Below are 396,233 nucleotides of genomic sequence, written 5' to 3'. Positions count from 1 at the left end.
GCCTTCGAAGGGCAGCGGGCCGCCCAAGCGCACCGGCCCCCGGAGGGCCCCGGGCCTCCGTAGCGGTCCGGGTCCCCCGAAAGGCGGCGGCGGGCTTCCGAAGGGCGGCGGGCCTTCGAAGGGCAGGGGGTCGCCCAAGCGCATCGGCCCCCGGAGGGCCCCGGGCCTCCGTAGCGGTGTGGGCACCGAAGTGCGGCAGGTCTCCGTAGCGGTCCGGGCCCCGAAGCGCGGCGAACCCCCGGAGCGCGGTCTGCCTCCGTAGCGGTCCGGGTCGCGCACCGCGGTGGGCGGGCCGTTACTTCAGGGCGCTCGCGATCAGGCGGGCCGCCCGCTTCACCCTCGGCCGGGCCACCCTGCGCACGGCCGGCCGGATCAGCTTCGCCGTCAGTCCCGTCGGCTCCCAGCGCACCTGCAGACGGCCCGGGCCGTGGCCCTCCGGTTCGACCGTCAGCACATGGGCCGGCACGCGGGTCGTCAGTGTGGGGAAGCGGAGCGGGGCGAGGAGGAGGCCGGTGTTGGCCAGGCCCTGGTGGTGGAGGCGAAGCAGGGGGTGGCGCACACCCGCGAAGCCCTGCAGGGGGAGCGAGGCGGCCGCGAGATCGAGGTGGACGTGGCCCTCGAAGACGCCGGGCCGGACCGGGGACAGCCGGAAGGGGACGCTGAGGCGGCGGCCGCCCGGGGCGATGAGCAGGGTCGCGCGCTGCGGTCCGACCGGCAGGCGCAGCGCCGGGTCGTAGGTGCGGATCGCCAGGTCGATCGAGGCGCCCGGGCCCCTGGTGATCTCCGTGATCTCGTGGCGGAACTGGGCGCCGGTGAACGGCCGCGTCTCCAGCTCCAGGTCACCGACGTCCAGTTCGCGGCGTGCCCACTCCGTCGCGGGCACTTCCTCGCCCCAGTAGGTGCGGCCCTCGGCGTCCGTCGTGACGTGCCGGGGGGCGACACCGTGGCCCAGGCCCCGGGACGCCAGCCGGGCGTCGGCCGGCCGTCGGTCCCGGATGAGCTGGAGGACGACCCGCTCGGCGCGCGGAAGGCGGGCGTAGGCGCCCGGCGCGAGCGTGTCGAGGTAGGGCGTGACGAGGTCGGTGAAGGACGCGAGCCAGGCGTCGTCCCGGTAGGGCAGGTCACCGGCGTACATGCGGAAGTCGTGCTTGAGGAACTTGTGGTCCTTGGCCTCCCGCAGCGACTCGTGCCCGCTCTCGGCCAGGAACGCGTCGATGAGGCGCTGGACGTGGATGCGGTCGCGGACGTTGGCGAGCTTGTGCCGCTGGTTGGATATGGAGGCCGCCTCCGACGCCGCGAAGGGGGCCACGTACCAGCGGTAGACCGGCTCCGGGACGACGGTGAAGCTCTTGGCCAGGCAGTACGCCTGCGCCGAGAACAACTGGTCCTCGTAGTGGATGCCCTCGGGGAAGCGCAGGCCGTGCCGGTCGAGGAAGGACCGGGCGTACATCTTGCTGGTCGCCAGGTGCTCGAAGAAGAGGCGCGGGTCGGACTCGATGCCGTCCAGGGTGCGCCGCTCGGCGACCAGGTGGGGCATCCAGGTCGAGCGGCGGCCGTTGTCGACGCGGATCCGCTCCACCGCGCCCATGGCGAAGTCGATCTCGCGTTCCCGGTGTGCCGCGAGCAGCAGGGCGACGGCGCCGGGGGGCAGTTCGTCGTCGCTGTCGAGGAACATCACGTAGGGGGCGCGCGCGATGTCCAGGGCGCGGTTGCGGGGGGCGCTGCAGCCTCCGCTGTTGCGCTCCAGGCGCAGGTAGCGGACTCGGGGGTCGCGGGCCTGGAGCCGCCGTGCCACGAAGGGGGTGCCGTCGGTCGAGTGGTCGTCGCTGATGACGATCTCGAGGTTCGCGTGGGTCTGCCGGCGCACCGAGTCGACGGCGCGGGTGAGGCGTTCGGCGTCGTTGTGGACGATGACCGTCACGGTGACGTCGGGGGTGCTCATGCGGTCGCCTCCTGCGGGCTGGGGGCCGGGGTGCGTTCCTCGACGGGCAGGACCGGGGGCAGTTCCCGTTCGTCCTGGCCGAGGAAGACCCGGCGCACGACGCGTTCGGCGGCGCGTCCGTCGTCGTACTCGCAGAACCGGCGCCGGAAGACGGCCCGGGTCTTCGCCGCGTTCTCGTCGTGCCAGGCGTCGCCGGCCAGGATGTCCGTCAGCTCCCGCTGGGTGCGCGCCACCGGGCCGGGGGCCTCGGCCATCAGGTCGAAGTAGACGCCGCGGGTGGTGCGGTAGGTCTCCCAGTCGTCGGCGTACACCACGATCGGCCGGTCGAGGTTGGCGTAGTCGAACATGATCGACGAGTAGTCCGTGACCAGGGCGTCCGCCGCCAGGCACAGGTCCTCCACCGGGTCGTAGGAGGAGACGTCGATGATGCGGCCCGTGCGGCGCAGGTTGGTCAGGGGGGAGGCGGCGCCGCCGTAGAAGTAGTGGCCGCGCACGAGCAGGACCGTGTCCTCGCCGAGGCGGTCCGCGAGGGCCGCGAGGTCCAGCCGGGGCGTCCAGCCGGCCTCGTAGTCGCGGTGGGTGGGGGCGTACAGGACGGCCCGGCGGCCCGGGGCGATGCCGAGGAGGTCGCGGACCGCGCGGATCTCGGCGGCGCCCGCGGTGTAGTAGACGTCGTTGCGCGGATAGCCGTGGTCCAGCGAGACGTAGCGCGCGGGGTACGCCCGCTCCCACATGCGGGTGGTGTGGCTGTTGGCGGAGACGCTGTAGTCCCACTTGTCGATGCGTTCCAGCAGCGCCTTGAAGTCCAGGCCCTGCGCGGCGGCCGGGAACGCCATCTGGTCCAGGCCCATGCGTTTCAGCGGGGTGCCGTGGTGGGTCTGGACGTGGACGGCGTCGGGGCGCTTGACCACGGCGTTGGGGAAGTTGACGTTGTTGACCAGGTACTTGGCGCTCGCCAGCACCTCCCAGTAGCGGCGGGTGCCGGGCACGACGTGATCGGTGCCGGGTGGGAGGAGGGCCGCGTTCTCGGCGGTCACCACCCACACCGGGTGGATCTGCGGGGCGAGTTCGGCGAGCTTGGCGGCGATGGCGGCGGGGCTGCACGCCACGCCGCGGTTCCAGTAGGCCGCGAACACCGCCAGGTCGGGGTCCACCGGGCGGCCGAGCGCCCTGCGGTACTGGTGGTCGCGGAGCAGGGCGCCGGCCTGGCGCCTGCGGGTGCGCACGGCCGACCTGGCCGTGCGCCGGGTGCGGTTGACGGTCCGGAAGGCCCGGTACCTGGTGTACGCGCCGTCCTCCAGCAGGGAGCGGCGCACGCCCTCCAGACCGCCCGGCCGGCGGTGGTTCTCGGGGCGGTGGCGCACGGCGGCCAGGGACGCCCGGTGGAAGAACTCCCGCGCGACCTCCTCCTCCATGCCGCCGCGGGCGAAGGTGCGCAGGCAGTCGCGGACCATGACGTCGTACAGGACGGTGTGCGCGGCGCGGCGGCCCCGGGTGAGGTCGAGGAGGGCCTCGTAGCGCGCGACGAGGCCGTAGCGCTGCTCGGGCGTGGGCGGGGGCAGGCTCGCGGGACGCAGCCTGCGGTCCTCGTAGGCGACGTACGGCAGGCACGCGACGCGGCCGGCCAGCAGCAGGGCGGCCAGGGCGGCGTACGGCTCGTCGTCGGTGGCGAACTGCTGCTCGTGCTCCCGGTGGAACGCCGCGCGCAGGACCCGGGTGCCGAGCAGCGGGGTCAGCCGCAGCAGGGGCGCGCAGTCGTCCAGGGCCACGTCGGCCCGGCCCGCCCGGGCGAGCAGGGGGCCGTCCGGGGAGGGCAGGCCGGAGGTGTGCCAGGTGCTGCGCAGATGGTCCAGGAGCAGGACGTCGACCTCGTCGGGGAGTTCGGCGACCCGCTCGGCGACGGTGCGCGGGGTGCCGGCGGGCAGGCCGTCCTTGGCGTGGACGAAGTGCAGCCAGCGCCCGGAGGCGCGGGCCGCGCCGGCCGCCCGGGCCGCCGCGTCGCCCGTGCCGTCCGGAAGCGGCACGACCTGGACGTCCGGGGCGTGCCGCTCGGCCGTCTCCCGGGCCCAGTCGCCCACCGCGGCCACGATCAGTTCGGCGTCGGGCAGGGGGTGGGCGGCCAGGGAGTCGAGCAGCTCCGTCAGGTGGCCCTGCACGTTCGGCCCGTGCACGACGATGCTGAGCTCGGCCATCACCGGACCCCCTTCTCACCAGACACGCCGTACTCGGTCATGGTGCCATCAATACGACAAAACGACCGGACGGGCTGCGCCTCACGAGGGAACGGCGGCCTTCGGTCCGGGTTTGGACCTGGCGGGCTTCTCCCCGGTGAACGCCTCGTACTCCTTGAGCACGTCCTGCGTCGGCCCGTCCATGCGCAGCTCGCCGCGCTCCAGCCACAGCACGCGGTCGCAGGTGTCGCGGATGGACTTGTTGTTGTGGCTGACCAGGAACACCGTGCCCGCGTGCTTGCGCAGCTCGCGGATGCGTTGCTCGGAGCGCTTCTGGAAGGACCGGTCGCCGGTGGCCAGGGCCTCGTCGATCAGCAGCACGTCGTGGTCCTTGGCGGCGGCGATGGAGAACCGCAGCCGCGCGGCCATGCCGGAGGAGTACGTCCGCATCGGCAGGGTGATGAAGTCGCCCTTGTCGTTGATCCCGGAGAAGTCGACGATCTCCTGGTAGCGCTCCCTGATCTGCTCGCGGGACATGCCCATGGCCAGCCCGCCGAGGTGCACGTTGCGCTCGCCGGTGAGGTCGTTCATCAGGGCCGCGTTGACGCCGAGCAGGGAGGGCTGGCCGTCGGTGTAGATGCGGCCGTTCTCCACGGGCAGCAGTCCGGCGACCGCCTTCAGCAGCGTGGACTTGCCCGAGCCGTTGGTGCCGATCAGGCCGATGGCCTCGCCCCGGTAGGCGACGAAGGACACGTTCCGCACGGCGTGCACGCGGCGTACGCCCGAGGCCCTCTCGGTCTGCCCGCGGCGCACGATGCGGTTGAGGGCGGCGGTCGCGGAGCCGCGTCCCGCGCCGGTGCCGTTGACGCGGTAGACGATGTCGACGCCGTCGGCGACGACGGTGGGGATCTTCTCGCTCGGGTGCTCAGCCACGGCCGTACGTCTCCTCAGCTTTCCAGAAGTAGATGAAGCCGCCGACGCCGGCGACCAGCGCCCAGCCCGCGGCGATCGCCCACACGTGGGCGGGGAGCTGAGTCGCGTGGAAGCTGTCGATCAGCGCGAAGCGCATCAGGTCGATGTAGACGGCGGCCGGGTTGGCGGCCAGGGCGACCGTCACCACGTGGGGCAGGCTGTCCTTCCGCGCCAGCTGGTCGATGCTCCACATGACACCCGAGACGTACATCCAGGTGCGCAGCACGAACGGCATCAGCTGGGCGATGTCGGGAGTCTTGGCCCCCATCCGGGCCATGACCATGGAGACGCCCGCGTTGAACGTGAACTGCAGGAACAGCGCGGGCACCGCCAGCAGCCAGGACACCCCGACCGGCACGCCGAAGCAGAGCAGGATGACGACCAGGGCGGCCATGGAGAACAGCAGCTGCTGCAGCTGCTGGAGGCAGAACGACAGCGGCAGCGCGGCGCGCGGGAAGTGCAGGGCGCGCACCAGGCCGAGGTTGCCGGAGATGGCACGGGTGCCCGCCATGATCGAGCTCTGCGTGAACGTCCACACGAACACGCCCGTGACCAGGAACGGGACGTAGTCCGGCACCCCGTGCTTGGTGCCGAGCAGGACGCCGAAGATGAAGTAGTAGACCGCCGCGTTGAGCAGCGGGGTCATCACCTGCCAGACCTGGCCGAGCTTCGCCTGGCTGTACTGGGCGGTGAGCTTGGCGGTGGCGAACGCGGTGATGAAGTGCCGGCGGGCCCACAGCTGCCGGACGTAGGCGGGCAGGGAGGGGCGGGCGCCGCTGACCGCGAGGCCGTGCCGGGCGGCGAGCGCGGCGAGGTCGTCGTCGGCCGGGAACGGCGCCGGGGGCGGTGTGTGGAGGACCTGACTCACATCCGCTGCTTTCGTTCGGGGGGCGGGACCTGCGGGGTCGCGGAGAGCGGTGCGGCGGGCTCCGGGGTGAAGGCGCTCGCGCGGAGGGCTTCTTACCTGGCTCTTCACGACGTCTACGTCGGGACGGGACCGTTTCGTCGTGACGGGAGCGTACGTCCGGTGGACGTCGGGACGCAACCGTTTCGTCGTGACGGCCTATGCTGTCCGCATGACGACGAAGCGCGACGAGCCACAGCAGCCCCCGCGCCGCCGGGCCCCCGCCGGGGCCGCCGTCCTGCGCGAGGACGTGACGGAGGCGATCCGCTCCGCGGTCTTCGAGGAACTCGCGGCCGTCGGCTACGCGCGCATGTCGATCGAGGGGATCGCCCGCCGGGCGGGCGTCGGGAAGACGGCGGTGTACCGCCGCTGGCGCTCCAAGCTGCACCTGGTGCTCGACATCGTCTCGGCGCTCGCCGTGCAGGGCCTGCCCGCCCCGGACACCGGTTCCCTGGAGGGGGACCTGCGGCTGCTGTACGAGGTGACGTCCCGGGCGCTGCGCCACCCGGTCGCCTCGCAGGTCATCCCCGACCTCCAGGCCGAGGCCGCCCGCAACCCGGACATCGCCGAGGCCCTGCAGAAGGCCCTGCGCGAGGGCCAGGACGGGGTCGCCACCGGCATCGTCACGGCCGCGCAGCGGCGGGGCGAACTGAGCGCGCGCCTCGACCACGACCTGGCCCTCGACCTGATCTCGGGCCCCCTGTACTGGCGGTCGGTGGTGATCCGCGCCCCGAAGCCGCCGAAGGGCTACCTGGAGACGCTGACCCGGGCGACGGCGGCGGCCCTGCGCGCCCTGTGATCCCGGCCCCGCCTCTTCCGGGGCGCCGTCGGCCGCGGACGGCCGCGGTCAGGCCGACCGGCCGGGGCCGGCCGCCGTGCCCCCGGGACGCCCGCGCACGGCCGCGGTCAGCGCCGTGCGGCCTCCGGGTGCAGCCGTACCCAGCCCTGCCATGCCGAGGTGATCATGTCCTGGACGTCGTGCCGGGCCTTCCAGCCCAGCTCGGCGGCCGCCCGTTCGGCGGAGGCGACGACGCGGGCGGGGTCGCCCGGGCGGCGCGGCGCGACCTCGGGCGGCAGGTCGTGGCCGGTCACGGCGTTGATGCGGTCGATCATCTCGCGGACGGACACCCCCTCGCCCCGGCCGATGTTGAGCGTGAGGGCGCGGCCGGGGGAGGAGATCAGGGTGCGGGCCGCGGCGACATGGGCCTCGGCCAGGTCGACGACGTGGATGTAGTCCCGCACGCAGGTGCCGTCGGGCGTGGGGTAGTCGTCGCCGAAGACATGCGGCGGCGCGCTGTGCGTGAGCCTCTCGAACACCATGGGCACGAGGTTGAAGACGCCCACGTCGGCGAGATCGGGAGCCGCCGCGCCCGCCACGTTGAAGTACCGCAGGCACGCGGTCGACAGCCCGGCCGCCCGGCCCGTGGCGCGCACCAGCCACTCACCGGCCAGCTTCGTCTCGCCGTACGGGGACAGCGGCACGCACGGCGTCTCCTCCGTGACCAGGTCCACGTCCGGCATGCCGTACACGGCGGCCGACGAGGAGAACACGAACGCCCCGACCCCGGCCCCGGTCACGGCGTCCAGCAGGACGCGCAGGCCCTCGACGTTCTCCCGGTAGTAGCGCAGCGGCTGTTCGACGGACTCACCCACCTGCTTCTTCGCCGCGAGGTGGACCACGCCCGTGATCCCGTGGTCCGCCAGGGCGCGGGCGACGCGCTCGCCGTCCAGCGTGGAGCCGACCACCAGCGGCACCCCGTCCGGCACGCGCTCGGCGATGCCCGTGGACAGGTCGTCGTAGACCACCGCCCCTTCCCCCGCCGCGGTCATCGCCCGTACGACGTGTGCGCCGATGTAGCCGGCGCCGCCGGTGATCAACCAGGTCATGTGCGGCCGTTCCCCTCGTCAGTTGGCCCCGTGGTGGTGCTGCGCCCGTCCGTCGTCGTGGTGCTCTCAGTCAAGCAGCCGGCGCAGCCTGCCGCGTACGACCGAGAGCGCTCCGCGTGCGCCGGGCGCCACCCGCAGCGCCAGCGCGCCGGAGTGGGTGGCGTAGGGCTGTACGAGTACCACGCCGTGCCGGGCGCTGGGGACGGCGCGGCGGCGCAGGAGCCCCGCGCCCGTGAGGGCGTGCGCCGTGACGTCCCGGGTGGCGCCGCCCTGGAAGCGGATCCGCAGCCGCAGGTCCCAGGTCCCCGCACCGGACGCGGCGAGGGCCGCCAGGTCGACCGCGGCCTCCGCCGTCCACGCGCCGTCCCGGTCCGGGCCCGAAGCCTCGGAGCACGGCACGAGGTCCACCCTGCCGCTCCGGACGAGCAGGTCCGCGTCGTCCCGGTGCAGCCACTCCACCTCCACGCTCCGCGGGCCCGCCTCGGCCACCCGCCCGTACAGCTCGTGCAGGCGCAGCCGCAGCCGGGTACCGCGGGCTCGGGGCCGCAGCGCCGCGTCGACGGCCAGGGGCAGCGCGCCCACCGGCCGGGTCAGCAGCGGTCCGAGGGAGACCTGCGGCAGGTCGGCCGACCACACGGGCGTGCCGTCGGCGGCCCGGGCGTACGGCGGGCGCAGCCGGGCCGGCCGGGCCGCCAGCTCCCGCAGCCGGGGCAGGTCGCGCGGCTCGGGGCCGGCCAGCACGACCCGCCCGGCCAGCCGGCCGGGGGCTGCCGGGTTGCGGGCCCAGTCGTCGGCGTCGTACCCGGCCAGGTGCGCCCGGGTGAGGTCCCACCAGGCCCGCTGGTACGAGGCGTCCCGCAACCCCAGTTCCCGCAGGTACATCCGCAGGTCGTGGTCGAGGAACTTGGCGCGTGCCGCCCTCGCCAGTTCCTTCTGCCCGGCGCCCAGCAGGATCTCGTACGCCTGCCGGCACGCCTCCGTGCGGGCCCGCCAGTTGACGATCCCCGCCCGGTCCAGGGAGATCGACAGCCGCTCGGCGGACCGGCGCACGTGCCAGACGTAGACCCGGTCCGGGATCAGGGCGACGCGCGGGGCCGCGGCCAGCACGCGCGCGGTGAACACCACGTCCTCGTACGGGAAGCGGCCCTCGGGGAAGCGGATGCCGTGCTCGCGCAGGAAGGCGGTGCGGTACAGCTTGTTGACGCAGAGCGTGTCGTGGACCAGGCGCGGGCGCCGGGCGGGGTGCGGCACGGTGGAGTGCAGCGCGTACAGGCGCGGCTGCCAGGGCACCTCGCGGCCCGAGGGCAGTTCCCGGCGGACGCACAGTCCGCTCACCACCTCGGCGTGCGCACCGGTGGCCGCCTCCAGCAGCGCGTCGGCCGCGCCGGGCGGCAGGACGTCGTCGCTGTCCAGGAACATCACGTAGGGCGAGGTCACCGCGTCGAGCCCGGTGTTGCGCGGGGTGCCGCAGCCGCCGCTGTTGACCCGGCGGCGGATCACCCGCAGCCGGGGTTCCGACGAGGCGAGCCGTTCCAGCAGGCCGGCGCTGCCGTCCGTCGAGCAGTCGTCGACGGCCACCACCTCGCGCACGGCCCGGCCCTGGGCGAGCGCCGAACGCACCGCCTCGGTCACATGGGCGGCGTCGTCGTAGCCGATGACCACGACGGCGACCTCGGCGAGCGGCTCGGCGGCATTCCCGCCGGCATCCCTGTGGGCATTCATCACGACGGATCGTAAGCCGGGCGAATGACATGAAAGTGGTAACACACCACCTATGCCCGGCAAAGAGGGGGCAACGCCACAGAATCGGCGCGTGAAGAGCGGACAGTCGACGGGGAGCGGCCGGTTCGGCGGGGGTGCGGCGGCCGTGGCGCCGCCCATGGCGGTGATGCTCGCGGCGGGCCTGTGGGGCCTGGACCGCGGCGGCATGTGGGGCGACGAGAGCGTCACCTTCCAGGTCGCGCAGCGCACGGTCCCGCAGATCTGGCGGCTGCTGCACGACGTGGACGCGGTGCACGGCCTGTACTACCTGTTCATGCACGCCGTCCTGACCGTCCACCCGGACGAGGTCGTCCTGCGCCTGCCGTCGGTGTGCGCGGCGACCGTCACCGCGGGACTGGTCGCGGCCCTCGGTGTCCGGCTGTCCGGGCCCCGCCTCGGCCTCCCGGCCGGGCTGCTGTACGCCATCACGCCGATGACCGGCCACTACGCCCAGGAGGGCCGGTCCTACGCGCTGGTCGCGGCCGGTGCGGCGGGGGCGACCCTGCTGCTCGTGCGGGCCGTGGACGGCGTGGGCGCCCGGGGCTGGTGGCCGTACGGGGCGGTCCTCGCGGTGACGTGCGTGCTGCACGAGCTGGCGGTTGCGCTGCTGTGCGCGCACGCGGTGACGCTGGCCCGGCTGCGGGTGCCCCGCGCCGTGTGGCGCGGCTGGGGCCGGGCGGCCGGGGCGGTGGCGGTGCTGCTGCTGCCGTTGGTGTGGGTCTCGCAGCGGCAGTCCGGTCAGGTGGCGTGGCTGGTCGCGCCGGGCTGGGACCGGGTCGAGCGGCTCGCCCGGAACGTCGCCCCGGGCCCGGAGGGGGTCGTGTTCTGGGCGTCGGTGCTGCTGATGGTCCTGGGGCTGCGCGAGCGGCGGACCGCGGCGGTCGCGCTGCCGCTGCTGCTCGTGCCGCCCGGCATCCTGATGACCGTCTCGCAGGTGCGGCCGCTCTACCACGACCGGTACGTGCTCTACGCGCTGGCGGGGGCGTCGCTGCTGGTGGCGGCCGGGGCCGGGCGGGTGGCCGGGGCGCTGGGGCGGGTGCGCTTCGACGGGCGGCGGGTGCGGGTCCGCGGCCGGCAGGTGCGGGCGGCGGTCGGGGTCTGCGGCGCGCTGGCGCTCACGGCGGGCTTCCTCGCCCAGCTTCCCGTCCACCGCCAGGACCGCACGGCCGCACACCGCCCGGACAACCTCGCCGTGGTCTCCGCACTCGCCCTCCGGCAGGTGCGCCCGGGCGACCCGGTGCTGTTCGTGCCGTCGGTGGGCAGGCTCGCGGCGCTGGCCTACCCGAAGGGGTTCCGGCGGGTGCGCGACATCGCGCTGGCGGAGTCGGCGCCCCGGTCGGGGACGCTGTGGGGCCGGGAGGCCACGCCCGGCCGGCTGCGGCAGCGGCTGGCGTCGGTGGACCGCGTCTGGGTGGTGGCCGGGCGGGCGGCCCCGGACCCGCGGCGGCCGCCGTCCGACCCGGTGGAACGCACCAAGCTGGCCGTGCTGGCCGATGAGTTCACCGTCCGCGAGGAGCACACCGAGGGCGATGTGGTGCTGCGCCTGCACGTGCGGCGCCGGCCCGCCGAGGTGCCCGGCGTGCCGCCCGGAGCCGCTACGACCGCCCGTCTGCCGGCGAACCGGCCGGCGGCCGGGTGAGGGCGGCCGCGTCGAGCGCGGTGGTGAGCTCGTCCAGGGACGCGCGCAGGGAGCGGATCCCGTCGGCGTCGAAACCGGTCGACGCGGCGATGCGGCGCGGCACCTCGAGGGCCCGCGCACGCAGCGCGACACCCTCCGCGGTCAGCCGCACCACCACCGACCGCTCGTCGCGCGCGCTGCGCTCCCGGACCACCGAACCGGCCGCCTCCAGCCGCTTGAGCAGGGGCGACAGCGTGCCGGAGTCCAGGCGCAGGTGCTCCCCGAGCGTCTTCACGGGCAGCTCGCCGTGCTCCCAGAGCACCAGCATCACCAGGTACTGCGGGTAGGTGAGCCCGAGGTCCTTGAGGAGCACGCGGTAGACGCCGTTGAAGGCGCGCGAGGCCGCGTGCAGGGAGAAGCAGATCTGCTGGTCCAGGCGGAGCCAGTCGTCGTCCGGCGTGTTCATGCTTCCCAGGATAGCTCCCGTCCGCCATTCAATTGCGCACAACTAAATTGTGTGCTCTAATTCCTGGTGTCGGGCGGCCCGGAAGCGGGTCGCCGAACGACGACCGAGAGGGAAGGTTTCTCCATGGACGCGCTCTACACCGCTGCCGCCACCGCCACCCACGGCCGCGACGGCCGGGCCGTCAGCTCCGACGGCGTGCTCGACCTCGCCCTGGGCGTGCCCCAGTCGATGGGCGGCAACGGCCAGGGCACCAACCCCGAGCAGCTCTTCGCCGCCGGATACGCCGCCTGCTTCGGCAGCGCCCTCGGCCTGGTCGGCCGCCAGGCCAAGGCCGACGTCAGCGACGCCGCCGTGACCGCCGAGGTCTCCATCGGCAAGCAGGGCGAGGGCTTCGGCCTCGCCGTCACCCTCCGCGTCGAGCTCCCCGACAGCGTGGACGAGGTGACCGGCCGCAAGCTGGTCGAGCAGGCCCATCAGGTCTGCCCCTACTCCAACGCCACCCGCGGCAACATCGACGTCGAGCTCGTCATCGAGTAGTCACCGGCGCCTCATCCCCCGACCCGCGCCAGAACCTCCCCCGTCCGTCCGCTCCACGCCACCACCACCGCCTCCTCGGGCACCGGGTGCCAGCGCGTCAGCAGCAGCCAGCGCACGTGGTAGCGGCGGACCACGGCGGACCGCTCGGCGCGGGTCGAGCCGTGTGCCAGGTAGGCCCGCACGTCGGCCGCCCGGCGCTGCCGCTCCCGCTCGTCCAGGGCCGGGTCGGGCCAGATCGGCGCGGCGAGGTTCGGCCCGTACCCGGCGATGGCGTGACTGGCGAAGTACCCGTCGGTGATCACCACCTCGCCGGGGGCGATGTACCGCGCCGCCCAGTCGTACGACGGCCAGCGCGTCGGCTGGGTGAACCCCACCGGGTCGACCGAGCGCGGCACGACCGCCCCGGCGTGCACGGTCAGGAACCCCACGCACGCCCCGGCCACCGCCGCCCCGCCCAGCGCCCTGCGGGCCCGCCGCCACGGCCGGGGCGCCGCCAGCTCCACGGCCAGGGCGAACTGCGGCGGTACCAGCACGGCCCACAGCACCCGGGCGTAGGTGTAGTGCCCGCTGACCCAGCCGTAGGCCAGCAGCAGGCACTCCAGCCCGAACAACAGCACCAGCGGATCACGCGGCGACCTGCACGCCCGGACCCACAGCGCGGGCAGCCCCAGCAGCGCCAGCCAGGAGTTGGCGAACAGCCTCTCGTACAGCTGCCGGTGCATCCCGTCCATGCCGGTGTCGCCCACCAGCGTCAGCACGTCGTAGTACGGCCAGGCCAGGGCCACCACCGCGCAGGCCAGGGCGGTGAGCGCCCAGCGGGCCACGACCGGCCGGCGCCAGCGCCGCTGCCGGGACGCCACGACCGCCACCGCACCCGTCAGGGCGGAGGCCGCCGTGACCGGGTGGGTGAGCAGGATCAGCGCGTACAGGACGCCGACCCCGGCGTACCCCCACCAGCCGCCCAGTCCGCTCGGGCCGACGAACCGCACCGCCCGGGCGTCGTCGCCGGCGCGCGCGGCGGTCCAGGCCCACGCCCAGAACGTCAGGCCGATGGCGAGCGCGGACGGATAGCCCAGGTTCGTCGTCATCGACATCAGCCCCAGGTAGCCGCTCCACAGGATCCGGGCGGTGCCCCACAGCAGCGTCATGAACAGCAGCGCCAGCACCGGCGCCCAGGCCCGCGCGGTCAGGGTCCTGACGAACCGGCCGAGCCCCGTCAGCAGGACCACCAAGTGCACCGGACCGGCCAGCTTCACGACCTCCCAGCCGGTCAGCCCCGTCAGCCGCGCCACCACCCCCTGCACGACCGCGTACGGCCCGTAGTAGGGGCTGCCCTCGCCCGGCAGGTCCGCCATCGTGTGGGCCGGGTGCAGCAGATCGGCCTTGAGGCGCTCGACGACCGCCGCGTGCTGCCCGGCGTCGCAGCACAGCGGCACCCGCCAGTACGCCAGCGTCATCACCAGCCAGAACAGCGCGCCGAAGAACTGGTAGGGGGTCGGCCGCCGCATCCGGCCGCCGCGCAGCGCGCTCGCGCCGCGCACGGTCCGCCGGACCAGGACCGGGGCGCTCACAGGACGGCCGGAAGGGGCAGGGGGGTCACGGGCATGCGCCGATCGTTCCCGCCCCTACGCCCGCCCTGACCCCGGATCACTTCATCGGGTGAGGCCGCTTGGCCCACCTGCCCGCCGTCACTCGCACAGCTCCCGTTCGGCGGTCGCCGGCCAGCGGGCGAAGCGGAACCGCGTCCGCTCGAACGCCCCGGTGAGGTTGTCCCAGAACCGCCGCGCGGTCAGCGGTGCCCGCACCGACTCCCGCAGCTCGGCCAGCTCGCCGCAGCCCAGCGCGGCCCGGGCCGCCTCGACCGTCTCCCGTGAGGCCCCGGCCCGCAGCAGGTCCCGCCGCGGCGGCTCGGCGAGGGCCCACTCCGCGAAGACCCAGTGGTTGCGCAGGAACTTCTCGTGCCCGGGCCAGCTCCACCGCTCCAGCGCCAGGTGCGCGCCGACCGGACTGGCCAGCCCCCAGGCGTCGTTGACGTACGCGTCGAGCGGCGCCGCCGCACCCGTGACGCCGAGGTGACGGCCCACCATCACCACGTGGTACGGCGCGTCCGGGCGCATCGGCGTGGCGTGCAGCCGCCGTCCGGCGTCGAAGTACAGCAGGGTCGGCCGGGGCGAGCGCACGGCCTCGGCCAGCATGCGCCGCCCCTCCGGCAGGGCGGGCCAGTTGCGCACCCAGGTGCTCGTGCGCACCGGGTTGTGGTCGCCCAGGCCCTCCACGTCGGAGCTGCGCACGTTGAACGACCCGGGGGTGCTGCGCACGTCGAACGGCTCCCGCAGCGGGCTGACCGCCGCACACAGCCACACCACCAGCAGCGCGCTCGCCGCACCGGTGACCCGGTTCGCCGGGACGACCAGCACGGGCAGGAGCAGCAGCAGGAGCGCGGGCAGGATCATCCGGGCGTGCATGTAGTCGCCGCCGACCCGCACGACGTACCCGGCGAGCAGCGCACCCGCCGCGAGCGGCGCCAGGAGCACCACCAGCGAGGACCGGCCCGGCACGCGGTCCCGGCGCAGCCGGCGCGCGCGGCGCACCAGCAGCACCGCCAGCGCGCCGAGCACCGGCACCACCGGCCACAGCCAGTACGGCCCGAGCGTCTCCTGCACGTACCCGGCACCCCGGCCCCAGTCGCTGGCGCTCGCCTCCTTGGCGATGGCGGGCAGCGGCACCAGGATCCCGTAGTACCCGGCCCGGAACACCTCGTAGGCCAGCGGCAGCGCCCCCGCCGAGGCCAGCAGCGCCGCCGTGCCCCGGCGCGGCGGCCGCAGGACCCACCACTGCGCCGCCAGGAAGCACACCGTGACCACCGCCAGATCCGGCCGGACCAGCGGTCCCAGCCCGAAGACGAACGCGGCCGGGCAGCTCTCCCGGGGCTCCTGCCCCCGCCGCGTGCGCGTCAGCAGCCACCACGCCAGACCGGTCCAGAAGGCCCCGAGTCCGCTCTCCAGCCCCGAGGTCATGTACGACCAGAACGGCGGCACCGCCAGCAGCACGCACACACCCGCGGGCAGCAGCAGCCCGGCCCCGCTGTACAGCCGGCAGGTGGCGAGCAGGGCGAGCGCGAACCCGGCCGTGCTCAGCAGCAGTCCCAGTCCCACCGCGAGGAACGCCGGGTCCGCTCCGGTGACCCAGGTGGCGAGGGCGAGCAGCCACTGCCACAGGGTGCCGGTCGAACTCTCCGCGCGCTCGCCGACGTTGAACACCGGCCCGTTGCCCGCCAGGATCTGCCGGACCGGGCGCAGGTAGATCAGCCCGTCGTCGCAGATCCAGCGGCGCCGGTAGCCCAGCACGAACAGGGCGGCCGTCGGCACGGCGACCAGGGCCGCGTTCCACCGGCGCACCGGCCCCGGCCGCCCGGGCGCGGCCGCGGGGCGGGCCGAGGACGCGCGCTGGCCGGGCAGGGAGGGGAGCGCCTCGGGAGTGGTCGGTGTCGTCATCCCTCGATCAGCGCCTCGGACCGCACGGACACGGCGGGGGTCCTGCGGGCCGCGGGCAGCAGTGCCCCGCCCCGCTCGCCCAGCATCAGCAGGCGGACGACCCGCTCGGCGGCCCGCCCGTCCTCGAACTCGCAGTACCGGGAGCGGAAGTCCGCCCGCAGCCGGGCCGCCTCCGCGTCCTGCCAGGCGCCGGAGGCGAACAGCCGCGCCAGCTCCGGGTAGGAGCGGGTCACGTGCCCCGGGGCGTCGGCGGTGACGTCGAAGTAGGCGCCCCGGCTGGCCGTGAACGCGCCCCAGTCGTCGGCGTGCACCACGACCGGCCGGTCCAGCAGCACGTAGTCGAACATCAGGGCCGAGTAGTCGGTCACCAGCACGTCGGAGGCGAGCATCACGTCCTCCACGTGCGGCTCGTCCGTCGCGTCGACCACCACGCCCCGCCGGTGCAGGTCGGACAGGCCCAGCCCGCGCGCGATCCCCCCGGCCAGGGAGGGGTGCAGCCGGACGACCAGGGTGTGGCCGGGCCCGAGGTCCCCGGCGAACCGGGCCGGATCGAACCGGTCGACGTGGCCGCCCTTGCGGTAGTCACGGCGGGTCGGCGCGTACAGCACCACCGTGTTCTCCGCCGGGATGCCGAGCCGCTCGCGCACCGCCGCGCCCCGCTCCGGTCCGGCGCCCACCAGCACGTCGTTGCGCGGGCTGCCCGTGCGCAGCGACGTGAAGTGGCACGGGTAGGCCCGTTCCCAGGCCCGCTCCGCGTGCCGCCCGGCGACCAGGCTGTAGTCCCAGCGGTCGGCCCGCCGCAGCATCTGCGGCACGTCGAAACCGTGCCGGGCGCCCGGCTTGGCCAGCAGGTCCGCGCCCATGTACTTCAGCGGGGTGCCCTGGTGGGTGTGGATGTGGACGCTGCCGGGCCGCTTGGCCAGGGTGCCGGGCCAGTTGACGTTGTTGACCCAGTACGTGGCCCGGGCCACGACCTCGTGGTAGCGGCGCGAGCCCGGGGTCACGTGGTCGACACCGGGCGGCAGCGCGTCCACCGCGTCCTCCCGCACCACCCACACGCCCCGGATGTGCGGGGCGAGTTCGCGGGCCTTGGAGTAGATCGCGGCCGGGTCGCCGCTCATCCCGCGGTGGTGGGTGGCCGCGTAGACGGCCAGGTGCGGATCGAGCGGCCGCCGGGACTGCGCCGCGTACCAGGTGCGCAGCGCGCTCCGGGAGGCCTTCTGCGCCACCTTGCGCCGCCTCGCCCCGGCGGCCGCCCGCAGGTCGCGCAGGCCCCGCACCGCGGCGTACGACGGGTAGGGGGCCGACGCCAGCAGCCGCATCTCCAGCCCGCGCCAGCCGTCCGGCCGGGGGAAGCCGCCCTCGGGCAGGTGACGGCGGTGGAAGGCGCGGATCTCGCGGTAGAACGCGGCCCGGTCGGCGGGCCGTACCCGGTCCTCCCGGGCCAGGACGAACAGCATGTGGTCCAGGGCCCGCTCCAGCAGCAGCGGACGCGCCCAGCCCAGGTCGGGCCGCTCCTGGAGGAACGCGAACAGGCCCGCGTACTGCGCGAAGATCTCGAAGTGCCGGCGCCCCGGCGTCCTGGTGATGGCGCCCTGCCGGCGCTGGCGGTACTCCACGCCGATCCGGTCCAGGCAGGCGATCCGCTCCGCCAGCACCATCGACCGGTAGGTCACCGGCGCGTCCTCGTACAGTCCGGGCGCGTACCGCAGGCCGTGGCCCTGGAAGAAGTCCCGCCGGTAGGCCTTGTTCCAGGCGACCAGGAACAGGTTCAGGTACGCGGGTTCGTCCCGGACGCGGAAGGTGCCCAGGCCCGCGGCGGCCAGCAGGTCCGCCGCCTCGCTGCGCCCGCCCCGGCCCCACCAGTGGGTGCGCACGTGGTCGAAGACCAGGATGTCCGGGTCGTCCGCCGCCGCCAGCCGCGCGGCGACGGCGGCCAGCAGCCCCGGCGTGTAGCGGTCGTCGCTGTCGAGGAACAGCACGTAGTCGCCCGCCGCCTCGTCCAGGCCGGCGTTGCGGGCGCGGCCGAGGCCGACGTTCTCCGGCAGGTGCAGCACCCGCACCCGCCGGTCGCGGGCGGCGTACTCGTCGAGGATCGCGCCGCTGCCGTCGGGGGAGCGGTCGTCCACGGCGATCACCTCGAAGTCGCCGTGGCACTGGCCGAGCACCGAGTCGAGGCACTCGCGCAGGAACCCCTGCACGTTGTAGACGGGGACGATGATGCTGAAGCGGGGCACGACTTCGGTCAGCTCCTTACGAGGGTGGCGGCCGCGGGGGCCGGGACCCGCTGCGCGAGCGGGGTCACGGGCGGGATCGACTCGGGCGGCTCGCCCAGCAGCACCCGGCGCACGACACGCTCCGCCGCGCGCCCGTCGTCGAACTGGCAGAACCGCTCCCGGAACGCGGCCCGCAGCGCCGCGGAGCGCCCGTCAGCCCAGGTGCCGTCGCGGAACACCGCCGCCAGCTCCGCGGGCGTGCGGGCGACGCGGCCGGGCGGGGACTCCATCAGGTCGAAGTAGACGCCCCGGGTCTCGCGGTAGACGTCCCAGTCGTCGGCGTACACCACGATCGGCCGGTCGAGGTTGGCGTAGTCGAACATGATCGACGAGTAGTCGGTGATCAGCGCGTCGGCCGCCAGGCACACGTCCTCCGAGGAGCGGTGCCCGGTCACGTCGATGATCCGGCCGCCTCCGCGGCGCCCGGGCCCCCGGTCGTAGAAGTAGTGGGCGCGCAGCAGGACCACGTAATCGTCGCCGATCGCCTCGCAGAACTCGGCCAGGTCCAGGCCCGACGCGAAACCGGTGGCGTAGTCGCGGTGCGTGGGCGCGTACAGCAGGGCCTTCTTGCCGTCCGGGACACCGAGTTCCCTCCGCACCCGGGCCACGTCCTCGGCGGACGCCGTGCAGTACACGTCGTTGCGCGGATAGCCGTACTCGAGGGTCTCGTGCGCGCCGGGGAAGGCCGACTCCCACATCTGCGTGGAGTGCCGGTTGGAGGTGAGGTTGTAGTCCCAGCGGTCCACCCGGGCCAGCAGTTTGCCGATGCTGCCGGTCGCGGCGGCCACCACCGGGTACGTCGACTGGTCGGCGCCCATCTTCTTCAGCGGCGTGCCGTGCTGGGTCTGCAGGTGCACGCTGCCGGGGCGCTTGACCACGGCGTCGGCGAAGTTGGCGTTGTTCACCAGGTACTTGGCGCGGGCCAGCACATGCCAGTACTCACGGCTGCCGATCACCGCGTACTCGACGTCCTCCGGCATGCTGCCCACCGCGTCCGGCTCCACCAGGAACACCGCGCGCAGGTGCGGGGCGAGTTCGCGGGCCTTGGCGTGGATCGCGGCCGGGTTGCAGGCGTAACCGCGGCCCCAGTACGCGCAGTACACGACCAGGTTCTCGTCGATCGGCAGCCGCAGGTCCGCCGCGTAGCGCAGCCGGGTGCGCAGGCCGCGCGGGCGCGGGAGCAGCGCGGCGGCCCGTGCGGCCCGCCGGTTGGCGGCGCGCAGGGCGCGGAACGCGGCGTACGAGCCGGACGCCAGCAGCCGGTGCTGCACGCCGAGGCTGCCGCCGGGCGCCCGGTACCCGGCCGGGCGGTGCCGCCGGTACAGCAGGCTCGCCCGCCGGAAGAAGGCCCGCCGCCCGGCCGGCAGCCGCCCGGGATGCGCGGCGGTCTTCAGCACGGCGGCGAAGAGCTGCTCGAACAGCGGCCCCAGCCGCTCGGCCGGCACGCCCAGCTCCGCGGCCCGCGTGAGCACCAGCTCGCACTGGTCGAGCAGCTCGGTGTGGTGCTCCCCGGGCAGGTTCAGGCGGTTGCCCTGCCGGCGCAGGTGGTGCCGGACCACGACCGTGCGCAGGACCGCCACCCGCCGCGCCCGCAGCGCGGCCGGGCCGCCGAACCCGACGTCGGTGAAGTGGCCGCCGGGGAAGGCGAGGCCCTCCTCGGTGAGGAAGGCCCGGCGGTACGCCGCGCTCCACGCCGGGAGCGTCACCCCGGTCAGCCGCGGGGCCCGATCGGGGGAGAAGGCCCCGGCCGGTGCCCCGGCCAGGACGGCCGCGGCCGGATTGGCCGGCTCGCCCTCCCACCACGGGACGCGCTCGTGCTCGAAGTGCAGGACGTCGACCTCGCCCACCGCGTCCAGCCGGTCGGCCAGGGCCGCCAGCGCCCCCGGGGCCAGCACGTCGTCGCCGTCGAGGAACAGCACGTGGCCGCCGGCCGCCGCCCGCAGCCCGGTGTTGCGCGCCCCGGCCAGCCCGTCCGACGGAGGGGAGTGCACCACCGTCACCCGGCGGTCCCGCCCGGCGTACCCGGTGACGACGTCCGCCGCCGGAGCGTCGGGTGCGTCGCACACCGTGATCACCTCGAAGTCGCCGAAGGACTGGGTGAGGACCGAGTCGAGCGCCAGGGACAGCCGGCCGGCGACCCCATGGGACGGGACGACGATGCTGAAGCGGGGCATTCTGCTCTTTCTGTCGAGGTCTGCAGGGGGGAACAGGGGGCCGGGGGTGGGACGGGGGCCTGCTGCGGCCCGCTCAGCGGGCTGCGCGGTGCCCCGGGCGCCCCGGCGGACGCCAGGAGGGCGGCCGGCGGGGCGTCGGCCGTGACGGGTCCGAGGGCCCGCGGATTCCCCGGGCCGCCACGGTCACCGCACCTCGGTGACGACACCGGGGCCCGCCGGCCGGGGCACCGTGGCGAGCGGCTCCCGGGCCAGCGAGGCCGCCGACGGCACCGGGCACCGCTCCTCCAGCGGCACCACCGGCGGCAGCTCGCTCTCCCCGAGGACGACCCGGCGCACCACCCGCTCGGCGGCCCGGCCGTCGTCCCAGGTGCAGAACCGCCTGCGGAACGCCGAGCGCAGCTGGGCGGAGCGGGAGCCGCGCCAGTGGCCGGTGGCGAAGATGTCGATCAGCTCGTCCTCGCCGCGGGCGATCGCGCCCGGCGGGAAGGCGCGCAGGTCGAAGTAGGTGCCGCGGGCCGCCTCGTGGGCCTCCCAGTCGTCGGCGTGGATCACGATCGGCCGGTCCAGGTTGGCGTAGTCGAACATCAGCGACGAGTAGTCCGTGACCAGGGCGTCCGAGGCCAGGCAGAGCGCTTCGACGCTCGGGTGCCCGGAGACGTCGACGACCCGGCCGGCGCTCTGGGTGAGCGGGGCGCCGTAGGCGTGGTGGGCGCGGGCCAGGACGACGAAGCGCGGGCCGAGGCGGCGCACGATCCGCTGCAGGTCGAGGGGGTGGCGCTGGGAGCGGCGGTAGTCGCGGTGGGTCGGCGCGTAGAGGATCGCCACCGTGCCCTCGGGGATGCCGAGGGAGGAGCGCAGCCGGGCCACGTCCGCCGCGGTGGCGGTCCGGAACACGTCGTTGCGGGGGCAGCCGTACTCCAGCACCGTGTAGCGGCCGGGGTGGACGCGCTCGTGGGTCAGGGTCGTGTGGCGGTTGGCCGACAGCACGTAGTCCCACGCGTCGACGCCTTTGAGCAGCCGCCCGAAGTCCCGGCCGCGGGCCGCAGCGGGGCGCTCCTGGAGGTCCAGGCCGATGTGCCCGAGCGGGGTGCCCTGCCCGGTCTGGATCAGGACCTGGCCCCGGCGTTTGGCGAGGCGGTGGTCGAACTCGGTGTTGCTGACCAGGTACCGGGAGCGGGCGAGTGCCGTCCAGTAGGCGGCCGTGCCGGGCACCAGCCGGCGGGGGCCCGGCGGGATCGCGTGGTGGTGCTCGGGGCGGGCGGCCCACGCGGTGCGGACGTGCGGGGCGAGGTCCCGGAACGCGCTCTCCAGCGCCCCCGGACTGCAGCTGTGGCCGCGCCCGTCGTACGCGGTGAACACGGCCCGGTCGGCGCACAGGGGCAGGCAGCGCTGCACGCGGTAGTGGGCCCGCAGCCCGGCCGCCCGCAGCCCGCGCAGCAGCCTTCCCCCGGTCCGGGCGGCGGCGCGGTGCACGGCCGAGGCCAGCTGCAGGGCCCGGTAGGTGCGGTGCAGGCCGAAGCGGATCAGGGTGTGGTGGATGCGGCACCGCAGGGGGACGGGGGCGCCGGGGGTGCGGTAGCGGCGGTAGTGGGCGCGGGCCCGCCGCAGGAACAGTGCGCGGGAGCCGCGGGGCAGCCGGTCCCGCCGCGCGTACACGATCCCGAGGTGGTGGACCATGCGGCGGAACAGCACCGGCCGCCACCGGGCCAGGTCGGGACGCCCGTCGAGGAACGCGAAGACCCGGTCGTACTGGTCGAAGACGTCGAAGTGCCGGTCGCTGGTGGTGCGCAGGATGCTGCCCTGCCGCCGCTGCCGGTAGTGCACGCAGACCCGGTCGAGGGTCGCGATGGAGTCCGCCGTCATCAGCACCGGGTACGTCCACGGCGTGTCCTCGTACCAGCCGGTCGGGAACGCGAACCCCTTGGCCTCGACGAACTCCCGCCGGTAGGCCTTGTTCCAGGCGACCATCAGCAGCCGCAGCAGACCGGGGCGGTCCTCCAGGCGGAACGGGGCCGGGCCCTGCTCGGCCAGTTGCAGGGCCGCCTGGTTGCGGACCGCCTCCCCGGTCCAGTAGGTGCGCGCGTAGTCGAAGACCAGGACGTCGGGCTCGCCCGTCTCCTTCAGGCGGTCGGCGATCGAGCGCAGCGCGTCCGGGGTGAGGGTGTCGTCGCTGTCCAGGAAGAGCAGGTAGTCGCCGCGGGCCTGGGCGACTCCGGCGTTCCTGGCGGGACCCAGGCCGACGTTCTCGGGCAGGTGGACGGGACGGACGCGCGGGTCGCGCGCGGCGAACTCGTCGATGATCGCCCCGCACGCGTCCGGCGAGGCGTCGTCGACGACGATCAGTTCCAGATCGGGACAGGACTGGGAGAGCACCGATTCGAGGCACTCGTGCAGGTACGCCTGGACCTGGTACGCGGGGACAATGACACTGAACCTGGGCAAGAGGCATCCATCGGTCGGCGCGGGCGTTCGGCCCGGGAACGGCCGGTGGGGCCGGTTGGTTACGGCGGCTACGTCATCCGGGGGAACGCGGCGGGGGCGGGCCGCTGTGGGCCCGCCCCCGCAACTGCCGGACACAATCCGCTATTTGACCGCTCCGGCCATGACGCCGGACACGAACTGCCGCTGGAACGCGAAGAACACGGCCAGCGGGACCACCATCGAGATGAACGCGCCGGGCGCCAGCACGTCGATGTTGTTGCCGAACTGCCGTACCTGCGTCTGGAGTGCGACCGTGATCGGCTGGCTCCCGGAGTCCGAGAAGATCAGCGCGACCAGCATGTCGTTCCACACCCACAGGAACTGGAAGATGCCCAGCGAGGCGATCGCCGGGCCGCCCAGCGGCATGACCACCCGGAAGAACAGGCGCAGTTCGCCCGCCCCGTCCAGGCGCGCGGCCTCCAGCAGCTCCCGCGGGATCTCCGCGAAGAAGTTGCGCAGCAGGAACACCGCGAAGGGCAGCCCGAAACCGACGTGGAACAGCACCACGCCGATCACCGAACCGAAGATGCCGATGTTGCCGAAGAGTTCGGCGATCGGGATGAGCGCGACCTGCACGGGCACCACCAACAGCCCGACCACGCCCAGGAACCACCAGTCCCGGCCCGGGAACTCCATCCAGGCGAAGGCGTAACCGGCCAGTGAGCCGATGATCACCACCAGCAGGGTCGCCGGGACGGTGATCCACACCGTGTTCAGCAGGCTGCCGGTGATGTCGTCGTTCTCCAGCAGCGTGGAATAGCTGTCGAAGGTGATCTGGGAGGGCTCGGTGAACACCTTCCACCAGCCGCTCGCCGCGATGTCCTCCGGCGAGCGGAGACTGGCCAGCAGCAGGCCGATCGTCGGCACCAGCCAGAACAGGCCGACCAGGATGAGGAACACCCGCACCAGCCCGCCGCCGACCCCCTCGACCAGCCGGGACGCCAGCGAGTGCTTCGCCTTCACCGAGCCGGAGGGCCTGGCCGCCTTGTCCGGCAGATCGCCCGCGTCCGCGGTCATCGCCGCACCTCCCGCCTCAGCCGCCGTACGTTGAACCACATCACCGGGATCACGAGCAGCAGCAGGAACACCGAGATGGCGCTGGCGATGCCCGGCTGGTCCTCGGAGAAGCCCTTGCGGTACAGCTCCAGCGCGAGCACGTTCGCGTCGTCCTGCGCGGAGCCCGGGGCGATGATGAAGACCAGGTCGAAGATCTTCAGCACGTTGATCATCAGGGTGACGGTGACCACCGCGAGGACCGGTGCCAGCAGCGGCACCGTGACCCGTCTGAACACCTGCCACTCACTCGCGCCGTCGACCCGGGCCGCCTCCAGCAGTTCCCGCGGCACTCCCGCGAGCCCGGCCGCGATCAGCACCATGGCGAAGCCCGCCCACATCCAGATGTAGGAGCCGATGATGGCGGGGGTGACCAGGGACGGGCCGAGCCAGTCCAGGCCGTTGTACGGCTCCTTGAAGTTGCTGTCCGGAAGCCGCAGCAGTGCCCCGTCCGCGGAGGCGGGCAGGGTGAAGGTGCCGTCGCCGGCGGCGGTCGCGGACGCCACCACGTGGCCGTCCTTCACGGCCTCGATCCTCATCCCGGCGTAGCCCAGCTCGGCCGCGTCGACCCCGTTCAGCCTGCCGACGCCCTGGCCGCGCGTGAAGTCCTGCCAGGTCGTGCCGGTCACCTTGCCCGGCTCGGGCTTCGGCGCCGCGGCCGGTTCAGCGTCGTCCGGCATCAGGTCGGGAGCCACGCCCACCAGGGGCAGCGAGACGGCCTCACCGGCGCGCACCGGCGACTTGGTGACGAACGCGCCGCCCCCGGCCGGCTCCAGCGGCGACTGGCGGCCCGGGTGGGCCTTGGGGAACGCCGACGACTGGGCGAAGGTGTCGTGCACCCCCACCCACACCGCGTTCGCCACGCCCTTGTCCGGGTCCTGGTCGTACACCAGGCGGAAGATGATGCCCGCCGCCAGCATCGAGATCGCCATCGGCATGAAGACGACCAGCTTGAACGCCGTCCCCCAGCGCACCCGTTCGGTCAGCACCGCGAAGATCAGGCCGAGGGCCGTCGCCACGGTGGGCGCGAACACCACCCAGATGACGTTGTTCTTCAGCGCGGTGCGGATGCCCTCGTCGGTGAACAGGGCCCGGTAGTTGTCGATGCCGGCGAAGCCGTCGCCGGACTGGTCGTAGAAGCTGCGGACCACCGAGTACCCGATCGGGTACACCACGAGCGCGCCGAGCAGGACGAGCGCGGGCAGCAGGAACAGCGCCGCGACCATCCTGCGGGTGCCGGTCACACTCTTGCGCGACTTGGGAGCGGCAGGGGGCGTGACGCCCCCTGCCGCCGTGGCCGACGTCATGACGTCAGTTCCCGTACGCCGCGGCCGCTTCGGCCTCCAGCTTCTGCTGCGTGCCCGCCACGTCCTTCGGGTTCTTCAGGAAGTCCTGCAGGATCTTCCACTCACCCTTGCCGGGCGTGCCGCCGAAGGCCTGCGGGGCCTGGTCGGACATGTCGAAGCGGAAGTCGTCACCGGCGTCGATGAGCGCCTTGGCGATCTTCTGCTGCACCGAGTTCGGATAGGCGGAGTTCGGCACGTTCTTGTTCGGCGAGAGGTAGCCGCCGAGCTTCGCCTGGATGGTCGCCGCGTCCGGCGAGGCCAGCCAGGTGGCCAGCGCCTGCGCCCCCTTCGAGTCCTCCAGGATCACGGCCGCGTCACCGCCCGAGACCACCGGCCCGTTGTCACCGACCGCCGGGAACGGGAACACCTTCGCGTCCGTGCCGACCTTCATGTTCTCGGGGATGTTGACCTGCGCGAAGTCACCCGCCGCGACCATGGCCGCCTTGGGCTGGTCCCCGCCGGTGAACACCTGCGTGACGGAGGCCGGGAAGTCGGTCTGCAGCGCCCCGTTCGCCCCGCCCGCGATGTAGTCCGACTTGCCCCAGACCTGCGCGAGGGTGGTCAGCGCGTCCTTCACGGACGGGTCGGTCCACTTGATCTCGTGCTTGGCCAGCTGGTCGTACTTCTCCGGACCGGCCTGGGAGAGGTAGACGTTCTCGAACCAGTCGGTGAGCGTCCAGCCCTCGGAGCCGCCGACCGAGAACGGCGTGACGCCGGAGTCGAACACCGTCCGGGCGGTGTCCAGCAGCTCCGGCCAGGTCTTGGGCTCGTTCGCCCCGGCGTTCTCGAAGACCTGGTTGTTGTACCAGATCAGCGACTTGTTGGCGGCCTTGTAGTAGACCCCGTACGCCTTCCCGTCGACCTTGCCGATGTCCTGCCAGCCCTGCGAGTAGTTCTCACCGAGCTCCTTGAGGGCCTCGGCGCCGAGCGGCTTGGCCCAGCCGCGGTCGACGGCCTGCTTGATGGCGCCGGGCTGCGGCAGCATCGCGATGTCCGGCGGCTGCCCGCCGGCCACCTTGGAGCCGATGAAGTTGATGATCGGGTCCTGGGCCGGCACGAACGTCACCTTGGCGCCCGTCCGCTTCTCGAACTCCGCCAGCACCTTCTTGAAGTTGGCCTGTTCGGCGCCGGACCACACGGCGGCGACCTCCAGGCTCGTCCCGTTCAGCTTCGGCAGGGTGACCTGGCTGGCGGTCTCCTCGGAGGTGCCGGTGTCTGCGTCGCTGTCGTTGCCGTCGCCCCCGCAGGCGGTGAGCGAGAGCGCGAGCGCTCCCGCGGCGACGGCGGCCGCGGCCCTGGTGGCCGTACGGCTGTGGGGGGTCGTCCCGTCCCGCTCGGGCGACCGGCGTGTCCGGATGGTCCTGCTCGTCATGCGCATGACTGCCCCGTTCTTCGTTCCTCGTCGAACGTCGAGCGCGCTCCCGTGCGATCTGGTCTACGCCCGGGTGTGCGGGGGCGGCAAGATGGCGTCCGCTGTCAACCGGGCGATCGTGACTCCCTCGTGACCAGGGGCGCGGCCGGCGCCGTCCGCCGGGGCCGGGGGCCGTGCCCTGTCACAGGAGCGACGGCACCCGGACCGCCGCGACCTCCCGCGCCGCCCTTTCCAGCGCGCTGGCCAACAGTGCCAGGTCGGTCGGGCCGTTTCCGAGCTCCCGCACCGGACGCCGGGCCGGGGGGTCACCCATGCGGTGCCATTCCAGCGGCACCACCGTGGGACGCAGCGTGGCCGTCCGCGGGATGCGGCCGGTGACCCGGCCGCCCTGGAACGGGGTGCTGCGCCCGTCCGCCGAGGTCAGACTGGCGCGGCCGGGTGCGGGTTCGTCCGGGCCCGGGGCGACGTCGTCGAGCGTGACGCGCAGGGTGGCCCGGCGCGCCGGTTCGCTCTCCGCGGTGCGCGGGCAGGGGCCGGTGGCCGCCACCAGGTGCACGCCGAGCCGCTCGCCCTCCCGGGCCACGGCCTCCAGGGCCCGCATCACCGAGCCGGCCGCGGGCCGTCCGGTCGAGCCGAGGGCGGGGGAGACCAGGGCGTCCAGGTCGTCGACCACCACCACGAGCCGGGGCAGCGGGGGCGCCGCCGCCTCGGTCTGCCGGCGGGCGGCCCCGGGCCGCAGCCGGATCGTCGAACTGGACGGCGAGTCCAGGTCCGCGGCCCCGTCCGCCGGGGCCTCGGCACCTCCCCGGCCGGGCGCGGCGCGCTGGGCGACCATCCGGCCCGACACCTCCTGCCCGGCGTGCCACTCGGCGAAGCACGACCGCCCCAGCAACTCGCTGCGCCGCTTCAGCTCCGCGCTCAGCGACTGCGCGAACTCCCGCATCAGCACCGGGTCGTGGGCCGCGAGGTAGGTGGTGACGTGCGGCACGTCCGTGCACACCCGCAAGCCCTCGCCCGGGCCGCCGCCCGCGCCCGGGCCGCCCCGGCCGTCGACCAGCACGATGCCCAGCCGGTCCGGCCGCTCGGCCGCCGCCAGGGACGCGACGACCGCCCGCAGCAGCTCTGTACGGCCGCTGCCCGGCGGGCCCTCGATCAGCAGATGCGGCCCCTGTGCCGCCAGGTCCGCGCACACCGGGCCGCGCGGTCCGGCGCCCAGCACCGCGCGCACCCGGCCGCCCAGCGCCTCGGTGTCGTCGGCCGCGTCCGCCCAGCGCGCCATGAGCGAGGCCGGAGTGGCCCGGGCCAGGCCCAGCTCGTCCAGCAGCCGGGCCGACCGGGGCAGCGGTGCGGAGACCCGCGGCTGCCGGCCGCCGCCCGCCTCGTCGGTGCGCAGCGGCGCGAGCGCCCGCGCCAACCGCTCCGCCCAGGCGGGGGAGACGGCGTCGAGCGTGGCGATCGTGCCGTGCCCGACCGGCCCGGCCGGCGAGCCGTCGCCTCCGGCCCGGGCCACCCGCACGAGCCGCAGGGCCGTCGCCACGTCGCCGCTGAGCAGCGCGACGGCGCCGCACTGCCGGAACGTCGGCGCCACGGAGCAGGCGGCCTCGTAGGTCTCCGTCACGGGGGAGGCCGGGGAGGCGGCGGCGGTCTCGGCCAGGCACAGGACGTGGATCCCCGCCCGGGGCCCCTCCAGCGCCAGCCGCGCCACGGCCTTGCGCAGGCCGGCCCCGCCGGGGTCGCCGTCGACGACGACCACCGTGTACGGGCCGGGGAAGGCGGGCGCCGGACCGCCGGCGGCCTCGTCGTCCCGGGCCCACGAGGGGCGGCGGGGCGCGGGCACGGACGGACGGCCGCCGGGTGGGTGGGCGCCCTCCGGAGCGCCCACCGCCTCGGCCGACAGATCCTCCAGGCGGCGCGTCAGTTCGTCGGTGCGGGCCGCGGCCTGTTCCCGGTCGTGGGCGAGGAGCAGCCGGCAGTCCTGCCCGTGCCCCGGACGGACGTGCGGCAGCCAGCCCAGCCAGGACCACTCGGCCGCGCGCTCCTCCAGGGGCCGCGAGCGGTCGGCGGCGATCAGGACGATCTCCAGCGTGTCGGGGGAGTGCAGCGCGGCGAGCTGCGCCAGCACCGACCGGGCGAGCCCGGACAGGCGGGCCCGCGGCCCGGCCAGTCCCAGCGCGCCGACCTCGCGCAGCCCGGCCGTCACCGGCACCGCGGGCAGCAGGCCCGAGCCGTCCGGCGCGGGCCGGTCGGCCGTCCCCAGCCGCACGGCCAGCGCCTCGGGGTGACCCGGACCGCGCTCCCAGAGCCGGGGCCCCGGGCCCAGGGCCGTCAGCAGCAGGGCAGCCGGGTCCGGCCAGGTCTCCCGCACCGGCGCCGCGAAGGCCGGGCGCCGCGGCGCGGCCACCTCGAACGGCTCGTCCTCGTCCACCTCGTAGGGATCGGGGGCCTGCTCCCCGCGGCCCCCGGCCAGCCGCCGCGCCCACGCCCCGAGCCCGCCCCGCCGGCGCGTCCCGGAGGGCACGTCCGTGCCCCGCAGCGGAGTGCCCTTCCGCCCACGGCCGGCACGCTCGTCGGAGGCCGCCGGGCCGTCGGTGCCGACGCCGGCCCGGTGGGCGTCACGGCCACCGGCACCCTCGTCCCGGTGGCCGGCAGCCCCGCCTCCGGCGTGGGCCGCCGGCCGGTGGCCGTCCCGGGCACGGGCGTCCGGGTCGCGGTCGTCGGGAGCACCGGCTCCGGGACGGACCGCCGGCCGGCGGTCGTCCCGCACGCCGGTGCTCTCGTCGCGCTGGTCCGGGGCGTCGGCCGCCGGGCCGTCCGTGGCGCGGGGCCGGGGCACGCCCGAAGTGGTGCCTTCGGCGCGGTGGGGCCGATTCCGCCCCGGCGCCGTGGCCGTCACGCCGCCGTCGGCAGCCTCGCCGAACGCCCCGATGCCGAAACGCCCCGCGTGCGTGTCCCCGTCGCCGGCCGGTGCCCGGGACTCACTCCGACGGCGGGACGGCCCGGGGCTTTCTTCCGGCGGTCGCACCTCCAGGCCCGACGGCCGTACCTCGAAGGACGCGCGCGGGGTCCTGCCCGGCCCCCGCCCGTCCCCGGGGTCCCGCGTCGCCGCCGCGCCGTCGTGCTCGACCCGCGGGGCGGCCCCCTGCCCGGGCACCACCGCGGGCGCCCCGGAGCCGCCCGGCGCGCCCCAGAACCCCGGACCGTAGCCCTGGTACGTCGGACCCGAGGGGCCCGCCGGGGCCGCGACGGACTCACTCCCGCCGGAGGGGCCCGGCACGCGCACGTGCCCTTCGCCGTCCGGGGTCGTCGCCACCTGTCCCCCGGGACCGCCCGCCGGGGCCAGCCGCAGCGCGGACTCGCCGATCCGCAGCAGCGCCCCCGGCGCGAAGCCGACGGCACGGCCGCCCACCCGGACGCCGTCGAGCGTCGTGCCGTTCGTGGAGTCCAGGTCGGCGACCGAGACGCGGCCGTCCGCGCCGACCGTGACCGCGCAGTGCAGCCGGGAGACGTCCGGGTCGTCGAGCGGCACGTCCGCGTCGGCGGAGCGGCCGATGCGGATCTCGCCGCCGTGCAGCAGGTGGACACCGCCGGCGTCGGGGCCCGCGACCACCTGGAGCTGGGCCGGGGCGTCCGCCAGCTCGGGGTGCGGCTCGGGCTCCCCGGGAGCGCCCACGGACAGCACGGCACCGTCGGTCAGCGGGGGCTCGCCGAGCGTGCAGCGCTGGGCGTCCAGCCGCTGCTCCCCGGCGTAGAGCACGGGGGTGCCCGAGCCGTCACCGCCGGAGACCGCCTGGGCGAGGGCCGAGGCCACCGCCGCGAGCGCCGTGCCGGCCGGTGCCGTGACCAGGACGTCGCTGCGTGGGGCGCGGTCCCGCCCCGGAGCCGATGCGCCCAGCGGATCTACGACGGTCAGCCGGATCTGCATCGCCGTCAGCGGTCCCTTCTGCCCGGGCGCGGAGTCCCCCGCCCCGCCCCGGCACGTCGGCCAGTACTGCACGCATCCTCGCACCTGCCACTGACACCGCGCCCGCCTCTCGGGAAAAGGTGATCTTGAATGGTCGGCTCTGCCCGCATAAGTGCCGGACAACGGCTCCGGGGCCGACCGCTTGAGATCGGTCACGCCCGTTCCCGGCAACCACGGAACGGAGGTGTGCGTCTTCCCTTCGAACGGGTGTGGGAACGGTTACGCGGGACCCGCAGAAAGACGACCGCCCGGTCCTGGGCGCCCGGCACTACAGTGGGGCGGACAGGCCAGCAGGCAAGGCAAGCACCAGGGAGCGCATGACGTGCGGCCGGTAGGCAGCAAGTACCTGCTCGAGGAGCCGCTCGGACGCGGCGCCACGGGCACCGTCTGGCGAGCCCGCCAGCGCGAGACCGCGGGCGCCGAGGCGGCCGTGCCGGGGCAGCCCGGTGAGACCGTCGCCATCAAGGTCCTCAAGGAGGAGCTGGCCGGCGACCCGGACATCGTGATGCGGTTCCTGCGCGAGCGGTCCGTCCTGCTCCGCCTCACCCACCCGAACATCGTCCGGGTCCGCGACCTGGTCGTCGAGGGCGAGCTGCTGGCCCTGGTCATGGACCTCGTCGACGGCCCCGACCTGCACCGCTACCTGCGTGAGAACGGGCCCTTCACCCCGGTCGCGGCCGCCCTGCTCACCGCCCAGATCGCCGACGCGCTCGCCGCCAGCCACGCCGACGGCGTGGTCCACCGCGACCTCAAGCCGGCCAACGTGCTGCTGAAGCAGTACGACGGGCGGATGCACCCGCTGCTGACCGACTTCGGCATCGCCCGCCTCGCCGACTCCCCGGGCCTGACCCGCACCCAGGAGTTCGTCGGCACGCCCGCGTACGTCGCCCCCGAGTCCGCCGAGGGCCGCCCGCAGACCTCCGCCGTCGACATCTACGGCGCCGGCATCCTGCTGTACGAGCTGGTCACCGGCCGTCCGCCGTTCGCCGGCAGCTCCGCCCTCGAGGTGCTGCACCAGCACCTGAGCGCCGAGCCGCGCCGCCCCTCCACCGTCCCCGACCCGCTGTGGACGGTCATCGAGCGGTGCCTGCGCAAGAACCCCGACGAGCGGCCCAGCGCCCTCAACCTCGCCCGTGGCCTGCGGGTCGTCGCCGAGGGCATCGGGGTGCACGCGAACTCGGCGCAGATCGCCGCCGCCGAGGGCGTCGGCGCGCTGCTGCTGCCCGACCCGGCCCCCGCGCCCGTGCCGGACACGCCCGGCGCCGCCGACCCGACCCAGGTCCTCCCGCAGAACGCCGGCGCCTACGACCCGAACGCCGCGACCAGTGTCCTGCCGCACACCGGCGGACCGGCCGGCGCCGCCGACCCCACCGCCGTGCTGCCCCACCGGGGTGCGGCCGACCCGACCGCCGTCATGCCGCCGGTCCCGCCGGGTGCGCCCGGCCACCCCGGGCAGCAGAACCAGCAGGGCGGCCCCGAGGACCCGCACCCCTGGCAGAACCAGCTGCGCGCGGCCCGCGACCGCAACGAGCAGACGCAGATCCAGTACCTCGACCCCGACGAGGATCCCCTGCGCCGCCGCCCGCAGCGCCAGGTCGCCCGGCCCCAGCAGCCCCCGCGCCGCCAGGCGCCCCCGCCGGGCCCCGGCTACGGCTACCCCCAGCAACAGCAGCCGCAGCCCCAGCAGTACGCCCCGCAGCCGCAGCGGCCCCAGCCGCCGCAGCGCTACGCCCCGCCCGCGCCCCCGGCCCAGCCGCAGCAGCCGCAGCAGCCGCAGCGGCCCCGGCGCGAGCCCCGGCAGCGCAGCGCCAACCCGATGCGCATCCCCGGGCTCGGCTGCCTGAAGGGCTGTCTGTTCACCCTGGTCATCCTGTTCGTCGCCGGCTGGCTGGTGTGGGAACTCAGCCCGCTCCAGGAGTGGATCGGCACCACCAAGGGCTACTGGGACCAGCTCACCGACTGGTTCTCCACGGTGACCGGCTGGCTGGAGAAGCTCGGCTCGAGCGGTTCCGGCACGAACTGACCGGAACCGGCCCGCCGGGTTGGAGATTTGTCGACACCCGGCGGGTGATTTCGGCCTCCCCGGTGAAGGTTGGCTCCACGGACGCGTAGTTTTAACGACAACACGCGTCGGTAGGAGCAGCCTTGGCACGGAAGATCGGCAGCCGGTACACCGCCCACCAGATCCTCGGGCGGGGCAGCGCCGGCACGGTGTGGCTGGGAGAGGGCCCCGAGGGTCCCGTCGCCATCAAGCTGCTGCGCGAGGACCTCGCGTCCGACCAGGAACTCGTCGGGCGCTTCGTCCAGGAGCGCACGGCCCTGCTCGGCCTGGAGCACCCGCACGTGGTGTCCGTGCGCGACCTGGTCGTCGACGGCAACGACCTGGCCCTCGTCATGGACCTGGTCCGCGGCACGGACCTGCGCACCCGCCTGGACCGCGACCGCCGCCTCGCGCCCGAGGCGGCCGTCGCCATCGCCGCCGACGTCGCCGACGGCCTGGCCGCCGCGCACGCCGCGGGCGTGGTGCACCGGGACGTGAAGCCGGAGAACGTCCTGCTGGACATGCAGGGCCCGCTCGGTCCCGGCGGCTCGCACCGCGCGCTGCTGACCGACTTCGGGGTGGCCAAGCTCATCGACACCCCGCGCCGCACCAAGGCCACGAAGATCATCGGTACCCCCGACTACCTCGCCCCGGAGATCGTCGAGGGCCTGCCCCCGCGTGCCGCCGTCGACATCTACGCCCTCGCCACGGTCCTCTACGAGCTGCTCGCGGGGTTCACCCCGTTCGGTGGCGGACACCCCGGTGCGGTCCTGCGCCGGCACGTCACGGAGACGGTCGTGCCGCTGCCCGGCATCCCGGACGAGCTGTGGCAGCTGCTCGTGCAGTGCCTCGCCAAGGCCCCGGCCTCCCGGCTGCGCGCCTCCGAGCTGGGCGTCCGGTTGCGGGAGCTGCTGCCGATGCTGGCCGGCATGCCGCCGCTGGAGGTGGACGAACCGGAGGCGGACTCCGGCGAGGACACCGGCCGCCCGGAGCAGCCCGCCCCGGCGGCACCGGCCGGGGAGCGGGTCCGCCGCCGCGGGGCCGTCCCCCTGGTGCCGGGCGCGAAACCGGCCGACTCCAACCGCGACACCCACACCTCGATGCGCGTCCCGGCCCCCGACGAGCTGGCCGGCGGCGCCCACGGCACCGCCCGGGCGCCCCGCGCCCCCGGCGCCCCCCGCCCCGGCTCGGCCCGCAACCGCGCCGCGGCCCGGCGCCGCCGGGTGGCCCTCGGGGCGGGCGCGGTCGCCCTCGTGGCGGCGCTCGGTGTCGGCGCCTGGCTGACCACGGCGGGTGACGACACCGACACCCCGCCCCAGGACACGAAGAACTCGGCGCCGCAGTCGCCGTGAGCCGCCCGTGACGGCCGCCCGGCGATGGCCGCCGGGCGGAGCCGTTACGCTGGAGGGCGTGGCAGTCGTCGATGTATCCGAAGAGCTCAAGTCCCTCTCCTCGACCATGGAGTCGATCGAGGCCGTTCTGGACCTCGAGAAGCTGAGGGCAGACATCGCCGTGCTCGAGGAGCAGGCGGCCGCGCCGTCCCTGTGGGACAACCCCGATGAGGCGCAGAAGATCACCAGCAAGCTGTCCCACCTCCAGGCGGAGGTGCGCAAGGCCGAGGCCCTGCGCGGTCGCATCGACGACCTGAGCGTCCTCTTCGAGATGGCCGAGGAGGAGGACGACCCGGACACCCGCGCCGAGGCCGAGTCCGAGCTGGCCGCCGTGAAGAAGGCGCTGGACGAGATGGAGGTCCGCACCCTCCTGTCCGGCGAGTACGACTCCCGCGAGGCGCTGGTCAACATCCGCGCCGAGGCCGGTGGCGTCGACGCCGCCGACTTCGCCGAGAAGCTGCAGCGGATGTACCTGCGCTGGGCGGAGCAGAAGGGCTACAAGACGGAGCTCATCGAGACGTCGTACGCGGAGGAGGCCGGCATCAAGTCGACCACCTTCTCCGTGCAGGCGCCCTACGCCTACGGCACCCTCTCCGTCGAGCAGGGCACGCACCGGCTGGTGCGCATCTCGCCCTTCGACAACCAGGGCCGGCGCCAGACCTCCTTCGCCGGCGTCGAGGTGCTCCCCGTCGTCGAGCAGTCCGACCACGTCGACATCGACGAGTCCGAACTGCGCATCGACGTCTACCGCTCCTCGGGCCCCGGCGGCCAGGGCGTGAACACCACGGACTCCGCGGTGCGCATCACCCACCTCCCGACCGGCATCGTGGTCTCCTGCCAGAACGAGCGCTCGCAGATCCAGAACAAGGCCACGGCGATGAACGTCCTCCAGGCCAAGCTGCTGGAGCGCCGCCGCCAGGAGGAGCAGGCCAAGATGGACGCCCTGAAGGGCGACGGCGGCAACTCGTGGGGCAACCAGATGCGTTCGTACGTGCTGCACCCGTACCAGATGGTCAAGGACCTGCGCACCGACTTCGAGGTCGGCAACCCGGAGGCCGTGTTCAACGGTGAGATCGACGGGTTCCTGGAGGCCGGAATTCGCTGGCGCAAGCAGCAGGAGAAGTAAGTTTGTCGACAAGGCAACTGCCGCCCACCGGGCGGCAGTTGCCTTTTCCGTATGTGCCTGTCCGGGTTCTGCGTCACATCCACACATCCGAACTCCCGGCATAGCTCCCGTAGTCGGACATGGCGCCAGCAAACGGCCTTGACGTGTTCTTGAAAAGTGGGAAGGGTGAAGCGCGGCATGCGTGTCTGCGGGGCGCATGTGAACCGGGGGGCCCTCTCACCGCGGCCGTCCCCGTCGAGCACAGCCCCGAGCGCTGCCTAATGACGATGAGCTACTGGGGGTAGCAACCACATGACGAAGAAGACGCGGATCCGTGTCGCGCGCATAGCGGCCGGTGCCGTCATCGCGGCCGGTGCCTCGCTGACCGCGGCGGGTGCCGCATCCGCTCTCGACCTGGGCGTGAACGTCGGTGTCGGTGTGAACGTCGGCAACGACCCGACCGAGCCCGCCCCGACCGACCCGGCCCCGACGGGCATCCCGACCGACCTGCCGACGGACCCGGCCCCGACCGACCCGGGCCCCACGGACCCCGAGCCCACGGTGGACCCCGAGCCCACGGACGTGCCCACCGAGCCGACCGAGGACCCGACCGACGTCCCGTCCGACCCGGGCAACGGCAACGGCGGCGGTAACGGTGGCGGCAACGGCGGCGGCAACGGCGGCGGTGGCGACAACGGCAACGGGAACGGCGGCGGTAACGGCGGCGGCAACGCGGCCGACCCCGACGGCGGCACCTCCCCGCAGCAGGAGGGCTCCTCCGCGCTCACCGACACCGGCTCGGACAACACCCCCGCGCCGCAGGCCCGGGGCAACGGCGAGGAGCTCGCCGAGACCGGCGCCGCGCAGACCACCTTCCTGGTGATCGGCGCCGCCACGATGATCGCCGGCGGTGTCGGCTTCCGTCTGCTGCCGCGTCTCGCCGGCGGCCGCGGCGGCGCCGCCGCCTGACGACGGCGCCCGCGGGGCACCGTCGGCACAGCGCAGCACCGAGGGCCCGGAGCGTCACGCTCCGGGCCCTCGGCCGTGTCCGGGTGTGCTGCCGTCGCGGGCGGGCCGCTACGACGTCACGCGGTCTGGTGCGCCAGGAGTGCCACGGCCGCGATCAGCACCGTCAGCAGGGCGATCAGCGCCATGGGGTTCAGATTCCCGAGGAAGTTCTCCTGCTGCAGGCGCTCGCGGTTCGCGCGGCACACGGGGCAGCGGCCCTCGCTCACGGGGGCCGCGCAGTTCGCGCACACCAGCCGGTCGTACGTCATGCGCTCGCCCTCCTTGCGCCGGTTCCACGTGTCCAACGTGTGGGGGGACGGGAATGTTCCCCCCTCCACTGTGCCAGGTTCCCGGGCGTGCCGCGCGGTCGCCGCCGAACGTGTGGGCGGTCGCACGGCTCCGCGGGCCCGGCTCGCCGCGCCCGCGCGCGCTGCCCCCCGCGCCCCCGACGGACGTACAAAACGGCACATCGGCTGCGCAACCGCGACCGGTGACTGCGGCCCCCTGCCCGGTTCGCGTAAGGTCACGCTCATCTACCCCCGGCGACCCGTGGTGCATCCGTGATCCGATTCGACAATGTCTCCAAGGTCTACCCCAAGCAGACCCGCCCCGCCCTCAGGGATGTCTCCCTGGAGGTCGAGAAGGGCGAGTTCGTCTTCCTCGTGGGGTCCTCCGGCTCCGGAAAGTCCACCTTCCTGCGGCTGATCCTCCGCGAGGAGCGGTGCAGCCACGGACAGGTGCACGTCCTGGGCAAGGACCTCGCCCGCCTGTCCAACTGGAAGGTGCCGCAGATGCGGCGCCAGCTCGGAACCGTGTTCCAGGACTTCCGCCTGCTGCCGAACAAGACGGTCGGCGAGAACGTCGCCTTCGCGCAGGAGGTCATCGGCAAGTCCCGCGGCGAGATCCGCAAGTCGGTGCCGCAGGTGCTCGACCTCGTCGGCCTCGGCGGCAAGGAGGACCGGATGCCCGGCGAGCTGTCCGGTGGTGAGCAGCAGCGCGTCGCGATCGCGCGGGCGTTCGTCAACCGGCCGAAGCTGCTCATCGCCGACGAGCCCACCGGCAACCTCGACCCGCAGACCTCCGTCGGCATCATGAAGCTGCTCGACCGCATCAACCGCACGGGCACGACCGTGGTGATGGCCACCCACGACCAGAACATCGTGGACCAGATGCGCAAGCGCGTCATCGAACTGGAGCAGGGCCGGCTCGTGCGCGACCAGGCCCGCGGTGTCTACGGCTACCAGCACTGAGACCGCACCCGAGATCCACGGAAAGGCATAACCAGCCGCCATGCGCGCCCAGTTCGTCCTGTCGGAGATCGGCGTCGGTCTCCGCCGCAACCTGACGATGACCTTCGCCGTCGTCGTCTCCGTCGCCCTGTCGCTCGCCCTGTTCGGCGGGTCGCTCCTGATGAGCGACCAGGTCAACACGATGAAGGGCTACTGGTACGACAAGGTCAACGTCTCGATCTTCCTCTGCAACAAGAGCGACGCCGAGTCGGACCCCAAGTGCGCCAAGGGCGCGGTGACCGACGACCAGAAGAAGCAGATCAAGGCCGACCTGGACGAGATGAACGTCGTCGAGACGGTCACCTACGAGACGCAGGACCAGGCGTACAAGCACTACAAGGAGCAGTTCGGCGACTCCCCGCTGGCCGCCTCCCTCACACCGGACCAGATGCAGGAGTCCTACCGCATCAAGCTGAAGGATCCGGAGAAGTACCAGGTCATCGCCACCGCCTTCAACGGCCGCGACGGCGTGCAGTCCGTCCAGGACCAGAAGGGCCTGCTGGACAACCTCTTCAAGCTGCTGAACGGCATGAACTGGGCCGCCCGCGCGGTGATGGCGCTGATGCTGGTCGTCGCGCTGATGCTGATCGTCAACACCGTGCGCGTCTCGGCCTTCAGCCGCCGCAGGGAGACCGGCATCATGCGCCTGGTCGGCGCCTCCGGCTTCTACATCCAGGCGCCGTTCATCATGGAGGCCGCCGTCGCCGGACTCATCGGCGGCACCCTCGCGTGCGCCTTCCTGCTGATCGCCCGGTACTTCCTCATCGACCACGGACTGGCCCTGGCCGACCAGCTGACGCTGATCAACTTCATCGGGTGGGACGCCGTCCTGACGAAGCTGCCGCTCATCCTCGCCACCAGCCTGCTGATGCCGGCGTTGGCCGCGTTCTTCGCGTTGCGCAAGTACTTGAAGGTGTGACGCACGCCAAGAGGGGCCGTACGGTCAACCGGCCGTACGGCCCTTCCCCTTGTCCTAGACTCACCGGCATGTCAGGTCGTGACCCGTTCTGTCAGCCCCGTCGCATCCGCCGCGGGGCCGCCCTGACCTTGGTGTTCACGAGCGTGCTCGTCGCTGGTGCGGCCACCGGGGCGTTGCCCCAGGGCGAGGGGAAGTCCGCGCCGGACGAGGCCCGTTCGGCCGCCGCCCCGCTCGCGCGCCACGCGGACGTCGCCAGGGCGGCCGAGGAGGCCATGGCGGACGGCAAGTCCCCCGTGGAGGCCGCGAGACGGGCCGTCAGCCGCAGCGGCGACCGCTGGGCCGCCGTCTACTCCCGTGGTGAGTACGAGGAGTTCGAGGACGCCCTCGACGGCCGGTACACCGGGGTCGGCCTGTGGGCGGGCAGCGAGCGCGACGGCCGCGTCGAGGTGACGAAGGTGCGCGCCGGCTCGCCCGCGGCCGGTGCCGGGATCCGCCCCGGGGACCTGCTGCGCAGCGTCGACGGCGAGAAGACCGACGGCCGTCCCGTCACGGAGGTCGTCTCCTTACTGCGCGGGGACGCCACCGACGCCCCCGCCGGCACCACCGTCCGCCTCGGCCTGGAACGCGACGGCCGCACCTGGACCGAGACCCTGCGCCGGACCCGGCTGTCCACCGACTCGGTCACCGTCCGGGAACTGCCGGGCGCCCTCACCCTCATCGACGTGGACACCTTCACCAAGAACTCCGGCGGTCAGGTGCGCGACGCCGTCCGGCGGGCCCCGCGCGGCGCCGGGATCGTCCTCGACCTGCGCGGCAACTCCGGGGGCCTCGTCACCGAGGCCGTCACCGCCGCCTCCGCCTTCCTCGACGCCGGCCTGGTGGCCACCTACGACGTGGAGGGTGAGCAACGCGCCCTGCACGCCGAGCCCGGCGGCGACACGACCCGGCCCCTGGTCGCGCTCGTCGACGGCGGCACCATGAGCGCCGCCGAGCTGCTCACCGGCGCCCTGCAGGACCGCGGACGGGCCCTGGTGGTCGGCTCGCGCACCTTCGGCAAGGGCTCGGTCCAGATGCCCGCCCGGCTGCCCGACGGCTCCGTGGCGGAGCTCACCGTCGGCCACTACCGCACCCCCTCCGGGCGCGCGGTGGACGGGCGGGGCATCACCCCCGACCTGGAGACCGACGAGGGCGCCCTGCAGCGCGCCGAGTCCGTGCTGCGGGGTCTGGCGAACCACCCGTAATCCGCTTTCCCCCGAGCCCCCGCGTAGTGCGAAAATGGTCGGCACTATGGCTAAGGAAAAAGGGCGCAAGCTGATCGCGCAGAACAAGAAGGCGCGGCACGACTACCTCGTCATCGACACGTACGAGGCCGGCCTGGTCCTCACCGGCACCGAGGTGAAGTCGCTGCGCCAGGGAAGGGCGTCACTGGTCGACGGCTTCGTCCAGCTGACCGACGGCGAGGCGTGGCTGCACAACGTGCACGTGCCGGAGTACAGCCAGGGCACCTGGACCAACCACAGCGCGCGGCGCAAGCGCAAGCTGCTGCTGCACCGCTCCGAGATCGACAAGCTGGAGTCGAAGTCGGGGGACACGGGCCACACCATCGTGCCCCTCGCGCTGTACTTCAAGGACGGCCGGGCCAAGGTCGAGATCGCGCTGGCGAAGGGCAAGAAGGAGTACGACAAGCGCCAGGCGCTCCGGGAGAAGCAGGACAGGCGGGAGACCGAGCGGGCGATCTCGGCGGTACGGCGCAGGCAGCGCGGGGCGTAGGGAATAGCTGGCACCGACCGGCGTTGGTCACGTACGATGGTGCGTGCACCCCACGGCGGGTGCGGGCCCCTCTCCGGAGGGGATTGTCAACACAACATGGGGATGATCGGTTTCGACAGCGGATGTCGAAGCAGGGGAAGCGTGTCGAGGAAGCGGCAATGATCTCGTAAACCATATGTCGCAAAAAATAATCGCCAACACCAAGCGCGATTCCCAGTCCTTCGCCCTCGCTGCCTGATAAGCAGTGAGTGAAGGACCCTTAATGGGTGTCAGCCCGGGGACGTTCCCGACCCGGATCCTGGCATAAGCTAGGGAACTAAACCATCGAGCCCGGTCACGGGGTTCGATGGGAAACCAAACAGTGACTGGGCCCGTCGGCGACTTGTTCGCGTGATCGCCGGGGCCGAGAAAATCACAGCGAACTGCACACGGAGAAGCCCTGGTTCTGCACCGTTGGACGCGGGTTCGATTCCCGCCATCTCCACTCATCCCATGTGGGCGAAGGCCCCGCCACTCCTCGGTGGCGGGGCCTTCGTCATGTGTCACGTCGTCCGCCGCCCTGGTCGGGTCCGGATGAGGGGGGCGGGCGGGCGGTGGGGGGACCTGGTCGTGGGGAGGGAGAGGAGCAGGGCCGTGGCGGCGGCTGCCAGGGGGATCGCGTAGCCCGCCGCCGGCGTCAGGTGCTCCACCGTCCAGCCGCCGATCGCGCTGCCGCCGGCGATGCCGCCCAGCAGGCCGGTCACCGCGAGGGTCATGCCCTCGTTGAGCCGGCCCTCCGGCGTGCGCTGCTGCACCAGCGTCATGGTGGTGACCATGGCCGGGGCCGTCGCCATCCCGGCGACCAGCAGCGCCGCGGCCAGCAGCGGCAGCGAACCCGCGACGGACGCGGCGAGCAGGGGGAGGGTCAGCAGGCCCGTCATGGCCGCCAGGCACCAGGGCAGACGCGAGGAGGCCGGCCCGGTGAGCCGCGCGGTCCCGTACAGCAGGCCCGCCGCGCAGGAGCCCGCCGCCTGCAGCCCCAGCACCACACCCGCCGCCGTCCGGTGCCCCTGCGCGTCGGCGAACGCGAGCGTGACGACCTCCGTCGCGCCGAACACCGCCCCCATCGCCAGGCACACCACCAGCAGCGGGGGAATGCCGGGGGCGCTCAGGGGCGCTCGCGCCGGCACCCGCGCGGCCACCGGCGGCTCCGTCGCCCGCCGGGTGGTGAACAGGACCATGCCCGTCAGCAGCAGCACCACCCCGGTCAGCGTGCCCGCCTCCGGGAAGAACGTCGTGCACAGGAACGCCGCGAGCACCGGGCCCAGCATGAAGCACAGTTCGTCCGCGGCCTGCTCGAAGGAGTTGGCGGTGTGCAGGGCCTTCGCGTCGCCGGCCAGCAGATGCGCCCAGCGCGCCCGGGCCATTCCGCCGGTGTTCGGGGTCGTGGCGGTGGCGGCGTAGGAGGCGAACAGCGTCCAGTCCGGGGCGTCCAGGCGGACGCACAGCAGCAGGGCGACGAAGCCGAGCGCGGCGAACACCGTCGCGGGCAGGGCGATCCGGGCCTGTCCGTGCCGGTCCACCAGGCGCGCCGTCCACGGGGCGACCACCGCCGTCGCCGCCAGCCCCGTCGCCGTGACGGCACCGGCGAGCGCGTACGAGTCGCGGGCACCGGCGATCATCACGACCGCGCTGACGCTGAACATGCCCATCGGCAGCCGGGCCAGCAGGTTCCCGGCGGTGAAGGCACGGGTGCCCGGCAGGCTGAACAGGCGGCGGTACGGGGTGATGCGGGACATGCGGCCACCGTCACCCGCCGGTGATCGGCACGTCCAACACCTGTTCCGTGCGGACTCACGCACCTGTGTTGTGAAACGGCCCGGAAGGCCGTGGCGAAAAAGATTCGCTCCTTGTTCTTCATACAGAGATATGGAGGGCCCTAATGCTTCTCATGGCGCATGAATAAGATGCTCATTCACGCCCATCCTTCACCCTTTTGCCGCGCATCCGCCGGTGTGAGGCGACGGTTAGTCGGTACATGACCGAGGCGACCAGGAAAGACGGCTGGGCGGTAACGCTCGGGCCGTACACCTACATTCCCGCTCCAGCGCACTCGTCCGCCACCGTCAACGGCACGCTCACCAGAGGCGGTTGCCCGGTCGCACTGCGGGTGACCGAACCGGTGCTGCGCGATTTCATCCGTACCATGAGCACCCTGGAGAAGGATCTCGCCCGCCGCTGGATCAGTGCCACGGAATGGCCCGCCCTGGTTCTCGCGAATTAGCGGGGGTCGCGTCATGTACGAGCATGGAATCGAAGGCACCGGCCGGCACCGCGCACCGGCCCGGGATTTCATCACACCCCTGACGCCCCCGGACCCGACCTGGGATCCGGCCGAGGAACTGGCGTTCATCCTCGAGGAGGCCCTCGGGCAGCAGACGAGGATCCCCACCCCGCGTGACGAACCGCCGCGTCCGGCCGCCCACCCGGCGCCGGACACCCACATGCAGCGGCTCCAGGACATCACCGAGGAACTGCCCCCCGTGCGGGAGGTCCCCCGGCGTCACCGCAAGGTCCGCGTCCGCAGGAGTCGGGGCGTCTTCCGCACCACCAGCCTCGCCGTCGCCTCGCTCGCGGCCGTCATCGCCGCCGCCGTGGGCCTGCTGAGCGGCATGGTCGCCTACGACCCCCTCCGCCTGGTCGCCGTCTCACCCGAGACGAGGGGCCTGCGCCAGTGGTGGCCCCTGCTGGTGTACGGGCCCTGGCTGGTGGCCTCCCTGTCCGTGCTGCGGGCCGCCCTGCACCAGCGCCGTGCCGCGCACTCCTGGTGCGTGGTGCTGGTCTTCTCGTGCGTCGCCGTGCTGCTCTGCGTCGTCCAGGCACCCAGGACCGTCCTCGGCACCGCCGCGGCCGCCCTGCCCGGCATCGCCGCCCTGGCCTGCTTCCAGCAGGTCGTCCGCCAGATCACCCTGACCCGTCCGCCGCTGCGGTCGGCACCCCGGCACCGGGGCGGCACCTCCGCGCCGGCCGGTGCGAAGACGGCCGCGGGCCAGGGCGGCGGCCCTCGCGGGACCGGCTGACCGCCCGGCCGCCGGCCGCTGTAGGTTCGCGGCATGCCGGCCCACCTCGACCCCCGTCTCCTGCGCGCCTTCGCCACCGTCGCCGAGGAACTGCACTTCACCCGTGCCGCCGTCCGGCTGCACGTGGCCCAGCAGGCACTCAGCCGCGACGTCCGGCGACTGGAGCGGGAGCTGGGGGCCGAGCTGTTCGTGCGGACCACCCGGCAGGTGGCGCTCACGCCCGACGGCGAGCGGCTGCTGCCCCACGCCCGGCGGGTGCTCCAGGCGCAGGACGAACTGCTCGCCGCCTTCGGCCAGGCCCGCCCCCTGCTGGTCGACCTCAACTCCCCGGGTCCGACCACCGCCCGCCGGGTGCTGCACCTGGCCCGTGAACTCGCCCCGGCTCAGGAGCTGATGGCCCGCTACGAGAGCGGCCTGACCGGTGCCGCCGGTGAACTGCTCGCGGGACGGCTGGACGCGTCGTTCGGCCGGTTCGCCGGACTGGACCCGGCGCTGCGGGCCGGTCTCGTCCACCAGCCCGTGCGCTACGAGCCGATGGCGATCGTGCTGCCCGAGGCCCACCGGCTGGCCGCGCTGGAGGAAGTGCCGCTCGCGGCGCTGGCCGGCGAGACCGTCTACGCCGGCGCGGGCAACCCCCGGACGCCGGAGTGGACCGGCCTCGCCCGGCTCCTGTTCGAGGGACACGGCATCGAACTGGCGCCGCCCGCGCCGCTCGCCGTCGGCGAGGAGGAGTTCCAGCGGATCATGGCCCGGACACGCACCCCGGTCCTGACCGTCGTCGACTTCCCCGCGCTGCCGTCGACCGTGTCACGGCCCCTGGTCGACCCCGTGCCGCTGTCCCCGCTGTCCTTGGTCTGGCGCAAGGGGCTGACCCATCCCGCCCTGGACGCGCTGCGCCGGGCGGCGGCCCGCCTCGCGGCGGACGAGGACTGGCTGCGACGGCCCGCCGGGGGATGGATTCCGGCCGACGACGATGTCCTCATGCTGTCTCACCGCTGACACAGTTCGTCACGACGCCCACACACAATCGTTGTGTGCGCTACATTCGACGCCTGAGCACGCTGTGGTAAGAGGGGGCGCTCGGACGGGTGGGGGCCCGGTCCGACGGCGGGTGCTCAGGTCGAAAGCGCACCTGAACCATCCCGTGGGGGGAAGTGCGTGCGCGTGACGAAATGGCGAGAAGACGCCCAACCGGAGTGGCCCGAGGCCGCGTCGGCGACGAGCGAGATCGCGGCCGACGGAAGAGTCCGGGAGCGGAGAGCGGCACAGGCCCTCGCCGACGACGACGTCCGTGCGAGCGGCCCGCTCCCGGCCGGGGCGGAGATCCTGCCGGGCATCCCCCGGCAGAGCGAGGGCGAGGCCGACGCGCTCGTCCCGGGCCGCGGTTCCCGCACGGCCGTCCGCGACCCCTGGCGGGAACCCGAGGAGAGCGGCCCCGCCGGAGAAGACCCCGCTCCCGCCGGAGAGGTCCCCGTCCCCGCCGGTGCCCACGACCCGCACGAGGTCACCGTCCAGCTCGACGCCGTGCAGCTGGGCGACGGGCGCCTCCGGCAGGCCGAGGACGGCCCGGCCGCGGGCGCCGACGGATCGGGCGACCGGCCCGTCTTCGTCGACGAGTCAGGCCGCCGCAGCCGCCGCCTGCGCCGGATCGGCGTGGTCGTCGCCCTGGCCTGCGGCGTGTACGCCGTGGTCATCGTCGCCACGCTGCTGTCCGGGAACTCCAACGCGCCCTGGCTGCCCGTACCCGGCAAGAGCGAGGAGCAGCCCGCCGAGAAGGTCGACAGCTCGCCCCCGCCCGCGGAGGCGGCACCGACGAAACAGCCCGGCGCCTCCGTGCCGGACGCCGTCCCGGTCACCGGCGGGGCCACGGCCCCCGCGTCCGGCCCCAGCACCGCAGCGCCCGCCACCACGGCCCGGCCAGGACGTTCCGGCGCCCCGGCCAAGCCCTCGCCGACCGCGACCCGGGCCACTCCCCGGCCGGGGACCGGCCCGGCCGACCCGACGCCGACCGAACCGGCGGACCCGCCGAGCACGCCGGCCACCGACCCGACGCCGACGGGCGAGGCCACGCCGTCCCCGACCGCGACGACGGGCACCGGTGGGGACGGCGGCGACACGGGCACCGTGGCGGACGGCCCGGCCACGGCCGAGCCGGTGACCGAGACGCCCGCCGCCGCCTGACCTCGCCGGTGCCGGCCGCAGCCGTGCCGGCCGCACCGCGGGCCCGGGCCGATCCCGGGGCCACCGGATCGCCGGACCGGGGCCGAAGCTCCCGCTCGATCAGCGGGAGACCGACCCGAGACTTTCGCCCGCAGCCGTGCCGGCCGCAACGCGGGCCCGGGCCGATCCCGGGGCCACCGGATCGCCGGACCGGGGCCGAAGCTCCCGCTCGATCAGCGGGAGACCGGCCCGAGACTTTCGCCCGATCAGCGGGAGACCGGCCCGAGACTTTCGTTCGATCAGCGGGAGACCGGCCCGCGGCTTTCGTTCGATCAGCGGGAGACCGGAGCGGCCGGATCGCGCTGCGCGGGCCGCATCACCCGCGCCGACCGGACGGCCGCACGGCGCGACACCCAGCGCTCGCCGCCCCGAGATCCCGCGCCGCAGTCGGCGAGGGCCGACCCGCCCGCCCTCCCGGTGGCCGTGGCCCGTTCGTCAGCCCGCCTCGGCGGCCGAGGACCTGCCGTTCGCCCCTTCCGGCGGTCGGCGGCCGGACGTCACCCGTCGCTCACCGGCGGCCGGGAACCGCGGCTCCGCCCCCACCCCGGGCGGCCCGCCGGGACGGCGACTGCCCGCCCGTACCTCCGCACCGGCGTCTCCGCCGGCCTCACCGTCCGCCGCGACCCGTCCCCGTACCACTCCCTTCCGCACCACCCGGAGTACCACCACCCATGGTTTCCCGTACCCGCCCGTCCGGGCCCGCTTCCCGCACTCGCGGGGGGCCCGGGCGCCGGCGTCTGCCCATGCGCCTGCTGCTGCCCCTGCTCCTCCTCGTCGCCCTCATGGCGATGCTCATGCTGCGCGGATACGTGCGCAGCGAGATCCTCGCCGACCACCGGGTCGGACCGCCCGCCGCCAGCGACCGGGTGCCGAAGGACATCCTCGAGGGCGGGCCGGTCATCGACACCCGCGGCGACAAGCCCACCAGTCACGAACTCCCCGACCGCGAGCTGGTGCTGACCTTCGACGACGGGCCGGACCCCGTCTGGACGCCCAAGGTCCTGGACGTACTGAGGAAGCACGACGCCCACGCCGTCTTCTTCATCACCGGCACCATGGCCTCCCGCCACCCGGACCTGGTCCAGCGCATGGTCGACGAGGGCCACGAGATCGGACTGCACACCTTCAACCACCCCGACCTGGCGCTGCAGGACAAGAGCCGCGTCGACTGGGAGCTGTCGCAGAACCAGCTCGCGCTCGCCGGAGCCGCCGGCATCCGCACCTCGCTGTTCCGGCCGCCCTACTCCTCGTTCGCCCGCAACATGGACAACAACTCCTGGCCGGTCACCGAGTACATCGGCAGCAAGGGCTATCTCACCGTCGTCAACAACAGCGACAGCGAGGACTGGCGCCGGCCCGGGGTCGAGAAGATCATCAGCAACGCCACCCCGAAGGACGGCAAGGGCGCCATCGTGCTGATGCACGACTCCGGCGGTGACCGCTCCCAGACCGTGGCCGCCCTCGACCGGTACATCTCCGGGCTGCAGGACCGCGGCTACCGCTTCCACACCCTCACCGCCGCGCTGGACGCGCCCAGCGCGCACACCCCCGTCAGCGGGCTGGACGCGCTGAAGGGCGAGGCGTGGGTCTTCCTGGTGCAGGCCTCCGAGCACACGACCGAGGTCCTCGTCGCCGGCCTGGCGGTCGTCGGCGTCCTCGTCCTCGCCCGCCTCGGGCTGATGCTGATCCTGTCGATCGCGCACGCCCGCCGGGTACGGCGGCGCGGCTTCCGCTGGGGCGAGCCCGTCACCGAACCGGTGTCCGTGCTCGTGCCCGCCTACAACGAGGCCAAGTGCATCGAGCAGACCGTCCGCTCCCTGGTGGCCAGTGACCACCCCATCGAGATCCTGGTCGTCGACGACGGCTCCAACGACGGCACCGCCCGCATCGTCGAGAACCTGAACCTGCCCGGCGTGCGCGTGGTCCGGCAGCTCAACGCGGGCAAGCCCGCCGCCCTGAACCGGGGCATCGCCAACGCCACGCACGACCTGATCGTGATGATGGACGGCGACACCGTCTTCGAGCCGACCACCGTCCGCGAACTCGTGCAGCCCTTCGGCGACCCGCGCGTCGGCGCCGTCGCCGGCAACGCCAAGGTCGGCAACCGGGACTCGCTCATCGGCGCCTGGCAGCACATCGAGTACGTCATGGGCTTCAACCTCGACCGGCGCATGTACGACGTGCTGCGCTGCATGCCCACCATCCCCGGCGCGGTCGGCGCGTTCCGGCGCAGCGCACTGGAGCGCGTCGGCGGCATGAGCGACGACACGCTCGCCGAGGACACCGACATCACCATGGCGCTGCACCGCGACGGCTGGCACGTGGTCTACGCGGAGAACGCCGTCGCCTGGACCGAGGCACCCGAGTCGGTCCAGCAGCTGTGGTCGCAGCGCTACCGCTGGTCGTACGGCACCATGCAGGCGATCTGGAAGCACCGCGGGGCCCTGTTCGACCGCGGTCACTCGGGCCGCTTCGGCCGGGTCGGCCTGCCGCTGGTGTCGCTGTTCATGGTCGTGGCGCCCCTGCTGGCCCCGCTGATCGACGTGTTCCTGCTGTACGGGCTGGTGTTCGGCCCGACCGAGAAGACCATCGGCGCCTGGCTCGGCGTCCTCGCCGTGCAGGGAGTGTGCGCGGCCTACGCGTTCCACCTCGACAAGGAACGCATGACCCACCTCGTCTCGCTGCCGCTCCAGCAGCTCCTCTACCGCCAGCTCATGTACGTCGTCCTGCTCCAGTCCTGGATCACCGCCCTCACCGGCGGCCGGCTGCGCTGGCAGAAGCTGCGCCGCACCGGAGCCGTCGGCCTGCCCGCACCCGGCACCGCACCCGGCACCCCGCAGCAGACGAGGGAGAAGAGGCCGGTGGCATGAGCACGCGCACCACCCCCGCCCCCGGGGCCGCGCCCGCCCCCGAGGCCCCGCCCGCCGCGCCGGCCGCCGCCCGCCCGCCCGTGCGCGACCGGTACTTCGACCTGCTGCGCGCCCTCGCGCTGTTCCGGGTCGTGCTGTACCACCTGACCGGCTGGGCCTGGCTGCCGCTGGTGTTCCCGTCCATGGGCGTGATGTTCGCGCTCGCCGGCAACCTCATGGCCCGTTCGCTCAAGCGCCCGGCCGCCGGGGTGATCCGCGGCCGGATGCGCCGGCTGCTGCCCCCGCTGTGGCTGCTGGGCGTCGTCGGCGTCACCGGCATGGTCCTGCAGGGCTGGGGGCCGGGCGACGAGGGGCACCCCGGCTGGTGGTGGCTCCACCTGGCCTTCTGGATCGTCCCGTTCAGCGACCCGCCCCACGCCGAGGGCCTGCCCGGGGTGCACGGCCTCATCGGTGAGAACTGGGCCGCCGAGCTGGCCGGTCCGCTGTGGTACATCCGCGCCTACCTCTGGTACGTGCTGCTGTCCCCGCTGCTGCTGAAGGCCCTGCGCGCCCTGCCGGCCGTCACGATCCTCATGCCGCTCGCCCTCGCGGTGGCCTTCGAGCAGAGCTGGCTCACGCTGCCCGGCGAGCGGGTCCCCTCCGCGCTCACCGACTTCTCCACCTTCGGCGCCTGCTGGATCCTCGGCATGGCCCACCAGGAGGGCGTCCTGGAGCGGCTGCCGCGCTACGTCGTTCCCTCGGTGGCGCCCGTCATCGCCCTGACGGGGCTGTGGTACGCGCTGCACCACGACTTCGGCCCCGGGAACGACCTGGACGGCATGCCCCTGGCGCAGGCCCTGTGGTCGTTCGGCACGGTGCTGGTGCTGCTGCACGTCAGCCCGTCCTGGTCGCAGTGGCCGCGCAGGCTGCGCGCCTTCGCCGGCACGATCACCCTGCTCAACTCGCGGGCCGTCACGATCTACCTCTGGCACAACACCTGCATCCTCGTCGCCGCGACCCTCTGGGACCGGCTGTGGGGCTTTCCGGTGCTGGAGGAGAACGTGCCGGGCCTGCTGGAGAGCGTCTGGCCGGTGCTGGTCCTGGTGTGGGTGCTGATCGGCTGCTGCGTCCTCGCCTTCGGCTGGGTGGAGGACCTGGCCGCCAGGCAGCGCCCCCGGCTGTGGCCCGCGGGTGACGCGCGGGGCGGGACCCGGGGCCGCGGGCGGGGGCGCCGCAGGCGGCCGGCGGCGGCCGGCTGACCCGGCCCCGGGCCGGGCGGCCGTGAGGGAACCGGCACCTCTCATCCCGCCCGCGCCCGGGGTGAGAGCAACGTTCCCTGCCGGTCACCGGGTGCCACAGACAGGAAACGCGTCCTCCCTACCTTCGGGACCAGTCACTCGAGCACGAGCGAGCCCCGGAGCACAGTGGAGGCGTCATGACAGGCCCTGGCACGGCACCCGCACCCCCGAGCAGGGGCGGACGCTGGATCCGGCACTGGGACCCGGAGAACGAGACGTTCTGGAAGGAGACGGGGGAGAGGGTCGCGCGCCGCAATCTCCTGTTCTCCGTGCTCTCCGAGCACATCGGCTTCTCGGTCTGGACCCTGTGGTCCGTGCTGGTGCTGTTCATGGGCCCGGAGTACGGACTGACCCCGGCCGACAAGTTCCTGCTGACCTCGATGGTCACCCTCGTCGGCGCCGTCGTCCGCGTCCCCTACACCTTCGCCGTCGCGGTCTTCGGCGGCCGGAACTGGACGATCGTCTCCGCGGCCCTGCTGCTGATCCCGACCGTCGCCGCCTTCGCGGTGATGGAACCGGGTACGTCCTTCTCCACGTTCCTGCTCGTCGGTCTCCTCGCCGGTGTCGGCGGCGGCAACTTCGCCTCCTCCATGACCAACATCAACGCCTTCTTCCCGCTGCGGAAGAAGGGCTGGGCGCTCGGCCTGAACGCGGGCGGCGGCAACATCGGCGTGCCGGTGGCGCAGCTCGTCGCGCTCGGCATCATCGGCGCCGGCGGCGGCCCGCGCGTGCTGCTCGGCATCTACATCCCGCTGATCGTCCTGGCCGCCGTGCTGGCCGCGCTGTTCATGGACAACCTGGAGCACGTCAGGAACGACACCGGTGCCGCCAAGGACGCCGCCCGGGACGGCCACACCTGGATCATGGCCGTCCTCTACATCGGCACGTTCGGCTCCTTCATCGGCTACAGCTTCGCCTTCGGCCAGGTCCTGACGAACCAGTTCGGCCGCACCCCGCTGCAGGCCGCCTACGTCACCTTCCTCGGTCCGCTGCTCGGCTCCCTGATCCGCCCCGTGGGCGGGCGGCTCGCCGACCGGTTCGGCGGGGCGCGGATCAGCCTGTACAACTACGTGGCCATGGCCGCCGCGACGGCGGTCCTCGTCGGGGCCTCCATCGCGAAGTCGCTCGCGCTGTTCACCGGGGCGTTCGTGGTGCTGTTCGTGCTCAGCGGGCTCGGCAACGGCTCGACGTTCAAGATGATCCCGGGCATCTTCCAGAACAAGGCGCTGGCCAAGGGGCTGACCGGCGAGGAGGCGGCGGCGTACGGGCGGCGGCTGTCCGGCGCGTCGATGGGGCTGATCGGCGCGGTGGGCGCGCTCGGCGGCGTCGGCATCAACCTCGCCTTCCGCCAGTCCTTCCTCTCCTACGGCTCCGGCACGGGCGCGTTCGTCGCCTTCCTGGCCTTCTACGCCGTCTGCTTCGTGATCACCTGGGCCGTATACCTTCGCCGTACGGCTCCCCGCGTGCCCGTCACCGCGTCGGCCGCGGAGGCGAAGCCCCAGCTCAGCTACGCCGACGTGTGACGTAACACCGACGACATCCCGCCGAACCGGGCCTGTCACGAGCCGTTGACAGGCTCGACCGGCATGCAGGTACGCCGTACCGACGCAGTACGACGACTCGAGTGCGGGACGAGAGCCATGTACCAGGAAGAACAGCGACCGGACCACGGCCCCCTGGCGGGCTTCACCGTGGGCGTCACGGCCGCGCGCCGGGCCGACGAGCTCGGGGCGCTGCTGCGGCGCCGCGGTGCCGCCGTCCTGCACGCCCCGGCCCTGCGGATCGTGCCCCTCGCCGACGACGGCGAACTGCTGGCCGCGACCGAGGACATCGTCCGGCGGGCACCGGACGTCGCGGTCGCCACCACCGCGATCGGCTTCCGGGGCTGGGTGGCGGCGGCGGACGGCTGGGGCTTGGGCGAGGACCTGCTCTCCCGGCTGGGCGGTGTGCGGATCCTGGCGCGCGGTCCGAAGGTCAAGGGCGCGGTGCGGGCGGCCGGGCTGACCGAGGAGTGGTCGCCGTCGTCGGAGTCCATGGCCGAGGTGCTGGAGCGGCTGCTGGAGGAGGGCGTCGACGGCCTGCGCATCGCCGTCCAGCTGCACGGCGAGCCGCTGCCCGGGTTCGTGGAGTCGCTGCGCGAGGGCGGGGCCGAGGTCGTCGGCGTGCCGGTCTACCGCTGGATGCCCCCGGAGGACATCGCCCCGGTCGACCGCCTCCTGGACGCGGCCGTCGCCCGGGCGCTGGACGCCGTGACGTTCACCAGCGCCCCGGCCGCGGCCTCCCTCCTGTCGCGCGCGGAGGAACGCGGACTGCTCGCCGAGCTCCTGGCGGCCCTGGGCCACGACGTCCTGCCCGCCTGCGTCGGACCGGTCACGGCCCTGCCGCTGCAGGCACGCGGCATCGACACGGTCCAGCCCGAGCGGTTCCGGCTCGGCCCGCTGGTGCAGCTCCTGTGCCGGGAACTCCCCGGCCGGGCGCGCTCGCTGCCGGTCGCCGGGCACCGGGTGGAGATCCGCGGCCACGCCGTCCTGGTCGACGGCGACCTCAGGCCCGTCCCGCCGGCCGGCATGTCGCTGCTGCGCGCCCTCGCCCGCCGGCCCGGCTGGGTCGTGGCCCGCTCCGACCTGCTGCGGGCGCTGCCCGGTTCCGGCCGTGACGAGCACGCGGTGGAGACGGCCATGGCCCGTCTGCGCACGGCCCTGGGCACGCCGAAGCTGATCCAGACGGTGGTCAAGCGCGGCTACCGCCTGGCCCTGGACCCGGCGGCGGAGACGAAGTACGCGGACGGGTGAGGGGGGCTCCGCCGCCCCCGGTGCGGGGCGTGCCGGGCCGTACGCCGCCCGCGCCGCAGGTCTTTCCGGCGGGCTCCGGGGCAGGCACTGTAAGAGGGACCGGTTTCCCGGCCCTCTCACTGGCGTCTCACCGACCCTAGGCGGTGACAGGCACATGGCACTGGGCACGGCCACGGCCCCCTACGAGCTGCGCTTCGACGCCGGGCGGATCTGCCTCGATCTGCTCTCCACCACGCACCCGGAGGAACGGCTGCACTCCGTGGACGTGCTGCGCGCCTGGATCACCGGTTCCGGACTCGTCCCGGCCGGCACGCCGCTGGGCCACGCCGACGCCGGCTGGCCCCCGGCCTTCCGCGAACTGCGCGACCAGATCGACCGGTTGGTCCGCGGCCGTCCCGGCGCGGGCGTCAGCACGTACGACTTCGCGCTCGCCCGCGTCAACGACCTGGCCTGCACCGCGCCCCCGGCCCCGCGCGCGGAACGCGACCCGGAGGACGGGCTCGTACGGCGGCTGGACGCGCCGCCCGCCTGCGCCGCCCTGCTCGCGGTGGTCGCCCGGGACGCCGTGGACCTGCTGACCGACCCGGTCGCCCGCGCGGCGCTGCGGCAGTGCGAGGGGGACAACTGCCCCCTCGTGTACCTGGACACCTCGCGGGGACGCAGGAGGCGGTGGTGCTCCAGCGAGGTCTGCGGCAACCGCGAGCGCGTCGCCCGGCACCGCCGCCGCGCGGCACTGGCCCGTCCCTGAAACGGAATTGAGTGGTCCGTGCACTCGATTTCCTTGTCCTGATTGCCACTTTCGCGCATGCGCGCCCGAAGTGATTAGGGACACATACCGTTTACCTACGCTCCCGTAGGGACAAGCGGGCCCGATCTCGTCCGTGTGGCGGAATTGTAAAGAACGGGGGGTGGGAATGTGCACCCATGTCCCCCTCCGTCACGTCACCCGGAAGAAAACTGCCTCCTCGCTTTGAACACCCAACGCCTCTTGTGCGTACGGCTTGTCGAGCGACCGACTGGGGGAACCCCCGGACATCGGAGGTGGGCGTGCGCAAGGATTCCGTCGTGGCCAATGAACGAGCACCGAGGGCCCGACATCGCATGTCCCAGCCCTCGGAACCCGACGAGGAGCTGATGCGTGCGCTCTACCGCGAACACGCCGGACCCCTGCTGGCCTACGTCCTGCGCCTGGTCGCCGGAGACCGGCAGCGCGCCGAGGACGTGGTGCAGGAGACGCTCATCCGTGCCTGGAAGAACGCCGGTCAGCTCAATCGGGCGACCGGTTCGGTACGCCCCTGGCTGGTGACGGTCGCCCGGCGCATCGTCATCGACGGCCACCGCAGCCGGCAGGCCCGGCCGCAGGAGGTCGACCCGTCGCCGCTGGAGGTCATCCCCGCGGAGGACGAGATCGACAAGGCGCTGTGGCTGATGACTCTGTCGGACGCACTCGACGACCTGACCCCCGCCCACCGGGAGGTGCTCGTCGAGACGTACTTCAAGGGGCGTACCGTCAATGAGGCGGCCGAGACCCTGGGCATACCCAGCGGCACGGTCCGCTCCAGGGTGTTCTACGCCCTGCGTTCGATGAAGCTGGCACTGGAGGAGCGGGGGGTGACGGCGTGATGAGTGTTTACGGGGGTAACCAAGGGTTCGGTGCGGGAGGCATGGGTATGTCTGGCCCCATGCAGGAATCTCCGGTGCCGAACGAGCACGAGACCGTGGGCGCGTACGCCCTCGGCATCCTCGACGACGCCGAAGCAACCGCTTTCGAGGCCCACCTCGCCACCTGCGAGTGGTGCGCCCAGCAGCTCGACGAGCTGGCCGGCATGGAGCCGATGCTCGCCGCCCTCGCCGACCTGCCCGGCTCCGGGAGCACCCCCGCCATCGGCGACTCGCTGTCCGCGAAGCCCCGGCCCCGCCTGGTGGAGAAACTGGTCGACGAGGTCGCCGACCGTCGCGCCCGAAAGCGCCGCCGCAGCTTCTACATGGTGGCCGCGGCCGGTGCGCTGATCGTCGGCGGTCCCTTCGTCGCGGTGGCGACCAGCGGTGGTGACGACGGTGGCGGCGCGCAGAACCGCCCGCTCGCGGCAAGCCCCGCCAAGGCGGCCTTCGACGGGATCTCCGACAAGATCACGGCCACCGACCCGACCACCAAGGTGACCGCGACGGTCGCCCTCCAGAAGAAGGACTGGGGCACCGGGACGGTCACGGAGCTGAAGAACGTCAAGGGCCCCCTCAAGTGCGCCCTGGTCGCCGTCGGCAAGAACGGCGAGCGGGAGACGCTGGCCTCCTGGTCCGTCCCGGAGTGGGGCTACGGCCTGCCCGACGCCGAGACGGAGAAGGCCAAGCAGCCGCTGTACGTCCAGGGCGGTGCCGCCTTCCAGCCGAACGACATCGACCACTTCGAGGTCGTGACCTTCGACGGCAAGCGGCTCGTCGAGGTCGACGCGTAGCATTGCCGGGTCCCCCTGGCGTACGGTGGACGGCTGCCCAGCACGTCAGAAGGGGACCCGGTGGCCGCTCAGGCTCAGCAGGAATCCGCGCTCGACTCCCTCAGAGACAGGGAGATCGGCGTCGAACAGCAACACCTGGACCGGGTGTACCGGCGCCTCGAGGAGAAGATCCACGAGGCGGAGTTCCTGATGCACGACGCCGCCCGGCGCGGCCAGGTCGGCACACCCGGCGCCCTGGCCGAGCGGGACGCGCAGGTCTTCCGCGCGGGCATCCACCTCAACCGGCTCAACAACGAGTTCGAGGACTTCCTCTTCGGCCGGATCGACCTGCTGCGCGGTAAGGACGGGAAGAAGGGCCCGGACGGCGCGTACACCGCGGTCGAGCCGGCGGAGGGCGCGGTGCGGCCGGACAACACCGCCGACATCGCCGAGACCCTCCACATCGGGCGCATCGGCGTCCTCGACGCCGACTACGCCCCGCTGGTCATCGACTGGCGTGCCCCGGCCGCCGCCCCCTTCTACCGCTCCACCCCGGTCGACCCCGGGCGGGTCGTGCGCCGCCGGGTCATCCGCTCCAAGGGCCGCAGGGTGCTCGGCGTCGAGGACGACCTGATGCGTCCCGAGCTGACGGCGTACCTGGACGGCGGGGAACTGCCCGTCATCGGCGACGGCGCCCTGATGGCCGCGCTCGGCCAGGCCCGCAGCCACACCATGCGCGACATCGTCGCCTCCATCCAGGCCGAGCAGGACCTGGTCATCCGCGCCCCCGCCGCCTCCGTGACCTACGTCGAGGGCGGTCCGGGCACCGGCAAGACCGCCGTCGCCCTGCACCGCGCGGCCTACCTCCTCTACCAGGACCGGCGCCGGTACGCGGGCGGCATCCTCATCGTCTCGCCCACCCCGCTGCTCGTCGCCTACACGGAGGGCGTGCTGCCCTCCCTCGGCGAGGAGGGCCAGGTCGCCATCCGGGCCATCGGCTGCCTGGTCGACGGCGCCGAGGCCACGCTGTACGACTCCCCGTCCGTGGCCCGGGCCAAGGGCTCCTCGCGCATGCTCAAGGTGCTGCGCAAGGCCGCCCGCGGCGCCCTGGAGCGGAGCGACAGCCCCGACCGGCTGCGCGTGGTCGCCTTCGGCCGCCGCCTGGAGCTGGAGGCCGGGGAGCTCGCCGGCATCCGCCGGGCCGCCCTCGGCGGCACCGCCCCCGTCAACCTGCTGCGCCCCCGCGCCCGCAAGCTGCTGCTGGACGCCCTGTGGGAGCGCTCCGGCGCCGCCGGGCGGCACACCGACCCGGAGCTGGCCGCCGAGCTGCGCTCCTCCTTCGACGAGGACATCACCTCGGAGGACGCCTTCATCGCCTTCCTGGACGCCTGGTGGCCGGAGCTGACCCCGGGGGCCGTCCTGAACGCCATGGCCGACGAGCGGCGCCTCGGCCGCTGGGCCCGGCGCGTGCTCAACCCCGGCGAGGTCCGCAAGGTCGCCCGCTCCCTGAGGCGCGAGGGCCGGTCCGTGCACGACATCGCCCTGCTCGACGAGCTCCAGGCGATCCTCGGCGCCCCCGCCCGCCCCCGCAAGCGGCGCGAACTCGACCCGCTGGACCAGCTCACCGGCCTGGAGGAACTGATGCCGGTGCGCGAGGAGTCGCAGCGCGAACGCGCCGAGCGCCTCGCCCAGGAGCGCACCGAGTACGCCCACGTCATCGTCGACGAGGCGCAGGACCTCACGCCGATGCAGTGGCGCATGGTGGGCCGCCGCGGCCGGCACGCCACCTGGACGGTCGTCGGCGACCCGGCCCAGTCCTCCTGGTCCGACCCGGACGAGGCCGCCGAGGCGCGTGACGAGGCCCTCGGCACGCGTCCGCGCCGCCGCTTCGAGCTCACCGTCAACTACCGCAACCCGGCCGAGATCGCCGAGCTGGCCGCGAAGGTCCTCGCCCTCGCCATGCCCGGCTCCGCCTCTCCGAAGGCGGTCCGCTCCACCGGCGTCGAACCGCGCTTCACGGTCGCCGGCCACGACCTCGGCGACACGGTCCGCGCCGAGGCCGCGCGGCTGCTGGAGCGGGTCGACGGCACGGTCGGCGTGGTCGTCGCGATGAACCGCCGCGAGGAGGCCCGCCGCTGGCTGGCCGGACTCGGCGACCGGGTGGTGGCCCTCGGCAGCCTGGAGGCCAAGGGCCTGGAGTACGACGCGACGGTCGTGGTCTCCCCGGCGGAGATCGCCGACGAGTCCCCGGCCGGCCTGCGGGTGCTGTACGTCGCGCTGACCCGCGCCACCCAGCAGCTCACGGTCGTCTCGGCCGAACGGGACGAGCCCGACGCGGCCGGAATCCCGGACCTGCTCAGGGACTGACGGGGGTTACCCACCTATCGGCGAAATGAACTACCGATACGGGAATGGCCTTACGGGATCTGTTTGTTAGCCTGGAGGTGGCACCGGCTCGATCCAAGCCCCCGGGCCCAACCTTCGTCGCTACGAGCGACCACTTGCCGCGAGGCGAGCATGGCGGGTCGGTGCCACCCAAGCGTGAAAGAGACCCACGTCGCGTGACGTGGGTCTCTTCGTGCGCGCCCGTTCCGCGAACAAAACGTTCGCAATAGGGCCCGGCTACCCGCTACTCGGCGGTAGGTGCGACGATCGGACGGCACAAAACAGCGTCAGGTGAAAGCAGAGGAAGTCGGCCATGGCAACGGCGCCCAGCGTCTCCTACTCGATGACGGTCCGGCTGGAGGTGCCCGCGAGCGGAACGGCCGTCTCGCAGCTCACCACCGCCGTGGAGTCCTCCGGAGGCTCGGTGACCGGCCTCGACGTCACCGCCTCCGGCCACGAGAAGCTCCGCATCGACGTCACCATCGCGGCGACCTCCACCTCCCACGCGGACGAGATCGTGGAGAAGCTGCGCGGCATCGAGGGCGTCACGCTCGGCAAGGTCTCGGACCGGACCTTCCTCATGCACCTCGGCGGCAAGATCGAGATGGCGTCCAAGCACCCCATCCGCAACCGCGACGACCTGTCCATGGTCTACACGCCCGGCGTGGCCCGCGTCTGCATGGCGATCGCCGAGAACCCCGAGGACGCCCGCCGCCTCACCATCAAGCGCAACTCCGTTGCGGTCGTGACGGACGGATCGGCGGTGCTGGGCCTGGGCAACATCGGCCCGAAGGCCGCGCTGCCCGTCATGGAGGGCAAGGCGGCCCTCTTCAAGCGCTTCGCCGGCATCGACGCCTGGCCGATCTGCCTCGACACCCAGGACACCGACGCCATCGTCGAGATCGTCAAGGCCATCGCCCCGGGCTTCGCGGGCATCAACCTCGAGGACATCTCCGCGCCGCGCTGCTTCGAGATCGAGGCCCGGCTGCGCGAGGCCCTCGACATCCCGGTCTTCCACGACGACCAGCACGGCACCGCGATCGTCGTCCTCGCCGCGCTGACCAACGCGCTGCGTGTCGCGGGCAAGGCGATCGAGAACATCCGCGTGGTCATGTCCGGCGCCGGGGCCGCCGGCACGGCCATCCTGAAGCTGCTGCTCGCCGCGGGCGTGAAGAACGCCGTCGTGGCCGACATCCACGGCGTCGTGCACGCCGGCCGCGAGGACCTGGTGGACGCCGCCCCGGACTCGGCGCTGCGCTGGATCGCCGACAACACCAACCCCGAGGGCCTCACCGGCACCCTGAAGGAGGCGGTGCGCGGCGCGGACGTCTTCATCGGCGTCTCGGCCCCGAACGTCCTCGACGGCACCGACGTGGCCGCCATGGCCGAGGGCGCCATCGTGTTCGCGCTCGCGAACCCGGACCCCGAGGTCGACCCGGCGATCGCCCGCCAGACCGCCGCCGTCGTCGCCACGGGCCGTTCCGACTTCCCGAACCAGATCAACAACGTGCTGGTCTTCCCGGGCGTCTTCCGCGGTCTGCTGGACGCGCAGTCGCGCACCGTCAACACGGAGATGATGCTCGCCGCCGCGAAGGCCCTGGCCGACGTGGTGACCGAGGACGAGCTGAACCCGAACTACATCATCCCCAGCGTCTTCAACGACAAGGTCGCCGGCGCGGTCGCCGGGGCCGTGCGCGAGGCCGCCAGGGCCGTCGGCGCGGCGGCGGGCAGCACGTCCGGCGTCTGACGGGGCACCGCAGGGGGCGCCGCCGCGGTCCGGGGGCGGGGCGCCCCCGGACTGTGAGTAACCCCACGGCCGCCCGGAGCGCGGCGCGTCGCACGACCCCCGTCAGCGGCGGAGTTATCGTGGCGCCAGGCTCAGGCCCTCTTTTCGTGTGACTCCCAAGGGTGTTCCCACGACTCCTGCGGGTGCCGGATTGGCTTTCCCGCCGCAGGTAGAGGCAGGATGCGTCTCTGGGCGCGAGGGTCTGACGACGGACCCGGGTCCGGGGACTCATGGAGGACCCTGGCAGCATCGGCTTCGATCTGACGCCTCAACGGCAAGATGAACACGGGAGTAACAACATGAACCGCAGTGAGCTGGTGGCCGCGCTGGCCGACCGCGCCGAGGTGACCCGCAAGGACGCCGACGCCGTGCTGGCCGCGTTCGCCGACGTCGTCGGCGACATCGTCTCCAAGGGCGACGAGAAGGTCACCATCCCCGGCTTCCTGACCTTCGAGCGCACCCACCGTGCCGCTCGTACCGCCCGCAACCCGCAGACCGGCGAGCCCATCCAGATCCCCGCCGGCTACAGCGTGAAGGTCTCCGCGGGCTCGAAGCTCAAGGAAGCGGCCAAGGGCAAGTAAGCGTTCCGTCGCGAGCGCCGTGGGCGACTGCGGACCGGCCAAGGCCGGTCGCGCAGTTCCCCGCGCCCCTCGGGGCGCGGGACCACCGAGAGCCGCATGACAACGCCGAGGGGCGGCCACCTGGACTCCAGGTGGCCGCCCCTCGGCGTTGCGTCGGCCTCAGCCGAGTGCCTTGCCCGGCAGTTCGACCTTCGCGCCGAGCTCGACGAGCTTCTCCATGAAGTTCTCGTAGCCGCGGTTGATCAGGCCGATGCCGTGGACCCGGGACGTGCCCTGGGCGGCGAGAGCGGCGATGAGGTACGAGAAGCCGCCGCGCAGGTCGGGGATGACCAGGTCGGCGCCCTGCAGCCTGGTGGGGCCGGAGACCACCGCGGAGTGCAGGAAGTTGCGCTGGCCGAAGCGGCAGTCGGAGCCGCCCAGGCACTCGCGGTAGAGCTGGATGTGCGCGCCCATCTGGTTCAGCGCGGAGGTGAAGCCGAGGCGGGACTCGTAGACCGTCTCGTGGATGATGGACAGGCCCGTCGCCTGGGTCAGGGCGACCACCAGCGGCTGCTGCCAGTCGGTCTGGAAGCCCGGGTGGACGTCCGTCTCCAGCGCGATGGACTTCAGCTGCCCGCCGGGGTGCCAGAAGCGGATGCCCTCGTCGTCGATCTCGAAGGCACCGCCCACCTTCCGGTAGGTGTTCAGGAACGTCATCATCGAGCGCTGCTGCGCGCCGCGGACGTAGATGTTGCCCTCGGTCGCCAGCGCCGCCGACGCCCAGGAGGCGGCCTCCAGGCGGTCCGGCAGGGCGCGGTGGTTGTAGCCGCCGAGCTGGTCCACACCGGTGATGCGGATCGTCCGGTCGGTGTCCATCGCGATGATGGCGCCCATCTTCTGCAGGACGCAGATGAGGTCCTCGATCTCCGGCTCGACGGCCGCGTTCGAGAGCTCGGTGACGCCCTCGGCGAGGACGGCCGTCAGCAGCACCTGCTCGGTCGCGCCGACGGACGGGTAGGGCAGCTTGATCTTGGTGCCGCGCAGTCGCCGCGGCGCCTCCAGGTACTGGCCGTCCGCCCGCTTCTCGATCTTCGCGCCGAACTGCCGCAGCACCTCGAAGTGGAAGTCGATGGGCCGGCCGCCGATGTCGCAGCCGCCGAGGCCGGGGATGAACGCGTGGCCGAGGCGGTGCAGCAGGGGACCGCAGAACAGGATCGGGATACGGCTGGAACCGGCGTGGGCATCGATGTCGGCGACGTTGGCGCTCTCCACGCGCGTCGGATCCATCACCAGTTCGCCGGGCTCCTCACCCGGACGGACCGTCACACCGTGCAGCTGCAGCAGACCCCGCACCACCCGCACGTCGCGGATGTCCGGGACATTGCGCAGCCGGCTCGGAGCGCTGCCCAGCAGCGCTGCGACCATGGCCTTCGGTACGAGATTCTTCGCACCGCGGACACGGATCTCGCCCTCCAGCGGGGTTCCGCCGTGGACAAGCAGGACATCGTCGTTGACGGTCATGAATCTCGCGTTCCATGGAGTCGGGCAGGGGCCAGGAGGGAAAGGGTAATCGCCTTCGACCCTCCTTCTGTAAGCCCGAGGAGGGCCCAGCCGCGTCATAGGTCTGTCACAACACGCGCCGTTCCGTGCCGATCACGAGTAGTCACGATCACGTTCGTGCGCGCGGGGCGCGCCGGTACGCCCTGAGCTGCGCTGCCTCCCGGTGCCCCATTGGCTCCCCACGGAGAGGCAAGATGCGGGATCATGTCTGGCATGACCGAGGTGTCCTCGCTCACAGGGCGGTTGCTCGTGGCCACCCCCGCCCTGGCGGACCCGAACTTCGACCGTGCGGTGGTGCTGCTCCTCGACCACGACGAGGAGGGCTCCCTCGGTGTCGTCCTCAACCGCCCCACCCCGGTGGACGTGGGCGACATCCTGGACGGCTGGGGGGACCTCGCCGTCGAGCCCGGGGTCGTCTTCCAGGGCGGCCCGGTGTCCCTGGACTCGGCCCTCGGGGTCGCGGTCGTCCCGGGCGGCGCCTCCGGCGAGGCCGCCCCGCTCGGCTGGCGCCGGGTGCACGGCGCGATCGGGCTGGTCGACCTGGAGGCACCGCCCGAGCTGCTGGCCTCGGCGCTCGGCTCCCTGCGGATCTTCGCCGGGTACGCGGGCTGGGGGCCGGGCCAGCTGGAGGACGAGCTGGTCGAGGGGGCCTGGTACGTGGTCGAGTCGGAGCCCGGCGACGTCTCCAGCCCGTCCCCCGAGCGGCTGTGGCGCGAGGTGCTGCGGCGCCAGCGCAGCGACCTGGCGATGGTCGCCACGTACCCCGACGACCCTTCGCTCAACTGATGCGTGTGACCTTCAGTACCCTTGGCTCCATGAGCACTCTCGAGCCCGAGCGCGGGACTGGTACGGGGACCCTCGTAGAGCCGACGCCGCAGACGTCCTCCGGTGACGGTGACCACGAGCGCTTCGCCCACTACGTCCAGAAGGACAAGATCATGGCGAGCGCGCTCGACGGCACCCCCGTCGTGGCGCTGTGCGGCAAGGTCTGGGTGCCGGGCCGCGATCCGAAGAAGTACCCCGTGTGTCCCATGTGCAAGGAGATCTACGAGTCCATGGGCTCCGGCGGCGACGACAAGGGCAAGGGCGACAAGTAGCCCCGGTCTTCCGGGTGCAGTAGCCCCGGTCTTCCCGGTGCAAGGCCCCCAGGGTGCGTTTTGCGCGCCCTGGGGGCCTTTGTGCTGCCCGGGCGTTGCACGGGGTGCGTTCGCCGGTCACAGAGTGGTTGAGACCTCTTGTGGGTGCGTTCATGAAGTACCTAGCCTCCCAGGTGTTGTGCACAGCGAAACCGTCATTGCGCATGTTGCAACACTCTCGCGGAGGAGCACTCCATGAAGCTGTCCGTCCGTATCGCCGGTCTCACCGCGCTCGCGGCCCTCGCGGCCGGTGCCTGCGCGCCCCAGACCTCAGACAACGCCTCCTCCGGCAAGGACGAGAAGAGCGGCACCCTGCGCGTGTGGCTCTTCCAGGAGGTCGGCAACGCCCCGAAGGAGAAGGTCGTCGACGCGGTCGTCGCCGACTTCGAGAAGAAGCACGAGGGCACGCGGGTCGACGTCGAGTACATCCCCGTCGAGACCCGCGCCCAGCGCGTCAAGGCCGCCTTCAACGACCCGTCCTCCGCGCCGGACGTGATGGAGTTCGGCAACACCGACACGGCCGGCTACGTGAAGGACGGCGGACTCCTCGACGTCACCGGGGAGTTCGGCAAGTGGGCCGAGACCAAGGACACCGACCCCACTGCGAAGCGGTCGGTCACGGTGGACGGCAAGGTCTACGGCGCACCCCTGTACGTCGGCGTCCGCGCCCTGTACTACCGCACGGACGTCTTCGACGAACTCGGCCTGGAGCCACCGAGGTCGATGGCCGAACTGGCCTCCGCCGCACGCGAGATCCGCGCCGCGAAGCCCGGGATGTACGGCCTGGCCGTCGGCGGCGCCTACACCTACGGCGCGATGCCCTTCGTCTGGGCCCACGGCGGTGAACTCGCCGACGGCGAGGGCGGTTCGTACGCCTCCGGGATCGACAGCCCCGCGGCACGCAAGGGCATCAAGGCGTACACCTCCCTGTTCGGCGACGACAACTGCCCGGCGGCCAAGTGCGCGGGCATGGGCGGCAACGACACGGTCACGGCGTTCGCCGCGGGCAAGGCGGGCATGGCGATCGGCGGCGACTTCAGCCACGCCGCCGTCGAGGCGGGCAAGGTCAAGGGCAAGTACGCGGTCGTCCCGCTGCCCGGGGTGAAGCCGGGCTCGATCGCCCCGGCCTTCGCGGGCGGCAACAACATCGGCGTCCTGAAGAGCACCTCCCACCGCACGCTCGCCGTCGACCTGATGAAGCGGCTCGCCGGCAAGCAGACCCAGAGCGAACTCTTCGACGCGATGGGCTTCCTGCCCACCTTCACGGACGTCCGCCGGCGGGCTGCCGCCGAGGAGCCGTTCGTGAAGCCGTTCGTGCGGACCCTGTCGGCCGGCACCGAGTTCGTGCCCGCGTCGCCCGCGTGGGCGCAGATCGACTCCTCCCTCGTCCTGCCGGCGATGTTCCAGGAGATCGTCAGCGGCAGGAAGGACGTCGCCAAGGCATCGGCCGACGCCGCGAAGAAGATGAACGCCGCGTTCGGCTCCGCGGGGTGACCCGGATGAACGACCGCACGGAAACGGCAAGAACGAAGCCCACCGGTGCGGCGGGCGGGCCGGCGGCAGCCGCGCGTGGTCGGGCCGGTGAGGCGGGCGGCCCGGTCCTGGGGCCTTCCGCTGGTGCCGTCGGGGCCGGGCCGGCGCCCGTCGGTGTGCCCGCCGCACGCAGGGGCGGTGGCACGCCCGGGCGAACCGGTGCCGCGCGCCGCAGCGGGGCGGGCGGCACCGGGCGGGTCTCCGGCGGCTGGACCCCGTGGCTGTACCTCGCGCCCGCGCTCGTCGTGCTGGGCGGGCTGCTGGTCTACCCGATCTACCAGCTCGGCCTGATCTCCCTCTTCGAGTACACCCAGGCCCAGGTCAGCGGCGGCGAGCCGGCCACCTTCCAGGGCTTCGGCAACTACGCCGAGCTGTTCGGCGACCCGCAGTTCTGGCAGGTGCTGCTCGCCACGGTGCTGTTCGCGGCGGCCTGCGTCGTCTCCACCCTCGCCGTCGGCTGCGCCCTGGCCGTGCTCCTCACCCGCGTACGGGCCGTGCCCCGGCTCGCGCTGATGCTCGCCGCGATGGGCGCCTGGGCCACCCCGGCCGTGACCGGCTCCACCGTCTGGCTCTTCCTCTTCGACCCGGACTTCGGCCCGGTGAACCGGGTGCTGGGCCTCGGCGACCACTCCTGGACCTACGGCCGCCTGAGCGCCTTCTTCCTGGTGCTGCTCGAAGTGGTCTGGTGCTCCTTCCCGTTCGTGATGGTGACCGTCTACGCGGGGATCCGCGCCGTCCCCGGAGAAGTGCTGGAGGCCGCCTCCCTGGACGGGGCCTCGCAGTGGCGGATCTGGCGGTCCGTGCTCGCCCCGATGCTCCGGCCGATCCTGGTCGTCGTCACCATCCAGTCGGTCATCTGGGACTTCAAGGTCTTCACCCAGATCTACGTCATGACGGGCGGGGGCGGCATCGCCGGCCAGAACCTCGTCCTCAACGTCTACGCGTACCAGCAGGCGTTCGCGTCCTCGCAGTACGGCCTCGGCTCCGCGATCGGCGTCGTGATGCTGCTGATCCTGCTCGCCGTCACGCTGGCGTACCTGCGGCTGCTGCGCCGGCAGGGGGAGGAACTGTGAACCGTGCACGCGCCCTGGTGCGCCGGCCCGGGCGGCTCGCGGCCGAGGCCTCGGCCCTGCTGATCGCCGTCGCCGTCGCGTTCCCGCTGTACTGGATGGTGCTCAGCGCCTTCAAACCGGCCGGGGAGATCGAGTCGAGCGAGCCCCGGCCGTGGACCCTCGCGCCCTCCCTGTACTCCTTCCGCAGGGTCTTCGGGCAGCAGGAATTCGGCCGCTACTTCCTCAACAGCCTCCTCGTCGCGGGGTGCGTGGTGCTGGCCTCCGCGCTGATCGCCTTCCTCGCCGCGACCGCCGTGACGCGCTTCCGGTTCCGGATGCGCACCACTTTGCTGATCATGTTCCTGGTGGCGCAGATGGTGCCCGTGGAAGCCCTCACGATCCCCTTGTTCTTCCTCATGCGGGACGCCGGCCAGCTGAACACCCTGGGGTCGCTGATCCTGCCCCACATCGCCTTCTCGCTGCCCTTCGCGATCTGGATGCTGCGCGGGTTCGTGAAGGCCGTTCCGGAGGCGCTCGAGGAGGCCGCGTACATCGACGGGGCGAGCCGGGCGCGCTTCCTGTGGCAGATCCTCTTCCCGCTCGTCCTGCCCGGCCTCGTCGCCACCAGCGTGTTCTCGTTCATCTCCGCCTGGAACGACTTCCTGTTCGCCAAGTCGTTCATCATCAGCGACACGTCGCAGTCGACCCTGCCGATGGCCCTGCTGGTGTTCCACAAGCCCGACGATCCGGACTGGGGCGGTGTCATGGCCGCCTCCACCGTGATGACGATCCCCGTGCTGGTCTTCTTCGTACTCGTACAGCGGCGCCTGGTCTCCGGACTGGGCGGCGCGGTGAAGGACTGACATGAGCGACCTGATCCCGGCCCCCCGCAGCACCACCCCGGGTGGCGGCGAGGTGCGGCTGACGCCGGACTCCCGCCTGCACGCCGACGCGCCCGCGGAGGGCGTCGCACGCCTGCTGGGCGCCGCCCTCCGCCAGGCCACCGGCCTGCCGCTGCGCGAGGGGGACGGCACCGGCGCCGGCGAGGGCGACATCCGGCTGGGGCTGCGGGCCGGACTCGGCCCCGAGGAGTACCGCCTCGTCAGCGGCCCCGACGGCGTCCTCGTCGAGGGCGGCGGCGCGGCCGGCGTCCTCTGGGGTGCCCAGACGCTGCGTCAGCTCCTCGGCCCGGACGCCTACCGCCGGGCCCCCGTCCGCCGCGACCGCGTGTGGGCCGTGCCGCACGTGACGATCGAGGACGCCCCGCGCTTCCGCTGGCGCGGGCTGATGCTCGACGTCGCCCGGCACTTCATGCCCAAGGACGGCGTCCTGCGCTACCTCGACCTGATGGCGGCGCACAAACTCAACGTCTTCCACTTCCACCTGACGGACGACCAGGGCTGGCGTGTCGAGATCCGGCGCCATCCACGGCTGACCGGGACCGGCTCGTGGCGGGCGCGCACCAAAACCGGCCACCGGGCCTCGCCGCTGTGGGAGGACAAGCCGCACGGCGGCTACTACACCCAGGACGACATCCGCGAGATCGTCGCCTACGCCGCCGAGCGGCACATCACCGTCGTCCCCGAGATCGACGTGCCCGGACACTCGCAGGCAGCCATCGCCGCCTACCCGGAACTCGGCAACACCGACGTCGTCGACACCACCGCCCTGTCCGTCTGGGACACCTGGGGCGTCAACCCGAACGTACTCGCCCCCACCGACACCACCCTGCGCTTCTACGAGGGCGTCCTGGAGGAGGTGCTGGAGCTGTTCCCCTCGGAGTTCGTCCACATCGGCGGCGACGAGTGCCCCAAGGACCAGTGGCGGCGCTCGGCCACCGCGCAGGCGCGCATCAGGGAACTGGGACTCGCGGACGAGGACGCCCTCCAGTCCTGGTTCATCGGGCGCTTCGACGCGTGGCTCACCGCGCGCGGGCGGCGGCTGATCGGCTGGGACGAGATCCTGGAGGGAGGCCTGGCGAAGGGCGCGGCCGTGTCCTCCTGGCGGGGTTACGCCGGGGGCATCGCCGCCGCCCGGGCGGGCCACGACGTCGTCATGTGCCCCGAGCAGCAGGTGTACCTGGACCACCGTCAGGCCCCGGGCCCCGAGGAGCCGGTACCGATCGGGTGGGTGCGCACCCTGGAGGACGTCTACCGGTTCGAGCCGGTGCCCCCGGAGCTGACGCCCGAGGAGGCCCGGCACGTGCTGGGCACCCAGGCCAACCTGTGGACGGAGGTGATGGAGGACCAGGGACGCGTCGACTACCAGGCGTTCCCCCGGCTCGCGGCCTTCGCGGAGGTCGCCTGGAGCGCCCTGCCGGCCCCGGAGGAACGGGACTTCGCCGCCTTCGAGCGCCGGATGACCGCCCACTACCGGCGGCTGGACGCCCTGGGTGTCGCCTACCGGCCGCCCTCCGGTCCGCTGCCCTGGCAGCAGCGCCCGGGAGTGCTGGGCCGCCCGGCCGACGGACCGCCGCCCGGCCGGTAACAGCCCGTCACGTCGACCGAACAGGTCGAACAGACCCCGGAAAAAGCGCACAAGGGTCACCGAAAGTGCCAATCGGCACGCACTGGCGAACCCGTGCGAAATCGGACCATGCCGCCGGTGAGGTGGGCGAATGCCTCCTACTGGACCCGTGTCTTCGGCGCTCGCCAAGATGTGCCAGAGTTGCCACGTCCGCCCTGTCAGCACGTACCGTACGGCAGCACAGGTGGGACCAGGTGGGGCAGCGGGAAGGGGCAGCCGGTTTGACCACGCACGCACCGCAGGCGGCGCAGGCCGTCACGCTGCCCACGACGCTGGACGAGGCCGTGGCGGCGCTCACCGCCGTGCCCGCCGCCGTGCCCGTGGCCGGCGGCACCGACCTGATGGCCGCCGTCAACTCCGGGCAGCTCAGGCCCGCCGCGCTCGTGGGCCTCGGCCGGATCAGCGAGATCCGCGGCTGGCAGTACCAGGACGGCCACGCGCTGCTCGGCGCGGGCCTCACGCACGCGCGCATGGGCCGCCCCGACTTCGCGGCGCTCATCCCCGCGCTCGCCGCCGCCGCGCGCGCCGCCGGGCCGCCGCACATCCGCAACGCGGGCACCCTCGGCGGCAACATCGCCTCGGCCGCCCCCACGGGCGACGCCCTGCCGGTGCTGGCCGCCCTGGAGGCGACCCTGATCATCGCGGGCCCGGGCGGAGCCCGCCGGGAGATCCCCGTCTCCCACCTGCTCGCCGGGATGGACATGCTGCGCGCCGGTGAACTCATCGGCTACGTGCGCGTGCCGCTGCTGCACGCCCCCCAGGTCTTCCTCAAGGCCACCGGCCGCACCGGCCCGGGCCGCGCGGTCGCGTCCGTGGCCGTCGTCCTGGACCCCGCGCGCCGGGGCGTGCGCTGCGCGGTGGGCGCCATAGCGCCGATGCCGCTGCGGCCCCTGCAGGCCGAGCAGTGGGTCGGCGGGCTCATCGACTGGGACAACGACCGCGCGCTCGTCCCGGAGGCCCTGAACGCCTTCGGGGAGTACGTCGCCGCGGCCTGCATCCCCGACGCCGCCCCGGGCGAGGACGGTTTGGTACCGCAGCTCCCGCCCGCCGTACTGCACCTGCGGCGCACCGTCGCCGCGCTGGCCCGACGAGCACTGGGGAGGGCGCTGTCGTGACCGACGACCAGCACGGAGAGGGCACGCCCCGCAGCGGCAGCCGCTGGGACCCGCTGCCCCAGGGCGAGTACGACGACGGCGCCACCGCCTTCGTGGAACTTCCCGAGGGTGGCGTCGACGCCCTGCTGGCCGCCGACAGCCCGCTCGCCGCGCCGGGCCACGGCTACGTGCCGCCGCAGATAACGGTCACCCCCGCGACGACGGCCGGCACCGACCCGGCCGCCACCGGCAGCTGGCCGGTGCCGGGCGCGCCCGTCGACGGGGCGCAGTGGCACGAACCCCACCCGGGGCACGGGCCGCAGCACGGCCACGACGTGCCGGAGCCGCCCTACGGCCCCGACCCGTCCTACGGCTCACAGGCGCCGTACGGCTCGGGGACGCCCTACGGCGCCGCGGCCCCCTACGGCACCGGAGCGGGGCAGCACGACGCAGGACCGCACGGTGGCGACGACCGGTTCACCTACGAGCCGGGAAGCAGCGGGCAGTGGACCTACGAGGAGCCCGGGGCGGACCGGCCGGCGCCCGGCCACGACGTGACCGGACAGTGGTCGATCCCCGTCGCCGGGGGAGACCTGCCCGACGAGTCGGGCGAGTTCACGACGTCCTCGCTGGTCGAGCAGTGGGGCGGCACCCCGCCCGCGACCCTGCCGGGCGGCGCGCCCGCCCCCTGGGCGACCCAGGCCGCCGGAGAGCCGTGGGGCCGGCAGGCCCCGGCCGGGCAGGAACACCCGGGCCCGGACCACGGCCCGGCGGAGCACGGCACCGCCCAGGGCTACGCCCCGGAGCAGCGGCAGGACGGGCCCTCGCCGGAGGGGACCGGACCGCACGGGGACCACGCCTCGGAGGGGCACTCGATCCCCGGGGGTGACCACGCGGGTGCCTCGGCGGACCACCCGGACCTGCCCGGCGAGCACGCGGATCCCCCGGGGAGCCCGTCCCCGCCCGGTGATCACGCCGGGTCCTCGGACGGGCACCCGGCCCCGCACGCCGACCACACCGGCTCCTTCGCGGAGCACTCCGTCTCGCACGGGCAGCACCCGGCCGCCCCGGCCGACCAGGCGACCCCGCACGAGGACCACGCGCCGCCGCGCGGTCGCCACGCGGGCACGCGCGGAGGTCACGCGGGGCCGCACCAGGACCCCGCGACGCCGCACGAGACGCACGCGGCCCCGGACCGGGACCCCGCCGCACCCCAGGACGCGCCCGCGGCCTCCCACGGCGGTCACACGGCTGCACCGGCCCTCCACGAGAGCGACCCCGACGCCTCCCACGGGACCCGCATCCCCGGGGACGAGCCCCGCACCGACCCGCACGGCCGCTTCGCGTACGCGCCGGAGCACACGCCGCAGACCCCCGGCGCCGGGCACACCGACGGCACCGGCCACGCACCGGACGAGCCCGCGGCCGCGGAAGCCCCGGTCCCCGGACACGGGCAGCAGTCGTCCGACCCCGACGGCCACGGCACCGACGCGGCGACCCGCGGGCTGCCCGGACGCCACGGGCACGGGCCGGACGGCGTCCCCTCCGAGGCCGGCCCCGAGGCCACGACGCCCGGGCCGGAACAGCCCGGCCACGCCCCCGAGCCCTCCGACGGACCCGGACACGCCCCGGACGCCGGGGACCCGGCCGGAACCGAGCCCGGGGCCGCCCGGCCGCACCCCGGGACCGAGGCCCCCCAGGACTCCGAGGAGCCACAGGCCGCCCAGGAGGCCGCGGAGCCCGCTCCCGGCACCGGCGAACCCGCCGCCCACGCCGAGGACGCCTCTCAGGCCCGGGAGGGCGCCGACGGCACCGCGGAACCGGCCGCCGGTCCCTCTCCCGAGGCGGACGGCGAACCGGAGTCCGCCGAGCGCGGGATCCCGGACGGCCCGGCGCCCGACGGTGCCCCGGCCCCCGCGGGTGCGCGCGAGCCCGGTGCGCCGGGCGAGTCCGCCACCACGGTCCCGCAGGAGGAACACCCCCTCGCCTCCTACGTCCTGCGCGTCAACGGCGCCGACCGCCCCGTCACGGAGGCCTGGATCGGCGAGTCCCTGCTGTACGTGCTGCGCGAGCGGCTCGGGCTCGCGGGCGCCAAGGACGGCTGCTCGCAGGGCGAGTGCGGGGCGTGCAACGTCCAGGTCGACGGACGCCTCGTCGCCTCGTGCCTGGTCCCCGCCGTGACCGCCGCCGGCAGCGAGGTCCGCACCGTGGAGGGGCTGGCCGAGGACGGGCAGCCGTCGGACGTGCAGCGCGCGCTCGCCCGCTGCGGCGCCGTGCAGTGCGGCTTCTGCATCCCCGGCATGGCGATGACCGTGCACGACCTGCTGGCGGGCAACCCGGCCCCGACCGAGCTGGAGACCCGCCAGGCGCTGTGCGGCAACCTGTGCCGCTGCTCCGGCTACCGGGGCGTGGTGGAGGCCGTCAAGGAGGTCGTCGCCGAGCGCGAGGCGCTGGCCGCGCCCACCGACGCGGACGGCGACGAGGCCCGCATCCCGCACCAGGCGGGCCCCGGCGCCGGCGGCGTGCACGCCTCGGCCTTCGGAGCGCCCCCGGAACCGCCCGCGGCCGGACCGCACTCCCCGGAACCGCATGACCAGCCCTACGGCCAGGACGGAGGCCCCGCGTGAGCAACGAAGCAGCCACCGCGCAGGCCGCGGAGGCGCCCCCCGCCCCCGAGCCCCTGCCGCACGGCCTGGGCGCCTCCCTCCCGGCCGCCGACGCCCGCGCCAAGACGGAGGGCACCTTCCCGTACGCCGCCGACCTGTGGGCCGAGGGCCTGCTGTGGGCGGCCGTGCTGCGCTCCCCGCACCCGCACGCGCGCATCGTGTCCATCGACACCACCCACGCGCGCGAGATGCCCGGCGTGCGCGCCGTCGTCACCCACGAGGACGTCCCCGGCAGGCCGTTGCACGGCCGCGGCACGGCCGACCGCCCGGTGTTCGCCTCCGAGGTGGTGCGCCACCACGGCGAGCCCATCGCCGCCGTCGCCGCCGACCACCCCGACACCGCGCGCATGGCGGCCGCCGCCGTCATCGTCGAGTACGAGGTGCTCGACCCGGTCACCGACCCGGAGCAGGCCTTCGAGGCCGAGCCGCTGCACCCCGACGGCAACCTGATCCGGCACATCCCGCTGCACCACGGTGACCCCGAGGCGGCCGGCGAGGTCGTCGTGGAGGGCCTGTACCGCATCGGCCGCCAGGACCCCGCGCCCATCGGCGCCGAGGCGGGCCTGGCCGTACCGCGCCCGGACGGCGGCGTGGAGCTGTACCTGGCCTCCACCGACCCGCACGCCGACCGTGACGCGGCCGCCGCCGCGTTCGGTCTGGAACCCGAGCGCGTCAAGGTCGTCGTCACGGGTGTCCCCGGCGCCACCGCCGACCGCGAGGACCGCAGCTTCCAGCTGCCGCTCGGCCTGCTGGCGCTGCGCACCGGCTGCCCGGTGAAGCTCACCGCCACCCGCGAGGAGTCCTTCCTCGGGCACACCCACCGCCACCCCACGCTCCTGCGCTACCGCCACCACGCCGACGGCGAGGGGCGGCTCGTCAAGGTCGAGGCGCAGATCCTGCTCGACGCCGGCGCCTACGCCGACACCTCCGCCGACGCCCTGGCCGCCGCGGTCGCCTTCGCCTGCGGCCCGTACGTCGTGCCGAACGCCTTCATCGAGGGCTGGGCCGTCCGCACCAACAACCCCCCGTCGGGCCACGTGCGCGGCGAGGGCGCCATGCAGGTCTGCGCCGCCCACGAGGCGCAGATGGACAAGATCGCCAAGAAGCTCGGCCTCGACCCGGCCGAGGTGCGGCTGCGCAACGCCCTGGCCACCGGCGACGTCCTGCCGACCGGCCAGACCGTGACCTGCCCGGCCCCGGTCGCCGAACTCCTCCACGCGGTGCGGGACTTCCCGCTGCCACCGCTGCCCAAGGACACGCCCGAGGACGAGTGGCTGCTGCCCGGCGGGCCCGAGGGCGCGGGCGAACCGGGTGCCGTGCGCCGGGGCGTGGGCTACGGCGTGGGCATGGTGCACATGCTCGGCGCGGAGGGCGCGGACGAGGTCTCCACGGCGACCGTGAAGGTCCACGACGGCGTGGCGACGGTGCTGTGCGCGGCCGTCGAGACCGGCCAGGGCTTCACCACCCTGGCCCGGCAGATCGTCCAGGAGACCCTGGGCGTCGACGAGGTGCACGTGGCGCCCGTCGACACCGACCAGCCCCCGGCGGGCGCGGGCTGCCGCGGCCGGCACACCTGGGTGTCGGGCGGCGCGGTCGAGCGCGCGGCCAAGATGGTCCGCACCCAGCTCCTCCAGCCGCTCGCCCACAAGTTCGGCATGTCCACGGAGCTGCTGCAGATCACCGACGGCAAGATCACCTCGTACGACGGTGTGCTGTCGACGACGGTCACCGAGGCGCTGGACGGCAAGGAGCTGTGGGCCACCGCCCAGTGCCGCCCGCACCCGACCGAACCGCTGAACGAGGCCGGACAGGGCGACGCGTTCGTCGGCATGGCCTTCTGCGCGATCCGCGCGGTGGTCGACGTCGACATCGAGATCGGCTCCGTACGGGTCGTGGAACTGGCCGTCGCCCAGGACGTGGGCCGCATCCTCAACCCCGCGCAGCTGGCCGCCCGGATCGAGGCGGGCGTCACCCAGGGCGTGGGCATCGCGCTCACCGAGAACCTGCGTACGCCCCGCGGCCTGGTCCGCCACCCCGACCTGACCGGGTACGCCCTGCCGACGGCGCTCGACGCGCCGGACATCCGCATCGTCCGGCTGGTCGAGGAGCGGGACGTGGTGGCGCCGTTCGGCGCGAAGGCGGTCAGCGCGGTGCCGGTGGTGGCCTCCCCGGCCGCCGTCGCCTCCGCCGTGCGCGCCGCCACGGGCCGGCCGGTGAACCGCCTGCCGATCCGCCCCCAGGCCGCGGTGGTCACGGACCGCTCCTGACGCCGCTCACCGGCGCGGTCGTCCTGGTCACGTCCTGCTCACCGGTGGGGCCCTTGCGCTGCACGGGCGGGACCTCCGAACGGACCGCGGCCCGGCGGTCACGACCGGACGCGGCCCGGCGATCGGGGGCGGAAGGGAACGCGGGCGGGTGTTCCGGGCGTCTGGAGAGGTGACGGGGTGCGCGGGCCGGACGTCCGGCTCGCGGGCGCGTCGCTGTTCCGGGGCGTTGTCAGTGGTGACGCGTAGTGTTCCGGTCAGTGGGGGACGGCTGCCGGGCCTGGCCGGGCGGTTCGCCGTGCCCCCTTCGGGGGACGGTGGGCGAGCGCATGCGGGGGACTTCATGAGGACGACGGACGCCGGCTCCGTGACGATCACTCTCACCGGGCCCGAGCTGGACCCGTGGGTGGCGTACGTGCCCACGGGGCACTGGCTCACCGGTTACGGACTGCCGTTCGCCGACCGCGTGCCGCGCGTCGGGGAGCCGGGCCGCGACGGCCTGCGCACGGTCGCCGACCCGGCGGGCGTCCCCGGCGACCTCCTGCCGCCGGGGCTGCGCGAGCAGCCGGAGACAGCGGGACTGCTCGCCACCGGGGGCACGGGGACGGAATCCGTGCTTCCGGCCGGGGCGACGGGCGGTGTCCCCGCCACGCACTTCCGCCAGGACGCTCCGGTCCTGATGGACCGCCGGCCCCTGGCCCCGTCCCTGCGGACGCTGGTCCGCTGTGCGGAGATCACGGACGAGCTGGCGGGCCTGCGGCGCCAGTTCGCCTCCTACGCCGGCCGCTGCGCCCCGGAGGCGGTGGCCGAGGCGTCCCGGCACCTGCTCTCCGTCCTCCGCGACGGGGAAGACGGCGAACCGGGTCCCTTCGCGGTGATGGCGCCGCTGCTCCGCCCCCTGTCGCTGATCGCGGGCCGGGACGGCGGCTCCGGCCTGTCCCTGGACCTCCCGCACCGCCTGCTGGACCAGGAGTTCGGCCCGCGCGGGACGGTCCGCTTCGAGGACGTCGACTTCCCCGCGGCCCTCACCCACGAGCCGACCCGCCGCTTCCTGCGCGAGGTCGGCCTGCCGGAGGATGCACACGTCTTCTCGCTCGACACCGACATCCCGCTGGCGACACCGGCCGAATACCACGCCGACTGCGAGGCCCCGGCCTGCCCGCCCACCGGGGCCGGCCGCCTGCTACGGCTCGGCCGGCTGGTGGAGGACCACAGCCTGCTCGTCGACGGCGAGACGGGCGCGGTCCTCGACTGGGACGAGACCGAGTCGGCACTGCGCCCGCTGACCACGGACGTCTCCACGCTCGCCTTCACCCTGTGGCTGCTGCGCCGGGAGCGGACACCGGAGGCCCGCGCGGCCCACGCGCTGACGCCCGACGCCCACGACCAGGTGGCCATGACGATGCTCCAGGTCCTCGCCGCGGTCGACCCGGCAGGTGTCACGGAGGGCCGCACGGACGGGCACCGCCGGACCCGGGCGTCGGGGCGGGCCGGGCGCGGTGAGGCAGCCGTGACAGCCGCCCGCTGAGGCCCCGGCAGCCCCCGGACGCCGGCTGACCGGGCCGGCGTCCGGCGACGAAAGAGGCCGTGGCGGGATTCGAACCCACGTAACTCGCTTTGCAGGCGAGCCCCTGAACCACTCGGGCACACGGCCGTGTTCGCACTCGGTGCAGTGAACGTAGGGCGCGGGGGACCGGGGGTTCAAGGGAAGCCGGCGGGGTGCAACGGGACTGCCACACGGCGTTCACGAACGGCCGGGACGTACGACCAAGGTCCCGGGGCGGGGGCGTCTCGCGACAGGGGTCAAACGGGGGCACGGGCCTTACGCTGGCGGGCATGAGTGTCCCGAAGCCGCGTGACGCGGACGTCGTAGGTGCCGATGACCTGCTCCCCGTCCCCGGGGCGGAGGAGACCGTGCTGGGGCGGACCCACCGCGCCCTGAGCTTCGGCATCGTCTCCGTCGTCCTGCTCATCGCCTTCGAGGCCACGGCCGTCGGCACGGCGATGCCCGTCGCCGCGCGGGAGCTGGACGGGGTGCCGCTGTACGCGTTCGCCTTCTCCGGGTACTTCACGACCAGCCTGTTCGGGATGGTGCTCTCGGGCCAGTGGTCCGACCGGCGCGGTCCCCTCGGGCCGCTCACCACCGGTATCGCCGCGTTCGGGGCCGGCCTGCTGCTGTCGGGCACCGCCGGGGCGATGTGGGTGTTCATCCTGGGCCGCGCCGTGCAGGGACTCGGCGGCGGACTGGTGATCGTGGCCCTGTACGTCGTCGTCGGACGGGCCTACCCGGAGCGGCTGCGGCCCGCCATCATGGCCGCGTTCGCCGCGAGCTGGGTGCTGCCCTCGATCGTCGGCCCCCTCGCCGCCGGCACGGTGACCGAGCGACTGGGCTGGCGGTGGGTGTTCGTCGGGACACCCGTGCTCGTCGTCCTTCCGCTCGCGCTCGCCCTGCCGCAGATACGGCGGCGTGCGTCCGGCCCCGTGGAGGACTCGGTCCCGGCGGATCCGTCCGGCCCCACGGGGTCGTCCTCCGCCTCCTTCGACCGGCGCCGCATCCGCCTCGCCCTCGCCATCTCCCTCGGGGCCGGCCTGCTCCAGTACGCCGCGCAGGACCTGCGGCCCCTGTCGCTGCTGCCCGCGGCCGCCGGTGTGGCGCTGCTCGTGCCCGCCGTGCTCGGGTTGCTGCCGCGCGGCACCTACCGGGCCGCCCGCGGGCTGCCCTCCGTCGTGCTGCTGCGCGGTGTCGCGGCTGGGTCGTTCATCGCCGCCGAGTCGTTCGTGCCGTTGATGCTGGTCACCCAGCGCGGACTCAGCCCGACGCTGGCCGGCTTCTCGCTGGCCGCGGGCGGCGGGACGTGGGCGCTGGGGTCGTGGGTGCAGTCGCGGCCGCGGGTGGAGCCGTACCGGGAGCGCCTGGTCACGGTCGGGATGCTGCTCGTGGCGGCGGCCGTCGCCACCGCGCCGAGCGTGCTCGTCGACTCCGTGCCCGTGTGGACCGTGGCCGTGGCCTGGGCCTTCGGCTGCTTCGGCATGGGCCTGGTCATCTCGTCCACGAGCGTGCTCCTGCTGAAGCTCTCCGCCCCGGAGGAGGCCGGCAGCAACTCCGCCGCCCTGCAGATCTCCGACGGCCTGTCCAACGTCGTCCTGCTCTCCGCAGGCGGCGCCGCCTTCGCCGCCCTGGGCGGAGGCACCGCGTCCCACACGGCCGGCCGGGCCGCCGGCTCCCACCCGGCCGCCTTCGCCGCGGTGTTCCTCCCGATGGCCGTGGTCGCCCTGGTCGGTGCGTGGGTCTCGACGCGGCTGCGTGAGGCGGGCCCGAAGTCCGGCTGAGCGGCCACCGGTGGAAAAGCCGTGGTCACGGCCCTGATCAGGGCCGTAGGGGCATGCCCGAACTCCGCCTGCCCCTCGACCCCGGCGTCCGCCGGGACCTCGACGACCTCGCCGACGCGCAGGGCCGCACGCCCGAAGAGGTCGCGCTCGACGCCGTGCGCGCCCATCTGCGGCAGGAGGGGACGCGGGTGCGCGGCGTCGCCGGGGAGCCGGCACGCGAGCACGCCGACCTGCTGCGAAGGCTCGGCGAATGACACGGCAGACCCGTTTCCCGACCGTCGCCGAGGTCACGGCATCGCCGCGATCGCCTTCGGCGGGCGTCCGCCCGAGGCCCGGGCCCCCGGGCTGCCGGCCTCCGCCGTGCACCGGCCCCGCGCCCGGATGTTCGGCACGCCCGCCTACCGGGATCTGTACGAGCAGGCCGCCGCCCTCCTCCATGCGCTCGCCACCAACCACCCGCTCGTCGACGGGAACAAGCGCACGGCCTGGCTGGCCACCGCCGTCTTCCTCGCCCTCAACGGCGTCGACCCGGCCGGGGTGGACCAGGACGTGACGTACACACTGGTCGTCGACGTGGCGTCGGGGGCGGAGACGGACGTCGCACGGATCGCGCAGCGGCTGCGGGAGCTGTGACGCCGGCTGCGGAGCCGCCGGGCCGACCCGATCGGTCGCGCGGGACCGCGCAGGCCGCGACGCGGACTGCGCCGGCCCTGGTGCGGTCCGGGTCGCCCCTGGTGCGAGCTGTGCCGGCCGTGATGCGGGCTGCGCGTCGGCCCTGACGAGAGAACCGCGGGCCGGTGGCCCGGGCCGGGGCCCCCGGCAGGGAGCGCGGCGCCCGGGCGTTGTGACGTGGGTCCCACCCGTCCGCGGCGCGGCCCGGTCCGGGCGTGGCGCGGCTCGGGGCGCCGGTAGGGTGGCCCGGTTGTCATACGTAGCCGAGCCGTCAGGCTCCTCGCACGAGCCGCCCGACCCCCAACGGAGACCGTGACTACCACCGCCGGCACCAGCACTGCCTCGCACCACCTGTCCCCGGCGTTCCCCGGCCGCGCCCCCTGGGGTACCGCCGGGAAGCTGCGCGCCTGGCAGCAGGGCGCGATGGAGAAGTACATCCAGGAGCAGCCGCGGGACTTCCTGGCGGTCGCCACCCCCGGCGCCGGCAAGACGACCTTCGCGCTGACGCTGGCGTCCTGGCTGCTGCACCACCACGTCGTGCAGCAGGTCACCGTGGTGGCCCCGACCGAGCACCTGAAGAAGCAGTGGGCCGAGGCCGCGGCCCGCATAGGCATCAAGCTCGACCCCGAGTACAGCGCCGGTCCGCTCGGCCGGGAGTACCACGGCGTCGCCGTCACCTACGCCGGTGTCGGCGTGCGGCCCATGCTGCACCGCAACCGCGTGGAGCAGCGCAAGACCCTCGTCATCCTCGACGAGATCCACCACGCCGGTGACAGCAAGTCCTGGGGCGAGGCCTGTCTGGAGGCGTTCGAGCCCGCCACGCGGCGGCTGGCCCTGACCGGTACGCCCTTCCGGTCGGACACCAACCCCATCCCCTTCGTCACGTACGAGGAGGGCAACGACGGCATCCGGCGCTCCGCCGCCGACTACACCTACGGCTACGGCAACGCTCTCGCCGACAACGTCGTCCGGCCGGTCATCTTCCTCTCCTACAGCGGCAACATGCGCTGGCGCACCAAGGCCGGTGACGAGGTCGCCGCCCGGCTCGGCGAGCCCATGACGAAGGACGCCGTCAGCCAGGCCTGGCGGACCGCGCTCGACCCGCGCGGCGAGTGGATGCCGGCCGTGCTGCGCGCCGCCGACCAGCGGCTGACCGAGGTCAGGAAGGCCATCCCGGACGCGGGCGCGCTCGTCATCGCCTCCGACCAGGACTCGGCCCGCGCGTACGCCAAGCTGATCCGGGACATCACCGGCAGCAGGGCGACCCTCGTGCTGTCCGACGACTCCGGCGCCTCCGAGCGGATCGACGAGTTCAGCAACAACACCGACCGGTGGATGGTCGCGGTGCGGATGGTGTCCGAGGGCGTCGACGTGCCCCGGCTCGCGGTGGGCGTCTACGCCACCACCATCTCCACGCCGCTGTTCTTCGCGCAGGCCGTGGGGCGCTTCGTGCGGTCCCGGCGGCGCGGCGAGACGGCCTCGGTGTTCCTGCCGACCGTGCCCGACCTGCTCTCCTTCGCCAACGAGATGGAGCGCGAGCGCGACCACGTCCTCGACAAGCCGAAGAAGGCGGGCGAGGAGGACCCGTACGCCGAGTCCGAGAAGGAGATGGACGAGGCCAACCGGGAGCAGGACGAGGACACCGGTGAGCAGGACATGCTGCCCTTCGAGGCACTGGAGTCCGACGCCGTCTTCGACCGGGTCATGTACAACGGCGCCGAGTTCGGCATGCAGGCCCATCCCGGCAGCGAGGAGGAGCAGGACTATCTCGGCATCCCGGGACTGCTCGAACCCGACCAGGTCCAGCTGCTGCTGCAGAAGCGGCAGGCCCGGCAGATCGCGCACAGCCGCAAGAAGCCGGACGAGGAGGCCGACCTGCTCGAACTGCCCGCCGAACGGCGGCCGGTGGTCTCCCACAAGGAGATGATGGAGCTGCGGCGGCAGCTCAACACCATGGTCGGCGCGTACGTCCACCAGAGCGGCAAGCCGCACGGCGTGATCCACACCGAGCTGCGGCGGGTGTGCGGGGGGCCGCCGGCGGCGGAGGCGACGGCGGGGCAGCTACGGCAGCGCATCGCCAAGGTGCAGGAGTGGGCCACGCGCATGAAGTGACGGGCCGGACGGACCCCACACAACCTGGGGGGCGCGCATACCGCCGCAAACGCAAGCAGTACGCCCCGGGGGATGACCGGATTCTGGACGGAGCCTTCCGCTGAGCGAACCGGCTTCGCTACTGTCCCGCTACGCACACGCCCCGTGGCAGCGCCGCCGCGGAGCGCAGCCGTGAAGCGACGCGGCCCGGACAGGCCGGGCCGCCGGCCGATCGGCGGCCTCTGAAGCGCGTCGCCGACGGGACCCGGTGACGCATCCGCCGACCGGAGAGCCGCCGACCTCACCACTAAGGAGTGGGCGTCGTGACCGCGGAGACCTCTCAGACGCTCGACCGGGGACTGCGCGTCCTCAAGCTGCTCGCCGACACGGACCACGGACTGACCGTGACCGAGCTGTCCCTGCGGCTGGGCGTGAACCGGACCGTTGTGTACCGGTTGCTCGCGACCCTGGAACAGCACGCGCTGATACGCCGTGACCTGGGCGGACGGGCCCGGGTGGGACTCGGCGTGCTGCGTCTGGGACGGCAGGTCCACCCCCTGGTGCGGGAGGCCGCGATGCCGGCGCTGCGGTCGCTGGCCGAGGACATCGGCGCGACGGCGCACCTGACGCTGGTCGACGGGGCGGACGCGCTCGCCGTGGCCGTGGTCGAGCCGACCTGGACGGACTACCACGTCGCCTACCGGGCCGGGTTCCGCCACCCCCTGGACCGGGGCGCCGCGGGCAAGGCGATCCTCTCGGCCCGTCGCCACCCGCCGGCCGGCCCGGGGTACACGCTGACCCACGGGGAGCTGGAGGCCGGTGCCTGCGGTGCGGCGGCACCGCTGCTGGGCGTGACGGGGGTCGAGGGCAGCGTGGGCGTGGTGATGCTGGCGGACGTGGTGCCGGAACGGGTCGGCCCGAGGGTGATGGACGCGGCCCGGGAGGTCGCCGAAGCCTTGCGCTGACACCCGCCGGACCCCCTCATGCCGGTCATGGGACACACCGGCCGACGCACGCGGGACGGGTGCCGCCCCCCCACACGGGACGACGGGGTGCCGCCCACCCCGAGACCTCCGCACAGAGGCGGGAAGGCCCTGCCCGGCCCCGGGCGCCCCGGCCCCGGGCGCCCCGGCCCCGGGCGGTTCGGGCCCCGCGCGTTAGATTGGCCCCGTGCTCTCTCGCCTCACGCGCCCCCGGGCCCTCGCCGTCTGCGCCCTGCCCGTCGTCGGCCTGCTCGCCACGGCGGTGTTCGCGCCGCTGCCCTTCTCGGTGGCGCAGCCGGGGATGACGGCGAACGTGCTCGGCGAGAACAAGGGCTCCGAGGTCATCACCATTTCGGGAGCGCCCGTCCGGGAGACCCGGGGACAGCTGCGGATGACCACCATCGAGGCCACTTCCCCGGACACCCGCGTCTCGCTTCCCGACGTCGTCGACGGCTGGTTCCGCACCGACCAGGCGGTCATGCCGCGCGACTCGGTCTATCCGAGCGGCGGCGACGTGCGGGAGATCGAGCGGCACAACGAGGAGCAGATGAAGCAGTCCCAGGACGCGGCGACCGAGGCCGCGCTGGACTACCTGGGCCTCGACGGCGAGGACGTGCGGGTCGACCTGGAACTCGCGGACGTGGGCGGGCCGAGCGCGGGGCTGCTGTTCTCCCTCGGCATCGTCGACAAGCTCGACGGCGACGGCACGGGCGGGGACCTCACCGGCGGCCGGATCATCGCCGGCACGGGCACGATCGACGCGGCCGGCAAGGTCGGGGCGGTGGGGGGCGTCGCCCTCAAGACGCAGGCCGCGAAGCGGGACGGGGCGACGGTGTTCCTGGTGCCGAAGGCGGAGTGCCGGGACGCGCGGGCCGAGCTTCCCGAGGGGCTGCGGCTGATTCCCGTGACCACCCTGAAGGGCACGGTGGCTTCCCTGGTGGCCCTGGAGACCGGCAAGGGGTCCGTGCCCAGCTGCTAGGTGCCACCGCTCAGCCGCGTGAACAACCCTGCGGGTCAATACACCTGGTGGGCGGGAACCGCCCGGGGGCGGGTCGCCAGCTTCAGCCCGACCTCCACCAGGGCCCAGCCGACCCGCGTGCGGAGGTCGTCACCGCCGGCGGTGGTGCGGGGGGTGCCGGCTTCGGCGCGGAGTTCGGCGGCGCGGGCGTGGTGCAGGGCGAGGTGGATGTCCGGGTGCATCGGATGGTCGCCTCTCATGGCGTCGTCTGACTGGGAAAGAGGTGCGTGTGGACGCGCACGGTCTCCGCGCCCGGCGCGTTCTGCGGCACCGTGCGGTAGCTCCGCACCAGGTCGTGCATCTTCCCGACCAGCTCGCGGGCCAGTTCCGGGGTGAGCCGCAGGGTGAAGTCGCTCAGGTCGGTGGCGCCGTCCCACTCCTCGGCCCAGTCGTGCGCGGTGCCGAGCCAGGTCGCGACCTCCCGGGTGTGCACGTTCGCGAGCTCGTAGCGGAACAGCGCGACGGCTCCGCGCACGGCCGGGTCGGGGTCGCTGATCAGGGTCGCGTCGAGCTGGACGCCCTGGTCCACGGCCTTCCACCAGCGCTCCCGCCCCTTGCCGCGCCCCGGGTCGTCCGCGACGAAGCCGTGCGCGGCGAGCTGGCGCAGGTGGTAGCTGGTGGCACCGCTCGACTCGCCCAGCTTCTCGGCGAGTTGGGAGGCGGTCGCGGGTCCACCGCGCCGTAGCGCGACCAGCAGCTGCATCCGCAGGGGATGAGCCAGGCCGCGCAGGGACCGGGCGTCGAGAAGGCGGGCGGAGTGTTCGTCGGGCATACACGCAAAGGTAGCGTTGCAAAGACTGCTTTGCAACGGCTTCTTTGTAAGTCCTGGCCGGACGTCAGCCCTCCTTGACGAACCCCTCCTGCACCAGCCAGTCCAGGGCCACCTGGTGGGGATCCTCGCCGTCGACGTCGACCTTCGCGTTCAGCTCCTGCGCCACCGCGTTGTTCAGCCTCGCCGTCACCGGGTTCAGCACCTCGGCGATCGCCGGCCACTGCGCGAGGGTCTTGGCGTTGACCATCGGCGCGGCGTTGTAGTTGGGGAAGAACTTCCTGTCGTCGTCCATCACCACCAGGTCCATCGACTTGATGCGCCCGTCCGTGGTGAACACCTCGCCATAGGTGCAACTCCCCTTGGCCGTCTGGGTGTAGATGATCCCGGTGTCCATCTGTGTGATGTCGCGCGCCGGTACGGCCATCCCGTACCGCTTCTGCATGCCGGGCAGGCCGTCGGCCCGGTTGGCGAACTCCACCTCCACGCACAGCTTCACCGCGCCCGGGTCGGTCTTCGCCAGCCTCGCCACCTCGGACATCGTCTTCGTGCCGTACTTCTCGGCGTTCCTCCGGTTCATGGCGAGCGCGTAGGTGTTGTCGAGCTTCGACGGGGGCAGCCAGACCAGGCCGTTCCCGGCGTCCTCCTTCTTCACCGCCTCCCACTGCTCACCCGGGTCGGTGATCGGCCGGTTGTGGCCGAGGTAGGTGATCCAGGCGGTGCCCGTGTACTCGTAACCGGCGTCCGCGTCGCCCTTGCGGACCGCCTCGCGGCTGCCGATGGAGCCCTGGATGCCGGTGCGGTCGATGACGTCCGCGCCCGCCGCCTCGAACGCGATGCCCATGATCGAGCCGAGGATCAGCTGCTCGGTGAACGACTTCGACGTCACCGTCAGCTGCGCGCCCTTCAGCGGCTCGCCCTTGCCGATCGAGCCCGGCTCCACGTCGTCGGTCAGCGGCGAGCCGCTGGTCAGACCGCATCCGGCCGCCGCCGTCAGCAGGCCCGCCACCAGCAGGCACCGAGCCACCGCCGTCACCGGGCCCACAGCCGGCGGGCGTCCGCGCCGGGTCACGGCTGCAACCCCTTCGGCCGCAGCAGCAGTTCCGCCAGGGAGGCCAGCCAGTCCACCAGCAGCGCCAGCACCACCGTGAGGACCGAGCCCAGGACCAGCACCGGCATCCGCTGGTTGGTGATGCCGGTGGTGATCAGCACGCCCAGGCCGCCGCCCCCGCCGAATACCGCCAGGGTCGCCGTGCCGACGTTGAGGACGAGGGCCGTCCGCACACCCGCCAGGATCAGCGGAACGGCCAGGGGCAGTTCGACCCGGGTCAGCACGCCCGCCGGGGACATGCCGATGCCGCGGGCCGCTTCCAGCAGGGTCGGGTCGTTCGCCTTCAGACCGGCGATGGTGTTCGACAGCACGGGCAGGATGGCGTAGATGATCATGCCGGTCAGGGCGGCCCGGCGGCCGATGCCCAGCCAGATGACCAGCAGGGCCAGCAGGCCGATCGCCGGGGTGGCCTGGCCCATGTTGGCGAACGCCATTGCCACCGGCGTGGCCCTTCTCACCGGGCCGCGGGTGAGCACGATGCCCAGCGGGATGGCGATGATCAGCACGAAGAACGTGGAGATCGCGGTGAGCTGGATGTGCTGCCACAGCGCCTTGGTGACCTGGCCGCCGGACAGCGCGTTGCGGGTGAGCGCGTCCAGGTCGGCCTGCTGGAACCACAGCCAGGTGGCCAGCAGCACGGCGATCAGGGCCACGGGCAGGAACGTCAGCTTCTGCCAGGTGACCGGGGAGGGGCGCGGAGGCGGCGGCGCCTCGCCGGCCGCCCCGGTGGTCTCCTCGGCCTGCGCCTCCGTCGCCGTCACCGCGCCGCTCCCGGGCCGCCCGCGCCGCCGGCGCCCTCCTGCTCGGCGTGGGTCTGGGCGGCCCGCGACGACTGCAGTTCGTGCTGGTGCTCCATCGCCTCCAGGCGGTCGGCCTCCAGCATCTCGTGCACGGAGTTCATCAGCGTCTCCATGTCGACGACGCCCGTGTACTCCCCGCGCCGGCCGGTGACCGCCACCCGCCCGGCGTTGTCCGTGAGCACCGCCTCCAGCGCGTCCCGCAGGGTCGCGTCCCGGGTGACCGTGTCGTGCACCAGGGTCCCGGCCCGGGCCAGGGAGCCCTTGGCCCGCATCAGGTCGCCGCGCCGCAGCCATTTGTAGGGCCGGCCCCGCCGGTCCAGCAGCAGGATCTCGTTGGTGCCGCTGCCGCGCAGCCGGTTGAAGATCTGCTGCAGCGGATCGTCCAGCGTGACCGTCGGGTAGTCGGTGATCTCCACGTCCCGCACACGGGTGAGGTTCAGCCGCTTCAGCGCCGCCCCGGCGCCCACGAAGCCGGAGACGAAGTCGTCGGCCGGGTTGGTCAGGATCGCCTCGGGGGTGTCGAACTGGGCGATGTGCGAGCGCTCGCGCAGCACGGCGATACGGTCGCCGATCTTGATGGCCTCGTCGAAGTCGTGGGTGACGAAGACGATCGTCTTGTGCAGCTCGTGCTGGAGCCGGATCAGCTCGTCCTGGAGGTGGTCGCGGGTGATCGGGTCGACCGCCCCGAACGGCTCGTCCATGAGCAGCACCGGGGGATCGGCCGCCAGCGCCCGGGCCACGCCCACGCGCTGCTGCTGCCCGCCGGACAGCTGGCGCGGGTAACGGCCGCGGAACTCGCCCGGGTCCAGGCCGACCAGGTCGAGCAGCTCCTCGGTCCGCTCCCTGATCCGGGACTTCGGCCAGCCGATCATCCGCGGGACCAGGCCGATGTTCTGTGCGACCGTCATGTGCGGGAAGAGCCCGGCGGACTGGATCGCGTACCCGACCTTGCGGCGCAGCTTCACCGGGTCCATGTCGGTGACGTCCTCGCCGCCCATGCGGATCCGGCCGCCGGTCGGCTCGATCAGCCGGTTGATCATCTTGAGCGTGGTCGACTTGCCGCAGCCGGAGGGGCCGACGAACACCACGACCTCGCCCGCCTTGATCTCCATGCTCACGTTGTCCACGGCGGGCTGCGAGCTGCCCGGGAAGCGCTTGGTCAGCCCCTCCAGCTCGATCGAGGCACCGTGGTCGCCGGTCTCAGACACGGATCCCCCTCGGAATGGTCAGCCGCCCGACCAGCACGTACGCCGCGTCGAACAGCAGGGCGAGAACGATGATGCCGAGCGTGCCGGCGAGGACCTGGTTGAGCGCGTTGGCGCTGCCCAGCGAGGCCAGCCCGCGGAAGATGACGTTGCCCAGGCCCGGCCCCGAGGCGTACGCGGCGATGGCGGCGATGCCCATCAGCATCTGCGTGGAGACCCGGATGCCGGTCAGGATCGGCGGCCAGGCCAGCGGCAGCTCGATCCGCAGCAGCCGGGCCGGACGGGACATGCCGATGCCCGTGGCCGCGTCCACCAGGGACGGGTCGACCCCGCGCAGTCCCACGATCGCGTTGCGGACCACGGGCAGCAGCCCGTACAGCGTCAGCGCCACCACCGTCGGCGGCACGCCCAGCCCCACGACGGGGATGAGCAGACCGATCAGGGCGAGCGCCGGCACGGTCAGGATGGTGGCGGTGGTGGTCGTCGCGAGGTTCCCGGCCCACTCGCTGCGGTAGGTGGCGACGGCGATCAGCACCCCGAGCACGGTCGCGACGACCATGCACTGGAAGACGGCGCTCGCGTGCTGGTAGGCGTCCGTGAGCAGCTGCTGGTGCCGGTTGACCAGGTACTCCCAGAAGTTCACACGCGCTCACCCCTACACGTCAGGTCTCCTCCGCGGCCTGCTCCACGAGCGGGATGATCCGCAGCGGAACGGGGTTCTCCATGACGATCGCCGTGGAGGCCCGGACGATGCCATCAAAACCGACGACCCGGTCGATCACACGCTGGAGATCGGCGTTGGAGCGGGCCACGAGCCGGCACAGCATGTCCCCGCTGCCGGTCGTGGTGTGCAGCTCCAGCACCTCCGGCACACCGGCCAAGTGGGCGCGCACGTCGGCGCCTTGCCCCTGGCGGATCTGCAGCGTGGCGAAGGCCGTGACCGGGTAGCCGAGCGCCGCCGGATCCACCTCCGGGCCGAATCCGCGGATGACTCCGTTCGACTGAAGCCGGTCCAGCCGCGCCTGCGCGGTGCCCCGGGCCACACCCAGCCGCCGGGACATCTCCAGCACCCCGATCCGCGGCTCGCGCGCCAGCAGCAGCAGGATGCGGCCGTCCAGATGATCGATCGCCACAGCAGCCTCCCGGCATGGTCATCCTGTACAGAAAGACCGTCGGTACGCCCGTATCGCTGAACAGATTGCCCAGCCGAAACGCAAACTATTGCGCACCTTGCCGACTGGGGAGACCCTGCGGCTATGACGCAGACCACACACCACACTCCCGACACCGCCCGGCAGGCCGACCCCTTCCCGGTCAAGGGAATGGACGCGGTCGTCTTCGCCGTGGGCAACGCCAAGCAGGCGGCGCACTACTACTCCACCGCCTTCGGCATGAAGCTCGTCGCCTACTCCGGACCGGAGAACGGCAGCCGCGAGACCGCGAGTTACGTCCTGGAGAACGGCTCCGCCCGGTTCGTCCTCACCTCGGTCGTCAAGCCCACCACCGACTGGGGCCGCTTCCTGGCCGAGCACGTGGCCGAGCACGGCGACGGCGTGATCGACCTCGCCATCGAGGTCCCGGACGCCCGCGCCGCGTACGCCTACGCCCTGGAACACGGCGCCCGCTCGGTGGCCGAGCCGTACGAGCAGAAGGACGAGAACGGCACGGTCGTGCTGGCCGCGATCGCCACCTACGGCGAGACCCGCCACACCCTCGTCGAGCGCTCCGGCTACGACGGCCCCTACCTGCCCGGCTACGTCGCGGCCAAGCCGATCGTCGAGCCGCCCGCGCAGCGCACCTTCCAGGCGATCGACCACTGCGTCGGCAACGTCGAGCTCGGCCGCATGAACGAGTGGGTCGAGTTCTACAACAAGGTCATGGGCTTCACGAACATGAAGGAGTTCGTGGGGGACGACATCGCCACCGAGTACAGCGCGCTGATGTCCAAGGTCGTCGCGGACGGGACCCTGAAGGTCAAGTTCCCGATCAACGAGCCGGCCATCGCCAAGAAGAAGTCCCAGATCGACGAGTACCTGGAGTTCTACGGCGGCGCCGGTGTGCAGCACATCGCGCTCAACACCAACGACATCGTGCAGACGGTCCGCACGATGCGCGCCGCGGGCGTGGAGTTCCTCAACACGCCCGACTCCTACTACGACACGCTGGGGGAGTGGGTCGGCGAGACGCGCGTGCCGATCGACACCCTGCGCGAGCTCAAGATCCTCGCCGACCGCGACGAGGACGGCTACCTGCTGCAGATCTTCACCAAGCCGGTCCAGGACCGCCCGACGGTCTTCTTCGAGATCATCGAACGCCACGGCTCCATGGGCTTCGGCAAGGGCAACTTCAAGGCCCTGTTCGAGGCGATCGAGCGCGAGCAGGCCCGCCGCGGCAACCTCTAGCCCCCGGCGGCTCACGGGCCGTGCGGGTGTCACGGGGCACCCGCACGACCCGACGGTCCCGATGCCGTTCCGACTCGGCCCGGCTCCTCAGCCGGCCAGCTCCGGTGGCCGCACGTCCGGGGGGTCGCCCAGGGCCTGTGCCGCCGCTCGGGCCAGGGGGGCGTGCAGCGGGGAGAAGTACGGGTTGACGCGGAGCGCCTCCGCCAGGTGCCGGCGGGCGGCGCCGTACCGCTCCAGCTCCCGCTCGATCATCCCGCGGTGGTACATGAACACCGCGCTGCGCACCCCGCCCCCGCGCTCGGCGTCCGTCGCCCGCACCGCGTACCGCAGGCCCTCCTCGGACCGTCCGGCCCGGTGCAGCGCCCAGCCGAGCGCGTCGGCGACCTCGGTGCCCGGCTGCCGCGCGAACTCCGCCCGCAACCGCCGTACCGCGGCCCCGGGGTCGCCGTGGTCGGCCTCGTACCGCCCGAGGACCAGTTCCTCGTCGGCCCCGGCCGCCGCGGCGGCCCGCACCCGCTCGCGCAGCAGGCCGTACTGCTCCCGGGCCGCCTCGTCCATCCCCAGCGACTCGTACAACTCGCCCAGCTCCAGCGCGTGACTCGGCAGCGGCTGCCGGGCCAGCGCCGCCCGGTAGGCGTTCAGTGCCTGCGTCGTGCGGCCCAGCGCGGCCAGGGCCCGGCCCTGACCGGCCTGCGCCGACCGCAGATCCGCGTCCAGGCGCAGCGCCTCCCGGAAGTGCCGCAGCGCCACCTTCGGGTCCCCGCGCTCCCAGGCCAGCTGCCCGGCCCGCTCCACGTAGGCCGCCCGCTCGGCCGGCTCCCGCGCGCCCGCCGCCGCGTCCGCCAGCGAGGCCGCCGCGTCCTCGCGCCAGCCGCGGTCCCGGTAGACCCACGCGGCCCGTGCCAGCACCGCGGGCCCGGAGCGCAGCCCGGTCAGCCGGTCCAGCATCCGCTTCGCCGCCGCGTGCTCGCCCAGCCCGGTGCAGGCGTCGATGAGCAGCGGGTACGTGGTCCACCGCCGGGGTTCGAGCGTGCGCGCCCGCTCGGCCCAGCGCCGTGCGGCGGGGAAGTCGCGGCGGGCGTTGGCCAGCGCGGCCAGCCCGGTCAGCGCCATCACGTTGCGCTGCGGCCGCACCGACAGGGACCTGCGCAACGCCCGCTCGGCCCGCGGGTAGAGCTCCGGGTCGCCCAGGCGCCGCCCCCGCTCCACGTACGCCGTGCCGAGCACCGCCCAGGCCGCCGCGTCCCGCGGACGCGCCCGCACGTGCTCCTCCCGCTCCTCGATCAGCTCCGCCAGGCCCGCCGGATCGGCCGGCACCCCGGCACCGACCGCCGCCATCGCCCGCGCCCCGGGCGACGGCCCGGCCCGCTCGGCGGGCCGCTCCCACGGCAGTGCCCACAGCACCCCGCCGAGCACGGCGCACCCCGCCGCGGAGCCGATCAGCACCCGCCGCGCCCGGACCCGGCGCCCGAGGCCGCTCTCCCGCGGCCGGAAGCCCTCCTCCTGGTTCTCCATGGCGCTCACTGTGCGTCACCGCGGCGGGCGCGCCCGGGCAGGTGAAGGGTGCCGCCGACGGGGTTCACACCGATGGCCCCGGGTGCGAACCTGTGATCATGAGCCGTATCGAAGCGCCTCGCGACGACCGGACCGGCAACCTCGTCGACCTGCTGCTCGGCGGCCTGCCCGCCGAGGCGGTCCTCACCGACCCCGACGTCACGGCCTCCTACGCCCACGACATGGCGAGCTTCTGCCCGGCGGGCACCCCGGCCGTGGTCGTCCTGCCGCGCACGGCCGAAGAGGTCCAGCACGTGATGCGCACCGCCACCGCCCTGCGCGTCCCCGTCGTTCCGCAGGGCGCCCGCACCGGTCTGTCCGGCGCCGCCAACGCCTCCGAGGGCTGCATCGTGCTGTCCCTGACGAAGATGGACCGGATCCTGGAGATCAGCCCGGTCGACCGCATCGCCGTCGTCGAACCCGGAGTCGTCAACGCGGCCCTGTCCCGGGCCGTCGGCGAACACGGTCTGTACTACCCGCCGGACCCCTCCAGCTGGGAGATGTGCACCATCGGCGGCAACATCGGCACCGCCTCCGGCGGCCTGTGCTGCGTGAAGTACGGGGTCACCGCCGAGTACGTCCTCGGCCTCGACGTCGTCCTCGCCGACGGCCGCCTGATGTCCACCGGCCGCCGCACGGCCAAGGGCGTCGCCGGCTACGACCTGACCCGTCTGTTCGTCGGCTCCGAGGGTTCCCTCGGCATCGTCGTCCGGGCCGTCCTCGGGTTGCGGCCCAAGCCGCCCGCCCAGCTGGTGCTGGCCGCCGAGTTCGCCTCCGGCGCCGCCGCCTGCGACGCCGTGTGCCGGATCATGGAGGGCGGCCACGTGCCGTCACTCCTCGAACTCATGGACCGCACGACGGTCAAGGCCGTCAACGACCTGGCGCACATGGGCCTGCCCGAGGCCACCGAGGCGCTGCTCCTGGCCGCCTTCGACACCACCGACCCGGCCGCCGACCTGGCCGCCGTCGCCGCGCTGTGCGAGGCGGCCGGGGCCACCCAGGTCGTTCCCGCCGACGACGCCGCCGAGTCCGAACTGCTGCTCCAGGCACGCCGGTTGTCCCTCACCGCGCTGGAGGCGGTCAAGGGCGTGACGATGATCGACGACGTGTGCGTGCCGCGCTCCCGGCTCGCCGAGATGCTCGCCGGGGTCGACCGGATCTCCGCGCAGTACGGCCTCACCATCGGTGTCGTCGCCCACGCGGGCGACGGCAACACCCACCCGACGGTCTGCTTCGACCCCGCCGACCCCGAGGAGTCCCGGCGGGCCCGCGAGTCCTTCGACGAGATCATGGCCCTCGGCCTGGAACTCGGCGGCACCATCACCGGCGAGCACGGCGTCGGCGTCCTGAAGAAGGGGTGGCTCGCCCGCGAGATCGGCCCCGTCGGCATGGAGATGCAGCGGGCCGTCAAGCAGGCCTTCGACCCGCTGAACATCCTGAACCCCGGCAAGCTGTTCTGACCCCTCCGAGAAGCGTCGGACCCCCCTGACCGGGGGCGGGCCGGACGGCCTCGCCGGCCTCACTGCGCGAGCAGTTCGGTCAGTTCGTCGTCGAGGCCGAGCCGTTCGGACTCCGTCCCCGGCGGGACCACGCGCAGGGTGCGCTCCAGCCAGGCCGACACCTGCGCCGCCGGGGCCTCCAGCAGGGCGTCCCCGTCGGGCGAACTGAGCGCCATCAACACGACGTCGCGTCCCTGGGCCTTCGTGGGCCACACCCGCACGTCCCCCTGGCCGCAGGGCCGGAACACGCCCTCCACCAGCAGGTCCCGGGCGAACGTCCAGTGCACGGGCTGCTCCCGGTCGACGTGGAAGGTGACGTGGACGGCGTAGGGGTCGCCGGTGAGGTAGCCGAGCCGGGCCGGAACGGCGATCCGGTGTTCCGGCGACAGGACGAGGTTCAGTTCGAGTTCGCGCTCCACCACGCTGTGCATGACGTGTTCCCTTCCGCTGACGGCCGGCCGCGAGGGCCGTTCACCCTGTGCAGAGCGGGAAGGGGCCGCGGCATTACGCGGGTTGCGGAAGTTTTTTCGCAGGGGATCCGCCGGGGTGACGCATTGCCTAGCACATCGGTGCTCGAAAGGGGCGGGTCCGGTGGGAGCGGCCCTGGGCATCGCGCCGGTCTGATAGATGTGGAGGCCCCCATTTGACCCCCGAGCAGATACGGGACGACGGACATGAGCGCCCCAACCCCGGCCCCCGGTGACGACAGGCCCCGCGAAGGGTATTACCCGGACCCGTCCATTCCTGGGTACGTCCGGTACTGGAACGGAGCGTCCTGGGTGCCGGGCACCAGCCGGCCGGCGCCGAAGGACGGCGAGCCGCTCGCGCCGCCGCCCGGTGCCGGGGCGGCTCCCGTCGCGTCGGTCGAGGAGACCGGCCCGCACTTCTTCGACGAGGACCCGGTCGACCGGCCGTCCCCCGCCGACGCGCAGCACGGCAGCCGTCCCGAGCCGGCCTCGGCCTGGGGCGCGGACCGCGCCCGCCAGTCCGGCTTCGGAGGCGAGCAGGACCGCAGGGTGTCATGGGGGGCACCGCAGGGCGCGCAGGGCACGGGGCAGGGTGGGGCTCCGCACGGGGCCGGGGGCGCGCAGGGCGCGGAGCAGCAGGGTCCGGCCGTGCGACCGGAGGGCGATCCGAGGACGGCGCCGGCCGACAGCGGTTCCGCGGGCGGTACCTCCGCCCCGGCCGACGGCACGGTGTCCGCCCAGGGCCGCAACGCCGGCGGTGACGGCACGTTCGTCTTCCGCCGCCCGGCGGGCAAGCCGGGCGCACCGACCGCCGCCGACGCGCCCGACGAGGGCACGATGACGTTCCGCGCGGTCCCGCCCCGAGGAGCGGCTTCCGCCGCCCAGGCCCCGAACGCCTCGCCGGGCACGACGTCCGGTGCGCCGTCCTCCCCGACGGCACCGCCGGAAGCCCCGTCAGGCCCTGCCTTCGGCGCGCAGGGCGGTCCCGCGGGGCCGGGCGGCGGCGAGGGCGGCGCTGCTCCCGCGGGGCCGGGCGGCCTGTCGGGACCCCCCTTCGGCGGGCAGGGTGGCGCTCCCGGTTCCGGCGGTGAGCCCGGTGCGGCCGGTGGCGCCTCCGCAGGGCCGGCCGGCGCCCCGTCAGGTCCCGCCTTCCGCGACCGCGGCGGTGCCGCGGGGGCCGGCGGCCGGGCAGGCGCAGGGGGCGCCGGTTCGCCGGGACAGGCCGGCACCTCGCCCGCGGCGGCTTTCGGCGCGCAGGGCGGTGCCGCCGCCCCCGCAGGGACGGGTGGCCGGCCCGGTCCCGCCTTCGGCGCGCAGGGCGGTGTTCCGGCGCCCGGCGCCAACGCCGGGGCGGTCGGCGGCGCTGTCCCCGCGGGGCCCGGCGGGGCCGGAGACGGGCCCGGTTTCGCCGCCGGGAAGGCCGCTGCCGCCCGGGCCGCCGCCGCGCAGGCCGGGATGCACGCCCCCGCCGCTCCCACAGCCGTGTCCGGCCCGCAGGCGGGCCCCACCGTGCCGCCGCAGTCCCCTGGACCCGGCACCCCGTCCGGCGGCGCCGCCCCGCTCAGCCCGGGCCCCGGCGGCGGCCAGTCGTCCTGGGCGCAGCAGGTGCACCGGCTCGCCGGTGGCGTGGACGAGCAGCCCGTCGCCCCCTGGAAACCCCCGGTCGAGGACGTCTTCCAGGCGGCCGCCCGGCGCCAGGCCTCGGCCCGTCCCGCGGGACTCGGCAAGCGGCTGGCCGCCCGGCTGCTGGACACCCTCGTCCTCACCGGTGTCACCGCGGTCGCCGCCGTCCCGCTCGGCACGAAGGCCGTCGACCACGTCACCGAGAAGATCGACGCCGCCAGGCTCTCCGGCGAGACCGTCACGGTCTGGCTGCTCGACGGCACCACCTCGGTGTACCTCGGCATCATCCTGGCCGTCCTGCTGCTCGTCGGCGTCGTCTCCGAGGTGCTGCCCACGGCCAGGTGGGGCCGCACACTGGGCAAGAAGCTGATGGGCCTGGAGGTGCGGGACATCGAGGGCCACGAGGCACCGGAGTTCGGCGCGGCCCTGCGGCGCTGGCTGGTCTACAGCGTGCCCGGGCTCCTGGTGGTCGGCGTCGTCGGGATCGCCTGGTGCCTGTTCGACCGGCCCTGGCGCCAGTGCTGGCACGACAAGGCCGCCCACACCTTCGTGGCGGGCTGAGGCGACGGTGCCCGGCGGTGCCCGGCGGCAGACCCGCTCCCGCCGGGGCGGGTGATCACGTACTCCGGACGGCCGTCTGCCGGATGCGGAGCGCGGGTGTTCGCGGTCGACTCGGGCCATGAGCAGTGAACCGCCTCCCGGCTCCGGTCAGCAGCCCCCGGAAGACGACCCGTTCAGGAAGCGCCCCCCGGGCGAGCAGCCCGGTGGGGGGACGGGCTCGCCCTACGGCAGCGACCCCCCGCCGTCCTACCCGGGCGGCCCGGGAAGCCCTGGAGGCGGCACCGGTGGCCCGTACGACGCAGGAGGCGGCCCCTACGGCGGCCCTCCGGGCGGCGGCGGTCCCTACGGCGGCCCTCCTCCGGGCGGCGGCCCCTACGGCGGTGACCCCTACGGCGGCCGTCCCGCCGACCCCCTCGCCGGCATGCCCCCGCTCGCCGACAGCGGCAAGCGCACGCTCGCCCGCATCATCGACATGATCCTGGTCGGTGTCGTCGTCTGGCTGCTCACCTGGGGCGCCGGCGTCAGCGAGTACGACGTGGACAGCGACCGCATCGAAGTCGGCAAGTCCTTCTGGCAGTCGGTGGTCGCCGCCGTCCTGTACATCGCCTACGACACCCTCATGACGGCCCGGACCGGCCAGACCCTCGGCAAGAAGCTGCTGCACCTGCGCGTGGCCGACCTGAACAACGGCGCCACGCCCTCCGTGCAGAGCGCGCTGGCGCGCGCGGCGGTGCTGTGGATCCCGTTCGCCTTCTGCTGCGCCTGCGTGTGGACCGCGATCTCCGGCGGCTGGAGCTTCTTCGACCGGCCCTACAAGCAGGGCCTGCACGACAAGGCGGCCAAGACGGTCGTGGTCAGCACCAAGTGAGGTCGCGGAAGGCCGGTCAGGCCGCCCGCTCGCGCACCGGCTCCTGGGCCCGCGCGGCCCTCGACGCCCGTACGGGCTCCCGCGGCGCGGGCTGCTCCACGGCGGCCGCGCGCCGCCGGGGCAGCGGCACGGTCATGGCGACCAGCAGCCCCAGGGCCAGGGCCGCGACGGCGATGACGGCGATCCACACACCCGAACTCGTCTGCGACAGCAGCAGCATGGCGAGGGTCGAGAAGATCACGGTGCACGCACCGTAGGCGAGCTGTGCGGCAGTCGGACGGGGCATGGCCATCATGTCCTCGTAAGTGGGGGTCCACGGGGGTGTCGTCCTGGCATTCCGCCGGCTTCCGGGCGTCTGCCGACCGACATTCTCTCCCGCAGCGTGCCCGAGGGGAACGCGCGGTAAGCGTGACCTCTTCAACATGGGCGGTGCACGGGGGGCGCACGGAGTCATGACGTCCACGGAGCGGACGGGGGCACGCGCCCGCGGGCCCGGCCCGGGAGGCGGGCGACAACCGTTCGGTTGTCCGTAAAACGAACGTCGACTCCGCATAGTGCACTTGACTTGTCCAAGTCAAGGTCTGTCTTTTCCGGTGAACCTCTAGTCAAATGTCGTCACTTGACTACACGCGTTGATCACGCGCGCTTGCGGACCGCACGTACCCCCTTCCCTTCCGCACGCGCGAACGCGGGGGAGGAAATCAAGTGACCAGTAGACCCTGGACGTTCAGAGCGGCCGCCATCTCAGTGGCGCTCGCGGCGGCCACCGCCACCGTCACCGCCTCGACGTACGCGGTGGCCGACGACGCCTCCGCGCCCCGGTCCACCACCGTGGACCGGCACGACCCGGCGGACCGCCACCACGACGAGCACGACCTCGAAGGCCCTCTGAGCAAGACCCAGGAGGCGCAGCGGCAGGAAGCCCTCGAACAGGTCATATCCGGCGAGGCCAAGGTCAAGAACCGCGAGGGTTCCAAGGTCGTCCAGCTCAAGAGCAAGAAGGGCGACAGCAAGTACGTCGAGCTCGGCCGCGAGAAGACCGACAAGATCTTCACGATCCTGGTCGAGTTCGGCGACAAGATCGACAGCCGCTACGGCGGCACCCCGGGACCGCTGCACAACACGATCCCCAAGCCCGACCGCAAGAAGGACAACTCCACGGCGTGGCGCGCCGACTACGACCGGGAGTACTTCCAGGACCTGTACTTCGGGTCCGGCAAGGGCGTCGACTCGGTCAAGACGTACTACGAGAAGCAGTCCTCGGGCCGCTACTCGGTCGAGGGTGAGGTCTCCGACTGGGTCAAGGTGCCCTACAACGAGGCCCGTTACGGCAACAACGCCTGCGGCGACACCAACTGCTCCAGCGTGTGGAACGTCGTCAGCGACGGTCTGAACGCCTGGGTCGCCCAGCAGAAGGCGGCCGGCCGCACCGACGCCCAGATCAAGGCGGACGTCGCGCGGTTCGACGAGTGGGACCGCTACGACTTCGACGGCGACGGCGACTTCAACGAGCCCGACGGCTACATCGACCACTTCCAGATCGTGCACGCGGGCGAGGACGAGTCCGCGGGCGGCGGCGCCCAGGGCACCGACGCGATCTGGGCGCACCGCTGGTACGCCTTCGGCACCGACGCCGGCGCCACCGGCCCGGAGAACAACAAGCTCGGCGGCGCGAAGATCGGCGACACCGGCATCTGGGTCGGCGACTACACCGTCCAGCCGGAGAACGGCGGACTCGGCGTCTACGCCCACGAGTACGGCCACGACCTCGGTCTGCCGGACCACTACGACACCGCGGGCGGCGAGAACTCCACCGGCTTCTGGACGCTGATGTCGTCCGGCTCCTGGCTGGGCACCGGCAAGAACGAGATCGGCGACCTGCCCGGCGACATGACCGCCTGGGACAAGCTGCAGCTCGGCTGGCTCAACTACGACCGGGCCAAGGCGGGTGTCAACTCCTGGCACAAGCTGGGCGTGGCGGAGTACAACACCAAGCACAAGCAGGCCCTGGTCGTCGACCTGCCCAAGAAGGCGGTCACCACCGAGATCGTCCCGCCCGCCGAGGGCAGGACGCAGTGGTGGAGCGGCAGCGGCGACAACCTCAAGAACAGCCTGACGCGTTCGGTCGACCTCACCGGCAAGTCCACGGCGCAGCTGACCCTCGACGGCTGGTACGACATCGAGGCCAACTACGACTACCTCTACACCGAGGTCTCGACCGACGGCGGCGCCAACTGGACCGCCCTCGACGGCACGGTGGACGGCCAGCCGATCCCGCGCGACGGCAGCGACAAACCGGCCCTGACCGGCACGGTCGACGGCTACAAGAAGCTCGCGTTCTCGCTGGACGCCTACGCCGGCAAGAAGATCGACCTGCGCTTCCGCTACCAGACCGACGGCGGCGTGGCCCAGAAGGGCTTCGCGGCCGACTCGATCACGGTGACCGCCGACGGCACGCCGGTCTTCTCCGACAACGCCGAGAGCGCGGACGCCGCGTGGAAGGCCACCGGCTTCTCCCGGATCGGCGCGTCCTTCACCAAGGACTACGCGCAGTACTACATCGCCGAGAACCGGCAGTACGTGTCGTACGACAAGACGCTGAAGACCGGTCCGTACAACTTCGGCTTCACGGCGCGTCCGGACTGGGTGGAGCACTACGCGTACCAGAACGGCCTGCTGATCTGGAAGTGGGACACCTCCCAGGCGGACAACAACACCAGCCAGCACAAGGGCACCGGCCTGGTCCTGCCGGTCGACTCGCACCCGGACGCGCTGAAGTGGGCCGACGGCACGCTGATGCGCAACCGCATCCAGTCCTACGACTCGCCGTTCAGCCTCTACCGCACCGACGGCATGACGCTGCACAAGGCGGACGTGGCGAAGTACATCCCGGGCTCTAAGGGCGTCTCGGTCTTCAACGACCGCACGAACGACTACTACGACGAGTCGAACCCGACCGCGGGCGTCAAGATCACTGACACCAACACGAAGATCAAGATCCTCAAGGAGGCCAAGAACGGCTCGACCATCGAGCTGGAGGTCGGCCCCGCGGGTAGGTAATCCGCATCCTTGCAGGTCAGAACATGATCGGCGGTGACCCACTGGCGGGTCACCGCCGATCCGTGTTTAGGTGCGTCCTGTGGCTCTCTTATTGACACCGACCGACACGGGGGGATGACCGCATGGCCGCAGGAGGCTTCTGCAAGCTGCCGAACGGCACGGTGGTGGTGGCGCTGAACCTGCCCAGCCCCGCCGCCGACGGCCCCGGCGCCGTCCGCGTCCTCGTCCACTCCGTGAACCGCGCGCGGGCCCTGACCAGGCTCCGCAACCTCGGTCTGCGGTCGGTCTACCTGCGCGGCAACGCCGCCCCGCCCACGCCGGACGAGATCACCGCGGTCCTGCACCACCCCGACGGCCTCATATGGCGCACGGCCCCCGACAACGGTGTCGCGACCGGCCCGGACCTGGTCCAGGAGCTGTGGCGCCCGATCCGGTCCCTGCTGCGGCGCCCGACGGCCCAGACCTGAGCCGCGTCCGCGGCTACTGCACCACCGGCTTGCCCGACAGCTCCACGCCCGCCTCGCGCAGTTCCTCCAGGGCGCGGTCCGTGGTCTCCTGCGCCACCCCGGCCGTCAGGTCCAGCAGCACCTGGGTGCGGAAGCCCTCGCGGGCGGCGTCCAGGGCCGTGGCCCGTACGCAGTGGTCCGTGGCGATGCCGACCACGTCGACCTCGGTGATCTCGCGCGAGCGGAGCCAGTCGGCCAGCGAGGTGCCGTTCTCGTCGGTGCCCTCGAAGCCGCTGTAGGCCGCCGAGTAGGCCCCCTTGTCGAACACGGCGTCGACCGAACCCGAGGCGACCGCCGGGGCGAAGTTCGGGTGGAAGCCCACGCCCTCCGTGCCGGCCACGCAGTGCGCGGGCCAGGAGTGGGCGTAGTCGGGGCTGGCGGAGAAGTGCCCGCCCGGGGCGATGTGGTGGTCCCGGGTGGCCACGACGTGCCGGTAGCCGGTGCCGGCCGCCTGCCCGACCAGCTCGGTGATGGCGGCGGCCACGTCGGCACCGCCGGACACCGCGAGGCTGCCCCCCTCGCAGAAGTCGTTCTGCACGTCTACGACGATCAAGGCGCGGCGCATGGTCGGCATCCTTCGGCTATGAGGTCGGCGGGCCCGGCCGGTGGACGACCGAGCCTAGAGGCGGGGACGGGAGGACGGGAGGGGGACGGGTCGGCGCGTCACGGCACACCGCTATTGGCTACCCGAGGCGCCGTGCACGTACTCCGTGGGAAGGACGGGCTCCCCGCGCGAGAGCTGCGTGGCCGACATCGGCAGACCGGCGCGCGCCGTCATGTGCCGCTCCCGCGCCGCGTCCAGCGGCTCGCGCGCCACGACCTCGCCGCCCTTGACCAGCTCCACCAGCAGCTGCCGGTCCACCAGCGCGCCCGGCACCGGCCCGGTGCCGACCACCTCGGCCTCCGCGACCCCGTGGGCGTCCAGCCGGCGCGCGGCCCACTTGCGCCCGCCCACCGACGCCTTGCCGCCGCTGGACTTCTTCGCCACCGGCACCAGCGGGGCCTTCGGGTCGTCGGACCCGGCCCGGGCCACCAGCTTGTAGACCATCGAGGACGTCGGATGACCGGAGCCGGTCACCAGCTGCGTGCCCACGCCGTAGGCGTCCACCGGCGCCGCCGCCAGCGAGGCGATGGCGTACTCGTCCAGGTCCGAGGTGACGACGATCTTCGTGCCGGTCGCGCCCAGCTCGTCGAGCTGGCGGCGCACCCGGTGCGCCACGAGGAGCAGGTCGCCGGAGTCGATGCGCACCGCGCCGAGACCGGTGCCGGCGACCTCCACGGCCGTACGGACCGCCTCGGCGACGTCGTAGGTGTCCACCAGCAGCGTCGTGCCCCGGCCCAGGGTGTCCACCTGGGCGCGGAAGGCGTCCCGCTCGCTGTCGTGCAGCAGGGTGAAGGCGTGCGCGGAGGTGCCGACGGTGGGGATGCCGTAGCGGAAACCCGCGGCCAGGTCGGAGGTGGTGGCGAAGCCGCCGACGTAGGCGGCCCGGGAGGCGGCCACCGCGGCCAGCTCGTGGGTGCGCCGGGCGCCCATCTCGATCAGGGGCCTGTCGCCCGCGGCGGCCGACATCCGCGAGGCCGCCGCGGCGATCGCCGAGTCGTGGTTGAGGATCGACAGGATCACCGTCTCCAGCAGCACGCACTCGGCGAAGGTGCCCTCCACCCGCATGATCGGCGAGCCCGGGAAGTACACCTCGCCCTCCGGGTAGCCCCAGATGTCCCCGCTGAAGCGGTAGCCGGCCAGCCAGTCCAGGGTCCGCTCGTCGACGATCTCCCGCTCGCGCAGGAAGGCGAGGACGGCCGGCTCGAAGCGGAAGTTCTCCACCGCGTCCAGCACCCGTCCGGTGCCCGCCACGACGCCGTAGCGGCGGCCGTCCGGCAGCCGCCGGGTGAAGACCTCGAACACGCTGCGCCGCTCGGCCGTGCCCGCCGCGAGGGCGGCGCGCAGCATCGTCAGCTCGTACTGGTCCGTGAAGAGCGCCGTCGACGGAACATCCACCGGCAGCCCAAGGTCCGCTGTGTTCATGGGAAGGAGCGTACCCCCATTTCGTCAATCTGACGATTGCGGGGTCCGGGGACCCGATCGCCTTGCGGCCAGGCCCGTTTGTGCGATGACCCCCCTCGGGTGGCAGCATGGGCGGTGTGACGTCACCCGCGCCCCTGGAGATCGAACGCACCGAGTCGGCGGAGGAGGTCTTCGCCGTACCCGAGCCGGACCTCCCGTGGGTCACGATCGTCCACAACGACCCGGTCAACCTCATGAGCTACGTGACGTACGTGTTCCAGACGTACTTCGGCTACTCCAAGGACAAGGCCACCAAGCTCATGCTCGACGTCCACCACAAGGGCCGGGCGGTCGTCTCCAGCGGCACCCGCGAGGAGATGGAACGCGACGTGCAGGCCATGCACGGCTACGGCCTGTGGGCCACCCTCCAGCAGGACCGCAAGTAGGCGGCACCCCGCCCAGCAGCGAAAAGGCGTTCATGCCCGGAACCTTCGAACCGCTCCCCGGCGGCGGCGCGGCCGTCGCCCTCGACGACGTCGAGATCTCCATCATCCGGTCCCTGGCCGTCCAGCTCCTGGAGCTGATCGGCCCCGGCCCGGCCGAGGACGCCTCCGGCGACCCGCTGGCCGGGCTGTTCGCCGAGGGCCCGAGCGAGCCGCCCTCCGACCCGGTGCTCAGGCGCCTGTTCCCGGACGCCTACGGCGACCCCGAGCAGCCCGCCTCGCCGCGCGACGCCGAGGAGCAGCGCGCCCACTCCGCCGAGTTCCGCCGCTACACCGAGAACGACCTGCGCGCCGGCAAGCGGGACAACGCCCTCGCCGTGGTGCGCTCGCTGGACGCGCTGTCCTCCGCCTCGGCCGGCGAGGGCGGGACGGTGCTGAAGCTGTCCCGGCAGGAGTCGCAGCAGTGGCTGGGCGCCCTGAACGACCTGCGGCTGGCGATCGGCTCCCGCCTGGAGATCACCGACGAGGAGGACAGCGACCTCCTCTTCCGCCTCCCCGACGAGGACCCGCGCAAGCCCATGGTGATGGCCTATCTGTGGCTGGGCGGACTGCAGGAAACGCTGGTCGGGACGCTGATGCCCTGATTCGTGCGGATTCGGTGACGGCCGGGTGACGCCCCGGTGTTCGCTCAGAGGACACTCAAATCCGGATAACGATCCCGTCACCGCAGCCGCCCTCTATGGCCCTATCGGGTGCTCTTTGTCCGGTTCTCCCTGTGCAGTGCGCCACATCGCCCCCCTGTGATCAGTGTTGCGGGCGTGATAAATCTTCACGACCGCCCGGCGAGCACCACCCGAATGTTCGGCCGGGTGCGCCACCGAGCCGGCGACCGCCGGCCAGGCACGAGCGGGCTCGCGGGCTCGCTCAACTCCATCATTCCGGGGGGATCGAGACCCGATCCGAGGCCGACGAGAGGCCCGGGTCGGCATGGAGAAAGGCGCACCACACATGACCTCTGCGCAGGTCGACACGGAAAACGTGCCCGAAGAGGGGTACGAGCGGGGACTCGGCAGTCGCCAGGTCCAGATGATCGCGATCGGCGGCGCCATCGGCGTCGGCCTGTTCATGGGTGCCGGAGCGAACATCGCCAAGGCGGGACCCAGCATCATCCTCATGTACGCCCTCGCGGGCGTCGTGATCTTCTTCATCATGCGGGCCCTGGGCGAACTGCTCCTCTACCGGCCCGTCTCCGGCTCCTTCGCCGAGTACGCGCGCGAGTTCCTCGGCCCGTTCTTCGGGTTCGTCACGGGCTGGACGTACTGGCTCATGTGGGTGGTCACCGGCATGGCCGAGCTCACGGCCGCCGCCATCTACATCCACTTCTGGTTCCCGGAGATCCCGCAGTGGGTCAGCGCCCTGGTGTTCCTGGTGGTGCTCTTCGGCGTCAACCTGATCTCGGTGAAGATCTTCGGCGAGGTCGAGTTCTGGTTCTCGATGATCAAGGTCACGGCCATCATCGGCATGATCGTCATCGGCCTCGGCGTGCTCACCCTCGGCTTCTCCGACGCCGGTGACACCGCCGCCGTCTCCAACCTCTGGTCGCACGACGGTTTCTTCCCCAACGGCATCGGCTCCAGCCTGATGACCCTCCAGGGCGTCATGTTCGCCTACCTCGCCGTCGAACTCGTCGGCGTCACCGCGGGCGAGTCCGAGAACCCCGAGAAGACCCTGCCCAAGGCCATCAACACCCTGCCCTGGCGCATCATCGTCTTCTACGTCGGCGCCCTGCTGGTCATCCTGTCCGTCGTGAAGTGGACCGAGTTCTCCGCGGGCGAGAGCCCCTTCGTGCACGCCTTCGGCAAGATCGGCATCCCGCTCGCCGCGGGCATCGTCAACTTCGTCGTGCTCACCGCCGCCCTGTCGTCCTGCAACTCCGGCATGTACTCCACCGGCCGCATGCTGCGCGACCTGGCCGCCAACAGCGAGGCCCCGCAGGCCTTCGGCAAGCTCAACGCCCGCAAGACGCCCGCCGTCGGCATCACCGTCTCCGTGGCCCTCATGGGCATCGGCGTCGTGCTGAACTACGTCGTCCCGGAGAAGGCGTTCCTCTACGTCACCTCCGTCGCCACCGCGGCGGGCATCTGGACCTGGATGATGATCCTGATCAGCCACATCCGCTACCGCGCCGCGGTCGACGCGGGCCGGCTGCGCGCCTCGTCCTTCCCGGCCCCCGGCGGAGCCCTGTTCAGCTGGGTCGCGCTGCTCTTCCTCATCGGCGTGACCTGCATGATCGCCTACGACAAGGACGCCCGGGTCTGCCTGTACGTCGCGGCCGGCTGGGCCGTCGCCCTCGGCATCGGCTGGGCCGTCCTCAAGAGCCGCAACCCGCAGATCACCGAGCGCCGCGACCCGGAGTTCGAGCAGGTCGGCTGACCAACCCGGCAGGACGCCCGCCGCAGGGAGTACTCGTGGCACTCCCTGCGGCCGCCGCTCAGGGTGTCCGGCATGTGGGCCGTTCCGTACCAACCCTCGGTACGGAACGGCCCCTCTGCTTATCCTTGCCCGCATGCTGACCATCACCCAGGCCCTCGTCGACCAGATCGTCGCCCACGCGCGCAAGGACCACCCCGACGAGGCGTGCGGCGTCGTCGCCGGACCGGCCGGCTCCGACCGCCCGGAGCGCTTCATCCCCATGCTGAACGCCGCCATGTCGCCCACGTTCTACGAGTTCGACTCCGGCGATCTGCTCAGGCTCTACCGCGACATGGACGACCGCGACGAGGAGCCGGTGGTGATCTACCACTCCCACACCGCCACCGAGGCCTACCCCTCGCGCACCGACATCTCCTACGCCAACGAGCCCGGCGCCCACTACGTCCTGGTCTCCACCGCCGACACCGACGGGGCCGGCGAGTTCCAGTTCCGCTCCTTCCGCATCGTCGAGGGCGAGGTCACCGAGGAGGAGGTCCGTGTGGTCGAGGCGTACTGAACTCGGCCTCCGCGCACGCATCTCGACAGGTGGATGAACAACGTCCGAAGTGTGGGATCACACTCCGGGGGCCGGTCCGGGAATCGATACGATGAGCCCATGGTTTTCCACGACGTGAGCGAAAAGACGCCGGGCGATCTGCTCGTGGCGCGGCTGCACGTCGACCTGTGCAGGCTCGCCAGCGCCATCTGTTGACGCACCCTGCCGCCGTACGGCCGTGAGCCGCGGCGAACCGCTCCGCCCGCGTACGACCACGCACCCCCCGCGCCGCCGCGCGCCACCACCCGACGACACCTTCCGACAGGAGCCCCAGGCCATGGCCATCGAGGTCCGCATCCCGACCATCCTCCGCACCTACACCGACGGCCAGAAGGCGGTGGAGGGCACCGGGGACACCCTCGCCGAGCTGTTCAACGACCTCGAGACCCGGCATGCGGGCATCCAGGCCCGCATCGTGGACGGCGACCAGCTGCGCCGCTTCGTCAACGTCTACCTCAACGACGAGGACGTCCGCTTCCTCGACGGCATCAACACCAAGCTGTCGGACGGCGACAACGTCACGATCCTGCCGGCCGTGGCCGGCGGTATGGCCTGATCGACCATGCGCTACGACTCCCCCCTGGCCGCGGTCGGCAACACCCCCCTGGTGCGCCTGCCGCGGCTGTCGCCGTCCGCCGACGTCCGCATCTGGGCGAAGCTGGAGGACCGCAACCCGACCGGGTCGGTCAAGGACCGCCCCGCCCTGCACATGATCGAGCAGGCGGAGAAGGACGGCCGCCTGACCCCGGGCTGCACCATCCTCGAACCGACGTCGGGCAACACCGGCATCTCCCTGGCCATGGCGGCGAAGCTCAAGGGCTACCGCATCGTGTGCGTGATGCCGGAGAACACCTCGCAGGAACGCCGGGACCTGCTGGGCATGTGGGGGGCGGAGATCATCTCCTCCCCGGCCGCTGGCGGCTCCAACACCGCCGTGCGCGTCGCCAAGGAGCTGTCGGCCGAGCACCCCGACTGGGTGATGCTCTACCAGTACGGCAACCCGGACAACGCCGGCGCCCACTACGCCACGACCGGCCCGGAGATCCTCACCGACCTGCCGTCCGTCACCCACTTCGTCGCCGGACTGGGCACCACCGGCACCCTCATGGGCGTCGGCCGCTACCTGCGCGAGCACAAGCCGGACGTCCAGATCATCGCCGCCGAACCCCGCTACGACGACCTGGTCTACGGCCTGCGCAACCTCGACGAGGGCTTCGTCCCCGAGCTGTACGACGAGTCCGTCCTCACCAGCCGCTTCTCCGTCGGTTCCGCCGACGCGGTCACCCGCACCCGGGAGCTGCTCCAGCAGGAGGGCATCTTCGCCGGGGTCTCCACCGGCGCCGCGCTGCACGCCGCGATCGGCGTCGGAAGGAAGGCCGTCAAGGCCGGCGGCCCCGCCGACATCGTCTTCGTCGTCGCCGACGGCGGCTGGAAGTACCTCTCGACGGGCGTCTACACCGCGGCCACCACCGAAGAGGCCATCGACACCCTCCAGGGCCAGCTCTGGGCGTAGCCCGGCAGTGACAAGGGCCGGAGCCATCAGCGGCTCCGGCCCTTCGCCCGCTCACTTAGCCAGGTGGCGCACCCGGTCCCACAGCGCCGGGTCCACCACTCCGACCCGGCGGCGGAAACGGCGCACCGGCACCTCGCGCAGCTCGCCCGTCTCCAGGAAACTCGCCCGGCCCCGGGCGTCGCCGACCGAGCCGGGCGGCAGCGGTATCACCCCGGCGCGCTCGTCCCCGGAGCGCGTGGTGATCTTCGCGACCGTGGCCCGCTCGCCGCGCACCGTCAGCACCAGGCAGGGCCGGTCCTTGCTGCGCGGCTCGTCCTCGTAGGGCACCTCGGCCCACCAGATCTCCGCCGGCCGGGGCCGGTACGCCGGCGCCCTGCCCGGTCCCGTCGTGCGGTCCCGCCGCTTCGGCGGACGCCGGCTGCGCCCCCAGCCGTCGACGAGCGTGGCGACGAGCGCGAGCAGGAGGACCGCGGCGAGCGCCAGCCACCAGGACGTGTCCATACTGAGACGTTACCGGCGCCATCCCTGTCGCGCGCCCCCCTCACCAGGATCACTCCGGCCCTGCCAGCCGAACCGGTGACAGCACAGGTGAGTTCGCCCACAACAGGCCTTGGCGGAGGAGCTGCCGGAGGTTTCGCGCCTTACGCTCGACGGACCGCACGACCCCCGACGCCCCTCACCGAATCGTCCCGCCAGCGGAGGTTTCTGCTTCATGAAGCTCACCGTCGTCGGCTGCTCGGGGTCGTTCCCGTCCGCGGAATCGGCCTGCTCGAGCTACCTCGTCGAGGCCGACGGCTTCCGGCTGCTTCTCGACATGGGCAACGGTGCCCTGGGCGAGCTGCAGCGCCACTGCGGTCTCTACGACCTCGACGCGATCTTCCTCAGCCACCTGCACGCCGACCACTGCATCGACATGTGCGCGTACTTCGTCGCGCGCTACTACCGCCACGACGGCGGCCGCTGCGATCCGCTGCCCGTCTTCGGCCCCGAAGGCACGGAGCACCGGCTGACCACCGCCTACGCGGACACCCCCTCCGCCTCCTCGATGAGCGAGGTCTTCGACTTCCACACGGTCAAGCCGTCCACGTTCGAGATCGGCCCCTTCACGGTCCACACCGAGCGGGTGGCCCACCCCGTGGAGGCGTACGGCATCCGCGTCGAGCACGAGGGCCGGGTCCTGACGTACTCCGGCGACACCGGCGTGAGTCCCGCTCTGGACGAACTGGCCCGGGACAGCGACCTGTTCCTGTGCGAGGCGGCGTTCACGCACGGCAAGGAGAACATCCCCGACCTGCATCTCAACGGCCGCGAGGCGGGTGAGACGGCGGCCCGGGCCGCCGCCCGCCGCCTGGTTCTCACCCACGTCCCGCCGTGGACGGACCCCCAGGTCAACCTCGCCGACGCCCGCGAGGTGTACGACGGCCCGGTGAGCCTCGCCGCGCCCGGGCAGACGTACGAGATCTGAGGGCTGGACGCACGGGAAAGGCCCCGGAACCCGAGCGGGTTCCGGGGCCTTTCGCCGTCAGCGGGTCTACTTCGCCTCCGCCTTCTGCAGCTCGGCGAGTTCCTCGTCGGACTCCCGGCCGGGCGTCGGCAGGTTGAACTTGGTGATCGCGAAGCGGAAGACCACGTAGTAGACCGCCGCGAAGCACAGGCCGACCAGGGCCAGCCCCCACGGGTTGGTCGCGATGCCCAGGTTGAGGAAGAAGTCCACCGCGCCGGCCGAGAAGCCGAAGCCGTCCTTCATCCCGAGCGCCCAGGTCAGCGCCATTGAGACACCGGTGAGCACCGCGTGGATCGCGTACAGCACCGGGGCGATGAACATGAAGGTGAACTCGATCGGCTCGGTGACGCCCGTGACGAACGAGGTCAGGGCGAGGGAGAACATCATGCCGCCGACGACCTTGCGGCGCTCGGGCCGCGCGCAGTGCACGATGGCGAGGCAGGCGGCCGGGAGGGCGAACATCATGATCGGGAAGAAGCCGGTCATGAACTGCCCGGCGGTCGGGTCGCCGGCGAGGAAGCGGGCGATGTCGCCGCTCTTGCCCTCGTAGGTGCCGGCCTGGAACCAGGGGAAGGAGTTCAGCAGGTGGTGCATGCCGATCGGGATCAGCGCACGGTTGGCGACACCGAAGATGCCCGCGCCGACGGCGCCGGAACCGACCAGCCACTCACCGAAGTTGTGCAGGCCCGTGCCGAGGACCGGCCAGATGTAACCGAAGACGATGCCGATGATCAGGCCCGCGAAGGCGGACAGGATCGGCACCAGGCGGCGGCCGCCGAAGAAGCCGGCCCAGTCGGGCAGCTTGGTGCGGTAGAAGCGCTGGTAGAGCAGGGCGACGACGAGGCCCATCACCACACCGCCGAGGACCTTGGCGTCGACCGCCTGCTCGACCATGACGATCTTGCCGTCGACGATGGCTTCCTTCTTGGGCAGGCTGCCGTCGGTGAACGTGGCCAGCACGTTCTTGAAGACCAGGTAACCGACCACGGCCGCCAGGGCGGTGGAGCCGTCCGACTTCTTGGCGAAGCCGATCGCGATGCCCACGGCGAACAGCAGCGCCATGTTGTCGAGGATCGCGTTGCCGCCGGCCGCCATGAAACCGGCGATCTTCGTGATGAAGGCCGGGAACGACTCGCGCCCGAGCATGTCGGTGTTGCCGAGCCGGACCAGCAGGGCGGCGGCGGGCAGCACGGCGACCGGCAGCATGAGGCTGCGGCCGATGCGCTGCATGACGGCCATCACGGCCGAGCCCTTGCTCGGGCTCGCGGGCGCGGCTGTGTCTGTGGACATGAACTTCCTCCAGGGGGCACGGCGCCGCCCAGGAAGCATGCGAAGGGGGACGGCGGCGTCTCAAAGAAAGGGGAACGCGGTCTCCACCGCGCGACCTCCACCAGTGAGTGGTGTAGACCAGTTGTAGCACGGTAGGCCGAACGAGTGGAACCCGCCAATTCCGTCCGCCGCGGGGATCACGCCTTGGCGCTGTCCTCCACGTCCTCCTCGGGCTCCCGCCCCGGAGTCTTCAGGTCGAACTTCGTGATCGCGAACCGGAAGATCGCGTAATAGACGAGTGCGAAGCCCAGCCCGATCGGGATGATCAGCCACGGCCGCGTGGCCAGATTCCAGTTGATGACGTAGTCGATCAGCCCCGCCGAGAAGCTGAACCCGTCGTGCACGCCCAGCCCCCACGTCACCGCCATCGACACACCCGTCAGCAGCGCGTGCACCGCGTACAGCGCCGGCGCGATGAACAGGAACGAGTACTCGATCGGCTCCGTGATGCCCGTGACGAACGACGTCAGCGCCACCGACAGCATCAGACCCCCGACCTCCTTGCGCCGGGAAGGCCGCGCGCAGTGCGTGATCGCCAGAGCCGCCGCCGGCAGCGCGAACATCATGATCGGGAAGAAGCCCGAGGTGAACTGGCCCGCGTCCGGGTCGCCCGCCAGGAACATGTTGATGTCACCGTGCACCACCGTCCCGTCCGGCCTCGTGAACGAACCGAACTGGAACCAGATGGGCACGTTCAGGAACTGGTGCAGACCCACCACCAGCAACGCCCGGTTCGCCACCCCGAACACGCCCGCGCCCCAGGCCCCCAGACCGCTCATCCAGTCGCTGAAGCTCTCCAGCGCGTCACCGATCGGCGGCCACACCCACAGGCACAGCGCCGCGAACGCGATCGCGACGAACGCCATGATGATCGGCACCAGCCGCCGCCCGTTGAAGAACCCCAGCCAGTCCACCAGCCGCGTCCGGTGGAAACGCGCCCAGAAGAACGCCGTCAGCAAGCCCATGACGATCCCGCCGAACACCCCCGGATTCTGGAACGCGAACGCCGTCACCTCCCGGTCCCCGTCGGTCACCTGGCACCCGACGTTCGGCACCGCGACCGACCCTTCCGGACAGTCCTCCGGGAACTGCCGCAGCACCATGAAGTACACGAGGAACCCGGCCACCGCCGCCAGCGCCGTCGAACCGTCCGACTTCTTCGCCATCCCGATCGCGACACCCACACAGAACAGCAGCGGCAGCCCCAGTGTGCTGTCCAGCAGCGCCCCGCCCGCCCCCACCATCACCTTCGAGGCGTTCGTCCAGCCCAGCCCGTCGTCCCCGAACACGTCCGGCTGCCCCAGCCGGTTGAGGATGCCCGCCGCCGGCAGCACCGCGATCGGCAGCTGCAGACTCCGGCCCATCTTCTGCAACCCCTGGAACAACCGGTTCCAGCGAGCACGCCCGGGGCTGACGGCCGCCTGCGGCGCGGCCGGGCTGTCGGCACTCATTCCGCTCCCCTTCGCCGAGAGACTTTTGTCGTCAGACACACTCGTGGTGTAGACCAGTCGAACGGACGGTCGCGCAGACGTGACGCCATCCTTCGGCACGTACGACACGACCGCTCGCGAAGATGGGCCAACTGTGGGTTACTGCGACAAAGCGGTTCGGATCAGGGAGAACGAAGATGGCCAGCAAGGCTGAGAAGATCGTTGCCGGGCTCGGCGGCATCGACAACATCGAGGAAGTCGAAGGCTGCATCACGCGCCTGCGCACCGAGGTCGTGGACCCCGCCAAGGTCGACGAGACCGCCCTGAAGGCCGCCGGCGCCCACGGCGTCGTCAAGATGGGCAGCGCCATCCAGGTCGTCATCGGCACCGACGCCGACCCCATCGCGGCGGAGATCGAAGACATGATGTGACGCACGGGCACCGCCCCCCTGCGGCGGCCCGACGTCCGCGACGAAGAGGCCCCTCCCACCGCGGGAGGGGCCTCTTCCGCTCCTGCCGATAGGCTCGGCCGCATGTCTCGAATCGACGGCCGCACCCCCCAGCAGCTCCGCCCCATCACCATCGAGCGCGGCTGGAGCAAGCACGCCGAAGGCTCCGTCCTCGTCTCCTTCGGCGACACCAAGGTCTTCTGCACCGCCTCCGTCACCGAAGGCGTCCCGCGCTGGCGCAAGGGCAGCGGCGAAGGCTGGGTCACCGCCGAATACTCCATGCTGCCCCGCGCCACCAACACCCGCGGCGACCGCGAATCCGTCCGGGGCAAGATCGGCGGCCGCACCCACGAGATCAGCCGCCTCATCGGCCGCTCCCTGCGCGCCGTCATCGACTACAAGGCCCTCGGCGAGAACACCATCGTCCTCGACTGCGACGTCCTCCAGGCCGACGGCGGCACCCGCACCGCCGCCATCACCGGCGCCTACGTCGCCCTCGCCGACGCGATCGCCTGGGCCCAGCGCAAGAAGCTCGTCAAGGCCGGCCGCCAGCCCCTCACCGGCACCGTCTCCGCCGTCTCCGTCGGCATCGTCGGCGGCGTCCCCCTCCTCGACCTCTGCTACGAGGAGGACGTCAAGGCCGACACCGACATGAACGTCGTCTGCACCGGCGACGGCCGCTTCGTCGAGGTCCAGGGAACCGCCGAAGCCGAACCCTTCGCCCGCGAGGAACTCAACGCCCTCCTCGACCTCGCCGTCGCCGGCTGCACCGAACTCGCCGCGCACCAGCGCACCGCGCTCGACACGCTCCTCGAAAAGTAAAGGACGCGCCAAGAACGGTGCTCGGCCCGGGCAACCGCGCCGAGCACACTCGCGTCTGAAGGAATACGGGCGCACGGCTCATCCCTGTGTGCCCGGCCAGCCACCGGGCCCCGAGCGGCCCGTCGAACGAGAGGGACCGTTCCATGGCCGCGAGCCGCCGACGCCGCACCGCAGCCGTCGCCGCCACCCTGGCGGCCGTCGCGCTGACCGCCGGACTCACCACCGGCTGCGCCGCCGTCGACAAGGCACTGGACTGCGTCCAGACCGCCGACGCGATCGCCGACAGCGTCACGGAACTCCAGCAGGCCGTCGACAGCGCCGCCAACGACCCGACGCAGCTCGACGAGTCCCTCGACTCCATCGACAAGAACCTCGGCGAGATCGGCGACAGGACCGACAACGCCGACGTCGGCAAGGCCGTGGACGACCTGGACAAGGCCCTCGACAACGTCCGCACCTCGATCGAGAACGGCGACGAGACACCCGACATCAGCCCCGTGACGGACGCGGCCGGCGAACTCACCAAGGTCTGCACGCCGTAACGCTGCGCGGGCCGGACCGGGCTGCCCGTGCGCCGGGTGTCCGCCGGTGGCGCGTGCGGGTGCCTGGGGCGCCGATCGCGCGGTAGCCCCCGCCCCCGCCGGGGCACGATCCCGCCCCGGCGATACTGGGGCCATGAGTCGCCTGATCCTCGCCACCCGCAACGCCGGAAAGATCACCGAACTTCGCGCGATCCTCGCCGAAGCAGGACTGCCCCACGAACTCGTCGGCGCCGACGCCTACCCCGACGTCCCCGACGTCAAGGAAACCGGCGTCACCTTCGCCGAGAACGCCCTGCTCAAGGCCCACGCCCTGGCCCGGGCCACCGGCCTGCCGGCCGTCGCCGACGACTCGGGCCTGTGCGTCGACGTCCTCAACGGCGCCCCCGGCATCTTCTCCGCCCGCTGGTCCGGCCGTCACGGCGACGACAAGGCCAACCTCGACCTGCTCCTCGCGCAGCTGTCGGACATCGCCGACGAGCACCGCCGGGCGCACTTCGCCTGCGCGGCCGCCCTGGCCCTGCCCGACGGCACGGAGCGGGTGGTCGAGGGCCAGCTGCGCGGCGTGCTCCGCCACGAACCGGCGGGCTCGGGCGGCTTCGGCTACGACCCGATCCTCCAGCCGGACGGCGAGACCCGCACCTGCGCGGAACTGACCCCCCAGGAGAAGAACGCGATCAGCCACCGGGGGAAGGCGTTCCGGGCACTGGCACCGGTGGTGCGGGAGCTGGTGGGCTGACGACGAGGCCCGCCCGGTCTGCACCGGGCGGGCCATCGATCCGAAGCTGTGCGGCCGGAGGGACTCGAACCCTCAAGGGATTTCTCCCACAGCATCCTAAGTGCTGCGCGTAGGCCAATTCCGCCACGGCCGCATCCAGGTCATGGTACCGGTCACCCGGAGCGGGACTGGGGGGAATACCTGCCGCCACCCCTGCACCAGGTGCTCGCCACCGCACGGCAGTTGGGGCAGAGCAGGCGCAGGTTGTCGATGCGGTTGTCCTGCCAGCGGCCGTCGACGTGGTCCACCCCCAGGGGAAGCGGACGACCCGCCAGACCGGTCCGGTGCCGCACAGCGCGCAGCGCTCCTCCACTCCGCAGGCCGCCATCGCCCTTCCCGGGCGGTCACCCGGCACACGCAGGGCGCGCTCGGGCGGCTGCTCGACGAGCGAGGCTTCGGGCGTGCGCGGACGCCACGGCTTTCCAGTCCACCCCCAGCTTTCCCAGCGCCTCCGGCAGCGTCCGTGCTCCCCGGGCCGCCTCCTCCAGCCGCTCCCGGGGGTACGCGGTCGTCCCCGTCTTACGACCCTCCCCGCTGGACCACCCGTTCGTGGCTCGTACGGAGCGGCGAACCGACTGTCGGACGGTCACGCGGGAAACGCGGAGCGGCTCGGACCGGGGTGTCGCCGGTGCGAGCCGCTCTCGGGAGGGGCGGGGGTGTCAGAGGCCCAGGTCCTTGATGATCTTGGCGACGTGGCCCGTCGCCTTGACGTTGTACAGGGCCCGCTCGACCTTGCCCTCCTCGTCCACGATCACCGTGGAGCGGATGACGCCGACGACCGTCTTGCCGTACAGCTTCTTCTCGCCGAACGCGCCGTAGGACTCCAGGACCTTCTTGTCCGGGTCGGCGAGGAGCGTGATCTTCAGGGACTCCTTGTCGCGGAACTTCGCCAGCTTCTCCGGCTTGTCGGGGGAGATGCCGATGACGTCGTAGCCCGCGCCGGCCAGCAGCTCCAGGTTGTCCGTGAAGTCGCACGCCTGCTTCGTGCAGCCGGGCGTGAGGGCGGCCGGGTAGAAGTAGACGATGACCTTGCGGCCCTCGAGGTCCGACAGGGACACCTCGGTGCCGTCGGCGTCGGGAAGGGTGAAGGCAGGGGCCACGTCCCCCGGCTGGAGTCGCTCGCTCATCGGACCAGGGTAACCGGGGGTCCTGACGATGCGCCGGGCCGTGGAGCTGACAGACTGTCCGGCACAGGCTTCATACCGACTTCGGAGGCGACACGGTGGCGGACACGGCGGACACCAGGACCCCGGCGCAGATCGAGGCGGACATCAGGCGCCGCCGCGCGACCCTGGCAGAGACCCTCGACGAGATCGGGGTGCGGGTGCACCCGAAGACGATCGTCGGGGATGCCAAGGCCAAGGTCGCGTCGAACATCGACCACACCCTGGGGCGGGCCTACGTGGGGGTCAACAAGGCCGTCACCGACGTGCGGTCCCGCTTCGTGGACGAGGACGGGGCGCCCCGCCTGGAGCGGGTCGTGCCCGTCGCGCTCGTCGTGGTCGGTGTGGTGGGGCTGCTCGCGCTGGGTACACGGCGTCGCAAGGGCTGACCCGACTGCCGACGCGGGCCGGGAGGACAGGTAGGTTTCAGGGCGTGAGCGCCAACAGAAACGAGCACAGCACCCATCCGGACAAGCTGCCCATCCGGATGCTGCACGACCGCGTACTCGTGCGGCAGGAGACCGGCGAGGGCGAGCGGCGTTCCGGTGGCGGCATCCTGATCCCCGCCACGGCGGCGGTCGGCCGGCGGCTGGCCTGGGCCGAGGTCGTCGCGGTGGGGCAGAACGTACGGACGGTGGAGCCGGGTGACCGGGTCCTGTTCGACCCGGAGGACCGGGCCGAGGTGGAGGTGCGGGGCATCGCGTACGTGCTGATGCGCGAGCGCGACCTGCACGCCGTGGCCGCGGACCGGTTCGAGGGGTCGGAGGACTCGACGGGCCTGTACCTGTAGGCCTGCCGGCAGGAGCGTGAAGGGGCCGGTGACCAGGGTCACCGGCCCCTTCGGCACGCGGTTTGCTAGCGTGGGAGGACCCCCGACGAGACGCGCCGTACCGGGATCAAGGCAAAGACGACGCACCGACACCGTCAGCCCGTTCCCCGGAAGGTGCCCGTCATGGCCTGGGTTCTGCTCGTCGTCGCCGGTCTGCTCGAGGTGGCGTGGTCCGTCGGCATGAAGTACACCGACGGCTTCACCCGTCCGGTTCCGAGTGTGCTCACCGGCGCCGGGATCGTCGTCAGCATGCTGCTGCTGTCGCAGGCTGCCAAGACCCTGCCCATCGGTACCGCCTACGGCGTGTGGGTGGGGATCGGCGCGGCCGGGGCGGCGGTGTTCGGCATGGCGGTGCTCGGGGAGCCGGCGACCGCCGCCCGGATCTTCTTCGTGTGTCTGCTGCTGGTCGCCGTGGTGGGGCTGAAGGCGACCTCCGGTCACTGACCTGTCCGTAGGGGCGGCGGCCTGAAGGCCTGTCGTTCGGCTCACGCCGCGGACGCGTCACCGAGCGGCACGGTCACTCTCCTGTTACCCGATCCGGACGGCAGGCTCCGAGGGCCTGTCTGACGATTCCCTCCTGCCTCGCGACGCCATGCACGTGCTCTCGCCACACCTACACCCACCACCGCTGCCACACCGCACTCGGCGGCCAGCCACCCATCAGCCGCGTGAACAACCCGCGGGTCAATACACCTAGTCGCGGCGGACGGTCTGCGGGACCACGCCCCAGCCGGGGCCGGTCGGGCCGCCGGTGGCGCCGCCGTCGCCCGGTTCGTCACCGCCGGTCGCGCCGCCTTCGGTGGTGCCGGCGTCGCCCCCGGTCGCCCCGCCGTCGCCGGTGCCGCCGTCCGCGGTGCCGCCGCCGGTGGGGGACTCGCCTCCGGTGGTGCCGTCGGTGGTGCCGCCGGTCTGGCCCTGCGTCTGCCCCGCGGGGGCGCTCGGGCTCTGCTCGGGCGTCCGGCCGCCCTCGTCCTCGCCGCCGGTGGTGCCGCTCTCGTCGGTGTCGCCGGTGGCCGGGCCGGAGGGGGCCGTGGAGCGGGGGATCTCGGTGACGTCGGAGCCGGGCTGGAGGTCGAGGTCGAAGGCCTTGACCGGCTTGCCCTTGAGGGCGTCGCGGGTGAACTGGGCCCAGATCTCGGCGGGCGGTCCGCCGCCGTTGATGCGGGGCAGGCCGAGGGCGCCGTACAGCGGCTTCTGAGCGGCCGTGACGGGGTCCTGGCCCATGACGGAGACCACGACGGCGAGGTCCGGGGTGTAGCCGGCGAACCAGGCGGCCTTGTCGTTCTCGGCGGTGCCGGTCTTGCCGGCGACGGGGCGGCCGGTGGCCTGGGCGGCGGAGGCCGTGCCGTTCTGGACGACGCTCTGCAGGACCTTGGTGGTGGTGTCGGCGGCCTCGCGGCTGACGGCCTGGCGGGTGCGCCGGTCGGGCAGGTCGACCGGGGCGCCTTCCTTGGTGACCTTCTCGACGACGGTGTAGGTGCCGTGGCGGCCGTGGTTGGCGAGGGTCGCGTAGGCCTCGGCCATGTCCAGGACGCTGGCGGTGGCCGTGCCGAGGGCGATGGCGGGGCCGTCGGCGAGGTCGGGGGTGGTCTCGGGGATGCCGAGGTCGATGGCGGTCTGCTTGACCTTCTGGGGGCCGACGTCGGCGGCCATCTGCGCGTACACCGAGTTGACGGACTTGTCGGTGGCCTCGGTGACGGTGATGTCGCCGTAGGACACCTGGTCCTCGTTCTCGGGGGCGTACGGCTGGCCGGTCCAGCCCTGGACGGGGCGCTGGTTGGTGCCGTCGTAGACGGTGTTGGGGGTGATCGCGCGGCCGTCCTGCGTGCGGGAGTCGTTCTCGACGGCCGCGGTGAACACGAACGGCTTGAAGGTGGAGCCGACCTGGAAGTCGCGGCGGGTGGCGTTGGGGGTGTACTGCTTGACGTAGTCGATGCCGTTGTACATCGCCACGACCTTGCCGGTCTTGGGGTCGACGGCGGCGCCGCCGGCGCGCACGTAGCGGTCGACCTTGTTGTTCTTCTTGTCGAGCTTGCTCATGAGCTTGTCGTCGACGGCCTTCACGAAGGCGTCCTGCTTGGGCTTCTGCAGGGTGGTGGTGATGCGGTAGCCGCCGGCGTCCAGCCTGCTCTCGTCGACGATCTTGTTCTGGACGAGGTAGTCCTTGACGATCCGGACGATGTAGCCGCGCTGCCCGGACATGCCGGTGGACAGGGTGGACTCCTTCGGCACCGGGAACTTCATGCCGGTGCGCTCGGACTCGCTGAGCCAGCCCTTGGTGACCATGCCGTCCAGGACGTAGTTCCAGCGGGCCTCGGCGGCCTTGCGGTTCTCGGGGTGGGCGACCACGTCGTACTGGCTGGGGGCGTTGACGAGCGCGGCGAGGTAGGCGGCCCGGGCAGGGTCGAGGTCCTTGGCGTCCATGCCGTAGTAGGCCTGGGCGGCGGCCTGGATGCCGTAGGCGTTGCGGCCGAAGAAGCTGGTGTTGAGGTAGCCCTCGAGGATGTGGTCCTTGCTGACCTCGCGGTCCAGCTTGATCGCGATGAAGAACTCCTTGGCCTTGCGCGTGACGGTCTGTTCCTGGCGCAGGTAGTAGTTCTTCACGTACTGCTGGGTGATGGTGGAGCCGGACTGCTTGCCCTTGCCGAGGGCGGTGTTCCAGGCGGCGCGGACCATGGCCTTGGGGTCGACGGCGGACTCGGAGTAGAAGTCGCGGTCCTCGGCGGCGAGGATGGCGTGCTGGGCGTCCTCGGAGATCTGCGCGAGGGTGACGTTCTCCCGGTTGACCTCGCCGTCGCGGGCGATCACGGAGCCGTCCGCGTAGAGGTAGACGTTGGCCTGCTTCGTGGCGAGCGCGTTGGCCGGGGGGATCTTCACCAGCGAGTAGCCCACGAAGAAGGCGCCGATGAGCAGCAGGGCCGCGACGAGGAAGGCGCCCAGGGTCATGCGCCAGGTCGGGAGCAGCCGGCGCCATCCGGTCCGCTTCCGCTTGCCGGCGGCCTGGCCCTCGGGCGTGCCCGGGTCGCCGCCGGCGTCCGCCTGCGGCTCTCGCGGTGCCCAGCCCTGACTCGGCTGCTGAGGCTCGTCACTCATGTCGTGCACGGACTCCTGTTTCGCGTCGTACGTCGTTCCCGTACGTCTCTGCTCGCTCTTGCGCCCCTGTGATGAAGACTGTCGCATCCGGCGATCAGTTCCCTGATCGAGGGCCGTGTCGTGGGGCGGGTGGCCGGTCCGGTGGTGCGCGGGCGGAGGCGCAGGCGGGCGGAGGGTGGCCCCGCCGCCCGCCTGCGCCTGTTCGTCACCGTCCTGCTCGCGCGGGGTCCCCCGAAGGGGGCACGGCCGACGGTGGGACGGGTCGTGCGCCCCGCTCCGGCCGGCTCCGCTGCCGCACCGCTCGGCCCGGCCACGGGCGCCCCGGCCCGCGCGGACGTGTCGGATCGTACCGTCTGGCCCGGCGCGGGCCGTCGCGTGCGCCCCGGACGCTGCGTGAACCCGCGGCGGGCGCCCCGGGCCGTCGCGTAAACCCGTGGCGGGCGCCGGGTGCGGCCACTAGGCTCCTGCGCTTCGGTGCCGGGCGGCGAGGAGGGCGGTGGACGTGGGTTCGTGGCGGTTGTACGCGGCCGTCGCGGCGGGCGGCTTCCGGCGGTACGCGACCTACCGGGCGGCGACGGCGGCCGGGGTGTTCACCAACACGGTCTTCGGTGTCGTCCTCGTCCACACGTATCTCGCGCTGTGGGACGAGAGGCCGCATCTCGGCGGGTACGACCAGGCGCAGGCGGTGACCTACGTGTGGCTGGGGCAGTGTCTCTACGCGACCCTCGCCATCCAGGGCGGCGGTGCCGAGAGGGACCTGATGGAGCGGATCCGCACCGGTGAGATCGCCGTCGACCTGTACCGCCCGGCCGATCTGCAGCTGTGGTGGCTGGCCGGGGACCTGGGGCGGGCGCTGTTCCAGATGCTGGGGCGGGGCGTGATCCCCTTCCTGTTCGGTGCGGCGTTCTTCCCGATGGCGCTGCCCACGGACGTCACCCCGTGGGCGGCCTTCACGGTCACGCTGCTGCTGGCGGCGGTGGTCAGTTTCGCGATCCGCCACCTGGCGGCGCTGAGCGTGTTCTGGCTGATGGACGGCATGGGCGTGAACCAGGCCCTGATGGTCACGGGGATCTTCTTCTCGGGCATGGTGCTGCCGCTGAACGCGTTCCCGGGCGCCTTCGGCGAGGTCGTGCGGGTGCTGCCGTGGGCGGCGCAGATCCAGATGCCGGCCGACGTGCTGATGGGGGAGACGAGTGCGCTGCGGGCGCTCGCCTTCCAGGCCGCCTGGGCGGTGGCGCTGCTCGCGGCGGGCCGGCTGGTGCAGTCGGCCGCGACCCGGCGGGTGGTGGTGCAGGGTGGCTGAGCGCAACGCCCTGTTCGAGGGGGTGCGGGCCTACCGGCTGATCGCCGGGATGTGGGTGCGCTCCAGCATGGCCTACCGCGCCTCCTTCGCCGTCACGGTGTTCGGCAACCTGGCGGTGACCGGCCTGGACTTCGTGGCGATCCTGCTGATGTTCTCGCAGGTGGACTCGCTGGGCGGCTGGTCGCTGCCCGAGGTGGCCTTCCTGTACGGGCTGTCGGCGACGGCGTTCGGGATCGCCGATCTGCTGCTCGGCTCGACGGAGACCGTGGGCGCCCGCATGCGCGACGGTTCCTTCGACACGCTGCTGGTGCGTCCCGCGCCGGTGCTCGCCCAGGTCGGCGCGGACCGGTTCGCGCTGCGCCGGCTGGGCCGGATCACCCAGGGCGCGGTGGTGCTGGGCTGGGCACTGGCGGCGGTGGACGTCGACTGGACGGCGGGGAAGGTGCTGCTGCTGCCGGTGATGGTGGTCAGCGGTGCGGCGATCTTCTCGGCGGTGTTCGTGGCGGGCGCGGCCTTCCAGATCTTCGCGCAGGACGCCGCCGAGGTGCAGAACGCCTTCACCTACGGCGGGACGACGCTGCTGCAGTACCCGCCCGGTGTGTTCGGCAAGGACCTGGTGCGCGGGGTGACCTTCATGGTGCCGCTGGCCTTCGTGAACTGGGTGCCCGCCGCCCATGTGCTGGGCCGGCCGTATCCGATCGAGCTGCCCGGATGGGCGGTGTACGCCTCGCCGCTGGTGGCGGTGGTGTGCGGCGCGCTGGCGGGCACGGCGTGGCGGACGGGGCTGCGCTCGTACCGGAGTACAGGGAGTTGAGATGACCGGTCCTGACAGCGGGTTCATCGAGCTCGACAATGTCGAGAAGGTCTTCGAGGTGCGCCGGAAGACCGGCTTCATGAAGCGGGAGCGGCGGCGGGTGCGGGCCGTCGACGGGATCTCGTTCCGGGTGGAGCGCGGCGAGATGGTCGGCTACATCGGCCCGAACGGTGCCGGGAAGTCCACCACGATCAAGATGCTGACCGGCATCCTCACGCCCGGCGCGGGCCGGGTGCGGGTGGCGGGCATCGAGCCCTCCCGGGACCGCGTCCGCCTCGCGCACCGCATCGGGGTGGTGTTCGGGCAGCGTACGACGCTGTGGTGGGACCTGCCGTTGATCGACTCCTACCGGCTGACGCACCGCATGTACCGGATCCCGGACGCCCGTTACCGGGAGAACCTGGACCGGCTGGTCGAACTCCTGGACCTGGGCGGCCTGCTGGACGTGCCCGTGCGGCAGCTCTCGCTGGGGCAGCGGATGCGCGGGGACATCGTGGCGGCGCTGCTGCACGACCCGGAAGTGCTGTACCTGGACGAGCCGACCATCGGTCTTGACGTGGTCTCCAAGGCGAAGGTGCGGGAGTTCCTGCGGGAGTTGAACGCCGAGCGCGGGACGACGGTGCTGCTGACCACGCACGATCTGCAGGACATCGAGCAGTTGTGCAAGCGGGTCATGGTCATCGACCACGGGCGGCTGATGTACGACGGGCCGCTCACCGGGCTGCACGAGGCGGGGGAGAGCGAACGGACCCTGGTCGTGGACCTGGAGCGGGAGCTGCCGCCCATCGAGGCGCCGGCGCCCGCCCGGGTCGTCCGGGTGGAGGGGCCGCGGCAGTGGCTGGCGTTCCCGGCGGCGGAGTCGGCGGCGCCGCTGGTGGCCCGGATCGCCGCGCGCTACCCGCTGGTCGACCTGTCGGTGCGCGAGCCGGACATCGAGGCGGTGATCGCGAAGATGCTGCACGCGGTGGGGAACACCCCGGAACCCGGGCCGGAGCGTGCGACCACGTAGTGCCCGGCAGGGGCAACTCGTAGGCTGCTGGGTATGACCGACGACGCTGTGCCGGACCTCCGCGCCTCCGACGCCGACCGCGAGCGGGTGGCCGACATCCTGCGGGACGCCCTCGCCGAGGGCCGCCTGGACATGGGGGAGTTCGAGGAGCGGCTGGACGCCACCTACCGGGCACGGACGTACGGCGAACTGGCGCCGATCACCCGGGACCTGCCGGCCGCGGGCGTCACGGCGCCGGTGGTGTCGCTGCACAAGGAGCCGGCCGCCGGGCCCGGCTGGCAGGGCCGGATCGTCGGCGGCGAGGGCTCCTCGACGTGGGCGGTGGCCGTGATGTCCGGCTTCCAGCGCAAGGGCCGCTGGACGGTGCCCCGCCGGTTCACCTGCTTCGCCTTCTGGGGCGGCGGCGAGATCGACCTGCGCGAGGCGAACTTCGCCGACCGCGAGGTCGAGATCAACGCGATCGCGGTCATGGGCGGTGTGGACGTCATCGTCCCGCCCGGTGTCGAGGTCGTGGTCCGCGGCATCGGCGTCATGGGCGGCTTCGACCACCGCGAGGAGGGCGTGCCGGGTGAGCCGGGGGCGCCGCGGGTGATCGTGACCGGGTTCGCCTTCTGGGGCGGTGTCGGGGTGCAGCGCAAGCTGACCCGGGCGGAGAAGCTGCGGATCCGCGAGGAGCGGCGGCGCGAGAAGCTGGAGCGCAAGGAGGGCCGGCAGGAGCTGGACCCCTCCCGCCGCCGGGATTCCCACTGGGAGCACTGAGCCCCCGGACGGGGTGCCGGCGCCGCCCGCGGCTCGGGCGCCGGTGCCGGGCCTGCGTGCCGGTCCCGCGGGGCGTGAGCGCCCGCCCGTGAGGACGGGCGGGCGCGGCGGACCTACAGCTTCGCGGGCGCGGAGCCCTTCAGCGTCCGCAGGTCGAAGGACTGCGCCATCCGCGCGTAGCCCTGGTCGCTGGGGTGCAGGTGGTCGCCCGAGTCGTACACCGGCCGCAGCCGGCGCGGGTCGTACGGGTCGCGCAGCGCCTGGTCGAAGTCGGCCACGGCGTCGAAGACGCGGCCGGCCCGGATCTCGGCGTTGATGCTCTGCCGTACCGCCTCGCGGGCCGGTGTGTAGCCGCGGTGGCCGTAGAACGGCATCAGGGTGGCGCCGACGACCTTCACGCCGCGTGCGTGGGCCCGGTCGACCATCGTGCGCAGGCCGCCCAGGATCGCGTTCGGGTCGGCGAGACGGGGGTTGCGCAGGATGTCGTTGACGCCGAGGTCGATGACCACGACCTTGACGTTGGTGCGCTCCAGCACGTCCCGCTGGAAGCGGTTCAGGCCGCTGGGGTTGTCCGCCGGGCGGCCGCGGCCGTCGGCGAGGACCTGGTTGCCGCTGATGCCCTGGTTGACGACGCTGTAGCGCGGCACGTCGGCCCCGGCCGCGATCTCCTCGCGCAGCCGGTCGGACAGGACGTCGGTCCACCGGGCGTTGGCGCCGACGGTGGAGGTGATGCCGTCCGTCAGCGAGTCGCCGAGGGCGACGACCGTGCCGTCGGACTCGTTGCCGAGCACGTCCAGCGCGGTCAGGTAGCGCCAGGAGCCGGTCCGCTCGGTGTAGGGCGCGCCGGTGGCGTCCCGGGTGTGGTCCCCCGGGGCGGCGTAGGAGACCTGCCGGGCGTGCCGGTGGTGGGTCACCGGGCCGGACGCGGCCGGGGTGTAGGTCGTGACCAGGACGTCGCTGTCGGCCGGGACGGTGAGGCGCACGGCGTCGCTGAGCACCTGCCGGCCGGGCGGCACGACGACCGCCGGGCCGCCGTTGAAGGTCAGCTGCCGCATGGTGTCGCCGATGGCGGCCGGAGTGCCGCTGCCGGCCGCCAGGGCGATCGAGGCCCGGGTGATGGTCAGCGGCGACTGGCCGTAGAGATTGGACAGCGTCACGCGGGCACTCGTACCGCCGACGCTGGTGTGGACGACGTTGCGCACGGAACGGTCGGCCATGCCGGTCACCTCGGTGCCGGGCTCGGCGGCGGAGGGAGAGGTGGACCAGGTGGCGACCCAGGTGCCGGCGGAGGCGGGTGCGGCGGAGTTGTGGGGGGCGCGGCCGTCGCCGGGGGCGCTGCGGCCGCGGGTGCCGTCGTCGGACGCCACGCCGACGTACAGGGCGGTGGAAAGGGCCATGATCGCTGCGACGACTACGGCCAGGAGGGCGTAACCACGTCCTCGGGTCATGCTGTGCGGTTCTCCTCGGGCGATGGGAGCCCAAGGCTCCGATCTGATGTGCCCATGATGCGTCATGGGCCGGGGGAAGCTCACAGGGCCCCGTGGCGAAGTCCCCTTCCGACAGACGCCGGGAACTCCTGTTCCGTTCCGGGAGTCGGTCAGGAAGGGACAATGTGTGTGCGGGATCACCGAGCGGGTGGAGCGGATGGATCGGACGAAGAGCGAACAAACGGGCGAGGTCGAAGGGCAGCATGCCCGCCCCGGCGCCGGGGTGAACCGCGCGATGACGACCTTCAGCCCGGCGGACGAGGCCAAGCAGCGCGGCGTACGCCGGATGAAGCTCACCGCCACGGGGCTGCTGCTCTTCGTCGCCGTGGTCTACGTGCTCGCCAAGTGGGCCCAGAACTCGGGCGCCGGTGCCTGGGCGGGCTATGTCGCCGCCGCCTCCGAGGCCGGCATGGTCGGTGCGCTCGCGGACTGGTTCGCCGTCACCGCGCTCTTCCGCCACCCCCTCGGCATCCCCATCCCGCACACGGCGATCATCCCCAGGAAGAAGGACCAGCTCGGCGTCTCCCTGGGCGAGTTCGTGGGGGAGAACTTCCTCTCCGAGGACGTCGTGCGGCAGCGGCTGCGGTCGGTCGGCATCGGCAGCCGCCTCGGCGCCTGGCTCGCCGTCCCGGAGAACGCCGACCGGGTCACCGCCGAGCTGTCCGCGGCTCTGCGCGGCGCCCTGACCGTGCTGCGCGACTCCGACGTCCAGGCCGTCGTCGGCGAGGCGATCACCCGCCGGGCGGGCGCCCAGGAGATCGGGCCCGGCCTGGGCAAGATGCTGGAGAAGGTCGTCGCCGACGGCGGCCACAAACGGGTCGTGGACCTGATCGTCACCCGTGCGCACGACTGGCTCGTGCTGCACGGCGACTCGGTGATGGACGCCGTGCAGGGCGGCGCCCCCGGCTGGACCCCGAAGTTCGTCGACAAGAAGGTGGGCGAGCGCGTCTACAAGGAACTGCTGCGCTTCGTCACCGAGATGCGCGACATGCCGGCCCACCCCGCCCGCGGCGCCCTGGACCGCTTCCTCGGCGACTTCGCCGCCGACCTGCAGTCCGACACCGACACCCGCGCCCGCGTCGAGCGCCTCAAGGGCGAGGTCCTCGGCCGCGGCGAGGTCCAGGACCTCATCGCCAGCGCCTGGACGGCCGTACGGTCCATGATCGTCGCGGCCGCGGAGGACGAGCGCAGCGAGCTGCGGCTGCGCGTGCGGGCCTCCCTGCTGTCGCTGGGCTCGCGCATGGCGGCCGAGCGCAAGGTGCAGGACAAGGTCGACAAGTGGGTGGAGGACGCCGCGGTCTACGTCGTCACCACCTACCGCACCGAGATCACCTCCCTGATCACCGACACCGTGGCGAGCTGGGACGCCGAGCACACCACCAGGAAGATCGAGGCCAACATCGGCCGCGATCTGCAGTTCATCCGCATCAACGGCACGGTGGTCGGCTCCCTGGCCGGCCTGCTGATCTACACGGTGACGCACGCGCTCGGGGCGTAAGGAAATCCGGTCAGGGCACTTGAAGAGCGTTCTTCTCGCTGAGGAGGGAGCCCATGACCACCACGCAGGCCGGGACCGGCCGAACCGTGACCACCAGCATCCCCGCCCGCCTCGACCGCCTCCCGTGGTCGCGCTGGCACTGGACCATCGTCATCGGTCTCGGCACCGTGTGGATCCTCGACGGTCTGGAAGTGACCGTCGTCGGCAACATCGCCAGCCGCCTGTCCGAACCGGGCAGCGGCCTGCCCATCACCTCGGGTGAGGTCACCGGCCTGGCGGCCGCCCTGTACGTGGCGGGCGCCTGCATCGGAGCCCTGTTCTGGGGCCGCCTGACCGACAAATGGGGGCGTAAAAAACTCTTCATGATCACCCTCGCGGTGTACCTGGCGGCCACCGCCCTCACCGCGATCTCCTTCGACACCTGGTGGTTCTTCCTCTTCCGCTTCCTCACCGGCTTCGGCATCGGCGGCGAGTACGCGGCCATCAACTCCGCGATCGACGAGCTGATCCCCAAGGAGTACCGCGGCCGGGTCGACCTGATGATCAACGGCAGCTTCTGGCTGGGCGCGGTCTTCGGTTCCCTGCTGTCGATCGTCGCCCTGGACACCGACATCTTCGCGGCCAACGTCGGCTGGCGCCTGACCTTCGCCCTCGGCGCGGTCCTCGCCCTGGTCATCCTCCTCGTGCGGCGGCACGTCCCGGAGAGTCCGCGGTGGCTGATGATCCACGGCCGCGACGACGAGGCGGAACGCATCGTCTCCTCCATCGAGCAGGAGATCGAACGGGAGAGCGGCAAGCCGCTGCCGCCCGCGGAGGGTGAGATCACCATCCACCAGCGGCGCAGCGTCTCCTTCCTGGAGATCGGCCGCACGGTCTTCGCCGACTACCGCAAGCGGGCCATCCTCGGCTTCTCCCTCTTCATCGGCCAGGCCTTCCTCTACAACGCCATCACCTTCGGCTTCGGCGCGATCCTGACGAAGTTCTTCGACGTCCCGAGCGGCAACACCGGCTACTACTTCGCCGTCATCGCGCTGGGCAACTTCTTCGGCCCGCTGCTCCTCGGCAAGCTCTTCGACACCGTCGGCCGCCGCATCATGATCTCCGGCACCTACCTCCTGTCCGGCCTGCTCCTGTTCGGCACGGCCTGGCTCTTCGACCAGGGCTCGCTGAGCGCGGCCACGATGACGGCCTGCTGGTGCGCGGTCCTCTTCTTCGCCTCGGCCGGCGCCTCCAGCGCCTACCTGACGGTCTCCGAGGTCTTCCCGATGGAGACCAGGGCCATGTCCATCGCCTTCTTCTACGCCATCGGCACGGCGGCCGGCGGCATCAGCGGCCCGCTGCTGTTCGCCGAGCTGACGGAGACCGGGGTCGTCGGGGACACCGTCCTCGCCTTCAGCATCGGCGCGACGCTGATGTGCCTGGCGGGCCTGGTGGCGGCGTTCCTCGCCGTCAACGCGGAGCGGCGCTCCCTGGAGGACATCGCCAAGCCGCTCACCGCGGCGGCGGGCAAGGTCAAGCGCGCGGGCGGGGGAGACCCCGACGGCCCGGGCGCGGCGGGTTCCAAGCCGGCGACGGCGTAGGACGGGTGACGACGGCACGAGCGTGAGGGCGGGGGCGTCTTCGGCCCCCGCCCTCGGCCTCCTTTGCCCCCGGCCTCGCGGTCGGTGAGCGGCACGCCGGAACTGCGCTATAGTTGATCTGCGTCCAGCCGCCGGAACTCCGGTGGGGGGACAGTGCGTTGGTGGTCCAAGGAAAGACGCCCCACTTCCTGTGGGGAGATGCAGGTGCAAGGCCTGCCCGGCGCTCCGACGAGAACCCGGCCCTGGAATTCAGGGCCGGGTTCTCTGCTGTGCGTACGCCGTTGGCCCGGTCACCGGGCCCGGTGCCTGTCGGGAGGCTCCGCCGGTCCCAACCACAGGGGCCATGGGTCGGCCGGCCGGCCGGCCGGGGACGGGGCCACTCGTCGGTCGGCCGGGGATGGGGCTGCTCATCGGCCGGTCGGCCATCGGGCCACTTTTCGGCTGGCCGGGGACGGGGCCACGGATCGGCCGGTCGGCCACCGGGCTGCTCATCGGCCGGTCGGCCATCGGGCCACTTATCGGCTGGCCGGGGACGGGGCCACGGATCGGCCGATCGGCAGGTCACCGGTTGGCCAGTCACCGGTCAGCGGATGCCCGGTCCGCGGTCCGCCGGGTTACCTTGCCGAACGGGCGGCCGAACGCCGTGGTGCGCCGTCGCCTCACTGCGAAGGCGCACCCCGTACCGCGAGCCCTGCCCACGGGGTGTCAGGCGTCGCCGCGCCCCCGCCGGTCCGCCACGGCCCAGGACGCGAGCGCCACGGCCCCGGCCACGCCGAACACGGCCGGCCAGGCACCCACCTTCTTCGCCAGCGGGTGCGACCCCGCGAACGCGGCGACGTACGCGGCGGTGAGCGCGCCCGCGGCCACCCCACCCGCCTGCTGCCGCCACTGCCGGGCGGCAGCCGCCCCGGCGACGGCCAGCACGACCCCGCCGAGCGGCCGCTGCCTGGTCCAGCGGGCCGCCCCGTACCCGCCCACGAGCCCGCTCGCGGCGACCACCGCGCTGGGAACCTTCGCCATTGCCTGCCTCCTGCGTGCCACGTTCCTCGCCCCATCCCGGACGGGACTGGGTCCCTTCGGTCCCGCCGGTCCGTCTCGGTCCGTCCCCCGATCCCTCGAAGCCCGAGGCTAACCCCCGCGTGGCCGGGCGCCTGCGCCAGGGCAGGTCAGAATTCCTCGCCCCAACCTGAGCCGGGGCTTGTCAACTTTCCTCCTCCGAGCTATATAAGAAGACGCAGACCGTCGGGCATCGCACCTACTGCGCCTGAAGAGAGGAGTGACCCGTGATGCTCATGCGCACGGACCCCTTCCGTGAACTCGACCGTCTCACCCAGCAGGTCCTCGGCTCCGCCGCCCGCCCGTCCGCGATGGCGATGGACGCCTACCGCTCCGGGGACGATTTCTTCGTCCACTTCGACCTCCCCGGCATCGACCCCGAGACGATCGAACTGGACGTGGAGCGCAACGTCCTCAACGTCCGCGCCGAGCGCCGCTCGCCGGCCCCCGAGGGCGCCGAATCGCTGGTGGCCGAGCGTCCCACCGGCACGTTCACCCGCCAGCTGTTCCTCGGCGACACGCTCGACACGGAGCGCATCGACGCGTCGTACGAGGCCGGTGTGCTGACCCTGCGCATCCCGGTGGCCGAACAGGCCAAGCCCCGCCGCATCCAGATCACGGGCGGCGACGCGCGCAAGCAGATCAGCGGCTGACCCGGCCGACCGTACCCACGCAGGCACGAGGGCCGTCCCCCGTCGTCCCCCTCGGGGACGGCCCCGCGCACCCCACCCACGCCCCGTGCCGCCGGCGCCGGAGGAGCCCGGCGGCGCGCAGGCAGCAGCACCGGATCCGGAGGAAGACCCGTAGATGAGCGTGACGACGGTGCCCAGTGTGACGACGACACCCACGGCCCCGAAGACCCTGATCCCGACCCCGCCGCAGCACCGGAAGACCCGGGACGACGACAGCGCCTGGGCCCGGCTGGTCGACGCGGTACGGGAATCGGGCCAGTACCCCACCAGGCCGGAGGCCGAGCGGATCACCCGTATCGTCCTGTCCGCCCTCGGCGGTCACGTCGTCGGAGACGAACGGGTCGACCTCGCACACGCCCTGCCGGAAGAGGCCGCCAGGGTCGTCGCCTCCCAGATCCCGGCCACGCGCCGCCTCACCGCAGCGGAGTTCGTCGACTCCGTCGCGGCCCGCATCGAGGGGGCGACCCCCGCGACGGCCCGCTGGGACGTCAGTTCCGTCCTCAGCGTGCTGCCGCCCCTGGTCGGCGACGACCTGGTGACCCGCATCCTGGCCCAACTCCCGCCCGGCTACGCCCTCCTGTTCGGCCGAGCGGACCTGAGCCCGGCATCGTGAACCCGACGCCGGGCGCGACGGCCACCACGGCAGCACGCGGATGGTGGCCGTCGCGCCCGGGAGTCCCAGCCGCCGACCAGGAGCCCCGTGACCCGGAAGCAACCCGTGACACTCACCGCTGCCGACGGCACGCGCATCGCCTGCACGGATCACCGCCCCGCAGGTCCGCCCGGGGCGGCCGCCTTCCTCCTCCTGCACGGCCTGGCGGGCCACCAGGGGGAGTGGGACGCCCTCGGAGCACGACTGACGGCCGACGGCCACCGCGTGGTGACGTACGACGCCCGGGGCCACGGAGCGGGCACCCGCATCCCGCCGGACACGAGCCGCGCGGCCCACGTCCGGGACGCCGTCACCGTGATCGAGGCACTCGACCTGGCCCCCGTGACGCTGCTCGGCCAGTCCCTGGGCGGCCACACGGCCCTTCTGCTCGCCGCGTCGCAGCCCCGTCTGGTGGCGTCCTTGATCCTGGTCGAGGCCGGCCCGGGCGGCCCGGCTCCCGAACTCCCGGGCAGGATCGCGCGTTGGCTGGACAGCTGGCCGACGCCGTTCGCATCCCTGGAGGAGGCGGCAGGGTTCCTCGGGCACGAAGCGTGGACGGGAACACTGGAGCAACATGAGGACGGCTGGCATCCGGCCTTCGACCGCGCGACGATGATCTCCACGGTCGCCGAACTGGCCACCCACGCCTACTGGCGGGACTGGACGCGCATCACCTGCCCCACTCTGCTCGTACAGGCCGAACACAGCACGATGCGCGCCGACGAACCCGCGACCATGCTCACCCACCGCCCGCAGACCCGCCTCGTCCGGATTCCCGGCGCGGGCCACGACGTCCACCTCGACCAGCCGGCCCGCCTGCACGAGGCGGTACGCACATTCCTCCTTGACCTCGACCAAGCTTGAGGTCCTACCGTCGTCGCGACCGGAACCCACGGAGCGCAGGGAGGACGAGCATGACCACGCGGACCGACGACCTGAGGGACTACCCCGACGAGGAACTGGCCGCCCAGCCGATCGGCGCCTGGACCGGTGAGGCCTACCGCAGGGTCGTAGGGGCGATCCGCGCCCAACTGGCCGTGGAGAACCTCACCCAGCCCCACTGGTGGACCCTCAACCACGCCTCCGGCGCACCCGGCCACTGGACCCGCGCGTCCCTCACCGACCGCCTCAGCCCCTACGACGACCAGGACACCGACCTCGACGCGGTCTACGACGACTTGAACGCCCGCGGCTGGCTCAGGGAGGACCAGCGAGGCGGCATGACCCTCACGGAAGAGGGTGAGGCGGCCCGGCTCCGCGCCCGGGAACGCAACCTCCCCGTCCACACCCGGACCCACGAGGGCGTCTCCCAGGCCGACTTCGTCACCACGGTCAACGTCCTGAGGCGCATGGTCGCCAACCTGGGCGGCGACGGGAACCTCCCCGACCCCGTCATATAGTCCGACCCCGTCAAATAGTTCGACAGCCCCCGTCCCCGCCGACGATGCTGCGGAGCGCACGGCACCACTGCCCACCGACGGGACGGGACCGACCGTTGAACCCCACCCTGCGCCACATCACCTTCGACTGCACCGGCGAGCCCTACGAACTGGCCCGCTTCTGGTCCGAGTTCCTCGGCCACCCCATCTCGGGCACCGACGAGCCCGGCGACGACGAGGTCCTGATCGAACTTGCCGTCGGCACGCCGGGCCTGCTCTTCATCAGGACCGGGGACCCCAAGGGGATCAAGAACCGCCTCCACTTCGACCTCGCACCGACGGGCCGCACCCGAGCCGAGGAGGTCGAACGCGCGCTCTCCCTCGGCGCCCGCATCCACGCGGACCGCACCCTCCCGAACGGCCGGGGCTGGGTCGTGATGACGGACCCGGAGGGCAACGAGTTCTGCATCGAGCGGGGGGAGAAGGGCTAGAAGACGGGCACAGCCCCGCTCCCCGCGAGGGCGGGCAGGGGGAACGTCCGTCGGCCCGGTGGGACGACCATGTCCCCTGCCCCTGACGGCCCGCCCGCACAGGACGCCTCCGACTCCCGCACTCGGCGAGTCCCCCTGGCCTCCGTCCCACTGGTCCCGCCGCCCCCACCCCGAACCGTCGACCTCAAGCGGACCCGGCGGCCGTGGGTACGTCCTGGCCGACGTGACGATCACCCGCCCGACCGTCAGTGACGGCTCCGAGCGTTGCGTTCGGCGGCGGCGTGCCACCAGCGGGGCGGGGACGGTCCGACAGCGGTGGCGCCGGGCTGGTCGGGATGGAGCCCGAGCTGCCGTAACGCGTCAGCCTCGACGCGAATGTCGAACCAGCCGTGCCAGTGACCGTCGGAACCGACCCCGCAGGCCAGGTCCCAGCGGACCTCGTCATGCGTGAAGGGCATCCAGTCGATGCCGCGATCGCGCAGTCAAGCCCGCACGGCCGCCATCGGCGGGGGGCCGCCCGGCAGGTTCTCGTAGGCAGCGATGGTGATCCACTGAGCGCTCGGACTGTCCACGACATCCATCATGCCCGCTCACTGACTGCGAAAGCTCGACGCTTCATCGCAGCCGGGCGGGACATCGGCGCAGCGGTGCCTCCTATGCGGCCGTAGACCCGACTGAAGAGCATCGGAGCGGCGCTCAGGATGCAGGGAAGCTCCCGAAGCACCCTGAGGGCTCCGCTCGGACTCAGCCCAGGCGATGGTCCGGTCAACTGCCGGCCGTGATGGCCGCGTACGTCCACACATCTGCGGGGAGCTGGTGGTGGAGGCGCCATGTAATGGCCATCGGCTTGCTGCCCGAGTGTTCCTCATAGGTGGCCGGGCCGAGAAGCATCCACGGCTGGGGCTTACCGATGTCGGTGTTCTTGTAGCGGCGCACGAAGAGCAGGACGTGGCTGCCCCGCTCAGCGTGGTGCTGATACCGCTGGCCCGTGGGGGAGTTCGCGGCCGTTGCGTTCTGTGATTCCCAGTGGAACAGCGTCGGGCTCAACGCGTAGTCCTTGTATCGGACGGTGGGGGAGAAGTCCTTCTCGTTCTTTTCCAGGGTGATCAGCAGGGCGTCCGTCCGCAGGTCTTGGACCCATTGAACGCCTTGGGCGAAGTGCCTGGGCATCTGCCCGCCGAAGCGGGCCACTCCCAGCGCGGCGAGGACCTCGGACCGGTTGTAGGAGCAGTGCACCTTCAACGGGAGTTGGCTGAGTTCCCCGGGCAAGGGGAGGGGGAGGTGGTCCGCCTGTTCCATGACGTGGGAGAGCACTTGACGCAGTTCGTCGCGGACCACGGGCTGATCTCGGAGCGAGTCCAGACCTTGCTGGTAGCTGGTGAAACCGCCCGCGTTGTCCCACACATTGAAGAAAAGCATCCGCGCGTACGTCTGGTCGGTGACGTTCAGCTGGTCGTAGTGCGGTGCGTCGTCGGCCAGCAGACGTAGATAGGCGTCGGCCCGGTCCGGGTCATCTACGTGGAGAAAGGCGTGGGCGCGCTTGAGGAGGGCTGATTCCCCCGCTGGTGCGGCGGTCTTGATGAGGCCCGCTCGGCGGACGACGGACGTCCAGGAGTTGTCACTCTTGTACAACTCCTTGATCTCCCGACGGCTCTCCCTCAGGTAGTCAGCTAGCCGGGTCGCGCCGTAGGACTTGACCTCGGCGACCAAGGTCTTGACGTTGGCGCTCAGTTGGGTCCGGATGTTGTCGAGCACCAGGTTCTTGGCTTTGCCCTCCAGGATGATCTGGCAACCTGACGGCAGAAGAGGGAAGTCACGCTCGATGTGATCGACGAGCCGGTTCCTGGAGAGGTTCGTGAGGGCGCGGAACTGCTCCTCGAAGCGGAACTCCGCCCGATGCTGTCCGATGAAGTCGAGGACGGTGAGGACGGGCTTCGTCTCTGTGCGCCGTAGCCCTCGACCGAGCTGCTGGAGAAATACCGTGGCGCTGTTGGTGGGGCGGAGGAGGAGAAGAGTATCGACATCAGGGATGTCGAGGCCCTCGTTGAACAGGTCGACGGAGAAGATGACCTGCAGTTTCCCCGCTCGCAGGTCGGTGAGGGCCTGGGCCCGTTCCGCCGCGTGCGAGTCGCTGGTGAGTGCGGTGGCCGCGAAGCCTGCCCGTCGGAAGAAGTCGGCCATGAAGCGCGCGTGCTGCTTGTCCACGCAGAAACCCAACGCGCGCATGGCCGTGAGCTGCGACACCTTGTCACGGACCTGCTTGACGATGATCCGGGCGCGCGCCTCGTTGCCCGTGTAGAGGTTGCCGAGTTCTTGGTCCGTATAGGCGCCCCGCTGCCAGGTGAGGTTCGTGAGGTCGGTGCCGTCAGGGATGCCGAAGTAGTGGAAAGGGCACAGCAGATCGTTTTCGAGAGCCTCCCAAAGGCGCATCTCGGCAGCGATGCGACCGTCGAAGAACTCGTCTTGTACGTTGAGTCCGTCCATGCGCTCGGGGGTCGCCGTCAGCCCGAGGAGTTCCTTGGGCTTGAAGTGATCGATGACCCGGCGGTACGTCGTGGCCGTGGCGTGGTGGAACTCGTCAATGACGATGACGTCGAACTGGTGCGGAGCCAATTCTTCGAGCCGCTGCACGTTGAGGGACTGGACGCTGGCGAAGACGTGGTCCCAAGTCTGTGGTTCTTCACCGCCGTGGAGCAGTTCACCGAACGACGCGTCGTCGAGCACCTCGCGGTACGTACGCAGGGACTGCTTGAGGATCTCCTTGCGGTGTGCCACGAACAGCAACTTCGGCCGGCGATCGTCGAAGGTCTTGGCCAGGTTTCGGTAATCCAGAGCCGCCATGACGGTCTTGCCCGTGCCGGTGGCTGCGACCAGAAGGTTACGGTCGCGCCCCCGAAGTTCGCGCTCCACACGAAGACGCTCCAGCATGTCCCGTTGATACGGGAACGGGCGCACCTCCAATCCCGAAAGGTTGATCTTCAGCTCGGTGGTAGAGGTGCTGCTGCCCGCTTGTGCTAGGGCTTGGTCGAGGCGGCCACTGTGGCGGTCGGGGTCGTACGTCTCGAATGCCGAGTCGCTCCAGTACGCATCGAAGGTCGCCTCGAACTTCTTCAGTACGGCCGGTGTGGCCACCGAGGACAAACGGACGTTCCACTCCAAACCGTCAAGGAGTGCTGCTTTGGAGAGGTTGGAGCTCCCGACGTAAGCCGTGTCGAAGCCCGTGTGCCGTCGGAAGAGCCACGCCTTGGCGTGTAGTCGAGTGGAGCGGATCTCGTAGTTGACCTTGACGGTAGCTCCGAAATCGCGGACGAGTCGGTCGAGTGCGTGCCGGTCGGTCGCTCCGATGTACGTCGTCGTGATGACACGGATCGGCACTCCCCGTTCCTTCGCGGCCCGCAACGAGTCTTCGAGGACGCGAATGCCGTACCACTTCACGAAGGCACAGAGCAGGTCGATGCGGTCGGCGGTGGCGAGTTCGGCCCTCAGCTCGGCGCCGAGACTGAGGTCCTCGGGTGCGTTGGTGATCAACGAGGTCTCGGAGAGGGGCGTGAGGGGGCGTAGGGCGTATACGCCGGGAGCCTCCTGCCGAGCGAGGGTCAGCAGCTGCCGTGGACCTTCGACGATGGTGTGCGTAGCTGCTTCGTGGGCGGGGTCGGGCGCGGCTTCAGCGAGTGCCTTGAGGATGCGGTTCGCAACGGGGACCCGATCCTCGGGGCGCAGCTGGCTCAGTCTGTCGGTTACAGCATCACCGATGTGGCGAGCCAGTACGTGAGGGGAGCTTTCCGGCGTGACTTCGGCGTCGACGGCTTTCCAGCCGGCCGCCCGGAAACTCTCCAGTTCGTCTCGGACATCACTGGTGATCAGCTTCTCGTAGACGCCCGCGATCGGCTGTGACTGGTCCCCTGCTGCCACCGTGCTCCCCCTGGTTCGCAGTTCCGTACGCAACGATCACTCGTGGCGATACGGATCAATTCTCACAGCAACCTCCTACAGGTGAGGGGGGTTCAGGCGTGAGCCGGCCGGACGCCCGGCGCTGCGGCGCGTCAGGGGTGCCGCGCGCGCCGGGGCGGCTCCGCGGTGAATTGCCGTGGGTGTGTCGGCGCGGTCAGGCAGCGGGGTCGTGGCACTCGCCGTACGTGCGGCCCGAACCGCACCAGCAGCTCGCCCCCTGCTGCGGCGGCCACGCCACCGCACGCCCCCGGGCCGCGAGTGTCGTCGCGTACTGGGGGAGCAGCGTCGGGTCTCCCGGGGAGCTGCCCTCCGAGGCCGCGAAGGCCTCGTAGGACGGGACCGTGCCGGTGACGATGCCCAGGTTGGGCGTGCCGGAGGCGGCGAGTTCACGCAGGGCGCGCTCTATCGAGGTCAGGTGCTCCTCGTGGGACGGGTACTCCTCGGCCAGGGCCGGATACGCCTCCAGGAGTTCGGTCAGTTCCGGCGCCGGCCAGTGGAGCATCGCCACCGGGAACGGGCGGGAGAGTGCCTCGCGGTAGGCGCCCAGTTCCGCGCGGAGGCGGAGGATCTCGGCCTCCAGTTCCGCCGGGTTCTCCGAGCCGAGCGACCAGACGCGCTTGGGGTCGTGGAGTTCGTCCAGGGAGACCGGCAGGGAGTGCACCGAGTCGGCCAGGGCGTCCCACTCGTCGTGGGATCGGCCCAGCATGCGGCGGACCCGGTGGCGGCCGAAGAGCAGCGGGTGGGTCGGCTGCGGGGGGTGCGGCACGTCGGTCAGGAGGTGGCGCACCGCCTCCGTGAACGTCTCGTGCGCTGCTTCGAGCTCGTCGTGGTTCTCCAGGGACTCCGCGACGATGACCCAGGGGGCCGGGTCCCGGGGGGCCGAGGCCCGGACGCCCTCGATGATCGCCCTGGCCTCGGCCTCGTGGCCGTACTCCCAGAGGTTCGATGCCTTGAGGGCGCGGACCAGGTGAGGGTGGTCGAGGCCGTCGGGGGAGGCCAGGAGGCGGTCGTAGAGCTTGGTCGCGCTGGGGCGGTCGCCGGAGAGTTCCAGGTGGGCCGCCGCGCGCAGCAGCAGGGCCTCGGCGTCCTCGGGGTACAGGCCGGCGGTCCGCTCCAGGCGTGCCGCCTCGGCGGTGTGGTCGACGTTTTCGGCAGGCGTGTCGGGGCGCATGGGGGACACCGTACTGCCGGGAGGTGACAAGCGTGAGAGATGCACGGACCGGACCCCGGTGACACACGCCCACCCCCGCTCGTCTTCCCGGCTTCTCCCCGCCCCGCTCGTCCCCGCTCCGCTCGTCCGCGTCCGGCTCGTCCCCGCTCCGCTCGTCCGCGTCCGGCTCGTCCCCGCTCCGCTCGTCCGCGTCCGGCTCGTCCCTGGGGGCCGTCACACGGCCTCGCGTCCGCCCCGGCCCGGTGAGGTGAGGTGAGTGATCCTGTATAACGGCAGCAGGGCTCACGCGCGTACGAGAGGAGGGGCGGACGGTGAACCGGATACGGTCCGCACTGCGTCCCGTCCTCGCGTTGCTCTTCCTGGTCGCCGGGATGGTGCTGCTCGACACCGGCAGCCTCTCCGTCACCGTCGCCCTCGCCGCGACCGCCGCCGCCTCGGCGGCCCTCGCGGTCTGCTCCCTCGTCGCCTCGCGCTGCGCGCCCGCCGTGCCGCGCACCCGGGTGCGCACGGCCATCCGCGACCGCGATCGCCGTACCGCCTTCCTGCCCCAGCGCGATCCCGACGCCCGCGGGCGCACCCGGCCGCGGGCGCCCGGCCACGCCCTCCGGGCGACCGTCGCGCAGGGGTGTTCCTCGTGTAGCTGACCCCGCGCGGGTCGTCATGCCGCTCTGTTTCCGTTCCGGCACGACGAGACCCCCGGAGGGCTCACCCATGTCCGTCTTCGCTCACCTGGTCGAGCAACTCGCCGACCTGCTCCAGCCGTTGTTCGGCGCCTCCGCGGCCGCCGCCGCGATCGTCCTGTTCACCGCGCTCGTACGGCTGCTCGTCCATCCGCTGTCCCGGGCCGCCGCGCGGGGCCAGAAGGCGCGGACGGCGCTCCAGCCCAGGATCGCCGAGCTGCGCCGGAAGCACGCCGGGGATCCGGAGAAGCTGCAGCGGGCCGTGCTCGACCTGCACACCGCGGAGAAGGTGTCGCCGCTGGCCGGCTGCCTGCCCGGGCTGCTGCAGCTCCCCGCCTTCTTCCTGCTCTACCACCTGTTCTCCAGCGACACGATCGGCGGCGAGGCCAACGGCCTGCTCGGTCACCGGCTGTTCGCCGCACCGCTCGGCGGGCGGTGGGCCGACGCGCTCGAGGGCGGGTTGTCCGGCGGGGCGGGGCTGGTGTACGCGGGGCTGTTCCTGGTGGTCGCGTGCGTCGCCGTGTTCAGCTACCGGCTCAGCAGGCGCATGATGGCCGCCGGGCCGGTGGGTCACCCCGGTGACGCCCCACAGGTGCCCGGGGTCGGGGCGGTGATGCGGGTCATGCCGTTCATGTCCTTCTTCACGCTGGTCACGGTGGCCGTGGTGCCGCTGGCCGCCGCGCTGTACGTCGTCACCAGCACCACCTGGAGCGTCGCGGAGCGGGCCGTGCTGTACCGCTGACCGGCAGCAGGGGCGGGTCCAGTACGTGAACGGGGTATTGCGGACTGGACCTCGACCTTGGAGGATCGACCAGCCCTGCCGATGGCTCCCCGCCGCATCCGGGTCGCGCGCGTCGGACGGGCGCCCGCGATCGAGGGAGATTGATCATGAAGCTGCTGCGAGTCGGTACGGCCGGGGCGGAGCGGCCCGCGCTGCTCGACGCCGACGGGACCCTGAGGGACCTGTCGGGTGTCGTCCCGGACGTCGACGGCACGCTGCTCGCCGACGAGGAGGCGCTCGCCCGGGTCCGGGCCGCCGCCGACGCCGGCACCCTGCCCGTACTGGATGCGGCCGGGCTGCGGATCGGACCGCCGCTGGGACGCATCGGGAAGATCGTGTGCATCGGGCTGAACTACCACGACCACGCGCGCGAGACGGGGGCCGAACCGCCCGCCGAACCGGTCGTGTTCATGAAGGCGCCGGACACGGTGGTCGGCCCCGACGACACCGTGCTCGTGCCCCGCGGCTCCCGCAAGACCGACTGGGAGGTCGAACTGGCCGTCGTCATCGGGCGTACGGCCAGGTGTCTGGGGTCCGCGGCGGACGGGCTGGCGCACGTCGCCGGGTACGCGGTGGCGCACGACGTGTCCGAGCGGGAGTTCCAGATCGAGCGGGGCGGCACCTGGGACAAGGGCAAGAACTGCGAGACGTTCAACCCGCTGGGGCCGTGGCTGGTGACCGCCGACGAGGTGCCCGACCCGCAGGCGCTGTCGCTGAGACTGTGGGTCAACGGCGAGCTCAAGCAGAACGGGACCACCGCCGAGCAGATCTTCCCGGTGGGTGAAGTCGTGCGATACGTCAGCCGGTTCATGACCCTGTACCCCGGAGACGTCATCAACACCGGGACCCCGGCGGGCGTGGCCATGGGGCAGCCCGAGCCGAAGCCCTACCTGCGGGCCGGGGACGTGGTGGAACTGGAGGTCGAGGGGCTCGGACGGCAGCGGCAGGAGATCAAGGACGCGTAGGGCTTCGCCGGGGGCGGGGCCCGGAGGGGGCCGGGGGCCGCGCCGGCCGGGTCGGCCGCGGGCCGTCCGCGGCTCGTCGCGCAGGTTCCCGCGCCCCCGTGGGGGCCGTCAGTCCAGCAGGGCCGCCACCTCGCGCCACGCCGTCCTCGGCAGGCCGTCGCGCGGGGTGCCGTCCAGGACCTGGAGGGCCAGGTGGTCCGCGCCCGCGTCGAAGAACGCGTCGAGCCGGGCGCGGATCGCCGTGCCGTCGCCCCAGGCGAACAGGGCGTCCACCAGACGGTCGCTGCCGCCGCCGCGCAGGTCGTCCTCGGTGAAGCCGTGCCGCAGGAAGTTGTCGGTGTAGTTCGGCAGGGGCAGATAGAGCTCCAGGAACTCACGGGCCAGCGCGCGGGCCCGGTCCGGGTCCCGCTCCGGGATCACGCCCAGCTCAGGGGCGAGCAGCGGGCCCTCACCCAGGATCTCCCGGGCGTGCGCGGTGTGTTCGGGGGTGACCAGGTACGGGATCGAGCCCGCCGCCCGGTCGCGGGCCAGACGCAGCGACTTGGGGCCGAGCGCGGCCAGCAGGCGCCGGCCGGCCGGCAACCCGGCGGCGTCCAGCGCGTCGAGGTGACCGACCAGGGCCGTGTAGGGGCGGGCGTACTGCTCCACCCGCTTGGCGTGGCTGACGCCGAGGCCGAGCAGGAAGCGGCCGGGATGTGCGGACTCCAGGTCCGCGAAGGCGCGGGCGGCGGCGTCCGGTTCGTGCTGCCAGATGCTCTGGATGCTGGTGCCGACGAGCACCCGGGAGGTCGCCTCGACGAGCGGGGCGGCGTTGGCCGCCGAGGAGTTGCCGCCCAGCCAGAGCGCGCCGAAGCCGAGTTCCTCCAGTTCGGCGGCGGCCTCGGTGAGTTCCCCGCGCCGCCCCGGATCCTCCGAGCGCAGGCCCACGCTCCAGATGCCGTACCGGCCGACCGCTTCCTTGACGGGCGTGCTCATCTGTCCGATCCCTCCGGTGGGCGTCAGGTCCTGCGTACAGCAGGTGCCAACCGGAGGGGACCGGGGTTGATTCCGCCGGGCTAGAGATCGAGGAACCGCTCCAGTGCCTCCACCACGAGCCGGTGGTCCTCGAGCTGCGGCAGGCCGGACACCGTCACCGCGCCGACCACGCCCACGCCCTCGACGGTGATCGGGAAGGAACCGCCGTGGGCCGCATAGGTGTCCGGGTCGAGGCGCGAGGACTCCTCGAAGGTCGTGCCCTTGGCGCGGAAGCGGGCGCCGACCAGGTACGAGGCGGAGCCGTACCGCTCGACCACCCGGCGCTTGCGGGCGATCCAGGCGTCGTTGTCCGGGGTCGAGCCGGGCAGCGCCGCGTGGAAGAGCTGCTGTCCGGCCCGGTGGATGTCCACGGCGACCGGGGCCTGCCGCTCCCGGGCCATGTCCACGAGCAGCGAGCCCAGCGCCCAGGCGTCGTCGTGCGTGAACCGGCGGAACACCAGGCGGCGTTCCTGCTTCTCCAGCTCCTCCGGGCTCGGCGTCAGCTCCGGGCGGGGCCTCGGCGTGAGCTCCTGGCCGTGCGGGCTGTTCTCGGCGGTCACAGGGTCACCGTCACCTTCTCGCGGGCCGAACGGCGGGCGGCTTCCAGTACGTCCAGGGCGGCGGCCGCCTCACGCGCGGTCACCGGGTTGGGGGCGCCCTCCAGCAGGGCCTTCGCCACGGCGGTGTAGTAGGCGGGATAGTCACCCGGCAGGGTCGGCTCGGGGCGGCCGCCGCCGGTCACCGGGGACTCGCCGGAGCCCACCCGGCCCCACAGCGACTCGGGCTCCACGCCCCAGCCGGGCCCGGGCCGCAGACCTTCCCGCAGGGCGGCCTCCTGGGGGTCGAGCCCGTACTTGACGTACCCGGCGGTGGAGCCCAGGACGCGGAAGCGCGGGCCCAGTTGGGCGGTCGTGGCGGAGACGTACAGGTGGGAGCGGACGCCGTTGGCGTGCGTGATCGCGATGAACGTGTCGTCGTCGGTCTGCGCACCCGGGCGGCGGACGTCCGTCTCCGCGTACACCGAGGCCGCGGGGCCGAACAGGACCAGGGCCTGGTCGACGACGTGGCTGCCGAGGTCGTAGAGCAGGCCGCCGATCTCCGCGGGGTCGCCGGACTCCCGCCAGCCGCCCTTGGGCTCGGGCCGCCAGCGCTCGAAGCGCGACTCGAAGCGCCGGATCTCGCCCAGCCCGCCCTCGTCCAGGAGCTTGCGCAGGGTGAGGAAGTCGTTGTCCCAGCGGCGGTTCTGGAAGACGGAGAGCAGCAGTTCGCGCTCCTCGGCCAGGGAGGCCAGGGCCCGGGCCTCGGCCGCGGTGCCGGCCACGGGCTTGTCGACCACGACCGGCAGACCGGCCTTCAGGGCCGTCGTCGCGAGCGGCACGTGGGTCTTGTTCGGCGACGCCACCACGACCAGGTCCAGTTCGGCGGCCCGGTCGAACAGCTCGTCCGGTGAGGCGGCCAGGCGGACGTCCGGGAACTCGGCGCGGGCCTGCTGCTGCCGTTCCGGGTTCGAGGTGACGACCGTGTCGAGGGCGAGACCCTCGGTGGCGGCGATCAGCGGGGCGTGGAAGACGGAGCCGGCGAGGCCGTAGCCGACGAGGCCGACGCGGAGCGGCGAACCGGAAGCGGTGCCGGGGGGTGTGCCAGTCATGCGTCCACTTTCGCAACGCTGTTGCCAAAGTGCAAGCGCCGGGGACAATGGGGGTGTGAACAGGGCGGACGAGAGGACGGGCGGAGTGGGCGGCATGCGCGGCACGGGCGGCGGGGTGAATCTGCCGGCCCTGCGCAGCCACAACACCGCGCTGGTCCTCGGCCTGCTGCGCGCGGCGGGACAGGAGGGGATCAGCCGGCTCGAACTCGCCGAGCGGACCGGACTCACCCCCCAGGCGGTCAGCAAGATCACGGCCCGGTTGCGGCAGGAGGGGCTCGCGGCCGAGGCGGGGCGACGGGCCTCGACGGGCGGCAAGCCGCGGACGGTCCTGCGGCTGGTGCCCGAGGCGGGGCACGCGGCCGGCGTCCACCTGGACCGGGACGAGGTGCGGGCCGTGCTGGTCGACCTGCGCGGGGGCGTGGTCGCCGAGCGCCGGGCCGCACTGGACCTGGGCGCGGGCGCCGGGGCCGTGCTGGCGGCGGTGACGGGAGCGGTGCGGGACTGGGCGGACGGGCCCGGCTGGACCCTGCTGGGGGCGGGCGTCGCGCTGCCGGGGCCGCTCGACCACACCCGGGGCGTCCTGCACCGGGTGACCGGGTTCCCCGCGTGGGACGGCTTCCCGCTGCGGCAGGCTCTGGCGCAGCGGCTCGCGATGCCGGTGGTCGTCGACAAGGACACCAACGCGGCGGCCCTCGGCCTGGCCGCCGGGGGAGAGGCCGGTTCCTTCGCCTACCTGCACCTCGGCACGGGTCTGGGGGCCGGGCTCGTCTTCGGCGGCGCCGTGCACCGGGGGGCCCGGACCGGTGCGGGGGAGTTCGGCCACCAGGTGATCCAGCTGGACGGCCCGCCCTGCACCTGCGGCCAGCGCGGCTGCGTCGAGGCGCTGTGCCTGGCCGCGGTGGAACGCGGCGACCCGGCGGAGGCGGCCCGGGTGCTGGGCACCGCGGCGGCGAACCTGGTGGGCCTGCTCGACATCGACGTGGTCCTGCTGGGCGGTCGCACGGTGGCCGCGGCACCGGAGGCGTTCGTCCGCGGTGTCGGCGCGGTCCTGACGGCCCGGGCCCGGCGGACCGGCCAGGACGAGGTGCCCGTCCGGACCGCCCCCGGCGGCGACCGGATCGTGGCGGCCGGCGCGGCCGAGCTCGTGCTGGGACCGCTGTTCGGGCGCGGGAGCGGCTGACGCACCCGCCGGGGGTCCGGCTCCCGTTCCTGTCCGCCGACCGGGCGGATCGCCGCCGCCGTTCGGGGGGCTATCCGGCGCGGCAGACGTACCGGGGGCCCGGCGCGGCAATGTCACGTCATCATGCGACCCTGCACGCCCGTACACCTCTGCCTCGCGACGGCGGCCGCCGTCCTGCTCCCTGGTGCTCACCCGGCGTACGCGGACGACCCGGCGCCCGCCTGTGCCGCGCCCGACGACCACACCTTCCCGCTCACCACCCGCATCCACGGCGGACCCGCCTCGTACACGGCCGGGGGCGGCTTCGGGACCTGGTACGTCGACCTGACCAACACGACCGACCGGACGTGCGAGGACATCCACCCCGTCGTCGTGCTCGTCGACGACAAGCGCGCCCTGGAACCCTCCCAGCCGCGGCTGGAGTTCTTCGACGGCTCACGGGCCCACCCGGTGCGGTTCGAGGAGAGCGGCGAGGACGAACTCGTGGGGGCGTTCTCCGACGAGGAGGGCGGCTTCCGCGGGTTCACGGTCGGCCCCGGCGGGACCGTCACCGTGAAGGTGCGGCTCGCGCTCACCTCGGACGCCGTGCCGAACGACGTCACGGTCAACGCCGCGGTCGTCCAGCGCCACGACGACGACGGCGACTGGGTCGGCCAGTCCGGCGACTACCGCTTCCGGATCGAGGAGGGCGGCGCGGGCACCGACCCCGGCACCGGGAACCGGCCCGACGCCGAACCCGACCCCGACGCCTCCGTCCCGCCCCGCGAGGACCGGTTCCCGTTCGCCGAGGAACTCGCGAGCACCGGGTCCGGCGTGCGGATCGCGGCCGCCGCGTCGGCCCTGCTGCTCGCCGTGGGCAGCGTCCTGCTCCTGGCACGCCGCCGCCGCTAGACCCGCGTCCCACGGCGTTCCCGGACCCGCCCCGCCCGCGGTCGCGGACCCGCCCTGCCCGTCGTAGACCTGTGCTGCCCGGCGTCGCGGATCTGCTGCGTCCGCCGGGTTCCGGGACCTGCCGCGCCCGCGGTCGCGGACCTGTCCTGCCCGTCGTGGGCCTGTGCTGCCCGCCGTCGTTGGCCCGCCCCTGTCCGGCGTCGCGGATCTGCCCCTGCCCGCGGTCGCGGATCTGCTGCGCCCGCCGGGTTCCGGGACTTGCCGCGCCCGCGGTCGCGGACCTGCCCCTGTGCGTGTCGCGGATCTGCCCCCGCCCGCCGTCGCGGATCTGCTGCGCCCACCGGGTTCCCGGACCCACCCCGCCCGCGGTCGCCGACCTGTCCTGCCCGTCGTGGGCCTGTGCTGCCCGCCGTCGCGGACCTGTCCTGCCCGTCGTGGGCGTCCGACAGGCGGGACGCCGTACGCGGGCCGTTCCCCAAGATCCCCGCACTGTTTAGGCTGGATCGCACGCTGGACCGCGTACGGCAGGAGATCCCGCACATGGCAGACCGCAAGCCCATCCAGTCGTGGCTGACCGACATGGACGGTGTCCTCATCCACGAGGGCGTACCGATCCCCGGTGCCGACGCCTTCCTGAAGAAGCTGCGGGAGTCCGGCAGGCCCTTCCTGGTCCTCACCAACAACTCCATGTACACCCCGCGCGACCTGCACGCCCGGCTGCGGCGCATGGGCCTGGAAGTGCCGATCGAGAGCATCTGGACCTCGGCCCTGGCCACCGCCCAGTTCCTGGACGACCAGCGGCCGGGCGGCTCGGCGTACGTCATCGGCGAGGCCGGGCTGACCACCGCGCTGCACGACATCGGCTACATCCTCACCGACCACGAGCCGGACTACGTCGTCCTCGGCGAGACCCGCACCTACTCCTTCGAGTCCATGACGAAGGCGGTCCGGCTCATCAACGGCGGCGCCCGCTTCATCTGCACCAACCCCGACGAGACCGGCCCCTCCACCGAGGGCCCGCTGCCCGCGACCGGCGCGGTGGCCGCCCTGATCACCCGGGCGACCGGCAAGAAGCCGTACTTCGCGGGCAAGCCCAACCCGCTGATGATGCGGACCGGCCTGAACGCCATCGGGGCCCACTCGGAGAGCAGCGCCATGATCGGCGACCGCATGGACACCGACGTGCTGGCCGGCATGGAGGCCGGCATGCAGACGTTCCTGGTGCTCACCGGCCTGACGCGACCCGACCAGATCGAGGACTTCCCGTACCGGCCGTCGCAGGTCGTGGACTCGATCGCGGACCTCGTCGACCGGATCTGACCCGGGTCCTCACGCCCCGCGGGCCCAAACCCGTCACCACCCGTACGGAGCAGCCGCCGCGTCCCTGAGGATGCGGCGGCCCACCGTGCGGGGGAGGCTCCAGGCGTCTGGAGGTTCACGATGGGTTCCCTGAAAGTCACTGTCTGCACCGGCGTCCTGGCCGCGGTCCTTCTCTCCCCGGCGGCGCACGCGGCGGACGGAGGGGGCGTCACGGTGACCCCGGCGGCTCCCGCGCCCGGCAGTGACGTCACGCTCCGCGTGACCGACTGCGCGCGGCGCACGGCCGTCGCCGTCTCCGCGGCGTTCGTCGGGCCGGCGCGGCTCGCCGTCGCCGGCGACCGGACACTCACCGGCGACAGCCGCGTCCGCTCCACGCTGGAGCCGGGCGCGTACCCGGTGCGGATCGGTTGTGGGAGGACCACGCGGACCGGCACCCTCACCGTCCGGGACGGCGACGGCCCGCGGCCCCTGTCCGGACCCGTTCCCGGGACCGCGGGGCAACCGCCCGTGCCCGGCAAGGGCGGGCAGCCGTCCGCCCCGGCCGGGGACGAGCGCGTGCCGAGCGCACCGGCCTCACCCGTCGCGCCCGTCCGGGCCGGCGGCGGCGGAGCCGCCGGCCTCGTCGCGGGCGGGGAGCGCGCGACCGGACCCGGCACGGCCCAGGGCGTGACCGGGCTGGTCCTCGCGGGCGTGGCCGCCGCGGCCGTCGCGCTCGGCGGTGTCCGCAGGCGACGGGGGACGGGCTGACATGTCCGACCACGATCAGACGTACCGGCGTCTCTACGGCACCGGCCGCATGCTCGCGGGCGTGGCCTGGGTGGTGCTGCTGCTGGGGCTGTGGCTGTGGGGCCGCGAGGTCACCGAGGTGCGGCACGGCATCTCGGCCCCCACCACCGGCGACATGGCCGCGGCCGGGCGGCCCCCGGACGTGAAGCTGCCGCCCGCGCACCGGCCGCTGGGCGACGCGGTGCCGCAGCGCGTGGACATCCCCGGGCTCGGCGTCCAGGCCCCGGTGCTGGCGCGGGGTCTGGACGCCCGGGGGGCTCCCGACCCGCCGCCCTTCGGCCAGCCGGGCGTGGTCGGCTGGTACGCCGGAGGCGCGGCGCCCGGGGCCCGCGGCACCGCGCTGATGGTCGGCCACGTGGACACCGACGCCCGGCCGGCCGTCTTCTTCCGGGTCAGCGAGATGCGCCCGGGCCAGACGATCCGGGTGGTGCGGGCCGACGGCCGGATCGCCGAGTTCACGGTCGAGTCCGTCCAGGTCCTCACGCGTGAGCGCTTCGACGCCCACCAGGCGTACGGGCCACGGGAGTCGGGGCGGGCCGAGCTGCGGCTGGTCACCTGCGGCGGCAGCTTCGACCGGGCGACCCGCAGCTACACGGCGAACGTGGTGGTCTCGGCGTACCTGACGGGAACCGGCCGCTGACGGACGGCCACCGGACCCGGTCGGCGGCCCGCTCCCCCTGGAGCCGCCGACCGGGTCCGTCCTCGACCGCGCGCGCACGGGCTGCGGGAGTGACCCGGCGAGCCGCGCGGGAGGCCACGGGAGCCACGGTGGGTGAACCTCTGGCCGAAGACCCGGCCCCGCCCACCGACTCTAGAGCCCGCAGGCCGTCCGGGCCTAGGGGGTGGATGACGCCAGGTCCCGATACGGTGGCGCTGCGTCACCATGCGGGTGGACTTCGAACCGCGTGGGCGCCACGGGACGTATGTCAGGATTGAGCCTTGGAACGGGTGCACCCGAGGGGGAGTTGGATGTACGGCAGCAGGGGGGTCGGGGCGTCCGCGCGCAGGCGGGCGTCCGCGGTGGTGCTGGGGGCGGCACTGCTGGTCACGGGATGTTCCTCGTCCGACGGAGGGGGCGGCGGGGACGACGGCGGGAAGGCGGGCGCGGGGAGCACCCGGCAGCCCCGCGAGAGCGCCCCGTTCTGGGTCAACCCGGACGGCACGGCGGCCCGGCGGGTGGCCGCACTGGAGAAGGCCGGCAAGAAGCGGGAGGCCGAGCAGATCCGCAAGATCGCCGAGCAGCCGGTCGCCGAGTGGATCGGCCCGGACGACCCGGAGGAACAGACCCGGGGCCTCACCGAGGCCGCCGACAAGGCGGGCCGCACCGCCCTGCTCGTCCTCTACAACATCCCGCACCGCGACTGCGGCCAGTACTCCCAGGGCGGCGCCGCCGACGGCGACGCCTACCGCGCGTGGGTCGACGGCGTGGCCGCGGGCATCGGCGACCGGTCCGCCACCGTCATCCTCGAACCGGACGCGCTGCTCCACCTCGTGGACGGCTGCACCCCGCGGCAGTTCCACGAGGAGCGCTACGACCTCCTCGACGGCGCCGTCAGCGAGCTGAAGGCGCTGAAGAACACGAAGGTCTACCTCGACGCGGGCAACGCCGGCTGGCAGAACCCCGACCAGATCTTCGAGCCCCTCCAACGCGCGGGCATCGCCCGCGCCGACGGCTTCTCGGTGAACGTCTCCAACTTCTACTCCACCGAGGACTCCCTCGCCTACGGCAAGCGGCTGTCCGCAAAGGTCGGCGGCAAGCACTTCGTCATCGACACCAGCCGCAACGGCAAGGGCCCCTACACCGGCGGCGACCCGGACGAGCGCTGGTGCAACCCGCCCGGCCGCGCCCTCGGCGAGGCCCCGACGACCAGGACCGCCGACCCGCTGGTCGACGCCTACCTGTGGGTCAAGCGGCCGGGCGAGTCCGACGGCGAGTGCAAGGGCGGCCCCAAGGCCGGCCAGTGGTGGGAGGACTACGCCCTGGACCTCGCGAAGGCCTCCCGCTGACCCACGCGCCGGACCACCGACCGCGCGCAAAGGGGCGCCCTCCCGAGCGGAGGGCGCCCCTTCGTCGGCCGGAAGCCTTGCTACGGCACCTTCACCCACCGCGCCTTGCTCGGCGTGCCGTCGGCGTTCGTCACGAACAGCATGTACCAGCCGCCCTGGACCAGGTTGCGGTTCTTGGGCAGGGTCACCTTCAGCCTGTCGCCGTCGGCCGTGAAGTCCAGGGCGATCGACCGCTGGTCGACGTCCGTGACGTGCGTGGCCGCGCTCGGCCGGATCAGCCGGACCTTCTCCACCTTCGCCGCATCGCGCGAGGTGAACGTCCCCGTGCCGCCGCGCTCGATGGTCTGCGGGCCGCCCGACAGCTCGGGCCGTTCGGCGCCGCCGTACAGGTACGGCGGCGTGTAGATCTCGATGCGCTGCTCGAACTCGCCCGGCTTGGTGTTGGCCTTGTCGGCGAAGAGCGAGTCGGAGCCGAAGAACATCACCCGGCCGTCGGGCAGCAGGATCGACCCGGAGTGGTAGTTGCGGCCCACCAGCGGGTCGGCGACCCGCTCCAGCTCGTTCTTCTCCGTGTCGTACAGCCGCGCCTCGAGGATGTTGGAGTCACCGCGGCCCCGGTAGTCCTCCGAGCCGCCGGAGATCAGCACGCTGTCGTCGGGCAGGATCGAGGCGTTCGGGTACCGCGTGCCCTTGTCCAGGGACGGCCCGTCCACGAACTGCGGTTCCGGGTCCTTGAGATCGACGATCCGGGTCTTCTCGCTGGACCGCTGGGACTCGCCGACACCGCCGCCGCCGATCACCATGTACTTCTCGTCCTGCGCCGGCGGCAGGAGCACCGTGCCGGAGGTCTCCATCAGCTTCGGGTCGCTCAGGCCCGGGATCTTTTTGAACCTGTTGGTGTCCACGTCCCACACGCCCGGGTCGCGGCCCACGTCGTCCGGCCCGTAGCCCGCGTTGGAGCCCGAGTAGAAGACCTTGCCGTTCTGCATGAGGAACAGCGCCGGGTAGGTCGGGAACTGCCGGACCTTGTCCGTGTAGGTCCACTTCCGGGTCTTCGGGTCGAACACCTCGTTCTTGCCGGGGACGAGCTGGCCGATGTCGTCGAGGCCGGAGACGCTGAGGATCCTCCCGTCGCTCAGGGTGGTGAGCGTCGGGTACCAGCGGGCCTCCTTCATCGGGTCGACCTTGATGTACTTCTCGGCCACCGGGTCGAACTCGAAGGCGTCCCGGATGCCCTGGAAGTCCTTCTTGTCGAGGGCGAGCTTCTGCGCGATGCCGTAGGTGTTCCTGGCGTCGGCGCCCTTCAGGCCGTGCACGCGGTAGTTGTCCTGCGTACCCGTCTCATACTTCTTGCCCCGCTTCTGCGCCTCGACGTAGATCCGGCCCAGGCCGGGGTCGTTGCGCAGGAACCTGCCGGTCGCCTTGTCGAAGACCTTCTTCGCGCGCGGCACGAGCACCGGGTCCTTGGAGACGAACGTCTTGCCGTTCTCCTTGCCCGTGAACCTCGTGCCGGCGGGCAGCGTGATCGGTTCGTCCGGGTTCTCGTTGTGGACGATCATCAGGCCACCGGCCTTGGTGACGTCGCCCTTGAGCTTCTCGTAGCGCTTGGTGCCGCCCGCGATCAGCAGGTTGCCGTTGGCGAGCTGGGTGTGGCCGGTGCAGAACAGGTCGGCGGGCGTCGGGACCTTCTTGACGGTGCCCTTCACCGGGTCCCAGATCCGGGTGTCGAACCTCTTCGCGTCGAAGTTGTCCTGGTTGTTGCCCGACCCCGCGACGAGCAGCACCTTGCCGGTGCGCAGCAGCGCCGCGTGGATGGTGTTCTGCCGGTACTCCTCGGGGAAATCGACGATCTCCCACTTGCCGTTGGCGGCCTTGTACTCCGGCTTGTTGATCGTGTACTGGTGGTATTTCTCGGTGCCGAAGCGGTAGAGCCACGGTCCGTTCATCCCGGCCAGCGCGAGTACCACCGCCGTGCCGATCGCGAGTCGACGGGCCCGGCGGCGGCCTGCACGGTCGTTCATTCCTTACGTCCCCCAAGTCCACCAAGGGCGATCTGCATGGTCTGGTCGGTCCCTCCGACCTCCCCCTCCACGCCGGGGGCGGCGGCCCAGCCGGGCGTGTGCCGCGGGGTCTGCGGCGTCTGCTGCGGCGCGGGGGGCAGCGGCTGCGTCCGGTGCGGCCCCGCGGCCTCCTGTCCCGGGTCCCCGGCGTCAGCGGCGGGCTTCTTGGCGTCCTGGCGCAGCTGCCAGCGCCAGGCGAACACGGGCGAGGCGGTGATCAGCAGCGCGAACGTCGCCCAGATGATCATGGCCGGGTGCGCGTGACCGAGGACGAGGCCGGCCGCGATCGAGGCGCCGAAGATCAGGACGAAGTACCAGTGGTAGCGGAACGTGCCGAACCAGCGGTCCGGGCTCGCCGAGTCGCCCTTGGGCGTGACCACGAACTTGCTCTTGCGCCGCAGCATCGAGTCGATGAGCGCCTTGGCGTACAGCGGCGCCGACAGCGCGGACATCACCATGCCGGCCACACCGCCGGAGCCCTCGGGCTCGTGCGGCGAGACGTTGTGCCGGCGGTTCCAGACGTACAGGCCGATCTGCAGGGCCGAGGCGTTGCCGTAGAGCATCAGCCACACCGCCGGGTCGATGTTCACACCCGAGGCGCCCAGGCCCAGGAACAGCGCGCAACTGAGCGCCGCCAGGATCCAGTTCAGGGCCGACATCGGATAGAAGATGATCATCATCGTGTAGTTGAAGAGCTTGCTCGGCGGCAGCGAGTACCAGCCCTTCCAGTACTGCTTGAGGATCGTCTCGTACGTCCCCCGCGACCAGCGCATCTGCTGGGTGAAGAAGTCCGTCCAGGCGCTCGGGCCCTCACCGACCGCGAGCACGTCCGGGGTGTACACCGAGCGCCACTTGCGGCCGGTGGCCGGGTTCCTGTGGCGGTGCATCTCGAACCCGGTCGCCATGTCCTCGGTGATCGAGTCGTACAGACCGCCGATCTGCTTCAGCGCCTTGATGCGCACGGCGTTGGAGGTGCCGACGAACATCGGGGAGCCGTAGCGGTTGCCCGCGCGCTGGATCAGCGCGTGGAAGAGGAACTGCTGCGACTCGGCGGCCTTGGTGATGGGGTTGTCGTAGTTGCCGTAGACCTGCGGGCCGATGACGAAGCCGACGTCCGGGTCGCGGAAGAAGCCGAGCATCCGCTCCAGGTAGTTGGGCAGCGGCACGTGGTCGGTGTCGACCGAGGCGAAGAAGTCGTAGTCGTCGCCGTGCGCCTCCAGCCAGGCGTTGTAGTTGCCGTGCTTGGTCTTGGCGCGGTGCGGGCCCGTGGCCTGGTTCCACTTCGCGACGCCCTTGCGGGAGAAGTGGTGCACGCCGAGGCGCCGGCAGACCGCCTTCACCTCGGGGTCGTCGCCCTCGTCCAGCAGCCAGACGTGCATCAGGCCCCGGTGGCGGATCCTCACCGCCGCCTCCAGGGTCTTCGTCACCATCTCCAGCGGCTCCTTGCCGGGCACGAAGGAGGTGAGGAAGGCCACTCTCGTGCCGGTCTCGGGCACTACCGGGATCGGGTCGCGGGCGACCAGCGTGGCGTGCGCGTTGGACAGCACGTTCATGCAGCGGAAGAACTCGATCAGGCCGATCGAGACGAGCATCACCATGTCGAGCGCGGGCAGCCAGTCGAAGGCCGGGTAGTCGCGCTCGGTCCAGTGCTCGGGCTGGAGCAGCCAGAACAGCAGCACCAGGGAGAGCACCGGTGCCGCGGCCAGCATCAGGGCGACCCGGATGCGATGCGGCTCCTGCGAGATGAGCGAGCGGTACTGCACCCGGTACGGCTTGTGCGGATCGGGCTGGGTGAGGGGGCCCGCGAGCCGGCTGTAGTGCTCGTAGTCGTAGCGCGGCAGCGTCTTCCTGATCCGCCGGAACGTCCCCGTGGTGCTCATCCGGTGAGCCGGCACCCTCAGCTGGGTGGTCCGGGACGGGTCGTGGTCCTGCCGGGCACCCGTGGGCCTCGACGTCATGAGTCTTCCCCCCACACGCGGGACAGCCGCGTGTTCCGTAGCTTTCTTGCCGCCTGCTGGGTCCCCCTCGACCGGCACAGGCGTATTCGGTGGTGGGTCGCGGTCACCACGTCATCCACACCCTATAGACACGGCAACGCGACCTTCCGGTTGCAGATGCGCCCCGCGCATCGCCTCACGGCGGGAGCCCCTACTCCCGCCGCTCCGCACAACCGGTACGAACCCCCCCAACTATCACCAATTCGCAGCTTCTTGCAAAACCAGGGACCCAGCGTTCTACGGCGTCCCTCATGATCGCAAGATGCGCAACCCGGTGTGTACCGGTCATACGCACTCATGATGGTGCGCGCGGGGGCTCCGCGGGGCGGGTGCGGACGAGCGGGCGCGGATGTCGTCGACGCGCTCCTCCTGCCCTCCTCGCTCGCACCGCGCCTGCGGGCCCGGCCCGGCAGCATGTACGGACGGCGGGTGTGTTCCGTTCACACGGGCGCCCACCGGGTCGCCGGCTGACGGCCCGGCGCCGTCATGGCCAGAGAGTAGCCGTCCCCGCGGGCGGCGCGTGGCGATCTGCGCGGAGAAAGGTTTCGGCCAGGGGGTGGAGCGTGGGAGTCCGCGCGGAGATGCGAAAAGGCCCCCCGCTTCCGCGAGGGGCCTTTCACGTCTGTGCGCCGCCAGGGACTCGAACCCCGGACCCGCTGATTAAGAGTCAGCTGCTCTAACCAACTGAGCTAGCGGCGCCTGCTGACACGGAAACTCTACAGGACGCGCGGGGGTGCTCCGGACCACCCCGGGCGGCCCGGGACCCCGCCCGGACGGACCCGGCGTACATCATTCGGACCGTCAGCATGCGCGCGCAGACGACAGTTGCGAAACTGGCGACGCGCTCCCGCACGTGCACGGGTGCCGTACATTCCGCCGGAAGTGTGAGGGGAATCGCATGGAGACTCCGGTATTCGAGGAATTCGACCCGGCGAGCGACTGCGACTGTCCCGGATGTGTGCACTGGCGGCGGGTCCTGCCGCATTCCCGGACCGGCCGCGGCACCGCCCACCCGGCCTCCCACCGGGCCCTCGCCCTGGCCGCCGTCGCCTCCGCCGCCCTCGGTGCGGGACAGGCCGTACCGGCCGCCGCCGCCCCGCACGCACCCCACCGCCCGGGCGGCGTCCCCGCAGGTGACGGGCCTGATACCCCACAGGGGCAGAGGGCCCCGCTGCACGGGCCGGGCGGGCGTCCGGCGCCGCAGTCCGTCGCACCCCAGCCCACCGCCATCACCCGCGCGGAGATCATCGACCGGGCCAAGATCTGGGTCGCGGCGAAGGTGCCGTACTCCATGAGCGCGTACTGGTCCGACGGTTACCGGCAGGACTGCTCCGGTTATGTCTCGATGGCCTGGAAACTGCCCGGGAACGAATGGACCGGCAGTCTCGCCCAGTACGCGGATCGAATCACGAAAGAGGAACTCCAACCGGGCGACATTCTGCTGTTCCACAATGCGGCGTCCCCCACCAGCGGCTCGCACGTCACCATTTTCGGCGGCTGGACGGACGAGGCGCACACCACCTACACCGCCTACGAGCAGACCCGCCCGCACACCCGCCGGCAGCCCACCCCGTACGCCTACTGGAGCGACTCCGACCGGTACATCCCCTATCGCTACAAGGGCGTCGCCGCCGAGGAGCCCGCCCCCGAACCCGGCAGCGGGAACCCGGGCGCCCCGGCCGTGACGCCGTTCCCCGGGGCGGCGTATTTCGGCCCCGGAGCGAGCAACGAGTACGTCACCCGGCTCGGCCGCCTGCTCGTCGCCCGGGGGGCCCAGGGCGCCTACGCCTCCGGCCCCGGACCCCGCTGGACCGACGCCGACCGGCGGGCGACCCGGGCGTTCCAGCGGGCGCAGGGCTGGACGGGTGCGGACGCCGACGGGCTGCCCGGCCCGCTCACCTGGGAGCTGCTGGTCACGGGCAAGGGCAAGGACGTCGAGGGCGGGGTGGAGGGGCCGCCGCCCGCCTCCCACGGCGTGCCGGGCTACCCGGGGCGGGCGATGTTCCGGCCGGGCGCGGACAACGCCTACGTGACCCGGCTCGGGCAGCAGCTCGTGCGCAAGGGGTACGGCAGGTTCTACGCGGTCGGGCCGGGCCCCCGCTGGACCGAGGCCGACCGGCGGGCCGTCGAGGCGTTCCAGCGCACCCAGGGCTGGCGGGGCGGAGCGGCGGACGGCTACCCGGGCCCGGAGACCTGGCGGCGGCTCTTCTCGTGATCCCGCCGGCCGGCGGGGCCCCGGCCCTCGGGCCGCGTCCCCGCCGGCCGGCCCCGACACCCGGCCGGGCCCGTCGAACGGGTCCGGCACCGGGACCACCGTTGTGACGCATCTGGCGCGGAGGCTGGAGGCACGCATGAGTACGACCACTTCCCACACGTCCGAGCCCGACCCACCGGCCGAGGGGCCGGCCCGGTCCGCCCGGCTCATCCAGAACGAGGGCACCACCGAGATCCCGGTCCACCTGCTGTTCCGTGACGACCCCGACCCGGCGCCGGTGGCGCTGAAGCCGGCGGTCGTCAGCCGCAGGCAGGGCACGGGGGAGCAGCCGCGCCTGCGGCGGCCCGCGCCCGCGCCGCACCGTCCGGTGCCGCGGGTCGATCCCGCCCTGGCGGAGCGGCCCGCACGGGTGCTGCCCGGTGCGGCCGGGGTGCTCGCCGGGCTGTGCGGGGCGGCCGGGTGCGCGGCCACCTCGTGGTGGGCCGGGGTACTGCCGCCGCTCGCGGTGGAGGCGCTGCGGCTTCCGGCGGCGTCCGGAGCCGGGCTGGGTCCGGCGCAGTGGGCGGCGTACGCGGGCGCCGGTGCGCTCGGCCTGTTCGGGTTCGGCGGACTGGCCCGGGGGCGCACCGGGCGGGCCTGGGTGCTGGATCTGTTCGGCCGCTACCGGGGGACCGTGCGCCGGTCCGGCCTGCTGTGGGTCAACCCGCTGCTGCTGCGCCGCCGGGTGGACGTGCGGCTGCGGCACTGGCGCAGCGAGCCGGTCCCGGCGGCCGACGCGAGCGGGGTCGCGCTGCGCGTGGTGGTCCTCGTGGTCTGGCGGGTGCGGGACACCGCCCGGGCCACGCTGGGCGTCGAGGACCACGAGACGTACCTGCGCGAGTGCGTCGAGGCCGCGCTGGCCCGCGTGCCCGTGGAGATGCCGGGCGGGACGCGGGCGGCCGGGCCGGCGGCGGGTGAGGCGCTGACGCGGCTGGTCGCGGCCGACGCGGCACCGGTCGGGCTGGAGGTGTACTCGGTGCAGCCATTGCGGGTGGAGTACGCCCCCGAGGTCGCCGCCGCGATGAACCGCCGCCGGATCGCGGCGCTGGACGCCCAGCACCGGGCGAGCGTGCTGACCTCGGTCGTGGACTCCGTCGAGGACACGGTGACCCGGCTGACCGTGCGGGGACTGGTCGAACTCGACGACTACGAGCGCAAGGCGCTGGTGAAGGACCTGACGGTGGCGTTCTGCTCGGGTCGCGGGGAAACAGCTCCGTGATTGGTATGGACATGTTCAACTAACGGTCATACGCTCACCTTGGTCTAGACCTACATGCACGGCTCACTGAACCCTCCCCCACGTTTCCCAGGAGCGGCAGCATGCGCACAAGGACCAAGGTGTCCGCACTCGCGGTGGGACTGGCCACGACCGGAGCCCTCGTACTCTCCTCCGGCGGCGCCAGCGGCCACGGCTACACCGACCTCCCCATCAGCCGGCAGAAGCTCTGCCAGAACGGCACCGTGACCAACTGCGGTTCCATCCAGTGGGAACCGCAGAGCGTCGAGGGGCCGAAGGGCTTCCCGGCCTCCGGACCGGCCGACGGGCAGATCTGCAACGGCGGCGTCGGCCACTTCAGCCAGCTCAGCGCGCCCCGGACGCCGTCCGGCGCCGCCTGGCCCGCCACCAAGGTGACGGGTGGTCAGAACTACACGTTCCGCTGGCAGTTCACCGCCATGCACGCCACGACCGACTTCAAGTACTACATCACCAAGCCGGGCTGGAACCAGAACCACAACCTGTCCCGGTCCGACCTCAACCTGACGCCGTTCTTCACGGTTCCGTACAACGGCCAGCGGCCGCCGTCCACGCTCTCGCACAGCGGCCGGCTGCCGTCGGGCCTGAGCGGCCGGCACGTGATCGTCGCGGTGTGGACGGTCGCCGACACGGCCAACGCGTTCTACGCCTGCTCGGACGTCACCTTCTGACGCCCGGCGCACCTCCGAGGTCCTGAGTCACCGGCGCGGCCGGCGTGGGGAGGTTCCACGCCGGCCGCCCGGTCCGGCGCATCGACCCAGGGGTGCGCGATGGGCGTGGTCTGCTGCGTCGTGCCCGGCCCGGTCACGGCCCCGGCACCGCCCATGGCCCACCGGCGTCGTACGGCGCCGGCTGCGGATCCGGGGCGCCGGCAGCAGCGCCGGGGTTCCTCGGTGTGATCGCCGTCCTCCGCGCGGTTCGGGACCGCCCACGCCCAGGCCCTCGGTGCCCAGGGCGACGTCGTCTCCAGCGTGGACGGCAGCGGGACGTCCATCCGGCCGTGAACACGTCGAAGGGCCTCTCGCTCCCACGAGAGGCCCTTCGACGTATGGTGCGCCGCCAGGGACTCGAACCCCGGACCCGCTGATTAAGAGTCAGCTGCTCTAACCAACTGAGCTAGCGGCGCATGACTCACGCCGACCGGCGGAAACGGCCTTCCGCGGCTGGCGACGAGAAAATACTACCTGGTCCGAAGGGGTGCTCCTGACCACCCGGACGGCCCTAGATCGCCATGGAGAGCAGGACCGGGGCGGCGTTGCGGTTGAGGGCCTCGGCGGCCCGGCGCAGGCGGTGAACGTGCTCGACGGGCAGGGACAGGGCCAGGCAGCCGACGGAGGAGCCGGCCGTGACCGGCACGGCCGCGCACACCGTGCCGACCGCGTACTCCTGCAGGTCCAGGACGGGCACGGTCGGCGGCTGGCCCTCCAGGCGGGACAGCAGCAGCCGGTCGCTGGTGATGGTGCGGGAGGTCAGGCGGGCCATCCTGTGCCGGGCCAGGTGGTCCCGGCGCCCGGCGTGGTCGAGCTGGGTGAGCAGGCTCTTGCCGATGGCGGTGGCGTGCGCCGAGGAGCGGAAGTCGACCCACTCGTTGACCTTGGGGGTGGCGGGGCTGTCGGCGTACTGGGTGACGCTGATCTCACCGTCGAGGTAGCGGCTCAGGTAGACGGCGGCGCCGACCGAGTCGCGCAGTCGGTCGAGGGTGTGCTGGACCTTGTCCCGCAGCGCCTGCTCGCGCTGCCCGGCGGAGGTGAGACGGGTCAGGGCCTCGCCGGTGACGTGGGCGCCGTCGGCGGTCCGCTCGGCGTAGCCCTCGCGGCGCAGCATGCGCAGCAGCGCGGTCAGCCGCTCCGGGGCGATGCCGGTGTGCCGGGCGAGATCGGTGTCGGTGACGCCGCCGGGGCGGCGCGCCACGGCCTCCAGCACGCGCAGCGCGTCCCGGACCGAGTGGGACGGGGTGGTCGGCGGCTCGTGCCTCAGCGCCACGGTGGTCTCCCCCTGCGCTTGCTGTAGGGCCGTGATCCGGTCGGTCGACCTGTTCCAGGCTAACGGGCAAAGGCCCTGTGCGCAGCGGGGGTTGACAAGAATCGGGACCGCCCGGACCGGGGGCGACGGCGCTCCGGCGGGTGCCGGATACGCGCCCCGGTCCGGACGATCCGCGTTCTGCCTGGTCACCGGGCGTAATCAGAGCACTGCGCTGAGGAACTCCCGGGTGCGGTCCTGCTCCGGATCGCTGAAGATCTTCTCCGGCGGGCCCGACTCGAGGATGCGACCCGAGTCGAACATCAGCACCTGGTCGGAGATGTCCCGGGCGAAGTTCATCTCGTGGGTCACGCAGAGCATGGTGATGTCGGTGGAGCGGGCGATGTCCCTGAGGACGTCGAGGACTCCCGCGACCAGCTCGGGGTCGAGCGCGGAGGTGACCTCGTCCAGGAGCAGCACCTTCGGGCGCATGGCCAGGGCCCGGGCGATCGCCACCCGCTGCTGCTGGCCGCCGGAGAGCCGGCCGGGGTGGGCGTCGCACTTGTCGGCCAGGCCCACCAGGTCGAGCAGTTCCCTGGCCCGCTCGACCGCCTCGTCCCTGGACATGCCGAGGACGGTGACGGGCGCCTCGGTGATGTTCCGCAGCACCGTCATGTTCGGGAACAGGTTGAACTGCTGGAACACCATCCCGATCTTCTTGCGGACCTCGCGGACCTCCTTGTCGGAGGCCGGGAACAGCCGCTGCCCGTCCACGGTGACGGTGCCCTCGTCGGGCTTGGTCAGCGTCATCAGCAGCCGCAGGATCGTGGTCTTGCCGGACCCGGAGGGGCCGATCAGCGTGACGTGCTTGCCGGCGTCCACGGAGAAGTCCAGGCGATCCAGGACGGTGTTGTCGCCGAACCGCTTGGTCACCTGCTCCAGCCGGATCAACTCGCCGGTGCTCCTGGTGGGGTGCTTCTCGGGGTCGGGGAGGGTGTCGGTGGTCTCAGTGGGCAAGGCGACGCTCCAGGGCTCGCAGGCCAAGGCTGGCCAGGTAGGAAATGACGATGAAGGCCACGCCGATCAACGTGACGGGCTCGGTGAACCGGAAGCTCTCCTGCGCGAACAGCCGCGCCTCGCCGAGCATCTCCAGCACCGTGATCGCCATCAGGATCGGGGTGTCCTTGAGCATCGCGATGACGTAGTTGCCGAGGGCCGGGACGACCCGCCGGACCGCCTGCGGCAGGATCACGGCCGTCCAGGTGCGCCGCAGCGGCAGGTTCAGCGCCGTCGCCGCCTCCCACTGGCCGGCGGGCACCGCCTCGATGCCGGCGCGGTAGACCTGCATCGTGTACGTCGAATAGTGCAGTCCGATGCCGACGACACCGGTGGTCAGCGCCGAGAAGGCCACGCCCCACTCGGGCAGCACGTAGAAGAGGAAGAACAGCTGCACCAGCAGCGGGGTGTTGCGGACGAACTCCGTGACCGCCCCGACCGGCCAGGTCACCCAGCGCGAGGGCGCCCGCATCAGCAGCGCCCACACCAGGCCCAGCACGAAGGAGATCAGCGAGCCGAGCACCAGGGCCTGCAGCGTGACCAGCAGGCCGTCCCAGAAGTGCGGCATGAAGTCGGAGACAGCGCTCCAGTCCCAGTTCATCGCACCGCCTCCGCCACGGCCGGCTCGGGCGCCCGGGCCGCGCCGTCGGGGTTCTTCCCGGCGCCCGCCTTCAGCTTCCGCTCCAGCCCGCGCATGCCGCGCGTGAGCAGGAACGCGATCCCGAAGTAGATCAGCAGGACGTACGTGTAGATCTCCGCGCTCTCCTGCAGTGCCAGCCGCACCAGGTTGCCGCTGAACGCCAGGTCACCCATGCCGATGACGGACACCAGGGCGGTGCCCTTGAGCAGTTCGACGAGCAGGTTGGAGAACGGCGGGACCATCTCCGGCACGGCCTGCGGCAGCAGGATCAGCCGCATCCGCTGCCAGGGCGTGAAGCTGAGCGCGATCCCGCCCTCCCTCTGCGCCGGGTCGACCGCGTTCAGCGCCCCGCGCACGATCTCGGAGCCGTACGCCCCGTAGGTCAGGCCGAGCGCCAGCGTGGCCGCCCACAGGGGGACGAGCTGCCAGCCGAAGGTGATCGGCAGCACGAAGAACACCCAGAAGATCATGATCAGGGCGGAGGTGCCGCGGAACACCTCGGTGTAGAAGCCCGCGAGGAAGCGGACGATCCACAGCCGGTGCGTGCGGGCGATGCCCACGACGAAGGAGACCGCCGCGGCCAGCAGCGTGCTGAGGACGAGCAGCTGGATCGTGACCCAGACGCCCTTGAGTACCAGTTCCCACAGTCCCGGGGTCATCCGCCGCACAGCTCCTTCGCGGTCAGGTCCGTCATCTCGGCTTCGGTGAACCCGAAGGGCTTGAGGATGCGGAACAGTTCGCCGCTCTTCTTGAGCTTGCGCAACTCCACGTTGAAGGCGTCGCGCAGGTTCGTCTCGGTCGGACGGAAGGCGAACGCGCCCCCGTCGACGTGCGGTTCGCCGCCGACGATCGGCTTGAACGGCTCGGTGGCCTCCGCTTTGGCGGACTTCTTCACGACCTCGCGCACGGTGAGCGCCGTGCCGGCGAACACGTCGACGCGTCCGGCCTCGACGGCGTTGAGCCCGGCGACCTGGTCCGGGACGATGAGGATGTCGCTCTCCTCGTAGCCCGCCTCGACGGCGTACCGGATCTCGGCGTAGCCGGTCCCGGTGGCGAACCTGGCCTTCTTCTCGACGACGTCCTTGTAGCTGTGCAGCCCCTTGGGGTTGCCCTTGCGGACGATGAACGCGTCGAGCATCTGGTAGTCGGGGTCGGAGAAGACGACCTGAGCGCAGCGTTCGGGGTTGACGTACATCCCGGCGGCGACGACGTCGAACTGCTGGGAGTTCAGGCCGGGGATGAGCGAGCCGAACTCGGTCGGCACCGGCTGCACCCGGTCGACGCCGAGCCGCCGGAAGATGACTTCGGCGAGTTCCGGCGCCTCGCCGGTCAGCCGGCCGTTCCGGTCGATGAAGCCGAACGGGATCTCGCCGGCGATGCCCAGGCGGACGACGCCCGCGGCGCGGAGCCGGTCGAGGAGGTCACCGCCCTCGACGTCCGAGGCGGTGGCGACCCGGCTGCAGCCGGTGGCGCCCAGCGCGCCGAGCGCCGCCACCCCCGCGAGCAGCGACCGGCGTGTGGGTCTCGATCCGTTCGTCGATATGGGTTCTGGACTTCTCGGGCTTCTGTGTGGTGGAGCCATGGGCGCGCGGCTACCCGAACGCCTTCGAGTTATTCAGGTCTTTTCCAGCCCCGCACGCGCCCCGTGCGGTTCCGCCGGCCGGCCTGTCGCCCCCCGGCAGCCGCCCGCCCGTCCCGGGGGCGTCACGGTCCGGGGACGTACCCGCGCCGCTTGTCGACCACGTTCCTCAGCGGCCCACCGGCCGTCCACAGCTCGAAGAACTCCACGAACTGCGCGGCCAGTTCGTCCCTCCAGCCGACCGTGTCGCCGCTCATGTGCGGGGACACGATCAGACCCGGCGCCCGCCACAACGGGCTGTCCTCGGGCAGGGGTTCCGTCTCGAAGACGTCCAGGGCGGCACCGGCGATCCAGCGCTTCGCCAGGGCCTCGGCGAGGGCTTCCTCGACGACCAGCGGGCCGCGGCCGACGTTGACGAACCGGGCGGAGGGCTGCATCACGCCGAAGCGGCGGGCGTCGAACATGCCGCGCGTCTGCTCCGTGAGGGGTGCCGCCGCCACCACCCAGTCGGCCCGGGACAGCAGCCGGTCCAGATCCTCGGGCCCGTGCACACGGGCGCGCGAGGTACGGCCCACCAGCGCCGTGGTGATGCCCAGCGCCTTCAGCGTGCGGGCGACGGCACGGCCGATGGGGCCGGACCCGACCACCACGGCCCGGCTCCCGGCGACCCGGTGTGACTCGCGGTGCCGCCAGGTCCGTGCGCGTTGCAGCTCCAGCGTCCGGGGCAGGTCCTTGGCCATGGCCAGCACCAGGGCGGCGACGTACTCGGCGACCGGCTGGTCGAAGACGCCCCGCGCGTTGGTCACCACCGTGTCGGAGGCGGCCAGTTCGGGGCACATCACGTGGTCCACGCCGGCGCTCGCGATGTGCACCCAGCGCGGGCGCGGCCCTCCGCCCGGCCACGCGTCCCGTACGGCGCGCGAGGTGAAGTCCCACACCAGGAGGACGTCCGCACGCGGCAGGTGCTCGGCCAGCCCGGACGCGTCGGTGTGCTCGACCCGGACCCGGCCGGTGAGGCGGCCCAGGCGGGGGAGGGGCTCGGCGTCCAGGACGAGCAGGGTGGGCGTGGGCATGAGCAGCCGTTCCTCCAGCCGCTGGGCGGGGTGGGCCGGCGCGGACGCCGGGCGGTGACGACGCGGAGGCCCGGTGCCGGCCGGGCCGATCCGGGCGGACCGCCCACGCTGGCAGCCCGGCCCGCGGCCGTCAACACGCACGGTGGCGCACCTGTCGCCGGAGGTGGAACCGCTGCCTTCGCCGGCCGCAGGCCGAACCGCGCGCCCCGGCGATCTCGGCCAACCCGGTGACGGGGGTGGGGGGCGCTGCTCCGACTGGGTACCCGGACCCGTAGTACCGGAAGCGAAGCAGCAGGAAGGCTGGACATGACAGCGCTGGGATTTCTCTACCCGGGCCACTCCGCCGACGACGACTATCCGCGCATCGAGCAGTTGCTGGGCAGCGACATCCGGGTGGAACTGGTGCACACCGACCTCGGTGAGGAGGCCCACCGGCTGGACGCGCAGGGGGCGCACTCGGCCGCGCGGCTGGCGGCCGAGGTCCAGGAGCTGCGGCACGCGGGCGCGGACGCCGTGGTGTGGGCGTCCACCAGCGGCGGTTTCGTCCAGGGCTGGGACGGTGCGCAGGACCAGGTCCGCACCCTGGCCCAGGCGGCCGGCATGCCCGCTTCCTCGACGTCCTTCGGCTTCGTGCACGCGGTGCGGGAACTCGGCGCGCGGCGGGTCGCCGTCGGTGCGACGTACCCGCAGGAGGTGGCGCAGCTCTTCGCGCAGTTCCTGCGCTCGGACGGCGTCGACGTCGTCTCGGTCCGCGGCTCCGGCGGCACCCCGGCGGGGGAGGTGGGCGGCTGGGGCGAGGCCGAACTCCTCGCCTTCGCACGCGAGAGCGACCACCCCGAGGCGGAGGCGCTCCTGCTGCCCGGCACGGACCTGCACACCGCGGCCCACATCCCGGCCCTGGAGAAGGAGCTCGGCAAGCCGGTCCTCACCGCCAACCAGGTCACGGTCTGGGAGGCCCTGCGTCTGGCGGACCGCCGGGTGAACGCCCCGGAGCTGGGCGCCCTGTTCACCCGCGAACCGATCGTCCAGGCCTGATTCCGGGGCGCCGCCCGCGTTCGACCGGCCAGGCCGCCGTGGATCGCCGGGAATAACCGGAGACAGTCCCCTGTTAGAGCCGGGACGACAGCACACGGCTCACAGCAGGAGGCACCCCACCGTGGCGGCAGACGAGATTCGCGGCGCAGCGCAGGGCAGCGCCCCCGTCCCCCTCTCCGTACTGGACCTGGTCACCGTGGGGGCCGGCCGCACCGCCTCCGACGCGCTGCGCACCAGCGTCGAGCTGGTCCGCCTGGCCGAGCGCCGCGGTTTCCACCGGTACTGGGTCGCCGAGCACCACTCCATGCCGGGTGTGGCCTCCTCGTCCCCGGCGGTGATCCTGGCCCACCTGGCCGCCCACACCGACCGCATCCGCCTCGGCTCGGGCGGCGTCATGCTGCCCAACCACGCCCCGCTGGTGATCGCCGAGCAGTTCGGGACGCTGGAGGCGATGGCTCCCGGCCGCGTCGACCTCGGCCTCGGCCGCGCCCCGGGCACGGACGGCGCCACCGCCGCCGCCCTGCGCCGCACCGAGCGCCTCGACGAGGGCGCCGACGACTTCCCGCAGCAGCTCGCCGAGCTGACCCGGTTCCTCGACGACGACTTCCCCGACGGGCACCCCTACCGCCGCATCCACGCCGTACCGGGCCCGGTGCAGGCCACCTCCCCCGGCGGTGTCCAGTCCCCGCACCGCCCGCCGATCTGGCTGCTCGGCTCCTCCGGCTTCAGCGCCCGGCTGGCCGGCGTCCTCGGGCTGCCCTTCGCCTTCGCGCACCACTTCTCGGCGCAGAACACGATTCCGGCGCTCGACCTGTACCGCGAGTCCTTCCGGCCGTCCGCGGTGCTCGACCGGCCGTACGCCCTCATCGGCGTCTCCGCGCTCGCCACGGACGACGAGCGCGAGGCCCGCCGGCAGGTGCTGGCCGCCGCCCTCAACATGGTCCGGCTGCGCACCGGCCGCCCCGGCCTCGTCCCCACCCCACAGGAGGCGGAGGCGTACGCCTTCAGCCCGATGGAGCGCGAGTTCGTCGACTCCTGGAACGCCAACGTCGTCCACGGCACCCCGGACGAGGTCCGCTCCGGCCTGGACGACCTGGCCAAGCGCACCGGCGCCGACGAGCTGATGATCACGGCCAACGCGCACGGCGGGGACGTCCGCGTCCGCTCCTACGAGCTGATCGCCGACGCCTACGGCTTGCCGACGCCCGCCTCGGCCTGAACGCCCGGCGCGCCCAGCAGCTCGGAGATCCGGTCCGGCGGCACCGGACGGGAGTAGAGCCAGCCCTGTCCGGTGTCGCAGCCGATGCTGCGCAGCCGGGTGGCCTGCGCCGACGTCTCCACGCACTCGGCCGTGACGGTCAGCCCGAGCCGGTGCGCGAGCTGGATCATCGCCTCGACGACCACCTGGTCGGCCGGGTTGGCCCGCGCGGCCGCCTCCCGGTCGTCGTACTGGAAGCCCCGCACGAAGGAGCCGTCCAGCTTCAGGGCCGACACGGGCAGCCGGCTGAGGTAGGCGAGGTTCGAGTAGCCGGTGCCGAAGTCGTCGATGGCGATGCGCACGCCCATGTCGCTGAGGGCCTTCAGGGTCTGCAGCGGGCGGCCCGCCGAACCCATCACGGCCGACTCGGTGAGCTCCAGCTGCAGCAGGTGCGGCTCCAGTCCCGTCCCGGCCAGCACCTCCGCCACGTCCGCCACCAGGTCGGAGTCCCAGATCTGCCGCACGGCCACGTTCACGCTGACGAAGATCGGCGGCTCGTCGGGGTGGTCCAGCTGCCAGCGGCGGGCCTGCTCGCAGGCCGTGCGCAGCACCCAGCGGCCCAGTGGCACGATCGAACCGTCCTCCTCGGCCAGTCCGATGAACCGATTCGGCGTCAGTACGCCGAACTGAGGATGATTCCAGCGGATGAGCGCCTCGACGCCGTGCAGCCGGTCGTCCTCCATGCCCACCAGCGGCTGGTACTCCAGCCGGAACTCACCGCGCTCGATGGCCGGGCGGAGCGTGGAGGCCAGGGCCTGCCGGGTCATGCGGTGCGCGTTGCGCTCCGGGTCGAACAGGGTCCAGCGGGCCTTGCCGTCGGCCTTCGCCCAGTACAGCGTCGTGTCGGCCGCCTGCATCAGGGCCGTCGGGGTGGTCCCGGCCGCATGCCGTTCGACCACGCCGATCGACGCCGAGACGGACAGCCGCTGCCCGGAGATGTCGAACGGGTCCTGGACCGCCCGCAGTGCCGACTCGGCCAGCTCGGCCAGTTGCTCGGTGCCGGTGGAGTCCTCCACGAGCAGCGCGAACTCGTCACCGCCGAGCCGGGCCACCAGCGGGACGGTGGTCCGCGAGTGCCCGGCCTCGTCCGCGCAGGCCATGAGGCGCTCGGCGACGGCGGCCAGCAGCCGGTCGCCCACGCGGTGGCCGAGGGTGTCGTTGATGGCCTTGAAGCCGTCCAGGTCCAGGTAGCACAGCCCGATCCGGCCGGTGCCGCTCTGCTCGTACGACTCGGCCTCCAGCGCCGCCGACAGGCGTTCGAAGAACAGGGTGCGGTTGGGCAGCCGGGTCACCGGGTCGTGCATCTGCAAGTGCCGCAGGCGGGCCTGGAGTTCACGGCGGGCGCTGATGTCGGCGACCGACAGCAGCACGCCCTGGTCCTCGCCGGGCAGCGGGGCGACCGTCACCTGCACCCACAGCGAGTGCCCGTCGGGGTGCTTCAGGCGCCGGGTGCAGCGCAGCCGTGACTGCCGGCCGCGCAGCACCTCGCGGTAGGCGTGCCAGGTGCGCGTGTCGGAGGTGAGGTCGACCAGGTCGGCGGCGGCCGACCCGGCGAGCTCGTCCGGGCCGCTGCCGAGCAGCGCGGCGAGCGCGTCGTTGGCGCTGACGACGGCCCCCTCGCGGTCCACGACGGCCATGGCGAGCGGGGCGGCCGTGAAGACGGAGCGATAGGGCTGCCGTGACGGGCTCTCGGTACGGGGAGACGTGTCGATCTCACTCTCTGTGACGACCGGCCGGTCGAGGTCTGCCGCGGGCGCCGGCCCTTCGGAGGTTCCGCTCACCGCTCGCTCCCGCATGTATTCGATCTCTGTCCGTGCAGGAAAGGTCAGGAAAGTGTGCCGATCATAGAGGCTGGCCCCAGGGCCTTCCAGCCGGTGTTCGGCGTCCGGGACCGGTCCGCGCCTCTGCCAGATCGTTTCTGCTCGGCCTTGGACGGCTTCTTCAGGCCCCCGACCAGTTGTGACGTTCCGTGAGTGCTTCGGGGGCGTCGTCGTTCGCATTTCTTCGACCCCTTCACCCGACCGGTGCAGGCAAACAGGGCGCAGTACGACAAATCATCACAGTCTGGGTGCGGTGTCCCGCGAACCTACCCGGAGGTACCTGTGCCGCGTCAGTTTCCGCGCGCCCGATGGCGCAGCACCGCGGCCCTGTTCACCACCATGTCCGCGCTCGCCGCCACCTCCCTCGGCGCCAGTCCCTCCTCCGCAGGGCCCGATGCGGCCGCGCCCTGCGCCCTGACGCGCACCGACGCCCACCACTCGGAGGGCCTGGACACCTGGAACGCCGCCTACCCGCGCCCGGACCGGTCGCTGGACGCGGTGATGGTGTTCCTGTCCTTCCCCGATTCCCACCCGCTGACCACACCGCAGGAGCTGACCGCCGACCACTTCCCGGCGACCACCCGGTTCTTCGAACGCGCCTCCTACGGCCGCTTCACCCTGCGCCCGCACCCGCTCGGCCACTGGATCCAGATGCCGCAGCCGTCCACGGCCTACGACATACAGCGCGACTGGAGCCCCGACCGGCGGGCCGCCTACCTGCGCGACGCGCTCTCCGTGGCCGATCCGCAGGTCGACTTCTCCCGCTACGACGTCGTGTACTTCGTCGCCGACCCGGACGCGCCCGGCGTGGACTCGGACGCGACCAAGGTGGTGAACCTGACGACTCCGCTGCGGGCCGACGGCACCGATCTGCGCCGGGTCGTCACGGTGTTCGAGCAGCACCCGCCGGACCGGCTCGTCCTCGCCCACGAGACCGGGCACGTGTTCGACCTCCCTGACCTGTACCACCGTCCCGCCGACGGCAAGGGCGACTGGGACACGCACGTCGGCGACTGGGACCTGATGGGCAGCCAGTTCGGTCTCGCCCCGGAGCTGTTCGCCTGGCACAAGTGGAAGCTGGGCTGGCTCGACCCGCGCCAGGTGCGGTGCGTGCAGGACGCCGGACCCGCCCGGCTGACCCTGGAGCCGCTGACGGCGGGGCCCGGGCCGGCCGAGACGGGTGCCGCCGGGGCCCGGGCCTTCGGGCTCGGGCACGGCACCAAGCTCGCCGTGGTGCGCACCGGCCCGGACACCGTGCTCGCCCTGGAGGTGCGGGCGCCGGTCGGCAACGACGCGGAGGCCTGCCGGGCGGGGGTGCTGGTGTACCGGGTGCGGGGCGGGGCGAAGTCCGGGGGTGGCCCCATCGAGGTGGTCGACGCCCATCCGCGCACCGAGGCGTGCTGGGAGAACTCCGTCTACCCGCCCCTCGCGGACGCGCCGATCGCCCTCGGCGAGAGCTTCACCGTGCCGGGGGAGGGCGTACGGGTGGAGGTGCGGGCCGAGGGGCGCACGGCCTCGGGGGCCTGGACGGTGAAGATCAGGGTGGGGCACTGAGCGCGGCTCACCCGAACGCGAAAGGCCCCTCGCTCGTGCGAGGGGCCTTTCACCGTCTGTGCGCCGCCAGGGACTCGAACCCCGGACCCGCTGATTAAGAGTCAGCTGCTCTAACCAACTGAGCTAGCGGCGCCTGCTGACGTCGTAGACCTTAGCATCCTGGTCGGCGGGAGGAAAAATCGAAATCCGCACGGCCGAGCGGGCCGCCCGCACGGCCGCCCACAGCAGCACCTCGGGCCCGGGGAGCCAGGGCTGACGGGTGTCGGGAGCGACGAGCCAGCGCGAACCGGACCGGGCGGCGACGGGGCCGTCGCCGGCCGGGAGGGCGGTGGGGCCGCCGCCGGAGGCCGTCGGCGGGGTGGGGGTGCCCTGTGCCCGGGCCGGGCGGCCGCTGGGGGCGCTCCCGGCGGGGGCCGGGAAGGCGTCGGCGGCGCTGCCGGCCGGGGACGGGAGGACGGCGGGGCCGCCGCGTGCCGGCGCGGGGACGGTCACCGCGTCGCCCGTGCCGTGGCACAGCAGCGGCGGTACCGCGTCCGTGCGGCAGGTGTCCCCGCCGTCACGGCCGTGTGCGCCCCACTCCTCCCACTCCAGCAGCGCCGGCAGCCGCTGGGCCGTGCCGGGGGCGGCGAACAGCAGCATGCGGCCGCGGAACTCGGCGACCGGGCCCGAGCCGGGGCCCTCGTCCCACAGCCGGTCGAGCATCCGGCGCCCGAAGATCGCCGGCGCGCTGACCACGTCGAAGACCGAGCCGCAGGGCAGGACGACCGGGGCGCCCGGCCGCTCGCCCCACAGGGCGAGCGTGCTCCGCGGATACGTTCCTGCCGAGGCGAGCCAAGCGGCCCCGTCCGGGGTGACATCGGAGGCGTTCCATGCGCTGCTCATGGCAGACAGGTCTACCGGCCGTGAGCGGGTGGTTCCCCAGGGTTGCGGGAAATCGGGACAGCGGGGGCCGAGGGGGAGTATCTTGCCCGCCTGGCATATGCCAGATCGTCGGGCCGTGCGGTCGGGAAGTTCACTCAGGCGGGGTCGCCGGGCCCGCGGCCCTCCGCCTCGCCACGCATCAGGTCCCGCCCGAACTCGACCATCTTCTTGGCGTAGTCCTCGGTCCACTCCGCCCGGTCGGCGATGTCCGCCGTGGTCAGCCGATCGAACCGCCGCGGATCGGCGAGCTGCGCCGCCGCCATCGCCTGGAACTCCAGCGCCCGGTCCGCCGCGGCCCGGAACGCCAGCGTCAGCTCCGTCGCCCGGGCCAGCAGCGCCCGGGGGTCGTCGATCGACTCGAGGTCGAAGAAGTGCTCGGGATCGGAGGCCGCCTCCGCGGGCTCGAACAGCAGGGGCGCGGGGCGTAGCCGCGGCTCGTTCCGACGCGGCGTGGGCTCCGCCATGTCTTGTCCTCCTCGTACTGCGCGCACGGCCCGCCGGGCGGATCGGGCCACCGTCCATTGTCCCGCGGTGCGCAAGTGGGCATCGCGGTCGTGGACACCCCCGCACACCACCCGCCGCCCGCCACGCTGTTCGGAGCCGCTACGCCCCCCAGGCCACCCGGTGTTCGGCCAGGTGGGCCAGGACCGCGTGGTTCGCCTCCCAGCCGTCCGGGAACTTCACCACCGTTCCGAGCTGGACCGGTTCCGTCGACGGGTAGTCGTCCAGGAGGTCCGTGACGCCCGCCCGGCAGACCACGATGCAGGCGTGCCGGTGGCGGGAGGCCAGGACGCAGAGACGGCCCGTCTCCAGGTGGAACGCCGTGGCGTCGGGGCGGCCCGAGAGGGGGTGCAGCACCACCGTGACGTCGTACTCACGGCCCTGCAGCCGGTTCGCCGTGTCCACCACGACGTCGGTCACGCCGAGGCCGGTCAGGGCCGCGCGGACCGCCGCCGCCTGATCCCGGTGCGCCGTGCCGACGGCGATCCGGTCGGCCGTCAGGGGCGAGGGGTCCGGTGAGCGCTCCGAGGACGCCGCACCGCCGCGCTCCAGCAGGCGGCGGACGACCCGGGCCACGGCCCGGACCGCCTCGGGATCCGTGCGCGGGGTGTTCCGGGCGGGCAGCTCCAGCAGGCCCCAGCCCGACGCCGCCGCCTCGTCGATCACCCGGTCCGGACCCGAACCGTCCGACGGCACCGCGAAGGCCAGGGCACGGTCGCCGTGGCCGGTGCCGCTGCGGAAGGGCGTGTACGGGTAGAAGGCGTCCGACACCAGGGGGGCCGCCGAGGCGGGGAGCCGCCAGGAGACGGGCAGGCGGTGCTGCGGCAGGTCCGGGTTGTGCGCGAGCAGGGTCGTGACCGCCGAGGCCGACGGGTCGTGGGTGAGGCCCGCCCACTGCTCGCTGCCCACGATCGCGAAGGGGTCCAGCTGCCCCGGGTCGCCGACGAACAGCGCCCGCTCGAACAGTCCGGCCACCGCGAGCAGCGCGTCGGAGCGCATCTGGTAGGCCTCGTCGACGATGGCGTGCCGCCACGGCTCGTCCGTCTTCACGTGCGCCCACTTCGCCGCCGTCGAGATGACCACGGCCAGTCCGGCGAGGTCGGCCGCCTTGGCGGACTTGCGGACGTTGCCCAGGCCGTCGAGCGCCTTGTCGTACGGGTGGGCGTCGCTGCTGTGCAGCCGTCCCACCGGCAGGTCGGGGCTCTTCTCGGCGAGCCGCAGGACGAGGTCGTCGACCTGGGCGTTGGTCTGCGCGACCACCATCAGCGGGCGGCCCGCCTCGGCCAGCTCCAGTGCCGCGCGGACGACCAGCGTGGACTTGCCGGCGCCGGGTGGGGAGTCGACCACGACCCCGCGCGCGGTGCCGTGCAGCGTGTCGTGGAGGATCGCCTCCGTCGCCTGGGCCGCGGCGGCCGAGGGGTCGAACACCGTGGTCACAGCACATCCTCCTCGGTCACCGGATCGGCGGCCTCCAGGGCAGCCTCGCCGGGCGGCCCGCCGTGTGTCCAGGGCGTCTGCTCCGGGTCGGGCAGCTTCGCCCCGCCCCGCTGCTCGTGCTCGAACAGCGTGAAGCAGACCCGGTCGCCCTTCTCCGGCACCGACCCCGGCTCGGGCTCCTTGCCGCGGCCCATCTTGTCGAGGATCCGCAGCACGACGTACGCGCCGTCCTCCTCGGCCGCGACGAACTCCGCCGACTGCGGCTTGCCGCCCAGCGACCGGTACACCTTCGTCCGCTCCCCGAGATGCGGCCGATCGTCCGTGCGGACCGTGACCAGGGGGCGGGGGCTCGGTCGCCTGCCGTCGCTGTACGCCATCACCACGTCGGTGACCTCGCCCGCGAACGCCTCCCCGGACAGCCGCCGGCCGGCCATCACCAACGGGTCGTCGAGGGCCTCCTGCGCCTCCAGCCGGGCCTGCTCGCGCTCGCGGGTGGCGAGCTTGTTCGCCGCCGTCACCGCGTCGTCGCGGCGCGGTTGCGGGGGCTCGCCGGCCAGCACCCGGTCGCGGTGGCCCGTGAACGACCAGCGGTCGCGGGTCCAGCGCTCCTCGACGTGCGCCCCCTGCGGCAACGCGCGCAGCAGGTCGAGACCGTGCCACACCGCGTCCCAGGTGGGCCGGGTGCGGCTGAGCACCAGGTCGCGGATCTCCCGCTCGGCGGCGGTCAGCGCCCCCAGCCGGTCGTCGGCCTCCAGCCCGTCCTCGGCGGCCTGGAGGGCCGTACGGGCGCGGTCGTAGCGCTCGATGGCCGGGGCGAGGAGCTTGTTGTCGAACGCCGGGTCGGTGGCCGGGCCCGCCGGCGGGCAGAGCAGTTGGCCGCGCTCGTCGCGTCCCAGCTCGGCCCGCAGCGCCGCCTCGGCGCCGGTGACGCCCCCGGGCGGATCGATCCAGGCGAGCAGCGCCCCGAGGTGCTGATCCTCCAGGGTGGACTGCCCGGTCGCCCAGTGCCGGCCCAGGACGTCGGTCATCGCCAGCAGCAGCGACGAACCCGGCACCCGGGCCCGCTCCCCGAAGTGGGTCAGCCACCGGCCGAGCAGCGGCACCCTCGGCGGCGCCGGGTGGGGCGCCTCCGGGTCCTGCTCGGCCGTCCGCCGGAACCGGGTGGAGCGCCCGAGCAGCCGTACCAGGTCGATGCCGGCCCGGCTCGGCACGATCAGCTGCGGAGCGTCCGCGCACAGGTCGACCTCGACCTTGACGCGCTTGCCGGTCTCCGGGTCCGTCTCCGTGCGCTCGGCGGTCTCGACGCTCTCGCCGTAGGAGTCGACGTAGGGCAGCACCACGTCGGCCAGGTCCGCCAGGAAGCCGAAGCGCAGGTCGCGGTCGCGCGGCTGCGGAACGACCAGCAGGCGCGGCGCGTCCCGGTCGGTGCCGACCAGCGCGCCGAGCGGGGCGCCGGCCTCACCGGCGGTGGTGAGCGGCACGAACACCAGCGGGTGACCGGACAGGTGCCGGTGCCGGACGGTGGCGGCGGGCTGGGCCCGGCCGGTGCTGACCGCTTCGAGGCGGGCCAGCGTGGAGATCAGCGACACGCGGCCTCCAGCGCCTCGGCGCGCAGGGCCGCCGCCCGCCGCAGCGCGGCCACCGCCGGGTCGTCCGGGTCGCCGGCCTCCCCGCGGGCCGCCGCGAGGACGTCCTCCACCGTCGTCAGGCCGCCCAGTTCGGCCCGCACCGGGCGGCCGAGCGCGGTGACCGCGCCGCTCGCGCGCGATCCGGACCGGCAGTGGAAGGCCAGCTCGCAGGCGGACAGGCACTCGGGCGCGTACGTCGCCGGGACGGACTCCACGGCCGCCGTCAGCTCCTCGGCGGGCAGGTCGGGGGAGAAGCAGGTGCCCTCGGGCAGGGCGTCGGCGATCTCCTCGATGCGGGTCAGCCGGGCCAGCTGACGGGCCGTCACCGCGCGCTGCTTGCGGACGTCCACGGCGGAGGCGGCCGGCAGGTTGGAGAAGTCCCGGGGGCAGACCAGCAGGATCCGGTGCCGCACGCGCGGGGCGGGCTCCAGCCGCGCGGCGACCTCCTCCAGGGCCAGCACGTACACCGCCGCCTGCCGGGCCGCCGCGCCGACCTTCGCCGGGTCCGCCGAACCGTCCAGCAGCGGGAAGGACTTGATCTCCACGACCGTCCAGCTGCCGTCCGGGTGCACCACGACCGCGTCCGGCTCCAGGTAGGCGGGGGAGCCCGCGACGTCCAGCGCGAGCATCGGGTGGTCGAGCAGTGTCCACGCGCCCGGGTGCGCGACGGCCTCCCGCAGTTCCAGCGCCGTACGGGCCGTGCGCCCCTGGGGGCCGGTCGCGGTGAGGTCGGGCACGCGCGCGCCGGCGGGGGGTTCGGCGGAGCGGTCCAGCTTCTCGTGCACCAGCCGCAGCAGCTCCGCGCCGCCGTCGGCCTTGACCTTCGCCTCGAAGGCGTTGCCCCGGGTGAGCGCGAACTGCGACTGCCCGAAGGCCGACGGCGAGCCGAGGGCGTCGGCCAGCACCGCCTTGTTCACCCCCGCTCCGTCCAGGATCGCGCGCCGCGCGCAGCCGGGGTTGGCGGCCAGCGCCGCCAGCGCACGCGCGTCCAGTGCCTTCGCGGGTACGTCGGGGCCGCGCAGCTCAGCGAGCCGGTGCCGGAGCGCCGTCCCCCGCGTCCTTGGGGGAGGCACTCGGCTCGGCTCCGGCTGCGAGCCGCGACTCGCGCTGCCGTGGGATTCGCTCACCCGCGGAAGTCTGGCATCCGGCACTGACAATCGGGGAACCAGCGGCGGACGAGTCCGCCGGGACCGCTGCGGCCACCGTGGCGAACCGGGCCTTCACGCGGTCGGCGGTGCGCATCACGACCGGCGCCAGGAGCAGACCGGCGCCCATGACGACGGCGCCCGCGGCCGCGTCCAGGAAGTAGTGGTTGGCGGTGCCCATCACCACGATCGTGGTGATCAGGGGGTAGGCGACACCGGCCGCCTTCATCAGGCGCGTGCCGCCGTGGCGCCACAGCATGACCCCGCACCACAGGGCCCAGCCCACGTGCAGGCTCGGCATCGCCGCGTACTGGTTGGTCATGCCGCCCATGCCGCGCGGCGCGCTGGCCGCGCCGCCCCACCAGCCGTAGGAGCTGTACTGGGCCATCGTGTCGACGAAGCCGTGACCGGGGTCGAGCAGCCGGGGCGGGCAGGTGGGCAGCAGGGTGAAGCCGATCAGGCCGATGAGGGTCGACGTCATCAGCCAGGTGCGCGCGGCGCGGTAGCGCACCGCGCGGGAGCGGAAGAGCCACACGAGGACGACCGGGGTGACCACGTAGTGCAGGGAGGCGTACCAGAAGTCGGCGGGTATGCCTATCCAGGGCTCACGCGTGAAGAGGCGGTTGAGCGGGTGTTCGGCGTTGAGGTACAGCGCCTTCTCGATCCGCAGGATGGCCAGGCCGTGGTCGACCGCCGTGGAGACGTCGCCCCGGGCGAGCAGGCGGCCCGCCGTGTAGCACGCGTACACCAGCAGGATGAGCGGCAGCTCCGTCCACCAGCGCAACCTGGGCGCAGGGGCCGCCTCGGTGCCCGGTGTCTCGGTGTGCGGCATCCGATCGCCCTCCCCCTTCGTCCTCACGTGCAGCCCGGTCGGCGTGCCACTTTACGGTGTGCGGGCCCGCCCCGGGGGCGGCCTCCGGACCTCGAAGACGCACAGATCGCCCCCCGGGTTGCCCGTCGGAGGCGTGCGCGATGATGGAGGGGTTCCGCTTGCGTCGTATCTCCGGAAAGGTTCCCCATGGCCGCGCGCATCCTCCTGGCCCGCCACGGACAGACCGCCTGGTCCCTGTCCGGCAAGCACACGGGCCGGACCGATGTACCGCTGCTGGAGGAGGGCCGGCGCGGCGCGAAGCTGCTGGGCGAGCGCCTGCACCGCGCCCCGTACGAGGGGCTGGCCGGGGCCGAGGTGCGCACCAGCCCCCTGGCACGCGCGCGTGAGACCTGCGAACTGGCCGGCTTCGGCGACCGTGCCCGCACCTGGGACGCCCTGCTCGAATGGGACTACGGGGCGTACGAGGGCATGACACCGGCGGAGATCCAGGCCGTCCGTCCCGGCTGGCTCATCTGGCGCGACGGCGTCCCCGGGGGCGAGTCGCTCGCGGCGGTCACGGCCCGCGCGGACGAGGTGGTGGCCTGGGCCCGCTCGGCCGACCGTGACGTGCTGGTCTTCGCCCACGGGCACATCCTGCGCTCCATCGGGGCACGGTGGCTGGGCCTGCCGCTCGACTTCGCCGCCCGCATACGCCTCAACCCGACGTCGCTGTCGGTCCTGGGCTGGGCGTACGGCGAGCCGGCGATCGAGAGCTGGAACGACCTGGGCCACCTGGCCTGAGGGTCGGGGCAGGGCCGGGGTGGAGCACCGGGACGGCCTGCTCCTAGGCCATGCGCGGCAGCGAGGCGTGCCGGTCCAGGAACGCCGACACCCCTGATGCGCGCCGGTGCGGCAGCAGCACCCGTGCGGTGGCCGCCAGCATCGTCCGGATCCGGGACGACTGGACCTCTTCGAGCAGGTCCAGCACCCGCATCCCGGCCAGCGCCGCCTCGTCCGGCCGGCCGCCCCGGGCGAGGTCGTCCGCCAGTTCCGCCGTGTACAGCGCGATGTTCCGCGTGAAGTGCCGGTCCTGCAGCTGCGCCGCCCGGCGCGCGTGCCGGGCGGCCCGGGGCCAGTCGCCGAGCGTGGACCAGCACTGGGCCTCCAGGCCCTCCAGTTCGGCTTCGCCGTAGAAGCTCATCCACTCGGGGTCGGCGTCCGAGGGGCCGCGTTCGAAGTAGGTCTGCGCCCGGGCCAGTGCCTGCTCGCAGGCGACGCGGTCGGCCATTCCGGCCCAGCCGCCCGCCTCGCGCAGCGCGAGCAGCGACATCAGCCGCGCCGAGCCCATGGGCCGGGCGGCGAGCTGCGCGGCCTGGGCCGCCCGGACCGCCTCGCGCGGCCGGCCCGCGTCGCGCGCGAGGAACGCCGTGTTGCAGAAGGCGTGCGCCTCCAGGCCCGGGTCGCCGGTCATCCGGGCGGTCGCCAGCGCCTCGGCGTAGTGGGAGCGGGCGTCGTCGAAGCGGCCGGAGTCGTGCGCCAGCCAGCCCACGGAGATGGCCAGTTCGCCGGCGCCCGAGTAGAGGCGGTCCGCGGTGGTCTGCCGGGTGGCGCCCGCGTCCAGCAGGGCGTAGGCCGCGCGCAGCGGGGCGGCGGCGCGGCGGTAGAGGCCGTCGGCCCCGTGCCGGTCGTCGAGCAGCCGGATCCGGCGCACGGCTTCCTCCACGGCGCCGGCGTCGCTCGCCCCGGCGCGGCGCACGGCGCGCTGGGCGGCCGAGGCGTCGCGGGAGAAGCCGGCGGGTCCCAGCGAGGCGGCGGCCACCGTGGCGCCCCCGCCGGTCATGAATGCGCGACGCAGCACGTCGCTCTCCTCGTAGGTGTCGTGCGAGTGGAACGGGTCGTACGGGTTCCGCGTTTCATACGGCCCGCACGCCCTGTCGGTCTCACTGGGGGCGTTCGCCGGGTGCGGGGTGTGCGTCGGGGGCGTGTGCTCCATGTCACGCGCCCGGCGCCCGCGTACCGACGAGCGGGGCGCGAAGCCCAGGTCGGTCAGCGTGCGGCCGGGGAACATGTGCAGGAACACCCGTTCGTACGCGTAGTTGGGGCAGCGGATCTCGCCTGCCTCGACCCGGCCGACGTAGCGCGCGTCGCAGCTGACCTGCTCGCCGATCTCGAGTCCGGCCCGGCGGATCGCCGCGGCGAACTCGGCCGGCGAGCGCTGTCCGCGCAGCCGCCGGAAGACGAGGTTCGGCCGTGCGGGCCGGTCGGGCTGAGACGAGGCCACCGTTGACGACGCCATGGCCGGGTCCTCTCGTGCGAACCGTCGAACCATGCCGGACGCCGGGCGAGTTGCGTGCGTTGTCCGCAGATCCGCCCTGTGTCCGGCGGGCAAGAACGTACCTGCTGTGCCGGAGTCCTCACGCTGTGTTTGGCTACAAACCGGATATCTCATCCGTGATCCGCCATGAAATGCCATCCTTTGTGGCTGACTTCCGCCGTAGCCGTTGACGTCCCGCCGCGTTGAACCGGTCGACCGGGAGGAGGCCCCCGACTCCCGACCGCTTGTCCGAGCAGGGGTTCTCGTGGTGGAGGCCGGGATGGAGACCAGCCGGATCGACGATCCTCGTACGCCGTCGTGCAGACCGGCGGTGGGCTGCGACGTGGTGACGGTGCCGGCGCGACAGGGACTCGAGGCGGTCGACATCCTGCGGCGCGCCCCGGGGGACGCCGTCGGACCCGTGCTGCACGACGACGGCGGTGACACCCTGGGCTTCCTGGTGCCGCCCGGAACCGCTGCCGGCTGGGACGTCCCGGGCAGCACCTGCACCGGGACCGACGGCCGCGGACCGCGCCTGGCGCCCGAGCCGCCGGTGGAGGGCGCCGACTGGCTGCTGCCGCCCGGCGAGGCGGACCTCGCCACGGACCCGGCCGTACTGCGCGAGGCCCTGGACCAGGCGGCCCGCATGATCAGGGCGGCGGACAGCTGCCGCTGAGGCCCGCGCCGGGCGGCCGTGGCCCGGGCAGCCCCCGCTGACGGCCCGGCCCCGGCGGCCGTACGCCCCGCCGCCGCACCACCGCGATAATGGGCGGATGGGCAAGTCCAGGAGCGGCCGGCGCAGACCGGCCGGTGAGCAGGCCGTCGTCGAGAACGTCGACGGCGGGCTCGCCGAGTTGATACCCGACCGTGAGCGCGGCCGGGCCTGGACCCTCATGATCGACGGAGCGCCGCAGTCGCACGTCGACCTGGACGATCCGGCGTATCTGTCCTTCGAGTACCAGCGCCGGCTCGGCCATGTGATCGACCTCATCGCCCCACCGGGCCGGCCCGTGCACGCGGTGCACCTGGGCGGAGGCGCCCTCACCCTCGCCCGGTACGTCGCCGCCACCCGGCCCCGCTCCACCCAGCAGGTCGTCGAACGGGACGCGGCCCTGGTCCGACTGGTGCGCCGCGAGCTGCCGCTGGACCCGAACGCGCGCATCAGGGTGCGGTCCGCCGACGCCCGCGCAGGGCTCGCCAGGGTGCCGGACGGCTGGGCCGACCTCGTCATCACCGACGTGTTCGGCGGAGCCCGGACGCCGGCCCACCTGACCTCGACCGAGTTCCTGGACGAGGTCCGCAGGGCCCTCAAGCCCGGCGGTGTCTACGCGGCCAACCTCGCCGACGGGCCGCCGCTGGCCCATCTGCGCGGCCAGATCGCCACCGCCGCCGCCCGGTTCGCGGAACTGGCGCTGGTCGCCGACCCGGCGGTCCTGCGCGGCAAGCGCTTCGGGAACGCCGTCCTGGTCGCCTGCGACCATCCGCTGCCCGTGGCCGAACTGACCCGCCGGGCCGCCTCCGACCCGCACCCCGGCCGGGTCGAACACGGCAGGGCGCTCACCGACTTCACCGGCGGCGCGCTCCCGGTGACCGACCTCGCCGCGGTGGCATCGCCCGCCCCGCCCCCCTCGGTGTTCCGGTGACGCCGGCCGCCACCGGCCGGCCCGGCGCTCAGTAGGTCCCGATCTCCACGCGGGGCGGACCGTCGTGCCAGGTGCAGAACACCGACACCCGGTCCGCGCCCGAGGCGAACTCCACGCGGATCCACGACTCGGTCTTCCACACCTGCATCGACCAGCCCGCGCCCGGCGTCGCCGAGACCAGGGACGCCGACGCCCTGCCGAGGTCGAAGACCGCCCGGCCGCCCTCGGTGTCGTAGCTCTTGACCTCGCCGGTCGCGGCGGGGGCGGCCGTGGGGGAGGGAGCACGGGACGGCCCGGGCGTACGCGAGGGGGCGGGGCTCGGCTTCCCGGACGGCGGTGCGGAACCGGGCGTACGGCGCTTCGGCGGAGGCGACTTCGGCGATTGAGCCGCCGGTGGCTCGGACACCCGGGGGGCCGTGTCGGCGGCCTTGATGGGCAGGGCGCGCGGCGGATCGTAGGCCGTGCCCGCCATCACCGCGTGGACACCCCACCACGACAGCGTGACCGCCGCGCCCGTGGCGAGCAGCCAGGCCAGTACGTGTACGAGTCCTCTGCGCATCGCGGCCATACTGCCTCACCGCTCCCACGCGTTGTCCACAGAGGAGCCCGCCCAGGTGCCGTCCGCGCCGGTGACGGGGAGTTGTCCACAGGCCCGCACCGGGCTGTTCGGGATGGCGTACGGTGCGGCGCATGGCAAGTGTGCTCGTGGTCGAGGACGACCAGTTCGTACGCTCCGCGCTCATCCGGCACCTGACCGACGCCGCGCACACCGTGCGCAGTGTGGGGACGGCGCTCGAGGCGCTGCGCGAGGTCGCCCATTTCCGCTTCGACGTGGTCGTCCTGGACCTCGGACTGCCCGATCTCGACGGGTCCGAGGCCCTGAAGATGCTGCGCGGCATCACGGACGTACCGGTGATCGTCGCCACCGCCCGGGACGAGGAGACGGAGATCGTCCGGCTGCTCAACGCCGGAGCGGACGACTACCTCACCAAGCCCTTCTCGGTCGAGCACCTGTCGGCCCGCATGGCGGCCGTGCTGCGCCGGGCCCGCTCCGGCTCGGGGGAGCAGGAGACCTCCCCGGTGCTCCGGGTCGGCGGGCTGACCGTCGACCCACTGCGCCGCCAGGCCGAGCTGGACGGTGTGCGACTTGACCTCACCCGCCGCGAGTTCGACCTGCTCGCCTTCCTCGCCCGCCGCCCCGGCGTCGTCGTGCCCCGCAAGGAGCTGCTCGCCGAGGTGTGGCAGCAGTCGTACGGCGACGACCAGACCATCGACGTCCATCTGTCCTGGCTGAGAAGGAAACTGGGCGAGACGGCGGCCAACCCGCGCTATCTGCACACCCTCCGGGGCGTCGGTGTCAAGCTGGAGCCACCGGGGGCCGCGCGATGAGGTGGGCCCTGGTCAAGGTGTCGCTGGCGGTCACCACGATGGTGGTGCTCGCCTTCGCCGTGCCGCTCGGACTCGTCATCCGCGAGATGGCCCGGGACCGGGCCTTCTCCAACGCCGAGCGGGAGGCCGCGGCCGTCGCCCCGGCCCTGTCCATCACCACCGACCGCGACCAGCTGGAGCGGGTCGTCGCCTCCGCCGGCTCCGACGCGGGGATGGCCGTGCACATACCGGCCGGCGACGGCCAGCAGGCCCTGGAGCTCGGCCGGCAGCGCGCCGCCGGCCAGGACATCGCGGCCGTGCGCGAACTCGGCCGCGCCTCCACCACCGCCGTCCCCGGCGGCTCCACCCTCCTCCAGCCGGTCGCGCTCAGCACCGGCGAGATCGCGGTCGTCGAGGTGTACGTGCCGGAGTCGGAGGTCACCAACGGCGTGGGCACGGCGTGGGCGGTGCTCGCCGCCGTCGGGGTCGCGCTGATCCTCGGCTCGGTCGCGGTCGCCGACCGGCTGGGCGTGCGCATGGTCCGGCCCGCCCAGCGGCTGGTCGAGGGCGCCAGCGAGCTGGGGGAGGGCAAGCTGGGTGCCCGCGTGCCCGAGGAGGGCCCGACCGAACTGCGGCTCGCCGCGGTCGCGTTCAACTCCATGGCCGACCAGGTCGTCCAGCTCCTGGCCAACGAGCGGGAGCTGGCCGCCGACCTCTCCCACCGGCTGCGCACCCCCCTGACCGTGCTGCGGCTGAACACCGCCTCACTGGGCGAGGGACCGGCCGCCGACCAGACCCGCACCGCGGTCGAGCAACTGGAGCGCGAGGTCGACACCATCATCCGCACCGCCCGCGAGGCCAAGCCCCAGACGGCCGCGGCCGGTCCGGGCGCGGGCTGCGACGCGGCCGAGGTGGTGCGTGAGCGGATGGCCTTCTGGTCGGCGCTCGCCGAGGACGAGGGGCGCAAGTGGCGGGTGGCCGGGGCCGACCGGCCGGTGCGCATACCCGTGGCCCGGGCCGACCTGGCCGCCGCCCTCGACGCGCTGCTCGGCAACGTCTTCCGGCACACCCCGGAGGGCACGGCCTTCGCGGTCGACGTGCACAACGGCGAGGACGCGGTGATCGTCCTGGTGTCCGACGCGGGACCCGGCATACCCGACCCGGAGGCCGCGATGGCCCGGGGCAGCGGCTCCGGGAGCGACGGCTCGACCGGACTCGGTCTGGACATCGTGCGCCGGCTCGCGGAGTCGACCGGCGGGGACGTCCGCATCGGCTCCTCGGTGCTCGGCGGGACCGAGGTGCGGCTCTGGATCCAGCCGGCCGGGCGGGCGCCCGCGAGCAAGGGACACCGGCAGGCGCGACGCCGCCGCCCCGGCCGCCCGGCCACGGCGCACCGCCCGCGCTCCCACTGACCGGCGGCGCCCGGCGACGACGGGCCGGCAGTCACCGCCGGCCGACCGTTCCGCTCGCGCGCACACCGGCCCGCAAGGCACCGCAGCGCCCGCGCCGCCGTGACCGCGCCCCGGCAGGCGCACAGCCGACCGGGATCCCGGCCGTCGTCAGGTTCGCGCCGCGGGACCACCATCGGCGCCCCGGCGCTCGGCGCCGGCAAGGGTCCCGGCCGCCCGTCGTCACGGCGGGAGGGGGGCGCGGCACTCTCCCAGCCGTGCCGCGCCCCCGCCGCCCGCGGGCTCAGACCGCCTGCACCTCGGGCAGCGTGCCCGTCCGGGCAGCCTTCGCGTACCAGTGGGCGCTCGTCTTCGGGGTGCGCTCCAGCGTCGCGTAGTCGACGTACACCGCGCCGAACCGCTTGCCGTAGCCGTACGCCCACTCGAAGTTGTCCAGCAGCGACCACAGGAAGTAGCCGCGGACGTCCGCACCGTCGGCGATCGCGCGGCGCACCGCCGACAGATGGCCGTGGAGGTAGGCGACCCGCTCCGGGTCGTGCACCCGGCCGTCCGAGTCGACCTTGTCGTCGTAGGCCGCGCCGTTCTCCGTGATGTACAGCGGCAGGCCCGGCGCCTCGCGGGAGTAGCGCATGATCAGCTCGTGCAGGCCGGTCGGGTCGATCGTCCAGCCCATCTCGGTGCGCTCGCCCGGGGTCTGGTGGAAGGCCACGTCGTCCACGCCCGGCCACGGCGAGTGCTCGCTCGCCCCGTGCCCGTCCGCCCGGGGCCCCTTGGCGGCCGGATCGGCGGCCGACACCAGCGAGGGCGTGTAGTAGTTCAGGCCGAGGGCGTCCAGGGGCTGGTGGATCTGCTCCAGGTCGCCGTCGAGCACGAACGACCAGTCCGTGACACCCACCGTCGTGGCGTACAGGGACTCCGGATAGGCGCCGTGCAGGAGCGGGCCGTGGAAGACGCCGCTGGCCAGGTCGTCGATCTTCCGGGCCGCGGCCAGGTCCGCCGGGTCCTGCGAAAGAGGCCGGACCGCGGCCGAGTTGAGGGCGATCGCCACCTGGTTGCGGGCCGGCATCACCGACCGCAGCGCCACGGCACCCAGGCCGTGGGCGAGGTTCAGGTGGTGCGCGGCACGCAGCGCGGCGAGCGGGTCGGTGCGGCCCGGGGCGTGCACACCGGAGGCGTAACCCAGGAACGCGGCGCACCACGGCTCGTTGAGGGTCATCCAGTGCTCGACGCGGTCCCCGAGCGCCTCGCCGACGAGCTGCGCGTACTCCGCGAACCGGTAGGCCGTGTCGCGCTCCGGCCAGCCGCCCGCGTCCTCCAGCTCCTGCGGCAGGTCCCAGTGGTAGAGGGTGACGGCGGGCTTGATGTTCTTGTCCAGCAGCTCGTCCACCAGCCGGCGGTAGAAGTCCAGGCCCTTCTGCACGGCCGGGCCCCGCCCGGTCGGCTGCACCCGCGACCACGAGACGGAGAAGCGGTAGGCGCCCAGGCCCAGTTCGGCCATCAGCGCCACGTCGTCGCGGTAGCGGTGGTAGTGGTCGACGGCGATGTCACCGTGCTCGCCGCCGGCCGTCTTGCCGGGCGTGTGGCTGAAGGTGTCCCAGATCGACGGCGTACGGCCGTCCTCCCGCACCGCGCCCTCGATCTGGTACGCGGAGGTCGCCGCGCCCCAGAGGAAGGAAGGAGGGAAGGTCACCGCGGTGGCCGGGTTCTCGGAGTCAGGCATGGAAGCGCTCCCAAAGGGGGTCGTGGAGACCGGAGAGTGAAGAGGGGAGGGGAGGAGGAGAAGACAGGGGCCGGAGCGGCACCGGCCCGGCCCCCGGGGGAGGACTACCCCTTGACGGCGCCCTGCATGATGCCGCCCACGATCTGCTTGCCGAAGACCGCGAAGACCAGCAGCAGCGGCAGTGTGCCCAGCAGCGCGCCGGCCATGATCAGGGACTGGTCGGGCGTGTAGCCGCGGCCGAGGCCCGCGATGGCGACCTGCACGGTCGGGTTGCCGGTCTGGGTCAGCACCAGGAACGGCCACAGGAAGTCGTTCCAGGCCTGCACGAACATCAGCATGCCGAGCACCGCCATCGCGGGCCGGGCCGTGGGGAACACCACGTGCCACACCACGCGCCAACTGCTCGCGCCGTCCACCCGGGCCGCCTCGATGATCTCGTCCGGCAGCGCCTGGATCAGGTACTGCCGCATGAAGAACACGCCGAACGCGCTGACCAGCGAGGGGAAGATGACCGCCTGCAGCTGGTCGGTCCAGTCCAGCTCGGCGACCATCATGTACAGCGGGATCACACTGAGCTGCGGCGGCACCATCATCGTGCCGATCACCACCAGCATCAGGGCGTTGCGGCCCTTGAACCGCAGTTTGGCGAAGGCGAACCCGGCGATCGTCGACAGGACCACGATGGTCGCCGCCGAGATCCCGGCCACGATGGTGGTGTTGAGGAACGCCTCGCCCAGATTGGCGTCCCGCCAGGCGATCTCCAGGTTCGTGAACAGGTTCGCGCCGAACCAGAACGGCGGCGGCGTCTCGGCCAGCCGCTGGTTGTCCCGGGAGGCGGCGATAGCCGTCCACACCAGCGGGAACAGCGAGACCAGGGTGAACAGGCCCAGGACCACGTAGGCGACGGGGCCGGCGTGCAGGGTGCCGCCCGCCCGGGCGGACTTGGGCAGACGCGAGCGCTTGGGCTGAGGGGCGGGTGTCTTCGTCTCGGGGGGCGTCACAGTCGTCGTCACGGCCACACTCCTTAGCTACTGGCGCGCAGCCGGCGCGAGATGACGTAGTTGACGATGCCGATGACGATCAGGATGAGGAACATCGTCCACGCGATCGCCGAGGCCCGGCCGAGGTGCTGGTTCACCCAGCCCTGCTCGTACAGGTACAGGCCCAGGGTCTGGAACTGGTGCTCGGCGCCGCCCGAGGCGCCCTTGTTGGCGTCGAACAGCAGCGGCTCGCCGAAGACCTGGCTGGCGCCGATGGTCGACACGACGACCGTGAACAGGATCGTGGGCCGCAGCGACGGCAGCGTCACGTGGAAGAACTGCTGCCAGCGGTTGGCCCCGTCCAGCGCCGCCGACTCGTACAGGTCGTTCGGGATGGCCTGCATCGCTGCCAGGTAGATCAGCGCGTTGTAGCCGGTCCAGCGCCAGATGATGATGGTGGAGACGGCGATCTGGGAGGGCCAGCGGTCGTTCTGCCAGTCGATGTGGTCGATGCCGACCATGTCGAGAACCCAGTTGATCATGCCGTAGTCGCGGCCGAAGAGCAGCACGAACACCAGGGAGGCGGCGGCGATCGAGGTCGCGTACGGCGCGAGCATCACGACCCGGTAGAAGGTCGAACCGCGCAGCTTGTAGTTGAGGATGTGGGCGATGCCCATGGCCATCAGCAGCTGCGGGACGGTGGAGATGATGCCGATGGTCAGGGTGTTCTTCGCCGCGTTCCAGAAGAAGTCGTCGTCGAAGATCCGGGTGTAGTTGCGCAGCCCCACCCAGTTCATGTCGGTGGGCGCGGTCAGCTCCACCTGGTGCAGCGAGGCCCAGCCCGTGTAGACCAGCGGGAACAGGCCGAACGCCACGAACAACAGGAAGAACGGCGAGACGAAGGCGTACGGGCTCCAGCGCACGTCCCGCTGCCAGCGTCGGGACAACCGGGCCCGGCGGCGCTCGTCCACCGGCGCGGGCGGCTTGCCCGTCTCCGGGCGGGCCGGGGCCGCGCCCCCCTCCTTGGAGGGGAGCGCGGCGGTGTCGGGGCGGGTGGCCATACGGGTCACTTGTCCAGGTTGTTGTCGATGGTCTTCACGGCCGTGTTCCAGGCCTCCTCGGGCGACTTGCCCTTGGTGACCAGCACCAGACCGTTGTCGTTCAGCGCCGAACCGATGATCTGGTCCTTCGGGCCGATGACCTGGACCGGGCTCGTCTCGGCCGCCTCGGCGAAGATCTTGCCGATCGGGGCGTCACCGGTCATCTTGTTCTTCGCGTTCTGCACGGCCGGGGTGTCGTACGCCGACGGCGTGCTGGGGAAGCTGCCGCGCTTCTCGAACAGCTTCGCCTGCTGCTCCGGGGCGGTCAGCCAGGCGGCCAGCTCGGTGGCCTCCTTCACGTGCTTGCCGCTCTTGGGCACGCTGAGGAACGAACCGCCCCAGTTGCCGGACTTGGGCGCCGCGGCCACGTCCCACTTGCCCTGGGCCTCCGGCTTGGACTTGCTCTCGATGTAGCCGAGCATCCACGGCGGGCAGGACATCGCCGCGAACTTGCCGTTGGCGATGGTGGTGTCCCAGGCCGGCTGGAACTGGGTCTGCGCGCCCACCAGTCCGTCCTCGGCCGCCTTCGCGGTCATCATGAAGGACTTCTTGACGACCGGGTTGTCCTTGTAGATGACCTTGCCGGACTCGTCGTAGTAGCGGACCTTCTCGCTGGACATGATGGCGCTCATCAGGCCGCCGGGGGAGTCCATGAACGTGGTGCCCTCGGGCGCCTTCTTCTGGTACTCCCGGCCGACGTCGATCAGCTTCTGCCAGTCGCCCGACCACATCTTCGCGAGCTCCTCGCGGTCGGTCGGCAGACCGGCCTTCTCGAAGAGGTCCTTGCGGTAGCAGATGGCCATCGGGCCGACGTCGGTGCCCAGACCGATCGTCTGTCCGTCCTTGGTGGTGGCCTGCTGCCACTTCCAGTCGAGGTAGTTGTCCTTCTTCACGCCGGGGGCCTTGGAGAGGTCCTCGAGCTTGCCCGCCTGGGTGGCGACGACCTCGGCGATGTTGCCGACCTCGACGCCCTGGATGTCCATCAGGCCGCTGTTGGTCGTGAGGTGGTTGACCAGCGCGGGGTAGTAGTTCTCGTTCCGCTCGGTGACGTTCTCCTGGATCTTGATGTCGGGGTGGAGCTTCTCGTACTCGGCGTAGAGTCCGGCCTCCTTGAAGCCGAACGTGCCGAACAGACCCAGGGTGATGACGGTCTTGCCGTCACTGCCGCCCGACGATCCCGAGTCGCTGCCGCCGTCGTCGGCACAACCGGCCAGCAGCCCGGCGCCCAGCGACGCCACCGCCGCCAGCACTACCGCCCTACGTGCTCGCATCTGAGGTCCTCCTGTTGCCCTGACGTGCCGACCCCCCGGGCCAACTGCATTGTTGGGCCCTTTTTTACTCGCTGCGGCTCGGGCGGGGAACGTGCGGGATGTGTATGTGTCAGGTACTGTGGGAGCGCTCCCACCAGTGATGTGTTGAAGGGTTGCGGCTCGGGGCGAGGGTGTCAAGGGACCGAGCACGGCGAAATGCGTTCAGTTATCGGGCTGTTAACTGGGCCGGTGGAGGCGTCCGCGCACCGGTGGGCCTGACTCGTTTCAGTCGCCGTACCGTACGCGCGTGCCGTGCCGCGGCCCAAGCGGAAGGCACCGGGAGCTTCGGTCCACAGGGGCGGTCACCGGCTCTGACGGGGCTGTTAGATTCCAGCCAGCGTGACACACGACGGAAGGCGGAGCCCATGGCAAGCCACGGAGCGCGGGGCCGGAGCGGGGGCCGGCCCACCCTCGAAGAGGTGGCGGCGCGCGCCGGTGTGGGCCGCGGCACCGTCTCCCGGGTGATCAACGGTTCACCCCGGGTCAGCGACGCGACCCGCGCCGCGGTCGAGGCGGCGGTCGCCGAGCTGGGCTACGTCCCCAACACCGCGGCCCGTGCCCTGGCCGCGAACCGCACGGACGCCATCGCGCTGGTCGTGCCCGAGCCGGAGACCCGCTTCTTCGCGGAGCCGTACTTCTCGGACATGCTCAAGGGCGTCGGGGCGGAGCTGTCGGAGACGGAGATGCAGTTGCTGCTGATCTTCGCCGGCAGCGACCGCGAGCGCCGGCGCCTCGCCCAGTACCTGGCGGCCCACCGCGTGGACGGCGTGCTGCTGGTCTCGGTGCACGCCGACGACCCGCTGCCGGACCTGCTCGCGCAGCTGGAGATCCCGGCGGTCATCAGCGGCCCCCGGTCGGCCGGGGAGACGCTGGCCTCGGTGGACTCGGACAACTACGGCGGGGCCCGGCAGGCCGTCGAGCACCTGCTCTCCCGCGGCCGCCACCGCATCGCCCACATCACCGGCCGTCTCGACGTCTACGGTGCCCAGCGCCGTATCGACGGCTACCGCGACGCCCTGAGCGACGCGGGGCACGCGGCGGACGGGACGCTGATCGAGGCGGGTGACTTCACCGAGGAGGGCGGCCTGCGCGCGATGGCGGCGCTGCTGGAGCGCCACCCGGACCTGGACGCGGTCTTCGCCGCCTCCGACGTCACCGCGGCCGGCGCCCGGCAGGCCCTGCGCGAGGCGGGCCGCCGCATCCCGGAGGACGTGGCGCTCGTCGGCTACGACGACTCCGCCATAGCCCGGCACATGGACCCGCCCCTGACCAGCGTCCGCCAGCCCATCGAGGAGATGGGCCGCCGGATGATCGACCTGCTCCTCTCCGAGGTCGCCGACCGCCGCCCGGCGGCGTCCCGGAGCCCGGAGCGGCGTCAACTGGTCCTGGCCACGGAGCTGGTGCCGCGGGCGTCCTCCTGACGGGGGGCGCGGGCCGGTCCGCGGGGGAACGGCCCGCCCGCGTGCGGGAGTCGGGGGCGCCGCGAGCGGCCGCCGGAAAGACGAACGAGGGGCTGTCCCGGTTTCCCGGGACAACCCCTCGTCGTTCAGGGTGAGTGACGGGACTCGAACCCGCGGCATCCTGGACCACAACCAGGTGCTCTACCAGCTGAGCTACACCCACCATGACCGGTGTGGAGATCAGTGTCGTCCCCGACCGGCCGAGAAAAAGTGTACAGGGTCCGAAGGGGTGCTCGCGCCCGCGTTTCGCGGCGCCCCTCGGGCGGTCCCCGGTCCGGCCTACTGGGCGGGCAGGACGTGCTTGGCCGCGATCGTCCGCGCGGTGTCCGAGTCGGGCCCGGGCTGCGGGACGAAAACGGCCTCGCGGTAGTAGCGCAGCTCCGCGATGGACTCGCGGATGTCGGCCAGCGCGCGGTGGTTGCCGTTCTTCTGCGGACTGTTGAAGTACGCCCTCGGGTACCAGCGGCGGGCCAGCTCCTTGATCGACGACACGTCGACGATCCGGTAGTGCAGGTAGCCCTCCAGCGTGGGCATGTCCCGCAGCAGGAAGCCGCGGTCGGTGCCGACGGAGTTGCCGCACAGCGGGGCCTTGCCGGGTTCCTTGACGTGCTCCCTCACATACGCCAGGACCTGTTCCTCGGCGTCCTTCAGGGTCGTGCCGTTCGGCAGCTCCGCGAGCAGGCCGGAGGCGGTGTGCATCTGGCGCACCACGTCCGGCATGGTCTCCAGGGCCTGGTCCGGCGGCCGGATGACGATGTCCACACCCTCGCCGAGCACGTTCAGCTCCGAGTCCGTGACGAGGGCGGCCACCTCGATGAGCGCGTCGTCCGACAGCGAGAGGCCGGTCATCTCGCAGTCGATCCACACCATGCGATCGTTCATGTGCCTCACCTTACGGCGCGGGGCGCTTGGCGGGTCGGCCGTGTCCTCGGTCACGGAGGCCGCCCCCGGCCCGGGGCGCCGACGCCCTGCTCGCGGGGGCTGCCACCCCCGCGCTCCCCGCGCCGGCCCGAACGGCATCGTCCTCGCGCGCCGGAGGGCCGGAAGGGGGCGGATCGCCGTCGTCACCGGCCGGTGGGGGCGGGAACGCGCGGGCGGGCCGGCATCACGCCGGCCCGCCCGGTGACCACTGCGTCAGGTTCCGCTGCGTTGGCCCGGCAGGCTGGCCGACAGGGCCGCGGACGCTCCGACCGCGCTCGCCGCCGCCGTGCGGCGGGACTGGTGCGGTACGGGATGGTCCGGGTGCAGCGGGGTGGGCGCCTGGGCGTGGTGGCCCGGGTGACCGGGATGGCCCGGCAGGCCGGAGCCGGGACCGCCCGCGGCGGACTCGGTCTCCTGGGGGCGTTCGCCCTGCGGACGCCGGGCCCGGTACGCCGCCCGGTACGCGGCCGGGGACGAGCCCAGCTGGCGGCGGAAGTGCCCGCGCAGGGCGACCGGCGACCGGAAGCCGCAGCGCCCGGCCACCTCGTCCACCGAGTAGTCCGACGTCTCCAGCAGCCGCTGTGCCTGGAGCACCCGCTGCGTGATCAGCCACTGCAGCGGAGCGCTCCCGGTCAGCGAGCGGAAGCGGCGGTCGAACGTACGCCGGCTCATGTACGCGCGGGCCGCCAGCGTCTCCACGTCGAACTGCTCGTGGAGGTGCTCCAGCGCCCAGGCGACGACCTCGGCGAGCGGGTCGGCGCCGATCTCCTCCGGTAAAGACCGATCGAGGTAGCGCTCCTGTCCGCCGCTGCGGCGGGGCGGCACGACGAGCCGCCTCGCCAGGGCCCCGGCCGCCTCGTTGCCGTGGTCCGTGCGCACGATGTGCAGGCACAGGTCGATGCCCGCCGCGGTGCCCGCCGAGGTCAGCACGTCGCCGTCGTCGACGAACAGCTCACGCGGGTCCACGTGCACCGACGGATAGCGCTTGGCCAGCGTCGGCGCGTACATCCAGTGGGTGGTCGCCGGGCGGCCGTCCAGCAGGCCGGCCGCCGCGAGGACGAAGGCGCCGGTGCACAGCCCGACGATGCGGGCACCCTCCTCGTGGGCGCGGCGCAGCGCGTCGAGCGCCTCCTCCGGTGGCGGTGAGGTGATCGAACGCCAGGCCGGCACGACGACCGTGCCCGCGCGTGAGATCGCCTCCAAGCCGTGTGGTGCGGTGAGTTCGAGGCCCCCTGTGGTCCGCAGCGGGCCTTCCTCGCCTCCGCACACCAGTAGTCGGTAGCGCGGTACGCCGGCGTCCTGGCGGTCAACCCCGAACACCGACAGCGGTATGGAACTCTCGAAGATGGGGCCGCCGCTGAACAGCAGCACCGCGACGATCTCCTTGCGGCGTCGCCCGGACAGCTTCCGGGCCGCGGTGGTTTCCGGCGCGGCAGTGGAGTCGTGGCTCATCCTGCTAAGCCCCCCTCGGTGGTCGCGGCTCCTCGGTTGTGTCGCTCCTGCACGTTTCCCCTCGGTCCTGCACGAGTCCCCCGCCGTAGACAGTCAAGATCGAATCTACTGTGTCGCGTTGCGCCGAGGTGGCCGGTTCGGCACTCGGCACATTGTCGACTTGGCAACTTGGCGTAAAGCATTCGATCACGAAGCGTTGCACTCGTGGGGCGTGCAGGGAAGTGCGCCTCGTCGCAGTGGCCAATCCACGTAGGGTGCGCGACCACCCGGAGACCCTTTCCGTGCAGGTCGAACCCGGGTTGGGGGGTGGTGGGGCGGGGGGATGCGCCCGTATGAGAAGTTGGCTGAAAACCAGCGTGCCGGGGTACGGAAACCGGTCAGCCGACCGGTGTATCCCCTCCAGTGTGCCGCCCGCCGCGGTGGGACCCCGTTCCCGTGCGGTGGCGCCTGCCCCGGTGGGGCGCCCGGTCCTCGGCCGCGAGCCGGGCCGCGCCGCGCTCGGACTGGCGCAGCAGCACCCGGCAGGCACCGGTGACGGCCGCGAGTCCGAGGGCCGCGCCGGCCGCGCCGGCCAGGGTGGCGCCGTGGGCGAGGAGCACGACCGGGACGAGCAGGCAGCTGAAGACCGCCCAGCGGACCACGTCCGTCGCGGTGTCCCGCCGCGGCGGGGTCGCGCCGTGCGCCTCGGAGGCGGGGCGTGGTGCGGACATGGCGGACTCCCTGTGGCGTGGCTCACGGGATTCAACGCGCGGCCCCGGCGTCGGTCACGGGACCGGCTGTGCCGCCCGGTCACCACCACGGGTAAGTGAATCCTGTGCAAACCGCCTGTACAGGGCAGCAACCATTGCGTTACGGGCGTCGCCTCGTGCATGCTCCCTGGAACCCGCACGCACGACGGGCGGGAGCTGGGCCGAAGAAGCGTGCCGCCGTACCCTTGGGGGTATGGGGTTGGGAAGACCATTCCCGGACACAGCTCCGCCGCACCCTGTTGTCCCACCCATAAAGGATCACGACGCCGAGACAGCCATGGCCGGTCACGAATTCTTCGAACCCGCGGACCGCAAGCGGCCCGTCGCCGATCCCACGGCGGCCGAGCCCCTGGCGGCGGAAGAGTCACGCCGTTCGTGCGATCCCGCTTTCCAGCACGGGGTCGTCGTCGGCTTCGACGGCTCCACGTCCAGCGAGCGCGCCCTGGCCTACGCGATCGGCATGGCCCGTCGCTCCGGGTCGGGCCTGATCATCGTCCACGTCGCCAACCGGCTGCCGACCACGGTGTGGGCGGGCTGCGAGCCGCCCGTCTTCGTGGACGTGCCGGACCACCGGACCGAGGTGCTCGGTCTGGAGCTGGCGTGCGCGGACTACCTCGCCGAGGTGCCCTGGATCCTGGTCGAGCGCGGTGGTGACATCTGCCACGAGCTCGAGGAGGTCGGCCGGGAGTACGAGGCCGACGCGATCGTCGTCGGGTCGACCCACGGCATCGTCGGGCGGATCTTCGGGTCCGTCGCGGGGCGGCTCGCCAAGCGGGCGCAGCGGCCCGTCATCGTCATCCCCTGAATCCCTCAGCAGTCCAACTCCCTTGTGCCACGCGTGATTTTTCCCGCGCGCAGAGGTGTTTGTGCCCTTGTGAAGGGCATATACGGGACATCGCACCACTGCACCTGCGCGAAGGGAGCCCGCCATGGACGAAGACGTCTCCGCGGGAAGCGGAATCACGACCGCGGCCGGTCGACTCGCCCTCGGAATCACCCTGTTGGCCTTCGGCCTGGGGTACACCGCCGTGCTCGACGGCGTCTCGCCCGCTGACGCCTCGTCAATCGCCCAGTACGTGGGCGGGGTAGCGCTCTTCGTCGCCGGCATGGTGGCATTCCGTGAGGGTGATGCCGCCGGCGGTACGGCGTTCTCCGTGCTCGGGGCGCTGTGGTTCACCTGGGCCGTGACCGACGTCGCCGCCGCCGAGGAGGCGGGGCTGTTCCTGCTGCTGTTCGCCCTCGCGGCGCTGTCCCTCACGCTCGCGGGCGGGGACCAGCTCGGACGGGGCGTGTACGGCCTGTTCTTCGTGGCCCTGGTGCTGCTCGCGGTCGCCGCGTTCGCGGGGAACGACGGGCTCGCGAAGGTCGGGGGCTGGTTCGCCGTCGCCGCGGGCGCGGTGGCGTGGTACGCGGCGACCGCCGCGTTGGCGCACTGGCCGACGGCACTTCCACGACGCGCTGCCGGCCGGGGAGTGACGGCCACCGGTTAGCCGCGCGGGCCGGGGAGTGGGCGGCTTCCCGGTGCTGAGAACGGACCCCCCGTGCGTGGCGGCGGCACGTGGGGGTCCGTCCCTCTTTCGTCGGCCTGTGCGGGTGGAAGTCGCCTACTCCACCGTGACCGACTTGGCGAGGTTGCGGGGCTTGTCGATGTCCCTGCCCAGGGCCAGCGCCGTGTGGTAGGCGAGGAGCTGGAGCGGGATGCCCATGAGGATCGGGTCCAGCTCGTCCTCGTTCTTCGGGACGACGATCGTGTCGTCGGCCTTCTCCTGGTGCTGGTGGGCCACCGCGAGGATCCTGCCGCTGCGGGCCTTGATCTCCTCCATGGCGGCGCGGTTCTTCTCCAGCAGGTCGTCGTCGGGGACGATGGCGACCGTAGGCAGGGCCGGCTCGATCAGGGCCAGCGGGCCGTGCTTGAGCTCGGAGGCCGGGTAGGCCTCGGCGTGGATGTAGGAGACCTCCTTGAGCTTCAGGGAGGCCTCGCGGGCCACCGGGTAGCCCCGGACACGGCCGATGAAGAGCATCGAGCGGGCCTCGGCGAACTGCTGGGCCAGCTTCCTGACGTCCTCCTCCTGCTCCATGATCTCGGCGATCTGGGCGGGGAGCTTGCGCAGGCCCTCGATGATCCGCTTGCCGTCCCGCACCGAGAGGTCACGGGTGCGGCCCAGGTGCAGGGCCAGCAGGGCGAAGGCGACCGTGGTGTTCGTGAAGCACTTGGTGGAGACGACGCAGACCTCGGGGCCGGCGTGCACGTAGATGCCGCCGTCGGCCTCGCGGGCGATCGCCGAGCCGACCACGTTCACCACGCCCAGGACGCGGGCGCCCTTGCGCTTCAGCTCCTGCACGGCGGCCAGCACGTCGTAGGTCTCACCGGACTGGGAGACGGCGACGTAGAGGGTGTCCGGGTCGACGACCGCGTTGCGGTAGCGGAACTCCGAGGCGGGCTCGGCGTCGGCCGGGATGCGGGCCAGCTCCTCGATCATCTGGGCGCCGATCATGCCCGCGTGGTACGAGGTGCCGCAGCCGAGGATCTTCACGCGGCGGATGCGCCGGGCCTCGCGGGCGTCCAGGTTCAGGCCGCCCAGGTGCACGGTGGAGAAGCGGTCGTCGATGCGGCCGCGCAGCACGCGGTCCACGGCGTCGGCCTGCTCGTGGATCTCCTTGTGCATGTAGGTGTCGTGGCCGCCCATGTCGTAGGAGGCGGCCTCCCACTCGACGGTGGTGGGCTCGGCGGTGGTGCGGGTGCCCTCGGTGGTGTACGTGCGGAAGTCGTCGGCCTTGAGGGTGGCCATCTCGCCGTCGTCGAGGGTGACGATCTGCCGCGTGTGCGCGACCAGGGCGGCGATGTCCGAGGCGACGAACATCTCCTTCTCGCCGATGCCGAGGACGACCGGCGATCCGTTGCGCGCGACGACGATGCGGTCCGGGAAGTCGGCGTGCATGACGGCGATGCCGTAGGTGCCCTCGATCAGCCGGAGGGTCTCGCGGACCCTGTCCTCCAGCTTCTCCGCCTGCGAGCGGGCGATGAGGTGGACGAGGACCTCGGTGTCGGTCTCGGAGAGGAACTCGACGCCGTCGGCCTCCAGCTTGCGGCGCAGGTCGGAGGCGTTGTCGATGATGCCGTTGTGGACGACGGCGACCTTGCCCGCGGCGTCCAGGTGCGGGTGGGCGTTCACGTCGGACGGGGCGCCGTGGGTGGCCCAGCGGGTGTGGGCGATGCCGGTCGTGCCCTTGAAGCGGGCCGGGACCTTGGCCTCCAGGTCGCGGACGCGTCCCTTGGCCTTGACCATCTTCAGGCCCGACGTCTTCGGGGACGTGACGACGATGCCCGCGGAGTCGTAGCCGCGGTACTCCAGGCGCTGCAGGCCCTCCAGGAGCAGGGGCGCGACGTCACGCTTCCCGATGTAACCGACGATTCCGCACATGTATACGTATTCCTAGCCGTAGACGATGCGCCGCAGCTGCCGGAGCGAGAGCTCCGGCGGGGCCACCGCGCGGTACTTGAGGTCCGCCTCGATCCGCTCGAAGATCGCCGCGTTCACCAGGCCCTGGGCCTGGAGCTCGCGGTGGCGGCGACGGACGTACTCCTCGGTCGTCTCGTCGAAGTAGGCGAGCACGTCCTGGATCACGCGCAGCGCCTCGCCCCGGCTGAGGGGGCTGGACCGCGTCAGATGATCAACGAGTTCGTCGTGCACCCGATGATCCTGAGGCACCGACGAGTCTTTCGCAAGAATTCTGCCCGATTCCGGGCAGGGCCTGCTTCGCGGTGGCGCGCCGGGCCCCGTGGCGCGGTCACATGCGCTTGAGGACGGCCTGCTTGGCCAGAGCGAACTCGTCGTCCGTCAGCACGCCCGCGCGGTGCAGCTCCCCGAGTTCACGCAGCCGGCGCAGCAGGGCGTCGTGGTCGTCCTCGGCTGAGGCGGCCGGAGGCAAGGGCGGCTGCGGCAGCGCGTCGCGTACGGGGTCGCCGGCGGGCCGGGCCGGGTGCGGAAGCCTGGCTTGGACCGCCGCCGCGACCAGGGCCATCAGCGGGTCCTTCCTGAAGCCCCACAGCTCCACGGCGTTGGGGTCGTACTTGGGCGGGGTCTTGGTGGGCGCGTTGCGCACGGTGAAGCGCAGGTGGCCGTTCTCCAGCCCGGCCGCGGGCTGCCAGTGGACGCCGGTGACGTCGGCGAGCGCGAGCGTGCGGGCCCCGGCGGCGGCCTTGGCGTCCTCCGTCTTCCAGTTCCACTCCAGGCGTATGCGCTCGCCGTCGAAGCTCGCCGTGCCGTCCCCGGCGGAAGCCGACAGGGGCACGGCCGGGCCGGGCAGCAGGTACTCGGTCACCGGGCCGGCCGGGACCCGGTCCAGCAGCAGCGCGTTGCGCACCTCGTCGGTGAGGTACTCGGCGACGCCGTAGCGGTCGGGCTCCACGACGAGCTGGTAGGGGTCGTGGGGCTCCGTGAGCCGCCCGCCGGTCGCCTGCAGCAGTGGATCCGCACCGTCGCGCAGGCGCAGCCGCAGCCGGCCGGCCTTCCTGCCCTGCTCGAACGAGATGCCCGCCAACGCGGCCGCCGGGACGACCAGTTCACCCAGTTCCCGGCGCAGGACACTGACGTTCTTGTCCCGCCCGGGGGTCAGCCGCAGGGCGTCGCCGTCGAAGATCCACGTGCCGTCCTTCTGGATGATTTCCGCCATGGGGTGGATTGTTCCACCAGTCTCACGAGAGAGTGGTCCAGACCTCTTGGAGCTCAACGGCTCACGGAAGGGACGGTTTTGTGAGAGACGGTCTCGTACGACAGCACCACAGAACGCTTCGCCTTCTCGGTTCCCTGCTGCTCGTCGCGGTGGGTGTCTGCGCCACCGGCGCCACCCCGGCCCGGGCGGCTGTTCCCACCCCGCTCGACCGGGTCGTCCCGGCGCCCGCGTCGGTCACGCCCGGCGGCGCCCCGTACCGGATCACGCGTGGTACGCACATCCGCGTCGACGGCTCGCGCGAGGCGCGGCAGGTCGCGCAGTACCTCGCGGACATCCTGCGGCCCTCCACCGGTTACCGGCTGCCGGTCACCACGCACGGCGAGGGCGGCATCCGACTGGCCCTGACACGCGGCGACTTCGGCGCCGAGGGCTACCGCCTGAGCAGTTCCCCGCGGGCGGTCACGATCAGCGCCAGGACGCCCGCGGGCCTCTTCCACGGCGTGCAGACCCTGCGCCAGCTCCTGCCCGCGGCCGTCGAGAAGGACACGGTCCAGCCCGGCCCCTGGACGGTCGCCGGCGGCACCGTGACCGACACCCCGCGCTACGGCTGGCGCGGAGCCATGCTCGACGTCTCCCGGCACTTCTTCACCGTGGAGCAGGTCAAGCGCTACATCGACCAGCTCGCCCTGTACAAGATCAACAAGCTGCACCTGCACCTCAGCGACGACCAGGGCTGGCGCATCGCCATCGACTCCTGGCCGCGCCTGGCCACGTACGGCGGCTCCACGGAGGTCGGCGGCGGCCCCGGCGGCCACTACACCAAGGCCGACTACAAGGAGATCGTGCGCTACGCCGCCTCCCGCTACCTGGAGGTCGTCCCCGAGATCGACATGCCCGGCCACACCAACGCCGCCCTCGCCTCCTACGCCGAGCTGAACTGCGACGGCGTGGCCCCGCCGCAGTACACCGGCACCGAGGTCGGCTTCAGCTCGCTGTGCGTCGGCAAGGACGTCACCTACGACTTCGTGGACGACGTGATCCGGGAGCTGGCCGCGCTCACCCCCGGCAAGTACCTGCACATCGGGGGCGACGAGGCGCACTCCACCAGCCACGAGGACTACGTGACCTTCATGGACCGCGTGCAGCCGATCGTGGCGAAGTACGGCAAGACCGTCGTCGGCTGGCACCAGCTGACCGGGGCGACCCCGGCGAAGGGCGCACTCGCGCAGTACTGGGGCCTGGACCGTACGTCGGCGGAGGAGAAGGCGCGGGTCGTGAAGGCCGCGCAGAACGGGACGGGGATCGTCCTGTCCCCGGCCGACCGGGCCTACCTCGACATGAAGTACACCAAGGACACGCCCCTGGGACTGTCCTGGGCGGGGTACGTCGAGGTGCAGCGGTCCTACGACTGGGACCCCGGGACCTACCTGCCGGGGGTGCCGGAGGGTGCGGTGAAGGGCGTCGAGGCACCGATGTGGTCGGAGACGCTGGAGGACTCCGAGCACATCGAGTTCATGGCGTTCCCGCGCTTGCCCGGTATTGCCGAGTTGGGGTGGTCGCCGGCGGCTTCCCACGACTGGGAGCGGTACAAGGTGCGGCTCGCCGCGCAGGCCGAGCGGTGGAACGCGCTGGGGATCCAGTGGTACCGGTCCCCGCAGGTGCCGTGGAGTGCGCAGTGACGTGTCCACGGGCCGGTGGGCGCTGAGCGCGCAGTTCCCCGCGCCCCTGGAGGGCGCCGTTGCCCTGAGCACGGAAACGGGACGGGCACCCCGGAGGACCGTACTCCGGGGTGCCCGTCCGTCCGGGGTCAGAAGCCGGCGATCGGGTTCTTCAGGGTGCCGATCAGCTGGAGGGCTCCCGACGGGTCCGCGAGGTCCACCATCTGCCGGTTGTTGCGCAACTGGAGGCGGTTGAGGCAGGAGAGGGCGAACTCGGGGGCGAACATGTCGTACTGCCGGAACTTGTCCGCCAGTTCGGGCATGGACTCCTGGTAGGCGCGGGTGACCTCCGCGACCGTGCGCCAGAAGTCGTCCTCCTCGAGGACGCCCTCGGTGGCGAGGTTCGCCGCCAGGAAGCGGAAGAAGCAGTCGAAGACGTCCGTGAAGATCGACAGCAGCTTCGTGTCCTCGGGGACGTCCACGCGCAGCCGTTCGACCGCCGGCGGCAGCACCGCGTCGACGTCCATGACCGCGATCTCCTCGGCGATGTCCTTGTAGACCGCCCGCTGCACCACCCCGTCCTTCAGCACCAGGATGACGTTCTCGCCGTGCGGCATGTAGACCAGGTCGTAGGCGTAGAAGCTGTGCAGCAGCGGGGTGTAGTAGGCCCGGAGGTAGCGGCGCAGCCATTCCACCGGGGTGAGGCCCGACTGCTCGATGAGCGCGCCCGCGACCGACGCGCCCTGGTCGTCGACGTGCACCAGGGACGCCATCGTGGCCAGCGACTCGCCTTCCCGCAGCGACGCCACCGGGCTCTCCCGCCACAGCGCGGCGAGCATCTTGCGGTAGGGCGAGTACCGGTCGGTCGCCTGCTCGTACTCCAGGTGCCGGTAGCCGACGGCGGCCCGCTCCCGGATGATCGACAGGCCGGTCGACCGCAGCACCGGGTCGTTCTCGATGAGCTGGGCCAGCCAGTCGTTGATGGCGGGGGTGGCCTCCATGTAGGCCGCCGACAGGCCGCGCATGAAGCCCATGTTGATGACGGACAGGGCCGTCTTGACGTAGTGCTTCGCGGGGCTGGTCCGGTTGAAGAAGGTCCGGATGGACTGCTGGGCCAGGTACTCGTCGTCGCCCACGCCCAGGCACACCAGGTTCCGCCGGGCGACCTCGGCGGCGAAGGTGACGGAGAGCTTGTTCCACCACTGCCAGGGGTGGACCGGGATGAACAGGTAGTCGGCCGGGTCCAGGTCCTGCTCGCGCAGCACGGCGTGGAAGCGCTCGACGGTCTCGCCGCCCAGTTCCTCGCGCAGGAACGACTCGTACTCGACGCCGACCCCGGCCGTGAACGCGGCCCGCGACCGGTGCGCGGCCAGCCAGACCAGGCGCACGGGGCTCGCCGTCTCCGGCGCGTACGACAGGTACTCGTGGATGCCGAAGCCGAGGCGCCCGTTGTTGGCGACGAAGCAGGGGTGGCCCTCGGTCATCGAGGTCTCGATGGTCTGGAAGTCGGCGCGCGCCAGCTCGGCCGCCGGCACGGCCGGTTTGGTGAGCTTGTAGCAGGTGCCGGAGAGGGTGGAGGAGATCTCCTCCAGGTAGACCGGCAGGATCTCGTCGCTCAGGCCCAGGGACTTCTGCATCTCGATGAAGAAGTCCAGCGCGGACAGCGGGACGTCGGCGCCGTCCCGGTGGCGGGTGATCGACTCGGCGTCGACCTGCCAGTGGTCGAGGGCGCGGATCACCGCGCTGAAGGTGTACCGGGTCAGCCCGTCGTCGCTGCGGACGGTGTACCGGCCCTCGCCGTCGGCCTCGGGGGTCAGGAGGCGCTCGTGGGTGAACTCGGCGAGCGCCTTGCGGATCAGAAGGCGGTTGGCCCGCGCCCAGCGGTGGGGGGACAGGTGCGCCACGGCGTCGGACAGGGTCATACGGCTACTCCTCGGGCGGCCAGGAACTGTTCACGCGTGCAGAAGCTCAGCAGCGCGCGCTTCTCCGGCTTGTCGATCTCGCGCTCGGCGACGAAGCCGACGGCCTCGTTGAGCGCGTGTACGGCCTTGTTGCCGACGTCGGGCTCCACCACGACCCGCCGGGTGCGCGGGTCGGCGAACAGCTCCTCCATCACGGTCGTGATGACGGCCCGGGTGAAGCCGTGGATCGGCCGGTCGGTCGGCGCGACCAGGAAGTGCATGCCGACGTCGCCGGGCTGCGGCTCGTACAGCCCGACCAGCTCCACGTACCGGGGGTCGTACGTCTCCATGAGGAACGCGGGCCTGCCCTCGTGCAGGCCGAGGTAGGCGTCGTGGTGCTCGTGGGCCGCGATGCGCATGTACTCGCGCTCGACGTCCTGGAGCTTCGCGTCCTGCATCATCCAGTAGGCCGCCTTGGGGTGGGTGACCCAGGAGTGCAGGACCTCGGCGTCCTTCAGGGGATCCAGCGGACGGACGGTGAGCCGGCCCACGCCGGTGCTGCCGGTCATACGGCGAACTCCTGGAACGCGATCGTCTTCTCCACCGGGTAGTACTCGGAGCCGAGCAGCTCGCGGATGATGTACGCGTTCCGGTACGGCCCCATGCCCAGGTCGGGGCTGGTGATGCTGTGCGTGTGGACGCCGGCGTTCTGCAGGAACACGCCCCGGCCGGTGACGTCGACGGCGTAGTTGCGCGCCACGTCGAAGTTGCCCTGCGAGTCGTAGACGAGGCGGTCCCTGACCGGCGCCAGGAACTCCGGCTCGGTGTACCTGTAGCCCGTGGCGAGGATCAGGCCGTCGGAGACCAGCTCGAAGTCCTTGCCCTGCTCCTCCTGCCGGAAGCCGAGGGTGTAGGTGCCGTCGTCGTAGCGGGCGCTGTTCAGCGAGGAGTTGGTGAGCAGCCGGGTGGGGACGGGGCCGGTGAGGTTCTTCTGGTAGAGCAGGTCGAAGATCTCGTTGATCAGGTCGCCGTCGATGCCCTTGAACAGGCCCTTCTGCTCGGCCGTGAGGCGGTAGCGGGTCGCCTCGGGCAGCTCGCGGAAGTAGTCGACGTACTCCGGTGACGTCATCTCCAGCGTGAGCTTGGTGTACTCCAGCGGGAAGAAGCGGGGGGAGCGGGTGACCCAGTTGAGCCGGTAGCCGTGTACGTCGATCTCGCTGAGCAGGTCCTGGTAGATCTCGGCGGCCGACTGGCCCGAGCCGACCAGGGTGATCGACTCCTTCTTCTGCAGCTCCGCCTTGTGGTGCAGGTAGCGGGAGTTGTGGATGAAGTCGCCGCCCAGGCCCCGGCACGCCTCGGGGATGTGGGGCGGGGTGCCGGTGCCGAGCACGAGGTGCCGGGCGCGGTAGGTGTCGCCGCCGGCGGTGTGCACCACGTACAGGTCGTCCTCGAACGTCACCTCGGTGACGGTGGTGCCGAAGCGGATGCTGCTGAGCTTGCCCGCGGCCCAGCGGCAGTAGTCGTCGTACTCGACGCGCAGCGGGTAGAAGTTCTCCCGGATGTAGAACGAGTACAGCCGGCCCTTCTCCTTCAGGTAGTTGAGGAAGGAGTACGGGGACGTGGGGTCGGCGAGGGTGACCAGGTCCGACATGAACGGGGTCTGGAGGTGGGCGCCGTCCAGGAACATGCCGGCGTGCCACTCGAAGTCGGGCTTGGCCTCCAGGAAGACGCCGTCGAGTTCCTCGATGGGCTCCGTGAGGCAGGCCAGGCCGAGGTTGAAGGGGCCGAGCCCGATCCCCACGAAGTCGTGGGTACTGGTTCGGTTGTCAGGACGCGCGGTCAAGGGACTCTCCCAGGTACTGCTCGGCGTGGCCGGCGATCAGGTCGAGGACGGCGGCGATGTCGGACACCGTCGTCTCGGGGTTCAGCAGGGTGAACTTCAGGTAGTGGCGGCTGCCGACCTTGGTGCCCGCGACGACGGCGTCACCGGAGGCGAACAGGGCCTTGCGGGCGTAGAGGTTGGCGCGGTCGATCTCGGCCGGGTCGGTGACGGCCGCCGGGATGTAGCGGAAGACCAGGGTGGACAGGCTCGGTTCGACGACGACGTCGAAGCGGGGGTCCGCGGCGAGCAGCCGCCAGCCCTCACGGGCCAGTTCGCACACCTCGTCGAAGAGCTGCCCGATGCCGTCGGCGCCCATGGTGCGCAGGGTCATCCACAGCTTCAGGGCGTCGAAGCGGCGCGTGGTCTGCAGGGACTTGTCCACCTGGTTGGGGATACGTTCCTGCACCATGCGGCGCGGGTTCAGGTACTCGGCGTGGTAGGTGGCGTGCCGGAGCGTGGCGGCGTCCCGGACCAGCACGGCGGACGAACTCACCGGCTGGAAGAAGGACTTGTGGTAGTCGACCGTGACGGAGTCGGCGCGCTCGATGCCGGCCAGGCGGTCCCGGTGCTTGAGGGAGGCGAGCAGTCCGCAACCGTAGGCGGCGTCGACGTGCATCCAGGTGCCGAACTGCTCGCACAGCTCGGCGATCTCGGGCAGCGGGTCGATGGAGCCGAAGTCGGTGGTGCCGGCGGTGGCGACGACGGCCATGGGGACGAGGCCGGCCTCCGTGCAGCGCTCCAGCTCGCGGGCGAGGGCGACGGTCTGCATGCGCTTGTCGTGGTCGACGGGTATGGAGACCACCGCGTCCTGCCCGAGCCCGAGGAGCTTGGCGGACTTCTTCACGCTGAAGTGGCTGACCTCGGAGGCGAAGATGCGCAGTTTCGCGAACGTCTCGGTCTTGGCCTCCTCCCGGGCCAGCAGCAGCGCCTGGAGGTTGGACTGGGTCCCGCCGGAGGTGAACACGCCGTCGGCGTTCTCGCCGAGGCCGATGCGGGCGTTGGTCCAGTCGATGAGCTTGCGCTCGATGAGGGTGCCGCCGGCCGACTGGTCCCAGGTGTCGAGGGAGGAGTTGACGGCGGACAGGACGGCCTCGCCGAGTACGGCCGGGATGACGACCGGGCAATTGAGGTGGGCCAGGTAGCGGGGGTGGTGGAAGTAGACCGCGTCCCGGAGGTAGACCTCCTCCAGCTCGTCGAGCACCGCGGCGGTGTCGTGCAGCGGCTGGTCGAGGTCGATCCCGTCGATGCGCGGCGCGAGGGCGTCGACGGTCACACCGGTGAACGGCCGGTCGGTGGCGGCGAGTTTGGCGGCCACCCGCTCGACTCCGTCGGTCACGGAGCGGCGGTACTGCTCCGCGGTGGTGTCGTTGAGCAGGTGCGAGCGCATGTGCGGGTCCTCCGGTGGGGACAGTCCGGGGTGGAACGGGGGCGGGCTGAACCGCGGGTTCAACTTAGGTTAGCCTAACCTAAGTTCCTGCAGGGGAGGAGGGGTGGGGATCTTCCGTGATCGTGATCACTCGGACCACCCGGCCGGCCCGCAGGACGCCCCTGCCTAGCTCTCGGCGCGCAGCTGCTCCTCGCTGAGGCCCCGGCGCCAGTAGCCGACGAACGTGACCCGGCGGCGGTCGACACCGCGCTCCGCCACGAAGTGCCGCCGCAGCTCCTTCACGCACCCCGCCTCACCGGCGAGCCAGACGTAGGGCCGCTCGGCGGACCCGAACCGGGCCGCACGGACGGCTTCCAGGGCGGTGGACGCCCCTTCGGCGCGCACCAGCCAGGTGATCTCGGCGTCGGCCTCGGTCGCCAGGTCCTGGACGTCCCCGGCGTGGGGCACCTCCAGCCAGACCCGGGCGCGGGTGCCGGCCGGCAGCGACTCGACGACGGCCGAGGCCGCCGGCACGGCGGTCTCGTCGGCCCACACGACGACGAGGTCGCTGTCCGCGGGGGGCCGGAAGCGGATCGCCCGGTTGTCGGCGACGGCCGGCCCCAGCAGCAGCACCCGGTCGCCCGCGGCGGCCCGGGCCGCCCAGCGGGCGGCGGGACCGGCCTCGCCGTGGGCGCCCGGCCCGACGCCGTGCAGGACGAAGTCGACGTCGATCTCGTCCGGGTCCCGGCGCAGCGCGCGCAGCGTGTACGACCGCATCACCGCTCTGACGTCGTCCGGCAGTTCGCGCCAGCCCTGCCACCAGCCGTCCCCCAGCTCCAGCGGCACGACCGGCTCGGGCTGCCCCGGGTGCGGCAGGAACAGGGAGAGCGACTGGTCACGGCCGTCGGAGTGGAAGGCGTGCAGATCGGGCCCCGCGAAGGTGACCCGGGCCAGGGACGGGCCGAGCCGCCTCGTCCGCACGACCTGGAGGGAGAAGAACCGGAACGGGGCGGCCACGGCGGTGGTCATCTGCAGCTCCTGAGGTGCCGTCGAGCGGTGGGGTGGCGCCCTGTCAGGGGCGCGGGGAGCTGCGCGACGAACTGCGCGACGAGCCGGGGGCGGCCCGCGGTCGCCGTTCGCACGCAGCTCCCACGGCGTGAGGCGTTCAGCCGACCTTCTTCGCCGTCTCGATGGCCTTGGCGAGGTTCTCCACGAGCGGCGCGCACTTGCCGTAGGACAGGATGGGCTCGGCCGAACGCGGGACCACCTGACCGGCCTTGACCGCGGGCAGCCTCTTCCACGTCGCCTCGGTGATGTCGGCCGGCTGGATGGCCGAACTGCGGTCGTCCATCATGATGATGTCGGCCTGGTACTTGTCGACGTTCTCCCAGCTGAGGCTCTCGAACCAGCCGCCGCCCTGGGCCTTGGCCTTCTCCGGCGGCTCGATGAAGTTCACGCCGAGCGCCTTGAAGTACTCCAGGTCGACGGAGAGGTTGGTGCCGGAGACGTAGAACAGCTCCTGGCTGGCGGAGCCCGCCATGACCTTGATGTCGGGGTGGGCCTTGGCGGCCTTGCGCAGCCGCTCGGAGGCCGCCTCGAAGCGCTTCTTCGCCTCCGTGGCCTTCGCGGCCTTCATGTCGCCGCCCAGGGACTCGGCCAGCTCCCACATCCGCTGCAGCGGGGCGGTGATCTGACGGTCGTAGACGGAGATGCCGACGCTCGGGGCGAGCTTGGCGATCTTGTCCTTGGAGGCCTCCGGGACGTACCAGAGGGTGCCGGCGTCGTCGAACATGGTGGAGATCAGCACGTCGGGGGCGAGGGCCGCGTACTTCTCGACGTTGAACTGGTCCCAGGTGTTGCCGAGGATCGTCAGCTTGCTGACGTCCATGTCGCCGGCCTGGACGTCAGCCTTGCCGTCCTTGGTCTTCGTGGGGCCGAAGACACCCTTGACCTCGACGCCGTAGTCGTACAGGGCGGCGGCGACACCGGTGAAGGCGACGATGTTCGCGGGGGCCTTGTCGAGCTTCACGGTCGTGCCGCGGTCGTCCTTGAACGACCAGGGGCCGGACGCGGCGGCGCCCTTCGCGTCGGAGCCGCCGTCCTTGGAGTCCTCGCCGCCACACGCGGTCACGAGGGCGCCGAGCCCGAGGGCACCACCGGCGGCGAGCAGGCCGCGACGGGAGAGACGGGCGGTTCTGGCGTTCGACATGACTGGGTCTGCTTTCGTGCGTACGGAGCCACTGCGGGCACGGCCGACAGCCGCTTGGCTGAAATCAGGCTTAGGTTAGCCTAACCTCGGTCGGTGTCCAGGGGGGCCCTGGGGTGTGTGCCCGGGGGTGGGGCGGGAATGCCGGCGGGCGCAGTGATCCGGATCACTGCGCCCGCCGGCCGGCCGCCTCGGTCGGGTGCTCCCGGCGTCAGCCGACCAGCCCCAACTCCCGCGCGATCAGCATGCGCTGGACCTCGCTCGTGCCCTCGCCGATCTCCAGGATCTTGGAGTCGCGCCACATGCGGGCGACCGGGTACTCGTTCATGAAGCCGTAGCCGCCGTGGATCTGGGTGGCCTCCCGGGCGTTGTCCACCGCGACCGTGGAGGAGTGGAGCTTGGCCAGGGCCGCCTCCTTCTTGAAGGAGGCGCCGGTCACCAGGCGGACCGCCGCGTCCCGCCAGGCCAGGCGGGCCGTGTGGGCCTTCATCTCCATGTCCGCGATCTTGAACTGGATCGCCTGGTTCGATCCGATCGGCCTGCCGAACGCGTGGCGTTCCTTGGCGTACTTGACCGACTCGTCGACGCAGCCCTGGGCCAGGCCAGTCGCCAGGGCCGCGATGGCCACGCGGCCCTCGTCGAGGATGCGCAGGAACTGGGCGTAGCCGCGGCCCTCCTCGCCCAGCAGGTTCTCCGCCGGGACGCGGACGTCCGCGAAGGACAGCTCGCGGGTGTCCGAGGCGTTCCAGCCGACCTTGGAGTACGGGGCCGCGACCGTGAAGCCGGGCGTGCCCGAGGGGACGATGATCGACGAGATCTGCGGCCGGCCGTCCGGCTTGCGGCCCGTGACGGCCGTGACCGTCACCAGGCCGGTGATGTCCGTGCCCGAGTTGGTGATGAAGCACTTGGTGCCGTTGATGATCCACTCGTTCGTCGACTCGTCCAGCCGGGCCGTCGTCCGGGTCGCCCCCGCGTCGCTGCCGCCGTCCGGCTCCGTCAGGCCGAACGCGCCCAGGATCTCGCCCGAGCACAGGCGGGGGAGCCACTGCTGCTTCTGGGCCTCGGTGCCGTACAGGTGGATCGGCATCGCGCCGAGCGAGACACCCGCCTCCAGGGTGATGGCGATCGAGGAGTCGACCCGGGCCAGCTCCTCCAGGGCCACGCCGAGGGCCAGGTAGTCACCGCCCATGCCGCCGTACTCCTCCGGGAAGGGCAGCCCGAACAGCCCCATGCGGCCCATCTCCCGCACGATCTCGTACGGGAACTCGTGCCGCTCGTAGAAGTCGCCGATCTTCGGCGCCACCACCTCGTGGGCGAACTCCTCGACCGTGCGGCGGAGTTCCTCCAGTTCGGGGGAGAGACGGTAGTCCATGGTGATCACTGCTCCTCGGTGCCCTCGTGGGACAGAGCTCGGACGGTGCGGGAGGGGCTCGGTCGGCCCAGTCGGGCGGCCATCCACGTGCTCGTGGCGACGAGGCGGCCGAGGTCGATTCCGGTGTCGATGCCGAGGCCCTTCAGCATCCACACGAGGTCTTCGGTGGCGAGGTTGCCCGTCGCCGACTTCGCGTACGGGCAGCCGCCCAGGCCGCCCGCCGAGGCGTCGACCGTCGTGACGCCCTGCTGGAGCGCCGCGAGCGTGTTGGCGAGGGCCTGGCCGTAGGTGTCGTGGAAGTGCACGCCGAGGGCGGACGGCGGCACCCCGGCCTCGTCCAGGGCGGCGAGGAGCGCGACGACATGACCGGGGGTGGCGACGCCGATGGTGTCGCCCAGGCTCAGTTCGTCGCAGCCCATGTCCAGCAGGGCGCGGCAGACCTTCACCACCTGCGGGACGGGGACCTCGCCCTCCCACGGGTCGCCGAAGCACATGGAGAGGTAGCCGCGGACGTGCACGTCCTCGGACTTCGCCCGGCTCACCACCGGCTCGAACATCGCCAGGGCCTCGTCCACCGTGCGGTTGAGGTTGGCCTTGGCGAAGGACTCCGTGGCGCTGGCGAAGACGGCGACCCGCCGGGCGCCCAGGGTCAGGGCGCGGTCCAGGCCGCGTTCGTTCGGCACCAGGACCGGGAGCTCCACCGGGAGATCGGCGACCATCGGGAACAGCGCCTCGGCGTCCGCCAGTTGGGGGACCCACTTGGGGTGGACGAAGCTCGTCGCCTCGACGGTGGTCAGGCCGGCGTCGGCCAGGCGGCGGATGAACTCCGCCTTGACCTCCGTGGGGACCGTGCCCTTCTCGTTCTGCAGGCCGTCGCGCGCGCCCACCTCGTGGATGCGTACCCGGGTGGGCAGGTCCCGGGCCGGCACGGCCATCGGGAGTCCCGGTGCCGTCATTCCGCCGCCTCCTCGTGGGGTGCGATGACCGCCAGGACCTGGTCCATGGCGACCGTGGTGCCCGGCGAGACGTCCAGTTCGGCGACCGTGCCGGCGTGCGGGGCGGAGATGACGTGCTCCATCTTCATCGCCTCCACCACCAGCAGGCTCTGGCCGGCGCTCACCTCGTCCCCGACGGCCACCTTCACCACTGTCACCGTGCCGGGCATCGGCGCGGTCAGCGAGTCGGCGCCCCCGTGGGCCGCCCGGGTGAGGGACGCGGCCACCGGGTCGTGGTCGCGGACGTGCCAGGCGTCACCGTCCCGGCCGAGCCAGTCCGCGGCGCGGTGGAAGGTGTGCCGGACGCCGTCCAGGGTCACCGCGACCCGGTCGTCGCTGACGGCCGCCGTGCCGCGTGGGGTGTACTCCAGGGGCTCCTGCACCTTCACGTGGAAGGCGGGCGGCTTGCGGGCCCCGCCCATGCGCCAGCCGCTGGGGACGGAGAAGGGGTCCGTCCAGCCGCCCGGCTCGGGCTTCAGAGCCTCCAGGCGCACGGCCGCCGCCGCCTCGTACACCTCCTCGGGCACCTCCGTGGGGACCAGGTGCTCCACCTCGCGCTCGACCAGGCCCGTGTCCATGTCACCGGACACCACCGCCGGGTGGGCCAGCAGGCGGCGCAGGAAACCGGCGTTGGTCTGCACGCCGAGCGTGACCGTCTCGGCCAGGGCCGCGCGCAGCCTGCGCAGGGCCGTCGCCCGGTCGGGGCCGTAGGCGATGACCTTGGAGAGCATCGGGTCGTAGAGACTGCCGACCTCCGTGCCCTCCGTCAGGCCCGAATCGGTGCGCACCCCGTCGCCCTGCGGCTCGCGCAGCCTGAGCACCGTGCCACCGGAGGGCAGGAAGCCGCGGGCCGGGTCCTCGGCGCAGATGCGGGCCTCCACCGCGTGACCGGTCAGCCGTACGTCCTGCTGGGTGAAGCCGAGGGGCTCGCCGGCCGCGACCCGCAGTTGCCACTCGACCAGGTCCAGGCCCGTGACCAGTTCGGTGACCGGGTGCTCCACCTGCAGGCGGGTGTTCATCTCCATGAAGTAGTACGACGACGGGTCGGTGCCCGGAACGATGAACTCCACCGTGCCCGCGCCCCGGTAGCCGCAGGAGCGGGCCGCCTGGACCGCCGCCTCGCCCATCGCGGCACGCGTCTCCTCGTCGAGCAGGACGCTCGGCGCCTCCTCGATGATCTTCTGGTGGCGGCGCTGCAGGGAGCACTCGCGCTCACCGAGGTGGACCACGTCGCCGTGACCGTCGGCGAGGACCTGGATCTCGATGTGGCGGGGCCGGTCGATCCAGCGCTCCACCAGGAGCGTGTCGTCCCCGAAGGAGGCCCGCGCCTCGCGGCGGGCCGAGGCGATCTCGTCCTCCAGGCGGGTCAGGTCCCGCACCAGGCGCATGCCCTTGCCGCCGCCGCCCGCGCTGGGCTTCAGCAGCACCGGCGCGCCCAGCTCGCGGGCCGCCTCGGCCAGCTCCGGGTCCCGGCCGCCCGGGACGACCGGCACGCCGGCCTCGCGGACCGTCTCCTTGGCGCGGATCTTGTCGCCCATCAGCGCGATCGCGTCCGCCGGGGGTCCGATGAAGACCAGGCCCGCCTCGGTGCAGGCCCGCGCGAAGCCGGCGTTCTCCGCCAGGAAGCCGTAACCCGGGTGGACCGCCTGGGCGCCGGTACGGGCGGCCGCCTCCAGCAGGCGCTCCACCGACAGGTAGCTCTCGGAGGCGGGGGCCGGGCCGATCCGCACCGCCGTGTCCGCCTCGCGGACGTGCCGGGCGTCGGCGTCCGCGTCGGAGAAGACGGCCACCGAGCGCACGCCCATCGACCGCAGCGTCCGGATGACGCGTACGGCGATCTCGCCACGGTTGGCCACCAGCACTGTCTCGAACATCGTCGTCCGTCCCCTCACATCCGGAAGACGCCGAACTGGGGGTCACCCAGGGGCGCGTTGGCGCAGGCGGTCAGGGCCAGGCCCAGGACCTGACGGGTGTCCAGCGGGTCGATCACACCGTCGTCCCACAGGCGGGCCGTCGCGTAGTAGGCGCTGCCCTGGCGCTCGTACTGGGCGCGGATCGGGGCCTTGAAGGCGTCCTCCTCCTCCGCCGGCCAGGACTCGCCGCGGGCCTCCAGCTGGTCGCGCTTGACCGTGGCGAGGACCGAGGCGGCCTGCTCGCCGCCCATGACCGAGATCTTGGCGTTCGGCCACATCCACAGGAAGCGGGGGGAGTACGCCCGGCCGCACATCGAGTAGTTGCCCGCGCCGTACGAGCCGCCGACCACGACCGTGAGCTTCGGTACGCGCGTGCACGCCACGGCCGTGACCATCTTGGCGCCGTGCTTGGCGATGCCGCCCGCCTCGTAGTCCTTGCCGACCATGAAGCCCGAGATGTTCTGCAGGAACACCAGCGGGATGCCGCGCTGGTCGCACAGCTCGATGAAGTGGGCGCCCTTCTGGGCGGACTCGGCGAACAGGATGCCGTTGTTGGCGACGATGCCCACGGGGTGGCCGTGGATCCGGGCGAAGCCGGTGACCAGCGTCTGGCCGAACTCGGACTTGAACTCGGCGAACCGGGAGCCGTCGACGACCCGGGCGATGATCTCGCGCACGTCGTACGGGGTGCGCGGGTCGACCGGGACCGCCCCGTAGAGGCCGTGCGGGTCGATCTTGGGCTCGACGGGCTCGGTGACCTCCCAGGGGAGGGGGCCCCGGGCCGGGAGGGTGGAGACGATCGTGCGGACGATGCGCAGCGCGTGCGCGTCGTTCTCCGCGAGGTGGTCCGTGACGCCCGAGACGCGGGAGTGCACCTCGCCGCCGCCGAGTTCCTCCGCCGTGACCACCTCGCCCGTGGCCGCCTTCACCAGGGGTGGGCCGCCGAGGAAGATCGTGCCCTGGTTGCGCACGATCACGGCCTCGTCGCTCATCGCCGGGACGTAGGCCCCGCCGGCCGTGCACGAGCCGAGGACGGCGGCGATCTGGGGGATGCCGGCGCCGGACATGCGGGCCTGGTTGTAGAAGATCCGGCCGAAGTGGTCCCGGTCCGGGAAGACCTCGTCCTGCATGGGCAGGAAGGCGCCGCCGGAGTCCACCAGGTAGACGCAGGGCAGCCGGTTGTCGAGGGCGACCTCCTGGGCGCGCAGGTGCTTCTTCACCGTCATCGGGTAGTACGTGCCGCCCTTGACCGTGGCGTCGTTGGCGACGATCACGGTCTCGCGGCCGCTGACCCGGCCGATGCCGGCGATGACACCGGCGGCCGGGGCCTGGTCCTCGTACAGCCCGTCGGCCGCGAGCGGGGCCAGTTCCAGAAACGGTGATCCCGGGTCCAGGAGGGTGTCCACCCGGTCGCGGGGGAGCAGCTTGCCGCGCGCCGTGTGGCGGGCGCGAGCCTTCTCGCCGCCGCCCTGTGCGGCCCTGGCGAGCTTGGCGCGCAGCTCCTCCACGAGGGTGCGGTGCGCCTCCTCGTTGGCCCGAAAGGCCTCCGACGCGGGGTCGGCCGCGCTCGTGAGCTCCGGTGCCTCGTGCATCCTGCGGGTCCCCTCACGTGTTAATGAGCGTTAACGCATTTCCTTCAGGTTAACGAGCGCTAACCTCGCTGTCTAGAATCGATTTCATGGCCACCAGAACCGACGCCCCCACCCGACGCGAGCAGATCCTCAAGGAGGCCGCGCGGCTGTTCGCCGAGCGAGGCTTCCACGGGGTCGGGGTCGACGAGATAGGCGCCGCGGTCGGCATCAGCGGGCCCGGGCTGTACCGGCACTTCCCGGGCAAGGACGCGATGCTCGCGGAGCTGCTGGTGGGGATCAGCGGGCAGTTGCTGACCGGGGCGAAGCGGAGGGTGGCGGAGGCGGACGGGGGTGGGGCGGAGGGACTGCTGGACTCGCTGATCGAGGGGCACATCGACTTCGCGCTCGACGACCGGCCTCTGATCACCCTGCACGACCGGGAGCTGGATCGCCTCCGGGACAGCGACCGGAAGATGGTCCGGCAGCTGCAGCGGCAGTACGTGGAGCTGTGGGTCGGGGTCGTGCGGGAGGTGTACCCGGGGCTGGGGGAGCCGGCGGCACGGTCGGCCGTGCACTCGGTGTTCGGGCTGCTGAACTCGACGCCGCATCTGGGCAGGGGCGGGGTGCTGCCCGGGCGGGGGGCGACGGCGGAGTTGTTGCACAGGATGGCCCGGGGGGCGTTCGCGGCGGCGGGTGACTAGGGCTTCCGCCCGGGCCGCCCGGACCCCGTGGCTACGCCCACCCGCCCGTAGCCCTCGGACAAGAAGACCCGACCCACCTCGCGGCTCCGCCCCGCACCCCGGCGGGGGATCCGCCCCCTGCACCCGAGGGCTTGCCCGCCCGGAGGTGTCGGCCGACAGGCCGAGTCGTCCGTCCCGGGGCTCCACGCCGTGCCCGGCGGGGTTCCGCCCCCTGCCCCTCCCCGAGGGCTTGCTTGCCCGCCCGGAGGTGTCGGGCAAGAGGCCCGGACCGCCCCGGGGCTCCGTCGCGGACCCTCGGGTGCTCGCTCACCGCCCGCCCGGAGCAGCTGGCCGAGATGCCCAAGTCGTCCCCGCGGCTTCGCCCCGGGTCTCGGCGGTGGCTTCGCCCCGGGTCTCGGCGGGGGTTCCGTCCCGCGTCTCGGCGGTGGCTTCGTCCCGCGTCCCGGCGGTGGCGTCGCCCCGCGTCCCGGCGGGGGTTCCGCCCCCGCGTCCCGGCGGTGGCTTCGCCCCTGCAGGCTGCGTCTCCGGCTGGGCTGCGCCCCTCGGCCCCCGGCAATCCCTCGGCCCCCGGCAATCCTTCAGCCCCTCAACTTCCGCCCCGGCGTGACGAGCGTTACCCCCTTCCCACCCTGGACGCGTCCGGATACTCGTCGGTATCTTTGACTGAGCAAGCGCTTAGACATAGTCGTGGAGGTGGCGGCGTGCGCCGTACGGTGTTCAACGAGGATCACGAGGCGTTCCGGGAGACCCTTCGCGCCTTCATCGAGGCCGAGGTCGTGCCCGTCTACGACGAGTGGTTCGCGGCGGGCCAGGCGCCCCGCGACTTCTACTACAAGCTCGGTGAGCTGGGCGTCTTCGGCATCAACGTGCCGGAGGAGTTCGGCGGCGCCGGTCTCGACTCGCACAAGTTCGAGGCCGTGCTGTACGAGGAGACCGCCCGCGCCGGTGTCCAGTTCGGCGGTTCCGGCGTGCACGTGCTGCTCGCCCTGCCGTACATCAAGATGCTGGCGACGGACGAGCAGAAGAAGCGGTACCTGCCGAAGTTCGTCACCGGCGAGGAGATGTGGGCCATCGCGATGACGGAGCCGGGCACCGGTTCCGACCTCGCGGGCATGAAGTCCACCGCCAAGCTGAGCGAGGACGGCACGCACTACGTCCTCAACGGCGCCAAGACCTTCATCACCGGCGGCGTGCACGCCGACCGCGTGATCGTGTGCGCCCGCACCTCCGCGCCCACGGCCGAGGACCGCCGCCACGGCATCTCCCTGTTCGCCGTGGACACCAAGTCCGAGGGCTACTCCGTCGGCCGCAAGCTCGACAAGCTCGGCCTGAAGACCTCCGACACCGCCGAGCTGGCGTTCGTCGACGTCAAGGTGCCGGTCGAGGACCTCCTCGGCGAGGAGAACAAGGGCTTCTACTACCTCGGCCACAACCTGGCCTCCGAGCGCTGGGGCATCGCCTTCGGCGCCTACGCCCAGGCCAAGGCCGCGGTCCGGTTCGCCAAGCAGTACGTGCAGGAGCGCACGGTCTTCGGCAAGCCCGTCGCGCACTTCCAGAACACCAAGTTCGAACTGGCCGCCTGCCAGGCCGAGGTGGACGCCGCCGAGGCCGTCGCCGACCGCGCGACCGAGGCGCTGGACGCCGGTGAGCTGACCCCCGCCGAGGCCGCCTCCGCGAAGCTGTTCTGCACCGAGGTCGCCCACCGCGTCATCGACCGCTGCCTGCAGCTGCACGGCGGCTACGGCTACATGAACGAGTACCCGATCGCCCGCCTGTACGCGGACAACCGCGTCAACCGCATCTACGGCGGCACCAGCGAGATCATGAAGACGATCATCGCCAAGGACATGGGCCTGTAAGGCCCCGGCAACCGCGGGCCGATACCACCGACTTCATGAGCCAGGCACTTCAGGATCTCCTCGATCTGCTCGACCTCGAGCAGATCGAGGAGAACATCTTCCGCGGCCGGTCCCGGTCCGCCGTGGTCCCCCGGGTCTTCGGCGGCCAGGTCGCGGCCCAGGCGCTCGTCGCCGCCGGGCGGACGGTCCCGGCGGACCGGCCGCCCCACTCGCTGCACGCGTACTTCCTGCGCATGGGCGACCCGGGCGCGCCCATCGTCTACGACGTCGAGCGCATCCGCGACGGCCGGTCGTTCACCACCCGCCGGGTCGTCGCGGTCCAGCACGGCCGGCCGATCTTCTCGCTGTCCGCGTCCTTCCAGGAGCACGAGGAGGGCATGGACCACCAGGCGCCCATGCCGCCCGCCCCGGACCCGGCGTCGCTGCCCACCTCGCAGGAGCGGTTCCGCGGCTACGACCACCTCGATCCCGGGGTCGTCGCGCACTTCCTGGCCGCACGCGAGGCCATCGACCTGCGCTACGTCGAGGAACCGCCCTACGGCCGGTTCGGGGAGCCGCGCGAGCCGCACTCCCAGGTGTGGTTCCGCACCAACGGCAAGCTCGACGGGCCCGTCGACAACGCCCTGCTGCACATCGTGCTCGCCACCTACGTCTCCGACATGACCCTGCTCGACTCGGTCCTGCTCGCGCACGGCCGCGGCGGCTGGGCGGTCGGCGACGTCGTCGGGGCCTCCCTCGACCACGCCATGTGGTTCCACCGGCCGTTCCGCGCCGACGAATGGCTGCTGTACGACCAGGAGTCGCCCTCGGCCTCCGGCGGGCGCGGCCTCGGCCAGGCCCGCATCTACACGCAGGACGGCCGGCTCGCCGTGTCGGTCATCCAGGAGGGCGTCGTGCGGGTCCCCCGTGCCCGGGACTGACCTCGGCCGGGCCGCCCGCGCCGAGATTGGACGGGCCCCCGCGCCGGGTCGGCGAGGGGTCCGGCGGCAGGTCGGCCAAGGGCCCGGCCCGGCAGGTCCGGGTCACGCGGTCGCAGGTGCGGCCCCCGTTCCCCGCCCGCCGAGTGGCCGCTCCGGGGCGTAGGGCCTGTCTGACGATTCCCTCCTGCCTCGCGACGCCATGCACGCACTCTCGCCGCACCAGGCCCTAGCCCAGACCCGCCTCCGAGAGGAGGTAGGCCGTCATCGGGTCGTAGTGGCGGGGGCTCACCACGTGGTCGTCCAGGGGGACCGTCACCTGCACGGTGCCCTCGGCCTCCGCCAGGAACAGCGCCGGGTCGTTGCAGTCGGCGTAGCCGACGGAGTCGACGCCGTGCTGACCGGCGTAGCCCGCCCAGCCGTGGTCGGCGACGACCAGGTCGGGCAGCGGGCGGCCCTCGCGCTCCAGGGCCGTCAGGATCGCCTTCATCGGTTCGCCCGAGTGGGTGTGCCACAGGGTCGCGCCGTGCTCCAGGACCGCCACGTCCGCGAACTGCATGACGTAGCCCTCCTCCGTCGTCAGCCCGTCGGGGATGACGACGATCTCGCAGCCTGCCGCGCGCAGCGCCGCCGCGGTCGCGCGGTGGACGTCGAGCAGGCCGCCCGGGTGGCCGGTGGCGAACAGGACGCGCTGGCCGCCGTCGGCCGCCTTGCGCAGGCGGGCGGCGAGCCGTTCCAGGCCCGAGACCGTCAGCTCGGGGTCGATCGTGTCCTGGCCGTAGCGGTGCCCGGGGTCGTCGTTCACGCCGACGCGCTCCGCCATCACCGCTAGGACGTCCTGCTCGTCGGTCCAGCGGTCGCCGAGCTCCAGGCCGAGCCAGTAGTGGCGGTCGCCGTTCGCCAGCTTGCGGTAGTGGGAGAGGTTGTTCTCGCGCGGGGTGGCGACGTCGCCGGCGATGCGCGTCCGTACGAGGTGGTCGACGAGTTCGGCGCGGCTGGGGGTCCCGGTTATCGGCATGGCTCCCATTGTGGGGCAGCCCCAGGTGGGCGTCCCTGGCGTATCGCGCGCTGGGACGTGCGTCACGTACTCAGGGCGGGCGCGGTCCGGGACGGGGGCGGGTACTCAGAGCCGCCGCAGCGCGAACCACAGCTCCATGCGGACGTCCGGGTCGTCGAGGTCGGTCTCCAGCAGGCTCGCGCAGCGGGCGACGCGCTGGCGGACGGTGTTGCGGTGCACGGACAGGGCCACGGCCGTGCGGTCCCAGCTGCCGTGCAGGGACAGCCAGGTGCGCAGGGTCTCGGTGAGCGCGGGGTGGGCCGTGACCGGGGCGAGGAGCGCGCGGGCGTGGGCCGCCGCCTCACCGGGCGGGACCAGGTCGGCCAGGGTGGGGCGCGGGGCGTGCCGGAGCAGTGGGACGCGGGTGGCCCGGGCCCGGGCCAGGGCGCGGGCCGCCTGGGTGTCGGCGGCGGCCCAGTCGGCCGGGGCGACCGGAGCGCTGACGCCCAGGGTCCAGCCGGGCAGCGGGGCCGGGACGCGTCCGGCCGGCACCAGGACGCGCACGGCGTCGCCCGCCGGGTCGACCAGGGCGGAGCCGAGCGCGGCGCCCAGCGCGGAGGCGGCGACGGGTCCCGGGGGGCCGTCCCCGTCCGGCCGGGCGTGCACGACGACCCACTCCCCGTCGCCGAGCAGCGGGGCGACCTCCTCGGGCGGCGCGCCCAGCAGCAGCCGCACCAGCGCGGCGGACCGGGCGGCGCCGGTGCCGCCGTGCTGTTCGCCGGTGAGGAGGGACAGCAGGACCGCGGCGACGGAGGCGATGGTGTGGTCGCCCGGGTCGCGGGCCGGGGCCGCCACCCCGAGGACGAAGCCGTGCCCGGCGCCGAGCGCGTACGCGGCGAGGTGGAGGGCGGCGGTGGTGTCGGCGGCGGAGGCGGGCCCGGGGCGTCCGGCCGCCTCACCGGGCGGACGCACCACGCCCGCCAGGGCCGCCAGGGCGTCGCGCACCTCGGCGGCGGGTTCCCGGCCGGCCGCCGCGAGCCGCGCGCCGTCCGGTCCGTAGAGCACGGCCCATCCGGCCAGCCGCCGGGCGAGCTGCCGCAGGACCGAGGGGACCGGATCGGGGCGGGAGGCGGCGGAGGCGAGGCGCTGCTGGGCGTCGGCGACCCGGCGCAGTTCCGCCAGGCGCGCCCGGGCCATCAGCTGCCACACCGCGCGGGCCACACCCGAGAAGGTGGTGCGCGGCGGCACCTCCAGCAACGGCAGGCGGTGCCGAGCGCAGGCCGCGGCCAGCGCGTCCGGCACGGTGTCGTGCACCGGTGCCACGCCGAAGCCCAGCGCCGCGCCGCCCGCGGCCACGATCCGGGACACGTACCCGTCGAAGTAGCCCGGTCCGGCGCCCTGCGGGATGTGCACACCGGCCGAGAGCAGCAGCTCCCCGCCGAGCAGGTACGGGAACGGGTCGGCCATCTCCGAGGTGTGCACCCAGTGGACCACCCGGTCGGGGTCGTCCGGGCCGGCGACCTGCCGCAGGCCCAGGTCCTCGCGGGCCAGCAGCGCGGACAGCCGGACCGGCGGGGTGGGCGGGACGGCCGGTTCCGGCATGGTGTGCGTTCCCTCCACGCCGAACGGTTCGAATGGATGAAACGTACACTTCGCAGTCGCTTTCCGGCCACCTAGGGTCGGTGCTCGTCAACCTCGTCCCCACGACCGAGCGTGTGCGAAGGAGGCCCCCATGGCCGTCGACTACCTCGTGATCGTCGTCTACCTGGCCGGCATGCTGGCCATGGGCTGGTGGGGCATGCGCCGCGCCCGCTCCAAGAGCGAGTTCCTCGTGGCCGGCCGCCGCCTGGGCCCGGCCATGTACTCCGGCACCATGGCGGCGATCGTCCTCGGCGGCGCCTCCACCATCGGCGGTGTGGGGCTCGGCTACCAGTACGGCCTGTCCGGTGCCTGGATGGTGTTCACCATCGGCCTGGGCCTGCTCGCCCTGTCCGTCTTCTTCTCTGCCCGCATCGCCCGGCTGAAGGTCTACACGGTCTCCGAGATGCTCGACCTGCGCTACGGCGGCGGCCGCGCCGGGGTCATCTCCGGTCTGGTGATGTGGGCGTACACGCTGATGCTCGCGGTGACCTCGACCATCGCCTACGCCACGATCTTCGACGTCCTGTTCGACGTCGACCGCACGCTGGCGATCGTCCTGGGCGGTTCGATCGTCGTGGCGTACTCCACCCTCGGCGGCATGTGGTCGATCACGCTCACCGACATGGTGCAGTTCGTGGTGAAGACGATCGGCGTGCTGCTCCTGCTGCTGCCCATCGCCGTCGTGAAGGCCGGCGGTTTCGGCGAGATGAGGGCGCAGCTGCCCACCGGGTACTTCGACCCGCTGGGCATCGGCGGCGAGACGATCTTCACCTACGTGCTGATCTACACGTTCGGCATGCTCATCGGGCAGGACATCTGGCAGCGCGTCTTCACCGCCCGCAGTGACCGCACCGCCAAGTGGGGCGGCACCGTCGCGGGCACCTACTGCCTCGCCTACGCCCTCGCCGGTGCCGTCATCGGCACGGCCGCCAAGGTGCTGTACCCGAAGCTCGCCAGCCCCGACGACGCCTTCGCCACCATCGTGAAGGACGAACTGCCCGTCGGTGTGCGCGGGCTGGTGCTCGCCGCCGCGCTCGCGGCGGTGATGTCGACCTCCTCCGGCGCGCTGATCGCCTGCGCCACCGTCGCCAACAACGACATCTGGTCGCGGCTGCGGGGCCTCGGCAGGAGCGCGCCGGCCGGCGACCACGACGAGGTGAAGGGCAACCGGACCTTCATCCTGCTCATGGGCCTGGCCGTGATCGGCACGGCCGTCGCCATCGACAACGTCGTGGAGGCCCTGACCGTCGCCTACAACCTGCTCGTCGGCGGTCTCCTCGTGCCGATCCTCGGCGGCCTGGTGTGGAGGCGCGGCACGGTGTACGGCGCCCTCGCCTCCGTCGTGGCCGGCGGGGCCGCGGTCGTCGTGCTGATGGCCACCCACGGCATCCTCGCCAACGAGCCGGTCTACTACGGCCTGCTGGCCTCGCTCGCGGCCTACGTGATCGTCTCCCTGGCGACCCCGGCCACCGACGCGGCCGTCCTCGCGGCCTGGCGCGAACGCCTCGCCGGGCGTTCACCCGAACTCGCGTCCGAACCGGTCCCGGCTCCCCAGTAGAGTCGTAGCGCAAGCAGTACATACGCGATGAAGCGTAGGAAAGAAGGCATTACTTCATGAGCAGCAACGAGACCCCGCGCGGCCCCGTCGACTCCTCCCGCGTCCCGCGGTACGCCGGCCCCGCCACCTTCGCCCGGCTGCCCCGGCTGGACGAGGTCGGCCGCGCCGACGTCGCCCTGGTCGGCGTGCCGTTCGACTCCGGCGTCTCGTACCGGCCGGGCGCCCGCTTCGGCGGCAACGCGATCCGTGAGGCGTCCCGCCTGCTGCGGCCCTACAACCCGGCGCAGGACGCCTCGCCCTTCGCCCTGGCGCAGGTCGCGGACGGCGGCGACATCGCCGTGAACCCGTTCAACATCAACGAGGCCGTGGAGACCGTCGAGGCCGCCGCCGACGACCTGCTCGGCACGGGCGCCCGGCTGATGACCCTCGGCGGCGACCACACCATCGCGCTGCCCCTGCTGCGCTCGGTCGCGAAGAAGCACGGCCCCGTCGCCCTGCTGCACTTCGACGCCCACCTGGACACCTGGGACACCTACTTCGGCGCCGAGTACACCCACGGCACCCCGTTCCGCCGCGCGGTCGAGGAGGGCATCCTCGACACCTCCGCGCTCTCCCACGTCGGCACCCGCGGCCCGCTGTACGGCAAGCAGGACCTCACCGACGACGAGAAGATGGGCTTCGGCATCGTCACCTCGGCGGACGTCTACCGGCGCGGCGCCGACGAGGTCGCCGACCAGCTCCGCCAGCGCATCGGCGACCGGCCGCTGTACATCTCCATCGACATCGACTGCCTCGACCCGGCCCACGCCCCCGGCACCGGCACGCCCGAGGCCGGCGGCATGACCTCGCGCGAACTGCTGGAGATCCTGCGCGGCCTGGCCTCCTGCAACCTGGTCTCGGCCGACGTCGTGGAGGTGGCGCCCGCGTACGATCACGCCGAGATCACGTCGGTGGCCGCCTCCCACACGGCGTACGAACTGACCACGATCATGTCCCGCCAGATCGCCGCGGCCCGGAAGGACTCGGAAGCCAAGTGACCCACGACCACGACCTGGTGCTCCGCCCGACACCCGCCCAGACGGAGGCCGCCCTCAACCCTCCCGACGGCCGCAACGGCGGAGACCTGGTCGTGGAGACGCTGGCCGGGCTCGGCGCCACGACCGTCTTCGGCCTGCCCGGCCAGCACGCCCTCGGCATGTTCGACGCACTGCGCCGCTCCGACCTGCGCTACATCGGCCTGCGGGTGGAGAACAACGCCGGGTTCGCGGCCGACGCGTACGGCCGGATCACCGGTGAGGCGGCGCCGCTGCTGCTGTCGACCGGGCCGGGCGCGCTGACATCCCTCGCCGCGCTGCAGGAGGCGGCGGCCGCCTCCGCGCCCGTGCTGGCGATCAGCAGCCAGGTCCCGACGGCGGGCCTGGGCGGCGGACGCCACGGCTACCTGCACGAACTGCCCGACCAGGCGGCCTCGTTCCGGGGCGTGGTGAAGTCGGTCCACACCGTGCGCGCCCAGTCGCAGATCCCCTCGGCGATCGAGGCGGCCTGGAAGTCCGCCCTGACCGCCCCGCACGGGCCGGTGTGGGTGGAGATCCCGCAGGACGTGCTGCTCGCCGGGACGTCGATCCCGGTCGTCACCGGCGGGGACGCCTTCCCCGAGGAACTGGTGCCGCGCCCCGAACTGACCGCCGTCGCCGCCGACCTGCTGTCCCGGGCGGCCCGGCCGGCGATCATCGCGGGCGGGGGCGTGGTCCGCGCGGACGCCTCCGGCAAGCTGAAGCAGCTGGCGGAGCGGCTCCGGGCCCCCGTGGTCACCACTCCAGGCGGCAAGGGCGCGTTCCCCTGGAACCACCCGCTGTCCCTGCAGTCCTGGATCGAGGACCGGCACACCACCGACTTCCTGGAGGACGCCGACGTCCTCCTGGTCGTCGGCTCGGGGCTCGGTGAACTCTCCTCGAACTACCACACGTTCAAGCCGCGCGGCCGGGTGATCCAGATCGAGGCCGACCTCGGCAAGCTGGAGTCCAACCACCCGGCCCTCGGCATCCACGCGGACGCCCGCCTCGCCCTGCAGGCCCTGCTGGAGACGGTTGAGCCCCGCGAGGACGCGGCCGCCGCGGACCGCGTCCGGGAGGTGCTGGCGAAGGTCGCCGGCCGCATCGCCGCCCAGGAACTCACCCTGGAGCAGGAGGTGCTGGCGGCCGTGCGCCGGGCGCTGCCCGCCGACTCGCCGTCCTTCTGGGACATGACGATCCTGGCGTACTGGGCCTGGTCGGCCTTCGACGCCAAGGGCCCCAATCACATGCACTCCGCGCAGGGCGCGGGCGGCCTCGGCTACGGCTTCCCCGCGGCGCTGGGCGCGGCGGTTGCCGACCCGACCCGCCCGGTCCTCGCGGTCTCCGGCGACGGCGGCGCCCTGTACTCGATCGCCGAGCTGGCCACCGCCCGCCAGTACGACCTGAACGTCACCTGGCTCATCGTCGACGACGGCGGCTACGGCATCCTGCGCGAGTACATGAACGACGCGTTCGGCGAGGCGACCGCGACCGAACTGACCCGGCCCGACTACGTGGCCCTGGCCGAGTCCTTCGGCGTCCCCGGCATCCGCACGAGCCCGGAGAACCTGGAGCAGGACCTGGCCGAGGCGTTCGCCTCGCCGGGCCCCTCGGTGGTGCTGCTGCCGGCCGTGCTGCGGATGTTCGCACCGACCCACCTGGACTGAGCGCCCGGCCGTGGCCGCCGGCGGGAGCGGCCGGCGGCCACGGCGAGCCGTCAGTGGAACCAGAAGAGCAGGGTGTCCGCCCGCCCGCCGCGCTCGCGCGTGCTCTCCCACTCCCGTGCCTCGAACCGCATGACCTCGGCGAACCGGCCGGCGGCGGACCGGAACCCCGGGTCGATCCGGTCGAGCACCGCGTCGTAGGCGTCGGCCAGCTCGGCGGCCCGCTGCACCGGCAGGGTGCCGATGGCCGGCACGGCGTCACCGGGATGGGGCAGCCGCACCGGGGGCCCGCTGAACAGGAACGTGCCGGGCAGCAGCCCGGACGGCACGCCGTACCGGGCCAGTTCGTCGTCCAGGGCGTGGAAGGACGACGGGCGGCGCCAGGTGCCGAGGTCGGTCGGGTCGCGGAAGTGCGCGGCGACCACCTGGTAGAAGGCGTAGCTGTACGCGGGGCACAGGCCGGTGCTCGGGCGGCCGTCGATCAGCTCGTCCAGCGCGCGCGTGATGGAGACGTCGAGGTCGACGTCCTGCTCCCGGAACCGGGCGTCGGTGCGCTCGCACTCGGTGCGGATCCGGGCGAGGGTGCGCTCCTGCCGCTCGGTCCGCTCGACCGCGGTGAGCAGCCGCACCACGGACCTCATGTCACCGGAGCTCATCTCGAGCCAGTAGCCCACTGCCGCGTTTCCCTTCACCCGTCCGCCGGACACCGCCGTCCATGATCCGGGACGACCGGGCGGCCCCGTGCAGAGGCAGGGAAACTCCCCCGGGGCAGGGGCGCGAGCGGATAACGACTCGCACAAAGCTTCGTAGTCCCTACAACCATTCGACGGCACCCGGCGGTCAAGGGGTGCATGACTTCTGGGATATCCCGCCGCGCGAGAATGCTGACGGTGGCCGTCGGTACGGGCGTCCTCGTGCCGCTCGTCGCCGCCGCCACGCCCGCCGCCGCCGCCCCGCCCGCCGTGACCTGCACGTCCGCCAAGGCCGGTCTGGCCGCCAAGCTGACCAAGGACATCACCGCCGCGCTGGCCACCCGCAAGGGCACGGTCGCCGTCGGCCTGCACGACCGCAGCACGAACACCACCTGCACCCTGCGCGCCGGTACGGCCTACGACTCGGCCAGCGTCGTGAAGGTCACCGTCCTCGCCACGCTGCTGTGGGACGCGAAGAAGACGAACCGGTACCTCACCGACCGCGAGGCCGGTCTCGCCAAGGCCATGATCACCAAGTCGGACAACGCCGCGACCTCCACGCTGTGGAAGCAGCTCGGCCTGACGAAGATCAAGAACTTCCTCGAGGCCGCCGGCATGACCCGGACGACGCCGGGCGCCGACGGCTACTGGGGCCTGACCCGGATCACCGTCACCGACGAGCAGAAACTGCTCAAGCTCATCACCGGCAAGAACGCCGTCCTCAGCGACAGCTCCCGTGCCTACATCCTGAAGCTGATGGGACAGGTCGTGTCGTCCCAGCGCTGGGGGACCCCGTACGGGGTGCCCTCCGGTGTCACCGTGGCCGTGAAGAACGGCTGGCTGCAGCGCTCCAGCAACGGATGGCGCGTGCACAGCATCGGGGCGTTCAAGGGCGGTGGCCACGACTACGTGATGACGGTGCTCACACACGGCAACAGCACCATGGACTACGGCATCGCCACCGTCCAGGCCGTGGCCAAGGTGATCCACCGCGACCTGGCGGCGAGCTGAGGGTTCCCGGCGCCGCCTCCCCGCGGGCAGGCGGCAGTGTTACGGCGGGATGAAATCGGGGCCCTGACGTGTTGGTGCCTTCCGGCAGAGCAGGACGACCGGAAGGCACGGGTGTGACACCGCAACGGGGATGGGCACGACGGCTGTGGGCCTACGCATGGCGCCACCCCAAGGACGTCGTCCTCGCCCTCGGCTCCTCGCTCGCCGGCATGGCGGTGATGGCGCTCGTGCCGCTGATCACCAAGGTGATCATCGACGACGTCATCAGCGACCACACCCGGTCCATGACCACCTGGGCCGGGCTCCTGGTCGCCGCCGCCCTGGCCGTGTACGTCCTCACCTACGTCCGGCGTTACTACGGCGGACGTCTCGCCCTGGACGTCCAGCACGACCTGCGGACCGAGATGTTCGGCACGATCACCCGGCTCGACGGCCGCCGCCAGGACGAACTGTCCACCGGTCAGGTCGTCGGCCGCGCCACCAGCGACCTGCAGCTCATCCAGGGCCTGCTGTTCATGCTCCCGATGACCATCGGGAACTTCGCCCTGTTCCTGATCTCGCTGGTGGTCATGGCGTGGCTGTCCGTGCCGCTGACCCTGGTCGCCCTGGCCGTCGCGCCCGCCCTGTGGTGGATCGCCCGGCGCAGCCGCACCCGGCTGCACCCCTCCACCTGGTATGCCCAGGCCCAGGCCGCCGCCGTCGCGGGCGTGGTCGACGGGGCCGTCAGCGGCGTCCGGGTCGTCAAGGGCTTCGGGCAGGAGGAGCAGGAGACCGGCAAGCTCCGCGAGGTGGGCCGCAGGCTCTACGGGGGCCGGCTGCGCACCATCCGCCTCAACTCGGTCTACACCCCGGCCCTGCAGTCCGTTCCCGCCCTGGGCCAGGTCGCCATGCTGGCGCTCGGCGGCTGGCTGGCGGTCCGCGGGCACATCACGCTCGGCACGTTCGTCGCGTTCTCCACCTACCTGGCCCAGCTCGTCGGGCCGGTCCGCATGCTCGCCGTGGTGCTCACCGTCGCGCAGCAGGCCCGCGCCGGCACCGAACGCGTCCTGGAGCTGATCGACACCGAGCCCTCCATCCGCGACGGTGAGAAGGACCTGCCGGCCGACGCCCCCGCGACGGTCGAGTTCGACGGCGTCTCCTTCGGCTACGACGCCGACCGCCCGGTCCTCGACGGGCTGTCCTTCGAGATCCGCCCGGGCGAGACCCTCGCCGTCGTCGGCTCCTCCGGCTCCGGCAAGTCCACCGTCTCCCTGCTGCTGCCGCGCTTCTACGACGTCACCCGCGGCGCCGTCCTGGTCGGCGGGCACGACGTGCGCGAGCTGTCCCTGCAGTCGCTGCGGTCCGCGATCGGGCTGGTCCCCGAGGACTCCTTCCTCTTCTCCGACACCGTCCGCAACAACATCGCCTACGGCCGCCCCGACGCCACCCGGGAGGAGATCGAGAAGGCGGCCCGGGCCGCCCAGGCGGACCGGTTCATCACGGAGCTGCCCGACGGCTACGACACCACCGTCGGCGAGCACGGACTGACCCTCTCCGGCGGGCAGCGCCAGCGCATCGCCCTGGCCCGCGCCATCCTCAGCGACCCGCGCCTGCTGGTCCTGGACGACGCCACCTCGGCCGTGGACGCCCGCGTCGAGCACGAGATCCACGAGGCGCTCAAGGGCGTGATGCGGGGCCGTACCACGCTGCTGATCGCCCACCGGCGCTCCACCCTGAACCTCGCCGACCGCATCGCCGTCCTGGACGGCGGCCGGCTCGCCGACATCGGCACCCACGACGAGCTCCAGCGCCGCTCGGCCCTCTACCGGCGGCTGCTCACCGACCCCGACGAGCTGGGCGGGGTCTCCCCGGGCCACACCCCGCCCGCCTGCCCCGAGGAGGACACCTCCGTCCGGGACGAGCTGGACGCGGAGTACGACGCCGAGCGCGGCGTCACCCCCCGGCTGTGGACCGGGGACCGCGAGCGCAAGGACACGGCCCTCGCCGACAGCCCGGCCACCCCGGAGCTGCTCGCCCAGGTCGAGGCACTGCCCCCGGCCACCGACGTGCCCGACGTGGACGAGGCGCGGGCCGTGCGCCCCGAGGACTCCTACGGGCTGCGCCGGCTGCTGCGCGGCTTCGGCTGGCCCCTGCTGATCAGCCTCGCCCTGGTCGCCGCCGACGCGGGCATGGGCCTGCTGCTGCCCGTGCTGATCCGGCACGGCATCGACTCCGGCGTCACCCAGGCCGCGCTCGGCGCCGTGTGGGCCGCGGCCCTGCTGGGTCTGGCCACGGTGGCCGTGCAGTGGGTGGCCCAGGTCGGCGAGATCCGCATGACCGGACGCACCGGCGAACGGGTGCTGTACTCGCTGCGGCTGAAGATCTTCGCCCAGCTCCAGCGCCTCGGGCTCGACTACTACGAGCGGGAGCTGACCGGCCGGATCATGACCCGGATGACGACCGACGTCGACGCGCTGTCGACGTTCCTGCAGACGGGCCTGGTCACGGCCTTCGTCTCGATCGTCACCTTCTTCGGCATCATGGTCGCGCTGCTGGTCATCGACGTGCAGCTCGCCCTGGTCGTCTTCGCGACGCTGCCGCCGCTGATCATCGCCACGTTCTTCTTCCGCCGCGCGAGCGTGAAGGCCTACGAGCTGGCCCGCGAACGGGTCTCGGCGGTCAACGCCGACCTGCAGGAGTCGGTGTCCGGGCTGCGGATCGTGCAGGCGTTCCGGCGCGAGCGGGACGGCGGACGGCGGTTCGCCGAGCGCAGCCACAGCTACCGGCAGGCCCGCATCCGCGGCCAGTGGCTGATCTCCGTGTACTTCCCGTTCGTGCAGTTCCTGTCGTCGGTGGCGGCCGCCGCCGTGCTGATCGTGGGCGGCGCCCGGGTCGACGACGGGACGCTGGCGATCGGCTCGCTGGTGGCGTACCTGCTCTACATCGACCTGTTCTTCGCGCCCGTGCAGCAGCTCTCCCAGGTCTTCGACGGCTACCAGCAGGCGACCGTCTCCCTGGGCCGCATCCAGGAGCTGCTGCGCGAGCCGACGTCGACCGAGGCCGCACCCGCGCCCGTCGAGGTCACGTCCCTGCGCGGTGAGATCGCCTTCGAGGGCGTGGACTTCGCGTACGGGGCCGCCGACGACGGCGGGGCGGCCCTCCGGGGCGTCGACCTGCGGATCCCCGCCGGGCAGACCGTCGCGTTCGTCGGGGAGACCGGCGCAGGCAAGTCCACACTGGTCAAGCTCGTCGCCCGCTTCTACGACCCGACCGCGGGCCGCGTCACCGTCGACGGGACCGACCTGCGGCAGCTGGACCTCACCTCCTACCGGCACCGTCTGGGGGTGGTCCCGCAGGAGGCGTACCTCTTCCAGGGCACCGTCCGCGACGCCATCGCCTACGGGCGCCCGGACGCCACCGACGCCGAGGTCGAGGCCGCGGCCCGGGCGGTCGGCGCGCACGAGATGATCGCCACCCTGGAGGGCGGCTACCTGCACGGGGTCGCCGAGCGCGGCCGGAACCTGTCCGCGGGCCAGCGCCAGCTGATCGCCCTGGCCCGGGCCGAGCTGGTCGACCCGGACGTCCTGCTGCTCGACGAGGCGACGGCCGCCCTCGACCTGGCCACCGAGGCCCAGGTCAACCAGGCCACGGACCGCCTGGCGGGCCGCCGCACGACCCTGGTGGTCGCCCACCGCCTGACCACCGCGGCCCGCGCCGACCGGGTCGTCGTCATGGACCACGGCCGTGTCGTGGAGGACGGCACCCACGAGGAGCTGCTCGCGCGCGGCGGGCACTACGCGCGGCTGTGGCGGACGTTCATCGGCGCCGAGCCGGAGGAGCCGGTCGGCGTGAGCCGCTGACGGTGCGGGCGAACCCGTTTTCGTAACGCTCGTGCAACCGTCCGACATACGTCATGCGTCCGTACTGCCGTACGCCGATGGTCGCGGACGACGCGGAGGACGACAGTGGACAGTGGACCGATACGCCGGCGGCTCGCGCTCGGCCTGGCCGTGCTGACCGCGTCGGGGCTGCTCGCCGTCGCCGTGCCGGGCCAGGCGCAGGCCGCCTCCGCGTCCTGCCCCGGCCGCAAGGTCCGCACCCTGCCGTTCTCCACCGGCACCGTCCTCGTCTACAAGCGCGGCGGCTACGTCTGCGCCGTGACGACCGCGAAACGGCCCGGCACCAAGCGCCGGATGTCCGTGAGCGTGCAGGCCCGGGGGAACCGTCCGGTCGTCGACGAGGGCCGGTACGCGCACCGCGCCGGCCCGGTGACCGTGCACGCCGGACGCCGCTGCGTGTGGCTCAAGGGCCGGGTGGGGGAGGGCAGGTTCAGCTCCGGCTGGATCCTGTGCTGACGTCCCGTCCGGCGGGCGCCGCGCGCCCCGCGCACAGGGTTTTCCCCATGTCCCCTGGTGCTCCGGTGAGTTGGTCCGCTAGCTTCCGGCGCACATATGTCTCACAGGGGAGTGCGCATGCGCAAGGCGCTCAGATGGCTGCTGGCGCTCACAGTGCTCATAGGCACGTTGAGCACGGCGGGAGCGGCCACCGCCGCCGAGGCCACCGGCACCGACGGCACCACCGACATCAAGGAGAGGCTGCTCTCCGTCCCGGGCATGAGCCTGGTCGAGGAGAAGCCCTACACCGGCTACCGCTTCTTCGTCCTGAACTACACCCAGCCGGTCGACCACCGGAAGCCGTCCAAGGGCACGTTCCAGCAGCGCATCACCGTGCTGCACAAGGACGTCGCGCGGCCGACGGTCTTCTTCACCAGCGGTTACAACGTCTCCACGACGCCCCGCCGCAGCGAGCCGACGCAGATCGTCGACGGCAACCAGGTCTCCCTGGAGTACCGCTTCTTCACCCCGTCCCGGCCCGCCCCGGCCGACTGGTCCAAGCTGGACATCTGGCAGGCGGCCAGCGACCAGCACCGGGTCTTCACGGCGCTGAAGGGCATCTACAGCAAGAAGTGGATCTCCACGGGCGGCTCCAAGGGCGGCATGACCGCCACCTACTACGAGCGCTTCTACCCGCGTGACATGGACGGCGTGGTCGCCTACGTCGCCCCCAACGACGTGGTGAACAAGGAGGACTCGGCCTACGACCGCTTCTTCGCCCGCGTCGGCACCAAGGAGTGCCGCGACCGGCTGAACGCCGTGCAGCGCGAGGCGCTGGTGCGCCGCGAGCCGCTGGAGAGGAAGTACGCGGCCTACGCCGAGGAGAACGGCCTCACCTTCACCACCATCGGCAGCCTGGACAAGGCCTACGAGGCGACCGTCCTGGACTACGTGTGGGGCTTCTGGCAGTACAGCCTGCTGTCCGACTGCGACCGGATCCCGGCCGACGCCGAGAACGCCACGGACGACGAGATCTGGAACTCCGTCGACGGCATCTCCGGCTTCTCCGCCTACGCCGACCAGGGCCTGTCCACCTACACGCCGTACTACTACCAGGCCGGTACGCAGCTCGGCGCGCCCACGATCCACTTCCCGCACATCGAGAAGCGGTACATCCGCTACGGCTACCAGCCGCCGCGCAACTTCGTGCCGCGTGACATCCCCATGCGGTTCCAGCCGCAGGCGATGCGGGACGTCGACAGCTGGGTCCGGCACAACGCCCGCCACATGCTGTTCGTCAACGGCCAGAACGACCCGTGGAGCGCGGAGCCGTTCCGTCTCGGCAAGGGCGCGAAGGACTCCTACGTCATGACCGCCCCGGGCATGAACCACGGCGCCAACGTCGCGAGCCTCGTGCCCGAGCAGAAGGCGCTCGCCACCGCCCGCATCCTCGACTGGGCGGGAGTCGCCTCCGGCACGGTCCAGGCCGATCCGCAGGCGGCGAAGCCGCTGGCGAAGTTCGACGCCAAGCTCGACAAGCGGGACGTGCAGCGTGAGATGACGCTGCGTCCGTGACGCCCCGCCGCGCCCGGCCGCTCACAGCGGCCGGGCGCACCCCACGGGCCGCTCGCCGCCCAGCCGCACGTAGAGGGCGGTCGTGCCCGGGCAGTCCGCCCGCCTGACCACCGCCCGCGTGACCTCGTACTCGGGCCTCTCCTCGCCCTCGCCGCCGCAGGCCGTCTCCCGGACCTGCCCGCCGCCGGAACCGTAGACGCAGTCGCCCACGATGGTGCGGGGCCCGCCCCCGCCGCCGGGGTCGCCCGGGTGCGGCGGCTGGAGGTTGCGCATGCAGGCGTAACCCCGCGGCACCGCCCCGTCGCCGTCCTCGCCGGAGGAGGGCCGCTGCTCACCGATGTGCAGCACGAAGTCCGTCGTGGGCGGACAGCGCGGCCCGTCCCGGACCGTACCCGCGTGCCGGGCCGTCACCCGGGCCGCGGCCCGCTCCCCGGAACACGCCACCTCGGTGAAGCTCGTCCTGCCGAACGAACTGCACTCGCCGGCCGCGAGGAACACCGCCCCGTACCCGGCGGGCGTGCGGGCCGGCACCGGTGACGCCGAGGCGGTCCGCCCGGTCGCGGGGCCGCTCGGCCGGCCGTCCGCGCCCAGCCCTCCCGAGGGGCTCCGGCATCCGCCCAGCAGCGCGCCGAACAGCGCCAGCAGCCCGCAGACCACCCCCACGGAACATCTCCCACGCATGGCCGACCCCCCCGGTTGTGCCCGCCCAGCGTGGCCCGCCGCTACGGGCGCACGCCAGGGACACCGGAGGGTTTGCGCACGTTGGGGGTGGTGCGTCCGTTGTGCGGCGTACGTCTAGTACGCCAGGCCGTGCCCGACCGGGTACAGCACCTGCTCCGGATCGTCCGCCCGTTGCACGGGCACCGGGAGCTTCCCGCGCGGCCCGACCCGCCCGGCGATGACCCGGGCCGCGGCCCGCACCTCGACGTCCGTCCAGGAGTAGGCGGCCAGGAAGGCCGGCACGGACGGCAGCTGGGCCACGTCGTACGGGTTGCGGACGGCGATCGCCACGACCGGCGTGCCCGTCGCCACCAGCTGTTCGACCAGCGTGCGCTGACTGCTGCCCGCGGTGACGTTGTAGGTGGCCACCACCACCGCGTCCACGTCCCGTGCGGCCGCGACCGCCCTGGCGATCGTCGCCGCCGAGGGGGCGGTGCCCGTGGACAACGCGGTCGCGGTGAAGCCGAGTTCGGACAGGGCGCCCGCCAGCACTCCCGTGGGCGGTCCGGTCGTCCCCGACGGCGAGGCCGGGTCGGCCCCGACCACCAGCACCTCGGGGTACCGGCGCCGCGACAGCGGCAGCAGCCGCCCCTCGTTGACGAGCAGGGTGGTGCTCCGCTCGGCGATCCGGTCGGCCGCCGCGAGATGCGACCGCGTCCCGACCCTCCGGTCGACGTCGCCGAGCCGGACGTACGGCTCGCGGAACAGCCCCAGCTTGGCCTTCAGCCGCAGGATCCGCAGCACCGAGCGGTCGAGCCGCTCCCGCGTCAGCTCCCCCTCGCGCACGGCGGTCAGCACCGCGTTCCAGGCGAGGTCCAGATCCGGCGGGTTGAGGAGCTGGTCCACACCCGCCTTCAGGGCCAGCACGGGTACCCGCTCGTCGCCGTACTTGGTGCGCACGCCCTCCATGCCGAGGGAGTCGGTGACCACGACCCCGTCGTAGCCGAGGCGTTCGCGCAGGATGCCGGTGAGGATGGGGTGGGAGAGGGTGGCCGGGTCGCCGGAGTCGTCGAGGGCGGGGACCATCAGGTGCGCGGTCATGATCGAGTCGATGCCTGCGGCGATCGCGGCGCGGAAGGGCGGGGCGTCCAGCCGCTCCCACAGCTCGCGGCTGTGGGTGATGGTGGGGAAGCCGGTGTGGCTGTCGACGTTGGTGTCCCCGTGCCCGGGGAAGTGCTTGGCGGTCGCGGCGACCCCGGACCGCTGGTACCCGGCGACCTCGGCCGCGACGAGCGCGGACACGGCCTGCGGGTCCGCCCCGAAGGACCGTACGCCGATGACGGGGTTGGCCGGGTTGACGTTCACGTCGGCCACGGGGGAGTAGTTCTGCCGGATCCCCATGGCCCGCAGCTCGCGCCCGGCGATGCGGCCCAGCGTGCGCGCGTCGGACCGCGACCCGCCCGCGCCGACCGCCATGGCCCCCGGGAACAGGGTCGCGGGTTCGCCGACCCGGGCCACGATCCCGTGCTCCTGGTCGGTGGAGACGAGGACGGGCAGGCCCCGCGGCAGGCCGAGGGAGGCCCGCTGGATGCCGTTGGACAGCTCGGCGATCTGATGCGGATCGCGGGTGTTGTGCGCCCAGGTGAAGTAGATGATGCCGCCGACCCGGTACCTGGCGATCAGCTCGGCGGCCGTGCGGACGCCGATCTCCTCGAGGTTGGCGTCGATGTCGGCCTGGTCGGGCGCGGTGGCGGAGTGGCCGTAGACCCGCATCACGAACAGCTGGCCGACCTTCTCCTCCAGCGTCATGCGGGAGACCAGCGCGCGCAGGCCGCTGTCGTCGGGGGCGGCGGCCGCGTGCGCGGGGCCGGCGGCCGCCAGGGCGGCGGTGACGCCGGCCGTGGCGGCGAGGACCGTGCGTCTGGAGGGCTGGGCGGTGCTTCCCGTGCTTGCCGTGCCGGTGTCGTGCACGTGCGCTCCTTCCGGAGGTGATCCGCTCGGATCCGCTGAAGGAAACTTCCAACCGGTCACCAATATCCGGGAAGTTTCTGCCAGTCAAGGGAACGCGCAGCGGCCGCAAGGGGCCGCCACCGGCACGGTAGGAGGGGGACGTGCCGATGGCGGCGGGGCCGCCGGCCGCGGTACGGCGGAGAGGGTGGTCAGCGATCGCAGCCAGGGCGAGGGCCGACACCGCACCGGGTGACTCCCCGGCGGCCGCAGATGTGACGCCCCGCCCCGACCCCGGGTTCCCCCGCGGCCCCCCGTCCCGAGAAGTCGAAACGAAAGAGCCCCGGGTGACACGAGAGACACCGCGCGATGCCCCCTCAGGGGGCGGCGCGCACGGGATGAGGCAGGGGTCAGCGGGTGTGCTCGGTGAATCTCGCCGCCGTCTCGGCCAGGACCTCGTACCCGTCCCGGGCCCACAACCCGTCGTTGAACAGCTCGACTTCGATCGGCCCGGCGTACCCCGCCGCCTCCACGTAGCCCTGCCACTCGCGCATGTCGATCGCGCCGTCGCCGATCTGCCCGCGGCCGTTGAGGACGCCCTCGGGCAGCGGGGTCGTCCAGTCGGCGAGCTGGAAGGCGTGGATGCGGCCACCCGCCCCGGCCCGGGCGATCTGCCGGGGAGCCGTGTCGTCCCACCAGATGTGGTACGTGTCGACCGTGACGCCGACCTGCCGCGCGGGGAAGCGTTCGGCGAGGTCCAGGGCCTGCGCCAGCGTCGACACCACACAGCGGTCCGAGGCGAACATGGGGTGCAGCGGCTCGATCGCCAGGCGGACCCCGTGCCGCTCGGCGTACGGGCCCAGCTCCGCCAGGGCCTCGGCGATGCGCTCCCTCGCCCCGCGCAGGTCCCTGGAGCCGGCCGGGAGCCCGCCCGAGACCAGCACCAGCGTGTCCGTGCCCAGGGTCGCCGCCTCGTCGACCGCCCGGCGGTTGTCGGCCAGCGCCTCCGCCCGCTCCCGCGGGTCGATCGCCGTGAGGAAGCCGCCCCGGCACAGGGTGGTCACCGTCAGGCCCGCGTCCCGCACCAGCTTCGCCGTGGCCTCCAGACCGTGGGAGCGGACCGGCTCCCGCCACAGGCCGACGTGCCCGATGCCCGACCGGGCGCAGCCGTCGGCCAGTTCCGGCAGCGACAGCTGCTTCACCGTCATCTGGTTGACGGAGAAGCGCCGCAGCGCCCCGCTCACCGGTCCACCCCGTACACGCCCAGCAGTGTCCTCATGCGCTCCTCCGCGAGCTTCGGGTCGGGGAACAGGCCCAGCCCGTCGGCCAGTTCGTACGCCCGCGCGAGGTGCGGCAGCGAGCGGGCCGACTGCAGGCCGCCGACCATCGTGAAGTGCGCCTGGTGGCCGGCCAGCCACGCCAGGAACACCACCCCCGTCTTGTAGAAGCGGGTGGGCGCCTGGAACAGGTGCCGGGAGAGCCCGACCGTGGGGTCGAGGAGGTCCCGGAAGCCCCGCACGTCCCCCGTGTCCAGGACCCGGACCGCCTCGGCCGCCAGCGGGCCCAGCGGGTCGAAGATGCCGAGCAGGGCGTGGCTGAAGCCCTGGTCGTCGCCCGCGATCAGCTCCGGGTAGTTGAAGTCGTCCCCGGTGTAGCAGCGCACGCCCTTCGGGAGGCGGCGGCGGATGTCGATCTCGCGCTCCGCGTCCAGCAGGGAGACCTTGATGCCGTCGACCTTGTCGGGGTGTGCGGCGACGACGTCCAGGAAGGTGCGGGTGGCCGCGTCCAGGTCCGTCGCGCCCCAGTAGCCCTCCAGCGCCGGGTCGAACATCGGGCCGAGCCAGTGCAGGATCACCGGTTCCGACGCCTGGCGCAGCAGGTGCCCGTAGACCTCCAGGTAGTCCTCCGGCCCCTTGGCGGCCGCGGCCAGCGCTCGCGAGGCCATCAGGATCGCCCGCGCGCCGGACTCCTCCACGAGGGCGAGCTGTTCCTCGTAGGCGGCCCGGATCTCCGCCAGGCCGTACGGGTGGCCGAACTCGGTGGCCGGCAGCTGGTCGGTGCCCACGCCGCAGGCGATCCGGCCGCCGGCCGACCTCGCCTCGGCGGCCGACCGGCGGATCAGCTCCGCCGCGCCCGCCCAGTCCAGGCCCATCCCGCGCTGCGCGGTGTCCATCGCCTCGGCCACGCCCAGCCCGTGCGACCACAGGTGGCGGCGGAAGGCGAGCGTGGCGTCCCAGTCGACGGCGGCGGGCGAGCCGGGCGAGACGTCGGCGTACGGATCGGCGACGACGTGCGCGGCCGAGAAGACCGTACGGGAGGTGAAGGGCGTGCCGGCGGTCACGGCGAGCGGCTCGGTGCGGGGCCGGTAGTCGCGCAGCGCCCCGCCGGGGCCCGGGAGTCGGATCGTCACAGCGAGATCTCCGGCACGTCGAGACGGCGGCCCTCGGCCGAGGAGCGCAGGCCCAGCTCGGCGAGCTGGACACCGCGGGCGCCGGCCAGCAGGTCCCAGTGGTAGGGCGCGTCGGCGTGGACGTGCCTGAGGAAAAGCTCCCACTGGGCCTTGAAGCCGTTGTCGAACTCGCCGTTGTCGGGGACCTCCTGCCACTGGTCGCGGAAGACCTCCGTGGCCGGGACGTCCGGGTTCCACACCGGCTTGGGGGTGGCGCTGCGGTGCTGCGCCCGGCAGGTGCGCAGCCCGGCCACCGCCGAGCCCTCGGTGCCGTCGACCTGGAACTCCACCAGCTCGTCACGGTGGACGCGCACGGCCCAGGAGGAGTTGATCTGCGCGATCGCACCGCCCTCCAGCTCGAAGATGCCGTACGCGGCGTCGTCGGCCGTGGCGTCGTACGGCTTGCCGGTCTCGTCCCAGCGCTGCGGGATGTGCGTGGCCGTGAGGGCCTGCACCGAGGTCACCCGGCCGAACAGCTCGTGCAGCACGTACTCCCAGTGCGGGAACATGTCGACGACGATGCCGCCGCCGTCCTGCGCCCGGTAGTTCCACGACGGGCGCTGCGCGGCCTGCCAGTCGCCCTCGAAGACCCAGTAGCCGAACTCGCCGCGCACGGACAGGATCCGGCCGAAGAAGCCGCCGTCGATCAGGCGCTTCAGCTTCAGCAGGCCCGGCAGGAAGAGCTTGTCCTGGACCACGCCGTGCTTGACGCCGGCCTCGTTCGCGAGCCGGGCGAGGTCCAGGGCGCCGGTGAGGCCCGTCGCGGTCGGCTTCTCGGTGTAGACGTGCTTGCCGGCGGCGATGGCCTTCTTCAGGGCCTCCTCGCGGGCGGAGGTGACCTGGGCGTCGAAGTAGACGTCCACCGAGGAGTCGGCCAGGACCGCGTCCACGTCCGTCGACCAGTGCTCCAGGCCGTGCCGCTCGGCCAGGGCCCGCAGCGCGTGCTCGCGGCGGCCGACCAGGACCGGTTCGGGCCACAGCACGGTGCCGTCGCCGAGGTCGAGTCCGCCCTGCTCGCGCAGGGCGAGGAGGGAGCGGACCAGGTGCTGGCGGTAGCCCATGCGCCCGGTCACGCCGTTCATGGCGATTCGCACCGTCTTGCGTGTCACGTCGTTCCCTTCGTACGCGGGCGCCGCGCCGCGTACGCCCCACCCGTCACCGGGGATCCCCGGGAGACGTCATCGACTGGTGAGCGTTGCAGCAAGCGCTTTCTATGTGCACAGAAGCTAGCCTCTGGCGGCGGTCCGGACAAGACCGTGACCAGGACGAGTTGTTCGAGGGGGCGAACAACCCGGGGTCGGGGGCTTAAGGTCTGCTTCGAACCACGGCCACGGGTGTGGGTGTGGAGGAGGGCACACGATGCGCGACCGGAGGACGACGAGATGACGGTGACCCTGGCGGACGTGGCGGCCCGCGCGCAGGTCTCGCCCGCGACGGTGTCGCGCGTGCTGAACGGGAACTACCCCGTGGCCGCCTCCACCCGGGAGCGGGTGCTCAAGGCCGTCGACGAACTGGACTACGTGCTCAACGGGCCCGCCAGCGCTCTGGCCGCCGCCACCTCCGACCTGGTCGGCATCCTGGTCAACGACATCGCCGACCCCTTCTTCGGCATCATGGCCGGCGCCATCCAGGCCGAGATCGGCGGCCCGGGCGGCCGCGCGGGCGGGGAGCGGCTCGCGGTGGTCTGCAACACCGGCGGCTCCCCGGAGCGCGAGCTGACCTACCTCACGCTGCTGCAGCGGCAGCGGGCGGCGGCCGTCGTGCTCACCGGCGGGGCCATCGAGGACCCGGCGCACCGGGCGGCCATGGACGCGAAGGTCCGCAAACTGATCGACGCCGGGACGCGGGTCGTGCTGTGCGGGCGCCCGCCGGCGCCGGACACCGGGGCGATCGCGCTGACCTTCGACAACCGCGGGGGTGGCCAGGAGCTGACCGAGCACCTGATCGGGCTCGGCCACCGGCGGCTGGGCTACATCGCCGGACCGCAGGAACGGACCACGACCCGGCACCGGCTGGAGGGGCACCGGGCCGCGCTGGCCGCGCACGGCATCGAGGAGGACCCCCGCTGGACCGTGCACGGGCGCTACGACCGGCGCTCCGGTTACGAGGCGACGCTGGAGCTGCTGCGCCGCGACCCGTCCCTGACGGCGGTCGTCGCGGCGAACGACTCCGTCGCGCTGGGCGCGTGCGCGGCGCTGCGCGACTCGGGGCTGCGGATCCCCGAGGACGTGTCCGTGGCCGGCTTCGACGACCTGCCGTTCAGCATCGACGCGGTGCCGTCGCTGACGACGGTACGGCTGCCGCTGGCCGAGGCGGGCGCCAGGGCCGGGCGCGTCGCGATGGGCCGCGAGGAGGCCCCGCCCGGCGGGATCGCCTCGGTGCGCGGGGAGTTGATGGTCCGGGGCTCCTCCGGAGTGCCGCGCACGTCGTGAGACGGCCTCGTCCCCGAACGCCGGACGGGCTGAGTCGGGGCGGGCTGCCGCGGAGCCTTCGGGCCGAACGGCCTCGTCCGCGTGCGCCGGGCCGCCCGGGGAGCCTTCGGGCCGAACGGCCTGGTCCGCGTCCGCCCGACGGGCCGAGGGGCGGGCCGCCGCGCCGGTCCGCCGTCACCGGTGTGTGATGCACGCCTCAGGCCCTTCCCCGTGCAAGGGATCGTCCTTCCCCCCGGCCAGGGGTGATCGTGAGGGCATGGCGGAAACGCACGGCGGGAGCGGCGGCTCCGAAGAGGCCCTGGAGGTGCGGGCCTTCCGGCAGCGGCTCGGCGTACCCGGGCTCGTCGACGTCCACACCCATTTCATGCCCGAGCGCGTCCTGCGCAAGGTCTGGGACTACTTCGCCGCCAACGGGCCGCTGGTCGGCGGTCTGGAGTGGCCGATCACCTACCGGCGCGAGGAGGCGGAACGGATCGCCCTGCTGCGGGAGTTCGGGGTCCGGGCGTTCACCGCGATGCTCTACCCGCACAAACCCGGCATGGCCCGGTGGCTGAACGGCTGGGCCGCCGACTTCGCACGGCGCACGCCCGACTGCCTGCACACCGCCACCCTCTACCCCGACCCGGACGTCGAGGCGTACGTCCAGGAGGCCGTCGAAGCGGGCGCGCGCGTGTTCAAGGCGCATGTGCAGGTCGGTGCCTACGACCCGGCCGACGAACGCCTGCACCGGGCGTGGGGCCTGCTCGCCGAGGCGCGCGTCCCCGTGGTGATGCACTGCGGCTCCGGCCCGGCACCCGGCAAGCACACCGGCCCCGGGCCCGTGGCCCGGGTGCTCGCCCGGCACCCGCGGCTGCGGCTGATCGTCGCCCACATGGGCATGCCCGAGTACGAGGACTTCCTCGACCTGGCCGAGCGCCACGACGAGGTCCGGCTGGACACCACCATGTCGTTCACCGACTTCACCGAGCGGCTCGCCCCGTTCCCGCGCCGGGCCCTGCCCCGGCTCGCCGCACTCGGCGACCGCGTCCTGCTCGGCTCCGACTTCCCCAACATCCCCTACCCCTACCTGCACCAGCTGCACGCGCTGGAACGGCTGGGGCTCGGCACGCAGTGGCTGCGCGCCGTGTGCCACGACAACGCGGCGGACCTGTTCGGGCTGGGCAGCGGGCCGAGGGGGGCGTGACGGCGCCCACTACGAGGCGCTGGTCGCCAGGCTCGGCGCCGACCGGGCCCAGGAGCACGACCCGCCACGGTTTCCTCCTGATCGCCGGAAAGCCGCACCACTCCTTCGGGCACGACCTGACCGGCCGGGACCGGCGACTGGATCTGTCCGCAACACCCGGGGGGCGGAGGGGAATCGTGGGCGGGGGTGGCGGGTAGGGTCCGTCCACATGAAGCTCGCGTTCTCCACCCTCGGTGTCCCCGGCCTGCCGCTGCCCGACGTCCTGCGGCTCGCGACCACTCACGGCTACCACGGAGTGGAGCTGCGCACCCACCCCGAGGAGCCGGTGCACATCGGCCTCGACGAGGACCGGCGGGCCGAGGTGGCCGCCGGGTTCAAGGGGGCGGGCGTGGAGCTCCTCGGCCTGGCCGGCTACGTGCGCGTCGCCGCCCCCGGCGACGACGGCCCCGTCCTGGCCGAGACCAGGGCCCTGCTCGACCTGGCCCGCGATCTCGGCGCCCCGTACGTACGGGTCCTCCCGGGGGCCGATCCGGACGCCGGGACGCCCGAGGAGGCCGACGCGACGGCCGCGCGCCGCCTGGGCACGGCCGCCGAGTACGCCGCGGACCTCGGCGTGCGCATCCTTCTGGAGACCCACGACTCCCACCGCACCGCCGCCGACGCGATGCGCGTCCTCGGCCTCGTCGGCCACCGGCAGGTCGGTGCCGTGTGGGACGTCATGCACACCTGGCTCGGCGGGGAGCAGCCCTCCGAGTCGTACATGGCCCTCGCCCCGCATCTCGGCTACGTCCAGGTCAAGGACATCGCCTCCGCCGACGACCCCACCCCGCTGCCCCTCGGCCAGGGCGTCCTCCCGCTGGCCGACTGCGTCGAGGTCCTCTCCCGCCACGGCTGGGACGGCTGGCTGTGCTGGGAGTACGAGAAGCGCTGGCACGAGGACGCGACGCCGCTCCCCGAGCTCCTGGAAGCGGGCCGCGACCACCTGAACCGCCTCCTGAACGACGCGGCCTGAGGCACCCGGCGGCGCCCCGCCAGGTGCCGCCGCACAGCCCCCGCCCCGCAGGTCCGGGCCGGCGCGATGGCCCCCGTGGTCCCCGGTGGAACCCGGCGAGAAGAATCTTCGCTCCGCCGTGCAACCCTCCGCCGCCTCCGCGGGTCGTACGTGGTGTCAGGGCTTCCGGGGGGATTCCGGGGGGATCGAGGAGGTTCCTGACGGGAGGGGAAACGCCGAGGGGACCCGGTCGACGGACCGGGTCCCCTCGAAACGTCTCCGGGCTCCACGACGCGCGCGGCCTCAGAAGAACACGCCGCAGCGCAGCAGGACGTTCGCGTACGGACGTGCCTCGCCCGTGCGGACGATCAGCCGGGCCCGGGACGACAACTCCTTGAGGCGTTCGTGCGCGACGAGGTCCAGCGTGGGGAAATGCCCCTCCAGCAGTGCCGCCGCCCCCGGATTCGCCCGCCGGACCTCCTGCGCGGCCGTCGCCCCCTCGACCACCAGCTCCGCCAGCAGCCCCTCCAGCACCTCCGCGAACGCCGGCACCCCGGCCCGGAACGCCAGGTCCACCACCCGCGGGCCGTCGGGGATCGGCATGCCCGCGTCGCACACCAGCACCCCGTCGCCGTGGCCCAGCGCGGCCAGCGCGCCCGCGAGGTGGCGGTTGAGTATCCCGCCCTTCTTCACGCCGCCCCGCCCCGCGCCGCGATCTCCGCCGCCGTCGGGAAGGACGCCTGCGCGCCCTCCTTCAGCACCGTCGCCGCCCCGACCCGCGCCGCGTACGCCGCCGCGTCCGCGAGGGACTCGCCCGCGCCGAGCCGGTAGGCCAGCGCGGCCGTGAAGGCGTCCCCGGCTCCGGTCGTGTCCACGGCCTCCACCCGCACGGACGGCACCCGCGCCACCCCCTCCGCCGACGCCACCAGGGCGCCCTGTGCGCCGAGCGTCACCACCACCGACCGCGGGCCCTTCGCCAGCAGGATCCGCGCCCAGTCCTCGGGGGCGTCCCCGACGGCCGCACCGCCCAGGATCACCTTCGCCTCGTGCTCGTTGACGATCAGCGGGTCGCAGGCCGCCAGCACCTCCTGGGGAAGGGGCCGCGGCGGCGAGGGGTTGAGCACGAAACGGCTCCCCGGAGCCAGGTTCCGCACGACCTCCACCACCGACTCCAGCGGGATCTCCAGCTGCGCCGAGACGACCCGGGAACCCTGGAACAGGCATGCGGCGGCCCGCACGTCCTCGGGCGTCAGGCGGCCGTTCGCGCCCGGGGAGACGACGATGCTGTTGTCCCCGGACGGGTCGACGGTGATCAGTGCGACGCCCGTCGGAGCCCCGCCCACCAGGACCCCCACCGTGTCGACCCCGGCCCGGCGCTGCGAGTCGAGCAGCAGCCGGCCGTGCGCGTCGTCGCCGACCCGGGCCAGCAGGGCCGTACGGGCGCCGAGCCGGGCGGCGGCGACCGCCTGGTTCGCGCCCTTGCCGCCCGGGTGGACGGCCAGGTCGGAGCCGAGCACGGTCTCGCCGGCACCGGGCCGGCGCTCCACTCCGATCACCAGGTCGGCGTTGGCCGACCCCACGACCAGCAGGTCGTAGTCGTACATGTGTCGTCTCCCCATGTGAGTGACATGGGCGGGCGGTCGCGCACGCCGTGTGCGACCGCCCGCCGTTCCCGGCCGTCAGCCGCTGAAGCCGGCCACGTTCTCCTTCGTGACCACCTTCACCGGCACCTTCACCGTCTGCTCGACCTTCTTGTCCTGGAGCGCCTTCAGGGCGTTGTCGACGGCGATCCTCCCGAGCTGGGACGGCTGCTGCGCCACCGACGCGTACAGCGTGCCGCCCTCGACCGCCTTCAGTCCGTCAGGCGTGCCGTCGAAGCCCACCACGGAGACCGACGTGCCGGCCCTGGACCCCAGTGCCTTGACCGCGCCCAGGGCCATCTCGTCGTTCGCGGCGATGACGCCCTGCACGTCCGGGTGGGCCTGGAGCAGGTTCGACATCACGTCGAGGCCCTTGGTGCGGTCGAAGTCGGCGGGCTGCTGGGCGACGACCTCGATCCCGGGGAACGCCTTCAAACCGTCGGCGAAGCCCTGGGCGCGCTCGCGGGCGGCGGAGGTGCCCGCCTGGCCCTGCAGGATCACGATCTTGCCCTTGCCGCCCAGCTTGTCCGCGATCGTCTTCGCGGCGAGTTCACCGCCGGCGACGTTGTCGGAGGCGACCAGGGTGTCGACCGCCGCGTCGTTGACGGTGCGGTCCACGGCGACGACCGGGATGTCCGCCTTGCCGGCGGCCTTCACGGAGTTGCTCGCCGCGTCGGAGTCCACCGGGTTGACGATGATCGCGTCCAGCCGGGAACCGGTGAAGTTCTGCAACTGGTTGGCCTGCTGCGAGGCGTCGTTCTGGGCGTCCGTGACGGTCAGGTCGATGCCGCGCCTCTCCGCCTCGGCCTGGGCGCCCGCCCGGATCTGCACGAAGAAGGGGTTGTTGAGCGTGGACAGCGACAGGCCCACCTTCGGCTTGTCCGAGGAGGAGCCGTTGTGCAGGAACGAGGTGGCGCCGACGATCGCGACCGTGACCACGGCCGCCAGCGCGTACGTCGCCGCCTGCCTGCCCTTGGGGCCGCCGGCCCCGGCCGCCACCGGGGTCGCCCCCGCCTTGCGCCGCAGCGTGTCGAACAGCACCGCCAGCGCGATGACGACACCGATGACGACCTGCTGCCAGAACGCCGAGACGTTCAGCAGGTTCAGTCCGTTGCGCAGCACCGCCAGGATCAGCGCGCCGACGAGGGTCCCGGACGCCTTGCCCGTACCGCCGGCCAGCGAGGCGCCGCCGATGACGACCGCGGCGATCGCGTCCAGCTCGTAGCCGTCGGCGGCCTGGGGCTGCGCGGAGGAGAGGCGGGCGGCCAGGACCACACCGGCGACGGCGGCGAAGACACCCGAGAAGGCGTAGATGGCGAGCTTCTGCCGCTTCACGCGCAGGCCGGACAGCCGGGCGGCCTCCTCGTTGCCGCCGATCGCGTACATGGAACGGCCGATGTAGGTCTGGCCGAGCACGAACGCGGCGATCAGGCCCATCACGATCATCACCAGGACCGGCACCGGCAGCCAGCCGCCGAGGGTGTCGCCGAGGTGGGAGACCGAGTCGGGGAAGGCGATCGGGGAGCCCTCGGAGATGACCAGGGACAGGCCGCGGGCCACGGACAGCATGGCGAGCGTGGCGATGAACGGCGGCAGCTTGCCGTAGGAGATCAGGACGCCGTTGACCAGGCCGCAGACGATGCCCGTCGCTATGGCCAGCAGGACGGCGAGGAAGACCGGCACGCCCGCCGAGGTGGCGCTCCAGGCGAGCACCGTGGCCGACAGCGCGGCGACCGAGCCGACCGACAGGTCGATGCCCGCCGAGACGATCACGAACGTCACGCCGAAGGCGAGGACGGCGGTCACGGCCGCCTGGACGCCGACGTTGAGGAGGTTGTCCGCCGTCAGGAAGTCGCCGGACAGCGCCGACATCGCGATGACGAGGACGATGAGCGCGGTGAGCGCGCCGTTGTCGAGCAGGAGGCGGCGCAGGCCCCCCGGGGCGCCACCCGCGCCCGTCGTGCTCTTGAGCGTGTCAGTGGCCACCGGAGGCCTCCGTTCCGGTCGTGGTCGGGTTCGTGGTCGTCGTGGGGGTGCTGACGGCGAGGGCCATCACGGCGTCCTGGGTCGCCTCGTCGGCGGTGAGTTCACCGGCGATCCGCCCCTGGGCCATCACCAGCACCCGGTCGCTCATGCCGAGCACCTCGGGCAGGTCGCTGGAGATCATCAGGACGGCCGCGCCGGCCGCGGTCAGTTCGTTGACGAGCTGGTAGATCTCGACCTTGGCGCCGACGTCGATGCCGCGGGTCGGCTCGTCGAGGATCAGCACCTTCGTGTCGGCGAGCAGCCACTTGCCGATGACGACCTTCTGCTGGTTGCCGCCGGAGAGCGTGCGCACCTGCTGGCCGAGGCCCGCCATCCGCACGCCCAGCTGCCCGGCGATCCGCTCGGCGGCCGCGTGCTGCCCCTTGAGGTCGACCAGCCCCGCGCGCGTGGCCGACCGCAGGGTCACCAGCCCCAGGTTCTCCTCGACGGAGGCGTCCAGCACCAGGCCCTGGCCCTTGCGGTCCTCGGGGACGAGGCCGATGCCGGCGTTCATCGCCGCGTTCACGTCGTGCTTGGCGACCGGCACGCCGGCCACCTTCACACTGCCCTCGTCGTACGAGTCGGCCCCGAAGACCGCCCGGACGACCTCCGTGCGCCCGGCGCCGACCAGGCCGGCGATGCCGACGACCTCCCCGGCGTGCACCTCGAAGCCGACGTCGTGGAAGACGCCGTCGCGGGTGAGCCCCTCGACGGTCAGCAGCGCGGGGCCGCGGCCGGCCCGCTCGCGCGGGTACTGCTGCTCGATGGAACGTCCCACCATGAGCCGGACGAGTTCGTCCTCGGGCGTGGAGGCGGGCACCTGGCCGACGCTCCTGCCGTCCCGGATGACGGTGACCCGGTCGCCGAGCGCGGCGATCTCCTCCAGGTGGTGCGTGATGAAGACGATCCCCACACCGTCCTCGCGCAGGGTGCGCACGATCGCGAACAGCGTGTCCACCTCCTCCGAGGTGAGCACCGCCGTCGGCTCGTCCATGACCAGCACGCGCGCGTCCAGGCTGAGCGCCTTGGCGATCTCCACCATCTGCAGGCGTGCGATGCCCAGTTCGCGGACCCGGGCGCGCGGCGAGACGTCCACGCCGACCCGCTGGAGCAGGACCTCGGCGTCGGCCTCCATCCGCTTGCGGTCGATCATGCCGAGGCGGCGCGGCTGGCGGCCCAGGAAGATGTTCTCGGCGACGGTGAGATCCGGGACCAGGTTGAACTCCTGGTAGATGGTGGCGATCCCGAGCCGCTCGGAGTCCTGCGCACCCTGGATGCGCGTCTCCTCGCCGCCGACCAGGATCCGTCCGGCGTCGGGGGTGTAGGCACCGGAGAGCATCTTGATCAGGGTGCTCTTGCCGGCGCCGTTCTCACCGAGCAGCACGTGCACCTCGCCCCGGCGCAGGTCGAAGTCGACGCCGTCCAGCGCCACCACGCCCGGGAAGGTCTTGCGTATGCCCTCGATGCGCAGCAACTCGTCCGCGTTGCTCACGACGTGCTCCTTTGCACTGGGGTGGGGTTCTCGCCGCACGAGCGGCGCACGACGAGACGGGCGGGGAGGGTGACGGACTCCCCGGCCCGTCCCTCGATGCGGTCGACCAGGGCCCGCACGGCGGCCCGGCCCAGCTCGCCCGTCGGCTGGGCGATCGCCGTGATCGGCGGATCGGTGTGCACGAACCACGGGATGTCGTCGAACGCGGCCAGCGCGAGGTCGTCCGGCACGCGCAGACCGCGCGCGCGTACGGCGTCCAGGGCGCCGAGCGCCATCAGGTTGTCGGCCGCGAAGACGACCTCGGGCGGCTCGGCCAGGTCGAGGAAGCCCTCGGTGACCCGCCGTCCGCTCTCGGCCTGGAAGTCGCCCTGCCCCGTGTAGGCGTCGGGCAGGTCGAGTCCGTGGGCGGCCAGCGCCTCACGGAAGGCCTCCACGCGCTCCTGGCCCGTCGTGGTCGCCGCCGGGCCCGCGATGATCGCCAGCCGCCGGTGCCCGAGCCCGTGCAGGTGCGCCACGAGGTCCCGCACGGCGGTCCGTCCGTCGGCCCGGACGACCGGCACGTCCACGCCGGGGATCCAGCGGTCGACGAACACCATGGGCGTCCCGGCCCGCGCGGCGTCCAGCATCAGCGGGGAGCCGCCGTCGGTGGGGGAGACCAGCAGACCGTCGATCCGGCGGTCCAGCAGGGTGCGGACGTGGTGGTCCTGGAGGTCGGGCCGCTCGTCGGCGTTGCCGATGATCACGCTGTAGCCGAGTGCGCGGGCCTCCTCCTCGACGGAGCGGGCCAGCTCCGTGAAGTACGGGTTCAGCACGTCGCTGATGACCAGGCCGAGGGTGCGGGTCTGGTCGGTGCGCAGGGAGCGGGCGACGGCGTTCGGGCGGTAGCCCAGGGTCTCGACGGCGGCCAGCACGCGGGTGCGTGCGTCGGCACTGACCGACGGGTGGTCGTTCAGGACGCGCGAGACCGTGGCGACGGAGACACCGGCCTCGGCAGCGACGTCCTTGATGCTGGCCACCGCCGCTCCACCTCCTCGTGGATCAGTGGGGAAGCACCTCGCGGTGCTCGTGGAACCGATTACATCGACGGATGCATGGAATCGATTACACGGCCGGGAGGCAAGACCCCTCGGACACCTCTTGACCGGATCGTGATGTCGCGGGGCCGGCGGGTCCGGCTCAGGGTGGAGGTGCGGGCATCGTGCCGGAGGCCGGTGCGACCGCGGCGGGCCGGGCCACCGGACCCGGGGCCGGGGGCCCGGGCGGCCGGTGAGATCCGCGTCCCGGGCCGCCGATGAGTTTCACGGGCGCCGGCGGTCCACCCGTCGTCGACCACAGGAGGAGCGCTGTGTCCCAGTTGCTGCGCGTGCAGAACTTCAACGTCTCGAGCGACGGCTTCGGAGCCGGGGAGAACCAGAGCCTGGAGAGGCCCTTCGGCCATGCCGACCCGGGGAAGATGTTCGCCTGGGCCCTGGCCACGGCGAGCTGGCCCAACCGCACCGACCCGGGCGGCAGCCGCGGCCTCGACGACTACATGGTGCGCGACTTCCACCACGGCATCGGCGCAGAGATCATGGGCCGGAACAAGTTCGGCCCGCAGCGCGGCCCGTGGCAGGACCACGAGTGGCGGGGCTGGTGGGGCGACGAACCCCCCTTCCACACCCCGGTGTTCGTCATGACCCACCACGAGCGGCCCTCGTTCACGCTCTCCGACACCACGTTCCACTTCGTCGCGGGCGAACCGGCCGAAGTCCTCCGGCAGGCACGCGAGGCGGCAGGGGGCAAGGACGTCCGGCTCGGCGGCGGGGCGGGGATCGTCCGGGAGTTCCTGGACGCCGACCTGGTGGACACCCTGCACGTGGCGGTCTCCCCGGACATCGTCCTCGGGGCCGGCTCGCGGCTGTGGGAGTCCCCCGAGGAGCTGCTCGACCGCTTCCACTGCGACGTGGTGCCGAGCCCCAGCGGGGTCGTGCATCACCTCTTCTGGCGCAGGTGACGGCCCGCCGCGGGTCCTCGCCGCGGGCGGTCAGGCGTCCTTGCCCCAGTCCAGGCGGCCGGCCAGCCCGGCGGCGGTGAAGGCGGCTGCCAGGTCCTCGCGACCCTCGGTGAAGTGGGCCCAGCTGTCGTAGTGGACGGGGACGACACGGCGGGCGCCGAGGATGCGCGCGGCCTCCGCGGCCATGGCGCTGTCCAGCACGATGACCCGGTTGTCGAAGAGGACGGGGAAGCGGGGCGCGCCGGCGAAGAGGACGGCGGTGTCGACGGGCCCGAAGCGCCCGGCGATCTCGCGGACCGCGTCGAGGGAGGCGTTGTCGCCGCTGACGTAGACGGTGGGCAGGCCCTCACCGGTCAGTACGAAGCCGACGACCTGGCCGGTGACCGCCTCGACCTCCTCGCGTGGGCCGGGGCCGTGCAGGGCCGGGACACCGGTGACGGTCACGGTGCCGCCCCCGGGCCGGTCCAGCTCGACGGACTCCCAGTCGGCCAGGCCCCTGACCCGGTCGCCCAGGGACTCGCCCAGACGCTTGCCGCCGCCGGGCGTGGTCAGGGTCAGCGGGACGCCGCCGAGCAGGGCGCGGCCGGAGGTGTCCAGGTTGTCGGGGTGCTCGTCGTGCGAGAGGAGCACCACGTCGACGCGGCCGAGGTCGTCGGGGGAGGCGGCGGAGGGTGCCGTCTTGGTGAGGAAACGGGCGTCCCCCCGGGGGTAGTCGCCGGGGGCGTCGAAGGTGGGGTCGGTCAGGAAGCGCAGGCCGCCGTACTCGAAGAGGGCGGTGGGGCCGCCGAGGACGCGCACGGGGAGGCCGCCGGTGGACGCGGACGTGGAGGACATGCAGCACCTCACGGATAGTCATGGTGGAACCGTGAGAAGACCGTAGCCCTTTCTCATGGATGACGGCAAGCCTTACCATGAGAAGCATGGAGGAGCCCGTGACCGAGCAGCCCGTCCCGCCGCCCGCGCAGGGCGAGGGGGAGCACTTGTCCCTCGCCCTCGCCAACAGCGCGATGGCGCTGCCCGGCGGGCACACGATCGACCTCCTGGGCTCGCCCGCGCAGGCCGACCACTGGCTCACCGAGCGCGGCCTCGCTCCGGTCGACGCCGGGATGCGGGAGATGTGCGCGGCGCAGCTGCGCTCGCTGCGCGAGCAGGTCAGATCGCTGTTCGCCGCCCGGGCCGAGGGCCTGCCGGCCCTCCCCGCGGCCGTCGACGCGGTCAACGACGCGATGACCCGTGTGCCGACGGCCCCCCTGCTGCGGTGGGACGACAGGACCGGCCCCTACCGCACCGCCCCGCACCCCACGACCGCGATCGTCGACCTCGCCGTCGCGACGCTCGCCGCCGACGCCGCCGACCTGCTCACGTCCCCCGCGGCGGAACGCCTCACGGCCTGCGGCTCCCCGCCCTGCAACCGTTTCCTGCTCCGCCACGGCCGCCGTCAGTGGTGCTCCACCCGCTGCGGCGACCGCGCCCGGGCGGCCCGGGCCTACGCCCGCAGGACCGGCGCCGAATCCTGAGCGGCGCGGGCGGCGCCGCTCATCGGCACGCCCCGCCGTGCGCGGCCCGTCCTCACCGCCGCAGGCTGTAGCTCACCAGGGACGCCCCGACGACCGTGCCGAACGCCGGCACCAGGAGCTGGGCGAAGGCGTCCCAGCCCCACGCGATTCCCGCGCACGCCGCCATGACGCAGACGGCCAGGGAAAGGATCCACAGGGCGACGCTCTGGGACTGGGGTGACATCGTTCCTCGTCGCATTCGGGGCCGGGGGCCGTGGAATGAACAGGCCCGTCTCCGGACCCGGACAACGGTGGAATTCAGGGCCGGGGGTGCGCACCGGAACAGAGCGGACTTCACCGGTGAGGCCGAGTCGCCTGTTCCGCACGGCCCGAGGAGCAGACCGCACCGCGGTGCGCGCGCGCCGGGAGCCGCCCGGGCGGCCTTTCGGCTGACGCCCGCATTCTTCCACGCGTGAAGATCCAGGAAGACCCTCCATTGATGCTTGAACCGTAAAGCTTCGGTTCCTCTTGTGAATCCGCCGTGAAAGCGCGCGCAGTTCCCCGTCGGCCCGGACGCTTTGTGGCGGGGTGCCTTTCCGGCCCGCGCCCGCCTCCGCTGTCGTACCCGGGCGGTACCGTCGGATCATGACCGATCAGGCGGGGGCCGCCCAGGCGGGCGAGCGGCGACTGGCCACGCTGGAGGGCGTGCTGGAGCGCATCACGTACGCCAACGAGGAGAACGGCTACACGGTCGCCCGGGTCGACACCGGCAGGGGCGGCGGCGACCTGCTCACGGTCGTCGGCGCGCTGCTCGGCGCCCAGGTCGGCGAGTCCCTGCGCATGGAGGGCCGCTGGGGCTCCCACCCCCAGTACGGCAAGCAGTTCCACGTGGAGAACTACACGACGGTCCTGCCGGCCACCGTCCAGGGCATCCGCCGCTACCTCGGCTCGGGCCTGGTGAAGGGCATCGGCCCGGTCTTCGCCGACCGCATCACCCAGCACTTCGGCATGGACACCCTGAAGATCATCGAGGAGGAGCCCAAGCGGCTCATCGAGGTCCCGGGCCTCGGCCCCAAGCGCACGAAGAGGATCGCCGACGCCTGGGAGGAGCAGAAGGCCATCAAGGAGGTCATGCTCTTCCTCCAGACGGTCGAGGTGTCCACGTCCATCGCCGTGCGCATCTACAAGAAGTACGGCGACGCCTCCATCTCCGTGGTGAAGAACCAGCCCTACCGGCTCGCCTCCGACGTGTGGGGCATCGGCTTCCTCACCGCCGACAAGATCGCCCGGTCCGTCGGCATCCCGCACGACAGCCCCGAGCGGGTCAAGGCGGGCCTGCAGTACGCCCTGTCGCAGTCCGCCGACCAGGGCCACTGCTACCTGCCCGAGGAGCAGCTGATCAAGGACGCGGTCAAGCTGCTCCAGGTCGACACGGGCCTGGTCATCGAGTGCCTGGCCGAGCTGTCCGAGCCCGCGCAGGACGGCGAGGACCCCGGCGTCGTGCGCGAGAAGGTGCCGGGCCCGGACGGCGGGGAGCCCGTCACCGCCATCTACCTCGTCCCGTTCCACCGCGCCGAACTCTCCCTGTCCGCCCAGCTGCTGCGTCTGCTGCGCACCGGCGAGGACCGGATGCCGGGATTCGCCTCCGTCGCCTGGGACAAGGCCCTGACCTGGCTGAAGGGGCGTACGGGCACCGATCTCGCGCCCGAGCAGGAGGCCGCGGTCCGGCTGGCCCTCACCGAGAAGGTCGCCGTGCTGACCGGTGGTCCGGGCTGCGGCAAGTCCTTCACCGTCCGCTCGATCGTGGAGCTGGCCCGGGCCAAGAAGGCCAAGGTCGTGCTCGCCGCCCCGACCGGCCGGGCCGCCAAGCGCCTGTCCGAGCTGACCGGCGCCGAGGCCTCCACGGTCCACCGCCTGCTGGAACTCAAGCCCGGCGGCGACGCGGCCTACGACCGCGACCGCCCGCTGGACGCCGACCTGGTGGTGGTCGACGAGGCGTCCATGCTCGACCTGCTCCTGGCCAACAAGCTGGTGAAGGCCGTGCCGCCCGGGGCGCACCTGCTGTTCGTCGGGGACGTGGACCAGCTCCCCAGCGTCGGCGCGGGCGAGGTCCTGCGCGATCTGCTGGCCGACGGCAGCCCGATCCCCGCCGTCCGCCTCACCCGGGTCTTCCGCCAGGCACAGCAGTCCGGGGTGGTGACCAACGCCCACCGCATCAACGCCGGGCAGCACCCCGTCACCGACGGCATGAAGGACTTCTTCCTCTTCGTCGAGGACGACACGGAGGAGGCGGGGCGGCTCACCGTGGACGTGGCCGCGCGCCGCATCCCGGCCAGGTTCGGGCTGGACCCGCGCCGGGACGTGCAGGTCCTCGCGCCCATGCACCGCGGCCCGGCGGGCGCCGGCACGCTCAACGGCCTGCTCCAGCAGGCCGTCACCCCGGGCCGCCCGGACGTGCCCGAGAAGAGATTCGGCGGCCGGGTGTTCCGCGTCGGCGACAAGGTCACCCAGATTCGCAACAATTACGAGAAGGGCACCAACGGTGTCTTCAACGGCACCGTGGGCGTGGTCACCTCGCTCGACCCGGTCGACCAGCGCCTGACGGTGCTCACGGACGAGGACGAGGAAGTCGCCTACGAGTTCGACGAGCTCGACGAGCTGGCCCACGCCTACGCCGTGACGATCCACCGCTCCCAGGGCAGCGAGTACCCGGCGGTCGTCATCCCGGTCACCACGGGGGCCTGGATGATGCTCCAGCGCAACCTGCTCTACACGGCGGTCACGCGGGCCAAGCGGCTGGTCGTCCTCGTCGGTTCGCGCAAGGCGATCGGCCAGGCGGTGCGCACGGTCTCGGCGGGTCGGAGGTGCACGGCACTCGACTTCCGGCTCGGTTCCGCAAAAAATGATCGATCAAATGAGTCGTGAAGGTCACAAGCCACTTCCGGAAGGGGATCACAGGGGGCAGGATGGGCAAGTTGGCGGCACTCAGTGCCGTCAGTAGGCCCGATGGTCGACCCCGAGTGCACTCTCCTGAGCCGAGTGGGGGATGGTAGAGACAGTCAGGGCACCTCGAAGATGAGGCACAACGTCGGTGAGGGAAGACGTGAGCGACAACTCTGTAGTACTGCGGTACGGCGACGGCGAGTACACCTACCCGGTGATCGACAGCACCGTCGGTGACAAGGGCTTCGACATCGGAAAGCTCCGCGCCCAGACCGGTCTGGTGACGCTGGACAGCGGTTACGGCAACACCGCCGCGTACAAATCCGCCATTACCTACCTGGACGGCGAGGCGGGCATCCTGCGCTACCGCGGGTACCCGATCGAGCAGCTGGCCGAGCGCTCCACCTTCCTGGAGGTCGCCTACCTGCTGATCAACGGCGAGCTTCCGACCGTCGACCAGCTCGCGGCGTTCAAGAACGAGATCACGCAGCACACCCTGCTGCACGAGGACGTCAAGAACTTCTACAAGGGCTTCCCGCGCGACGCCCACCCGATGGCCATGCTGTCCTCGGTCGTCTCGGCGCTGTCCACCTTCTACCAGGACAGCCACAACCCGTTCGACGAGCGCCAGCGCAACCTCTCGACGATCCGCCTGCTCGCCAAGCTCCCGACGATCGCGGCGTACGCGTACAAGAAGTCGATCGGTCACCCGTTCGTCTACCCGCGCAACGACCTCGGCTACGTCGAGAACTTCCTCCGCATGACCTTCTCGGTCCCCGCGCAGGAGTACGAGCTGGACCCGACCGTGGTCTCCGCGCTCGACAAGCTGCTGATCCTGCACGCGGACCACGAGCAGAACTGCTCGACCTCCACGGTCCGCCTGGTGGGCTCCTCGCAGGCGAACATGTTCGCCTCGATCTCCGCCGGCATCAACGCCCTCTGGGGCCCGCTGCACGGCGGTGCCAACCAGTCCGTGCTGGAGATGCTGGAGGGCATCCGCGACTCCGGCGGCGACGTCGACTCCTTCATCCGCAAGGTGAAGAACAAGGAGGACGGCGTCCGTCTGATGGGCTTCGGCCACCGGGTCTACAAGAACTTCGACCCGCGCGCCAAGATCATCAAGGCCGCCGCGCACGACGTGCTGTCCGCCCTCGGCAAGTCCGACGAGCTGCTGGACATCGCGCTGAAGCTGGAGGAGCACGCGCTCTCCGACGACTACTTCGTCTCGCGCAGCCTCTACCCGAACGTCGACTTCTACACGGGCCTGATCTACCGGGCCATGGGCTTCCCGACCGAGATGTTCACGGTCCTGTTCGCCCTGGGCCGGCTGCCGGGCTGGATCGCCCAGTGGCACGAGATGATCAAGGAGCCGGGCTCCCGCATCGGCCGTCCGCGCCAGATCTACACGGGCGTGGTCGAGCGCGACTTCGTGCCCGTCGAGGAGCGCTGAGCCGCCGCCCCGCAGTCCAGGGTCGCTCTGACAACCGAGCCCCCGCGTCCGGCCGCCGGACGCGGGGGCTCCGGCGTGTCCGGCGCCCGGCCCGCCCGGTGGGATGTCTCACGCGCTGCGCACTGCGCTGCCCCTTGCGGGCCGCGCGCCGCCCCGCACGATCTCTCACGTGATTTCTTACGCAATGAAGAAGGCGCCCCGGCGTCGGTCCCCCCACGGGCCGACGACCAGGGCGCCTTCCCAGTCCCGGTACGGATTCCCCCCACGGGATCCGGCCGGGCGTCTGTGAGGACAGCGCCTGAATCGCTGGTGAAACGCGACGAGCGGAACTCGCCGTACCACGGTGCGAGGTGCGATCTGCCGGGACAGCGCACGCCCGGGAGGGCCGCTCAAAGCTTCCCGGTGTACGTGCCCCGGCAACGCATCTCCGGGGAAGTCCCCCAAGACATCCCCGGATGTCGGGTCGCGCCCCCCAAGACGCTTCCTGACATCGTCAACTTAGACCTTCGAACCCCTCGGATGGTTACGTTCACATCACTGTGATCTGCGTCTCTTGCATATGTCCTATAGATGGGCAAGAGCCCGGATAAGCCGTCCGGGGGGTCCCAGCGTAAGGATGATGCGCGAGCCTTGTGAAGAGCTTATGTGAGCCGGGCCCGGGACTCCAGAGGGGTTCAAATCACGTTCGCCGAGAACTTAGGCCGAATTCGGGGGACTTCACCGGAATGTCCGCAGCCGGAGGCTGTTGGTGACCACGAAGACCGACGAAAAGGCCATCGCGGCCCCCGCGATCATGGGGTTCAGCAGCCCCGCGGCCGCCAGGGGCAGCGCGGCCACGTTGTAGCCGAAGGCCCAGACGAGATTGCCCTTGATCGTCGCCAGGGTCCGGCGGGAGAGCCGGATCGCGTCCGCCGCCGCCCGCAGATCGCCGCGGACGAGGGTCAGGTCGCCGGCCTCGATCGCCGCGTCCGTGCCGGTGCCCATGGCGAGCCCCAGATCGGCGGCGGCGAGCGCTGCCGCGTCGTTGACGCCGTCGCCCACCATGGCGACGACCCGCCCCTCGGCCTGCAGCCGCCGGACGGCGTCCACCTTGTCCTCGGGCAGGACCTCGGCGACCACCCGGTCGATCCCCACCTCCCCGGCCACCGCCTCGGCCACCGTGCGGTTGTCGCCGGTCAGCAGCACCGGCGTGAGTCCCAGCGCGCGCAGCTCCCGTACGGCCTCGGCGCTGGTGTCCCGGACCGCGTCGGCCACGCACAGCACGGCCCGCGCCGTCCCGTCCCAGCCGGCGAGCACGGCCGTGCGCCCCGCGCGCTCGGCCTCGTCCCGCACCCGGGCGAGGTCCGGCGGCACGTCGTCGAAGAGACGGCCCACGGCGACCTCGCGGTCCTCCACCCGGCCGCGTACGCCCCGCCCGGGAACGCTGCGGAAGTCCGCCACCTCCGGCAGGTCCCCGGCCCGCTCGGCGGCGCCCAGGGCGATCGCACGGGCGACGGGGTGCTCGGAGGCGTGCTCGACGGCGCCCGCCAGCCGCAGCACCTCCTTCTCGTCCGTCCCCTCGCGGGCGTGGACCTCCCGCAACGTCATGCGGCCGGTGGTGACCGTGCCGGTCTTGTCCAGGACGACCGTGTCGATCCGGCGCGTGGACTCCAGCACCTCCGGGCCCTTGATGAGAATGCCGAGCTGCGCGCCGCGGCCGGTGCCGACCATCAGCGCGGTCGGGGTGGCCAGGCCCAGGGCGCAGGGGCAGGCGATGATCAGGACCGCGACGGCGGCCGTGAACGCGGCGACCGCGTCGCCGGTCAGCCCGAGCCAGGTCCCGGCCGTGGCGACGGCGATGAACAGCACCACGGGCACGAACACCCCGGCGACCCGGTCGGCGAGCCGCTGCACCTGCGCCTTGCCGGTCTGCGCGTCCTCCACCAGCCTGGCCATCCGGGCGAGCCGGGTCCCGGCGCCGACCCGGGTGGCCTCGACGACCAGCCGGCCGCCCGCGTTGACCGTGGCGCCGGTGACCGCGTCGCCGGCCGCGACGTCCACCGGCACCGACTCGCCGGTCAGCATCGACACGTCCACCGCGGAGGCGCCCTCCACGACCGTGCCGTCGGTGGCGATCTTCTCGCCGGGCCGGACGACGAACCGGTCCCCGACGGTCAGCCGCTGGGCCGGGATCCGCACCTCGCGCCCGTCGCGCAGCACGGTCACGTCCTTGGCGCCCAGGTCCATCAGCGCCCTCAGGGCCGCCCCCGCGCGGCGCCTGGAGCGGGCCTCCAGCCAGCGGCCCAGCAGGATGAAGACGGTCACGCCGGAGGCCACCTCGAGGTAGATCGAGGAGGCGCCGTCGCCGCGGGCGACGGCCGGTTCGAAGGGGTGGCGCATCCCCGGCATGCCCGCGTCTCCCAGGAACAGCGCCCACAGGGACCAGCCGAACGCGGCCAGCGTGCCGAGACAGACCAGGGTGTCCATGGTGGCCGCGCCGTGCCGGGCGTTCGTCCAGGCCGCCTTGTGGAACGGCAGGCCGCCCCAGACCACGACCGGCGCGGCGAGGGTGAGCGAGAGCCACTGCCAGTTGTCGAACTGCAGCGCCGGGACCATCGCGAGCAGCACGACCGGCAGGGCGAGGGCGGCGCTGACGACGAGGCGCCGGCGCAGGGCCGCGGACGCGGGGTCCGTCTCCTCGCCTGCGGGCGCCTCCCCGCTGGGCGGCGCGGGCTCCTCGGCGGTGTACCCGGTCTTCACCACGGTGGCGATCAGGTCGGCGACCCCGACGTCCTCGGGGTGGGTGACCCGGGCCTTCTCCGTCGCGTAGTTCACCGTGGCGCTCACGCCGTCCATGCGGTTGAGCTTCTTCTCCACACGTGCGGCGCAGGCGGCGCAGGTCATGCCGCCGATGAGCAGCTCGGTCTCGGCGAGCGCCGGCTCGCGGCCGGCCGGCGCCCGGCCGGTGGTGCTGGTCATGTCTTCGCTCCAGGAGACGCGGTGTGCCCGCCGAACGGAACGGGCCGTACGGGCCGGGAGTGGCTGCGTACGGCCCGTGCGGAGGTACGAGTGCCAGGACCCGCCGTCCCGGACACCCGGTCCGGGCGCCGGGCCTCGTCGGGGGTGGGTCAGGCGCGGCCGGCCAGTTCGAAGCCGGCCTCGTCGACGGCGGCGCGCACGGCCTCGTCGTCGAGCGGGGCCGCGGAGACGACGGTGACCTCGCCGGTGGAGGCGACGGCCGTCACCTCGCTGACGCCGGGGAGCTGCGCGAGCTCGCCGGAGACGGCGCCCTCGCAGTGTCCGCAGCTCATGCCGCTCACCTTGAAGACGGTGGTGACGGGGCCCGTGGTGTCGGTCTGGGCGGTCATGTCGTTCTCCTCGTCGAGGCGTGTGGGGCCGTGGGGACCTCCGGGGTACCCACCTCGTCCCACTGTACCCCTAGGGGGTATGGGTCGATGACGTCCCCACCGGCCCCCGTCACCCCACCGGCTAGCGTTCTCGCCCTCAGGGGCCGACGGCCCGGCCACGGGGTCTCCCGCAGGCCGGGCGGGCCGGGATCGGAAGGCGGGCGGGGCATGCGGGCCGTGGTGTTCGAGCGGTACGGGGAAGCGGCCGAGGTGCGGGAGGTGGCCGATCCGCGGCCCGCGGAACACGGGGCCGTCGTACGGGTCGAGGCCACCGGGCTGTGCCGCAGCGACTGGCACGGCTGGCAGGGCCACGACCCGGACATCACGCTGCCGCACGTGCCCGGGCACGAGTTCGCCGGGGTCGTCGAGTCGGTGGGCGCGCGGGTGACCCGGTGGCGGCCGGGCGACCGGGTCACCGTGCCGTTCGTCTGCGCCTGCGGCACCTGCCCGTCCTGCGCACGCGGCGACCACCAGGTGTGCGAGCGGCAGACCCAGCCGGGCTTCACCCACTGGGGTTCGTTCGCCCGGTACGTGGCGCTGGACCACGCCGACGTCAACCTCGTGGCGCTCCCCGCGGAGCTGTCGTACGCGACCGCGGCCGCCCTGGGCTGCCGGTTCGCCACGGCCTGGCGGGCGGTGGTGCAGCAGGGCCGGGTCGCGGCGGGGGAGTGGGTCGCGGTGCACGGCTGCGGCGGGGTCGGACTGTCGGCGGTGATGATCGCGGCCGCCTCCGGCGCCCGGGTGGTGGCCGTGGACGTGTCGGCCGGGGCCCTGGAACTGGCCCGGACGTTCGGCGCGGTGCACGGCGTGGACGCGGCGGCCGTGCCGGACACCGCGGCGGCCGTCCGGGACCTCACCGGCGGCGGTGCCCACCTCTCCCTCGACGCCCTCGGCTCCCCGGTCACCTGCGCCGCCTCCGTCGAGGGACTGCGCCGCCGCGGCCGCCACGTCCAGGTCGGCCTGCTGCCCTCGCCGGACGGCACGACGCCCGTGCCGATGGCCCGCGCGATCGCCCTGGAGCTGGAACTGCTCGGCAGCCACGGCATGGCCGCGCACGCCTACCCGCCGATGCTGGAGCTGGTCCGCGCCGGCGTGCTGCGCCCGGACCTGCTGGTCACGTCGGTGATCGGCCTGGCGGAGGTCCCGGCCGCGCTGGCGGCGGCGGGGACGGCGCCCGGCGCGGGGGTGACGGTCGCCGAACCCTGGCGCTGACGCCCCCGGGGCGCGGCGCCGGCGTCCCCGTGGACGACCGTGCCCCGCCCGGAGGCGGGGCACGGCAGGGGGCCCGGGGGCGGCTCAGTCAGCTCTCCGGCCCCGGTTGCCGGGCCGGGCGGCCACCCAGGCGCGGACGGTGTCGGCGTACCAGAAGGGTTTGCCGCCCTCCACGTGGTCGGGTGGCGGCAGCAGCCCGTGCTTGCGGTAGGACCGCACGGTGTCCGGCTGCACCCGGATGTGTGCCGCGATCTCCTTGTACGACCAGAGCCTTCGGTCGGTCATGACGTGCACCTCCCCGCGCGCACCGCGGTGGCGGCCGGGGACGGCCGTGCGGGGGAGCCGGGTGCTGCGCTGGCGATCAACAAGCCTGTGTCCGGTCAACGACACCCGGTGGGACCGGGCAGGGCCTGTGGGACGGGTGTGACGCAAGACCCGCGTACACGCGACATGTGTGACACCCGGGAGGTGTTTGTGACAGACCCGGGGCAAAGGCGCGCACCCTCCTGGCGGCGAGGCGCCTTGACGCCGGTCCCGGGCCCCTTTCGTCAGCCGTCGGGCAGCCGCCAGGCCGTGAGGGCGAGGGCGGCGCGCGACAGGCCCGCCGGCTCGGTGAGGTCGAAGCCCAGGGCCCTGCCGATCAGGTCGAGCCGGCGGGCCACGCTGCTGTGGTGCAGGTGGAGCAGGTCGGCGGCCCGTCGCAGCGAGCCGGTCGCGCAGTACGCCTCCAGGGTGCGCAGGTCCTGCGGCACCTCGGCGAGCCGGGCGATCGCCTGCACGTCGGCGTTGGCCCGCACCGTCTCGGCGGGGACCTCGGCGAGCAGGGCCAGGGCACCCAGCTCGGCGTGCGCCACGACCGGCCGGCGTTCGGTGGTGAACCGCAGGGCCGTACGGGCCTGCCGCCAGGACAGGTCGGGCCTGCCGGCGGTGCCGATGCCGGCGCGCACGCCGGAGGGCAGCTCGGCCCGGTCCACGGTCACGGCCAGGACGATCCCGGCGTCGGCCAGGGGGGCCGCCTTCACGGGGCGGGACGGGCAGAGCAGCCCTCCGATCCGGTCGAGCGGCAGCGGCGAGCGCACCGCGACGGCCTGCAGCGGCGCATCGGCGGCGAAGCCCAGCAGGCGCAGGGCGCGCGCCCTGGCCGCCTCCTCGGTGCCGGCGCTGACCGCGAGCTCGACCAGGGCCGGGTCGGCCATGGTGGTGCGTGCCGGTCCGTACCGTTCGACGACGGCGGCGGCGGCGATGGCGAGCCGGTCCAGCAGCACCTCGTCCAGCGGCAGGGGCGTGCCCGGCCGCTCCAGCCACACCGCCCCGATGTCCTCCTCGTCCAGGACGACCGGCACGGTCGAGGAGGCGGGTGCGGCCGGGCCGGGCACCTCCCCGCCGTCGGGTGCCCGGCGGATCGACCGCCCGGTGGCGTGCAGCCGGATCCCGGCCACGCACTCGGCCAGACCCGCCGAGGCCCGGGCCAGCGCCGGCAGGTCCACGCGGCGGCGCATCAGGGTGTCGTAGAACATCACGACGCGGATCGCGCCCTCGACCTGCGCGTCCAACTGCGACAGCCGTACCGCCAGTGCCTCCATGGCGCGAGGATATGCGCCGATCGCCGCACAACAGGGGTCTTCCGCGCGACAGTTGGCGGATGATCCGCGGTCGGGCGGCGGTCAGGATGGCCTGCATGGACCCAGAACTCGAGGCATTCGTACCGCTGTTCCCCCGGGCCGATCTGACCGACCCGGCCGTGGAGCGCAAGCACTTCGCCGAACTGGCCGCCGCCGTGCCGGCGCCGGACACCTCCGGCATGGACGTCGAGGACCACCTCGTCCCCGGCGATCCGGACGTGCCGGTGCGCGTCTACCGTCCCCACACCGCGCAGGGCGCCGTCGTCTGGCTGCACGGCGGCGGGTTCGTGATGGGCGACCTGGACACCGAGCACCCCTGGGCCGCCCGGCTCGCCGGGAGTTCCGGCGCGGTGGTGATCTCGGTGGGCTACCGCCTGGCTCCCGAGCACCCGTTCCCGGCCGCCCTCGACGACGGGTACGCCGTGCTGGCGTGGGCCGCCGGGAACGCGGACCGGCTCGGCCTCGACCCGGAGCGGATCGCCGTCGGCGGGCACAGCGCCGGCGGGGGCCTGGCGGCCGCTCTCGCCCTGCGGGCCCGGGACGCGCAGGGTCCGCCGATCCGATTCCAGCTGCTCAACCAGCCCGGCCTGGACGACCGGCAGGAGACCTGGTCGCAGCGGACCTTCACCGACACGCCCTGGATGAACCGCGACAAGGCCACCGCCTCGTGGCGGCACTACCTGGGCGCCGCTCCCGCCACCCCCTACGCGGCACCGGCCAGGGCCGCCGACCTCACCGGCCTGCCGCCCGCGTACGTGGCCACCGCGGAGCTGTGCCCGAACCGGGACGAGGACATCGCCTACGCCCTGCGTCTGCTCCGGTCCGGCGTCCAGGTCGAACTGCACCAGTGGCCCGGCACCTTCCACGGCTCCCAGGCCATCCTCTCCGCCGACGTCTCGCAGCGGCAGATCGCCGAACTCGCCGGGGCCCTGCGCCGCGCCCTGGCCGGCTGAACGACCCGGATCCCCTCACCCCGAAAGGACTCAGCGACATGACTCTCGCCCCGTTCGGCCTGTTCACCTCCTTCGTCCGCCTCGGCGGGAACGGCGAAGTGCGCGCCGAGGAGCCCGCGTTCGACCCCGAGCAGGACAGCTGGCAGCTGATGACCTTCCACGTGGAGACCGACGAGGACGTCCACGCCGACCACTGGGAGATCCACACCGAGGCGGACGAGGTGGTCTCCTGCCTGGCCGGCGGGATCCGGCTGCACCTGCGCCCCGAGCGGCCGGGGGAGCGGGAGGAGGTCGCCGCCCTGACGCCGGGCACCGCGGTCGTCGTGCCGCGCGGCCGCTGGCACCGCATCGCCCTGGACGCCCCCAGCGACATCATGTCCGTCACCCTGCCCCGCGGCAGCCGGCTGGAGAGGGTAAGCGAGGGGTAGCGCGGAGAGCGCCGTCAAAGATCTGGTCCGAATGTCCGGACAAAACATTGACATGGCTTCGGGAAGGGGGCTAGAAAGCCGGGGAGGGCCGAGCACGAGGGGACGCGATGGCGTACGACCTGATCACCATGGGGCGGATCGGAGTGGATCTGTACCCGCTCCAGACGGGCGTCCCCCTGCCCCGGGTCACGTCCTTCGGCAAGTTCCTCGGCGGTTCGGCCGCCAACGTGGCGGTCGCCGCGGCCCGTCTGGGACGACGGGCCGCGGTGATCACCCGCACCGGCGACGACCCCTTCGGCACCTACCTCCACGAGGCCCTCAGGGGCTTCGGCGTGGACGACCGCTGGGTCACCCCCGTGCCCGGCCTGCCCACCCCGGTCACCTTCTGCGAGGTCTTCCCGCCGGACGACTTCCCGCTGTACTTCTACCGGCAGCCCAAGGCGCCCGACCTGGAGATCGACGCCCACGAGATCGACCTCGACGCCGTGCGCGACGCCCGCGTCTTCTGGGTGACCGGCACCGGCCTGAGCGAGGAGCCCAGCCGCACGGCGACCCTCGCGGCCCTCGCCCACCGGGCCAGGGCCGGCACCACCGTCTTCGACCTCGACTGGCGCCCGATGTTCTGGACCGACCGCGACGCGGCCCGCCCCTTCTACGCGGAGGCGCTGCGCCACACCACGGTCGCGGTCGGCAACCTCGACGAGGTGGAGGTCGCCACCGGCGTGCGCGAACCGCACGCCGCCGCCCGTGCCCTGCTGGACGCCGGTGTCGAACTGGCCGTCGTCAAGCAGGGCCCGAAGGGTGTCCTGGCCGTCGACCGCGAGGGCACCACCGCCGAGGTGCCGCCCCTGCCGGTGGACGTCCTCAACGGGCTCGGCGCGGGCGACGCCTTCGGCGGCTGCCTGGTCCACGGCCTGCTGGCGGGCTGGGAACCGGAGAAGACCATGCGGTACGCCAACGCCGCCGGGGCGATCGTCGCCTCCCGGCTGGAGTGCTCCTCCGCGATGCCCACCTCGGACGAGATCGAGGCGGCCGTCACCGCGGGGGCCGTCGGATGAGCGCCCGTACCGCGAAGGCGTGCCCCTGGGCCGCCGTGAGGGCCGCCGCGTGACCGGCATCCGCCCTCCGGCCACCCGGTGGCCCCGCCACCCGGACGCGCCCCGCGGCGCCCGGGTCCAGATCGCCTCCGGCGCGGGAGGCCGCTTTGCTTTGGCAGGAGCGAAGTGCGAGCGACAACTCCCCGCCCGCTACGGCCCCGCGCCGGAGGTCCCCGTCCACCACGGCCCCGTGCCGCAGGCCCCGGTGCGCGAGTGCGGCCGGGCCGCCGGCACTCCCACATGTGTCCACTCGGAGACCCGAACGGCAGACACAGTGTCGGGCGCGCCTCCCGTCCGGGCCTGGTGGGATGGACCCGTGGCCGAGACCGCGACACGGCTGTCCGCGGTCGAGGCACGTGAGCTGTACGAACGGCACGTCTCCACCCGACGCCGCCATCTGTGAAGGAGTTCCCGGCCATGACGAAGATCGTCAACCACTGGATCGGCGGCAAGACCGCCGAAGGCGCCTCGGGCACGTACGGGCCGGTGACCGACCCGGCGACCGGCGCGGTGACGACGAAGGTCGCCTTCGCCTCGGTCGACGAGGTGGACGCGGCGGTGGCCGCCGCCAAGGAGGCCTTCGCGACCTGGGGCCAGTCCTCCCTGGCCCAGCGGACCTCGATCCTGTTCCGGTTCCGTGCGCTGCTCGACGCCCACCGCGACGAGATCGCGGAGCTGATCACCGCCGAGCACGGCAAGGTGCACTCCGACGCCCTCGGCGAGGTCGCCCGCGGCCTGGAGATCGTGGACCTGGCCTGCGGCATCAACGTGCAGCTGAAGGGGGAGCTGTCCACGCAGGTCGCGAACCGCGTCGACGTCTCCTCCCTCCGCCAGCCGCTCGGCGTCGTCGCCGGCATCACGCCGTTCAACTTCCCGGCCATGGTGCCGATGTGGATGTTCCCCATCGCCATCGCGTGCGGCAACACGTTCGTGCTGAAGCCGTCCGAGAAGGACCCGTCGGCGTCCATCAAGCTCGCCGAGCTGCTGGCGGAGGCCGGTCTGCCGGACGGCGTCTTCAACGTCGTCCACGGCGACAAGGTGGCCGTCGACCGCCTCCTGGAGCACCCGGACGTCAAGGCCGTCTCCTTCGTCGGCTCGACCCCGATCGCCCGCTACATCCACACCACCGCCTCCGCCAACGGCAAGCGGGTCCAGGCGCTGGGCGGCGCCAAGAACCACATGCTGGTCCTGCCGGACGCCGACCTGGACGCGGCGGCCGACGCCGCCGTCTCGGCCGCCTACGGCTCCGCGGGCGAGCGCTGCATGGCCATCTCGGCCGTCGTCGCGGTCGGTGCCATCGGCGACGAACTGGTGGAGAAGATCCGCGAGCGCGCCGAGAAGATCAAGATCGGTCCCGGCAACGACCCGGCCTCCGAGATGGGACCGCTGATCACCAAGGTGCACCGCGACAAGGTGGCCTCCTACGTCGAGGGCGCGGCGGCCGAGGGCTGCGAGGTCGTCCTGGACGGCACCGGCCACACCGTCGAGGGCTTCGAGGACGGCCACTGGATCGGCATCTCCCTGCTCGACAAGGTCCCCACGTCGGCCAAGGCCTACCAGGACGAGATCTTCGGCCCGGTCCTGTGCGTGCTGCGCACCGAGACCTACGAGGAGGCCCTGGACCTGATCAACGCCTCGCCGTTCGGCAACGGCACCGCGATCTTCACGCGGGACGGCGGCGCGGCCCGCCGCTTCCAGCTGGAGGTCGAGGCCGGCATGGTCGGCGTGAACGTCCCGATCCCGGTCCCCGTCGGCTACCACAGCTTCGGCGGCTGGAAGGACTCGCTCTTCGGCGACCACCACATCTACGGCAACGACGGCACGCACTTCTACACCCGCGGCAAGGTCGTCACCACCCGCTGGCCGGACCCGGCCGACGCCCCCGCCGGCGTCGACCTGGGCTTCCCGCGCAACCACTGACAGCGGCGACGGGGCCGTCCGCATCGCGGACGGCCCCACTTTTTTGCCCGCCCGTCCTGCGGTTCCCGCACCCGCCCGATCCATGTGGCGTGGAAGCCTTGACGCAACGTTAACGCGCGTGAGACCGCCTTCTGTCTGCGGATTTCGTAGGTGAACAGCCATTGACGTGATGGTTTCCGTCGATGTTGCATCCCTCACGTGACCGAGACCCTCACCCCTGTCGAGGCCGCCGTCGTGCAGGCGCCGGGCGGCCCCAAGAAGCTGAAGCGCTCCATCGGCGTGGTCGGCGGCACCCTGCTCACGCTGTCCTGCGTGACCCCGGCCTCCACCTTGTTCGTGGTGGTCCCCGACCTGTTCGGCACGCTCGGCACCGCCACCGCCCTCACCATCGCCATCGGCTCGCTGCTCTGCGTCGCGGTGGCGTTCTGCTACTCCGAGCTGGGCACCCTCGTCCCCAGCGCCGGCGGGGAGTACGCGATGGTGTCCACGCTGGCGGGCCGGCTCGCGGGCTGGCTGGTCTTCGTGCTCTCGCTGCTGGTCGTGATGATCGTCCCGCCGGTCATCGCCATGGGCACGGCCGACTACCTCGCCCCGCTCGTGCACCTCGACCCGTCCTGGACCGGCGCCTCGGTGATGCTCCTCGCCACGTTGGCCGGCCTGCTCGACCTGCGCGCCAACGCCTGGATCACCGGCGTCTTCCTGGTGCTGGAGGTCATCGCGGCGGCGGTGGTGGCCGTCCTCGGCTTCACCCACGCCGAGCGCGGCCCCGGCGCCCTGGCCTCGATGGAGGTGGCCGGCCCGAACGGCGCCCCGGACACGGTGACGGCCCTGCTCGTCGTCTCCGGCCTCGCCATCGCCCTGTTCGTCACCCAGGGCTTCTCCACCGCCGTCTACCTCTCCGAGGAACTGGAGAACCCCCGCCGCTCGGTCGCCCGCACGGTCCTGGCCACCCTCGCCATCTCCGCCGTGATCATCCTCGTCCCCGTCGCCGCCATCACCCTGGGCGCCCCGGACCTCGCCGCGCTGACCGGCGGCGACATCGGCACCATGGTCACCGCCTGGTCCAACTCGGCCGTCGGCACGTTCGTCAGCCTCTGCGTGGCCCTGGCGATCGTCAACGCCGGGATCGTCATGGTCATCCAGAACTCGCGCGTCCTGTTCGCCTCGGCCCGCGACAAGGCGTGGCCCTCCCCGGTCAACGCCCTCTTCTCCCGCCTCGGCCGCTTCGGCTCGCCCTGGGTCTCCACGCTCGCCGTCGGCGTCCCCGGCGCCGCCCTGTGCTTCGTGAACCTGGACACCCTGTACGGCGTCACGGGCGTGTCCGTCACCGGCATGTACCTGCTGGTCGCCGTCGCCGCGCTGCTCTCCCGCCGCGGCGCCCACCAGCACACCCCGGCCTGGCGCATGCCCCTGTGGCCGGCGGCCCCTCTCCTGCTGATCGTCGTCCTGGTCTACGTCCTGATCCAGCAGGAGCCGGCGTACCTGCTGTGGACCGGCGGCATCACGGCGGCGGCCACCCTGTACTGGGCCCTGTACCTCCGCCCGCACCCGGCGTCCCGCTGGCTGGTGTCGGTACCGGAGGAGTGAGGAGACCCCCCAGGGGGCGCCGGAACTGCGCGAACAGCCACCACGCACCCGCACCCGGCCCCGCCACCACCCCCGCCGGACCCGAAGCCGTACACCACCCGCAGTACGCCGAGAACTGCGTGTACACCCCTGGAAGGCCCCGCACCTCGGTCTCCGGTCGACAACTCATCGACAGGTTCACCCCGTACCGTTGACGCATGGATCTTCGACTGCCCGACCTGCGCGGGCTGCTCCGGCGGCCCCGGCGCCTGATGGCCGCCGGGGCCGCCGTCGCCGTGCTCGCCGGCGCGGGGACGTGGTCGGCCGTCGCATCCGACGAGACGCCTCCGGTCCGACGCGCCGACCACCTGCTGAGCACCGGCGACGGCATCCGTATCGACACCTCCTTCTTCACCTCCGGGGAGGACGGCCGCCGCCCCGCCGTCCTGCTCGGCCACGGCTTCGGCGGCAGCAAGAACGACGTACGGCGGCAGGCCGAGGACCTCGCCCGGGACGGCTACGCGGTCCTGACCTGGTCCGCCCGGGGCTTCGGGAAGTCGACCGGGAAGATCGGGCTGAACGACCCGGAGGGCGAGGTCGCCGACGTCTCCCGGCTCCTCGACTGGCTCGCGCGGCAGCCGCAGGTCGAACTGGACGGCAGGGGCGACCCCAGGGTGGGCATGGCCGGCGCCTCCTACGGCGGTGCCATCGCCCTGCTCGCCGCGGGCCACGACCGGCGCGTCGACGTCATCGCCCCGTCCCTCACCTACTGGAACCTCGCCGACGCACTGTTCCCGAACGGTGTGTTCAAGAGGCTGTGGGCGGGCATCTTCGTCAACTCCGGCGGCGGTTGCGAGAAGTTCGAGCCCGAGCTGTGCCGGATGTACGAGCGGGTCGCCGAGTCGGGCACGCCCGACGCCGAGGCGCGCAAGCTGCTCGAGGAGCGTTCGCCGTCGGCCGTCGGCACGGACATCGAGGTGCCGACGCTGCTGACCCAGGGTCAGTCCGACTCCCTCTTCCCGCTCGGCCAGGCCGACGAGGCCGCGAAGGCGATCCGCGCCAACGGCGCCCCCGTCGACGTCGACTGGATCGCGGGCGGCCACGACGGCGGCGACATGGAGAGCGGCCGGATCCAGGACCGCGTGACGTCCTGGTTCGACCGCCACCTCAAGGGCGACGAGGCCACCGCCACCGGCCCCGCCTTCCGTGTCACGCGCACCCTCGGCACCGGCTCCGGCGACGGCGAACCCCGCCTGGCCGGGGTGACCTCCGAGCGCTACCCCGGCCTGGAGAGCGGACGGCGTCACGTCGCCCTGACCGGACGCGAGCAGAGCTTCGCCAACCCGCCCGGCGCCAGCCCGCCCGGCGTCTCCGCCCTGCCCGGGCTCGGGGGAGCGGGCGGCCTGAGTCAGCTGTCCACGCTGGGTATCGGCGTCTCCCTGGACTTCCCCGGCCAGTTCGCCGCGTTCGAGTCCGCGCCGCAGCGCGAGGACCTGCAGATCACCGGCTCTCCCACGGTGACCGTCCGCGTGAGGTCCACCAGCGACGACGCCGTGCTCTTCGCCAAGCTCTACGACGTAGGCCCGGGCCGCACCCAGCCGGTCCTGCCGTCCCAGCTCGTGACGCCCGTCAGGGTCGAGGGCGCCAAGGCCGGCAAGGACGTCCGCATCACCCTCCCGGCGATCGACCACGAGATCGACGACGGCCACCGCCTGCGCCTGGTCCTCGCCTCCACCGACCTCGGCTACGCCTCCCCGACCGCCCCGGCGACCTACACCGTCTCCCTCGACGGCGGGCTGCAGGTGCCCTCGGCCCTCGGGCAGCGCGACACCGGGGCCGGGCTGCCCGCCTGGGTGTGGTGGCTGCCGCTCGCCGGCGCCGCCATCGCCCTGGCCCTGATCGTCACGGGCCGCCGCCGCACGGCCGCCCCGGCCCCGCCGGACCCCGCCCTCGCCGAGGTCCCCCTGCAGATCACCGGCCTGACCAAGCGCTACGCCAGGTCCTCCGACCGGTACGCCGTCAAGGACCTCTCCTTCTGCGTCGAGAAGGGCCAGGTCCTCGGCCTCCTCGGCCCCAACGGCGCCGGCAAGACCACCACCCTGCGCATGCTGATGGGCCTGATCAAGCCCGACGGCGGCGAGATCCGCGTCTTCGGCCACGCCATCGCCCCCGGGGCCCCGGTCCTCTCCCGGGTGGGCGCCTTCGTCGAAGGGGCGGGCTTCCTGCCCCACCTGTCCGGCCGCGAGAACCTGGAGCTGTACTGGCGCGCCACCGGCCGCCCCGCCGGGGACGCGCACATGGAGGAGGCCCTGGAGATCGCGGGCCTGGGCGACGCCCTCGCCCGGGCGGTGCGCACCTACTCCCAGGGCATGCGCCAGCGCCTGGCCATCGCCCAGGCCATGCTCGGCCTGCCCGACCTGCTCATCCTCGACGAGCCCACCAACGGCCTCGACCCGCCCCAGATCCGCGAGATGCGCGAGGTGATGATCCGCTACGCCGCCGCCGGCCGCACGGTCATCGTCTCCAGCCACCTGCTCGCGGAGGTCGAGCAGACCTGCACCCACCTGGTCGTGATGGACCACGGGCAGCTCGTCCAGGCGGGTCCGGTCGCGGACATCACCGGCTCCGGTGACACGCTCCTGGTCGGCACGGCCGCGCCCGTGGACGAGCCGGTGCTCGAGAAGGTCACCGCCCTGCCGGGCGTCGCCTCGGCCGTGCGCACCGACGAGGGCCTGCTCGTCCGGCTCGGCCCCGAGGGCAGCCCGCAGCGTCTGGTCGCCGACCTCGTGCGGCTGGACGTGCCGGTCGCCTCCGTCGGGCCGCACCGCCGCCTGGAGGACGCCTTCCTCACCCTGATCGGAGCCGAAGCATGAGCCAGCTCGCCGAGCCGCCCCCCGAGGTCGCCGACGGCTACCGCGCGGGCCGCACCCTGCCCTTCCGCGTGGAGCTGGTCCGGCAGCTCAAGCGGCGCCGCACGATGGTCATGGGCGGCGTCCTGTTCGCCCTGCCGGTCATCCTGCTCATCGCCTTCCAGGTCGGCGGCGACCCCGGCGGCGGCAACAACCGCGTCAACCTCATGGACACGGCCACCGCCTCCGGGGCCAACTTCGCGGCCGTCAACCTCTTCGCCGCCGCCGGGTTCCTGCTCGTCATCCCCGTCGCCCTGTTCTGCGGCGACACCGTCGCCTCCGAGGCGAGCTGGTCGTCCCTGCGCTACCTGCTCGCGGCGCCCGTGCCCCGAGCGCGGCTGCTGTGGTCCAAGCTCGCCGTCGGACTCACCCTCAGCCTCGCCGCCCTCGTGCTGCTCCCGGTGGTCGCGCTGATCGCCGGCACGGCCGCCTACGGCTGGGGCCCGCTCCAGCTTCCCACCGGCGGCGCCCTGCCCACCGGCACGGCGGCCCAGCGGCTGCTGATCGTCGTGGCGTACCTCATGGTGTCCCAACTGGTCACCGCGGCCCTGGCGTTCTGGCTGTCGACCCGGACGGACGCCCCGCTCGGCGCGGTCGGCGGCGCGGTGTTCCTCACCATCATCGGCAGCGTCCTGGACGAGGTGACCGCCCTCGGCGACTGGCGGCACTTCCTGCCCGCGCACTGGCAGTACGCCTGGCTCGACGCGGTCCGGCCCCGGCTGGAGTGGTCGGACATGATCCAGGGGACGTCGATCTCCGTGACCTACGCGCTGGTGCTGTTCGCCCTGGCCTTCCGCGGTTTCGCCCGCAAGGACGTCGTCTCGTAGGTCAACGGAGGATCACCCACCGGTCTCGGCGGGCCCCTCCCGTGGCCGCTTCGAGACGTTTCCGCAACGCCCCGTACCGCACGTTCCGCCCCCGCGCGCCGTCACAGTCGCAAGAAGCCGACAGCAACGGACCCAGGGGGTACGGACGATGGGGCGGTACCGGACGCGCACACTGCTGCTCGCCCTGACGGCGGCGGGCGGACTGCTGCTCACCGCGTGCGGCGCGGGAGGGGACGCCGGCGACAGCAAGAGCGCCGACCGTGACGTCTCCGGCCCGCCCGCACCCGCCCGCAGCCAGGGCACCGACCCGTACGACGACCGTCGCGAGCAGCCCGGTCACCTCTCCACCTTCGCCCTCGACGTCGACACCGCCTCCTACGACTACGCCCGCCGCGCCCTGGCCGACGGCCGGCTGCCCGACCCCTCGACGATCCGCCCCGAGGAGTTCGTCAACAGCTTCCGCCAGGACTACGAACGCCCCGACGGCGACGGCTTCACCGTCACGGTCGACGGCGCCCGCACCGGGGACGAGGACTGGTCCCTGGTGCGCGTCGGCCTGGCCACCCGCCCGGCCGAACGCACCGGCGAACGCTCGCCCGCCGCCCTCACCTTCGTCATCGACGTCTCCGGGTCCATGGCCGAACCGGGCCGGCTGGACCTCGCGAGGAAGTCCCTCGCCGTGATGACGGCCCGGCTGCGCGACGACGACTCCGTCGCGCTCGTCACCTTCAGCGACGAGGCCGGGACCGTCCTGCCCATGACCCGCCTGGGCGGCAACCGCGACCGGATCCTCGACGCCGTCGACGACCTGGGGACCCGCGACTCCACCGACCTCGGCGCCGGCGTCGAGGAGGGCTACGAGACCGCCGTCCAGGGCCTGCGCCGGGGCGCCACCAACCGGGTCGTCCTCATCTCCGACGCCCTCGCCAACACCGGTGACACCGACGCCGACACGATCCTGGAGAAGATCGCCGGGGAGCGCCGCGAGCACGGGATCACCCTCTTCGGCGTCGGCGTCGGCAGCGACTACGGCGACGCCCTCATGGAACGCCTCGCCGACCGGGGCGACGGCCACACCGCCTACGTGTCCGACGAGGCCGAGGCGCGCACGGTGTTCGCCGAGCAACTCCCGCGCAACGTCGACCTCACCGCCCGCGACGCCAAGGCCCAGGTCGCCTTCGACCCGGCCACCGTCGAGGAGTACCGGCTGATCGGCTACGACAACCGCCGCGTCGCCGACGAGGACTTCCGCGACGACCGCGTCGACGGCGGCGAGGTCGGCCCCGGCCACACCGTCACCGCCCTGTACGCCGTGCGCACCCGGCCCGGCGCCGACGGGCACCTCGCCACGGCCACCGTCCGCTGGCTCGACCCCGCCACCCGTGACCCGCACGAGGAGAGCGGCGACCTGGAGACCGACGCCCTCGACGACTCCGTGTGGAGCGCCGGCCGCGGTCTGCGCACCACCGCCACGGCCGCCTACTTCGCCGACGCCCTCCGCCACGGCGACCCCGCCCTGCCGGGCGCCCCGCGGCTCGGCCGACTCGCCGACCGGGCGGACGACCTGGCGGACCGCACCGAGGACGCGGAGATCCGGCGTCTCGCCCGGGCGATCCGCACCGCGCACCGCCTGATGTGACCCCCGCCCCATTGACCCCCGACTACGCATGGGTAAGTTGACTCCGGAGTAAGTAAGTACGGCAGCACGTCAGCCGCAGCCGCGACCGGGAGCCGTCATGGGCGTACGCAAGGATCTGCAACGGGCCAAGCACCGCACCGACCTGGCGGTCAGGGCCGAGACCGTCCGGGACGAGCGGGGTGTCGTCCGCGAGGCACGCACGGCCCTCCTCGCGCCCCGCCCGACGACCGGCAGCACCGCCGACATCCCCTTCACCAACGCGGCCGAGGACCCCGACGCCGTCGTGCTGCGCCGCGAACGGCACGGCGGCTGGCAGCCCGTCACGGCGGCGGCCTTCGCCCGCGAGGTCACCGCCGTGGCCAAGGGCCTGATCGCGGCCGGACTCGAACCGGGCGGCCGCGTCGCGATCATGTCCCGCACCCGCTACGAGTGGACGGTGCTCGACTTCGCCGTCTGGTCCGCCGGCGGCCAGAGCGTGCCCGTCTACGCCACCTCCTCCGCCGACCAGGTCGAATGGATCGTCCGCGACTCGGGCGCCCGGTACGTCGTCGCGGAGACGGCCGCGAACGCCGCGACGGTCCGCGCGGGCACCGCCTCCCACGCCGAACCGCCTCGCGTCTGGCACCTCGACGGCGGCGCCCTCGACGACCTCACCGCCCTCGGCCGGGACGTCCCCGACGAGGAGGTCACCGAACGCCGCACCGCCCTGACCCCCGGCACCACGGCGACCCTGTGCTACACCTCCGGCACCACCGGACGCCCCAAGGGCTGCGTCCTCACCCACGCCAACCTGCACGCCGAGGCCGCCAACACCGTCGAGCTGCTGCACCCGTTGTTCGAGGCGGTCACCGGCGAGACCGCCTCGACCCTGCTGTTCCTGCCGCTCGCGCACATCCTGGGCCGCACCCTGCAGATCGCCTGCCTGATGGCCCGCATCGAGACCGGCCACTGCCCCGGCATCAAACCCGACGAACTGCGCCCCGCCCTCAAGGCGTTCCGGCCCACCTTCCTGGTCGGCGTGCCCTACCTCTTCGAGAAGATCCACGACACCGGCCGCGCCACCGCCGAGAAACTCGGCCGCGGTGCCTCCTTCGACCGCGCGCACCGCGTCGCCGTCCGCTTCGGCGAGGCCCACATGAACAGGTTCCTGGGCCGAGGCAAGGGCCCCGGCCCGGGTTTGCGCGCCGCCCACGCCCTGTACGACCTGCTGGTCTACCGCCGCATCCGCAAGGAACTGGGCGGCCGCATGCGCTACGCCATCAGCGGCGGCAGCCCCCTGGACCGCGAGCTGAACCTCTTCTTCTACGCGGCCGGCATCCTGATCTACGAGGGCTACGGCCTCACCGAGACCACCGCCGCGGCAACCGTCGTCCCGCCGCTCGGCCCCCGCCCCGGCACGGTCGGCCTGCCGGTCCCCGGCACCGCCGTCCGCATCGCCGACGACGGCGAGGTCCTCATCAAGGGCGGCATCGTCTTCGGCGCCTACTGGAACAACCCGGCCGCGACCGCCGACGTGCTGGACGACGGCTGGTTCGCCACCGGCGACCTCGGCTCCCTCGACGAGGACGGCTACCTCACCATCACCGGCCGCAAGAAGGACATCCTCGTCACCACCGGCGGCAAGAACGTCTCCCCCGCCGTCCTGGAGGACCGCCTGCGCAGCCGCCCGCCCGTCGGCCAGTGCCTCGTCGTCGGCGACAACCGCCCCTATGTCGCCGCCCTGATCACGCTCGACCCCGACGCCCTCGCGCACTGGCTCGCGGTCCGCGAACTCCCCGCCGACACCCCGCTGTCCGAGCTGGTCCGCGACGAACGGCTGCGCGCCGACGTCCAGAAGGCCGTCGACCACGCCAACAAGGCCGTCTCGCGCGCCGAGTCGATCCGCGCCTTCGCCCTGGTCGAGGGCGAGTTCACCGAGGAGAACGGACTGCTCACCCCGTCCCTGAAGGTCAAACGCCAGGCGGCGACGGCCGCGTACGCGGAGCAGATCGAGGCGCTGTACGCGCCCGGTCGCTGAGACATGACGAAGGCGGCCCACCGGCATGACCGGCGGGCCGCCCTCGGCCGCGTGTCAGTCCTCGCTGTTGGAGGAGAGGATCGACACGTCCTCCAGGAAGTGCGCCAGCGCACCGTCGCGCTTGGCCTGGGTGGAGTTCTCCACGCACTGCTGGTTCATGTCGTCCGACAGGATCGGGATGTCCTGGATCGGCACCAGGTTGACCACGGGCACGTTGATGTCGTTGAGGGCGATGCACGGCTTGTTGAACGAGCCCTGGATCAGCGCCATCTGCGGGCTCATGTTCCCGTACGTGGACGAGTTGCCGAAGCTCTGCATGGCGCCGTTTCCGTTCACGGACGTGGGGCCGCTGTCGTCGCCGATTGCCATCGCCTGCGGGGCCGCGGCAGCGGAGGCACCCACGATGGAAGCGGCGATCGCTGCAGTGGCAATAACCTTCTTGATCACTGGCCAGTCCTTTCTGAGGAAACCCCGTCCACCGGAGCCTCCTGGTCAACTGGACGAGCGCCGTACGGTTTCTCCCGATCACCCTGTCAGCCGATCGCGAGACAGTTTGTGTGTTAGTCGTTCCCGATGATTGTCCGGCGGTTGGATGCAGTGCGGGCCAACCGGGTGAACACCCGCAACCAATCATCCGGCGCCGGGTTGATGAGGCCGTAGGACATGCGTCGCTACGAGGAAAGGAACGCGAAGTGCTCAAGAAGGCAATGGTCGCCGCAGCGGCCGCCGTCTCTGTCATCGGTATGTCAGCGGCGGCTGCTCCCCAGGCTCTTGCCGTCGGGGACGACTCCGGGCCGTCCGTGGCCAACGGAAACGGCGCCTCGTCGTCATTCGGCAACTCGGCGACCAAGGGCGACATGAGCCCGCAGCTGTCCCTGGTCGACGGCACGCTCAACAAGCCGTGTGCCGGGCTGGAGGACATCAACGTCGCCGTCATCAACATCGTTCCGATCCAGGATGTGCCGATCCTGTCGGACGACCTGGCTCAGCAGTGCGCCGACAACTCCACCCAGAGCAAGCGCGACGGTGCGCTGTCGCACATCCTGGAGGACCTGTCGGTCCTGTCGGCGAACGGCGACTGATCCGCACCGCACGCAGCCCGGGCGGCCCGCCGGAATTCCGGTGGGCCGCCCGGCCGTATCCGCACCTTTTGCTGGGGCATTCGGGTGAATTCCCCGGCGCGGTACGTTGCTCAGTTTCCCGAGCTGTCAATTCCTCGTTTGCAGGCTGCAGGTCATGGTGCGAGCCGTACAAGCTGTGCTCGCTCGGTTTCGGCCGTCAAAGGGGCATGACCGCAGAGAAGGGAAGTTTCATGAAGAAGAGCGCTGCTGTCGTCGCGGGCGCGATCATGGCGCTGGGCATGGCCACCCCGGCCATGGCGGACGCGGGTGCCCAGGGTGCCGCCGTCGGTTCCCCCGGTGTCCTCTCCGGCAACGTGATCCAGATCCCCGTGCACATCCCGATCAACCTGTGCGGCAACACCGTGAACATCATCGCCGCGCTCAACCCGGCGTTCGGCAACGTGTGCGTGAACGACTGACGCGGTAACGCGCCAGCAGCACCGGTTGCGACCTGGCCGGCCCCGGGACCTCACCTTCCGTTCCGGGGCCGGCTTTTCCCACTTCCACGAGCTTTCACGAGCAGAAGGACAACGAGATTGCGACAGACCCTGAGCAGGGGAATGGTCGCGGCGGCAGCCGCGACGGGCATCCTGTCCCTGTGCGGCGGCGCCGCGCTCGCCGACACGACGGCCGACGGAGCGGCCAAGGGTTCGCCGGGCGCGGTGTCCGGCAACAACGTCCAGGTCCCGGTCGAGGTGCCGCTGAACGCCTGCGGCAACACCGTCGACGTGGTCGCCGCGCTCAACCCCGCCTTCGGCAACTCCTGCGCCAACGGATCGGACGCCGGTGAGGGCCGCGAGCGGCACGACTCCTCCGGCACCTCCCTGCCCGACGGCGACGACACCTCCCGCGGTCACGCCGAGGACCCGCCGTCCGGCGGCGGATACGGCGACGAGGAATACGGGGACGACGGCGGGTACGGGGACGACGACGGCGGGTACGGCTACGGCGACACCCCTCCCACCAAGCCCCCGCAGACGCCCCCGGCCACACCCCCGCACACCCCTCCCGCGACCACGCCCCCGCACACACCCCCGCCGGGCGGACACGAGTCGACGCCCCCGGCGACGCCCCCCGGCGGACCGGGACAGCCGCCGAGTCTCGCCGAGACCGGTGCCGACGCGCTCTACGGAGCGGCCGCCGCCAGTGCCGTGCTGATCACGGGCGGCGTCGTGCTCTACCGCCGCGGCCGGGCCGCACACCACCGCTGACACGACGGGTGCCGGACGCAAGCGCCCGGCACCCGTCCACGGTTGGTCGGATCAGCAGTCGGCCGGGTAGAAGAACCCGATCAGCGGCAGACCCAGCAGGAGCAGGCCCAGACTGTCGTGCTCCTTGCACTCACTGGAGGTGGACGACGACGAGTCGAGTCGCGGGAGGAAGTCCGCTTCGGCGGCGGACGCCGTGCCGCCGAGGACGGAGACGCTCAGGGCGAGGCTGGTGAGCACCGTGGCGGTGCGCTTCATGTGAGTCATGAGCACAAGTTAGACATTTAAGTAGGAAAGTCACGTACTTCTACCGAGCCAGCCGGGTGAAGCACCCCGTGGGCACGGGGTGCAGACGGTCCAGGACCCGGCCCGCCGCGTGCCGGGTCCACAGACGCCACATCGCCCGGCCCGGTGCCCGGTCGTCCGGTGCGTACCAGGCCAGTTCGCGTCCCGCCGGCGCCGGACGCAGCGCGCTCAGCGGTGCGTAGTTCTCCACCACGAACGCCCGCCCGGGCCGCGGCACCCCCACCGGCAGCGGACGGTTCGTCAGGTCCAGGTGCAGCGCCCGTACGACGTCCAGGCCCGCCGTGTCGGTGAACAGACGGAACTGCGCCCCGGGACGCGGGTTGAAGTCGAGCAGGTGGTAACGGCCCGTCCGGCCGCAGCGGCGGAAGTCCAGGTCGAGGATGCCGCGATAGCCCAGGGCCCGCGTGATCCGCTCGGCCAGGGCCCCGATCTCCGGGTTCGCCGTCCAGCGGCCCACCGACGTCAGGCCCGCCCCGCGCGGCCGTGCCCGCTGCTTGCGGCCGGTGCCGCCGGCCCGCACCGCCCCGGAGCGGTCGGCGTACCCGTGGACGAACCAGTCCCGGTCCCGGCCCGGCGGCAGGAACGCCTGCAACAACAGCCGGCTGCCCGCCTCCCGCGAGCGCGCGTACAGCTCCCGTGCCTGCCGGGAGGAGCGCACCAGCACCGTGCTGCGCAGCCCGGCACCCGGCGGCAGCAGCCAGGGCCTGCTCCACTTCGCCACCACCGGCAGGCCCAGACGCGCGACGGCCGAGACGGCCTCGGCCGGGCTGTCCGGGGTGATCGTCTCCGGGTGCGCGACGTCCAGCGCGGCGCACGTCCCGGCCAGTTCGGCCTTGTCGGCGACGCGGTCGCACAGGTCGCCCGGCATCAGCGGCAGCAGGTACCACGGCGCCAGTTCCTCGCGCATCCGGCCCACCGCGAGAGCGCTCGCGTCGTCCATCGGCACCAGCACCGCCGGTCGCCCGACCCGGGCCGCGACAGCGCGCAGCACCCGCACGACCCCGGCCGGGTCGGCCCCGGGCGGCGGGGGCGTGTGCACCCCCCGGACGAAGCAGGAGCGGCGGACGGGACTGCCCGCGCAGTCGGCGACCACATGCACGTCCACCCCCGCTCTGCCCAGCGAGCGGACCGCGCCGAGGGTCCCGTGGTGAAAGGGGTTCCGGTCGATCCGCAGCACAACCGCGGGGACGCGAACATCGAGCAGCGACACGAACTCATTCCTTCGGACTGGGTCACCGGTGCGGGCGAGGGGGCCACTCGAAAGCCTCAGCGGCGGTGGCGTGAATGACTTTCATATGACTGAGTGTCAGTAAGCGGAGACGAGCGAAAGGGGCGCCCATGGCCACACGGCAGCGACGCGCACGGTCCCGGCGGCTGGCATTCGTCGCGGCGGCGGTGGCCGCGACAGCGGTCCTGGCGTCCGGCCAGACGATCGCCGCGGGCGCGGGAACGGCACGGTCCGACGAACCGGCACCACCGGCGATGCCGGCCACCCCGGCGGCGACCGCCGCCCCGGCCGGCACCGGGACGCCCGCACCGGGCGGTACGGAGCCGGGCACGGCGACCCCCGCACCCACCACGTCCGCCCCGCCGGCGCGCACCGCCCCGGCCGTCGGCGCCTACCTCGACTACGGCCCCCGCGGGGTGGCCCGCATCGCCCAGCTGAGCACCTGGCTCGGCGGCGCGGACCTGCGCGTCGGGCACACCTACCTGCCCGGCGACCGCTGGAGCAACATCGAGGGCCGCCCCGGGTTCCTCGACGTGTGGGCCAACTGGCGCCGTGAGAAGCCCGACCGGATGTTCGTCCTCAACGTGCCGATGATGGAGCGCAACGAGGAGGGCGTGTCCGACCGCGAGGTGCGCCGGCTGCTGCGCGAGGCCGCGGCCGGCCGGTTCGACCACCACTTCCGCGCGCTCGGCGAGCGGCTGGTCGAACTGGGCGTGCCGGACACCGTCCTGGTGCTCGGCTGGGAGATGAACGGCATCACCTACACCCACCGCTGCGGACCCGACCCGGAGGCCTGGAAGCAGTACTGGAACCGGATCGTCACCACCATGCGCGCGGTGCCGGGTCAGAAGTTCCGGTTCGACTTCGCCCCGAGCCGGGGCCGGGACGCCGTGCCCTGGACGGAGTGCTACCCGGGCGACGACACCGTCGACATCATCGGCCTGGACGCCTACGACCAGCCCCGGGGCATGCCGTTCGAGGAGCAGGTGTCGGAGCCGTACGGGCTGCAGCACCACGTGGACTTCGCCAAGGCGCACGGCAAGGCCATCTCGTTCCCCGAGTGGGGGCTGTTCCGCAACGGCGACAACCCCGAGTACATGAGGCGCATGCTCGCGTGGATGGACGAGCACAAGCCGCTCTACCAGACGCTGACGGACTACTGCCCGCACGGCGTGTGGCAGTGCGGGGCCAATCCCCGGGCGTCCGAGGTCTACCGGTCGTTCCTCTTCGGCCGCAAGGACCCGGACCCCACCACGCCCCCCACACCCACCGCACCGGCCCAGACCCCGAGCCCGACCCCGACGCCCACACCACAGCCGAGTCAGCCCGCCCCGGCGCGGCCGGAGGACTGCTCGCCGCTGGACCTCGGCGACTGGGTGGAGTACTGGATCGGCGGGAAGCTGTGCCTGCGCCTGGACTGGTGGTCGCGCAACACGCGCTAGCCCGGGAGGGGACGTGCGTGCCGCGGCGGCGGGCCCGGTCAGGGCCGGCCGCCGCGGTCGCGCTCGCGCGGTCCGCGCAGCAGGTCCTTGCCGTGCCGGCGTGCCGCCGCGTCGCACAGGGCCGCGGCCAGCAGCGGCACCGCGTGCCGGCGGGCCAGCAGCAGCCGCTGGTTCACCACCGCCCGCGGACGCCAGTGGTGCTTGTACGGCTCGTTGCCGCGCAGCAGGCTGAGGGTGCCGGGCGGCCCGTCCTTGAGGTGGGTGACCGTCGAGTCCAGCAGCATCGCCGCCACGTCCGCCTTGCGCTCGCGCAGCACCGGGTGCGCGCCGTACAGGTAACCGCCCGCGAGACTCGGCGAGAGCAGCGTCACGTCGACCGCCACGACCTCGTCGTCGAGGCGGAACTCGGTCACCACCGCGTCCCCGGAGCACACCATCGCACCGACCGCCCGCACCAGGTGCTCGCGGAACCTCGGCCGCAGATGCTCCGACGTCACCTTCCGCCCCTGCCACTGCAGCCGGTGCAGCTCCAGCAGCCGCACCAGGGCGGCCTCGACCTCGCCGGGGGCGACGACGTGGCGCTGGACGCCGAGCGCGTCCAGCCGGCGCAGTTTGGCGCGCAGCCGCTGCTGGGTCTTCGAGGGCAGCCGGGCGATCAGTTCGCCCATGGGCGCGGCCGGCAGTTCCAGGCACACCGAGTCGTCCACCCGCCGCCGCGGCCCGGCCCACTGCTCGTAGAGCCGCTCGGCCACCCCGCCCGGCCGTACCTCGCGCAGGTCGATCAGCGCGCCGCGGGCGGCGTCCGACAGCGCGCCGGACAGCACCGCGAGCGGCTCGTCGCCGTGCTCGTCGGCCAGCAGGACGTCCCCGTAGTCGGAGATGGCCCCGCCCAGCGGCACCAGTGCGGGCAGCGGATGCCGTACGCGCATCAGCGGGGCCGCCGCGGCCAGTTCTCCGCCCGCGCCGCGCACCAGCACCAGCCGCAGCCGGGCGCGGTCGCCGTAGGACCGCCACCACGAGTGCAGCCAGGCGTGGCTCTGGAACGGGGTGGCGCGGGCGCAGCGCCGGTGCAGCCGGTTCCAGTCGTCGGCCACATCCGCGAAGCCCCGCTCGTCGGTGACCAGTTCGGCGCGGTACGTCACAGCTGCCGCTGCGCGTCGGCGGCGAAGGCCGGACCGGGCACGGAGGCCGGGCGGCCGGGGCCCGCGGCGGCCCGCCGCGGCCGGACCAGCAGCGCGAGACCGCCCAGCAGCCCGCCCGCGCTCGCCCCGACCAGACCGGTCACCCCGGCGGACGCCGAGGACGGCTCGTCCGGGTTCACGGCGCGGGCGAACTGCCGCAGTTCGACGTGGGTGGACGGCTCGGCGTCCTCGGCGTGCCGGGTCAGCGCCCGGGCCACGGCGTTGGCCATGTCGGCGGCCAGTTCCGGGCGCTGTGAGGTCGCCGTGACCGACACCATCGGCGCGTCCGGCGAGGTCGCGGTCCGGACACTGCCCCGCAGGGTCTCCACGGGCACGCCCGCCCACACCTGCGCGTCCCCGAGCACCGCGAGCTGGGTGGCGACGCGGCCGTAGGCCTGGGCGAAACCGAGGGCGGTGGCGGTGTCGGACTTCGCCGTCGGCACGGCCACGACGTAACTGGTCGCCGTGTACTCCGGTGTCCGGACCAGCCCGTACGCGCCGCCGAGCAGTCCGCCTGCCACGGCCCCGGCCGCGAGCAGGGACCAGGGGGGCAGGGACCGGGTGAGGGCGGAGGCCTGGCGGTGCTGCCGTGCGGGGGTGTCGGTCATGAGGTGCGGGCTTCCTGGGACGGGGCGGGCAGGGGACGGGATACCGCGGCGGCGTAGACGTCCATGAGCCGTGCGGCGCTGCGGGTGATGCAGTAGTGGCGGGCGGCCTCGGGCACCGTGCGCGGCCCGGGCCCCTGACGGCGTACGTCCATCAGGGCCCGGGCGTACGCGTCCGGGCCGCCGGTGACGTGGCGGGCGGCCGGCGCGGCGGACGCGGGCAGGTCCTGCAGGGCGGGGCACGAGGCGTAGAGCACCGGCAGCCCGGCCGCCAGCGCCTCCACGACGGCCAGACCGAACGCCTCCTCCGGGGACGGGGAGGCCAGGACGTCCATCGCGGAGGTCAGTGACGGCAGGTCGGGGCCGGGCGTGCCGTCCGGGACGTAGGGGCGTTCGCCGGCGAACAGCACCCGGTCGGCGACCCCGGCCGCCCGGGCGGTGCGGCGCAGCACGTCCTCCTCCGGTCCGGCGCCCACCAGCAGCAGCCGGTGGTCGGCGGGCAGGTGGGTCAGCGCCCGGATCAGCGTGCCGAAGCGCTTGCCGGGGGCGAGGCGGCCGACCGCGCCGACGACGAACGCGTCCTGCGGCAGTCCCAGCAGGCGGCGGGTCTCGGCGCGCCGGTCCGGGTCGTAGCGGAAGCGGGCCACGTCGATGCCGTTGGGCACGACCTCGATGCGCGGCCCGGGTACGCCCCAGCGCTCGAGCCGCTCGGCGACCGTGGGGGACACGGCGACCGTGGTCCGGCCGAGCCGCTCGCCCGCCAGGTACAGGGCGCGCACCCCGGCGTTCAGGGGCCGGCCCTCCATCTGAGAGTCGCCCAGGGAGTGCTCGGTGGCGACGACCGCCCTGACCCCCGCGAGGCGCGCGGCGATCCGGCCGTAGAGGCACGCGCGGTACAGGTGGGTGTGCACGAGCTGGTAACCGCCGCGGCGGATGAGCCGCACCAGCCGGGGCAGGGTGGCCAGATCGCGGTTGCCCGCCATGCCGAGGTGGTGCACGCGCACCCCGTCGGCGGCGAGCCCGGCCGCGACCGCGCCCGGGTTGGTCAGCGTCACCACGTCGCAGTCGACGGGCAGGTGCCTCAGCAGCAGCCGCAGTTGCTGCTCGGCACCGCCCACGCCGAGGCCGGTGATGATGTGCAGGGCCTTCACCGCGGCTCCTGGACGGCTCGGCGGCGCAGCCGGTGCAGCCGGTACTTCAGGAACAGCCGTACGCCGGTGTCGTTCTGGCCGATGTGCACCCGCGGCAGGGCGTGCGGGCCGCCGAGGGGGCCGGGGTCGATCGCGCAGCCGTAGGTGTAGCCCGCCTCGCGCACGGCCGCGACGGCCCGGGCGTCCAGGGTGCCGTACGGGTAGCAGAAGCCGGCGGGCGCGGTACCCGTCAGCTCCGCGAGCACGGTCCTGCTGCCCTCCGTCTCCGACGTCAGCGTGGCGTCGTCGGCCTTGGTCAGGTCGACGTGGGTCAGGCCGTGCGAGCCGATCTCGATGCCCTCGGCGGCGGCCTGCCTCACGCCCTCGGCGGTCAGCAGCCGCTTGCGCGGGCCCAGCGGGTCCCAGGCGTTGTCGCCGCCGAGCCGGCCCGGCAGCACGAACAGGGTGGCGCCGCAGTCGTGGCGGCGCAGCACGGGCAGGGCTTCCGTGACGAAGTCGGCGTACCCGTCGTCGAAGGTGAGCCCGACCAGGCCGCGGCCCGCGCCCCGGGCCCGGGCGGCCAGCAGTTCGGCCATGGACACCCCGCGCAGGCCGCGCCGCCGCAGCCAGCCCAGCTGCCGGTCCAGCCGCTCGGGCGAGACCGTCACGCGGTACGGGTCGTCCGCGGGGTCACCGACGGAGTGGTACATCGCCACGAACAGGACCGGTCCGGCGCCGGGTCCGGTGTCGGTTCGGGCGTCGGGGGAGTCAACGGGTGCGGCCATGAGGGAGCCTTCGTGAGACGGAACGGAGGGACTGCAGCGCGGTGACGCAGCCCTGGTCGCCCAGGGCGCGGCCGAGCGGGAGGAAGACGACGGCGACGGTGACGGCACCGGCGGTGAGGGCGAGCAACGGCGAGCCGGACCGGCCCGCCGCCCAGGCACCGGCCAGCGTCGCGGGCACCGCCGCACCCACCGGCCTGGCCAGCTGGGCCCAGACCCGCCGGGTACGGATCGGCACACCGCGCCCGGCCAGCCCGGCCATGAGGAGGGCGGCCGTGACGGTGATGCCGGCGGCGTTGGCGGCGGCGATCCCGCGTACGCCCCACGGCCCCACCGCCCAGGCGCCCGCCACGGCGGTGACGGCGAGGCCCGCGGCCATCGCGCCGAGCGGGAACCAGGTGACGCGCCCGGCCGAGAAGTAGGAGCGGATCAGGGCGCCGACCAGGGTGTGCGCGAGGAGGCCGAGGGCGTAGACGCGCATCACCTCGACCGTCGCCGCGGTGTCCCGGGCGGTGAACGCGCCCCGCTGCAGGAGCAGTTCGACGATCTGCGGGGCGCAGGCCACGACCACCGCCCCGCCGGCCAGCACCATCGAGGCGGCCAGCGCGAGGTCGCGCTCGACCCGGCCGCGGGCCCGCTCGGTGTCCCCCTCGGCCAGGGCCCGGGCGACCACCGGGAAGGTGACCGTGCACAGCATCAGCGACAGGGTCATCGGGATCTGGGCGATCTTCTGCGCGAAGTTGAGGTGCGAGATGGCACCGGCCGGCAGCGCGGAGCCGAGGAACCGCTCGATCAGCACCTGGGACTGACGGCACAGCGCGAACAGCAGGACCGCGGCCAGCAGCGCGACGCCCATCGCGCGCCCGTCGCCCGCCCCGGTGGCCGGCCGCGCTGCCGCGGCGCCCTTGTGACGCAACTCCCGCCACAGCACCGGCACCTGCGCCAGCACCATGAGACAGCCGCCGAACGCCACGCCGGCCGCGGCCGCCCGCACGCCCCACCGCCCGCCCAGCAGAAGCACGGCCGTGATGATGCCGGTGTTGTACGCGACGTAGATCGCAGCCGGGGCGAGGAACCGGCGGTGGGCGCGCAGGGCCGCGCTGCAGTAGCCGGCGAGGCCGAACGACAGCACGCAGGTGGCGGTGAGCCGGGTGCAGTCGACCGCGAGCCCCGGGTCGGGCAGGCCGGGGGCCAGGACCCCGACCACCTGCGGCGCGAGGACGGCCAGGAGCGCGCCCACGGCGGCGAAGGCCAGGGCCAGCCGGGGCAGCGTGTGGGCGACCAGTGACCGGACGGGGTCCCCGGCCGCGCCGCCGGCCCGCCGGGCCAGGGCCATGCTGAACGCCGGGATCAGGGCGATCGCCAGCCCGTCCTCGATGAGCAGCGTGGCGGCGAACTCCGGCACGGTCCACGCCACGAGGAACGCGTCCGTCGCACTCCCGGCGCCGAACATCCGCGCCAGCGTCTGGTCCCGCACCAGCCCCAGCAGGGCTCCCGCCGCCGACAGCACGGCGGTGAGCAGGGCGGCCCGGGCGAGGAACCCGCGCGTGGCGGGCGCGTCCGCGGGGGCCGAGGCGGGAGGCGTCCCCGGCACGGACTCCACCGGGGGCGAGGGTGCTGCCCCGGCGGCGGGTGGCGCCTGCCGGGTGGGTGAGCTGGTGCCAGTGACCCGGCGCCGGGCCGACGGACCCGGGGCAGCACCGACCGTGCGGGGCCCGTCCGACATGCTGGGAGAGACCGGCCCCCCGGGAAGCGGTACTCCGTCGACCTCCGAACCCGGTCGGGTGGCTGCACCCGGTCCGGTGGCCGAAGCGGATCCGGTGGCCGAACCCGAGTCGGCAGCCGAAGTAGGCCCACTGGCGGGGGCGGGCCCGGTGGCCGGGGCGGACCCGGTAGCGGGGGGCCGCCCGGTGGTCGAGGCGGGTCCGGTGGGCGAAGCCGGTCCGGTGGCCGGGGCCGGCTCGGTGGGCGAAGCGGATCCGGTGGCCGAACCCGAGTCGGCATCCGAAGTAGGCCCGCTGGCGGGGGCGGGCCCGGTGGCCGGGGCGGACCAGTCAGCGGGGAGCCGTCCGGTGGCCGGGGCCGGTCCGGTGGTCGAGGCGGGTCCGGTGGGCGAAGCCGCTCCGGTGGGCGTAACCGGTCCGGTGGGCGTAACCGGTCCGGTGGTCGAGGCGGGTCCGGTGGGCGAAGCCGGTCCGGTGGCCGGGGCGGGTCCGGTGGGCGTAACCGGTCCGGTGGGCGTAACCGGTCCGGTGGTCGAGGCGGGTCCGGTGGGGGAAGCCGGTCCGGTGGTCGAGGCGGAGCCGACAGTCGAAGCAGGCCCAGTGGCTGAAGGCCGCCCGGTAACCCCGGCCGGATCGGTAGTCCCGGCCGGATCGGTGTCCCGGGTCCGATCGGCGGCCCGGGACGAATCGGCCGTCCGGGCCGGGGTGGCCGATGGGGCTTCTGGTGGGCGCCCGGCCGCCGGGATGCGGGGGACCGCCGAGGGGCCCCAGGTCGCCGGCGCCGGTCCAGGGAACCCCGCCGCCCCGCCCGGACCCGTCTGTTCTGGCGTCACCGTCATCGTGTCGGCGCCTCCTGTGCCGCACCCCGGGCGCCCGGCGCGGCGACGGCCGGTCCGGCCGCGGTGAGACCCGCCCGCTCCGACAGGCCCCACCACGCGGCCAGGCCGAAGCACATCGCCGTCAGGACCGTCGACGGGCCGCCGATGTCGGCGTAGGCGAAGTCGGTCAGCTGCCACACGAGCAGGCCCGAGGCGACCAGGCCGCAGTCCAGGCCGGGGCCGGCCGCGCGGCGGGTGCGCCACAGGGCGCGCACGGCGCACAGCAGCAGTGCCAGCCAGCTGCCCACCAGGGCCAGCAGGCCGATCAGCCCTTGCTCGGCCAGGACGAGCAGGTACATGTTGTGCGGGGACAGCAGCGGCTGCTTGCGGAAGGCCGCCCCCGCACCCTCGGTGTCGCTCCCCGCCGACAGGGCCAGCGAGGAGTGCCCGTCGCGGTGTTCGGGGAAGCCCTTCAGGCCGACCCCGGCCAGCGGGTGCTCGCCCCACATGCCCGTCGCCGCGGCCCACATGGTGTACCGGTCGGTCACCGACTGGTCGGGCGCGTCGGCGACCCGCGTGATGCTGCTGATCCGCTCCTGCAGCATCGCCGTACCGACGCCGAATCCGCCCACCAGGATCACGCTCGCCGCGACCACCACGGCCCCGGCCGGCAGCGCCCGCCGCAGCCCTGACAGCAGCAGCTGCACCACGCACGTCACCGCCGTCGCGATCCACGCCCCGCGGCTGAACGACACCGCCAGCGGCGGCAGCAGCAGCAACGCGCAGGCGAGGGCGATCACCCGCTGCCGCACCGGCGCACCGCCCAGCGCGAGACCCACCGCGCAGACCAGCCCGAGGGAGACCACCGTGGCCATGCCCATCACGTCCTGCGCCCCGAACGTGCCCACGGCCCGCACCGGGCGGCCCTGGTAGGAGGCGCCGGTCGCGGTCGCGTACTGGTGCACGCCGACGGCCCCCTGCCACACCGCCAGCCCCACGAACGACCAGGCCAGCAGCCGGAAATCGGCCCGGTCCCGCAGGAGCAGCAGCACGGCCAGCGGCACGAGCACGAAAACCTGCAGGTAGCGGCCGAGGCCGACGAGTCCCTCGCCCGGCGACACCGCCCCCGCCGCCGCGACGGCCACCCCCAGCACCGGCAGCCCCAGCACCACGGCCGCCGTGGGGGACAGGGGCCGCTCGCGGTCCCGGACGAGACGGACCACGCACGTCAGCACGACCAGCGCGGACACCGCGTCCGCCGGGCCGGCGCCGCCCTCCCCGCCCGGCCCCAGCGGCAGGGCGAGCAGGACGACGACGGCCAGCAGGGGAAGTACGGGCGCGTACGCCCCGACCCGGGTCATGCGCGGTCAGCTCCCCGTCGGACGCACGAGCGCCGCCGCCGTGCGCAGCAGGATGCAGACGTCCTGCCACAGCGACCAGTCGTCGATGTACGCGTTGTCGAACCGGGCCCGGTCCTCGATCGAGGTGTCGCCGCGCAGCCCGTGCACCTGGGACAGGCCCGTGACGCCGACCCGGACCCGGTGGCGGGCGGCGTAGCCCGGGTAGGTCTGGCCGAACTGGGCGACGAAGTAGGGGCGTTCGGGGCGCGGGCCGACCAGGCTCATGTCGCCGCGCAGGACGTTCCACAGCTGGAGCAGCTCGTCGAGGGACGTGCGGCGCAGGAACCGGCAGAACCAGGGCATCTGCCGGTCGTCCGCCACGCTCCACCGGGTCGCCGACTCGTGCTCGTCGGCGGGGCGGTGGGTGCGGAACTTCAGCAGCGTGAAGGGCCGGCCGTCCTTGCCGATGCGCTCCTGCCGGAAGACCACCCCCGGTCCACCGGTCAGCCGCAGCACCACCGCGCACACCAGCAGCAGCGGGCTGACCAGCAGCAGCAGCGTGCCGGACGCCACGACGTCCAGGACGCGCTTGCCGGCGCTGCCGCGCCGCCTCGTCCCGAGGTCGAGGCGGTGGCAGGGGAACCCGGCGAGCCGGTCCCCCGACCGGCTGGAGGGCACGTCGGGGTCGATCTCCCACACCGTGCACCCCGACTCGGCCAGTGCCCGCAGCAGCGGCCCCTGCGAGGTCCGCGCGGAGGCGCGCACCGCCAGCACCTCGCGCACCCCGTTCTGGACGACCGCCCGCTGCACCTCCTCGCCCGTGGTCAGCACGGGCAGTCCTGCGCTGCCGTCGGGCTCGTCGGTGACGACCCCCACCGGCCGCACCCCGTAACGGGGGTGGCGCAGGACGGCGGCGGCCACGCGCTGCGCGGTCGCCGCCGGTCCGACCACCAGCGCGGCCTGCGGCCGGTGCAGCAGTTCGGCCCGCCGGTAGGCGTGCACGGCGGCGCGCCCGGTGCAGCAGACCGCCGTCTGCAGCAGCACTCCGGTGGCCAGCGTCCGCAGGGACAGCGTGTGCTGCGGCGCGCAGGCCGCGGTGAACGCCCCGAGCGCCAGCCAGGCCACCACGATCCGCCCGCCGACGGCGGGCAGTTCGTCGAGCAGCGCGGGCAGCCGGGCGGGCCGGTGAAAGTGCAGCAGCAGCGACGTGGTCACCAGCACCGCCAGCAGCAGCGGATGGCGCTGGGTGCCGGACAGCGCCAGCCCGCCCAGTACGGCGGCCGTCCCGTCGGCGGCGAGCAGCGGCAGCCGTGACACGGCCCGCACCGGGGGGCGCCGCTCGGGCACGCGGAAGCCGGCCGCGGTGCCGCGCGGCGGCAGCAGCGACACGGGCGGGCGTCCGAGCGGGCGGGGCTGCCCGGTGGGAGGGGGGACGGTGCTTTCCGCGGTCACGAGGCGACTGACTCCCTGCGCTCGGTGGACTCGGCGTGCGCACCCAGGAGTTCGCGGTACACGTCCGCGACCGCCCCGGCCGTGCGGCGCACGTCGTGCGTGGACAGGACATGCCGGCGTCCCTGGTCGCCGAGGGATCGGCGCAGCGGCGGGTCGAGCAGCAGACCGGCCACGGCCCCGGCCAGGGCAGCCGGGGCGAGGGCGGGCACCAGGCAGTGCGGCACGAGCCCGGGCGGCAGGCTCTCCCGGGCCCCGCCCACGTCCGTCACCACCACCGGCCGCCCGCACGCCATGGCCTCCAGCGGGGCCAGGGCCATGCCCTCCCAGCGTGAGGGCAGCACGACCAGGTCCGCCGCCTGGTACCAGGGCACGACGTCGGCGACGTCCCCCGCGAACCGCACGGACGGCGGCGCCAGGGCCCGCAGCCGGTCGTGGTCGGGGCCGTCGCCGACGAGCACCAGCCGCGCTCCGGGCACCCGCCGCAGCACCGACTCCCACGCCGACAGCAGGACGTCCTGGCCCTTCTGCCGGCACAGCCGCCCCACGCACACCACGAGCGGTCCCGGCGGCCCGGCGTCCGGCAGCAGAGCCGCCCGTACGGCCTCGGCGCCGGCCGGGCGGAAGCGTTCGACGTCGATCCCGTTGGGCACGACGCTCCACCGCCCGCGCACCCCGGCCGCCTCACCGAGCCGGCGTTCCGCCTCGCTCACGCACACCACCCGGGCCGCCCAGCGGGCGCCCCACCGCTCCCATCGGCGCGCGAGGGCCGCGGCCGTGCCGCCGACCGCCTCGAACGACCAGGCGTGCGGCTGGAACACCGTCGGGATCCGGCCGCGCAGTGCGAGTCGCCCGGCCAGGCCGGCCTTCGCGCTGTGCGCGTGCACCAGGTCGGGCCGCACCTCCGCGACGATCCGGGCCAGCCGGCGCGTCTCGCCGGCGGTGGAACCTCCCGGAGAGCGCGCCGCCGCCCAGTGCCGTACGTCCGCGCCGAGTTCGCCCAGCCGGGCCGCGAGGGGGCTGTCGGGGCAGGCGACGGTGACGTGCAGGCCGTCGGCGAGCTGGGCGCCCACCAGGTCCGTCACGACGCGGGCGACGCCGCCGTCCACGGGCTGGGTGAGGTGCAGGACCCGCGGCGGAGGGTCGGTCGGTGACAGGTGCATGCGCGGTTTTCCTCGCTCACGGACGGCGCTCGGGACGGCGGGAACGCGCCTGGCTGCCGGGTGCCGACGGCGCCGCGGAGCGCGCCGGCGCACACCGCGTCCCGCTGGCCAACGAGCCGGACGCCCCACGGTCACCGCCGCACGGCTGAGTGGGGCGGAACGTGCTCTCCCCCGGGTGGCCGATCGAAAGAACGAGCGAGGCGCATGCGGGCGCATGACCGGTGAGGCCTTTCACGAAGGAGTCGAGTGGCCGTCACCACTGCGCGCGACAGGGGCGTGCGGCGAGGTGCGCCACTGTAATGGCCGCCGGTACGATCCAGGAGAAAGCGGACACGGGTGTCGGCGTCGGCGAGGCGGGCCCCGTGGTGACATCACTCCTTTGGCGGCACAACTCGCGCGCACGCCACGCGTTGACACAGCGCCGGGCACCCGCCCGGATGTTTGTGTCAACCCCAAGGAGCACCTCTCCATGTCGCGTATCGCGAAGGGCCTGGTCCTGACCTCCGCTGCCGCTGCCGCTGTCGCGGGCAGCACCGGCATCGCCGCCGCCGACGCCGGCGCGCAGGCCGCCGCCGCCCACTCCCCGGGCGTGCTGTCCGGCAACGTCGTCCAGGTTCCGCTGCACGTCCCGGTCAACGTCTGCGGCAACACGGTCGACATCATCGGCCTGCTGAACCCGGCGTTCGGCAACGAGTGCGAGAACGACTGACGTCGTTCCGGATCCCCTGGCCGGCCGCCCTCCCGTGAGACCCACGCGGGAGGGCGGCCGCTTTCGCGTTGCCCCGAACGGGGGCGGGCGGGCCGTCCGGCGGGGGGACCGGGCTCACGCCGCCTCACCAGGGGGGACATCGCCGGGTCACACGGACGCCGCTGACCTGGTGCGTTCGTTCGGTTGCGGAGCGTTGCCGCCGCTCGCACGGTGGGCACAAGATCCGACGCACCACCGAAAGGAACCCCCATGCGTCTGCCCGCACGGCGAATCGCGACCCCCGCGCTCTGCGCCACGCTGCTGCTCGGGGTCGCCGGGCCCGCGGCCGTGGCCGCCGACACCGCCCCGGACCGGGAGCGCGCCCACTCGGCGACCCGCGCCCCCGTCCCCGACGCGGACGCAACTCTGGAACAGGTGCAGGCCCTCGGCGACCTGGGCGGTGTGCTGACCCCGGTCGCCGATCTGCTGACCGCCGTGCTCCAGGCGGAGGGCGGGCAGTTGCCGCCCTCGCAGGCCGCCAAGCTCAGCACCACGGTGAAGGACGCCATCGCCCTGGCGACCGCGGCGTCCGGGCAGAATGCCGGTGCGACGGGCGCCGCCACCCCGGGCAGCCCCCTGCCCCAGGCCAGTACCCTGCCCGCGCCGGTGGAGGGACGGGCCGAGCTTCCGGAGGGCCTGGCGGCCGAGGCGCTGGCCGCCCTGGAGAAGGCCACCGACGTCCTGGTCACGGCCGTGACCTCCGGCGACACCGCCAAGGTCACCCCGGCGGTCGACCAGGTCGTCACCGGACTCGTCAACACCGTCGCCGCCACCCTGGTCGGCAGCGAGCTCCCCGCCCCCGACCTGGCGGGCCTGTCGTCCCTGCCGAAGGCCCCCTGACGCCACGCCCCCGAACGTCGTGCCGGCCGTCCCCGACCGGCACGACTTTCTGTTTCAGCGACTCATATGAGGTTCTGGTCACGGGGTTTCCGCTCCGCACGCCCCTCGTTGAGCACGGCGTCGGACATTCACCCCACACGGTGACAGCAGTCGCCCAGGAAGGACCCCGATGAAGTCCCTGAAGGCCGCAGCCGTCCTCGCCGGTTCCCTCGCCGCCGCAGCCGCCGCCGCACCGGCGCACGCCGCCTACGACCCGGCCCACGTCACACCCACCAGTCTCAACGGCGCCGTCAACGCGCTCACCCGGGAGCCCATCGACCCGATGCCGCTCAAGCACCAGTCGAACGCCCTGGACACCGAGAACAAGGACTCCGTGCTCAGCACCGTCAAGCAGGCGACCACCACGCTGAACTCCAAGGGCGGTCTGCTCGGCGGTCTTCCGCTGTCGAAGTGACCCCCGCCGCCCGTCCCGCGGCACGCCCGGCGGACGCCGGCCGGCGTCCGCCGGACCGGGGCGTCCGTCGTATTACTGCGGCAGTCGGGGGAATTGTGCGCTCGTGCGGTTCCCCGGCTCGTTAATCGGTACGCACGCCGAGCCCCGACCCACGAAAGGGACCGCACCCCAGATGAAGTCGACCACCCGAGGAACCCTCGCCGCAGTGATGACGTGTGTGGCGGCCGCGGCCGGCGCCGCCGCCGCCACCCCCGCCGCCGCGGTCGGCACGGTCCCCGTCCCCTTGCCGCTGGGCGGCGCCGAGAAGGCGCTCGACATGGAGCTGCCCGAGGTCACCGGGCACCTGCCCGTGCCCCTGCCGGGCTCGCCCGACGGTCCCCGCTACGTCGAGGGCCGGCTCCTGCCCGACCGGGCCGTCCCGCAGCTGCCCGTCCACGGCGGGCTGCCCGGCGCCGACGTACGGGCGCCCCTGCCGCACCTGCTCGGCGCCGGCTTCGACCACCTCGATGTCGACGCCCCCGCCTCCGACCTGCACACCCTCGCCCCCGGCCTGTCCGTCGACGCTCCGGTCGGCGCGCCCAACCCGGCCGGCTTCGGCCTGCCCCAGGCGCAGCTGCCGCAGGTGGGCCTGCTCGCCCCGCTGGTGCAGACCGTGCCGACGGCCGACCTGGGGATCGGCCCCGGCCTGTAGACGTGCACCCGTGACGGGAGTTCTCGTGTGGCCCCCGCGGCGGTGACCGCGGGGGCCTTCGGGCTGTTAGCGCTACGGACACCGAAGACGAGCACGAGGAGCACAGCATGGTCACAGGGGTCGGTGGAGTACCGGTGGGAGCCGAGCGCGAAGCGGCCGGGGGCCGGGCCCCGCGGACGCGGCGCGGACTCGTGCGCGGGTTGTTCGCCGTGGCGCTGGGCGCCGCCGCCGTGCCGGTCGTCGCGGCCACCCGGTACGGGGAGCCCGAGGCCGCGGACGGCGGGAACCCGGAGCCGTGGACCGGCGACGGCGGGTTCGAGGAGACCTACCGGGGCCGCCGCATCCAGGGAGTGCCGATCGCCCCCGAGCACGCCGCCGGCGACGAGCAGTGGCACGTCACCGTGGACGGCCGCCCGCTGCACCTGATGCGCCGCGCCGACGGCAGCTGGCTGAGCATGGTCGACCACTACCGCTCCTACCCCACCCCCCTGGCGGCGACCCGGGCGGCCGTCGACGAACTCGGTCCGGGGCAGCGCCTGCGCGACCTGCCCGGCCACGGCCCGCGGCAGCCGGAGGGGGGAGCGCATGGCGTACACGCGTAAGGACGTCAGCACACTCACCAGGAGCGAGAAGCGCCGGTTCGTCAACGCGCTGCTGGAGGTGAAACGGCGTGGCGAGTACGACGAGTTCGTGCGCACGCACATCGAGTACTACACCTCCGACGGCGAGGAGGGCCTGCGCACGGCCCACATGGCGCCCTCCTTCCTGCCTTGGCACCGGCAGTTCCTGCTGGAGCTGGAGACGGCCCTGCGGCGGGTCGACGCGTCGGTGTCGGTGCCGTACTGGGACTGGACGCGCAACCGGTCGGCCACCGGCACGCCCTGGACGGACGACCTGCTGGGCGGCACGGGCCGTCGGTCCGACCGCCGCGTGATGACCGGGCCGTTCGCCTACGCGGAGGGCAACTGGACGATCAAGGAGGGCGTGACGGACGAGGAGTACCTCACCCGGGACCTCGGCCGCCCCCGCGACCCGATTCCGCTGCCCACCAGGAGCGAGCTGGAGCAGGCCCTCAAGGACCCGGTCTACGACGTGTCCCCCTGGGACTCGACGGTCCGCAAGGGCTTCCGCAACAAGCTGGAGGGCTGGGGGAGCGGGCGGGGCAGCGCCTCCTGGCTCAATCACAACCGGGTGCACCGCTGGGTCGGCGGCGCCATGGTCGGCGGGGCCTCCGTCAACGACCCGGTGTTCTGGATGCACCACGCCTTCGTCGACCTGGTGTGGTCCCGCTGGCAGCAGCGGCACCGCGAGCACCGCTACCTCCCGGCGAAGCCGCCCGGGCGGGGCAGTGCGCAGTACCGCCGGGTCGTGGCCCGGCACGAGCGGCTTCCCCCCTGGGACGTGACGCCGGACCAGCTGGAGGACCACGGTCGGATCTACCGGTACGCGTGACGCGGCCCGGTACCGTCCCCGGCCGGGAGGCGGGGGCCAGTAGATGCGACCGCGTACGAGAAGAGCCCCGGCGCGTCAGGTGCCGGGGCTCCTCGCTGTGCACGGGGTGTGCACGGGGGCGTGCGGGTCAGTGGCCGTACCCGTAGCCACCGGGGTGGCTCTTGGGCTCGTCCTTGTTCTCGCACTTGTTGCCGAACGCCGGGTTGAGCAGCCCGATGACGTTGACGGTGTTGCCGCAGATGTTGATCGGGATGTGGACCGGCACCTGGAGGATGTTGCCCGAGAGGACGCCCGGCGACCCGACGGCCGCGGCCTGGGCACCCGCGTCGGCCATGGCCAGCCCGGACCCGCTCAGTACCACGGCACCCGTGCCGAGTGCGACGCCGGCCGCCTTCGCGATGCGAGACATCACGTACTCCTATCGATCGGTGAGCACGGGGGCAGGTGGCGCCACCGTGCTCCCCGTTCAACGCGCCCGCTGACGGAGGGTCACGGCGATCATGGCCGGATCACCCGTCCTGAAGACGGACGGGTGTCGTGGAGGTGCCGTGTTCATGGCGGCTCAGGGGAGCCGCCGCACCGGGGTGCCGTCGAGGAAGGCCCGGATGTCCTCGACGGCGTGGCCGTAGTAGGTGGCGTAGTTGGCGCGGGAGACGTACCCCAGGTGGGGGGTGGCCAGCAGGCGCGGTGCCGTGCGCATCGGGTGGCCGGCGGGCAGCGGCTCGACGTCGAAGACGTCGACCCCGGCACCCGCGATCCGGCCGGCGCGCAGGGCGTCCAGGAGGGCGTCCTGGTCGACGATCGCCGCGCGCGAGGTGTTGATCAGGTACGCGGTCGGTTTGAGCAGGGCGAGTTCGGCGGCGCCCAGCAGGCCGCGGGTACGGTCGCCGAGGGCCAGGTGGACGGAGACGAAGTCGCTGTCCGCGAGCAGCTCCTCCTTGGACGCGGCGCGTTCGACCCCCACCTCGTCGGCGCGCTCGCGGGTGAGGTTCTGGCTCCAGGCGCTCACCCGCATGCCGAAGGCGAGACCGACCCGGGCCACCCGGCCGCCGATCTTCCCCAGGCCGAGAAGGCCGAGCCGGCGGCCGTGCAGGTCGGCGCCGACCGTGCTCTGCCAGGGGCCGCCGGAGCGCAGGGCGTTGCTCTCCTCGACGATGCCGCGGGCGAGGCCGAGCAGCAGGGCCCAGGTCAGCTCCACCGGAGGGGTGGACGAACTGGCCGTGCCGCACACCGTGACGCCGTGTGCCTCGGCGGCCGCGTAGTCGATGACCGAGTTGCGCATCCCGGAGGCGACGATCAGTTTCAGCCTGGGCAGGCGCGCGATCAGCGAGCCGGGGAAGGGGACGCGCTCGCGCAGGGTCACCACGATGTCGAAGCCGGCCAGGGCCTCGGCCAGGGCGTCCTCGCCGTCGAGGTGCCGGCCGAACGAGACGACCTCCACCTCGTCCGCGACCTCGGACCAGTCGGCGGCCTCGGCCGCCGCGTTCTGGAAGTCGTCCAGCACAGCACAACGCAGCCGCACGTCTTGCCCCTTTCCCGGCCGCAGGGCCGGCTCACGGGTGGTTCCGGAGCCATGATCGCCCCACGGGGGCGGGAGGGGAACGGGTTCGGGCGCCGGGTGCGGGCAGCCGGCGGGGGGAGCAAGGCGCCTGGCCGGGCAGGAACTCCCCGGTCGCCTTGCTTGCCGAGGGCTTTCAGCTCGGCGACACCGGTACTCGATCCGGCGCGGCCTTCCAGCGCGCCCTGGGAGATCAGCAGCTCCTGCGCCCGGCGCACCACGTTCTCGCCGACGCCGCACCCCTGGCAGCCATCGCTTGCCGCCACTGTCCCACCTGGGGCTCCTCGCGCGCGTGGCGGAGCACGACCGGTCCGCGTCACTCGAGGCGGAGATGCCGGAATGGCTCCCCGCCGACTGCTGGCGGGAGGTCCTGGAGGTCTCGCGCATTCGTCCGCAGAGCGGTCCCCACGACGGACGATGTCGGGGGACCGAGCCATCAGCGGCAGAAGCTGATCAGCGTGCTCAACCGTATCCGCCATGCCGTGACTCTCACCGCACTGGTCCGCTCGTAGTACTGGCCCACGACGCACGCGCGCCCGACGGCTCCCGACGGTCGTGATCGACCTCGTCGGCTCCTCTGCCAGGGAACGAACGGGTCGCGGCGTCGGCAGGAACCGCATGCCAACCCTGACATCCGTCAGGGACGCGACGCCCCTGGCGTGCTCTACGGTTCGAGGCGCTGACTCGGGGGAGCTCTTGGCTGCTACGGCATCTGGAGCAGGAGACGTGAGCGCTCCGGTCGGGGAACAGCGGCAGCCGTGGTGACGACAGTTCGCCGTCGGAATGGCTGCATCGGTTGCGACTACGGAGGAGTTCAGATGAGGTCGAGGGGAATCAGGCAACGGGCGGCCGCAATGGTCGTGACGTTGATCGCCGCGGTCCTTGTTCCGCTGGCGGCACAGGCACCCGCCCAGGCGGCGACGAACGGTGCGACCGGAACGACGGCGTGGACACCGCAGATCTACCCGCTGTTCTCAGGCGAGTGGGTGAAGCGGGATGTGACGACTGAGAACCGGCGCGATGAGCTGATCTGGTGCTCCCTGGCATCCGGCATCGCCTGCGTGGCGGTCGGCCAGGGCGACGGCAAGCACAGCATCTTCCACCTGTTCAAGTGCGATACGCGGTCGCTCTCGAACTTCGTCGACGCGCTCTCGGTTCGCAACAACCAGACGGGCGGCGCCCAGGTACGTTTCTGGGGTCCCACGTACTCGTACTCCGCCGCCGCGGACGGCAACATCCACAACTTCCCGGACTACGCGACGTACGACTTCAATCGCCTCGACATCTGCTGAGGGCACATCGACCCGGGCACACATCGACCCGGGCACACGGATCGTGGTGCCCGGGTCGGAAGCTTTCGCTTGCGCAGGTGGCCGCGGATCGCGCGGCCCGCGAGGTGGAGTCCGGTGCAACAACCGCCTGAAGCGATGAACAGACCTTGTCCGCCAGGACCACGTCCGGCCTGTGCGCGGACGGCCACGTCGCCGGGGAACGCGCGGGTGGGCCATGACGTCGATGCGTCGCGGTCCTGCAGCCCTGCCTCAACTGGACGCTGGGCCCAGTTGAGGCAGGGTTTCGGTGCTACTGGGCCGGCGTGCCTACCGCGCCGCGTTTGACGCGGATGAGGTGGACCAGTTGGGTGGCGGCCAAACCCCACCAGAGGCCGCAGACCCACACAAGGACTGCGTCGCTACCGGAGCTTCTTGCGAGGAACTGGACCACCAGGAGAACCACCACGCCCGCGACCAGGGCGACGCGGTCCACGTACGCGCCGAGTCGCGCCGCCACGCCGTGGGAACCCCGCCGAGCCAGGTAGACCTGCGTACCGACGAGGGCAGCGCAGAACACCACCGCCCCTGACCACAACCACATGTTCACCACTTCTCTCCGCCTTCGCCGGGCACCACCGCTGTGGCCGGCTACTTGCAGTGCCCGCCCTTGTACGCGCCCGGAATGAACAACCCGGCGGCGAACTTGATCTTCAGGCACTGCTTGGCCGAGTTGGCGCTGACGGCCTTGGCGGTGACCAGCGTAGCGTTGGTCGTGTACAGCACGTTCAGCGGCGGGGGCAGTGCTCCCGCGGCCAGCCCGGCCATGGCGCCGTACGTGGCGATCTTCTTCGTCTCGGCCCGGTTCATGTACGCCGTGCCCGTGACGATTCCCCAGGTGTACTTCGGGTCGGCGACGACGGGGAACGCGGTGTCGGAGTCGGTGTCGATCTCCTGGACGAGCGTGGAGCCTTCCAGGCGATAACGGGTGGGTACCGGAGCGCCGTTGGCGTCCTTGGCCCAGGGTGCCTCGATGGTTCCCGCCGTGATGACCCCGCCGTCTCCCAGCGGCTTGAGGATCTCGTAGCCGCCGGCGCCATCGGCGGACAGCGTGGCATGTGCGGGCAGGTCGAAGGTGAACCTGTGCTCAGTCGGGGCCTTGCCGTCCTTCAATGTGACGAGGGTGCGGGCGCCACCGTCGGTGGTGGGCTGCACAGCGACGTCGGTCGATGCTGCGGCATCGAGGTACACGACCGTGCCGGCCCCGAGTTTGGTGCCAGTCGAGTCTGCGGTTCCCGGCAGGTCGAGGGACACGCTGCTGCCGTCACCCGCGGTGGAGGTCACCGAACCAGACGCCAGCTGCGGCGCCTTGACCGTCACCGAGCCGGCCTGGGTGGTCGTGGTCGCTGCAGCAGGTGTGTCGGCGGCCGCTGTGCTCGGGGCGATGTCACCCGTGCCAGTGGCCTTTTCGACGACCGCGGCGGTGTCCGACGCACGAGACGTGCCGCCGGCATCGGTCGCGAACGCGGGCGCCGAAGCGGAGGAGATGAGCAGCGCGCCGCCGAGCAGGGTGGATATGCCACCCGCTGCGAGACGGCGACGTGCGGTGAATGTGGACAAGGAAAGCTCCCCGTGTTGCTGTTTCTGCTTTCGTGCCACCAGTGGTCAGCCGGCGGTGAAGATCATCTTGGCGCGGGAGTGATGGGTTCAACGCGGTATGCATGGTGGCAAACATCACTGGAACCGACCAAGTCGGGCGACCGTCCGGGTCAGCAGCGGATGTCAGGGCATCGGCGCCTTCACCGGCGTGCTCGGGGCGCCTTGCCGTACGGCGGCGGTCCCCTGATTCAGGGGGCGTGGACGAACGCGGTCGCTCCGGTCCGGACGTGGCTGTGACCGGCCTCGACAACGGCTCTCGTCACGATGAGCAGCGGCGGCGCGTCCAGAGGATCGTTCACGATCGCCTCGCGGACGACTGTGACCCGCAGGAATGCCGCTTCCTCGTGCGGTTCGTCGGAGTGCCGGCACTCCGACTACGGAAGCGCGTCGTGACCTGCCTGAACACGAACACGGAGAAGGTCCGTCGGGTCGCGCGACAGTAGGCGCAACCCTCCGCGCAACAGCCAGGCGCAACCCTTGTCGCAACGCCGTGCTCCTGGTCGACCGGGGCGCGCCGGGTCACGGGCCCGGAGGGCTCCGCGGGCGCGGACCGGCTGGCGCAGCTCGGAGCGCGCCGCCGGTACCGAGGGGGCGGTCTTCCCGTAGGGATGCCACCGCAGCCGGGCAGGGGCAGCAGACGGCCGCGCAGGGCGGTGGTGTCGCGGGGCGGGTTCGGCGAGCGGGTCGTAGGTGGTGTTCCAGGCGGCTTCCGTCTGCACGTCGTCAGGGAAGCCCTTCGCGCCTGTACAGGCCGGCCTTGGGTGTGCGGCAGTGTTACCCGCAGCCACCGCCGCACTGGCAGGATCCCCCGGATTGGCAGCCGCACGAGCATCCCGGTCCGCAGGTGCAGTTGCTCACCGTGCCGGAGGAACTGGCTGTCTCACTGGTCATCGGTGCCTTCTTCCGTGTCCGTGCCACCATGCGGGGCTCTCCTGGTGGCACGGTAGGCCGCTGCCTTCGTGAGCGCAGTCCCTCACACGGGTGGCCCCGTTAGTCGGCCGCGCGGCCAGGGGCGAGCCGGTCTGCCGGCAGCCCGCGGTTCGCCGACGCCGATCTCGCACCCACGCGGTGCCGGTCGTGAGGTGGGGATGCGGATACCTGGTCGCGGCGACCACCGCCATGCCGGTGCCGATCCCCTGCCGCCTCAACGGTGTCGGGGCGGCGAACACCCGCCTGAGCGTCCATGCCCGCGCCGGGTGAGCGTGGCCTGCGGTGCCTGGCCGCGCAGAGGTGAAAGAAGGCGTCGGGCAGTGTCCGTCGGCGGGGCCGTGGCGTTGGGGGGACGGCACATCGGTTCTCCCGCGGCACGAGTGCGGCGGGGCGGAGTCTGGAGTGATACTCATGCGGGATGTTGTCGCCGGCGGTCAAGGGCTCGCGCGGCACGTGGCGGTGTTCAACGTGCCGATGCACGGTCATGTGATCCCCACCCTCGCCGTCGTACGGGAACTGGTCGATCGCGGTCATCGGGTGAGCTACGCGGTGACCGCCGAGTTCGCCGCCTGCGTCCGGGCGGCGGGTGCGACGCCCGTGCTCTATGACGTTCCCCCGGCAGAAGAGGCCCCCGAGGACATGGCCAAGGGCGCCACCCTGGCTGTGGGCGTGAATGTGACGGCACTGCCGCAACTGGAGGAGGCGTTCGCCGACGACGTGCCCGACGTGGTGCTGGCCGACGTGTACGCGTGGGCGGGACCGCTGCTGGCGGCGCGCTGGCAGGTGCCGAGCATTCAGCTGGCACCGACGCACATCGCCTACGAAGGGCTGGTACAGGAGTTCTTCGGCCTCGCGGATGTCGCGCAGATTCCCGGCTTCGCTGAACTCTCAAGCGCGGCAACGCGCTTCGGGGTACCCGGCGGCGTCCACTCCCTGGCCTTGGCGCCGCCGTGCACGGTCGCCTTCTTCCCCCGGTCCTTCCAGCGGCGGCCGGAGACGGTGCGGGCAGGCGAGGCGCACTGGGTGGGCCCTGCCCTTGCCGAGCGTTCCTTCCAGGGCCGCTGGCACAGGCCGCAGAGCGACAAGCCGGTGGTGTACGTGTCATTGGGCTCCCAGTTCAATCGGCGCCCGGAGTTCTACCGGGCGTGCATCGAGGCGTTCGGCGGCCAGGGATGGCACGTGGTGATGAGCGTGGGTGCCGAGGTGGCCGCTGCCGGGCTCGGTCCTGTGGGAGACGGGTTCGAGGTGCACGCGAGCGTGCCTCAGCTCGACGTTCTGGCCTCAGCCTCGGCTTTCGTCACGCACGGCGGCATGGGCAGCCTGATGGAGGCCTTTTCCCTCGGGGTGCCCGTCGTGGTGGTGCCTCAGATGGCCGAGCAGCGCGTCAATGCCGCCCGGGTTGAGGAGCTGGGTGTGGGACGGCACCTTCCCCGGGAGCTGGCCGCTGCCGAGGCTTTGCGCGACGCGGTCCAGTCGGTCATGGACGACCCGCAGATCGCTACCGCGGTGACCGGGCTGCGCCAGGACATCAGCGCAGCCGGTGGCGCCGCAGCCGCAGCCGACATCGTGGAGAAGTCACTGGCAGACACGCCCATGACCGCCCGCTGATCCAGTCGCCGCATCACCCTCTCGATCCCTTCAGACCTCCCGGAGCAGGACACACATGAAAGCCTTCACCACCCGTCGGCGCATCAGGATGAGCGATGCCGACATCTACGGCAATGTGCACAACTTGTCGATGATCCGGTACGCCGAAGACGCCGGCGTCGAACTGGCTCAGATGCTTCAGCAAGAGCACGGCGTCGAGAGCTACTGGGGGGCCGCAGAGATCCAGGCCAGCTTCATCATGCCGCTGCCCTGGACAACAGCCGAGGCCAAGCTGTCTCTGCACATCGAGAAGATCGGCAAGGCCAGCCTGACGCTCCTCACTGAGATCACCTCCGAACACGGCACCCACGCCACGGTCCGATCGCGCGTCATCCGCTTCGACTCCACCGGCAACCGCACCGCCATCAACCCGGAAGAACACGCCCGGTACTCCCACTACCTGGCATCCGGCAGCCGACCCACGGACAAAATCCTCGCCCAGTCCCGAGCCTGAACGGAACGCGAAGCCGAGAACGAGCAGCGGAATCCTCCCGTCGCGCGGATCCCCGCGATCGACTGCCCCAGGGCAGTGGACAACAGCGCTTCCTCGACCACCCCACACACACGGTGCAGGCCCTCACTCACAGAAGTGAGGGCCTGCGCCGTTCTCAGTGGCGCGGGCACTGATAGGAACCTGAACCGGCACTTCTTCCCGATCCGCGAGCGGCTCGGCCTGGATGTGCGCTTCCATGACCTCCGCCACACCTGCGTGACCCTGCCGCTGGGACCGGGCATCCCACCGCACACCGTCCGGGACATCGCCGGGCACAGCGCCCTGGACGTGACCGTGACATCCACGCGCACGCCGACAGGACGGAGAAGCGGGCCGCTCCGGACAGCTGGGGGGACCTGCTGTCCGGCGAATGAGGGGGCCGTTGCCGTCAGCATCGCCGTCAGGGACACGAAAACGCCCTGGAGGGGGGATCCCCTCTGGGCGTCGCTGCTGGCAGGAGGTGGCGCCCCCGGCAGGACTCGAACCTGCGGCCAAGCGCTTAGAAGGCGCCTGCTCTATCCACTGAGCTACGGGGGCCGGGTGTGGTGGCCTCTGTCGTGGTGCCCGGGTGTGGGCCGAACCGTGACGTTGCCGGGGACAAGGATAGGGCTCCCGCGTCCTCGTCCCTGTTGCTTCGCCTCCGTGGCTCGATGTGGAGGTTCGGTGAAGCGGTCCTGATAATCGCAGGCAGGTACGAATCGTGCATCGCTTTTGGCGTCTGCGGCATCGGGTGTTGTGCACTCGTTATGCCTGGAGTGCGCCGGTGTCCCACTCGTCCCTTCCGTCCCTTGTGCTCTATCGGCGCGCAGACATGCTCATATGCTTCAGAATTCCCCTAAAATTGGGCATTCTGCACATGTGGTGACCTTGGACGTACGGCCTCAGCTGCTCGACGCACTCTCCGCCCTGCGCGACCGTGTCGCCGCCGCACGCTTCCCGCTGCCCCTGGCGGGGGCTCCACGCGCGCGTGCCAGCCGCGACGAACTGCTCGCGCAGCTCGACGACTACTTGGTGCCCCGGCTGCGCGACCCCGAAGCGCCGCTTCTGGCCGTCGTGGGCGGCTCCACGGGCGCGGGGAAGTCCACGCTCGTGAACTCCCTCGTGGGACGGCGGGTCAGTGAGGCCGGGGTGCTGCGGCCCACGACACGGACCCCGGTGCTGGTCTGCCATCCGGAGGACCACCACTGGTTCAGCGGGATGAGAGTGCTGCCCGACCTCACCCGCGTGTGGATGCCCCAGCAGGATGCCCCCGACGACCTGTTGCTCCCCGGCGAGAACCCCGCGCGCGTGCTGCGCGTCGAGACCGCCGAGACGCTGCCGCCCGGACTCGCCCTGCTGGACGCGCCCGACATCGACTCCCTGGTCGCCGACAACCGCGTCCTGGCCGCCGAGCTCATCTGCGCCGCGGACATCTGGGTCATGGTCACCACCGCCGCCCGTTACGCCGACGCCGTCCCCTGGCACATGCTGCGCACCGCCAAGGAGTACGACGTCACCCTGGTCACCGTCCTTGACCGCGTGCCCCACCAGGTCGTCAACGAGGTGTCCCGGCAGTACGGCGCCCTGCTGACCAAGGCCGGCCTCGGCGAGGTGCCGCGCTTCACCGTCCCCGAACTGCCCGAGTCGGCCTGGGGCGGCGGGCTCCTGCCGGCGTCCGCCGTGGCCCAGCTGCGCACCTGGCTCGTCCACCAGGCGCAGGACCCCGCCGCCCGGCAGCAGGTCCTGGCGCGCACCGCGTACGGCGTCCTGGACTCCCTGAAGTCCCGCATGCCCGAGCTGGCCGGTGCCGCCGCCGCGCAGTACGCCGCCGCCCTGCGGCTCACCTCCGCCGTCGAGGCGGCCTACGACAGCGAGCACGCGCGCGTGCGGGGCCGGTTGCAGTCCGGGGCGGTCCTCGCCGGGGACGCGCTCAAGCGGTGGCGCGCCTTCCCGTTGGACTGCACCTCCGGTGAGCTCCTCGACGCCCTCGTGGAGAGCCTGAGCGCCCTGCTGCTGTGCGCCGTCACGGCGGCCGACGAACGCGTCGACGACGCCTGGCGCCGCGAACCCGCCTCGGCCGCCCCCGAGCTGGCCGTGCCCGAGGCCGCCCCGGAGAGCGCCGAGCACCGCATCGGGCTGGCCGTACGGCGCTGGCGGCGGGAGCTGGAGGAGTTCGCCGAGGAGGAGGTCCGCGAGGTCGACCGCAACCTCGCCCCCGACCCGGAGCTGGTCACCGCCCTGGTCGCCACCTCGCTGCTGGGCGGCCGCCGGGGCCGCACAGCGGGAGAGGGACTCGCCGAACGGATCGGCGCCCACGGCGCGCTGCGGCTGCGCGACCGGGCCGGACGGCTGCTCGGCGAGCACGTCGACCGGGTCCTGCACGCCGAACGCGAGCGCCGGCTCGCGCCGCTGGACGCCCTCGACGTCCACCCCGAGCCCCAGGCCGAACTCATCGCCGCGCTGTCCGTACTGCAGAAGGAGAGGTGACCGGTGACCGCCGTCACTGACCAGGACCACACCGAGCACGCCGACCGGCCGGACGACGCCAAGGGCAGGAAGTCCGGCCGGAATCCGGCCGGCAAGAACGCACAGGGCGAACCCGCGGACGGCGGGCACACGCGCGTGGAGGACGGCCGTGCGGAGCCCGCGGGCGACGCCTGGGACGACGGGCTGATCGCGCGCCGCGTCGACGAGACCGCCCAGAGCACCCGCTATCCGACCACGGACAGCCGTTCGGCCGCCCCTCCCGCCGTCACCCCGCTGGTCTACGACGGGCCGCTGCGGGCCCGCCTGGAGGCGCTGCGCGAACTCGTCGGCCTGTCCCGCACCCGCCTCGACAGCCGCACCCTGTCCGAAGCGGGCCGGGTGCTCGACGAGGCGTCCGCGCGGCGCCGCCTGTCGGGGCAGCACACCGTCGTCGCCATCGCGGGTGCCACCGGCAGCGGCAAGTCGCAGCTGTTCAACGCGCTCGCCGGGGTGACCATCTCCGAGACGGGCGTGCGTCGTCCCACCACCGCGGCGCCCATCGCCTGCAGCTGGAGCGACGGGGCCGCGAGCCTCATCGAACGGCTCGGCATCCCGCCGCGCCTGCGCCGCCGGCCGCTGCCGGCCGGGGACGGGGAGTCGCCCCTGCGCGGCCTCGTGCTCATCGACCTGCCCGACCACGACTCGGCGGCCGTGCAGCACCGCGAACACGTCGACCGCATCCTGGGCCTGGTCGACGCCGTCATCTGGGTCGTCGACCCGGAGAAGTACGCCGACGCAGTGCTCCACGAGCGGTACCTGCGGCCGATGGCCGCGCACGCCGAGGTCATGTTCGTCGTGCTGAACCAGGTCGACCGGCTGCCCGGCGAGGCCGCCGAGCAGGTCCTCGACGACCTCCGGCGCCTGCTGGACGAGGACGGCATCGCGCTGGGCGAGTACGGCGAGCCGGGCGCGACCGTGCTCGCGCTGTCCGCCCTCACCGGCGACGGCGTCGGCGAACTGCGCGAGGCCCTCGGCCAGTTCGTCGCGGAACGCGGGGCGCCGACGCGCCGCATCTCGGCCGACGTGGACATCGCCGCGGCCCGGCTGTGGCCGGTCTACGCCACCCAGCGGCGCACAGGGCTCAGCGAGCAGGCGCGTGAGGAGTTCGCCGACCGGCTCGCGGACGCGGTCGGTGCCACGGCGGCGGGTGAGGCCGCCGAACGGGCCTGGCTGCGCAACGCCAACCGTGCCTGCGGCACCCCCTGGCTGCGGCTGTGGCGCTGGTACCGGGACCGGGGCGAGTCCGCCACGGGTCCGGTCCCCCGCACGCAGGGCGACGAGGAGACCACCGCACGGCAGCGGGTGGAACAGGCGGTGCGCACGGTGGCCGACCGGGCCTCGGCCGGGCTTCCCGCGCCCTGGGCCCAGGCGGTGCGCGAAGCCGCCGCCCGGGGTGCGCAGGGGCTGCCCGAGGCGCTGGACGAGCTGTCCGTGCGCGCGGGGCTGCCGTCCGGCCGGCCGCCGCGGCCGGGGTGGTGGCCGGTGGCCGTGCTGACGCAGGCGTGCATGACGATCCTGCAGTTCCTGGGCGGTCTGTGGCTGGTGTGCCAGATCGTCGGCGTCATGGCGCCGAATCTGGGAGTGCCGGTCCTGCTGATGGTCATCGGCATCGTGGGCGGTCCGCTCATCGAGTGGAGCTGCCGCATGGCCGCACGGGGCCCTGCCCGGCGCTACGGGCAGGACGCGGAACGCCGGTTGCGGGAGGCCGCGTCCGGGTGCGGCAGGGCCCGGGTGCTGGACCCGGTGGCGGCGGAGCTGCTGCGGTACCGGGAGGTCCGCGAGCAGTACGGGAGGGTGGTGGGGGCGGCCGGGCGCTGACGGCCCGGAGGCTGTTGGCGCTGCGGCGCCCGCCGTCCGGTACTTCCCACCCACCCGTCCAGGGCACGCGTCACCCGCGCCGGTGACGGCTTTGTCCACAGGCCGGAGGTGCATCCACAGGGCTCAGCGGGCCCGGCCCGGCGGCGGCAGTCTGGGGGACACAGCCGTACGGGACGGGCCCGTACGCATGCCGGCCCGGCGCCGTGAGCCGGGCGATGGGAGGGGCTCACCATGAACGAGACCATGGTTTGCGCGGTCGGCAGGGTGGCGACGCAGCCGGTGTACCGGGAGGTCGCGTCCGGGCCGTCGGCGCGGTTCCGGCTGGCGGTGACCGCGCGCTACTGGGACCGCGAGAAGAGCACCTGGGCCGACGGGCACACCAACTTCTTCACCGTCTGGGCCAATCGGCAACTGGCCACGAACACGGCGGCGTCCCTGACCGTGGGGGAGCCGGTGATCGTGCAAGGACGGCTGAAGGTGCGCACCGACGTGCGCGAGGGACAGAGCCGGACGTCGGCGGACATCGACGCCGTGGCGATCGGCCATGACCTGGCCTGGGGGACCTCGGCGTTCCGGCGCGGCGGCCGGACGGAGGCAGCGTCACCCCCGAGCCGCCCCGAACCCGACTGGGAGACGCCACCCGACGGTTCACCCGAGCGCGCGGACGTCGTCCAGGGACAACGGCCGGTGGCCGAACCGTCCTTGACGTAGCGCCGGTCGCCTCGGTCTCTGCCCGGGTTGCGGCTTATCGGCGTCCACGTCCGCTACGACCGGGAGTGATTCGTCGACAGCCCCTGTCCGCAAGGGCCTTGGCGATAACGATTCCGAGTCGGATCACTCGCCCGACTGTCTGACCGGCGGCCGGGGTCCGCCGCGTCCTTAGGATGCCGCACATGGCTTTCGGGGCCGGCGTGGCCCGAGGGGCTTCTGATTCTGCTGGTGGGACCGTCCCCCCCCACGTCAACGGTCCTGCTCGAAGGGGAATTTGGTGCTTGCTTCGTTCTCTGAGCTGTTCGCACGCAGGCGAGGGACCCGCCTGGTCGCCGCGACGCTGGTGTCCGGGATGGTCACCGCGGGCGGACTGGCGGGTGCCGGCCGGGCCGCCGCCGACGAGACGACGCAGAGACAGGGCGGAGCAGCGGCGACGATAGGCGGCCTCAAGACCTTCGGCGCGGCCGTGATACACGGTGGCACGGGCGACCGGGAGATCCCGGCGGGGCTGTTCGAGATGTCCGTCGACGGCGGCGGCATGCTGCAGACCTACTGCGTGGACCTGCACAACCCCACGCAGCGGGACGCCAAGTACCACGAGACGCCGTGGAGCGGCACGTCCCTCGGCGCCAACCGGGACGCCGGGAAGATCCGCTGGATCCTGCACCACTCCTACCCGCAGGTGAACGATCTCGCCGCGCTGGCCCGGAAGGCCGGCGTCAAGGGACCGCTGACCGAACAGGACGCCGCGGCCGGCACGCAGGTGGCGATCTGGCGCTACTCGGACGACGCGGAGGTCGACGCCGTCGACCCGCAGGCCGAGCAACTCGCGGACTACCTGGAGAAGAACGCCCGCGTGATGCCGGAGCCGAGGGCGTCGCTCACGCTCGACCCGCCGGCTGTCTCCGGCCGGCCAGGCGAGCGGATCGGTCCGGTGACGGTGCGGACGAACTCCGGCAGTGCGACGCTGACCCCGCCCGCGGACGCGGCGACGAGCGGTGTCCGCATCGTCGACCGGCACGGGGAGCCCGTCACCGCCACCACCGACGGCGGACAGGTGTACGTCGAGGTCCCCGAGGAGGCGGACGCCGGTACGGCGGACCTGACCGTGCAGGCCTCGACCACCGTCCCGGTCGGCCGGGCCTTCGCCTCCGAGAGCCGCAGCCAAACGCAGATCCTGGCGGGGTCCAGCGAGTCGACGGTGTCGGCGAAGGCCGGGGTCACCTGGGCGAAGGAAGGGCCGGTCCCCGCGCTGTCCGCGGCGAAGAACTGCGCCGAGGGCGGGCTCGACGTGATCGCCTCCAACAAGGGCGACGAGCCGTTCACCTTCGACCTCGCCGGGCTCGAGCACACCATCGCCCCCGGTGAGACCCGCACCGTCACGGTCCCCCTGCAGGAGGACCAGTCCTACGACTTCACCGTCCACGGCCCCGGTGGCCTGGAGGAGCGCTTCACGGGCGTGCTGGACTGCCGGACCCGGGGCAGCGCGGCCGGTACGACCACCCAGACGCTCAGCGAGCCGTCCCCGGCCACGCTCAGCGGTACGGCCGCCGACACCAACCTCGCCGAAACCGGCGGCTCGGCCCTCACGCCCCTGATCGCGGGCACCGCCATCGGCCTGGTGGTCATCGGCGGAGCCACGCTGATCGTGCTGCGACGCAGGGAGACCGCGGCAGGGGAGTGACCGGCCGGTCCCGACCGCGTGCGGTGGCGGCGCCCCTGCGCGTCACCGTGGACCTCACGCACCCGGCCGGTGGACACGGCACCCGGCCGGTGGGCACGGCATGCGGCCGTCGCCGGGTCTGCCGCGCCCGGGCCTGCGGCCATTCGGTGGATGTGACCCTTGTCGCACCGAGGCCGTCCGGCGCCCCGCATCCCTGGTTCGCTCAGCGGGGGCGGCCGGGCGGCGCACGGTTGATCGTCGGAGGTCACGGCGTCGAGAGCGCACCAGCCGACAGAAACACGATGCTCCCACCCGGCCAATATCTGTTGCCGGGGCGACAGAATTAGCTGCGGCGCACGGCGAGTATTCCTCTCCCGCGGACCGGACCGGAAAAACGGGAACCCGCAGGTCCGAGGGTGCCGTGCTAACGTCGTTCTCAGTTGCAGGTGTGGTTGCCAGAAGGTTCATTTTCCGACGGTTGATCAACACGGCGACTCGAAATCCGCACAGGGCGGATTCTCGAACACCGTCTCCGAAGGAGAAATGACATGGCTACTGGCACCGTGAAGTGGTTCAACGCGGAAAAGGGCTTCGGCTTCATCGAGCAGGACGGCGGCGGCGCCGACGTCTTCGCGCACTACTCGAACATCGCCACCCAGGGCTTCCGTGAGCTGCTGGAAGGCCAGAAGGTGTCGTTCGACATCGCGCAGGGCCAGAAGGGCCCGACGGCCGAGAACATCGTTCCCGCCTGATCCACGCGGCAACGCGTACTTCGCAGCTGGGGCCCGCACCTTGGGGTGCGGGCCCCAGCTCGCTTCATTTCAGGGCGCACGACGGAACTGCTCACGGCTCCACCGGCAGGTGGCGTCCACCCCTGTCGTATCCGTCGATCCATCGAATCGGCGCCCTTCGCTTTCCGGCTCGTTCTCGAGATTCTCTGCGCCGTTCATTTTGCTGCGGAATTTCCTCGCTACGCGCCCACGTGCCACATCGAGGAAGGTTCCGCATGAACTACGCACGCACCCCCCGCACCTCCAACCGCTCCCATGACCGCTCCAGGGGCTCGGAATCCCGGCGCTCCGGGGCTCCGCGGCGTTCCGCCGGTCACGGACGCAGGCCCGGCGCACCGCAGGGCGAGTTCGCCCCGCCGGTCACGATCACGCCCGCGCTGCCCGCCGTCGAGTCGTTCGCCGATCTCGGTCTGCCGGCGCCGTTGCTCACCGCGCTCGGCCACGAGGGTGTGACCGTGCCGTTCCCCATCCAGGGCGCGACCCTGCCGAACTCCCTCGCCGGACGGGACGTCCTGGGCCGCGGCCGTACCGGATCGGGCAAGACCCTGGCCTTCGGCCTCGCGGTGCTGGCCCGCACGGCGGGTCAGCGGGCGGAGCCGCGCAAGCCGCTCGCCCTGGTCCTCGTGCCGACCCGCGAACTGGCTCAGCAGGTGACCGACGCGCTGACTCCGTACGCCCGTTCGGTGCGGCTGAGGCTCGCGACCGTCGTCGGCGGCATGTCGATCGGCCGGCAGGCGAACGCCCTGCGGGCCGGGGCGGAGGTCGTCGTCGCGACACCGGGGCGGCTCAAGGACCTGATCGACCGCGGGCACTGCCAGCTGGACGATGTCGCCGTCACCGTCCTCGACGAGGCCGACCAGATGGCCGACATGGGCTTCATGCCCCAGGTCACCGCGCTGCTCGACCAGGTGCGGACCGGCGGGCAGCGCATGCTCTTCTCGGCGACACTCGACCGCAACGTCGATCTGCTGGTACGCCGTTACCTGTCCGACCCGGTGGTCCACTCCGTCGATCCTTCGGCGGGCGCCGTCACCACGATGGAGCATCACGTGCTCCACGTGCACGAGGCCGACAAGCACCGGACCACCACCGAGATCGCGGCGCGCGACGGCCGGGTGATCATGTTCCTGGACACCAAGCACGCCGTGGACCGGCTGACCGAGCACCTGCTGCACAGCGGTGTCCGCGCCGCGGCGCTGCACGGCGGCAAGTCCCAGCCGCAGCGCACGCGGACGCTGGCCCAGTTCAAGACCGGCCACGTGACGGTCCTGGTGGCGACCAACGTGGCGGCCCGCGGCATCCACGTCGACCAGCTCGACCTGGTCGTCAACGTCGATCCGCCGGTCGACCACAAGGACTACCTGCACCGCGGCGGCCGCACCGCACGCGCCGGCGAGTCCGGCAGCGTCGTCACCCTCGTGACGCCCGGCCAGCGCCGTGGCATGAACCGGTTGATGGCCTCGGCCGCGATCACCCCGCAGGTGACCGCGGTGCGTTCCGGTGAGGCGGAGCTCAGCCGGATCACCGGCGCCCAAGTGCCCTCCGGCGTCCCGGTCGTCATCACGCCGCCGGCCGTGCCCCGTCCCCGCCGGGCCGGCTCGTCCGGTGCTCCCTCGTTCCGGGGCGGCGGGGAGCGTGCGTCCCAGGGGCGTACCGGTGGAAGGCCCGGACGGCGCAGGGCACCGCGGGCCACCGCGGACCGGACGGCGTAGCGGGCATCGGGTTTCGTCCCGGAGCCACACGGCATCGACGAGCCACACGGCTTCCCCCGACGTCCCGACGAGCCACACGGCCCGCTCGACGTCCCGACGAGCCACACGGCCCGCTCGACGTCCCGACGAGCTACGCGGCCCGCTCGACGTCCCGACGAGCTACGCGGCCCGCTCGACGTCCCGACGAGCTACACGGCCCGCTCGACGTCCCGACGAGCGGCAAGACCTCGTCGCGGCCTCCCGGCGTCTCGCGTCCCGCCGTACGACGGTCCGAACGCCGGTCCTTCGGTCCGGACGAACGACGGGCGGCGCCCGGCGGGCGGCGGCCCACCACTCACCCACTCCCAGGAGGCACCTTTGACACCGGTCCGGACACCGCGGCCACAGACGGCACCCTTCGCCCGCGTCCTGATCCTCGACGACCGGGACGCCTCCGGCCCTCGGGTCCGGGGCGACATGACGGTCGAGGTGGCCCTGTCCGTCATGGACGGCGCCCGGGTCGAGCATCTCCTCCTGTGCGACGAGGACGACCAGTGCACCGGCTCGGTGACGCGGGCCGAACTCAGCGCGCACCGCGGCAGTCCCTCGTACACGGACCGGTTGCGTCTGCGGGACGTGCTCGTCTCCTCCCGCTGAACCGCCCTCCCGGGCCGGCCCGTCCTCTTCTCCGAGCAGGAGCATCATGCGCTGTGTCATCGCCCGCTATCCGTTCGACCTGACCAGGAACGGAGTGCTGGCTCTGATGAAGGGCGTCGCGCCGGAGCCCGTCACGACCGAGTCCGTGGTCATCGGCCGTCGCCGCTACCCCGTCAAGCAGGTGGGCCGGGTCATCACCCGGCAGGACCCCCGTGACTTCAGCGCGGGTGAGGTCGTGCGGGCCCTGACGCGCCTCGGTTTCACCTGCCACGATCCCGGCGCCGCGCCCGCCCGCGTCCTGACGCCGCTCGAGACCGCGTCGGCCCTGCTCGGCGCCCCCGCCCCGGAGGGCCGCGTGCCCCAGGGCCTCTGAGCGACGGCGGGAAACCGCCACCTCGAGCCCGGTGAGGGCCCTGCCGACGCGCGTCGGCAGGGCCCTCACCGCTGTCCCGGGCCCCGGCTCCGCCGGACCGCTCAGGGGGAGGCGACGAACGGGACAGGAATCCGCACTCCCGTGCGTCCAAAAATCTGCATCGGTGACAGTAGACTTTCGTCGCTCACTCAGTTAATCTCTGTCTCGTAGCGAAGGTCGAATGAGCCCGGCGGACGGGAAGAGCCGGGCACGACGGAGTAGTCGGTGCAGAGGAAGAACGGAGGAGTCGACGCCATCGGGATCGCCCGGCCGGAGAAGTAGCGGCCGGGTACCGCAAGACCCCGGATTGGAAGGTGGTCCCCGGTCACGCAGCCGCGATCCCCGCACCCCCCTGTTCAGGGCCGGTAGCGGACACAGAAGGTCGGCACAGCATGAGGGCCGACAGATGGTGTTCAATTCCCTTCGGGGCCCTGGTGCCGTACGGCACCAGGGCCCCTCGACGCGTTTCGTACATCGAGGTGACATGACGGCAGACAGACCCCTCAGTGATCGTCTGGACGACGATGACTACCCCGCCTACACGATGGGCCGGGCCGCCGAGATGCTCGGCACGACCCCGGCCTTCCTCCGGGCCATCGGCGAGGCCCGTCTGATCACTCCGCTGCGTTCGGAAGGCGGACACCGCCGGTACTCCCGCTACCAGCTGCGGATCGCGGCCCGGGCCCGCGAGCTCGTCGACCGGGGCACCCCGATCGAGGCCGCCTGCCGCATCGTCATCCTGGAGGACCAGCTCGAGGAGGCCCAGCGCATCAACGCCGAGTACCGCCGCCGCGCCGGCCACGCGGCCCCCGAAACCTACGGCTCCGAGACCGGCTGACGCCGACTGCCCGCCGTCCGGTAGAAAGCTCCGAGGTCGGCTGCCCAGGCGGTCGGCCGGACCGGCCCTCACCCGCGATCTGCGATCCAGGCCGGCAGGGGTGGATGCAGGGGTGGATGCGCGCCGGTCCGGAGGCCCACTACGGCCGCTCCGCGGCCAGCAGTGCCGGGAACGCCTCGTGCAGAGCCTCGCGCCAGTCACGGATCGGCTCGATACCCGCAGCGGACCAGCGGTCATGACCGAGAACGCTGTAGGCGGGCCGGGGAGCCGGACGGACGTAGGCGGCGCTGCTGGTCGTGCGCACGCGCTTCGGGTCCGCGCCGAGGAGCCGGAAGATCTCCCGGGTGAGGCCGAACCAGGTGGTCTCGCCGCCACTGGTGCCGTGGTAGATCCCTGCTGGAGCGGCGCCGGCCAGTGCGGAGTGCCCGAGGCGGACGAGCCGGTCGGCGAGGTCGACGGTCCACGTGGGCTGACCGTGCTGGTCGTCGACCACGTCGAGGGAGTCCTTGACGCCTTCGAGTCTGATCATCGTGCGGACGAAGTTGCCGCCGCAGGCCCCGTACAGCCACGCGGTGCGTACCACGTAGCCCGCTTCGGGGAGTGCGGTCAGCACCGCCTGCTCACCGGCCAGTTTGGTGCGGCCGTAGGCACTGAGAGGGCCCGTGGGGGCGTCCTCGGGGTACGGGGAGCTGCTGTCGCCCGCGAAGACGTAGTCCGTGGAGACCTGGAGCAACCTGGCGCCGGTCCGGGCACAGGCCGCTGCCAGGTTCCGGGGTCCGCCGCCGTTGATCCGCAGGGCGTCGGCCTCACGGGTCTCCGCGTCGTCGACGGCCGTCCAGGCGGCACAGTTGACCACCACATCGGGCCGGTGCTCCGCGACGGCCCGATGCACCGCCTCCGCATCCGTGACGTCGAGGTGCGCGCGGGTCAGGCCCACGCTCCGCACGCCGTCGGCCGCCAGACGGGCCACGAGATCACGGCCGAGCATTCCACCCGCTCCGGTGATCAGCCAGGTGGAGGTCACAGCGCCGCGCGCTCCTTCAGGGGCTCCCACCAGGCGCGGTTGTCCCGGTACCAGGCGACGGTCTCGGCGAGGCCGGTGGCGAAGTCCTTGCGGGGCTCGTAACCCAGTTCCGTCCGGATCTTGGTGCAGTCCACGGAGTAGCGGCGGTCATGGCCCTTGCGGTCCTGGACGTACTCGACGCTCTTGTCCCAGTCGGCGCCGCACGCCTCCAGCAGGAGCCGGGTCAGCTCCTTGTTGGACAGCTCGGTGCCGCCGCCGATGTTGTAGATCTCACCGGCCCGGCCCTTGGTGCGGACCAGCTCGATGCCCTGGACGTGGTCGTCGATGTGCAGCCAGTCGCGGACGTTGCCGCCGTCGCCGTACAGCGGGACCTTCTTGCCGTCCAGCAGGTTCGTGATGAACAGCGGGATGACCTTCTCGGGGAAGTGGTGATGCCCGTAGTTGTTGGAGCAACGGGTCACCCGCACGTCCAGGCCGTGGGTGCGGTGGTACGACAACGCGATCAGGTCGCTGGACGCTTTGGCCGACGAATAGGGCGAGTTGGGCTGCAGCGGATGGGTCTCCGGCCAGGAGCCCTCGTCGATGGAGCCGTACACCTCGTCGGTGGAGATGTGCACGAACACGTTGATCCCGGCGCGGTGAGCGGCGTCGACCAGGGTGTGCGTGCCGACCACGTTGGTGCGGACGAACTCGGCCCCGCCGTCGATGGATCGGTCCACGTGCGACTCGGCCGCGAAGTGCACCACCTCGTCGTGTTCGGCCATCAGTTCGCCGACCAGACCGGAGTCACAGATGTCGCCCTGGACGAAGGCGAAGCCCGGATGGTCGCGCACCTCGTCGAGGTTGGCCGGGTTGCCCGCGTAAGTGAGCTTGTCCAGGACGGTTATCGCCACGTCTCCCGGGCCCAGGGGGCCGAGCAGGGTACGGACGTAGTGGGAGCCGATGAAACCGGCGCCGCCGGTCACCAGGATGCGGGTCGTCATGAGGATATCTGCACTTTGCTGTGGTCGCCGAGAACGAGGCGGTGGGCTGCGGGATTGCGCGGCGCGGGCGTGACCTGGACGTTGCGTCCGATGAGCGACGCCTCGATGCGCCGTACGCCGGTGATGGAGGACTGCCGCAGGACGATGGAGTACTCCACCTCGCTGTCGTCGATCCGGCAGTCCTCGGACACGGAGGTGAAAGGTCCGATGTACGAGTCGCTGATCACTGAACCGGGGCCGATGACGACGGGGCCCACGATGCGCGATCCGCGGACCTCCGCACCGGGTTCGATCCGCACGCGGCCGATGATCTCGCTGGACTCGTCGACGGTGCCCTCGTTGCCGGGCTCGAGCGTCTCGAGGACGGAGCGGTTGACCTCCAGCATGTCGGCGACGTTCCCGGTGTCCTTCCAGTAGCCGGAGATGGTCGTCGAGCGGACGTCCTTGTGCTCGTCGATCAGCCACTGGATGGCATGGGTGATCTCCAGCTCGCCGCGCCAGGAGGGTTCGATCCTGCGGACGGCCTCGTGGATGGCGGGGGTGAAGAGATACACGCCTACCAGTGCGAGGTCGCTCTTCGGCTCTTTCGGCTTCTCCTCGAGTCCCTTGACGCGGCCGCTCTCGTCGAGCTCGGCGACACCGAACGACGTCGGGTTGGGCACCCGGGTCAAAAGGATCTGCGCGTCGGGGCGTTCCGTGCGGAATTCATCGACGAGACCGGTGATGCCGCCGACGATGAAGTTGTCCCCGAGGTACATCACGAAGTCGTCGTCACCCAGGAATTCCTGGGCGATGAACACGGCGTGGGCCAGGCCGAGCGGCTTGTCCTGAGGGATGTAGGTGACCTTGATCCCGAGCTTCGATCCGTCACCGACGGCTTCCCGGATCTCTTCGGCGGTGTCGCCGACGATGATGCCGACGTCGGTGATGCCGGCATCGGCGATGGCCTCCAGCCCGTAGAAGAGCACGGGCTTATTGGCGACGGGCACCAGCTGCTTGGCCGATGTGTGGGTTATCGGACGCAGGCGAGTGCCCGAGCCACCCGAGAGAACGAGAGCCTTCATACAGCGCATCCTAACCGGGGGTCTTCGCCGAGCCGCTGGCCCGTGTTACACCACAGTTCACCGAAGCCGTGCGGGCCTCGCGTGCTCTGTTCGCGCCGGTGACCGCCCTTTGACGTGACCACGGCTGGCCGTTACCCGTTAGCCTTGCCTTCGATGAGCGGCGTCGCGCGCCGGGTCGCGCCGTGTGACTCCCAGCAACCGAAGCGGAAGAAGAGACATGTCCATCAAGGTGAGCGTGGTGATCCCGGTCTACAACCCGGGCAGGTACATCGAGGACTGCATCGCCTCTCTTCTGCGCCAGAGTCTGCCGGACGACGAGTACGAGGCGATCTTCGTCGACGACGGCTCCACCGACGAGACCCCTGAGCGCCTCGACCGGCTGGCAGCCGAACACCCGCACATGCACGTCATCCACCAGGAGGGATCCGGGTGGTCGGGCAAGCCGCGCAACGTCGGCATCGAGGCGGCCAAGGGCGAGTTCATCCAGTTCGTGGACAACGACGACTGGCTGGGCGACGAGGCCCTCGAGCGCATGTACAACTACGGGGTGCAGAACAACGCCGACGTGATCGTCGGCAAGATGGCCGGAAAGGGCCGCCCGGTCCCGCTCGAGCTGTTCCGCAAGAACCGGCCGCACGCGAACGTCGAGAACGCCCCGCTGATCGACAGCCTCACCCCGCACAAGATGTTCCGCAAGGAGTTCCTGGACAAGCACAACCTCCGCTACAAGGAGGGACGTCGCCGCCTGGAGGACCACGTCTTCGTCACCGAGGCCTACCTGCGGGCCGAGAACGTCGCCGTGTTGAGCGACTATCTCTGCTACTACCACGTCAAGCGCGAGGACGCCTCCAACGCGGGTTTCCAGCGTTTCGACCCGGTCGGTTATTTCAAGAACCTCCGTGAGGCCCTCGACGTCGTCGAGGAACTCACCGAACCGGGGCCGTTGCGCGACCGGCTCTTCCGCCGCTGGCTGCGCAACGAGATGGTCGAGCGCATGCGGGGGCAGCGGCTGCTGAAGCTGCCGGAGGATTACCGCCGGGAACTGTTCGACGAGATTCACAAGGTGGTCGTCGAGCGTTTCGGGCCCGGTGTCGCAGCGGGTCTGCAACCCACCCAGCAGATCGTCGCCGGCCTGATTTCGGCCAATCGGCTCGCCGAAATCGAAGAGTTCGCCCAGTGGGAGGCGGGGATCAAGCCCTTCGGTTCCCTGGAGAGCCTCGGCTGGGAGAACGGCAAGCTGACGATCGGTTTCACCGCCGAGTACAAGTCGGCGGGGGAGCCCATCACCTTCCGTGCCGACGGGGAGAAGGACCTGCTGGTTCCGCCGCTGTCACGGACCGGTCTGGACGCCATCGCCCTGCTCGGTGCGGACACCTCCGCTCCGCTGGCCAAGTCCAAGGTGGACCTGGTCGTGCGTGAGCGCGCGACGGCTGCGGAGTTCTTCCAGCCCGTCGAGCTCACCCGCGAGAAGGTCGCCGTGGAGGGCCGGGAAGGCCATTTCCGCCAGGTGCTGCACGCCACGTCAGTGGTCGACCCGCTCTCGGCGGCGAACGGCGCCCCGTTGGACGCGGGGATCTGGGACGTCCTCATCCGCATCAGCTCCTGCGGATGGACGAAGGAGACGCGCCTCGGTTCCGTCCGCACCGCAGAGGCCCGGCGCGGGCGCCGCGCCGCCGTCATCGGCTCACCGGCCCGTCTGGTACTGCCGTACTGGACCGACCCGCACGGCAACCTCTCGCTCGATGTCGACCAGGGGACCAGCCGCATCGGGTACGAGTTCGCCGATCTGACTCCCGCCGACGTGACCGTCACGACCGGTCCCGGGCGCCTCTCCGCCGTCCTGCCGTTCCACGTTCAAGGCGAGTGCGACGCACCCGTGAAGCTCACCGAGATCACGACCGGCCGCTCGGTCGCCGTCACCGGCACGCTGACCGCCCGCACGACCGGCGACGCCGAGTTGCGCGCCGACCTCTCGTCCGATGAGCTGGTCGACGGCCACTGGCGGATGGATCTCACCCTGCCGTCGAACGGAGCCGGCAAGCCGGTGCAACTCCCGCTGGCGCTCGACGTCTCAGTGAGTCGTGGTGTCGTGGTCAAGCGCCTCGCTGCCGCTGCCGCCGATCTGGCAGCCAAGGGTCCTGGCGGGCGCACGCCCGGCTCCCGTCCGGTGAAGCCGACATTCCTGCGCCGCGCGGCGCGCAAACTCCGTCGGACCCTGAAGAAGTGACCGGACCACGCGAGCAAGGATCGAGACATGCGACCACTGGGTATTGAGGGAGCCTGGGTTCTGGAGCCCAAGGTTTTCCCCGACGACCGCGGCAGCTTCCACGAGTGGTTCCGTGGCGCCGAGTTCCGAGAGGCCACGGGTCAGGACCTGAATCTGGCCCAGGCCAACTGCTCGGTCTCGAAACGGGGTACTCTGCGTGGCATTCACTTCGCCGACGTCCCGCCCAGCCAGGCCAAATACGTCACGTGCGTGCGCGGCGCGGTCATCGACGTCATAGTCGACATCCGCGTCGGCTCACCGACGTACAGGCAGTGGGAAGCGGTCCGGCTGGACGACCGGACCCACCACGCCGTCTACCTGTCCGAGGGCCTCGGCCACGCCTTCTTCGCCCTGACGGACGACGCGACCGTGGTCTACCTCTGTTCCGAGGGCTACGCCCCGGAGCGTGAACACGGCATCCACCCGCTGGACCCGGACCTCGGCATCGAGTGGCCGGCCGGCATCGAACCACTGCTGTCCCCGAAGGACGAGCAGGCACCGACGCTGACCGATGCGGAGGCACGGGGGCTGCTGCCGGCGTACGAGGACTGCGTCGCCTATCGCAGGACGCTCCGCGGCGACTGACAACCGCTGCCCTTCCAGTCCGAGCCGACTGCCTGGCGTTCCATGCCCTGCCGCTCCCTGTGCTCCTTGAGGGAACAGCGGCATTCGGTCGGGAGGACGATGCGGCGTTAGGACGCTCGGGTCTCGGTAGGCCGGAAACGCGTCGGCCGCGGTGCGGTGTCTGACGTTCCGAGCGACGTTTCGGGACAGCTCGTCTTCACGAACGGCGTGTTCCAGCGCACCGAGTGCACGTAGGACACGGTCGAGGGGGACAGCGGCTTCTGGCAGCACCCGCCGATGGCGCGGAACGCCTCCCGCTCCTGAAGGCGGTGGCGAAAAGGCCGAATCGATCGGCTTCGTCCACCGCTTCCAGGACCCCTCGCCGTAAGTCGGCAGTGAGTGAGTTCGGTACCGCCGCCTCGACCGACGTATGCCGGTCGTGCTCCTCCACGCGCGTCGTGCCCGCCGCTTACTGGGAGATCGTCTACGAGATCTCGATCAACCGGTAGGCACCGGCTTTCGCGCAGGCGGGCTGTCCCGGTGCTTCGGCGCGTCCACGTCTGTCGAGCGGCGAGGGCGGTCAGCCCCGACCCTGGGCCGTCTCTGGTTCGTGCGAGGGCGATCGACGCCGGCCGACGGCGACCGGCAGTGACGGGGGAGTCCCAGCCACCTGCCGTGAAGCCCCAGGTCAGAGCGGCCGTCGCCGACGCGTTTCCACCCAGGGCTGGCGGTACGGCAAGATGGGGTGTTACTTGCCGCGAGAGGGCATGAAAAGGCCCCTCACCAGCGCTTTCCGTGCCGATGAGGGGCCGTGTCAGGCGGCTTGGGCCGTCTCTGGGCCGTCGGGCGTCTCCGGGCCGTCATGAGCGTGACCGGCTGCCCAGTACATCGCCGAGATGGCTTTCCGGGTGCGGGTCTCGCTGGACGGCATGAGGTGCGTGTAGACGCGGAGGGTGAAGCCCGGGTCACTGTGGCCGAGGTAGAGGCTCAGAGCCTTGATGTTCTCTCCGGCATCCAGGAGGACCGAGGCGTAGAAGTGGCGTAGGGCGTGCATGCCGTGCTCGCGGGCGGCGGCGTAGCGCTGGCCTTTCTCCGGGGTCGGGATGATGCCGGCGGACGCCAGCGCGGGTTTCCACGCCTGGTCGTTGAACGTCTGGCTCCAGATGGCTGCGCCGATGCCGCTCGTGAAGAGGAGCTGGTGTGTGACCTTGGGGCCGGTCGGGGTGAGCCATGGCAACGTCACTTCGACGGGCGGGAAGTTTGCCATGTGCTCGCGGAGCGCCGCCGACACCTCGGGGTCGAGGGGAACGTCACGGAGCTTGCCGCGCTGGGGCGGGGCGAAGACCAGCGTGCCGCGAACCTTCTTGACCTGCTGGCGGACGTAGAGCCAGCCGAGGTCTCCGATGTTGTCGACGGCCAGGCCGAAGATCTCACCCTGCCGCAGACCGCACCCGGCACCGAGGTCGACCATGGTTTGGTACCGCTCGGGGAGGCCGGAACGTACGCCGAAGACCTGTTGCGCAGTCCACGGATGGACACGTGACGGCACGGGACGAGGAGCCTTGACCGAGCGAACGCGGCAGGGGTTGGAAGCCAGGAGACGGTCATCCACGGCCGCGTTCAGCACGGAGGAGACGGCGTCGAAGATGAGACGCCGGTACTGGGCGGACGCTACGGCGTCTTCCAACTGGCGGTTCCAGTCGCGGATGTGCTCGGGCTGGAAGGAGCCGATGGGGCGCGTGCCGAGGTACGGCAAAGCGTGGAGGCGCAGCCTGCCCTCCACGGCGGCCCGGCTGGTTAGGTCGGTCGTGAGGGCGGCCAGCCAACGATCGGTGTACTCACGGAAGGTGATGCGGGCGGCCCTTGGGTCGATGTACTGCCCACGGGCCATATCGGCTTCTACATTGGTCAACCAGGCGTCTGCCAAGCGCTTCTGCTTGTCCGGGAAGCTCTTCGACTTCTCTGTGCCGTCCGGGCCGATGTAGCGGGCGCGGTAGCGCATGCCCGTGCCGTGGCGGTCGGTCTTGACCTTGCGAGTCTTGCCGTCCGCGCCCACCTCGGTCCGGTACCAGCGGTCCTGGATGTGCCCGGCCATCAGGCAGCCTCCCCCGAGCTGGGAGTCCACCCACGCGCGTACGTCCTCCGGGTCGAAGCGGAGATGCCTGCCAACTCGGAAGCCGCGGGGACCGGTGCGCTTGCGACGCCACTGGTAGACCGTCTCGACGCTGGGCAGCTCGAACATCTCGACCAGGTCCTCAGGCGTCAGGAACCGGGTCGGCAGCTCTGAGGCCATGGTCAGTACTCCCCTTCGGTGAGTTGGTCGCGTAGGGCTTCGCGGGCGGTTTCGCGGTTGAGCTGGAGGTCGCGGGCGATGGTGGCGGCGAGTGCGGATTCGCCTGGGGTATGGCCGTGTCGCAGCTGATAGACGGCATACGGTTCCGTGTCCGGACCGGAGTTCCGTGGCGGGACGTCCCCGTCGAGTACGGACCATGGAATCGGGTCTACGACCTGTTCCGTCGATGGCAGCGGAACGGCACCTGGCACCGGATTCTCACCCGGCTCCAGTCCCTGGCCGACGCGAAAGGTGCGATCGTATGGGACCTGAACGTCGACTCCACGGTGTGCCGCGCCCATCAGCATGCGGCCGGGGCCCGCAAGCGGGGCGACCTGCAGAAGGAACCACCGGGCGGGATCTTCACCGAGCCGCATGATCATGGGCTGGGGCGGTCGCGCGGCGGGTTCACCACCAAGCTCCACCTGGCCGTCGAGCAGGGCCAAAAGCCCATGTCGATCGTGGTCACGGCAGGGCAGCTCGGGGACTCGCCGCAGTTCGAACCCGTGCTGGAGAAGGTCCGCGTCCCCCGCCTCGGACCGGGCCGGCCACGCGTCCGCCCCGACCGGGTACGCTCTGACAAGGCGTACGCCTCCCGCAGAAGTCGCGCCTACCTGCGCCGCCGCGGGATCCGCTGCACCATCCCGGACAAGGCCGACCAGGCGCGCAACCGCCGAAAGCTCGGGTGCCGCGGCGGCCGGCCGCCGCGCTTCGACCCGGTCGACTACCGCGAGCGCCATGCGGTCGAGTGCGGGATCAACCGCCTCAAAAGGCACCGTGCCATCGCCACGCGCTACGACAAGCTCGCGGTCCGCTACGAGGCGACGGTCCTCGTCGCGGCTATCAACGAGTGGCTGTGACCCCCCGGCCGTCACAGGTGGGATCCACGTTCCACGTCTGTGGCAGATCACTGCCGCAGAAGACGCAGATGAAGTCGTCCTCGCGCACGATGTCGTGCTCCTGGCGGTCGAGGCACGGCCGGAACACCACCTCGTGGCTGAAGCTGGAGGGTCGCTCGAGCCCTACCTCGTCCAGATTCCGAGCGACTGCCGCCCAGGAGGTGGCGTTCGGGCAGTACCCGGTGGACTGGTTGCTGACCTCGGTCACGGCCCGCCCGGTCCATGCGCGTCGGTCTATGCCGCCTTCGCGGAGGGGGTCTGGCCCTGCTGTGCCTGCCGGATCCGCTCGACGAACATGCGCGTTACGGAGTTCAGCACGCGAGGATCGACGGCGGGTCGGGTCTTCGTATTGAGGTTCACTACTCCTGCGACGGAACCCAGCCGGAACGTGATCGAGGCGCTGCAGAGGTCGTCCGTCGGGCAGTACGCGGCCGTGTACGCCGCATCGACGTCGGGAAGCTCTACCGTCCCCAACTTGACACTTGCCATATTGGACTTCACGTCCGTGTAGTACCGGATGGCGTCGGCGGTGGACCGGAAAGAGTAGGCGCGCAGTCCGACGACGCCTTCGAGGTCGGGTGCGGCGAAGCCTTGCTGTACGCCGGCGAGGATGTTGTCATCTGGACCCTCGGTACGCAGTTCGGAGCTTTTCTCCCAACCGGACGGGATGTCACCGGTGCCTGGCATGACGGCTTGGAACTCGGGCAGCCCAAGAACCTTGGCGGCCTGAGCAGTGGGCGGGATGCTCTTCTGCAGCGGACCGGGGTTCCCTCCACCACTTCCAGAGCCGCACCCGGCAAGCAGCAGGAGCACCCCGGCTAAGCAGAGTCCTCGGATGGTGTCCTTGAAGCGCGGCATCGTTCTCCCCGGGCAGGCAGCAAGCAATCCAGGAGATCATATTGAGCCCACGCTCCAGGACCGGTGTGGATCCTCTACGTCCACACAAGGCACGGCCGAGGCGGGAGCTGCTCAAGCGGACCTTCTTCCTCTCCGGATTCGCCTCAAGATCCACTTTTGATACACGGCCTAGCCCCACCTCATCCGTTTGGCCAACGCCTGGATGGCGGCGACCGTGGCCTTCCCGCCTGCGTCGGCCGCCTCGTCGGCGCCACCGCACTGGTTGAGAGGACTACCCAAGGGGAGGCCGGCGAGATTGCCGTTGGCCGCTCCGGTGCCGGTGGTGGTGGCGCCGTTGGCGTGGGCGCCGGTGTGGTGGTTGGCGCAGGAGGTGCCGAAGGCCGGGGAGCCGATCGGGAGGATGCCGCCAGCCGAGGCCGGACCAGCGGAGAAACCCAGGGTGAGAAGGGCGAGACAGCCCGTCACGTATGTCCGTTTCACGCACCCGGTAACGATTCTCACAAGCGTCGGACACGTTGACCTACGCCGCACTGCGTGATCCGGAAGAACCGTCCTAGTGACCTGAGTCGGAGATTCTTCGTCAGATCGGCGCCACGCAGACCGGATGCCTCATGCCCCTTCAGACCGTGTCCGGCGACGAGAAGCCGGGTCGCTGGCAAGCCGGACAGCGTGCGAGAACTACCGGACGATCTCTAACTCAGGCCCAGCGCCTTGGGAGAGCTGATGCCGATCGTGCTGTCGTTGAGGAAGTCGGTGCTCTTGACGGTGCTCTTGATGAAGTCGGCGCCCCCGCATTGGTTGAAGGGGCTGCCGAGAGGGAGGCCGGCGAGGTTGCCGGTGCCGGTGCCGGTGCCGGTGCCGGAGGTGGTGGCGCCGTTGGCGTGGGCGCCAGTGTGGTGGTTGGCGCAGGAGGTGCCGAAGGCCGGGGAGCCGATCGGGAGGATGCCGCCAGCAGCGGCGGGGGTGGCGGTGAGGCTGACGGTGAGGAGGGCGAGGCAGCTGGTGGCGTATGTCCGTTTCACGTACCCAGTAACGATCTCTACGGATGTTCGACACGACGGACATGTGCCGCGCGCTTGATCCGAAAGAAGCGCTCTAGCGGCCGGCCTGTGCGTCTCCTGCCTAGGACGTTTCGGCGGGGGCGCCGGGGTGTCAGCGAGTGAGAGGGCTGACGTAGTTGAGCGGGTGGGTGGCGGCTTCTTGTTTTTGGACCATCCCCCACTTCCAGCGCAGTTCCTTGGCTTGGGTGTTGCCGGGCGGGGTGATAGCGGCGACCCCGGGGTCGATGACGTTGTCATCGATCTTCCCAGAGAGGAATGTCATCGTGAATCGCGCGGAAGTGCCCGGGTTGAGGGTGGCGTCCGCGCCGCCGCATTGGTTAAGGGCGGATCCGAGTGGGAGGCCAGCGAGGTTGCCGTTGACGGCGCCGGTGTCGCGGGTGGTGCTACCGCTGGCTTGCGCACCCGTGTGGTGGTTGGCGCAGGAGGTTCCGAAGGCCGGGGAGCCGATCGGGAGGACGCCGCCTGCAGCAGCTGGGGCGGCGGTGAGGCCGACGGTAAGGAGGGCTAGGCAGCTCGCGGTGTATGTCCGTTTCACGTACCAGGTAACGATCTCCACGGCTGACTGACACGAGCGCCGCGTGCCGCGTACTTGATCCGGAAGAAACGGCCTAGCCGTGTGACTACTCACGTGAGTAGTCACCGACTGACACGGTGATCAACAAGAGCGCGGTACAACTTTCCCTACTTCATCAAGGCCCGCGCACGGCGCGGGCGCGCGCCGCCTCTGCGGCGCGGCCTGCCTCCTGTCTTCGCCCCGGCTGGCCGCGCCCGGCGGCGCGCTCGGCGGCTGCGGGCGTGAAGGTGGGCGACACCCTCTGTGGCTGGGGCGGTCGGCTCCACGGCTTTAGGCAGCCACTTTGGGGCGAGCCTCTAAGATCATGGCCCCAACGTCGTGCTTTAACGGGCAGGTCCACAGACTGCCCGACTCGCCGGAAGCTTACGGGGCCATGATCACTCGCCCCAAAGCAGCTCCAGCCCAAAGCCGCTCCGCCGACCTTCGAGAGCGGGGGCACGCACGGCGCGTAGACCACTACTATTAGCTCATGGATGACGCGAGGCTCCGGGTAGGCCAGGTCTTTGTTGCTGGCGGCGCACCCACCATCACGTATAACCCGCGCACTGAACTGAACCTCGAAGAGCGGATTCAGGACTACCTGGATGAGGGGCATCGAATCCTCTCCGTTTCAGGATCAACGAAGACAGGTAAGACCGTTCTCGTTCGCCGCATCGTTCCACCCGGCGATGGAATCTGGCTTTCGGGCGGAGCGATCAATTCCTCGGAGCAGTTCTGGGAATCCATCGCCGAGCACCTCGGCCTCTTCACGTCCATCGAGCGTACGTCCGACAGTAAGGACGAAACTTGGCGAACGGCCACAGGCCAAGCAACCGTTGGTATCGCTAAGGGAGGTGTCGACAAGAAGGAGATTGTGGGGTCAGCCTCTGGCGAAAAGGTGTCACGTGACCGGAATGTAGTCACCCAGGTGCGAGAAGCCCTTCGAGGCGGATTGACGCCCCTGATCATTGACGACTTCCACTACATGCCCCAGACCGTGCAACTGGAGATCGTGCGATCCCTGAAGGATCTGGTTTTTGACGGCCTCCGAGTCATTGTTATCGCCGTGCCGCATCGAGCCTATGATGTGGTGAGGGTGGAACGCGAGATGACTGGTCGGGTCCAGCAAGTAAGCGTCGGATTCTGGAGCGAGGATGAACTTGCGGGAATCGCACGCAAGGGGCTCGATGCCCTGAAACTCGTCGACAAAGACGAAGCCCTAATCTCACGTCTCGCCGAAGAAAGCTTTGCAAGTCCCCACCTTATGCAGGATTTTTGCTTGCAGCTATGCAAAGCGAACGGATATCGGCAAGCGCAGGACGAGTACCGCCAACTCGTCGCACCAGATTGGAATTCCTTCTTCGCAGACCGGGCCTCGATGGCCTCGAAGTCAGCGTTCGATTTGCTCGCGCGCGGCCCTCGGCAGCGAACCGACCGCAAGGAGAGGCAACTGAAGTCCGGAGCCGTAACCGACATCTACGGTGCCGTACTGGCTGCCATCGCACATACCGGCCCGGGCACCGAGCTGACCTACGAGGAGATCAGGGCCGCCCTGAAGGACGTATTGTCTAGCGATGCCCCTCAGCGACATGAGGTCACCCGCATTCTCGAAGAAATGACCAAGATCGCCACGAAGGAAATCGAAGGCGAACCAGTGGTCGACTACGACGTAGAATTGGGCAAGCTCTACATCTCAGATCCGTACTTCGCATTCTTCCTGCGGTGGGGCGTGCCGGATCTCTCGTAGCTTCGAGCCTCTCCAACACATGAGCGCCCTCCCGGGCCGTCCTCGGGCCGTGGGAGGGCGCTCAACGATAACCAACGTCGACAACTGCCCACAGCGCAGCAGCAGGTCAAGACGTTGATCGGTAACGCGGCCGCAGGTCACGGCCGCCGGTGATCAGTTGTGGCTGTGCAGCAGCTAAGTGCCGCTCAGGGGCGTGCACGCGCGACGGGGCCTCGTCCTCGGCTGGTCGCTACTCGCAGCACGTCCCGTAAAGCGCTGGTCAACTTGGCGGCGAGAAGATGGAGCTCCTCTAGGTCTTCGGTCTCGTCGTCGAGTACCTGGCTTGAGTGCTCCAGCAGTTGGGACGCCATCCCGAGTTGGAAGGCCTCGATGTGGTCCGCCAGGCGGGACACGTAGCCGCCTTGGTCATCGGTGCTCAGATAGCACGGTTTGCCGTCCGGTCCCGCCCACGGGAGAAGTCTGAGTTCGTCCTGTGTTGTCATCCCTGCGTGCGCCTCTCGGTGATCTCGACGTTCGGAGCCGGCGTGCCAGTGGATGCGGAGTCGCTCACAGCCCTACTCCCGGGCCCGGACTGCCCCGGTGCCCAGTGGCACACGCATTCGCACGCCTCGTAGATCAAGGGCAGGCCGACCGGCGCTGATTCCGGAGACGACTCCGCGCAGGCGGGGTGCGTGCCGATCTGGCAAGCGGTCGAGCGGTACGAGGTGGCCGAGGCGTCCGGGCCAAGAGTCTGCCGCTGCGAGGGCATCAGTGGACCCCCAGGAGTGTCGTCCAGGCGTCGGCCGGCATCCGCGGAGCGATGACGACCGTCGGGTGCCGTCGTGCGCGTTCTTCGTGCGCCAGTACGTAGGGACGGACGAGTGCGGTGTCCTCGCCCCTGAGCGGCTGCCAGCAACTCGCCCTGTCGAGGTCCTGGCCCAGGACGGCCGTCGGCTCGTCAGTGAATGCAGAGGAAGCGGGGGCGGGTGTCAGCCGGGACGGCCGTAAGGGGCGGCGGTGCCTGCCCTTGGGGAAGTATCGCGCTCTGGTGAGCGAGGCGGCACGGCGGATACGGTTGAGCACGCTGGTCAGCTCCTATCGCTGATGGCTCGGTCCCCCGACATCGCCCGTCGTGGGGACCGCTTTGTTTACGACCGCCCAGAGGGTGCGGTCGTTCAGGCTCGTGGCGAGAAGCCCGAACCGATCGGCCTCAGCCACCGCTTCCAGGACCTCCCGCCATAAGTGGGCGGTGAGTGATTCCGGTACCTCCGCCTCGACCGACGTGTGCCGGTCGTGCTCTTCCAAGCGCGCGGGAAGCCCGAGGTCGGACAGCCGGGCAGCGATGGCTGCCGCACGAACTCCCGAAGCGGGCACAGGGCAGCCTCCGTCACCGACGATCACTTTCAGTAAAGCTAGTTAACTAGATTAGAGCTAGTGGACTAGATTTTCCACATGTCTGAGCAGCCGCCCTACCTCCGTATCGCCGACGAACTCCGGCGGCGGATCGCGGAGCACGTGTGGGAGCCGGGGGATCGGCTGCCCTCCCGCGCCCAGATCGGCCAGGAGTTCGGCGTGGGCGAGAACGTGGTTCGCCGGGCCCAGGAACTGCTGATCTCCCAGGGCGTGCTGGAAGGTCGCGCCGGATCAGGGACCTACGTCGCCGAGCCTCGGCAACGGGTGCGGGTTGTCCGGTCGTCTGCGCGCGAGCAGCCCAGCGGATCTCCCTTCCGGGCGGACATGAAGGCCGTGGGCAGGCAAGGAGATTGGGAGAGTCGGACCGACGCCAAGGTCCCCGCCCCGGCCGACATCGCGGCGCGGCTGGGCATCAGCGAGGGCGACCTGTGCGTCAGGACGTCATACGAGTTCCTGGCCGACGGCAGGCCGGTGCAACTGTCGACGAGTTGGGAGCCCTACGGGCTCACCGCCGGCACCCTCGTCGTTCTCCCTGAGGGAGGCCCGCACGCCGGGGCCGGTGTCGTGAACCGCATGGCCGCGATCGGTGTCACCGTCAGCCACGCCGTGGAGCAGCCGGAACCGCGACAGGCGACCGCCGAGGAGGCCTCTCTTCTGGGCATCCAGAAGGCCGCACTCGTCACGCACATCCGGCGGACGTACTACAGCGACCAGGGGCGGCCCGTCGAAACAGCGGACATCATCGTGCCTGCCGCTCACTGCGAGATCGTCTACGAGATCCCGATCAACCGGTAGGCACAGGCTTTCGCGCGGGCGGACTGTGCCGGTGCTTCAGTGCGTCCACGTCTTGCAAGCGGTGAGGGCGAGCCCTGCCGTTCACGTCGCGACGGTGACCCAACCCCGGACATTGCTGCCAGCGAATGATCACCCCTGGGCCGTCTCTGGGCCGTGCGAGGGCGCCCGAGGCCGACCAACGGCGACCGACAGTGACAGGCGAGTCCAAGCCGCCCACAACGAACCCCCAGGTCACAGCCCCCCACCCATACGCGTTTCCGCCCAGCCCTGGCGGTACGGCAAGATGGGGTGTATCTGCCCACTGCCAGATTCAAGCTGCCGGACGGTTTCTCTTGGCTGAGTTCATTTACACCATGCGCAAGGCGCGCAAAGCGCACGGCGACAAGGTGATCCTCGACGACGTGACGACGAGCTTCCTCCCGGGGGCGAAGATCGGCGTCGTCGGCCCGAACGGCGCCGGAAAGTCGACGATCCTCAAGATCATGGCCGGGATCGAGCAGCCGTCCAACGGTGACGCCTTCCTCACGCCGGGTTACACGGTCGGCATCCTGCTCCAGGAGCCCCCGCTGACCGAGGACAAGACCGTCCTGGAGAACGTCCAGGAGGGTGTCGCCGAGATCAAGGGCAAGCTCGACCGGTTCAACGAGATCGCCGAGCAGATGGCGACCGAGTACACCGACGAGCTCATGGACGAGATGGGCAAGCTCCAGGAGCAGCTCGACCACGCCAACGCGTGGGACCTCGACGCGCAGCTGGAGCAGGCCATGGACGCCCTGGGCTGCCCGCCCGGCGACTGGCCCGTCACCAACCTCTCCGGTGGTGAGCGCCGCCGCGTCGCGCTGTGCAAGCTCCTGCTGGAGCAGCCCGACCTGCTGCTGCTCGACGAGCCCACCAACCACCTCGACGCCGAGTCGGTGAACTGGCTGGAGCAGCACCTGGCTCAGTACCCGGGCACCGTCGTCGCGGTCACCCACGACCGGTACTTCCTCGACAACGTCGCCCAGTGGATCTGCGAGGTCGACCGCGGCCGCCTCTACCCCTACGAGGGCAACTACTCCAAGTACCTGGAGACCAAGGCCGCCCGCCTCAAGGTCGAGGGCCAGAAGGACGCCAAGCGGCAGAAGCGCCTCAAGGAAGAGCTGGAGTGGGTGCGCTCCAACGCCAAGGGGCGCCAGGCCAAGTCCAAGGCGCGACTGGCCCGCTACGAGGAGATGGCCGCCGAGGCCGACAAGATGCGGAAGCTGGACTTCGAGGAGATCCAGATCCCGCCGGGTCCCCGCCTGGGCAACGTCGTCGTCGAGGTCAGCAACCTCAGCAAGGGCTTCGGCGAGAAGCTGCTCATCGACGACCTCAGCTTCACCCTCCCGCGCAACGGCATCGTCGGCATCATCGGCCCGAACGGCGCCGGCAAGACCACCCTGTTCAAGATGATCCAGGGCATCGAGCAGCCGGACTCCGGCGCCATCAAGGTCGGCGACACCGTCAAGATCTCCTACGTCGACCAGAGCCGCGAGAACATCGACCCCAAGAAGACGCTGTGGGCCGTCGTCTCCGACGAGCTGGACTACATCAACGTCGGCCAGGTCGAGATGCCGTCGCGGGCGTACGTCTCCGCGTTCGGGTTCAAGGGCCCGGACCAGCAGAAGCCGGCCGGGGTGCTCTCCGGCGGTGAGCGCAACCGGCTGAACCTGGCGCTCACCCTCAAGCAGGGCGGCAACTTGCTGCTCCTCGACGAGCCGACCAACGACCTCGACGTCGAGACCCTCTCCAGCCTGGAGAACGCGCTGCTGGAGTTCCCCGGCTGCGCCGTGGTCGTCTCCCACGACCGGTGGTTCCTGGACCGCGTGGCCACGCACATCCTCGCCTACGAGGGCGACTCCAAGTGGTTCTGGTTCGAGGGCAACTTCGAGTCGTACGAGAAGAACAAGGTCGAGCGGCTCGGCCCGGACGCCGCCCGTCCGCACCGCGCCACCTACAAGAAGCTGACCCGGGGCTGATCTTGCGGCACATCTACCGCTGCCCGCTGCGCTGGGCGGACATGGACGCGTACGGCCACGTCAACAACGTGGTGTTCCTCCGCTACCTGGAGGAGGCCCGTATCGACTTCCTGTTCCGCCCGGAGAAGGACTTCAAGCAGGGGTCCGTGGTGGCACGCCATGAGATCGACTACAAGCGGCAGCTCGTGCACCGCCACCACCCGGTGGACGTCGAGCTGTGGGTCACCGAGATAAGGGCCGCGTCCTTCACCCTCACCTACGAGGTGAAGGACGGCGACCAGGTCTACGTGCGGGCGTCGACGGTGATCGTGCCGTTCGACTTCGAGGCGCAGCGCCCGCGCCGGATCACCGCGGAGGAGCGGGAGTTCCTCCGTGAGTACATGGACGACGCGGAGGAGGGGGCCGTCGCGGCATGACGGTCCTCCACCTCGCCGACGAGGGGGAGGCGGCGGATCTCGCGGCCTTCCTCTCCCGGCTGCTCCACTACGACCGCGGGGCCGCGGTGCGCCTGCAGGCCGCCGGCACCGCGCTCGCCGTGTTCGGCCGGCCGCCGTCCTTCGAGGTGCTGGCGGTCCGCGCGGTGCGGCTGGCCAAGCCGTACGAGAGCGGTCTCGAGGTCACGCTGGACGTGACCGTGTCCGCCGGTGAGCTGCTGGAGTCGGTGGACGACGAGGCCGCCACCGCCACCGTGCCGCGGGCCGTGACCGGACCGCCGTGGGCCGGTGTGCTGCCGCCCCGCGGCGGCTGGCGCACCGAGCCGGGACTGCCCGGGCCCGACGGCCTCAGGTCGCTGGTGGCCACCGCGGTGGCCGAGTTCCGCTCCCGGACGGCGGAGTTGCCCGACGAGCGGCGCACCCGTACCGAGCTGGACCGCATCGGACGGGACATCTGGTCCCGGACGGTCGGGGACACGGCGCTGCCGGTCCGGGCCGTGCACGCGGCGCAGTCGCTCGGTTTCCTGCGGCCCGGCGCCCCCGTGGGCCTGCTCTCCTCGGGTGCGTGGCTGCGGCTGCGCACGCCCTACGGGGCGGTCGCCCTGCGGCGCGCCGGGCTCGGGGCGCTGGACGTCAGCGTCCGCTGACCCGGCCGCGGGGCGGGGCGGAACATCAGCCCGGCGTGTTCACCATCGAGGCCGCCGCGTAGGTCAGGTAGCTCCACAGGGTGTGCTCGTGCTCCTCGGAGAGCCCGAGCTCGTCGACCGCGACCCGCATGTGCTTCAGCCACGCGTCGTGCGCCGCGCGGTCCACCTGGAACGGGGCGTGCCGCATCCGCAGCCGCGGGTGGCCGCGGTTGGCGCTGTAGGTCGTCGGGCCGCCGAAGTACTGGATCAGGAACAGCGTGAAGCGCTCCTCCGCGGGGCCGAGGTCCTCCTCGGGGTACATGGGCCGCAGCAGCGGGTCCCCGGCGACCCCCTCGTAGAAACGGTGGACGAGCCGGCGGAAGGTCTCCTCCCCGCCGACCTGCTCGTAGAAGGTCTGCTCCTGAAGCGTGCCGCGCCGAATCTCTGTCACGCGTTCCATGGTCTCAGACGTCCCGGCATAGGACTCAAGACCTAGGACCCGCCGCTTACTGTGGAGACATGGGCGGGCACGCACCCGGCAGGGAACTGGAGGACCTCGGCGCCAGTGCGCGGGCGGCGCTGGTGCGGCGCATCGAGGCGAGCGGGGCCTGGACGGCCGATCCGGCCTGGCGGGAGGCGTTCGCGGCCGTGCCGCGCCACCTCTTCGTGCCGTACTACTACGTGGCCGTCGCGGGCGGCTACGAGCGCCGCTGGGGTGAGAGCCCCGACCCGCAGGCACGGGAGCGGTGGATACGGGGCGCCTACGAGGACGTCCCGCTGGCGACCCGGCTGCGCGACGGGGAACTGCTCTCCTCCAGCAGCCAGCCCTCGCTGATGGCGGACATGCTGACCGTGCTCGACGTGCGGGAGGGGAACACCGTCCTGGAGATCGGCGCGGGTACCGGCTACAACGCCGCCTTGCTGTGCCACCGGCTCGGCGACGACAAGGTCACCAGCGTCGACCTCGACCCGGAGATCACCGAGTCGGCCCGCCGGCACCTGGCCGCGGCCGGGTACCACCCGGTCGTCGTCACCGGCGACGGCGCCCGGGGGGTGCCGGAGCGCGCGCCGTTCGACCGGATCATCGCGACCTGCGCCCTGAGCACCGTGCCGCGGGCCTGGCTCGCCCAGAGCCGCCCCGGCGGCCGGATCCTGCTGCCGCTGGCCACCGGGCTGATCGTGCTCACGGTGACCGACGCCTCGCACGCCGAGGGGCGGTTCCTGCACACGCCCGCCTACTTCGTGCCGCTGCGCGGGGCCGGCCGGGCCGCGGAGCCGTTCCAGCTGGGCGGGGTGCCGCGCCGGGCCAGGGAGGACGACCTGTTCCGCTTCCTGCTGGCCCTGACCCGCGGCAGCCTCGACCCGGAGGAGGCGCTGTCGCTGTGGGAGCAGGAGGGCAGACCGCAGCGCGAGCGCTACGGCATCACCGTCAGCGGCGACCGGGAGTGGGCCTGGCTGGACGACCCGGAGGGGCCGTACGCCTGGCCCCTCCCGTCCTGACGGCCGTCCGGGCAACGGCCGAGGGCGGTAACCGTCGGACGGCCGTTCCGGCGGGCTGCGGCGTGGGTCAGCCGCGGCGGATCGTGATCGTCGTCCAGGCGCCCACGTGCACCCGGTCGCCGTCCTGGAGCGGTACGGGGACGAACGGCTGGATGGGGTCCTCCGAGCCGTTGACCGTCGTGCCGTTCGTCGAGTTCTGGTCGACGACCGCCCAGCTCCCGTCCGGCTGCTGCACCAGCACCGCGTGCTGGTGGGAGACGCCCGGGTCCTCCGGCGGCACCGACAGGTCGATGTCGGGGGTGTCGCCGGTGGAGTGCCGGCGGCGGCCGATGGTGATCTGGTTCCCGGTGAGCGTGCGCTGCTGCTCGGGCGAGTAGGCGGGCAGGTTCAGCCCCGCGGCCTCGGGTCCGGAGCGTTGCATCATCGCCATGAAGTACTCGCGGTCCGGGCCGATGGTCGCGGTCCAGGTCGCCGGTCCCTGCTGCGGCCGGGGCTGCTGCGGGAAGCCGCCGGTGCCGGGCGGGGCCTGGGAGGCGCCGGGCTGCGGGTAGCCGTAGCCGCCCTGTCCGGGGCCGCCGGGTCCGCCCGGGCCGCCGTGTCCGCCGGGCCCGGTGTGCGACGGCGGGGAGATCACCCAGTCGTCGTCACCGCCGCCGAAGGACGGGCCGCCCTGCTGCGGAGGACGCTGCGTCTCCTGCGGGAAGGCGGGCGGGGCCGGCGGGCCGGACTGGTGGAAGGCCTGCGGAGCACCACCGGGACCACCGGGGCCACGGGGGTTGCCGCCGTGCCCACCGGGACCGCCGCCGTGTCCGCCCGGACCGCCGGGTCCGCCCGGAGCACCGTGCCCACCGCCGCCGCCCGGGCCGGGCGGCGGCGGGACCGGGCGCGAGGGGTCGTTGCCGAATCCGGGCGGGCCGGAAGGACCGCCGGGACCCCCCGGACCGCCGTAAGCGCCGGGGCCGCCGGGACCACCGGGGCCGGGGCGGCCGGACGGGTCGCCACCGAAGGGCGGGATCGGCTCGGCCGGGCGGTTCACCTGCGACGGGCGCGAGCTCTGGTAGTCGAACGCGTCACCGCCACCGCCGTACGACGGTCCGCCCGGACCACCCGGGCCCGGCGGCTGGAAGCGCGCGCCCGGTCCGGGCGGGGGCGGAGCCGCGGGGGTGTACGAGGTCGCCGTGTTGGTGAGGAAGTTCCACCGGCACTCCTCGCAGAACGGGGCGCCGCCCTCACGCGGCGTACGGCACTGCGGGCAGAGCTGCGGCTCGGCGTTCGGCACGGCGGACAGGTGCGGCGGACGTCCGCCCGGCTGGCCGCCGGGGCCGCCCTGGCCGGCCGGGGGCGGGAAGCCGTAGCCGCCGGGGGGTGGCGGGGGAGGAGGCGGAGGCACGGCACCCGCCATGCGGTGACCGCAGACCTCGCACCAGTCGTCGGAACCCGACTGGTGTCCGTTCGGGCAGGTCGGCATGTCGGCGCGTCCCTCCTTCGATCTCTTCCAGGTCACTTCTTGACACGAACAGTCTTGGTGGACCGGGTTTCGAGCGTCATCTCGTCCGCCTCCGCGACCTTCGTCTTCAGTCGCACAGTACCGGTCGCCGCGTCGACCACGTCCACCACCTTCGCAAGCAGTTTCGCAGTATCCGCGTTCCCCGAGGCACTCGCGAGCTGAACGGCCCGGCCCAGTTTGGCCGTTGCTCCGTCGATATCGCCCGACTTGCGCAGATCGAGCCCCTGCTGGATGACTTGGGCCAGTTCGGCCTGCCCGGTGTAGTGGGCGACCTGGGGGTTGATCGACGTCGAGGCGACCATGTCGTCCGTCCACACGGCCCGGACCAGGCCCTGCGCGCCGAGGTCGTGGACGCCGCCGTCCGGCTGCGGCACGACCAGCGAGATCCTGGCCGCCAGCATCTCCTGCCCGACGTGGGCGGCCGGGACCCGTACGCACAGGTGGTAGTCACGGGACTCGTCGCCCCAGGAACCGAGGGGGTAGTCGCCGGCCCGGGGGCCGGCCTCGGTGCGCCGGCCGGTCAGTTCCTCGACCGTGGGGGCGACCTGCTTGAGGAACGTCACCGTGGTGTCGACCGGGGTCCACAGCCGCAGGGAGACGTCCGCGACCTCCTTGCCCATCGCCGTCTCCATCATCCGCGTGAAGTCGGCGGCCAGACCGGCCGGATCGGCGACGATGTCGGCGCTGCCGAGCAGCGCCGAGGCGATCCCTGTGACTTCTTTCACTTCCCAGTCGGTGCCCACGCCGCGGGCGTCGCAGGTGAAGCGGCCCGCGCACGCGTCGAGCGCGGCCTTCAGGTCCTGGGGCGACTCGTGCTCGTTGCGGCCGTCGGTGAGCAGGATGCCGTGGCGGATGGCGACGTCCGCCGAGGACAGCAGCCGGTCGGCCAGCCGCAGCCAGGTGCCGATGGCCGTGCCGCCGCCCGCGCCGAGCGAGCGCAGCGCCTGCTTGGCCTGCGCGCGGGTGGTGGCGTCGGCGACCGCGACCCGGCCGCCGCCGGGGTAGACCTCCTTGGCGACGTGCGTCCCGCCGATCACGGCGAAGTGGACGCCGTCGCGCAGGGTGTCGATCGCGGCGGCGGTGGCGTCACGGGCGTTGCGCATCTTGGCCGGCGGGTAGTCCATCGACCCCGAAGAGTCGACCATGATCGCGACCGCCGCGGAGGGGCCCTGGCCGGGTGCGTACAGGTGGGGCGCGCCGACCGCGCTGCCGATGGTGCCGCCGCCGGTCGCCGTCACCGTCACGATGGCGTTGACCTCGCGGGCGCCTTCCGGCAGGTACTCGTTCTGGTACACGTCCACCGAGAACCGGGGCGCGCTCGCTTTCGAGAAATTGGCCATGCCTGTTCCGATCCCCCTCCAGAGCCCCCGCCGAGAGCGGGGTCACGACGGTGGGCGGACCGGTCCCCTCCGGTCCGCCGAGCCACCCCCGAACGTGGCCTCAGGCCGATCCTGCCCCCTGGGGTACCGCCGGGAACGGCACGAGCGCCACTGTTACGTTGTCGTGGCCCCCGCCGTCCAGGGCGTGGCCGACGAGCACGCGGGCGCTGTGCAGCGGCTGCGCGGCGGCGTCGAGCGGCACGACGCGGGCCATCTCCTCGGCGGCCTCGGCGTAGTTCCACAGACCGTCCGTGCAGACGACCACCACACCGGGGCGGTCCGGCTTGAACGCGGCGGTGTGCGGCTCCAGTTCGTAGGCGTCCGCGCCGAGCCAGCCGGTGATGGCGTGGGCGCGTTCGTCGGCGTAGGCCTCGGCCTCGTTCATCAGGCCCGCGGCGACCATCTGCGCCGCCCAGGAGTCGTCCTCGGTGAGCCGGGCCGGGGGAGCGCCGCGGTCGACCGGGACCCAGTAGGCGCGGCTGTCGCCGACCCAGCCGACGACCAGCAGGCCCGAGGTCACCACGGCACCGACGATGGTGCAGGCCGGGGCGTTCTGGTGCGGGGCGTGCTCGCGGGCCGTGGCGGGCTCCTCCGCCAGCGAGTTGACCGCGTGGGAAGCGGCGACGATCGCCTCGTGCATGGCCTGCTGCGGGTGGGTGCCGCGCGGCAGGGCCGCCAGCAGCGTCTCGCTCGCCGCCTTCGCCGCGGCCGCCGAGGCGTCGTCGGGCCGGGTCGCCGAGGAGACGCCGTCGCAGACGATCGCCACGGCGGCGGGGGAGCCGTCGGGCAGCGCGGTGGTGCCGATGGCGAACGCGTCCTCGTTGCGGTGGTGGCGCAGGCCTCGGTCGCTGACCGCGGCCACCGGCCCGTACTCCTGCTCCATGTGGTCCCGTTCGCGCGGCTGGGCGTGGCCGCAGTTCTCGCAGTAGCCGTCGTCGTCCACGCGGCCGGCCCGGCAGGCGACGCAGACCGCGGTGCCGGTGCCCGCGGCCGGGGCCGCCGGTTCCGCGGACACCCGGGGGTCCGGCGCCTGGAGGGGGTAGTCGTCGGGCTGGGTGCGGTAGATCTCCGGCGCGTAGCCCTCGTGCTGCGGGTGACGGTCGAACCGCACCCCGTCCCCGGGCGGTGGGGCGGCAGCGCCCGGGGCCGCGCCGGCGGGCGGCACCCGCGGCGCCTCGGGGTACACGGCGGCGGGGGCGCCCTGGGCGGGCACCGCACCGTTCAGGGCGATGGTCGGGTTGTCCTCGGGCCGTGCCGGCACGGCGGACAGGTCGTATCCGCACGCGCCGCAGAAACGGTCACCCGACTCGAGGGGTTCCTCGCAGCTCGGGCAGGCGGACAACCGGGGCATCTGCGACATCAACTACACCCACGTCCGGGGGCGGTAACGATTGGCACGTTCCACCAGGTCGATCCTCTCCTCGCCGCCCCGCGCCAGCCGGGCCAGCATGCGGTACGAGCGCTCCAGTCCGAAACGCAGACCCCGCTCGTCCAGGTCGCTGCCGAGCAGCGTCCGTCCCCCGGCGGCGGGCTGGGAGGAACCCTGGCCCCCGGAGAGTACCCAGTCCAGGGCGCAACCGAGGACTTCGGCGGACAACTGCTCGCGCCGCGCCGGGTCCAGGCCGTACGCCTCCAGGGCCTCCACCTGCGCCGCGGCGGCCGTCAGGTCCTCCAGGAACGGCGCGTCCGAGGCCGTCGCCGTGCGCCCGCGCAGCCGCGCCCGGACGGCCGCCACGCGCGCGGCCGTGTAGTGGATGGACGACTCCGGCACGGACTCCAGCGTCCGGACGGCACCGCGCCGGTCCCCGCTCGCCAGCCGCACGCGGGCCAGGCCGAACGCGGCGCTCACATGGCTCGGGTCGGTCGACCACACCAGCCGGTAGTACTCGGCGGCGTTGTCGAGCTGGCCCAGCACCTCCGCGCACAGGCCCAGCGCCAGCTTCGGGGCGATCTCGCCGGGGAAGGCGTCGTAGATCGCGTCGAAGGCCAGCGCGGCGCCCTCGTCGTCGCCGGTCACCAGCGCGGTCAGGCCCCGATACCACACCACCCGCCAGTCGTCGCCCCGTTCGTCCTCCAGCGCGGCCAGCGACTCCAGCGCGGTGGCGGGCTCGCCGGTCTCCAGCCTGGCCCGGACCTGCCGCAGCCGCGTCTCGGGCGACGGGACCGGCGCGGCCGCCAGGGCGCCGAGCAGCTCGGCCGGGGCTGACGTCATCAGGCCGGCCAGGAAACCGGCGTTGGGGTCGGTCGGGTCCACCCGGGGCACCGGCAGGGCCAGGGCGGCCGCGCGGCTGTCGACCCGCTTGACGAGCCCGGGCGCGGGCCCGCTCCCACCGGCGGGCGGCACGGCGAGCGCCGCCCGGGCGGGAAGGGCGGCGCCGAAGCCGCGAGCCGTCCCGGCCGCACGCGCGCCCAGCCGGGACACCTCGCCGTCCAGGCGCGGGAACAACTCCGTGTCCGTGACGCGCAGTTCCGGACCGAACAGGGTGGACAGAGCGGGCCGGGCCCGGCCCGTCTGGAGCGAGACGACCTCGCGCAGCACGCCCGTGAGCTGCTCGGCCATCTCCTGCGCGGAGGCGAACCGGCGCGCCGGGTCGGGGTCGGTGGCGCGCACCAGGAGCCGGTAGAAGGACTCGTACTGCCGGAAGACCTCGATGTGGTCCGGGTCGGGCAGGGAGTCGGCGTAGACGTTCGTGTAGCCCTGGAAGTCGAAGGTCAGCACGGCGAGGGTCCGGGCGACCGTGTACAGGTCGCTCGCCACGGACGGCCCGGTCTCGGCGACCTCGGGCGCCTGGTAGCCCACCGTGCCGTAGATGGCCGACTCCTCGTCGTCCATCCTGCGCACCGCGCCCATGTCGATCAGCTTCAGCTGGTCCTCGGTCTGGATGGCGTTGTCGACCTTGAAGTCGCAGTAGAGCAGGTTGCGGCTGTGCAGGTGCCCGAGCGCCTCCAGCGCCTCGATGCCGTACGCGCACGCCTGCTCCACCGGCAGCGGGTCGCGCCGGCCCTGCGGGGTGCGCCGGGCGTTGGCGATCTCCTTGAGCGACTTGCCGCCCACGTACTCCATGACGATGTAGCCGTCGAGGGAGCCGGTGCGCTGGTCCAGGTGCTCCACGAAGTTGTAGATCCGCACGATGTTGGCGTGCTCGATCTCCGCGAGGAAGCGCCGCTCGGAGATGGCCGCCGCCATGGCGTCCTGGTCGCCGGTGTCGAGCAGGCCCTTGAGGACCACCCAGCGGTCCGAGACCGCCCGGTCGACGGCGAGGTAGATCCAGCCCAGACCGCCGTGCGCCAGGCAGCCCACCACCTCGTACTGGCCGTGCACCACGTCACCGGCCCGCAGCTTCGGCACGAACGAGTACGGGTGCCCGCACTTGGTGCAGAAACCCTCCGTGCGGCCCGGCCGGTCACCGCGCGCCCGGCCCACCGGGGCGCCGCAGTCCGACCGGGAGCAGAACCGCTTGCGCTCCGGCACCTCGGCCCTGTCCAGCACCATCGCGCGCGGGTCGGGCCGCGGGATCGGCGGCACCTGCACCAACCCGGCGCCCAGCCGCGCCCGGGAGGCCGAAGCGGAGGTGGACCCGGAGCTGCGCACGGACACCGAGCGTCCCGTCGATCCGCCCGACACCGAGCGCGACAGACGGCCCGAGACCGAGCGGCGGGACCTCGACGACTGCGAGGACGTACGCGCGCTGCGGCTGCCGGCGGACCCGCCGGAACCGCTCCTGCCTCCGGTGGTGACGCCGGTGGGAGCCGATCCGACCATGCCCGCCTCGGAGGCGGGACCACCGGCCGCGACGACCGGGGCCAGGCCGCAGGTGTCGCAGTACAGTTCGCCGCCGCCCACGTCCTCGTACGCGCCGCCGCAGCCGGGGCGCTGGCACGCCCGCCCCGACGGGCCGGGCGGCTCGTGCGGTGCCTGGCTCATCGACTCCCCCTCGTCGCTCACGCGTCCGGCCCCCTCCGGTCGTCCGCGGGCGCGCCCTGGTCCGGCACCCGCGGGCCGCCGAGCAGTTCGGCCGCCGCCTGCTGGTAGCGCAGCACGGCCTGTTCGGCGGCGCGCAGGTCGCAGGGGGCGCTCCACAGCATGCGGCGCGCCTTCTCGTACCGCTCCACCAGCAGCGCGTCCTCGGCGAAGCCGTGCCGGGCGACCTTCGCCCGGTACGCGTCGAGCCGGCCGCGCAGTTCGGCGCGGACCGCCAGCGGTGCGGTGACCGCCGTCAACGACTCACGGGCGCGCAGCAGTTCGTCCTCGGCCTTCTCCTCCAGGGCCTCCAGCAGCGGTGACAGCCGGTGCCACTGGGCATGCCTGCGGTACTCCGCGGCCGCCGCGAGCTGCTCCTGCAACGCGGTCGGGGGGCCGCTGACCACCGGCACCTCCGTCGCCGCGATCTTCGCCAGCACCTCGCCCCGGGCGGTGCGCGCCTCGGCGAGGGTGCGGTCCGCCCGGCTGAGGACGTCCCGCAGTTTCACGATGCGCAGCTCGGCGTCCTGGCGGACCGTCAGCACGGCGTCGATCTCCCGCCGTACGTCCTCCAGGGCCCGGGCCTCGCGGTCGTACACCGTGGTGTCCGGACGGCCGCCGCCCGGCGCCGAACTGCCCTCGGCGGCCACCCAGAAGGCCAGCGGATCGGAGATCACCTGCTCGCGCAGCCGGGTGAGCGTGCGCGTGATGCGTTCCAGGTCGTCACCCGCCGGATGCTCGCCGGGCCGCACGCCGACCGAGTGCGCGAGCCGCCGGGTGCGCTGGAGTTCGGCGGCCAGCAGGTCGATCCGGGCCGGCAGCGCCGACCAGACGGCGTCGGCGGCGACGACCACGTCCAGGCTGGTCGCGTACAGCTCGTTCATCCGGTCCACCAGCCCGGCGAGCGAGTAGCGCTCGCTGAGCTTCGTCGACGTCCCCTGCGGTGTCTGCGCGTTGGCGGTCGCCGCGGCACTGCCCGCGACCGTGACCGACTCGCCGTTCAGCAGCTCGGTCAGCTCCACCAGGTCCTCACGGCTGGACCAGCGGCGCCGGGCGCGGATGTCGCGGGCGGAGCGCAACGCGTCCGTGTACGCGTCGAAGTAGGTCCACAGCAGGGTGATCGACGCGTCCGTGGCCGCCCAGCGCTCCCGGGTGACGCCGGTCAGCTCGGCGCCCTCCAGGAGTCTGCGGCCCGCGTGGTCCTGCAGGGCGAGGAGCGAGGTCTCGATCGCTTCGTGCTCAGCGCCGAGCCGCGCCAGCGCACGGTCCACCTCGTCCCGGTCCATCACCGGCCCGGCGGGTCCCGTGACGCCCATCGATCACCTCTCGCTGCGGTTGTGCCGGTCGGGGGCCTGGTCGTAGGTCGCGGTTCGGGTCAGCTCGTGCGCAGGTACTCCGGTGCCGGTGGTTCCGACTTCTTCGCATCCCTGCCCAGTGTGGCCGACAGCCATTTCCCGTACGACGCCTGCCAGCCGTCGTCGCCGTCCTCGCGGTAGTCCACCAGGATCTGGTTGACCCGGCGTACCAGGTCGTCGGCGCCCTTCCTCATCGCCACGCCGTAGTACTCGGCAGTGAAGGCGTCGCCCTTGAGCTGGACCGTCGGGTCCTGGGCCGCCTGGCTCGCGGCGAGCGCGCCGTCGGTGACCACGGCGTCCACCTCGCCGAGCTGGAGCCTGACCAGGCAGTCGAGCTGGTTCGGGACCGTCGTGGAGATGTCCGTGCCGGCGGGAAGCCGGCCCTTCTTCTTGTCCTCCTCCAGCTTGGCGTACGCCGTGGAGCCCGCCGCCGTGCAGATCCTGCGGCCCGCGAGCGTGTCGTCGTAGCCCTCGACGGGCGACGACTTCGGCGCCAGGACCTGCTGGCCGGTCTTGAAGTACGGCGCGGAGAAGGCGACGTCCCGGATGCGGTCGCAGTTGATCGTCATCGTGCGGACCACCATGTCGACGCGGCCGTCCTGGATCGCCGGGATGCGCTGGTCGGTGGGGATCGCCTTGAACTGCACCGCGTCCCGGTCGCCGAGTATCTCCTCGGCGATGCGGTGCACGAGGTCGATGTCGAAGCCCTCCAGCTCGCCCGACTCGCCGCCGTTGGGGTCGCGGTAGCCCCAGCGATAGCTGTTCTGGTCGACGCCGACGACCAGTTTGCGCTTCTCGCCCGTGCGGCCCTTGATCGCCGCGATGGTGGCGCCGTCGGCGCGCGAGGGGGAGAGCGTCTGCTTCTCCGGGGCCTCGCAGTCCTCCTCTGCGCCGGCCCGGGCGATGTCCGCGGTGGCGGTGGTGCCGGCGGGCCCGGTGCCGTCCGAGGTGACGGCCTTCCTGGGCAGGCACAGGGCGACGAACGCCACCAGGGCGCAGACGACCGCCATCGCGGTCACTCCGCCCCAGCCCTTGAGGGGGGTGTGCACACGTCCTGCTCGCACGGGGGTGCCTCCCTTCGCCCGTTGCCCGTTCACCGGTACTCCGACAGTCTGCGGCCGATGCCCAGGACCGCTCCCGCGGCCCCCAGGACCGCGAGGCCGGCGGCCCCGGCCGGCAGGCCGGTGAGCGCCCCCCGGCCGTCACCGGCCGCCCGCTCGAACTCCCTCTCCTCGTGCGCCAGCGCCGTGCGCAGATGCGCGTCGACGCTGTCGAAGCACTCGCCGGTCGCGCCTTCGGCGCCGATGACCATGTCCAGCGCCTGCTGGTAGTTGCCGTTCTCGTCCTGCTCGCGGGCCGCGGCGTGGCGCTTCTTCCACTCCTGCATGTTGCCCAGGGCGGTCGTGACGGGCTTCTCGCCCGTCGCGTCGTCGGCGAGCTTCCGCGCCGCCTCCAGGCGCGCGCCCAGGGCCTCGATGTCCGCGCCGAAGTCGAAGTCGTAGGCGTCGTAGGTCCTGTCGCCGACCTTCTTCGTCTCGGCGCCGCGGGCCACCAGCGTGAGGTTCTCGTTGCCCCGGGCCTTCAGGGAGGCGATCCGCGCGTCGTGCAGGACGTTCAGGGAGCGGACGCCGTGGTCGTAGGAGTCGTTCAGGCCGGCGCGGGCGATGCTGTGCCCGGTGACGAGCCAGAGCAGGACGACCGTCGCGGTCGCGGTGGCCGCGACCAGGCCGTGGTTCAGGACCCGGTTGGTGCGCCGGTAGTCGCGGTGCTGGGCCCAGGCGAGGGCGGCCAGGGCCAGGACGCCCAGGGCGATCGCCGCCCAGGGGTAGGGCGTGGCGGCCGCGTAGTCCGCCCGCAGGCGCTGGTTCTCCTTCGTGTACAGGTCCTGCGCTGCCGGGAGCATCCGCTGCTGCATCTTCTCGTTGGCGTAGCGCAAGTAGGCGCCGCCCACCGGGAAACCCTGGCGGTTGTACGTGCGGGCCCGCTCGACCAGGCCCTTGTACTCGGGCAGCAGCCGGTTGAGTTCGGCGATCGTGCGCGCGGAGGGGGAGCCCGGCTCCGATGCGGCGGCCGCGTTGACCAGCTTCTCCGCGGCCGTGCGGATGTCCTTCTCGTAGCGGTCGCGGGAGGCCGCCGACTCCTGGCCGCCGGCGAGGAAACCGCTGGAGGCGGCGGTGTTGGCGTCCGCGAGGGACCGGTAGATGTCGGCCGCGTCGGAGCTGAGGGGCTGGCTGCTGGTCAGGACGTCGTCGGCGGCGGCCGCGCGGTCGGTCATCTGCCAGGCGCCGACGGCGCCGAAGGCGACGACGAGGGCGGCCAGCAGCGCGCCGATGACGCGCAGGCGGCCCGGTTCCGTGGTGGCGGCGGCGCGCAGGCGCTCGGCGCCCTCCGCGAAGGCCGTACGCCGGGGAGCGCCGGCCGGGGGAGGCGGGGACGACGGACCGGATGCCGGAGCGGGACCGGGAAGGGCCCGGGCCGGCGGGGCCGGCTGCGCGGGAACGGGCGGCAGGACGGGCAGGCTCGGACCCGGTGGTGGCGGTGTGCTGCCCCGCGGCATGTGTGTCACTGTGACCTCCCCCGTGGTCATCCGTCGCGGCAAGTATCGCTGCCGGGACCGACATCCGCACCGGCCTTGCCCGATCTTGGTCGGATCGCGGCGTGGAGCGCCACCCCTCGCCCGGGTACACGTCCCAGGGAGGGGTTCGGTTCCCGTACGGCGTGCCCGCACCGGCCGGACGCGCGGCTCACACGCCGTAGTGCGCCCGCAGTCGCTCCTGCGCCCCCTCCCGCGCCCCCAGTTGGTCCAGGCCCAGCAGGGCGGCGCCGAGGACCGGGCGGGCCGTGACCACCCGGGGGACCGCCTTGGGGGCCCGGTCGGCCAGCAACTGGGCGATGCGGTTGTTCAGTTGGGGGTGCCGGGCGGCCAGGACGCTGCCGCCGAGGAGAACCGGGGCCGGCTCGGACAGCAGGTCCAGGCGGGTGAGGGCCACCACCGCCATGGCGACCACCTCCTCCGCCTGGCGCTCCACGATCGCCCGGGCCACGGCGTCGCCCTGCGCCGCCGTGGCGAACAGGACCGGCGCCAGCTCGTGGCGCCGGGGGGCGGGCACGCGCTCCAGGTGCAGCGCCTCGATGAGGGCGTACATCGACGGCAGACCGAAGTGCGCGGGCAGGGTGCGGGACAGGGCGGTGGGGCCGCCCCGGCCGTCCTCCGCCCGCGCGGCGTGCCACAGGGCCTCCTCGGACAGCCCCCAGCCGCCGCCCCAGTCACCGGAGATCCTGCCGATCGCCGGGAAGCGGGCCGTGCGGCCGTCGGGGCGCATGCCGACGCAGTTGATGCCCGCGCCGCACACGACCGCGACCCCCCGCGGTTCGGTGGCCCCGGCCCGCAGGATCGCGAAGGTGTCGTTGCGGACGGTCACGCTCGTGCCCCAGGCGCGCTCGCGCAGGGCCCGGGCCAACTCCTCCTCCTCGACGGGGAAGTCGGCGTTGGCGAGACAGGCCGAGACGTGATCGACCGAGGCGAGACCGGCGTCGGCGAGGGCCCGGCCGACGGTCTCGGCGAGCCCTCGCACGGCCGTGTCGACGCCCACCGCCGGCGGGCGGAAGCCGCCGCCGCGTGCCGTGGACAGCACCTCCCCGTCCGCCGAGACGACGGCGACGTCCGTCTTGCTGTTGCCCGCGTCGACGGCGAGGACATGCGCGCTCACGCCCACGCCAGGTGCTCCCGGTTGTGCGCGATCAGCCGGTCGGTGAGCTGCTCGGCGTACGCGTACTGGCCGACCAGGGGGTGGGCGAGCAGGGCGCGGAAGACCCGCTCCCGGCCGCCGTGCAGGGCCGCCCGCAGGGCCAGGTCCTCGTAGGCCGTGACGGCCGAGATCAGGCCCGCGTACAGGGGGTCCACCGGCGCGACCGGCAGCGGGGAGGCGCCCTCGGCGCCCACCGCGGCCTGCACCTCGACGACCGCGTCGTCGGGGAGGAAGGGGAGTGTGCCGTTGTTGTGCGTGTTCACCACCTGGTAGGGGCTGCCCGCCCCGCCCAGCAGGGCGGCGGCCAGGTCCACGGCCGCCTCCGAGTAGAAGGCGCCGCCCCGCTTCGCGAGCAGCTCCGGCTTCTCGTCCAGGGCCGGGTCGGCGTACAGCGCCAGCAACTGCCGCTCCATCGCGGCCACTTCCGCCGCCCGGGACGGCTTCGTGCCCAGTTCCCGCACGACCTCGTCGTGGGCGTAGTAGTAGCGCAGGTAGTAGGAGGGGACCACGCCCAGGGTGTCGAGGAGCCGGCGGGGCAGGCGCAGGTCGGCGGCGATGGTGTCGCCGTGCCGGGCCAGCAGCCGCGGCAGGACGTCCTCGCCCTCCGGGCCGCCGCGGCGCACGGCGGTCTCCCAGGTGAGGTGGTTGAGGCCGACGTGGTCCAGGTGGAGCTCGGACGGCTCCAGGGAGAGCAGGGCCGCGAACTTGCGCTGCAGGCCGATCGCCACGTTGCACAGGCCGATCGCCTTGTGGCCGGCCTGGAGCAGGGCTCGGGTCACGATGCCGACCGGGTTGGTGAAGTCGATGATCCAGGCGTCGGGGTTGGCGCGGCGGACGCGGTCCGCGATGTCGAGCACGACCGGGACCGTGCGCAGGGCCTTCGCCAGGCCGCCGGCGCCCGTGGTCTCCTGGCCCACGCAGCCGCACTCCAGGGGCCAGGTCTCGTCCTGCTCGCGGGCGGCCTGTCCTCCCACGCGCAGCTGCAGCAGGACCGTGTCCGCGCCGTCCACCGCCGCGTCCAGATCGGTGGTGGTGGTGATGCGGCCGGGGTGGCCCTGACGGGCGAAGATGCGGCGGGCCAGGCCGCCCACGAGGTCCAGCCGGTCCTCGGCCGGGTCCATCAGGACCAGTTCCGTGACCGGCAGGGTGTCCCTCAGGCGGGCGAAGCCGTCCACGAGTTCGGGGGTGTAGGTCGAGCCTCCGCCGACCACGGTGAGTTTCATGTCTAACCCTTTACTCCGGTGAGCGTGACGCCCTCGACGAACGCCTTCTGGGCGAAGAAGAACACGAGGATCACGGGGGCCATGACCAGCACGGTGGCGGCCATGGTGAGGTTCCAGTCGGTGTGGTGGGCGCCCTTGAAGGACTCCAGGCCGTAGGACAGGGTCCACGCGCCGGGGTTCTCCGAGGCGTAGATCTGCGGCCCGAAGTAGTCGTTCCACGCGTAGAAGAACTGGAAGAGGGCCACCGCGGCGATGCCGGGTCTGGCCATCGGCAGGACGACCTTCAGCAGCGTGCGCAGGTCGCCGCAGCCGTCCACCCTCGCCGCGTCGAGGTACTCGTCGGGGATCGTGGTGAGGAACTGGCGCAGCAGGAAGATCGAGAAGGCGTCGCCGAACGCCATGGGGACGATCAGCGGCCACAGCGTGCCCGACAGGTCCAACTGCTTCGCCCAGAAGAGGTACATCGGGATGATGACGACCTGCGGCGGCAGCATCATCATCGAGATGACCAGCATGAGCGCCAGATTCCGGCCCCGGAAGCGGAACTTGGCCAGGGCGTAGGCCACGGGGATCGAGGAGACCACCGTGAGGACCGTGCCCAGGCCCGCGTACAGCAGGGTGTTCCGCCACCAGGTGAGGAAGCCGGGGGTGTCGAAGACCTTGGTGTAGTTGCCCCATTCCCAGGTGCGCGGGATCAGGTCGCGGCTGAGCGCCTGACTGTCGCTCATCAGGGAGGTGAGCAGCACGAAGACGAAGGGGAGCGTGAAGAACAGCGCGGCCGCGATGCCGAGGGAGTGGACGGCGATCCACTCCAGCAGGGCCCGGCGGCGGGCCGTGCGGGCCGCGGGCGAGGGCGGCGGCGCGGCGGACTCCAGGGGCCGTTCGAGTACCCGGGTCATCTCCCACCTGCCTGGATCAGGCCGCCCCTGCGGCGCATCAGGAGGGCCGTGAAGGCCATGGACAGGGCGAACAGGACCAGCGCGACCACGCAGGCCGAGCCGTAGTCGAAGCGCTGGAAGCCCAGGTTGTACACGAGCTGCGGGAGGGTCAGGGTCGACTTGTCCGGGTAGCCGGGCTCGAACATGGTGCCCGCGCCCTGGATCACGCCGGAGGCGACCTTCCCGGCGATCAGCGGCTGGGTGTAGTACTGCATCGTCTGGATCACCCCGGTGACGACCGCGAACATGACGATCGGCGAGATGTTCGGGAGCGTGACGTAGCGGAAGCGCTGCCAGCGGGAGGTGCCGTCCAGTTCGGCCGCCTCGTACTGCTCCTTCGGCACGTCGAGCAGGGCCGCCATGAAGATGACCATCAGGTCGCCGATGCCCCACAGGGCCAGCAGGGTCAGGGCCGGTTTGGACCAGGCGGGGTCGTTGAACCAGCCCGGGGCCGGCAGGCCCGCCTCGCCGAGGATCGAGTTGACCGGGCCCGTGCCGGGGTTGAGCAGGAACGCGAAGGCCATCGTGGCCGCCACGGGCGGGGCGAGGTACGGCAGGTAGAACAGGGTGCGGAAGACGCCCGTGGCCGTCCTGATCCGGGTGATCAGCAGCCCCACGCCCAGGCCGAAGGCCACCCGGAGCGTGACCATGACGACCACCAGCCACAGGGTGTTGCGCAGGGCGGGCCAGAACAGCGGGTAGTGCTCGAAGACGTAGGCCCAGTTCTTCGTGCCCGCCCACACCGGCGGCTTGAAGCCGTCGTAGCGCATGAAGGAGAAGTAGACGGTGGACAGCAGCGGGTAGGCGAAGAAGACCGAGAAGCCGATCAGCCAGGGGGACAGGAACGCCAGGGTGCGCAGGGCCGAGCGGCGGCGTTTCGCGCGCAGCGTGTGGGTGCTCATGGCCTACTTCGCCTGCGCGATGTCCGTGTCGATCTGCTCGGCCGTCCTCTTCAGGCCCGCCTTGAGGTCGGTGGCCTTGCCGCTCTCGTACTCGTAGCCGAACTGCTGGATCGTGGTGAGGTAGACGCCGCCGTTGACGGAGGCGGGGGACGTCGTGGAGTGGGGGTTCGCCGCGATCTCCAGGAACGTCTTGAAGCGCGGGTCGTACGTCAGCTTCGGGGACTTCAGCGCCGCGAGCGTCGAGGGGACGTTGTGGATCGCGTTGGAGAAGTTCACCACCGCGTCGGTGTCGGTGGTCATGTACTTCACCAGCTCCCAGGCCGCGTTCTGCTTCCTGCTGGTCGCGGCGATGCCGGCGATGGTGCCGGTGATGTAGCCCTTGCCGTACTGGTCGGCCTGGTCGTCGGGGACGGGCAGCGGGGCCACGCCGATCTCGAACTCCGGCTCGGCCTCCAGGGCCATGCCCAGGCGCCACTCGCCGTCGAGCTGCATGGCGACCTGGCCGGTGTGGAAGGGGTGCTTGGGGCCCCACTCGTCGCCGAGCTTCGAGCGGTACGTCTCCAGCCTGCGGTAGCCGCCGAGGGTGTCGACCAGCTTCTTCTGCAGGGTGAAGGCCTTCTCGAAGGCCGGGTCCTTGCCGACGTTGGACTTGCCGTCCTTGTCGAAGTAGGTGGGGGAGAACTGGCCGAGGTAGTGCTCGGTGGTGGTCTCCCAGCCGTGGTAGTTCGGCATGAAGCCGAGCTGCTCGTACGTCTCCCCCCGCGGGATCGTCAGCTTCTTCGCGACCCGTTCGAACTCCGACCAGGTCTTCGGCGGGGCGGTGACGCCGGCTTTCTCGAAGGCCGTCTTGTTGTAGTAGAGGCCGTAGGCGTCACCGAGCAGGGGGACCGCGCAGCGGTTGCCCTCGAACTGCGTGTACTCGTTCATGGCCTTCGGGAAGGTCTTCTCCGGGTCGATGCCCGACTTGTCGAAGAAGGGGTCGAGGTCGACCAGCGCGCCCGAGGAACAGAACTTGCCGACGTTGTTCGTGGTGAACGACGAGATCACGTCCGGGGCCTTGGCCCCGCCGGCGCGCAGCGACTGGTTGATCTTGTCGTCGGTCATGTTGCCGACGACGTCGACCCGGATGTTCGGGTGCGTCTTCTCGAAGCCGGCGACCAGGTCCTCGACGGCCTTCACCTCCGAGGGCGCGCTCCAGGCGTGCCAGAAGGTGAGGGTCGTCTCCTTGGACGCGTCGTCGTCCGCACCGGCGCCGGGCTGACCGGTGCAGGCGGTGGCGAGAAGGGCGACGGAGGCGGACGCGGCGAGCACGAGGGCCGCTTTCCTGGGCATTTTGGGCATGGTGAAGCTCCCTGGGGCACGGGGTGAGGAGGGGAGGAGGGGAAACGGGAGGGGCGGAGCTAGCGGGAGGTGTCGAAGACCTCGTCGCGGGTGGTCGCGAGCGCGCTCTCCAGCGCACCGCGCAGCACGGGGTGTTCACGGACGTCGCCCACGACCAGGCGGGGGCGCGAGGCGGCCAGTTCCTCCAGTTCGGCCTGGACCAGGGCGCGCAGCGGCTCACCGCCCGAGGTGAGGGCCGCGCCGCTCAGCACGACCAGCTCGGGGTCCAGTACCGACACCAGGGAGGCCAGACCGGTGGCCAGCCGGGTCGCGTAGGCGCGCAGCAGCTCGCGGTGCGGCTCGTCGCCGGCCTGCGCGGCCCGGGCCACCAGCCGGGCGGCAACCTCGGCGTACGAGCCCTGCGGGATGTCCTCGACGCCGAGGTCGCGGGCCAGGCGGGGGACGGCCTGGGAGCCGGCCAGCTCCTGGTAGCCGCCGCTGTTGGCCTTGGTGACCTTGCGGACCAGGGGCGTGCCCGGCACCGGAAGGAAGCCGACCTCGCCCGCGCCGCCGGTCCAGCCGCGGTGCAGCCGGCCGCCGAGCACGAGGGCGGCGCCCAGGCCCTCCTGGTTCCACAGCAGCACGAAGTCGGTGTGGCCCCGGGCCGCTCCGAGGCGCTGCTCGGCCAGGGCGGCCAGGTTGACGTCGTTCTCGTACTCGAACGGCATCGGCAGGGCGGCGGCGAGTTCGTCCAGCAGGGTGGGGGAGTGCCAGCCGGGCAGGTGGGAGGCGTAGCGCAGCCGGCCCGTGGTGGGGTCGAAGGCGCCGGGGGTGCCGATGACCAGGCGGTGGACGTCGTCCCGGGCCAGGCCCGCCGCCTTCACCGCGCCGTCCAGGGCGTCGGTGACCTGCTGGACGACCGGGGTGCCGGTGCGGCGGCCGGGGGTGGGCAGCTCGAAGCGGCCGACCGTGCGGCCGGTGATGTCGGCGACCGCGGCGAGGATCCGCTGCGGGGTGACGTCGAGTCCGGCGGCGTGACCGGAGGCCGGGTTGACCTCGTAGAGCTGGGCGCTGGGGCCGGGGCGGCCCTCGGTCGTGCCGGTGGCCAGGACCAGGCCGGCCGCCTCCAGCCGGGCCAGGAGCTGGGAGGCGGTCGGCTTCGACAGCCCGGTGAGCTTGCCGATCCGGGTGCGTGACAGCGGCCCGTGCTCCAGCAGCAGGTCCAGGGCGGCCCGGTCGTTCATGGCGCGCAGGACGCGCGGGGTGCCCGGCGTTCCGGCGGTTCCTGCCATGCGTGTCCACACCTGCCCTTCGCTGCTCAGCTTCTCAGTGATCCGGTGGGGGAGTCCATCGGGGGCCACTCTCCGCGGCTACTGTTAGGAAAGTTTCCTGTTCGGTGGGGAGGAAGGTATGCCCGTCGCCGGGCGGGCGTCAATAGGGACGGTTCACCGGCGACGGGGCCGGCGAGCGGGGCCGGCGGGAGGGCCCGCCGGCGTGCGGGCATGCGGAAGGGCGGCACCCGGACCGCGGGTGCCGCCCTCCCGAGCGGGTTCGGCCGCTACTTCGTGGTGCTCGTGGGCGGGACGAGCGGGGACGCCGCCGCCGACTGCGGGGACGAGGCGTTCGCGTACACCGAGGGGGGTGCCATCGACGCCGTCGGGTCGGCGGAGGTCTCCTCCACCGGGGCCGTGGCGCCGCCGACGATCCGGATGCCGGCCGCGTCGAAGGCCCGCTTGACGCGCCAGCGCAGCTCGCGCTCCACGGTCAGGGACTTGCCGGGCATGGTCTTGGCGGAGATGCGCACGACCATCGAGTCCAGCAGCACGCTGTCCAGGCCCAGGACCTCGATCGGGCCCCACAGCAGCTCGTTCCAGGGCTCCTCGGCGCCCATCTTCTCGGCGACCTCGTCCAGGGTCGCCTTGACCCGGTCCAGGTCCTCCCCGGCGTGCACGGTGACGTCGACGTTGGCCGTGGCCCAGCCCTGCGAGAGGTTGCCGATGCGCTTGACCTCTCCGTTGCGGACGTACCAGATCTCGCCGCCCTCGCCGCGCAGCTTGGTCACCCGCAGGCCGACCTCGATCACCTCGCCGGAGGCCACGCCCGCGTCGATGCTGTCGCCGACGCCGTACTGGTCCTCCAGGATCATGAAGACGCCGGACAGGAAGTCCGTGACCAGGTTGCGGGCGCCGAAACCGATCGCCACACCGGCCACACCGGCGGACGCCAGCAGCGGGGCCAGGTTGATGTTGAACGCGGAGAGGATCATCAGGGCGGCGGTGCCCATGATCAGGAAGCTGGCCACCGAACGCAGCACCGAGCCGATCGCCTGCGAGCGCTGGCGGCGGCGCTCGACGTTGACCAGCAGGCCGCCCAGACCGGCGCCGTCCACCGTCTGCCCGGTGCGGCTCATCCGGTCGATGAGCTTGGTGATCGCCCGGCGCACCGCGACCCGCAGCACCGCCGCGATCACCAGGATCAGCAGCACACGCAGGCCGATGGCGAGCCAGGTCGACCAGTTCTGCTCCACCCAGCCGGCGGCGTTCGTCGCGCTCTCCTGGGCGTCCTCCAGCGAGGGCACTCTCGGGGTGCCCGTCTCCGAGGGGGTCGGCGACGGAGAGGGGCCGGCGGCCCACAGGACGGCGTCCGCGACGGACAAGGACACGACAGGTACCTCCAGGTGCAGCGGTCTGCCCCGGTGCGGCGGTTCCGGGGGGTCGAAGGTCACGGCTGGGTCACCGAAGGGGCAGAACCACCACACTAACGGGGCATTGTGTGTGCTCTCGAAGAATGTGTGAAGGAGAGACGGGCCTCACCCGGGCTTGAACAGGCCATGTTCCCGGGCATGCATCCGGTGTGGTCGAAAACACTCCCAGCCCGTTACGGGGACATGGTGGCGCTTCCACCAGGCATGAGGGGAGACTGACTACGAATCGTCCCGGCGCGAGCCACGCGCCGCCGGCGTCCAAGGAGGCATCCGTGCCGCATGTCCTGGTCCTCAACGCGTCGTACGAGCCGCTCGGCGTCGTACCGCTCCGCCGCGCGCTCGTCCTCGTCCTCGAGAACAAGGCCGTCTGCCTCGAGGAGTCCGGCGCCTATCTGCACAGCGCGACCGTCACAGTCCCCGCACCCAGCGTGGTCCGGCTCAAGCGTTTCGTGCGGGTTCCCTACCGGGGGCCCGTTCCTCTGACCCGCCGGGCGCTGTTCGCCCGCGACGGGGGCCGGTGCATGTACTGCGGTGGCGTCGCAACCAGCGTCGACCACGTCGTCCCGCGCAGCCGCGGGGGCAAGCACGTCTGGGACAACGTCGTCGCGTCCTGCCGTCGCTGCAACCACGTGAAAGCCGACCGGCACCTGGTCGAGATCGGCTGGCGGCTGCGCCACAAACCCGCCCCGCCCACCGGCCTGGCCTGGCGCATCATCGGGACCGGGCACCGGGACCCGCGCTGGCTGCCGTACCTGCAGCCGTACGGCGCGGACGACGCCCTGGCCCGGATCGACGGCATTTCGGCCTGACGGTCCGGGTTTTCGCACAGGCGCCGTCGGGAGCGTCCGCGGTCGCTCCCGACGGGGAGCCGCGGGCTCAGGCGGCGACGCCCCGGCTTCTCAGCAGGGCGGTGTAGGCCGCCTCGGCGGCGCGTCCCTCGACGGTCCCGGGCGGCGTGTGGGTCAGAAACGTGCGCGTGTTCCCATGATGGAGGATCGTCCCGCCATGCATGACCGTGACATTGTCCGCTTCTTCCGCCAGGTCGGCGACGTCATGGGTGGACAGCAGAACCCGCACGTCGTCGGTCAGACCGCGCAGAATGTCGCGGAACACGCGGCGCTGGTAGGGGTCCATACCCGCGGTCGGCTCATCCAGCAACAGGAACCGAGCCCCGTGCACGAGAGCTCCGGCGACGCCGACGCGCCGCAGCTGGCCGCCGGAGAGCTGGCTTGTACGGGCGTCGGTCTTGTCGGTCAGTTGCACCCGTGCCAAGGCTCTGCGGGCTTGCTTCCAGGCGTCGGTGCGGTTCATGCCCTTGAGCCAGCCGATGTAAGCGACGTACTCGCGCGCCGTGAGCGTCGGCATGGGCACGATGTCCTGCGGCATCCAGGCCACTGCCCGCCGGTACGCCGAGGTCCCCGCAGGAGCACCGGACAGGGCGATGTGCCCCCTTTGTGGCTTGGTCGCCGACGCAGCGAGCTTGAGCAAGGTCGACTTTCCGGCGCCGTTGGGTCCGAGCAGGACCGTCAGGCCGTCAGGCAGGACGTACGAGAAATCCCGTAGGACCGGCTGCTTCCAGCGCCGATAACTGTACGTACAGTTGCTGAGTTCCAGTGTCACGCTGTTTTCCTCGACGAGCGGATCTGGGCGGCGAGGCCGATGGCGAACGCTGCCAGGGAGGCGGCTACCGCGAACGTGCTGTCCGCAGGCAGTGCGACGACGGTCCAAGGGCGCGGGATGTTCCCGCGGAATCCGACGACCGCTACGGTGACCAGCCATCCCACGGGGAACATGACGGCCGCTGAGCCCGCCCACGCCCGTCCGAGCAGCATCAAGCCGGTCAGGAAGACGGCGTTACGTCCCCCGGTGGTGGCTGCTGCTGTGCTCTGCACAGCGGCGATGACGGCACTGCACAGCACTGCCGCGCCCATGACCGCGATGACGAGGGCATTGTCCATCCGTGTCACGGGCCGTGTTCCGGAGACCTCCGCCGCGGGGAGCCGTGACTCCAGCATCGCCATCAGGAGGGCGAGCACCGGCACGGGCACGAACAAGGAGAGCGCGACCCGAGGGCTGCCGGTGATCGAGGGCAGCAGCACCGTGGTGTCCTGGACGGCGAACAATGCGGCGGCGAAGACGACCAAAGCGAGTGGCAGCAGGATGTGGCCCTTGCGCGCTTTGAACCACCAGCTCACGACGTGTTGGCCTTGCAGGTGGCGAGAGTCCGCTTGATCCACTTGCTCTGCTCGGTCTGCGGCGTGGCCAGCACCCGGGCGACATCGGCCCGGACCTGCTTTTCGACCTGTCGGCCCGCGGGATTCAGACCTTCTTGCTCCCGGCGCATCTGGTAGGCCTTCTCCTGACCGGTCTTCATCGCCGCCCACAGCCACACGGAGTGGGCGGTGCGGACGTCGACTTCCTTGCAGTGGAAGCGCAAGGCGCGCACCACGACCTGGTACACGGCGTCGCCCCTCGGAACCGGGCGGGTCAGCATCATGCGCCACACCGTATCCGTGGAGGGCTTCTGGTGACGGCCGTTGACGTAGCCGTCGGTGATGAGGCGGGGCTTCGCCGATGTTGCCCCTGCGGCGCGGAGCACCCGCAGGGCCTCAGCGGTGTCGCGCTGGACCTGTGGTAGATGCCGCGCGTTGAACTCCGGTACACACATGCGCGGCGAACTGCCGGCGCACTCCATCACCACGTTCCCCGTGGTCAGCGGTGGAGCGGCTGGCCAGTCAGCGGCCGTGCGGTAGGCGCCGAGAGCACCACTCGCCGCCACGGCGACCGCGACCGCAACCCGCAGCACCCGCCATCCGCGGGGCAACCAAAGGATCATCAATCCCACTGCTATGCCGCCAGCCAGCAGTACGGGTACCACTACGGTGACGAGTTCGGGAACCTCACCGAAACCGATGCTGCCGAACTGGCCGGAAACATGGCGAGGCCAGTAAGGCAGTACCGCCCTGGTGAAGGCGACGACGACCCAGTCGGCCACCGCGAGGATCGGTGTGGCGATGATGCGGGGAACCCAGCAGCCGACGGCGAATCCGAGGACGGCGTGCGCGACGGACACCGTCATAGCGGCGAGGGGCAGACGCAGACTGTCGAGACTGGGCATGGTTGCCGACCTGGCCAGCGATACGGCCGGAGGAATAAGCAGCACCGACCACGAAAGCGCGACCACCGGGGTCAGGACATTGGCCGCGATCCGGTAGCGTGTGCGGGCGGGTGCCAGTGCCCAAATTCGTGCGTTCTTGAGACGCCCGCTCTCCCAGCAGGCCAGTGCGGCGGCCGTCGCGTAAGCCAGTGCATAAAGAGTCATCAGAGGCTCTGCGACAATGGTCGGCGCATAATGGTAGTAGCTTGATAGAGGGGCCTTTTCTCCTGAGAGATAGTAAAGAGCAGTCAACAGGAGAACGATGGGAGCAGCCCACCGTACGCTACCGCTGCGCAGGGCGGTGCTGAATTTCATGAGATTCTCACCGAACCGCTTATTCGGCCGAAAAGGGGTGCCCCGGCGGGGCACCCCTGAATGCTGGATTGTCAGTCGGCCTTGGTCATGTCGACCGAGACCGAGCTCACGCTCAGCTGCGGGCCGAAGGTCGAACCACCGATCTTCGCAATCTTGAAGTAGTAGTCGCGCATACCCGACGGAAGGTCGGTCCACTCGCCGTTGCTTGTGCCGCCGCTGAAGCAGGCCGTGAACGTCTTATTGTCGTAGGCCTCGTCCGGCTGGAACGAGATGTCGTTCCACCTCTGAACGTCGGTGCTCTTCGAGCCGTCAGTGGTGCAGCCGGTGAAAAGCACCTGTGAGTACAGCTCGTCCGACCAGCGCCGAGAATCGAAGCCTGCGCTGGCGCCACTGATGGAGCTGCTTCAGTTGGCCTCGGCTATCGGCGCCAGTGCGAGAGTCGCCGCCGCTGCCGTACCGATCACCATGGAAAAACGCGCGCTGCGCTTCGTATTTCCCCGTCCCTTCGTGTATAGAGCACGGGACAGGTGTTTGCGAGAACATCATATCCCCCCACGTCCCCTTCCCCCCGTGCAGGCCAAGGGGCATGACCTGCGGTGAACTCTACTGACGCAGTTCACGGAGCGTCAACTTTATATTTGCCGCGTGGTTGCATTTCCGTCACCCGGTGCCCTGTTTGGGTCCTTTCTTCGCCGAGGGAATATGTCGGCGTGGTCAGTATTGACCTTGATGTCCGGTGATGCTTTCTCAGGCTTCAGGGCGGAGCCCACCCCGTGACCGCGTACACCTCCGCCGACCACAGCGAGTACCCGTACGGCGTGGCCCGCTTCTCGCCCTGGACGCGGACGAAGCGCACGTCCCGTTCGTCCATGCGGACGCTCTCGACGCCGCCCCGGCCGTCCCGCACCGCGGCCGCCGTCCGCCAGCGGCGGCCGTCCGGCGAGACCTGGACGCGGTACGCCGACGGGTGGGCGTCCTGCCAGTGCAGGACGACGTGCCCGAGCCGTTCCGGACGGGTCAGTTCGACCTGCCACCAGGCTGCGTCGTCCACCGGTGACGACCAGCGGGTCGCCGGATCGCCGTCGTTCGCCGCGGACGCGGGGAAGTCGGGCGTCTCGTCGCCGGAGGAACGGGCCGTGCCCGGGCGGGCGAGATCGGGGCCGCCGGTGGGGGGGACGGCCCGGACGGTGAGCGTGCGGGACGCGCCCGCGAAGCCCAGCCGGACCTGGTACGACCGCACCGGCGTGCCGCGCTCGACCGTGACCTCGACGGGGACCTCCGCCGCCGGGCCGCGCGGGACCGTCAGCTCGCCGCGCGGCGCCCGGACCCGTACGCCCTCGGGCGCCTCGACCGTGAGCCGGCCGCGGGTGGCGGCGGGGCGCAGGGAGCCGAGCCGCACCGTCAGCTCCTGCGTGCGGCCGGTCTCCACGTCCACGTGGTCGCGGGCCAGGCCCAGAAAGACGGCGGGGGAGTCGCCGAACCAGGGCACGAGGTGCCGCACGCGGGACGGCCCGGCCCCGGCGACCCGTACGGCGTCCACTCGCCCGGCCTCCCGGCCCTCCCGGCCCTCCCGGTCTTCCTTGCTCTCCGGGTTCTCCCGGTCCTGCCCGTCCTCCCGGCCCGCCAGGCGTACCTCGGTCGCGCCCGAAGCGTCCAGGCGGCCCACCTCCTGCCAGCCCCGCCCCGGCACGTGTGCCTCCACGGTGCCGGAGGTGCCCGGGTCGGTCAGTACCGTCACGGCCGTCAGCGTCCGGGGGCGCGGGAAGCGCAGGGTGCGTCCGTCGCCGGGGGCGCGGGGCGGCTCGTGGTCGATGCCCGACCAGGCCGTGTAGGACTTCTGCGCCCGCCGCAGGAAGGGGTCGAGGACGACCGTGCCGACCCTGGCTTGCGCACCGCCCAGCGCCGACCTCAGCTCCCCGATCCTGCGGTACGCCCCCCAGGCCGCCGCGGCGTCGCCCGCGCGCTGCGCGTCGAGCATGTCCAGAGCGGTCGTGCCCGCCTCCCCGTAGCGGGCGAGCTGCCCCGACCAGGGGGCCACCTCGGCGGCGAGGCCGGTGCCCGCCAGACGGCGCGGCAGCTCGCGCAGCACGGTGAAGGCCGCGCGCAGCCGGTCCGCCGGCGCGTCGTCCCGCCGCGTTCCGGCGGCCGTCCGGGACGCCCAGTACGCCTCTGTCAGCGGCCGCAGGTACGCCGACTCCTCGGCGTCCAGCACCGACGAGGCGTCGTTCCCGGCGAGCGCGGTCAGGGCCTGCTCCCGGCGCCGGTCCCCTCCCGCCAGGTCGGTGATCGCCGCGCGCCAGGACCGGTCGGGCCGGTAGGCGCGCGGGTTCCAGGCGAAATCGGCCGCAGTGAACAGGGGGATGCGGGAGGCCTCCGGCTGCTGCATGGCGTTGGCCAGCAGTCCGGCCGAACCGGTCGCGACGGCCGGCTCCCGGCCCTGGTAAGGGCCGAGGAAGAGGCGGCCGGGGGCGTAGTCGTTGACCGGGTAGTTGTCCATCGTGACCAGCGCGTGCCCGAACGCCCGCCGCGCCTCGGCCAGTTCGCGGCCCGTGATGGTGCGGGGCACCACCCCGACGCCCGTCCAGGCCACCTCGACGCCCTCGGCCAGCGCCTGCGCCAGGGCCCGCCGGTAATCGGTCGCGCCGTCCTCGTAGTACTCGGTGGGCATCAGGGACAGGGCGGCGGCGCCGGGGTGCCGCCGCTCCAGGTGCCGGGCGACCGCGCCGGCCACCCGCGCCTGCGCCCGGGCGGCCGCCGCGGGCCCGGAGCCGAACCGCCCGGCGTCCGCGCCGCAGTGCCACTCGCTGTAGCTGACGTCCTGGAACTGCAACTGGAACGCCCGGAAACCCAGCGCCCACATCGCGTCCAGCTTGCGCGTCAGCGCCCGCACGTCGGCGTCCGAGGAGAAGCACATCGCCTGGCCCGGGGCCACCGCCCAGGCGAGCGTGACGTGGTTGCGCCCCGCCCGCGCGGCCAGTTCGCGGAACTCCTCCCGCCGCCGCTCCGGGTACGGTTCGCGCCAGCGCGCCTGCCGGTACAGGTCGTCGCCGGGGGCGTACAGGTAGCGGTTCTGCTTGGTGCGCCCCATGAAGTCCAGCTGCGCCAGCCGCTGCCGGTGCGTCCACGGGGTGCCGTAGAACCCCTCGGTGACGCCGCGTACGGCGGTCGCGGGCCAGTCGCGCACGACGGCCGCGGTGAAGGCGTGGTCGGGACGCAGCAGTTGCCGCAGGGTCTGCACCGCGTGGAACAGGCCGTCCCCGCCGGTGCCGGTGAGCAGGACGCCGCCGCGGCCGACGGACAGCCCGTAGCCCCCGGCGGGCAGGGCGTGCCGGTCGCCCGGGCGGGCCGGCTGCGTCCGGGCGCGCACGACCAGGGCGCCCGGTCCCGGCGCGTCCGTGATGCGGTGGGCACCGGCCCGGCGCAGCAGCGCGCGCAGCGCGTCGAGGGCGTGCGGGTCGGCGCCCGGGCCGGCGATCAGCGCGACCTCGTGCGGCACCGCCACCGGGGCGCCACCGGGGCGCAGCGACTGCGGGCGCGGCCACACGGAGGGGCCCGGTGCGAGGGAGCCGGGGACCGGTCGCGCGGTCACGCCCGGGACGGGCGGAGCGGGCGGGACGGCCACCGCCGTGGGCGGCAGGCCCAGGCCCGATGCGGCGACGGCGATCGCGAGGGCCGCCGCCCGCTTCCCGTGCCGTAGTCCCACAGGCAGCCTCCCGATGTGTCCGACCGGCGGGACGAGCCCACCACCCGCCTGGTGAAGGTGTCAACGGCAGTGGCCGGTGTGCCGTGGTTTGCCGGAATCCGGGAACAGGGTGTGGAGCGACATGTGAGCAGAAGCACGATGTTCGGCCGCGGGCGTCTGCCTTCCCGACGACTGGGTAGGGCTGCAACGACCCGCCGAACCCGTACCCGGCAAGGAGGCCCCCGTGGCTGCGATGACGTTCCTCCCGCTCCCGGCCCCGTCCAAACCCGTGGCGGATCCGTCCGCCGACCCCGACGACCGTCACGGCGCCGACCCCGTGTACTGCGTCTTCAGCTCCGAGAGCACCCGCACGGAACCGCCGCTGACCAGCGAGCCCCCGCTCCCCGACGCCGAGCCCCTCACCAGTGAGCCGCCGCTCGCCGAGGCCACCCCCCTCACCAGCGAGCCGCCGGCCTTCGTCCCGGACCAGCCGAGGCCATAGATGACCGCACCCGAGCCGGCCGACCCGCCCTCCGAGGACCTGACGCGACTGGCCGCCCTGTACGGCGTCGCCACCTCCTACAGTCCCTCCCCGGACCGCACCGTGGCCGCCTCGGCCACCGCGGTCACCTCCGTCCTGACCGCACTCGGCGTGGACGCGAGCACGCCCGGCGCCGTACGCGCCGCGCTCGCCGCCCGGGAGCGCGAACAGGCCGAGCGGCTCCTGCCGCCGACCGTGGTCGGCTGGACCGGCAGCGCCCCGGCCGCCATCGCCGGGTTGCCCGTGGGCACCCGCCTGCGCATCGACACCGAGGACGGCGGCACCCGCACCTCGGCCGACGGCCTGCCGCCCGGGGTGCACCGGCTGACCGCCACCGCCCCGGACGGCCGCACGGCCGAGGCCCACCTGATCGTCGCCCCGCCCCGCCTGCCCGCCCCCGCCGGGCGCACCCACGGCCTCCTCGTCCAGCTGTACTCCCTGCTGTCCCGCCGCTCCTGGGGCATGGGCGACCTCGGCGACCTGCGTGAGCTGGCCGACTGGGCCGGCCGGTCGCTCGGCGCCGGCTTCATCCAGGTCAACCCGCTGCACGCGGCCGTGCCCGGGGCACCCACCGACCCCTCCCCGTACCGTCCCTCCTCCCGCCGTTTCCCCGACCCGGTGCACCTGCGCGTCGAGGACATCCCCGAGGCCGCGTACGTCGAGGACCGGGAACGCCTGCGCACGCTGCTGGAGCAGGCCGGGCGGTTGCGCGCGGCGGTGCTGGAGAAGGGCGAGCTGATCGACCGGGACGCCGTGTGGGAGCTGAAGCGCGAGGCGCTGGGGCTGCTGGCCGAGGTGCCGCTCGGCCCGGGCAGGCGCGCCGCCTACAGCGACTTCCTCGCGGAGCAGGGCGAGGCGCTGGAGGACCACGCCACCTGGTGCGCCCTGGCGGAGGTGCACGGGTCCGACTGGCACCGCTGGCCGACCGGGCTGCGCGATCCGCGGTCGGCCGAGACCGAGCGGGCCCGCAACGGCCTGCTGGACCGGGTCGAGTTCTGGTCCCGGCTGGCCTGGCTGACCGACGAGCAGCTCAGGGCCGCTCAGCGCGCCGGGCGTGAGGCCGGGATGCCGGTGGGTGTCGTGCACGACCTCGCGGTCGGAGTGCACCCCGGCGGCGCGGACGCCTGGGCCCAGCAGGAGCACTTCGCCGCCGGCATGTCCGTGGGCGCCCCGCCGGACGCCTTCAACGCCCGTGGCCAGGACTGGGGCCTGCCCCCGTGGCGGCCCGACCGCCTGGCCGAGTCCGGCTACGCACCCTTCCGGGACCTGCTGCGGGCGCTGTTCCGCTATGCCGGCGCCCTGCGCATCGACCACGTCATGGGCCTGTTCCGCCTGTGGTGGGTCCCCCAGGGTCACCCGCCCACCGAGGGCACCTACGTGCGCTACGACGCCGAGGCCATGCTCGCCGTCCTCGTCCTGGAGGCCTCCCGGGCCGGCGCCCCGGTCATCGGCGAGGACCTCGGCACCGTCGAGCCCGGCGTGCGCGAGGCGCTGCGCGAGCGCGGGGTGCTCGGCACGTCCGTGCTGTGGTTCGAGCGGGACTGGGAGGGCGACGGCCGCCCCCTGCCCCCCGAGAGCTGGCGCGCCGACTGCCTGGCCACCGCCACCACGCACGACCTGCCGTCCACCGCCGCCCGGCTCACCGGAGAGCACGTGGAGCTGCGCGACAGCCTCGGCCTGCTGACCCGCCCGCTGGCGCAGGAGCGCGAGGAGGCCGCCCGCGACACCGGGGAGTGGCTGTCGGAGCTGTCCCGCCTGGGCCTGCTGCACGGCACGGGAGGCGGCGGCGACACCGCGTCGGAGGAGGCCCAGATCCAGGCCGTGCACCGCTTCCTGCTGCGCACGCCCGCCCGCATGATCGGCGTCTGGCTCCCGGACGGCGTGGGCGACCGCCGCCCGCAGAACCTCCCGGGGACCTGGGACCAGTACCCGAACTGGCGGCTGCCCGTCGCGGACGCCGAGGGTCGCCCGGTCACGCTGGAGGACCTTGCGGCCTCCCCGCGGCTGCGCGCGCTGATGGACGTCCTCAGGGAGCCCGGGTCATGAGGCCGGGGTCTCTTACGGCACCCCGGGCGCGCGTGCCCGGCCGGCGTTGGATACTTTGACACCGTGGACAAGAAGAACGCCCTGCGCGCCGGCGCCCTGGCAGCCGGTACGACGCTGATGATGCTGCTCATGTCGTCCCCCGCGAGCGCGCTCACCCGCGACGACGGTGACGACCCCGGCACGGGCCTGAGCGTCATCGAGACGCTGGGTCTCTTCGTCGTGGCCCCGATCGTGCTCTACCTGGTCATCGCCGGTCTGGTGATGGTCGGCGACAAGACGCACAAGAAGAAGGACCCGACCAGCTCCAACATCACCACCAAGGCCGAGGCGGGCAGCGACGTCAAGGCCTGACCGGCTTCCGCTTCACCGAGGGCGCCGTCGCGATGCACCGCGGCGGCGTCCTCGGCGTGTTCAGGGCCGCTCCGCCCCCGCCAGCAGCTCGCGCAGCAGCCCGGCCAGGAGGGCGGCGCGCTCGGCGTCGAGGGCGGACAGGGCCTCGGTCTGCACGGCCAGTCCCGCGCCGACCGCCTCGTCGACCAGGTCCAGGCCCTTGCCGGTGAGGGTCACGTGCAGTCCGCGCCGGTCGTTCGGGTCCGGTGAGCGGCGCAGCAGCCCCGCCCGCTCCAGCTTGTCCAGTCGTCCCGTCATCCCGCCGGTGGTGAGCATCAGCGTCGCGGAGAGCTGCCGGGGCGAGAGGGTGTAGGGCTCCCCGGAGCGGCGCAGGGTCGCCAGGACGTCGAACTCCCCGCGCGAGATCCCGAAGGGCGCGTACGCCTTCGCCACCCGGTCGGCCATCGCCGCCGAGATCCGGTTGATCCGGCCGAAGACCTCCATGGCGGCGGTTTCCAGGTCGGGCCGCACCTTCGCCCACTGGTCGACGATCGCGTCGACGGGGTCCTTGGGCTGCTCGGGGTGTTCGCTCATGGCACGAGTATCGAGACCCCTCCGGTCACCCGCAAGATAGTGGCTTGACGGAAAGTAGCTTAGCGCTAAGCTACTTTTCACTGACCTACTTCTGGGGGTGCCTCCATGGCCCTGTCCCGTCCGGCGCTCATCGCCCTCACCGCACTGGCCCCCGTCTCCTGGGGCACGACCTACGCGGTCACCACCGAGTTCCTCCCGGCCGACCGGCCCCTGTTCACCGCCCTCGTGCGGGCCCTGCCCGCCGGACTGCTGCTGCTCGCCCTCGCCTGGGTACTGCCGCGCGGCGCCTGGTGGGGGAAGGCGGCGGTGCTCGGCGCGCTGAACATCGGCGCCTTCTTCCCGTTGCTGTTCCTGTCGGCCTACCGGCTGCCCGGCGGCCTCGCGGCGGTCGTCGGGTCGGCCGGACCGCTGTTCGTGGCCGGGCTGTCGGTGCTGCTGCTCGGGCAGCGGCCGTCGGCGCGCACCCTGCTGACCGGGGTCGCGGCGGCGTTCGGGGTGAGCCTGGTGGTGCTGCGGGCCGCGGGGGCGCTGGACGCGCTCGGGCTGCTGGCGGCCCTCGGGGGCACCGCGTCGATGTCGGCGGGCGTGGTGCTCACCCAGCGCTGGGGGCGCCCCGACGGCGTCGGCCCCCTCGCCCTCACCGCCTGGCAGCTCACCGCGGGCGGGCTGCTCATCGCGCCGCTGGCCTTCCTCGCCGAGGGGGCGCCGCCGGCGCTGGACGGCCGGGCCGTCGGCGGCTACCTCTACCTCGCCCTGGCCAACACGGCCATCGCGTACTGGCTGTGGTTCCGGGGCATCGGCCGGCTCAGCGCCACCCAGGTCACCTTCCTCGGGCCGCTGTCCCCGCTGACCGCGGCCGTCACCGGCTGGGCGGCGCTCGGGCAGGCGCTGACGCCGGTGCAGCTGGTGGGCATGGTGCTGGCGCTCGGGGCGACGGTGGCGGGCCAGTTCGTCCCGCGCGGGCCGCTCCGCGCGGCCTCCCGGCGCCGGGCGGGCAACGCCGGGCAGGACGCGGCGGAGGTGAGCGGAGCGGTGCGGCGACGGTGGGCCGGCCGGAGCGGCGGAGATGACCGCAGCGGTGCGGCGAGGGCGGGCCGGCCGGAGCGGCGGACATGATCCCGACGGTCTCGCGACGGTGGGCCGGATCCGCGGTGGCGGACGCCACCGGAGGGGTGGTGTGTGGTGCGGCGGTCGTCCTGCCGGAGCGGAGGTCCGACGGAACGGGCCTGCGGGGGCCGACGCGGTCGGCGCGGTCGGCTCTGGTGGCGTGGGGCGTCGCGAGGGGACGGAGAGGGGCGCCCGGCACAGGCCGGGCGCCCCTCCCTGCTCTGTGGAGCCGCCGGTTACCGCCCGGCCGCCGCCGCGTCCGCCCGCTGGGCGCGCAGGGCACGCTCGACGCCCGCGCGGGACTCCGAGACCAGACGGCGCAGCGCCGCGTTGGGCTCGGCGGAGGACAGCCAGGCGTCCGTCCGGTCCAGGGTCTCCTGCGAGACCTGCACCGCCGGGTAGAGGCCGACCGCGATCTGCTGGGCCATCTCGTGGGAGCGGGTCGCCCAGATGTCCTTGACCGCCTCGAAGTACCGCTCCGCGTACGGGGCGAGCAGCTCGCGCTGGTCGGTCTGGACGAAGCCGCCGATGACCGCCTCCTGCACCGCGTTGGGCAGCTTGTCGGAGTCGACGACCGACGCCCACGCCTCCGCCTTGGCCTCCGCGGTCGGACGGGCCGCCCGGGCCGTGGCGGCGTGCCGCTCACCGGCGGCGGTGCGGTCGCGCTCGTACTCGGCCGCGATCTCCGCCTCGTCGAAGCGGCCGACCGCCGCCAGCCGCTGCACGAACGCCCAGCGCAGCTCCGTGTCGACGACCAGGCCCTCCACGGTCTGCGAGCCGTCCAGCAGTGCCTCCAGCAGGTCCAGCTGCTCCGGGGTGCGGGCCGTCGCGGCGAAGGCGCGCGCCCACGCCAGCTGGTGGTCGCTGCCGGGCGCCGCCGAGCGGAGGTGGGCCAGCGCCGCGTCGGTCCAGCGGGCCAGCAGCGTCTCGCGGGCGGCCGGGTCGGCGTACAGGTCGATCGCCAGCTTCACCTGCCGCTGGAGCGACTGCACGACACCGATGTCGGACTCCTTGCCGATGCCGGACAGCACCAGGGACAGGTAGTCGCGGGCCGCGAGCTGGGCGTCGCGGGTCATGTCCCAGGCCGACGCCCAGCACAGGGCGCGCGGCAGCGAGGACTCGAAGTCGCCCAGGTGCTCGGTGACCACGGCCAGGGACCGCTCGTCCAGACGGACCTTCGCGTACGACAGGTCGTCGTCGTTGAGCAGGACCACGGCCGGGCGGCGACGGCCGACCAGCTGCGGCACGGCGGTCAGTTCACCGTCGACGTCCAGCTCGATGCGCTCGTCGCGGACCAGCTTGCCGCTGTCGTCGTCCAGCTCGTACAGGCCCACGGCGATGCGGTGCGGGCGCAGCGTCGGCTCGCCCTTGGCGCCGGCCGGCAGGGCCGGGGCCTCCTGGCGGACGGCGAACGAGGTGATCACACCGTCGGCGTCCGTCTCGATCTCCGGGCGCAGGACGTTGATGCCGGCCGTCTCCAGCCACTTCTTCGACCAGGTCTTCAGGTCGCGGCCGGAGGTCTCCTCCAGCGCCCCCAGCAGGTCCGACAGGCGCGTGTTGCCGAAGGCGTGGGCCTTGAAGTAGGCCTGCACGCCCCGGAAGAACTCGTCCTCGCCCACGTAGGCCACGAGCTGCTTCAGCACGGAGGCGCCCTTGGCGTACGTGATGCCGTCGAAGTTGACGAGCACGTCGTCCAGGTCGCGGATGTCCGCCATGATCGGGTGCGTGGAGGGCAGCTGGTCCTGCCGGTACGCCCAGGTCTTCATGGAGTTCGCGAACGTCGTCCACGAGTGCGGCCAGCGCGAGCCGGGCGCGGCGGCCTGGCAGGCGATGGAGGTGTAGGTGGCGAACGACTCGTTCAGCCACAGGTCGTTCCACCACTCCATGGTCACGAGGTCGCCGAACCACATGTGGGCCAGCTCGTGCAGGATGGTCTCCGCGCGCGTCTCGTACGCCGCGTCCGTCACCTTCGAGCGGAACACGTACTGGTCGCGGATCGTCACCGCGCCCGCGTTCTCCATCGCGCCCGCGTTGAACTCCGGCACGAACAGCTGGTCGTACTTCTCGAACGGGTACGCGTAGTCGAACTTCTCCTGGAACCACTCGAAGCCCTGCCGGGTCACCTCGAAGAGGGCGTCCGAGTCGAGGTACTCGGCGAGCGAGGGACGGCAGTAGATGCCGAGCGGGACGGACTGGCCGTCCTTCTCGTACACGCTGTGCACCGAGTGGTACGGGCCGGCGATCAGCGCCGTGACGTACGTCGAGATGCGCGGCGTCGGCTCGAAGACCCAGACGTTGTCCTGCGGCTCGGGCGTCGGCGAGTTGGAGACGACGGTCCAGCCCTCGGGGGCCTTCACGGTGAACTGGAACGTCGCCTTCAGGTCCGGCTGCTCGAAGCTCGCGAACACCCGGCGGGCGTCCGGCACCTCGAACTGGGTGTAGAGGTAGGCCTGGTCGTCGACCGGGTCGACGAAGCGGTGCAGGCCCTCACCGGTGTTGGTGTAGGCGCAGTCGGCGACGACGCGCAGGATGTTGCGCCCGTGCAGCAGCCCGGGCAGCGCGATCCGGGAGTCCGCGAAGACCTCGGCCGGGTCGAGGGAGTCGCCGTTCAGGGTCACCTCGTGCACGGCGGGCGCCACCAGGTCGATGAACGACTCGGCGCCGTTCTCGGCGCTCACGTCGAAGCGCACCGTGGTCACGGACCGGTAGGTGCCGCCCTCCTGCGCGCCGGAGAGATCGAGCTCGATCTCGTACGACTCGACGGCGAGCAGCTGCGCCCGCTGCTGCGCCTCTTCGCGGGTCAGGTTTGTGCCAGGCACGCGGTCATCTCCTCGTTATGGGTGGGTTGCGCCATCTTTCCACGGCGGTCCGGGCTCCCGCGACGACCTGGGACTTCCCTAGGGATACCCCTCGGGCGGCCCCCGGCGGCGGACCGGGCGCGCGAACGCGACGTCCGGATTCCGCCGGTTTCGCGCCCCCGCGCGCGTGACCCTGACCGTATGACGAACCGCACCGTGCTCCCCATCCCCCCGGGCGTGCTGGAGGAACTGCGCACGCAGGACGACGCCGGCCGCCCGGCGTCCCCGCTCACCGACCCCGAGGGCGGCGCGCCCCTGCGCTGCTGCCTGCGCCGCAGCGAACCCGGCGAACGCATCGCGCTGGTCTCCTACGCCCCCCTGCGCCGCTGGGCCGCCGAAACCGGCGCGAACCCGGGCGCCTACGACGAACAGGGCCCGGTCTTCGTCCACGCCGAACCCTGCGACGGCCCGGCGGACCCGGCCGCGCCCCCACCCTTCACCAACAGCCACCGCACCCTGCGCCGCTACTCCGCCGAGGGGCACATCCTGGGCGGCCGGCTGGTCACCGGGGGACCCGACGCCTTCGAGCAGGCCCTCGCGGAAGCACTCGACGACCCGGCCGTGGCGCTCGTCCACGTCCGGGCCGTCGAGTACGGCTGCTTCCTCTACGAGGTGCGCAGGGGCTAGCCCTTCAGCTCCCGGGCCACCAGCTCCGCGATCTGGACCGCGTTCAGGGCCGCGCCCTTGCGGAGGTTGTCGTTGGAGACGAACAGGGCCAGACCGTGGTCCACCGTCTCGTCGCGGCGGATGCGGCCGACGTACGACGGGTCCTTGCCGGCGGCCTGCAGCGGGGTCGGGATGTCGGAGAGCTCGACCCCGGGGGCGTCCTTCAGCAGCTCCACGGCGCGCTCGGGGGCGATCGGGCGGGCGAAGCGGGCGTTGATCTGCAGCGAGTGGCCGGAGAAGACCGGGACGCGTACGCAGGTGCCGGAGACCTTCAGCTCGGGGATCTCCAGGATCTTGCGGGACTCGTTGCGGAGCTTCTGCTCCTCGTCGGTCTCGTTCAGGCCGTCGTCGACGATCGAGCCGGCCAGCGGCAGCACGTTGAACGCGATGGGGCGCTTGTAGACACCGGGCTCCGGGAAGTCGACGGCCTCGCCGTCGTGCGTGAGCTTGTCCGCGTCGGCGACGACCTTCTGCGTCTGCCCGTGCAGCTCGGCCACGCCCGCGAGGCCGGAGCCGGACACCGCCTGGTAGGTGGCGACGACCAGGGCCTGAAGGCCCGCCTCCTCGTGCAGCGGACGCAGCACCGGCATGGCGGCCATCGTCGTGCAGTTCGGGTTGGCGATGATGCCCTTGGGCCGGTTCGCGATCGCGTGCGGGTTCACCTCGGAGACGACCAGCGGCACCTCGGGGTCCTTGCGCCAGGCCGAGGAGTTGTCGATCACGACCGCGCCCTGCGAGGCGACCTTTTCGGCCAGCGCCTTGGACGTGGCGCCGCCCGCGGAGAACAGCACGATGTCCAGGCCGGTGTAGTCGGCGGCGGCCGCGTCCTCCACCGTCACGCCGTCCAGCTCGGTGCCCGCCGAACGGGCCGAGGCGAACAGGCGCAGCTCCGTGACCGGGAAGTTCCGCTCCTTGAGGATCCTGCGCATGACCGTGCCCACCTGTCCGGTGGCTCCGACGATTCCGACCCTCACGGCGACTCCCTCTCCTGCGTCTCTTCACGTGCTCGTTGCTTGGCCGAGGCTTTTCCATCATGCGGCCGACCACGGCCCGCCTGTCCACTTCTTTCGCCGCACCTGCCCGAGGAGTGGGACGACGTGTTCCGCCCCATGGTTGCGGACCTGCGGTCGCGACCCCGCTGAGCTGCAGAAATTCATCCGGCAGGGGTCGTACGCCGCAAGCTCGCCTGCCCATGCGGGTCACGGCCACACGGAAGTGTGACGTATGCCTCGGTCGCACCGGCGGAATCCACCGCGTGGACCGGTGAACGTTCCGCGCCGGTCCGGCGTCGTAGGGAGGACACGGTGAGGGGGGTGGCTTGTGCTGCTGCGCGGAAGGGCCGGACGCGGGCGGGAGGCGCGCGCCGGGGACGGCCCGCCGGGCGACGCCGGTGAGCCCGGCGGTTCCGGCCTGCCGGAGGGTGCCGATCCGCTGGATCCGGCCCAGGAGCGCCGGGTGCGGGCGGTGCTCGCACTCGGGGGAGTGCCGCAGGCGGACCTGCCGGACGGGGTGCAGCAGGTCCGCCTGCGGCTGCTGGAACGGGCCGCGAGCGGGCGGGAGGCACCGCGGGACGTCTCCGCCTGGGCGGCGGTCGTCGCCTCCAACCTCGCCATGGACTGGCACCGGGCCAAGCGCCGACAGGAGCGCCTCGGGGAGCGGCTGGCCGCCCTGCGCCAGCTCGAGCACCCCTCCGGCGAGGACACCAGCGTGCTGTCCGTCGCCGTCGCCCAGGGCCTGGACGAGCTGCCCGACGCCCAGCGTCAGGTCGTCGTCCTGCGCTTCTACGCCGATCTGCCGGTGCGCTCCATCGCCGAGCAGCTCGGCGTCCCGGAGGGCACGGTCAAGAGCCGGCTGCACACGGCGGTACGGGCCCTGCGCGCCCGCCTGCACGAGGACGAGGTGGTGTGACGTGCCCGCCGAACACGACGAGAACCGGCACGGCGAGCCCGAGCCGGGCGAAACGGCCCCTTACAGCGACGGCGGTGCGCTCATGGCCGCGGTCGCCGGGGAGCCGCCGGACCGGGCCGCGCTCACCGACGGGGCCTTCGCGGAGGAGTACCGGGCCGCCGTCGCCGACGTGGCGGCGCTGCGCGAGCAGCTGGGGCTCCTCGGTGCCGCCCTGGCCGAACCCCCGGCCGCACCGGATCCCCGGGGCGCCACCGTCGCCGCGCTGCCCGCGCCGCGCCGGCGTCGTCGGCCCGCACCCCGGGCCCTCGCCCTGAAGGGTCTCGTCGCCGCCGTCGGGGCGGCCGCCGTCCTCGGCATGGGCTGGCTGGTGGTGCACGGAGAGGGTACGGGGGCCCAGGACGACCAGGGCGCGAGCTCCGCCGCCGACGGCGCGGCCGGGAAGTCGAAGGGCGGTACGGACTTCGAGACCGATCGCGCCGGGTACCTGGCCTGCGCCCGGCTCGTCGCCGAGGGCACCGTGGTGAAGACCGAGGCGGTCCCCGGGACCGGGCGGCTCCGCGTCACGCTGGACGTGACGCGGTACTGGAAGCCCGCGAAGGGTGAGGGCCGGATCGTCGTTCCCCGGGGTGGCGACACGCGGCCGCGGCCGAGGGCGGGCGATCACGTCCTCGTCGGCATCCCGCAGGGGCAGGACGAGCCGGACCTGTGGACGACGGGGGAGAAGGAGATCGCCCGGGACCGGGCCCGGATCACCGCCGCCCTCCCCGAGGCCCGCACCCTGCCCTGCCCGTGAGGACGACGAAGGGGCGGGCGCCCTTGGGACGCCCGCCCCTCACCGCATCCCGCAGGGTTACGGCAGAACCTTCTCGATCTTCACGCTGCCCAGGCCCGCGACCGTGCCGCGCGCATTGACCAGCTGGACCTGACCGAAGAACTCGCGGCCCTCGGGAGCGGCCGCCGCGGCGGTGACGCTGCCGGAGACGGTCGCCGAGTCGCCCGTGCCGAGCTTGACCGGCGCCGAGCCGTCGACCGTGACGGTGCCGAGCGAGGCGGAGAAGAACACGTCCTGGTAGTCGTACGCAGTGGTGCCGGCCGGCACCGAGTAGCCGACGACCTCGATCGTGTACGTACCGGCGGCCGGGGACGGCACGGAGACCGACTCCTCCGAGTCGCCGTCCGCGGAGCTGCCGACCTGCTTGCCGGCCGCGTCGTACACGGCGAGGTCCAGGTCGGCGGCGGTGTCCGAGACACGGCCGATGGCCACGTCCAGGGACTTGGCGCCCGCGGGCACCTCCACCGTGGTGGTCTGCGTCTCGCCCTGCTTGATCGACGGACGGGCCGCCTTCGCCGAGCCGAGCGGGCCGCCGACCAGCTTGCCGTCGAGCGCGGCGAAGCCGTTGGTCACCTTCCAGGAGGCGGTGGCCGGGGTGCCGACCTTCGCCTCGGGCACGGTCACGGTCTCCGGGTCGAACGCCGCACCGAGGACGGCGACATCCAGCTTGTACGGGTTGTCCAGGAGCGGCGACGTCCGGCGCGACTCGACTTCGATCTCCCAGACGCCCGGCTGCGGGTCGGCGTACGAACGCACGTCGGGGCGGCAGGTGTTGGCCGGGTTCGAGTAGTTCGGGTAGCAGTTGATCGTCGACGTCGGGTCGGACGGGACACCGTAGGGGTGGATGGAGATGAACCGGGTCTGGCTCTTGTCCTTCAGCCCGCTCATCGCGACCTCGAGGGTCTTGGCGCCCTCGGGAACGGTGACGAAGTAGTGCTGCGAGCTGTTGCGCTGCACCGAGTCCTGCGCGGAGAAGGTGTACTTCAGCGGCGCGGAGACCACGACGGTGCTGAGGACCTGCTTGTCGATGCCCTCGGTGCGCGGGTCGTCGACCTCGAGGATCGCGCTCTTGATGCCCGCGGACTTCGGCGCGGCCTGGACCTTGACGGTCACCGGCTTGTTCAGCGGCAGCCTCACCTCGTCGGAGCCGAGGACGCGGAACGTGCCGCCCGCGTTGTTCTCGAAGTGCAGCTCGTGCCGGATCGCCTTGTCGGCGCCGGACGTACGGGTGATGGTGACCTCGTAGGTCTTCTTCTGGCCGGCCTTCAGGCCGCCCTCGCGGTCGTACAGGCCCGTGCCGAAGCCGGGGGTCTTCAGGAACTGGTCGATCGCGGTGTCGACCGGCGCCTTGACCGTGTAGGCGTGGGCGGTGGCGTCGTCGCGGATGGCGTCCCAGGCGTCCGGGACGTTCATCAGGCCCGCGCCCTCCTCGTACGCCTGCACACCCTTGATGTGGTCGGCGGTGGAGGTGAGGGCCGTGCGCAGGGTCGCCGGCGTGAGGTCGATCTTCTTCTGCTTGGCGGCCGAGATCAGCAGCGCCGAGGCACCGGCGGCCTGCGGGGAGGCCATCGAGGTGCCCTGGAGCATGCCGTAGCCGGCCGGCAGGGAGTAGCCCGCCTCGGCGACCGGGGCGCCCGGCATCCAGGTCTGGATGGTGTTGATCGCGGCACCCGGGGCGACCAGGGTCGGGGTGAAGCCGCCGTCCTCACGCGGCCCGCGCGAGGAGAACGGCATCATCGCGTACTTCTTCTCCACGACGGAGCCGTAGTTGGCCGCCCAGGTCTCCCTGGAGACGGACGCGCCGACCGAGATGACCTTCTCGGCCAGGGCCGGGTCGCCGATGGTGTTGGCGCCGGGGCCCGAGTTGCCCGCGGAGATCACCAGCTGCACGCCGTACTCGTCGATGAGACGCGTGTACAGCTCGGCGCGCGCGTTGTTGCCGTCGTTCAGCGCCGGCAGGCCGCCGATGGACATGTTGACGATGTCGACACCGCGCTTGGTGACGAGGTCGATCATGCCCTCGGTCAGGGCCACGTTGGTGCAGCCGCCGGACCAGGTGCAGGCGCGCGAGGAGACCAGCTTGGCGCCGGGTGCGGCGCCGTCCATCTTCCCGCCGAACAGGCCGTTGGCGGCGGTGATGCCGGCGACGTGCGTCCCGTGCTCGGACTCGATGACGCCGATGTTGACGAAGTCGGACTTCTTGCCGACCCAGGAGCCGCCCAGCGGGTCCATCGGGACGTCCTTGCGGATCTCCACGACGAACGGCTGCCGCTCGGCGATGTCGGTCTTCGGGTCGTCGGTGCCGAAGTAGCCGACCTGGTGGCCGTCCTTGTACGGCTTCATCGCGACGTCGTCGCCGAAGTCGTTGTTGTTGTTCAGGTCGACCCGGACCGTGCCCGTCTCGGCGTCGTAGAGCACGCCCCAGACGTCGGTGGTGTCGCCGTCGCGGTTGGCGTCGCCCGCCGCGTCGCCGCCGGTGGTGTACGACTCCTTGAACAGGCTCACGGCGTAGGAGCCCGCCGGGGCCTTCCAGGACTGGCCCTGGTAGGTGAAGGCCGGGCCGGACACGGCCGAGACCATCGGACGCCAGGTGTTGTCGTTGTCGATGATCGGGTCGGTCGCCGTCACCCAGTCGACGATCTTCCGCTCGCCGGTGGTCGTCTTCTGCAGCGCCGGGTGGCCGAGGTCGACGCCGGAGTCGAGGATGCCGATGGTGACGCCGCGGCCGTCCGCCTTCGGGTGGTCCTCGACGAAGTCGACCGCGCCCGTCTCGAAGGACGGGTTGTACGGGTTCTCGGCCGGGGTCTTCCTGCCCGGCGCCGGGTACGTCCCCTGCGCGGCCCTGGCGCCCTTGGCGGCGTCGCCGCTCGGCGTCGGGTCGTCGAGCGGGATCTCCTCCCGGAGGTCGATGCCGTGCACCGAGGAGAGCTTGGCCGCGGCCGCGATGGCCGCGTCCGCGCGGGAGGTCGGGACGGTGGCGCGGACGTAGCCCAGCTTGTCGTCGGCCCGGCCCACCGAGCCGCCCTTGACCGCGTCCAGTTGCCCGGCGACCTGCTCGGTCTTCCCGGGCGCGGTGGCGATCATCATGGTGACGGTCTTGTCGCCGTCGGCCTTGGCCTCCGCGAGCAGGTCCGCGTCGTTCGAACCGAGCTTGTCGTGCGCGGACTTGACGTCGGCGTCGGCCGGGGCCGAGGCGCCCGGACCGTCGGCGGAGAAGGCCAGCGGAATCGGCCCGGCCGCGGTCAGCGCGGCGACGAGGCCGGCGGCCACGGCGATGCGCGCCACGCGTCTCCGGCCCGGTATCGGGTCGTGCTGGGGGGAGGAGGTCATCGGCATCCCTTGAGGTAAAGGAACGAGCGGCAGCGTCCGGGGCCGATCGGATCTGACCGGACCTGGTCGCGACGGTCCGGAACGGCAAGCCCGGACGATCGCACAGCCTTACGCAAGGGGATGTTCTTTGGGGAGGGTTGACCGAAACGAAATGGATGTATGGGGAAAACCCCCGATGCGTTTTGCGGGTATCGGTCCCGAAGGCGGTGAAATCGGTTAACGTCCCGGAGTGCGACAGAAGTTGAGGGTGGCGGCCTACGCCATATGCGTCCGGGACGGACGGATCCTGCTCGCCCGCTCGCCCGCCCAGGACGGCACACCCGAGTGGGTCGTGCCCGGCGGTGGCATGGAACACGGCGAGGACCCCTACGACACCGTGCGGCGCGAGGTCGAGGAGGAGACCGGCTACCGCATCGAGGTCACCGCCCTGCTCGGTGTCGACTCCTCCCGCCGCGTCTTCCGCGAGGGTTTCGGCGGACGCTCCCTGGACCACCACGCCGTCCGCTGCGTCTACGAGGGCCGGATCACCGGTGGCGAGCTGCGTCACGAGGTGGGCGGCTCCACCGACCTGGCCGCCTGGCACGACCTGGACGCCGTGCCCGGTCTCGTGCGGGTGCCGATGGTCGACATCGCACTGCGGATGTGGCGTGAGCGCCCGGTGACCGGGCACCTGACGGAACAGCGCGGGGCATCTCTGCCCGAGGCCTGAACCGGCCTGCCCCGCACACCGGTTACCCCGGCGGATGAACGCCGGGTGACCGTCTCCCGGCCGCTCCCGGAGCGGGCGTCGACGCCCCGGGGGGTCCAAGATCCACGTTCGGCGATCGGCGCCGCCCGTTGCGGCCGCGTTCACACTCAGGTCATTCCCGGTGCCAACGATCCAGTACGAGCGGGGTGTTCACGTCACGAACACCCCGCGACCACTGCCGACGCGTTCGCACTCGGGGAGAGAAGCGCATGTCGCGCACACGCTCAGACGCCGGCTCCGGCCAGGGCATCCACCGTCGTTCCGTCCTCGCCGCCACCGGGGCGGTCGCCCTGTCCGCGGGCGCCGGCCTCGCCCTGCGGACCGGGGAGAGCCGGGCCGCCGCGGCCGGGGAGGGCACACAGGCCGCCGCGGCCGCCTCCTCCCGGCAGGCACCCGCCGCACCCCTGGCCCCCTACACCCGGGGCACGACCCTGGCCGGCGTCGCCACCCCGCGCGGCGGCTCCGGCTACCGGCGCCTGGGCGACGGGCCCGGCTGGCAGCGCGTGGTGCGCTCCGAACTGGCCGCGCCCAAGGCCGGGCGCGCCGGGCGGCGCACCGCCCTCGCGGCGTTCGTGCAGCTCACCGACCTGCACATCATCGACGCGCAGCACCCGCTGCGCCTGGAGTACCTGCGCGCGGCCGACGTGCACGCCTGGCGACCGCACGAGGCGCTCACCGTGCAGGGCGCGATCGCCCTCGTGGAGCGGATCAACGCGCTGCGCGGCGCCCCCGTCACCGGTGCCCCGCTGCACTTCGCCATGACCACCGGCGACAACACGGACAACAACGCCAGGTCCGAGCTGGAGTGGTTCCTCAAGGTCATGAGCGGCGGGCGCATCACACCCAACACCGGCGACCCGCGCCGCTACGAAGGAGTCCAGAACAGCGGCCTCAAGCAGTACTGGCAGCCGGACGCCGCCCTCCGCGACACCGACAAGCAGGCCGGCTTCCCCCGCCTGGACGGCTTCCTGAAGGCCGCGATCCGCGAGGTGCAGAGCCCCGGCCTGAACCTGCCCTGGTACTCCACCGTCGGCAACCACGACTCCCTGCCCATGGGCTGCTACGCCTCGCACGGCGACTCCTACCTCACGGACCTGGCCGTCGGCGGCAGGAAGCTGATGAGCGTCACGGCGGCCGAGGCGAAGCAGCTCCGGACGCTCATCAAGAAGGCCCGGGACCCGCAGGGCGTGCGCTACCACGACTTCCTGAAGTCCCACGCCCGGTCCATGCGCCCGGTCACCCCGGACGAGCGCCGCGCCCCCTTCACGCCCGCCGAGTACATCGAGGCCCACCTCGACCCCGCCTACCGCGGTGCCGGCCCGGCCGGCCACGGCTACTCCTCGGCCAACCTCGACGCGGGCACCCAGTACTACGCCTTCCGCATCTCCGACGACGTCATCGGCATCAGCCTGGACACCACCGACCCGGGCGGCCACTACGAGGGCTCCATCGGCTCGGCCCAGATGAGGTGGCTCGACCGGACCCTGCGGGAGAACAAGGACTCCTACGCGGTGGTCTTCAGCCACCACACGAGCAGGACGATGACCAACACCCGCCCGGACCCGGCCCGCCCCGGGGAGCGGCGCCACGACGGCCAGGCCGTCCTGGCCCTGCTCGGCAGCCACCGCAACGTGCTGGCCTGGGTGAACGGCCACGTCCACAAGAACGTCGTCACCCCGCACTCCGCGCCCGGCGGCCGCTCCTTCTGGGAGATCTCCACCGCCTCCCACGTCGACTACCCGCAGCTCGCCCGGATCGTGGAACTGGCCGACAACAAGGACGGCACGATCTCCCTGTTCACCACGCTCGTGGAGTCCGCCGCCCCGCACCGCACGGACTTCTCCGACCTCTCCCAGACCGGACTCGCCGCCCTGTACCGCGAGCTGTCCCTCAACGCACCCGGTGCGAGCACGACCCTCGGCGGTGCCCCGAAGGACCGCAACACCGAACTCGTCCTGAAGAAGGGCTGACCCCCGCTCGACCGGACCCGGGCGGTGACTGCCGGCACCGGCACGAGGAGGGCCACCGGTGCGGCACCGGTGGCCCTCCTCTCCCCTCCTGGCGCCGGCCCGGTCCCTCCCTACCGGGGCAGCACCACGACGTACGCGGCCGGATCGCGGTCGGCCGCGGCCATCAGGGCGGTGCGCACGACCGTCGCCTGCTGCTCGGGGCAGTCGCGCAGCTTCCTCGGCGTGATGTGGACGACCGTGATGCCGAGGCGTTCCAGGTGCTCGCGCTTGCGGGCGTACTCCGACCACAGGGCGTCGTCGTCCTGGCGGGGCGCGCGGGTGTCGAGCTCGACCGCCACCGCCTGCTCGGGCCAGTACGCGTCCAGGCCGCCGAGGTAGGGGCCGCCGGGCAGTCGCAGGTCGACGTTCCACACCGGGTCGGGCAGGCCGTACTGGGTGACCATGCGGTACAGGCGGTCCTCCGCGCGGGCCCGGCCCTCGGCGAGCAGCGAGTCCACCGCGTCCACCACGTGCGGGCGGCTCAGCAGCCGGGCCTCGGTCAGTTCCCGGACCACGGACGCGGCGTCGCAGTGCGCCCCGCGCACCGCCTCCGTCAGCAGCCGGCGCACCACCTCGGCGTCGGCGAGCCCGGCCACCGCGTCGGCCAGGGCGCGCGGGACGGGAGCCACCGGCAGGCCCGTCACCCGGTCGGGGGCGGGCAGGACGGGCGTGCGGACGATGCGGGCGCAGCCCGCCGAGCGCAGCCGCCGCATCCGGGGGACCAGGACGTCGAAGGCGTCCAGGGACGGCAGCGGGGGAGTGGAGGCGAAACCGTGCAGGGTCAGCGCGGCCAGACCCGTGATCATCACCTCCGGGTAGGCGGCGGTGTGCGCCTGGGCCGCGCCGGGCTGGGCCGGGACGCCGGTCCCGCGCTCCCGTGCCGCGTACATGAGCACCGCGTGCAGCCGCTCCTCGCTGGTCGGCGGGCCCGGGTGGAGCAGGAACACGCCCGGCAGGAGCTGCTGCCAGGGGCCGCCGGGCCGGCACTGCTCGTTGGTCTCGGCCTGGGAGACGCCGTGCGAACGGAGCTGGGCCGCCGTCATCACCCGGGGGCGGCCGTGACCGGACAGCTCGTGCAGGGGGCGGGGGGAGAGCGGGGTGTTGTGCGTCATGCCCCGCAATTTCCCGCGCCCGGACCTGCTTTGAACCGCTGTTACAGCTCCGTCGACAAATACGGACAACACCGCACTAAAGGACGAATGTTCGGTTGCCGAAAGCCCCTGGTCCCTTCGGGTGCGGACCAGGGGTTACGGCTTGCGGGGCACTCATCTCGTAACGAAGACGGAACACCCCGATCTCAGGCCAAAGCTACTGGTCAGCGGCCTCGTCGCACGCCTGGCCGCGCAGGGACCGGGCCAGGTCGTCCCGGGACTCCAGCACCAGCCGGCGCAGCGCCGGGGCGGCCTCCTTGTGGGAGTCCAGCCAGGCGTCCGTGGCGTCCAGGGTCGCGCGCGACTGCTGCAGCGACGGGAACAGGCCCTGCACCACGTGCATCGCGATCTGGATCGACCGCTCGTCCCACACCCGCTCGATCGCGGCGAAGTACTTCTCCGCGTACGGGGCGATCAGCTCGCGCTGGGAGCCCTGCGCGAAGCCCGCGATGGTCGCCTCGACCATGGCGTTGGACAGCGCGTCCGACTCCACGACCTGCGCCCAGGCCTGCGCCTTGACCGCCTCGGACGGGCGGGCGGCCAGACAGCGGACCTGGTGCCGCTTGCCGGACGCCGTGTCGTCCCGGGCCAGCTCCCGCGTCAGCGCGTCCTCGTCCACGGCCCCGTGCGCGGCCAGCGGCTCCAGGAACGCCCACCGCAGCTCCTGGTCCACGTCCAGGCCCTCGACCGTGCTCGTGCCCGACAGCAGTTCGCCCAGCAGCGCGAAGTCGGCCTCGGCGGTGGCCGTCCGGGCGAAGAACCGTGCCCAGGCGAGCTGGTGCTCGCTGCCGGCCCGCGCCGCGTACAGCTCGCGCCGCGCGCCCTCGGCCAGCAGCCGGGCCGTGGTCTCGCGGCGGGCGGGCGCCGTGTAGTGCGTGACCGCCGACTCGGCCCAGGCGTGCAGCATCTGCAGCACGCCGATCCCCGACTCGCGTCCCGCGAACCGCAGCACCAGGTCCACGAAGTCCCGCGCGGGCAGCAGCGCGTCCCGCGTCATGTTCCACAGCGCCGACCAGCACAGGGCGCGGGCGAGCGGGTCGGTGACCGCGCCCAGGTGCTCGCGCAGGGTCGCCGACGACGTCGCGTCGAAACGGGTCTTGCAGTACGTCAGGTCGTCGTCGTTGACCAGGACCAGGTCCGGCGCCTCGGCCCCGGCCAGCTCCGCCACGACCGTGCGGGCGCCCTCGACGTCGCTCTCCACGCGCGCGTAGCGCTCCAGCGCGCCGTCCGCCACCCGGTACAGACCCACCGCGATGCGGTGCGGGCGCAGCTCCGGGTGGGACTCGGCCGCCTCCTGCAGCACCGCCAGCTCCTCGACGCGGCCGTCCGCGCCCAGCAGCACCTGCGGCGTCAGCGCGTTCACCCCGGCCGTCTGCAGCCAGGACCGCGCCCAGGCGCTCATGTCCCGGCCGCTGGTCTCCTCCAGCGCCGACAGCAGGTCGCCCAGGCGGGTGTTGCCGTACGCGTGCCGTTTGAAGTAGCGCCGGGCGCCCTCGAGGAACGCCTCCTCGCCGACGTACGCCACGAGCTGCTTCAGCACGGACGCGCCCTTGGCGTACGTGATGCCGTCGAAGTTCAGCTTGGCGTCCTGCAGGTCGCGGATGTCCGCGGTGATGGGGTGCGTGGAGGGCAGCTGGTCGGCGCGGTACGCCCACGCCTTGCGCCGGTTGGCGAAGGTGATCCAGCCGTCCTGGAAGCGGGTCGCCCCGACCAGCGAGTACGCGCCCATGAAGTCCGCGAAGGACTCCTTCAGCCACAGGTCGTCCCACCACTGCATGGTGACCAGGTCGCCGAACCACATGTGCGCCATCTCGTGCAGCACGACGTTGGCGCGGCCCTCGTAGGACGCCTGCGTCACCTTCCCGCGGAAGATGAACTCCTCCCGGAACGTCACCAGCCCCGGGTTCTCCATCGCGCCGAGGTTGTACTCCGGCACGAACGCCTGGTCGTACTTGCCGAACGGGTACGGGTAGTCGAAGTGGTCGTGGAAGAAGTCCAGGCCCTGCTTGGTGACCAGGAAGACGTCGTCGGCGTCGAAGTGCGGCGCGAGGCCCTTGCGGCACAGGGCGCCGAGCGGGATCTCCAGGGTCGTGCCGTCGGCGAACGTGCGGGAGTAGGAGTCCGTCACGTAGTGGTACGGCCCGGCCACCACGCAGGTGATGTACGTCGAGATCGGCTTGGTCTCGGCGAACCGCCACACCCCGTCGGTCTGTTCACCGGCGCCGTTGCTCCACACCGTCCAGCCCTCGGGGGCGCGCACCTCGAAGCGGTAGGGGGCCTTCAGGTCGGGCTGCTCGAAGTTGGCGAAGACCCGGCGTGAGTCCGCCGGCTCGTACTGCGTGTACAGGTACACCTCGCCGTCCTGCGGGTCGACGAAGCGGTGCAGGCCCTCGCCGGTGCGGGAGTACGCACACTGCGCGTCGACCACCAGCTCGTTGTCCGCGGCCAGGTCCTCCAGGGCGATCCGGCAGCCGTCGAAGACCTCCCCCGGGTCCAGATCACGGCCGTTGAGTGAGACGGCCGTCACACTGGGCGCGATCAGGTCGGCGAAGCTGCTCGCCCCGGGCTCGTTGCAGCGGAAGCGGATCGTGGTCACGGAACGGAAGGTGCGGGGCCCGTCTCCCGAGACCTCGCCGACCGCGGACCGCAGGTCGAGGGACACCTCGTACCCGTCGACGCTCAGCAGGGCGGCCCGCTCGCGGGCCTCGTCGCGGGACAGATTCTCACCGGGCACGGGCGGCACTCCTCAGGTGTCGTGGGGTACGGCTGAACAGCACCGATCCTGCCACGTGCCCCTGACGCCGGGCAGCCGGGAATGAGGTGGGCGCGCAGCGGCGTTCCCGGAGAAACGGTTTCCTGCTGAGGAGAGACATGTCGGACAAGACACCCGTCGACTTCTGGTTCGACCCGCTCTGCCCCTGGGCGTGGATGACCTCCCGTTGGGTGCTGGAGGTGGAGAAGGTTCGGGACATCAAGGTCCGCTGGCACGTCATGAGCCTCTCCGTGCTCAACGAGAACAAGCTCGACGAACTGCCCGAGAAGTACCGCGAACTGCTGGAGACGGGCTGGGGCCCCGTCCGGGTCGCCATCGCCGCGCAGCAGGAGCACGGCGCCGAGGTGCTCGGCGACCTCTACACCGCGCTGGGCACCCGCATCCACAACCAGGGCGAGGGCCACGGCAAGGAGACCGTCGCCGCCGCCCTGAAGGACGTGGGCCTGCCCGACTCCCTCATGGAGCACTGGGACTCCACCCCGTACGACGCCGAGCTGCGCGCCTCCCACAAGGAGGGCATCGACAAGGTCGGCCAGGACGTGGGCACGCCCGTCATCGCGGTGCCCGGCGCCGACGGCGAGCAGATCGCCTTCTTCGGCCCGGTCGTCACCCCGGCCCCCAAGGGCGAGGAGGCCGCCCGCCTCTGGGACGGCACCCTCGCCGTGGCCTCGGTCCCCGGCTTCTACGAGATCAAGCGCACCCGCACCAAGGGCCCGGACTTCTCCAACCTGTGAGGTTCACGCCGAGGCGCCGGCTTCCGGGTTCTGCAGTTCCTCCGGGAGCCGGCCCCCGGCCGCCTGGTGGTCCCAGGGCTGGTACCACCGGCAGCCCGGCGCGGTGCAGCGCCACAAGTCCGTGCGGTGCGTCCCGATGGCCTTCCTCTCCTCGGGCTTGAGAGGTGCGAACACCTGAGTACCGCTGCCACCACAGGTCGGGCAGTGCTTGTCCTTGAAGAACATCAGCCCCTCCTCGCCGTCACCGCCAGGTCCGGGAAGTCGGTCGCGACCGCGTCGACCCCCATGCGGTAGTACAGCGCGAACTCCGTGCACGCGTCCCCGAAATCGTCCGGCGCCAGGTCCGGGTTCATCCGGTCGGCGCCCGTCGGCACCGCGTGGCTGAGAGGCCGCCGACGTGTGCACTGGCGGCAGGAGGGATCTCCGTCCGGGCTGCACGAACTCCCCTGCGCAGAAGACGGGTTCACCGGCGGGCCCGGTCACGGGCCTGTGCCAGCCGGTCCAGGTGCTCCGCATAGCCCTGCGCGTAGCGGGCCGCCCGGTCCGGGTCCGGCTCGACCACCGCGGTGGGCCGCGTCCACGCCCGCGCGTCCAGCGGCACCCCGTACCGCCCCGCCGCCGCCAGCACCGCCCCCCGGGCGCCGACCTCGCCCTCGACGACCCGCAGGGGCCGGCCCAGCACATCGGCCAGCAGCCGCATCCAGGCGGGGCTTCGGGTACCGCCGCCGCAGACGGCCAGGCTTCCGGTCAGGCCCGCCGCCTCCAGGCAGTGCCGGGCGGCGTACCCGATGCCCTCGCACGTGGCACGGATCAGATCACCCCGGGTCGACTCCAGGGAGACACCCGTCAGTTCGGCGCGCAGCCGGGGTTCGACGAAGGGCGCCCGTTCCCCGGACGGCGCGAAGTAGGGCAGCACGCGCACCCCCCGGGCGCCCGGCGGGGTCCCGGCCAGCAGCCCGTCGACCTCCTCGTGCCGCACGCCCGTCGTCGACAGCACCCAGTCCAGCGCCGCCGTGCCGACCATCGCGGGCATCGCCCGCAGCCAGTACCCGGGCCGGTCGGTGGAGATGTACAGGCCCGCCGGTTCACCGGTCAGGTCCAGCTCGCTCGTGGCGACCAGACCGGCCAGGCAGGTACCGACGATCAGCAGGCCGTCGCCCGGCTCCGTCACCCCGGCGCCGAGCGCACAGGCCGGCAGGTCGTACGGGCCGTCGGCGACCGGGGTCCCGGCCGGCAGCCCCTCGCCCCGCGCCCCGGCCGTGGCGACCGGGTCGCTGACCGGGGCGAGCAGCGACCGGCGACGGCCCAGACCCAGCAGCTCCACGACCTCGTCGTCGTACGCCCGGGTGCGCGGGTCGAGGAACGGCATCGACGCGTCCGACACGTCCGTCGTCGGGCCGGACCCGGTCAGCCGCTGGAACACGACGTCCTTGCAGTACAGCGCGGCCCGTGCGGCGTCCAGGGACTCGGGCTCGTGCCGTTCCAGCCAGGCCAGCAGCGGGCCCGGGCACCCGGGGAACATCGCGCTGCCGGTCCGCCGGAACACCGCCTCGAACGTCCCGTCCGCCAGCCACCGGGCGAGAAGTTCGTTTGCCCGCCCGTCCATCCAGGACGCCGCGGGGCGCACCGGCCGGCCCTCGCCGTCCACCAGCCACACCCCGTCGCCCTGCCCGGTGAGCCCGGCCAGCTCCACGGGCCGGCCGACGGCGGTCAGGGCGCCGAGCACCTCCAGGACCGCCGCGTACACCTCCTCCATGTCCTGCTCGACGACCCCGCCCCGCAGCGACATCCCCACCGGCCGGGACTCCACGGCCAGTTGGCGGCCCCCGGTGTCGAAGGCCGCCGCCTTGACCACGGACGTGCCCACATCGATACCGACGTACATCCGGCTCTCCTCCCGGTCCTCAGGTCAGGCCGTGCGCGAGGGGCTCGCCGCGCACCCAGCGGCCCACCTCCCCGGCGGCGATCCGTGCCGCCTTCTCCGCGACCGCCCGCGAGGCGCCCCCCAGGTGGGGGGTGAGCACGACGCGTTCGGGGAAGCCCAGCAGCCGCGAACCGGCCGGCAGCGGTTCCCGTTCGTAGGTGTCGACAGCGGCCGCCGAGACCTGCCCGCCCGCCAGCGCGTCGCACAGCGCGCCCTCGTCCAGCAGTGGTCCGCGGGCCACGTTCACCACCACCGCGCCCCGAGGCAGCAGCGCCAGTTCCCGGGCGCCGATCACACCGCGGGTCTCCGGGGTGAGCCGGGCGTGCAGGGTGATCACCCGGGAGCGGCGCAGGAGCTCGTCGAGGGAGGTCACCCGCAGCCCGTGGATCTCACCGTGCACATACGGGTCGTGGACCATCACCCGCGCCCCGAACGCGCACAGCACCCGCGCCACCCGGCTGCCCACGGCCCCGTACCCGACGAGGCCCACCGCCAGGTCCTCCAGCTCCAGCCCGCTGCGCTCGTACGTGTAGTACGCGGCCCCCTCCCAACTGGCCCGCCGGACCAGCGGGTCGTGGGCCTGGGGGATGCGGCGCAGGGCGGCCAGCATCATGCCGATCGTGAACTCGGCAGTGGCGGCGGCGTTGCGCCCGGGCGCGTAGCACACCCGCACGCCACGGGCCCTGGCCGCGTCCAGGTTGACGTTGACCGGTCCGCCCCGGCAGACCACCACCAGCCGCAGGTCCGGGCAGGCCGCCAGCACCCTCTCGGTGACCGGCCCCATCTGCGTGACCAGGATCTGCGCCCCGGCCAGCGCCTCGATCACCGCCTCCTCGGCGTCACAGGCCTCCTGCACCTCGGCGACCGGACCGAACGGCTCCAGCGGCCAGCCGAGCCGCAGCTCCCTCACCTCGGCCCGTTCCACCTCGCGCCGCACCGCCTGGGTGATCAGCGAGGGCAGGACGAAGTGGTCACCGGCGGCCACGACACGCACGTGGTTCTCGGTTGTCATCGCAGTGAGGCTCCTGTCTCGGCGTCGAGGACGTGGGTGTGCCGTTCCGCTCGCCAGGGCCGCCGCCCTTCGCCGCACGGACTTCGACCGGGACGATCCGGCCGAACGTGGTGTCGGTCGGCCAGCGCGACGTCACGTGCCGCCGCGTCGAGCAGCGCGCCGGCGGTCGTGCACGTGCGTCCATCCGTACCTCCGCTTGGGGTGGTTCGCACGGCGAGGCGACTCGTCAACCGAGGGTGGAACGGCTGAGGTTGGCCGTCAATCCCTCGCGCACCCGGAAATACCGGGGCACAGTGGGAGGTTCACAGTCCGGCTGCGACGGCGTGGGAGGTTCCGGATGGTGGACGAGGGAGCCGGCTGGCTGGGCATCGACCTGGGCACGCAGAGCGTCCGGGCCCTGCTCGTCACCGCCGACGGCACGGTCCTCGGCAGCGGCTCGGCCCCGCTGACGGGGCGGCGTGACGGAGTGCGGCACGAGCAGGACCCGCTGCACTGGTGGTCGGCCCTGTGCACGGCGTCCCGGTCGGCCCTCGCGGCCGCGCCCCCGGGGCTGCCGGTCGGCGGCCTCGCGGTCTGCGGCACCTCCGGCACGGTCCTGCTCACCGACGGCTCGGGCCGCCCGGCCGGTCCGGCGCTGATGTACGACGACGCACGCGCGGTCACCGAGGCCGCCCGGGCCCGGAAGGCGGGGCTCGCCGTGCAGGACACCTGGGCGCTGCCCAAGGCCCTGTGGCTGCTCGGTGAGTACGGGCCGGGCCTGCGGCTGCGGCACCAGCCCGACCTGGTCGCCACCCGCCTGCTGGGCCAGCCGCCCCCGGCCGACTCCAGCCACGCCCTGAAGACGGGCTACGACCTGGAGGGCGACCGCTGGCCCGAGGCCGCCCTGGCCCGGCTGGGCGTCCCCGACGGGTTCCTCCCGGACGTCGTGCACCCGGGCACCCTCCTCGGTGAGGTCTGCGCCCGCGCCGCCGAGGCCACCGGCATCCCCGCGGGCACACCGGTGCTGGCCGGCATGACCGACGGCTGCGCGGCCCAGATCGCCTCGGGCGCGCTGCGGCCCGGCTCCTGGAACTCGGTCCTCGGCACGACCCTCGTGCTCAAGGGCGCGGCCCGCGAGCCGGTCCGCGACCCCACCGGCGTGGTCTACAACCACCGCGCCCCGGACGGCACATGGCTGCCCGGCGGAGCCTCCGGCGTCGGCGCCGGCGCGCTCGCGGCGCACTTCCCGGGCGTCGACCCGGCCGCGATGGACGAACGGGCGGCGGCCTTCGAGCCGTCAGGCACCCTCGCCTACCCGCTCGTGTCGCCGGGGGAGCGCTTCCCCTTCCGCGCCCCGCAGGCGACGCCGCTCCTCCTCGGCGACCCGGCCGGCGACGCCGACCGGTGGGCCGCCCTGCTCCAGGGCGTCGCCCTCACCGAACGCCTGTGCCTGGACTACCTGCACCACCTGGGCGCACCCCTCGACGGCCCGCTCACCTTCACCGGGGGCGGGGCCCGCAGCCCCTACTGGAACCAGCTGCGGGCCGACATCCTGGGCCGCGCGGCCCGCGTCCCCGAACAGACCGAACCGGCCCTGGGCATGGCCGCGCTGGCGGCCCACGCCGTGTCCGGGTCCGGGACCCTGGCGGAGACCGCCGGGCGCATGGTGCGCGTCCGGGCCGTCGTCGAACCCCGCCCGGACCGCACCGCGGCCTTCGCGGATCCGTACGCGCGCCTGGTGGAGGCCCTGCACGAGCGCGGCTGGCTGCCCGGCCCGGTCGCCGCCCATGCGCAAGGCCGCCTGAACCGGGATACTTCCGCCTCATGAGTACGACCCTCCTGCTGGCCCGCCACGGGCAGACCGTCTGGCACGCCGAAAACCGCTACGCGGGCGTCAGCGACATCGGCCTCACCGAGACCGGCCGCGCCCAGGCCGAGGCCCTGGGCCGCTGGGCCGCCGCCCATCCCGTCGACGCCGTGTGGACCTCCCCGTTGTCCCGGGCCGTCGCCACCGCCGAACCCGCCTGCCGTGCCCTGGACCTCGTCCCGCAGCGCGAACCCGGCCTGCGCGAGTGCGACTTCGGCGTCGTCGAGGGCCGGACGCTCGCCGAGTTCGAGACGGAGGACCCGGAGTGGGCCGCGGCCTACCGGGCCGATCCGGTGGCCAACTCCTTCCCCGGGGCCGAGGATCCGCGGGCGGCCGCCGCCCGCGGGGTGCGCGCCCTGCGGGAGATCGCCGCGGGCCACCCCGGCGGCCGGGTCCTGGTCGTCGCCCACAACACGCTGCTGCGCCTGGTGCTGTGCACCCTGCTGTCGATTCCCCTGCCCGAGTACCGCCGGCTGCTCCCGCGGCTGCGCAACGCCGCGGTCAGCGAACTGCGCGTGCGGCCCGACGGGTCCGCCGGGCTGATGTCCCTCAACGTGCCGTGCGAGGCGGACGCGGTGTAGCGGGCGGCGGCCGGGCACGGGAAACCCCCGCGAGTCACGTCCTCGCGGGGGCTTCCTTCTCTCCGCCTGCCGTGCGTGAAGGGTGAGAAGACGATCACGAGGCAGGACGCCGGGCGGCCCTCAGGGGGCCAGCAGCAGGACGTCCGCGCGGGACTTGGCGGCCTCGTAGCGCCGGGCCACGTCCTGCCAGTTCACCACCTGCCACATGGCCTCGATGAAGTCGACCTTCTGGTTGCGGTACTGCAGGTAGAAGGCGTGCTCCCAGGCGTCGAAGACCAGGATCGGGGTCGAGCCCTGGCCGACGTTGCCCTGGTGGTCGTAGACCTGCTCGACGATCAGCCGGCCGCTGAGCGGCTCGTACGCGAGCACGCCCCAGCCGGAACCCTGCGTCGTCGCCGACGCCTTGGACAGCTGCGCCTTGAAGCGGGCGAAGGAGCCGAAGGACTCGGTGATGGCGTCGGCGAGTTCGCCCACGCCGTCCTGCGCCAGCGGCTCGCCGCCACCGTCCTTCGGGCCGGTCATGTTCTGCCAGTAGATGCTGTGCAGGATGTGCCCGGACAGGTGGAACGCCAGGTTCTTCTCCAGCCCGTTGATCGAGCCCCAGGTCTCCTTGTCGCGCGCCTCGGCGAGCTGCTCCAGCGTGTCGTTGGCGCCCTTCACATAGGCCGCGTGGTGCTTGTCGTGGTGCAGCTCGATGATCTCGGGGCTGATCACCGGGGCGAGGGCCGAGTAGTCGTACGGCAGCTCGGGCAGCGTGTACACGGGCATGGGCGGGGATCCCCTTCGGACCTGTTATTGCAATCCTCTTGCAACTGCACGCTAGCAGCAAGAGGGCGGGTGTGCGGGGTGGGGGCACGCAAAAGGCCCCCGCGGGGTCTGCGGGGGCCTTTTGCGTGCGGGGGACTCCTACCGCTTGGCGCGGGCCCGCTGCCAGGCGTAGCCGACGGCCGCCAGGGCCAGGATCATGCCGCCCGTCGAGTACAGCTGGACCCGGGTGTCCGGCTCGCGGGCCATGAGGACGAACACGGCCGCCATCCCGGCCAGGGCCACCCACGTCAGCCACGGGAACGCCCACATCCGCACGGCCAGCCGCTCGGGTGCCTCCCGCTCCAGCCGGCGGCGCAGCCGCAGCTGCGAGACGGCGATGAAGATCCAGACGGCCAGGATCACCGCGCCGATCATGTTCAGCAGCCACGCGAAGACGTCGTCGGGCCGCCAGTAGCTCAGCAGCACGCACAGGAAGCCGAACACCGACGACGCCAGCACCGCGATCCGCGGCACCCCGCCCGAGACCCGGCCCAGCCCCTTCGGGCCCTGGCCGCGCTCCACCAGCGAGTAGGCGATGCGCGAGGCGCCGTAGATGTTGGCGTTCATCGCGGACAGCAGCGCCACCAGCACGACCACGTTCATCAGCTGGCCGGCGCCGGGGATGCCCAGCTCGTCGAGGGCGGCCACGTACGGGCCCTTCTCGACGACCTCCTTCGAGTCCCAGGGCACGAGCGTGACGATGACGGCCATGGAGCCGATGTAGAACAGCGCGATGCGCCACATCGCGGTACGGACCGCGCGCGCCACGCCCTGGACGGGGTTCTCCGACTCGGCCGCCGCGATGGTGACCGTCTCCAGGCCGCCGTAGGCGAAGACCGAGGCGAGCAGGCCGATGACCAGCCCCTCGCCGCCGTTGGGCAGGAAGTCGGTGAGGTTGCTCGCGCCGGGCGAGTCGGTCCCGGGCAGGACACCCAGGACCGCCAGCACGCCGAGCACCAGGAACAGGCTGATCGCGGCGACCTTCAGCGCGGCGAACCAGAACTCGAACTCGCCGAAGTTCTTCACGGCGGCGAGGTTCGTGCCGCAGAAGACGACCATGAACAGCGCCACCCACACCCACTCCGGGGTGCCCGGCAGCCAGCCGCTGACGATCTTCGCGGCGCCGATGCCCTCCAGGCCGACCGCCGTGCACAGCAGCACCCAGAACGACCAGCCGGCGGTGAACCCGGCCCAGGGGCCGATGGCCCGCTCCGCGTGCGCCGAGAACGAACCGGAGGAGGGATACGCGGCCGACATCTCGCCCAGCATCCGCATCACCAGCATCACCAGGAGACCGGAGAGGGCGTAGGCGACCACGATCGACGGTCCGGCGGCGGCGATGCCGGCACCGGAGCCGACGAACAGACCGGCGCCGATCACGCCGCCGAGGGCGATCATCGACAGGTGGCGCTGCTTCAGGCCGTGGGAGAGGGAGACGCCGTCCGTGCCGGTCGGCGTCTCCTGGGTGGTGCTGCTGGGCATGGGCGCGGCTCGTCCAATGCGTGAAGGGCGTACGAGGGCAAAAACCCCGCCAGTCTCGGACGCCTCCCCTCCCGCGCGAAGAGGCATCCCATCATGTGGACGCGCCGGTCGCTCAGCGTGCCTATGCGGCGACCGGCGTGTAGTGCGAGGCGTCGCCCTCGATGACGTAGCTCTCCTTGCCCTCCACGCCCACCGGGACGTCCCCGGCGACCGTGACGCGGTGCAGGCGGCGCGGCAGGCCGTCGTAGTTGTCGACGGCGTAGTGCTGGGTGATGCGGTTGTCGAACAGCACGAGCTGGTTCGGCGACCAGCGGTGGCGCAGCACGTTCTCCGGCCGCGTGACGTACGCCTGGAGCAGGTCCAGGATCTTGCGGGACTCGCCCGTCGACAGGCCCACGATCCGCCGGGCGAAGCCGCCGATGAACAGGCCGTGCTCGCCGGTCAGGGGATGGACGCGCACGACGGGGTGGACCGTGCGGTACGTGATCGACGTGAACTCCTCGCGCCGGGCCGCCTGCTCCTCGTCGACGTCCTCCTCCGGTACGGCGTAGTCGTAGTCGTTGGTGTGCTCGGCCCACAGGGTGTCCGCCAGGCGCCGCAGGGAGTCGGGCAGGTTGCGGTAGGCGGCGGCCGAGCTGGCGATGAGCGTCTCCCCGCCGTAGGGCGGCACGGTGATGCTGCGCAGGCTGGTGGCCTGCGGCGGGTTGAGGACGAAGGTCACGTCGGTGTGCCAGTGGTTGGCCGCCCGGCCGCCCTCGCTGTCGACCGGCAGCACGTGCGGGGCGCCGTCGACCGCGGCCACCGTCGGGTGGGCGGTGGTGATGTCCCCGAAGTGCCGCACGAAGGCCTGCTGGCCCGCGTCGTCCAGTCCCTCCGCGTCGAAGACGAGGGCCTTGTGCGCGTTGAGCGCCTCGCGCAGGGCGGTGTACGTGTCCGGGTCGAGGGGCCGGGTGAGGTCGACGCCCTCGACGCGGGCGCCGATGTGCGCGGTGACCTTGTGGATCTCGATGCTCATGGCGGTTTCCTTCCGGGTGGGTCAGACGAGGGCCGGGGCGAGGACGTGCTGGTTGGCGGGGCGCGGCAGGCCGTAGCGCCCCCGCAGGGTGGTGCGGGCGCCGTACTCGGTGCGCAGCAGCCCGCGGGCGCGCAGCAGGGGCACGACGTGGTCGACGAACGCCTCCAGGCCGGACGGCAGCACCGCGGGCATGATGGTGAAGCCGTCGGCGGCGCCCGAGGTGAACCACAGCTCGATGGTGTCGGCGACCTGCTCGGGCGTGCCCGCGAAGGTGAGGTGCCCGCGGCCCCCGCCGAGCCGCCCGATCAGCTGCCGCACGGTGAGCCGATCGCGCCGGGCCAGTTCGACCACGAGCGTGTACCGGCTCCTGGCGCCCTCGATGGCGCTCTCCGGCGGCAGGTCGGCCGGCAGCGGGCCGTCCAGGTCGAGGGTGCCCGGGTCCAGCCGCAACAGCCGCTCCAGGTGCCGCACGCCGTGCGTGTGCACGATGTGGTCCTCCAGGACCCGCTCGTGCGCCCGGGCCTCGGCCTCGGTGGAACCGATCACCGGGACGATGCCCGGCAGCACCTTGAGGTGCCCGGCGTCCCGGCCGGCCGCGACCGCGCGGGCCTTGATGTCGGCGTAGAAGGCCCGCGCGTCCTCGATCGTCTGCTGCGCGGTGAACACCGCCTCCGCGTAGCGGGCCGCGAACCGCTTGCCGTCCTCGGAGGAGCCGGCCTGCACCAGCAGCGGGTAACCCTGTGGCGAGCGGGGCACGTTGAGCGCCCCCTCGACGCTGAAGAAGCGCCCCCGGTGCCGGGGCGGATGGATCTTCGCGTCGTCGCCCCACACGCCCGCCGCCTTGTCGGCGACGACCGTGTCGTCCTCCCAGCTGTCCCACAGCTTCAGCGCCACGTCGAGGAACTCGGCGGCCCGCGCGTACCGCTCGGCGTGCGCCGGCTCGGCGTCCAGACCGAAGTTGCGGGCCGCGTCCGCACCGGCGGTGGTGACGATGTTCCAGCCCGCCCGGCCGCCGCTGATGTGGTCGAGCGAGGCGAACTTGCGCGCCAGGTTGTAGGGCGAGTTGTACGAGGTGGAGGCCGTGGCGATCAGCCCGATGTGCTCGGTGGCCGTCGCCAGCGCGGTCAGCAGCGTGATCGGCTCCAGCGCCCCGGCGGGCCGTTGCGCCACACTGCTCCACAGCTGCGGGCCGTCGGCGAGGAACAGCGAGTCGAAGGTGCCCCGTTCGGCGATCCGCGCGAGCCGCACGTAGTGGGCCAGGTCGACACTCGCGTACGGGTCGCTCTCCGGCAGCCGCCACGACGCCTCGTGGTGTCCGGTGGTCATCAGGAACGCGTTCAGATGCAGCCGTCCGCGGGTCATCGGTGGTCCTCCGTCACACCGAGCGCGGCCAGCAGCCGCTCCCGGTACTCGCCGAGCAGGGGATCGCGGTACGACCGCGGGTGCGCGCGGTCGATGGTCAGGTCGAGGCCGATGCGGCCCTGGTCCAGGACGAGCACCCGGTCGGCGAGCACGATCGCCTCGTCCACGTCGTGGGTGACCAGCAGCACCGAGGGCCGGTGGCGCTCCCACAGCTCCCGCAGCAGGCCGTGCATCCGGATCCGGGTCAGCGCGTCCAGCGCGCCGAACGGCTCGTCCGCCAGCAGCAGTTCCGGCTCCCGCACCAGGGAGCGGGCCAGGGCGGCGCGCTGGGCCTCGCCGCCGGACAGCTCGCCCGGCCAGGCCCGCTCGCGGCCCTTCAGCCCCACTTCCTCCAGGGCCGCCCGGCCCCGGCGCCCGGCGTCCTTGCCCTCCGCGCCGAGCAGCACGTTGTCGAGGACCCGCCGCCAGGGCAGCAGCCGGGAGTCCTGGAACACCACCGACACCCGCTCGGGCGCGGTCAGCCGCCCGCTTCCCGTGACGCCGTGGTCGAGTCCGGCGATGGCCCGCAGCAGCGTGCTCTTGCCCGAGCCGCTGTGCCCGAGCAGGGCCGTGAGCTGCCCGGCGGGCAGGTCCAGGTCGATGCGGTCGAGGACCGTGCGCCCCTCGAACGACCGGGTCAGGCCCCGCAGTCGCACGGCCGGGCGGGTCAGCTGCTCAGTGTGCGGCGCCATGACAGCACCCTCCGTTCGATGAGACGGACCGCGCTGTCGGAGATCAGCCCGAAAACGCCGTAGACGACCAGACCGACGAGGATCACGTCCGTCTGGCCGTAGTTCTGCGCCTGGAACATCAGGTAGCCGAGCCCGCTGGTGGCGTTGATCTGCTCCAGGACCACCAGGCCAAGCCAGGAGCCGGTCACGCCGAGCCGCAGCCCGACGAAGAACCCGGGCAGCGCCCCCGGGATCACGACCTGCCGGATGAACCGGTACCTGGACAGCCCCTGCACCTCGGCCAGTTCGACGAAGCGGCTGTCGATGCCGGACAGCGCCGCGTGCGTGTTGAGGTAGAGGGGGATGTAGACGACGATCGCGATGATGGCGATCTTGAAGGTCTCGCCGATGCCCAGCCACAGGATGAACAGCGGGATCAGGCCCAGGGTGGGGATGGCCCGGTTGAGGTTCACGGTCCCGTCGATGAGCGCCTCGCCGGTGCGGGTCAGCCCCGACGCCAGCGCCAGCAGGATGCCCACGGTCAGGCCGATCGCGAACCCGCTCGCCGCCCGCCGCAGCGAGGTCAGGATGTCGTCGGGCAGGGTGCCCTCGGTCCACAGCCGGGTGCCGGTCTCCAGCACCGTCCACGGCGCCGGTACGGCCCCGGCGTCGAGCAGTCCCGCGGCCGAGGCGCCGATCCACAGGACGAGGACGACGGCCGGCCCGGCCAGCCGGGCGGCGGGCAGCCGCCTGCCCGGGGCCAGCCGCCGGCGCCTGCGCACCTGGTGCGCCTCCTCCACCGGGGTGAGCGGCGCGGCGGCGGCCGGGGCGGTGTGCGTCGTCGTGGTCACGGCGGTCACCTCCGGTACTCCGCCGGCACGGCCTCGGCCGCGAGCGACTCGAAGCGGTGGTCGAACAGTTCGGACACGTCGAACTTCTTCACGAACCCGCCCTCGGCGAGCAGGTCCGCGGTCTCCTGCTCCCAGCGGATCGCCTCGTCCCAGCGGGGCGGGAACAGCGGCTTGTTGGCCAGCGCGGTCACCGCTTCGGCCTGGGCGAGGGTCAGGTTCTGCGTCCCGACGTAGAACCGCTCGTTCCACTCGTCGGGGTGCTCGTAGGTCCACACCAGGCTCTTCGCCCAGTACGGGATGTAGGCGGCGACCGCGGCGGCCTTCGCCCGGTCGTTCAGCACCGCCACCGGCGCCCACAGCAGGCTGAGCAGGTCGACCACGTCGGTGGTGACGGTGCGGGCGGACTTGTACTGCGTCAGGTACGCGGGCGCCTGCGTGTTGGCCAGCGGTGCGATGTCCACCTGCCCGGACTGCAGGGCGGTGAGGAACTGGTTGCTGGTCAGCGGCACCAGCTCCACGTCGTCGTACTTCAGCCCGGCCTTCTTCAGCGCCCGCAGCAGGACCACGCCCTGCGCCTGGCCCTGCGAGAAGGCGAGGCGCCTGCCCCGGAAGTCCGCCACCTCGCGGATGTCGCTCCCGGGCTTGGTGGCGAACAGGTAGTTGGGCTTGCGGGTGATGTTGATCGCCACGATCTTCGCGTCGAAGCCCTGGTAGTGCGCCTGGATCGGCGGGATGCCGGCGTTGTTGGCGACGTCCAGGGACTTCGCGCGGAAGGCGTTGATGACGTCGGGGCCCGCGCCGATGTTCAGCCAGTTCGTCACCGTGAACGGCAGGTCGTCCAACCCGGCCAGCTTCAACTGCAGTTCCTGTGCGTTCTGGTACGACGCGATCTTCAGGCCGGTGCCCGCCGGAACCTCGGTGGCCAGCGGGGCGTCGGAGGCCGGCTCACCGGCAGCGGCACTGCCGTCCGCGCAGCCGCTGAGCCCGGCCGCTGCGGCCGTCACGCCGAGCAGCGAGGTGAGGAACAGACGCCGGTCGACACCGGAAACGGGGGGCGAGGGCATGGGAGGGCTCCCTGGGTATGAAGACGGAACAGCGCACGGAATTCCCGGCCGGGAAGAACCGGCCGCGAATTCACGGAAATGTCACAAAGGAAGAAGCAGGCGCTCCGCGAAGGGGCGCCGGGGGCGCGTCAACGGGTCAGCAACAGAAGGTGCGACAGCTCGTGAGCGGGCTCATGACCAGGATGTTCCTGGTCAGCGGCCCGGCCTGTCAACATTCCGAGTTTCTGAATTAAATAGCCTCAGGTGACGCGCCCAGCGGATCCCGGTAGAGAACGTCGAGCGCCACCGAACCGCCCGCGACGGCCGGTACGCAGTCCGTGAAACCGATCGGCCGTACGGTGTCCGCCCGACCGGGCCCGACTTCCTCGCGCAGGGCGGCGAGACAGTCCTCGCGGTGCATGGCACCGATCTCCGTCACCACCACCCGCTCCGGGTTGAGCACGTCCAGCAGCAGTCCCACCGCACGCCCCACCCGGCGCGAGCGCTCCCGCAGCAACCCGGCCGCCACGGTGTCACCGGCGGCGGCCGCCCCGACCACGTGCATCGGGTTCACGCCGTCGACGACCCCCGCCTCCCTGGCCCGCCGGCACAGGGTCCGCTCGCTCAACTCGGCCTGGAGGCAGCCGGTCCGGCCGCAGTCGCAGGGCTCCGAGCCGCCCGGCACCGGCAGATGGGCGATGGCCCCGGCCTGGGAGCGCGGCCCGTGGTGCACCTCGTCGTTGGTGGCGAACGCCGCGTCGACCATGTTGCCCGCGAAGAGGTGGAGCACGCTGCGGCTGCCCCGGGCCGGACCGAACAGCCGCTCCGCGTTGAGCAACGCCCGGGCGTGCCCGTCCACATGGACCGGAAGGCCGGTGTGCGCGCCCAGCAGGTCGCGCACCGGCACCTCGCGCCAGCCCAGCAGGGGATGCTCGACGACGGTGCCCGAGTCCCGGTCCACCCAGCCGCCCGCCGCGAACCCGACGCCGAGCGGCCGACTGCCGCGGGCCCCGGCCAGCAGCGCCGCCAGCCCGTCGGCGGCCCGGGCCAGCACCCGAGCCGGACCGGCCCCGTCGTGCTTCAGCTCGCGCCGGGCCAGGACCCGCCCGCGCAGGTCCAGCAGCGCCACCGTGGTGTGGGGCACCGCCACGTGCACCCCGCCCACCACGAACCGGGAGCGGTCCAGGTCGACCGGCAGGTGCGGCCGCCCCACCCCGTTGGACCGCAGCGGCACGGCGGACTCGCGGATGAGGCCCGACTCGGCCAGCCGGGCGCAGTAGTCGGTCACCGACGCCGGCGACAGGCCGGTCAGCCGGGCGATGGTGCTGCGCGCGACGGGCCCGTGCTCCAGCACGGACCGCAGGACGACGCTCGCGCTGGTGCGGCGCCGGTCGCTGTCGGCGACACGGGGGACGGGGGACGGGGGAAAAGGGGCCGCGGTACGGGGCATGGCAACTTCCTGGGGCCGGTCCGACACTGTGCCGTCTCGATCGGCGGGCCGGAACCGAGCCGCCCCGCCTCACACCGGGCGGCGACAGGTGGCCGTGCCCTGGCGGCGCAGGTCGACGTAACGACGCTGCGAGAAGTACCGGGCCTGGGCAACCATGGGCGAGACGCTAGCAAAACGCCCCTGCGGCGGACAGAGCGCGCCCGACGGGCGAGACACGGCCGGGAAGTCCACGGAAGGGCGGCTGAGGGTCTTTGGCGGGAACCTACAGCGGCCCCTCCGGCCGTCGGCGTGCCGCGGGCCACCTGAACTCCGTGACCGGTGTCACGCGACACCCGGTGCAGACGGCATCCTTTGTCCGGAGCCGACCAAGGCCCGCCTCGTGCCTTTGTCGAGCGCTGACGGTGATCGGCGCGAGGGCGCTGGGATAGCGTCACCGTGTCCCACCGGCCCTCACCCCCGCGGAGTCCCCATGAGCACCGCCGCCGCCACACCCGCCCGCACCGGACAGGTCCTCGCCGACCTGCTCCCGTCCTCCCGCGTCCGGGACGCGGCCCTCGTGCTCGGCGGCGCCGCGCTCACCGGCCTCGCCGCCCAGCTGTCGGTGCCCGTGCCCGGCTCCCCGGTGCCGGTGACCGGCCAGACGTTCGCCGCGCTGCTCGTCGGCACCTCGCTCGGCGCCGGCCGGGGCCTGCTCGCCCTCGCGCTGTACGCGGTGGCGGGCGTCGCCGGGGTGCCGTGGTTCGCGAGCGGCACGTCCGGTATCGCCCCGTCCTTCGGTTACATCCTCGGCATGATCCTCGCCGCGACCGTCGTCGGCGCGCTGGCCCGCCGCGGCGCGGACCGCTCGGTGTGGCGCATGGCCGGCACGATGCTCGTCGGCGAGGCGATCATCTACGCCGTGGGCGTGCCCTACCTCGCCCTCTCGACCGGCATGTCCGCCACCGCGGCCATCGCGGCCGGCCTCACGCCGTTCCTCATCGGTGATGCCCTGAAGGCGGCGCTGGCGATGGGCGCGCTGCCCACGGCGTGGAAGTTCGCCGGCAGGCGCTGACCGCCGCGCCGACCGGCAGGAGACGTCGAGGAGGCCCGCCGGGGAAGACACCCCGGCGGGCCTTCGACGTACTCGGCGTCACCGTGGCCGGTCGGCCGCCCGGCCGGCCTTCCGGGCGCCGTCGTCGCGACCACCACGGGCCGCCCGCGCCCGCCGGGAGCAGCGCCGTCCGGGCCGCCCCCAGGGGCAGCACCTCACCGGCCGGGCCCACCGCGGCAGTTGCTCGCGGCCCGGGCCCGCCGGCTCGCCGCCCGTGCCGGGCAGCGGGGCAGTGGCCGGGGCGCCGGGCGAGGGTGGCTCGTGCCGGACGGCACCGGCCGAAGGCTGAGGACAGCTTCACGGTGGCTGTGCGGCGGTGCGGTGGAGGACACGAAGAAGGGCCTGTGGTGTGTGCCGTGAGGCGGCACACACCACAGGCCCGCCCGTTCACCCGGAACGGCAAGCGGCCGTGCGGCTCAGCCGGCCGAGACCTCGTCGCGCCGGTCGGCGGGGGCCGCGTCGGCGGGCCGGCGGCCGCCCCGCACCTTCTCCTTCACGAAGGCGATGATCAGTACCACCGCCGCCACCAGCAGCGACAGCGAGATGGTGGTGCGCCCGTCGTGCTCGGTGTCGGTGAGCATGTAGCCGAGGATGAAGACGATCAGCGCGGCCGTCGCCCAGGTCAGGTACGGGTACAGCCACATCTTCACCACGAGCTTCTCCGGCGCCTCGGCCTGGATGATCCTGCGCATGCGCAGCTGGGAGAAGCAGATCACCAGCCACACGAACAGGGCGACCGCACCGCTGGAGTTCACCAGGAACAGGAAGACGGAGTCCGGGAACTTGTAGTTGAAGAACACGGCGACGAAGCCGAACGCGACGGACGCGAGGATCGCGGTGCGCGGCACGCCGTTGGAGGTCGTACGGGCGAAGGCCTTCGGCGCGTCCCCGCGCTGGCCGAGCGAGAAGGCCATGCGGGAGGCGGTGTACAGGCCGGAGTTGAGGCAGGACAGCACCGAGGTCAGCACGATGAAGTTCATGATCTGACCGGCGTGCGGAATGCCGAGTGAGTCGAGCGCCGCGACGTAGGAGCCGTCCTCGGTGATGGACTTGCTGTCCCACGGCAGCAGGGACACCACGACGAGGATCGAACCGAGGTAGAAGACGGCGACACGCCAGATGATGCTGTTGGTGGCCTTGGTGACGGCCTGCTGCGGGTTCTCCGACTCACCGGCGGCCAGGGTGGCGATCTCGCTGCCCATGAAGGAGAAGACGACGAGCAGCACACCGGTGAGGATGGCCCCGGCCCCGTGGGGCAGGAAGCCGCCGTGCTCGGTGAGGTTCCCGAATCCGGCCTGGTCGCTGTCGACCCCCGGCAGCACGCCGAACACGGCCAGTCCGCCGATGACGATGAACGCGGCGATGGCGACGACCTTGATGCCCGCGAACCAGAACTCGAACTCGCCGTAGGAGCCGACGGAGACCAGGTTGGTCGCGGTCAGCACGACCATCACGATCAGGGCCCAGGCCCACTGCGGCACGGCCGGTATCCAGCCCTCGAGGATCACCGCGCCGGCGGTCGCCTCGACCGCGAGCACGACGACCCAGAAGAACCAGTACAGCCAGCCGATGGAGAAGCCGGCCCACGAACCGAGCGCCCGGTCCGCGTGGGCGGAGAAGGAACCCGAGGTCGGGTTGGCGGCCGACATCTCGCCGAGCATCCGCATCACCAGCACCACGAGCGTGCCGACGAGGGCGTAGGACAGCAGGATGCCGGGACCGGCGGTGGCGATACCGGAGCTGGACCCGACGAAGAGCCCGGCGCCGATGACACCGCCGATGGCGATCATCGACAGGTGCCGGTTCTTCAGCCCGGCCTGGAGCCCGGAACCGTGCGCCCCGGGGTCCCCGGGTCCTTCACGGTCCTTCTCGGTCGTCTTCGTCGTCGGCTGCGAGGTCATGGAACGGATTTCCTTTGCGCCGGGGAGTGGTACGTCCGCACTTCACCGCGCACGCCGTGCGAACGGGGGTGTGCCGCGGCATGACGGTGGTGCGGGGCTCATACGAGCGGTGTACGAGCCGGTCCAGTGAATCGGAGGCGAACGTATAGGAGAACCTTTGAATCCAGATTGTTACTTGAGGTTTCCCTGAGCTTCCGTAATCCACTTCACATTCAGGCCGGCATTTCCCGACCACCACCCCGCGCGCCTTCCCGCGACCGCCCGTGTCACACTCGTGCCATGCGCGTGTACCTCGGCTCGGACCATGCGGGCTACGAACTCAAGAACCACCTCGTCGAGTGGCTGAAGGCGGCGGGGCACGACCCCGTGGACTGCGGCCCGCACATCTACGACGCCCAGGACGACTACCCGCCCTTCTGCCTCCGCGCGGCGGAGCGCACGGCCGCCGACCCCGACGCACTCGGCATCGTCATCGGCGGTTCCGGCAACGGCGAGCAGATCGCGGCGAACAAGGTCGAGGGCGTCCGCGCGGCCCTCGCCTGGAGCGAGGAGACGGCCGCGCTGGGCCGTCAGCACAACAACGCCAACGTCGTGGCCGTCGGCGCCCGCATGCACTCCCGGGACGAGGCGACGAAGTTCGTCGAGACGTTCCTCGGCACCCCGTTCTCCGGTGACGAGCGTCACATCCGCCGGATCGACATGCTCTCCGCGTACGAGACCACCGGCGACCTGCCGCCGATCCCGCCGCACCACCCGCAGTCGTAGCACCCCACAGCCGGCCGACGGCCCGGGGACGCGCACCGAGCGATCCCGGGCCGCCGCGATGTCCGCACCGTCACCCGGCGCGCACCGAACGCGACGCCGGCCCGTGCCGCGGACCAGACACACGCCCGTCGGAGGACGAACCCCGTGCCGGAAGGCCACACCATTCACCGCCTGGCCCAGGACTACGCCACGGCCTTCCTCGGCAGCGCACCCCGGGTCACCAGCCCCCAGGGCAAGTTCGCCTCCGCCGCCGCCCTCCTCACCGGCACCGAACTCACCGGCACGGAAGCCCACGGCAAGCACCTCTTCCTCGGCTTCGCCGGGACCCGGTGGGTGCACATCCACCTCGGCCTCTTCGGCAAGGTCACCTTCGGCCCCGCCCCCGCGCCGCCCCCCACCGACACCGTCCGCCTCCGCCTCGCCGACGACACGGCCCACGTCGACCTCCGCGGTCCCACCACCTGCGCCCTCCTCACGCCCCCGGAGAAGCAGGCGATACACGAGCGCCTCGGCCCCGACCCGCTGCGCGACGACGCCGACCCGGACAGCGCGTACCGGCGCGTCTCCCGCAGCCGCACGACGATCGCCGCCCTGCTCATGGACCAGAAGGTCATCGCCGGTGTGGGGAACGTCTACCGCGCCGAGGTCCTCTTCCGGCACCGGATCGACCCCTACCGCCCCGGCAAGGACATCACCCCCGCCGAGTGGCGGGCGATCTGGGCCGACCTCGTCGCCCTCATGCACGAGGGCGTCCGCAACAACCGCATCGACACCGTCCGCCCCGAGCACACCCCGGAGGCGATGGGCCGCCCGCCCCGCGTGGACGACCACGGCGGCGAGGTGTACGTCTACCGCCGGGCGAACCTGCCCTGCCACGTGTGCGGCGGCGAGATCCGCACCGCCGACCTCGCCGCCCGCAACCTGTTCTGGTGCCCCACCTGCCAGCGTCCCTGACCGGACCGCGAGCCGGGAGGCCCGTCCCGCCTCAGAACCCGTGCGGCAGCCACGGGGCCGGACCCCCGCTGCCGAACGCCGCCGAGGCCTCCGCCAGCGCCCCCTGCCGCACCTCGCGGACCCGCCCCGCCGCGGCCAGCGCCGTCAGCGACACACCTCCGAGGTACGCGGAGCCCAACTCCCGCACCGACAGGACGAGGTCTGCCGCGTCCCCGGTGCGCTCGCAGGACGCGCCCTTCCCATCACCGCTGAGCCGCCAGCGCCCGGCGTTCCAGGGGCAGAACGCGTCCTCCACCTCGAACACCACGTCCACCGGCGCCTGGTACGTCCGCGCCTGGAGCGCCGCCCCGACCTCCACCGGCCGGACGTAGAGCGAGTCCCGCAGGCGCGTGAGGCACCGCCGTATGTCGGACACCATGTACTGCCAGGCGTCGTCCACCGGACGGTTGCGCACGGTGATCTTCGCAGTCAGGTCGATCCCGAACAGGAAGCGCCACAGCGCCCCGTCCGCCGCCGGGTCCAGCGCGACCAGGTCCTCCAGGACGACCGTGCCGTTCGGCCCGGCGGGCTCCCACTCCGGCTTGATGCGGTAGCGCGCGTACCCGACCGTCTCCCCGTCCCGCTCGGCGAGCACGCACTGCAGCGGCGACGCCCCGCCCCGCTCGCTCTCGGGGTCGAGCACCCCGAGCCGCTCCCAGCCCGGCTGCCGCGCCAGCAGCCCGGGCCGCGTCGGCACCAGCCGGGCGTACAGCGCCTCGCACACGTCCAGGACGTCGGCCGGCGCCGCGAAGCGCACCCGTACGTCGTCCGTCCCGTCCGGCACCGACAGCCGCACCCGGGTCGTGTCGATCTCGGCGCCCAGGTGGAAGGTGGCCGCGCCGTAGCCGAACCGGCCGTAGATCGCCGGCTCGGACGCCGTCAGCACGGCCAGCGGCTCACCCCAGGCGCGCACGTCGTCCAGCTGCCGCCGCATCATCGACGTCAGCACCCCGCGCCGGCGGTGCGTGGCCGCGACGCTGACCATCGTGACACCGGCCGCCCGCACCTGGGCGCCGCCGGGCACGGTCAGCCGGAAGCTGAACGCCCCGGCCGTCCCCACGCACTCGTCGCCCTCCCAGACGCCCAGTGAGCGGTCGAACTCGGTCAGCGCGTTCCACAACTCCCGTTCCTCCGCGGCCTCCGGCACCCCGCCGAAGCCCCGGAGCAGGGTGTCGTACCACTTGCCCCATTCCTCCCGCTGCAACACCCGCAGGCCGGCCGAAGAACCGCTCACGTCAGTCGCCATGGGCCATGCCTACCAGGGCGATGCGGGACGAGCGAGGGAATTTCCGCCGGCCGGCGGCGCACGGGCCGCCGGTGAAGTTCACTGTGATGTCGGCCCTCGGACGGGGGACAAGTGGGACCTCCCGTGCCAAGGGGCTGGTCCGATGGATAGGGTCCCGAACTAATGGCATCAGGACGAGAGCGGCGGTCGGAAGCCGACACGTTCACGGCCCGGTTGAAGAAGCAGTGGCACCGGGCCCGCGTCGGGCTGCGCCGAGCCGCCGTGGACTACTTCCGCGGCGACGGCTCGGACTGGATCGCCCTGGCCGGCCTGCTCCTGACCGTCCCGCTCATCGCTGCGGCGACCCTGGCCAACGCGGTGTGGTTCTCCCCGGCCGCCCTGGTCCTGCCCGTCGTCGTGGGCGGACTGCTGCTGCGCCCGGCCAGCCTGCTCGGCCTGTACGCGGCGGCCGCCACGGCGCTGATCGTGGAGTCGGTGCAACTCGGCCCCTACACCGAGGGCCCGTCCCGGGTCACCCCGGGGACCGTGCTCGTCGTCGCGGCCTGCGGCTTCTTCGGTCTGCTGCTCGCGCAGTTCCGCAGCCGGGTCGGCGTGCCCTGGCGGCGCGGCGGCACCATGCTCTTCGACCTGCGCGAACGGATCCGGGTGCAGAGCAAGCTGCCCGGCCTGCCCGACGGCTGGCACCGCGAGATGGCCCTGCGCCCGGCGGGCGGCCAGTCCTTCTCCGGCGACTTCGTGGTCGCGGCCCGCACCAACGGCGGCCGGACCCTGGAGGTCGTCCTCACCGACGTCTCCGGCAAGGGCATGGACGCGGGCTCGCGCGCCCTGCTGCTGTCCGGCGCGTTCGGCGGCCTCCTCGGCTCCCTCCCGCCGCACGCCTTCCTCCCGGCCGCGAACGGCTATCTGCTCCGCCAGGACTGGGACGAGGGCTTCGCCACCTCCATCCACCTGGTTCTCGATCTGGACTCCGGCGACTACGAGTTGTACTCCGCGGGACACCCCCCGGGCCTCCAGCTCAGCGCGGGCAGCGGCCGCTGGGAGGAGAAGGCCGCCGAGGGCCCGCTGCTCGGCGTCTACGACGGCGCCCAGTTCGACCCGGTGAAGGGCTCGCTGCGGCCCGGTGACGTCCTGATGCTGTTCACGGACGGCCTGGTGGAGACCTCCGACCGCGACATCGTCGAGGGCATCGACCGCCTCACCGGCGAGGCCGACCGCTATGTCGCCGGCGGCTTCCACGGCGCGGCCTGGCATCTCATCGAGGCGGTCGCCAAGGACGTCAACGACGACCGGGCGCTGCTGCTGATCTGCCGCGAAGGGCCGACGGCGGCGGCCACGCGCTGACGCCCACGCACCGGGCCGGTCCGTCCCACGGCTCGGTCATGGTTCTGTGCCGCTTCTGTAAGCGACGCGAACCTCGATTGCACGGGCAACTACGGTGTTGGTAGAGATGGTAGAGAGACGTGAGGCCGGCCGGGATCGGTCGCCGAGGTAGCCCACACGGGGGAGGCGAGTCAGCACGATGAAGTTCGACATGGGTGCGCAGACACTGTCGTCGTTGCAGCGGGACACGCGTGGTTCGACGGACGATCTGGGTGGTCTGGTCCGGCAGTTGGTGGCGGCGGCACAGCCGCTGGAGGGGAAGTTCAACGGTTCGGGCCGGGTGATGTTCGACCAGTTCAAGGCGCGGGCGGACCGGATCGCGTCGGATCTGAACTCGTCGCTGTCGGCGATCCTGGGCGGTCAGTCGGGGATGGACGCGGCGTTCTCCTCGGGTGACCAGGAGCAGGGCGACAACGCGCGTCAGCAGATGTCCGCGGCGAACTTCGACGCCGCGCGCTTCCGCTGAGCCGCTCGACGTTTCGTCGGAGTTCGGTTCGTTCCATCTGGTCTTTTCGTTCTGTTGGGCTTTTCGGGGAGTGGTGTGTGATGGCGGGTGCGGGTGCGGATCGCCGGTCGTACGACGTGGGTGCGTCGACGGACGCGCAGTCGAACATCCAGACCGTGAT

At 72.6% G+C, this 396,233-nt stretch carries 339 protein-coding genes, 7 tRNA genes, 1 other RNA gene, 3 pseudogenes and 1 riboswitch; of the genes and pseudogenes, 176 read left to right on the top strand and 174 right to left on the bottom strand.

Annotated features, from left to right (window positions below; translation table 11 throughout):
• Window positions 1-295: 295 nt before the first annotated feature.
• The 4 genes from Q5694_RS16190 to Q5694_RS16175 all read right to left on the bottom strand — a co-directional run bounded on the left by Q5694_RS16190 (window position 296) and on the right by Q5694_RS16175 (window position 5,953).
• Window positions 296-1,942: a glycosyltransferase family 2 protein gene (locus Q5694_RS16190; protein ID WP_333933683.1), complete on the bottom strand. Its 1,647-nt coding sequence runs from the start codon at window positions 1,940-1,942 to the stop codon at window positions 296-298.
• Window positions 1,939-4,134 carry a CDP-glycerol glycerophosphotransferase family protein gene (locus Q5694_RS16185; RefSeq protein WP_333933682.1) on the bottom strand — a complete coding sequence of 732 codons (2,196 nt, stop codon included), beginning with the start codon at window positions 4,132-4,134 and terminating at the stop codon, window positions 1,939-1,941. Before Q5694_RS16185 ends, Q5694_RS16190 begins: the two co-directional genes overlap by 4 nt.
• Before the next feature lie 81 nt (window positions 4,135-4,215).
• Window positions 4,216-5,046 carry an ABC transporter ATP-binding protein gene (locus Q5694_RS16180; protein WP_333933680.1) on the bottom strand — a complete coding sequence of 277 codons (831 nt, stop codon included), beginning with the start codon at window positions 5,044-5,046 and terminating at the stop codon, window positions 4,216-4,218.
• Window positions 5,039-5,953 (bottom strand): ABC transporter permease, encoded by a 915-nt coding sequence (locus Q5694_RS16175; RefSeq protein ID WP_333933679.1) that lies wholly within the window; start codon window positions 5,951-5,953, stop codon window positions 5,039-5,041. The genes Q5694_RS16180 and Q5694_RS16175 overlap by 8 nt, the downstream gene beginning before the upstream one ends.
• 208 nt (window positions 5,954-6,161) lie before the next feature.
• Between Q5694_RS16175 and Q5694_RS16170 the strand changes: the two genes are divergently transcribed.
• Window positions 6,162-6,788: a TetR/AcrR family transcriptional regulator gene (locus tag Q5694_RS16170; RefSeq protein ID WP_333933678.1), complete on the top strand. Its 627-nt coding sequence runs from the start codon at window positions 6,162-6,164 to the stop codon at window positions 6,786-6,788.
• Between the two features lie 107 nt (window positions 6,789-6,895).
• On the opposite strand, the gene galE is transcribed toward Q5694_RS16170, so the two are convergent.
• The gene (gene galE, locus Q5694_RS16165; RefSeq protein ID WP_333933677.1) at window positions 6,896-7,876 is read right to left on the bottom strand and encodes a UDP-glucose 4-epimerase GalE; all 981 of its coding nucleotides are present in this window, start codon (window positions 7,874-7,876) and stop codon (window positions 6,896-6,898) included.
• A gap of 66 nt (window positions 7,877-7,942) precedes the next feature.
• The gene (locus Q5694_RS16160) at window positions 7,943-9,598 is read right to left on the bottom strand and encodes a glycosyltransferase (RefSeq protein ID WP_333933676.1); all 1,656 of its coding nucleotides are present in this window, start codon (window positions 9,596-9,598) and stop codon (window positions 7,943-7,945) included.
• Window positions 9,599-9,689: 91 nt separating this feature from the next.
• Between Q5694_RS16160 and Q5694_RS16155 the strand changes: the two genes are divergently transcribed.
• A complete protein-coding gene (locus Q5694_RS16155) occupies window positions 9,690-11,276 on the top strand; it encodes a glycosyltransferase family 39 protein (protein ID WP_443040886.1) in 1,587 nt (528 codons plus the stop codon).
• Here the strand turns inward: Q5694_RS16155 and Q5694_RS16150 are convergent.
• Complete coding sequence (locus Q5694_RS16150; RefSeq protein ID WP_333933675.1) at window positions 11,233-11,721, bottom strand: MarR family winged helix-turn-helix transcriptional regulator; 489 nt, start codon at window positions 11,719-11,721, stop codon at window positions 11,233-11,235. The two genes, Q5694_RS16155 and Q5694_RS16150, sit on opposite strands and share 44 nt — an antisense overlap.
• A 123-nt stretch (window positions 11,722-11,844) precedes the next feature.
• Between Q5694_RS16150 and Q5694_RS16145 the strand changes: the two genes are divergently transcribed.
• A complete protein-coding gene (locus Q5694_RS16145) occupies window positions 11,845-12,258 on the top strand; it encodes an organic hydroperoxide resistance protein (RefSeq protein WP_333933674.1) in 414 nt (137 codons plus the stop codon).
• Between the two features lie 11 nt (window positions 12,259-12,269).
• Here the strand turns inward: Q5694_RS16145 and Q5694_RS16140 are convergent, their stop codons facing one another.
• The 9 genes from Q5694_RS16140 to Q5694_RS16100 all read right to left on the bottom strand — a co-directional run bounded on the left by Q5694_RS16140 (window position 12,270) and on the right by Q5694_RS16100 (window position 30,376).
• Window positions 12,270-13,829 carry a hypothetical protein gene (locus Q5694_RS16140; protein ID WP_333933673.1) on the bottom strand — a complete coding sequence of 520 codons (1,560 nt, stop codon included), beginning with the start codon at window positions 13,827-13,829 and terminating at the stop codon, window positions 12,270-12,272.
• Window positions 13,830-13,946: 117 nt separating this feature from the next.
• Window positions 13,947-15,752 (bottom strand): hypothetical protein, encoded by a 1,806-nt coding sequence (locus Q5694_RS16135; protein ID WP_333933672.1) that lies wholly within the window; start codon window positions 15,750-15,752, stop codon window positions 13,947-13,949.
• Window positions 15,749-17,989 carry a bifunctional glycosyltransferase/CDP-glycerol:glycerophosphate glycerophosphotransferase gene (locus tag Q5694_RS16130; RefSeq protein ID WP_333933670.1) on the bottom strand — a complete coding sequence of 747 codons (2,241 nt, stop codon included), beginning with the start codon at window positions 17,987-17,989 and terminating at the stop codon, window positions 15,749-15,751. Before Q5694_RS16130 ends, Q5694_RS16135 begins: the two co-directional genes overlap by 4 nt.
• Window positions 17,990-17,997: 8 nt before the next feature.
• A complete protein-coding gene (locus tag Q5694_RS16125) occupies window positions 17,998-20,202 on the bottom strand; it encodes a bifunctional glycosyltransferase/CDP-glycerol:glycerophosphate glycerophosphotransferase (RefSeq protein ID WP_333933669.1) in 2,205 nt (734 codons plus the stop codon).
• Window positions 20,203-20,385: 183 nt separating this feature from the next.
• Window positions 20,386-22,644, bottom strand: coding sequence for a bifunctional glycosyltransferase/CDP-glycerol:glycerophosphate glycerophosphotransferase (locus tag Q5694_RS16120; RefSeq protein ID WP_333933668.1), 2,259 nt, complete (start codon window positions 22,642-22,644; stop codon window positions 20,386-20,388).
• 141 nt (window positions 22,645-22,785) lie between these two features.
• Window positions 22,786-23,700 (bottom strand): carbohydrate ABC transporter permease, encoded by a 915-nt coding sequence (locus tag Q5694_RS16115; RefSeq protein WP_333933667.1) that lies wholly within the window; start codon window positions 23,698-23,700, stop codon window positions 22,786-22,788.
• A complete protein-coding gene (locus Q5694_RS16110) occupies window positions 23,697-25,043 on the bottom strand; it encodes a carbohydrate ABC transporter permease (protein ID WP_443040885.1) in 1,347 nt (448 codons plus the stop codon). Before Q5694_RS16110 ends, Q5694_RS16115 begins: the two co-directional genes overlap by 4 nt.
• Window positions 25,044-25,047: 4 nt before the next feature.
• Window positions 25,048-26,460, bottom strand: a complete 1,413-nt coding sequence (locus tag Q5694_RS16105; protein WP_333933666.1) for an ABC transporter substrate-binding protein — start codon at window positions 26,458-26,460, stop codon at window positions 25,048-25,050.
• Between the two features lie 175 nt (window positions 26,461-26,635).
• On the bottom strand, window positions 26,636-30,376 hold the full coding sequence (locus tag Q5694_RS16100; protein WP_333933699.1) for an FtsK/SpoIIIE domain-containing protein: 3,741 nt from the start codon (window positions 30,374-30,376) through the stop codon (window positions 26,636-26,638).
• 361 nt (window positions 30,377-30,737) lie between these two features.
• On the opposite strand from Q5694_RS16100, the gene Q5694_RS16095 reads away from it, so the two are divergent.
• The 4 genes from Q5694_RS16095 (at window position 30,738) to Q5694_RS16080 (ending at window position 35,921) form a co-directional block, all read left to right on the top strand.
• Window positions 30,738-32,438 carry a serine/threonine-protein kinase gene (locus Q5694_RS16095; RefSeq protein WP_333933664.1) on the top strand — a complete coding sequence of 567 codons (1,701 nt, stop codon included), beginning with the start codon at window positions 30,738-30,740 and terminating at the stop codon, window positions 32,436-32,438.
• A 122-nt stretch (window positions 32,439-32,560) separates the two neighbouring features.
• The gene (locus tag Q5694_RS16090; RefSeq protein WP_333933663.1) at window positions 32,561-33,808 is read left to right on the top strand and encodes a serine/threonine-protein kinase; all 1,248 of its coding nucleotides are present in this window, start codon (window positions 32,561-32,563) and stop codon (window positions 33,806-33,808) included.
• 58 nt (window positions 33,809-33,866) lie between these two features.
• Window positions 33,867-34,973: a peptide chain release factor 2 gene (prfB, locus tag Q5694_RS16085; RefSeq protein WP_333933661.1), complete on the top strand. Its 1,107-nt coding sequence runs from the start codon at window positions 33,867-33,869 to the stop codon at window positions 34,971-34,973.
• 291 nt (window positions 34,974-35,264) lie between these two features.
• Window positions 35,265-35,921 carry a hypothetical protein gene (locus tag Q5694_RS16080; RefSeq protein ID WP_333933660.1) on the top strand — a complete coding sequence of 219 codons (657 nt, stop codon included), beginning with the start codon at window positions 35,265-35,267 and terminating at the stop codon, window positions 35,919-35,921.
• Between the two features lie 116 nt (window positions 35,922-36,037).
• On the opposite strand, the gene Q5694_RS16075 is transcribed toward Q5694_RS16080, so the two are convergent.
• Window positions 36,038-36,229: a hypothetical protein gene (locus Q5694_RS16075; RefSeq protein ID WP_333933659.1), complete on the bottom strand. Its 192-nt coding sequence runs from the start codon at window positions 36,227-36,229 to the stop codon at window positions 36,038-36,040.
• Window positions 36,230-36,520: 291 nt separating this feature from the next.
• Between Q5694_RS16075 and ftsE the strand changes: the two genes are divergently transcribed.
• The 5 genes from ftsE (at window position 36,521) to ssrA (ending at window position 40,425) form a co-directional block, all read left to right on the top strand.
• Window positions 36,521-37,210 carry a cell division ATP-binding protein FtsE gene (gene ftsE, locus Q5694_RS16070; RefSeq protein WP_184910525.1) on the top strand — a complete coding sequence of 230 codons (690 nt, stop codon included), beginning with the start codon at window positions 36,521-36,523 and terminating at the stop codon, window positions 37,208-37,210.
• 40 nt (window positions 37,211-37,250) lie between these two features.
• Entirely contained in the window at window positions 37,251-38,168 is a 918-nt protein-coding gene (gene ftsX, locus Q5694_RS16065) for a permease-like cell division protein FtsX (protein WP_333933658.1), read from the top strand.
• Between the two features lie 68 nt (window positions 38,169-38,236).
• On the top strand, window positions 38,237-39,409 hold the full coding sequence (locus Q5694_RS16060; RefSeq protein ID WP_333933657.1) for a S41 family peptidase: 1,173 nt from the start codon (window positions 38,237-38,239) through the stop codon (window positions 39,407-39,409).
• Window positions 39,410-39,455: 46 nt separating this feature from the next.
• Entirely contained in the window at window positions 39,456-39,938 is a 483-nt protein-coding gene (smpB, locus tag Q5694_RS16055) for an SsrA-binding protein SmpB (RefSeq protein ID WP_333933656.1), read from the top strand.
• A gap of 98 nt (window positions 39,939-40,036) precedes the next feature.
• Window positions 40,037-40,425: a transfer-messenger RNA gene (gene ssrA / locus Q5694_RS16050) on the top strand.
• A gap of 55 nt (window positions 40,426-40,480) precedes the next feature.
• Here the strand turns inward: ssrA and Q5694_RS16045 are convergent.
• Window positions 40,481-41,716 (bottom strand): MFS transporter, encoded by a 1,236-nt coding sequence (locus Q5694_RS16045; RefSeq protein WP_333933655.1) that lies wholly within the window; start codon window positions 41,714-41,716, stop codon window positions 40,481-40,483.
• Window positions 41,717-41,955: 239 nt separating this feature from the next.
• Between Q5694_RS16045 and Q5694_RS16040 the strand changes: the two genes are divergently transcribed.
• The 14 genes from Q5694_RS16040 (at window position 41,956) to Q5694_RS15975 (ending at window position 59,340) form a co-directional block, all read left to right on the top strand.
• A complete protein-coding gene (locus Q5694_RS16040; RefSeq protein ID WP_333933654.1) occupies window positions 41,956-42,201 on the top strand; it encodes a hypothetical protein in 246 nt (81 codons plus the stop codon).
• A gap of 13 nt (window positions 42,202-42,214) precedes the next feature.
• Window positions 42,215-42,997, top strand: a complete 783-nt coding sequence (locus tag Q5694_RS16035) for a hypothetical protein (RefSeq protein WP_333933653.1) — start codon at window positions 42,215-42,217, stop codon at window positions 42,995-42,997.
• Between the two features lie 33 nt (window positions 42,998-43,030).
• The gene (locus Q5694_RS16030) at window positions 43,031-43,996 is read left to right on the top strand and encodes a LysR family transcriptional regulator (protein WP_333933652.1); all 966 of its coding nucleotides are present in this window, start codon (window positions 43,031-43,033) and stop codon (window positions 43,994-43,996) included.
• Window positions 43,997-44,161: 165 nt separating this feature from the next.
• Entirely contained in the window at window positions 44,162-45,178 is a 1,017-nt protein-coding gene (locus Q5694_RS16025) for a hypothetical protein (RefSeq protein WP_333933651.1), read from the top strand.
• A 710-nt stretch (window positions 45,179-45,888) separates the two neighbouring features.
• Window positions 45,889-48,087, top strand: a complete 2,199-nt coding sequence (locus Q5694_RS16020) for a bifunctional polysaccharide deacetylase/glycosyltransferase family 2 protein (protein WP_333933650.1) — start codon at window positions 45,889-45,891, stop codon at window positions 48,085-48,087.
• Window positions 48,084-49,325 carry an acyltransferase family protein gene (locus Q5694_RS16015; RefSeq protein WP_333933649.1) on the top strand — a complete coding sequence of 414 codons (1,242 nt, stop codon included), beginning with the start codon at window positions 48,084-48,086 and terminating at the stop codon, window positions 49,323-49,325. The genes Q5694_RS16020 and Q5694_RS16015 overlap by 4 nt, the downstream gene beginning before the upstream one ends.
• Before the next feature lie 176 nt (window positions 49,326-49,501).
• On the top strand, window positions 49,502-50,887 hold the full coding sequence (locus tag Q5694_RS16010; RefSeq protein ID WP_333933647.1) for a nitrate/nitrite transporter: 1,386 nt from the start codon (window positions 49,502-49,504) through the stop codon (window positions 50,885-50,887).
• A 117-nt stretch (window positions 50,888-51,004) separates the two neighbouring features.
• Entirely contained in the window at window positions 51,005-52,156 is a 1,152-nt protein-coding gene (locus tag Q5694_RS16005; protein ID WP_333933645.1) for a uroporphyrinogen-III synthase, read from the top strand.
• Between the two features lie 154 nt (window positions 52,157-52,310).
• Window positions 52,311-52,904 (top strand): CGNR zinc finger domain-containing protein, encoded by a 594-nt coding sequence (locus tag Q5694_RS16000; RefSeq protein ID WP_333933644.1) that lies wholly within the window; start codon window positions 52,311-52,313, stop codon window positions 52,902-52,904.
• Between the two features lie 353 nt (window positions 52,905-53,257).
• Entirely contained in the window at window positions 53,258-53,779 is a 522-nt protein-coding gene (locus tag Q5694_RS15995) for a sigma-70 family RNA polymerase sigma factor (RefSeq protein ID WP_010039908.1), read from the top strand.
• Window positions 53,779-54,609, top strand: a complete 831-nt coding sequence (locus Q5694_RS15990; RefSeq protein ID WP_333933629.1) for an anti-sigma factor family protein — start codon at window positions 53,779-53,781, stop codon at window positions 54,607-54,609. Before Q5694_RS15995 ends, Q5694_RS15990 begins: the two co-directional genes overlap by 1 nt.
• 60 nt (window positions 54,610-54,669) lie before the next feature.
• Window positions 54,670-56,955 (top strand): HelD family protein, encoded by a 2,286-nt coding sequence (locus Q5694_RS15985; RefSeq protein WP_333933627.1) that lies wholly within the window; start codon window positions 54,670-54,672, stop codon window positions 56,953-56,955.
• Window positions 56,956-57,286: 331 nt separating this feature from the next.
• A complete protein-coding gene (locus tag Q5694_RS15980) occupies window positions 57,287-58,720 on the top strand; it encodes an NAD-dependent malic enzyme (RefSeq protein ID WP_333933626.1) in 1,434 nt (477 codons plus the stop codon).
• 338 nt (window positions 58,721-59,058) lie between these two features.
• Window positions 59,059-59,340, top strand: a complete 282-nt coding sequence (locus Q5694_RS15975) for an HU family DNA-binding protein (RefSeq protein ID WP_003990598.1) — start codon at window positions 59,059-59,061, stop codon at window positions 59,338-59,340.
• A 159-nt stretch (window positions 59,341-59,499) separates the two neighbouring features.
• Here Q5694_RS15975 and murA read toward each other — a convergent pair whose 3' ends face one another.
• A complete protein-coding gene (murA, locus tag Q5694_RS15970) occupies window positions 59,500-60,840 on the bottom strand; it encodes a UDP-N-acetylglucosamine 1-carboxyvinyltransferase (protein WP_333933621.1) in 1,341 nt (446 codons plus the stop codon).
• A 252-nt stretch (window positions 60,841-61,092) separates the two neighbouring features.
• On the opposite strand from murA, the gene Q5694_RS15965 reads away from it, so the two are divergent.
• The 10 genes from Q5694_RS15965 to Q5694_RS15920 all read left to right on the top strand — a co-directional run bounded on the left by Q5694_RS15965 (window position 61,093) and on the right by Q5694_RS15920 (window position 74,678).
• Complete coding sequence (locus tag Q5694_RS15965) at window positions 61,093-61,665, top strand: YqgE/AlgH family protein (protein ID WP_333933620.1); 573 nt, start codon at window positions 61,093-61,095, stop codon at window positions 61,663-61,665.
• A 29-nt stretch (window positions 61,666-61,694) separates the two neighbouring features.
• Window positions 61,695-61,976 carry a DUF3039 domain-containing protein gene (locus Q5694_RS15960; protein WP_333933618.1) on the top strand — a complete coding sequence of 94 codons (282 nt, stop codon included), beginning with the start codon at window positions 61,695-61,697 and terminating at the stop codon, window positions 61,974-61,976.
• Window positions 61,977-62,210: 234 nt separating this feature from the next.
• Window positions 62,211-63,509 carry an extracellular solute-binding protein gene (locus Q5694_RS15955; protein ID WP_333933617.1) on the top strand — a complete coding sequence of 433 codons (1,299 nt, stop codon included), beginning with the start codon at window positions 62,211-62,213 and terminating at the stop codon, window positions 63,507-63,509.
• Between the two features lie 155 nt (window positions 63,510-63,664).
• Complete coding sequence (locus Q5694_RS15950) at window positions 63,665-64,621, top strand: carbohydrate ABC transporter permease (RefSeq protein ID WP_443040884.1); 957 nt, start codon at window positions 63,665-63,667, stop codon at window positions 64,619-64,621.
• Window positions 64,618-65,463 (top strand): carbohydrate ABC transporter permease, encoded by an 846-nt coding sequence (locus tag Q5694_RS15945; protein WP_333933616.1) that lies wholly within the window; start codon window positions 64,618-64,620, stop codon window positions 65,461-65,463. The genes Q5694_RS15950 and Q5694_RS15945 overlap by 4 nt, the downstream gene beginning before the upstream one ends.
• 1 nt (window position 65,464) lies before the next feature.
• Entirely contained in the window at window positions 65,465-67,087 is a 1,623-nt protein-coding gene (locus Q5694_RS15940; RefSeq protein ID WP_333933615.1) for a beta-N-acetylhexosaminidase, read from the top strand.
• A gap of 260 nt (window positions 67,088-67,347) precedes the next feature.
• Window positions 67,348-68,241 (top strand): FAD binding domain-containing protein, encoded by an 894-nt coding sequence (locus Q5694_RS15935; RefSeq protein ID WP_333933614.1) that lies wholly within the window; start codon window positions 67,348-67,350, stop codon window positions 68,239-68,241.
• Window positions 68,238-70,847: a 2Fe-2S iron-sulfur cluster-binding protein gene (locus Q5694_RS15930; protein ID WP_333933613.1), complete on the top strand. Its 2,610-nt coding sequence runs from the start codon at window positions 68,238-68,240 to the stop codon at window positions 70,845-70,847. Before Q5694_RS15935 ends, Q5694_RS15930 begins: the two co-directional genes overlap by 4 nt.
• Window positions 70,844-73,153, top strand: coding sequence for a xanthine dehydrogenase family protein molybdopterin-binding subunit (locus Q5694_RS15925; RefSeq protein ID WP_333933611.1), 2,310 nt, complete (start codon window positions 70,844-70,846; stop codon window positions 73,151-73,153). The genes Q5694_RS15930 and Q5694_RS15925 overlap by 4 nt, the downstream gene beginning before the upstream one ends.
• A 340-nt stretch (window positions 73,154-73,493) precedes the next feature.
• Complete coding sequence (locus Q5694_RS15920; protein WP_443040883.1) at window positions 73,494-74,678, top strand: SUKH-4 family immunity protein; 1,185 nt, start codon at window positions 73,494-73,496, stop codon at window positions 74,676-74,678.
• Between the two features lie 54 nt (window positions 74,679-74,732).
• Here Q5694_RS15920 and Q5694_RS15915 read toward each other — a convergent pair.
• Window positions 74,733-74,804: transfer RNA gene (locus tag Q5694_RS15915), tRNA-Cys, on the bottom strand.
• A 182-nt stretch (window positions 74,805-74,986) separates the two neighbouring features.
• Between Q5694_RS15915 and Q5694_RS15910 the strand changes: the two genes are divergently transcribed.
• The 6 genes and pseudogenes from Q5694_RS15910 to Q5694_RS15885 all read left to right on the top strand — a co-directional run bounded on the left by Q5694_RS15910 (window position 74,987) and on the right by Q5694_RS15885 (window position 81,205).
• Window positions 74,987-76,480: an MFS transporter gene (locus Q5694_RS15910; RefSeq protein WP_333933609.1), complete on the top strand. Its 1,494-nt coding sequence runs from the start codon at window positions 74,987-74,989 to the stop codon at window positions 76,478-76,480.
• A 53-nt stretch (window positions 76,481-76,533) separates the two neighbouring features.
• The gene (locus Q5694_RS15905) at window positions 76,534-76,734 is read left to right on the top strand and encodes a hypothetical protein (RefSeq protein WP_333933608.1); all 201 of its coding nucleotides are present in this window, start codon (window positions 76,534-76,536) and stop codon (window positions 76,732-76,734) included.
• Window positions 76,731-77,113, top strand: a pseudogene (locus tag Q5694_RS15900) (type II toxin-antitoxin system death-on-curing family toxin). Before Q5694_RS15905 ends, Q5694_RS15900 begins: the two are co-directional and overlap by 4 nt.
• Before the next feature lie 351 nt (window positions 77,114-77,464).
• Window positions 77,465-79,264, top strand: coding sequence for a DEAD/DEAH box helicase (locus Q5694_RS15895; RefSeq protein ID WP_333933607.1), 1,800 nt, complete (start codon window positions 77,465-77,467; stop codon window positions 79,262-79,264).
• A 302-nt stretch (window positions 79,265-79,566) separates the two neighbouring features.
• Window positions 79,567-80,208 (top strand): IclR family transcriptional regulator, encoded by a 642-nt coding sequence (locus Q5694_RS15890; RefSeq protein ID WP_333933606.1) that lies wholly within the window; start codon window positions 79,567-79,569, stop codon window positions 80,206-80,208.
• A gap of 205 nt (window positions 80,209-80,413) precedes the next feature.
• Window positions 80,414-81,205, top strand: a complete 792-nt coding sequence (locus tag Q5694_RS15885) for a S16 family serine protease (protein ID WP_333933605.1) — start codon at window positions 80,414-80,416, stop codon at window positions 81,203-81,205.
• Between the two features lie 35 nt (window positions 81,206-81,240).
• Here the strand turns inward: Q5694_RS15885 and Q5694_RS15880 are convergent, their stop codons facing one another.
• The 7 genes from Q5694_RS15880 to Q5694_RS15850 form a co-directional block, all read right to left on the bottom strand.
• Complete coding sequence (locus Q5694_RS15880) at window positions 81,241-81,426, bottom strand: hypothetical protein (protein WP_333933697.1); 186 nt, start codon at window positions 81,424-81,426, stop codon at window positions 81,241-81,243.
• Between the two features lie 14 nt (window positions 81,427-81,440).
• Window positions 81,441-82,016: an ArsR/SmtB family transcription factor gene (locus Q5694_RS15875; RefSeq protein WP_333933604.1), complete on the bottom strand. Its 576-nt coding sequence runs from the start codon at window positions 82,014-82,016 to the stop codon at window positions 81,441-81,443.
• Between the two features lie 64 nt (window positions 82,017-82,080).
• Window positions 82,081-83,085 (bottom strand): glycine betaine ABC transporter substrate-binding protein, encoded by a 1,005-nt coding sequence (locus tag Q5694_RS15870; protein ID WP_443040882.1) that lies wholly within the window; start codon window positions 83,083-83,085, stop codon window positions 82,081-82,083.
• A complete protein-coding gene (locus Q5694_RS15865) occupies window positions 83,082-83,885 on the bottom strand; it encodes an ABC transporter permease (RefSeq protein ID WP_333933603.1) in 804 nt (267 codons plus the stop codon). The genes Q5694_RS15870 and Q5694_RS15865 overlap by 4 nt, the downstream gene beginning before the upstream one ends.
• Complete coding sequence (locus tag Q5694_RS15860) at window positions 83,882-85,132, bottom strand: betaine/proline/choline family ABC transporter ATP-binding protein (RefSeq protein ID WP_333933602.1); 1,251 nt, start codon at window positions 85,130-85,132, stop codon at window positions 83,882-83,884. Before Q5694_RS15860 ends, Q5694_RS15865 begins: the two co-directional genes overlap by 4 nt.
• A complete protein-coding gene (locus Q5694_RS15855) occupies window positions 85,125-85,772 on the bottom strand; it encodes an ABC transporter permease (RefSeq protein ID WP_333933601.1) in 648 nt (215 codons plus the stop codon). Before Q5694_RS15855 ends, Q5694_RS15860 begins: the two co-directional genes overlap by 8 nt.
• A gap of 19 nt (window positions 85,773-85,791) precedes the next feature.
• Window positions 85,792-86,262 (bottom strand): Lrp/AsnC family transcriptional regulator, encoded by a 471-nt coding sequence (locus Q5694_RS15850; protein ID WP_333933600.1) that lies wholly within the window; start codon window positions 86,260-86,262, stop codon window positions 85,792-85,794.
• A gap of 123 nt (window positions 86,263-86,385) precedes the next feature.
• Here Q5694_RS15850 and hppD point away from each other — a divergent pair, with 123 nt between their 5' ends.
• On the top strand, window positions 86,386-87,531 hold the full coding sequence (gene hppD, locus Q5694_RS15845; RefSeq protein WP_333933599.1) for a 4-hydroxyphenylpyruvate dioxygenase: 1,146 nt from the start codon (window positions 86,386-86,388) through the stop codon (window positions 87,529-87,531).
• 87 nt (window positions 87,532-87,618) lie between these two features.
• On the opposite strand, the gene Q5694_RS15840 is transcribed toward hppD, so the two are convergent.
• On the bottom strand, window positions 87,619-89,046 hold the full coding sequence (locus Q5694_RS15840) for a tetratricopeptide repeat protein (RefSeq protein ID WP_333933598.1): 1,428 nt from the start codon (window positions 89,044-89,046) through the stop codon (window positions 87,619-87,621).
• A 92-nt stretch (window positions 89,047-89,138) separates the two neighbouring features.
• On the opposite strand from Q5694_RS15840, the gene Q5694_RS15835 reads away from it, so the two are divergent.
• Window positions 89,139-90,545: an FAD-binding oxidoreductase gene (locus Q5694_RS15835; protein WP_333933597.1), complete on the top strand. Its 1,407-nt coding sequence runs from the start codon at window positions 89,139-89,141 to the stop codon at window positions 90,543-90,545.
• 59 nt (window positions 90,546-90,604) lie between these two features.
• On the opposite strand, the gene Q5694_RS15830 is transcribed toward Q5694_RS15835, so the two are convergent.
• A complete protein-coding gene (locus Q5694_RS15830; RefSeq protein ID WP_333933596.1) occupies window positions 90,605-91,015 on the bottom strand; it encodes an SsgA family sporulation/cell division regulator in 411 nt (136 codons plus the stop codon).
• Between the two features lie 243 nt (window positions 91,016-91,258).
• Here Q5694_RS15830 and Q5694_RS34825 point away from each other — a divergent pair.
• The 3 genes and pseudogenes from Q5694_RS34825 to Q5694_RS15820 form a co-directional block, all read left to right on the top strand.
• Window positions 91,259-91,351 (top strand): annotated as a pseudogene (locus tag Q5694_RS34825) (DUF2510 domain-containing protein); the annotation flags it as partial.
• Between the two features lie 12 nt (window positions 91,352-91,363).
• Window positions 91,364-93,235, top strand: coding sequence for an RDD family protein (locus Q5694_RS15825; protein ID WP_443040890.1), 1,872 nt, complete (start codon window positions 91,364-91,366; stop codon window positions 93,233-93,235).
• Between the two features lie 118 nt (window positions 93,236-93,353).
• Complete coding sequence (locus Q5694_RS15820) at window positions 93,354-94,103, top strand: RDD family protein (RefSeq protein ID WP_333933594.1); 750 nt, start codon at window positions 93,354-93,356, stop codon at window positions 94,101-94,103.
• A gap of 16 nt (window positions 94,104-94,119) precedes the next feature.
• Here Q5694_RS15820 and Q5694_RS15815 read toward each other — a convergent pair whose 3' ends face one another.
• Window positions 94,120-94,395, bottom strand: coding sequence for a hypothetical protein (locus Q5694_RS15815; RefSeq protein WP_333933593.1), 276 nt, complete (start codon window positions 94,393-94,395; stop codon window positions 94,120-94,122).
• Window positions 94,396-94,808: 413 nt separating this feature from the next.
• Between Q5694_RS15815 and Q5694_RS15810 the strand changes: the two genes are divergently transcribed.
• Entirely contained in the window at window positions 94,809-97,163 is a 2,355-nt protein-coding gene (locus Q5694_RS15810; protein WP_333933592.1) for an immune inhibitor A domain-containing protein, read from the top strand.
• 122 nt (window positions 97,164-97,285) lie between these two features.
• Entirely contained in the window at window positions 97,286-97,630 is a 345-nt protein-coding gene (locus Q5694_RS15805) for a hypothetical protein (protein ID WP_333933591.1), read from the top strand.
• 13 nt (window positions 97,631-97,643) lie between these two features.
• Here the strand turns inward: Q5694_RS15805 and Q5694_RS15800 are convergent, their stop codons facing one another.
• Together Q5694_RS15800 and Q5694_RS15795 are read right to left on the bottom strand one after the other, a co-directional pair.
• Window positions 97,644-98,234 (bottom strand): nicotinamidase, encoded by a 591-nt coding sequence (locus Q5694_RS15800; protein WP_333933590.1) that lies wholly within the window; start codon window positions 98,232-98,234, stop codon window positions 97,644-97,646.
• A 111-nt stretch (window positions 98,235-98,345) separates the two neighbouring features.
• Complete coding sequence (locus Q5694_RS15795) at window positions 98,346-99,695, bottom strand: nicotinate phosphoribosyltransferase (protein ID WP_333933589.1); 1,350 nt, start codon at window positions 99,693-99,695, stop codon at window positions 98,346-98,348.
• Window positions 99,696-99,802: 107 nt separating this feature from the next.
• On the opposite strand from Q5694_RS15795, the gene clpS reads away from it, so the two are divergent.
• The 7 genes from clpS (at window position 99,803) to Q5694_RS15760 (ending at window position 104,658) form a co-directional block, all read left to right on the top strand.
• Complete coding sequence (clpS, locus tag Q5694_RS15790) at window positions 99,803-100,120, top strand: ATP-dependent Clp protease adapter ClpS (protein WP_333933588.1); 318 nt, start codon at window positions 99,803-99,805, stop codon at window positions 100,118-100,120.
• A 32-nt stretch (window positions 100,121-100,152) separates the two neighbouring features.
• On the top strand, window positions 100,153-100,761 hold the full coding sequence (locus Q5694_RS15785) for a DUF2017 domain-containing protein (protein ID WP_333933587.1): 609 nt from the start codon (window positions 100,153-100,155) through the stop codon (window positions 100,759-100,761).
• A gap of 364 nt (window positions 100,762-101,125) precedes the next feature.
• Complete coding sequence (locus Q5694_RS15780; RefSeq protein WP_333933586.1) at window positions 101,126-102,550, top strand: amino acid permease; 1,425 nt, start codon at window positions 101,126-101,128, stop codon at window positions 102,548-102,550.
• A 133-nt stretch (window positions 102,551-102,683) separates the two neighbouring features.
• Complete coding sequence (locus Q5694_RS15775; RefSeq protein ID WP_333933585.1) at window positions 102,684-103,106, top strand: M67 family metallopeptidase; 423 nt, start codon at window positions 102,684-102,686, stop codon at window positions 103,104-103,106.
• Window positions 103,107-103,205: 99 nt separating this feature from the next.
• On the top strand, window positions 103,206-103,301 hold the full coding sequence (locus Q5694_RS15770) for a putative leader peptide (protein WP_311688247.1): 96 nt from the start codon (window positions 103,206-103,208) through the stop codon (window positions 103,299-103,301).
• 121 nt (window positions 103,302-103,422) lie between these two features.
• Complete coding sequence (locus Q5694_RS15765; protein ID WP_333933582.1) at window positions 103,423-103,701, top strand: MoaD/ThiS family protein; 279 nt, start codon at window positions 103,423-103,425, stop codon at window positions 103,699-103,701.
• A gap of 6 nt (window positions 103,702-103,707) precedes the next feature.
• Window positions 103,708-104,658 (top strand): PLP-dependent cysteine synthase family protein, encoded by a 951-nt coding sequence (locus Q5694_RS15760; RefSeq protein WP_333933581.1) that lies wholly within the window; start codon window positions 103,708-103,710, stop codon window positions 104,656-104,658.
• A 51-nt stretch (window positions 104,659-104,709) separates the two neighbouring features.
• Here Q5694_RS15760 and Q5694_RS15755 read toward each other — a convergent pair whose 3' ends face one another.
• Window positions 104,710-105,159, bottom strand: a complete 450-nt coding sequence (locus Q5694_RS15755) for a type II toxin-antitoxin system PemK/MazF family toxin (RefSeq protein WP_333933580.1) — start codon at window positions 105,157-105,159, stop codon at window positions 104,710-104,712.
• Window positions 105,160-105,370: 211 nt separating this feature from the next.
• Between Q5694_RS15755 and Q5694_RS15750 the strand changes: the two genes are divergently transcribed.
• A complete protein-coding gene (locus Q5694_RS15750) occupies window positions 105,371-106,123 on the top strand; it encodes an MBL fold metallo-hydrolase (RefSeq protein ID WP_333933579.1) in 753 nt (250 codons plus the stop codon).
• A 66-nt stretch (window positions 106,124-106,189) separates the two neighbouring features.
• Here the strand turns inward: Q5694_RS15750 and Q5694_RS15745 are convergent, their stop codons facing one another.
• Both Q5694_RS15745 and Q5694_RS15740 read right to left on the bottom strand, forming a co-directional pair.
• Complete coding sequence (locus Q5694_RS15745) at window positions 106,190-107,452, bottom strand: PTS transporter subunit EIIC (RefSeq protein WP_333933578.1); 1,263 nt, start codon at window positions 107,450-107,452, stop codon at window positions 106,190-106,192.
• 176 nt (window positions 107,453-107,628) lie between these two features.
• The gene (locus tag Q5694_RS15740) at window positions 107,629-108,942 is read right to left on the bottom strand and encodes a PTS transporter subunit EIIC (RefSeq protein WP_333933695.1); all 1,314 of its coding nucleotides are present in this window, start codon (window positions 108,940-108,942) and stop codon (window positions 107,629-107,631) included.
• Window positions 108,943-109,118: 176 nt separating this feature from the next.
• Between Q5694_RS15740 and Q5694_RS15735 the strand changes: the two genes are divergently transcribed.
• From Q5694_RS15735 to rdgB, 4 genes are all read left to right on the top strand, one after another.
• A complete protein-coding gene (locus Q5694_RS15735; RefSeq protein WP_279552360.1) occupies window positions 109,119-109,352 on the top strand; it encodes a PTS glucose/sucrose transporter subunit IIB in 234 nt (77 codons plus the stop codon).
• Between the two features lie 102 nt (window positions 109,353-109,454).
• Window positions 109,455-110,192, top strand: a complete 738-nt coding sequence (gene rph, locus Q5694_RS15730) for a ribonuclease PH (protein WP_333933577.1) — start codon at window positions 109,455-109,457, stop codon at window positions 110,190-110,192.
• Window positions 110,193-110,335: 143 nt separating this feature from the next.
• Complete coding sequence (locus tag Q5694_RS15725) at window positions 110,336-110,734, top strand: hypothetical protein (RefSeq protein WP_333933576.1); 399 nt, start codon at window positions 110,336-110,338, stop codon at window positions 110,732-110,734.
• A 133-nt stretch (window positions 110,735-110,867) separates the two neighbouring features.
• Entirely contained in the window at window positions 110,868-111,470 is a 603-nt protein-coding gene (gene rdgB / locus Q5694_RS15720) for an RdgB/HAM1 family non-canonical purine NTP pyrophosphatase (RefSeq protein ID WP_333933574.1), read from the top strand.
• A 49-nt stretch (window positions 111,471-111,519) separates the two neighbouring features.
• Here the strand turns inward: rdgB and Q5694_RS15715 are convergent.
• From Q5694_RS15715 to bcp, 3 genes are all read right to left on the bottom strand, one after another.
• Window positions 111,520-111,603 (bottom strand) — tRNA-Leu (locus tag Q5694_RS15715).
• Between the two features lie 19 nt (window positions 111,604-111,622).
• Window positions 111,623-111,802, bottom strand: a complete 180-nt coding sequence (locus Q5694_RS15710; protein WP_443040881.1) for a hypothetical protein — start codon at window positions 111,800-111,802, stop codon at window positions 111,623-111,625.
• A 366-nt stretch (window positions 111,803-112,168) separates the two neighbouring features.
• Entirely contained in the window at window positions 112,169-112,636 is a 468-nt protein-coding gene (gene bcp / locus Q5694_RS15705; RefSeq protein ID WP_333933573.1) for a thioredoxin-dependent thiol peroxidase, read from the bottom strand.
• A 95-nt stretch (window positions 112,637-112,731) separates the two neighbouring features.
• Between bcp and Q5694_RS15700 the strand changes: the two genes are divergently transcribed.
• The 3 genes from Q5694_RS15700 to Q5694_RS15690 all read left to right on the top strand — a co-directional run bounded on the left by Q5694_RS15700 (window position 112,732) and on the right by Q5694_RS15690 (window position 113,945).
• A complete protein-coding gene (locus Q5694_RS15700) occupies window positions 112,732-113,061 on the top strand; it encodes a DUF3618 domain-containing protein (protein WP_333933572.1) in 330 nt (109 codons plus the stop codon).
• A 44-nt stretch (window positions 113,062-113,105) separates the two neighbouring features.
• Complete coding sequence (locus Q5694_RS15695; protein WP_333933571.1) at window positions 113,106-113,462, top strand: GroES family chaperonin; 357 nt, start codon at window positions 113,106-113,108, stop codon at window positions 113,460-113,462.
• 57 nt (window positions 113,463-113,519) lie between these two features.
• A riboswitch (guanidine-III (ykkC-III) riboswitch) is annotated at window positions 113,520-113,589 on the top strand.
• Between the two features lie 35 nt (window positions 113,590-113,624).
• Window positions 113,625-113,945 carry a DMT family transporter gene (locus Q5694_RS15690; RefSeq protein ID WP_333933570.1) on the top strand — a complete coding sequence of 107 codons (321 nt, stop codon included), beginning with the start codon at window positions 113,625-113,627 and terminating at the stop codon, window positions 113,943-113,945.
• Between the two features lie 249 nt (window positions 113,946-114,194).
• On the opposite strand, the gene Q5694_RS15685 is transcribed toward Q5694_RS15690, so the two are convergent.
• Window positions 114,195-116,594, bottom strand: coding sequence for a transglycosylase domain-containing protein (locus Q5694_RS15685; protein WP_333933569.1), 2,400 nt, complete (start codon window positions 116,592-116,594; stop codon window positions 114,195-114,197).
• A gap of 502 nt (window positions 116,595-117,096) precedes the next feature.
• On the opposite strand from Q5694_RS15685, the gene Q5694_RS15680 reads away from it, so the two are divergent.
• From Q5694_RS15680 to Q5694_RS15665, 4 genes are read left to right on the top strand one after another with little or no spacing between them, the layout of a single operon-like run.
• Window positions 117,097-117,897, top strand: a complete 801-nt coding sequence (locus Q5694_RS15680; protein WP_333933694.1) for an ABC transporter permease — start codon at window positions 117,097-117,099, stop codon at window positions 117,895-117,897.
• Window positions 117,890-118,711 (top strand): ABC transporter permease, encoded by an 822-nt coding sequence (locus Q5694_RS15675; protein ID WP_333933567.1) that lies wholly within the window; start codon window positions 117,890-117,892, stop codon window positions 118,709-118,711. Before Q5694_RS15680 ends, Q5694_RS15675 begins: the two co-directional genes overlap by 8 nt.
• Before the next feature lies 1 nt (window position 118,712).
• Entirely contained in the window at window positions 118,713-119,720 is a 1,008-nt protein-coding gene (locus tag Q5694_RS15670) for an ABC transporter ATP-binding protein (protein ID WP_333933566.1), read from the top strand.
• A 33-nt stretch (window positions 119,721-119,753) separates the two neighbouring features.
• Complete coding sequence (locus tag Q5694_RS15665) at window positions 119,754-120,479, top strand: DUF1707 SHOCT-like domain-containing protein (protein WP_333933565.1); 726 nt, start codon at window positions 119,754-119,756, stop codon at window positions 120,477-120,479.
• A gap of 113 nt (window positions 120,480-120,592) precedes the next feature.
• Here Q5694_RS15665 and Q5694_RS15660 read toward each other — a convergent pair whose 3' ends face one another.
• Window positions 120,593-121,927: an SGNH/GDSL hydrolase family protein gene (locus Q5694_RS15660; RefSeq protein WP_333933564.1), complete on the bottom strand. Its 1,335-nt coding sequence runs from the start codon at window positions 121,925-121,927 to the stop codon at window positions 120,593-120,595.
• A 196-nt stretch (window positions 121,928-122,123) separates the two neighbouring features.
• Between Q5694_RS15660 and Q5694_RS15655 the strand changes: the two genes are divergently transcribed.
• Window positions 122,124-123,464, top strand: coding sequence for a DUF445 domain-containing protein (locus Q5694_RS15655; protein WP_443040880.1), 1,341 nt, complete (start codon window positions 122,124-122,126; stop codon window positions 123,462-123,464).
• 53 nt (window positions 123,465-123,517) lie between these two features.
• A complete protein-coding gene (locus Q5694_RS15650; RefSeq protein ID WP_333933562.1) occupies window positions 123,518-125,044 on the top strand; it encodes an MFS transporter in 1,527 nt (508 codons plus the stop codon).
• Window positions 125,045-125,749: 705 nt separating this feature from the next.
• Here Q5694_RS15650 and Q5694_RS15645 read toward each other — a convergent pair.
• Window positions 125,750-126,064, bottom strand: a complete 315-nt coding sequence (locus Q5694_RS15645) for a hypothetical protein (RefSeq protein WP_333933560.1) — start codon at window positions 126,062-126,064, stop codon at window positions 125,750-125,752.
• Between the two features lie 266 nt (window positions 126,065-126,330).
• Between Q5694_RS15645 and Q5694_RS15640 the strand changes: the two genes are divergently transcribed.
• The 5 genes from Q5694_RS15640 to Q5694_RS15620 all read left to right on the top strand — a co-directional run bounded on the left by Q5694_RS15640 (window position 126,331) and on the right by Q5694_RS15620 (window position 129,314).
• Entirely contained in the window at window positions 126,331-126,753 is a 423-nt protein-coding gene (locus tag Q5694_RS15640) for an Hsp20/alpha crystallin family protein (RefSeq protein ID WP_333933558.1), read from the top strand.
• A 154-nt stretch (window positions 126,754-126,907) separates the two neighbouring features.
• Window positions 126,908-127,405 carry a DUF2267 domain-containing protein gene (locus Q5694_RS15635; protein ID WP_333933557.1) on the top strand — a complete coding sequence of 166 codons (498 nt, stop codon included), beginning with the start codon at window positions 126,908-126,910 and terminating at the stop codon, window positions 127,403-127,405.
• A 105-nt stretch (window positions 127,406-127,510) separates the two neighbouring features.
• Entirely contained in the window at window positions 127,511-128,308 is a 798-nt protein-coding gene (locus tag Q5694_RS15630; protein WP_333933556.1) for an alpha/beta fold hydrolase, read from the top strand.
• A gap of 50 nt (window positions 128,309-128,358) precedes the next feature.
• Window positions 128,359-128,844 (top strand): MarR family transcriptional regulator, encoded by a 486-nt coding sequence (locus tag Q5694_RS15625; protein WP_333933555.1) that lies wholly within the window; start codon window positions 128,359-128,361, stop codon window positions 128,842-128,844.
• 95 nt (window positions 128,845-128,939) lie between these two features.
• The gene (locus tag Q5694_RS15620; protein WP_333933554.1) at window positions 128,940-129,314 is read left to right on the top strand and encodes a VOC family protein; all 375 of its coding nucleotides are present in this window, start codon (window positions 128,940-128,942) and stop codon (window positions 129,312-129,314) included.
• Between the two features lie 245 nt (window positions 129,315-129,559).
• Here Q5694_RS15620 and Q5694_RS15615 read toward each other — a convergent pair whose 3' ends face one another.
• The 3 genes from Q5694_RS15615 to Q5694_RS15605 form a co-directional block, all read right to left on the bottom strand.
• Entirely contained in the window at window positions 129,560-129,772 is a 213-nt protein-coding gene (locus Q5694_RS15615) for a hypothetical protein (protein ID WP_333933553.1), read from the bottom strand.
• Window positions 129,773-130,079: 307 nt separating this feature from the next.
• The gene (locus Q5694_RS15610; RefSeq protein WP_333933552.1) at window positions 130,080-133,226 is read right to left on the bottom strand and encodes a DUF3427 domain-containing protein; all 3,147 of its coding nucleotides are present in this window, start codon (window positions 133,224-133,226) and stop codon (window positions 130,080-130,082) included.
• Between the two features lie 193 nt (window positions 133,227-133,419).
• Complete coding sequence (locus Q5694_RS15605; RefSeq protein WP_333933551.1) at window positions 133,420-134,436, bottom strand: SEC-C metal-binding domain-containing protein; 1,017 nt, start codon at window positions 134,434-134,436, stop codon at window positions 133,420-133,422.
• 371 nt (window positions 134,437-134,807) lie between these two features.
• On the opposite strand from Q5694_RS15605, the gene Q5694_RS15600 reads away from it, so the two are divergent.
• The 3 genes from Q5694_RS15600 (at window position 134,808) to Q5694_RS15590 (ending at window position 136,862) form a co-directional block, all read left to right on the top strand.
• Entirely contained in the window at window positions 134,808-135,080 is a 273-nt protein-coding gene (locus Q5694_RS15600) for a DUF6412 domain-containing protein (RefSeq protein WP_443040889.1), read from the top strand.
• 67 nt (window positions 135,081-135,147) lie between these two features.
• A complete protein-coding gene (locus Q5694_RS15595) occupies window positions 135,148-135,858 on the top strand; it encodes a YidC/Oxa1 family membrane protein insertase (RefSeq protein WP_333933549.1) in 711 nt (236 codons plus the stop codon).
• A gap of 146 nt (window positions 135,859-136,004) precedes the next feature.
• A complete protein-coding gene (locus Q5694_RS15590; RefSeq protein WP_333933548.1) occupies window positions 136,005-136,862 on the top strand; it encodes a fumarylacetoacetate hydrolase family protein in 858 nt (285 codons plus the stop codon).
• Between the two features lie 108 nt (window positions 136,863-136,970).
• Here Q5694_RS15590 and Q5694_RS15585 read toward each other — a convergent pair whose 3' ends face one another.
• The 3 genes from Q5694_RS15585 to Q5694_RS15575 form a co-directional block, all read right to left on the bottom strand.
• Entirely contained in the window at window positions 136,971-137,837 is an 867-nt protein-coding gene (locus Q5694_RS15585) for an LLM class F420-dependent oxidoreductase (protein ID WP_333933547.1), read from the bottom strand.
• An 80-nt stretch (window positions 137,838-137,917) separates the two neighbouring features.
• Complete coding sequence (locus Q5694_RS15580; RefSeq protein ID WP_333933546.1) at window positions 137,918-138,436, bottom strand: heme-degrading domain-containing protein; 519 nt, start codon at window positions 138,434-138,436, stop codon at window positions 137,918-137,920.
• Window positions 138,433-139,524, bottom strand: coding sequence for a Gfo/Idh/MocA family protein (locus tag Q5694_RS15575; protein WP_333933544.1), 1,092 nt, complete (start codon window positions 139,522-139,524; stop codon window positions 138,433-138,435). Before Q5694_RS15575 ends, Q5694_RS15580 begins: the two co-directional genes overlap by 4 nt.
• Before the next feature lie 94 nt (window positions 139,525-139,618).
• Between Q5694_RS15575 and Q5694_RS15570 the strand changes: the two genes are divergently transcribed.
• The 6 genes from Q5694_RS15570 to Q5694_RS15545 all read left to right on the top strand — a co-directional run bounded on the left by Q5694_RS15570 (window position 139,619) and on the right by Q5694_RS15545 (window position 145,708).
• On the top strand, window positions 139,619-140,704 hold the full coding sequence (locus tag Q5694_RS15570; RefSeq protein ID WP_333933693.1) for an ROK family transcriptional regulator: 1,086 nt from the start codon (window positions 139,619-139,621) through the stop codon (window positions 140,702-140,704).
• A 123-nt stretch (window positions 140,705-140,827) separates the two neighbouring features.
• Entirely contained in the window at window positions 140,828-141,595 is a 768-nt protein-coding gene (locus tag Q5694_RS15565) for a hypothetical protein (protein ID WP_333933543.1), read from the top strand.
• A 540-nt stretch (window positions 141,596-142,135) separates the two neighbouring features.
• On the top strand, window positions 142,136-142,915 hold the full coding sequence (locus Q5694_RS15560; protein ID WP_333933542.1) for an HAD-IIA family hydrolase: 780 nt from the start codon (window positions 142,136-142,138) through the stop codon (window positions 142,913-142,915).
• Between the two features lie 120 nt (window positions 142,916-143,035).
• Window positions 143,036-143,662: a hypothetical protein gene (locus tag Q5694_RS15555; RefSeq protein ID WP_333933541.1), complete on the top strand. Its 627-nt coding sequence runs from the start codon at window positions 143,036-143,038 to the stop codon at window positions 143,660-143,662.
• A gap of 1 nt (window position 143,663) precedes the next feature.
• Complete coding sequence (locus Q5694_RS15550) at window positions 143,664-144,341, top strand: class F sortase (protein ID WP_333933540.1); 678 nt, start codon at window positions 143,664-143,666, stop codon at window positions 144,339-144,341.
• 329 nt (window positions 144,342-144,670) lie between these two features.
• On the top strand, window positions 144,671-145,708 hold the full coding sequence (locus Q5694_RS15545; RefSeq protein WP_333933539.1) for a glycoside hydrolase family 6 protein: 1,038 nt from the start codon (window positions 144,671-144,673) through the stop codon (window positions 145,706-145,708).
• A gap of 80 nt (window positions 145,709-145,788) precedes the next feature.
• Here the strand turns inward: Q5694_RS15545 and Q5694_RS15540 are convergent, their stop codons facing one another.
• The 3 genes from Q5694_RS15540 to Q5694_RS15530 all read right to left on the bottom strand — a co-directional run bounded on the left by Q5694_RS15540 (window position 145,789) and on the right by Q5694_RS15530 (window position 150,464).
• On the bottom strand, window positions 145,789-147,729 hold the full coding sequence (locus Q5694_RS15540) for a kelch motif-containing protein (protein WP_333933538.1): 1,941 nt from the start codon (window positions 147,727-147,729) through the stop codon (window positions 145,789-145,791).
• Window positions 147,726-149,726 carry a glycosyltransferase family 2 protein gene (locus Q5694_RS15535; protein WP_333933537.1) on the bottom strand — a complete coding sequence of 667 codons (2,001 nt, stop codon included), beginning with the start codon at window positions 149,724-149,726 and terminating at the stop codon, window positions 147,726-147,728. Before Q5694_RS15535 ends, Q5694_RS15540 begins: the two co-directional genes overlap by 4 nt.
• 664 nt (window positions 149,727-150,390) lie before the next feature.
• Window positions 150,391-150,464, bottom strand: a tRNA-Lys gene (locus Q5694_RS15530).
• A 199-nt stretch (window positions 150,465-150,663) separates the two neighbouring features.
• On the opposite strand from Q5694_RS15530, the gene Q5694_RS15525 reads away from it, so the two are divergent.
• The 3 genes from Q5694_RS15525 to Q5694_RS15515 all read left to right on the top strand — a co-directional run bounded on the left by Q5694_RS15525 (window position 150,664) and on the right by Q5694_RS15515 (window position 153,945).
• Window positions 150,664-151,980: a peptidoglycan-binding protein gene (locus tag Q5694_RS15525; RefSeq protein ID WP_333933536.1), complete on the top strand. Its 1,317-nt coding sequence runs from the start codon at window positions 150,664-150,666 to the stop codon at window positions 151,978-151,980.
• A 136-nt stretch (window positions 151,981-152,116) separates the two neighbouring features.
• On the top strand, window positions 152,117-153,238 hold the full coding sequence (locus Q5694_RS15520; RefSeq protein WP_333933535.1) for an SPFH domain-containing protein: 1,122 nt from the start codon (window positions 152,117-152,119) through the stop codon (window positions 153,236-153,238).
• Window positions 153,239-153,339: 101 nt separating this feature from the next.
• The gene (locus Q5694_RS15515) at window positions 153,340-153,945 is read left to right on the top strand and encodes a lytic polysaccharide monooxygenase auxiliary activity family 9 protein (RefSeq protein WP_333933534.1); all 606 of its coding nucleotides are present in this window, start codon (window positions 153,340-153,342) and stop codon (window positions 153,943-153,945) included.
• 378 nt (window positions 153,946-154,323) lie between these two features.
• Here the strand turns inward: Q5694_RS15515 and Q5694_RS15510 are convergent.
• From Q5694_RS15510 to Q5694_RS15480, 7 genes are all read right to left on the bottom strand, one after another.
• Window positions 154,324-154,400, bottom strand: a tRNA-Lys gene (locus Q5694_RS15510).
• Window positions 154,401-154,495: 95 nt separating this feature from the next.
• Entirely contained in the window at window positions 154,496-155,257 is a 762-nt protein-coding gene (locus Q5694_RS15505; protein WP_333933533.1) for an IclR family transcriptional regulator, read from the bottom strand.
• 198 nt (window positions 155,258-155,455) lie between these two features.
• Window positions 155,456-156,250, bottom strand: a complete 795-nt coding sequence (ehuA, locus tag Q5694_RS15500) for an ectoine/hydroxyectoine ABC transporter ATP-binding protein EhuA (protein WP_443040879.1) — start codon at window positions 156,248-156,250, stop codon at window positions 155,456-155,458.
• A complete protein-coding gene (gene ehuD, locus Q5694_RS15495; protein ID WP_333933532.1) occupies window positions 156,240-156,890 on the bottom strand; it encodes an ectoine/hydroxyectoine ABC transporter permease subunit EhuD in 651 nt (216 codons plus the stop codon). Before ehuD ends, ehuA begins: the two co-directional genes overlap by 11 nt.
• On the bottom strand, window positions 156,887-157,588 hold the full coding sequence (gene ehuC, locus Q5694_RS15490) for an ectoine/hydroxyectoine ABC transporter permease subunit EhuC (RefSeq protein WP_333933531.1): 702 nt from the start codon (window positions 157,586-157,588) through the stop codon (window positions 156,887-156,889). The genes ehuD and ehuC overlap by 4 nt, the downstream gene beginning before the upstream one ends.
• Window positions 157,585-158,511, bottom strand: a complete 927-nt coding sequence (gene ehuB, locus Q5694_RS15485; protein WP_333933530.1) for an ectoine/hydroxyectoine ABC transporter substrate-binding protein EhuB — start codon at window positions 158,509-158,511, stop codon at window positions 157,585-157,587. The genes ehuC and ehuB overlap by 4 nt, the downstream gene beginning before the upstream one ends.
• Window positions 158,512-158,633: 122 nt before the next feature.
• The gene (locus Q5694_RS15480) at window positions 158,634-159,581 is read right to left on the bottom strand and encodes a D-2-hydroxyacid dehydrogenase (protein WP_333933529.1); all 948 of its coding nucleotides are present in this window, start codon (window positions 159,579-159,581) and stop codon (window positions 158,634-158,636) included.
• Window positions 159,582-159,887: 306 nt separating this feature from the next.
• Between Q5694_RS15480 and Q5694_RS15475 the strand changes: the two genes are divergently transcribed.
• Together Q5694_RS15475 and Q5694_RS15470 are read left to right on the top strand one after the other, a co-directional pair.
• Window positions 159,888-160,616 (top strand): maleate cis-trans isomerase family protein, encoded by a 729-nt coding sequence (locus tag Q5694_RS15475; protein WP_333933528.1) that lies wholly within the window; start codon window positions 159,888-159,890, stop codon window positions 160,614-160,616.
• Between the two features lie 121 nt (window positions 160,617-160,737).
• A complete protein-coding gene (locus tag Q5694_RS15470) occupies window positions 160,738-161,835 on the top strand; it encodes an LLM class flavin-dependent oxidoreductase (protein WP_333933527.1) in 1,098 nt (365 codons plus the stop codon).
• On the opposite strand, the gene Q5694_RS15465 is transcribed toward Q5694_RS15470, so the two are convergent.
• A complete protein-coding gene (locus tag Q5694_RS15465) occupies window positions 161,805-163,670 on the bottom strand; it encodes a putative bifunctional diguanylate cyclase/phosphodiesterase (protein WP_333933526.1) in 1,866 nt (621 codons plus the stop codon). The genes Q5694_RS15470 and Q5694_RS15465 overlap by 31 nt on opposite strands.
• A gap of 306 nt (window positions 163,671-163,976) precedes the next feature.
• On the opposite strand from Q5694_RS15465, the gene Q5694_RS15460 reads away from it, so the two are divergent.
• Window positions 163,977-165,248, top strand: coding sequence for a M6 family metalloprotease domain-containing protein (locus Q5694_RS15460; protein WP_333933525.1), 1,272 nt, complete (start codon window positions 163,977-163,979; stop codon window positions 165,246-165,248).
• Window positions 165,249-165,307: 59 nt separating this feature from the next.
• On the opposite strand, the gene Q5694_RS15455 is transcribed toward Q5694_RS15460, so the two are convergent.
• The 7 genes from Q5694_RS15455 to Q5694_RS15425 form a co-directional block, all read right to left on the bottom strand.
• Window positions 165,308-165,381 (bottom strand) — tRNA-Lys (locus tag Q5694_RS15455).
• Window positions 165,372-166,130: a bifunctional DNA primase/polymerase gene (locus tag Q5694_RS15450; protein WP_333933523.1), complete on the bottom strand. Its 759-nt coding sequence runs from the start codon at window positions 166,128-166,130 to the stop codon at window positions 165,372-165,374. Before Q5694_RS15450 ends, Q5694_RS15455 begins: the two co-directional genes overlap by 10 nt.
• A gap of 134 nt (window positions 166,131-166,264) precedes the next feature.
• Complete coding sequence (locus tag Q5694_RS15445; RefSeq protein ID WP_333933522.1) at window positions 166,265-166,633, bottom strand: hypothetical protein; 369 nt, start codon at window positions 166,631-166,633, stop codon at window positions 166,265-166,267.
• Window positions 166,634-166,772: 139 nt separating this feature from the next.
• Entirely contained in the window at window positions 166,773-168,107 is a 1,335-nt protein-coding gene (locus Q5694_RS15440; RefSeq protein WP_333933521.1) for an AAA family ATPase, read from the bottom strand.
• The gene (locus Q5694_RS15435) at window positions 168,104-169,696 is read right to left on the bottom strand and encodes a hypothetical protein (protein ID WP_333933519.1); all 1,593 of its coding nucleotides are present in this window, start codon (window positions 169,694-169,696) and stop codon (window positions 168,104-168,106) included. The genes Q5694_RS15440 and Q5694_RS15435 overlap by 4 nt, the downstream gene beginning before the upstream one ends.
• Complete coding sequence (locus Q5694_RS15430; protein WP_333933518.1) at window positions 169,687-170,808, bottom strand: hypothetical protein; 1,122 nt, start codon at window positions 170,806-170,808, stop codon at window positions 169,687-169,689. The genes Q5694_RS15435 and Q5694_RS15430 overlap by 10 nt, the downstream gene beginning before the upstream one ends.
• Window positions 170,759-171,712 (bottom strand): phosphatase PAP2 family protein, encoded by a 954-nt coding sequence (locus Q5694_RS15425; RefSeq protein WP_333933516.1) that lies wholly within the window; start codon window positions 171,710-171,712, stop codon window positions 170,759-170,761. Before Q5694_RS15425 ends, Q5694_RS15430 begins: the two co-directional genes overlap by 50 nt.
• Before the next feature lie 186 nt (window positions 171,713-171,898).
• On the opposite strand from Q5694_RS15425, the gene Q5694_RS15420 reads away from it, so the two are divergent.
• Entirely contained in the window at window positions 171,899-172,492 is a 594-nt protein-coding gene (locus tag Q5694_RS15420; RefSeq protein WP_333933514.1) for a histidine phosphatase family protein, read from the top strand.
• Window positions 172,493-172,535: 43 nt separating this feature from the next.
• Here the strand turns inward: Q5694_RS15420 and Q5694_RS15415 are convergent, their stop codons facing one another.
• Window positions 172,536-173,987, bottom strand: coding sequence for a hypothetical protein (locus Q5694_RS15415; RefSeq protein WP_333933513.1), 1,452 nt, complete (start codon window positions 173,985-173,987; stop codon window positions 172,536-172,538).
• 298 nt (window positions 173,988-174,285) lie between these two features.
• On the opposite strand from Q5694_RS15415, the gene Q5694_RS15410 reads away from it, so the two are divergent.
• Window positions 174,286-174,681 carry a hypothetical protein gene (locus Q5694_RS15410; RefSeq protein WP_333933512.1) on the top strand — a complete coding sequence of 132 codons (396 nt, stop codon included), beginning with the start codon at window positions 174,286-174,288 and terminating at the stop codon, window positions 174,679-174,681.
• Window positions 174,682-174,778: 97 nt separating this feature from the next.
• Entirely contained in the window at window positions 174,779-175,648 is an 870-nt protein-coding gene (locus Q5694_RS15405; protein ID WP_333933511.1) for a spermidine synthase, read from the top strand.
• A gap of 28 nt (window positions 175,649-175,676) precedes the next feature.
• On the opposite strand, the gene Q5694_RS15400 is transcribed toward Q5694_RS15405, so the two are convergent.
• Window positions 175,677-176,207 (bottom strand): hypothetical protein, encoded by a 531-nt coding sequence (locus Q5694_RS15400; RefSeq protein ID WP_333933510.1) that lies wholly within the window; start codon window positions 176,205-176,207, stop codon window positions 175,677-175,679.
• Window positions 176,208-176,338: 131 nt separating this feature from the next.
• Here Q5694_RS15400 and Q5694_RS15395 point away from each other — a divergent pair, with 131 nt between their 5' ends.
• A complete protein-coding gene (locus tag Q5694_RS15395; protein WP_333933509.1) occupies window positions 176,339-177,037 on the top strand; it encodes a response regulator transcription factor in 699 nt (232 codons plus the stop codon).
• On the top strand, window positions 177,034-178,428 hold the full coding sequence (locus tag Q5694_RS15390) for a sensor histidine kinase (protein WP_333933508.1): 1,395 nt from the start codon (window positions 177,034-177,036) through the stop codon (window positions 178,426-178,428). Before Q5694_RS15395 ends, Q5694_RS15390 begins: the two co-directional genes overlap by 4 nt.
• Before the next feature lie 280 nt (window positions 178,429-178,708).
• Here the strand turns inward: Q5694_RS15390 and Q5694_RS15385 are convergent, their stop codons facing one another.
• The 4 genes from Q5694_RS15385 to Q5694_RS15370 all read right to left on the bottom strand — a co-directional run bounded on the left by Q5694_RS15385 (window position 178,709) and on the right by Q5694_RS15370 (window position 183,496).
• Window positions 178,709-180,145 (bottom strand): GH1 family beta-glucosidase, encoded by a 1,437-nt coding sequence (locus tag Q5694_RS15385; RefSeq protein WP_333933507.1) that lies wholly within the window; start codon window positions 180,143-180,145, stop codon window positions 178,709-178,711.
• A gap of 104 nt (window positions 180,146-180,249) precedes the next feature.
• Window positions 180,250-181,158 (bottom strand): carbohydrate ABC transporter permease, encoded by a 909-nt coding sequence (locus Q5694_RS15380; protein WP_333933505.1) that lies wholly within the window; start codon window positions 181,156-181,158, stop codon window positions 180,250-180,252.
• 11 nt (window positions 181,159-181,169) lie between these two features.
• Window positions 181,170-182,186: a carbohydrate ABC transporter permease gene (locus Q5694_RS15375; protein WP_333933691.1), complete on the bottom strand. Its 1,017-nt coding sequence runs from the start codon at window positions 182,184-182,186 to the stop codon at window positions 181,170-181,172.
• Window positions 182,187-182,191: 5 nt separating this feature from the next.
• Window positions 182,192-183,496 carry an ABC transporter substrate-binding protein gene (locus tag Q5694_RS15370; protein WP_333933504.1) on the bottom strand — a complete coding sequence of 435 codons (1,305 nt, stop codon included), beginning with the start codon at window positions 183,494-183,496 and terminating at the stop codon, window positions 182,192-182,194.
• A 404-nt stretch (window positions 183,497-183,900) separates the two neighbouring features.
• On the opposite strand from Q5694_RS15370, the gene Q5694_RS15365 reads away from it, so the two are divergent.
• Window positions 183,901-184,956 carry a LacI family DNA-binding transcriptional regulator gene (locus tag Q5694_RS15365; RefSeq protein ID WP_333933502.1) on the top strand — a complete coding sequence of 352 codons (1,056 nt, stop codon included), beginning with the start codon at window positions 183,901-183,903 and terminating at the stop codon, window positions 184,954-184,956.
• 129 nt (window positions 184,957-185,085) lie between these two features.
• On the opposite strand, the gene Q5694_RS15360 is transcribed toward Q5694_RS15365, so the two are convergent.
• The 4 genes from Q5694_RS15360 to Q5694_RS15345 all read right to left on the bottom strand — a co-directional run bounded on the left by Q5694_RS15360 (window position 185,086) and on the right by Q5694_RS15345 (window position 188,078).
• Window positions 185,086-185,158 (bottom strand) — tRNA-His (locus Q5694_RS15360).
• A gap of 116 nt (window positions 185,159-185,274) precedes the next feature.
• A complete protein-coding gene (orn, locus tag Q5694_RS15355) occupies window positions 185,275-185,877 on the bottom strand; it encodes an oligoribonuclease (protein ID WP_333933501.1) in 603 nt (200 codons plus the stop codon).
• A 252-nt stretch (window positions 185,878-186,129) separates the two neighbouring features.
• Entirely contained in the window at window positions 186,130-187,368 is a 1,239-nt protein-coding gene (locus Q5694_RS15350) for a helix-turn-helix domain-containing protein (RefSeq protein ID WP_333933500.1), read from the bottom strand.
• A 377-nt stretch (window positions 187,369-187,745) separates the two neighbouring features.
• Window positions 187,746-188,078 carry a hypothetical protein gene (locus tag Q5694_RS15345; protein WP_333933499.1) on the bottom strand — a complete coding sequence of 111 codons (333 nt, stop codon included), beginning with the start codon at window positions 188,076-188,078 and terminating at the stop codon, window positions 187,746-187,748.
• Between the two features lie 316 nt (window positions 188,079-188,394).
• On the opposite strand from Q5694_RS15345, the gene Q5694_RS15340 reads away from it, so the two are divergent.
• Window positions 188,395-188,922 (top strand): universal stress protein, encoded by a 528-nt coding sequence (locus tag Q5694_RS15340; RefSeq protein WP_333933498.1) that lies wholly within the window; start codon window positions 188,395-188,397, stop codon window positions 188,920-188,922.
• A 124-nt stretch (window positions 188,923-189,046) separates the two neighbouring features.
• Window positions 189,047-189,607, top strand: coding sequence for a GPR1/FUN34/YaaH family transporter (locus Q5694_RS15335; protein ID WP_333933497.1), 561 nt, complete (start codon window positions 189,047-189,049; stop codon window positions 189,605-189,607).
• Window positions 189,608-189,721: 114 nt separating this feature from the next.
• On the opposite strand, the gene glmS is transcribed toward Q5694_RS15335, so the two are convergent.
• From glmS to Q5694_RS15320, 3 genes are all read right to left on the bottom strand, one after another.
• Window positions 189,722-191,539, bottom strand: coding sequence for a glutamine--fructose-6-phosphate transaminase (isomerizing) (glmS, locus tag Q5694_RS15330; RefSeq protein ID WP_333933496.1), 1,818 nt, complete (start codon window positions 191,537-191,539; stop codon window positions 189,722-189,724).
• Between the two features lie 12 nt (window positions 191,540-191,551).
• Window positions 191,552-191,809: a hypothetical protein gene (locus tag Q5694_RS15325; RefSeq protein ID WP_030241288.1), complete on the bottom strand. Its 258-nt coding sequence runs from the start codon at window positions 191,807-191,809 to the stop codon at window positions 191,552-191,554.
• Between the two features lie 97 nt (window positions 191,810-191,906).
• Window positions 191,907-192,791: a DUF4429 domain-containing protein gene (locus tag Q5694_RS15320; RefSeq protein WP_333933495.1), complete on the bottom strand. Its 885-nt coding sequence runs from the start codon at window positions 192,789-192,791 to the stop codon at window positions 191,907-191,909.
• A gap of 80 nt (window positions 192,792-192,871) precedes the next feature.
• On the opposite strand from Q5694_RS15320, the gene Q5694_RS15315 reads away from it, so the two are divergent.
• Window positions 192,872-194,470 (top strand): beta-N-acetylhexosaminidase, encoded by a 1,599-nt coding sequence (locus tag Q5694_RS15315; RefSeq protein WP_333933494.1) that lies wholly within the window; start codon window positions 192,872-192,874, stop codon window positions 194,468-194,470.
• 128 nt (window positions 194,471-194,598) lie between these two features.
• Here Q5694_RS15315 and Q5694_RS15310 read toward each other — a convergent pair whose 3' ends face one another.
• The 10 genes from Q5694_RS15310 to Q5694_RS15265 all read right to left on the bottom strand — a co-directional run bounded on the left by Q5694_RS15310 (window position 194,599) and on the right by Q5694_RS15265 (window position 207,676).
• Window positions 194,599-196,371, bottom strand: a complete 1,773-nt coding sequence (locus tag Q5694_RS15310; RefSeq protein ID WP_333933493.1) for an IucA/IucC family protein — start codon at window positions 196,369-196,371, stop codon at window positions 194,599-194,601.
• Entirely contained in the window at window positions 196,368-196,919 is a 552-nt protein-coding gene (locus Q5694_RS15305; RefSeq protein ID WP_333933492.1) for a GNAT family N-acetyltransferase, read from the bottom strand. The genes Q5694_RS15310 and Q5694_RS15305 overlap by 4 nt, the downstream gene beginning before the upstream one ends.
• Complete coding sequence (locus tag Q5694_RS15300; RefSeq protein WP_333933490.1) at window positions 196,916-198,193, bottom strand: lysine N(6)-hydroxylase/L-ornithine N(5)-oxygenase family protein; 1,278 nt, start codon at window positions 198,191-198,193, stop codon at window positions 196,916-196,918. Before Q5694_RS15300 ends, Q5694_RS15305 begins: the two co-directional genes overlap by 4 nt.
• Window positions 198,177-199,619 (bottom strand): lysine decarboxylase DesA, encoded by a 1,443-nt coding sequence (gene desA / locus Q5694_RS15295; protein WP_333933489.1) that lies wholly within the window; start codon window positions 199,617-199,619, stop codon window positions 198,177-198,179. The genes Q5694_RS15300 and desA overlap by 17 nt, the downstream gene beginning before the upstream one ends.
• Before the next feature lie 165 nt (window positions 199,620-199,784).
• The gene (locus Q5694_RS15290; RefSeq protein WP_333933488.1) at window positions 199,785-200,627 is read right to left on the bottom strand and encodes a siderophore-interacting protein; all 843 of its coding nucleotides are present in this window, start codon (window positions 200,625-200,627) and stop codon (window positions 199,785-199,787) included.
• A gap of 136 nt (window positions 200,628-200,763) precedes the next feature.
• Window positions 200,764-201,807 (bottom strand): ABC transporter substrate-binding protein, encoded by a 1,044-nt coding sequence (locus tag Q5694_RS15285; protein WP_333933487.1) that lies wholly within the window; start codon window positions 201,805-201,807, stop codon window positions 200,764-200,766.
• 208 nt (window positions 201,808-202,015) lie between these two features.
• Complete coding sequence (locus Q5694_RS15280; protein ID WP_333933486.1) at window positions 202,016-203,176, bottom strand: acyl-CoA dehydrogenase family protein; 1,161 nt, start codon at window positions 203,174-203,176, stop codon at window positions 202,016-202,018.
• A gap of 5 nt (window positions 203,177-203,181) precedes the next feature.
• Window positions 203,182-204,132 carry a hydroxymethylglutaryl-CoA lyase gene (locus Q5694_RS15275; RefSeq protein WP_333933485.1) on the bottom strand — a complete coding sequence of 317 codons (951 nt, stop codon included), beginning with the start codon at window positions 204,130-204,132 and terminating at the stop codon, window positions 203,182-203,184.
• Complete coding sequence (locus Q5694_RS15270) at window positions 204,129-206,045, bottom strand: acetyl/propionyl/methylcrotonyl-CoA carboxylase subunit alpha (protein WP_333933484.1); 1,917 nt, start codon at window positions 206,043-206,045, stop codon at window positions 204,129-204,131. The genes Q5694_RS15275 and Q5694_RS15270 overlap by 4 nt, the downstream gene beginning before the upstream one ends.
• A gap of 14 nt (window positions 206,046-206,059) precedes the next feature.
• Window positions 206,060-207,676: a carboxyl transferase domain-containing protein gene (locus Q5694_RS15265; protein ID WP_333933483.1), complete on the bottom strand. Its 1,617-nt coding sequence runs from the start codon at window positions 207,674-207,676 to the stop codon at window positions 206,060-206,062.
• An 86-nt stretch (window positions 207,677-207,762) separates the two neighbouring features.
• Between Q5694_RS15265 and Q5694_RS15260 the strand changes: the two genes are divergently transcribed.
• The 3 genes from Q5694_RS15260 to Q5694_RS15250 all read left to right on the top strand — a co-directional run bounded on the left by Q5694_RS15260 (window position 207,763) and on the right by Q5694_RS15250 (window position 211,135).
• Window positions 207,763-208,356, top strand: a complete 594-nt coding sequence (locus Q5694_RS15260; protein ID WP_333933482.1) for an SACE_7040 family transcriptional regulator — start codon at window positions 207,763-207,765, stop codon at window positions 208,354-208,356.
• Between the two features lie 701 nt (window positions 208,357-209,057).
• Window positions 209,058-210,215, top strand: a complete 1,158-nt coding sequence (locus Q5694_RS15255; RefSeq protein ID WP_333933481.1) for an acyl-CoA dehydrogenase family protein — start codon at window positions 209,058-209,060, stop codon at window positions 210,213-210,215.
• Between the two features lie 35 nt (window positions 210,216-210,250).
• On the top strand, window positions 210,251-211,135 hold the full coding sequence (locus Q5694_RS15250) for an acyl-CoA thioesterase (protein WP_333933480.1): 885 nt from the start codon (window positions 210,251-210,253) through the stop codon (window positions 211,133-211,135).
• A 226-nt stretch (window positions 211,136-211,361) separates the two neighbouring features.
• On the opposite strand, the gene Q5694_RS15245 is transcribed toward Q5694_RS15250, so the two are convergent.
• Both Q5694_RS15245 and Q5694_RS15240 read right to left on the bottom strand, forming a co-directional pair.
• The gene (locus Q5694_RS15245) at window positions 211,362-212,150 is read right to left on the bottom strand and encodes a phosphatase (protein ID WP_333933479.1); all 789 of its coding nucleotides are present in this window, start codon (window positions 212,148-212,150) and stop codon (window positions 211,362-211,364) included.
• A 105-nt stretch (window positions 212,151-212,255) separates the two neighbouring features.
• Window positions 212,256-213,731 (bottom strand): PucR family transcriptional regulator, encoded by a 1,476-nt coding sequence (locus tag Q5694_RS15240; RefSeq protein WP_333933478.1) that lies wholly within the window; start codon window positions 213,729-213,731, stop codon window positions 212,256-212,258.
• Between the two features lie 130 nt (window positions 213,732-213,861).
• Between Q5694_RS15240 and Q5694_RS15235 the strand changes: the two genes are divergently transcribed.
• Genes Q5694_RS15235 through Q5694_RS15225 form a run of 3 tightly spaced genes read left to right on the top strand, consistent with a single transcriptional unit; the run spans window position 213,862 to window position 218,047 of the window.
• On the top strand, window positions 213,862-215,328 hold the full coding sequence (locus Q5694_RS15235; RefSeq protein WP_333933477.1) for a sodium:solute symporter: 1,467 nt from the start codon (window positions 213,862-213,864) through the stop codon (window positions 215,326-215,328).
• 56 nt (window positions 215,329-215,384) lie between these two features.
• Window positions 215,385-216,365 carry an agmatinase gene (gene speB / locus Q5694_RS15230; protein ID WP_333933476.1) on the top strand — a complete coding sequence of 327 codons (981 nt, stop codon included), beginning with the start codon at window positions 215,385-215,387 and terminating at the stop codon, window positions 216,363-216,365.
• A complete protein-coding gene (locus tag Q5694_RS15225) occupies window positions 216,362-218,047 on the top strand; it encodes a thiamine pyrophosphate-binding protein (RefSeq protein ID WP_333933475.1) in 1,686 nt (561 codons plus the stop codon). The genes speB and Q5694_RS15225 overlap by 4 nt, the downstream gene beginning before the upstream one ends.
• Window positions 218,048-218,097: 50 nt before the next feature.
• Here Q5694_RS15225 and Q5694_RS15220 read toward each other — a convergent pair whose 3' ends face one another.
• Window positions 218,098-218,718 (bottom strand): DUF7691 family protein, encoded by a 621-nt coding sequence (locus Q5694_RS15220; RefSeq protein WP_333933474.1) that lies wholly within the window; start codon window positions 218,716-218,718, stop codon window positions 218,098-218,100.
• A gap of 177 nt (window positions 218,719-218,895) precedes the next feature.
• Between Q5694_RS15220 and Q5694_RS15215 the strand changes: the two genes are divergently transcribed.
• The 4 genes from Q5694_RS15215 to Q5694_RS15200 all read left to right on the top strand — a co-directional run bounded on the left by Q5694_RS15215 (window position 218,896) and on the right by Q5694_RS15200 (window position 225,635).
• On the top strand, window positions 218,896-219,747 hold the full coding sequence (locus Q5694_RS15215) for a serine hydrolase (RefSeq protein ID WP_443040878.1): 852 nt from the start codon (window positions 218,896-218,898) through the stop codon (window positions 219,745-219,747).
• A 113-nt stretch (window positions 219,748-219,860) separates the two neighbouring features.
• Window positions 219,861-223,586, top strand: coding sequence for an ABC transporter ATP-binding protein (locus tag Q5694_RS15210; RefSeq protein ID WP_333933473.1), 3,726 nt, complete (start codon window positions 219,861-219,863; stop codon window positions 223,584-223,586).
• 105 nt (window positions 223,587-223,691) lie between these two features.
• Entirely contained in the window at window positions 223,692-224,081 is a 390-nt protein-coding gene (locus tag Q5694_RS15205) for a hypothetical protein (protein ID WP_333933472.1), read from the top strand.
• Between the two features lie 117 nt (window positions 224,082-224,198).
• The gene (locus Q5694_RS15200; protein ID WP_333933471.1) at window positions 224,199-225,635 is read left to right on the top strand and encodes a S28 family serine protease; all 1,437 of its coding nucleotides are present in this window, start codon (window positions 224,199-224,201) and stop codon (window positions 225,633-225,635) included.
• Between the two features lie 21 nt (window positions 225,636-225,656).
• On the opposite strand, the gene Q5694_RS15195 is transcribed toward Q5694_RS15200, so the two are convergent.
• The 5 genes from Q5694_RS15195 to Q5694_RS15175 all read right to left on the bottom strand — a co-directional run bounded on the left by Q5694_RS15195 (window position 225,657) and on the right by Q5694_RS15175 (window position 231,800).
• A complete protein-coding gene (locus Q5694_RS15195; protein ID WP_333933470.1) occupies window positions 225,657-226,316 on the bottom strand; it encodes a hypothetical protein in 660 nt (219 codons plus the stop codon).
• Window positions 226,317-226,430: 114 nt separating this feature from the next.
• Complete coding sequence (locus tag Q5694_RS15190) at window positions 226,431-228,266, bottom strand: glycoside hydrolase family 3 protein (protein ID WP_333933469.1); 1,836 nt, start codon at window positions 228,264-228,266, stop codon at window positions 226,431-226,433.
• A gap of 386 nt (window positions 228,267-228,652) precedes the next feature.
• Window positions 228,653-229,450 carry a sugar phosphate isomerase/epimerase family protein gene (locus Q5694_RS15185; protein ID WP_333933689.1) on the bottom strand — a complete coding sequence of 266 codons (798 nt, stop codon included), beginning with the start codon at window positions 229,448-229,450 and terminating at the stop codon, window positions 228,653-228,655.
• A gap of 32 nt (window positions 229,451-229,482) precedes the next feature.
• Entirely contained in the window at window positions 229,483-230,652 is a 1,170-nt protein-coding gene (locus Q5694_RS15180) for a dihydrodipicolinate synthase family protein (protein ID WP_333933467.1), read from the bottom strand.
• Window positions 230,649-231,800, bottom strand: coding sequence for a Gfo/Idh/MocA family protein (locus Q5694_RS15175; RefSeq protein WP_333933466.1), 1,152 nt, complete (start codon window positions 231,798-231,800; stop codon window positions 230,649-230,651). The genes Q5694_RS15180 and Q5694_RS15175 overlap by 4 nt, the downstream gene beginning before the upstream one ends.
• Window positions 231,801-232,073: 273 nt before the next feature.
• Between Q5694_RS15175 and Q5694_RS15170 the strand changes: the two genes are divergently transcribed.
• The 3 genes from Q5694_RS15170 (at window position 232,074) to Q5694_RS15160 (ending at window position 235,318) form a co-directional block, all read left to right on the top strand.
• The gene (locus Q5694_RS15170) at window positions 232,074-233,123 is read left to right on the top strand and encodes a LacI family DNA-binding transcriptional regulator (protein WP_333933465.1); all 1,050 of its coding nucleotides are present in this window, start codon (window positions 232,074-232,076) and stop codon (window positions 233,121-233,123) included.
• A 256-nt stretch (window positions 233,124-233,379) separates the two neighbouring features.
• On the top strand, window positions 233,380-234,306 hold the full coding sequence (locus tag Q5694_RS15165; protein WP_333933464.1) for an amidohydrolase family protein: 927 nt from the start codon (window positions 233,380-233,382) through the stop codon (window positions 234,304-234,306).
• A 208-nt stretch (window positions 234,307-234,514) separates the two neighbouring features.
• Entirely contained in the window at window positions 234,515-235,318 is an 804-nt protein-coding gene (locus Q5694_RS15160; RefSeq protein WP_333933463.1) for a sugar phosphate isomerase/epimerase family protein, read from the top strand.
• 282 nt (window positions 235,319-235,600) lie between these two features.
• Here the strand turns inward: Q5694_RS15160 and rbsD are convergent, their stop codons facing one another.
• The 5 genes from rbsD to Q5694_RS15135 all read right to left on the bottom strand — a co-directional run bounded on the left by rbsD (window position 235,601) and on the right by Q5694_RS15135 (window position 241,470).
• The gene (gene rbsD / locus Q5694_RS15155) at window positions 235,601-235,990 is read right to left on the bottom strand and encodes a D-ribose pyranase (RefSeq protein WP_333933462.1); all 390 of its coding nucleotides are present in this window, start codon (window positions 235,988-235,990) and stop codon (window positions 235,601-235,603) included.
• Window positions 235,987-236,901, bottom strand: coding sequence for a ribokinase (locus Q5694_RS15150; protein WP_333933461.1), 915 nt, complete (start codon window positions 236,899-236,901; stop codon window positions 235,987-235,989). Before Q5694_RS15150 ends, rbsD begins: the two co-directional genes overlap by 4 nt.
• A 75-nt stretch (window positions 236,902-236,976) precedes the next feature.
• A complete protein-coding gene (locus tag Q5694_RS15145) occupies window positions 236,977-238,923 on the bottom strand; it encodes an ABC transporter permease/substrate-binding protein (protein WP_333933459.1) in 1,947 nt (648 codons plus the stop codon).
• The gene (locus Q5694_RS15140) at window positions 238,913-240,454 is read right to left on the bottom strand and encodes a sugar ABC transporter ATP-binding protein (RefSeq protein WP_333933458.1); all 1,542 of its coding nucleotides are present in this window, start codon (window positions 240,452-240,454) and stop codon (window positions 238,913-238,915) included. Before Q5694_RS15140 ends, Q5694_RS15145 begins: the two co-directional genes overlap by 11 nt.
• Window positions 240,451-241,470, bottom strand: a complete 1,020-nt coding sequence (locus Q5694_RS15135; RefSeq protein ID WP_333933457.1) for a LacI family DNA-binding transcriptional regulator — start codon at window positions 241,468-241,470, stop codon at window positions 240,451-240,453. Before Q5694_RS15135 ends, Q5694_RS15140 begins: the two co-directional genes overlap by 4 nt.
• A 329-nt stretch (window positions 241,471-241,799) precedes the next feature.
• On the opposite strand from Q5694_RS15135, the gene Q5694_RS15130 reads away from it, so the two are divergent.
• Window positions 241,800-242,447, top strand: coding sequence for a dihydrofolate reductase family protein (locus Q5694_RS15130; protein ID WP_333933456.1), 648 nt, complete (start codon window positions 241,800-241,802; stop codon window positions 242,445-242,447).
• Between the two features lie 30 nt (window positions 242,448-242,477).
• Here Q5694_RS15130 and Q5694_RS15125 read toward each other — a convergent pair whose 3' ends face one another.
• Window positions 242,478-243,281: an MBL fold metallo-hydrolase gene (locus tag Q5694_RS15125; protein ID WP_333933455.1), complete on the bottom strand. Its 804-nt coding sequence runs from the start codon at window positions 243,279-243,281 to the stop codon at window positions 242,478-242,480.
• 86 nt (window positions 243,282-243,367) lie between these two features.
• On the opposite strand from Q5694_RS15125, the gene Q5694_RS15120 reads away from it, so the two are divergent.
• On the top strand, window positions 243,368-243,964 hold the full coding sequence (locus Q5694_RS15120) for a CGNR zinc finger domain-containing protein (RefSeq protein ID WP_333933454.1): 597 nt from the start codon (window positions 243,368-243,370) through the stop codon (window positions 243,962-243,964).
• 52 nt (window positions 243,965-244,016) lie between these two features.
• On the opposite strand, the gene Q5694_RS15115 is transcribed toward Q5694_RS15120, so the two are convergent.
• Entirely contained in the window at window positions 244,017-244,187 is a 171-nt protein-coding gene (locus tag Q5694_RS15115; RefSeq protein ID WP_333933453.1) for a hypothetical protein, read from the bottom strand.
• A gap of 401 nt (window positions 244,188-244,588) precedes the next feature.
• On the opposite strand from Q5694_RS15115, the gene recD2 reads away from it, so the two are divergent.
• Together recD2 and Q5694_RS15105 are read left to right on the top strand one after the other, a co-directional pair.
• Window positions 244,589-246,868 carry an SF1B family DNA helicase RecD2 gene (gene recD2, locus Q5694_RS15110; RefSeq protein ID WP_333933452.1) on the top strand — a complete coding sequence of 760 codons (2,280 nt, stop codon included), beginning with the start codon at window positions 244,589-244,591 and terminating at the stop codon, window positions 246,866-246,868.
• A gap of 178 nt (window positions 246,869-247,046) precedes the next feature.
• On the top strand, window positions 247,047-248,336 hold the full coding sequence (locus Q5694_RS15105; protein ID WP_333933451.1) for a citrate synthase: 1,290 nt from the start codon (window positions 247,047-247,049) through the stop codon (window positions 248,334-248,336).
• Between the two features lie 717 nt (window positions 248,337-249,053).
• Here Q5694_RS15105 and Q5694_RS15100 read toward each other — a convergent pair.
• A complete protein-coding gene (locus Q5694_RS15100; RefSeq protein WP_333933450.1) occupies window positions 249,054-251,294 on the bottom strand; it encodes a heavy metal translocating P-type ATPase in 2,241 nt (746 codons plus the stop codon).
• A 149-nt stretch (window positions 251,295-251,443) separates the two neighbouring features.
• On the bottom strand, window positions 251,444-251,683 hold the full coding sequence (locus tag Q5694_RS15095; RefSeq protein WP_333933449.1) for a heavy-metal-associated domain-containing protein: 240 nt from the start codon (window positions 251,681-251,683) through the stop codon (window positions 251,444-251,446).
• Window positions 251,684-251,890: 207 nt separating this feature from the next.
• Here Q5694_RS15095 and Q5694_RS15090 point away from each other — a divergent pair, with 207 nt between their 5' ends.
• Window positions 251,891-252,934, top strand: a complete 1,044-nt coding sequence (locus Q5694_RS15090) for a zinc-dependent alcohol dehydrogenase family protein (protein WP_333933448.1) — start codon at window positions 251,891-251,893, stop codon at window positions 252,932-252,934.
• Between the two features lie 84 nt (window positions 252,935-253,018).
• Here the strand turns inward: Q5694_RS15090 and Q5694_RS15085 are convergent, their stop codons facing one another.
• Together Q5694_RS15085 and Q5694_RS15080 are read right to left on the bottom strand one after the other, a co-directional pair.
• Window positions 253,019-253,219, bottom strand: a complete 201-nt coding sequence (locus tag Q5694_RS15085; RefSeq protein WP_333933447.1) for a helix-turn-helix transcriptional regulator — start codon at window positions 253,217-253,219, stop codon at window positions 253,019-253,021.
• A 263-nt stretch (window positions 253,220-253,482) separates the two neighbouring features.
• The gene (locus Q5694_RS15080; protein ID WP_333933446.1) at window positions 253,483-254,517 is read right to left on the bottom strand and encodes a helix-turn-helix domain-containing protein; all 1,035 of its coding nucleotides are present in this window, start codon (window positions 254,515-254,517) and stop codon (window positions 253,483-253,485) included.
• A gap of 95 nt (window positions 254,518-254,612) precedes the next feature.
• Between Q5694_RS15080 and Q5694_RS15075 the strand changes: the two genes are divergently transcribed.
• From Q5694_RS15075 to Q5694_RS15030, 10 genes and pseudogenes are all read left to right on the top strand, one after another.
• Window positions 254,613-255,509, top strand: coding sequence for an alpha/beta hydrolase (locus Q5694_RS15075; RefSeq protein WP_333933445.1), 897 nt, complete (start codon window positions 254,613-254,615; stop codon window positions 255,507-255,509).
• A gap of 38 nt (window positions 255,510-255,547) precedes the next feature.
• The gene (locus Q5694_RS15070) at window positions 255,548-255,937 is read left to right on the top strand and encodes a cupin (protein WP_333933444.1); all 390 of its coding nucleotides are present in this window, start codon (window positions 255,548-255,550) and stop codon (window positions 255,935-255,937) included.
• A 107-nt stretch (window positions 255,938-256,044) separates the two neighbouring features.
• Window positions 256,045-256,995: a 5-dehydro-2-deoxygluconokinase gene (iolC, locus tag Q5694_RS15065; protein WP_333933443.1), complete on the top strand. Its 951-nt coding sequence runs from the start codon at window positions 256,045-256,047 to the stop codon at window positions 256,993-256,995.
• A 259-nt stretch (window positions 256,996-257,254) separates the two neighbouring features.
• Window positions 257,255-257,437: pseudogene (locus tag Q5694_RS15060) on the top strand (hypothetical protein); the annotation flags it as partial.
• Window positions 257,438-257,451: 14 nt separating this feature from the next.
• Window positions 257,452-258,954, top strand: a complete 1,503-nt coding sequence (mmsA, locus tag Q5694_RS15055) for a CoA-acylating methylmalonate-semialdehyde dehydrogenase (RefSeq protein WP_333933442.1) — start codon at window positions 257,452-257,454, stop codon at window positions 258,952-258,954.
• Between the two features lie 198 nt (window positions 258,955-259,152).
• Window positions 259,153-260,541, top strand: coding sequence for an APC family permease (locus tag Q5694_RS15050; RefSeq protein WP_333933441.1), 1,389 nt, complete (start codon window positions 259,153-259,155; stop codon window positions 260,539-260,541).
• Window positions 260,542-260,738: 197 nt separating this feature from the next.
• Window positions 260,739-263,393, top strand: coding sequence for a CocE/NonD family hydrolase (locus Q5694_RS15045; RefSeq protein WP_333933440.1), 2,655 nt, complete (start codon window positions 260,739-260,741; stop codon window positions 263,391-263,393).
• Window positions 263,390-264,256 carry an ABC transporter permease gene (locus Q5694_RS15040; protein WP_333933439.1) on the top strand — a complete coding sequence of 289 codons (867 nt, stop codon included), beginning with the start codon at window positions 263,390-263,392 and terminating at the stop codon, window positions 264,254-264,256. Before Q5694_RS15045 ends, Q5694_RS15040 begins: the two co-directional genes overlap by 4 nt.
• A 148-nt stretch (window positions 264,257-264,404) precedes the next feature.
• On the top strand, window positions 264,405-265,895 hold the full coding sequence (locus Q5694_RS15035; protein ID WP_333933438.1) for a vWA domain-containing protein: 1,491 nt from the start codon (window positions 264,405-264,407) through the stop codon (window positions 265,893-265,895).
• Between the two features lie 97 nt (window positions 265,896-265,992).
• On the top strand, window positions 265,993-267,912 hold the full coding sequence (locus Q5694_RS15030) for an AMP-dependent synthetase/ligase (protein WP_333933437.1): 1,920 nt from the start codon (window positions 265,993-265,995) through the stop codon (window positions 267,910-267,912).
• Window positions 267,913-267,966: 54 nt separating this feature from the next.
• On the opposite strand, the gene Q5694_RS15025 is transcribed toward Q5694_RS15030, so the two are convergent.
• Window positions 267,967-268,359, bottom strand: coding sequence for a rodlin (locus Q5694_RS15025; RefSeq protein ID WP_333933436.1), 393 nt, complete (start codon window positions 268,357-268,359; stop codon window positions 267,967-267,969).
• A gap of 245 nt (window positions 268,360-268,604) precedes the next feature.
• On the opposite strand from Q5694_RS15025, the gene rdlA reads away from it, so the two are divergent.
• The 3 genes from rdlA to Q5694_RS15010 all read left to right on the top strand — a co-directional run bounded on the left by rdlA (window position 268,605) and on the right by Q5694_RS15010 (window position 270,244).
• Window positions 268,605-268,994: a rodlin RdlA gene (gene rdlA, locus Q5694_RS15020; protein WP_333933435.1), complete on the top strand. Its 390-nt coding sequence runs from the start codon at window positions 268,605-268,607 to the stop codon at window positions 268,992-268,994.
• 206 nt (window positions 268,995-269,200) lie between these two features.
• A complete protein-coding gene (locus tag Q5694_RS15015; protein ID WP_333933433.1) occupies window positions 269,201-269,452 on the top strand; it encodes a chaplin in 252 nt (83 codons plus the stop codon).
• Between the two features lie 117 nt (window positions 269,453-269,569).
• Window positions 269,570-270,244: a chaplin gene (locus Q5694_RS15010; protein WP_333933432.1), complete on the top strand. Its 675-nt coding sequence runs from the start codon at window positions 269,570-269,572 to the stop codon at window positions 270,242-270,244.
• Window positions 270,245-270,295: 51 nt separating this feature from the next.
• Here the strand turns inward: Q5694_RS15010 and Q5694_RS15005 are convergent, their stop codons facing one another.
• Window positions 270,296-270,508 (bottom strand): hypothetical protein, encoded by a 213-nt coding sequence (locus Q5694_RS15005; RefSeq protein WP_333933430.1) that lies wholly within the window; start codon window positions 270,506-270,508, stop codon window positions 270,296-270,298.
• A 40-nt stretch (window positions 270,509-270,548) separates the two neighbouring features.
• A complete protein-coding gene (locus Q5694_RS15000) occupies window positions 270,549-271,757 on the bottom strand; it encodes a carboxylate--amine ligase (protein WP_333933429.1) in 1,209 nt (402 codons plus the stop codon).
• Window positions 271,758-271,885: 128 nt separating this feature from the next.
• On the opposite strand from Q5694_RS15000, the gene Q5694_RS14995 reads away from it, so the two are divergent.
• Complete coding sequence (locus tag Q5694_RS14995; RefSeq protein ID WP_333933428.1) at window positions 271,886-273,217, top strand: glycoside hydrolase family 26 protein; 1,332 nt, start codon at window positions 271,886-271,888, stop codon at window positions 273,215-273,217.
• A gap of 38 nt (window positions 273,218-273,255) precedes the next feature.
• Here the strand turns inward: Q5694_RS14995 and Q5694_RS14990 are convergent, their stop codons facing one another.
• The 8 genes from Q5694_RS14990 to Q5694_RS14955 form a co-directional block, all read right to left on the bottom strand.
• On the bottom strand, window positions 273,256-274,359 hold the full coding sequence (locus Q5694_RS14990; RefSeq protein ID WP_333933427.1) for a GNAT family N-acetyltransferase: 1,104 nt from the start codon (window positions 274,357-274,359) through the stop codon (window positions 273,256-273,258).
• Window positions 274,356-275,006 (bottom strand): lipopolysaccharide biosynthesis protein, encoded by a 651-nt coding sequence (locus tag Q5694_RS14985; protein ID WP_333933425.1) that lies wholly within the window; start codon window positions 275,004-275,006, stop codon window positions 274,356-274,358. Before Q5694_RS14985 ends, Q5694_RS14990 begins: the two co-directional genes overlap by 4 nt.
• Window positions 275,003-276,154 (bottom strand): glycosyltransferase, encoded by a 1,152-nt coding sequence (locus Q5694_RS14980; RefSeq protein WP_333933424.1) that lies wholly within the window; start codon window positions 276,152-276,154, stop codon window positions 275,003-275,005. The genes Q5694_RS14985 and Q5694_RS14980 overlap by 4 nt, the downstream gene beginning before the upstream one ends.
• Window positions 276,151-276,918 carry a polysaccharide deacetylase family protein gene (locus tag Q5694_RS14975; protein ID WP_333933422.1) on the bottom strand — a complete coding sequence of 256 codons (768 nt, stop codon included), beginning with the start codon at window positions 276,916-276,918 and terminating at the stop codon, window positions 276,151-276,153. The genes Q5694_RS14980 and Q5694_RS14975 overlap by 4 nt, the downstream gene beginning before the upstream one ends.
• Window positions 276,902-278,641: a murein biosynthesis integral membrane protein MurJ gene (gene murJ, locus Q5694_RS14970; RefSeq protein WP_333933421.1), complete on the bottom strand. Its 1,740-nt coding sequence runs from the start codon at window positions 278,639-278,641 to the stop codon at window positions 276,902-276,904. The genes Q5694_RS14975 and murJ overlap by 17 nt, the downstream gene beginning before the upstream one ends.
• 833 nt (window positions 278,642-279,474) lie before the next feature.
• Window positions 279,475-280,818: an O-antigen ligase family protein gene (locus tag Q5694_RS14965; RefSeq protein ID WP_333933419.1), complete on the bottom strand. Its 1,344-nt coding sequence runs from the start codon at window positions 280,816-280,818 to the stop codon at window positions 279,475-279,477.
• 6 nt (window positions 280,819-280,824) lie between these two features.
• Window positions 280,825-282,249, bottom strand: coding sequence for an exopolysaccharide biosynthesis polyprenyl glycosylphosphotransferase (locus tag Q5694_RS14960; RefSeq protein ID WP_333933418.1), 1,425 nt, complete (start codon window positions 282,247-282,249; stop codon window positions 280,825-280,827).
• The gene (locus Q5694_RS14955) at window positions 282,246-283,409 is read right to left on the bottom strand and encodes a glycosyltransferase (RefSeq protein WP_333933417.1); all 1,164 of its coding nucleotides are present in this window, start codon (window positions 283,407-283,409) and stop codon (window positions 282,246-282,248) included. Before Q5694_RS14955 ends, Q5694_RS14960 begins: the two co-directional genes overlap by 4 nt.
• A gap of 469 nt (window positions 283,410-283,878) precedes the next feature.
• Here Q5694_RS14955 and chpG point away from each other — a divergent pair, with 469 nt between their 5' ends.
• The 6 genes from chpG to Q5694_RS14925 all read left to right on the top strand — a co-directional run bounded on the left by chpG (window position 283,879) and on the right by Q5694_RS14925 (window position 287,594).
• On the top strand, window positions 283,879-284,118 hold the full coding sequence (gene chpG / locus Q5694_RS14950; protein WP_333933415.1) for a chaplin ChpG: 240 nt from the start codon (window positions 283,879-283,881) through the stop codon (window positions 284,116-284,118).
• 249 nt (window positions 284,119-284,367) lie between these two features.
• Complete coding sequence (locus Q5694_RS14945) at window positions 284,368-284,997, top strand: hypothetical protein (protein ID WP_333933413.1); 630 nt, start codon at window positions 284,368-284,370, stop codon at window positions 284,995-284,997.
• 169 nt (window positions 284,998-285,166) lie between these two features.
• Window positions 285,167-285,451, top strand: a complete 285-nt coding sequence (locus tag Q5694_RS14940) for a hypothetical protein (protein ID WP_333933412.1) — start codon at window positions 285,167-285,169, stop codon at window positions 285,449-285,451.
• Between the two features lie 172 nt (window positions 285,452-285,623).
• Window positions 285,624-286,142, top strand: coding sequence for a hypothetical protein (locus Q5694_RS14935; RefSeq protein ID WP_333933410.1), 519 nt, complete (start codon window positions 285,624-285,626; stop codon window positions 286,140-286,142).
• A 107-nt stretch (window positions 286,143-286,249) separates the two neighbouring features.
• Window positions 286,250-286,744 carry a tyrosinase family oxidase copper chaperone gene (locus Q5694_RS14930; protein WP_333933409.1) on the top strand — a complete coding sequence of 165 codons (495 nt, stop codon included), beginning with the start codon at window positions 286,250-286,252 and terminating at the stop codon, window positions 286,742-286,744.
• On the top strand, window positions 286,728-287,594 hold the full coding sequence (locus tag Q5694_RS14925; RefSeq protein ID WP_333933408.1) for a tyrosinase family protein: 867 nt from the start codon (window positions 286,728-286,730) through the stop codon (window positions 287,592-287,594). Before Q5694_RS14930 ends, Q5694_RS14925 begins: the two co-directional genes overlap by 17 nt.
• Window positions 287,595-287,721: 127 nt before the next feature.
• On the opposite strand, the gene Q5694_RS14920 is transcribed toward Q5694_RS14925, so the two are convergent.
• Window positions 287,722-288,003 carry a chaplin gene (locus tag Q5694_RS14920; protein WP_333933407.1) on the bottom strand — a complete coding sequence of 94 codons (282 nt, stop codon included), beginning with the start codon at window positions 288,001-288,003 and terminating at the stop codon, window positions 287,722-287,724.
• Window positions 288,004-288,156: 153 nt separating this feature from the next.
• Window positions 288,157-289,116: a D-2-hydroxyacid dehydrogenase family protein gene (locus Q5694_RS14915; RefSeq protein ID WP_333933406.1), complete on the bottom strand. Its 960-nt coding sequence runs from the start codon at window positions 289,114-289,116 to the stop codon at window positions 288,157-288,159.
• An 896-nt stretch (window positions 289,117-290,012) separates the two neighbouring features.
• Between Q5694_RS14915 and Q5694_RS14910 the strand changes: the two genes are divergently transcribed.
• Window positions 290,013-290,444, top strand: a complete 432-nt coding sequence (locus tag Q5694_RS14910) for a hypothetical protein (protein ID WP_333933405.1) — start codon at window positions 290,013-290,015, stop codon at window positions 290,442-290,444.
• Window positions 290,445-291,071: 627 nt separating this feature from the next.
• On the opposite strand, the gene Q5694_RS14905 is transcribed toward Q5694_RS14910, so the two are convergent.
• Window positions 291,072-292,079 carry a hypothetical protein gene (locus tag Q5694_RS14905; protein WP_333933404.1) on the bottom strand — a complete coding sequence of 336 codons (1,008 nt, stop codon included), beginning with the start codon at window positions 292,077-292,079 and terminating at the stop codon, window positions 291,072-291,074.
• Between the two features lie 1,341 nt (window positions 292,080-293,420).
• On the opposite strand from Q5694_RS14905, the gene Q5694_RS14900 reads away from it, so the two are divergent.
• Together Q5694_RS14900 and Q5694_RS14895 are read left to right on the top strand one after the other, a co-directional pair.
• Entirely contained in the window at window positions 293,421-294,617 is a 1,197-nt protein-coding gene (locus Q5694_RS14900; RefSeq protein ID WP_333933403.1) for a macrolide family glycosyltransferase, read from the top strand.
• A gap of 55 nt (window positions 294,618-294,672) precedes the next feature.
• Complete coding sequence (locus tag Q5694_RS14895) at window positions 294,673-295,110, top strand: acyl-CoA thioesterase (protein WP_333933402.1); 438 nt, start codon at window positions 294,673-294,675, stop codon at window positions 295,108-295,110.
• Window positions 295,111-295,610: 500 nt separating this feature from the next.
• Here the strand turns inward: Q5694_RS14895 and Q5694_RS14890 are convergent.
• Window positions 295,611-295,686: transfer RNA gene (locus Q5694_RS14890), tRNA-Arg, on the bottom strand.
• A 321-nt stretch (window positions 295,687-296,007) separates the two neighbouring features.
• Here Q5694_RS14890 and Q5694_RS14885 point away from each other — a divergent pair.
• The 9 genes from Q5694_RS14885 to Q5694_RS14845 all read left to right on the top strand — a co-directional run bounded on the left by Q5694_RS14885 (window position 296,008) and on the right by Q5694_RS14845 (window position 306,235).
• The gene (locus Q5694_RS14885; RefSeq protein WP_333933401.1) at window positions 296,008-297,615 is read left to right on the top strand and encodes a dynamin family protein; all 1,608 of its coding nucleotides are present in this window, start codon (window positions 296,008-296,010) and stop codon (window positions 297,613-297,615) included.
• 3 nt (window positions 297,616-297,618) lie between these two features.
• On the top strand, window positions 297,619-299,472 hold the full coding sequence (locus Q5694_RS14880; RefSeq protein WP_333933400.1) for a YfjP family GTPase: 1,854 nt from the start codon (window positions 297,619-297,621) through the stop codon (window positions 299,470-299,472).
• Window positions 299,473-299,703: 231 nt separating this feature from the next.
• A complete protein-coding gene (locus Q5694_RS14875) occupies window positions 299,704-300,183 on the top strand; it encodes a single-stranded DNA-binding protein (protein ID WP_333933399.1) in 480 nt (159 codons plus the stop codon).
• A 277-nt stretch (window positions 300,184-300,460) separates the two neighbouring features.
• Window positions 300,461-301,867, top strand: a complete 1,407-nt coding sequence (locus tag Q5694_RS14870) for a Cys-Gln thioester bond-forming surface protein (protein WP_333933397.1) — start codon at window positions 300,461-300,463, stop codon at window positions 301,865-301,867.
• 527 nt (window positions 301,868-302,394) lie between these two features.
• On the top strand, window positions 302,395-302,598 hold the full coding sequence (locus tag Q5694_RS14865; protein WP_028799214.1) for a cold-shock protein: 204 nt from the start codon (window positions 302,395-302,397) through the stop codon (window positions 302,596-302,598).
• A gap of 254 nt (window positions 302,599-302,852) precedes the next feature.
• Entirely contained in the window at window positions 302,853-304,349 is a 1,497-nt protein-coding gene (locus Q5694_RS14860; RefSeq protein WP_333933394.1) for a DEAD/DEAH box helicase, read from the top strand.
• 408 nt (window positions 304,350-304,757) lie between these two features.
• A complete protein-coding gene (locus Q5694_RS14855; protein ID WP_333933688.1) occupies window positions 304,758-304,985 on the top strand; it encodes a CBS domain-containing protein in 228 nt (75 codons plus the stop codon).
• Between the two features lie 46 nt (window positions 304,986-305,031).
• Entirely contained in the window at window positions 305,032-305,358 is a 327-nt protein-coding gene (locus Q5694_RS14850) for an SCO5918 family protein (RefSeq protein WP_333933393.1), read from the top strand.
• 523 nt (window positions 305,359-305,881) lie between these two features.
• Entirely contained in the window at window positions 305,882-306,235 is a 354-nt protein-coding gene (locus Q5694_RS14845) for a MerR family transcriptional regulator (RefSeq protein ID WP_333933392.1), read from the top strand.
• A gap of 139 nt (window positions 306,236-306,374) precedes the next feature.
• Here Q5694_RS14845 and rfbD read toward each other — a convergent pair whose 3' ends face one another.
• Genes rfbD through Q5694_RS14830 form a run of 3 tightly spaced genes read right to left on the bottom strand, consistent with a single transcriptional unit; the run spans window position 306,375 to window position 309,306 of the window.
• Window positions 306,375-307,223, bottom strand: coding sequence for a dTDP-4-dehydrorhamnose reductase (gene rfbD / locus Q5694_RS14840; RefSeq protein WP_443040888.1), 849 nt, complete (start codon window positions 307,221-307,223; stop codon window positions 306,375-306,377).
• Between the two features lie 32 nt (window positions 307,224-307,255).
• The gene (rfbB, locus tag Q5694_RS14835) at window positions 307,256-308,242 is read right to left on the bottom strand and encodes a dTDP-glucose 4,6-dehydratase (protein ID WP_333933390.1); all 987 of its coding nucleotides are present in this window, start codon (window positions 308,240-308,242) and stop codon (window positions 307,256-307,258) included.
• Window positions 308,239-309,306, bottom strand: coding sequence for a glucose-1-phosphate thymidylyltransferase (locus Q5694_RS14830; RefSeq protein WP_333933389.1), 1,068 nt, complete (start codon window positions 309,304-309,306; stop codon window positions 308,239-308,241). Before Q5694_RS14830 ends, rfbB begins: the two co-directional genes overlap by 4 nt.
• 217 nt (window positions 309,307-309,523) lie before the next feature.
• Between Q5694_RS14830 and Q5694_RS14825 the strand changes: the two genes are divergently transcribed.
• Window positions 309,524-311,533, top strand: coding sequence for a glycosyltransferase family 2 protein (locus Q5694_RS14825; protein ID WP_333933388.1), 2,010 nt, complete (start codon window positions 309,524-309,526; stop codon window positions 311,531-311,533).
• A 27-nt stretch (window positions 311,534-311,560) separates the two neighbouring features.
• The gene (rfbC, locus tag Q5694_RS14820) at window positions 311,561-312,157 is read left to right on the top strand and encodes a dTDP-4-dehydrorhamnose 3,5-epimerase (RefSeq protein WP_333933387.1); all 597 of its coding nucleotides are present in this window, start codon (window positions 311,561-311,563) and stop codon (window positions 312,155-312,157) included.
• A 793-nt stretch (window positions 312,158-312,950) separates the two neighbouring features.
• Here rfbC and Q5694_RS14810 read toward each other — a convergent pair.
• Window positions 312,951-314,429, bottom strand: coding sequence for a tyrosine-type recombinase/integrase (locus Q5694_RS14810; RefSeq protein ID WP_333933386.1), 1,479 nt, complete (start codon window positions 314,427-314,429; stop codon window positions 312,951-312,953).
• Window positions 314,430-314,545: 116 nt separating this feature from the next.
• Between Q5694_RS14810 and Q5694_RS14805 the strand changes: the two genes are divergently transcribed.
• Window positions 314,546-315,328 (top strand): IS5 family transposase, encoded by a 783-nt coding sequence (locus tag Q5694_RS14805; RefSeq protein ID WP_333933385.1) that lies wholly within the window; start codon window positions 314,546-314,548, stop codon window positions 315,326-315,328.
• Here the strand turns inward: Q5694_RS14805 and Q5694_RS14800 are convergent.
• The 5 genes from Q5694_RS14800 to Q5694_RS14780 all read right to left on the bottom strand — a co-directional run bounded on the left by Q5694_RS14800 (window position 315,312) and on the right by Q5694_RS14780 (window position 317,842).
• Window positions 315,312-315,575, bottom strand: coding sequence for a hypothetical protein (locus Q5694_RS14800; RefSeq protein WP_333933384.1), 264 nt, complete (start codon window positions 315,573-315,575; stop codon window positions 315,312-315,314). The two genes, Q5694_RS14805 and Q5694_RS14800, sit on opposite strands and share 17 nt — an antisense overlap.
• A 26-nt stretch (window positions 315,576-315,601) precedes the next feature.
• On the bottom strand, window positions 315,602-316,225 hold the full coding sequence (locus Q5694_RS14795) for a hypothetical protein (protein ID WP_333933382.1): 624 nt from the start codon (window positions 316,223-316,225) through the stop codon (window positions 315,602-315,604).
• 168 nt (window positions 316,226-316,393) lie between these two features.
• Window positions 316,394-316,705, bottom strand: coding sequence for a hypothetical protein (locus Q5694_RS14790; protein ID WP_333933381.1), 312 nt, complete (start codon window positions 316,703-316,705; stop codon window positions 316,394-316,396).
• A 212-nt stretch (window positions 316,706-316,917) separates the two neighbouring features.
• Window positions 316,918-317,247 (bottom strand): hypothetical protein, encoded by a 330-nt coding sequence (locus Q5694_RS14785; RefSeq protein WP_333933380.1) that lies wholly within the window; start codon window positions 317,245-317,247, stop codon window positions 316,918-316,920.
• A 130-nt stretch (window positions 317,248-317,377) separates the two neighbouring features.
• Window positions 317,378-317,842 (bottom strand): hypothetical protein, encoded by a 465-nt coding sequence (locus tag Q5694_RS14780; protein WP_333933378.1) that lies wholly within the window; start codon window positions 317,840-317,842, stop codon window positions 317,378-317,380.
• Between the two features lie 487 nt (window positions 317,843-318,329).
• Between Q5694_RS14780 and Q5694_RS14775 the strand changes: the two genes are divergently transcribed.
• The gene (locus tag Q5694_RS14775; protein WP_333933377.1) at window positions 318,330-319,586 is read left to right on the top strand and encodes a hypothetical protein; all 1,257 of its coding nucleotides are present in this window, start codon (window positions 318,330-318,332) and stop codon (window positions 319,584-319,586) included.
• A gap of 185 nt (window positions 319,587-319,771) precedes the next feature.
• Here Q5694_RS14775 and Q5694_RS14770 read toward each other — a convergent pair whose 3' ends face one another.
• The 3 genes from Q5694_RS14770 to Q5694_RS14760 form a co-directional block, all read right to left on the bottom strand.
• Window positions 319,772-320,068, bottom strand: a complete 297-nt coding sequence (locus Q5694_RS14770) for a hypothetical protein (RefSeq protein WP_333933375.1) — start codon at window positions 320,066-320,068, stop codon at window positions 319,772-319,774.
• Window positions 320,069-320,333: 265 nt separating this feature from the next.
• Complete coding sequence (locus Q5694_RS14765; protein ID WP_333933374.1) at window positions 320,334-320,648, bottom strand: hypothetical protein; 315 nt, start codon at window positions 320,646-320,648, stop codon at window positions 320,334-320,336.
• Between the two features lie 12 nt (window positions 320,649-320,660).
• Window positions 320,661-320,939, bottom strand: a complete 279-nt coding sequence (locus tag Q5694_RS14760) for a hypothetical protein (protein WP_333933687.1) — start codon at window positions 320,937-320,939, stop codon at window positions 320,661-320,663.
• Between the two features lie 78 nt (window positions 320,940-321,017).
• Between Q5694_RS14760 and Q5694_RS14755 the strand changes: the two genes are divergently transcribed.
• The 4 genes from Q5694_RS14755 (at window position 321,018) to Q5694_RS14740 (ending at window position 324,851) form a co-directional block, all read left to right on the top strand.
• On the top strand, window positions 321,018-321,773 hold the full coding sequence (locus Q5694_RS14755; protein WP_333933373.1) for a GntR family transcriptional regulator: 756 nt from the start codon (window positions 321,018-321,020) through the stop codon (window positions 321,771-321,773).
• A 332-nt stretch (window positions 321,774-322,105) separates the two neighbouring features.
• Complete coding sequence (gene ettA, locus Q5694_RS14750) at window positions 322,106-323,770, top strand: energy-dependent translational throttle protein EttA (RefSeq protein WP_333933372.1); 1,665 nt, start codon at window positions 322,106-322,108, stop codon at window positions 323,768-323,770.
• A 2-nt stretch (window positions 323,771-323,772) separates the two neighbouring features.
• Window positions 323,773-324,186: an acyl-CoA thioesterase gene (locus Q5694_RS14745; protein WP_333933371.1), complete on the top strand. Its 414-nt coding sequence runs from the start codon at window positions 323,773-323,775 to the stop codon at window positions 324,184-324,186.
• The gene (locus Q5694_RS14740) at window positions 324,183-324,851 is read left to right on the top strand and encodes a hypothetical protein (RefSeq protein ID WP_333933370.1); all 669 of its coding nucleotides are present in this window, start codon (window positions 324,183-324,185) and stop codon (window positions 324,849-324,851) included. The genes Q5694_RS14745 and Q5694_RS14740 overlap by 4 nt, the downstream gene beginning before the upstream one ends.
• A 25-nt stretch (window positions 324,852-324,876) precedes the next feature.
• Here Q5694_RS14740 and Q5694_RS14735 read toward each other — a convergent pair whose 3' ends face one another.
• Window positions 324,877-325,290, bottom strand: coding sequence for a globin (locus Q5694_RS14735; RefSeq protein ID WP_333933369.1), 414 nt, complete (start codon window positions 325,288-325,290; stop codon window positions 324,877-324,879).
• Window positions 325,291-325,349: 59 nt separating this feature from the next.
• On the opposite strand from Q5694_RS14735, the gene Q5694_RS14730 reads away from it, so the two are divergent.
• Window positions 325,350-326,330: a methyltransferase domain-containing protein gene (locus Q5694_RS14730; protein ID WP_333933367.1), complete on the top strand. Its 981-nt coding sequence runs from the start codon at window positions 325,350-325,352 to the stop codon at window positions 326,328-326,330.
• Between the two features lie 67 nt (window positions 326,331-326,397).
• On the opposite strand, the gene Q5694_RS14725 is transcribed toward Q5694_RS14730, so the two are convergent.
• From Q5694_RS14725 to Q5694_RS14660, 14 genes are all read right to left on the bottom strand, one after another.
• Window positions 326,398-327,798, bottom strand: a complete 1,401-nt coding sequence (locus tag Q5694_RS14725; protein WP_333933366.1) for an FHA domain-containing protein — start codon at window positions 327,796-327,798, stop codon at window positions 326,398-326,400.
• 32 nt (window positions 327,799-327,830) lie between these two features.
• Window positions 327,831-329,177 (bottom strand): vWA domain-containing protein, encoded by a 1,347-nt coding sequence (locus tag Q5694_RS14720; protein WP_333933365.1) that lies wholly within the window; start codon window positions 329,175-329,177, stop codon window positions 327,831-327,833.
• Between the two features lie 100 nt (window positions 329,178-329,277).
• On the bottom strand, window positions 329,278-330,579 hold the full coding sequence (locus tag Q5694_RS14715; RefSeq protein ID WP_333933364.1) for a PP2C family serine/threonine-protein phosphatase: 1,302 nt from the start codon (window positions 330,577-330,579) through the stop codon (window positions 329,278-329,280).
• Window positions 330,580-333,141: a serine/threonine-protein kinase gene (locus Q5694_RS14710; protein ID WP_333933686.1), complete on the bottom strand. Its 2,562-nt coding sequence runs from the start codon at window positions 333,139-333,141 to the stop codon at window positions 330,580-330,582.
• 17 nt (window positions 333,142-333,158) lie between these two features.
• Complete coding sequence (locus Q5694_RS14705; protein WP_333933363.1) at window positions 333,159-334,493, bottom strand: hypothetical protein; 1,335 nt, start codon at window positions 334,491-334,493, stop codon at window positions 333,159-333,161.
• A gap of 59 nt (window positions 334,494-334,552) precedes the next feature.
• Entirely contained in the window at window positions 334,553-335,542 is a 990-nt protein-coding gene (locus Q5694_RS14700; protein ID WP_333933685.1) for a glutamate ABC transporter substrate-binding protein, read from the bottom strand.
• 83 nt (window positions 335,543-335,625) lie between these two features.
• On the bottom strand, window positions 335,626-337,089 hold the full coding sequence (locus Q5694_RS14695; protein WP_333933361.1) for a hypothetical protein: 1,464 nt from the start codon (window positions 337,087-337,089) through the stop codon (window positions 335,626-335,628).
• Window positions 337,090-337,276: 187 nt separating this feature from the next.
• On the bottom strand, window positions 337,277-338,248 hold the full coding sequence (locus Q5694_RS14690) for an N-acetylglucosamine kinase (RefSeq protein WP_333933360.1): 972 nt from the start codon (window positions 338,246-338,248) through the stop codon (window positions 337,277-337,279).
• Complete coding sequence (locus Q5694_RS14685; RefSeq protein ID WP_333933359.1) at window positions 338,239-339,504, bottom strand: 6-phospho-beta-glucosidase; 1,266 nt, start codon at window positions 339,502-339,504, stop codon at window positions 338,239-338,241. The genes Q5694_RS14690 and Q5694_RS14685 overlap by 10 nt, the downstream gene beginning before the upstream one ends.
• Before the next feature lie 2 nt (window positions 339,505-339,506).
• Window positions 339,507-340,403, bottom strand: a complete 897-nt coding sequence (locus Q5694_RS14680) for a carbohydrate ABC transporter permease (protein ID WP_333933357.1) — start codon at window positions 340,401-340,403, stop codon at window positions 339,507-339,509.
• Window positions 340,400-341,344, bottom strand: a complete 945-nt coding sequence (locus tag Q5694_RS14675) for a carbohydrate ABC transporter permease (RefSeq protein WP_333933356.1) — start codon at window positions 341,342-341,344, stop codon at window positions 340,400-340,402. The genes Q5694_RS14680 and Q5694_RS14675 overlap by 4 nt, the downstream gene beginning before the upstream one ends.
• Before the next feature lie 3 nt (window positions 341,345-341,347).
• Window positions 341,348-342,685 (bottom strand): ABC transporter substrate-binding protein, encoded by a 1,338-nt coding sequence (locus Q5694_RS14670; RefSeq protein WP_333933355.1) that lies wholly within the window; start codon window positions 342,683-342,685, stop codon window positions 341,348-341,350.
• A gap of 59 nt (window positions 342,686-342,744) precedes the next feature.
• On the bottom strand, window positions 342,745-343,956 hold the full coding sequence (locus Q5694_RS14665; protein WP_333933354.1) for an ROK family transcriptional regulator: 1,212 nt from the start codon (window positions 343,954-343,956) through the stop codon (window positions 342,745-342,747).
• Between the two features lie 266 nt (window positions 343,957-344,222).
• On the bottom strand, window positions 344,223-345,326 hold the full coding sequence (locus tag Q5694_RS14660; protein WP_333933353.1) for a mechanosensitive ion channel family protein: 1,104 nt from the start codon (window positions 345,324-345,326) through the stop codon (window positions 344,223-344,225).
• 314 nt (window positions 345,327-345,640) lie between these two features.
• Between Q5694_RS14660 and Q5694_RS14655 the strand changes: the two genes are divergently transcribed.
• Window positions 345,641-346,177, top strand: coding sequence for an HNH endonuclease (locus Q5694_RS14655; RefSeq protein ID WP_333933352.1), 537 nt, complete (start codon window positions 345,641-345,643; stop codon window positions 346,175-346,177).
• A gap of 67 nt (window positions 346,178-346,244) precedes the next feature.
• On the opposite strand, the gene Q5694_RS14650 is transcribed toward Q5694_RS14655, so the two are convergent.
• The 5 genes from Q5694_RS14650 to Q5694_RS14630 all read right to left on the bottom strand — a co-directional run bounded on the left by Q5694_RS14650 (window position 346,245) and on the right by Q5694_RS14630 (window position 352,543).
• Complete coding sequence (locus tag Q5694_RS14650; RefSeq protein ID WP_333933351.1) at window positions 346,245-346,988, bottom strand: ATP-binding cassette domain-containing protein; 744 nt, start codon at window positions 346,986-346,988, stop codon at window positions 346,245-346,247.
• Window positions 346,985-347,605 carry a hypothetical protein gene (locus tag Q5694_RS14645; RefSeq protein ID WP_333933350.1) on the bottom strand — a complete coding sequence of 207 codons (621 nt, stop codon included), beginning with the start codon at window positions 347,603-347,605 and terminating at the stop codon, window positions 346,985-346,987. The genes Q5694_RS14650 and Q5694_RS14645 overlap by 4 nt, the downstream gene beginning before the upstream one ends.
• Entirely contained in the window at window positions 347,560-348,690 is a 1,131-nt protein-coding gene (locus Q5694_RS14640; protein WP_333933349.1) for a hypothetical protein, read from the bottom strand. Before Q5694_RS14640 ends, Q5694_RS14645 begins: the two co-directional genes overlap by 46 nt.
• A gap of 221 nt (window positions 348,691-348,911) precedes the next feature.
• Window positions 348,912-349,175 carry a hypothetical protein gene (locus tag Q5694_RS14635; RefSeq protein ID WP_333933348.1) on the bottom strand — a complete coding sequence of 88 codons (264 nt, stop codon included), beginning with the start codon at window positions 349,173-349,175 and terminating at the stop codon, window positions 348,912-348,914.
• A 419-nt stretch (window positions 349,176-349,594) separates the two neighbouring features.
• The gene (locus tag Q5694_RS14630; protein ID WP_333933347.1) at window positions 349,595-352,543 is read right to left on the bottom strand and encodes a beta-N-acetylglucosaminidase domain-containing protein; all 2,949 of its coding nucleotides are present in this window, start codon (window positions 352,541-352,543) and stop codon (window positions 349,595-349,597) included.
• A 223-nt stretch (window positions 352,544-352,766) separates the two neighbouring features.
• Between Q5694_RS14630 and Q5694_RS14625 the strand changes: the two genes are divergently transcribed.
• The 3 genes from Q5694_RS14625 (at window position 352,767) to Q5694_RS14615 (ending at window position 355,460) form a co-directional block, all read left to right on the top strand.
• Window positions 352,767-353,024, top strand: a complete 258-nt coding sequence (locus Q5694_RS14625; protein ID WP_333933346.1) for a hypothetical protein — start codon at window positions 352,767-352,769, stop codon at window positions 353,022-353,024.
• Complete coding sequence (gene malQ / locus Q5694_RS14620; protein ID WP_333933345.1) at window positions 353,025-355,109, top strand: 4-alpha-glucanotransferase; 2,085 nt, start codon at window positions 353,025-353,027, stop codon at window positions 355,107-355,109.
• 63 nt (window positions 355,110-355,172) lie between these two features.
• A complete protein-coding gene (locus tag Q5694_RS14615; RefSeq protein WP_333933344.1) occupies window positions 355,173-355,460 on the top strand; it encodes a hypothetical protein in 288 nt (95 codons plus the stop codon).
• Window positions 355,461-355,520: 60 nt separating this feature from the next.
• On the opposite strand, the gene Q5694_RS14610 is transcribed toward Q5694_RS14615, so the two are convergent.
• Window positions 355,521-356,033, bottom strand: a complete 513-nt coding sequence (locus tag Q5694_RS14610) for a MarR family winged helix-turn-helix transcriptional regulator (protein WP_333933343.1) — start codon at window positions 356,031-356,033, stop codon at window positions 355,521-355,523.
• Window positions 356,034-356,138: 105 nt separating this feature from the next.
• On the opposite strand from Q5694_RS14610, the gene Q5694_RS14605 reads away from it, so the two are divergent.
• Window positions 356,139-357,149 (top strand): EamA family transporter, encoded by a 1,011-nt coding sequence (locus Q5694_RS14605; RefSeq protein WP_333933342.1) that lies wholly within the window; start codon window positions 356,139-356,141, stop codon window positions 357,147-357,149.
• A gap of 227 nt (window positions 357,150-357,376) precedes the next feature.
• On the opposite strand, the gene pepN (Q5694_RS14600) is transcribed toward Q5694_RS14605, so the two are convergent.
• Entirely contained in the window at window positions 357,377-359,959 is a 2,583-nt protein-coding gene (gene pepN / locus Q5694_RS14600) for an aminopeptidase N (protein ID WP_333933341.1), read from the bottom strand.
• 180 nt (window positions 359,960-360,139) lie between these two features.
• Here pepN (Q5694_RS14600) and Q5694_RS14595 point away from each other — a divergent pair, with 180 nt between their 5' ends.
• A complete protein-coding gene (locus Q5694_RS14595; RefSeq protein ID WP_333933340.1) occupies window positions 360,140-360,625 on the top strand; it encodes a DUF1203 domain-containing protein in 486 nt (161 codons plus the stop codon).
• Here Q5694_RS14595 and Q5694_RS14590 read toward each other — a convergent pair.
• Window positions 360,622-361,638: an aspartate-semialdehyde dehydrogenase gene (locus Q5694_RS14590; protein ID WP_333933339.1), complete on the bottom strand. Its 1,017-nt coding sequence runs from the start codon at window positions 361,636-361,638 to the stop codon at window positions 360,622-360,624. The two genes, Q5694_RS14595 and Q5694_RS14590, sit on opposite strands and share 4 nt — an antisense overlap.
• A gap of 349 nt (window positions 361,639-361,987) precedes the next feature.
• Here Q5694_RS14590 and Q5694_RS14585 point away from each other — a divergent pair, with 349 nt between their 5' ends.
• Together Q5694_RS14585 and Q5694_RS14580 are read left to right on the top strand one after the other, a co-directional pair.
• Window positions 361,988-362,572: an RNA polymerase sigma factor gene (locus Q5694_RS14585; protein WP_443040887.1), complete on the top strand. Its 585-nt coding sequence runs from the start codon at window positions 361,988-361,990 to the stop codon at window positions 362,570-362,572.
• Window position 362,573: 1 nt separating this feature from the next.
• Window positions 362,574-363,365, top strand: a complete 792-nt coding sequence (locus tag Q5694_RS14580) for a hypothetical protein (protein ID WP_333933338.1) — start codon at window positions 362,574-362,576, stop codon at window positions 363,363-363,365.
• Window positions 363,366-363,422: 57 nt separating this feature from the next.
• Here the strand turns inward: Q5694_RS14580 and Q5694_RS14575 are convergent, their stop codons facing one another.
• Entirely contained in the window at window positions 363,423-366,734 is a 3,312-nt protein-coding gene (locus Q5694_RS14575) for a S8 family serine peptidase (protein WP_333933337.1), read from the bottom strand.
• 229 nt (window positions 366,735-366,963) lie between these two features.
• Between Q5694_RS14575 and Q5694_RS14570 the strand changes: the two genes are divergently transcribed.
• Together Q5694_RS14570 and Q5694_RS14565 are read left to right on the top strand one after the other, a co-directional pair.
• Entirely contained in the window at window positions 366,964-367,443 is a 480-nt protein-coding gene (locus Q5694_RS14570) for an NUDIX hydrolase (protein ID WP_333933336.1), read from the top strand.
• 248 nt (window positions 367,444-367,691) lie between these two features.
• Window positions 367,692-369,452, top strand: a complete 1,761-nt coding sequence (locus Q5694_RS14565; protein ID WP_333933335.1) for a TIGR03767 family metallophosphoesterase — start codon at window positions 367,692-367,694, stop codon at window positions 369,450-369,452.
• Window positions 369,453-369,562: 110 nt separating this feature from the next.
• Here Q5694_RS14565 and Q5694_RS14560 read toward each other — a convergent pair whose 3' ends face one another.
• Window positions 369,563-370,603, bottom strand: a complete 1,041-nt coding sequence (locus Q5694_RS14560) for a hypothetical protein (protein ID WP_333933334.1) — start codon at window positions 370,601-370,603, stop codon at window positions 369,563-369,565.
• 196 nt (window positions 370,604-370,799) lie between these two features.
• Window positions 370,800-373,376 carry an aminopeptidase N gene (pepN, locus tag Q5694_RS14555; protein ID WP_333933333.1) on the bottom strand — a complete coding sequence of 859 codons (2,577 nt, stop codon included), beginning with the start codon at window positions 373,374-373,376 and terminating at the stop codon, window positions 370,800-370,802.
• Window positions 373,377-373,513: 137 nt separating this feature from the next.
• Here pepN (Q5694_RS14555) and Q5694_RS14550 point away from each other — a divergent pair, with 137 nt between their 5' ends.
• On the top strand, window positions 373,514-374,149 hold the full coding sequence (locus tag Q5694_RS14550; RefSeq protein ID WP_311686648.1) for a mycothiol-dependent nitroreductase Rv2466c family protein: 636 nt from the start codon (window positions 373,514-373,516) through the stop codon (window positions 374,147-374,149).
• A 3-nt stretch (window positions 374,150-374,152) separates the two neighbouring features.
• On the opposite strand, the gene Q5694_RS14545 is transcribed toward Q5694_RS14550, so the two are convergent.
• The 4 genes from Q5694_RS14545 to Q5694_RS14530 all read right to left on the bottom strand — a co-directional run bounded on the left by Q5694_RS14545 (window position 374,153) and on the right by Q5694_RS14530 (window position 377,085).
• On the bottom strand, window positions 374,153-374,374 hold the full coding sequence (locus tag Q5694_RS14545) for a hypothetical protein (RefSeq protein WP_333933331.1): 222 nt from the start codon (window positions 374,372-374,374) through the stop codon (window positions 374,153-374,155).
• Complete coding sequence (locus Q5694_RS14540; protein WP_443040877.1) at window positions 374,374-374,523, bottom strand: hypothetical protein; 150 nt, start codon at window positions 374,521-374,523, stop codon at window positions 374,374-374,376. The genes Q5694_RS14545 and Q5694_RS14540 overlap by 1 nt, the downstream gene beginning before the upstream one ends.
• An 89-nt stretch (window positions 374,524-374,612) precedes the next feature.
• Entirely contained in the window at window positions 374,613-376,034 is a 1,422-nt protein-coding gene (locus Q5694_RS14535) for an FGGY-family carbohydrate kinase (RefSeq protein WP_333933329.1), read from the bottom strand.
• Between the two features lie 19 nt (window positions 376,035-376,053).
• Window positions 376,054-377,085: a 2-hydroxyacid dehydrogenase gene (locus Q5694_RS14530; RefSeq protein WP_333933328.1), complete on the bottom strand. Its 1,032-nt coding sequence runs from the start codon at window positions 377,083-377,085 to the stop codon at window positions 376,054-376,056.
• A 337-nt stretch (window positions 377,086-377,422) separates the two neighbouring features.
• Here Q5694_RS14530 and Q5694_RS14525 point away from each other — a divergent pair, with 337 nt between their 5' ends.
• Together Q5694_RS14525 and Q5694_RS14520 are read left to right on the top strand one after the other, a co-directional pair.
• Window positions 377,423-378,892, top strand: coding sequence for an FGGY-family carbohydrate kinase (locus tag Q5694_RS14525; RefSeq protein WP_333933327.1), 1,470 nt, complete (start codon window positions 377,423-377,425; stop codon window positions 378,890-378,892).
• A complete protein-coding gene (locus Q5694_RS14520) occupies window positions 378,889-379,512 on the top strand; it encodes a histidine phosphatase family protein (RefSeq protein ID WP_333933326.1) in 624 nt (207 codons plus the stop codon). The genes Q5694_RS14525 and Q5694_RS14520 overlap by 4 nt, the downstream gene beginning before the upstream one ends.
• Before the next feature lie 120 nt (window positions 379,513-379,632).
• Here Q5694_RS14520 and Q5694_RS14515 read toward each other — a convergent pair whose 3' ends face one another.
• From Q5694_RS14515 to Q5694_RS14480, 8 genes are all read right to left on the bottom strand, one after another.
• Window positions 379,633-380,280: a superoxide dismutase gene (locus tag Q5694_RS14515; protein WP_333933325.1), complete on the bottom strand. Its 648-nt coding sequence runs from the start codon at window positions 380,278-380,280 to the stop codon at window positions 379,633-379,635.
• A gap of 138 nt (window positions 380,281-380,418) precedes the next feature.
• Window positions 380,419-381,801 (bottom strand): amino acid permease, encoded by a 1,383-nt coding sequence (locus tag Q5694_RS14510; protein ID WP_333933324.1) that lies wholly within the window; start codon window positions 381,799-381,801, stop codon window positions 380,419-380,421.
• Window positions 381,802-381,922: 121 nt separating this feature from the next.
• A complete protein-coding gene (locus Q5694_RS14505; protein WP_333933323.1) occupies window positions 381,923-382,816 on the bottom strand; it encodes a TauD/TfdA dioxygenase family protein in 894 nt (297 codons plus the stop codon).
• A 21-nt stretch (window positions 382,817-382,837) separates the two neighbouring features.
• Window positions 382,838-384,178: an LLM class flavin-dependent oxidoreductase gene (locus Q5694_RS14500; RefSeq protein WP_333933322.1), complete on the bottom strand. Its 1,341-nt coding sequence runs from the start codon at window positions 384,176-384,178 to the stop codon at window positions 382,838-382,840.
• Window positions 384,175-384,909, bottom strand: coding sequence for an ABC transporter ATP-binding protein (locus Q5694_RS14495; protein WP_333933321.1), 735 nt, complete (start codon window positions 384,907-384,909; stop codon window positions 384,175-384,177). The genes Q5694_RS14500 and Q5694_RS14495 overlap by 4 nt, the downstream gene beginning before the upstream one ends.
• Window positions 384,885-385,748 carry an ABC transporter permease gene (locus tag Q5694_RS14490; RefSeq protein WP_333933320.1) on the bottom strand — a complete coding sequence of 288 codons (864 nt, stop codon included), beginning with the start codon at window positions 385,746-385,748 and terminating at the stop codon, window positions 384,885-384,887. Before Q5694_RS14490 ends, Q5694_RS14495 begins: the two co-directional genes overlap by 25 nt.
• The gene (locus tag Q5694_RS14485; protein WP_333933319.1) at window positions 385,745-386,803 is read right to left on the bottom strand and encodes an ABC transporter substrate-binding protein; all 1,059 of its coding nucleotides are present in this window, start codon (window positions 386,801-386,803) and stop codon (window positions 385,745-385,747) included. The genes Q5694_RS14490 and Q5694_RS14485 overlap by 4 nt, the downstream gene beginning before the upstream one ends.
• A 229-nt stretch (window positions 386,804-387,032) precedes the next feature.
• Window positions 387,033-388,232, bottom strand: coding sequence for an ROK family transcriptional regulator (locus Q5694_RS14480; protein ID WP_333933318.1), 1,200 nt, complete (start codon window positions 388,230-388,232; stop codon window positions 387,033-387,035).
• A gap of 469 nt (window positions 388,233-388,701) precedes the next feature.
• On the opposite strand from Q5694_RS14480, the gene Q5694_RS14475 reads away from it, so the two are divergent.
• Window positions 388,702-389,283 carry a biotin transporter BioY gene (locus Q5694_RS14475; RefSeq protein ID WP_333933317.1) on the top strand — a complete coding sequence of 194 codons (582 nt, stop codon included), beginning with the start codon at window positions 388,702-388,704 and terminating at the stop codon, window positions 389,281-389,283.
• Window positions 389,284-389,738: 455 nt separating this feature from the next.
• Here Q5694_RS14475 and Q5694_RS14470 read toward each other — a convergent pair whose 3' ends face one another.
• The gene (locus Q5694_RS14470; RefSeq protein ID WP_333933316.1) at window positions 389,739-391,223 is read right to left on the bottom strand and encodes an amino acid permease; all 1,485 of its coding nucleotides are present in this window, start codon (window positions 391,221-391,223) and stop codon (window positions 389,739-389,741) included.
• 279 nt (window positions 391,224-391,502) lie between these two features.
• Between Q5694_RS14470 and Q5694_RS14465 the strand changes: the two genes are divergently transcribed.
• Together Q5694_RS14465 and Q5694_RS14460 are read left to right on the top strand one after the other, a co-directional pair.
• Entirely contained in the window at window positions 391,503-391,988 is a 486-nt protein-coding gene (locus Q5694_RS14465) for a ribose-5-phosphate isomerase (RefSeq protein ID WP_333933315.1), read from the top strand.
• 144 nt (window positions 391,989-392,132) lie between these two features.
• A complete protein-coding gene (locus Q5694_RS14460; RefSeq protein WP_333933314.1) occupies window positions 392,133-392,942 on the top strand; it encodes an Fpg/Nei family DNA glycosylase in 810 nt (269 codons plus the stop codon).
• A 31-nt stretch (window positions 392,943-392,973) separates the two neighbouring features.
• Here Q5694_RS14460 and Q5694_RS14455 read toward each other — a convergent pair whose 3' ends face one another.
• Window positions 392,974-394,227 (bottom strand): GNAT family N-acetyltransferase, encoded by a 1,254-nt coding sequence (locus tag Q5694_RS14455; protein WP_333933313.1) that lies wholly within the window; start codon window positions 394,225-394,227, stop codon window positions 392,974-392,976.
• A gap of 162 nt (window positions 394,228-394,389) precedes the next feature.
• On the opposite strand from Q5694_RS14455, the gene Q5694_RS14450 reads away from it, so the two are divergent.
• A complete protein-coding gene (locus tag Q5694_RS14450) occupies window positions 394,390-395,568 on the top strand; it encodes a PP2C family protein-serine/threonine phosphatase (RefSeq protein WP_333933312.1) in 1,179 nt (392 codons plus the stop codon).
• Window positions 395,569-395,746: 178 nt separating this feature from the next.
• Complete coding sequence (locus Q5694_RS14445) at window positions 395,747-396,073, top strand: hypothetical protein (protein WP_333933311.1); 327 nt, start codon at window positions 395,747-395,749, stop codon at window positions 396,071-396,073.
• The last annotated feature ends 160 nt before the right edge of the window (window positions 396,074-396,233 follow it).

The organism is Streptomyces sp. AHA2 (assembly GCF_036857595.1).
GTDB lineage: Bacteria > Actinomycetota > Actinomycetes > Streptomycetales > Streptomycetaceae > Streptomyces.
The sequence above is the reverse complement of the archived record's forward strand: the minus strand, read 5'-3'. Positions and strand labels throughout refer to the sequence as shown.

Excerpts from the sequence above, each read along its gene's own strand:
- Q5694_RS16190 (WP_333933683.1), bottom strand. The coding sequence starts at position 1,942 with ATGAGCACCCCCGACGTCACCGTGACGGTCATCGTCCACAACGACGCC.
- Q5694_RS16185 (WP_333933682.1), bottom strand. The coding sequence starts at position 4,134 with ATGGCCGAGCTCAGCATCGTCGTGCACGGGCCGAACGTGCAGGGCCAC.
- Q5694_RS16170 (WP_333933678.1), top strand. The coding sequence starts at position 6,162 with ATGACGACGAAGCGCGACGAGCCACAGCAGCCCCCGCGCCGCCGGGCC.
- galE (WP_333933677.1), bottom strand. The coding sequence starts at position 7,876 with ATGACCTGGTTGATCACCGGCGGCGCCGGCTACATCGGCGCACACGTC.
- Q5694_RS16160 (WP_333933676.1), bottom strand. The coding sequence starts at position 9,598 with ATGAATGCCCACAGGGATGCCGGCGGGAATGCCGCCGAGCCGCTCGCC.
- Q5694_RS16150 (WP_333933675.1), bottom strand. The coding sequence starts at position 11,721 with ATGAACACGCCGGACGACGACTGGCTCCGCCTGGACCAGCAGATCTGC.
- Q5694_RS16145 (WP_333933674.1), top strand. The coding sequence starts at position 11,845 with ATGGACGCGCTCTACACCGCTGCCGCCACCGCCACCCACGGCCGCGAC.
- Q5694_RS16135 (WP_333933672.1), bottom strand. The coding sequence starts at position 15,752 with ATGACGACACCGACCACTCCCGAGGCGCTCCCCTCCCTGCCCGGCCAG.
- Q5694_RS16125 (WP_333933669.1), bottom strand. The coding sequence starts at position 20,202 with ATGCCCCGCTTCAGCATCGTCGTCCCGTCCCATGGGGTCGCCGGCCGG.
- Q5694_RS16115 (WP_333933667.1), bottom strand. The coding sequence starts at position 23,700 with ATGACCGCGGACGCGGGCGATCTGCCGGACAAGGCGGCCAGGCCCTCC.
- Q5694_RS16110 (WP_443040885.1), bottom strand. The coding sequence starts at position 25,043 with ATGACGTCGGCCACGGCGGCAGGGGGCGTCACGCCCCCTGCCGCTCCC.
- Q5694_RS16105 (WP_333933666.1), bottom strand. The coding sequence starts at position 26,460 with ATGCGCATGACGAGCAGGACCATCCGGACACGCCGGTCGCCCGAGCGG.
- Q5694_RS16100 (WP_333933699.1), bottom strand. The coding sequence starts at position 30,376 with ATGCAGATCCGGCTGACCGTCGTAGATCCGCTGGGCGCATCGGCTCCG.
- Q5694_RS16080 (WP_333933660.1), top strand. The coding sequence starts at position 35,265 with ATGACGAAGAAGACGCGGATCCGTGTCGCGCGCATAGCGGCCGGTGCC.
- Q5694_RS16075 (WP_333933659.1), bottom strand. The coding sequence starts at position 36,229 with ATGACGTACGACCGGCTGGTGTGCGCGAACTGCGCGGCCCCCGTGAGC.
- ftsX (WP_333933658.1), top strand. The coding sequence starts at position 37,251 with ATGCGCGCCCAGTTCGTCCTGTCGGAGATCGGCGTCGGTCTCCGCCGC.
- Q5694_RS16060 (WP_333933657.1), top strand. The coding sequence starts at position 38,237 with ATGTCAGGTCGTGACCCGTTCTGTCAGCCCCGTCGCATCCGCCGCGGG.
- smpB (WP_333933656.1), top strand. The coding sequence starts at position 39,456 with ATGGCTAAGGAAAAAGGGCGCAAGCTGATCGCGCAGAACAAGAAGGCG.
- Q5694_RS16045 (WP_333933655.1), bottom strand. The coding sequence starts at position 41,716 with ATGTCCCGCATCACCCCGTACCGCCGCCTGTTCAGCCTGCCGGGCACC.
- Q5694_RS16040 (WP_333933654.1), top strand. The coding sequence starts at position 41,956 with ATGACCGAGGCGACCAGGAAAGACGGCTGGGCGGTAACGCTCGGGCCG.
- Q5694_RS16035 (WP_333933653.1), top strand. The coding sequence starts at position 42,215 with ATGTACGAGCATGGAATCGAAGGCACCGGCCGGCACCGCGCACCGGCC.
- Q5694_RS16030 (WP_333933652.1), top strand. The coding sequence starts at position 43,031 with ATGCCGGCCCACCTCGACCCCCGTCTCCTGCGCGCCTTCGCCACCGTC.
- Q5694_RS16020 (WP_333933650.1), top strand. The coding sequence starts at position 45,889 with ATGGTTTCCCGTACCCGCCCGTCCGGGCCCGCTTCCCGCACTCGCGGG.
- Q5694_RS16015 (WP_333933649.1), top strand. The coding sequence starts at position 48,084 with ATGAGCACGCGCACCACCCCCGCCCCCGGGGCCGCGCCCGCCCCCGAG.
- Q5694_RS16010 (WP_333933647.1), top strand. The coding sequence starts at position 49,502 with ATGACAGGCCCTGGCACGGCACCCGCACCCCCGAGCAGGGGCGGACGC.
- Q5694_RS16005 (WP_333933645.1), top strand. The coding sequence starts at position 51,005 with ATGTACCAGGAAGAACAGCGACCGGACCACGGCCCCCTGGCGGGCTTC.
- Q5694_RS16000 (WP_333933644.1), top strand. The coding sequence starts at position 52,311 with ATGGCACTGGGCACGGCCACGGCCCCCTACGAGCTGCGCTTCGACGCC.
- Q5694_RS15995 (WP_010039908.1), top strand. The coding sequence starts at position 53,258 with ATGTCCCAGCCCTCGGAACCCGACGAGGAGCTGATGCGTGCGCTCTAC.
- Q5694_RS15990 (WP_333933629.1), top strand. The coding sequence starts at position 53,779 with ATGAGTGTTTACGGGGGTAACCAAGGGTTCGGTGCGGGAGGCATGGGT.
- Q5694_RS15980 (WP_333933626.1), top strand. The coding sequence starts at position 57,287 with ATGGCAACGGCGCCCAGCGTCTCCTACTCGATGACGGTCCGGCTGGAG.
- Q5694_RS15975 (WP_003990598.1), top strand. The coding sequence starts at position 59,059 with ATGAACCGCAGTGAGCTGGTGGCCGCGCTGGCCGACCGCGCCGAGGTG.
- murA (WP_333933621.1), bottom strand. The coding sequence starts at position 60,840 with ATGACCGTCAACGACGATGTCCTGCTTGTCCACGGCGGAACCCCGCTG.
- Q5694_RS15965 (WP_333933620.1), top strand. The coding sequence starts at position 61,093 with ATGACCGAGGTGTCCTCGCTCACAGGGCGGTTGCTCGTGGCCACCCCC.
- Q5694_RS15960 (WP_333933618.1), top strand. The coding sequence starts at position 61,695 with ATGAGCACTCTCGAGCCCGAGCGCGGGACTGGTACGGGGACCCTCGTA.
- Q5694_RS15955 (WP_333933617.1), top strand. The coding sequence starts at position 62,211 with ATGAAGCTGTCCGTCCGTATCGCCGGTCTCACCGCGCTCGCGGCCCTC.
- Q5694_RS15940 (WP_333933615.1), top strand. The coding sequence starts at position 65,465 with ATGAGCGACCTGATCCCGGCCCCCCGCAGCACCACCCCGGGTGGCGGC.
- Q5694_RS15920 (WP_443040883.1), top strand. The coding sequence starts at position 73,494 with ATGAGGACGACGGACGCCGGCTCCGTGACGATCACTCTCACCGGGCCC.
- Q5694_RS15910 (WP_333933609.1), top strand. The coding sequence starts at position 74,987 with ATGAGTGTCCCGAAGCCGCGTGACGCGGACGTCGTAGGTGCCGATGAC.
- Q5694_RS15905 (WP_333933608.1), top strand. The coding sequence starts at position 76,534 with ATGCCCGAACTCCGCCTGCCCCTCGACCCCGGCGTCCGCCGGGACCTC.
- Q5694_RS15880 (WP_333933697.1), bottom strand. The coding sequence starts at position 81,426 with ATGCACCCGGACATCCACCTCGCCCTGCACCACGCCCGCGCCGCCGAA.
- Q5694_RS15875 (WP_333933604.1), bottom strand. The coding sequence starts at position 82,016 with ATGCCCGACGAACACTCCGCCCGCCTTCTCGACGCCCGGTCCCTGCGC.
- hppD (WP_333933599.1), top strand. The coding sequence starts at position 86,386 with ATGACGCAGACCACACACCACACTCCCGACACCGCCCGGCAGGCCGAC.
- Q5694_RS15840 (WP_333933598.1), bottom strand. The coding sequence starts at position 89,046 with ATGGAGAACCAGGAGGAGGGCTTCCGGCCGCGGGAGAGCGGCCTCGGG.
- Q5694_RS15830 (WP_333933596.1), bottom strand. The coding sequence starts at position 91,015 with ATGCACAGCGTGGTGGAGCGCGAACTCGAACTGAACCTCGTCCTGTCG.
- Q5694_RS15820 (WP_333933594.1), top strand. The coding sequence starts at position 93,354 with ATGAGCAGTGAACCGCCTCCCGGCTCCGGTCAGCAGCCCCCGGAAGAC.
- Q5694_RS15815 (WP_333933593.1), bottom strand. The coding sequence starts at position 94,395 with ATGGCCATGCCCCGTCCGACTGCCGCACAGCTCGCCTACGGTGCGTGC.
- Q5694_RS15805 (WP_333933591.1), top strand. The coding sequence starts at position 97,286 with ATGGCCGCAGGAGGCTTCTGCAAGCTGCCGAACGGCACGGTGGTGGTG.
- Q5694_RS15800 (WP_333933590.1), bottom strand. The coding sequence starts at position 98,234 with ATGCGCCGCGCCTTGATCGTCGTAGACGTGCAGAACGACTTCTGCGAG.
- Q5694_RS15795 (WP_333933589.1), bottom strand. The coding sequence starts at position 99,695 with ATGAACACAGCGGACCTTGGGCTGCCGGTGGATGTTCCGTCGACGGCG.
- clpS (WP_333933588.1), top strand. The coding sequence starts at position 99,803 with ATGGGCGGTGTGACGTCACCCGCGCCCCTGGAGATCGAACGCACCGAG.
- Q5694_RS15785 (WP_333933587.1), top strand. The coding sequence starts at position 100,153 with ATGCCCGGAACCTTCGAACCGCTCCCCGGCGGCGGCGCGGCCGTCGCC.
- Q5694_RS15780 (WP_333933586.1), top strand. The coding sequence starts at position 101,126 with ATGACCTCTGCGCAGGTCGACACGGAAAACGTGCCCGAAGAGGGGTAC.
- Q5694_RS15775 (WP_333933585.1), top strand. The coding sequence starts at position 102,684 with ATGCTGACCATCACCCAGGCCCTCGTCGACCAGATCGTCGCCCACGCG.
- Q5694_RS15770 (WP_311688247.1), top strand. The coding sequence starts at position 103,206 with ATGGTTTTCCACGACGTGAGCGAAAAGACGCCGGGCGATCTGCTCGTG.
- Q5694_RS15765 (WP_333933582.1), top strand. The coding sequence starts at position 103,423 with ATGGCCATCGAGGTCCGCATCCCGACCATCCTCCGCACCTACACCGAC.
- Q5694_RS15760 (WP_333933581.1), top strand. The coding sequence starts at position 103,708 with ATGCGCTACGACTCCCCCCTGGCCGCGGTCGGCAACACCCCCCTGGTG.
- Q5694_RS15755 (WP_333933580.1), bottom strand. The coding sequence starts at position 105,159 with ATGGACACGTCCTGGTGGCTGGCGCTCGCCGCGGTCCTCCTGCTCGCG.
- Q5694_RS15750 (WP_333933579.1), top strand. The coding sequence starts at position 105,371 with ATGAAGCTCACCGTCGTCGGCTGCTCGGGGTCGTTCCCGTCCGCGGAA.
- Q5694_RS15745 (WP_333933578.1), bottom strand. The coding sequence starts at position 107,452 with ATGTCCACAGACACAGCCGCGCCCGCGAGCCCGAGCAAGGGCTCGGCC.
- Q5694_RS15740 (WP_333933695.1), bottom strand. The coding sequence starts at position 108,942 with ATGAGTGCCGACAGCCCGGCCGCGCCGCAGGCGGCCGTCAGCCCCGGG.
- Q5694_RS15735 (WP_279552360.1), top strand. The coding sequence starts at position 109,119 with ATGGCCAGCAAGGCTGAGAAGATCGTTGCCGGGCTCGGCGGCATCGAC.
- rph (WP_333933577.1), top strand. The coding sequence starts at position 109,455 with ATGTCTCGAATCGACGGCCGCACCCCCCAGCAGCTCCGCCCCATCACC.
- Q5694_RS15725 (WP_333933576.1), top strand. The coding sequence starts at position 110,336 with ATGGCCGCGAGCCGCCGACGCCGCACCGCAGCCGTCGCCGCCACCCTG.
- rdgB (WP_333933574.1), top strand. The coding sequence starts at position 110,868 with ATGAGTCGCCTGATCCTCGCCACCCGCAACGCCGGAAAGATCACCGAA.
- bcp (WP_333933573.1), bottom strand. The coding sequence starts at position 112,636 with ATGAGCGAGCGACTCCAGCCGGGGGACGTGGCCCCTGCCTTCACCCTT.
- Q5694_RS15690 (WP_333933570.1), top strand. The coding sequence starts at position 113,625 with ATGGCCTGGGTTCTGCTCGTCGTCGCCGGTCTGCTCGAGGTGGCGTGG.
- Q5694_RS15685 (WP_333933569.1), bottom strand. The coding sequence starts at position 116,594 with ATGAGTGACGAGCCTCAGCAGCCGAGTCAGGGCTGGGCACCGCGAGAG.
- Q5694_RS15670 (WP_333933566.1), top strand. The coding sequence starts at position 118,713 with ATGACCGGTCCTGACAGCGGGTTCATCGAGCTCGACAATGTCGAGAAG.
- Q5694_RS15665 (WP_333933565.1), top strand. The coding sequence starts at position 119,754 with ATGACCGACGACGCTGTGCCGGACCTCCGCGCCTCCGACGCCGACCGC.
- Q5694_RS15660 (WP_333933564.1), bottom strand. The coding sequence starts at position 121,927 with ATGACCCGAGGACGTGGTTACGCCCTCCTGGCCGTAGTCGTCGCAGCG.
- Q5694_RS15655 (WP_443040880.1), top strand. The coding sequence starts at position 122,124 with ATGGATCGGACGAAGAGCGAACAAACGGGCGAGGTCGAAGGGCAGCAT.
- Q5694_RS15650 (WP_333933562.1), top strand. The coding sequence starts at position 123,518 with ATGACCACCACGCAGGCCGGGACCGGCCGAACCGTGACCACCAGCATC.
- Q5694_RS15645 (WP_333933560.1), bottom strand. The coding sequence starts at position 126,064 with ATGGCGAAGGTTCCCAGCGCGGTGGTCGCCGCGAGCGGGCTCGTGGGC.
- Q5694_RS15640 (WP_333933558.1), top strand. The coding sequence starts at position 126,331 with ATGCTCATGCGCACGGACCCCTTCCGTGAACTCGACCGTCTCACCCAG.
- Q5694_RS15635 (WP_333933557.1), top strand. The coding sequence starts at position 126,908 with ATGAGCGTGACGACGGTGCCCAGTGTGACGACGACACCCACGGCCCCG.
- Q5694_RS15625 (WP_333933555.1), top strand. The coding sequence starts at position 128,359 with ATGACCACGCGGACCGACGACCTGAGGGACTACCCCGACGAGGAACTG.
- Q5694_RS15615 (WP_333933553.1), bottom strand. The coding sequence starts at position 129,772 with ATGCCCTTCACGCATGACGAGGTCCGCTGGGACCTGGCCTGCGGGGTC.
- Q5694_RS15605 (WP_333933551.1), bottom strand. The coding sequence starts at position 134,436 with ATGCGCCCCGACACGCCTGCCGAAAACGTCGACCACACCGCCGAGGCG.
- Q5694_RS15600 (WP_443040889.1), top strand. The coding sequence starts at position 134,808 with ATGGTGCTGCTCGACACCGGCAGCCTCTCCGTCACCGTCGCCCTCGCC.
- Q5694_RS15595 (WP_333933549.1), top strand. The coding sequence starts at position 135,148 with ATGTCCGTCTTCGCTCACCTGGTCGAGCAACTCGCCGACCTGCTCCAG.
- Q5694_RS15590 (WP_333933548.1), top strand. The coding sequence starts at position 136,005 with ATGAAGCTGCTGCGAGTCGGTACGGCCGGGGCGGAGCGGCCCGCGCTG.
- Q5694_RS15585 (WP_333933547.1), bottom strand. The coding sequence starts at position 137,837 with ATGAGCACGCCCGTCAAGGAAGCGGTCGGCCGGTACGGCATCTGGAGC.
- Q5694_RS15575 (WP_333933544.1), bottom strand. The coding sequence starts at position 139,524 with ATGACTGGCACACCCCCCGGCACCGCTTCCGGTTCGCCGCTCCGCGTC.
- Q5694_RS15570 (WP_333933693.1), top strand. The coding sequence starts at position 139,619 with ATGCGCGGCACGGGCGGCGGGGTGAATCTGCCGGCCCTGCGCAGCCAC.
- Q5694_RS15565 (WP_333933543.1), top strand. The coding sequence starts at position 140,828 with ATGCGACCCTGCACGCCCGTACACCTCTGCCTCGCGACGGCGGCCGCC.
- Q5694_RS15560 (WP_333933542.1), top strand. The coding sequence starts at position 142,136 with ATGGCAGACCGCAAGCCCATCCAGTCGTGGCTGACCGACATGGACGGT.
- Q5694_RS15555 (WP_333933541.1), top strand. The coding sequence starts at position 143,036 with ATGGGTTCCCTGAAAGTCACTGTCTGCACCGGCGTCCTGGCCGCGGTC.
- Q5694_RS15550 (WP_333933540.1), top strand. The coding sequence starts at position 143,664 with ATGTCCGACCACGATCAGACGTACCGGCGTCTCTACGGCACCGGCCGC.
- Q5694_RS15545 (WP_333933539.1), top strand. The coding sequence starts at position 144,671 with ATGTACGGCAGCAGGGGGGTCGGGGCGTCCGCGCGCAGGCGGGCGTCC.
- Q5694_RS15540 (WP_333933538.1), bottom strand. The coding sequence starts at position 147,729 with ATGAACGACCGTGCAGGCCGCCGCCGGGCCCGTCGACTCGCGATCGGC.
- Q5694_RS15535 (WP_333933537.1), bottom strand. The coding sequence starts at position 149,726 with ATGACGTCGAGGCCCACGGGTGCCCGGCAGGACCACGACCCGTCCCGG.
- Q5694_RS15525 (WP_333933536.1), top strand. The coding sequence starts at position 150,664 with ATGGAGACTCCGGTATTCGAGGAATTCGACCCGGCGAGCGACTGCGAC.
- Q5694_RS15520 (WP_333933535.1), top strand. The coding sequence starts at position 152,117 with ATGAGTACGACCACTTCCCACACGTCCGAGCCCGACCCACCGGCCGAG.
- Q5694_RS15515 (WP_333933534.1), top strand. The coding sequence starts at position 153,340 with ATGCGCACAAGGACCAAGGTGTCCGCACTCGCGGTGGGACTGGCCACG.
- ehuD (WP_333933532.1), bottom strand. The coding sequence starts at position 156,890 with ATGAACTGGGACTGGAGCGCTGTCTCCGACTTCATGCCGCACTTCTGG.
- ehuC (WP_333933531.1), bottom strand. The coding sequence starts at position 157,588 with ATGACCCCGGGACTGTGGGAACTGGTACTCAAGGGCGTCTGGGTCACG.
- ehuB (WP_333933530.1), bottom strand. The coding sequence starts at position 158,511 with ATGGCTCCACCACACAGAAGCCCGAGAAGTCCAGAACCCATATCGACG.
- Q5694_RS15480 (WP_333933529.1), bottom strand. The coding sequence starts at position 159,581 with ATGCCCACGCCCACCCTGCTCGTCCTGGACGCCGAGCCCCTCCCCCGC.
- Q5694_RS15475 (WP_333933528.1), top strand. The coding sequence starts at position 159,888 with ATGACAGCGCTGGGATTTCTCTACCCGGGCCACTCCGCCGACGACGAC.
- Q5694_RS15465 (WP_333933526.1), bottom strand. The coding sequence starts at position 163,670 with ATGCGGGAGCGAGCGGTGAGCGGAACCTCCGAAGGGCCGGCGCCCGCG.
- Q5694_RS15450 (WP_333933523.1), bottom strand. The coding sequence starts at position 166,130 with ATGAGCAGCGCATGGAACGCCTCCGATGTCACCCCGGACGGGGCCGCT.
- Q5694_RS15445 (WP_333933522.1), bottom strand. The coding sequence starts at position 166,633 with ATGGCGGAGCCCACGCCGCGTCGGAACGAGCCGCGGCTACGCCCCGCG.
- Q5694_RS15425 (WP_333933516.1), bottom strand. The coding sequence starts at position 171,712 with ATGCCGCACACCGAGACACCGGGCACCGAGGCGGCCCCTGCGCCCAGG.
- Q5694_RS15420 (WP_333933514.1), top strand. The coding sequence starts at position 171,899 with ATGGCCGCGCGCATCCTCCTGGCCCGCCACGGACAGACCGCCTGGTCC.
- Q5694_RS15415 (WP_333933513.1), bottom strand. The coding sequence starts at position 173,987 with ATGGCGTCGTCAACGGTGGCCTCGTCTCAGCCCGACCGGCCCGCACGG.
- Q5694_RS15410 (WP_333933512.1), top strand. The coding sequence starts at position 174,286 with ATGGAGACCAGCCGGATCGACGATCCTCGTACGCCGTCGTGCAGACCG.
- Q5694_RS15405 (WP_333933511.1), top strand. The coding sequence starts at position 174,779 with ATGGGCAAGTCCAGGAGCGGCCGGCGCAGACCGGCCGGTGAGCAGGCC.
- Q5694_RS15400 (WP_333933510.1), bottom strand. The coding sequence starts at position 176,207 with ATGCGCAGAGGACTCGTACACGTACTGGCCTGGCTGCTCGCCACGGGC.
- Q5694_RS15395 (WP_333933509.1), top strand. The coding sequence starts at position 176,339 with ATGGCAAGTGTGCTCGTGGTCGAGGACGACCAGTTCGTACGCTCCGCG.
- Q5694_RS15390 (WP_333933508.1), top strand. The coding sequence starts at position 177,034 with ATGAGGTGGGCCCTGGTCAAGGTGTCGCTGGCGGTCACCACGATGGTG.
- Q5694_RS15385 (WP_333933507.1), bottom strand. The coding sequence starts at position 180,145 with ATGCCTGACTCCGAGAACCCGGCCACCGCGGTGACCTTCCCTCCTTCC.
- Q5694_RS15375 (WP_333933691.1), bottom strand. The coding sequence starts at position 182,186 with ATGGCCACCCGCCCCGACACCGCCGCGCTCCCCTCCAAGGAGGGGGGC.
- Q5694_RS15370 (WP_333933504.1), bottom strand. The coding sequence starts at position 183,496 with ATGCGAGCACGTAGGGCGGTAGTGCTGGCGGCGGTGGCGTCGCTGGGC.
- Q5694_RS15365 (WP_333933502.1), top strand. The coding sequence starts at position 183,901 with ATGGCAAGCCACGGAGCGCGGGGCCGGAGCGGGGGCCGGCCCACCCTC.
- orn (WP_333933501.1), bottom strand. The coding sequence starts at position 185,877 with ATGAACGATCGCATGGTGTGGATCGACTGCGAGATGACCGGCCTCTCG.
- Q5694_RS15350 (WP_333933500.1), bottom strand. The coding sequence starts at position 187,368 with ATGAGCCACGACTCCACTGCCGCGCCGGAAACCACCGCGGCCCGGAAG.
- Q5694_RS15345 (WP_333933499.1), bottom strand. The coding sequence starts at position 188,078 with ATGTCCGCACCACGCCCCGCCTCCGAGGCGCACGGCGCGACCCCGCCG.
- Q5694_RS15340 (WP_333933498.1), top strand. The coding sequence starts at position 188,395 with ATGGCCGGTCACGAATTCTTCGAACCCGCGGACCGCAAGCGGCCCGTC.
- Q5694_RS15335 (WP_333933497.1), top strand. The coding sequence starts at position 189,047 with ATGGACGAAGACGTCTCCGCGGGAAGCGGAATCACGACCGCGGCCGGT.
- glmS (WP_333933496.1), bottom strand. The coding sequence starts at position 191,539 with ATGTGCGGAATCGTCGGTTACATCGGGAAGCGTGACGTCGCGCCCCTG.
- Q5694_RS15320 (WP_333933495.1), bottom strand. The coding sequence starts at position 192,791 with ATGGCGGAAATCATCCAGAAGGACGGCACGTGGATCTTCGACGGCGAC.
- Q5694_RS15310 (WP_333933493.1), bottom strand. The coding sequence starts at position 196,371 with ATGACCCTGTCCGACGCCGTGGCGCACCTGTCCCCCCACCGCTGGGCG.
- Q5694_RS15305 (WP_333933492.1), bottom strand. The coding sequence starts at position 196,919 with ATGACCGGCAGCACCGGCGTGGGCCGGCTCACCGTCCGTCCGCTGGAT.
- desA (WP_333933489.1), bottom strand. The coding sequence starts at position 199,619 with ATGCGCTCGCACCTGCTCAACGACACCACCGCGGAGCAGTACCGCCGC.
- Q5694_RS15290 (WP_333933488.1), bottom strand. The coding sequence starts at position 200,627 with ATGACCACCGCCGTGGCCGCCCCGTTCCGGTTCTTCTCCCTCCAGGTC.
- Q5694_RS15285 (WP_333933487.1), bottom strand. The coding sequence starts at position 201,807 with ATGTCGAACGCCAGAACCGCCCGTCTCTCCCGTCGCGGCCTGCTCGCC.
- Q5694_RS15280 (WP_333933486.1), bottom strand. The coding sequence starts at position 203,176 with ATGGACTACCGTCTCTCCCCCGAACTGGAGGAACTCCGCCGCACGGTC.
- Q5694_RS15275 (WP_333933485.1), bottom strand. The coding sequence starts at position 204,132 with ATGACGGCACCGGGACTCCCGATGGCCGTGCCGGCCCGGGACCTGCCC.
- Q5694_RS15270 (WP_333933484.1), bottom strand. The coding sequence starts at position 206,045 with ATGTTCGAGACAGTGCTGGTGGCCAACCGTGGCGAGATCGCCGTACGC.
- Q5694_RS15265 (WP_333933483.1), bottom strand. The coding sequence starts at position 207,676 with ATGCACGAGGCACCGGAGCTCACGAGCGCGGCCGACCCCGCGTCGGAG.
- Q5694_RS15260 (WP_333933482.1), top strand. The coding sequence starts at position 207,763 with ATGGCCACCAGAACCGACGCCCCCACCCGACGCGAGCAGATCCTCAAG.
- Q5694_RS15250 (WP_333933480.1), top strand. The coding sequence starts at position 210,251 with ATGAGCCAGGCACTTCAGGATCTCCTCGATCTGCTCGACCTCGAGCAG.
- Q5694_RS15245 (WP_333933479.1), bottom strand. The coding sequence starts at position 212,150 with ATGCCGATAACCGGGACCCCCAGCCGCGCCGAACTCGTCGACCACCTC.
- Q5694_RS15240 (WP_333933478.1), bottom strand. The coding sequence starts at position 213,731 with ATGCCGGAACCGGCCGTCCCGCCCACCCCGCCGGTCCGGCTGTCCGCG.
- Q5694_RS15235 (WP_333933477.1), top strand. The coding sequence starts at position 213,862 with ATGGCCGTCGACTACCTCGTGATCGTCGTCTACCTGGCCGGCATGCTG.
- speB (WP_333933476.1), top strand. The coding sequence starts at position 215,385 with ATGAGCAGCAACGAGACCCCGCGCGGCCCCGTCGACTCCTCCCGCGTC.
- Q5694_RS15215 (WP_443040878.1), top strand. The coding sequence starts at position 218,896 with ATGACTTCTGGGATATCCCGCCGCGCGAGAATGCTGACGGTGGCCGTC.
- Q5694_RS15200 (WP_333933471.1), top strand. The coding sequence starts at position 224,199 with ATGCGCAAGGCGCTCAGATGGCTGCTGGCGCTCACAGTGCTCATAGGC.
- Q5694_RS15195 (WP_333933470.1), bottom strand. The coding sequence starts at position 226,316 with ATGCGTGGGAGATGTTCCGTGGGGGTGGTCTGCGGGCTGCTGGCGCTG.
- Q5694_RS15185 (WP_333933689.1), bottom strand. The coding sequence starts at position 229,450 with ATGACGGTGAAGCAGCTGTCGCTGCCGGAACTGGCCGACGGCTGCGCC.
- Q5694_RS15170 (WP_333933465.1), top strand. The coding sequence starts at position 232,074 with ATGACGGTGACCCTGGCGGACGTGGCGGCCCGCGCGCAGGTCTCGCCC.
- Q5694_RS15165 (WP_333933464.1), top strand. The coding sequence starts at position 233,380 with ATGGCGGAAACGCACGGCGGGAGCGGCGGCTCCGAAGAGGCCCTGGAG.
- Q5694_RS15160 (WP_333933463.1), top strand. The coding sequence starts at position 234,515 with ATGAAGCTCGCGTTCTCCACCCTCGGTGTCCCCGGCCTGCCGCTGCCC.
- Q5694_RS15150 (WP_333933461.1), bottom strand. The coding sequence starts at position 236,901 with ATGTACGACTACGACCTGCTGGTCGTGGGGTCGGCCAACGCCGACCTG.
- Q5694_RS15125 (WP_333933455.1), bottom strand. The coding sequence starts at position 243,281 with ATGTCCTCCACGTCCGCGTCCACCGGCGGCCTCCCCGTGCGCGTCCTC.
- Q5694_RS15120 (WP_333933454.1), top strand. The coding sequence starts at position 243,368 with ATGGAGGAGCCCGTGACCGAGCAGCCCGTCCCGCCGCCCGCGCAGGGC.
- Q5694_RS15115 (WP_333933453.1), bottom strand. The coding sequence starts at position 244,187 with ATGTCACCCCAGTCCCAGAGCGTCGCCCTGTGGATCCTTTCCCTGGCC.
- recD2 (WP_333933452.1), top strand. The coding sequence starts at position 244,589 with ATGACCGATCAGGCGGGGGCCGCCCAGGCGGGCGAGCGGCGACTGGCC.
- Q5694_RS15100 (WP_333933450.1), bottom strand. The coding sequence starts at position 251,294 with ATGACCAGCACCACCGGCCGGGCGCCGGCCGGCCGCGAGCCGGCGCTC.
- Q5694_RS15095 (WP_333933449.1), bottom strand. The coding sequence starts at position 251,683 with ATGACCGCCCAGACCGACACCACGGGCCCCGTCACCACCGTCTTCAAG.
- Q5694_RS15090 (WP_333933448.1), top strand. The coding sequence starts at position 251,891 with ATGCGGGCCGTGGTGTTCGAGCGGTACGGGGAAGCGGCCGAGGTGCGG.
- Q5694_RS15085 (WP_333933447.1), bottom strand. The coding sequence starts at position 253,219 with ATGACCGACCGAAGGCTCTGGTCGTACAAGGAGATCGCGGCACACATC.
- Q5694_RS15080 (WP_333933446.1), bottom strand. The coding sequence starts at position 254,517 with ATGGAGGCACTGGCGGTACGGCTGTCGCAGTTGGACGCGCAGGTCGAG.
- Q5694_RS15075 (WP_333933445.1), top strand. The coding sequence starts at position 254,613 with ATGGACCCAGAACTCGAGGCATTCGTACCGCTGTTCCCCCGGGCCGAT.
- Q5694_RS15070 (WP_333933444.1), top strand. The coding sequence starts at position 255,548 with ATGACTCTCGCCCCGTTCGGCCTGTTCACCTCCTTCGTCCGCCTCGGC.
- iolC (WP_333933443.1), top strand. The coding sequence starts at position 256,045 with ATGGCGTACGACCTGATCACCATGGGGCGGATCGGAGTGGATCTGTAC.
- mmsA (WP_333933442.1), top strand. The coding sequence starts at position 257,452 with ATGACGAAGATCGTCAACCACTGGATCGGCGGCAAGACCGCCGAAGGC.
- Q5694_RS15045 (WP_333933440.1), top strand. The coding sequence starts at position 260,739 with ATGGATCTTCGACTGCCCGACCTGCGCGGGCTGCTCCGGCGGCCCCGG.
- Q5694_RS15040 (WP_333933439.1), top strand. The coding sequence starts at position 263,390 with ATGAGCCAGCTCGCCGAGCCGCCCCCCGAGGTCGCCGACGGCTACCGC.
- Q5694_RS15035 (WP_333933438.1), top strand. The coding sequence starts at position 264,405 with ATGGGGCGGTACCGGACGCGCACACTGCTGCTCGCCCTGACGGCGGCG.
- Q5694_RS15030 (WP_333933437.1), top strand. The coding sequence starts at position 265,993 with ATGGGCGTACGCAAGGATCTGCAACGGGCCAAGCACCGCACCGACCTG.
- Q5694_RS15015 (WP_333933433.1), top strand. The coding sequence starts at position 269,201 with ATGACCGCAGAGAAGGGAAGTTTCATGAAGAAGAGCGCTGCTGTCGTC.
- Q5694_RS15005 (WP_333933430.1), bottom strand. The coding sequence starts at position 270,508 with ATGACTCACATGAAGCGCACCGCCACGGTGCTCACCAGCCTCGCCCTG.
- Q5694_RS14995 (WP_333933428.1), top strand. The coding sequence starts at position 271,886 with ATGGCCACACGGCAGCGACGCGCACGGTCCCGGCGGCTGGCATTCGTC.
- Q5694_RS14985 (WP_333933425.1), bottom strand. The coding sequence starts at position 275,006 with ATGACCGACACCCCCGCACGGCAGCACCGCCAGGCCTCCGCCCTCACC.
- Q5694_RS14975 (WP_333933422.1), bottom strand. The coding sequence starts at position 276,918 with ATGGCCGCACCCGTTGACTCCCCCGACGCCCGAACCGACACCGGACCC.
- murJ (WP_333933421.1), bottom strand. The coding sequence starts at position 278,641 with ATGTCGGACGGGCCCCGCACGGTCGGTGCTGCCCCGGGTCCGTCGGCC.
- Q5694_RS14965 (WP_333933419.1), bottom strand. The coding sequence starts at position 280,818 with ATGACCCGGGTCGGGGCGTACGCGCCCGTACTTCCCCTGCTGGCCGTC.
- Q5694_RS14955 (WP_333933417.1), bottom strand. The coding sequence starts at position 283,409 with ATGCACCTGTCACCGACCGACCCTCCGCCGCGGGTCCTGCACCTCACC.
- chpG (WP_333933415.1), top strand. The coding sequence starts at position 283,879 with ATGTCGCGTATCGCGAAGGGCCTGGTCCTGACCTCCGCTGCCGCTGCC.
- Q5694_RS14945 (WP_333933413.1), top strand. The coding sequence starts at position 284,368 with ATGCGTCTGCCCGCACGGCGAATCGCGACCCCCGCGCTCTGCGCCACG.
- Q5694_RS14940 (WP_333933412.1), top strand. The coding sequence starts at position 285,167 with ATGAAGTCCCTGAAGGCCGCAGCCGTCCTCGCCGGTTCCCTCGCCGCC.
- Q5694_RS14935 (WP_333933410.1), top strand. The coding sequence starts at position 285,624 with ATGAAGTCGACCACCCGAGGAACCCTCGCCGCAGTGATGACGTGTGTG.
- Q5694_RS14930 (WP_333933409.1), top strand. The coding sequence starts at position 286,250 with ATGGTCACAGGGGTCGGTGGAGTACCGGTGGGAGCCGAGCGCGAAGCG.
- Q5694_RS14925 (WP_333933408.1), top strand. The coding sequence starts at position 286,728 with ATGGCGTACACGCGTAAGGACGTCAGCACACTCACCAGGAGCGAGAAG.
- Q5694_RS14920 (WP_333933407.1), bottom strand. The coding sequence starts at position 288,003 with ATGTCTCGCATCGCGAAGGCGGCCGGCGTCGCACTCGGCACGGGTGCC.
- Q5694_RS14900 (WP_333933403.1), top strand. The coding sequence starts at position 293,421 with ATGCGGGATGTTGTCGCCGGCGGTCAAGGGCTCGCGCGGCACGTGGCG.
- Q5694_RS14895 (WP_333933402.1), top strand. The coding sequence starts at position 294,673 with ATGAAAGCCTTCACCACCCGTCGGCGCATCAGGATGAGCGATGCCGAC.
- Q5694_RS14875 (WP_333933399.1), top strand. The coding sequence starts at position 299,704 with ATGAACGAGACCATGGTTTGCGCGGTCGGCAGGGTGGCGACGCAGCCG.
- Q5694_RS14865 (WP_028799214.1), top strand. The coding sequence starts at position 302,395 with ATGGCTACTGGCACCGTGAAGTGGTTCAACGCGGAAAAGGGCTTCGGC.
- Q5694_RS14860 (WP_333933394.1), top strand. The coding sequence starts at position 302,853 with ATGAACTACGCACGCACCCCCCGCACCTCCAACCGCTCCCATGACCGC.
- Q5694_RS14850 (WP_333933393.1), top strand. The coding sequence starts at position 305,032 with ATGCGCTGTGTCATCGCCCGCTATCCGTTCGACCTGACCAGGAACGGA.
- Q5694_RS14845 (WP_333933392.1), top strand. The coding sequence starts at position 305,882 with ATGACGGCAGACAGACCCCTCAGTGATCGTCTGGACGACGATGACTAC.
- rfbD (WP_443040888.1), bottom strand. The coding sequence starts at position 307,223 with ATGCTCGGCCGTGATCTCGTGGCCCGTCTGGCGGCCGACGGCGTGCGG.
- rfbB (WP_333933390.1), bottom strand. The coding sequence starts at position 308,242 with ATGACGACCCGCATCCTGGTGACCGGCGGCGCCGGTTTCATCGGCTCC.
- Q5694_RS14830 (WP_333933389.1), bottom strand. The coding sequence starts at position 309,306 with ATGAAGGCTCTCGTTCTCTCGGGTGGCTCGGGCACTCGCCTGCGTCCG.
- Q5694_RS14825 (WP_333933388.1), top strand. The coding sequence starts at position 309,524 with ATGTCCATCAAGGTGAGCGTGGTGATCCCGGTCTACAACCCGGGCAGG.
- rfbC (WP_333933387.1), top strand. The coding sequence starts at position 311,561 with ATGCGACCACTGGGTATTGAGGGAGCCTGGGTTCTGGAGCCCAAGGTT.
- Q5694_RS14810 (WP_333933386.1), bottom strand. The coding sequence starts at position 314,429 with ATGGCCTCAGAGCTGCCGACCCGGTTCCTGACGCCTGAGGACCTGGTC.
- Q5694_RS14795 (WP_333933382.1), bottom strand. The coding sequence starts at position 316,225 with ATGCCGCGCTTCAAGGACACCATCCGAGGACTCTGCTTAGCCGGGGTG.
- Q5694_RS14775 (WP_333933377.1), top strand. The coding sequence starts at position 318,330 with ATGGATGACGCGAGGCTCCGGGTAGGCCAGGTCTTTGTTGCTGGCGGC.
- Q5694_RS14770 (WP_333933375.1), bottom strand. The coding sequence starts at position 320,068 with ATGACAACACAGGACGAACTCAGACTTCTCCCGTGGGCGGGACCGGAC.
- Q5694_RS14755 (WP_333933373.1), top strand. The coding sequence starts at position 321,018 with ATGTCTGAGCAGCCGCCCTACCTCCGTATCGCCGACGAACTCCGGCGG.
- Q5694_RS14740 (WP_333933370.1), top strand. The coding sequence starts at position 324,183 with ATGACGGTCCTCCACCTCGCCGACGAGGGGGAGGCGGCGGATCTCGCG.
- Q5694_RS14735 (WP_333933369.1), bottom strand. The coding sequence starts at position 325,290 with ATGGAACGCGTGACAGAGATTCGGCGCGGCACGCTTCAGGAGCAGACC.
- Q5694_RS14730 (WP_333933367.1), top strand. The coding sequence starts at position 325,350 with ATGGGCGGGCACGCACCCGGCAGGGAACTGGAGGACCTCGGCGCCAGT.
- Q5694_RS14725 (WP_333933366.1), bottom strand. The coding sequence starts at position 327,798 with ATGCCGACCTGCCCGAACGGACACCAGTCGGGTTCCGACGACTGGTGC.
- Q5694_RS14720 (WP_333933365.1), bottom strand. The coding sequence starts at position 329,177 with ATGGCCAATTTCTCGAAAGCGAGCGCGCCCCGGTTCTCGGTGGACGTG.
- Q5694_RS14710 (WP_333933686.1), bottom strand. The coding sequence starts at position 333,141 with ATGAGCCAGGCACCGCACGAGCCGCCCGGCCCGTCGGGGCGGGCGTGC.
- Q5694_RS14705 (WP_333933363.1), bottom strand. The coding sequence starts at position 334,493 with ATGGGCGTCACGGGACCCGCCGGGCCGGTGATGGACCGGGACGAGGTG.
- Q5694_RS14700 (WP_333933685.1), bottom strand. The coding sequence starts at position 335,542 with ATGGCGGTCGTCTGCGCCCTGGTGGCGTTCGTCGCCCTGTGCCTGCCC.
- Q5694_RS14695 (WP_333933361.1), bottom strand. The coding sequence starts at position 337,089 with ATGCCGCGGGGCAGCACACCGCCACCACCGGGTCCGAGCCTGCCCGTC.
- Q5694_RS14685 (WP_333933359.1), bottom strand. The coding sequence starts at position 339,504 with ATGAAACTCACCGTGGTCGGCGGAGGCTCGACCTACACCCCCGAACTC.
- Q5694_RS14680 (WP_333933357.1), bottom strand. The coding sequence starts at position 340,403 with ATGACCCGGGTACTCGAACGGCCCCTGGAGTCCGCCGCGCCGCCGCCC.
- Q5694_RS14675 (WP_333933356.1), bottom strand. The coding sequence starts at position 341,344 with ATGAGCACCCACACGCTGCGCGCGAAACGCCGCCGCTCGGCCCTGCGC.
- Q5694_RS14670 (WP_333933355.1), bottom strand. The coding sequence starts at position 342,685 with ATGCCCAAAATGCCCAGGAAAGCGGCCCTCGTGCTCGCCGCGTCCGCC.
- Q5694_RS14665 (WP_333933354.1), bottom strand. The coding sequence starts at position 343,956 with ATGGCAGGAACCGCCGGAACGCCGGGCACCCCGCGCGTCCTGCGCGCC.
- Q5694_RS14640 (WP_333933349.1), bottom strand. The coding sequence starts at position 348,690 with ATGACTCTTTATGCACTGGCTTACGCGACGGCCGCCGCACTGGCCTGC.
- malQ (WP_333933345.1), top strand. The coding sequence starts at position 353,025 with ATGACCGCACCCGAGCCGGCCGACCCGCCCTCCGAGGACCTGACGCGA.
- Q5694_RS14610 (WP_333933343.1), bottom strand. The coding sequence starts at position 356,033 with ATGAGCGAACACCCCGAGCAGCCCAAGGACCCCGTCGACGCGATCGTC.
- Q5694_RS14605 (WP_333933342.1), top strand. The coding sequence starts at position 356,139 with ATGGCCCTGTCCCGTCCGGCGCTCATCGCCCTCACCGCACTGGCCCCC.
- Q5694_RS14595 (WP_333933340.1), top strand. The coding sequence starts at position 360,140 with ATGACGAACCGCACCGTGCTCCCCATCCCCCCGGGCGTGCTGGAGGAA.
- Q5694_RS14575 (WP_333933337.1), bottom strand. The coding sequence starts at position 366,734 with ATGACCTCCTCCCCCCAGCACGACCCGATACCGGGCCGGAGACGCGTG.
- Q5694_RS14565 (WP_333933335.1), top strand. The coding sequence starts at position 367,692 with ATGTCGCGCACACGCTCAGACGCCGGCTCCGGCCAGGGCATCCACCGT.
- Q5694_RS14560 (WP_333933334.1), bottom strand. The coding sequence starts at position 370,603 with ATGACGCACAACACCCCGCTCTCCCCCCGCCCCCTGCACGAGCTGTCC.
- Q5694_RS14550 (WP_311686648.1), top strand. The coding sequence starts at position 373,514 with ATGTCGGACAAGACACCCGTCGACTTCTGGTTCGACCCGCTCTGCCCC.
- Q5694_RS14545 (WP_333933331.1), bottom strand. The coding sequence starts at position 374,374 with ATGTTCTTCAAGGACAAGCACTGCCCGACCTGTGGTGGCAGCGGTACT.
- Q5694_RS14535 (WP_333933329.1), bottom strand. The coding sequence starts at position 376,034 with ATGTACGTCGGTATCGATGTGGGCACGTCCGTGGTCAAGGCGGCGGCC.
- Q5694_RS14530 (WP_333933328.1), bottom strand. The coding sequence starts at position 377,085 with ATGACAACCGAGAACCACGTGCGTGTCGTGGCCGCCGGTGACCACTTC.
- Q5694_RS14525 (WP_333933327.1), top strand. The coding sequence starts at position 377,423 with ATGGTGGACGAGGGAGCCGGCTGGCTGGGCATCGACCTGGGCACGCAG.
- Q5694_RS14520 (WP_333933326.1), top strand. The coding sequence starts at position 378,889 with ATGAGTACGACCCTCCTGCTGGCCCGCCACGGGCAGACCGTCTGGCAC.
- Q5694_RS14515 (WP_333933325.1), bottom strand. The coding sequence starts at position 380,280 with ATGCCCGTGTACACGCTGCCCGAGCTGCCGTACGACTACTCGGCCCTC.
- Q5694_RS14510 (WP_333933324.1), bottom strand. The coding sequence starts at position 381,801 with ATGCCCAGCAGCACCACCCAGGAGACGCCGACCGGCACGGACGGCGTC.
- Q5694_RS14505 (WP_333933323.1), bottom strand. The coding sequence starts at position 382,816 with ATGAGCATCGAGATCCACAAGGTCACCGCGCACATCGGCGCCCGCGTC.
- Q5694_RS14500 (WP_333933322.1), bottom strand. The coding sequence starts at position 384,178 with ATGACCCGCGGACGGCTGCATCTGAACGCGTTCCTGATGACCACCGGA.
- Q5694_RS14495 (WP_333933321.1), bottom strand. The coding sequence starts at position 384,909 with ATGGCGCCGCACACTGAGCAGCTGACCCGCCCGGCCGTGCGACTGCGG.
- Q5694_RS14485 (WP_333933319.1), bottom strand. The coding sequence starts at position 386,803 with ATGCCCTCGCCCCCCGTTTCCGGTGTCGACCGGCGTCTGTTCCTCACC.
- Q5694_RS14480 (WP_333933318.1), bottom strand. The coding sequence starts at position 388,232 with ATGCCCCGTACCGCGGCCCCTTTTCCCCCGTCCCCCGTCCCCCGTGTC.
- Q5694_RS14475 (WP_333933317.1), top strand. The coding sequence starts at position 388,702 with ATGAGCACCGCCGCCGCCACACCCGCCCGCACCGGACAGGTCCTCGCC.
- Q5694_RS14470 (WP_333933316.1), bottom strand. The coding sequence starts at position 391,223 with ATGACCTCGCAGCCGACGACGAAGACGACCGAGAAGGACCGTGAAGGA.
- Q5694_RS14465 (WP_333933315.1), top strand. The coding sequence starts at position 391,503 with ATGCGCGTGTACCTCGGCTCGGACCATGCGGGCTACGAACTCAAGAAC.
- Q5694_RS14455 (WP_333933313.1), bottom strand. The coding sequence starts at position 394,227 with ATGGCGACTGACGTGAGCGGTTCTTCGGCCGGCCTGCGGGTGTTGCAG.
- Q5694_RS14450 (WP_333933312.1), top strand. The coding sequence starts at position 394,390 with ATGGCATCAGGACGAGAGCGGCGGTCGGAAGCCGACACGTTCACGGCC.
- Q5694_RS14445 (WP_333933311.1), top strand. The coding sequence starts at position 395,747 with ATGAAGTTCGACATGGGTGCGCAGACACTGTCGTCGTTGCAGCGGGAC.